Source organism: Pseudomonas algeriensis (genome assembly GCF_048847255.1).
Lineage (GTDB): Bacteria > Pseudomonadota > Gammaproteobacteria > Pseudomonadales > Pseudomonadaceae > Aquipseudomonas.
Genome location: NZ_JBKKRK010000004.1, coordinates 1 through 408,281, shown reverse-complemented (window position 1 = coordinate 408,281; position 408,281 = coordinate 1). Strand labels below are relative to the sequence as shown.

Genomic DNA, 408,281 nt, shown 5'->3' with positions numbered 1-408,281 from the left:
TGTCTAGTCCTGAAATAGGTTTACACCTGTTTCATCTCAAAGCGCCCGATGCACCGCATCGGGCGTTTTGTATTTCAGAGACAAATGAGGTCGCTTACGGTTATAAATTTCTATCGACTCCTCGACCATGCGCTTGGCTTGGGCAAGGTCTTTGGGACGGTGTAAAAGAAACTCCGTTTTCAGAATCCCATTCACCCGTTCCGCTAGGGCATTCTGGTAGCAGTCGTAGCCATCAGTCATCGAACACCTGACGCCGTGCTTGGCATGCAGCCTCTGGTAGAGATCAGAGCAGTATTGCGAGCCCCGATCAGAGTGATGTACCAGCGGCTGATTGCTTCTTCGATGCCGAAGGGCTTTGGTCATTGCCTGGATGACTGACTCGGTATGCAGGCTTTCATGCACATGATGGCCGACTATTTTGCGCGAAAACGCATCGGTGACCAGGCTCACATAAGCGACGCTTTGTTCGGTAGGCAAGTAGGTTATATCTGCTACCCATACCTGTTCAGGCCCCGTGGCAGTGACTTGGTCAGGGCCGGGTTTGAGCCGATTCGGATGTCGACGGAAGCGATGATGACTATCGGTAGTCTTGTGATAAGCGCGTTTGCGTAGGACCAGTTGTCGATGGTCTCGCAAGATATCGAACAACCGATCTCGACCTACCGTTCGCGTCAGTTCAGGTTCGGACTGCATGAGGCCATGCAGCTTGCGGGTGCCCAACCGGGGCATTTCAAGGCGTGTCTCCAGCACAAACCCCAGCACCTTTTGCGCGTGGCTAGCTTGCGCGTCGTAAGCTCGATTGCGCTTGTAATACGCCTGCCGTGAGATGCCCAAAAACTGGCAAGCCCTGGTAACACTCAGGCCTTCGATTTGCCCTTGGCTGAGGACCTGCCGGATCGCTTTTTTACGACAGAAACACCGTAATCGTTCTTCAGCACGTCAACGACAGCTTCAAAAAATTGGGCTTTCTGGTTGGCAAGGGCCAGCTTTTCTTCCAGCTCCTTGATTCGCTGCTCTGGTGTCAGCGGCAAATTTGGCTCGGCCATCGGTCGATTCCTCTGGGCACGAATGGAGGCGCCTTGGCTCCAGTCCTGCCTTCCATGCTTGCGTAACCACACCAACACAGTCGACCGACCCTGAATCCCATAACGCCGTTGAGCCTCTTTATAACTCAGTTCGCCCTTTTCAACTTGATCGACGACCGCCAATTTAAAGCCCAGCGTGTAATCACGCTGACTGCGCCTTTTTCCTGATTCCATTGGTTCCTCCTGAGGATAGGTCAGAAGGTGTAAACCTTATTCAGGACGAGACATCGTTCACAAAAAAGCCGCTTACAAGCGGCTTTTTTGCGCCTGGGATTTTTCAGGGCTGTTCATCGCAACCAAGACCCGGCAAGCTCGGTCCAACCCACATTCATGGAAAGTCCCGGAGGGTAGGATGGTGCAGTTGTGTTCAATCGAACAGGCGGTGGATGAGGTGCTCGAGCGCCTGCCCGCGCATATCCACCTCGGCATGCCCCTTGGGCTGGGCAAACCCAATCTGTTCGCCAACGCGCTGTACCGGCGCATCGCGCAACTGCCCGAGCGACAGCTGACCATATACACCGCCTTGAGCCTGGGGCGGCCGACCTTGGGCGATGGGTTGCAGAAGCGCTTCCTCGAACCCTTCGTCGAACGGGTCTTTGGCGATTATCCCGAACTCGATTACCTGGCCGACCTGCAGCGCGACAGCCTGCCGGCCAATATCCGCGTCCAACAATTCTTCATGCAGCCCGGCAGCCTTTTACACAGCGCGTCGGCCCAGCAGGACTATGTCAGCAGTAACTACAGCCACGCGGCCCGGGACATCAACGGGGCAGGCTTGAACCTGATCGCCCAACTGGTGGCGAGCGACCCGGAGCACCTGGATCGGCTTAGCCTGAGTTGCAATCCGGACATTACCCTGGATCTGTTGCCGATGATCGCCAAGCGGCGCGAGGCGGGGGAGACCATTCTCATGGTGGGCCAGGTCCACAGCGACTTGCCGTACATGCCCGGTGACGCGGAAATCGGCATCGACGGCTTCGACTTGTTGATCGACGAGAAGGACAGCCACACGTTGTTTTCCACGCCCAACATGCCGGTGGGGTTCCAGGATCACTTGATCGGCCTGCATGCCAGCACCCTGGTGCGCGATGGCGGTACGTTGCAAATCGGCATCGGCTCCATGGGCGACGCACTGACAGCGGCACTGCTGGCGCGCCAAGCCGATAACGCCGGTTACCAGGCTCTGTTGGCGGAACTGAACCTCAGCCAGTGGGCGCAATTGATCGAGCGCGAAGGCGGGGTCGAGCCTTTCGCCAAGGGGTTGTACGGTTGCAGTGAGATGTTCGTCAACGGTTTGCTGGTGCTGGCGGAAGCAGGAATTATCCGGCGCAAGGTCTACCCCGACGAGCCGACCCAGGAGCGGGCCATTGCCGGAACCCTCGACGAGGCGGCGCAACCCGATGGCATCTGCATTCATGGCGGGTTCTTCCTCGGCCCGCGCAGTTTCTACGAGCGCTTGCGCGAGTTGCCGCAGAGCCGTCTGCTTGAATTCAACATGACGCGTATCAGCTACATCAACGAGCTGTACGGTCAGGAGCAGCTCAAGCGCTTGCAGCGCCTCGATGCTCGGTTCATCAACACGGTCTTCACCATGACTTTGATGGGCGCGGGAGTGGCTGACCAATTGGAAAACGGGCGGGTGCTCAGCGGCGTCGGTGGGCAGTATAACTTCGTCGCCCAGGGCCACGCGCTGGAAGGGGCGCGTTCGATACTGCTGTTGCGTAGCTGGCGGGAATCGGGAGGGGTGGTCAGTTCGAACATTGTCTGGGAATACGGTCACTGCACGATTCCACGCCATTTGCGTGACATTGTGGTAACCGAGTACGGCATCGCCGACCTGCGGGGCAAGACCGACGCCGCGGTGATCGAGGCGTTGCTGAACATCAGCGATTCACGCTTCCAACCCGGATTGATCGAGCAAGCGCAAAATGCCGGCAAGCTGCCGAAGGACTTTCGCCTCGATCCACGCTTTGCCGACAACACCTCGGAGCGTTTGCAGGGGATCCAGGCGCGGCATCCCAACCTGTTTCCGGAGTACCCGTTGGGCTGTGATTTCGATGAGGTCGAGCGGGACTTATTGCGGGCGCTGAATTGGCTGAAAAGCAAATTCAAGCTCACCGAGATCCTGGATCTGGGCAAAGCCGCCCTGGATGCGCCGCAGCCCTGGGAGTATGCCGGGCATCTGGAGCGAATGCAGCTGACGAGCCCGGAGGGGCTGAAGGAAGAGCTGTATCAGCGGCTGTTGCTGGCGGGGCTCAAGGCGACTGCGCCTTAGAAATCGACCATCCCCTGTGGGAGCGAGCAGGCTCGCTCCCACAGGGGAATGGGTATTAGTCGAGGAAGGTCACAACCCCACCCGCCAACGACTTCACCCGGGCCAACGATTCGACGCGATAGCCCTGGGCATCCAGTTCGGCGCGGCCGCCCTGGAACGACTTCTCGATCACGATCCCCAGCCCGGCGACGGTGGCGCCGGCCTGCTTGATGATGGAAATCAGCGCCTGGGAGGCTTTGCCGTTGGCCAGGAAATCATCAATGATCAGCACGCGGTCGCTGCTGGTCAGGTGGCGCGGGCTGATGGCGACGGTGCTTTCGGTCTTCTTGGTGAAGGAATACACGGTGGCCGACAGCAGGTTCTCCGTCAGGGTCAGGGACTGTTGCTTGCGGGCGAAGATCACCGGCACGCCAAGATTCAGCCCGGTCATGATCGCCGGGGCGATGCCCGAGGCTTCGATGGTGACGATCTTGGTGATGCCCGAATCCTTGAACAGTGCGGCAAATTCATCACCGATCAGCTTCATCAACTGCGGATCGATCTGGTGGTTGAGAAACGCATCGACCTTCAATACCTGGTCGGACAGCACGATGCCTAGCTCTCGGATTTTCTGGTGCAGGGCTTCCATGAAGCCTCCTCTGGGACGCGTTCAGCGCCTGAAATAGTGGAAGATTCTAGCGCTTCAACATCGCGCGTATATCCGCCAGGGCACTGTTGCCGCGAACGGCTTTGACCTCTGTCGGCGTGTCGTCGTTGCCTTCCCAGGCCAGGTCGTCCGGCGGCAACTCATCGAGGAAGCGGCTCGGGGCGCAGTCGATCACTTCGCCGTATTGCTTGCGCTTGGCGGCGAAGGTGAAGGCCAGCGTCTGGCGCGCCCGGGTAATCCCGACGTAGGCCAGGCGCCGTTCTTCTTCGATGGTGTCGGCCTCGATGCTGGAACGGTGCGGCAGGATTTCTTCTTCCATGCCCATGATGAACACGTAGGGAAACTCCAGGCCTTTGGAGGCGTGCAGCGTCATCATCTGCACACCTTCGGCGCCTTCTTCCTCTTCCTGCTGGCGTTCGAGCATGTCCCGCAGCACGAGCTTGCCGATGGCGTCCTCGACGGTCATGTCGCCGTCTTCGTCTTTTTCCAAGGTGTTCTTCAACGCCTCGATCAAGAACCAGACGTTGCTCATGCGGTAGTCGGCGGCCTTGTCGCTGGAGCTGTTGGTGCGCAGCCAGTTTTCGTAGTCGATGTCCATGACCATGCTGCGCAGCGCAGAGATCGGATCTTCCCCGGCGCACTGCTCGCGGACCTTGTCCATGAAACGCTTGAAGCGCGCCAGGCGATCGGTGAAGCGGCTGTCCAAATGCTCGCCAAGGCCGATTTCGTCGGTGGCGGCGTACATCGAGATCTTGCGCTCGGTGGCGTAGTTGCCGAGTTTTTCCAGGGTGGTCGAACCGATTTCCCGGCGCGGCACGTTGATCACCCGCAAGAAGGCGTTGTCGTCGTCCGGGTTCACGATCAGGCGGAAGTAGGCCATCAGGTCCTTCACTTCCTGGCGGCCGAAAAAGCTGTTGCCCCCCGACAGACGATAGGGAACCTGGTGATGCTGCAGTTTCAGCTCGATCAGCTTGGCCTGGTAGTTGCCGCGGTACAGGATCGCAAAATCGCTGTACGGCCGGTCGGTGCGCAAGTGCAGGCTGAGGATTTCCATGGCCACGCGCTCGGCTTCGGCGTCTTCGTTGCGGCAACGGATCACGCGGATCTCGTCGCCGTGGCCCATCTCGCTCCACAGTTGTTTTTCGAACTCATGGGGGTTGTTGGAAATCAGCACGTTGGCGCAGCGCAGGATCCGGCTGGTGGAGCGGTAGTTCTGTTCCAGCATCACCACTTTGAGCGACGGGTAGTCTTCCTTGAGCAGCATCAGGTTTTCCGGCCGCGCGCCGCGCCAGGCGTAAATCGACTGGTCATCGTCGCCCACCACGGTGAACTGGTTGCGTTTGCCGATCAGCAGTTTCACCAGCAGATACTGGCTGGCGTTGGTGTCCTGGTATTCGTCCACGAGCAGGTAGCGGACCTTGTTCTGCCATTTCTCGAGGATGTCGGCGTGGTCCTGGAACAGTTTGACCGGCAACAGGATCAGGTCGTCGAAGTCCACCGCATTGAACGCCTTGAGCGTGCGCTGGTAATGGGCGTAGACGATGGCGGCGGTCTGTTCCTTGGGGTTGCGGGCGTTTTCCAGTGCTTCGGGCGGCAGGATCAGGTCGTTTTTCCAGGCGCCGATCATGTTCTTGATCTCATCCACGCCGTCGTCGCCGGAATATTCCTTCTGCATGATGTCCGTCATCAGGGCCTTGACGTCGGCCTCGTCGAATATCGAGAAGCCCGGTTTGTAGCCCAGCCGCGCATGTTCCTTGCGGATGATGTTCAAGCCCAGGTTGTGGAAGGTGCAGACCGTCAGGCCGCGACCTTCGCCGGCGCGCAGCAGGCCGCCGACCCGCTCTTTCATTTCCCGGGCGGCCTTATTGGTGAAGGTCATGGCGACGATGTACTGGGCGCGGATGCCACAATTCTGGATCAGGTGCGCGATCTTGCGGGTGATCACGCTGGTCTTGCCGGAGCCTGCACCGGCGAGCACCAAAAGAGGGCCGCCGACATAGTTCACGGCTTCTTGCTGCCGGGGGTTGAGTCGGGACATGACAGGGTTCAGGGAGTCGTTTGCGAAATGGGCCGGCATTTTAACAGGCTCTGAGAATTGTGCTGCCCTGTCCGACTTGTGACGTTGCGCATCATTGCAATTGCCGCTTTCGTCACTTTCCCTCAGGATGCGGACGGAAATTGGTTCCAACGTTCGTTTTTTGAGATGAAAAACCTTCAAAAAGCGGGTATGTGAGAACCATTGGCATTGGTGATTGCCCATCGGCGCGTCATAATGCCCCGCGCCTACCACCTTGCAGAGTCTAGGGAGTCAGCTTGTCCACGCCTGTCGAACCCTTGCGTTTGCTGTTGTTGGCCGAAACGCCTGAGTGGTCAGCGATATTGCGCGAGTGCCTGGCGCCCATGGGGCCCTCGGTCGTGTTGATCAGCGCCCCGAACTGGGACTCGGTCAGCAGCTTGTTCGAGGACAACCGCAACGCGGTGCTGCTCACTGTTGCCGCCCAGCAGCCGGCACCGGGTCGTTGTCGTTTGCCGACAGTTCTGTTGCTCGAGCATGAACCTTCGGTTTCCCCGGATGGCGTCAGCGACTGGCTGGTGCGCGACGCCCTCGATGAGGCGACCCTGCGTCGTTGCCTGCGTCACGTGCGCGAGCGGGGGATGCTCGAAAACACCCTGCAACGGCTCGCCGAGCAGGACCCGTTGACAGGCATCGCCAACCGCCAGGGTTTTCAGACCTTGCTGGCGGCTCGCCTGGCTGAAAACGAAGGCCGTGGCCTGGCCCTGGGTCACCTGGACCTCGACAATTTCCGCCACGCCAATGACGCCCTCGGCCACCAGGCCGGCGATCGGCTGATCCTGCAGGTTGTCTCGCGGCTCAAAGGCGCGCTTGAGGCCGGTGATCAGCTGGCACGGCTGGGGAGCGACGAGTTCGCCTTGTTGATCGACACCCGCCGGGCGCCTCAGCGAGCGGAGTGGATGGCCGAGCGCATCATCGAAGCCATGGCCGAACCCTACTGGGTCGACGGTGAAAGCCTGTTGATCGGTTGCAGCCTGGGCATTGCCCACGCCCGGGCGCAAGCCGGTGCGGACCCCTTGATGTGGCACGCCCACATCGCCATGCAGCAGGCCAAGAGCACCCAGGGCTGCACCTTTCATATTTTCAACGAGCGCATCAACCGCAACGCCCGCAGCCTCGCCGACCTGGAAAGCGAGCTGCGGCGGGCGTTGCGACGTGATGAGCTGGAATTGCATTACCAGCCTCGGCTGAACCTGGCAGATGGCACGATTGTCGGCCTCGAAGCCCTGGTGCGCTGGCGCCATGGCGAGCGCGGCTTGTTGCCACCGAGTGAGTTCGTGCCGCTGGCCGAGCAGAGCGGGCTCATCGTGCCATTGGGTTACTGGGTGATTGCCCGGGCCCTTCGGGACATGCAGGACCTGCGTGAACGTGGGCAGGCGCCGTTGCACATGGCGATCAACCTGTCGTTCCGGCAGTTCCAGGACAGCCAGTTGCTGCCGACCCTGAGCCGGTTGATCGCCGAGCGGGGTGTCGAGGCCCAATGGCTGGAGTTCGAGCTCACCGAAACCGCCGTGATGCGTCGCAGCGAACTGGTCAAACAGACCATGGACGCCCTGGGTCGCCTGGGGGTACGGTTCTCCCTGGATGATTTCGGCACCGGATTCTCCTCGTTCGTGCACCTCAACAGCCTGCCCATCGCCCTGCTCAAGATCGACAAGAGCTTCGTCGGCGGCATGGAGCAGCGCGAAGAGAACCGCAAGCTGGTCCACGCAATGATCAACCTGGCCCATAACCTCAACCTCGAGGTGGTGGCCGAAGGCGTCGAGACACGCGAGCAACTGGAGTTGCTGCGCGGTTTCGGATGCGATCAGGTGCAGGGGTTCCTGATCAGCAAGCCTTTGCCGCTGGCGGAGTTGGTTGAATACCTGATGTCCGAGGATGATGGGCAATCCACGGTGGAAGTGAGTTGATCAAGACCCTGTGGGAGCGAGCTTGCTCGCGTTGGCGATATGTCTGTCACATAGATCTTGACTGACACACCGCTATCGCGAGCAAGCTCGCTCCCACAGGGGAAATGTTTCACTCGGCCTGGATCGCTTCGAAACTGGGCTGCCCCGGCTCGCTGCGAATCATCCGCTTCATCTTCCACTCGAACGCCAACGTCAGGCTCACCGCCGCGCAGGCCAGGCCCAGGGCGAGGCCCCACCAGACGCCGGTCGGGCCCCAATGCAAATGGAACGCCATCCACCACGCCGCCGGCGCGCCGATCAACCAATAGCAACCCAGGCCCACCAGGAACGTGGTCTTGGCGTCCTTCAATCCGCGGATGCAGCCCATCGCGATGGTTTGTGTGCCGTCGAACAGCTCGAACCACGCCGCCACGGCCAACAGGCTCACCGCCAGGTCGATGACCGCCCGGAACGCCGGGTCCTCATGGTCCAGGAACAGGCCGATCAATTGATTCGGCAGCAGCCAGAACACCATGGCGAACGCCAGCATGGCGGCCGCGCCAAAACCAATCCCGACCCTCCCGGCCAGGCGCGCCATGAGCAATTGCCCGGCACCGTAATGCTGGCCGATACGCATGGTGATGGCGTAGGACATGCCCGCCGGAACCATGAAGGCCACCGAGACGATTTGCAGCGCGATCTGGTGGGCCGCCAGCGGCGTGCTGCCCATGGTGCCCATGCACAGGGCGGCGAATGCGAACAGGCCGACTTCCACCGCGTAAGTACCACCAATCGGCAAGCCCAGTCGCCACAGTTCCTTGAGGTATTGGCGATTGGGTCGCGACAGGCCGGCAAGCAATGGATAAGCGCGGTAGGCCGAGTGCCGATGAATGTGCCAGGCCAGCGCCAGGGCCATGCAGTTGGCGACGATGGCCGTGACCAGGCCGATCCCCATCAGGCCGAGCTTCGGCAGGCCGAACATGCCGGTGATGAGCGCATAGTTGAGAAGGAAGTTGGCCACCGTGCCGCCGAGGCTGATCACCATCACCGGCGTGGCCCGCCCGATGGCGCTGGTAAAGCCACGCAGGGCCATGAAACTCAGGTAACCGGGCAGGGCGAACGGCAGTGCCAGCAGGAATTGCCCGGCAGAGAGCACGTTGGTTTCGGTTTGGCCGAACATCAACAGCACCGGCTTGAGATTCCACAACAGCAGGCCCGCCACCAGCGCCATCAACCACGCCAGCCATAATCCGGCCTGGGTCAGCCGGGTGGCGCCTACGATGTCGCCCGCGCCCTGGCGGATCGCTACCAGGGTGCCCACCGCCGCGATCACGCCGATGCAGAAAATCGATACGAATGAATAGCTCGCCGCCCCGAGCCCGCCGCCGGCCAGGGCTTCGGGGCTCAGGCGAGCCATCATCAGGGTGTCCGTCAGCACCATCAGCATGTGCGCCAACTGCGAAGCAATCAACGGTCCCGCCAGGCGCAGGATGGCCCAGAGTTCGGTACGCACAGGATGCCGCATGATCATCACACTCCATGTTCCAGCAAGGCAGTAAGACGAAGATTTTCGGCCCTCCCGCCGGATTGCACAAAAGGATAAAAAAGATCGCTGGCATGATTAAAACTCATGCTGGATGGGTTTCTGGTAGGGTTTGCAAACCACGCCATGGAGCTTTTGCGATGTCTCGCCGTCTTCCTCCGCTTTATGCGCTACGGGCATTCGAAGCCGCGGCGCGCTACAGCTCGTTTACCCGCGCCGCCGAGGAGCTGTCGATCACTCAGAGCGCCGTCAGCCGGCACATCCGCACACTGGAAGATCACTTTGCCTGTCGACTGTTCCAGCGCAGCGGGCGCAACCTGCAACTGACCGAGTCGGCGCGCCTGCTGCTGCCGGGCGTGCGGGAGGGCTTCATGGCGCTGGAGCGGGCTTGCCACACATTGCACGGAGAAGACGGCATCCTGCGGATGAAGGCGCCATCGACCCTGACCATGCGCTGGCTGCTGGCGCGCCTGAGCCGCTTTCGCCATCTGCAACCGGGCAACGAAGTGCAGCTGACAAGCGCCTGGATGGACATCGACTCGGTGGATTTCAATACCGAGCCCTTCGATTGCGCAGTCCTGCTGGGCAATGGGCATTTCCCTGCGGATTGGGAGGCCAGCCTGCTGTTTCCCGAGGAGTTGATACCGGTCGGCGCTCCGAACCTGCTCAATGACCAACCCTGGGATGTGGCGCGATTGGCCAAGGCCGAGCTATTGCATCCCACTCCGGATCGCCGCGACTGGCGCAATTGGCTGCAGCGCATGGGCTTGGCTGACAAAGTCTCGCTCAGGGGCGGTCAGGTGTTCGATACCCTGGAACTGGGCATGATCGCGGCCGCGCGCGGCTACGGCGTGTCCATGGGCGATTTGTTGATGGTGGCCGAGGACGTTGCCCAGGGGCGCTTGAGCCTGCCATGGCCAACAGCTGTCGCCAGCGGCGAGCATTACTACCTGGTCTGGCCGAAAACCCGGCCCGGGGGTGAACGTTTGCGCCGGCTCAGCGACTTTCTCCAGAGCGAGGTGAAGGCCATGCAACTACCTGAGGTCAAGCGCCTGGGCTGAAACGTTGCAGTCGCCGTGCTAGCCACTTGGTATTATTCCTTCCAAAGCCCTCAAGTATTCGGCGTTACGGCCGAAGGTGAACATAGAACCTTCGTTCAGAAAGGGCCAATACCTACCTCATCGAATCAGATGCCGAGCGTGCGATGTGATCAAGATGATCCAGTCTCTCGGCCAGGAGCCGTCATGTCTCAACCTCGTGCCCGGATCGCCTCACAGCTAGGCCTTGCCCTTGCCGTGATACTGGCGGTCGTGATCTCCGGCAGTACTGTCTTTGCCTTGCGTTCGCTTGACGCTGCAAACCTTTCTACCCGTGAAGAGCATCTCGCGAGCGAAGCGCGGCTGATGGCCGATCAGCTCAACACGTTCCACAGCACGTTGCGCGAAAGCACCCAACGGCTGGCGGGTCTGTTCGAAAAGCGTTTCAGCGCCGGCTTGAGCGTGCATCCGGACCAGCCGGTGACGGTGGCGGGCGTTCAGACGCCTGGCTTGAGCCTTGGCAGCGAAGTGTTGAACAACAATTTCAAGGAAGTGGATGATTTCAAGACGATGACCGCCGGCGTGGCCACGGTATTCGTGCGCAGCGGCGACGATTTTGTCCGCGTCAGTACATCCGTCAGCAAACAGGACGGTACGCGCGCCATCGGTACTGTGCTCGACCGCGCCGGACCGGCCTACGGCCCGGTGATCAGCGGCCAGAGCTACATTGGCCGGGCGTTGCTGTTCGGGCGCTTCTACATGTCGCAGTACACGCCTGTACGTGATAGCAGCGGCAAGATCATTGCCGTGTTGTACGTAGGATTCGATTACACCGATGCGCAGAATGCGCAGTTCGAAAATCTCAAGCGCTTCCGAATCGGACAGACCGGTTCGCTGGCGTTATTGGACGAGCAGAACAAATGGTTGGTGCCGCCGGCCGGTGTGCAGGCACTGGACCGTGCTACCGCGGCCATCACAGCGTTGGTCAAGAAGCCTGGCAAGGGTGCTTTCTGGGACGACACCGCGGAGGAGTTCTATAGCGTTGCCGTGCCGTTCGAGGGCGGGCCCTGGTCGGTCGTGGCGAGCATGCCGAAAACCGAGATCAACGCAGTGACCTGGAACGTCGGTACGCAACTGGCGATCGGCAGTTTGCTGGCGATGTTGCTGGCGGTCGGTGCGGCGGTATGGCTGTTGCGCAGTAAACTGGCTCCCCTCGGTGACTTGGTGCGTCAGGCCGAAGCCTTGGGCGCCGGCGACCTGAGCGTGCGCCTGAATGTGTCGAGCCACGACGAGATCGGCCAACTGGCCCGTGCGTTCAACCAGATGAGCCAAGCCTTGTCGACCATGGTCGAGCACATTCGCAAAGCCTCCCAAGAGGTCAACAGCCGTGCCCAGGCTCTCTCCGGATTGTCCAGTGGCGCCTATGAAGGGATGGAGCAACAGTCCGGCGAGATCACCAGCATGGCCGGGGCGGTGGAAGAATTCAGCGCCACCTCCCTGAACATCGCCGACAACATGGGCAATACCGAGCGCCTGGCACAGGACAATGCCCAACAGACTCGCATCGGCCGTACCTCGATGGACGAAGCGTCATCGTCCCTGGAACAGATCGCGGGCGCCTTGAACAGCACTGCAACGGTCATCAACACGCTGGGCCAGCGCTCCCAGGAGATCGGTGGCATTGTCGGTGTGATCACTTCGATCGCCGAGCAAACCAACCTGCTGGCGTTGAACGCCGCCATCGAAGCTGCACGGGCGGGCGAGCAGGGTCGTGGTTTTGCCGTGGTAGCTGACGAGGTTCGGAGCCTGGCCTCGCGCACTCGCCAGGCCACTGACGAAATTTCCGGCATGATCAACAGCATCCAGCAGGAAACCGGCAACGCCATCAGCACCATGGAGAAGGGCAACCTGCTCATGCAGGAAGGCTTGTCGCGTAACGCCAACGTGGCCTCGGCCCTGGCGCGTATCGATGAGCAAAGCCGCTCGGCCGGCCAGCAATTCGCCGCGATCACTACGGCTACGCAGGAGCAAAGCAGCACCGCGACCCTGCTCAGCAGCAACCTGCAGAGTATTGCCATGGCCAACAGCGAACAGCGCGAAGTGGTTTCGAACCTGGCGATCACCGCCAAGGAACTGGAAAAACTGGCGCAGGACCTTCGCAAAGAAGTCGATCGGTTCCGCTGAAACTCCCATCAATAGCAAGCTTCCCCAATCCCGCTATGTTGATCATTCCCACGCTCTGCGTGGGAACGATCAACATTAGAAGCTTCCCAAAGCCTTTGTGGGAGCGAGCTTGCTCGCGATGGCGGCTTCCCAGCCACATCTCTATTGCCTGACCCACCGCTTTCGCGAGCAAGCTCGCTCCCACAAAAGCGCCTCCCACTTAGGCCTCCAGCCTTGAGCTTTTAAGGAATTTGCTGTTTTTCAACTTGCTGAAACGTTTCTTCAAGTCTATAAAAACCGCACAACTCCAACAAAAGGCCGTCTCCATGAATTCCCTAAGACTCTTCGTTGCCCTCGGCGCCTTGGGCGTAGCTTCCCATGCGATGGCGTGGGATTACGTACTGCTCGACTCCGATAAAGCCGCCCAACCCTGGCAAATCACCAGCCAACAACTGGGCGTGAAAACCGATAAGCCGTTTTCCGTGACGATGCGCACCCTCCACGGGGGGCGTCAGGAAGGCGTGAGCATTGTCGACATCGACAACGGCACTCTGAAGCTGTCAGTCGTCCCGACCCGTGGCATGAACGTGCTTCAAGCCTCGGTCGGCGATGTGCGCATGGGCTGGGATTCGCCGGTCAAAGAAGTGGTCAATCCAGCATTCATCGAACTCAACGGCCGAGGTGGCCTGGGCTGGCTCGAAGGCTTCAATGAGTTGGTGACCCGCTGCGGCTATGAGTGGGTCGGCCACCCCGGCATCGACAACGGTGAGCTGCTGACCTTGCATGGGCGCGCCGCGAACATTCCGGCGAACAAAGTCACCTTGCACATCGATGAAAAGCCACCTTACGCCATCACCCTGCGAGGCGAGTTGAAGGAGCAGGCGTTCAAGAAGGTTGACTTCTCGGTCCAGACTGAATTGGTCACCGAGCCCGGCAGCGTGACCTTTTCCCTCAACGACACGCTGACCAACAATGGCGATTATCCAAAGGAATACCAGGCGCTCTATCACAGCAATTTCAGCACGCCATTCCTGGAGCAGGGGGCCCGCTTCGCCGCCCCGGTCAAACAGGTCTCGCCGTTCAACGACAAGGCCAAGGGCGACCTGAAGGATTGGACCACCTATCGAGCTCCCACCAAGGACTACGATGAAACCGTTTACAACGTCGTGCCTTACGCCGACGCCAAGGGCGATACGCTGACCGTCCTGCACAACAAGGCCGGTAGCCTCGGCGTTTCCGTGGGCTTCAATACCGGGACGCTTCCGGTGTTTTCCCTGTGGAAAAACACCGATACCCAAGGCCAGGGCTACGTGACCGGCTTGGAGCCAGGTACCAGTTTTTCCTATAACCGCCGCTACCAGCGTCCGCTGGGCCTGGTGCCCAGCATCGCACCGAAAGAGCGCAAGCAGTTCCAGATCCACTACAGTCTTCTGGCGGACAAGGGGGCCGTGGACAAAGCCCTCAAGCGCATCGATGACATCCAGGGCGATCGAAAGGCCGAGGTGCGAGACACACCGCTGGTGGACCTGAGCAAGCAGTGACCTGTTTCATGGCGTTGCGGGCCGGTATTGCAGGGCTTCGGCCAGGTGCTCGCGGCTGATCCGTTCCAACTGCTGGAGGTCGGCCAGCGTGCGGGCGACCTTCAGCAAGCGGTGGGCGGCTCGCAGCGACAGGGTCAGTCGTTCGCAGGCGGTTTCCAGCCACGCCTCGTCGGTCGAGGACAGTTTGCAATGGCGGCGCAGCCCCGGTAGATCGAGGAATGCGTTGGCACAGCCTTGGCGGGTTTGCTGGCGTTCCCGGGCTTCGGCCACCCGCTCGGCCGCGGTGGCGGTGTCGTCACCCGGTTCGCCTTTGGGATTGAGCGCCGTGGCTTCCCGCGCCACGGTCAGGTGCAGGTCGATGCGGTCGAGCAAGGGGCCGGACAGCTTGTTGCGATAGCGCTGCACCATGTCCGGTGTGCACGAGCAGCGGCCGCTGGGCTCGCCAAGGTATCCACAGGGGCAGGGGTTCATGGCCGCTACCAACTGGAAGCGGGCCGGGAAGCGCACGCGATCGCGGGCGCGCGAAACCACGATATGCCCCGACTCCAAGGGCTCCCTCAAGACTTCCAATACCTTGCGATCAAACTCTGGAAGCTCGTCCAGGAACAGCACGCCGTGGTGGGCGAGGGTGATTTCCCCCGGTTGCGGCTTGGAGCCTCCACCCACCAGGGCAGGGCCGGACGCCGAATGGTGTGGCTGGCGGAACGGCCGTTGCGGCCAATGGCTCAAGGGCACGCAACTGGCGACCGACTGTATAGCCGCGACCTCCAGGGCCTCGCTTTCGGCCAGCGGTGGCAGCAACCCCGGCAAACGACTCGCCAGCAGCGTCTTGCCCGTACCGGGTGGGCCACTGAACAACAGGTTGTGAGCTCCCGCTGCCGCGATCAGCAAGGCGCGCTTGGCTCCGGCTTGACCTTGTACTTCGCTGAGGTCGGGATAGGGTTTGCTGGCCGAGAGCAGCCCGTTGGACACAAAAGGCTCGACTGGGACGTGGCCGTTGAAATGCGCCACTGCTTCGAGCAGATGGTCCACGGCGATCACCTTCAGCCCTGACGCCAGGCAAGCTTCCTCGGCGTTGGCCCGGGGTACCAACAGCATGCGTCCAGCCTTGCGTGCCGCCAGCGCCGCGGGGAGCACGCCGCGTACCGGTCTCACGGCGCCGGACAATGCCAGTTCGCCGAGGCACTCCACGTCGTCCAGCATCAAGGTCGGCACCTGCACGCTGGCCGACAGGATTCCCAAGGCAATCGCCAGGTCGAACCGGCCTCCGTCCTTGGGGAGATCCGCTGGCGCCAGGTTCAGGGTGATGCGCCGCGCCGGGAAATTGAGCCCCGAATTGATGATCGCGCTGCGCACCCGGTCCTTGCTCTCCTTCACCGCCGCCTCCGGCAGGCCGACCATCGTCAGTGACGGCAAGCCGTTGGCCAGATGAACCTCAACGGTAACGGCAGGGGCGTCGACCCCCACTTGGGCGCGGCTGTGGACGATGGCGAGCGACATGAAGCGTTCCTTGACTGATGGAGAGCCGCATCCTGCGGCTCTTGAAGACTAGTCCGGGGAAACTGAGAGGGCGGGGCAATTGAAGGGGCAAATTTTCGCAGGATGTTGCGCAAGTGGGGGCATGAATGAACAACCGCCATGCAGGCGGTTGTTTTTCAGTTGCTGTTACAGGCGGCGAGCCCCTGCCAGCGCTTGGATGATCTGGTGGGCTTGGGACAAATCACGCGCTTAACGCCGCATCCCTGGCAAGAGGTGCTCACTCGTCCTTGGGGTCGAGTCGCGCCTCCAGCTCGGCCACCTTGGCTTCCAGGCTCTCCAGCCGTGCCCGGGTCCGGGCCAGCACGACCATCTGGCTGTCGAATTCTTCCCGGCTGACCAGGTCCAGCTTGCTGAACCCGCTTTGCAGCAGGGCCTTGAACTGGCTTTCGATTTCATTCTTGGGGAGTGGCGTGTCGCCGCTCAACAGGCGGGAGGCGTGGCCGCTCAGGGCGTCGAGGAGGTCTTTGGGCGCGAGCATGTCAGGTGTCCTGGAAACAATGGCGGGCAGTGTATCACGCAGTGTCTATAGTCAATTCGCGGCTCGGGTTGCACGCTTTTCGCGCACGGCCCCGGGCATCACTGCACCGTTGTTGTGCGTATCGCTGCGGTTCGTGGTTCGGCGCAGGCCGGCGCAACGGGTAAAGGGTTGAAATCAGGGGGGTTGGGTACAGATGGCAAGCTTTCTGCTTAGTGGCTGGTGACCCATGCACTGATGCAGTCGCTGTGACGAATGCAGTGCAGCAGGCGGAGCGGGGAGTTTCGTCAGGAGTAGTCAGCTGGCACCGGTCGGGCAACTTGGGCCGACGACGCGTTACAAAGCCAGGCACTGCGCTTAGACTTGAGTCGGGTTTGTTTTCCTGGGGCAAGTCCACCAATTCGGGAGAGAGTTTCATGAAGCTAGTCACTGCCATCATCAAGCCGTTCAAGCTGGACGACGTACGCGAGTCGCTGTCCGAAATCGGCGTGCAGGGCATTACCGTTACTGAAGTCAAAGGCTTCGGTCGGCAGAAAGGCCATACCGAGCTGTATCGCGGCGCGGAATACGTGGTCGACTTCCTGCCCAAGGTGAAGATCGATGTCGCCATCGACGACAAGGATCTTGATCGGGTCATCGAGGCGATTACCAAGGCCGCCAACACCGGCAAGATTGGTGACGGAAAGATCTTCGTGGTCAATCTGGAACAGGCCATTCGCATCCGTACCGGCGAAACCGATACCGACGCTATCTAAGCCGTCAAACCCAACGCCCCAGGAGAAAACAATATGACTCTGCGTAAATTCGCAGGGCTAGGAGCCCTGTTGTCCTTCGTAATGCCTGGCCTGGCCATGGCGGAAGAAGCTGCAGCCCCAGTCCTCAACTCCGGCGACACTGCCTGGATGCTGACTGCCACGATTCTTGTCCTGTTCATGACCATCCCTGGCCTTGCGCTGTTCTACGGCGGCATGGTTCGGTCGAAAAACATTCTTTCGGTGATGATGCAGTGCTTCGCCATCACCGGTCTGATCAGCGTCCTGTGGGTCATCTACGGCTACAGCATCGCGTTCGACACCACTGGCATGGAACAGGGCGTCGTCAACTTCAATTCCTTCATCGGCGGCCTGGGCAAGGCATTCCTGGCGGGCGTCACCCCGGCCAGCCTGACCGGTCCGGCTGCATTGTTTCCAGAAGCGGTGTTCATCACTTTCCAGATGACCTTCGCCATCATCACCCCAGCGCTGATCGTCGGTGCCTTTGCCGAGCGGATGAAATTCTCCGCCATGCTGATCTTCATGGGCGTGTGGTTCACCCTGGTGTATGCGCCGATTGCGCACATGGTCTGGTCCGGCAACGGCGGCCTGATGTGGGATTGGGGCGTGCTGGACTTCGCCGGCGGCACCGTGGTGCATATCAACGCCGGTATCGCCGGTCTCGTAGCCTGTCTGGTATTGGGCAAGCGCAAAGGTTTCCCGACCACCCCAATGGCACCGCATAACCTGGGTTATACCCTGATGGGCGCGGCCATGCTGTGGGTAGGCTGGTTCGGCTTCAACGCCGGCTCCGCCGTCGCGGCCAACGGCACTGCCGGCATGGCGATGCTGGTCACCCAGATCGCCACGGCTGCCGCGGCACTGGGCTGGATGTTTGCCGAGTGGATCACCCACGGCAAGCCAAGCGCGTTGGGCATTGCCTCGGGCGTGGTGGCCGGCCTGGTTGCAATCACCCCGGCTGCCGGCACCGTGGGCCCGATGGGCGCCTTGGTCATCGGCCTGGCGGCGGGCGTGGTGTGCTTCTTCTGCGCCACCACCCTCAAGCGCAAGCTCGGCTATGACGACTCCCTGGATGCCTTCGGCGTACATGGCATCGGCGGTATCCTCGGGGCGATCCTGACCGGTGTATTCGCTGCACCGGCACTGGGTGGCTTCGGCACCGTGACCGATATCGGCGCACAAGTGTGGATTCAATTCAAAGGCGTGGGTTTCACCGTGATCTATACCGCGGTCGTGACCTTCATCATTCTCAAGGTACTGGACGCCGTCATGGGCCTGCGTGTCTCCGAGGAAGAAGAAGCCGTGGGCCTGGACTTGGCCCAGCACAACGAGCGTGGTTACAACCTGTAAGCAACGCGCAAAAAAAATGCCCGGTTCGCCGGGCATTTTTTTGTCTGGAATTTGTCATTGCTCACAAGGTTCGCCGGTTTTTTCCGACGCCTTTTGTTGTGTATACGACATGGGTTTTTCTACCGCCAAAGACTTACATCGAGGCAGGAATATTAGGCCCTTTGTTTTTTTCCAGAGCGCGCTAGAATGCGCGCCGAACGTGCGGAGATCTGTATGTGGCAACAGACGCTGATAACCCTGCGGGCGAGGCCCCGGGGCTTTCATCTGGTGACGGACGAGCTACTCGCCGGCCTGCCTGAACTCAAGGCATGCCGTGTCGGTCTGTTGCATCTGTGGCTGCAGCACACCTCGGCCTCGTTGACCATCAACGAGAACGCCGATCCGGCGGTACGTCGAGACTTCGAACGATTTTTCAATCGGCTGATCCCACAAGGAACCGCCGGCTATGAGCACAACGACGAAGGCCTGGACGACCTCCCGGCGCACTTCAAGGCCAGTGTGCTGGGATGTCAGCTCAGCCTTCCGGTGACGGCGGGACGGTTGGCGTTGGGTACCTGGCAAGGCGTTTATCTGGGCGAGCACCGAGATCATGGCGGTGCTCGTAAAGTCCTCGCCACCTTGCACGGTGAAGGGGCATGACCGCTGCTTGTCAGCGGATCTTGAATTTTTTCTGGCAGCCTTCGACAGATGGCGAAGCTGGGCTATAACTAATCTGCTTTTCGCAAGTCATGAGGTAGAACATGAGCGACGATGATCTGGAAAACGACGACCTCGAAGTAGGTGACGAAGACGAGACCGAAGAAGGCCTGGAAGCGGCGGCTGAAGATGTTGCCGACGACGAAGGTGCCGATGTTCCTGTCCCCACTGCCAAAGGCAAGGCCAAGGCAGCGGTATCAGTCGACGAGTTACCGAGCGTAGAGGCCAAGAACAAGGAGCGTGACGCGCTTGCCAAGGCCATGGAGGAATTCCTGGCCAGGGGCGGAAAGGTGCAGGAAGTGGAGGCCAACGTGGTCGCCGATCCGCCCAAGAAGCCTGACAACAAGTATGGCAGTCGCCCTATCTGAGCCTCTGTTTCTTGCTTGCTGAAAAAGCCCGCCGTCGCTGCGGGCTTTTTCATGGGCGGGATAAACTCCCCTGACAGGCTCGGCCCTGTGGGAGCAAGCTCGCTCCCACAAGGTTCAGGGTTGGCTATGCCACGCCGCCAATAATCCTGGCAGTTCGGTCAGGCTGCGAATCTCCGCATCCGGTGCGTGATCGGCATCCCAGGCCTTGCCCATCGGGTTGAACCACACCGCACGCAGGCCGGCCTGCTGGGCGCCGGCGATGTCGTCGCCCGGGTGATCGCCTACATGCACGGCGGTCTGTGCCGTGGCACCGCCGCGCTGCAAGGCTTCCTCGAACAGTCTTGCGTCAGGCTTGGCGATGCCAATGTCCTCGGCGCACAGGGCAAACTTGAAATAATCCGCCAGCCCCAGGCGTCGCACGTCGGCGTTGCCGTTGGTGACGACGCCAAGTGCGAAATGATTGGCGAGGATTTCCAGGGTCGGCTGTACGTCTGGAAAGATCTCCAGTTGATGACGGGCATGCAGGAATGCTTCGAATCCTTGGTCCGCCAACTCAGAGGCGCGCCACTGGTCGTAGCCGGCATCTTGCAGCGCCCGGAACAGCACGCGCCTGCGCAACGCACTGATGCGGTGCTTGAGGTTCGGTTCTTCGCTGAGCACTTGGGCGCGGATCGCCCACAAGCGCTCCACGGGAAAATCGCCCAGGTCGGGTGCGTTGTCGGTCAGCCATTGACGTAGTACGGCTTCGGCGCTGGCGATCACCGGCGCGGTATCCCACAGCGTGTCGTCCAGGTCGAAGGTGATGAGCTCGATGGTCATGATTCGTCGCCCTTGATGCGTTTGGCCCTGGGGTGGGCACTGTCATAGACCGTCGCCAGGTGCTGGAAATCCAGGTGGGTATAGATCTGGGTCGTCTTGATGTCCGAGTGGCCAAGCAGTTCCTGGACGGCACGCAGGTCCTGGGAAGATTCCAGCAGATGACTGGCGAACGAATGCCGGAGCATGTGCGGGTGCAGGTTCTGACCGAGCTCCCGTTCGCCGGCGGCCTTGACCCGCAGCTGGATGGTACGTGGGCCCAGGCGTCGGCCTTGCAGGCTGACGAAGACCGCGTCATCGACGGGGTTGGTCAGCGCTCGTAGTGGCAACCAAAGCTCCAGGGCTTCGCGGGCCTTGCGGCCGATAGGCAGCAAGCGGGTCTTGCTGCCTTTACCGAGTACCTGAACCAGGCCGTCGGCCAAGTCCAATTGGTCCAGGTTCAGCCCCGTCAGCTCGGAAAGCCGCAGGCCTGAGGAGTAGAAGAGTTCGAGGATCGCCTGGTCCCGTCGCGCCATGAAATCATCCTCGACGGCGCCATCGAGCAATTGCAAGGCACGGTCGGTGTCGAGGGTCTTCGGCAACCGGCGTTCGCCCTTGGGGGGTGCCAGACCTGTGGCTGGATCGTGATCGCACAGGCCCTCGCGATTGAGGTATTGATACAGGCCGCGCACCGCCGACAACAGTCGCGCCAGGCTGCGGGAGGATTGCCCTTGCTGATGCAGGCGAGCAACGAGGCTGCGCAGGCGCTGGATGTCGAGGGCCGACCAGTTGTCGATGTTTTGCTTCTGGCACCAGCCCCGCACCTTTTCGAGGTCACGACGGTAGGCCGACAGGGTGTGAGGGGACACCTGGCGCTCACTGCGCAGGTGTTCGCAGTAGGCGTCCAGTTGCCGCTCCATCATCAGCGTACCGAACGCAGCGAACCGGCAACCCGTGGCAGCACACGGCCGGTCACTTCGGCGATATAGCTCAGGAACAGCGTACCCACCGAGCTCTTGTAGTGCTGCGGATCGCGACTGGCGATGGCCAGCACGCCATGCACGCCTTGGTGGGCGATGGCGACAACGGCGGTGGAGCCGATCTGCTTGCGCTGTTCTTCGCCAAACAGGAAATCCAGCTCATGTTCGCGCAGGCTGCCACTGACGCTTTTGTTTTCGGTAAGCAGCCCGCCAATGGCCGTCTGCGCGTCGGCGTGGGTGACCCAGCGGCCCACCGGCATCGCGTTGTCGCCAAACAGGATCAGGCTGACAAAGGGCACCTGGAAATCCTGGCGCAGGCTGTCTTCGACGCTCATTACCAGATCTTCAAGAGTGCTGGCGTCCATCAGCGCGAGGATCAGCCGACGGGTCTTGTCGAAGAGCCGGTCGTTGTCCCGGGCGACGTCCATCAGGTGCGAGAGGCGATGGCGCATTTCGATGTTGCGCTCACGCAGGATCTTCATCTGGTGCTCGACCAGCGACACGGTATCGCCGCGCCGGTGGGGGATCCGCATCGTTGCAAGCAGGTCTTCATGCTCGACGAAGAAGTCCGGATGCGCCTCCAGGTAGGCGGCCACGGCCGCGGCGTCTGAGGGGCTCGAGGATTCGTCGGGCTGCGGGGCTGGAACCTTTGGCTTGTCGGTCATGGGTTTGGCTCACTCAAAGACGAACTTGTCCTTCGTATACGCGTACGGCCGGGCCGGTCATCATCACCGGTTGGCCTGGACCTGCCCATTCGATGGACAGACGCCCGCCGGGCAGGTCGATCAGCAGCGGCGAATCCATCCACCCCTGGCTGATCGCGGCGACGGCTGCGGCGCAAGCGCCCGTGCCGCATGCCTGGGTTTCCCCGGCGCCACGTTCCCATACACGCAGTTGGGCGCGGTGGCGATCGATGACCTGCAAAAAGCCGACGTTGACGCGCGCCGGGAAGCGCGGATGGTTTTCGATCTTTGGTCCCAGGTCGTGTACGGCAGCGCTGTTGATGTCGTCCACGCGCAGTACGGCATGGGGGTTGCCCATGGAGATCGCCGCCAGTTCCACCGCGGTGCCGTCGACGTCCACGGTATAGCTCAGGGCTTGGGCTGGCGCTTGGAATGGGATATCCGCCGGCACCAGGCGCGGGGCGCCCATGTTGACGCCGATCTGGCCGTCACTGCGCACATCCAGTTCGATGATGCCGCTTTTGGTCTCGACGCGAATCTGCCGCTTGGCGGTCAGGCGCTTGTCCAGCACGAAACGGGCGAAACAGCGCGCGCCGTTGCCGCACTGCTCCACTTCCGAACCGTCGGCATTGAAGATCCGGTAGCGGAAATCCACGTCCGGGTTGTTTGGTGCCTCGACGATCAGCAATTGGTCGAAACCGATGCCGGTGTGCCGGTCGCCCCATTGTTTGGCGTGCTTGGGCAGGATATGCGCGTGCTGGCTGACCAGGTCGAGGACCATGAAGTCATTGCCCAGGCCGTGCATCTTGGTAAAACGCAGCAGCATGGTTTTACTCCGGCAGCAGGCTTTCGCCGGCAAACAGTTCGGCTACCGTCTCGCGGCGGCGTACTTCGAATGCCTGATCACCGTCCACCAGCACCTCGGCGCAGCGGCCGCGGGTGTTGTAGTTGGAACTCATGACAAACCCGTAGGCGCCCGCCGAATGAACGGCCAGCAGATCGCCTTCTTCCAGCGCCAACTCCCGGCCCTTGGCAAGGAAGTCGCCGGTTTCGCAGATCGGCCCGACGATGTCGTAGGGGCGGGCCGCGGTATCGCGAGGGCGCACGGCTGTGACGTCCATCCAGGCCTGGTACAGCGCCGGGCGGATCAGGTCATTCATCGCCGCGTCGACGATGGCGAAATCCTTGTGCTCGGTGTGCTTGAGGTACTCGACCTGGGTCACCAGCACGCCGGCGTTGGCGACGATGTAGCGGCCGGGCTCGAACATCAGCGCCAGGTCACGGCCTTCGAGGCGCTCGCGCACGGTCTTGATGTAGTCGGCCACCAGCGGTGGCTCTTCATCGCGATAGCGCACGCCGACACCGCCGCCCAGGTCGATGTGACGCAGGTAGATGCCGCAATCGCCGAGGCGATCGACAAGCGCCAGCAGGCGGTCGAGGGCGTCAATGAACGGTTCCAGAGTGGTCAGTTGCGAGCCGATGTGGCAATCGACGCCCAGCACTTCCAGGTTCGGCAGTTGGGCGGCGCGTACGTACACGTCCTCGGCGTCGGCAATGGCGATGCCGAACTTGTTTTCCTTAAGGCCCGTGGAAATGTACGGGTGGGTGCCGGCGTCGACGTCCGGGTTCACGCGCAGGGAAACCGGCGCACGAACACCCAGTTCGGCGGCGACGACTTGCAGGCGCTCCAGTTCGTCAGTGGATTCGATGTTGAAGCAGTGCACGCCGACTTCCAGGGCGCGACGCATGTCTTCGCGGGTCTTGCCGACGCCGGAGAACACGATTTTGTCGGCGCTACCGCCCGCAGCCAGCACGCGCTCCAGCTCGCCACCGGACACGATGTCGAAGCCTGCGCCCAGGCGCGCCAGGACGTTGAGCACGCCCAGGTTCGAGTTCGCTTTTACAGCGAAGCACACCAGGTGTGGCATGCCTTCGAGGGCATCGGCGAACGTCCGGTACTGGGCTTCGATGTGGGCCCGGGAATAGACGTAGGTCGGCGTGCCGAAACGTTCGGCGATCGCGGACAGGGCAACCCCTTCCGCGAACAGCTCCCCGCCACGGTAGTTAAAAGCGTCCATGGCGGTCCCTTAGTAAGTGGTCTGGGTGTCGTGCGAGTGGGACTTGGATTGCGACGACTTGGCCTGCTCTTCAGGGGACTTGCTGTCATCAGGCAGGTACAGCGGACCTTTTTGACCACAGGCTGTCACAAGGCAGGCAACCGCGACGAGCGCAGCAAGGGAAGAGATCAGGCGCTTCATGGCGAAATCCTTGAAAATGCGTTAATTGCGCCGGAGTATACCGGCCACCCGACAGCTTGCCTATGCAACGGGGCGCCCGTCCGGCGGGCCTTGGGCTCCAGGGGCGTTCATTCGATGGACAATGTTCAGCACCCACGGGCCCTTGGTCGTTATCCTTTGCATTCAGCCGGGCGCGTCCGTATCTTGCGGCGCTTGAGCATGATCAGACATTTTGAGGTTGTCGCAATGAGTTTGACTGAAGCCCGTTTCCACGATCTGGTCGATGAAACCCAGGAAAAGCTGGAGGATATCTTCGACGAGAGCGACCTGGACATCGACCTGGAAATCTCCGCCGGCGTACTGACCGTCAAGTTCGAAAATGGCACCCAGCTGATTTTCAGCCGCCAGGAGCCGTTGCGGCAGTTGTGGCTGGCGGCGGTGTCCGGTGGTTTCCACTTCGACTACGACGAGGAAAGCGAGCGCTGGATGTGTGACAAGAGCGAAGAGCAACTGGGCGAGATGCTCGAGCGCATCGTCAAGCAGCAGGCTGGCGTCGAATTCGATTTCGAAGGTTTGTGATTCCGTGAGCCAGACCGTCCCGGCGCGGCCGCCCAAGCCGCTCTACAGCAATGTCAGCCCGGCCGTGCCGTCGCCGTGCACCAGTGTGTGCAAGCTCGATGAACGCAAGGTCTGCCTGGGTTGTTTCCGGCATGTGGAGGACATACGCGAATGGCGCTCGGCTGATGATGAGCGTCGGCGGTTGATTTGCGCCGAGGCGCTCAAGCGCAAGTCGCTGGTTTAATCGCTGGATTGGCGAGAGCGCTTTTGTGGCGAGAGCCCTTGGGTTGTATATTTTTTGAGCTGTGGTAGTGTCCAGCAACGCCTCAACTCATCGAGGCGCGTGAAAACCCCGTCTTTATGTGGCGGGGTTTTGCTTTTTCGTGCAGAAGAAAGGAGTCTGCCTGAATCATGACCGCACCTTCCATCACCCTTACTCGCTTGGACGTGCAGCGTCTGGAGCGTTTGATCGACAGCCTGGATGAAACGCTTCCCGGCGTGATCGCCTTGCAAACCGAACTGGATCGCGCCGAGAACCTGGTGGGTCACGATGAAGTGCCTGCCGATGTCGTAACCATGAACTCGCGGGTGCACTGTCGCGAGGAAAGCAGCGGCAAGGATTATCACCTGACGCTGGTCTACCCCAAGGATGCCAACGCCGACGAGGGCAAGATTTCGATCCTGGCGCCGGTGGGCAGCGCCTTGCTGGGCTTGAAAGTCGGCCAGCACATCGACTGGCCGGCGCCGGGCGGCAAGACCTTGAAGCTGACATTGCTGGAAGTCGAGTCGCAGCCGGTCAACGGTGGCGACTGCGCATTCTGAAGCCCGCCTCAGACCTGGTTCAGCGCCTCGTTCAGTGCCCGTTCCAGGTCGGCTTTGTAGCGCAGGAACAGGATACTTGGGCTGGCGCCGTCACCCACCAGGCCCGAGAGGTCCAGGTCGGTGATGTAGCAACGATAGCGTTCGGCGTCGCGGCGCTGCCCGACAATTTCCCTGGCGACCACATGAAACAATTGGTCGCCATGCTCCAGTTCCGAAAATTCCCGCTGATCGCAATACAGGGTGACGTGCACTTGTCCGTGCGCCGCTTTGCCGATGATTGCTTGTACGTCATAGAACGGTTTGTTGACCGGCGTCTGCGGCGCCTGTCGTGATTCGACCCTCCGGGCCCGCCCGTTCCCTGAAGGCAGGAGCTGGTAATAGAGCATTTCCAGCGTCACCGGCTGGGCAGCGTCCATCGGTAGCAAGGCATCGCGGCGGTACAGCACCGATTGCAGGAACCGCTGCAGCGGCACCAGCAGGCTCTGTTCGTCGTGATAAGGCAAGCGCTGCTGCCACAAGGCGTTGAGCTCATCGAGCACGTACAGCTCGGCTTCGTCCTCATAAACCCGGTAGAACACCTGGATGCACTCGGGTTGGCCCATGGGCAGGATCAGCGCCACATCGTGATCTTCCAGCGCCATTGAATCCAGGTGCAGCGGGCTATAGGCCGTCAGCTCTTCCCCCAGATAATCCATCAATGCCGACAGGCTGCCCAGCGCCACGTGGCTGACCTGGCCCGGCACCAATTCCAATACGTGGTAGTGCTGCTGGACTTGCAGCAGATAACGGTAATTGAGCTTGCTCAATAGCAGGGTCTGGGTGGTCTCGATGACTTCTTCGACCCGGCGTGCGATGAATTGCGCGCGGTTGTGACAGAAGCACCGGACCTGCAAGCGCGGCTGGCGTTGTGCCGCAGGCAGGGCGTTGAGGTAGTCGCGCAAGCAATCGAGCAGGGCATGCTCGCCGTCGAAGCGGTTGACCAGCACTTCATTCCAGCTATTGAGCGTGACCTGGTCGAGGGTCAGCACCAGGTTTTCCCGAACCCCGGCGTAGCTCAGGGAATCGGTGCGCTCGGTGGTCATCAGGATGTTCAGGTCGCGGTGATGCTTGAGTGGGTCGACGCCCACGTTTACCAGAATCAACACTTCACTGGGCACGCTGGCGTGGAGCAACTGTTCTTCGTCGACCGTGGCCAGGGGCAAAGCGATGGCCTGCTGCAAACTGCCCAACAGGTTGAACAGTTCAAACTCGCTCAGGTCGCTTTCGCCGGGGTGCAGCGCCAGACGCGTGCTGCTGTCGATCACACCGTTGCGATGACACCAGGTGAGTAATTCGAGCAGCTCGCGGCTGCGTTTGATGGGGGCGAAATTTTCCCATTCCAGCGCGTTCAGGCTGCCGTTATACAAACCCCATTGGTTTTGCCCGGGCTCTTTCTTGTTCGGCGACTGGACCAGGGTCAGGGTGTCTTCCGCCAGGTCCGGGGCAATCCCGGGATTGATGAACTCGACCTTGTCGGCCTTGCGCTCGAAGGCCGCGTACAGCCGGCGTCCGAGAACATTGAGGTCGCGCTTGTTGATCAGGCTGACGGTTTTCTCGGTGCGGGCGAACTGGGTCAGGAAGCGATAGCTGTAGTTCAGCTCGTTGACCAGGGCCCGCCGCTCGTTGCTGACTTGGCGCACCTTCCACTGGCTGCGGCTGTCCAGCAGCGCCAGTTGACGTTGGTCCCAGCCCCAATCCAGGGCCAGGCGCTCCAGCAGGTTGCGCTGCCAGCCGCTGCTGCGAGCATGGCCGGTGAGCTTGCGATTGACCTTCAGGTACAGGGCGCGCCGGATCAGTTCCAGACGTTCCGGCTCGCCGCGGGCGATCAGGTATTCCTCGAGGCGGCGATAAACGACCATGTACGGATCCAGCTCATCCAGATCCAGGTGATTGGCGAACACCGCCTGCTTGAAACGCAGGCTCAGGCAGCGGACATCCGGATGTTCGCTGGCGTAGACCTCGGTCAGCAATAGCTTGAGCACCGACTTGTAGGGCGATTCGATTCCCTTGAATAACTGCCAGAGCCCGGCGCCGATGAATTCTCCCGGCGGGATGTAGGCCAGGTGACCCAAGTCCAGAGTCTCGTCCGCACGAATGAAGCGTTTGGAGATCAGCGTATGGGTGTACTGCTGGTAGTTTTCTTCTTCGTAGACCGGCACCAGCCACCAGATTGGCGTGCGCCCGGCCAGCCAGATCGCGGTGCGATAGAACTCATCCAGCAGCAGATAATGCTGGGTGGTTCCACAGTCGTCGGAGCTGAGCTGATTGTCCCGTTCGCCGCGGACGAATCGCTGCGGGTCGATGAGGAAGAAGTGCGCTTCGGCGCCCTGGGTGGCCGCCCAAGTCTCCAGCAACTGGCATTTCTTTCGCAGTTCGGCCAGTTCGTCGTCGCTCAGGTCCGGGCCATGGCACACCCAAACGTCCATGTCGCTCTGATCGGCCTGGGCCAAGGTGCCGAGACTGCCCATCAGGAACAGGCCGAGGATGGGCCGCGGTGGGTTGCTGCCGTGGCGAGGTTTGTACGAGAACGAGCGAGTCAGCCGCTGAGCCTCGGCGAGGACGTCGGTGTCGGGTTCGTAATTGGACAGCCCGGCCGGTGTGCTGCCCGAGACATAACCGGGCAACAAGGGATGGTTGACATGAAAAAACAGCGGAAGCAGCGTCAACACGCCCTGCTGGCGGGTCGACAGCCCTTCGAGGGCGCGCTCCATTCGGCCGCTGTTGAGCTTGAGGAAACGCGCGCGCAGCTGGCTCAGGACCTTGCGGTCGATTCCCTCGTCCAGATCGGGGCGTATTTCGTGGTTGCGGGTCATGTCAGCTCAAACCGGATCGCGGCGTCGAACGTGGGGAAAAAAACAGGTGATGGCAGGATAGCGCCCGGTTCCTGGAATTCTTGAGCTGGAAAACGCGGTCGAGCCAAGTATTTTTACGGAGGCGCCACGCGCCTGCGGAAATCCCGAGCAGAGGGATTCCCGTGGGCGAGGCGGAAAATCAGGCGGTTTCTTGGACGCTAAGAATCGTCAGGACCGTTTGCACATTCTGTGCGGCATCACGGCCCAGGCTGGTCAGGTAACCGCCATCGGGTTGGGTGATGAGTTCTTTGTCAAACAGGCGTTGGGCAGCGGCGATGGCTTTGGGGGCAGCGGTCTGATGAATTTTCAGGCCTTCCTGGGAACTGTCCAGGTTGAAGAGTGCAAGGATTTCCAGTTCGGCAACCAGCTCAGGGGTAAGCGACATAAGGACTCCAGACTTTCTAGGAATTTGGACGACAGCGTCACTAAGGTGAGCGCACTTGGGCGAGCTGTCCAGTGTCAGAGTCATGGTTTTTTGTCCGGGAACTTTTTCATGGCGAGGGAGCTTGCTCCCGCTGGACTGCGAAGCGGTCCCGAAATTTCACGACTGCTGCGCAGCCGAGCGGGAGCAAGCTCCCTCGCCACAGAAGCAGCTATGCCTGTCGCTTCAGTTTTTTTCCGGCGGCAACTCGGGCAGGGCGCGCAATGCAGCTTCGTACCACTCGGTATTGAACGGACGGTCTTCTTCGAGGATCGCGTCGATTTCCACCGCCAGTACGTGGGCCATCAGGTTGAGAATTTCTTCACGCTCATAACCCACCAGGGTCAGCTTGTTGAACGTGGCCTTGGCCGCTGGTGGATTGTCGCTTTCGATCTGATTCTCGATGGCCTGGATCAGCGTATTCTCGACGAACTCTTCTTCGTCAATGTCGTTGCCGTTGTCGATGGGCTCGCTCATGGCAGCCTCCTCTAGGAAAAGGCGCCAGTTTACCTGTATTCAGCGGCGTGATGCGCCTGGCGCGAAACACGCCGGCGGTCTATAACCCAAGGCTGCCAACCCCGCACGGCCTGGAGGCTATGGAATGCTCAAGCTTTATGGTTTTTCTGTCAGCAATTATTACAACATGGTCAAGCTGGCTCTCCTGGAGAAGGGAGTGCCCTTCGAAGAAGTCCAGTTCTTTGGCGCCCAGACTCCGGAAGCGCTGGCCATCAGCCCGCGCGGCAAGGTTCCGGTGCTGAAGACCGAGCAGGGTTTCATCAACGAGACCAGCGTGATCCTCGAGTACATCGAGCAAACCCAGCCAGGCAAGGCCTTGCTGCCAACGGACCCGTTCGAGCGCGCCCAGGTATTGGCCTTGTGCCGGGAAATCGAGCTGTACATCGAGCTGCCGGGGCGCGCCTGTTATCCGGAAGCGTTTTTCGGCATGTCGGTGCCCGATGCGATCAAGGAAAAGGCCAGAGGTGAATTGCTGTTGGGGTTCGCTTCGCTCAGCCGGCACGGCAAGTTTTCGCCTTATGTGGCGGGAGAGACGTTCAGCATCGCGGACCTGTATTTCTACTACAGCCTTTCGTTGGTTTTGCAGGTGGGCAGGAAAGTCTTCGACATCGATCTGTTGGCGGACATGCCGGCAGCCAGGAGCTTGATGGAGTTGTTGGAGCAGAATCCGCACGTGCAGCGGATCGCGGCGGATCGGGATGCTGAGATGCCCGCGTTTTTGGCGAAGATCGCTGCCAGGAAATGAAATTCCAGCGCCTTGCAGGTCGCCATCGCGAGCAGGCTCGCTCCCACGGTTAGATCTTCAGTGAACACATATTGTGTGAGCCTGCGCAGATTAAATGTGGGAGCGAGCCTGCTCGCGATGCCTTTGGCTTTTTAGCGGCTGGCAATCAGCGCCTGGCCACGCACCACGGCGGCCTTGACCTGCGCCGGTGCGGTGCCGCCAATGTGATCCCGTGCATTGACCGAACCTTCCAAGGTCAGCACGGCGAACACGTCTTGCTCGATCTGGTCGCTGAACTGGCGCAGTTCGTCCAGGCTCATCTCTGCCAGGTCCTTGCCGGTGTCTACACCATACTTCACGGCATGGCCGACGATTTCATGGCAGTCCCGGAACGGCAGGCCACGGCGCACCAGGTAATCGGCCAGGTCAGTGGCGGTGGAAAAGCCGCGCAGGGCCGCTTCGCGCATGACCGCATGCTTGGGCTTGATGGCTGGGATCATGTCGGCGAACGCCCGCAGCGAATCACGCAGGGTGTCGGCAGCGTCGAACAGCGGCTCCTTGTCTTCCTGGTTGTCCTTGTTGTAGGCCAGCGGTTGGCCTTTCATCAGGGTCAGCAGGCCCATCAATGCGCCGAACACCCGACCGCTCTTGCCGCGTACCAGTTCCGGTACGTCGGGGTTTTTCTTTTGCGGCATGATCGAGCTGCCGGTGCAGAAACGGTCGGGCAAATCGATGAACTGGAATTGCGCGCTGGTCCAGAGCACCAGCTCTTCGGAGAAGCGCGACAAGTGCATCATGGCAATGCTCGCGGCGGCGCAGAATTCGATGGCGAAATCGCGGTCCGAGACATTATCCAGCGAATTGCCACCGACGGTGTCGAAGCCCAGCAACTGGGCGGTGTATTCACGGTCGATCGGGTAGGTGGTGCCGGCCAGCGCGGCGCTGCCCAGGGGCATGCGGTTGGTGCGCTTGCGGCAATCCACCAGGCGCTCGTAGTCACGGCTGAGCATTTCGAACCAGGCCAGCATGTGATGCCCAAACGTTACAGGTTGGGCGGTCTGCAGGTGCGTGAAGCCCGGCATGATGCTCTCGGCCTCGCGCTCGGCTTGTTCCAGCAGACCTTTTTGCAAACGGGTGATTTCGGCCAGGATCAGGTCGATCTCATCGCGCAGCCACAAGCGGATATCGGTGGCGACCTGGTCGTTGCGGCTGCGGCCGGTGTGCAGTTTCTTGCCGGTCACGCCAATGCGATCGGTCAGGCGCGCTTCGATGTTCATGTGCACGTCTTCGAGGTCAACGCGCCAGTCGAATTGGCCGGCCTCGATCTCGCCCTGGATGGTCTTCAGGCCATCGATGATGCTGTCGCGCTCGGCATCGGTCAGCACGCCGACCTTGGCCAGCATGGTGGCGTGGGCAATCGAGCCCATGATGTCGTGGCGATACAGGCGCTGGTCGAAGTTGACGGAGGCGGTGAAGCGGGCGACGAAAGCGTCGACGGGTTCACTGAAGCGGCCGCCCCAGGACTGATTGGTCTTGTCAGTGCTCATGAATTCGCTCGTGATCGGCTGGAATAAGATAACGGTTAACGCTGGCCCGGATGATAACAGGGTTGCCGGGGCTGGCGCTGGCACTGCTCGGCAGGTTTTTTACCGTGCGGGTCAACCATTGCACGGGTTTTTTGCACAAGGATATTTTTCGATTGAGCAATATCGTCGTGGCAACCGTCTACAGTGGACGGTAGGTCTTTGCTTTTTCATCCTGGACGCATCGGACGCACCATTAAAGGGGGGTGCTCATATTGGTCAGATCGAGTCTTAACAAACCCTGTGGCGACGCTGTGCGACAACAGGCCTCGAGCATCGGTGGGCAAGCGCTGGTAAAGATCGACAACCGCCTCGCGGCACTTTTTGGCCCTCGGACGAGTCTTAGCGTGGATCGCGGTGACGGATGTCACTTCCCCTGTCTACGCTATCCTTGTGCGAGACTCACGCAGGAATCCAGCGCTATATGAATGTCCTGATCGTTGACGACGAACCACTGGCCCGCGAGGACCTGAGCCGATTGCTCCGTGAACTCGAGGGTTACAGTGTCCTGGAGCCGAGCGCCACCAATGGCGAAGAGGCATTGGCCCTAATCGACAGCCACAAGCCGGATATCGTGCTGCTCGACATTCGCATGCCGGGTCTCGACGGCTTGCAGGTCGCGGCGAAGCTCTGCGAGCGCGAGTCACCTCCGGCGGTGGTGTTTTGCACCACGCGTGACGAGTTTCCTCCCGAGGTATTGCAGACCGGTGCCGTGGGCTATCTGCTCAAGCCAGTGTCCATCCAGGCGCTGGAGGAGGCGTTGCGCAAGGCCGAGCGGCCGAACCGCACGCAGTTGGCGGCGCTCACCCGCCCGGCCGCCGAAAGCGGCAGCGGCCCACGCAGCCACATCAGCGCGCGGACCCGCAAGGGCATCGAATTGATCCCCTTGAACCAAGTGGTTTATTTCATCGCCGACCACAAGTACGTGACCTTGCGTCACGAAAGCGGTGAAGTGTTGCTGGACGAGCCGCTCAAGGCTCTCGAGGATGAGTTCGGCGAGCGGTTCGTGCGTATCCACCGCAACGCCCTGGTGGCCCGCGAACGTATCGAGCGCTTGCAGCGTACGCCGCTGGGGCATTTCCAGCTGTACCTGAAGGGATTGAATGGCGACGCGCTGATCGTCAGTCGGCGGCATGTCGCCGGCGTGCGCAAGATGATGCAGCAGCTCTAGCGCGACGTCCTCGAGCGTTCCGTTTCCAGGATTGGCGGCCAGGGAGGCCGCGACGTCGTGATTCAAGTCAAAGCGGTTTTGGCTGAGCTGTTATTATCTGCCGTATCTTTTAAGTACGGATTGATCCATGTCCCCTCGCGAGATCCGCATCGCCACCCGTAAAAGCGCCTTGGCCCTCTGGCAGGCCGAATACGTCAAAGCCCGCCTCGAAACGGCCCATCCGGGGCTGGTCGTGACGCTGGTGCCCATGGTCAGTCGCGGCGACAAGCTGCTGGACTCGCCACTTTCGAAAATCGGTGGCAAGGGCTTGTTCGTCAAGGAACTGGAAACAGCCTTGCTGGACAATGAAGCCGATATCGCCGTGCATTCAATGAAAGACGTGCCCATGGACTTCCCCGAAGGCCTGGGCCTTTTTTGCATCTGCGAACGGGAAGATCCGCGCGACGCATTCGTCTCCAACGACTTTTCCAGCCTTGACGCGCTGCCCGCCGCGAGTGTGGTGGGCACATCGAGCCTGCGCCGCCAGGCACAGCTGCTGGCCCGTCGCCCTGATCTGCAGATCCGCTTCCTGCGGGGCAACGTCAACACGCGCCTGGCCAAGCTCGACGCCGGCGAGTACGACGCGATCATCCTCGCCGCAGCGGGCCTGATCCGTCTGGGTTTCGAACAACGCATCACCTCGGCCATCAGCGTCGATGACAGCCTGCCGGCCGGAGGGCAGGGGGCGGTGGGCATTGAATGCCGCAGCGCCGACAGCGAGATTCACGCTCTGCTGACACCGCTGCACCATGAAGACACGGCTATCCGAGTCTTCGCCGAGCGGGCACTCAACAAGCATCTGAACGGCGGCTGCCAGGTGCCGATCGCCTGCTACGCCGTCCTTGAAGGTGAGCAGGTCTGGTTGCGGGGCCTGGTGGGCGATCCGAGTGGCGGCCAACTGCTCGCCGCCGAGGCCCGGGCGCCGCGTCGCGATGCCGAGGCGTTGGGCGTGCGCGTCGCCGAGGACCTGTTGAGCCAAGGCGCCGACGATATTCTCAAGAAAGTCTACGGCGAGGCCGGCGACGCGTGACGGGATGGCGGCTGCTACTGACCCGGCCGGCGGACGAGTCGTCTGCGTTGGCGGCCGTTCTGGCGCAGGCGGGCATCCATAGCAGCGCCATGCCGCTGCTGGATATCACGCCGGTCCCCCTGTCCGAGTCCGAGCGAGACACGTTCCAGGCTCTGGATCGGTACAGCGCGGTGATCGTCGTCAGCAAGCCTGCGGCACGCTTGGCCGTGGAGTTGCTGCGTCAATACTGGCCGCGCCTTCCAGAGCAACCTTGGTTCAGCGTAGGCGCCGCGACCGGGCAAATTCTGGTCGATGCCGGCCTCCGCGTTTTTTACCCCGAAAACGGTGACGACAGCGAAGCCCTGCTTGAGCTGGCGGCGTTGCGCCAGGCTATCGACCGGCCTGACGCACGTGTCTTGATCGTGCGTGGCGAGGGTGGGCGCGGTTTGCTGGCAGAGCGTTTGCGAGAGCAAGGTGCTAGTGTCGACTACCTGGAGTTGTACCGTCGCGGCTTGCCGCACTACGGCGAAGGCGAGTTGCCAGCGAAGGTCGAGGCGGAACGCTTGAACGCGCTGGTGGTCAGCAGTGGGCAGAGCTTCGAGCATCTGCACCGGCTGGCCGGTGACGCGTGGCCCGCCCTGGCGCGGCTACCCTTGTTTGTTCCAAGCCCCAGGGTCGCCGAGATGGCGCGTGCCGCCGGGGCCAGGACAGTTGTGGATTGTCGTGGCGCCAGTGCCGCGGCTTTGCTGGCGGCTTTACGGGAACAATCCGTGCCGTTTTCTAATGCAAAGGATGGATACGTGAGCGAAACAGCCTTGCCAAAAGATCAAGATCAGCCAGCGGTCGAAGCTCCGACTGACCCGTCGGTGCCGGTGGCGCCGCGTCGCGGTAACGGGCTTGCGATTGTCGCGTTATTGTTGGGCGCTGCCGGCGTGGCCGTGGGCGGATGGGGTATCTGGCAAGTGCGTCACCTGCAAGCCAATACCCAGCAGCAGGCCGCTCAGGTCCAGGCACTCAACGACCAGGCCCAGAACCTCAAGCTCAACGAGCAGCGGCTTAGCGAACGCCTGGAGCAGTTGCCTCCAGCTCAAGAGCTGGAAGAGCGGCGACGTCAGGTCGCCCAGTTGCAAGGCGACCAGCAGCGCCTGAACCAGCGCCTGGAAACCGTGCTTGGTTCCAGCCGCAAGGACTGGCGCCTGGCCGAAGCCGAGCACCTGTTGCGCCTGGCCAGCCTGCGACTTTCCGCCCTGCAAGACATCAACAGTGCCCAGGCCCTTGTGCAGGGTGCCGATGAAATCCTTCGCGAGCAAAACGATCCCGGGTCCTTCGCTGCCCGCGAACAGCTGGCTAAGACCCTCGCTGCGTTGCGCAGCACAGAGCAGCCGGATCGCACCGGCCTGTTCCTCCAGTTGGGCGCCCTGCGTGACCAGGTCTTGCAGTTGTCGGAAATCGCTCCCGAATACAAGGACCGCGGTGAATCCCTGCTGGGGCTGACCGCCGATGGCGACGGCGCCAGCCAGTGGTCGCAGTGGTGGGATCGTATTTCGCGCTACATCCGCATCGATTTCAATGCCGATGAAAATGTCCGTCCGCTCCTCGCCGGCCAGAGCCTGATGCAGGTGCGCCTGGCCTTGAGCCTGGCCCTGGAGCAGGCGCAATGGGCCGCCCTCAACGGCCAGGCGCCGGTGTACACCCAGGCACTGGCCGAAGCCCGTGACGTCCTCAAGAACAATTTCAACCAGGACAACCCGCAAAGCAAAATCATGCTGGAACGAGTCGTTGAGCTGGGCAAGATGCCGGTGACGGTGGTCACGCCAGACCTGACCGGCACGCTCAGCGCCGTCCAGGCCTATCTTGAACGCCGCAACGTGAACGCCGAAGAATCGGTCAAGCCGTTGCCCAAGGCAGGTGAGCAGGAGGCCACGCCATGAAGCGCCTCTACGTGATTCTGTTCGTGGTCATCGCCGTTGCCGCTGTGCTGGGCGTGGCGATTGCCGAGCATTCGGGTTACGTGTTGGTGGCGTACAAGAACTTCCGCTACGAGGCCGGGTTGTGGGTCACGCTGGCATTGATCGCGGTGCTTTGGTTGCTGTGGCGAGGTGTCACCGCGCTGATTGGGCTGGTGACCACCTCGACCGGCGTGGTCAACCCGTGGTCGCGGCGCAACCGCAGTCGTCGAATCCAGGTTGCAATCGAGCACGGACAGTTGGACCTGGCAGAGGGACGCTGGGCCAGCGCCCAACGGCACTTGCATCGTGCCGCCGAAGCCGAGCGGCAGCCGTTGCTGTATTACCTCGGCGCCGCTCGCGCTGCCAACGAGCAGGGCCTTTATGATCAGAGCGATAGCTTGCTGGAGCGCGCCTTGGAGCGTCAGCCCCAGGCGGAGCTGGCTATCGCGCTGACTCACGCCCAGTTGCAGATGGACCGTGGCGACACAGACGGTGCATTGACTACCCTGCAAGCCATGCACGAACGCTACCCCCATAACACCCAGGCCTTGCGTCAGCTGCAACGCTTGCACCAGCAGCGGGGGGATTGGCCGGCGGTGATCCGGTTGCTGCCCGAGTTGCGCAAGGACAAGGTCCTGCCTGCCGCTGAACTGGCAGAACTGGAGCGCCGGGCCTGGGGCGAAAACCTCACCCTGGCAGCCCACCGCGAGGCCGATGGCAGTGTCGGCCTGCAATCGCTTGATCGCGCGTGGCAGCAACTGACTTCCGCCCAGCGCCAGGAACCGGCACTGGTATTGGCCTACGCCGAGCAGCTTCGGCAGCTGGGTGCCCAGGTAGAGGCGGAAGAGGTGCTGCGCGCTGCGCTCAAGCGCAACTACGACAGCCACCTGGCGCGCCTGTATGGCCTGGTTCGTGGCGCGGATTCGAGCCGGCAACTGCAGGTGGCTGAAGGCTGGCTCAAGGATCATCCGAATGATCCGAGCCTGCTCCTGACGCTCGGGCGCCTGTGCCTGCAGAACAGCCTGTGGGGCAAGGCAAGGGATTATCTGGAAAGCAGCCTGCGCATGCAGCGCAACCCCGAAGCTTGCGCCGAGTTGGCGCGGCTGCTGGCGCAGTTGGGGGATGCCGAGCGAAGCAACCAGCTGTTCCAGGAGGGGTTGGGGTTGCTGGATGAGCGCTTGCTTGCGGCGCCGCTGCCGGTTTCGCCTCAAGTCCTGTCAACTTGAGGCGGGACGAAGACTCTTTGAGGTGGGTATGAACCGCAGGGAAGGGAGAGCACACTCTCTCGCCACGGCGTCGTGCCCATCCTGAGGCAAACGGTGGCGAATCCCGGCCCGGTTTTTGGAGGTCTGACCAAGCGCTCAGCGAAGTCCTACAGCACACTGAGCTGAATCCTCTTTGGCCTGTCGGGAATTCCCTACACCTCTGGTGAAGTGTCTGCGCGGGGCTGCCTTGAAAGGCCCAGGGGCTTTCCTCTACCGTTACAGCTTGTCTCTTCTGTTACGGATCCGCCATGTCTCTGGCCAGCTCACGCTTCTTGTTTCTCATGGCTTCCATCGCTGCTGCCCTGGCTATGGGCGTCGCCAGTTATCTGGAATACGCGGTTGGCCTGTCCCCTTGCAGCCTGTGTATCTTGCAGCGGCTGTGCCTGATGCTCTTCCTGGTGAATTGTCTCGTGGCGTGCGTGCATGGCCCAACCCGCAAGGGCTGCATCGCCTATGCAGCGATGGGGGCTGCCTTTGCATCGGCAGGGTTGGCGTTGGCTTGGCGCAATGTACTGGTGCAAAGCGAGTCACATGAGCTGCTGCCTGACTGCGTGGCCCAATTGCCGGAGGTGGACTCGTGGTGGAGTGCCGCGCATCGCGTCGCCAATGGTGCCCCCGACTGTGCGAGTGTCACCTGGACGCTGTTCGACCTGAGCATCCCCGAATGGAGCCTGCTGTTCTTCCTCGCCGTTGCTGTCTCGATGACTTACCTGCTGTTGCGCCTGGTCTGGGATGCCCTGGTACGGCCGCTCGGCGGCGAGACGTCGCAGTTGGTCCGGGCGCTGGATTAAACACTTGTATGAACTTTCTCTCCTGCGTACCTTGAAGCAGTTGTCGCGCGGGCATAATCTGGCCCGCACGTATCATTGGAATCATGCCACTCGATCATGTTGTGTCTGGCTTGCTCCTGATCATTCAGGCGGGTGTTTCAGACGGCGAGGGGCGTGACTCAGAAGGGAAGAAATCACCATGCTCGAAAGTTGTCAGAATGCTCAGGAACGCTGGGGTGGGGTGCATCTGCTGATCGACCGCTGGTTGCAGGAGCGTCACGAACTGGTTCGAGCCTATGATGCTCTTGGCGACAAGCCTGAAGCACTGAGTGAAAGCCGCAAGCCCTTGCAAGAGTTCTGTGGTGTGCTGGTGGACTATGTGTCCGCGGGTCATTTCGAGATCTACGAGCAACTCACGGGCGAGGCCAAGGCCTTCAATGACAAGCGCGGCCTGGAACTGGCCGACACGATTTACCCGCGCATCGATGTCATCACCGAGAAGCTGCTGGCCTTCAACGACCTGTGCGATGAAGGCAAATGCGTGGCGGAAAAATTCAAGGAACTTGGCGGCTTGTTGCACGAGCGTTTCGAGCTGGAAGACTGCCTGATCGAAGTGCTGCACAACGCCCACAAGGAAGAAGCTGCGGTCCAGGCTTGAGATCATCTTCGGGACAGAAAACGGTGCGCATTGCGTGCCGTTTTTCTTTTCAGGGCGTCAAGTCGTCGCGCCCAGCAGTTCAATTTCAAATACCAGGGGCGTGAAAGGTGGAATAACGTCTCCGGCACCTTCGGCGCCATAGGCCAGGGCTGAAGGAATCACCAACCGCCACTTCGCGCCTACGGGCATCTGCGGTAATGCACTGCGCCAGCCATCGATCACGCTATCAAGATTGAACCACTGTGCCTGATGGTTGGAATCGAACACCGTGCCGTCCGGCAGACGACCGACATACAACACTTGGACCTTGCCGTGGGGGCCGGCTTTCGTGCCACTGCCTGGCTTGAGTTCGGTCAACAGGATGCCGTCCGGCAATTGCTGGACGCCTGGCCGGCCTTTTTCCTCGTTGAGAAACTTCTGCTCGGTCTTCAGCGCCACTTGGTCTTGCGGCGTCGCCGATTGCGCCGTCAACTGCGCCTGGTGTTCGGCCAGGATCCTTTCGATGCGTTCATCGTCCAACGCCAGCGGCTTGCCAAGATAGGCCTGTTGCAGGCCTTCGACCAAGGCTTGTATCTGCAGGTCGGGTACGTCTTGGCGCAGGCGTTCCCCCAGGCTCGCGCCAAGACTGTAGGCCAGCTCCCGGGCTTCGTTTGCGTTGGGTTTTTCTGTGGCTTGGGCCACTGGGAAAATCATGCAAAGAAGTAAAAAAAGATGACGCGACATGTGTACTTTCTCCGGCCTCGATTCGAGGGATTATGCCAGTGCCGCAAACAGTAAAAGTGAATTGCCCAGGCGCCGGCGCAGAAGATTTCTTGTGCCGTGCAACGCAACGCCTTGTGTAGTGTCAACATGCCCTAGCGGCGGTTGCAGCAGAGGTCTAGTATGAGCCGCTCTCACGTCAGTCAGGAGGTAAACCATGTCGGCCACTAAGAAGCCTGTAAACACTCCGTTGCACTTGCTCCAACAACTGTCGGGCAGCTTGCTCGAGCATCTGGAAAATGCCTGCTCCCAAGCCCTGGCTGATGCTGAAAAACTACTCGCCAAGCTGGAAAAACAACGCGGCAAGGCGCAGGAAAAACTTCACAAGTCGCGCACCAAACTGCAAGACGCGGCAACCGCTGGCAAAGCCAAGGCACAAGCCAAGGCCAAGGATGCCGTGAAGGAACTCGAGAACCTGCTCGATGCCCTGAAGGATCGTCAATCCGAAACCCGCGCCTACATCCTGCAACTCAAGCGTGACGCCCAGGAGAGCCTGAAGCTGGCCCAAGGCGTGGGTCGTGTCCAGGAAGCCGCAGGCAAGGCGCTGACGCTTCGCGCGGCCAAGCCTGCCGCTGTATCGGCCAAGAAGCCAGCGGCTAAACCTGTCGCGGCAAAAACTCCAACAAAAGTGGCCGCCAAGCCAGTGACCAAGGTAGGGGCAAAGGCAGCCAGCAAACCAGTGGCCAAACCTGCCGTGAAAAAACCGGTTGCTGCCAGCGCGGCGAAACCCGTTGCGAAAAAATCGGCCGCCAAAGCTGCCGCCAAGCCTGCCGTAAAAGCAGCCGCTGCCAAACCTGTCGCCGCTAAGCCTGCTGCCAAAGTGGCTGCCAAGCCCGCTGCGAAGACCGCTGCCGCCAAGCCTGCGGCAACGAAAGCCACCGCTGCCAAACCGGCTGTGAAAGCGGTCGCCAAACCCGCTGCGAAGCCGGCTGCCAAGCCAACTGCGACCAAGGCCACTGCTGCCAAACCTGCTGCGGCCAAACCTGCTGCGAAATCCGCGGCCAAGCCAGTCGCCGCCAAGGCGCCTGCCAAAGCTGCGGCTAAGCCTGCGGCTAAACCGGCTGCAGCCAAACCAGCGAGCGCCGCTGCCGCCAAGCCTGCCGCGAAGCCGGCCGTGAAAAAGCCAGCCGCCGCCAAGCCAGCCGCTGCAAAACCGGCAACCGCTCCGGCTGCCAAACCTGCTGCGCCAGCTCCGGCGGCGACCCCCGCGCCAACGGCTGGTACGCCAGCACCGGCACTGAACCCGAGTGTAGCCACCGCCCCAAGCCCCACTCCAACCCGCGTTTCCTAAATGTCGGAAACCGCGACGCGCAGCTGATGCAGCGCGTCGTGGTTGGCTTGGCCGGCATTTGCCGCAAGCCTTTGCAGCCACTGCGCTGAATCCAAGGATTGTCCCGTTGGCCAGTCCTTGACCGTTGCCTCCAGCCGCTCAAGCAATAGCCGTTCGGCTTCCAGTTCCAGTTTCTTGACCTGTTCGCGCAAGCCACCCAGCCCTGGATCCTGAAGGGCAAGGTTTTTCCATTGGGTGCGTAACTTGCGCAACGGTTGCACGACGGTCGAGTCCCAAGGTCCGGCCAGATGCTTAAGCTGCTGCAGCTTTTGCTCATCACAGCTCACGCCGCGTTGTTCCAACCACAGCCCACAGAGCAGCAGGCACACGTTCGCGCCACCTGTCTGTAGTGCCAGGCACGCGGATTCCACACCAGGCTTGGCGTAGAGGTTGATCGAAAAGCTCCACAGATCAGACGACATCGTGCTACTCGCGCCAGTTGCGGGCGAAGCTGGTAGACTCCGCCGCCATTATGATTCGACTTCAGAACCTGACTTTACAGCGTGGTCCGCAACGTCTGCTAGAAGACGCCGAGCTGACCCTGCACGCCGGCCACAAAGCCGGCCTCATCGGTGCCAACGGCGCCGGCAAATCGAGCCTGTTCGCCTTGTTGCGCGGCGAGTTGCACCCGGACTCCGGCAATTGCTTGCTGCCCGCCGATTGGCGCATCGCCCATATGCGTCAGGAGGTCGACACCCTCGAACGCCTGGCGGTGGATTATGTGCTCGATGGCGACCTGCGCCTGCGTCAGGTCCAGCGCGACCTCGCCGCAGCCGAAGCCGCCCATGACGGCGCCGCCCAAGCTCGCCTGCACGCGGAGCTCGACAGCGCCGACGGTTATACCGCCGACGCCCGGGCTCGTAAATTGCTCGCCGGGCTGGGCTTTACCAATGAACAGATGGACCGTCAGGTCGGTGATTTCTCCGGGGGTTGGCGGATGCGCCTGAACCTGGCGCAAGCCCTGATGTGCCCGTCGGACTTGCTGTTGCTCGACGAACCGACCAACCACTTGGACCTCGACGCCATCATCTGGCTCGAAGACTGGCTCAAGAGCTACCCGGGCACGTTGTTGCTGATTTCCCACGATCGGGATTTCCTTGACGCCGTGGTGGATCACGTGGCCCATGTCGATCAGCGCAAGCTCACCTTGTATCGCGGCGGCTACAGCGCCTTCGAGCGTGCCCGCGCCGAGCGCCTGGCCCAGCAACAGCAAGCCTACGAGAAACAGCAGGCGCAGCGCGCGCACATGGAAAGCTACATCGCTCGCTTCAAGGCCCAAGCCACCAAGGCTCGCCAGGCGCAGAGCCGGATCAAGGCCCTGGAGCGGATGGAAGAGCTGTCGGCGGCCCATGTCGATTCGCCATTCGATTTTGTTTTCCGTGAGTCGTCGAAGATCTCCAGCCCGTTGATTGACCTGTCGGATGCACGACTGGGCTATGGCGAAAAAACCGTGCTGGAGAAGGTCAAGTTGCAACTGACCCCCGGCGCGCGGATCGGTCTGTTGGGGCCTAACGGCGCCGGTAAATCGACCCTGATCAAAAACCTTTCCGGTGAGCTCCAGCCCCTGGCCGGGCGCCTGACGCGCGGTGAAAACACCGTGGTCGGCTACTTTGCCCAGCACCAGCTGGATTCCCTCGATGCCAAGGCCAGCCCGCTGCTGCACTTGCAGCGCCTGGCGCCAACCGAGCGTGAGCAGACACTCAGGGACTTCCTCGGTGGTTTCGATTTCCGCGGGGCGCGCATCGACGAGCCGGTGCTGAATTTCTCCGGCGGCGAAAAAGCCCGCCTGGCCCTGGCGTTGATCGCCTGGGGGCGGCCGAACCTGCTGTTGCTCGACGAACCGACCAACCACCTGGACCTGGAGATGCGCCTGGCCCTGACCATGGCCTTGCAGGAATTCAGCGGCGCGGTGCTGGTGGTTTCCCACGACCGGCACTTGCTCAAGAGCACCACGGACAACTTTTATCTGGTCGCGGACGGTAAAGTCGAAGAGTTCGACGGCGACCTTGAAGACTATGCGCGCTGGCTGGTGGATTATCGCCAGCGCAACGCACCGGTCAGCAGCGCGCCGGTCAACCCGGACAAAACCGACAAGAAAGCCCAACGCCAGGCCGCCGCGGCGTTGCGCCAGCAACTGGCGCCGCACAAGCGCGAAGCCGACAAGCTCGAAGGCGAGCTGGGCAAGCTGCATGAAAAGCTGCAAAAAATCGAAACCAGCCTCGGGGACAGTGGTCTCTACGAGGCGGCACGCAAGGACGAGCTGCGTGATCTGCTGGCCGAACAGGCCAAGCTGAAGGTTCGGGAAGCGGAACTTGAGGAGGCGTGGATGCAAGCCCTGGAGTTGCTGGAAAACCTGCAAGCGGAGCTGGAGGCGTTGTCCTGATGGAAGCGTTGTCCTTGCCCATACCGGTCCTGTGGATCGAGCCGATCTGGCTCGGTGTGCAAATCCTGCTGATCCTGTTGGTAGGTTATGTTGCCCAGCGGTTCGTGGCGCGCTTCCTCACGGGGCTCGGCGAGCGCTATCCATTGCCGACCCAGCTGATGATCATCCTGCGCGGCGTGCTGCGCTGGTTGATCATGGGCAGCGCAGTGCTGGTGGCGCTGGAGCGCCTCGGTGTCTCGGCCACGGTGCTCTGGACCGCGCTGTCGGGGTTCGTTGCCGTTGCGGCGGTCGCGTTCTTTGCCATCTGGAGCGTATTGTCGAATTTGCTGTGTGCCATCCTGATCTACACCGTCGGCCCGTTCCGCCTGGGCGACGTAGTCGAGCTGGTGGAAGCCACCGACAAGCCAGGCATCAAGGGGCGGGTGGTGGCGATCAATCTGCTCTACACCACGTTGATCGAACCCGAGGAACTCGGCACCGGCAGTTCCATGGTTCAGGTGCCCAATAGCCTGTTTTTCCAACGGTCGGTGCGGCGCTGGCGCGGCAGCGAGGCGTTTCCGGTCGGCGGTTTCGTCGAATAACCCGACACCTACCCTGGCGACCCCTGAAAAAAAGAATGGCCACCGGCCCGGCGGCGCATTAGCTTAGTCGTTTCGATGGATCTGAGCCGAGGTGTGCAATGTTGCTGGAAACGTGGCTGGCGTTTTTCGCCGCTTGCTGGGTCATCAGTCTTTCGCCGGGCGCCGGTGCCATTGCATCGATGTCCAGTGGCTTGCAATACGGCTTCTGGCGCGGTTATTGGAACGCCTTGGGCCTGCAATTGGGCCTGGCGCTGCAAATCGCAATTGTCGCGGCAGGCGTGGGCGCGATCCTCACCGCGTCGGCAACCGCCTTCTATGCAATCAAGTGGTTCGGCGTGGCGTACCTGGTCTACCTGGGCGTCAAGCAGTGGCGGGCCGTCCCCGGCGACCTCAGCGACGACGCGGCGGTGCGCCCCATCGGCAAGCCCTTGGCGCTGGTGTTTCGCGGCTTTCTGGTCAACATCAGCAACCCCAAGGCCCTGGTGTTCATGCTCGCCGTGCTGCCACAGTTCATCGATCCCCATGCACCTTTGGTCAAGCAATACCTGATCCTTGGCGTGACGATGATTTGCGTCGATCTGATTGTCATGGCCGGGTACACCGGACTGGCGTCAAAGGTGTTGCGCCTGTTGCGTACCCCTAAGCAGCAACGGCGGATGAACCGGACCTTTGCCGGATTGTTCATTGGCGCGGCGGGTTTGCTGGCGACGATCCGCAAGGCTGCGGTGTAAACCAATGGGGTGAGGGGAGCCATCCCCTCACCACAAAATCAGTTACCTGACTGAAAATCAGCGCAGGATCACTGGCGCCGTGTCCCTCGGCAGATTGTTGCGCTGCACAGGTTCGCCGGCTTGCTCCTGGATCGGGCCGCCGAGCTGTTCGCTCAACTGCCGTGCCACATCTTCTCCCAGCGCCTTGGACACTTCACGCACGACCCGCGGACGATTGAGGCTGATGCGCACGTCTCGGTGGTTCAGAAGCTTGGTGTCCTGGCCTTCGCCCATGGCGGTGAAGGCCGAGGTGATCTCAAAGGTCTTGGTGTTGATCAGGCTGAAATCCGCCACCAACGTCAGGGCCAGCACCGCCGAGTAGCTGTCGGCAGTGCCAAGTTCATTGATGTCGCGGGTGAAGTCGATGTCCGACACAGTGCCGAACAGCACGTAGTCGGCCCCCTTGAAGTTCCCCGCCTTGATACGCTTGATCACGTCGTATACGTCGCCCTTGGACGACGCGGTATACGGCGTACCCTGCACCAGCTGGAACATGCCGCTGCGCAGCATCTCGCCCTTGATATCACCGGTGAACTTGCGCAGCTCACCCTGCTCGATGTAACTGCTGGTGGCCTCCATTTCGTCGTAGCTCGACGACGCGCTGGCGCTGTACGGGCTCGCCTGGAAGTTGCTTTGGGCCGAAACCGTGTGGATGTATTCCTCGACGCGTTCTTGGTACGCCAGATCCGTCACCGCGACTTTTGGGGCCGCTTGCGCAGTGAATGCGCAAGCCAGGGCCATCATTGCGATCCATGTGCGCATGGCTTAACGCTCCGTGGTCTTGCGGATTTCTTTTTCGTCCATCCATTCGGCCAGGCCGCTTTCGACGTCGATCAGTTGCAGGCTGAACTTGTAGAACACGTCCTTGTAATCTTCGCTGCGCTTGACGATCGAGCTGATGGAGCCCTCGATACGATATTTGGCGGCGATCATGTTGCCGGTCTTGGCCACGGTGCTCTTTTTGTACAGGCCGCTCTGGTTCTGCAACTTCAGCTGGTCGACCTGGCTGTCCATGGCGTTGTTGTCGCTGGCGAAGCGCGCCGCGCCAGTCTTCATGAGTTGGGTCTTGATGCTGGTGGTGATTTCCCGGGTATCGATGTACTCGCTGGTCTTGTTCTTCACGTCATAGACCTGGACCACTGGGCGACCCTGCAGCACGCCGGACTGGGCGAGGGAGCGGGTCATGGATTCGGCGATCATTTGCAGATCGGTGGAGCCGAATTCGTTGGTGACGGTTTCCACGGCCTTGGTGTCGCCATAGCTGATGTTCTTGTTGCCCAGGACCGGTGAGTTGTTCGCACAGCCGCTGACGAGCAGGGCGGCGAGGGCAAGGGAGGAAATGCGTAGGAACATAGGGGTTGCTCTCGAAAGCTGAAATAAAGGGATCAGGCATCACTCGGGGGCTGGTGTGGGAGCGAGCAAGCTCGTTCCCACAGGTTTCAGCACCTCACGGGGTGTTGATTTCCAGTCGGAAATCCACCGCCTTGGGTGTCGGTGCGATGGCCGGCAGGAAGCGGGTCTGTTCGCCGTACAGCGTCAGGCTTTTCCAGCTTTCTTCCTCGGCGATGGGGAAGCCTTCCGGTCCCAGCCAGGCGAAGCGGTAATACATATTCTTGTTGTTGAAACTGGTGTTGCTCAGCTGCACATTGACGGTCATGTAGCCGTTTTCCCGAGCGACGCGCATGGCGCCCACTACGATGTTCTTGGTCTTGCCCATTGCCACGACCTTGCTGGCGGCGCTGCCCGGCTCCGGTGGCGGTGGGGTGGCGCAGCCGGCCAGCAAGGCCAGGGCGCCGACGGCGATCAGTTTTAAACGCATGTGAACAAGACTCCGTTCTTAAGGTTGCTTGAGGGCGATGGCGGTGGGATTGGCACTCGGGATTACCTGGGCCGCCAGGCCGCCGGCGAACACCTGGTTGCCCACCGCCCGCAGGGTGATGACCTGGTAACGCTGATCGACCTTGACCTTCACCACCGAACCGCCGAACACGCTTGGCAAGGTGACCTGGTGCTCGCCTTTTTTCAGGCGCAGGCGCACCACCTGGGTGTAATCCGGCAGGGTGCGCCAGGTCCGGGTGTCGGCCCCTTCAAGCACGGCCGAGGTAATGCCCACGGCCAGGCCGGCCAGGGGATTGGTTTCGTTGATCTGCTTTTGCGCCACGCCACGGCTCACTGCGCGTACGGTGGTACGCAGGATGATTCCCGGCATGTCATCGCGCAGGGCGCGGCGCGACATGGCCGTGGTGCTGTTGAGTGAGGTCAGGTCCAGTTGCCGGCCGTCGACGCCGATCTGGGCGAAGGTGGCGGTGGACGTGTCCGGCTTGATCAGCGGGAATGACAACGGCGTGATAACCACGTTGCCGCTGATGGGCAGGGGCAGCGGGATACGGATCGAATCCCGGGAGGGCGCCAGCCCGCTCTGCACCACGATCAGGATATCGCTGTCGTCGTCCTTGGCGGCGGGCTTGTCGAGATTGAGCAGCGCCTGCTCCAGCAATGGGGTATTGGGGCGCAGTTCGGCGGCTTTACGGTAACCCGGCGCGGCCAGGTCTTTTTCGCCCAACGCCTCGTACACGAAGCCCGCCAGGTAATGGCTGAACGCGCTCTGGTAACTGTTTTTCAGGCTGACCACTTCCGGTGCGTCCAGGCTGGCAACCGGGTAACCCTTGAGGTCCTTGTATTCGGTCTGGACTCCTTGCTTTTCGGCGTCCTCTTCACGCTTGAGATATTCCTTGTCCCGCAGGTCGGCAATCACCGCTTCGCGCTCGTGGGTCTTTTTGATCTGCATCCGTGCGCCGTCGAAGTCATTCACCGCCAGCAGGTTCAAGGCCATCTGCGTGGTGAGCATGACCTTCTCATAGTCATAACCCTCGTAGCGCCGGACCTTGTCGTTGACCAGGAAGCTGCCGAACTGCGCCAGGTACTTGGCGGTGTCGAGCTTGACCGCGTCTTCCCATTGGCCAACCTGCTGGTCTGCGCTGCCCCAGGCCGCCTGGCTGCCGGAGAGGTCACCCTTGGCCCGCAGCAACTCGCCCTTCTCGAAGAAATACAGCAGGTCTTTATCTTGGCTGGAGTTGTTCTTCTCCAGCAGGGCCAGCGCCGCGTCGACATTGCCGGAGGCCAATTGCTGATTGGTCTGGGCCAATTCACTGTCGTAGTTGCGAAAGGCCGAGCAGCCGGACAGCAGAGTGATCGCGCAGAGGGCGACCGGAAAACAGGCACGGGATGCCATGAACACTTCTTCCCTGAATATCAGCCAGGTGTGCGGGTCGGGCTGGGGCGATCCACGAACGGGGCACTGGAGCGCCGTCGGTTCCTCATGGACAGAGGAGCTCTTATGCCTTCAACAAATAAGATGGCGGCGCATTATAAACAGGAGGATTGACCGCGTAGTGGCTTTTTAATCGCCAAATGATGTTTTTGTGATGTCACTTCCAAACCATGAAGATCCGATGAAAATGTGCGTGGAAAACACATCGGTACTTGAGTCAAGCGCATTGGAAGTGAACAATATGTTACTTCTTATTTCCAACCGAGAGTCATTCATGCCTGCCCCGTTTCGTTTCCTGGCTTGGCTAGCGCTGCCGTTGTTGGCGCTGTGCAGCGCCGATCTGCTGGCCGATACCACTGAAGGCGCTCCCCAGGCCTTGCACCTGCTTGATTACATCGGGGCGGATTACCCAGCGACTGTCGAAGCGGGAAAAGTCATCGACGATTCGGAATACCGCGAGCAACTGGAGTTCACCCAAGTGTTGGAGGGGTTGATTGCTGCGCTGCCGGCCAAGCCGGAAAAGGCTGAGTTGACCCAAGGCATCGGCACGTTGCGCGGGGCTATCACCGAACGCCGGGACGGCGACGACGTCGCCCGCCTGGCTCGGCAGTTGGGGGCAAGGCTGGCGGTGGCGTACGAAGTCAGCCAAGCGCCGATCATTACCCCGGATCCGGCGCGCGGTGCGCCGTTGTACGCGCAGAATTGCTCGGTTTGCCATGGTGACACCGGTGCTGGCGATGGTCCGGCCGGCGTCGGCCTGGAGCCGCCACCGGCGAACCTGCGGGATGGCCAGCGCCTGGATCGCCTGAGCCTCTACGCGATCTACAACACCCTGGGCATGGGCGTCGAGGGCACGGACATGCCAGCTTTCGCCGACCAGCTCGACGACCGCCAGCGCTGGGACCTGGCAACTTACATTGCCAGCTTCAGCGCCGACCCGGCCGCGACAAAAAGCGAGCTGACCTACAACCTGGCCGATCTGGCCCGCCAGACTCCGGCCGAAATCCTGGCTGCCCAAGGGCCCGCGGCAGCAGCGACGTTTCGCGCCCAACGTGCCCAGCCGCCGCAAGTGCAGCGCGGCCCGGCGCAGTTGCTCGACTACACCGCCACGACGTTGGACAAAAGCATCGCGGCGTATCGCGCCGGTGATCATGACCAGGCCTACGACCTTTCGGTCGCGGCTTACCTGGAAGGCTTCGAGCTGGTGGAGAGTTCGCTCGATAACGTCGACGCCAATGTGCGCAAGGACACCGAAAAGGCGTTGATGGCTTTCCGTCAGTCTTTACAGGATGGCTTGCCAGTGGACCAGGCCCAACAACGCCTGGACGCGGCGAAGGCCAAGTTGAAGGAATCCGCCGGCCTGTTGGGTGGCGATGGCTTGAGCTGGTCGTTGAGCTACATCTCCGGCTTGCTGATCCTGTTGCGCGAGGGGTTGGAAGCGATCCTGGTGCTCGCGGCTATCCTGGCATTCTTGCGCAACACCGGCCAGCAGTCGGCGGTTCGCAGCGTCAACATCGGCTGGGGGCTGGCATTGCTCGCCGGTCTGGCGACGTGGGGGCTGGCCGCCTATGTGATCGACGTCAGCGGCGCCCAGCGTGAGTTGCTCGAAGGCGCCACCGCGTTGTTCGCCAGCGTGATGGTGTTGTGGCTGGGTGTCTGGATGCATGACCGGCGTCACGCAGCGGCCTGGCAGGACTACATCAAAAGCAGCCTGGTGGGCGGCGGTGGCCGTTTCGGATTCGCGATCCTGGCGTTTTTCTCGGTCTATCGCGAATTGTTCGAAGTGATCCTGTTCTACGAGACCCTGTGGCTGCAGGCCGGTCCCGCTGGTCATGACGCCGTATTGGCTGGCGGCGCGACGGCGCTGGTGTTGCTGGTCGGGTTGGCCTGGGTGATCTTGCGGGGCTCTGCGAAACTGCCCCTGACGCTGTTCTTCAGCATCAACGCCGCGTTGCTTTGTGCGCTGTCGGTGGTGTTCGCTGGCCATGGCGTGAAGGCGCTGCAGGAAGCCGGGATATTCGGCACGCGGCCGGTGGCATTCTTCGAGTTCGACTGGCTGGGCATTCATGCCGATGCTTATTCGCTGACCGCCCAGGTGGTGGCGATCCTGGCGATCGTCGTACTGTACGGGCGCAGTTGGGTGGCGGAGAAGCGTCGGGTCCAGGTTTCCTGAACGGCCGCATTCGCTGCGCTCATAATCGCGAGCAAGCTCGCTCCCACAGGATGTAGGCTGTCTCTGTGGGAGCGAGCTTGCTCGCGATGCTTTTTAGATAGAGGAAACCACTTATGCGCGTATGGATCGACGCTGACGCCTGCCCCAAGGCCGCGAAGGAACTGGTGGTCAAGTTCGCCTTGAAGCGCCAATTCGAAGTGGTGCTGGTCGCTGGGCAGCCGCAAATAAAGCCGGGCCTGGCCCTGGTCAAGCTGATCGTGGTGCCAAGCGGTCCTGATGCGGCGGATGACTACCTGGTGGAGCACGCCGTCCCGGGTGAGTTGGTCATCTGCAGCGACGTGCCGCTGGCGGACCGCCTGGTCAAGAAGGGCGTCGCCGCCCTCGATCCGAGGGGCAAGGAATTCGACGCGCAGAACATGGGCGATCGACTGGCGGTGCGCAACCTGTTTACCGACTTGCGTGAGCAGGGCCATGTGGGCGGCGGCCCGGCGGCGTACAGCGAGCGGGACAAGCAGGGTTTCGCCAATGCGCTGGATCGGATATTGACGCGGTTGGCTCGCTTGTCCTGATGCTGGCCCCCTCCCACAGGAAAGAGGAAATGGGGTCAGGCGTCGTTCTCGTGGGTCAATTCCAACACCCGGTCCACCAGCTTGTTGATCCCCGAAGCCGCCTCGCTGATGTTCTTCGCCAGCATATAGGCGGGTGTGCTGACGAGTTTGCGCGCAGTGTCCTCGACGATATCGGTGACCAGGCATTCTTCATGGGTGCCGCCCATCTTGGTCACGGCAGCGGCGGTATCGGCATCCGTGCCGATGGTGCACGTCACGCCGGGGCCGTAGATTTTCGCCGCCAGGGCCGGTGAGATGCACATCAGCCCCACGGGTTTCCCTGCTTCGGCGAAAGCCTCGGTGAGCGCCAGGACGTCCGGCTGCACGACGCAACCGGCCCCTTCGACAGCGAAGTTGGAAAGGTTTTTCGCCGAGCCGAAACCACCGGGCACGATCAGCGCGTCAAAGTCCTCGGCCTTGGCTTCGCGCAGGTCTTTCACATCGCCTCGGGCAATGCGCGCCGACTCCACCAGCACGTTGCGGCTTTCGGGCATTTCCTCGCCAGTCAGATGGTTGATGACATGCAGCTGGGCAATGTTCGGGGCGAAACATTGGACGTGTGCGCCACGCTGGTCGAGACGCAGCAAGGTAATCACGCTTTCGTGAATCTCCGCGCCGTCGTACACGCCACAGCCGGAAAGGATCACTGCAACTTTTTTGCTCATGGGCTTTTTCTCCAGATTCATGGCGTTAAATGTCTACTAATTTGTCACTCGTTGCCATAGGGGTCTCGGGCAGCTACACCTAATCTGCCGACTATCTTCCTTGCCTTGCCTGCCCGGGTCGCATCATGAATTTCATTCTGTATGCCGTGCCGTTTTTCTTCGTGTTGATCGCCGTCGAGTTGCTCGCCGATCGTTGGCGCGGCGTGAGCCATTATCGGCTGGCGGACGCCATCAACAGCCTGAGTACCGGCGTGCTGTCGACCACCACCGGGCTGCTGACCAAAGGTGTCGGCTTGGTCACCTATGCCTTTGCACTGGAGCACCTGGCAATCTTCCAACTGCCGGCTGACCAGGCCTGGACCTGGGTGGCTGCCTTCGTCTTCTATGATTTCTGCTACTACTGGCTGCACCGCATGGGCCATGAACGCAATATCCTCTGGGCCGCTCATTCGGTGCATCACCAGAGCGAGGATTACAACCTCTCCACCGCCTTGCGCCAGACCAGCACAGGCTTTCTGCTGAGCTGGATTTTCTATCTGCCGCTGGCGATCCTGGGCGTGCCGCTGGTGGTGTTCGTCAGTGTCGCGGCGCTGAACCTGCTGTATCAGTTCTGGGTCCACACCCAACACATTCCAAAGCTCGGCTGGCTGGAATGGTGCTTCGTCACGCCGTCCAATCATCGTGCCCACCATGCGCAGAACCCTCTCTACATGGATCGCAACTACGGCGGCGTGTTCATTATTTGGGACCGTCTGTTTGGCACCTTCCAGGAAGAGGACGAGGATGAGCCGGTGGTGTTTGGCGTGACTACGCCGCTGGCGAGCTGGAATCCGTTGTGGGCGAACGTGCAGTTCTATGGGCAGCTCTGGGCTGATGCCCGACGGGCCGAGCGTTGGTGGGACAAGCTGCGGATCTGGTTCATGCCCACCGGTTGGCGCCCGGCCGATGTGGCCGCCAGATACCCGCTGAACAAGCCTGACCTGTCCCAATTCCGCAAATTCGAAGTACCGCTGGACGCACGCCAGCGGTGGTATGTGGCGCTGCAGTTCTGTATCTACATCGCCTTGGGCAGCTATCTGATGAACCTTGAAAACAGCCTGCCGGTTGCCGCCCTGGTATTGGGCTGGGGGGCGATTGCGTTGGGGCTGTTTGCCTTGGGCGTGGCCCTTGAGAATCGCCCTTGGGCGCTGAAGCTGGAGTTGCTGCGGCTGGCGGCGAACCTGCCGCTGGTAGGGTTGGCGCCGGTGGCAGGGTTGTGGCCAGCGAGCCCGGTGGCTTGGGTGGGGTTGTTGAGCTACAGCCTGGTCAGTGGCATCGGGCTTTACTGCTGTCGCAACCGACTCACTCGCCTGGCGTAGATTCGCTGGCCCTGGCTTGTTCCTGTCGCTCGGTCTCGAGATTTTTCCTGGCCAGCCGGGCATTTTTGATGCGACGGCGCAGCCACAGGCCCAAGCCCAGCAACAGCAGGGCGCCGAGTACCCACAGTTCGTATTTCTTGATACTGCCCAGCATGCCTTCGAGCACCGCGCCAAAGTGATACGCGGCGGCAGCTAGCGCCGTGGCCCAGATCGCCGCACCGATACCGTTGAGCAACAGATAGCGGCCCGGTGGATAGCCTGACAAGCCGATCGCCACTGGCATCACGGTGCGCAGGCCATACACGAAGCGGAAGCTCAGGACCCAGATGTCCGGATGCCGGCGGATGTGCTCCAGCGCCCGATCACCCATCAACTGCCAACGCGGTTTGCGCGCCAGCAGCTTGCGACCGTGCTTGCGCCCCAGGAAATACCACAGCTGGTCACCGGCGTAGCTGCCGCAAAACGCCACGACGACCACCAGGTTGATGTCCATGTAGCCACGGAACGCCAGGAAACCTGCGAGCACGAGGATGGTTTCACCTTCGAAGAACGTGCCGATGAACAGGGCCAGGTAGCCGAAGTCGTGGAGAAATTGTTGGAGCATTGTCTGGGTGCTGGCGAAATGAACGCGCAGCCTAACCCTTCAGGCACATTCAGGAAAGTATCGAAATGTGTCTCGACGTGAACATTTCCTACAGAAGACAATGACTGCGACTACCGGTCACGCTTTAGCACAACTGTCATGTGTTCGTCATAATGGCCGCTTATAACTGTCACGCTCGCCCGTTTTTGCGGGCTCAGGAGTCTGCCGTGAGCTTTACCCCCGCCAACCGTCTGTTTCCCGCCACTCGCCTGCGTCGCAATCGCCGGGATGAGTTTTCTCGTCGGCTCGTGCGCGAAAACGTGCTGACCACCGACGACCTGATCCTGCCGGTGTTCGTGCTGGACGGCGAGAATCGCCGTGAGGCGGTGGCCTCGATGCCAGGCGTGGAGCGCCTGACTATCGACCTGTTGCTGGAAGCGGCGGCCGAGTGGGTCGAGCTGGGTATCCCGGCGTTGGCACTGTTTCCTGTCACGCCGCCGGGCCTGAAATCCCTGGATGCCGCCGAAGCCTGGAACCCCGAGGGCATTGCACAGCGCGCGACCCGTGCCCTGCGCGCACGTTTCCCGGAGCTGGGGGTGATTACCGACGTGGCGCTGGACCCGTTCACCACCCACGGGCAGGACGGCATTCTCGACGAAGAAGGCTATGTGCAGAACGACATCACCGTCGATGCGCTGGTCAGGCAGGCGCTGTCCCACGCCGAGGCCGGTGCCCAGGTGGTGGCGCCGTCGGACATGATGGACGGCCGGATCCAGGCAATCCGCGAAGCCTTGGAAGTGGCCGGGCATGTCAATGTGCGCATCATGGCCTACTCGGCCAAGTACGCCAGCGCCTATTACGGTCCGTTCCGCGACGCGGTCGGCTCGGCCCTGAACCTGGGCAAGGCCAACAAGGCCTCCTATCAGATGGACCCGGCCAATGCCCACGAAGCCCTGCACGAAGTGGCTGCCGACTTGTCAGAAGGGGCAGACATGGTCATGGTCAAGCCGGGGATGCCTTACCTCGACATTCTCTGTCGGGTAAAGGATGAATTCAAAGTGCCGACCTTTGTTTATCAGGTCAGCGGCGAGTATGCGATGCACATGGCGGCGATCCAGAACGGCTGGCTGAGCGAAGGGGTGATTCTCGAATCCCTGACCGCTTTCAAGCGCGCGGGTGCTGATGGCATCCTGACGTACTTTGCCGTGCGCGCCGCCCAATTGTTACGAGAGCAGAAATAGCCTCCCAGGAACTTGCGATGAATACCGAAGGACTCACAGAAGTTGCCGTAAAAGACGCTCAGCCCGTGGTCGAGCCAGTCGCCGAAACGCCAGCGGAGCTGGAACCGGCCCCCGCTGCCGCGCCCGAGCCGGCCCCAGCGCCGGCGATCGCGGTGCCCAATCTGGATGACAGCAGCCTGTACATCCATCGTGAGCTGTCGCAACTGCAATTCAACATCCGCGTCCTTGAACAGGCGCTGGATGAGTCCTACCCACTGCTGGAGCGGCTGAAATTCCTGCTGATCTTCTCCAGCAACCTGGACGAGTTCTTCGAGATTCGCGTCGCCGGGCTGAAAAAGCAGATCACCTTCGCCCGCGAGCAGGCCGGTGCCGACGGCCTGCAACCGCACCAGGCCCTGGCGCGCATCAGCGAACTGGTGCACGGTCATGTCGATCGCCAGTACGCGATCCTCAACGACATCCTGTTGCCGGAGCTGGAAAAGCACCAGGTGCGCTTCATCCGTCGCCGCTATTGGACCACCAAGCTCAAGACCTGGGTACGCCGTTACTTCCGTGACGAAATCGCTCCGATCATCACCCCGATCGGCCTCGACCCGACTCACCCGTTCCCATTGCTGGTGAACAAGAGCCTGAACTTCATCGTCGAGCTGGAAGGCATCGACGCCTTTGGCCGTGATTCCGGCCTGGCGATCATCCCGGCGCCACGCCTGCTGCCGCGGATCATCCGCGTGCCGGAAGACGTCGGCGGCCCGGGCGACAACTATGTGTTCCTGTCGTCGATGATCCACGCCCACGCCGATGACCTGTTCCAGGGCATGAAGGTGAAGGGCTGCTACCAATTCCGCCTGACCCGCAACGCCGACCTGTCGGTGGACACCGAGGATGTAGAAGACCTGGCCCGCGCCCTGCGCGGCGAGTTGTTCTCCCGTCGCTATGGCGATGCGGTGCGCCTGGAAGTGGCCGATACCTGTCCGAAACACCTGTCCGACTACCTGCTCAAGCAGTTCAACCTGCATGAGACCGAGCTGTACCAGGTCAATGGTCCGGTGAACCTGACGCGGCTGTTCAGCATCACCGGCCTGGACAGCCATCCGGAGCTGCAATATTCGCCGTTTACACCGCAGATCCCGAAACTGCTGCAAAACAGCGAAAACATTTTCAGTGTCGTCAGCAAGCAGGACATCCTGCTGTTGCACCCCTTCGAGTCGTTCACCCCGGTGGTCGACTTGCTGCGCCAGGCCGCCAAGGATCCACATGTCCTGGCGGTGCGCCAGACGCTGTACCGCAGTGGCGCCAACTCCGAGATCGTCGATGCCCTGGTGGACGCGGCGCGAAACGGCAAGGAGGTCACGGCGGTGATCGAATTGCGCGCGCGCTTCGATGAAGAGTCCAACCTGCAACTGGCCAGCCGTCTGCAAGCGGCCGGTGCGGTGGTGATTTACGGCGTGGTGGGCTTCAAGACCCACGCCAAGATGATGCTCATCCTGCGGCGCGAGGCTGGCGAGATCGTGCGCTACGCTCACTTGGGCACCGGCAACTACCACGCGGCCAACGCCCGCCTGTACACCGACTACAGCTTGCTGACGTCCGACGACGCCTTGTGTGAAGACGTCGGCAAGTTGTTCAGCCAGTTGATCGGCATGGGCAAGACGTTGCGGATGAAGAAGCTGCTGCATGCACCGTTCACCCTCAAGAAGGGCATGCTCGACATGATCGCCCGGGAAACCCAGTTCGCCCTGGACGGCAAGCCTGCGCACATCATCGCCAAGTTCAACTCGTTGACCGATCCGAAAGTCATCCGTGCGTTGTACAAGGCCAGCCAGTCGGGCGTGCGCATCGACCTGGTGGTGCGTGGCATGTGCTGCCTGCGGCCGGGTATCCCGGGGGTGTCCCATAACATCCACGTGCGCTCGATCATCGGGCGTTTCCTGGAGCACACGCGGGTGTTCTATTTCCTTAATGGTGGCGAGGAGCAGATGTTTCTTTCCAGTGCCGACTGGATGGAGCGCAACCTCGACAAGCGCGTCGAGACCTGCTTCCCGGTGGAAGGCAAGAAGCTGATCCTGCGGGTCAAGAAAGAGCTGGAGAGTTACCTCACCGACAACACTCACAGCTGGAGCTTGCAGTCGGACGGTCGCTACATCCGCAACACACCGACCGGCAACCAGAACCCGCGCAGCGCCCAGGCGACGTTGCTGGAGCGCTTGAGCAGCCCGGTGTTGGCGGTTAGTTAAGGTCTGCGGCGAGGGACGGCTCCCCCTGTGGCGAGGGAGCTTGCTGTGGCGAGGGGATTTATCCCCGTTGGGCTGCGCAGCAGCCCTAAAGCCTGCAGCGCGGTTTGTCAGATCCACTGAGTCCGGACTTCCAGGGGCTGCTTTGCAGCCCAGCGGGGATAAATCCCCTCGCCACAAGAGATTTGTGTTGTTGCTGGACTCAGTGGATGTTCAGCAAAATCCCCACCCGCGTCAGCCATTCGGCTTCCTGGGCAAAGTCCGCCTGGGTCAGTTGATTCTCATCCAGCCAGCCTTCGGGGAATATCACATCCAACTGATCGCCGTCGGCGTGCAGGGTAACCTGGGGCATTTGCTGGGTGCCACGGATGTGGTGGAACAGGATCGCGAAGCGCAACAGCACGCACAGGCGAATCAGCTTGATGCCGTCATCGCCGAATTCGGCGAATTTGTCCTTGGGAATATTGCGTCGATGACCACGTACCAATAGCGCCAGCATTTGCTGGTCTTCGCGTGAGAAACCCGCCAGGTCGGAGTGCTCGATCAGGTAGGCGCCGTGCTTGTGGTAATGGTAGTGGGCGATATCCAGGCCCACTTCATGCACCTTGGCGGCCCAACCCAGCAGTTCGCGCCAAACGCCGTCGTTCAGGTCCCAATCGTCGGCCACCTGGTCGAAGGCATGCAGCGCCTTGCGCTCGACCCGCGCCGCCTGCTCCTGGTCGACGTGATAACGCTCCATGAGCGAGCCCAGGGTGCGTTCGCGCACGTCTTCGTGATGATGCCGCCCGAGCAAGTCGTAGAGCACGCCCTCACGCAGGGCGCCTTCGCAATGGTCCATGCGTTGCAATTCGAGCGCGTCGAAGATCGCCTCGAGGATCGCCAGTCCCGCCGGGAAAATCGCCCGGCGATCAGGCTTGATGCCCTCGAAATCGATCTTGTCCGAATCGCCGAGCTTGAACACCTTGCGCTTGAGCCAGGCCAGGCCCTCGGCGTTGACTTCACCGGTGCCGTGGCCGCCAGCCTTGAGCGCCAGGCCGATGGCGCGGATGGTCCCCGAGGAGCCGATGGCTTCGTCCCAGGTCAACCGGTGCAGGGCATGTTCGATGCTCATGATTTCCAGGCGTGCCGCCGTGTAGGCCTGGGCATAGCGGGCCGGGGTGATCTTGCCGTCGCGGAAATAACGCTGGGTGTAGCTGACGCAACCCATCTGGAGGCTTTCGCGCAACAGCGGTTCGAAGCGCTGGCCGATGATGAACTCGGTGCTGCCACCGCCAATGTCCGCCACCAGGCGTTTGCCGGGGGTATCAGCCAGGGTGTGGGAAACGCCGAGGTAGATCAGGCGGGCCTCTTCACGGCCGGAAATGACTTCCACCGGATGGCCGAGGATCGCTTCGGCGCGATGGATGAACTCGCCACGGTTGCGCGCCTCGCGCAGGGCGTTGGTGCCCACGATCCGCACCGCGCCCAACGGCATGCCGTTGATCAACTGGGCGAATCGCTTGAGGCAATCGAGCCCGCGTTGGATGGACTCCTCGCTCAACCTGCGTTCTTCGTCGATCCCGGCGGCCAGCTGAACCTTTTCACCGAGCCGCTCAAGAATGCGGATTTCCCCGTTCTGGGCCTTCGCGACGACCATATGGAAGCTGTTGGAGCCCAGGTCGATAGCGGCGATCAGGGACAGATTCTTGGCTTGGGATGGCGGCATGGTCAGAGAGTCTCGGTCGATAACCTTGCCATCCTGCCACGATCGACCGCCTACGCCAACGCACCTGATCCAAACCCTTGATCCAGAGCCGTTCACAGAGTGTTCTTTGGCAGCAAAAATCAGGCAGGCTCCACCGTCCCGATGAAGTTCGCCAGCTCCGCCGTCTGCGGATCGGCGAACAGCAGCTTGGGATCACCCACCTCGTGCACCTTGCCCTGGTGCATGAACACCAGTTTGTCGCCCACTTCCCGGGCGAAACGCATTTCATGGGTGACCATGATCAGTGTCATGCCTTCCTTGGCCAGTTGCCGCACTACGCTGAGCACCTCGTTGACCAGCTCTGGGTCCAGCGCCGAGGTGATTTCATCGCAAAGCAAGACTTTCGGCGACATCGCCAGGGCACGGGCGATCGCCACCCGTTGCTGCTGCCCGCCAGACAAGCGGTCGGGGAAGGCGTCGAATTTTTCGCCGAGCCCGACCCGTTCGAGCATCTGGCGGGCCAGTTCCACCGCCTTGGCCTTGGGCACTTTTTGTACAACCTGCGGCGCGAGCATGACGTTTTCGCCGACGGTCAGGTGCGGGAACAGATTGAACTGCTGGAACACCATCCCGACTTTCTGCCGCAGGCTGCGCAGGTCGGCGCGGGCCGCGTCGAGGTATTCGCCGTCCACTTCGATCACGCCATCGTTGATCGATTCCAGGCCATTGAGGGTGCGCAGCAGGGTGGATTTGCCCGAGCCGCTGCGACCGATGATCGCCACCACCTGGCCTTCTTCGATACTCAGGTCGATGCCTTTGAGCACATGGTGATCGCCGTAGTATTTATGCAGGGCGGAAATTCTAAGCAGAGGCATGCAGTCTCCTTTCCAGGTAGCGCGCGCTGAGGGACAGGGGGTAGCAAAGGAGGAAATAACCGAGGGCGACCAGGCCATACACCATGAACGGCTCGAACGTGGCGTTGGCGAGCATGCCGCCGGTCTTGGTCAGTTCGGTAAAACCGATGATCGACGTCACGGCCGTGCCCTTGACCACCTGCACGGAAAAGCCCACGGTCGGCGCCACGGCGATGCGCAGGGCCTGGGGCAGGATCACGTAGCGCAACTGCTCCAACGGGTTGAGGGCCAGGCTCGCGGAGGCCTCCCATTGGCCGTTGGCAATCGAGTCGACACAACCGCGCCAGATCTCCGCCAGGTAAGCGCTGGTGAACAGCGTCAAGGCAATCGCCGCCGCCATCCACGGCGAAATCTCCACCCCGGCCAGGGCCACGCCGAAGAACACCAAAAACAGCTGCATCAACAGCGGCGTGCCTTGGAACAGCTCGATATACGTGCGGGCAATGTTGCGGGGCAGGGCGCGTTTGGAGATGCGCAGCACCATCACCAACAAGCCGACCACACCACCGCCGATAAACGCCACCAGCGAAAGCGCCAGAGTCCATTGCAGGCCGGTGAGCAGGTTGCGCACCACGTCCCAGAACGTGAAATCGCTCATTGGCTGCTCCTGGCGATGTAGCGACGCCCGACCCAATTCAGGAACTGGCGGATCAGCAGTGCCATGCACAGGTAGATCAGCGTCGTCAGTGCGTAGGTTTCAAAGGCGCGGAAATTGCGCGATTGGATGAAGTTGGCGGCGAAACTCAGCTCTTCGGTGGCGATCTGCGAACAGACCGCCGAGCCGAGCATCACGATGATGATCTGGCTGCTCAAGGCCGGCCAGACCTTGCCCAGCGCCGGCAGCAGCACCACGTGGCGGAACGCTTCGAAGCGGCTCATCGCCAACGCCGCGGCGGCTTCCAGTTGCCCTCGTGCAATGGCCTGGATACCGGCCCGGATGATCTCGGTGGAATACGCCCCCAGGTTGATCACCATCGCCAGCACCGCCGCTTGCCACTCGGAAATCTGCAAGCCAAGGGACGGCAAGCCGAAGAAAATGAAAAACAGTTGGACCAGGAACGGCGTGTTGCGGATCAGCTCCACGTACACGCCAAAGATCGCCGCGAACGGACGGATATTCCACGCCCGCACCACCGCGCCGACGATGCCCAGGCCAACCCCGAGCAACGCGCCGATGGCTGTCAGTTCCACGGTGAACAGCGCACCGCGCAACAGCAGCTCGGTGTTTTGCACCACCGGCAGAAAATCGAACTGGTAAGCCATGCTCAGCCTCTCAAGCGACGATCAGAGGTCGGCCGGCAGCGGTTGCTTGAGCCAGGTCTGCGCGTTCTTTTCCAGGCTTCCGTCCGTCTTGGCGGTGGCGAGAATCTGGTTGACCTTGTCCAGCAACGCCGGCTCGTTCTTGTTCACGCCCACGTAGACCGGAGAATCCTTGAGTTTCACTTTCAGCGCCGGGACGCGCTTGGGGTTGCGCTCGCTGATGGCGACCATCACCACGTTACCGCTGGCGATCAGGTCCACCTGACCGGCCAGGTAGGCGGCGATCGTCGAGTTGTTGTCTTCGAAACGCTTGATGGTGGCGCCTTCGGGGGCGACCTTGGTCAACTCGATGTCCTCGATAGCGCCACGGGTGACGCTGATGGTCTTGCCCTTGAGGTCGTCCAGGCCGGTGATTGCGGCATCGGGCGGGCCGAACACGGCGAGGTAGAAGGGCGCATAGGCGCTGGAGAAATCGATGACCTTCTCACGCTCCGGATTCTTGCCCAGGCTGGAAATTACCAGGTCGACCTTGCCTGTGGTCAGGAAAGGGATGCGGTTGGTGCTGTTGACCGGCGTCAATTCCAGCTTGACGTTGAGCTGGTCGGCCAGCAGTTTCGCCGTGTCGATATCCAGGCCGCGCGGCTTCATGTCCGGGCCGACCGAACCGAACGGTGGAAAATCCTGGGGCACCGCGACCTTGAGCGTGCCGCGTTTTACCACGTCTTCCAGGCCATCGGCGTGGGCGGGCAATTGGCAAAGCATCAAACTGGCAAACAGGGCAGTGAGCAGGACGCTGCAACGCTGGATCATGGTGAATCTCCGCGGTCGATGGTGTGATTTCTCCGATCGGACACAGCACAGGGCATGCCAAACCGGGCGTCGGTCCGCCAAAGCCACGGTTTTGCAGGCACCGGTCGGTCTGACTGGTCTGAACAGTTGGGTTGTTTTTCGCACCGTTATCGAGCGTCGCTTCGGGCGGCCGAACCCCGCTGGGGCACGACTTGCCGGGGGCTTCGAATAGCTTTACAACTAGCCGCTCATTCGTCCGGGTTGTCTGGAAAACCATGAATTCCATCGCTCGTGCCGTGCCTGAAGTGGCGCTGCAAGCCATCCGCAAACTCATCGTCGACGAAGGCTTCGGCCCGGGCGATGCGCTGCCCTCTCAACGGGACCTGGCCTTGCAACTGGGGGTCAGCCGGGCGTCTCTGCGCGAGGCGCTGTCATCGTTGAGCGCCCTGGGGTTGATCAGCGTCCAACCGGGTAGGGGCGTTTTCGTCCAGGGAGCAGCGCAGGTCGCGCGCGACGACTCGACAGCGCGCTGGCCGTTCGCCGCCCAGGCCTCGCCGGTGGATATCTTCCAGCTGCGCTATGCCCTTGAAGGTTTCGCGGCCGGATTGGCGGCCGTGACGTTGAGCGCCGATGAACTCGACGCACTGGATGACAACGTCGAGGCCATGCGCCGCGAATTGAAGGCCGGGGAGTTCGACGCAGCGGCACAACTGGATTTCGAATTTCACCGGCGCATTCTGCTGGCCAGCGGCAACCAGGCGATGTTGAGCATTCTCACCGCCAGCGCCGATATCTTCCTTGAGAGTCAGAAGCTACCGTTCATCAGGGCGGAGCGGGCGATGGAAACGTGGCAGGAACACCGCAAGATCCTTCGTGCCCTGGCCCGTCGCGCATCGGTTTCGGCGCACAAAACCATGCAAGAACATGTACGTAATGCTGCGTTGCGCACCGGTATTTCCTTCATCGCCCCGACCGCTTCCTGACGTGGGCCATACGTAAACCCATCGGTCACCATAGGGAGACTCAATCAACTGCGGCTTCCTGAACCTGGGAAGGGCAGCTATGATGGGCCACGTTTTTTTGCTGATTACCCCGGAGATTTCCATGAGCAGCGATCTGATCAAACACGTTAGCGACGCTAGCTTCGAAGCTGACGTACTCAAAGCCGAAGGCGCAGTGCTGGTCGACTATTGGGCTGAGTGGTGCGGTCCTTGCAAAATGATCGCTCCGGTCCTGGACGAAATTGCCGAGACCTACAAGGGCAAGCTGACCGTTGCCAAGCTGAACATCGACGAAAACCAGGAAACCCCGGCCAAGCATGGCGTGCGTGGAATTCCGACCCTGATGCTGTTCAAGAACGGCAACGTCGAAGCCACCAAGGTCGGCGCGCTGTCGAAGTCGCAACTGGCCGCGTTCCTCGACGCCAACATCTAAGCGTCGAATGCCTTGCCAAAAGCCCCGCAAATCGCGGGGCTTTTTCGTTATCCGGGGCTAGACGCTCGCAAATCCAGGTGTTACATTCGGCCCCGCACTGGTTTCTCCATTGCCCCCTGCAAGCCGTCGCCGACGCTCTCCTTTCGAATAAGTACGCGATCCTGTCGCCTTCTCCGCGGCGCGGCCTCATTAAGCCAAAAGCTTAATTTTCCCCTCCATAAATGATTACGTCATTCCTATATGAATCTGACTGAACTCAAGCAAAAGCCGATTACCGAACTGCTCGAATTGGCCGAACAGATGGGCATAGAAAATATGGCCCGTTCGCGCAAGCAGGACGTGATTTTCTCCCTGCTCAAGAAGCACGCGAAAAGCGGCGAGGAAATCTCCGGTGATGGCGTGCTGGAGATTCTCCAGGACGGCTTCGGCTTCCTCCGCTCCGCAGACGCTTCCTATCTCGCCGGCCCGGACGATATCTACGTCTCGCCGAGCCAGATCCGTCGCTTCAACTTGCGCACCGGTGACACCATCGTTGGCAAGATCCGCCCTCCTAAGGAAGGCGAGCGTTACTTCGCACTGCTCAAGGTCGACACCATCAACTTCGACCGTCCGGAAAACGCGAAGAACAAGATTCTCTTCGAGAACCTGACTCCGCTGTTCCCGACCGTGCGCATGAAGATGGAAGCCGGCAACGGTTCCACCGAAGACCTCACCGGTCGTGTCATCGACCTGTGCGCGCCTATCGGCAAAGGCCAGCGTGGCCTGATCGTGGCGCCGCCGAAGGCGGGCAAGACGATCATGCTGCAGAACATCGCGGCCAACATCGCCCGTAACAACCCTGAAGTCCACCTGATCGTGTTGCTGATCGATGAGCGTCCGGAAGAAGTGACCGAGATGCAGCGCACCGTGCGCGGCGAAGTGGTTGCCTCGACGTTCGACGAGCCGCCGACCCGTCACGTGCAGGTTGCCGAAATGGTGATCGAGAAGGCCAAGCGCCTGGTCGAGCACAAGAAGGACGTGGTGATTCTGCTCGACTCCATCACCCGTCTGGCCCGTGCCTACAACACCGTCATCCCGAGTTCCGGCAAGGTACTGACCGGTGGTGTCGATGCCCATGCCCTGGAAAAGCCGAAGCGTTTCTTTGGCGCCGCGCGGAACATCGAAGAAGGCGGCTCGCTGACCATCATCGCCACCGCGCTGGTCGAAACCGGCTCGAAGATGGACGAAGTGATCTACGAAGAGTTCAAGGGTACCGGTAACATGGAACTGCCCCTGGACCGTCGCATCGCCGAGAAACGTGTATTCCCGGCCATCAACATCAACCGTTCCGGTACCCGTCGCGAAGAATTGCTGACGGCCGATGACGAGTTGCAGCGCATGTGGATCCTGCGCAAGCTGCTGCATCCGATGGATGAAGTCGCGGCCATCGAGTTCCTGGTCGACAAGCTGAAAACGACCAAGACCAACGATGAGTTCTTCCTGTCGATGAAACGCAAGTAATTCGAGCAGGCCAGCAAGAGCCGGGGAAACCCGGCTTTTTGCTGTCCGTGCATTCACTATTCTGGACGGGCGGCGTTAAACTCGGGCCCCCGAACGCCACGGACACCATGAGGCTTTTGCATGCAGTATCGCGACTTGCGCGACTTTATCAGCGGTCTGGAACAGCGCGGCGAACTCAAGCGCATCCAGGTGCCGGTGTCACCCGTCCTGGAAATGACCGAGGTCTGCGACCGCACCCTGCGCGCAAAAGGCCCGGCGCTGCTGTTTGAAAACCCCACGGGTTATGACATTCCGGTGCTGGGCAACCTGTTTGGCACGCCGGAGCGCGTGGCCCTGGGCATGGGCGCCGAGGCGGTCAGCGAGCTGCGCGAGATTGGCAAGCTGCTGGCGTTCCTCAAGGAGCCCGAGCCGCCGAAAGGGCTGAAGGACGCTTGGTCCAAGCTGCCGATTTTCCGCAAGATCATTTCCATGGCGCCGAAGGTGGTCAAGGACGCGGTCTGCCAGGAAGTGGTGATCGAGGGTGACGATGTCGACCTGGCCATGCTTCCGGTGCAGACCTGCTGGCCGGGCGACGTCGGGCCGCTGATCACCTGGGGCCTGACCGTCACCAAAGGCCCGAACAAGGACCGTCAGAACCTGGGTATCTACCGTCAGCAGGTGATTGGCCGCAACAAGGTCATCATGCGCTGGCTGAGCCATCGGGGCGGCGCGCTGGATTATCGGGAGTGGTGCGAAAAGCATCCCGGCCAGCCATTCCCGGTGTCGGTCGCTTTGGGCGCCGATCCGGCGACCATCCTCGGCGCTGTCACGCCCGTGCCCGACAGCCTCTCCGAATATGCGTTTGCCGGCCTGCTGCGCGGCAACCGTACGGAGCTGGTGAAGTGCCGGGGCAACGATTTGCAAGTGCCGGCCACCGCAGAAATCATCCTTGAAGGCGTGATCCACCCCGGCGAAATGGCCGATGAAGGTCCCTACGGCGATCACACCGGTTATTACAACGAGGTAGACAGCTTCCCGGTGTTCACTGTCGAGCGCATCACTCACCGGATCAAGCCGATCTACCACAGCACCTACACCGGTCGTCCGCCTGATGAGCCGGCGATTCTTGGCGTGGCGCTGAACGAAGTGTTCGTGCCGATCCTGCAGAAGCAGTTTCCGGAAATCACCGATTTCTACTTGCCGCCCGAAGGTTGTTCCTATCGCATGGCCGTGGTGACGATGAAGAAGTCGTATCCTGGGCACGCCAAGCGAGTGATGCTGGGCGTCTGGTCGTTTTTACGACAGTTCATGTACACCAAGTTCGTTATCGTCACCGACGACGATATCAACGCACGGGATTGGAACGACGTGATCTGGGCCATCACAACGCGCATGGACCCCAAGCGCGACACGGTGATGATCGAGAACACGCCGATCGACTACCTCGACTTCGCCTCGCCGGTATCCGGCCTCGGGTCGAAGATGGGGCTCGATGCCACGCATAAATGGCCCGGTGAAACCACCCGCGAGTGGGGTCGGGTTATCGTCAAGGATGAAGCCGTTACCCAACGGATCGATGCCATTTGGAATCAGTTAGGAATAGATTGATGCGTGTAACCTTGCAGCCTTCCGGCGCGGTGCTGGAGATACAGCCGGCCGAGCGGATTCTCGACGGCGCGCGGCGCCTGGGCTACGACTGCCCCCAAAGCTGTCGTAATGGCAACTGCCATGTCTGTGGCGCATTGTTGGTGGAAGGTCGCGTGGAGCAGGCCGGTGAAGTGCGTGACCATGGCGAGATCTTCACGTGCATCGCCGAGCCGCTGGAGGACTGCGTGGTGTTGTGGGATGGCGTGTTGGCACCGGGCGAGCTGCCGGTGCGCAACCTGGCGTGCCAGGTAATCGAGTGCGTCGACGTGGGCGGCGACGTCTGGCGGGTACGCTTGCGCGCGCCAGCGGGCAAACCGCCGCGCTACCACGCCGGGCAATACCTGTTGATCGAGCGCGACAACGGTGAAAAATCAGCCTTCTCCCTCGCTTCGGCGCCGCACTCGGGGCGTGACCTGCAACTACACGTGCTGGTGCGCGAAAGCAGTGCGCAAAAGCTCTTGGAGCAACTGCAGCGCAACCCCAATGTGCGCATCGAGATGCCGTTTGGCGACACCCACCTGTCCGAGCTTCCTGACGGTCCGCTCGTGCTGATCGCCGCCGGGACCGGCATGGCGCAGATGCACAGCCTGATCGAGCATTGCCGCGCGGCGGGCTTCAAGCACCCGGTGCACCTGTATTGGGGCGTACGGCGACCGGAAGATTTCTACGAAATCGAGCATTGGGACGAATGGAAAAAACTGCCGAACCTGTTCCTGCATAAAGTCGTCAGCGACTTGTGTGGCTGGGAAGGGCGCTGCGGGATGCTCCATGAGGCGGTGTGTGAGGACATCAGCGACCTTTCTGGTGTGCACGTCTACGCCAGCGGCTCGCCGGCCATGATCTATGCCACCCTCGACGCCCTGGTGGAAGCCGGCATGGACGCTCACCAGATGCGCGCCGATGTGTTTGCGTATGCGCCAAGGGCTTGACCCAACCGAGCCTTGAGCTGTGCCGTTGTGGCGAGGGAGCTTGCTCCCGCTGGACCGGTCCGACGCCTCGGGCGAAGCAGTCCCAAAAGAGGCGGTCGCTGCGCAACCGAGCGGGAGCAAGCTCCCTCGCCACAAAAGCCCTGACCGCCCTCGATATAACTTCATATATTGCGTTTCGGTATTTAGTTGGCCGGCCAGATACCGATAACGTATATAGCGTCGGGCTGGCATTTAACTTGCGTCGCTCCTCACGAACGTCAGCACACTGGCGTCCCTTTATTTTCTGAGAAGCCAACCGCTAACGGCCATGACCGCTATCGAATCCGCCATTACCTGCGCCCTGTACCCGCCACGACTCGAGCTGGGTGCGCAGCTGACCCATGAACAACTACTCGCCTCGATGCGATTGACCATGAGTCTCCACCAGGGCGGTCCGGTCTGGTTGTTCGCGTACGGTTCATTGATCTGGCGGCCGGAATGCACGGCGGTGGAGCGCGTGCGCGGTCGGGTCCATGGCTACCATCGCGGTTTATACCTGTGGTCCCACGAACATCGCGGCACTCCGGAGTTGCCAGGGTTGGTGTTCGGACTGGATCGCGGCGGTTCGTGCAGCGGTTTTGCCTACCGGCTGCCGGAGGAAAACCTCGAGGATTCGCTGTTCGCGTTGTGGCAGCGGGAAATGCCGGTGCCGTCCTATCGCCCGCACTGGCTCAGTTGCCGTCTCGAGGATGGCAGCCGGGTGCAAGCCTTGGGTTTTGTGTTGGAGCGACACCTGCCGAGCTATGCCGGCAACTTGCCGGACCATGTGCTGAGCCAGGTCTTTGAAAGCGCCTGTGGGCGTTACGGCACTACTCGCGATTATGTCGAGCAGACCGTACACGCCCTGCGCAGCCACGCCATGCCAGACCGGAACCTGGAGGCGCGGCTCAAGCGCTGCCAATCAATGTGGGATCAGGCGACCGCTTCGCGGCTCTGACTGGCGATCTGCTTGTGCCACAAGGTTGGCGCAAGGAACGCCATCGCCAGCAGACAAGCGCCGACCAGCAGTACAAAACCGCCGTCCCAGCCGAAATGGTCGACGGTATAGCCCATGGCGGCGCTGGCCGCGACCGAACCACCCAGGTACCCGAACAGGCCGGTGAAACCGGCGGCGGTGCCGGCGGCTTTTTTCGGCGCCAGTTCCAATGCCTGCAAGCCGATCAGCATGACTGGGCCATAGATCAGGAAGCCGATGGATACCAGGGCAATCATATCGACGGTCGGGTTGCCGGCCGGGTTCAGCCAGTACACCAGGGTGGCCACGGTCACCAGGGCCATGAATACCATGCCGGTCAGGCCACGATTGCCACGGAAGATCTTGTCCGACATCCAGCCACACAGCAGCGTGCCGGGGATACCGGCCCATTCGTAGAAGAAGTAGGCCCAGGAGCTTTTGTCCACGGTGAAGCCCTTGGCTTCCTTCAGGTAGGTCGGCGCCCAGTCCAGCACCCCGTAGCGCAGCAGGTAGACGAAGACGTTAGCCATGGCGATGTACCAGAGCATCTTGTTGCGCAGCACGTACTTGACGAAAATTTCCTTGGCGCTGAATTCCTTTTCGTGGCTGTCGTCGTAGCCTTCCGGATAATCGTCCTTGTACTTCTCGATCGGCGGCAGGCCCACCGATTGCGGGGTGTCGCGCATGGTCGCGAAGGCAAACACCGCAACGGCAAGTGCTACGGTAGCGGGCACATAGAATGCCGCATGCCAGTCATTGAACCAGCCCATGCCCAGCAGGAACAACGGGCCGATAAGGCCGCCGCCGACGTTGTGCGCCACGTTCCACACCGACACCACGCCGCCGCGTTCCTTTTGCGACCACCAGTGCACCATGGTCCGTCCGCTCGGCGGCCAGCCCATGCCTTGTGCCCAGCCGTTGATGAACAGCAGGATGAACATGATCGTCACGCTGGACGTCGCCCAGGGCGCAAAACCGAAAATGAACATCACGCCGGCTGATACCAGCAAGCCGAATGGCAGGAAATAGCGGGGGTTCGAGCGGTCGGACACCAGGCCCATCAAGAACTTCGATAAGCCATAGGCAATCGCGATGGCCGACATGGCCAGGCCGAGTTGGCCACGGGTGTAGCCCTCGTCGATGAGGTAGGGCATGGCCAGGGAGAAGTTTTTGCGCAGCAGGTAGTAACCGGCATAGCCGATGAAAATCCCCGCGAAGATTTGCCAGCGAAGGCGTCGGTAGGTGCTGTCTATTTTTTCTTCAGGCAGCGTTGCCTGATGTGCGGTGGGTCGAAAGAAAGCAAACATTCAAGTGCTCCAGAATTCTTGTTTTGGCTGCGGATGCGAATGTTACAGTTTCGTTACCGAAAATAGCATTGGTTCGAATCAGCAAAACAGTGGAAATGCTGGATTTGGCATGTTCTTTTATGAACATGTCGCTCAGATATAAATGAAGGGCGTTGCGGGAATGGCGAAGCCGGGTCGTAGGGCTTCGACCCGGTACAGTTGAAAGAGAATCGCAGCCAATCAGCGAACCTGCACCACCACCTTGCCGACCGCCTTGCGCTGCCCCAAGTCATTGATCGCCTGGGCGGCATCGTCCAGCGGGTAGACCTGCGACACCAGCGGCTTGAGCTTGCCTTCGGCGAACCAGCCGAACAGCTGCTGGAAGTTGGCGGCGTTGTCCTGGGGCTGGCGCTGGGCGAAGGAGCCCCAGAACACACCGACCACCGAGGCGCCCTTGAGCAAGGCCAGGTTCACCGGCAGCTCGGGAATGCGCCCGCTGGCAAAGCCAACCACCAACAACCGGCCGTTCCAGGCGATGGCGCGCACGGCCTGGTCGAACAGGTCGCCGCCCACCGGGTCGTAGATGACATCGGCGCCTTGGCCGTCGGTGAGGCGCTTGATTTCGTCCTTCAGGCTGGTTTCGTTGTAGTTGATCAACTCGTCAGCACCGGCGGCCTTTGCCACGGCGAGTTTTTCCGCGCTGCTGGCGGCCGCGATGACTCTCGCACCCATGGCCTTGCCGATTTCCACCGCCGCCAGGCCGACCCCGCCGGAGGCACCGAGCACCAGCAGGGTTTCTCCGGGCTTCAGGTTGGCGCGCTGCTTGAGGGCGTGCATCGACGTGCCGTAGGTCATGCTGAACGCGGCCGCGGTGTTGAAATCCATGGCGGAGGGAATCGGCAGCACGTTGTAGCCCGGTACCGCTACTTGCTCGGCGAAGCTGCCCCAGCCGGTCAGGGCCATGACCCGATCACCGACTTTCAGGTGGCTGACCTTTTCCCCTACTTCGCTGATGACCCCGGCCGCTTCGCCACCCGGGGAAAACGGGAAGGGCGGCTTGAACTGGTATTTGCCCTCGATGATCAGCGTGTCAGGAAAATTCACCCCGGCGGCGTGCACATCCAGCAACACTTCATTCTTCTTTGCGACAGGGCTGGCGACGTCTTCCAGCACCAGCGATTCGGCGGGACCGAATTCTTTGCACAGCACGGCTTTCATCAGGGCTATTCCTTTGGGAGTGATGGCCGATAAGTGTAGGTGTGAGAGTCAACGGGTCAACGAGCATGCCCCGCCCTGATAGCCAGCCATAAGCTTGTGCTTGGACGGCGGGTCGGTATGCTGGGCCGCAAACCGGATGAGGAGTGGAATGTGAAAGCGTGGATGATGTTGATGCTGGCCCTGTCGCTGCCTGTGGCGGCGATGGCCGAAGAGAGCAAGGAAGGCGAGGCACCCAAGGTCAGTTACATCACGTTGAGCCCGCCGTTCGTGGGCAACTATGGGCTGGATGGTACGACCAAGCTGAAGGTCTACAAGGCTGACGTCGCCTTGCGCGTGACCGGCGATGCCGCCGCTGCGGCGGTGAAAGCGAACGAGCCGTTGATTCGCAACCAGTTGGTGGCGCTGTTCGCTCAGCAGACGACCGAGACCATGAACAACCTTGAAGCCAAGGAAAAGCTGCGTCAGGAAGCGTTGAAGCAGACCCAGCAAGTGATGAACGACGAGACCGGCAAGCCGATGGTTGAGGATCTGTTGTTCAACAACCTGATCATTCAATAAGTCTTGTGGTAACCAGGCGGGCCCTTTCGCGAGCAGGCTCGCTTCCACAGTGGATCTGCAGTGAACAGTGAGCAACCGAGATTCCCTGTGGGAGCGAGCTTGCTCGCGATGGTGGCCTACCGGACAGCGAATCACTCAAGGCTTGAGAGCAATCACCGCCGCCCATTGCTCCGCCGTCACCGGCATCACTGACAGTCGCGAGCCTTTCTGCACCAGCGGCATTTCTGCCAGGGCGGTCTGTTGCTTGAGGTGGTCGAGCTTGAGGACGTGGCGGAACGTTTCGACATGGGCCACGTCGATCGCGGTCCAGGGGTTTTTCTCAAGGCTGGCCTTGGCGTCGAAGTAGTGGCTGTCAGGCTCCAGCGCCGTGGGATCGGGGTAGGCAGCCTTGATGATTTTTCCGGTGCCCGCGATGCCAGGCTCCGGGCAGCTGGAGTGATAGAAAAAAAATAAATCGCCTTCTGCCATGGCGCGCAGGAAATTGCGTGCCTGATAGTTGCGAACTCCGTCCCAGCGAGCTTGGCCGAGCTTTTCCAAGCCCTGGATGGACAATTCGTCGGGCTCGGATTTCATCAGCCAATAAGCCATGATTTCTACTCCTGGGCGATATAGTTAAAAATAGTTCAGCGATTTTATGACAAACCGACAGTCGGTTGACGCCAGAGTTTGCGTGTGGGTCCGGGTTATCGCAAAATGCCGGCCTTCCAAGCTTGACGCTGCTGCACGGCCAATAAGAAAACCGCTGCTGTCATCGTGTGTGATATGCCTTGAGGGGGGCAATCGATGAAACGCAAACCGGATTTGTTGTGGATACTGGTCATTCTGTTCGGCCTGGGTGTCGTGACCACGGGTTACGCCCAGAGCTTGTGGAGCAGCAAGAACGATGTTCCGATGAACATCGCCCAGCCTGCCCCATCGCTCAAGCGCTGAGCGCTTTCTTTCAGGCGCCGCTGATTCCGGTGGCGCCTATCATGCGATGTACCAACGCCTGTCGCTGACTGTTCCTTGCAGCGGCACGTCCCAGCTTGCCTGTACCAATCGCTCGACCCGTTGGCATTCGTGGGCCAGCCCCAGCAAGGTCGGCTTGCGCCATTGTTTGCGGCGCGACAGATACGCCAGGCTGCGATCGTAGAATCCCCCGCCCATGCCCAGCCGACCCCCGGCATCGTCAAACCCGACCAGCGGCAACAGCACCAGGTCCAACGTCCAGACCTTGCGTTGCCGGGCTATATTCTTGCGTGGTTCCGGGATGCGAAAGCGATTGGGCTGCATCTTCTCGCCGGGATGGATTCGCTGGAAAACCATTTTCGTCTGCGGCCATGGGCTGAGCACCGGCAGGTACGTCGCCTTGCCCCGACGCTGGGCCGCGCGCAGTAGCAGGCGTGGATCGATCTCGCCGTCGTTGGGCAGGTACAGGGCGATGTGTCGCGCGCGGCGAAACAGCGGGTGCTGGGCCAGTTGCCTGTAGAGGCCTTGGGCGGCGTCCCGTTGCTGGGCCGGGGTCAGGGAGCGACGCGCCTGGCGCAGCAGGCGGCGAAGTTGCGGGCGGGTCGGCAACGCAGGTTCGGTCATATCGAGGTTTCCGAGGCGGTGGCATCGAAACAGCGTAACCGCAAACAACAGCGCCAGAAATGCCAAACGCCAGAAACGACAATGCCAGTCATGATGACTGGCATTGTTTCGAGAATCAGGCTCCCCGGATGAACCGCTGTCGGCTTAGCCCTTGAACCCGAAAGTTCAAGGTGGAAGTTGCAGGAGGCGTTAAGGCTTTCCGTCAAGCGGACATGCACACCGGCCCCAACGTGCAACCCCCGTGGTTGTGCGTATCGGCTCAGGGACATCACCAACTGGCAAGCACCCCAGGGAGTGACGCAAGTATACCCCAGGCAGCCTCGCGAATCAGCCCTTGCTGACGTCCGGATCGGTGGCCAGTACCAAATCCACTCGATCCAGCAGGTCGCGGACTTGTTCGCGGGTCGAGCCGCTGACCTGTACGTCCGGCGTATCCTGGCGGTGCAGCAGGTCGTGGGTGATGTTCAAGGCGGCCATCACGGCGATGCGATCGGCGCCGATGACTTTGCCGCTGCTGCGGATCTCGCGCATCTTGCCGTCCAGGTAACGGGCGGCACTCACCAGGTTGCTACGCTCTTCCTGGGGGCAGATGATCGAATATTCTTTATCGAGGATCTGCACGGTAACGCTATTGCTTGAACTCATGAGTCTTGCTCCAGGGCCTTGAGGCGCGAAATCATCGATTCGACCTTACGCCGGGCGATTTCGTTTTTTTCAATGAGGTGCGCGCGTTCCTCGCGCCAGGTTTTTTCCTGAGCTAATAGGAGTCCGTTTTGGCTCTTAAGTTGCTCGACCCGTTCAATTAGCAGCTCGAGTCTGGCCATCAGCGCTTGCAGGTCGGTGTCTTCCATTGTGTCCACTGAAGATTGTGTCTGATGGGGGATAAAGGTCGCACAGCCTTTAATGGTCTTGGCGAGTCTGTCGATGTAGGATACAAGGCCTCCATTCTAGACATAGCGCCGTCTGGCGCCTAGCTGCCCATGCCCATTCAGAATTCCCCGTATCAAGCGTTCGCCACCCTGCTGAGCACCAGCGGTCATCCTGTCTCGCCCGCCGAACTCCACGGCCTGTTGCTTGGCCGCAGCTGCGCCGGCGCCGGCTTCGAGGCCGACGGCTGGTTGGCCGACGCCGCCGAGCTGCTCGAAGGCGAGCCGGCGGACAACGTGCGTAATGCGCTCATCGGCCTGCAGGAAATGGTCAAGGGCGAGCTGACCAGCGATGACATGACCGTCGTCCTGCTGCTGCCGACTGACGATGCGCCGCTGAGCGAGCGCGCCGCTGCGCTGGGCCAGTGGTGCCAGGGCTTTCTCGCCGGTTTCGGCCTGACCCGCCGCGAATACGCCCTGAGCGATGAAGCGAAGGAAGTCCTGCAAGACCTGGCGGCGATCTCCCAGGTACAGGATGCCCTGGAAGAGTCCGACGACGGCGAAAGCGACTATATGGAAGTGATGGAGTACCTGCGGGTCGCGCCTCTGCTCCTGTTCACCGAGACCAAGAAGACCGCTGAACCGGCCGCCAAACCGTCCTTGCACTGATCGCTTGAAAGGGAACACCGTCTGCCCATGATTCATATCCCGAAGTCGGAATACAGCCGTCGCCGCAAGGCCCTGATGGCGCAGATGGAGCCCAACAGTATCGCAATCCTGCCCGCCGCCGCCGTTGCGATCCGCAACCGCGACGTCGAGCATGTCTATCGCCAGGACAGTGATTTCCAATACCTGAGCGGCTTTCCCGAGCCGCAGGCCGTCATCGTGCTGATGCCCGGCCGGGCCCATGGCGAATACATCCTCTTCTGCCGCGAGCGCAATGCCGAGCGGGAAATGTGGGATGGCCTGCGTGCCGGCCAGGAGGGAGCGATCCGTGACTATGGCGCCGACGACGCGTTCCCCATCACCGACATCGACGATATCCTGCCGGGGCTGATCGAAGGCCGCGACCGGGTGTACTCGGCCATGGGCAGCAACCCGGAGTTCGACCGGCACCTGATGGAGTGGATCAACGTGATCCGCTCCAAGGCCCACCTCGGTGCCCAGCCGCCGAACGAATTCGTTGCCCTGGATCATCTGCTGCACGACATGCGCCTGTATAAATCGGCGGCGGAAGTGAAAGTGATGCGCGAAGCGGCGCGGATTTCCGCCCAGGCGCATATCCGGGCAATGCAGGCGGCGCGGCCAGGGCTGTATGAGTACAGCCTGGAAGCCGAGCTCGATTATGAGTTTCGCAAGGGCGGGGCAAAGATGCCGGCGTACGGTTCCATCGTCGCGGCGGGGCGCAACAGCTGCATTTTGCATTACCAGCAAAATGATGCCGTGCTCAAGGATGGCGACCTGGTGTTGATCGATGCCGGGTGCGAAATCGATTGTTATGCCAGCGATATCACCCGCACCTGGCCGGTCAGCGGGAAGTTTTCCGCCGAGCAGAAGGCGATCTACGAAGTAGTGCTGGCGGCCCAGGAAGCCGCATTTGCGCAAATCGCGCCGAACAAACATTGGAACCAGGCCCACGAGGCGACCGTCAGGGTAATTACCGAGGGGCTGGTCCGCCTGGGGCTGCTGGAAGGCGAAGTGGACGAACTGATCGCAAGCGAAGCCCACCGGGCGTTCTACATGCACCGCGCCGGCCACTGGCTGGGGATGGATGTACATGATGTGGGCGAATACCGCGTGGGTGGCGAGTGGCGAGTGCTGGAGGTCGGAATGACTTTGACCGTCGAGCCGGGCATTTACATTGCCCCGGACAATCGCAGCGTAGCGAAGAAATGGCGCGGCATTGGCGTGCGCATCGAGGATGACGTGGTAGTGACCAAGACCGGTTGTGAAATCCTGACCCGCGGCGTACCGAAGACGGTCGCCGAAATCGAGGCCTTGATGGCCACCGCACGGACACAAGCGGCATGAACCGGGTCAACGTTGCAATCATCGGTGGCGGCCTGGTCGGCGCGAGCCTGGCGCTGGCGCTGCAAGCCGGTGCCAAGGCACGGGGTTGGAAGATCATGCTGATCGAGCCCTTCGCTCCCGGTGACGCCTGGCAGCCGAGCTACGATGCGCGCTCGTCGGCGCTTTCGTTCGGCGCGCGGCAAATTTATCAACGCTTGGGCCTGTGGCAGGAAGTTTCCCGCCGGGCCGAGCCGATCAAGCAGATCCACGTGTCCGACCGCGGGCGGTTTTCGACGGCGCGGTTGTCGGCCATGGAGGAGGGCGTGCCGGCCCTTGGCTACGTCGTGGAGAATGCCTGGCTCGGCCAATGCCTGTGGCAAGGCCTGGACAAGGATGTCGTCAGTTGGCGCTGCCCCGCGCAGGTCGCTCGGATGGAGCCGCAAATCGCGGGCTATCGCCTGACGCTGGACGACGAAACTGTTGTGGAATGCGACCTCGCGGTATTGGCCGACGGCGGTCGCTCCGGCCTGCGGGAGCAGATGGGGGTCGGGGTGCGCAATCGTCCCTACGACCAGAGCGCCTTGATTGCCAACATCACGCCCAGCGAAGCGCACAACGGCATGGCTTTCGAGCGCTTCACCGATGACGGCCCGATGGCGTTGTTGCCGCTGCCGGAAAATCGCTGTGCATTGGTCTGGACTCGCCAGGGCATGGATGCGCAACGACTCGCAGCCCTTGACGAGCGCAGCTTCCTCAGTGAATTGCAGAATGTGTTCGGCTATCGCCTGGGCACGCTGAAGCAAGTAGGCGCGCGTCATCTTTATCCATTGGCGCTGGTGGAAGCCGAGGAACAGGTGCGTCCGCACCTGGCCATCCTGGGCAATGCTGCCCACAGCTTGCATCCGATTGCCGGGCAAGGCTTCAACCTGTCCCTGCGTGACGCCCAGGCCTTGGCCGATACCTTGCTTGAGAGCGACAGCACGCCCGGCGACTTCACCGTATTGCAAGCCTATCGCGAGCGTCAGCGGATGGATCAGGCCTTGACCGTGGGCTTCTCCGACGGGGTGACGCGGCTGTTCAGCAGCGATCTGCCGCTGGTGTCCCTGGGCCGTAATCTCGGCCTGCTGGGCCTGGACCTGCTGCCGCCCGCCAAGCGCTGGTTCGCCCGTCAGGCCATGGGTTTGGGAACACGCCCTGATGCTTGATATGGATCATTCCTTTCACCGGCGGCTGATGTCGCCAGCAACACAGGCTTAAAGCATGGAATTGCGTGCAGATCTGTTGATTGTCGGTGCCGGCATGGTCGGCAGCGCCCTGGCGCTGGCGTTGCAGGGCAGTGGCCTGCAAGTGCTGCTGCTCGACGGCAGCCCGATGAGCGTCAAGCCCTTTGATGCCCAGGCCGCATTCGAGCCACGGGTCAGTGCTCTGTCGGCAGCCAGCCAACGGATCCTCGAACGCCTGGGTGTCTGGGACGGGATCACCGGCCGACGGGCCAGCCCATACACCGACATGCACGTCTGGGATGGCAGCGGCACTGGGCAGATTCACTTTTCCGCCGCCAGTCTGCATGCCGACGTGCTGGGGCATATCGTTGAAAACCGCGTCGTCCAGGACGCGCTGCTGGACCGACTGCACGATTGTGATTTAGGCCTGCTTGCCAACGCGCGCCTGGAGCAGATGCGCCGCTCAGGTGATGACTGGCTGCTGACGCTGGCCGACGGCCGTACCTTGCGCGCGCCGCTGGTGATTGCCGCCGACGGCGCGAATTCAGCCGTGCGTCGCCTGACCGGGGTGGCCACGCGGGAGTGGGATTACCTGCACCACGCTATTGTCACCAGCGTGCGTAGCGCCCGTCCTCATCGGACGACGGCTTGGCAGCGTTTCACCGACAACGGCCCGCTGGCGTTTCTGCCACTGGCCCGCGAGGGTCAGGAAGACTGGTGTTCGATCGTCTGGTCCACCACTCCCGATGAAGCGCAGCGCTTGATGGCTCTTGATGACACTGCGTTTTGCAACGAGCTGGAGCGTGCCTTCGAAGGCCAGCTCGGCACGGTACTGAGCGCCGACCCGCGCTTGTGCGTGCCACTGCGCCAGCGCCATGCCAAGCGCTATGTGGCCGAAGGGCTGGCACTGATCGGTGATGCGGCCCACACCATCCATCCGCTGGCCGGGCAGGGCGTGAACCTGGGCTTGCTGGATGCCGCCGTGCTGGCCGAAGTGCTGCTGCAAGCGGCCGGGCGTGGCGAACGTTTGGCTGACGTGAAGGTATTGAGCCGCTACGAGCGCCGCCGCATGCCCCACAACCTGGCGTTGATGGCGGCGATGGAAGGTTTCGAGCGGTTGTTCCAGGCTGATCCGTTGCCGGTTCGCTGGTTGCGCAACGCCGGTCTGAAGTTGGTGGACCGCCTGCCTGAAGCCAAGGCGTTGTTCGTGCGCGAGGCGCTGGGGTTGACCGGGGATTTGCCGGAGCTGGCCAGGGCCTGAGAGGTGTGTCGGGGCTCATGACCTCATCGCGAGCAGGCTCGCTCCCACAGGTTATGTGAAAGCAAGTCAATGTGGGAGCGAGCCTGCTCGCGATGAGGCCGGAACCGCTACCTCGACCCCACCGCTGCAACATTTGGAAACGTGTCTGCCCACTGTTCGATTGTGGTGCTAAATGTGAGTCCTTATCATTTGCGCTCCGTTCACAATCGAGAGATCGCCACCATGTCGGCCACAAAACGCCTGCTGTCCGCCCTCGCCTTGGCCCTGATTGGCACTACCACGGCCCAGGCCGCCGATGAGGTGGTGGTCTATTCCTCGCGCATCGATGAATTGATCAAACCGGTTTTCGACGCGTATACCAAGAAGACCGGCGTAGCGGTGAAGTTCATTACCGACAAGGAAGCGCCGTTGATGCAGCGGATCAAGGCCGAAGGTGAAAACGCCACCGCCGACCTGTTGCTCACCGTGGACGCCGGGAACCTCTGGCAGGCCGAGCAGATGGGAATCCTGCAGCCCTTCACCTCGTCGGTCATCGACGCCAACATCCCGCCTCAATATCGCGCGTCCTCCCATGCCTGGACTGGCCTGAGCCTGCGGGCGCGGACAATCGCCTATTCCACTGACCGGGTCAAACCGGGTGAGTTGACCACTTATGAGGCGCTGGCGGGCAAGGAGTGGGAAGGCCGCCTGTGCCTGCGGACGTCGAAGAAAGTCTACAACCAGTCCCTGACCGCGACGCTGATCGAAACCCACGGCGCGGAAAAAACCGAGGAAATCCTCAAGGGTTGGGTCAAGAACCTCTCCACCGACGTGTTCTCCGACGACACTGCGCTGCTTGAAGCGATCAATGCCGGCCAGTGTGATGTCGGCATCGTCAACACCTATTACTACGGTCGCCTGCACCAGCAGAAGCCGGACCTGAAGGTCAAGTTGTTCTGGCCGAACCAGGCCGATCGGGGCGTGCACATCAACCTCTCGGGCATCGGCCTGACCAAGCACGCGCCGCACCCGGAAGCCGCGAAGAAGTTGGTGGAATGGATGACCACGCCTGAAGCGCAAAGCATCTTTGCTGACGTGAACCAGGAGTTTCCGGCGAATCCAAAAGTGGAACCCTCCAAGGAAGTCGCTGCCTGGGGCAAGTTCAAGGCCGATACCTTGCCAGTGGAAGTGGCCGGTAAGCGCCAGGCCGAAGCCATCCGCATGATGGACCGTGCTGGCTGGAATTGAGACGCGATTGCTCAGTCCATCGATGAAGTGTGGCGAGGGAGCTTGCTCCCGCGGGATCGGGCTGGCGCTCCAGGGCGAAGCCCTCCCCAACTATCGACCGGGTCTATCTGACGGGGCATGATCCGGATCGTTGGGGCTATTTCGTAGCCCAGCAGGAGCAAGCTCCCTTGCCACATGAGCCCTTTGTCAGTAATGACGCGAACGAGAACTTTCCTTGACCCACCCCGCCCAACGCCGCTGGTATCCCCTGGTCTTCGCCGTCGCTGCGCTAGTCTTGTTGCCCTTGAGCGTGCTGCTGCTGTCCTGGCAGAGCATTGATCTACAAATCTGGTCCCATTTGTGGGACACCCAGATGCCACGCCTGTTGGGTAACACCCTCACGCTGATCTTTGGTGTAGGTGTCGGGGTGACGCTGCTGGGCGTGAGCCTGGCCTGGCTCACGAGCCTTTGCGAATTTCCCGGCCGTCGATGGCTCGACTGGGCGCTGATGCTGCCGTTCGCGGTGCCTGCCTATGTATTGGCATTTGTCTTCGTAGGCCTGCTGGACTTTGCCGGTCCGGTGCAAACGTTGCTGCGCGAATGGTTTGGCAGTGGCCTGCGCCTGCCTCGGGTGCGTTCCACTGGCGGTGTGATCCTGGTGCTGGTCCTGGTGTTCTACCCCTATGTCTACCTGCTGGCGCGAAGCGCTTTCCTGGCGCAAGGCAAGGGCCTGATGGAAGCGGCGCGGGTGCTCGGACAATCGCCTTGGCAGGCGTTCTGGCGTGTGGCGCTGCCGATGGCCAGGCCGGCAATCGGCGCCGGCGTGGCGCTGGCGCTGATGGAAACCCTGGCGGACTTCGGTGCGGTATCAGTGTTCAACTTCGACACCTTCACCACGGCCATCTACAAGACCTGGTACGGGTTTTTCAGCCTTTCCAGCGCAGCCCAGCTGGCCAGTCTCCTGTTGTTGACGGTCATGGTGGTCCTCTACGGCGAACGCCGCGCCCGGGGCGCCCAGCGGGCCGGCAACGAGCGACCGCGAGCCCAGGCGCTATACCACTTGCGAGGACTCAAGGCGGTGGCGGCCAGCGGCTGGTGCCTACTGGTTTTCGCCTGTGCGTTTGTCATTCCGCTCATGCAATTGGTGGTCTGGTTTTGGCAGCGCGGTCGTTTCGACCTGGATGAGCGTTACGCCGGGTTGATTCTCCATACCCTCTACCTGGGCGGACTCGCGGCACTTGTCACGGTTTGCGTCGCCTTGCTGCTTGCCTTCGCTCGACGTCTGGCGCCGACCCGGTCGATCCGCGCCGGTGTCGGTCTGGCGAACCTGGGCTACGCCTTGCCCGGTTCGGTGCTGGCGGTATCGATCATGCTTGCGTTCAGTTATCTGGATCGCGAGCTGGTCATCCCGCTGTCGACACTGCTCGGAGGCGCGGGCAAGCCGTTGCTGCTGGGCAGTTTGTCGGCGCTGTTGCTGGCGTACCTGGTGCGTTTCCTGGCCGTGGCCTACGGCCCGTTGGAAAGCAGCCTGGCGCGTATTCGCCCGTCGTTGCCCGAAGCCGCACGAAGTCTCGGGGTGAGTGGGCCGCGACTGTTTTTCAAAGTGTATCTGCCGTTGCTGCTCCCTGGCACCCTGAGCGCCGCGCTGCTGGTATTCGTCGATGTGCTCAAGGAAATGCCGGCGACTTTGCTGATGCGCCCGTTTGGCTGGGACACGCTGGCGGTGCGGATCTTTGAAATGACCAGCGAAGGGGAGTGGGCGCGGGCCGCCCTGCCGGCGCTGAGCCTGGTGCTGGTGGGGCTGCTGCCAGTCATCGGATTGATACGGCGTTCGGCCCATCGACGCGTTCTGAGTGAATAGAGCACACGCCTAGGTGCCAGCCTTGGATCATGCGGATACAATGCGCGGCATTCGGTGCGGTCCGTCTGTCGGACCGGGTAGCTAGGAGCGTCGGAAAATTCTTTTTTCAGGCGTTCGGGCTGTGGCAGTACCCATCCGCACCTTCGCCAAGCCCGGAAGGAGAAACCCATGGGACAGCGTACGCCTCTGTATGACCTTCATCTCGCTCTCGGCGCGAAAATGGTCGATTTTGGCGGTTGGGATATGCCCTTGCACTATGGATCGCAAGTTGAAGAGCACCATCAGGTGCGTCGCGACTGCGGTGTATTCGATGTATCCCACATGACCGTGATCGATGTAGCCGGCCCCCAGGCCAAAGCCTGGCTGCAGCGCCTGCTGGCCAACGACGTCGATCGCTTGCAGGACACTGGTCGCGCGTTGTACAGCACGATGCTCAACGAGCGCGGCGGCATTGTCGACGACATGATCATCTATCGTGTCGAGGACGGTTACCGGTTGGTGTTCAACGCCTCGACACGCGACCAGGACCTGGCCTGGATGCAAGCGCAACTCGGCGATTACGCAGTGCAGCTGCACGAGCGTGCCGAACTGGCGATGCTGGCTATCCAAGGCCCCCAGGCCCGGCACAAGATTGCCGAGCTGGTTACGCAACCACGCGGCCAGTTGATCCAGCAACTCAAGCCCTTCGAAGGGCGCGCCGACGGTGATTGGTTCATTGCCCGTACCGGCTATACCGGAGAAGACGGCCTGGAAATTGTTCTGCCGGCCCGTGAGGCCCCGAGTTTCTTCAACGACCTGGTGGGTGCCGGTATTCCTCCCATCGGACTCGGCGCCCGCGATACCTTGCGCCTGGAAGCCGGCATGAACCTCTACGGCCAGGACATCCACCAGGATATTTCACCGTTGGCCTCGAACATGGCCTGGAGCATTGCCTGGGAACCGGCGAGCCGTCAGTTCATCGGTCGCGCGGCGCTGGAGGCTGAACTTGCCGCCGGCGTGCAGCACAAACTGGTGGGGTTGGTGCTGGAAGAGCGCGGTGTATTGCGCGCCCACCAAGTGGTCCGTATCGCCAATGTTGGCGAAGGAGAGATCACCAGTGGTAGTTTTTCTCCTACGCTTAGCAAGTCGATTGCCCTGGCACGCGTTCCGATGGCTACCGCCGACCGTGCCGAGGTGGAAATTCGTGGCAAGTGGTACCCGGTACGAGTGGTCAAGCCGACCTTCGTCCGCCATGGCAAAACCCTGATCTGATTTTTTACGGCGGGCCGCCGGCCGCTGACACTTTTTCTTGAGGACACAGAATTATGAGCGATATCCCTGCCGAACTGCGATTTGCCGAAAGCCACGAGTGGGCACGCCTGGAAGCCGACGGTACCGTCACCGTGGGCATCAGCGACCATGCACAGGAAGCGTTGGGCGACGTGGTGTTTGTCGAGCTGACTGAAGTCGGTAAAGTTTTTGCTGCAGGCGATCAAGCCGGCGTGGTGGAATCGGTCAAGGCCGCTTCCGATATCTATGCCCCGGTTTCGGGAGAAGTGATTGCAATCAACGAAGAGCTGGGTGGTTCACCAGAGCTGCTGAACTCTGATCCGTACGGCGCCTGGATTTTCAAGCTTCAGCCAAGCGACAAGGCCGAGCTGGACAAGTTGCTTGATGCGGCCGGCTACAAAGCTGCAATCGGCGAATAACCCGGACCTGGCTAGAGCTCACCGGGCCAAAAATGCCGCTCAACTGAGCGGCATTTTTTATGAGAGTGCACCGCAGTTCTGATTTGTGTCTCAGATCAGAACGCCATCCGTGCCTCGACGTAGAGGTTCTGTTCGCGCAATTTGCCCTTGAGCTGTTCGTCCCGAGCGTTGATGCGATTGGCAAAGGTGTTGTAACCGGTTTCGATATCGCCCATGTCAACGTAGCGATAACCAGTGCCAAGGGTGAGTTGCTGGCTGAGCTTGATATCCGCCCCTACGCCCAGTGCATAGGCGAAGTTGTTCTGGCTGTTGTTTGCGAATCGTCGCGAAGGGTTGGACTGGTAACCCTCGGAATCGATAAACGCCACACCCAGGCCAGCCATGGCGTACAGCGAAAAATGTTGGTTAAGCGGGAAGTTTTTGTACCCGTTGATCATCAAGCGGCTGGACGAAACTTGCATATTGTTGACGTTGGCATCGAACGGCGCCCAATGACTCTTGAACTCCGAATTCTGTTTGAGTGAATACTCGGTTTCCAGCCGCCAGTTGCCTTCGAATCCATAGCCAACCGCTACAGATCCGCCAACGTCTTTGCTGCTGGTCGGGCTGACAACACGATTGTTGACTCTGGGGCTGGTAAGGAGGGCATCGGAAAGATCTTGCTGCACGCTCAGGATTTTTATCGAGCCGTATAGGCCCTCGGCATGTGACGTGGTGGTAAGTGCGGCGGTGATCAGCAGCAACGAAAGGCATGGCTTGTTCATGAGTATCGGTTCGCATTGTGGGTAAAGTTCGAATCGATAGAGTTTGCAGTGCCAGCCTCGCACGTTTGTATCAGAGCCTTCCTCCGCGGGCAGGTGAACTTTCATCGTAGCGGCGGGGTTGTTGGCCGGTTCGATGTAGGAAAGAAGCTCAGCAGTTGTTTGCCCATAAAAAAAATGCCGCTCGATCGAGCGGCATTTTTCATGGGGCGGGAATCACTCCTGGGCAATGGCGTTCTTCGCCAGGATCGCGTTGGCCAGTTCCATGTCGGTGGCTTGCAGGCCAGGGTTGTCGGCACGGACTTTCTGCATGGCCGCTTCCAGGTAAGGGCCACGAATGCCGCCGTCACTGGCGACGAAGCTGCCGGCGTCGTCCTGGGCGGCGACGATCAGCTTGTTATCCTTGAAGGTCAGGTAGGTGGAACCGGTGGTTGCGCCGGACGAAATGACGTTACGCCAAAACGTGTCGGCCATTGCCGAGCCCACGGGGAGAGAAAGCAAGGCCAGGGTCGCGACAGCAAGTTTGAGACGCATGATAGGTGACTCCACAGGGTTAACTATGACGTTGGATTACGGTTGCCCCGGTTCAGTTCCATAGCACGTCAGTCAGCCCTTTCCACTGTCAATACCGTACCTTCCTGTGCCACCACCCTGACCCGCGTGCCAATGGACAGGTCGGGGCCCTTCGCCAACCAGACGCCGTCGGCCACCCTGATCTTGCCGCGCCCATCGACAATCGCCTCGTGGACCTGGAACACCTTGCCGATCAGCTCCTGCCCGCGCAGGTTCAGGTGCGGCTGGTCGCTTTGGCGGATGGCGCTGCGCTGGCGTCGCCACCAATACAGGGCTGTCGCGATAGCGAACAGGCCGAACAGCAGGAACTGGATCTCCCACACCAATTGCGGCAGGACGAACGTCAGCACGCCGACCGCTGCGGCGGCTATGCCAATCCACAGCAGGTATCCGCCCGCGCCGAACACTTCCAGTATCAACAGGATGACGCCCAGCGCCAGCCAGTCCCAATAAGACAATTGCTGCAGGAACAGCCACATACGCGCCTCAGGCTTTCTTGTTGTCGAAGGTGGCCTTGACGATTTCGCCAATGCCGCCCACCGCACCGATGACCTGGCTGGCTTCCAGCGGCATCAGGATCACCTTGCTGTTGTTGGCCGAGGCCAACTGCCCCAGCGCATCGATGTATTTTTGCGCAACGAAGTAGTTCACGGCCTGTACGTACCGTCGGCGATTGCCTGGGACACCACCTGGGTGGCGAGGGCTTCGGCTTGCGCCTGGCGTTCACGTGCCTCGGATTCAAGGAACGCGGCCTGGCGGCTGCCCTCGGCTTCGAGGATCTGGGCCTGTTTCTTGCCCTCGGCGGTAAGAATCGCCGACGCTCGCAGCCCCTCGGCTTCCAGGATCTGTGCACGCTTGATACGTTCGGCTTTCATCTGCCCCGACATGGCGGCCATCAGGTCGGCCGGTGGGCTGATGTCCTTGATCTCGATCCGCGTGATCTTGATGCCCCACGGCGCCGTGGCTTCGTCGACCGTGCGCAGCAACTTCTCGTTGATACCGTCGCGCTGGCTCAACATGGCGTCCAGTTCCATGGAGCCCAGCACCGTGCGGATGTTGGTCTGCAGCAGGTTGCGGATGGCGTGTTCGAGGTTGTTGACCTCGTAGGCGGCCTGGGCGGTATTGACCACCTGGAAGAAACACACGGCGTCGATCTGCACTGTAGCGTTGTCGGCGGTGATGACTTCCTGGGGCGGGATGTCCAGCACGCTTTCCATGACGTTGATCTTGCGCCCGATGCGGTCCATCACGGGAATGATGATGTTCAGGCCAGGCTTGAGCGTATTGGTATAGCGGCCGAACCGCTCGACCGTCCATTGATAACCCTGGGGCACCACTTTGAACCCCATGAACAGGATGGCGACCACGAGGCCGATGAAGAGTAGAAGCACGCTGCCGATCTGCATGACGGTTCCCTGTACGAATTGAATGGACCTGCTAACCCTGAGTGTAGGGCAAGCGGCCATTATCTTCGCTACGGTCCGTTCCGGTATGTCTGTGGGACGTTTCCGGTCCCTGAGCCGGACCGTGCCTACTTCTGCTCGCTCTGTGGTGTCACTCGTAATACTTCCTCGACCGTGGTCAAGCCCGCCGCCACCTTTTGCGCGCCCGAGAGTCGCAGGCTTCGCATGCCTTCCTTGAACGCCTGGCGGCGCACGGCAAGCAGGTCGGTGTCGGGATGGATCAAGGCTCTGACGCTGTCGCTCAGTTGCATGATCTCGTACACCCCGGCGCGACCGCGATAACCGGTGTCACGGCATTCCGAGCAACCCACGGCCTGATGGGCATTGGTGGGCAACGGCGCCTGCCAGGGACGCGTCAGGGTTTGCCAGTCGTCTTCGTCCAGGGTCAGGGGAGCCTTGCAATGCGGGCACAATGTTCGCACCAGGCGCTGGGCCATGACGCCGAGCACCGTCGCTTTGATCAGGTAATGCGGCACGCCGAGTTCCAGCAGCCGGCTGATGGCGCTCGGTGCATCGTTGGTGTGCAGGGTCGAGAGCACGAGGTGCCCGGTGAGCGCTGCCTGGATCGCCATTTCAGCGGTCTCGAGGTCGCGGATCTCGCCGATCATGATGATGTCCGGGTCTTGCCGCATCAATGCGCGTACCCCCGCGGCAAACGACAGCTCGATGTTGTGCTGGACCTGCATCTGGTTGAAGGACGCCTCGACCATTTCAATCGGATCTTCGATGGTGCAGAGATTCACTTCAGGCGTCGCCAGTTTCTTCAGCGTGGTGTACAGGGTCGTGGTCTTGCCGGACCCGGTGGGGCCCGTGACCAGGATGATGCCGTTGGGCTGGCGAGTCATGTCCTGCCAGCGGCGCAGGTCGTCGACAGAGAAGCCGAGCTGGTCGAAATCCTTGAGCAGCACTTCCGGGTCGAAGATCCGCATGACCATTTTCTCGCCGAACGCGGTCGGCAAGGTCGACAGTCGCAACTCCACCTCGCCGCCGTCCGGGGTCTTGGTCTTCACGCGGCCGTCCTGGGGCTTGCGCTTTTCGGCGACGTTCATCCGGCCCAGGCTCTTGAGCCGGCTGATGATGGCCATCGTCACCTGTGGCGGAAATTGATAGACGGTGTGCAGCACGCCGTCGATGCGGAAACGCACGGTGCCTTGCTCGCGGCGCGGTTCGATATGGATATCGCTGGCCCGTTGCTGGAAGGCGTATTGGAACAGCCAGTCGACGATATTGACGATATGCGCGTCGTTGGCATCCGGCTCCTGATCGCTGGCGCCCAGGTTGAGCAGTTGTTCGAAGTTGGTCAGATTGCTGGGTTGCTGGTCGACCGTGGTCGCGCCGCTGACCGACTTGGCCAGCCGATAGAACTCCACGCTCAGGCGCTGGATGTCCACAGGGTTGGCCACCACGCGCTTGACCGGCAACTTGAGAACGTGGGTCAGGTCCGCTTCCCAGCTGCTGACATAGGGCTGGGCGCTGGCGACCGTCACGGCGTCCCGGTCCACCGCTACCGCGAGGATCTTGTGGCGTTGGGCAAAGGCGTAGGACATCAGCGGCGTGACGGCCGCGACGTTGATCTTCAACGGGTCGATGCGCATGTAGGGCTGGTCGGCCTGCTGGGCCAGCCACAACGTCAGGTTCTCCAGGTCCAGGCGCTTGCCGGGACGGCTGAGGTCGTCGAGATGCTGGTTGGCGATGAATTCCAATGGGTGCAGCTGGCTGTTGGCGTTATGGCGCCGACGGGCATTGAGCGCAGTCTCGGCAGAGTCCTGGCTGATGAGGCCTTGGGCAACCAGTTGGCGCAGCAGGTCGTTGAGGTCCAGCCAGCGGTCCTGAGTGGCGTGTTTGGTGGACATAGGCGTTCGGGTTCCTATTGGACAATTGCAGCAAAGCCGCGATTCAGACGCTTCGGCGTCATGGCTCGTTCTGCAAAAGAATAGTCCCGACCCTGCGGACCGTTGGGCCACTACCCGACCAATGCGTTTCCAATTCTTGCCTGGAGGCCCTCAACCTGCCGCCAGCACCGGCTCGGCGCGCGCGATATCAGCGTCTTGCAAGTCGACTGAACAGACGCTTATCAGGTTACGCAATTTTTCAGCGATGACTTGGGCGCGGTGCCAGCTCAGCCCGGTCAGGAGGCATTCCATCGAGAGCAATTCGTCGAGACGTTCGATGCGTGCGGTTTCCAGAACAAGGCCCTGCAAGGCGAACAGGTTGAGCACCCGGCAGGGCAGGTCCGCCTCGGCTTCCCCGAGCAAATGAAAGCGGGCGCGACAATAGGGATTGGCGGTGTGCCAGACGTCGGCGCGGAGCGCGGCGGTGCCGGGGGCTTGCAAAGAGGGCATGGCATTTCTCCTGAGATTGGAGAGAAATCTTTGCATGGGATTGGGGGTATTTCTTATCTAAAATAAGCTTATTCGCCAACCTGGCGAATTGGATAAACCATGTGATGGCCTTATCGGGGATTTTTTATGCAAAGCGAGCTGGACGGGTTTGATCGCAAGATATTGGCCTTGTTGCAGGAAGACGCTTCGCTCTCCAGCGCGCAGATCGCCGAACGGGTAGGTTTGTCCCAATCGCCATGCTGGCGGCGGATTCAGCGGATGAAGGAAGAAGGGATCATTCGCGGGCAGGTGACGTTGCTGGATCGTAAGAAAATCGGCCTGAACACGCAGACCTTCGCCGAAATCAAGCTCAACGCCCACGGCCGCTCGAATTTTACCGAGTTCACCGAGGCGATCCGCGGCTTTCCGGAAGTATTGGAATGCTACGTGCTGATGGGGTCGGTGGATTTCTTGCTGCGCATTGTCACGGCGGACATCGAGGCCTACGAGCGCTTCTTTTTCGAGAAGCTGTCGATGGTGCCGGGAATCCAGGAAGTGAATTCGATCGTGGCGCTGTCGGAGATCAAGTCGACGACGAGTTTGCCGGTGGTGCGCTGAGCTTGTTTTTGCGATGTTTGGGCTGGCCTCATCGCGAGCAAGCTCGCTCCCACAGTTGATCTTCAGCGGCCACAAGATCTGTGTGCACGCTGGACCCCTGTGGGAGCGAGCTTGCTCCGGGCGGCGATCCGACGATGGCGATCTTACAGGCGCAGCAAAGTCTTCCAGGCCCGATTCTGATACACCGCGATCGCCTGTTGCTTGCGCGCGTCCAGGAGTTCGTCGGTGATCGGTTCGTTGGCCAGCTGCGCCAGCTTGTTCAGCTCACCGTAGAGTCGGTCCATTTCAGGGATTTCCAGCACCTGGCGGGCGTGATGCAGCCAGGCCTGGATGCGTTCGATGCGCGGCAGTTGTTCGGCGAGGTCTTCCGGCTGCTGTTGGTAGCGTTGCAGTTGCAGCGACGAAGCTTCTTCGCCCAGCAGCCGTGGCAGCCAACTGCCCAGTTGCGCCGCGCCCTGGCGATTGCCCCGGGTGTTGCGGTCGGCGGCCCAACTGCGGGCCAGCAGCCAGCGTGACGCTTGGAGAGAGAAGAGGCCCCAACGCGGGTCCTGCAGCTCCTCGAGGAATTGCTCCGGCGCGGCCTTGCGCACGTCTTCGTCTTCGATGCCGGCCTGAACCAGTGGACGCCAGTCCTCCAGCAGCGCGTCCAGGGCCACCCGCAGGTCGTGGGTCGACTGGCGCGGCGCGGCCTGGCCGAGGCTGCTGAGCAGGGCACGCAGTTCGGCGAGATTTTCCACCCAGTCTTGCAGCAGGCGCCAATGGCCGTTGAAACGGTACTGCTCGGCCAGGCGCTGGCTGCTCCCTAGCAGGTGCCAGCTCAGTGCGGCGAAGGCGTCGTCCAGCGGCGTTTCAGCGGTCAATTGCGGGGCCGGAAGGCTCAGGGCATAACTGCTCGCATCATGCAGGCGATAGCCGCGTTCGGCCTTGCTGATGTCGCACGGCATCAAGGGCAGGGTCACGGCCAGTTCGGCGGCCAGTTCCAGCAAGGCGGCGGGTTCGCCTTCGCGCAGTTCAAGTTCCAGCTCGCAGATTTCTTCCTTCTGCTTGCCCACCACGACGTGGCCCAGGTCCAGGGCGGCTTCGATGACCACTTTGCTCTTGCCACGGCCCCAGGCGATTTCGGCGCGTTCGCGAACGAAGTCGGTGGTGAAGATCGCTTTGAGGGTTTTTTTGTCCAGGTCAGCCAGCGCCTCGGGCCAGCATTCGCCGTCGAGTTTCTTCAGATCGAGCTTGGCCTTGGGCAGGTGCCAATCGTATTCGTTGCGCTCGGACAGGCCAGCGATGCTCTGGCCCCGCGTTTTGAGGGTCTGGATCACTGCTTCGCCATCGCGACGCAGGCGCAGGGCGACCTTGGCCTGAGCCAGGTCGCGTTCTGGAGTGTCGAAGTACTGGTTCATCAGTTCGTGGCGTTCCCAGCCACTCTTGTTGCGTTTTTTCAACAGCGGATGCTCACGCAACGCTGCCAGGGTCTCGCGGCTGACGCGGAATTTGATTTCGGTTTCTTTCTGCATGGCCGGAAAATCCAGGGATCGGGTGCGCAGCCGGAGGAAGGTGTGGCTGCCAAGGCCGTGCAGTGTACAGGACTCGTCGAGCCTACGCGCCGAACGGTTCCATCCTTGCGCTCGATGGCTCTATGATGGACTTCAATTTGCAAGTCCGGAGCCAGCGATGCCTTTGCCGTCCATGAAAGACCAATTCGCTGCCCTGATCGCTGCACCGTCGGTCAGCTGCACCCAGCCCGCGCTGGATCAGTCCAACGGCACCGTCATCGAACTGCTGGCGGGCTGGCTCTCCGAGCTTGGGTTTCGCTGCGACATCCAACAGGTCAGCCCCGGCAAGTTCAACCTTTTGGCCAGTTTCGGCACGGGCCCTGGCGGGCTGGTACTGGCCGGCCACAGTGACACGGTGCCGTTCGACGGCGCGTTATGGCAGACCGATCCGCTGAAGCTCACCGAAATCGATGGGCGTTGGGTGGGCCTGGGCAGTTGCGACATGAAAGGCTTCTTCGCCCTGGCCATCGAGGCGGTCAGGCCGCTGCTGGACCAACCGTTCAAGCAACCGTTGCTGATCCTCGCCACCTGCGATGAAGAGAGCTCCATGGCCGGCGCCCGGGCCCTGGCGGATGCCGGTCGTCCGTTGGGCCGCGCTGCGGTGATCGGCGAGCCCACCGGCCTGCGACCGATTCGCCTGCACAAGGGCGTGATGATGGAGCGCATCGACATCCTCGGGCGCAGCGGCCATTCCTCCGACCCGAGCCTGGGCCACAGCGCCCTCGAGGCCATGCACGACGCCATGGGCGAACTGCGCGGTTTGCGCCTGCAATGGCAGCGTGAATTCCGTAATCCACAATTCACCGTGCCGCAACCGACGCTGAATTTCGGCTGCATCCACGGCGGTGACAATCCCAATCGAATTTGTGGGCAATGTTCCATGGAGTTCGACTTGCGCCCCCTTCCGGGCATGGACCCTGAAGTGCTGCGGGCGGCGATCCGGCAGAAGCTCGATCCCATCGCCGAGCGGCATAAGGTCAAGATCGACTACGCTCCGTTGTTCCCTGAAGTCCCTCCGTTCGAACAGCCCGAAGACTGCGCATTGGTGCGCGTAGCCGAGCGGCTGACCGGTTATCGCGCCGAAGCAGTGGCGTTCGGCACCGAAGCGCCTTATCTTCAGCGCCTTGGCTGCGAAACCCTGGTGATGGGCCCTGGCGATATCGCCTGCGCCCATCAGCCCGGCGAGTACCTTGAAATGTCACGTTTGCAACCTACCGTGCAATTGCTCCGTCAGTTGATCGGTCATTACTGCCTGACGCCGACCACGGCCGATTAAATTGCCCGCGTGCGGGCCCGTATCCATCACATGAGGAGAGCGCGCGTGTCGCCAAGCCTGTTCCGACGATAACCACCAGCCCGCTGTGCGTTCTGTTTCGTCTTTTTTCGGCTGTTATTTATTACAGGTCCAGGTTCATGCCCGAATACGTCAATTGGCTTCGTCACGCTTCGCCTTACATCAATGCCCACCGCGATTGCACCTTCATCGTCATGCTGCCTGGCGACGGGGTCGAGCACCCCAACTTCGGCAACATCGTCCATGACCTGGTGCTGCTGCACAGCCTCGGCGTGCGCCTGGTGCTGGTCCATGGTTCTCGCCCGCAGATTGAAACCCGCCTGGCCGCACGGGGCCTGACGCCCCATTACCATCACGGCATGCGCATCACCGATGCCGCGACGCTGGAATGCGTGATCGACGCGGTCGGCCAGTTGCGCATCGCCATCGAGGCACGCCTGTCCATGGACATGGCGTCATCGCCGATGCAAGGTTCGCGGTTGCGGGTCGCCAGTGGGAACCTGGTCACCGCCCGGCCGATCGGCGTGCTCGAGGGTGTGGATTATCACCACACCGGTGAAGTGCGCCGGGTCGATCGCAAGGGCATCAATCGCCTGCTGGACGAGCGTTCCATCGTGCTGCTGTCGCCGTTGGGCTATTCGCCCACCGGGGAGATCTTCAACCTCGCCTGCGAAGACGTCGCCACTCGGGCCGCCATCGACCTGGCGGCGGACAAGCTGCTGCTGTTCGGCGCCGAGCAAGGCCTGATTGGCGAAGATGGCCGACTGGTCCGTGAGCTGCGCCCGCAACAGGTCCCGGCCCATATGCAGCGCTTGGGCAGCGACTACCAAGCCGAACTGCTGGATGCGGCGGCCCAGGCCTGCCGCGGCGGTGTTGCCCGCAGCCATATCGTCAGCTATGCCGAAAACGGCGCGCTGCTGGCCGAATTGTTCACTCGCGATGGCAGCGGCACACTGGTGGCCCAGGAGCAGTTCGAGGTGGTGCGCGAAGCGGCCATCGAAGACGTCGGCGGATTGCTCGACCTCATCAGTCCTCTGGAAGAACAGGGCATCCTGGTGCGCCGTTCCCGTGAGGTGTTGGAGCGTGAGATCGAACAGTTCAGCGTGGTAGAGCGCGAAGGAATGATCATCGCTTGCGCGGCGCTCTACCAGATCGCCGATTCGGATGCCGGTGAGCTGGCCTGTCTGGCGGTGAATCCGGAGTATCGCCACGGTGGCCGGGGCGATGAATTGCTCGAACGGATCGAAACCCGGGCCCGTGCCCAGGGGCTCAAGACGTTGTTCGTATTGACGACGCGCACGGCCCATTGGTTTCGTGAGCGGGGCTTCGAACCCAGCAGCGTCGAGCGCCTGCCTGCGGCCCGGGCTTCGCTCTACAACTACCAGCGCAATTCGAAAATCTTCGAAAAAACCCTGTAGGCAGCCATTCGGAAAACTGGCGTTACCGCGGTCTTCTTGATTTCAGACAATGAGCAGCTAGTCTGGATCCCGTCAAGATCGCGGCATACCCGAGCGGTGGTTGACAGGATCGAAGGCGCAGGAGGCGCGCAAACACATCTCTGCGCCAGGCTTTTGCGGGTCTCCCAAGCTGGCGACAAAACACCATTCAGTAATCCTTTGCGCCGCCGATAAGACGTTTCACGGCTTGATGACGCAGTGATGGCACTTATATGTCAAAAAACGCTGAAAACTGTCGAAACAATTCTTTTTGGATTTATAAATAATCCTTTATTCTCCGGGCCGGTGTCGCGGGGTTAGACCATGGTCGTAGACCGAAAGGGTTACGGTTGACTTGCCAGTCACGGTCTGGCGCTAATCGCGCATCCGCGGATTCCGGGCGTTCGATTCGGAACCAAAGACACACAAGAATTAGAAAACGAGAGGAGCGAAGCATGAAGAAGTCTACCTTGGCCATGGCAGTGGCCTTTGGGGTATTGGCGCAGCAGGCAGGCGCCGCCGGTTTTATCGAAGACAGCAAGGCGTCCGTCAGTTCCCGCACGCTGTACTTCAACAACGACAACCACGAGACGGGCAGTGAAGACCTGCGCGAAACGGGCACTGGCCTTAAGTTCGACTACAAGTCTGGCTTCACGCAAGGTGTCGTTGGCTTCGGTATCGACGCCCAGGCTCTGGTGGGTATCCGTCTCGATGGCGGCAGGGGTCGTAACAACGGTTCCTATATGCCAGCCGATACCGACGGTGCGGCGGTCCACGAGTGGAGCCGTTTGTCCGGTAACGTAAAGGCTCTTTTCTCCAAGACCGAAGCTCACCTGGGCGGTGCCTTGGCGCCTAGCCTGCCGATCCTGGTGGCCAACGACAGCCGCCTGCTGCCGCAGACCTTCGAGGGTGGCACGATCACCTCCAAGGAAATCGACAACGTCACGCTCAACGCTGGTCAGCTGGAGCAAGCCACTGGCCGTGCATCGAGCAACAGCACTGGCCTGGCCGTGGCGGGCGGTACCCAGGACAGTAACCAGTTCCGTTACGCGGGTGCTGATTGGAAGGTCACCAAAGACCTGACGCTGCAGTACTACTACGCGAACCTGCAGGATTACTACAAGCAACACTTCCTGGGCGCGGTCCATGTTTTCCCGATCAGCGAAGGTCAATCCTTCAAGACCGACTTGCGTTACTTCGACAGCAGTTCGGATGGCCGCAACGGTGACCTGGGCTATCGCTTCAACAACAACGGTGGCTATGCCAAGAACCCGGGCGAGGTCGATAACAAGACCTGGAGCGCCATGTTCACCTACACCCTGGGTGGCAGTGCCTTCCTGTTGGGTCATCAACAAGTCGGCGATGACGGTGGCTTCGTCTACCTGAACCAAGGCAACGTGGTTGACGGCAACAACCGTCCTGAAGGTGCTGGTGGTGCGAGCTTCTACCTGTTCACCGACAGCATGATCAACGGTTTTGTCCGTGCCGGTGAGAACACCACCTTCGGCCAGTACTCCTACGACTTCGCTTCCATGGGCGTTCCAGGCCTGAAAGCCTCGGTTGCCTACCTGCGTGGCGACGACGTCAAGACCGCTAGCGGCACAAGCGATTACTCCGAGTGGGAACGCGACATGCGTGTGGATTACGTGATCCAGCAAGGCGCGTTGAAAGGCTTCGGTACTACTGTGCGTCACGGTAGCTACCGCAGCGGCGGTGTCGGCGACGACCAGGATCAAACCCGCGTAATCTTCAACTACACTTACAGCTTCATGTAAGACGTAGCGAAGTAAAAAAGCCCCGCCCGGCATCGCGCCCGGCGGGGCTTTTGCGTTTTTGGCTCAACGAGCCGGCTATCGCCTTATCCCCTGGGTTCCATCGCGTCCTTACGCAGGATGAATGCGCTGAACGCCAGGAAATCATCCAGATGGCCGGTAATGATCGCGACCATGATCGGCAATTGCAGGGCTTGGTAGTCATGCACGGCGATATTCCTGAACCCCACCATGTTCTTCAGGTTTTTCACCAGACCTTCTTCGACCCAACCGCCTTGAAAAAGCAACTCGAACGTATCGCGGGCGCTTTGCGGGACCCCCAATCGTTCACGCCGGATCAGATGCTGTCCCATGTCCAGCGCGGCTTCACAGGCACGCTGAATGTTCAGGACGGCCGAGTCCTGGCGAGTGAAATCCGTAGCAAAGGTAGCGGGGTCCTTCTCGTATTCCTCCCGCACCCTGGCAACGCAACGCTCGATGCTTGCTGCTTTATTGATCAGTACATCATCGACCATACACCCTGCCTTCTTCCTGGATATCCTTGAGCAGTCGCGCTCGAGCCTCATCGAGAGCAGTCTTCTCGCTGAGAATGAAGCATTCGAACAACCCCGCCTGTACGTCCTTGGCCCAGAGTCTTCGGCCTCGGGTCACGATCTGGTGCTGCATGACGGTGGAGGCCGCCCGTAGATCAATCAGATCCACCGGGTTGCCAGCGATGTCCGCCAAATCGCCTGAAAGTTGCCACAACGACACTGGGTCGACCTTGCCTGACAACAGCACAGCCAAATCCACATCACTGTCAGGCCCGGCGGTCTCCTGGGCGTGGCTGCCGAACAGGTAAACAGCCAACAGGTCAGGCAGATGATTTTGCAAGTGAGTCAACAAGGCATGAGCGTTCATGCTGCCTATCCTAGCCGCTCGTCCGGAGATCGCGTCAACAATTTCCGAAATGTACCTACAAAACAAAAAAGCCCCGCCCGGCACCACGCCCGGCGGGGCTTTTGCGTTTCGGGTCCGGCCCACCCCTGTAGCCTTTCCCGAACCTTCTCCTCTTTTTCAGCACTCGAGGCCTTCTCGAAACCTCGGGAATGATCCTGGGCCGCTATGCGCTGCGGCACCAGTGAACAGTTTTTTATATTTCTTAATGATCTAGATAAATGGGTATTCATTCTTTTTAAAGCAACGAAAAGCGGTGCACAGTTGGGCTCCAAAACATTCAGGAGCCGCATCATGAGCCTCAGACTCGGCGACATCGCCCCCGATTTCGAACAGGATTCCAGCGCCGGCAAGCTTCGCTTCCACGAATGGCTTGGCGACAGCTGGGGCGTGTTGTTCTCCCATCCGGCGGACTTCACCCCGGTGTGCACCACCGAGTTGGGTCTCACTGCCAAGCTCAAGGACGAGTTCGCCAAACGCGGCGTCAAGGCCATCGCCCTGTCGGTGGACCCGGTGGATTCGCACCACAAGTGGATAGATGACATCAACGAAACCCAGAACGCCGTTGTCAATTTTCCGATCCTGGCCGATGCCGACCGCAAGGTGTCCGACCTGTACGACCTGATCCATCCCAACGCCAGCGACACCTTGACCGTGCGCTCATTGTTCGTGATCGACCCGAACAAAAAAGTTCGTCTGACCATCACCTACCCGGCCAGCACCGGACGCAACTTCAATGAAATCCTCCGGGTCATCGACTCCCTGCAACTGACCGACAACTACAAAGTCGCCACGCCCGCCAACTGGCAGGACGGTGACGAAGTGGTGATCGTGCCGTCGCTCAAGGATGAAGAAGAACTCAAGCAGCGCTTCCCCAAGGGCTACCGTGCCGTGAAGCCCTATCTGCGCCTCACGCCTCAACCTAATCGTTGACGCAGAACCTGTGGGAGCGAGCTTGCTCGCGATGGCGTTTTACCGGCCTACATCGACGCTGGCAGCTCCGACGCTATCGCGAGCAAGCTCGCTCCCACAAATTGATCTTCAGTGCACCAAGGATTTTGGCCGTTTCGACGGCCTTTTTTATGTGCAACGAAAAGACAATCGCATAGTTCCATATTGAATAAGTAAATGAACAAATATGATTTAAAGATATATAAAAGCGCTGTTATGGTTTGGTCCATACAGCGAGATCGCCCACCGCGAATCGCATGACTCTTAAGGAATGGTTGGCATGTTGGTTGTCTCGCTCGGCGGCAGTCCCAGCCAGCGCTCACGTTCAGGTGTGCTGTTGGAGCGCTCGCAACGTTGGTTGCAGCATCAGGGTGTGGAAGTGGTGAGTTATCAGGTAAGGGACTTCCCGGCCGAGGATCTGCTCCATGCCCGCTTCGACAGTCCCAAGGTGGTAGACCTGCTGGCACAGATCGAAAACGCCGATGGCCTGTTGATCGCCACGCCGGTATACAAGGCGTCTTTTTCCGGTGCGTTGAAGACCGTGCTCGATCTGCTGCCGGAACGGGCCCTGGCCCACAAGGTGGTGTTACCCATGGCGACAGGCGGCAGCATCGCCCACATGCTCGCGGTGGACTACGCCCTGAAGCCGGTACTGTCGGCGCTCAAGGCCCAGGAAATGCTCCATGGGATTTTCGCCGAAGACAGCCAGATCGCATATGGCGAAGGCAGCGCCCAAGCGCAATTGACGCCGGCCTTGCAGCAGCGCCTGGACGAAGCGCTTGAGCAGTTTCACAGCGCCATGGCCCGTCGGCCGAGGCCGTTGGACCCCCAGGTATTGAACGAACGTTTGTTGAGTGCTCGCTGGAGCATCTGAACCCCGAACACTACTGATTCAACTCACCTTACTCAGCCGTCAACGGCCAAGCAGGTGCAGCCAAAACCCCACAGCAAAAAGGAGAGGCGCCATGCGCACTGTCATTTTGCGTCGCGGGCTGGTCGCTCTGTTTGCTGCGGCTGTGTCCTTCGGCGCCATTACCCAGGCTCAAGCCGAGACCTTGCGGATCGGTTACCAGAAATACGGCACCCTGGTGCTGCTCAAGGCCAAGGGTTCATTGGAAAAACGCCTCGCGGCCCAAGGCGTGGACGTGCAATGGACGGAGTTTCCCGGTGGCCCGCAACTGCTTGAAGGCTTGAACGTCGGCTCCATCGATTTTGGCGTCACTGGCGAAACCCCACCGGTGTTTGCCCAGGCCGCAGGCGCCGACCTGCTCTATGTCGCCTACGAACCCCCGGCGCCCACCAGCGAGGCGATCCTCGTGCCGAAAGGCTCGGCCATCCAGTCGGTGCAAGACCTAAAGGGCAAGAAAGTCGCCCTGAACAAAGGTTCCAACGTTCATTATCTGTTGGTGCGGGCACTGGAGGACGCTGGTCTCAAATATTCAGACATCCAGACGGTTTTCCTGCCGCCGGCCGATGCCCGTGCGGCGTTCGAGCGGGGCAGCGTGGACGCCTGGGTCATCTGGGACCCGTACCAGGCAGCCGCCGAACAACAGTTGCAGGCGCGCACCCTGCGTGACGGCAAAGGCATCGTCGATAACCACCAGTTCTACCTCGCGACCAAACCCTACGCGCAGAAAAATCCCCAGGTGATCACGGCCCTGGTGGAGGAAGTGCGGGCGGTGGGGGAATGGTCCAAGGCCAATCCTGAGGACGTGACCCAGCAGGTCTCGCCGCTGCTCGGGCTGCCGGCGGATATCACCCTGACGTCGGTGAAGCGCCAAGGCTACGGCGCGTTGTTCCTCACGCCGGAAGTCGTCGCAGCCCAGCAGAAAATTGCCGACAGCTTCTACCAGCTCAAATTGATTCCCAAGCCCTTGAGCATCAAGGACGTGATCTGGACGCCGCCGGCGGCCGTTGCGAACGCGCAGTAATTCGATCCCTTAGGAGACCACTCCATGAGCCTTAATATTTTCTGGTTCCTGCCCACCCACGGCGACGGCCATTACCTTGGCACCGCTGAAGGCGCCCGCGCCGTCGATCATGGTTACTTGCAACAAATTGCCCAGGCGGCCGATCGACTGGGTTTCGGCGGCGTGCTGATTCCTACCGGGCGTTCCTGCGAAGACTCCTGGCTGGTGGCCGCTTCCCTGATTCCGGTGACCCAGCGCTTGAAATTCCTGGTAGCCCTGCGGCCCGGGATCATTTCCCCGACGGTGGCGGCGCGTCAGGCCGCGACGTTGGATCGACTCTCGGGAGGACGCGCGCTGTTCAACCTGGTCACTGGCGGCGACCCGGACGAACTGGCCGGCGACGGGCTGTTCCTCGATCACGAACAGCGCTACCAGGCCTCGGTGGAATTCACCCGGATCTGGCGCCGGGTGCTGGAAGGCGAGACCGTGGATTACGACGGCGAACACATCAGCGTGAAGGGCGCCAAGCTGCTCTATCCGCCGATCCAGCAACCGCGCCCGCCGCTGTACTTCGGTGGCTCGTCGGAAGCTGCCCAGGACCTGGCCGCCGAGCAGGTGGAAATGGTGCTGACCTGGGGCGAACCGCCCGCAGCCGTCGCCGAAAAAATCCAACAGGTGCGGGCCAAGGCCGCAAAGCAAGGACGCACCGTGCGCTTCGGCATTCGCCTTCATGTAATCGTACGGGAAACCAACGCCGAGGCCTGGCAAGCGGCCGACCGCTTGATCTCCCATTTGGACGACGAAACCATCGCTCGCGCCCAGGCCTCCCTCGCGCGCTTCGACTCGGTGGGTCAGCAGCGGATGGCCGCGCTGCACGGCGGTCGCCGCGACAAACTGGAGGTGAGCCCCAATCTGTGGGCCGGTGTCGGCCTGGTTCGCGGCGGTGCCGGGACGGCGCTGGTGGGCGATGGCCCGACCGTGGCCGCGCGGGTGAAGGAGTACGCCGACTTGGGCATCGACACGTTCATCTTCTCGGGTTATCCACACCTGGAAGAGTCGTATCGGGTGGCGGAGCTGCTGTTTCCGCACCTGGACGTGGAGCGCCCGCAATTGCCGAAAAGCCAGGGCTACGTGAGCCCGTTCGGTGAGATGGTCGCCAACGACATTCTGCCCAAAGCCGCGTCCCAGAGTTGAGGCGGCCATGAAGAAAGTTATCCACAACCTGGCGCCGTGGGCGGTGCCGCTGCTGTTATTGGCGGTGTGGCAATTGTCGGTATCGGCCGGCTGGCTCTCCACGCGGATCCTGCCGGCGCCAGTGGCAGTGATCGAGGCTGGCGTGAGCCTGGTGCGCAGCGGCGAGATCTGGACTCACCTGGCCATCAGCGGTTGGCGGGCGGCGGTCGGCTTCCTGATCGGCGGCGGTATCGGCCTCGCGCTGGGCTTTATCACCGGCCTGTCGAAGTGGGGCGAGCGGCTGCTGGACAGCTCTGTGCAGATGGTGCGGAACGTGCCGCACCTGGCATTGATTCCGCTGGTGATCCTGTGGTTCGGCATCGACGAGTCGGCGAAGATTTTCCTGGTGGCGCTGGGCACGCTGTTTCCCATCTACCTCAACACTTACCACGGGATCCGTAACGTCGACCCGGCGCTGGTGGAAATGTCCCGCAGCTACGGCTTGTCCGGTTTCAGCCTGTTTCGCCAGGTGATCCTGCCGGGTGCCTTGCCTTCGATCCTCGTGGGTGTGCGTTTTGCCCTGGGCTTCATGTGGTTGACGCTGATCGTGGCGGAAACCATCTCGGCCAGTTCCGGCATCGGTTACCTGGCGATGAATGCCCGGGAATTCTTGCAAACCGATGTGGTGGTGCTGGCGATTCTTCTGTACGCCGTGCTTGGCAAGCTGGCTGACCTCGCCGCCCGTGGCCTTGAACGGGTCTGGCTGCGTTGGCATCCGGCCTACCAAGTGAACAAGGGAGGTGTCGCATGACCGCCCAACAACCACCGCGCCTGCTGCGAGGCATTCCGCTGGCGGTGCGCAATCTTCAGAAGACGTTTGGCTCGCGACAGGTATTGCGTGACATCGACCTGCATATCCCGGCTGGGCAGTTCGTCGCGGTAGTGGGGCGCAGTGGCTGCGGTAAAAGCACCTTGCTGCGTTTGTTGGCCGGGTTGGATCAGCCCTCGGGCGGCCAGTTGCTGGCCGGCTCGGCAGCGCTGAGCGCCGCGCGAGAAGACACTCGGCTGATGTTCCAGGAAGCGCGTCTGCTGCCTTGGAAGAAGATCATCGACAACGTCGGCCTTGGCCTGAAGGGCAACTGGCGGCCACAAGCCATGCAGGCGCTCGATGCCGTAGGCCTGGCGGATCGAGCCCATGAATGGCCGGCGGCGTTGTCCGGCGGCCAGAAGCAACGGGTGGCGTTGGCTCGCGCGCTGATCCATCAACCGCGCCTGTTGTTGCTGGACGAGCCCTTGGGCGCGCTCGATGCCTTGACCCGGATAGAAATGCAGCAACTGATCGAGCGTCTGTGGCAGCAACACGGCTTTACCGTGCTGCTGGTGACCCATGACGTCAGCGAAGCAGTGGCGATTGCCGATCGGGTCATCCTGATCGAGGACGGCCAGATCGGTCTCGACCTGGCCATCGACCTGCCACGCCCCCGTGCTCGCGGCTCGCATCGCCTGGCGAGCCTGGAAACCGAAGTTCTCAACCGCGTGCTGTCCTTGCCCGGCCAACCGCCGGAACCCGAACCCGTTTCACCCTTGCCCACGCAGTTGCGTTGGGCGCAATAACTTCATCCAGACAGGAATCGACACCATGACCATCAAAGCCATCAACGTACGCAACCAGTTCAAAGGCACCATCAAGGAAATCGTCGAAGGCGATGTGCTGTCGGAAATCGACGTGCAGACCGCTTCGGGCATCGTCACGTCGGTCATCACCACGCGTTCGGTCAAGGAGTTGGAGTTGGCGATCGGCAGCGAAGTGATTGCCTTCGTCAAATCCACCGAGGTGTCGATCGCCAAGTTGTGATCCGTGTTTTACCCCGGGCCCCGGACGGCGTGAGCCCTTCGGGGCTTATCGTTCCCACGCGGAGCGTGGGCACGATCAATCAGGGCGCTTGGGCAGATACGGTGGCAGATACAGCCCCAGGTACGCGTCAAACACACGCATCCCTTCTTCAGCCATTCGCGGAGTGATCTGGCCGTGTTGCTGGACCGAGCGGGCGTAGACGCGGTCGCCCAGTTCCATGGCCAGGGCGAATACGTCGACGTCGGAGGGGAGCGTCGGCAGCTCGAAATGCCGGGCGAACACGGTGTGCATCAACGCGCCCAGTTCCAGGTCGTGCTGGCGGTCAGCCTGGGTGACTTCGGTGAGGCCATGCTGGGCCAGGATCAGTTGCCGAGCGGCGGCGTCCTCGCTGTAGATCACCAGCATCCGTTGTTCCACCAGCCGCGACAGGTCGTGCCAATGGTCCAGCGCGCCATGGTCGATCGGTGCTTGCAGGCAGGCGCGAAAGGCGGCGTGAACGTCGGCGGTCAGGGCTTCGAGCAGTGCCGGGACGCTGGCAAAGAAGTGGTAGACGGAGGAGGGCGGGATCCCCGCGCGTTCGGCGACGCTGTAGATCGACAGGCTGGCCACGCCTTCGGCGGCAAGCAGCGTACGGGCGGCATCGAGGATCGAGTCGATCCGGGCCTGGCTGCGTGCGCGAGGTTTGCGAGGGGTGGCGATGCGCGTCATGGACGTCTCCTGCGGGGCTGCCGGGCATTGTACGAGTCGGCTCTTGTGTTGTCTGCCAGGCCGTCATCGCGAGCAAGCTCGCCCCCACATTGAGTGTGCGGTGCCCCTTGAATCATGTGCGCTGAAAATCCCTGTGGGAGCGAGCTTGCTCGCGATCGGCCGAAGGCGGCCACCCGCCCAGACATAAAAAAACGCCGCAGGCCATAAGGCCTGCGGCGTTTCTTTTTTACCGCAACCGCTTACACGGTATGCAGGTACCAGTTGTATTCAAGGTCGGAGATGGAATGTTCGAACTCTTCCAGCTCACTTTCCTTGCAGGCCACGAAGATATCGATGTATTTCGGGTCGATGTACTTGGCCATGACTTCGCTGTCGTCCAGTTCGCGCAAGGCATCGCGCAGGTTGTTCGGCAGGCTTTGCTCGTTCTGCTCGTAGCTGTTGCCTTCGACCGGCGCGCCGGGCTCGATCTTGTTGACCAGGCCGTGGTGAACGCCCGCCAGCACGGAGGCCATCAGCAGGTACGGGTTGGCGTCGGCGCCGGCAACCCGGTGTTCCAGGCGCACGGCATCGGCTGAGCCGGTCGGCACGCGCAAGGCCACGGTGCGGTTGTCCAGGCCCCAGGACGGCGAGTTCGGCACGTAAAACTGCGCGCCGAAACGACGATAGGAGTTGACGTTCGGGCAGAGGAAAGCCATCTGCGCGGGCAGGGTCTCGAGCACACCGCCGATCGCGTGACGCAGCGCGGCGTTCTGCTCGGGATCCTCGCTGGCAAAGATATTCTTGCCGTCTTTGTCCAGGATCGAGATGTGGACATGCAGGCCGTTGCCCGCCTGGCCCGGATACGGCTTGGCCATGAAGGTGGTGTCCATTTCATGGTCGTAGGCAATGTTCTTGATCAGCCGCTTGAGCAGTACCGCGTAGTCGCAGGCCTTGATCGGGTCGGCCACGTGGTGCAGGTTCACTTCGAACTGCGCCGGGGCGCTTTCCTTGACGATGGCGTCGGCGGGAATGCCTTGCTCCTTGGCCCCTTCGAGGATGTCCTGGAGGCAATCGACGTATTCGTCCAGGTCATCGATCAGGTAGACCTGGGTCGAATGCGGGCGTTTGCCGGAGATCGGTGAGCGGGGTGGTTGCGGACGGCCGTTCACGTTCTCCTGGTCGATCAGGTAGAACTCCAGCTCGAATGCCGCGCAAATGGTCAGGCCCAATTCGTCGAACTTGGTCACGACCTGACGCAGGACTTCCCGAGGGTCGGCGAAGAACGGGTCGCCTTCGAGTTCGTGCATGGTCATCAGCAGTTGCGCGGTCGGGCGCTTCTGCCAGGGTTCATTGCTCAGGGTGCCGGGGATGGGATAGCAGATGCGGTCGGCATCGCCGATGTCCAGGCCCAGGCCGGTGCTTTCCACCGTCGAGCCGTTGATATCCAGGGCAAATAGAGAGGCCGGCAGGTTGATGCCTTTCTCGTAAACCTTGTGGAGGCTGGTGCGTTCGATGCGCTTGCCGCGCACCACACCATTCATATCCGCAATCAGAAGGTCAACGTACAGAACCTCAGGATGTTCCTTAAGGAACGCGTTCGCTTCGTTAAGCTGAACGGCACGCGGGGGTACCGACATGATGCAACACCTTTGTTGTTAAAAATATCAATCATTGATCTCTTCGAAAGCCAGTCAACCCGAACGGCATGCCGAAGTCAAGCTGGGCCTTTTGTGCCCTAAAAAAGCACCCGAGGGGCATTTTTGAGGCAGTTTGGGGCGTTTTTTTTCTTTTGAGGGCCTTCGCGCCCGCAGGCTTGAGCGTGCCGTGTTGTATTTTTTACGGGGGTGTTGTGTAAAAAAATGAACAAGGCTAAGCTCGATTCAAACCCATAACAGCAATAATACCGGGGTGCTTCATGTCTCGCCTGCCGTTAATCGGCGTCACCACCTGCTCCAGGCAGATCGGTTTGCATGCGTATCACACCACTGGCGACAAATATGCCCGGGCTGTCGCAACAGCCGCCAAGGGTTTGCCAGTGCTGATTCCCTCCCTGGCGGATCTGTTCGCACCGTCCGATATTCTGGACGCCCTGGACGGTATTCTTTTTACCGGCTCTCCTTCCAATGTAGAACCTTTTCACTATCAAGGCCCGGCCAGCGCGCCAGGCACTGCCCATGATCCTGCACGGGATGCCATTACCCTTCCACTGATACGCGCTGCCGTCGATGCGGGCGTTCCGGTGCTGGGCATCTGTCGGGGTTTCCAGGAGATGAACGTAGCCTTTGGCGGTAGCCTGCATCAGAAAGTTCATGAAGTCGGAACCTTCATCGATCATCGTGAAGGCGACACCCAGCCGGTGGACATTCAATACGGCCCGGCCCATGCCGTGCATGTCCAGCCAGGCGGGGTCCTCGCGGCCCTGGGCCTGCCGCCGCACATTGAGGTCAACTCGATTCACAGCCAGGGCATCGAGCGCCTGGCACCGGGGCTGCGGGTTGAAGCGCTGGCGCCGGATGGCCTGATCGAAGCCGTCTCGGTTGTACAAGGCAAGGCTTTTGCTTTAGGTGTGCAATGGCACCCGGAATGGGCGGTAGGCTCTAATCCGAACTATCTTGCGATTTTCCAGGCATTTGGCGATGCCTGCCGAGCAAGGGCAACACAACGCGACGCCGATGCGTCAAACAACGCCTGACTACTAATAGCAGCCAGGAAACTCACGCCTAGAGGCATTTATGAGTAACAACCTCGACCAGCTCACCGATTGGTTGAAAGACCACAAGATCACAGAAGTCGAATGCATGATTGGCGACCTGACCGGCATCACCCGGGGCAAGATCTCGCCGACCAACAAGTTCATTGCCGAAAAAGGCATGCGCCTGCCCGAGAGCGTCCTGCTCCAGACCGTAACGGGCGACTATGTCGAAGACGACATCTATTACGAACTGCTCGACCCTGCCGACATCGACATGATGTGCCGCCCGGACGAAAACGCAGTCTTCCTGGTGCCCTGGGCCATCGAGCCCACCGCTCAAGTGATCCATGACTCCTACGACAAGCAGGGCAACCCCATCGAGCTGTCGCCCCGCAACGTATTGAAGAAGGTGCTCAAGCTCTACGCGGACAAGGGCTGGCAGCCGATTGTCGCGCCGGAGATGGAGTTCTACCTGACCAAGCGCAGCGACGACCCGGACTTTCCGCTGCAACCACCGATCGGCCGCTCCGGTCGGCCGGAAACCGGTCGCCAGTCGTTCTCGATCGAAGCGGCCAACGAATTCGACCCGCTGTTCGAAGACGTCTATGACTGGTGCGAATTGCAGGAGTTGGACCTCGACACGCTGATCCACGAGGACGGCACCGCGCAGATGGAAATCAATTTCCGTCACGGCGATGCGCTGTCCCTGGCCGACCAGATCCTGGTGTTCAAACGCACCATGCGCGAGGCCGCGCTCAAGCACGACGTGGCCGCCACGTTCATGGCCAAGCCCATGACCGGCGAGCCGGGCAGCGCCATGCACCTGCACCAGAGCATTATCGACAAGGAAACAGGCAAGAACGTCTTCTCCAATGAAGACGGGACCATGAGCGATCTGTTCCTGCACCACATCGGTGGCCTGCAGAAATTCATCCCTGAGCTGTTGCCGCTGTTTGCACCCAACGTCAACTCGTTCCGCCGCTTCCTGCCCGACACCTCGGCGCCGGTGAACGTGGAGTGGGGCGAAGAGAACCGCACCGTGGGCCTGCGGGTGCCGGATGCCGGGCCGCAGAACCGTCGGGTGGAAAACCGCCTGCCGGGCGCCGACGCCAACCCGTACCTGGCGATTGCCGCCAGCCTGCTGTGCGGCTACATCGGCATGGTCGAAGGCATCAACCCGAGCGCGCCGGTGGTGGGTCGAGGGTATGAGCGCCGCAACCTGCGCCTGCCGCTGACCATCGAAGACGCCCTGGAACGCATGGAGAACAGCACCACCATCGAGAAGTACCTGGGCAAGAAATTCATCACGGGCTACGTCGCGGTCAAACGGGCCGAGCATGAAAACTTCAAGCGCGTCATCAGTTCGTGGGAGCGGGAATTCCTGCTCTTTGCCGTCTGATGCGCCGGGCGGGGCTGCCATAGGCCCCGCCCTCATGGAATAAAGGAGAATTCGCATGACCCGCAACAACCCGCAAACTCGCGAATGGCAGGCTCTTAGCAGCGATCATCACCTGGCACCGTTCAGCGACTTCAAGCAACTGAAAGAGAAAGGCCCGCGCATCATCACCCACGCCAAGGGCGTGTACCTCTGGGACAGTGAAGGCAACAAGATTCTCGACGGCATGGCCGGCCTCTGGTGCGTGGCCGTTGGCTACGGTCGCGATGAACTGGCGGACGCCGCCAGCCAACAGATGCGTGAGCTGCCGTACTACAACCTCTTCTTCCAGACCGCTCACCCGCCCGTGCTGGAATTGTCCAAGGCCATCGCCGATATCGCGCCGCAAGGCATGAACCACGTGTTCTTCACCGGCTCTGGCTCCGAAGGCAACGACACCATGTTGCGCATGGTCCGCCACTACTGGGCGATCAAGGGCCAGCCGAACAAGAAAGTCATCATCAGTCGCAAGAACGGTTATCACGGTTCGACCGTGGCCGGCGCGAGCCTGGGCGGCATGACCTACATGCACGAGCAAGGCGACCTGCCGATCCCGGGCATCGTCCACATCGCCCAACCGTACTGGTTCGGTGAAGGCGGCGACATGAGCCCTGAAGAGTTCGGCATCTGGGCGGCCAATCAGCTGGAAGAAAAAATCCTCGAGATCGGCGTGGATAACGTCGGTGCGTTCATCGCCGAGCCGATCCAGGGCGCCGGTGGCGTGATCGTGCCGCCGGACAGCTACTGGCCGCGCATGAAGGAAATCCTCGCCAAGTACGACATCCTCTTCGTGGCCGACGAGGTCATCTGTGGTTTCGGGCGCACCGGCGAGTGGTTCGGTACCGACCATTACGGGTTGAAACCACACATGATGACCATCGCCAAGGGCCTGACCTCCGGCTACATCCCCATGGGTGGCCTGATCGTGCGCGACGACGTGGTTGCGGTGCTCAACGAAGGCGGCGATTTCAACCACGGGTTCACCTACTCCGGCCATCCGGTGGCTGCGGCAGTGGCCCTGGAAAATATCAGGATCCTGCGCGACGAGAAGATCATCGAGCGTGTCCACGGCGAGACGGCACCCTATTTGCAGCAACGTCTGCGGGAACTGAACGATCATCCGCTGGTGGGTGAAGTGCGCGGCGTCGGTTTGCTGGGGGCGATCGAGCTGGTCCAGGACAAGGCCACGCGCAAGCGTTACGAAGGCAAGGGCGTGGGCATGATCTGCCGGCAGTTCTGCTTCGATAATGGGCTGATCATGCGCGCCGTGGGCGACACCATGATCATTGCGCCACCGCTGGTGATCAGCAAGGCCGAGATCGACGAACTGGTGGCCAAGGCGCGGCAATGCCTGGACCTGACGCTCAGTGCGTTGCAGGGCTAAGTGCTAGGCTCTGAGCGAGGTGCCGGCATGGGCCTCGCCCAGCGTGAACAAAAGGCTGGGCTTTTGTTGAAAGCTTGCCCTGTAACTTGCCAGACTACCCCCGCTGTTCAAGTTGCCAGAGAGCCGGCTACGCAACCGTGGCCAAGAAGAATAACTGGAGCACTTTTCATGAAGGCATTAGGCATGAAGACATTAGGTATGAAGTTAGCTGGCAAGACCCTCCTCGCCATGTCCCTGATGGGCGTGATGGCGGGCGCCGTCCAGGCGGACGACAAGGTGCTGCACGTCTATAACTGGTCCGACTACATCGCGCCGGACACGGTCGCCAAGTTCGAGAAGGAAACGGGGATCAAGGTCGTCTACGACGTATTCGACAGTAACGAGACGCTGGAAGCCAAGTTGCTGGCCGGCAAATCCGGCTATGACGTCGTGGTGCCGTCGAACAACTTCCTCGCCAAGCAGATCAAGGCCGGCGTCTACCAGGAGCTGGACAAGTCCAAGCTGCCGAACTGGAAGAACCTGGACCCCGACCTGCTCAAGGCCGTCGGCGATGCCAGCGACCAGGGCAACAAGCACGCGTTTCCGTACATGTGGGGCACCATCGGCATCGGGTACAACCCCGAGAAGGTCAAGGCCGCGTTGGGCGTCGACAAGATCGACTCCTGGGACGTGCTGCTCAAGCCCGAGAACATTGCCAAGCTCAAGAGCTGCGGCGTGAGCTTCCTCGATTCGCCAACCGAAATGATTCCCGTGGCTCTGCATTACCTCGGCTACCCGACCGACAGCCAGGACAAGAAGCAACTGGCCGAAGCCGAAGCACTGTTCCTCAAGCTGCGCCCATCGATCGGTTACTTCCACTCTTCCAAATACATTTCGGACCTGGCCAACGGCAACATCTGCGTGGCCGTGGGTTACTCGGGTGATATCGAGCAATCCAAGAGCCGTGCGGCTGAAGCTGGCGGCAAGGTGAAAGTGGCCTACACCATTCCGAAGGAAGGTGCCGGTTCGTTCTACGACATGGTCGCCATTCCAAAAGATGCCGAAAACGTCGAAGCCGCCTACAAGTGGATGAACTTCATCATGCAGCCGGAAATCATGGCTGAGATCACCGACAACGTGCGTTTCCCTAACGGCAACAAGGCCGCCACCGCGCTGGTGGACAAGGAAATCTCCGGTGACCCGAGCATCTACCCATCGGACGAAGTGAAGGCCAAGCTGTACGCCATCGCCGACCTGCCGTCGGCGACCCAGCGGATCCTGACCCGCAGCTGGACCAAGATCAAATCCGGCAAATAAGCCGGCTTGAAGCACGCTCCGGTTGTCGCCGTCCCCGGGAGGGCGGCAACAGGAGCAATTAAATAACTAAAAGTTTTGCTGGATCGGTTTATCGAGGGTAAGTTGCGCGCCGGTTTTGTTGCAGGGCATATCGTTGCCCGGTAACGGGGGCAACTTGGGCCCAACTATTTAAGAGGACCTCCACGTGCCTGTCTTTTCTTTGTTGCGCAACGCCTTGCTGGTCGGTGCTGGCCTGACACTCGCTGTCACTGTCCAGGCGGCCTCCACCGTGCATATTTATAACTGGTCGGACTACATCGGCGAATCCACCCTGGCGGACTTCGAGAAAGCCACCGGGATCAAGCCGGTCTACGATGTGTTCGATTCCAACGAAACCCTGGAAGGCAAGTTGCTGGCCGGTCGCACCGGTTACGACGTGGTCGTGCCGTCCAACCATTTCCTGGGCAAGCAGATCAAGGCCGGGGCGTTCCAGAAGCTCGACAAATCGCAGCTGCCGAACTACGCCAACCTCGATCCTTCGCTGCTCAAGCGTCTGGAAAAAAACGACTCGGGCAATCAATACGCCGTGCCTTACCTGTGGGGCACCAACGGCATCGGCTATAACGTCGAGAAGATCAAGGCGGTACTGGGTGTCGAAAAAATCGACTCGTGGGCCATGCTGTTTGAACCGGAAAACATCAAGAAGCTGTCCAGCTGCGGCGTTTCGTTCCTCGACTCGGGCGACGAGATGATCCCGGCGATGCTCAACTACCTGGGCCTGGACCCCAACAGCCAGAACCCCGAAGACTACAAGAAGGCCGAGGCCCAGCTCCTCAAGATCCGGCCTTACGTGACCTACTTCAACTCCTCCAAGTACATCTCGGACCTGGCCAACGGCAACATCTGCGTGGCTGCGGGGTTCTCCGGCGATATTTTCCAGGCCCGTGAACGTGCCAGCGAGGCCGGCAAGGGCGTCGAAATCGCTTACGTGATTCCCAAGGAAGGCGGCAACCTCTGGTTCGACATGCTGGCAATCCCACGCGACGCCGCCAACGTCAAGGAGGCCCACGCGTTCATCAACTATCTGCTCAAGCCTGAGGTCATCGCCCAGGTGAGCGACTACGTCGGTTATGCCAACCCGAACCCCAAGGCTGGCGAACTGATGGACCAGGAAGTGCGCACCGACGAAGCGGTTTATCCCCCGCAGGAGGTTGTCGACAAGCTCTACGTCAACTCCGAGTTGCCGCCCAAGATCCAACGACTCATGACCCGCAGCTGGACCAAGGTCAAGTCGGGTAAATAGCGTCAAGCGCTCTAACTTTTCCAAGGTTCGCCCGTCTTGGGCGAGCTGCAAATTTTGTGGGAGTTTCGTAAATGGCAGTTGCCTCCGGCGCCTATAAGAAAGCCCTCGAGGGCGACCAGACACCCAAGCAGGTGCTGGTCAAGATCGACCGGGTCACGAAGAAGTTCGACGAGACGATTGCCGTGGACGACGTGTCCCTGGAAATCAAGAAAGGCGAGATCTTTGCCTTGCTCGGCGGTTCGGGATCGGGCAAATCCACTTTGCTGCGCATGCTGGCAGGCTTCGAGCGGCCCACGGAGGGGCGGATTTTCCTCGATGGCGTGGACATCACCGACCTGCCGCCCTACGAGCGGCCGATCAACATGATGTTCCAGTCCTACGCCTTGTTCCCCCACATGACCGTGGCCCAGAACATTGCTTTCGGCCTGCAACAGGACAAGATCCCGAAAGCCGAGATCGACGCCCGCGTGGCTGAAATGCTCAAGCTGGTGCAGATGAGCCAGTACGCCAAGCGCAAGCCGCACCAACTCTCTGGTGGCCAGCGCCAGCGCGTGGCCCTGGCCCGATCCCTGGCCAAGCGACCCAAACTCTTGCTGCTCGACGAGCCAATGGGCGCTCTGGACAAGAAGCTGCGCTCGCAGATGCAACTTGAGCTGGTGGAGATCATCGAGCGGGTCGGCGTGACCTGCGTGATGGTGACTCACGACCAGGAAGAGGCCATGACCATGGCCGAGCGCATTGCGATCATGCACCTGGGATGGATCGCCCAGATCGGCAGCCCGATCGATATCTACGAGACCCCGACCAGCCGCCTGGTCTGTGAATTCATCGGCAACGTCAACATCTTCGAGACCGAAGTGGTGGACGACGCCGAGGGCCACGCGGTGCTGACGTGCAAGGACCTGGACCGCAACATCTACGTCGGCCACGGCATCAGCACCTCGGTGCAGGACAAGTCCGTCACCTACGCCATCCGCCCGGAAAAACTCCTGGTCACGCCCGAGCAGCCAACCTGCGAGCACAACTGGTCCAGTGGCAAGGTCCATGACATCGCCTACCTGGGCGGCCACTCGGTGTTCTACGTCGAGCTGCCGAGTGGCAAGCTGGTGCAGTCGTTCGTCGCCAACGCCGAACGCCGAGGCCAGCGTCCGACCTGGGGCGACCAGGTATTCGTCTGGTGGGAAGACGACAGCGGCGTGGTGCTTCGCTCATGAACATGCGCAAGTTCAAACGCCGACTCGCCCGAATAACGCCCGGTGGCCGTCAGATGGTCATCGGGGTGCCCTTCATCTGGCTGTTCCTGTTCTTCATGCTGCCGTTCTTCATCGTCCTGAAGATCAGTTTCGCCGAAGCCGACGTGGCGATCCCGCCTTACACCGAAATCTACAGCTACATCGACCAGAAGCTGCAGGTGCTGCTCAACCTTGGCAACTATGTGATGCTCAGCGAGGATGAGCTGTACATCTCCGCCTATCTCGGCTCGCTGAAGATGGCGCTGATCAGCACCACGTTGTGCCTATTGATCGGCTACCCCATGGCCTATGGCATCGCCAACGCCCGCAAAGAGATGCAGACGGTGCTGGTGCTGCTGATCATGATGCCGACCTGGACCGCGATCCTGATTCGCGTCTACGCGTGGATGGGTATCCTCAGCAACAACGGCTTGCTCAACGGCTTTCTGATGAGCATGGGTTGGATCAGCGAACCCCTGCAAATTCTCAACACCAACCTGGCGGTCTATATCGGCGTGGTCTATTCCTACCTGCCGTTCATGATCCTGCCGCTCTACGCCAACCTGGTGAAGCATGATGCCAGCCTGCTGGAAGCCGCGTCGGACCTGGGTTCGAGCACCTTCAACAGCTTCTGGAAGATCACCGTGCCGCTGTCCAAGAACGGCATCATCGCCGGCTGCATGCTGGTGTTCATCCCGGTGGTGGGCGAGTTCGTGATTCCGGAACTGCTGGGCGGCCCGGAAACGCTAATGATCGGCAAAGTGCTGTGGCAGGAATTCTTCAATAATCGAGACTGGCCGGTGGCATCCGCCTTGGCGGTGGTGATGCTGGCGATCCTGATCGTGCCCATCATCCTGTTCAACCGCAGTCAGGCCAAAGAAATGGAGGGCAAGTAATGAAGCGCTTCAGTTTTTCAAGCCTGATGCTGGTGCTGGGTCTGTTGTTCATCTACGCGCCGATGCTGATTCTGGTGATCTACTCGTTCAACGCCTCCAAACTGGTGACGGTGTGGGGCGGTTGGTCAGTCAAGTGGTACGTCGGCCTGCTGGACAACAGCCAGCTGATGGGCTCGGTGATGCGCTCGTTGGAAATTGCCTGCTACACGGCGATTGCCGCGGTGGCCCTGGGCACGCTGGCGGCCTTCGTGCTGACCCGCATCACCCACTTCAAGGGTCGGACGCTGTTCGGCGGCCTGGTCACCGCGCCATTGGTGATGCCGGAAGTGATCACCGGCTTGTCGCTGTTGCTGTTGTTCGTGGCCATGGCGCAAATGATCGGCTGGCCCCAGGAACGTGGCATCGTCACGATCTGGATCGCCCACACGACGTTCTGCGCGGCCTACGTGGCGGTGGTGGTCTCGGCGCGCTTGCGTGAGCTGGACCTGTCCATCGAAGAGGCGGCCATGGACCTCGGCGCGCGGCCGTGGAAGGTATTCTTTCTGATCACCATCCCAATGATCGCGCCGTCGCTGGCGGCGGGCGGCATGATGTCGTTCGCGCTGTCCCTTGACGACCTGGTGTTGGCAAGCTTCGTCTCCGGCCCTGGCTCGACCACCTTGCCGATGGAAGTCTTCTCGGCGGTGCGCCTGGGGGTGAAACCGGAAATCAACGCCGTGGCGAGCCTGATCCTGCTGGCGGTGTCCCTGGTGACCTTCCTGGTCTGGTACTTCAGCCGCCGTGCCGAAGAAAACCGCAAGCGGGCGATCCAGCAAGCGATCGAGGAAAGCGCCGCCGATTCCTGGAAGCAACCGGAAGTACGCCGGGCGGAAACCGCTTCGGCCTAACCGACTCTGGGACCAAAATGTGGGAGCGAGCTCGCTCCCACTGGTGTTTTTTTGCCCGCAAATCCGTGGCTCAGCGCAGATCCCCTTGTGGGAGCGAGCCTGCTCGCGATAGTGGCGGGGTGTGCTGGCTATGAATTCCAGGGCGAGCTGCGGATCACTTCAACGAAGTTCATCGGCTTGAACCCCGGCTCCTGATCCCTCAGCACATCGGTCTTCACATTGCCGAAGGTGGTATGTGGACGATGCCGCAAGCCGTCGGCGAAGGCGCAGATGATGCACTCCTTGAAGCCTTCTCCCCGGGGATGCGCATGCACCACGGCGTCGCGCTGTGCGGTGGGGAACGCGGCGTAATCCATGCCCAGCACGTCCATTTCCACGCCAGCGGTCACCAGGGCGACGTTGGGGCGCAGGTGCTTCGGCACGCCGGGCGTGGTGTGCAGTGCGATCGACAGCCACACTTGCTCGATGTCGTCATCGCTCAACCCGTAGGGTTTGAGGAAGGCCGCGGCGGCATTCGCGCCGTCCACTTCGAAGCGCTCATCGTCGCTGCGGTAGCCTTCCACCAACCCGAGGTCGTGGAACATCGCGCCGACGTAGAGCAGCTGCGGATCGTAAGCCAACTGCTGGCGCTGGCCGCTCAAGGCGCCGAACAGGAACACCCGGCGGGAATGGTGATACAGCAGGTCCGATTCAATGTCGCGAATGTATTCGGTGGTGGCCCGGGCGAGGGCGCTGTCGGGAATCTGGATGCCGGCGATGCGGGTCATGCTGCTCTCCTCTTGACGGTGCGCCGTGGCGGCGCTGAGGGTTCAGTCTGTTCGCCGGGATACGGCGCAGCAATCGCGCCATGGCTGCGATTACGGCCAATGAACTTGGGTTTCATGCCATCTGGCTTCTGCACGCCGGATTGGCTAGGGTTCTGTGGTCAACCCGGACAGGTAAGTGAGCACCATGGAAAAAACCGTCGCCATCGTGGTGTTCACGGGCGTCCAGTCCCTGGACGTCAGCGGCCCCCTGGATGTGTTCTGCGAAGCCAATCGCTTTCTCGCCGCGCAGGATCACTATCGGCTGGAAGTGATCGGCGTCGAGCGCGGCGCGACGTCTTGCTCCAACGGCATGTCCCTCAATCCCCACCGCCATTTCAGCGCAGCGTCAGGGCCGTACGACCTGCTGCTGGTCGCGGGCGGGCCGCAATTGCCGTTCATGGACGTTGGCCCAGCGTTCAATGCCTGGCTGCGCGAAGCCTGCGCCCGGGCCCGGCGCTTCGGTTCGATCTGCAATGGCGCGTTCATGCTCGCTCGGGCGGGATTGCTCCAGGGGCGGACCGTCACCACCCATTGGGGCGATGCTTCGGCGCTGGCGCAGCTGTGCCCCTCGACCCGGATCGAAGCCGATCGGCTGTACGTGCAGGACGGCGAGCTGTATACCTCGGCGGGCGTTACGGCGGGAATCGACCTGTCGCTGTTTCTGCTGGCTCAGGACCATGGGCCGGAGGTGGCACTGAATGTCGCCAAGCGGCTGGTGGTGTTCACCCAGCGTTCAGGCGGTCAATCACAGTTCAGTCCGTTTCTCGCGCCCCATGCCGAGCCGACCTCCACCGTGGCCCAGGTCCAGGCTTACGTGCTGGCGAATCTCAACGGTGATCTGGGCATCGCCAACCTCGCCAGCGCGGCGAACATGAGCCCACGCAATTTCTCCCGCGTGTTCGCCCGGGAGGCGAAGGTCACGCCAGCCGAGTTCGTCGAGCAGGCCCGGGTAGACGCGGCGCGCGTGATGCTGGAAAGCACTCGGGCACCGCTCAAGACCGTCGCTTACCAATGCGGCTTTCGCGATGCCCAACACATGCGCAGCGTCTTCAATCGGCGGTTGGGCGTGACGCCGCAACAGTTCAGGTTGAATTTTGCCGCGTTGCTTTAAGCTCATTTTTTCAGTGCGTCATGGGCCTCCAGCGCCCGCAGGGAATAGATATAAGCCGCTCCGGCATTCAGCGAGACCGCCGTTGCCAGGGTGGCGGCGATTTCTTCGCGGGTCGCGCCGGCCTTGATCGCGGCGTCGGTGTGTACGCCGATGCAGCCGTCACATCGGGTGGTGATCGCCACGGCGATGGAGATCAGTTCACGGGTCTTGGCGTCGAGCACGTTGTTCTCGGCGGCAGCCTCATCCAGGGCCATGTAGGCCTTGACCATTTTCGGATTGCTTTTGCCCAGGGCGCCAAAGGCGCTCTTGATGGTGGGCAGCAGTTCGGACCAGTTATTGAACATTGCATCGACTCCATTGTGATAAACGGGTTGGGCTTTTGCAGTCTTGACGATCATTGATGTCCAAGCCTGTCGATCGTCAGAAACATTCCGATGCCATGGTCAGGGCTCGGCCCTGGCGGGCAGCAGTTTCAGTGTGCCGTGGGTGTTGGCGGTGACTTCTTCCTCGGCCAGGTGCGCCTGGTGATACAGCCCTTCGATGTAGGCGTCGGCCTGGTCCTCATAGTGCTTGTCGAATGGTACGCCGCTCTGGCCGACAGGGTTGATGGTGACGCTGTGGGCCGGGTCGGCGAAGTCAATGATGCGCCGGGTGGAAGGGCCATAGGTCACGGGCCAGGGCGCCGGTCCGATCTTGGCCGAGAGATTGTTCGGTACTTCATGGGTGCCGGGTGCGGCGAACGGTCCAACGTTGAAGACCCGGTCCAGCGGCTTTTGCTGGCCCAAGGGATGCCCATGGGTCAGGGTGTGTGCCTGACCCCACCGCCATTGGGCGGGGTCGGCCCCCAGCGTCGCCCTCAAGTGCGCCAGGGCTTTGTCCCAGGCTTTGATCACCGTGTCGGCGCGGGTTTCGGTGCCCAGCGTCGATCGGTCGTCCCACCACGGCGAGTCTTTCTCGGCGGCCAGGCGTGGCAGCGCGGCGTCGATGACACGGGTCGATAGCGCGGTTTCGAAGAATCCGTCGCCCAGTTCGTCCCGCAGGGCGGTGTTGGCCAGGTCATACAGGAACTGGTTGAACAGCGTGGCGCTGATGGAGTCCAGCGGGTAGTCGCCCTTCCACTCAGCCAGTTGTTCCACCCACTTGCGCTCCTGCGGGTCGCTGACCGCTTCGCGCAGGATCGGCAACAAAGGTGCAAGCAGGCGCGGGCCATAGGCGGTGGTGGTGCCCAGTTGCAGTTTCTGGGTGGTCTGGATGTCCCATTTGGCCTGTTTGTCGCTCAGTTGTCGGTCGAGTTGCTGACCCCGGTCGGCGAGGTTGTAGTAGCCAGGGATCTCGATCCCGCTGGCCGCCACCGGCTGGAAATTCGCTGAGAGGATGTAGCCCCGGGCCGGGTTCTCTTCCTGGGGATTGCTGCTGAAAGGGTAGAAACCGTCTTTTTCCGCTTCGGCGCTGGTGCCGTCGAGAATGAAGCCGGGTTTCACGCCAGCCGGCCGCTTGGGCAATTGCGCTGCGGCCCACCAGCCGATGTCGCCCTTGGCATTGGCCCAGATCACGTTTAGCCCCGGCGCATGGATATTGGCCGACGCACCGCGGGCCTTCACCAAGGTGTCGGCGCGGTTGAGCTGGTAGAACGCCTCGAGGATCGGATTGCGGCTTTCCAGGAACCCCCACCACATGGCGATTGGCGTCTTGCCCGCATTGGCGCCGAGGGCATCGTTGACGATCGGGCCGTGGGGCGACTGGCGCAACACCAGCGTTACCGGGGCCTGGCCTTTGACGGCGATCTGCTGTTCGCTGCGGGTCATGTCCACCCACGAGCCGCGATACCAGACCTGTTCGGGGTTGTCTGGGTTGATCTTCTCGGCGATCAGGTCCAGGTCGTCGTTCTGGAACATGGTGATGCTCCAGCCGAAATCCTTGTTCATGCCCAGGGAGGCGAACGGCATGAGGGCCTGATACTGGCCGTAGAGTTCGAAACCTGGCGCCGACAGGTGGGCTTCGTACCACACCGACGGCGTGGAAAAGCGGATATGCGGATCGCCCGCCAGCAAAGGCTTGCCGCTGTGGGTGCGGTTGCCCGAGACCGCCCAGGCGTTGCTGCCTTCGAACTGCGGCAGGCCATGGTCGGCCAAGGCCTGCTCACTCAGGCGGGCGAGGGCGTTGAGGCCTTTCCAGTCAGTGGCGGACAGTGTCGTGCCGCCTGCCGGATCCTGAGGCAGGACGCCCTGGGGCTGCCAGTCGAGGTCGAAAATCTTCAGGTACTCGGCACCGAGTTCGTCGCGCACATAGCTCAACAAGGGTTCGGTGCGAAAGGCCGCGGCGAAGCTGTAGGCCATGTAGCCGACGATGCTGGCGGTGTCTTCAGCGGTAAAGGGACGCTTGGGAATGCCCAGCACATCGAACTCCAGCGGCCGCGTGTGGGTTTGCTGATAGGCGTTGATGCCGTCCAGGTACGCTTGCGTAGCGATCCAGGCCGGCGACTGTCGATCCTGCTCGGCGACGTAGCTGGCGGCGCGCTCGCGAATGCGCAGGCTGCGCATCAGCTTGTCGGTGTCGAGCAACTTGGGCCCGAGGATCTCGGCCAACTCGCCCCGGGCGAGGCGCCGCATGATCTCCATCTGGAACAGCCGATCCTGGGCGTGGACGTAACCGAGGGCACGGTACAGGTCGGTTTCGTTCTCGGCGCGGATATGCGGCACGCCGCGTTCGTCGTAGCGCACCGTCACCGAGCCTTGCAGCCCTTGCAACTGCACCGCGCCCTGGCGGGTGGGCTGCTTGCTGTAGAGGTAGCCGCCCGCGACGATAACGGCGCTGACGAGCAGTGGCAGGAAGGCGACGAGGGTCCGTTTCATGGTCATTCCTTATTCGAGTGGCAGCGGTCCCACGATCTCGCTGTGGATCGCCTGTTTAACACGTGACCGCTTCCCGGTGCATCGTTCCTCGGAGGGATATCTTCGGCCCTACTGTTTGCTGGATGTGTCCTGGGCCCACGGACAATAACAACCCACCGCCATGGTGTGGGTTGCGTCGACTTGCCGGCCGGTACTCAACGCTTCGAGAATCGGTTCGATAAAGCTGTTGCTCGAATTGCAGGTCAAGCCTTCGCTGTACGGGCCGAAATACGCCAGTTTGCCGTGGCGGTCCCAGATCGCCACGGCGGGGCTGGCAGGAATCTGTTCCGAACCGGGAAGCGCCGGCAGCGTCTTGAGGCTATTCAGCGTGACAGGCAGGCGGCCCTGGCTGCCGGTTTTTTGTACTGCGTAGAACGCCACGCCAAGGGGGGTGTATTTCTCGACCAGCTCGGAGAGGTGCTGCTGATTGCCAACGTTGCACGGGCAGGCCGGATCCCAGAAATGCACCAGGCGGATTGCGCCGGGGCCTGCCAGGTCGGGCGGCAGGCGCAGGGGGTCGCCGGAAAATACTGCCGTGTGTTGGCTGAACGTCCTCAGGAATCGGCCCTGGAACCAGTCGTAGGCGAGCCACAGCACGACGGCGCACGCGAGGGCGAGCAGGCTGGCAAGCAAGGTCGTGCGGTGGGACGGGCGCATGGAGTCGATCCTCTGGAGCCGCGTAGCTTGCCATGCCCGACGCGACAGATGAATATCACAGGCTTACAAAGCCTGTTTCGCGCGATGCGCTCCTGCCTGGAATACCAATGCCCGCTTCTTTTGACCCTGATCATCTGCGCGCCAGCCTGCAACCTTTGGCGCAGTGGCAGCCGCTGTCTGCGCAAGCGCAGGCCTACCAGCAATTCTATGGACTGGATTTCCCGGCACGCACGCTGCGCAGCGGCCTGGGTCGTTTCGACGTTGCGGGGTATGAGCTGGTCGGCCAGGTCTGGTGGCCGGAAAAAGCCGTGGCGACCCTGTTCCTTTTCCATGGCTATTACGACCACATGGGCCTTTACCGGCACTTGATCGACTGGGCGCTGGAGCAGCGGTTCGTGGTGATCAGCTGCGACTTGCCGGGCCATGGATTGTCCAGTGGCGAGCGCGCCAGCATCGGCGATTTCGCCGACTACCAGGCGACATTGCAAGGTTTGCTGGCAGAAGGGGAGAGCCTTGGCCTGCCGCAACCCTGGCACCTGTGCGGACAAAGCACCGGCGGGGCAATTGTGGTCGACCATGTCCTCAACCAGGGCGCAAACAGCCCGGCCCAGGGCCAGGTCATCCTGTTGTCGCCCCTGGTCCGGCCTCGCGCCTGGGGCTGGTCGCGCCTCAGTTATTACCTGCTCAAGCCGTTCGTGACCGGCATTGCCCGGCGGTTCACCGAGAATTCCACCGACCCGGATTTCCTTCCGTTCCTGCAGGCCGACCCGCTGCAACCGCTGCGCCTGCCCACCGCGTGGGTCGGGGCGCTCGCGCAGTGGATCAAGCGCATAGAGGCGGCGCCGAGCAGCCCGCGCCAGCCGTTGATCGTCCAGGGGCAGGCGGACATGACGGTGGATTGGCGACACAACTTGCAAGTGTTGCAGGCCAAATTCGACCGGCCGCAGGTTCTGATGTTGCCGCAGGGGCGGCATCACCTGGCGAATGAGAGGTTGGCGATGCGTCAGGAAATGTTTGAGTTCTTGAGCAGGCGGATGAGTCGGGTCCGGCGGTGATCGATCTATCGCGTTCGCGAGCAGGCTCGCTCCCACGATGGATCTGTGCAATCAGTCCCTGTGGGAGCGAGCCTGCTCGCGATAGCGATGTTGAATCCCTACTGCCCTAAGTTCTGCCCCACCGCTAACCCCGCCCGAATCGCCGCCAGCGCCGCCTGGTAATAGGCCTGCCCCTCGGCCGACTCGGCGAAGGTGGCGAATTCTTCCAGCTCGGTGTCGGTCAGGTCACGGTAGACGTACAGCAACGTGTTGTTCAGGTCCGCACCGATCTGGTCCATCAGGCGCTGGCGCTGGCCGTTCAACATGCCTTGAGCCTGCCCGCCGCCCAGCAAGCCTGGAATCATCGAACTCAGGCTGTCGGCCGCCACGCCGGCGATCGCCAGGCTGACTTCGGCACCGGCTTCACGGGCGGGCAGGGCCTGGGCCAGATGGCCGATGATCAGCAGGCGGTTATCGCTGGCCTGCATCTTCGGCAGGCCCTTGGCGTTCTTCGCCAACTGGTCGCGGCGGGTGGCGAGCAGTTCGGCCGCGACGACTTTGCGGCCCAGGGGCGATTGGAAAAAGGTCAGGGCCGGGTCCGGGTCGGCAAGGTTATTGCGCAACTGGGCCTCGGCCCGCTGGTCCATGGCCTGGGGCGCGAACCGTTGGTTGCTGTTGTTCACCAACGCCTGGAACACCGCTGGCGGCAGGCTGTTCTGATAGCGCTGCTGCGCGGCATTCAAGGCGTCATTGAAATGCGCCCGTTGTTCCGGCCAGCCGGCGACCTTGTACAACTGGTCGTAGCTGTCTGCCCAGGCGGGCAATACGCAGAACATTAACAGTGAGAAAAGCAAACGGCGCATAGGGACTCCTGTCAGCAGCCGACTATTCTCCGTGGGGTGCGGGAACTTGTCGAGAATTCGTATCAAGTTCGTACGGCGGTGCCACCTGGCGCAGCGAACCCGCTGCGCGGCGCTGTCGGTTTTGCAGGCACAGGAATACTATGCGCGCCATGCAAATACCTTCTGATCATCCGTTGCTGTTACGTATCGTCGACGACCTGGCCGAGCGCGGCTGGTCGCAGCAGAACATCTTCCTGCCGGATGCGCTGACGCGCGCCTTGGCGGCCGAGTGCCGCCAGCGCGCCGCTGAAGGTGAACTGGCCCCGGCCGCCGTTGGACGCGGGCCGTTTTCGGAAATTCGCGAAGGGATCCGTGGCGATCACATCCAGTGGATCGAGCCCGGCCAGGTTGACGCCTGCGACCGTTACCTGGGGTTGATGGACAGCCTGCGCGAGGCCTTGAACCGGGGCCTGTTCCTGGGCCTGGAGGATTTCGAGAGCCACTTCGCCCTGTACCCGCCCGGTGCGTTCTACCTCAAGCACGTCGACCGCTTCCGTGACGATGACCGGCGCATGGTCTCGGCGGTGCTCTATCTCAATGACGCCTGGCTGCCGGAACACGGCGGTCAGTTGCGCATGTACCTGGGCGAAAGCGAGCACGATGTAGTGCCCACCGGCGGCTGCCTGGTGGTGTTTCTCTCGGGGGACATTCCCCATGAAGTGCTGCCGGCGACGCGTGAGCGCCTGTCCTTGACCGGTTGGTTCCGACGCCGCGGCAACGAGTTGTTCTGAGCATGGAAAAAATCCTCGTCAGTCGCTGTCTGCTCGGTCATCGCGTGCGTTACGACGGTGGCGCCAGCGGGCCATTCGATCAGCTCCAGCAATGGCTCGACGAGGGTCGTGTCGTGCCGCTGTGCCCGGAGGTCGCCGGCGGCTTGCCCACGCCCCGGCCGGCGGCGGAGATTCCTGGCGGGCAAGGAGTGAAAGTGCTCGATGGCGACGCGGCGGTCATCACCACCGATGGCGAGGATGTGAGCGCGCAGTTTTTGTCGGGTGCCTATCAAGCGTTGGATTTGGTGCGCGAACACGGCATCCGGATCGCCGTGCTGAAGGCCAACAGCCCCTCCTGCGGCAACCTGCTCACCTATGACGGGACATTCAGCGGTGTGAAAGTCCCCGGCGAGGGCGTGACGGCGGCGTTGCTCAAGCGCCATGGCGTACGGGTGTTCAGCGAGCTGGAGCTGGCGGAAGCGGCGTCGGCGCTAAAAGCGTTGGCCGCGGAATAATTGCGGCGAACCGTTTTTTTGTGGCGAGGGGATTTATCCCCGCTGGGGTGCGAAGCGCCCCCAAAAAAATATCGACCACAGCAGCACATCCAAAAAGCAGGGGGCCGCTTCGCGACCCAACGGGGATAAATGCCCTCACCACAGAAATGACGGTGTCTAAAGCTGCTCGGCCAATAGCTCGATCTGCTCTTGCCGCTCGGCCTGGCTCAAGCGGGGATTGGGGTTGAGCGACGACCACTGCGGATACGCTCGGGCCTTGTTCAATGCTTCGGGCAACCTGCCTTCGCGCCATGTCTTATCGTGGGGCGTGGCGATACGGATACTGTCCATCGCCGCATGACCGCGCTGATTGATCGCTTGCAGCAATTGCCGTTGGCGCAAGGCCAGGAGGCGCAGCACGCTGTCGTCCACGGTCAGTTCGCGCTGGCCCTTGAGCTTGCCCATCAACCGGTTGCCATAGCTGCGGGCGGTTTGCAGCGCACCGCCGGCAATGGCTCCGGCCAGGGCTGCGGCGCCAAGGGTCAACCCTCCCACCAGCAAATCCACGCCCGCACCCGCCGCTGCCCCGGCCGCGATCCCGCCACCGACTCGCACGCCCAATTGCTTGAGGGTGTCGGGATTGAACAGGTCATCGCCCCAGCGACCGTCCAGCAGAGGCAAATCGCTGGCGGCCGCGTCCTGGGCACGGAAAGCGTAAAGCTTGAGCAGCGCTTCAACGCAGCGCTGCTCGCGCTGACGGACGGCGTCGCGCAATTGGCCGATGGCCTGGTGCTCCAGATCCGCATCGCTGGCGACGCTGCGTCGGCAGGCGGCACAGTCGATCAGAAGTTCGGCGATCAGGCGTTTTGCGCTCTGCTGGCGAGCCTGGCGCTGGGCCTGTTGATCATCGATCAGTCGCTCCAGCTGTTCGCGAGCGTTTTCCAGCAACAGCGCAAGGCTTTCGTATAGACGTCGTTCGCCGTCTTCCGGCGGGGCGACGCTGTCGAAGCGCACCAGCGCATGTAGGCCCAATCGCGCCAGGGCTTCGCGCCACTCAGGTTCGCGATGCTGGGCGCTGCTGACGAAGTTGAGCACCGGTAGCAGCGGTTTGCCGCAACTGGCGAGGACTTCCAACTCATCGCGGTATTTGGCCAGCACTGGCTCGCGGGCATCAATGACATACAGTCCGGCATCGCTGGCGAGCAACTGCCGCAGCACCTTGGCTTCCTGCTCGAAGCGTTGCCGGGCCTCACTGCCATCGAGGAAGCGCGCCAGGCGTGCCGGGCCGTCCAGGCGTTCGCCCGGCCGCTCCAGGCGTTCCAGGTAATCGAGCAGGGCGATGGCGTCTTCCAGCCCCGGCGTGTCGTACAGTTCCAGCAGCGCCTGGCCATCCACCGACAGGCGAGCCCCTTCGACGTGACGGGTGGTGCTCGGGCGATGGGACACCTCGCCGAAGCCGACGTCGCGGGTCAGGGTGCGCAGCAAGGAGGTCTTGCCGACATTGGTGTGGCCGACCACCGCGAGCTTCAGGGGCTTGATGGATTCAGTCATGGCCGGTCTCCAGCCAGTTCATCGGGGCGCAATCGGCGAACGGCAACTCCAACTGTTGCAGCGCGTTATGCCAATCACCCAGGCGCTCGCCGTCCAGCGCTTCGCCGGGTGGCGCCTGCAATAACCAGATACGGGTAGCGCTGGCGCTGCGGGCCAGCTCGGCAATCAACGCTAGGCTTCCACGGTCCGGCGAACGTCGGGGGTCGCAGGCAATCGCCAGGCGCGCGGGGGGGAAACGCGACAGTTGTTCCAAGAGTCTGTGGCGGGACTCGCGGCTGTCGAGGATGCCGGCGTTTTTAACGGAGTCGGGCAGCTTGGGCGGCCAGGGACGTTCGTCCAGCTCGATCGCCACCAGCAACGCGCCGTCACTTTCCATTGCCCCGACGGCGCTGTCGATTCTATGCAACTGTGCGGGCGCGGCATCGTTGACCCCCAGGCGCTCGCTGCTGGGCATCAACCGCTCGCGCAACTGCGCGTAACCGGGCAGGTTCAAGTCCAGGCGAAGTCTGGCGCGGCCACGACGCCATCGCCACAGGCACAGCAGCGTCAGGCACAGGCGCGGCAGCACGCCGTAGACCAGCAAGACGCCGACCAACCACCCGGCCCAGGCCTGGCGGGCGCTCTCGATATCCAACGCGGCGTCACCGCTGGCGCGTATCATCTCGACGGTCGGCACGCTGAAGCCCAGCAGGGCGGGCAGCGCACCGAGGGCCTGGGTCATGGCGACAAAGGTATCGCCGCCCAGAATCGTGGTTTCCCAGACGAAGCCATAACGCCGGGTCGCCATCAGCATCAGTACGATGACCAGCGCGCTGAGCATCGCCAGTAGCCACAAGCCGTTGACCAGCACGCCGAGCGCCCAGCGATTGAGCCGGTGCCGTTGCAACAACAGCAGCAGGGCTGGCGCCAGTTGGGCAGCCTTGGCATCACGCGCCAGTTTTTCGCTGAGCCACAGCCAAAGGCGTCCCAGCGTGGCGCCTTGCTCCCCGGCGAACAGCAGGCCCAGGAGCCAGCCAATGAGCAGGAGCAGGTTCAGCCCCAACAGGCTGCCCAAGGCCCAGAAAACGTTGACCGGCGCGCGTCCATCGCCGAGGGCGGCGAACCCCAGGCCGGCGCCGCTGGCGATGGCGAGCACCGCCAACGCCATCAGCGCCAGCCGCGCTCCCTGCAGCCAGTGGCGCAGGGCTTGAGCAAGGCCGTCGCGGTCGGCCAGCCAGCCGGCGCGGTGGCGGATGCGGGTGGATAGATCGCCTCCTGCCGCGCGGGCCAGGCGATTGGCTTCCTGATCCTCGAGCGGGCCGGCGTGTTCTTCACGCAGGCGTATCGTCTCGGTCAACCAGAGGTTCTGCAGTTCTGTCACGGGCGCTTCCGTTGCTCGAATGAGCAAAGAGCATAACCGCTGTGGCGCCAGTCCGGGCCTCTGGTATTCTCGCCCTCATGAAAAAAACTCTTCCCTTAAGCCTGATCGCAGCCCTCGGTGAAAACCGTGTGATCGGCATCGACAACACCATGCCCTGGCACTTGCCGGGGGATTTCAAATATTTCAAGGCCACCACTCTGGGCAAGCCGATCATCATGGGCCGCAAGACCTGGGACTCCCTCGGTCGACCGCTGCCGGGTCGCTTGAATATCGTGGTGAGCCGCCAACCCGGCCTGGTTTTGGAAGGCGCGCAGGTTTATTCCACGCTTGAAGCCGCAGTGGAACGGGCCGAAGCCTGGGCGCTGGAACAAGGCGTGGACGAGCTGATGCTGATCGGCGGTGCCCAGCTCTATGCCCAGGCATTGGATCAGGCGGATCGGCTGTACCTGACCCGCGTGGCGCTGAGCCCGGAAGGGGATGCTTGGTTCCCGGCGTTTGATTCGAACCATTGGAAGCTGGTTTCGAACCAGCCGAATCCGGCCGAAGGGGACAAGCCGGCCTACAGTTTCGAAGTCTGGGAAAAGCGCTGAAGCATCGCGAGCAAGCTTGCTCGCGATAGCCGATTTAACAGGCCCCCCGTCAAGCCTGCGCCAACTCCCCATGCTCGTCGGCATCGAGCAGTGCTTTGTCAGTCTGCTGCATCACCTGGCTGGTAATCGCCCCCGCAGTGATCGAGCCACTGACATTCAATGCAGTGCGGCCCATGTCGATCAGCGGCTCCACCGAAATAAGCAGCGCCACCAGCGAGACCGGCAAACCCATGGCCGGCAGCACGATCAGCGCGGCGAACGTCGCGCCACCACCGACTCCTGCCACGCCCGCCGAACTCAAGGTCACGATGGCGACCAGCGTTGCGATCCACACCGGATCCAGCGGGTTGATGCCCACGGTGGGCGCGACCATCACCGCCAGCATCGCCGGATACAGCCCGGCACAACCGTTCTGGCCGATGGTGGCGCCGAACGAGGCGCTGAAGCTGGCGATCGCCCGGGGAATGCCGAGGCGACTGGTCTGGCCCTCGATGCTCAACGGAATGGTCGCGGCGCTGGAACGGCTGGTGAAGGCGAACGTTAACACCGGCCAGATCTTGCGGAAGAAACGCAGCGGGTTGATCCCGGCGGCTGACACCAACAGGCCATGGACCACGAACATCAAGCCCAGCCCCAGGTACGACACCACTACGAAGCTACCGAGCTTGATGATGTCCTGCAGATTCGAGCCGGCGACCACCTTCGTCATCAGCGCCAGCACGCCGTATGGCGTGAGCTTCATCACCAGGCGCACCAGGCGCGTCACCCAGCTTTGCAGGGTGTCGATGGCGTCGACCACCTTCTGGCCTTTCTCAACGTCATCCTTGAGCAACTGCAACGCGGCGACACCGAGGAACGCCGCGAAAATCACCACGCTGATGATCGACGTCGGCTTCGCCCGGGCAAGGTCGGCAAAAGGATTCTGTGGAATGAACGAAAGCAGCAGCTGCGGAATGTTCAGGTTGGCGACCTTTGCGGCGTAGTCGCCCTGGATCACTTGCAGGCGCGCCAGTTCCTGGGTGCCGGCCACCAGGCCCTCGGCGGTGAGGCCGAACAGGTTGGTCAGGCCGATGCCGATCAGCGCCGCGATGGCGGTGGTGAACAGCAGCGTACCGATGGTCAGGAAGCTGATCTTGCCCAGGGACGCGGCATTGTGCAGGCGGGCCACGGCGCTGAGGATCGAGGCGAAGACCAGCGGGATCACGATCATCTGCAGCAACTGCACATAACCATTGCCCACGAGGTCGAACCAACCGATCGACGCTTTGAGCACGGGATTCGCTGCCCCATAAATCGTATGCAGGGCGATACCGAACACCACGCCCAGCGCCAGCGCCAACAAGACCTTTTTGGCCAGGCTCCAGGTGCTGTGGCGGGTTTGCGCCAGGCCGAACAGCAGGCCAATAAACACCAGCAGATTGAGTATCAGCGGCACATTCATGAAAAACTCCGATAAGACTTTGCCAGTCGCCACGAGCCGCGACTGTGAGCCGGAAAGCCTAACAGTCTGATATCTAAAGAATTAATACTAAAAAAGAATGTTTACTGTCGCTTTTGGAATAAGGCGCTGGCGTCCACGGACATGCCGCTGCCGTTATCGGGACGCAAGCGGTCGCCCACAGGCGGGATCCGTCACAGGCATTTGTTAGCGTCAAACTCTTACAAACTGGGAGTAAACGCCGATGAAGCTCGTACCGCACCTGCTCGCTGTCGCTCTAGGCTTGGGCCTCGTCGGCCAAGTGCTCGCCACCGATCTCAAGCACTGGCCGGCGGAACAGGCCAAGGCGCTGGAAGCGATGATCGCGGCCAACGCCAACAAGGGTAACTACGCGGTCTTTGACATGGACAACACCAGCTACCGCTACGACCTGGAGGAGTCGCTGTTGCCGTTCATGGAGAACAAGGGCCTCATCAGCCGTGAAACCCTGGACCCATCCCTGAAGCTGATGCCGTTCAAGGATACGGCTGAACACAAGGAAAGCCTCTTCAGCTATTACTACCGCCTGTGCGAACTGGACGACATGGTTTGCTACCCGTGGGTGGCCCAGGTGTTCTCTGGGTTCACGCTCAAGGAGCTGAAGGGTTATGTCGATGAATTGATGGCTTCAGGCAAACCGGTGCCGACCACCTATTACGATGGCGACAAGGTGGTTCAGTACAACGTCAACCCACCGAAAATCTTCACCGGCCAGACCGAGCTGTACAACAAACTGATGGAAAACGGTATCGAGGTCTACGTCATGACCGCGGCTTCCGAAGAGCTGGTGCGCATGGTCGCGGCCGATCCGAAGTATGGCTACAACCTCAAGCCGCAGAACGTGATCGGCGTGACCACGCTGCTCAAGGACCGCAAGACCGGCGAGCTGACCACCGCGCGCAAACAGATCACAAACGGCAAATACGACGAGAACGCCAACCTGGGCCTGGAGTACACCCCCTACCTCTGGACCCCGGCGACCTGGATGGCCGGCAAGCATGCGGCGATCCTGACCTACATCGACGAATGGAAAAAACCCGTACTCGTCGCCGGCGATACGCCGAGCAGCGACGGCTACATGTTGTTCCACGATGTGGACGTGGCCAAGGGCGGCATCCACCTGTGGGTCAACCGCAAGGACAAGTACATGACCCAGATCAACGGCATGATGGCCAAGCACGCCGCCGCCCAGGCCAAGGAAGGATTGCCGGTGACGGCTGACAAGAACTGGGTGATCGTCAAGCCCGAGGACATTCAGTAAACCCCTCCCCCACACTGATACCAAGTAACCCTGTGGCGAGGGAGCACTTGGCCCAAAAGGGTCAGACTGAAGCCCAAAAAAAATGCCCCGCGCTTGGCGGGGCATTTTGTTCGAAGCTAGGACGCTTACAACCCGTCAAGCATCGCCTTGTTGCGCACCGCACCTTTGTCGGCGCTGGTGGCGAGTAGGGCGTAGGCCTTTAGGGCGGTGGTGACTTTGCGCGGGCGCACTTCCACCGGCTTCCAGCCTTTCTTGTCCTGCTCGACGCGGCGTTCGGCCAATTCTTCGTCGCTGATCAGCAGGTTGATCGAGCGGTTGGGAATGTCGATCAATACCTTGTCGCCATCGCGCACCAGGCCAATGGCGCCGCCAGCCGCCGCTTCCGGCGAAGCATGGCCAATGGACAGGCCAGAGGTGCCGCCAGAGAACCGTCCGTCCGTCAGCAGCGCGCAGGCTTTGCCCAGGCCTTTGGACTTCAGGTAGGACGTCGGGTAGAGCATTTCCTGCATGCCCGGGCCGCCTTTCGGGCCTTCGTAGCGAATGATCACGATATCGCCGGCCTTCACTTCATCGGCAAGGATGCCGCGCACGGCGCTGTCCTGGCTTTCGAAGATCTTGGCGTTGCCTTCGAATACATGGATCGACTCGTCGACGCCGGCGGTTTTTACCACGCAGCCGTCCAAGGCAATGTTGCCGTACAACACAGCCAGGCCGCCTTCCTTGGAGTAGGCGTGCTCGACGCTGCGGATGCAGCCGTTTTCACGGTCGTCATCCAGGGTTTCCCAGCGAGTCGATTGGCTGAAGGCAGTTTGGGTCGGGATGCCCGCCGGGCCGGCCTTGAAGAAGTGATGCACGGCTTCGTCGGTGGTCTGGGTGATGTCCCACTTGGCGATGGCCTCGGCCATGGTCTTGCTGTGTACCGTTGGCAGGTCGGTATGCAACAGACCGCCTCGGGCCAGGGAGCCGAGGATGCTGAAGATGCCGCCGGCGCGGTGCACGTCTTCCATATGGTACTTCTGGATGTTCGGCGCGACTTTGCACAGCTGCGGTACGTGACGGGACAGGCGGTCGATGTCGCGCAGATCGAAGTCGATCTCGGCTTCCTGAGCGGCAGCGAGCAAGTGCAGGATGGTGTTGGTGGAACCGCCCATGGCGATGTCCAGCGTCATGGCATTCTCGAACGCCTTGAAGTTGGCAATGTTGCGTGGCAGCACCGATTCATCGTTTTCGCCGTAGTAACGCTTGCACAGCTCGACGATGGTCCGGCCGGCCTGCAGGAACAGTTGCTCGCGGTCGCTGTGGGTGGCCAGGGTCGAACCGTTGCCTGGCAATGCCAGGCCCAGGGCTTCGGTCAGGCAGTTCATCGAGTTGGCGGTGAACATGCCGGAGCACGAACCGCAGGTCGGACAGGCGCTGCGCTCGTACTCGGCGACCTTCTCGTCAGAAGCGCTGGAGTCGGCGGCGATTACCATCGCGTCCACCAGGTCGAGGCCGTGGCTGGCGAGCTTGGTCTTGCCGGCTTCCATCGGGCCGCCGGAAACGAAGATTACCGGGATGTTCAGGCGCAGTGCGGCCATGAGCATGCCGGGGGTGATCTTGTCGCAGTTGGAGATACAGACGATGGCGTCGGCACAGTGGGCGTTGACCATGTACTCGACCGAGTCGGCGATGATCTCGCGACTGGGCAGCGAATAAAGCATGCCGTCGTGGCCCATCGCGATGCCGTCGTCCACGGCGATGGTGTTGAATTCCTTGGCAACACCGCCGGCACGTTCGATTTCACGGGCAACCAATTGGCCCAGGTCCTTGAGGTGGACGTGACCCGGTACGAACTGGGTGAAAGAGTTGGCAATGGCGATGATCGGCTTCTTGAAGTCGTCATCCTTCATCCCCGTGGCGCGCCACAATGCACGGGCGCCGGCCATGTTGCGGCCATGGGTGGATGTTTTCGAACGGTAATCAGGCATGGAGCACTCCGGGCGGCAAATCAGGTACTTATCAGGTATCAATGGGGAGTGAGCTTCTGTCGACGTCTGGAACACTCGGGATTGGCGGTGTGTCCGGAAGTGGCCGATGACTTTGCAGGATCGCTGCGTGCCTCAGCATGAGCTCATAAACCCGCCGGGGATGAATGGCGATGAATGCCCCGATTCTACACCGCTGGCGCCAGGATGAAATGACGCAAAGCGCCGATCTGTCGCCAATCTCACGCTCGGGATGACGACTGGCAGCGTTCAGCCGGGCAATAACCTTCGGTGACGAAGCCTGACCAGCGTGTTGAGCGTCATGCCGAGGAGGCTGAATGCGATCAGGCATAGCGCAAGCGTGAAAGGCAAGGGTAAGGGAGAGAGGCTGATGCCGGCGCTGGCCAGGCCGCCCGTGATGAAGATCAGCACGCTGCCCGCCGATGCGGAGGTACCCGCTTGCTCCGCAAAGGTGTTCATCGCCCGGGTATGGGCGGCCGCGCGCGCAATCGTTGTGCCAGTGGTGCATACAACCATGGGCAGCAGAACGGTCGTGATGGACAGGCCGATGATGTAGAAAAGCACCAGCATCGATAGACCCGCCGTCAGGATCAGGCTCAGGCCGGTGATGATCTGGGTGTGCGAGTCGATTCGGTTGTCGAGTACGGTCGCGAATGCGCCGCCGCCGATATAGGCCAGCCCGTAGCCCAGGAGCATCACTGAGAAAGCCTGCTGCGAGAGCTGCAATTGGTCGATGAAGATCAATGGCGAAATGACAATGAATGAAAAATGACAGGAAAACGCAAGTGCCGAAATCAGCCAATAGGCCATGAAGCTGAAATGACCGCAGACTCTGCGATAAGACGCAAAGAAGTTCATCCGCCTGGATCGGCAGTTTTGGGCCGGGCCTTCAAGTAAAAGACAGGCGCCGGCAAATGCGCCGATTGCCAGTACGATGAACACCAGAAAACTGCCGCGCCACCCCATCCAACCTTGGAGGCCAGTGCCGGCCAGTGGCGAGATGGAAATAAAGACGCCGCCGCAGGTGACCAGAAAGATACGCAGCCGCTGCTGTTGCGTTCCGGTAAACAGGTCCTGGACCAGTGCCTGGGAGAGCACAAAGCAACCGCACCCCAACGCCTGGATGATTCGAAAAACCAGGAACAGCCGGAAGTCGTGAGTCAAGGTGCACCCCGCTGCGCCGACAACCGAGACGGCGATGCCGACCAACAACAGTGTCTTGCGGCCCATGGCATCGGAAAGCGGGCCAATCAATAGCTGTGAGAGCGCAATGCCTACGGCAAACAGGCTGACAGACAGGGCAATGTCTGAGGATGAGTTGCGAAAGTGCCCAGCCAGCGCCGGAAACGAAGGCAGTACAACATCGATCGGAAACACGCCAAGCAGCGTCAACATCGTCAAGAGCCCGACGATGGCTGGCTTGTCCACAGATGGACGACTGGATAGGTCAGCCATCAAGGAACCCCGCCTCGCAAAAGAGCGCTCGGTTGTGGTCATTGTCAAAAAAACCGGCTCGTTGCATGGCCGCGAATGTCGATACCGCACCTGAGCGAACCCGTGCGGCATGGGCGTGTGGCGGCACGATGTCGGCAACGATCTGGAGGGATGCCGTCTCCTCGAAGCCCACGCTGGCGAGGCTGCCCATCAACCAGGGGATATCCGGTTCGAAATAAAGCCCGATGATCTCCAACAGCAGCCTCGCCGCCCACTCGTGTTGTGTTGCGTCGAGAATCGGCCAGAGGTAGCCGAAGACCTCGCTGAAGTATCGGCTGTGGCGCGCTTCGTCCTGCAGATGAGTTTTGAGCATGCGGTAGACCGTACAGACCAAGGTTTTCCGGGTGAGGGTGAGCAGCTCCCGGGCAATGATCGTTTCGGAGACAAACCCCAACAGGAACCACGCGAGGGGGCGGTCCGGGGGTGGGCATTTTTGGATCACGCCCAACAGCCGACCGATTCGCCTGGCCGGAGGGCGATCCTGGATGCCGTACAAGGCAGCGATCTGTTCAGCCACCTCGTTGGAAAACAGTGCGTGGTAGCCCTCGTCCGTATACAGCTGCAGGGCCGCGGTTTTCATTTCGGTCGGAATCGGCACGGCCAGTTCGCCATGGACCAGTGCCTCCACGGAGCGGTTGACGATCCGGTGTTCCAGCATCGTCGTGTAATCGAGGAAGTACACCAGGTGATTGGCCGCCAGCCGTTGGGCAACGGATTGACCTGCGTGTATGACCAACGGGTGTTCGACATAGGGAATGAAGGCTGGTGGAAACCAGTGCCGGCTCGATAACTGCCGCTCCAGATCGTCAGGCAGGCGATAGTCGTCCTGGCCTGCTCGTACGGCGGCTTTGCGATTCCAGTCGGCCAAGGAGTAAAGCGGTGCCTGGACAAAGGTCTGCTCGCTCATGGCGCAGCGTCCTGTTCGTCGAGCAACGTTATCAACTCGCGGCAGTGGACCTGGCCGTCACCGTGGCCGCAGCCGACAAAGAACAACGGTTGTTCGGGGGTTCCCTCAAGGCCGAGCAAGTGCTCCACCTGGCAGTCGGCCAAGGCCCCTGTCAGCCATGTAGCGAGGCCCATGGCGGTGGCTACCATCAGGAAGCTCTGGGAGACATGGCCGGTCTCGACAAAAGCCATCCGATAGGCGCGCGAATGTTCGTACTTCCACCAGAGCTTGTCGAAGCGCGAAGTAATGAACAGCCCGAACGGCAGGTTGTTGATGAAATGCTGGCCGCACAGCAGCTGGCCCAGGGATTCATCCGGCAGCGTCCGGATCAGGCTGACCGAATGTTCGTCCGGGTGATAGGCATAGAGGCCCGCATCGAGTCCCGTGACGTTACGCACGTACAAATAACCTTCGCAGGCATTAAGACCACCACCCGAGGGGCTGCTTCTTCGCGCGGCGAACCGTTCGAGAGGGCATGATCGTTCGTTCAGGTAACCCAAGGCCAGGTAAAGGAGAGTGCTGACCTGAGCAATGGAAATGGCGCGATTGTCGAATGAGCGGGAGGTGCTTCGGCTGACGAGCGTCCGTACCAGCGACACCTCTTTGAGTTCATCCCATGCAGGGCGCTCAAGGACGGTTCGCCCGACGGGACAGGGTGTTGTCCTGGCTGGGGGCGCGGGTGAGGAGAGGACTTCGGCGCAATGATGCAGGTAAAGCGTCGCCCATTCGTCCACATCCTGGGGGACGCTCTCGCAGGGAATGTTTTTTGTTCCGATATGAAAGATCCTGGAGAGTTCGTCCCACTTCCAGTCAATATTCTTAGTCCGACCCTCGACCAATATATCGACTTTGGCAAATTCCCTGTCGATGGGGTTTGAACGATCGAATCGTGAAGGGTCGTTTATAAGTTGCGCCAGTCTGGTTGCGTAATAGATGTCCAGTTCGAACTGGGTGTGTTGTTCATAATTCCATACGACTTGATGGGGTGGGCGCGCCAATATGAACAGGCAAGGGTTTATTTGCATGGCATCGTTTCCGCTGTGGCGAAGAGAAAGAAGGGGGCGAGGCGCCGGCAACCGCGTCCCCGTCGTCTTGCTTAGCGGGCTTTAGGCGTCACCAAGCCTGCCAGGTTGGCGATTTTGCTGACTTCGAGGGTAATTGTTTTCATGACGAAACTCCTTGTTCGTTAAGTGTTGTTTTTTACTATGGGTTGTCACTTCCGGTGTGACAGCTCAATCATAGTTTCTAACGAATGCATGGCAAGCAAATATCAGGTAGGACGGCTCCAGTAATTGCGTGGGATAGTTCATACAAGATCTACTAATACAATTATTTGCTTCCTGATGCGGTAACTTTTCTTACGACCAAAAAAAACGCAGCCTGGGCTGCGTGGGGACGTTCTAATTGTTGCAGGCTGGGCGCAGCAGCGGCTACGCCCAACAAGGCCTTAGCTGTTGGGCAGCAGACGGCAGGTAATGCTCTTGATGTAGCGCGTTTCGGCGATTGCCGGATGCACCGGATGGTCTGGGCCTTGGCCGCCGCGTTCGAGCAATTGGATGTTGCGGTCCAGGTGACGGGCGCTGGTCAGCAGGATGTTTTGCAGGTCGTCCTCGGGCAAGTGCATCGAGCACGAAGCGCTGACCAGGATGCCGTCCTTGCTGAGCAGGCGCATGGCTTGCTCGTTGAGGCGTCGGTAGGCGCCTTCGCCGTTCTTCAGATCCTTCTTGCGCTTGATGAAGGCGGGCGGGTCGGCCACGATGACGTCGAAACGCTCCTCGCCGGTCTTGAGCTCCTTCAAGGCTTCGAATACATCGCCTTCGATGCAGGTCAGCCGTTCGGCGAAGCCGTTCAGGGCAGCGTTGCGCTCCACGCCGTCAAGGGCGAATGCCGATGCGTCGACGCAGAAGACTTCGCTGGCCCCGAACGCGGCGGCTTGCACGCCCCAGCCGCCAATGTAGCTGAACAGGTCCAGCACGCGCTTGCCCTTGGCATACGGCGCCAGGCGCGCGCGGTTCATGCGATGGTCATAGAACCAGCCGGTCTTCTGGCCTTCCATCACCGGGGCTTCGAACTTCACGCCGTTCTCTTCCAGGGCGACCCATTCCGGTACCAGGCCGAACACGGTCTCGACGTAGCGTTCGAGGCCTTCGGCGTCACGGGCCGCGGAGTCATTCTTGAACAGGATGCCGCTGGGCTTGAGGACCTGGGTCAGGGCGGCGATCACGTCGTCTTTATGGGCTTCCATGGTGGCGGAAGCGATCTGGACCACCAGGATGTCGCCGAAACGGTCGACCACCAGCCCCGGCAGCAAATCGGAATCACCATAGACCAAGCGATAGAACGGCTTGTCGAACAGGCGCTCGCGCAGGGACAACGCCACGTTGAGGCGATGCACCAGCAGGGATTTGTCCAGGGGCAGCTTCACGTCACGGGACAGCAATCGGGCGCAGATCAGGTTGTTGGGGCTCATCGCGACGATGCCCAGCGGCTTGCCGCCCGCAGCCTCCAGGATGGCCTGGTCGCCAGCCTTGAAACCGTGCAGCGGGGTGGCGGCTACGTCGATTTCGTTACTGTAGACCCACAAATGGCCGGCGCGCAGGCGACGGTCGGCGTTGGCTTTGAGGCGCAGGCTAGGCAGGGACATGACGTCGCTCCGGAAAAAAGAGCGGGAGTATACCGTGTTGCAACCGTTGCGGGGCTTGTGCTGGACATGCGGCGAAGGAGCGCGCTCGCCTCGCCGCAATGTAACGGCTTCAGGCGGACAGCGCGCTGATCAGCTCGCGGTTGAAAGCAGGAATGTCATCAGGCTGGCGGCTGCTGATCAGTTTGCCATCCTTGACCACTTCCTGATCGACCCAGTTCGCGCCGGCATTGGTCAAATCATCCTTGAGGGTCTTGTAGCTGGTCATGGTCTTGCCTTTGACCAGCCCGCTCGACACCAGCAACCAGCCGCCATGGCAAATCACTGCGATGGGCTTGCCGGCCGCCTCGAAGCCCTTGACCAGGTTCTGGGCGTCGGGGTCGATGCGGATCGTGTCGGAGTTCTGTACCCCGCCGGGCAGCACCACGGCATCGTATTGCTCGACATTGGCGGCCTTGAACGTCAGGTCGACCTGGAAATCGTCGGCCGGCTGGTCATGGTTCCACCCTTTGACCTGGCCTTCGCTAGCCGAAACGATTTCCACCTTGGCCCCGGCCTGCTCCAGCGCCTGCTTCGGACCGGTCAGTTCGGCTTGTTCAAAACCATCTGTCACCAGGATGGCCACGCGTTTGTCATTCAGGGAGCCGGGCATGAAAAATCTCCTCAAGCTGAGTGGGTGAGCTGCCGACCTAAGCCGGTATGCAGGCTTGGTTGTCGGTCCTACAAAATCCGAAGCCGAGGCTTGAATGAAAGTTCCGCCGGTCTACCCGGCGGTGTGCCGGATTTATCTTTAAGGGTTAGAATCCCCGCCTGGCCCAGAGTGCGTACCCATGTCCAAAGAGCTTTCCACCGAACAGATCCAACAGTCCCTGCAAGGGATCAGCGTCCCGCCGCAGCCGCAAATCATGGTGGATCTGCAGATGGAGCAGTACATGCCCGATCCGGACCTGGAGACCATCGCCAAGCTGATTTCCCAGGATCCGGGCCTCTCCGGGGCCTTGCTCAAGATCGTCAATTCGCCGTATTACGGCTTGAGCAACAAGATCACCTCGATCCAGCGCGCGGTGAACCTGCTGGGCAGCCGTTCGATCATCAACCTGATCAATGCCCAATCGATCAAGGGAGAGTTGCACGACGACACCATCGTGACCTTGAATCGTTTCTGGGACACCGCCCAGGACGTGGCGATGACCTGCCTGACCCTGGCCAAGCGCCTCGGTATGCAGAATGGTGACGAAGCCTACGCCCTCGGGCTGTTCCACGACTGTGGCGTGCCGCTGATGCTCAAGCAATTCCCAACCTACATGAGCGTGCTGGAGGAGGCCTACGCCAACGCCAGTGCCGAATGCCGGGTGGTGGACACCGAAAACCGTGTGTTCAATACCAACCATGCCGTGGTCGGTTACTACACTTCCAAGTCCTGGCGCCTGCCGGACCATGTCAGCCAGGCCATCGCCAATCACCACAACGCCCTGGCGATCTTCAGCGACGAAAATGCGCGCAATAACTGCCCGCTGAAAAACCTGCTGGCGATCCTGAAGATGTCGGAAAACATCTGCGCGTCCCACCGCGTGCTGGGTAACCAGGCCGACGATCACGAGTGGGAATGCGTCGGACCGCTGGTGCTCGACTATATCGGGTTGTCGGAATATGACTTCCAGACCCAGAAACAGGAAATACGCGACCTGGCCAGTCGTTGAATGCCAGTCTTCGCCTGATTCGAGAACCCCATGCCAGAACTGCCGGAAGTCGAAACCACTCGCCGCGGAATCGCGCCACACCTCGAGGGGCAGCGGGTCAGCCGCGTGGTGGTGCGCGATCACCGCTTGCGCTGGCCGATTCCTGAAGACCTCGATGTGCGCCTCTCCGGACAGCGCATCGTTCAAGTGGAACGGCGGGCCAAGTATTTGCTGATCAACGCCGAAGTCGGCACGTTGATCAGTCATCTGGGCATGTCCGGCAATTTGCGGCTGGTTGAAACCGGCATGCCCGCCGCGAGGCATGAGCATGTCGATATCGAACTGGAGTCGGGCCTGGCTCTGCGCTACACCGACCCTCGTCGCTTCGGCGCGATGCTCTGGAGTCTTGATCCGCTCAACCACGAACTCCTGATCCGCCTTGGGCCTGAGCCGCTGACCGATCTGTTCGACGGCGAACGGCTTTTCCAGCTTTCCCGCGGCCGCTCGATGGCGGTCAAGCCGTTCATCATGGATAACGCGATCGTCGTGGGCGTGGGCAATATTTATGCGACGGAAGCGCTGTTCGCCGCCGGAATCGACCCGCGCCGCGAAGCGGGGGGCATTTCCCGGGCGCGCTATTTGAAACTGGCGATCGAGATCAAGCGCATCCTCGCCCATGCCATCGAGCGCGGCGGGACCACACTGCGGGATTTCATTGGCGGCGACGGCCAGCCTGGGTACTTCCAGCAGGAACTGTTTGTGTACGGGCGAGGCGGGCAGACGTGCAAGATGTGCGGCACGGGGCTGCGGGAGATCCGCTTGGGGCAGCGAGCGAGTGTCTGGTGTCCACGCTGCCAGAGTTGATTCGTCCTACGGTCTATAGTCAGTAGTCATATTGATTTAGCCGAAGGATCGCACCCATGAGTCTGATTCGACCTGTCGTTCTGGCGCTCTCGCTGAGTGTCGGTTTGCCTGTATTCGCAAACACCGAAAGCGGTGATCCGCGCTACACCATCCAGAACCCACCGGCCTACGCCATGATCGGCGACTTGCTGATCGCGCGACCGCTGCTGCTCGCTGCCACTGTGATCGGCGCCGGCGCGTTTGTCGTGTCGTTACCCTTTACCGCGCTGGGCGGCGGCGTGGGCGATGCGGGCAAGGCGTTGGTGGTGGACCCGGCGAAGGCCACGTTCGTGCGATGCCTGGGGTGTATCGGTGAGGGGTTCGAGCGGCAGGAGTGAATTGTCACTTGTGTGCATTTGTGGTGTGGCTGATGGCCCTGTCGCGAGCAGGTTCGCTTCCACAGGGATCTGCTGTGTGGCAGAAATAAATCACTTGCTCGCGATAGGCCCGGCAAGGCCGTCCAGAAGCTCAAGCCTTGCCAGTAATCCTGCGATATTTCGCCATCAACTGTTCTTCCGTCTCCGGATGAGCCTCGTCCAGCGGGATGCAATCCACCGGGCAGACTTGCTGGCACTGGGGTTCGTCGTAATGGCCGACGCACTGGGTGCACAGGTTCGGGTCGATGACGTAGATTTCTTCGCCTTGGGAAATGGCCTCGTTCGGGCACTCGGGTTCGCAGACGTCGCAGTTGATGCAGTCGTCGGTGATGATAAGGGACATGCAGACTCCGGCCGGGGCGTAGGGCCCGGGCAGTTGAAAACGAATAGACGCAATTGTGCCGCAATCACGCGCGCAGTGCACGCGGGCGCGATGGACTGCGCACGCATGACTGTCGAGCCGCGTTAGGGATCGTCGCCCGTAGGGGTTATTTCTTGAAGCGCAGGGTCAGCGCGTCGGCCACCGCCGGGTGGACGAACTTGGTGATATCGCCGCCCAGGGCCGCGATTTCTCGCACCAGCGTCGAAGAAATGAAGGAATAGCGTTCCGACGGCGTCAGGAAAAGACTCTCGACGTCCGGCGCCAGCTGGCGATTCATGTTCGCCAATTGAAACTCGTACTCGAAATCCGAGACCGCTCGCAGGCCACGAAGGAACACGTTGGCGTTCTTTTCCTTGGCAAAATGCGCGAGCAGGGTCGAGAAACCGACCACTTCCACGTTGGGCAGGTGCTTGGTGACCTCGCGGGCCAGCTCCACTCGTTGTTCCAGCGGGAACAGCGGGTTTTTCTTCGGGCTGGCGGCGACGGCGATGATCACATGGTCGAACAGGCGCGAGGCGCGTTCGACCAGATCGCCATGGCCCTTGGTAATAGGGTCGAAGGTACCTGGGTACAACACTCGGTTCATCGCGTCGTCCTGGCGGGAGTCCGTTGGGGAGTCGGATGGTATCGCAGCCATCTCGGCCGGCCAAGTCGGCTGTTGGCGAAGAAAGCACTATAGACGCTGCGAATAATCCATGTTTTCAAGGTTTTTCAAGACGTTCGGCCAGGGATGTCGCCAGTTGTGCCGTCAATCCATACACCGACAATTGCGGGTTGGCGCCGATGCTGGTGGGGAACAGCGAGCCGTCGTGAATGGAGAGATTGCCCAATTGATGATGTCGGCCGAGGCTGTCCGTCACGGCAGCCTTCGGATCTTCTCCCATGGCGCAGCCGCCCATGACATGGGCACTGCCCAGGCGCGTGCGGTACAGGACCATATCAAGCCCGTCGATCATTTCGCGGGCCTGCGCCAGGGTTTTCACATAATGGGCATCGCTGTGCAGGGGCATCACGGCCCGGGCGCCTCCGGCGAACTGGATTTCGGCCATGCTGTGAAATGCCCGGCGCAGGCCATCCCAGGCGTAGGGCGACAGCTGATAGTCGAGCACTGGCGTGCCGTCGCTGCGCAATTCGACGCTGCCGCCGGGGCTATCCGGATGGAAGCCGTCACGCAGCAACGCCAGCATGGCATGGGTATGGGGCAGGTGAGCCATGTGCGCCGCATTTTCGCCGCCGAAGCCACCCAGCAGCGTGGCGGCAAGGGCGGGATGCAATGGCGGCACCTCCAGCTTGTACGACATCCTGCCGCTGACGCCGTCCTGCCATTGGAAATGATCCGAATAAATCGACTGCGGAGCGCCGTAGAACGGGTTGATCACTTCATCGAACTGGCCGGCCGACATGTTCACGAGGTGCAGGAACGTGCGCTGGCCCAGCCGTCCGTGCGGGTCCGGTGCCTCGGAGCGCAACAGCAGGGCAGGGCTGTTGATACCGCCGCCGGCCAATACATAATGCCGCGCCTTGATCGTGATGCGCCGCCCGGTCGGTGCCACGCAATGCTCGTCCATGGCCAGGCAATCCAAGCCGACGACCGCATCGTTTTTGATGACCAGACGCTCAGCCCTCGCGAGGTAAAGCAGCGCGCCGCCCTTGTCCAGCGTGGCGGGTATGGTGGTGACGAGCATCGATTGCTTGGCGTTGGTCGGGCAGCCCATGCCGCAATATCCCAGGTTCCAGCAACCTCGCACGTTGCGTGGGATGACATGCCAGGCGTAGCCCAATTGTTCACAGCCCTTGCGGATCACGTCGTTGTTGGCGTTGGGTGGAATCATCCAGGGTGCCACGCCGAGGCGTTGTTCCATCCGTTCAAACCAAGGGGCCATGTCGGCGGGGCCGTGGCCTTTGACGTTGTGTTCGGCCGCCCAGTGCTCAAGGGTTTGCGTTGGGGTGCGCAAGCTTGAAGTCCAATTGATCAACGTCGTGCCGCCCACCGCACGTCCCTGGAGGATGGTGATGGCGCCGTCCTTGCTCATGCGTCCGAGGCCTTCCTGGTACAGGCTGGTATAGGCCTGGTCCTCCCGCAGCGTGAAGTCGTGGCTGGTCTTCAGGGGACCTTCTTCGATGAGCAATACCTTGTAACCGGCGGCGCTGAGGATTTCCGCCGTGGTGCCACCGCCGGCGCCGCTGCCGATGATCGCCACGTCCGCTTCCAGCGTGAGGTCCTGGCTCAGTTGCGCGCCGTTGTAGGTGGTCCAGCCACGGGCGAGGCCTTCACGGAACGGGTCGGGTACGGGCATGCTAGGGGTCCCTTGTTGTTATGGACGGCGCTGGAGTCCACTGTGGCTTTCAAACCATCGGTGGTCCCGGGTACCCGCAATGGGCCCAGGACTCGGGCCGGCTGTACCACGCCATCATCACCATTTGCAGCAACGAGCCGTGGCCTTGGCGCAACAAGCTCAGCGAGCTGTTTTCCCACCGCGTCAGAAACTGTCGAATGTCATCGGCGCTGGCGTTTTCCCACGCGCCCCAGATCCCGGTCAGCGGCCCGCGGGTAATCCCCAGCGTCAGCACGTCGAATAGCTGGTGCGTTAGCTTGAGCATGGCGGGCGACAGGTGCGCCAGCCCTCGATCCAGGCTTTGCAGCGTGGCATCGGTGGCGGCGGGGAGCGTTCCAGCTGTTGTGGCCCCGTCGAGCATGACGGCAATCACGGCACGCAAGAACGGCAAGTCGCTGTCGCGCAATGCCGCCAGCCCGAGGGCCGGTTGGCTGGAGGAGCAGCCGCTCAGGCTGGCGCCCAATCCCACCGTGGCCAGGAAGGCGCTGGCGCCGAAGCTCAGTTGCAGTAAACCGCGTCGTGACAGGGCGGGCTTATCGGTCAGGCTTGGGTTCATTATTGTTATTACCCGGGAAGACACTGGTTAGCGGATAAACAGCTTCTGGATCAGTTTCTGCAACGGCTTTCCATAGGGCGGGTAGATCAGTTTCGCCGCGTTGAACCGCTGCTTGACCAGCACGCCCTTGGCCTTGCTGAAGGTCAGGAACCCCTCATGTCCGTGGTAGTGCCCCATCCCCGAGGCGCCAATACCGCCAAACGGCATATCGTCCTGGGCCACGTGCAACAGCGTGTCGTTGAGGCAGACGCCGCCGGAATGGGTTTCGTCGAGCACGCGATTCTGTTCGGTCTTGTTGTAGCCGAAATAGTAGAGCGCCAAGGGGCGAGGTCGCTGATTGATGTAGGCAAATGCCTGGTCGAGGTTCTCATAAGGGACGATGGGGAGCAGCGGCCCGAAAATCTCGTCCTGCATGACCGTCATGTCGTCCGTGACATTGAGCAAAAGGCTGTGGGCCATGCGTTGTCCCTGGCTTTGCTCGAACAGCTCGATCAGCAACGCCCCTTTGCTTGTTGCATCGCCGATGTAGCCGTTAAGCCGCGCCAATTGTCGTTCGTTAATTACGGCGGTGTAGTCCGGGTTGTCAATCAACGTCGGATAGAACCCGCGTACGGCCTCGCGATAGGCCTCGACGAACGCCCCGACACGGTTTTGCGGCACCAGCACGTAATCCGGTGCGACACAGGTTTGCCCGGCGTTGAGGGTCTTGCCGAAGGCGATGCGCTCGGCAGCGTGTTCAAGCGGGACGTCATCGGAAACGATGGCCGGAGATTTTCCGCCCAGTTCCAGGGTGATGGGCGTCAGGTTTTCCGCGGCCGCACGCATGACGTGCTTGCCGATGCTGCTGGCGCCGGTAAACAGCAGGTGATCGAACGGCAGCCTGGAGAACGCGATGCCTACGTCTGCTTCGCCAAGCACGACGGACACCAGGTCCTGGGGAAATATCCGGGCCAGCAGTTGCTTGAGCAACAAGCCGGTGGCAGGGGTCGATTCGCTGAGTTTTAGCATCACCCTGTTGCCCGCCGACAAGGCTCCGACCAAAGGCCCTATGGCCAGGAAGAGCGGATAGTTCCAGGGCACGATGACCCCGACCACCCCCAGCGGTTGATAGACCACTTTGGCCGATGCCGGCTGGAAGGCCAGGCCAACCTTGCGTCGAGAGGGCTTCATCCAGCCTTTGAGGTGTCGCCTGGCGTAATGGATACCGTGCAGGCTCGGCATCAGCTCGGCCAACAATGTTTCGTCCGCGCTGCGGTGGCTGAAATCCTCGCTGATGGCGTCGATCAAGGCCTGCCGTTCATTGCTCAACAGTTCGCCCAATGCCTTGAGCCATTGCAGTCGCTGCGCCGCCGGTGGCATCGGGTGAGCCGCGTAGGCTTGGCGCTGGGCGATGAAGAGCGCTTGGAGCTCGTCCAGCTGCTGTTGAGACTCGTGCAGGTAAGCGACATCGGCAGGCATGGCGGGCACCGGATTATTATGGGAATCGGTGTTTTCTAGAGCTTATGCTCTAGAAAGTCAAATGAGCCTCTGTAAATCCCTTGGGTTTTATCCTGTGACCGATAGGTCGTAAGATGCCCTTCGATCACTTTTTATTAAAGCCCAAGCCATGGCCCCACGAATGAAAACCAGCGAGCGCATCGTGCAGAACAGCCTCGAGTTGTTCAACCGCCAGGGCGAGCGCAGCGTCAGCACCAACCATATTGCCGCTCACATGGAGATGTCCCCCGGCAACCTCTACTACCACTTCCCCAACAAGCAGGCGATCATCGCCGTGCTGTTCAGTGAGTATGAAAACCTGGTGGACAGCTTCTTGCGCCCGCCCCAAGGCCGCCTGGCCACGGTGGACGACAAGCGCTTTTATCTGCAAGAGCTGCTGTCGGCGATGTGGCGTTACCGGTTCCTGCATCGCGACCTGGAACACCTGCTCGACAGCGACCCGGAACTTGCGGCGCGTTATCGGCGGTTTTCCCAGCGCTGCCTGATCCATGGCACCGCCATCTACGAGGGCTTCGTCGAAGCCGGTATCCTGAAGATGGACCGCGTGCAGATCGAATCCCTGACCCTCAACGCCTGGATCATCCTCACGTCCTGGGTACGGTTCCTGTGCACGACCCGTGAAAACTCCAGCCACTTGAGCGAACAAGCCATCAAGCGTGGCGTATACCAGGTCCTGGTGCTCGAGGCGGGTTTCGTGACTGACCAGGCCCGTGAAGCGGTGGATGCGTTGTTCAAAGAATTTTATGTCCCCCTGGCCCAGACCCTGGAGGAAGGGCAATAAGGATCGGACCTGCTTGATTCAGCCACAGGAGTTCACCATGCCCATCGCGCAACTCATCAGCCCCCAGGCCCTAGAACAGAGGCGATCACAGCCTGGGCTGGTGATCCTTGATTGTCGTTTTGCCCTGGAGGACCCGGACTACGGCCAGCGCAGTTATGCCGAAGGCCATATCGCCGGTGCGTCTCACGCGGACCTTGAGCGCGACCTGAGCGGTCCGGTGGTCAAAGGCGTGACCGGGCGCCATCCTTTGCCCGCACCTGAAGCCTTGGTTACGCGTCTGCAGGCCTGGGGCATCAACAATGAGAGTGACGTCGTGCTGTACGACGATGGTCCCGGTGCCTACGCTGCCCGGGCCTGGTGGCTGCTGGCCTGGCTGGGCAAGCGCGAGGGCGTCTACATTCTCGACGGCGGCCTCAAGGCCTGGCACACGGTCGGTTTGCCCCTGAGTCTCGATCCGCCGGCCATCCAGGCCGGCTCCTTCAGTGGTTCGCCGGACGCGAATCTGCTGGTCAATGCCGACATATTGCAACAACGTCTCGGCCAGCCGGACATGACGTTGCTGGATGCGCGGGCGTTGCCGCGATTCAAAGGTGAGGTCGAGCCGATCGATCCGGTGGCCGGGCATATCCCGGGCGCGCAATGCGCGGCCTTCACCGATAACCTTGGCGCCGATGGGCGGTTCCTGCCGGCCGACCAGCTCAAGCAGCGCTTTGCCGGGAAATTCGGCGATCGCTCGCCGAGCGGCCTGGTGGCCTATTGCGGCTCGGGCGTGACGGCATGCCATAACCTGTTCGCCTTGTGCCTGGCAGGGTATCCGTTGGGCAAGCTGTACGCCGGCTCGTGGAGCGAGTGGATCAATGATCCGCGGCGGGGCGTGGCGAAGGGCGAATAACGAGGCACCTACAACCAATTGGGAGCGAGCTTGCTCGCGATGGCGTGTATCAGTCATGTCGCTGATCTGTCGCTATCGCGAGCAAGCTTGCTCCCACAGAAGTTTTCTCGCTTGCGAATCGTCAGCCATGGCCCAGGGTGGCGAGCCATTTGGGGATGCGTCGTTCCAGATAGTAGCCGGGACGCCGTAACGTCCCGTCGACGAATCCGACATGTCCGCCTCGGGCATGCAATTCAAGCCGGGTCGACGCTGACAACTCTTCAGGGGCGGGCAGGCTGTGGGGAAATACGAACGGATCGTCGGCGGCCTGGATAAGCAAGGTCGGCGTTTTGATCCCCGCCATGAAATAGCGGCTGGAGGCACGACGATAATAGTCCGCCGCATCCGAGAATCCGTGTAGGGGCGCGGTGACGCGCCCATCGAAATCCCAAAACGTGCGCATATTGTCCAGCGAGCCCAGCGCGGCCAGGGCCGCAAGCCCTTCCTGGCGTCCGTCGTGCTGGAATTGGCGCTGTTTGTTGCGCATGTAGGCGATCATCTCCCGCATGAAATGCGCTTGGTAGAATTTGGAGAAGCCCTGCCCGATACGATCGGCGCACTGGTCCAGGCGAAACGGCACCGAAACGGCCACCGCGCCCAGCAGTTGGCTGTCGCTGCCGGTCTCGCCCAGATGCTTGAGCAAGACGTTGCCGCCCAGTGAATAGCCCACGGCAAACAATGGCGCCAGAGGTCGCCGGGTGCGCAGATGCGTCAGGGCGGCGGCCAGGTCTTCGCTCACTCCTGAATGGTAGCTGCGGGGCAGCAGGTTCGGCTCCCCCGAACACCCACGCCAGTTCAACGCGACGCTGGCCCAGCCTTGGTCGTTGAGTGCTTGTTGCAGCCCGGTCACGTAGGGCGAGTTGGAAGAACCGGTCAGCCCGTGAAGTACCAGTACCAATGGCGCCTCGGCGCTATGGGGTCCATACCAGTCGAGGTCGAGAAAGTCGCCGTCTTCCAGCCACAGCCGCTCCCGTTCGCGATCGATGGGGCAGGACTTCCGCCATAACGGCCCCCACAATGTTTGCAGGTGCGGGTTGCCAAGCCCAGGGGCAGGGATGAAAGGTTCGGATGCGGCGGACATTCTGACTATTTCTCGATGCACGGCCAGCCGTTCAGCCAATGTCCTTTGGTAAACGCTGCCACAACGCGTAATGCACCTGTCCGGATTTCTGCTCGCGATGCAAGCGCCAATTGCTCGGCAAGCCCAGGGTGGACGGAGCGGTCTCGCTTTCAGTGTAGACCCAGGCATCCTCGGCCAGCCACTGACGTTCCTCGAGCAAGGCGCATACCGTCGGCAGCAGATTCTGGTTGAATGGCGGGTCGAGGAAGACGAGGTCGAATGGAGTTGCCGGCTGGCTGTCAAGGTAACGCAGCGCATCGGCTGTCTGCACCTGGCCGACGGTGCAGCGTAGGGTGCCGAGGTGTTCCTTCAGGCTGGACACGGCCAGGCTGCTGGCGTCCAGCGCCTGGCCCATGGCCGCACCACGGGACAACGCCTCGAGAAACAGTGCGCCGCTGCCGGCAAACGGGTCGAGCACCTTGGCGCCCGCCACGTAAGGCGCTAGCCAGTTGAACAGGGTTTCACGAACCCGGTCCGGTGTCGGTCGCAACCCTGGAGCATCCGGGAAACTCAGCCGCCGGCTGCGCCATTCGCCGCCAATGATGCGCAACTGGTTCACGCCGTTGTGCACGGGTTTCTTGCTGGAATTGGATGGGCGGGCCATTAGTGCTCCGGAACCCCGAGCGGCTGCTCGGCAGGTTTGTCAGTGGGGGCCGGCAATGGCTTTTGCGGCACGGTCGGGCCAGCGGTGACGATGACCATCTTGTCGGTGCTCAGGTGTTTATTCAACGCAGCCTTGACCTGCTCGACCGTCAGCGCCTGGGACTGGCGCATGAAATCTTCCAGGTAGCTCAGCGGCAAATCATAGAAGCCCATCGCGCCGAGCTGGCCAACGATGTCGGCATTGCTGGCGGTGGACAGCGGGAAGCTCCCGGCCAACTCGCGCTTGGCGTCATCGAGTTCTTTCTGGGTCGGGCCATTGTTGAGGTAATCGGCAAACACGTCCTGCACCAGCTTGAGCGTGCCCTCGCTCATTTCCGCGCGGGTTTGCAGATTGATCATGAACGGACCGCGAGCCTGCATTGCCGTGAAGCCGGAGTACACGCCATAGGTCAGGCCGCGTTTTTCCCGGACCTCGGTCATCAGTCGTGTACCGAAACCCCCGCCGCCCAGGATCTGGTTGCCCAGGGACACGGCGGCATAATCCGGATCGTCCCGGTCAATGCCCAACTGCGCGAGCATAAGGTTGGTCTGCTTGGACGGGAACTCGATATGGTTGACGCTCGCTTTCGGCTCCACCGGTGGCGGGGTCTTGGCCAGCGCAGGGCCCTTGGGCAGCGCGGCTGATACTTGGTTGGCGATGGCTTCGGCGTCAGCGCGGGACAGGTCCCCCACCAGGGCGATCACGGCGTTGCCGGCGGCATAGGCCTTGGCATGGAAGGCCCGGGTTTGGGCCAGGGTAATCGGTGGAATGCTCTGTTCGGTGCCGTCGCTGGAGTGGGCGTACGGATGATCGCCATACAGGCGCTTCATCAACTCCAAGCCCGCCAGTTTGCCGGGGTTCTGCTTCTGATACTCGAAACCGGCGAGCATCTGGTTCTTGATTCGGGCGAACGAGTCGGCGGGGAAGGTCGGTTTGCCGACGACTTCGGCAAACAGCTTCAGCGCCGGCTCACGCTTGTCCGTCGCGCTGAGGCTGCGCAGGGAGGCCACGGCCATGTCCCGATAGGCGCCGTTGCCGAAGTCCGCGCCGAGGCTTTCGAAGCCTTGGGCGATGGCGCTGACATCCTTGCCGGCCACGCCTTCGTTGAGCATGGCATTGGTCAGCAGGGCCAGGCCGGGGGCGTCGCCGTCCTGGCTGCTGCCGGCGGCAAAGGTCAGGCGCAAGTCGAACATTGGCAATTCCCGGGCCTCGACGAACAGGACCTTGGCGCCGTCAGCGGTTTTCCAGGTCTGCACATCGAGCTGGCGGCGGCTCGGTGCCTTGTCATCCAGTTCGGCCAGCGATTGCAACTTGTTGCCTGACTTGGCCTTGTCCAATGCCTGGCTGGCATCGGTGTTCTTCGATGGCGACAGGTAGACGGCCAGGGAACCGGCCAGGGCAACCAACACCAGGCCCATCAGCACCAGGCGTGATGATTGGCGCTTACTCATGGGCTTTCTCCTCGGGCAGGACGTGCGCAACGCTCAAGCGCGAGCGGGTGAAATACAGCTGGGCTGCCTTCTGGATATCCTGCGGGGTCACGCTTTGCAGTTCGGCAAGCTCGGTGTCCATCAGCTTCCAGGACAGGCCGACGGTTTCCAATTGCCCGATGGCGGTGGCCTGGCTGGTGATCGAGTCGCGCTCATACACCAACCCGGCGATGACCTGGGCGCGGACGCGCTCCAGTTCGTCGACGGTCGGGGCCGTGGTTTTCAGTTGTTCGAGCAAGCGCCACAAACCTGCTTCGGCCTGGGCGAGGGTTTTGTTTTTCTGTGTGTTAGGCGTTGCCGACAAAGTGAACAACGAGTCGCCACGGGTGAATGCGTCATAATTCGACGAGCCCCCCGACACCAGTTCCTCGCCACGCTCCAGCTGGGTCGGAATCCGGCCGCTGTAGCCGCCGTCCAGCAAGGCCGAGATCAAGCGAAGCGCGTTGACCGAACCCTTATCCGTCGCGGTGGCGATGCTGGGCACGTTGAAGGCCAGCATGACGCTGGGCAGTTGGGTCTGTACATGCAGGGTGAGCTTGCGCTCGCCCGGTTCGGCCAGCTCCAGTGGGATCTTGGCGGCGGGCACCGCGCGCCGCGCTATCGGACCGAAATAGCGCTGGGCCAGGTTCTTGACCTCATCCGGCGTCACGTCACCCACCACCACCAGGGTTGCGTTGTTCGGGGCGTACCAGGATTCGTACCAGTGACGTAGCTCGCCGACGGTCATCCGGTCCAGATCGGCCATCCAGCCGATGGTCGGCGTGTGATAGCCGCTGGCTGGATAGGCCATGGCCTTGAAGCGCTCGAAGGCCTTCGACATCGGCTTGTCGTCGGTGCGCATGCGGCGCTCCTCCTTGATCACCTCGATCTCGCGGCTGAACTCTTCCGGCGGCAGGCGCAGGCTGGCCATGCGATCGGCCTCCAGTTCGAAGGCCACACCCAGGCGATCCCGGGCCAGCACTTGGTAGTAGGCAGTGAAGTCATCGCTGGTGAAGGCGTTTTCTTCGGCGCCCAGGTCGCGCAGGATCAACGATGCTTCGCCGGGGCCGATTTTATCGCTGCCTTTGAACATCATGTGTTCCAAGGCATGGGACAAACCGGTCTGGCCCGGCGTTTCGTAGCTGGAACCGACCTTGTACCAGACCTGGGAAACCACGACCGGGGCGCGATGGTCTTCACGCACCACGACCTTGAGGCCGTTGTCGAGGGTGAATTCGTGGGTAGGTTGTGGATCGGCAGCAAAGACTGAAAAGGGCAGACAAACCGTGCTGAGCAGCAGGCCTGCGGCGCGGCGGGCAAGAGCATTCATTCGTGTTTAAACCTGTCGGGCTGCCTGCCGGGTCTTAGCCTCAGCAGGCGAGGAGGTGCTAGGATAACGGTCCGTTTTACTGGCGGCCACGCCTATCGGGTCTTTTATCGGCCCAAGGCTGTCTGGGTTCCGTGCACAAACGTTGGGTTTGTTCCTGTATCCCCGCGTTTTCGCCGACGATGCCGTACCAGTCCTTCGAAAAAATCGACCATGAGGTGTCCTGGCGACATTTCGACAATCTGTTGCGCGTGAACAAGCTCGATGAAACGCAGTCTGTTCAGCATCGAATATTTATCACCGAGGCGCCCTCCAGGCGCGTCGCTACCGTGAGATAGCCGTCCTCCATGTTTGGTTCCAACGACGACAAGAAGACCCCAGCTGCGGCTGGCGAGAAAAAAAGCCTGTTCGGATGGCTGCGCAAGAAGCCGCAGGAAACCGTGGGCGAACAGCCGCAACCGCAGCCTGAGCCCGCCGAAGAGACGGTGGTCGAAGAGGCTGCGCCCATTGTCCTGCCGATCGCCGAGCCGGTGCTGCAACCGGCCGAGGCCGAAGCCGAGCCAGTGGCTGAACCGGTGGATGAGCCGGTGGTCGAGCAACCCCTGACCCCGCCTCCCGGGCAAGCCCCTTGGCTCACCTTGCCCGTGGCGGAAGAACCGGTCGCGCTGGTAGAGGACGCCCAGGCGCCCCACGTCACGCCGCCAATCCCAGCCCCGATGCAACCGGAGGAGGCGCCGGCTGCCGTGCTCGCGCCTTCGACCCCGGAGCTCGCCCCCGAGCCGGAACCTGTCGTGGTAGAGGCTTCGGCCCCGGTCGAACCGCCGCGGCCCGTTGAAGAGAGCAAGGTCGGTTTTTTTGCCCGCCTCAAGCAGGGCCTGTCCAAGACCAGCGCCAGTATTGGCGAGGGCATGGCCAGCCTGTTCCTGGGCAAGAAAGTCATCGATGACGAGCTGCTGGAAGACATCGAGACCCGCCTGCTCACCGCCGATGTAGGCGTCGAGGCCACCTCGGTGATCATCCAGAGCCTGACCCAGAAAGTCGCGCGTAAACAATTGACCGATGCCGATGCGCTGTACAAGTCCCTCCAGGGCGAACTGACCAACCTGCTCAAGCCCGTGGAGCAGCCGCTGGTGATTGCCTCGCAGAACAAGCCTTTCGTGATCCTGGTCGTTGGCGTCAACGGTGCCGGCAAGACCACCACCATCGGCAAGCTGGCGAAGAAGCTGCAGCTCGAAGGCAAGAAGGTCATGCTTGCCGCCGGCGACACCTTCCGCGCCGCCGCCGTCGAGCAACTGCAAGTGTGGGGCGAGCGCAACAAGATCCCGGTCATCGCCCAGCACACCGGCGCCGACTCCGCTTCGGTGATCTTCGACGCCGTGCAGGCCGCCAAGGCCCGTGGCATCGATGTGCTGATCGCCGACACGGCCGGTCGCCTGCACACCAAAGACAACCTGATGGAAGAGTTGAAGAAGGTCCGCCGGGTGATCGGCAAGCTCGACGCCGATGCGCCCCACGAAGTGTTGCTGGTGCTGGATGCCGGGACCGGCCAGAACGCCATCAACCAGGCCAAGCAGTTCAACCAGACCGTCGAACTGACCGGGCTGGCCCTGACCAAGCTCGACGGTACCGCCAAGGGCGGGGTGATCTTCGCCCTGGCCAAGCAGTTTGGCCTGCCAATTCGCTACATCGGCGTGGGTGAAGGCATCGATGACCTGCGCACCTTCGAAGCCGAGCCCTTTGTCCAGGCGCTGTTTGCCGAGCGGGAGCATTCATGATTCGTTTCGAACAGGTCGGTAAACGCTATCCGAACGGTCACGTCGGCTTGCACGAGCTGAGCTTTCGGGTCCGTCGGGGCGAGTTTCTGTTTGTGACCGGCCACTCCGGTGCCGGTAAAAGTACCTTGCTGCGCCTGCTGCTGGCGATGGAGCGGCCCACCACCGGCAAGCTGCTGCTGGCCGGCCAGGATTTGAGCACCATCAGCAACGCCCAGATCCCTTATCTGCGGCGCCAGATCGGCGTGGTATTCCAGAATCACCAACTGCTGTTCGATCGCACGGTATTCAATAACGTGGCGCTGCCTTTGCAGATCCTTGGGCTGTCCAAGGCCGAAATCAACAAACGCGTTGATTCGGCCCTGGAGCGCGTGGCTCTGTCGGACAAGACCGATCTGTACCCGGGCGACCTGTCCACCGGCCAGCAACAGCGCGTCGGCATTGCCCGCGCCATCGTCCATCGCCCGGCCTTGCTGTTGGCGGACGAACCCACCGGTAACCTCGACCCGCGACTGGCGGCGGAGATCATGGGCGTATTCGAAGACATCAACCGCTTGGGCACCAGCGTGCTGATCGCCAGCCACGACCTGGCACTGATCGCGCGCATGCGTCACCGCATGCTGACCTTGCAACGCGGTCGACTGATCGGCGACGGGGAGGCAGGCGTATGAGTGCTACTCGCAGCCCGAAAGTGGCCGAACGCGTGGCCCCGAAGGGCACCGATCCGCAGCCGCAGAAGAAAAAGCGCGACGATGACGATGGCCCGGATTTCACCACGCTGTTGCACGCCTGGATCGAAAGCCATCGCGCCAGCCTGCTGGACAGCCTTCGGCGCCTGGGCAAGCAACCGATCGGCAGCTTCTTTACCTGCATGGTGATGGCGGTGGCCTTGAGCCTGCCCATGGGCCTGTCATTGCTGCTGAGTAATGTGGAGCGCCTGGGCGGTTCCTGGCAGCGCGCGGCGCAGATCTCCCTTTATTTGCAACTGGATGCGACGCCAGGCGAAGGCGAGGCGCTGCGTGAGCAGATCAAGACCATGCCGGGCGTGGCCGATGCCGAATACGTGGGTCGCGAGCAGGCGCTGGAAGAGTTCCAGCAGCAGTCGGGCCTGGGCGAAGCCCTCAAGGAGCTGCCGGAGAACCCGCTGCCAGGCGTTGTGTTGGTCACCCCAAATGAGGTCGACAAGCCGACCCTTGAAGCATTAAGACAAAGACTTTCCGAGCTGCCGAAGGTACAACAGGCGCAACTTGATCTAGTCTGGGTCGAGCGTCTTGCGGCGATCCTCAAGCTCGGCGACAGGTTTGTCTTCGGCCTGACGGTGCTCTTGGTTTCCGCATTACTTTTGGTGATAGGCAATACCATTCGTCTTCATATTGAAAACCGCCGCACCGAGATAGAAGTGATTAAACTCGTCGGCGGTACGGACAGTTATGTACGCAGGCCTTTCCTTTATATGGGAGCGTTGTATGGCTTCGGCGCAGGCATCCTGTCCTGGGGCGTATTGGCGTTCGGCCTGGACTGGCTGAACGATGCGGTAGTGGGACTGGCCGGTTTGTATGGCAGTGACTTCGCGCTGGCCGGAGTGCCAGTCGCTGACGGTCTGTCGCTCTTGCTTGGCGCGGTGCTGTTGGGTTATATCGGTGCATGGATTGCGGTAGCACGCCACCTACGTGAGCTTGCGCCAAAATAGTTGTTTTTTGCGCGTATTGACCTTTCGGTTTTTGTGGGAACTTGTCCTACGGTTCCCGGTCAATTTTCGCAGTGCTGAACTGCACGAGTTATGTGAGTCGGAGGTTTTTTCGTATGACCACTTCTTTGCAACCTGCTTATGCTCTGGTCCCAGGTGCGAACCTGGAGGCCTATGTGCACACGGTCAACAGCATCCCGCTGCTGACCCCCGAGCAGGAGCGTGAACTGGCCGAGAGTCTCTACTATGAGCAGGATCTTGAGGCGGCTCGGCAGATGGTGCTCGCCCACCTGCGTTTTGTCGTACATATCGCCCGCAGCTATTCCGGCTACGGGCTGGCCCAGGCCGACCTGATCCAGGAAGGCAACGTTGGCCTGATGAAGGCGGTCAAGCGTTTCAACCCGGAAATGGGTGTGCGCCTGGTGTCGTTTGCAGTGCACTGGATCAAGGCGGAAATCCACGAGTTCATCCTGCGCAACTGGCGCATCGTGAAGGTCGCGACCACCAAGGCCCAGCGCAAGCTTTTTTTCAACCTGCGCAGCCAGAAGAAGCGCCTGGCCTGGTTGAACAACGAGGAAGTCCATCGCGTGGCCGAGAGCCTCGGTGTGGAACCTCGTGAAGTGCGCGAAATGGAAAGTCGCCTGACCGGCCATGACATGGCTTTTGACCCGGCCGCCGAAGCGGACGACGACAGCGCTTTCCAATCGCCGGCCAACTACCTGGAAGACCACCGGTACGACCCGGCGCGTCAACTGGAGGACGCCGACTGGAGTGACAACTCCAACACCAACCTGCACGAAGCGCTGGAAGTGCTGGACGAGCGCAGCCGCGACATTCTCTACCAGCGCTGGCTGGCCGAGGAGAAAGCCACGCTGCACGACCTGGCGCAAAAGTACAACGTGTCGGCCGAGCGAATTCGCCAGCTTGAGAAGAGCGCGATGAACAAGCTCAAGGTGTCGATTGCGGCTTGACCTGCGACAGCTATCACAAAAACGCCCCGATCATTACTGATCGGGGCGTTTTTGTTTGTGCGATGCAAGCGTCAACTCAGCCTTTGTGGGAGCGAGCTTGCTCGCGATGGCGGTGGGTCAGGCGACATCTCTGCTGAATGCTCGATTGTCATCGCGAGCAGGCTCGCTCCCACAAGAATCCGTGGTATCGCGGCTATTGAGCCCAGGGCGCCGGCCGAGACTCATCTAACCGCAACAGATAACCATCACCTCCCAACTGGCTCATCTGCTGGCGAATCCAACTCGCACGCCTGAGCACATAAGGGCTCGGCCGGCTGGCGCTCCAGGCCCTCGGGTTGGGCAGGACTGCGGCCAACAGGCTGGCCTGTTGTCGGGACAAGGCGTTTGCACCGACACGAAAATGATGCCGCGCCGCCGCTTCGGCCCCAAACACCCCGTCGTCCCACTCGACGCTATTGAGGTACACCTCGAGGATCCGCTGCTTGGGCCAGAACACTTCGATCAGCGCGGTGAACCAGGCCTCCAGCCCCTTGCGCAGCCAACTGCGGCCCGACCACAGGAACAGGTTCTTGGAAACCTGCTGGCTAAGGGTGCTGGCGCCACGAATCGAACCGCCGCGCCCGTTGTGGGCGAACGCGGCCTGGATTGCGCCGATGTCAAAGCCCCAATGCTCGGGAAATTTCTGGTCTTCCCCGGCAATGACCGCAACCTTGAGATGATTGGAAATCTTGTCCCAGGGTTGCCAGTCACGCTGCAGGTCGATCGGTTCGCCTCCGAACCAGGATTGCACCTTGCGCTCGATCATCAGCGCGGTGAACGGCGGTGGCACCACGCGAAACAGCAGCACCAGCACAACGCTGCAGGCGGCGAACCAGAACAGGGCTTTAATGAATCGTCGAAACAATGAACGCAGCATAGAGATGGCTTGGCCGAACCCGTCGAGCGGGCCATTATACAGACCCTGTCCATCGAGTCTGACCGGAGTTCCCCATGTTGCGTAGCTTTCTGATGCTGGCGGCTTTTTTCGGCTTCACGGGCGTGGCGCTGGGGGCGTTTGCCGCCCATGGCCTGAAAAACCGCCTGAGCGCCGATTATCTGGCGATTTTCCACACTGGGGTGACCTACCAACTGGTGCATACCCTGGCGCTGTTCGGCGTTGCGCTGTTGGCCACGCACATCCCGGGTCGTATCGTCACTTGGGCCGGAATTTCATTCGTGATCGGCATCCTGCTGTTCTCCGGCAGCCTGTATCTGCTGACCCTTACCGGTGTCACCAAGCTGGGCATGATCACGCCCCTGGGCGGCGTGGCTTTCCTGATCGGTTGGTTGTGCCTGGGCATCGCGGCCTGGCGCCTGCAACTTGCCGCTTGAAGCTTGTCGCTCGTAGCTGACCAAGGGGCTTGGGTCACCCAGACTGATCGGGCTAGAATGCCAGCCCCTAAAAATGATGGCGGCATCCGGCATGCGCATTCAGTTGAACGGCGAACCCCTTGATCTGCCCGACGGTGAAACCGTCGCGGCCCTGCTGACCCGTCTGGAACTCACCGGACGCCGCGTCGCGGTGGAACTCAATCTGGATATCGTCCCGCGCAGCCAGCACGCCGAAACCAAATTGAACGACGGTGATAGCGTCGAAGTGGTCCACGCCATCGGTGGCGGTTAGTCGCCTCGGTTTCGCAGCCTTTCGCAAGAACCTCACCCCAACAGAGGATTTCCCATGAGCATCGTTCGTAGCGACAAGCCCTTCGTCCTGGCCGGTCGTACCTACCAGTCGCGCTTGCTGGTAGGTACCGGCAAATACCGCGACATGGAAGAAACCCGCCTGGCCATCGAGGCCTCGGGCGCCGAAATCGTGACCGTCGCCGTGCGCCGCACCAACATCGGCCAGAACCCGGGCGAACCGAACCTGCTGGATATCCTGCCGCCGGATCGCTACACGATCCTGCCGAACACCGCCGGTTGCTTCGACGCCATCGAGGCCGTGCGCACCTGTCGCCTGGCCCGTGAACTGCTCGACGGTCACAACCTGGTGAAGCTGGAAGTGCTGGCGGACCAGAAAACCCTGTTCCCCAACGTAATCGAAACCCTCAAGGCCGCCGAGACCCTGGTCAAGGAAGGTTTTGACGTGATGGTCTACACCAGCGATGACCCGATCATCGCCCGTCAGTTGGCGGAAATCGGCTGCATCGCGGTCATGCCGTTGGCCGGCCTGATCGGCACCGGCCTGGGGATCTGCAACCCATACAACCTGCAGATCATCCTGGAAGAAGCCAAGATCCCGGTGCTGGTGGATGCCGGTGTCGGTACCGCTTCCGACGCCACCATCGCCATGGAGCTGGGTTGCGAAGCGGTGCTGATGAACTCGGCCATCGCCCATGCCCAGCAGCCGATCCTGATGGCCGAAGCCATGAAGCACGCCATCGTTGCCGGCCGCTTGGCCTACCTGGCCGGCCGCATGCCGAAAAAACTCTACGCCAGCGCGTCCTCGCCGCTGGATGGTCTGATCAAGTAAGAGCCATTGATGACTGAATCGAACGACACGCCTGTCCTGCCGGAAGAAGGCGAAGAGCGCCAGCACCGCCGCATCAAGAGTTTCGTGATGCGCGCCGGGCGCATGACCGAAGGCCAGCAACGCGGCCTGGAACAGGGCGCCCCGCTGTATGTCCTGCCCCTGGCCGATGCACCGGTCGACTTCGACCAGGTCTTCGGACGCTCGGCGCCGCGCTCGCTGGAAATCGGTTTCGGCATGGGCCACTCGCTTCTGGAGATGGCCGCCGCCGCGCCGGAACAGGATTTCATCGGCGTGGAGGTCCATCGTCCGGGTGTCGGTGCGCTGCTCAACGGTGTGCTGACCCAAGGGCTGACCAACCTGCGGGTCTACGATTGCGACGCTATCGAAGTGCTTAATCGTTGCGTGGCCGATAACAGCCTCGATCGGCTGATGCTGTTCTTCCCGGATCCGTGGCACAAAAGCCGACACCACAAGCGCCGGATCGTCCAGGCGTCGTTCGCTGAGCTGGTGCGTAGCAAGTTGAAGGTCGGCGGTGTGTTGCACATGGCCACCGACTGGGAGCCCTACGCCGAATACATGCTGGAAGTGATGAACGTCGCGCCGGGTTATCGCAACCTGGCCGAGGACGGCAAGTGCGTACCGCGCCCGGCTGAACGGCCGATCACCAAGTTCGAACGCCGTGGCGAACGGCTCGGGCATGGGGTTTGGGACTTGAAGTTCGAGAAGGTCGCTTAAGCACCCGAAGACTCTTTGAAAAGCGCCCCCTGTGGAAGCGAGCTTGCTCGCGATGGCGGCCTGACAATCGACAAAAATGTTGAATGTCATGGCCTCATCGCGAGCAAGCTCGCTCCCACAATTGTTTTTGGTTGTGGCTGGCTCAGCGGCGGTCAGCCACCACACCAATCAACACCAACACCACCAATAACACCGGCGCCAGGCTGTAGTTGTTGAACTGGCTCAAGCCCCGGACGATCCACGGCGTGGCGTAGATCAGCGCGGCGCCGCTGCCGATCATGCACAGCAGGGCGATCAGCGGGACGCGCAAGGCGCCGGCGATGCTGCCCAGGCGCTGTTCGACCCAGCCCTTGATATCCGCACCAAACAACACCAGCAGGCAGCCTACCAACGCCAGGGAGATTTCCGACAGGTTGCTGCGGCTCCAGCGGGATACGGTGGCGAGCAGGTCGAGTACCAGATCCATTCGATTTCCTTGTGTTGATCAGCTCAGAAATTTCTGCAGCAAGTCGTTGAGAAACAGCTGTCCGCGCTCGGTCGCCGCCAGACGTGACGGTTCGACCTGCAACAACCCACTTTGTTCGGCCTCGCGCCGGCCGTCGGCCAGGCTTTCCAAAGACAGGCCGGTGCGCTGTGGATAAAGCTGCGCCGCTACACCTTCGGTAAGACGCAGCGCGTTCATCAGGAACTCGAAAGGCAGTTCTTCGTTGGCCAGGCTCTTTTCGCCGGCCAGGAAACGTTTGGCCGGGTTGAGATAATCCTTGGGCAGGCGAGTCTTCCAGGTGCGCACGATGCGCCCGTCCGGATGGCTGAGCTTGCCGTGGGCCCCGGCGCCGATGCCGATGAAGTCACCGAAGCTCCAATAATTGAGGTTGTGCCGCGCCGCGCGCCCTGGCTGGGCATAGGCGGAGACCTCATATTGGGCGTAGCCATGCTCGGCGAGCAGCGCCTGCCCGGCTTCCTGGATGTCCCACAGCGTGTCGTCTTCCGGCAAGATTGGCGGCTGGTTCCAGAACACCGTGTTCGGCTCCAGCGTCAGTTGATACCAGGACAAATGGGTGGGCTTCAGGGCAATGGCCTGGCGCAGATCGCTCAAGGCATCTTCGAGGGATTGATCCGGCAGGCCATGCATCAAGTCGAGATTGAAATTATCGAACCCGGCCTGGCGGGCCATGCCAGCGGCACGCACCGCCTCGTCGCCGTTATGGATTCGGCCAAGCGCTTGGAGCTTGGCCTGTTGGAAGCTCTGGATGCCAATGGACAGACGATTGATGCCCAGCGCCCGGTAGGCGACGAATTTCTCTTGCTCAAAGGTGCCTGGGTTGGCTTCCAGGGTGATTTCAATATCGGGCGCAAAAGGGATGCGCGCCTCGACGCCCCGCAGCAGACGCCCCAGGGCTTGGGCGCTGAACAGGCTCGGCGTGCCGCCGCCAAAGAAGATGGAGGACAACGGCCGGCCGTGAACCCCATGCAAATCCTGGTCGAGATCGGCCAGCAAGGCGTCGACGTATTCCTCCTCCGGCAACTGCGGGCTGGCGGTGTGGGAGTTGAAGTCGCAATACGGGCATTTGCGCACGCACCAGGGGATATGGATGTACAACGCCAAGGGCGGCAGCATGGGCAGCGGCGCCCGAGGTGTCTGTGCGCCGCCGTGGATCAGCGGTGCGGGGGAGTCGGTGGTCATTGCAGGCCCAGGCGTTGGCGCAGCAGGGCCATGGCGCGGGCGCGGTGGCTCAGTTGGTTCTTTTCAACGGGGCCCAGCTCGGCGCTGGAACAATTGCGCTCAGGCACCCAGAACAACGGGTCGTAGCCAAAGCCGTGTTCGCCGCTGGCCTTGGCGAGGATGCGCCCGTGCCACAGGCCTTCGCAGAGGATCGGCAGTGGATCGTCGGCATGGCGCACAAGCGCCAGCACACAAACGAATTGCGCGCCGCGCTCGGCTTCGGGCACGTCCTTGAGGGCTTCGAGCAGCTTGGCGTTGTTCGCTGCGTCACCTTTGCCATCGGCGTAACGGGCCGAATAGATGCCCGGCGCGCCGCCGAGGAAGTCCACCGCCAGACCGGAATCGTCGGCCAGCGCCGGCAGGCCGGAAATGCGCGCCGCATTGCGGGCCTTGAGGATGGCGTTCTCGACGAACGACAAACCGGTTTCCTCCGGCTCGACCTGGCTGAATTCACCGATCGAGCGCAGCTGCACCGATCCGCCGAGCATCGCCTGGAGTTCCTTGAGTTTGCCGGCGTTGTGGCTGGCCAGTACGAGTTGGGTAAGGTTGTTCATTGGCCCGGAAACAGTTCCTGGTTGAAGTTGATGGTGTTGATTTTGTCGCCGGTTTGCACCTTGATCTCGAAGGTGCGGGTTTCCTGCTGTTCCACTGGATATTGGGCGATGTAGTAGATCGCGCCTGCTTCGGTGACCTGGCGGAAGGTGAGCGGGACTGTCTTGCTGGTCAGGTCCTTGACCGTACCGCTGACCTGGGCCATCAACGGCTTGCCTTCCTTGATCACCGAGACGTTGATGACGCCCTGGTGCTTGCTGCGAATCAGCTCGGCGCCCTTGGCGATGTCGGGGGTCAGGAAGGTGGAGTTGAACGTGTTGTAGTGAACGGTGACGTCACCGTTCACTTCCTTGCGCTCGGCCTTGATGACATCGGCGGCCATGGCGCCGATGCTCAGGCAGGAGGTGATTAACAGCAACGCTAGACGCTTCATGTCGTGCTCCTGAAAAGGCGGGTGCTCACACCGCGACCTGATGGTCGGCAAGGCCCGGGCTGCTGACCCGGTAAATGCCAATCTCACCTAACAGATTAGGCCATAGCTTGCTGGCCCACCCGTGGCGGTGCTGCTGGTCCACCGCCAGCCGGTCGATGACCTTGGCCTTGCGCTCGCGGCACAGTTCTTCGAAATCCTCGAACGTACAGAAATGGATGTTCGGGGTGTTGTACCAGGTATAGGGCAGGAATTCCGACACCGGCATCCGTCCCTTGCTCGCCAGGTACCAGCGGCAGCGCCAGTGACCGAAGTTGGGGAAGGTAATGATGCACTGTCGCCCGACGCGCAGCATTTCGTCGAGAATCTTGTCTGGGTAATGCACGGCTTGCAGGGCCTGGGTCATGACCACGATGTCGAAGCTGTTGCTGGCGAAGTTGCCCAGCCCTTTGTCCAGGTCTTGTTCGATGACGTTGATGCCCTTGGCCACGCATTCGGCGATGTTGTCCGGGTCGTTTTCCAGCCCGTAGCCCGTCACTTGCTTGTTGTCGCGCAGCCAGGTCAGCAATTCGCCGTTGCCGCAGCCCAGGTCGAGCACGCGGCTGCCGGCGGGGATCCATTCCTGGATGATGTCCAGATCGGCTCTCATGGCGTCCTCACAGCGTAATACGGTTCATGTAGTTGCCGAACGCCTGCAGGTAGCGCGGGATCGGAATCAAAAAGGCGTCGTGGCCCTGGGGGGCGTCGATTTCCAGGTAGCAGACGTCCTTGCGCGCGGCCATCAGCGCGTCCACCAGCTCCCGGGAACGGGCCGGGGAGAAGCGCCAGTCGGTGGTGAACGACATCACGCAGAACTTGGCGGTGGCATTGGCGAAGGTTTTCGCCAGGTCATCGTCGAAGTTCGCCGCCGGATCGAAGTAGTCCAGCGCCTTGGTCATCAGCAGGTAGGTGTTGGCGTCGAAGCGCCCGGAGAATTCCTCGCCCTGATAACGCAGGTAGCTCTCGACCTGGAATTCCACGCTGTGGAAGTCGTAGTTGAGCTTTTCGCTCTTGAGGCCCCGGCCGAATTTTTCACCCATGGAATCGTCGGACAGGTAGGTGATGTGCCCGACCATCCGCGCCAGCATCAACCCGCGCTTGGGAATCACGCCATGTTCCTGGAACGAACCTCCGTGAAACTCGGGGTCGGTGAGGATCGCCTGGCGTGCCACTTCGTTGAAGGCAATGTTCTGCGCCGACAGCTTGGGCGCCGAGGCGATTGCCAGGCAATGGCGCACGCGATCCGGGTAGGTGATGGTCCATTGCAGGGCCTGCATGCCGCCGAGGCTGCCACCGATCACCGCCGCCCATTGACCGATGCCGAGGCGGTCGGCCAGGCGGGCCTGGCTGTGGACCCAGTCTTCCACGGTCAGTACCGGGAAATCGGCGCCGAAGGGCTTGCCGGTGTCGGGGTTGAGGCTGCTGGGGCCGGTGGAGCCGTTGCAACCGCCGAGGTTGTTCAGGCTGACCACGAAGAACCGGTTGGTGTCGATGGGCTTGCCGGGGCCGATGCAACTGTCCCACCAGCCGGGCTTGCGGTCATCGACGCTGTGGTAGCCGGCGGCGTGGTGATGCCCCGACAAGGCGTGGCAAATCAGCACGGCATTGCTCGCCGTGGCGTTGAGGGTGCCGTAGGTTTCGTAGATCAGGTCATAGGCTGGCAACGAACGGCCGCAGGCCAGGGCCAGGGGCTCGCTGAAATGCGCCGTTTGCGGCGTCACCAGACCAACGGAATCGGGGGGAAAGGCAGCTGGCATCGACCCTGCTCTCGTTGAAATGAGGCGTAAGTCTAAAGACCGCTGGGGTTAGCGGCAAGCAAAGGGCGGCGCTGATTGTCCGCTGATGCAAACCCTGTGGTGACTGGATCAATCTGTGGCGAGGGAGCAAGCTCCCTCGCCACAGGAAAAGTTGCAGCGTGCTTTAGATCAGCACCCGCAGGATCTCCGGCATCATCGTCATCGCCGCCAGGTTGTTGATCACCAGCATGTCGATCAGTTTGAGCACCATGAATGCCAGGATCGGCGAGATGTCCAGGCCGCCGAGGTTCGGCACGATGCGGCGGAACGGCGCCAGGGCCGGCTCGCAGATCTGGTTCACCAGTTCGGCGCCCGGGTTGTGGCTGCCCGGCGCGACCCAGGACAGGATCACGCTGATGATCAGGGCAAAGAAAAATATCTTCAGGAACAGTGCGGTAACGCCGATGATCGACCAGATCAGCAATTGCAGCGGATTGCCGGTGATGCCATAGGTCAGCAGCAGCGTCAGGGCCATCAGCGCCATTTGCAACAGGATCGCCAGCAACAGCGAGGACATGTCCAGGCCGAACAGGCTCGGAATGATCCGGCGCAAGGGTTTAAGCAGCGGTTGGGTCGCCTTGACGATGAACTGGCACAACGGGTTGTAGAAGTTGGCGCGCACCAGTTGCAGCACGAAGCGCATCAGCACGATCAGCAGGTACAGACTGCCGAGGGTTTGCAGGACATAGACCGCTGCAGTGTTCAATCCAATCATGAATGGCTCCTTATTGGCCCAGTTGTTCGGCCATTTCGGCCGAGCGGTGCGCGGCGGCGCCGAGTGCTTTTTCAACCAGGGCTTCGAAGCCTCCGGCCTGGAACGATTTGATGGCCGCTTCGGTGGTACCGGCCGGCGAAGTCACGCGGCGACGCAGCTCCGCCGCATCGACATCGCTGGCGACCGCCATATGCGCGGCGCCCAGGGCAGTCTGCAAGGTCAGCTGCGCGGCGGTTTCCCGGGGCAGGCCGAGTTTCTCGCCGGCGGCGGTCATGGCTTCGATCAGCAGGAAGAAGTACGCCGGGCCAGAGCCGGAGACGGCGGTGACCGCGTCCAGTTGCTGCTCGGTTTCCAGCCACAGCGCAAGACCCACGGCCGACAGCAACTCTTCAGCCTGCTGGCGTTGGGCAGCCGTCACCTGTTCGGTGGCGAACAGGCCGCTGACGCCCTGGCGCAGCAGTGCCGGGGTGTTGGGCATGCAGCGCACGATGGGCTGGGCGCCGAGCCAGTTGTTCATGCTCGCGCAAGTAATGCCAGCGGCAATCGACACGATCAGTTGATGTGGCTTGAGATGCGGGCGAAGGGCTTCGCACACGCTTTTCATTGCTTGCGGCTTGACCGCGAGCACCACGACGTCCACGCCGTCGATGGCCTGGGCGTTGTCGGCGAAGGCTTCGATGCCGTGCTCTGCGCTCACCCGTTGGCGGGTTTCTTCACCCGGATCGCTGGCGCGGATCTGCGCTGCATCCAGGCCCTTGGCCCGCAGGCCGCCGATCAGGCTGGCGGCCATGTTGCCGGCGCCGATAAAGGCAATACGCGTGTTGCTCATGACGGATCCTTATGAAAGATGAGTGAGTCAGCTGGGCGATTGACCGTAGTCGCGAGCCCCAAACAGCGCAGTACCGATGCGCACCCAGGTGGCGCCTTGAGCAATGGCGGATTCGAGGTCATGGCTCATGCCCATGGACAGCGTATCCAGGGGCAGGTCCAGGCTGGCTTGCAGGCGCTGGACAGCAGCAAAAGCCGCGTCCTGTTCAGCGCGATCGTCGGTCGGTTCGGGAATCGCCATCAACCCGCGCAACGTGAGGCGTGGCAACGTGCTGATGGCGCTGGCAAGGGCGGGCAGGTCCGCTGGCGCGCAGCCGGATTTACTGGCTTCGCCGCTGACGTTGACCTGAATGCAGATGTTCAATGGTGGCAGCTCGGCTGGCCGCTGCTCGGACAGGCGCTGTGCAATTTTCAAGCGATCCACGGAATGCACCCAGTCGAAATGTTCGGCGATAGCGCGCGTCTTGTTCGATTGAATGGGGCCGATGAAGTGCCAGATCAAGGGCAAGTCAGTCAGTTCGGCCTGCTTGCCCAACGCTTCTTGCAAGTAGTTCTCGCCAAAGTCACGCAGGCCGGCGGCGTAGGCTTCGCGCAGGGCCTGGGCGGGCTTGGTCTTGCTGACGGCCAGTAGATGGACGCTGTGTTCGGCGCGCCGGGCGGCCTGTTCCGCCGCATGGATGCGCGATCTAACCTGAGCAATGTTGTCTGCTATCGTGGTCATAAAGAAAGGCCAGCGGGTCTGAGGTTCGCGGCATTCTACTGGAATTGAGGAGCGCTATGGATATCACTGAACTGCTGGCGTTCAGCGCCAAACAGGGGGCGTCGGACCTGCATCTGTCCGCCGGGTTGCCACCAATGATCCGTGTCGATGGCGATGTGCGGCGTATCAACCTGCCGGCGTTGGACCACAAGCAGGTCCATGAACTGATCTACGACATCATGAATGACCGGCAACGAGTGGATTACGAAAAGTTTCTGGAAACCGACTTTTCCTTCGACGTGCCAGGCGTTGCGCGGTTTCGGGTCAACGCCTTCAACCAGAATCGTGGCGCGGGGGCGGTGTTCCGGACCATCCCTTCGAAAGTCCTGACCATGGAAGACCTGGGGATGGGCGAGGTGTTTCGCAAGATCACCGAGGCCCCACGTGGGCTCGTGCTGGTGACCGGGCCGACGGGGTCGGGCAAGTCCACCACCCTGGCCGCGATGATCGATTACCTGAACAGCCACAAGCATCATCACATCCTCACCATCGAGGACCCGATCGAATTCGTCCATGAACCGCGCAAATGCCTGATCAACCAGCGCGAGGTGCACCGCGATACCCATGGCTTTTCCACGGCGCTGCGCTCGGCCCTGCGGGAAGATCCGGACGTGATCCTGGTGGGGGAAATGCGTGACCTGGAAACCATCCGGCTGGCGCTGACTGCCGCAGAAACCGGGCACTTGGTGTTTGGCACGCTGCACACCACATCGGCGGCCAAGACCATTGACCGGGTGGTGGACGTGTTTCCCGGTGACGAGAAGTCAATGGTTCGTTCGATGCTGTCGGAGTCGTTGCAGGCGGTGATCTCCCAGACGCTGGTCAAGAAGATCGGCGGCGGCCGGGTTGCGGCGCATGAAATCATGCTCGGCACCTCGGCGATCCGCAATCTCATCCGGGAAGACAAGATCGCGCAGATGTATTCGTCGATCCAGACCGGCGGCTCGCTGGGGATGCAGACGCTGGACATGTGCCTGAAGGAGTTGGTGAACAAGGGACTGATCAGCCGCGAGCATGCGCGGGAGCGGGCGCGTACGCCGGATAATTTCTAGCGGGGCAAGGAGGCCTTGTGGCGAGGGGATTTATCCCCGTTGGGGTGCGAAGCGCCCCCAACAATGCATAGGCTTGAATCTTTATTTCAGACTGACCATCTTGGGGCTGCTTCGCAGCCCAGCGGGGATAAATCCCCTCGCCACAGAGGACGATGATCAGCGCTGAACCACCCGCATCGCACCCGGCTCTTTGGGCAGTACCCGCTTGGCAACCACGTAATGGGTGTTCCAATACGGCTTGTTCAGCGTGTCGATGGTCACCGACTTGCCACGGCGCGGGGCGTGGATGAAGCGGTCATTGCCCAGGTAGATGGCCACATGGTTGACTCGCCGGCTCTTGAGCTTGAAGAAAATCAGGTCCCCAGGCTTCAAGTCCTTGCGCTCGACTTTTTCACCGTGGCCGGCTGCCATCGCGTTGGATGTGCGCGGCAAATCGAAGGTGGCGTCGTTGAAGGCGTATTTCACCAGCCCACTGCAATCGAAACCTTTGCTTGGGCTGCTGCCGCCCCAACGGTAAGGTGTGCCGAGTACATTCACGGCGCGGCTCAAGACATTGCTGGTGGTCTTGGTCGCCATGGGTGGCACCAATCGGCTCTGAGCCGTGCTCACGCGCTGGACGCCTTGCTTGTTCTTGCTCGACGGAGCAGAAACATGGGACTTAGGGGTGTAGCCATTGATGTTGGGAAGACGTTGCTCACGATTGGTGGCGTGGGCGGCCAGTGGCAATAATAGGCAGATGGTCAGCCATGTCTTTAAAAATGGACGCATTAGGCAGGGCTCATAAAGGTTAGCGCGCAACTTTATAACAGCTTTTTTTCGCTTTCCGAGGCCGTTTGTCGATCCGGAACCCAGCGTAAACGCCGCACAATACCGTCATTTTGGCCTGATTGTCCGACACAGGCCCCGTAGTACGGGCGTTTCCCCGGCTCGGGTCGACCAGTACCGCTTGTCGGCGAGACACAAAAAAGTCACAAAAAGTCCGAACAAATTTTTCTATCGAGGCAAAAGAGACCATTCATGAACAGCTATCAACAGGACGCAATCCGCGATACCCACAGCAAAGTCATCGGGTATCTGCTCTGGATTCTCGGGTTTACCGGCGCTCACCGTTTCTATTACGGCAAGCCGGTGACCGGCACGATCTGGTTTTTCACCTTCGGCCTGCTGGGCATTGGCTGGCTGATCGACCTGTTCCTGATCCCTGCCATGGACCGCGAAGCGGACCTGCGCTTTACTCCTGGCCCTATCGAATACAGCGTGGCGTGGATCCTGCTCACGTTCCTCGGGGTGCTTGGTGTGCATCGCATGTACCAAGGCAAGTGGCTCAGTGGGCTCCTTTACCTGCTGACCGGCGGGGTGTTTTTCCTGGGGGTGCTGTATGACTTCTGGACGCTGAATGACCAGGTCTCGATTCGTAATGCGCAGAAGCGTGGGGCTTTCCATTAAGACAGGTAGATCGAGTCGCCTGCATTCGCGAGCAGGCTCGCTCCCACACTGGATCGAGGGTGTTCACATATCCTGTGTTCACCAAAGATCCCCTTGTGGGAGCGAGCTTGCTCGCGATAGGGACGACGCGGTATCAAACCTGGTGAGTGATCCGCCCATCCATCAGGGTATAGCGCACCATCCCCGGCAGGCTGTGACCCAGGAACGGACAGTTGTCACCCTTGGAGCGCCAGGCTTCACCGGCCACGGTGGACGCGGCGGGGTCGAACAGCACCAGGTCCGCCGCGGCACCCACGGCCAATTTCCCGGCAGGCAATTGCAACGCCTGGGCCGGGCCGGCGCTCAGGCGTGCCAGCAGGGTCGGTAGATCCAGTAATCCGTCTTCCACCAGTGTCATGGCCAGCGGCAGCAACAGCTCGACGCTGCTGATGCCCGGCTCGGTGGCGCCGAAGGGGGCCAGCTTGGCATCGCGCTCGTGGGGTTGGTGATGGCTGGAAATGGCCGAGATCACCCCGGACTTCACCGCCTCGCGCAAGCCATCGCGGTCGGCGCGGGTGCGCAGCGGCGGCTGGACGTGATAGACGCTATTGAAGTCGATCAGCGCTTCGTCGGTGAGGATCAACTGGTACAGCGCCACATCGGCGGTCACCGGCAAACCACGTGCCTGGGCCTGGGCGATCAGCGCGGCGCCGCGGGCGCTGGTCAGTTGGCTGAAGTGCGCGCGCACGCCGCTTTGCTCCACCAGCAGCAGGTCCCGGGCAAGTGCCACGGTCTCGGCTGTTTCCGGGATGCCCGGCAGGCCAAGGAAACTGGCGGTGGGGCCTTCGTGGGCCAGGCCGCCTTCGGCCAGGTCAAGGTCCTGCGAGTTGAAGATCACCGTCAGGCCGAAGGTCGCCGCATATTCCAGCGCGCGGCACAGGGTACGGGTGTTGCGGAAATTGTTCAGGCCATTGCCGAACGCCACGCAACCGGCATCGCGCAGGGCGATGAGCTCGGCCAGTTGCTCGCCTTCCAGGCCCTTGCTCAGTGCGCCAATGGGGAAGACCTTGGTGTTGCCGGCTTCGCGGGCGCGGTCGAGGATCAGTTCGGCCACGGCCGAGGTGTCCAGCACCGGTTTGGTTTGCGGTGGGCAGCACAGGCTGGTCACGCCACCGGCGGCGGCCGCCCGGGTTTCGCTGATGATGCTGCCTTTGCGGCTGTAGCCCGGCTCGCGCAGGGCGACGTTGAGGTCAACCAGACCGGGGGCGGCTACCAGGCCGTGGGCGTCGAGGGTCTCGACCGCCGCGAAGCCTGCCGGCGCGGCGCCCAGAGCGACGATCTTGCAGGCATCGATATGAATGTCAGTCACTTGATCCAGGCCGCTGGCCGGATCGATCACGCGTGCGCCGAGAATGCTGAGCTTCACTGGGCGTTCTCCTGGTCGAGTTGGCGCTGGGCCGTTTGCCCGCTCATGGCCATGGACAGCACGGCCATGCGGATGGCGATGCCGTAGGTCACTTGGTTGAGAATCACCGAACGCGGCCCGTCGGCCACCGCCGACTCGATCTCCACGCCGCGGTTGATCGGCCCCGGGTGCATGACGATGGCGTCCGGCTTGGCTCCGGCCAGGCGTGCCGTGGTCAGGCCGAACAGGCGGTAGAACTCGCCTTCGCTGGGCAGCAGGCCGCCGGTCATACGCTCGCGTTGCAGGCGCAGCATGATCACCACGTCCACGTCCTTCAAGCCTTCGGTCATGTCGGTGTAGACCTTCACGCCGTACTGCTCGACGCCGATGGGCAGCAGGGTTTTCGGCGCGATTACGCGGATGTCCGGGCAGCCCAGCGTCTTGAGGGCCAGCATGTTCGAGCGCGCCACCCGCGAATGCAGGATGTCGCCAACGATCGCTACCGACAGGTTTTCAAAGCTGCCCTTGTGACGACGGATGGTCAGCATGTCGAGCATGCCCTGGGTCGGGTGGGCGTGACGGCCGTCGCCGCCGTTGATGATCGCCACTTGCGGGCAGACATGTTCAGCGATGAAGTGTGCCGCGCCGGAGTCACCGTGGCGCACGACGAACATGTCGGCGGCCATGGCCTCGAGGTTGCGCAGAGTGTCGAGCAGGGTCTCGCCCTTGCTCGCCGAGGATGTGGACACGTTGAGGCTGATCACATCCGCCGACAGCCGCTGGGCCGCCAGTTCGAAGGTGGTGCGGGTGCGGGTGGAGTTTTCAAAAAAGACGTTGCACACGGTCTTGCCGCGCAGCAACGGGACTTTCTTCACCGCTCGGGCGCCGACTTCGAGGAATGAGTCGGCGGTGTCGAGGATTTCCGTCAGCAGCTCGCGGCGCAGGCCGTCGAGGGACAGGAAATGCCGCAGCTGGCCCTGATCGTTGAGCTGCAGCGGGCGCTTGGTTTCGAGAGGCGTCATCGCGATGGACTCTTACAAGGGCAGTTAAAGGGCAAGATCTTGCAGTTCGAGTTGCAGCGGCGACGGCCCGGAGAGCTTGACCCGCTCATGGGTGGCCAGCGTCAGCGTCGCGCCGACCACGTTCGGGCGGATCGGCAGCTCGGCGGCGTCCAGGTCCAGCAGGCACACCAGCGTCACGCTGGCCGGGCGGCCATAGTCGAACAGTTCGTTCATGGCGGCGCGGATGGTCCGGCCGCTCATCAGCACGTCGTCGATCAGCACCAGGTGCTGGCCTTCGATCTCGAACGGCAGGGCCGAGGGACGTACTTGAGGATGCAAGCCGTTCTGGCTGAAGTCATCGCGGTAGAAGGACACATCCAGGGTACCCAGCGGCGAATCGCTGCCCAGTTCATCGAGCAAGGCCTGGGCAACCCAGACGCCGCCGGTGCGAATGCCGATGTAGCGCGGTTCGCTAATGCCGCGTTGTTCCAGGTGCGCCGTGAGACGGATCGCCATCTGGCTGATCAGTTCGGCGGGATTGGGCAGGCTCATGCTGGCTCCTTCAGGTTTCCGGGTCGGTGCTGGTGACTCGGTTTATCGCTAAAAGAAAGCGCCTCGCGGCGCTTTCAAAAAATCAGGTTTCTAACAGGGCGGCGTTGGCATCGAGCCAGCCTTGCAGCAGCAGGGCGGCGGCGATGGCGTCCACCGGGTTGTCGCGGTAACTGCCTTTCTGCCCACCGCGGACCAGGCGTTCGCCCTTGGCCTCGAACGTGGTCAGGCGTTCGTCATGGGTATAGAAGGGCAGATTGAAGCGGCCGTTGAGCCGTCGGGCGAACTTCTCCGCGCGCACGCACATGTCGCTGGGCGTGCCGTCCATGTTCAACGGCAGGCCGACCACCACGGCGTCGGGTTTCCATTCCTTGATCAGCGCTTCGACCTGATTCCAGTCCGGAACGCCGTTCTGCGCCTTCAAGGTACACAGTTCGCGGGCCTGGCCGGTGACGACCTGGCCGACCGCAACGCCGATCTGTTTGGTGCCGTAGTCGAAGCCCAGCAGCAGGCGGAGAGCCATCAGGCGTGTCCTGCCTGGCTGGTGAGCAAGCTGAGGTTGACGCCCAGCCTGCTGGCGGCCGCTTCCAGGCGCAGTTCGCTGCTGGTGTTGAACAGGATGTCGGCGTCGAACGGGCAGGTCAGCCAGGCATTGTCGGCCAGTTCGGCTTCCAGTTGCCCGGGTTCCCAGCCGGCATAGCCAAGGGCGATCAGGCTCTTTTCCGGGCCGACGCCGTCAGCGATGGCAAACAGCACGTCCTGGGATGTGGATAGCGACACACCGTTCAAATCGACGGTGGCCTGGAATTTGGGACCCGACGGGTGGAGCACGAAACCGCGATCGGTCTGCACCGGGCCACCGATGAAAATCGGCACATGCTGGCACAGCAATGGCGGCTCGACCTCGGGGCGCAGTTGCTCGAGGATGTCCGCCAGGTTCAGCTCCTGTGGGCGATTGACCACCAGTCCCATGGCCCCATTGGCCGTGTGCTCGACGATGTAGGTCAAGGTATGGGCAAAATTCGGATCGGCCATGTGCGGCATGGCGATCAGGAAGTGATGCTTGAGGTAGGTGGGGCTGACGTTTTTCATAGGCGCTAGTGTGGCGGCGTGGGGGCGAACTGACAAGCTGGGAAATGCTTGGGGCTGTCACCAATCCCCTGTGGGAGCGAGCTTGCTCGCGATGCGGTGTGTCAGTCGCCATTCATGCTGAATGATCGATGGCAATCGCGAGCAAGCTCGCTCCCACAGGGTATTGATACTGTCTGAAGATCAGTTACTGGACAGCCGATCACCCCGGGCGAACTTCCAGGTGCGGATGATTTCCAGGCGGTCGATGTCCGACAGGTCACCAGTAAACGGTGCGAAGGGCGCGGCCAGGCGCACGATTCGCTGGGCCGCCTGGTCCAGCAGCGGCTGGCCGGAGGATTCGAGCACCAGCACTTCGTACAGCGAGCCATCGCGGTTGATCGAAACCATCAATCTCAGGTTGCCGTAGATCTGCTTGCGCCGGGCTTCGTCGGGGTAGTTCAGGTTGCCGATGCGCTCGACCTTCTTGCGCCACTCGTCCTTGTACCAGGCGCCCTTGTCGCGCATGGTCGAAGCTGCGCTCAGGCGATGGATGCGCGGGCGCTTGGCGTACAACTGCTGTTCCTGGGCCAGTTCGGCTTCCAGGCTGGCGATATCGCTGGACAACTGCGAGCTGTCGAAAGTCGGTTCTGGCGCCTTGGGTTTCGGATCGGGCTTGACCTCTTCCTTTACCGGGGCTTTTTTCGGCTTCGGCGCCACGGTGGTCACGGCAGCCTTGGGCGCCGTCTCCTGGACCTCCGGCTTGGCCGTGGGGGGCGGGGTCACCTTCTGCACTTTATTGTCTTGAAACGGCGCGATCTCGGTGGTCTTGGGGGTCGCTTTCTTTTCCAGGGTGCCACTGCCCTGCTGGTTTTCCTGGGCCAGGAAGTCCGCCTTCTGTGGCTTGGTTTCGCTCTTGAAGGTGGCCAGGGTGATTTCCAGGGTCTGGCTGATCTGCTTGGGTTCGACCGTGGCAAAGCCGACGCCCAACAACAGCGCCAGGTGGATCAATGCCGCCAGGAAAAGGGTGAAGCCAAGGCGATCAGCCGGGCGCACGCCACGATGGGCGAGCTCTTGGGGCAGATCGGACGGGAGTGTCATGGCAAAAAAACCAACATCGCGGGTTTCACAGGCCGGGCATGATAACGCAATGTTGGTTTTTAGCTTCAAGCCTCAAGCAGCAAGCGACAAGCTGCATCAAGCTTGCCGCGTGTGGCTTGCCGCTTGCAGCTGCTTCTCGATGGCGTCCATCAGCATGCCGCCGATGTCCGTGCCGAAGGCATTGTCGATCTCGCGGATGCAGGTCGGGCTGGTGACGTTGATCTCCGTCAGATGCTCGCCGATCACGTCCAGGCCGACGAATAGAAGGCCTTTCTCGCGCAGCGTCGGGCCGACCTGGGCGGCGATCCAGCGATCCTTATCGGTCAGCGGACGAGCTTCGCCACGACCACCGGCCGCCAGGTTGCCACGGGTTTCGCCGGCCGCCGGGATGCGCGCCAGGCAATAATCGACGGGTTCGCCGTCGATCATCAGGATGCGCTTGTCGCCGTCGACGATGGCCGGCAGGTAGCCCTGGATCATGATCTGTTGCTGGCCATGCAAGGTCAGGGTTTCCAGGATCACCGACAGGTTCGGATGGCCTGCGGTGTGGCGGAAGATCGAAGAGCCGCCCATGCCGTCCAGGGGCTTGAGGATGACGTCGCCATGATGATCGGCAAATTCGCGCAACACGTCCGGGCGACGGCTGACGATGGTGGGCGGCGTGCATTGCGGGAATAGCGTGGCGAACAGCTTTTCGTTGCAGTCGCGCAGGCTCTGCGGCTTATTGACCACCAGCACGCCGGCGCTTTCAGCTTGTTCCAGCAGATAAGTGGAATACACGAATTCCATGTCGAACGGCGGATCCTTGCGCATCAGGATCACGTCCAGGTCGCTTAGCAGCGCGTCGTTCTCGTCACCCAATTCGAACCATTTCTCGGGGTTGGCGAAGACTTTCAGCGGCTTCATCCGTGCCCGGGCCTGGCCTTCGGCCTGGTAGAGGTCGCGCTGTTCCATGTAGAACAACTCCCAGCCGCGCTTTTGAGCGGCCAGCAGCATGGCCAGCGAGCTATCCTTCTTATAGGAAATGCTGGCGATTGGGTCCATGACAATGCCGACGCGTACGCTCATGGCTTGGTTCCTCGAAATTTGATGGGCACAAATGGCTGAAAAAGTGGCGTCAGAGTGGCGCCCCGAAGATTGGCGGTCAAGGAAAAACCACCGTACCGAGCGGCGGATAGATCGTTGCTGGAGACTGTGCTAAAAAGGCTGCCATGTGACGTGCGGGCCTTGAACATCAAGGGTTTGCGCTGTCGATCACACTTATGCGTTAAAAACCGGTTCGCAGTGGCAATGGCAGAGCATCTTACGCAGCAGCAACCCAGCGCTTTGAAGGTGATGGTCATCGACGACTCGAAGACCATCCGCCGCACCGCCGAAACCCTGCTGCGCAACGTTGGTTGCGAAGTGATAACGGCGGTCGACGGCTTCGATGCCCTGGCCAAGATCGTCGATCATCATCCAGGCATTATCTTTGTCGATATCATGATGCCGCGCCTGGACGGTTACCAGACCTGCGCCCTGATCAAGAACAACAGCGCCTTCAAGGCGACGCCCGTGATCATGCTGTCGTCCCGCGATGGTCTGTTCGACAAGGCCAAGGGGCGCATCGTCGGCTCCGATCAATTCCTGACCAAGCCTTTCAGCAAGGAAGAACTGCTGGGCGCGATACAGGCCCATGTCCCGGGCTTTGCCGCTGTCCAGTCGCACCAGGCATATTAATGACGCTCGGCCTCGGGCCCGAGGTCCAGAAGAATGGGGAACACCATGGCACGCGTTCTGATCGTCGATGATTCGCCGACTGAGATGTACAAGCTCACCGGCATGCTGGAAAAGCACGGCCACGAGGTCCTGAAGGCCGAAAACGGCGCCGATGGCGTGGCATTGGCCCGCCAGGAAAAACCCGATGCGGTATTGATGGATATCGTCATGCCCGGCCTCAACGGTTTCCAGGCCACGCGCCAGCTGACCAAGGACCCTGATACCGGACACATCCCCGTGATCATCATCACCACCAAGGACCAGGACACCGACAAGGTCTGGGGTACGCGCCAGGGCGCGAAGGACTATCTGACCAAGCCGGTGGACGAGGACACCCTGATCACGACCCTGAACAAAGTGCTGGAAGGCTGACGACGCGGGCATGAGCCACTCCCTGACCGCATTCGAACTGTTGCTTCAGATCGATCGACGCTGCCGGTTGCTGGGCGCGGACCTCCCGTCCCAGCCCATGCACCGGGACAGCTGGAGCGGCATCGGTTTTCGCCTGGGCGAACATTGGTACGTGGCGCCCATGGGCGAAGTGAGTGAAGTGCTGCATGAGCCGCGCCACACCTCGTTGCCCGGGGTCAAGCCATGGGTTCGCGGAGTCGCCAACCTGCGGGGGCGTTTGTTGCCGCTGATGGACCTGTGCGGTTTTTTCGGCCATGAACTGTCCAGCGTGCGCAAGCAGCGGCGGGTATTGGTGGTGGACCATGACGAAGTCTTCGCCGGTTTGCTGGTGGACGAAGTGCTCGGCTTGCAGCATTTTGCCAAGGACAGCCTTGAAGCGATTCCCACGGCCTCCTTGGATCGCCCGGAATCGGCGTACGTCCAGGGCCGTTTCGCCGGCGAGCGGCAATGGCAGGTGTTCAGCCCGTTTGCCTTGGCGCGTTCGCCGGGGTTCATGGATGTGGCGGTTTAACAGGCCGCAGCGCGGCCCCTGTGGGAGCGAGCTTGCTCGCGATGGCGCCAGTGCAGTCAACATTGATGCAAGCTGTACCGCCGCTATCGCGAGCACGCTCGCTCCCACATTTGAATGGCGGTGGTTTGGGGTTTTGGGGACAGGCGAGAACCGATGATCAAAGCAAAAACAGGCAAGCCACTGGAAGCGTCGCGCAGTCGTTCGCAGATCATCGTGCTGTTCGTCGCGCTGATTGTCTTCATCATGCTGTTGTTCGCCAATTTCGCGTACCTCAACGTCCAGTCCACCTATGACAAACAGTACATCGGCCATGCCGGTGAGCTGCGGGTGTTGTCCCAGCGCATCGCCAAGAACGCCACCGAGGCCGCGGCCGGCAAGGCGGCTGCGTTCAAGCTGCTGAGCGATGCGCGCAACGACTTCGCCCAGCGCTGGGGCTACCTGAAACAGGGCGATCCGGTGACCGGCCTGCCGCCGGCGCCCGCCACCCTGCGGCCGCAGATGCGTGCCGTGCAGTTGGACTGGGAGCGGCTGCTGAAGAATACCGATGCCATCCTCTCCAGCGAGCAAACCGTCCTGTCGCTGCATCAAGTCGCGGCGACCCTGGCCGAAACCGTTCCGCAACTGCAGGTCGAGTATGAAAAAGTCGTCGAGATCCTCCTGCAACGTGGCGCGCCGGCCGCCCAGGTGGCCATGGCCCAGCGCCAGTCGTTACTGGCCGAACGCATCCTCGGCGCGGTGAATACCGTATTGGCCGGTGATGAAAATGCCAGCCAGGCCGCCGATACCTTTGGCCGCGACGCCGCGCGTTTCGGCCAGGTGCTCAACGGCATGCTGCAAGGGGACCCGACCTTGAAGATCCCCCAGGTACAGGATCGCGATGCCCGGGCGCGCCTGTCGGAAATCAGCGAGCTGTTCGAGTTCGTCTCGGGCTCGGTGGATGAAATCCTCGAGACTTCCCCGGAACTGTTCAAGGTCCGCGAGTCGGCGAGCAATATCTTCAGCCTGTCGCAAACCCTCCTCGATGAGGCCTCGCACCTGGCCACGGCGTTCGAGAACCTGGCGGGCGGGCGTTCGGTCAACACCATTGGCGGCTATGTATTGGGCCTGCTGGCGCTGATGTCGATTATCCTTATCGGCCTGGTCATGGTTCGCGAAACCAACCGCCAGTTGAGAGAGACGGCGGAAAAGAACGAGCGCAACCAGAATGCAATCATGCGATTGCTCGACGAAATCGAGGACCTGGCCGACGGCGACCTGACCGTCACTGCCTCGGTCACCGAGGATTTCACCGGGACCATCGCCGACTCGATCAACTACTCGGTGGATCAGTTGCGTGATCTGGTGGCGACCATCAACCTCACCGCCGGCCAGGTCGCTGCCGCCGTGCAGGAAACCCAGGCCACGGCGATGCACCTGGCCCAGGCATCCGAGCACCAGGCCCAGCAAATTTCCGAAGCATCGACTTCAATCAATGAAATGGCCCAATCCATCGACCAGGTGTCGGCCAATGCCGCCGAGTCGTCGGCGGTGGCCGAGCGCTCCGTGGAAATCGCCAACAAGGGCAACGAGGTGGTGCACAACACCATCCATGGCATGGATAACATTCGCGAACAGATCCAGGACACCGCCAAGCGCATCAAGCGGTTGGGCGAGTCGTCCCAGGAAATTGGCGACATTGTCAGCCTGATCGACGACATCGCCGACCAGACCAACATCCTGGCACTCAACGCGGCGATCCAGGCGTCCATGGCCGGTGATGCCGGTCGCGGCTTCGCAGTGGTGGCCGACGAAGTGCAGCGGTTGGCGGAGCGTTCCTCGGCGGCGACCCGGCAGATCGAGACGCTGGTGCGGGCGATCCAGGCCGACACCAATGAAGCGGTGATCTCCATGGAACAGACCACCACCGAAGTGGTGCGCGGTGCCCGACTGGCCCAGGACGCCGGCGTCGCCCTGGAGGAAATCGAAGGTGTGTCCAAGACCCTGGCGGCGCTGATCCAGAGCATTTCCAACGCGGCGCAGCAGCAGACCACCTCCGCAGGGCAGATTTCCTTGACCATGAACGTGATTCAGCAGATCACCTCGCAGACCTCGTCCGGCTCCACCGCCACCGCCGAGAGCATCGGCAACCTGGCGAAGATGGCCAGCCAACTGCGCCGCTCGGTGTCGGGTTTCACCTTGCCGCCGGCAGCGGTGACGGATGAGGACAAGGCGTGATTGGCCGCGCTTTCCTGGCTACGGAGATCTTCTGTGGCGAGGGGATTTATCCCCGCTGGACGGCGAAGCAGTCCCAAAACACAAGGGCTGATCCGCTCTGGGGATATGACTGTTGATTTGGAGTGGATATGGGTGATCGGCACGACTACGTGGCCCTGGAGTGGGTCAAGGGCGAGATTGCCGAAACGCTGAGGCAGGCTCATCTGGCACTCAATCGTCCGGAGGACGACCCGCAGGCGCCGGATGCACTTGCCCTATGCCTGGCCTGTATCCATCAGGTCCACGGTGGCCTGCAGATGGTCGAGTTTTATGGCGCGGCGTTACTCGCCGAAGAAATGGAGCAACTGTGCATCGCGCTGCAGGACAATCGTATTGCCCACCGCGACGAGGCCGTCAGCCTGTTGCGCCAGGCCCTGGGCCAATTGCCGGCCTATCTTGAACGTGTGCAAGGCGCCCGTCGCGACCTGCCGCTGGTGGTGCTGCCGTTGATCAACGACTTGCGCAGCGCCAGGGGCGAAAGCCTGTTGTCGGAGACCAGCCTGTTCAGCCCGCAGTTGCCTGATGTCGCGCCCCTCAGGGATGACGCCTTGAAACGGCTCGAACCCGCCGACCTGCCAGGCACCCTGCGCAAGCTGCGCCAAACCTTGCAGGTCGCGTTGGTGGGGTTGTTGCGCGAACAAGACGACGCCACTCACCTCGGCTACCTGGCCAAGGTCTTCCACCGTTTGGAAACGCTGTGCGCCGGGGCGCCACTCAATGCGTTGTGGCAGGTCGCTTCGGCATTGGTCGAGGGCATGCGCGAGGGGCGCATCGCCAACAGCCCGGCGTTGCGCAGCCTGTTCAAGGATGCCGACAAGGAGCTCAAGCGCCTGCTGGTGCAGGGCATGCCAGGCGTCAATCAACCGGCCCCGTCACACCTGGTCAAGAGCCTGTTGTTCTATATTGCCAAGGCCGAACATCCCAGCGGGCAGATGCAGATCATGAAAGAACGCTACTCACTGGACGACGCGCTGCCCGACAGCGCCATGGTCGATGAGGAACGGGCCCGCCTGGCCGGGCCCGACCGCGATGCCATGCGCTCGGTGCTGGCGGCGCTCTGCGAGGAACTGGTCCGGGTCAAGGAACGCCTGGACCTTTTCGTGCGCAGCGATCGGCAGCACGTCACGGAGCTGGACAGTTTGCTGGCGCCCCTGCGCCAGATCGCCGACACCCTGGCGGTGCTGGGTTTCGGCCAGCCCCGAAAGGTGATCATCGACCAGTTGGCGGTGGTCCTGAGCCTGGCCCAGGGCCAACGCGAGCCGGATGACGCGACCCTGATGGATGTCGCCGGTGCCCTGCTCTATGTCGAGGCGACCCTGGCCGGCATGGTCGGCACTGTCGAGCCGGAGAGCCGCGAAGACAATCGTCTGCCGACCACCGACCTGACCCAGATCCACCAGATCGTCATCAAGGAAGCCCACACCTGCCTGCAGCAGGCCAAGGACCTGATCGTCGACTACATCGACGCGGACTGGAACAGCGAGCAGCTCCAGCCATTGCCGGCGCTGCTGACCCAGGTGCGCGGTGCGCTGGCGATGATCCCGTTGACCCGTGCTGCCAGCCTCGTGGAGGCTTGCCACGGTTTCATCCACGAGCACCTGTTGCTCGAGCATGCCCGACCGGGCTGGGAAGAGCTGGATCACCTGGCCGACGTGATTACCGGCCTGGAATATTACCTGGAGCGCTTGAGCGAAGACCCCCACAAGCCTGCCGAGAACCTGCTTGATGGGGTCGAGCGCAGCCTGGGCGCCCTCGGGTATTTCCCCGACGAAGCCCGCGTGCCGTTACTCGATGACGTGCTCAGCCCCAACGAAGCCCAGGTCATGCAGGATCTGCAAGAGCTGGACGACCCGCAGACCGTGCAATCCTTGGCCGAAGTCCTGGCCAGCCCGGTCTCGGCGGTCAACCCGCCGGCGAGAAACATGCCGGCCAGCCTGCTGCCGCCCCCGGCGGACGAAAGCCCGATAGACGATGAGCTGCGCGAGGTGTTCCTCGAGGAAACCGCCGAAGTGCTCGATGTCTTGAATGAGTACCTGCCGCGCTGGGCTGCCCATCCGGACGATCATGGCGCCCTCACAGAACTGCGCCGAGCCTTCCATACCCTCAAGGGCAGCGGCCGGATGGTTCGGGCGCTGATCCTCGGTGAGTTGGCCTGGGCCGTGGAAAACCTGCTCAACCGGGTGCTGGAACGCAGCGTGGAGCCGGGCGCTTCGGTCCGGCAGTTGATTGAAGAAACGGTGCAACTGCTGCCGGCCCTGGTCGCCGAATTCGCCGCGCACCGCCAATCCCAGCGTGACGACGTCGATCGTCTGGCGGCTCGCGCCCATGCCCTTGCCAAGGGCAGCGATGAAGACGATGACGACGAGCGAGACGTGACGGCTCTCGATCCGCTGCTCCTGAACATTTTCGACAACGAAGCCCAAGGGCACCTCGCCACGCTCGATCGCTTCCTTGATCAAGCCGCCGAACAACTGCCGTTGCAGGCCAGCGACGAACTGCAACGGGCGTTGCACACCCTCAAGGGCAGCGCATCGATGGCCGGTGTGCTGCCCATTGCCGAGCTTGCCGGGGCGCTGGACGAGCTGGCCCGGGAATACAAGGCGCATTCGCTGGCGCTGGACCTGGATGAGATTGAACTGTTGCTTGAGGGCGAGGGGCTGTTGCGACGCGGCCTGCGCCAGTTGCACAGCGAACCGTTGGCTTCGATAGCCGGTGCCGCCGATTTGATCCAGCGGGCCCGGGCGCTGCTGGCCGAGCGCTTGCAGGCGGCGGTTGGCGCGGCGGATCAAGGCGCGCGGACCAAGCGTGATCCGCAGTTGATCAATAACTTCCTCGCCCAAGGCATGGATATCCTGCTGGACGCAGAGAACCTGTTGCAGCGTTGGCAGCAGCATCCCGCTCAAAGCCAGGAATTGAGTGCCTTGCTCGATGAGCTGACCACCCTGGGCGAAGGCGCGCACCTGGCCGACCTGCACCCGGTGGACGAGCTCTGCGAAGCGTTGCTCGACCTCTACGGCGCGGTGGAGGAAAGCAGCCTCGCAGTCAGCGACGCCTTTTTCCAGGAAGCGCAACGCGCCCACGAAGCGTTGATCGACATGCTCGACGAGTTGGCGGCCGGCCAGCATGTGCATTCGCGGTCCGAGCGGGTGCAAGCCCTGCGCAAACTGCTCGAAGAGAGCCTCGACCCAGCCGCCACGGGGCTGATTCGCAGCGACGGCAGTCGCACGCTGAGCATCCGCGAGCTGGGGCAGGCGACCGCCGAAATGGAGCAGGGCGCGACCACCGATACCTCGTTCGACGACGACATCGCCTCGATCTTCCTCGAAGAGGCGCAGGACATCCTGGAAAGCGCCGCCCAGGCCTTGCAGCGCTGGCTCGCCGATCCGGACAACGGCGCGCCGCTGTCGTCGCTGCAGCGCGATCTGCATACGCTCAAGGGCGGCGCGCGCATGGCGAATATCCGGCCGGTCAGTGACCTCGCCCAGGAGCTCGAAAGCCTCTATGAGGGACTGGTGGATCGCCGCTACAGCTACAGCGAGGAACTGGCGCAACTGCTCGACAGCAGCCATGCGCGACTCGATCTTTTGCTCGGGCAGTTGCAGCAAGGCCAGCCACTGGGCGATCCCGTTGCGCTGATCGACGCTATCCACCGGTTCCGCCAGGACCGGCCGAACGCCATCGAGACACCGGGGGCGAGTCCGAGCGATGCCACGGGGCATGACCCGGAGCTGCTGGAAATCTTTCTCGAGGAGGGTTTCGACATCCTCGACAGTTCCGGCGCTGCTTTGCTGCGCTGGCAGGAAGACCCGGGCAACCGCCAGGCCGTGGAAACCTTGCTGAGGGACCTGCATACCCTCAAGGGCGGCGCACGGATGGTGGAAATCGCCCCCATCGGCGATCTCGCCCATGAACTGGAAAACCTTTACGAAGGCCTGTCGGCGGGTCTGCTGCAACCGGGCCCCGAGCTATTTGTCCTGCTGCAAAGCAGTCATGACCGACTGGCGCAGATGCTCGACGCGGTCCGCGCAGGGCAGCCGTGTCCGCCAGGCGATCGGTTGATCGCGCGGATCCACGCGGTGGGCCATCCGCAGGAGAACGAGGCGCCCGAACCTGTTGCAACACCGGAGCCTGCCTCGATCCAGGCGCCAGCAACGCTGCCGTCGCGACCCGAGCCCGCAATGTCGGGCGACGGCGTGGACACTGTGAAGGTCTCCGCCGAATTGCTCGACGACCTGGTCAACCTCGCTGGCGAAACATCGATCTTCCGTGGCCGTATCGAGCAACAAGTCAACGACGCGCGTATTGCCCTGGGCGAGATGGAAACCACCATCGAGCGCATGCGCGATCAGTTGCGTCGCCTGGATACCGAAACCCAGGGGCGCATTCTCAGCCGCCAGCAAGCGGAAGCCGAGCGGTTGGGCTACGAAGAATTCGACCCCTTGGAGATGGACCGCCATTCCCAGTTGCAGCAATTGTCCCGGGCGCTGTTCGAGTCCGCTTCGGACTTGCTCGATCTCAAGGAAACCCTCGACCGCAGCAATCACGACGCGGAAAACCTGCTGCAACAGCAAGGGCGCATCAATACCGAACTCCAGGAAGGCCTGATGCGTACGCGCATGGTGCCGTTCGAGCGCATGGTGCCGAGACTCAAGCGCATCGTCCGGCAAGTCGCCCAAGAGCTGGGCAAGGACGTCGAGTTCGTGGTCGACAATGCCGAGGGCGAGATGGACCGCAACGTGCTCGAACGCATGGCGGCGCCTTTGGAGCATATGTTGCGCAACGCCGTCGACCATGGCCTTGAACCCGCCGATGTGCGTATCGCCGCCGGAAAGCCGGCCAAGGGGCGCATCAGCCTCGACCTGTCCCGGGAGGGGGGCGACATCATCTTCGACATTCGCGACGACGGTGCGGGAGTGCCACTGGACGCGGTGCGGCGCAAGGCGATCAAGCGTGGCTTGCTGGCGCCCGACAGCGACATCAGTGACCGTGATGTGCTGCAGTTCATTCTCCAGCCAGGCTTTTCCACGGCGGAAAAAATTACCCAGATTTCCGGGCGTGGCGTCGGCATGGACGTGGTCCACGAAGAGGTGCGGCAGTTGGGCGGCACGATGTCCATCGACTCGACGCCGGGGCAGGGTGTGCACTTTCGCATTCGCCTGCCGTTCACGGTGTCGGTGAACCGGGCGTTGATGGTGCAGTGCCATGAAGACCAGTACGCAATTCCGTTGAACACCATCGACAGCATCGTCCGGGTATTGCCCGCTGAACTGGACGGCTATTACCAGCTCGATCCGCCCACCTACACCTACGCCGGGCAGCGCTACGAGCTGTGTTACCTGGGGGAGCTGCTGAAAACCGCGGCCCGCCCGAAATTACTGGGGCAAAGCCAGCCCTTGCCGGTGCTGCTGGTGCAGTGCAACGAACGGCACGTCGCGGTGCAGGTGGACGCCACCGCTGGGACCCGGGAGATCGTGGTCAAGAGTCTCGGCTCGCAGTTCTCAGCGGTACGGGGCCTGTCCGGGGCGACAATCCTGGGAGACGGCCGGGTGGTGCTGATCCTCGACCTGCTGGCGCCGATCCGCGCCTTGCCGCACCAGGTGCCGCGCCGCCAGTTGTCTACCCAAAGTGAGAGCGAACCCCAGCGACCGCTGCTGATTTTGGTGGTGGACGACTCGGTGACGGTGCGCAAGGTTACCAGCCGCTTGCTGGAGCGCCATGGCATGCATGTCCTCACGGCCAAGGACGGAGTTGACGCCATGGCCCTGTTGAGCGAACACACGCCTGACCTGATGCTGTTGGACATCGAAATGCCGCGCATGGATGGCTTCGAAGTCGCCACCCAAGTGCGCAACGACCCAAGCCTGGCGCACTTGCCGATCATCATGATCACCTCCCGCACCGGCCAGAAGCATCGCGACCGCGCGATGACCATCGGTGTCAACGATTACCTGGGCAAGCCGTACCAGGAATCGGTGCTGCTCGACAGCATCGCCTACTGGAGCAAAAACCATGGATGAATTTCGCGCCAGTCATCTCACCGGGTTATTGCTGCCCTTGGCCGACCGGCATCTGGTATTGCCCAATGTCGCGGTGGCGGAGCTGATCGACTACCAAAGCAGCGCGTTCGACATGGACACACCGCCCTGGTTTCTGGGCTGGGTGAGCTGGCGCGAACGCCAGATCCCACTGCTGAGTTTCGAGTCGGCCTGTGGCCAGAAAACCATGATCGGCGAGCGCGCGCGCATCGTCGTGCTCAACGCCCTGGGCGGCCGCCCGGAGTTGCGCTTCATTGCCCTGCTGGTCCAAGGCATCCCGCGCTCCTACAAGCTCGACAGCCAGTTGAGCTACGTTGACGTGCCGCTGTGCGGGCTGGAGCAGGCCGCCGTGCAGGTCGGGGAACATGTGGCGAAAGTACCGGATCTGTTGGCGTTGGAGGAGCTGGTGATTGCCGCGGGGTTGGTCATTGTCTGAGCCCTGCCATGGGGGCCAGCTGCTCCCGCACAAATGGCCCTGTTTATAGGTCCTAATAAGGGACTTTTGAGTCCCTTTATGAGACCTCTAACAACGAGGCTTGCATGGTCCTAATAAGGGACCTATCGTTCCCTCTTTGAGACCTTTGGCTTTTTTCATGAAACCTCTCTCTCTCGGTGACGCTTTGTTCACCACCACTCAACAGCGTGTCTTGGGCTTGTTGTTCAGTAAACCGGGTCAAAGCTTCTACGCCAATGAAGTTGCCCGCTGGGCTCAAATAGGCAAGGGCAGCCTCATGCGTGAGTTGGAACGTCTGCAACGCTCAGGCGTGCTCACCATGACTCGTCGGGGCAATCAAACCCATTACCAAGCCAACCCACATTGTCCTATTTACGCCGAACTGTTGGGCATTGTGCGGAAGACCATCGGCATCGCCGAACCGTTGCGCCAGGCATTGGAGCCTTTTTCAGACCGACTGTGCTGGGCATTCGTCTATGGCTCCATCGCCAAGGGCCAGGCCAACACATCCAGTGACATAGACCTCATGCTGATCGGCGAAAACCTGCACTACAGTGAAGTCATGGAGCGGCTAATGCCCCTGGAAGAACAACTGGGCCGCCCCCTCAACCCTACGCTCTACACGCCCCAGGACTGGGCAGCAAAATTTGCGGCCGGCAACAGTTTCGTTGTGCGGGTAGCGCAGCAGGACAAGATCGATTTGCTGGGTGAAAACCCTTTGGAAACCACGGATGGACAAACACCAAAACCTGGAGAACCTGTTACATAGCGGCGGCCTGAAAGCCGAACCACCCGATCGCCAGGAATGTGAGGGGCTGATGCGTTCAGCCGTGGATCGCTTGAAGGATGCCCAAACCATTCCCCTTTCTTTCGCCAGCCGGTTTGACTTGGCATATAACGCCGCCCACGCCTTGGCGCTTACGGCGCTGCGCTTGAGCGGCTATCGGTCGGACAAGCGTTATATGGTCTTCCAATGCCTTATCCACACGGCGGACGTCAGTAAAGTACAGGTCCGGTTATTCGCGTTGTGCCATGAACGGCGCAACCTTGCCGAGTACGAGGGGTATATGGATGAAGATGATGCACTTCTTATCCAACTGATTGAGAGTGCTGCAGAACTGCTGGATCGGGTTCGGCAATTGATGGACAGGACTTGATATGCGTGGCGAGGGAGCTTGCTCCCGCTGGGCCGCGAAGCGGTCCCAAAAGCGACGACTGCTGCGCAGCCGAGCGGGAGCAAGCTCCCTCGCCAATGAAGCATTGTCCGCTGCGGCATTCAACCATTACTCCAACCGTAACGATCCGCCGCCGAGCTTGATTGATGCCCTCGCCGCAACACTCCTAAGGTAAGCCCCACGAAAGCGAACCCGTGGAGTGGTCATGACAACAACAATATCCCCCGACTCGCGATGGACGCGGCGGCGCAGCGAAAAGCAGCGGCGCCTGACGTTGGTCAAGGACCTTGCCGATGGCGTGGTGTTGCCCACCGATAACATCGTTGCGGCGTTGGAGGCATTGATCTTGCCCGGCGACCGTGTGGTGCTGGAGGGCAATAACCAGAAGCAGGCGGATTTTCTTTCGCGCTCCCTTGCCAAGGCCGATCCATCGAAGCTGCACGACCTGCACATGATCATGCCCAGCGTCGGCCGTTCCGAGCACCTGGACCTCTTCGAGCGTGGCATCGCTCGCAAGCTGGATTTTTCCTTTGCCGGCACCCAAAGCCTGCGCATCAGCCAATTGCTGGAAGACGGCCTGCTGGAAATCGGCGCGATCCACACCTACATCGAACTCTATGCCCGGCTGGTGGTGGATTTGATTCCCAACGTGGTGCTCTCGGCCGGTTTCATGGCCGACCGCGCCGGCAACATCTACACCGGCCCCAGCACTGAAGACACCCCCGCGCTGATCGAGCCGGCGGCTTTCAGCGATGGCATCGTCATTGTCCAGGTCAACCAATTGGTGGACGACGTCAGCGACCTGCCCCGTGTGGACATCCCGGCGTCCTGGGTGGATTTCGTGGTGGTGGCCGACAAGCCGTTCTACATCGAGCCGCTGTTCACCCGCGACCCGCGCCACATCAAGCCTGTGCATGTGCTGATGGCGATGATGGCCATCCGTGGGATCTACGAAAAACACAACGTCCAATCCTTGAACCACGGCATTGGGTTCAACACGGCCGCCATCGAATTGATCCTGCCGACCTACGGCGAATCCCTCGGCCTCAAAGGCAAGATCTGCCGCAACTGGACCCTCAACCCGCACCCGACCCTGATCCCGGCCATCGAAAGTGGCTGGGTCGAAAGCGTGCATTGCTTCGGCACCGAACTGGGCATGGAGAACTACATCGCCGCCCGGCCCGACGTGTTCTTCACCGGCCATGACGGCTCGCTGCGTTCAAATCGCATGGTCTGCCAACTGGCCGGGCAATACGCGGTGGACCTGTTCATCGGCGCTACCCTGCAAGTGGACGGCGACGGTCATTCCTCCACCGTGACCCGTGGCCGACTCGCCGGTTTTGGCGGCGCGCCGAACATGGGCCACGACCCGCGCGGCCGTCGTCATGGCACCCCGGCCTGGCTCGACATGCGCCACGGCGACGGCGAAGCGCCGCTGCTCGAGCGCGGCAAGAAGCTGGTGGTGCAGATGGTCGAGACGTTCCAGGAGGGCGGCAAACCGACCTTCGTCGACACCCTCGACGCGGTGGACGTGGCGAAGAAGGCCGGCATGCCCCTGGCGCCGATCATGATCTACGGCGACGACGTTACCCACCTGCTCACCGAAGAAGGCATCGCCTACCTGTACAAGGCCCGCTCCCTCGAAGAGCGCCAGGCGATGATCGCCGCCGTGGCCGGGGTGACGGCCGTCGGCTTGCGCCATGACCCGAAAGACACCGCGCGCATGCGCCGCGAAGGGTTGATTGCCTTGCCCGAAGACCTCGGTATCCGCCGCACCGACGCCACCCGCGAGTTGCTCGCGGCCAAGAGCGTGGCCGATCTGGTGGAGTGGTCCGGTGGCCTCTACAACCCGCCCGCCAAGTTCAGGAGCTGGTAAATGCGCGCCTTGAATCTGCAACCCAAGCCAATTTCCCTGGCTGAACGTCTGGCCGACCTGGCGGTGGACGCGTTGATCGATGAGGCCGACCTCTCGCCGAAACCGGCGCTGGTGGATCGGCGCGGCAGCGGTGCCCATACCGATCTGCACTTGGGTCTGATGCACGCTTCGGCGTTGTCATTGTGGCCAGCCTTCAAGGAAATGGCCGAAGCCGCCCTCGACTGTGGCGAGATCGGCCTGCCATTGCGCGAAGCCCTGGGCCGCATCGGCCGCGACGGTGAAGCCGCGATGCTCGCCACCACGGGTGGGGTGAATACTCATCGTGGCGCGATCTGGGCCTTGGGCCTGTTGATCGCTGCGGCGGCGCTGAAGCCTGAATCCAACGTCGCGGGCGCCGTCACCCTACGCGCCGCTCGTCTGGCCTTGCTCAACGACCGTTATGCGCCCCAACCCTTGAGCCATGGCGTCCAGGTCGCCCAGCGTTACGGCGTACGCGGTGCCCGGGAAGAAGCGCAGCTGGCGTTCCCGGCCGTCACCGGCCTGGGCCTGCCGCAACTCAAGCGCAGCCGCGCGGCTGGGGCGGGCGAACAGAACGCCCGGCTCGATGCCTTGCTGGCGATCATGACCACCCTGGCCGACACCTGCGTGCTCTACCGCGCCGGCGAAGCGGGGCTGCAAGCCATGCAACAGGGCGCCAAAGCGGTGCTCGACGCCGGTGGCAGCGCGAGCCTGGTGGGTCGCCGCCAACTCCATGCGCTGGACCAACAATTGATCGCCTTGAACGCCTCGCCCGGCGGCGCTGCCGACCTGCTTGCCGCCTGCCTCTTTCTCGACCGTATCGAGCGCGGCGATGACCTCTTTCCAGGAGTGTGCTGATGGAAACCTTGTCCTTTGAATTTTCCGCCGGACAGCCGCCACGAGGCCGGGCGCTGGTGGGCTGCGTCGGCTCGGGCGATCTGGAGGTGCTGATCGAACCGGGGCTGGCGGGAAAATTGACCATTCAGGTGCAGACCTCGGTCAATGGCAGCGAGCAACGCTGGCAGCATTTGTTCGCCCGCATGTTCGACGGCCAGACGCCCCCGGCGATGAACATCGACATCCATGATTTCGGCGCCACCCCAGGCGTGGTGCGTCTGCGCCTGGAGCAAGGCTTCGAGGAGATCGGCCATGACTGACAGCGCAACGCTGCTCAACAAGCACAGCTTCGTCGAACTCGGTGCCCGGCAACGGGCCAAGGCCTTGCTCGACGAGGGAACATTCCGTGAACTGCTCGACCCCTTCCAGCGCGTCATGTCGCCATGGCTGCTGCGCCAAGGCGTGGTGCCGCAGAGCGACGATGGCGTGGTGATCGCCAAGGGCACGCTCGATGGCCTACCGGTGGTGATCGCCGCCATCGAAGGTGCGTTCCAGGGCGGCAGCCTCGGCGAAGTCGGCGGGGCAAAAATTGCCGGTGCGCTGGAACTGGCGGCTGAAGACAACCGCAAAGGCATCGCGACCCGCGCCGTGCTGCTGCTGGAAACCGGCGGCGTGCGGTTGCAGGAGGCCAACCTCGGGCTCGCGGCGATCGCCGAGATCCACTCGGCGATCGTCGACCTGCGCCAGTTCCAACCGGTGATCGGCGTGGTAGCGGGCAGCGTCGGCTGCTTTGGCGGCATGTCGATTGCCGCCGGGTTGTGCAGTTACCTGTTGGTGACCCAGGAAGCGCGGCTGGGGTTGAACGGCCCGCAAGTGATCGAGCAGGAGGCCGGCATCGACGAGTACGACTCCCGCGATCGTCCGTTCATCTGGAGCCTGACCGGCGGCGAGCAGCGCTACGCGACCGGGCTGGTGGACCGATACGTTGCCGATGACGTCGCGCAGATCCGTCGGCAGGTCGGCGAACTGTTGCACCTGGGTGTGCCCGACGAGCACCGCAGCGGTCAGGCCGATTTGTTCCTGCAACGCCTGGCCCGCCTGGACACCGACGTGCAAATCGAACCGTCAGCGGTTCGCCAGCTGTATCAGGGAGAACGCCCATGAGTTCGTATTCAATGAGAGGCGCGCGCTGGTTCGAGGCCTTGAGCGGCGGCGCTAAACCGTTGGATGGCTTGCCTGCTTCGCTGCAAGTGGCCGACGTCCAACTGGGCGAACAAACCGCACGTTTGATCGCCGTGGTGGCCGATCCCGACAACCGTTTTCCTCGGGCGCGCAATGGCGAAGTCGGTTTGCTCGAAGGTTGGGGCTTGGCCAAGGCGGTGGACGATGCCATCGAAGCCGACCGCAACGCGCCTCGCAAACGTGCGCTGATCGCCATTGTCGATGTGCCCAGCCAGGCTTATGGCCGTCGCGAAGAAGCCCTCGGCATTCACCAAGCACTGGCTGGCGCGGCAGACAGTTATGCCCGCGCCCGATTGGCCGGGCACCCGGTGATTGGCTTGCTGGTGGGCAAGGCGATGTCCGGCGCGTTCCTGGCCCACGGCTACCAGGCCAACCGGCTGATTGCCCTGCGCGACCCGGGGGTGATGGTCCATGCCATGGGCAAGGCCTCGGCGGCGCGGGTGACCTTGCGCAGTGTCGAAGAACTTGAAGCCCTGGCTGCCAGCGTGCCGCCGATGGCCTATGACATCGACAGCTACGCCAGCCTGGGTTTGCTCTGGGAAACCTTGTCGGTTGAGCAGATCGAGCAACCGACGGCAGCGGATCTGGGGCGGGTGACTGATTGCCTGCAACAGGCGATCAACGACGTGGCGGGTGCGCCTCGGGATCTGAGCGGGCGTTTGGGCGCGGCCCATCGCGCAGCTTCCAGCCAAGTTCGCCAGTTGTTGAGGGCGCAGTGGTGAGCACGTTCCTGGCCCATGACCTGCTCTGGGGGATGACTGCCTTGCAGTTGCCTGCGGATGCGCCGGATTGGGCTGTCGAATCGCTCGACCTCGGGCAGCCGGTGGTGGTGCGTCGAGCGCTCACCTTGCCCGGGCACGTCGCGGTGGGCCTGCGCGGCTCCTCCCGGGAACAGCGTTACGCCGCGTCGATGCCTGTGGTTGCGGTCCAGCGCCGGGTACGCCCGGAAGATCTTTGTCATGTCGAATGCCGTCGTGACCTGCCTGCGCTGATCGCCCTGGCGCAGCTCCGCCCCTTGCTCGACGCCAGTGGTTGGGTCTGGGGCGTGAGCGGCAGCGCCGGGTTCGAATTGGCCACGGGTGTCGAGGCGCTGCATGAACGCAGTGACTTGGATTTGATTCTGCGCGCGCCGCGTCGTCTGAATCGTCTCCAGGCCAAGGAACTGCTGGCGCTGTTGGATGCCTCGGTCTGCGCCGTGGACATGCAGTTGCAAACGCCTTGCGGCGCCGTCGCCCTACGCGAGTGGGCGGGTTCGTCGCGTCGGGTCTTGCTCAAGGATGATGTCCAGGCGCGCCTGGTGAGCGACCCTTGGCAATCTTCAGTGGAGCAGGTCGCGTGAGCAGCCTTTTCGTCTTTCCCGGCCAGGGTGCGCAGCGCGTGGGCATGCTCCATGGGTTGGCACCGCTGATCCTCGAAGAGGCGGGGGATGTGCTGGGTGAAGATGTATTGCGATTGGACAGTGCCCAGGCTTTGCAATCGACTCGCGCCGTGCAGCTGTGCCTGCTGATCGCAGGCGTGGCGGCGGCTCGTCGGTTGCTTGAGCAGGCTCGCGCTCCGGACTACGTCGCGGGGCTGTCCATTGGTGCTTATCCGGCGGCGGTCGTGGCTGGGGCGCTGGATTTTGCGGATGCGCTGCGCCTGGTCAGCCTGCGGGGCGAGCTGATGCAGCAGGCGTATCCACGAGGCTACGGCATGACGGCGATCATCGGCCTGGACCTCGCGGTGGTGGAGACCTTGCTTGCCCAGGTACACAGCGAAACAGCGCCGGTCTACCTCGCCAATATCAATGCCGATAACCAGGTAGTCATCGCCGGCAGCGACGAAGCCATGGGCCTCGTCGCCGAAAAGGCCCGGCGTCAAGGCGCGGGCAAGGCTTGCCGGCTGGCGGTCAGCGTGCCGTCCCATTGCCCGTTGCTGGATGCACCGGCCCGGACGTTGGCCCAGGCATTCGCCGACGTGCCGTTGAAGGCGCCAACATTGGGCTACCTCAGTGGCAGCCGCGCCCGGCCGATGTTCAAGACCGATGCGCTACGCGACGATCTGGCGTTCAACATGTGCCGTGTCGTCGATTGGCGCGGCACGGTGCAGAGCGCCTATGAGCGTGGCGTGCGCCTGCAAATCGAATTGCCGCCCGGCGCGGTGCTCACCGGGCTGGCGCGCCGGGTGTTCGAGCAAGGCACTGTCATGGCGTTTGATGGCGCGCGGCTGGATACGCTGCAAGCGCTACTGCATGAGGAGGGACGCCGCCAACCCTAGACACCGACTCAAGCTGGCGAAGCACAAAAACAACAACTTCGACGATGCATTTTGAGGATTACGACAATGATTATCTACGGTGTGGCGTTTCTGGCCTTTTGTACCCTGGCGGGTATTTTCATCGGTGAGCTGCTGGGCAAATTGATCGGCGTGCCGGCCAATGTCGGCGGTGTCGGCATTGCGATGCTGCTATTGATCGGCCTGGGCAGCTATCTGAACAAGCGCGGCCTGTTCAAGGGCAAGTCTGAAGCTGGCGTGGAATTCTGGAGTGCCATCTATATCCCGATCGTGGTGGCGATGGCGGCGCAGCAAAACGTCTATGGCGCGCTGAAAGGCGGGCCGATGGCGATCCTGGCCGGGACCCTGGCCGTGGCGATTGCCTTTGCGTTGGTACCGGTGCTGGTGCGCATTGGTAACAAGGACCCTCAATCCAACGTGTCCGTGAAAACGGTCGGGTGATCGCCATGTACGAATCCATGATGAAAGTCATCACCGGCTACGGCCTGATCAGTGGTTTTGCGATTGTCGGGATCACCATGTGGGTGTCCTACTGGATGAGTAACACGTTCACCAAAGGTCGCCTGCATGGCTCGGCCATCGCGATCCTGCTGGGCCTGGTGCTTTCATACATCGGCGGGGCCATGACCGGCGGGCAGAAGGGCGTAGTGGACATCCCGCTGCTGTCCGGGATCGGCTTGCTGGGTGGCGCGATGCTGCGTGATTTTGCGATTGTCGCCACGGCGTTCGGTGTCAGCGTCGAGGAGCTCAAGCGCGCCGGCTTCGTGGGGATACTGGCTTTGTTCGTCGGGGTCGGGACTTCATTTATCGCCGGTGTTGGGGTGGCGATGGCCTTCGGTTACACCGATGTGGTGAGCCTGACCACCATTGGCGCCGGGGCGGTGACCTATATTGTCGGGCCGGTGACCGGGGCAGCGATTGGCGCCAGTTCCGAGGTGATGGCGCTGTCCATCGCCGCCGGGTTGATCAAGGCGATCCTGGTGATGGTGGCGACGCCGTTCGTGGCGCCCTTCATCGGCCTCAACAACCCGCGCAGCGCGGTGATCTTCGGTGGGCTGATGGGTACTTCCAGTGGCGTAGCCGGCGGCCTGGCGGCGACCGATCCGAAGCTGGTGCCGTATGGTTGCCTGACGGCTGCGTTCTACACCGCGCTTGGCTGCTTGCTCGGGCCTTCGCTGTTGTTTCTGATCATGCGCGGGTTGATGGGGTAGGGCTTAAGCTCTTCGCTAACTACGCTGGCGCCATCGCGAGCAGGCTCGCTCCCACTTTGGATCGGTGTTCACAGATCCCCTGTGGGAGCGAGCCTGCTCGCGATGGGCGCGGCTCGGTTTCAAGCCAGGCGATTGGCATACATCCGGCACTCCGCCAACAGCGCCAGCAGGTTCGGGTCGCGCTCCTTGGCTTTCAAAAAGACTACGCCGATGTGCTGCTGCAACCGGTACTTTTCCTGCAACGGGATCAGTTTCACCCGGTTTTCGTACACCGCCGCGATCCTGCCCGGCAGCAAGGCATAGCCTACCCCGGAGCTGACCATGCTCAGCAGGGTGAAGATGTCGTTGACCTGCATCGCCACCTTCGGCTCGAACCCCGCCTGCTTGAATACCCGAACGCCGTCCTGATGCGTGGCGAAGCCTTGGGTCAGGGTGATGAAGGTCTCGTCGCGCACTTCGGCCAGGTCCACTTCGCTGCGCTGGGCGAAGGGGGAGTCGGCCGGCGTGGCGAGGAAGATGTCATCGGAAAACAGCTGGATCTGCTCGCAGTCCGGGTCGTTGACGCTGTCGTCCAGCGACACCAGGATCGCATCGACTTCCATGTTCTTGAGCTTGTACAACAGGTCGATGTTGGAGCCCATGATCAAGTCGATATTGAGCTCGCTGCGGCGGATCTTCAGGCCCATGATCAGCTGCGGCACGGTCTTGACCGTCAATGAATACAACGATCCCAGCTTGAAACGCTCGGCGGAAAAACCAGCCGCCTCACGGGTCAGGCGCACGCTTTCGATCACGTCCTGGATCAATTTCTGCGCACGCTCTTCCAATACATAGGCGCTTTCCAGCGGCGTGAGGTTGCGGCCCTCATGCTTGAACAATGGACAACGCAGGGCGCTCTCCAAGGAGTGAATGGCCCGGTGCACGCTGACGTTGCTGGTTTGCAGATCGGCCGCCGCCCGTGCCAGATTGCCGGTGCGCATGAAAGCCAGGAACACCTCGAGTTTTTTCAGGGTCAATTCTTCGTCGATCAGCATGGGAGGCAGACTCTTATTCGTATGGGCTGATTGTGCCCGAACCTGCCTTTGTGGGAGGGGATTTATCCCCTCGCCACACCTGCTATATCGCAATTTGAAAAGCAATTCATTGCAGTTTCAGGCGCCAGGCCTGAGCCTTGGCGCCAGTTTCGGAATGTGGGGTGGGATTGGATGTATCACGGAGAACGACTCAACGCCTGGACGCACCTGGTTGGGGCTGTCGCGGCGTTTATCGGCGCGGTGTGGTTGTTGGTGATTGCCGGGATGGCCGGCGATCCCTGGAAGATTGTCAGCGTGGCAATCTACGGGTTCACCTTGCTGGCGCTCTACAGCGCCTCGACGGTTTATCACAGCGTGCGCGGACGCAAAAAAGAAATCATGCAGAAGGTCGATCATTTTTCGATCTACCTGTTGATTGCTGGCAGCTACACGCCGTTCTGCCTGGTGACCCTGCGCGGGCCGTGGGGCTGGACGTTATTCGGGATTGTCTGGGGACTGGCCCTGATCGGCATCCTGCAGGAGATCAAGCCACGCTCCGAAGCGCGGGTCCTCTCGATCGTCATCTACGCGGTGATGGGCTGGATCGTCCTGGTGGCGGTCAAGCCGTTGTTGGCGGCGCTGGGTAGCACCGGGTTCGCCTGGCTGGCCTCGGGCGGCGTGCTCTACACCGTGGGCATCGTTTTTTTCGCGCTCGACCAACGCCTGCGCCATGCCCATGGCATCTGGCATTTGTTCGTCATTGCCGGCAGCCTGCTGCATTTCGTGGCGATTCTGTTCTACGTGCTTTGAGCACTTGTAAACAGACGGTCCAGTTGCGCCTGGGCCTGGCTGGCGAAAATCTCCAGCAGGGCACCCATTGTATGGGCTGGGGCCTCGTTGGCCCGGGTCACGGCGTACAAGGAAATGGGCAGCGCAGGTGACATCGGGCGGATGGCCGTGCGGGTGCGCGAAGCGCCCAAGGCCGTGAACGGGTCGATCACCGCCAGCCCGGCACCGGACTCGACCATGGCCCGGGCCAGTGAATACGTCTGCACGGCGATGTTGATGCGCGGCGGCGGTTCCACTGACTTGAGATAGCCGTCCAGCCTGGCCGATAGCGGGTCGGTGCTGGACAGGCCGATCAACGGCGCATCGGCCAGGGCCTGCAATGGCATGGGCGTGCCGATGGCCATTTCGGGCCAGTGCCCGCTGGGCGCCAGGGCCACCAGCACGCCGCTGGCGAGGGGCTGGGCCTTGAGGCCGGGGTGATCGGGCGGTTGCAAAGTCAGGGCGACGTCGATCTCACGCATCAGCAGGTTTTGCATCAATTCGCGGCTGTGGGCGCTGGATAATTCGCACACGATGTCTGGATACAGTCGGGTCCAGTGATGGATCGCCGCCGGCATCAGCGACAAGGCCAAGGCTGGCGTGGCGCCGATCCGCAGGCTGTGGCCGGGCTCGCGGCGCAGGCTCTGGGCCAGGCGCCGAACGCCTTGCAGGCTTTCGCTGACCTTGTCGACCTCGCGTTCCAGTTCCAGCGCTTCGGGCGTGGCCTGCAGCTTGCCGCGCACCCGCAGGAACAGCGCAAACCCCAGTTGCTGTTCGGCATGCTGCAACACCTTGGTCACGGCCGGCTGGGAGACGTGCAACAACTGCGCCGCCCCGCTGATGGAGCCGGTCTGGCGGATGGCCTGGAAAATCTCGATATGACGAAGGCGCATGGCAAGTCCATAACCTTTGTTTATAGGAGGCCCATCTTTATTCATTGTTCGAACGCTGTCATCCGATCCTAACCTTGACCCATTCAAAACAGGTGTGGGATGAACATGGCTCAGCGGGTTTGCATCATCGGTGGAGGCGTGATCGGGTTGGCGACGGCTTACGCGCTGGTCCGCGAAGGCGTCGATGTCACACTGGTGGAAGCCCGCGACGCGTTGGGCAGCGAAACCAGCTTCGCCAATGGCGGGCAGTTATCTTATCGCTACGTCACGCCGCTGGCGGATGCCGGGGTGCCGTGGCAGGCCCTTGGCTGGATGTTGCGCGCGGACTCGCCACTCAAGCTGCGCCCACGCCTCGACCCGGCCCAATGGCGCTGGATGGCGGCGTTTATCGCCGCGTGCCGGACCTCGGTCAACCGCCGCAACGGTGAACACCTGTTGCGTCTGGCACTGCTGAGCCAAGCGACATTGCAGACCTGGCGTGAAGAGGATCGCCTCGACGGCTTTGATTGGCGGCGCAACGGCAAATTGGTGACGTTTCGCAATGCCAGCCATTTCGCACACGCTCGGCGGCGGGTAACGGATCCTGCTCAGCAGGTACTGGGCCACGCCGATTGCGCGAGCCTGGAACCCGCATTGGCCGACGTGCCGTTCGCGGGCGGGATCTATACGCCGGACGAGGAGGTTGGCGATTGCCATGGCTTCTGCCAGCAATTGGCGGCGCGGTTGCGGGCTTCGGGGCGTTGCGAGTTCCTGTTGGGGCGTGCGGTGACTGCTATCCATCATGCCAACGGTGAGGTGCAGGCTATCGACCTGGGCGGCCATCGCCTGGACGTGGACGCCTTGGTGATCGCCGCTGGCCACCGCAGCGCAGCGCTGGCGTTGCCTGGCGTACGAATGCCGTTATACCCGCTCAAGGGCTACAGCCTGACGGTCCCCATCGACTCCCGGCACCGAGCGCCGGACCTGAGCATCACCGACTATGACCGCAAGGTCGTCTACGCTCGCATCGGCAAACAATTGCGAGTGGCGGCGATGGTGGACATTGTCGGTTTTGACCCGGCACCGGACCCCAGGCGCCTGGCCTTGATCCGCCGCCAGGCCCTGGAAACCTTTCCACAGGCCGGGGACTACGAACGCGCCGTCGAGTGGGCGGGCATGCGTCCGGCCACGCCCAGCGGCGTGCCCCTGATTGGCGCCACCGGCTATCGCAACCTGTGGCTCAACCTGGGCCATGGCGCCTTGGGCTTTACCCTGGCCTGTGGCAGCGGCCGCTTGCTCAGTGAACTGATCCGCCAACGTACACCTTCCATCGACATGCGAGGCCTCGCGCCCCGCGCCGCCTGACCCACCCGCAACGGAGAATAACAATGCAAAGAATCACGTTGATCGGCTGCACCCTGAGCCTGCTGTTGAGCGCCCCGGCATTCGCCAACGAAGCGCCGCCGGCCGGCACGCTGGACAAGATCGCCAGCAGCAAGAGCATCACGCTGGGTTATCGCGACGCCTCGGTGCCGTTTTCCTATGTGGGGGACAGCAGCGGCAAACCGATGGGCTACTCCGTGGAGCTGGCGAGCAAGATCGTCGAGCGGATCAAGCAGCAACTGGCGCTGCCGCAACTGAACGTGAAATACAACCTCGTCACTTCCCAGACCCGCATCCCACTGGTGCAGAACGGCACCGTGGACCTGTAATGCGGCTCCACTGGCGTAACGGCCGAGCGGCAGAAGCAAGTGGCGTTTTCCTACGGTTTCATTTACGTGAAGGGCCAGTTGCTGACGGCCAAGGACAGCGGCATTCACAGCTTCGCCGACCTGCGGGGCAAGAACGTGGTGACCACCGCCGGCACCACCAACGAGCGGTTCCTCAAAAGCTACAACCTGGACAACAAGGTCGAGATGTTCGTCATCAGCGCCAAGGACCACGGTGAAGCCTTCCAGATGCTCGAGACCGGTCGGGCGGCGGCGTTCTACATGGACGACGCGCTGCTCTATGGCGAACGGGCCAAGGCGCGCGATCCACACAAATGGGTCGTGGTCGGGGAAGAGCAGTCGCGGGAAATCTACAGCTGCATGGTGCGCAAGGACGATCCGCAATTCCTGGCGCTGGTCAACGCGACCCTGGCGGACCTGTACAAATCAGGAGAAATCAACACCATCTACGACCGTTGGTTCCAGAAGCCGATCCCGCCGAAGGGGCTGAATCTGGAGTTCCCGATGACCAGCGAGTTGAAGGCGATCATTGCCAAGCCGACGAGCGATCCGGTGCAGTAGCTGTCATGTGCCGGTGAGCCCTTGCTCGCGATAGCGCCGGATCAGTCAGCATCGATGTTGACTGGCCCACCGCCATCGCGAGCAAGCTCGCTCCCACAGGGATCTACATTCGGCTTCAGAAATCCCCCCACAACTGCTGCGCCACCGCCAGCGCCACCACCGGAGCGGTTTCGGTGCGCAGCACGCGGGGGCCGAGGCGGGCGGCGTGGTAGCCGGCGGCCTTGGCCTGCTCGACCTCGCCATCCGACAACCCGCCCTCGGGGCCGATCAAGAACGCCAGGGACGAGGGCTTGGCATGGCTGGTCAGCGGATCGGCCACCGGGTGCAACACCAGTTTCAATTCGGTGTCGGTCTGCTTCAGCCAGTCGGCCAGCAGCAATGGAGGGTGGATCACCGGCACGGTGGAGCGCCCGCATTGCTCGCAGGCGCTGATCGCCACCTGGCGCCAATGCAGCAGACGCTTGTCGGCGCGCTCGTCCTTGAGGCGCACTTCGCACCGCTCGGTGAAGATCGGCGTGATCTCGGAGACTCCCAGCTCGGTGGCCTTCTGGATCGCCCAATCCATGCGCTCGCCCCGGGACAGGCCCTGGCCCAAGTGAATGCGCAACGGCGACTCGGCTTGCCCGGCAAATTGCTCGTCGAGCTGCACGCGCACGCGTTTCTTGCCGACCTCGGCCAGGGTGCCACGAAACTCCTGGCCCGAGCCATCGAACACCTGCACCGCATCGCCCTCGGCCATGCGCAGCACCCGGCCGATGTAATGGGCCTGGGCTTCAGGCAACTCGTGATCGCCAAGGCTCAGGGGGGTGTCGATGAAGAAGCGGGACAGTCTCATGTGGAGTCTCTGAAAAGTTAAATCTGTGGCGAGGCGACGTTTCGCTAAATCCCCTCACCACAACAGTGTTTCAACAGGAGGCCGGGATTCAGCCCGGATCGCGATAACCCGGATGGAAGTCCTTCGGCACTGCCACGCTAACCTTTTCCCGGGTGGCAATGTCGATGCCTTCGCTGGCCACTTGCGCCAGGAAATCGATCTGCTCCGGCGTGATGACATAGGGCGGCAGGAAATACACCACGCTGCCCAGCGGCCGCAACAATGCACCGCGCTCCAGGGCATGCTGGAACACTGCCAGGCCACGCCGTTCCTGCCACGGATAGGCGGTTTTGCTGGCCTTGTCCTTGACCATCTCGATGGCCAGCACCATGCCGGTCTGGCGCACTTCGGCCACGTTCGGGTGATCGGCCAGGTGCGCGGTGGCGCTCGCCATGCGTTGGGCCAGGGCCTTGTTGGTTTCGATGACGTTGTCTTCTTCGAAGATATCCAGCGTTGCCAGGGCTGCGGCGCAGGCCAGCGGGTTACCCGTGTAGCTGTGGGAATGCAGGAAGGCGCGCAGAGTCGGGTAGTCGTCGTAGAACGCGCTGTACACCTCGTCGGTGGTCATGCATGCCGCCAGCGGCAGGTAGCCGCCGGTCAGTGCCTTGGACAGGCAAAGGAAATCCGGGGTGATGCCGGCCTGCTCACAGGCAAACATCGTCCCGGTGCGACCGAAGCCGACAGCGATTTCATCGTGGATCAGGTGTACGCCGTAGCGGTCGCAGGCTTCGCGCAACAGCTTCAGGTACACCGGGTGATACATGCGCATGCCGCCGGCGCCCTGGATCAGCGGTTCGACAATCACGGCGGCGACGCTGTCGTGGTGTTCGGCGAGGGTCTGTTCCATGGCCGCGAACAGGTTTCGCGAGTGCTCTTCCCAGCCCATGCCCTCGGGGCGGTGGTAGCAGTCGGGGCTGGGTACCTTGATCGTGTCCAGCAGCAACGCCTTGTAGGTTTCGGTGAACAGCGGTACGTCGCCCACCGACATCGCCGCGATGGTTTCGCCGTGGTAACTGTTGCTCAGGGTGACGAAGCGTTTTTTGTCCGGCCGGCCGCGATTGATCCAGTAGTGAAAGCTCATCTTCATCGCCACTTCGATGCAGGACGAACCGTTATCGGCGTAGAAGCACCGGGTCAGTCCTTCAGGCGTCATCTTCACGAGACGCTCGGACAGCTCGATCACCGGCTGGTGGCTGAAACCGGCGAGAATCACGTGCTCCAGTTGATCGACCTGATCCTTGATGCGCTGGTTGATGCGCGGGTTGGCGTGGCCGAAGACGTTGACCCACCAGGAACTCACCGCGTCGAGGTAGCGCTTGCCTTCGAAGTCTTCCAGCCACACGCCTTCGCCGCGCTTGATGGGGATCAGCGGCAACTGTTCGTGATCTTTCATCTGCGTGCAGGGGTGCCACAGCACCGCGAGATCGCGTTGCATCCACTGGTTATTCAGGCCCATGTACAGTCTCCTCGAGGCGGCTCGCGGCGGGCGCGGGCAAAACAATCGCGCAAGCCTATGCAATGGCGGCCCCGCGGACAACCCATTGTGTCATTCACGCGACTTTGGGCCAGGCGATAGACGTCGCTGGCGGCGCTTTGATGGCTGACGTATTCTTCGCCGTTCCGTGAGCCGACTGGCTCGAAAGACCGAGAGCCGACTGGCTCAAAAAACCGAAAATTCTTACGCTTTGTTCCGGAGTTCGTTGAATGTCTGCTGGTTGGCTGCGCGCCTGTGCGCTGGTGATGATAGGGCTGTTCAGCGTTTCGGCGCTGGCCAAGGACAAGCAACCGACGGCCATCGTCATCGGCGGTGGATTGGCCGGGCTGACGGCGGCCTACGAATTGCAGAACAAAGGCTGGGCCGTGACGCTGCTGGAAGCCAAGCCGAGCCTGGGCGGTCGCTCGGGCATGGCCACCAGTGAGTGGATCGGCAACGAAAAGACCCAGCCGGTGCTGAACAAATACGTCTCCACCTTCAAGCTGAGCACCACGCCGGCGCCGGAATTCGTGCGCACCCCGAGTTACCTGATCGACGGTACTTATTTCACCGCCGCCGACCTGGCGACCAAGCAGCCCGCCACCGCCGAAGCGCTCAAGCGCTATGAAACCACCCTGGACGAGCTGGCGCGGTCCATCGACGATCCGCTGAACCCGACGGCCACCAACACGCTGCACGCCCTCGACCAGATCACCGTGTCCAACTGGCTCGACCGCTTGCAGCTGCCCGCTACCGCGCGGCAGTTGGTCAATCAGGAAATTCGCACGCGCTATGACGAGCCGTCCCGCCTGTCGCTGCTGTATTTCGCACAGCAGAACCGCGTCTATCGCGGCGTATCCGACCGTGACCTGCGCGCCTCGCGCCTGCTCGGTGGCAGCCCGGTATTGGCCCAAGCGTTCGTCAAGCAACTGAAAACCATCAAGACCGGCTCCCCGGTCTCGGCCATCTCCCAGGACAAGGACGGCGTCACCGTCAAGGTCGGCAGCGTGGGTTACCAGGCGGACTACGTCGTGCTCGCGGTGCCGCTGCGGGCGTTGAACAAGATCCAGCTGACCCCGGCCCTCGATGCCCAGCACCAGGGCGCGATCAAAGGCACCAATTACGGCTGGCGCGACCAGATCATGCTCAAGTTCAAGACCCCGGTCTGGGACAGCAAGGCGCGCATGTCGGGCGAGATCTACAGCAACGCCGGCCTGGGCATGATGTGGATCGAGCCGGCTTTGAAGGGCGGGGCGAATGTGGTCATCAACCTGTCCGGCGACAATGCCCGGGTGATGCAGGCTTTTGGCGACAAGCAGATGGTCGACCAAGTGCTGATCCGCCTGCATGCGTTTTATCCCCAAGCGCGCGGTGCGTTCACCGGTTATGAAATCCGTCGCTACAGCACCGACCCTTCCATGGGCGGCGCGTACCTGGCGTTTGGTCCGGGTCAGATCAGCAAATACTGGCGCCTGTGGGAAAAGCCTTTGCAGCGCGTAGCTTTTGCCGGTGAACACACCGACGCCATGTATCCAGGCACGTTGGAAGGCGCGCTGCGCAGTGGCCAACGTGCCGCCAGCCAGGTGCAAGACTTGGCCGCCGGCAAATCATTCGAACCAGCAAAAGTCGCCCCGGCCGCAGCAGCTGCCGCCGGAGCGGTGGCGGCGAAGAAGGGCAACTTCTTCACCAACCTGTTCGGTGGCTCGGATGACGACAAAAAGCCGGAACCGGTCAAGGCTCCCGAGCCGGTAGCGCCGCCTCCAGCGCCGGCACCGGCCCCCGTCCCAGCCCCTGCGCCGGTGGAGCCACCCGCGCCGGCGCCGGCGAAGACCGAGCCAGCCAAGAAAGCCACGGCCAAGCCAGCGGCGAAGAAGCCGGCGGCCAAGACCCCGGCTAAAAAGGCCCCGGCCAAGGCACCAGTGAAAAAGGCTGAGCCAGTGAAGAAACCCGCCGCCAAGCCGGCAGCGACTACTGAGATCAAGGCTCAGTAAGGTCAGGTGCAAAGAACGCTGCCGTTCTCTTAAGGCAATCAATAAACCCGTGGCGAGGGAGCTTGCTCCCGCTGGGCCGCGAAGCGGCCCCAGTCCTGCCGAATGCGAGCATCAGGCACACCGCACCCGCCGGTTTACAACTGCTTCGCAGCCGAGCGGGAGAAAGCTCCCTCGCCACGGGTGGATCATTACGCCGACGTCTTACAGGGCTAGACGAGATATCGGAAACTTCCCACCCTTTAATCGGAAGCAGGCGATATAGCGCACCAAGCCAAAAGTCTAGGCTCCTCGAAAAACAGGAGCGCGTATGAAAATACTAATGGCAATGGTCGTATCGGTTTCGCTGTACGGGTGTGTGTTTGGTGAATGTCGGGAACCCCTGATTATTCCGATGATTCCAGAACGGGACCCTCAGTTGGCGTACGAATGTACCTTTGATCCATACAAGCCTGAGTGCTCGGTTAATTGATAATTCAAAGCGTTAGACGCGTAGAACTGGAGCAATATATGAAACCGGAGGCGGCATTAATATTATTGATCATGCTCTTCGGCAGCGGCTGTACAGATGGCCGTATGATACTTAAAAAACACGATCCTCAATTGTCGTACAGATGCGACATGGATCCTTACAGGCGTGAGTGCGTCAACAGATAACTCTAGAGAGGCGGTAGCGAAAACGACCAAGTTTTAAATTTCCACGTCCTCAAATAAAATTTTGACCCGCTTTGGCTTGGACATCCGTCCCGGGACGAAGCCACGGAAGAATATCGATACGAGCGCTTCCCCGGGGCTTGAGGAGACAGGGAATATCACCCAGCACGGCCTTTCGTGGAGCGAGCCTGCTCATGATGAGCCCCTTCCACCTTGCGGGATCCATGCCCGCTTCCCCTCTCCACCACGCAACGCATCCGCTTTAATCTTTCCTTAACCCACCCTCTGCAGACTGATCATCGTATTTCTCGATATTTCAAAGCGAAATTTTCCGCTTTAAATCGATAGATAAGTCGCTAGTCTTGATCGCAGTTTTTACAGGATATGAGCAATGCAGCTTCGCAACTCCTCTTCTCGTTATGGCTGGGTCAGCATCGTTTCCCATTGGGCCGTTGCCTTGGCGGTGTATGGGCTGTTTGCGCTGGGCTTGTGGATGGTCGGTCTGGACTACTACAGCACCTGGCGCAAAGACGCGCCGGAGCTGCACAAGAGTATCGGCCTGGTGCTGTTGGCGGTGATGGTGTTGCGGGTGCTCTGGCGTTTTGTCAGCCCGCCGCCACCGACCCTGGAAACCTATGGCCGTCTTACCCGCGTCGGCGCCAAGATCGGTCATAGTGCCCTGTATCTCGGGCTGTTCGTCGTGATGATTGCCGGTTACCTGATTTCCACCGCAGACGGTGTCGGAATTTCGGTGTTTGGTCTGTTTGAAGTACCCGCGCTGGTGTCCGGACTGCCCGATCAGGCAGACGTCGCCGGCCAGATCCACTTTTACCTGGCATGGGCGTTGGTAATTTTTTCCGGCCTTCATGCGTTGGCAGCATTGAAACACCACTTTATCGACCGTGACGCGACCCTCAAGCGCATGCTGGGGCGCCAAGCCTGATGTTCAACCTCGACTCCAAAGGAATAGAAAGCATGTTGAAAAAGACGCTCGCCGCCCTGGCAATCGGTTCTGCCCTGCTGTCCGCCGGCCAGGCCATGGCCGCAGACTACGTGGTCGACAAGGAAGGCCAGCATGCCTTCGTTGATTTCAAGATCAGCCACCTGGGCTATAGCTTCATCACCGGTACCTTCAAGGATATTGACGGCAAGTTCAGCTTCGACGCCGCCAAGCCTGAAGACAGCAAGATCGAGTTCAACGTCAACACCGCCAGCGTGTTCACCAACCACGCCGAGCGCGACAAACACATCGCCAGCGCTGACTTCCTGAACGCCAGCAAATTCGGCAAGGCCACGTTCGTGTCCACCAGCGTCAAGTCCACCGGCGAAAACACCGCCGACGTGACCGGTGACCTGACGCTGATGGGCGTGACCAAGCCGGTTGTGGTCAAGGCGACCTTCCTGGGCGAAGGCAAAGACCCATGGGGTGGCTACCGTGCCGGCTTCGAAGGCACTACCACCATCAAGCGTTCCGACTTCGGCAAGCAGAAAGACCTGGGTCCGAAATCCGACGCGGTCGAGTTGTATGTCTCGTTTGAAGGCGTCAAGGCGAAGTAACGTTCGCCCCTGACGAAAAACGCCCCTGGTCTTGCGGCCAGGGGCGTTTTTTATTGCTCTGGATTTCGCCGATACAAAGGATGCTGGGGGGAGCGAGCTTGCTCGCGATAGCGGTGCTTCAGCCAACATCAATGTGGCAGGCCTGCCGCCATCGCGAGCAAGCTCGCTCCCACAGCTGGAAGAGTTCACAAAAAAATGCCCCGGGTCGTGAGACCCGGGGCATTTTTCATGGCTTGGAGAAACTCAGCGATTGCGTGTCAGCAAGGCCGGTTTTTCGCCCCGCGGACGGCTTGGCAATTGGTCCAGCTGCTCAGGCGTCGGGAAACGATCGGTTTTCGATTCCTTGTGGATGATTTTCGGCTGGTTGCCTCGCGGGTTCTGCACGGCGGGTTCCTGGCGAGGCTGGTCGTCACCACGGGCCTGGCGGCGAGGTCGGGAGTCTTCGCGCCGGGCCTGGCCGTCACGTGGGGCGCCGCTGCGCGGGCCGTTGCGCTTGGCCGGCGGGGTGCCGGTGGAAGAACCGTTGCTGTTGCGCGGGCCGTTCTGGCGACCTTGTGACTGGCCACCGCGCGGTGCGCCCGAACCTGCGCCTTGTGCCGGGGCGCCAGGACGGCGACCGCGACCCTGGGCCGGTTTCTGCTGTGGCACGTAGTCGACACGGTTACCGAAGTTATCGATATCGTCGTCGAGGAACTCGTCCGGGGCGCGATCGGTCGGGCCGCGATCGGCCGGGCCGCGATCGGCTGCGGCGCGAGGGGCAGGGCGCTGCTGTTCGCGGGCCGGCGTACCTTCGCGTGGTTTCTGCTCGCGGGCCGGGCGCTCGCCGCGACCGTTGCTGGCCGATTTGTCCTTGCCCTTGTCCTTGCCTTTGTCCTTGCGACCGCCGCCACTGCCATTCGGGCCGTCGCCCCGCGGGCCACGTGGGTTGCGCGGGTTGCGCACATCCGGACGCTCGCGCACTTCAGGCTTTTCGGCCTCGATCGTGCTGGCATCGAAGCCCATCAGGTCGCCGTCGGGGATTTTCTGCTTGGTCATGCGCTCAATGCTCTTGAGCAGTTTTTCTTCGTCCGGCGCGACCAGGGAAATCGCTTCGCCCGAACGACCGGCCCGGCCGGTACGGCCGATACGGTGCACGTAGTCTTCATCGACGTTCGGCAGTTCGAAGTTGACCACATGGGGCAACTGGTCGATATCCAGGCCACGGGCGGCGATGTCGGTGGCGACCAGGATGCGCACTTCGCCGGCCTTGAAGTCAGCCAGGGCCTTGGTGCGAGCGTTCTGGCTCTTGTTGCCATGGATCGCCACGGCCGGCAGGCCATGTTTGTCGAGGTATTCAGCCAGGCGGTTGGCGCCGTGCTTGGTGCGGGTGAACACCAGGACCTGTTCCCAGGCGCCTGTGGTGATCAAATGCGCCAGCAGGGCACGCTTGTGGCTGGCCGGCAGGCGGAATACGCGCTGTTCGATGCGCTCGACCGTGGTGTTCGGCGGCGTGACTTCGATGCGTTCCGGGTTGTGCAACAGCTTGCCGGCCAGGTCGGTGATGTCCTTGGAGAAGGTCGCCGAGAACAACAGGTTCTGGCGCTTGGCCGGCAGGCGTGCCAGCACTTTCTTCACGTCATGGACAAAACCCATGTCGAGCATGCGGTCGGCTTCGTCCAGCACGAGGATTTCCACGTGGGACAGATCGACGCTGCCCTGGCCGGCGAGGTCCAGCAGGCGACCGGGGCAGGCCACCAGCACGTCGACGCCGCGCGCCATGGCCTGGACCTGCGGGTTCATGCCGACACCGCCAAAAATGCAGGCACTGACAAATTTCAGGTCGCGCGCATAGATCTTGAAGCTCTCGTGCACCTGGGCGGCCAGTTCGCGGGTCGGGGTCAAGACCAGGACGCGCGGTTGGCGCGGGCCGTGACGCTGGGATTTGTCTGGGTGACCGTTAGGGAACAGCCGCTCCAGGATCGGAAGGGCGAAACCGCCGGTCTTGCCAGTACCTGTCTGTGCGGCGACCATCAGGTCGCGACCTTGCAACACGGCGGGGATGGCCCGCTGTTGCACCGGGGTAGGCTGGGTGTAGCCGGCGGCTTCGATGGCGCCGACTAAAGCCTCGGAGAGACCGAGGGAAGCAAAGGACATGAGTAATCCTGTTTTTAGTGAGGGCCTGGCCCAATGGGATAGTCTTGCCTGGCGCGAATGCGGTCGATTGGAGACCTCATCCCGTCCGGTCCCGCCGGGTCTGGAAGACACGTCCGGACAGGGCTCGCGCGGGCTGGAAGCTGCGCTGTAGCGGTGTCGGGATGCCTTTTGCAAGACCGGGCGTCCGGGCGTGAGCCTGGCGGGAAGGCCGGAGTATAACAGAGCAATCGCCCTGCGCTGCTTTCCTGCTGCTCAACGGTGCATTTCAGCGTGACACCGCGTTGTGCCCAGCCGCCTTGGCCGTCGGAGCAGCGCCATAACGAGCACTCAACTCGGCATAGGCCGGTTCATGCTTGAAACGCTTGAGCTCGGCGCCGAAGCGTTGCACGAGCAAGTCCATGCCCGCCTTGCGTCGTACCGCCAGGTATTGGCTCTGGCGGCTCACCACGGTGGGATTCTCTGTGATCTGGTTGTCCAGTTGAAGCGCCTTGACTGCGTGTCGCCCTACACGACGGTCGGTGATGAGCAGGTCGATGCGGCCCAGCTGTAACTTGCCGAAGTTGGCTTCGTGGGTCGGAGCCGCTTCCCGTTTGAATCGGCTCGATTCTCTGAACGCCTGGCTATACAGATAACCGGGCGACGTGCCGACGGTCAGCCCGTCCAGGTCGTCGAGCGTGCGAAAAGGGTGGGGGCGGGCGTTGGCGTAGAACATGACGAATTCCACCTCCGACAGCGGTTCGCTGGGGTATAGCAGAAGGGCATCGCGCTCGTCGCTGTGGAATATGTCGAGCGCGCCGTCCGCCAAACCTTGCTCCAGCATGGCCAGGCAGCGCTTCCACGGCAGCAGTTGCCATTCCACATCGATGCCCAGGCGTTTGAACACAATGGCCGTGGTTTCATAGTCCAGGCCAAGGGTCTTGCCGTTTTCCTCGTAGACATAAGGTGCCCAGGGTTCGGTGACAATGCGCAACTTCTCGGCCTGGGCGGCAACGCTCAGGCACGAGAGAAGGAGGGCTGTCAGCAACGGGAGGATTACGGGCATGACCGGAGGTTACGACGAGAACTCATCAAATAGCTAGAGCGCTCTAGCACGTGGCTCAGTTGCTCTTTGTCTGCATCAGGTGTCGATAGATGGCTTCTCGGCGTTTACCCAGTACCAGGCGAATCACGGGATGGCTGAGCCAATGTTTGAGCTCATGGTCTTCCAAAGGCTTCTTCAACCGGTGTTCGACGTTCTCCAGGGCCTTTTCCCACCAGACCGGGCCGCACGCCTGGTCGAATGGATTGGTATGGCGATAGCAGCCGTACAGGATCTCGCGCATGAACTGACGTTTGTGACCGGGCAACGCCACGGTAATGAATTTGTAGGCCAGGCGCTGGAAGGTAGGTGGGCGCGGTAGTATGGCAGTGACTTGCCGCGTTTCATCCAGGGCATGTTGGCCCACGGGGGCTGCGCGGTGTTTGTCATACCAGGCCTTGGTCTTGGCCCGAAACAGCTGCTTGCGGCTCCAGTAGTGGTGGATCAGGTCTGGACATTCACGCACCTTGACCTTGCGATAGGCCGCCACCGAGAGGCAGAACTCTTCCAGGGTATAGGCTCCTTGGGCTAACGGATAAAATTCGTCCATCAGCGCAATGGAGTGATCGAGGATTGCCGCATCGACTGCATACAGGCCAATCACGCCGGAATTGAGTAGCGGCATGTTGTCGTCGGCCAGTTCTCGTTGAGCCAAGGGCTGGGCGAGGGTCAGGTAAAGCCCGGCATCCTTGTTGGCGCCATAGTTCATGCCGACGGCATTGCACAACAGTGTGCCCGGCTCGATCCGCTTGAACAGCTCGATCGGCGAGCAATGGAAGAAGGTGTCCGTGTCGATCAGCAATGCCAGTTCGCTTTCCTCGAGCACCTTCCGCATGACCACGTGCTTGGCGCGGAAATGATAGCCGTGGGGAGCGATCCACCCTTGGCGCGTTTCGTTGTCCAAGTGGCGCACTCGAACGGGCAAATCCACGTACGGCGCGGCATTGTCGGTGAACACTTGGATGTCCAATGCCTCATCGGGTGTCTCCCGCAGGCCCGCCAAGGCGCTGGCGATACTGAACACCGCTTCCTGGTGATAGGTCTCGGCCCCATAGACCAGATAGATAAGTTGTGGGGTCGTCGACCTTTGACCATTCGGCATCGAGTTGCTCCTGATGTCCTTTTTTAAAGAAAAAGGCCCTGGTTTTTGCCAGGGCCCTTTTGTACCACTGCATTAAGTCATTAACGCGGCAGTTTGAGATTGTTCCATACCGCGAGGCTAGGCTCGGCCTGGTTCAGGGTATAGAAATGCAGCCCCGGTGCGCCGCCTTGTAACAAACGCTCACACATTTGCGTGATGACCTCTTCGCCGAAGCGCTGGATGCTGGCGGTGTCGTCACCATAGGCTTCCAGCTGCTTGCGGATCCAGCGCGGGATTTCCGCGCCGCAGGCGTCCGAGAAACGCGCCAGCTTGCTGTAGTTGGTGATTGGCATGATTCCCGGAACCACAGGAATGTCCACACCCATCTGGCGAACACGTTCGACAAAGTAGAAATAGCTGTCGGCATTGAAGAAATACTGGGTGATCGCGCTGTTGGCGCCGGCGTTGGCCTTGCGCACGAAGTTGTGCAGGTCATCCTCAAAATTGCGCGCCTGCGGGTGCATCTCCGGATAAGCGGCGATTTCGATGTGGAAGTGCTCGCCGGTTTCCTCGCGAATGAATTCAACCAGTTCATTGGCGTGGCGCAGCTCTCCGCTGGCCATGCCCATGCCCGACGGAAGGTCGCCGCGCAGGGCAACGATGCGCTTGATGCCGGCTGCCTTGTATTGGGTCAGCAGGCTGCGCAGGTCGTCCTTGCTGTCGCCCACGCAAGAAAGGTGTGGCGCGGCGGGGACTTTGACTTCGCTTTCGAGCTGCAACACGGTGTTCATCGTGCGGTCGCGGGTCGAACCGCCAGCGCCGTAGGTGCAGGAGAAAAAATCAGGGTTGTAGCTTGCCAGCTGGCGGGCAGTGGCGATCAGCTTTTCATGCCCAGCATCGGTCTTCGTCGGGAAGAATTCGAAGCTGTAGCGACGGTCTTGGGACATGGTCATATCCTTGGAAACTCGTGGGCCGTGAGGCTTGCAGAGCCCTGTGGAGGCGGGCCAGTGTGGGAGCGAGCCTGCTCGCGATGCAGGCACCTCGATCGGACTGTCAGACCGAGGCGACGTCGATCGCGAGCTGGCTCGCTCCTACAAAAGTGCATCCCCCCGGAAGGGGGGCGCCGATCAGTAACGGTAAGCGTGCGGCTTGAACGGGCCTTCGACGGTGACGCCGATGTAGTCAGCCTGTTGCTTGGTCAGCTTGGTGACCACGCCGCCGAAACCGCGGACCATTTCCAGGGCCACTTCTTCGTCGAGTTTTTTCGGCAGTACTTCCACGGTCAGGCGCTCGGCTTTCTGGGCCGGTGGCAGGTCGGCGTATTTCTGGCCGAACAGGAAGATCTGGGCCAGGACCTGGTTGGCGAACGAGCCATCCATGATGCGGCTTGGGTGGCCGGTGGCGTTGCCCAGGTTGACCAGGCGGCCTTCGGCCAGCAGGATCAGATAGTCATCGTTCTGCGGATCGAAGCTGCCAGTGCCGGTGCGGTGAACCTTGTGGACCTGTGGCTTCACTTCTTCCCATGCCCAGTTCTTGCGCATGAAAGCGGTGTCGATCTCATTGTCGAAGTGGCCGATGTTGCAGACCACGGCGCGCTTCTTCAAAGCCTTGAGCATGTTGGCGTCGCAGACATTGACGTTGCCGGTGGTGGTGACGATCAGGTCGATCTTGCCCAGCAGGGCTTTGTCGATGCTGGCTTCGGTGCCGTCGTTGATCCCGTCGATGAACGGCGAAACCAGTTCGAAGCCGTCCATGCAGGCTTGCATGGCGCAGATTGGGTCGACTTCGGACACCTTGACGATCATGCCTTCCTGACGCAGGGACTGGGCCGAGCCCTTGCCCACGTCACCGTAGCCGATCACCAGGGCCTGCTTGCCGGACAGCAAGTGGTCGGTGCCGCGCTTGATGGCGTCGTTGAGGCTGTGGCGGCAGCCGTACTTGTTGTCGTTCTTGCTCTTGGTCACCGAGTCGTTGACGTTGATGGCCGGGATTTTCAGCTCGCCCTTGGCCAGCATGTCCAGCAGGCGGTGTACGCCAGTGGTGGTTTCTTCGGTCACGCCATGGACCTTGTCCAGCACGGCCGGGTACTTCTTGTGCAGCAGCTCGGTCAGGTCGCCACCGTCGTCAAGAATCATGTTGGTGTCCCATGGCTGGCCATCCTTGAGGATGGTCTGCTCCAGGCACCACTCGTACTCTTGCTCGGTCTCGCCTTTCCAGGCGAAGACCGGGATGCCGGCAGCGGCAATGGCGGCGGCAGCCTGGTCCTGGGTCGAGAAGATGTTGCAGGAGGACCAGCGCACTTCGGCACCCAGTGCAACCAGGGTCTCGATCAGCACGGCGGTCTGGATGGTCATATGGATGCAGCCGAGGATCTTCGCGCCCTTCAATGGCTGTTCGCCAGAGTATTTGCGACGCAGGCCCATCAGGGCTGGCATTTCGGATTCGGCGATGATGATTTCGCGACGGCCCCAGTCAGCCAGGGACATGTCGGCGACTTTGTAGTCGGTAAAAGCAGCAGGCGTGATAACAGCGCTCATCAAGAGCCTCCATTCGTAATGTATGCGAATGGGCGCCGTTGTGCGTTTAGTGCCTGTGCGGGGAGCCCCGTACAAGCAACGCCCCATCCGAGCCTGACAGGTCGAGCCTGCTGCAGCGCCCCTCGGACAGGTGGCGGGACCGGACCAAAGGGTGGGCCGGGTAAAGCGGGGCGATTATAACGGGCTAAGCGGATCTTCCAAAGGGTTTCTGTCGGCAAATCAAAATTGCCGATGATTGTTATAGGCGCCGCGGCGTAGAGCGGACCTGCACGGTCTGCCATGATGCGGGCATTCATCGGCCAGACGTCCAGGAGTGATCATGAATTTCCACACCCGCAAATGGGTCAAGCCCGAAGACCTCAATCCCAATGGCACGCTGTTCGGTGGCAGCCTGTTGCGCTGGATCGACGAAGAGGCGGCCATCTATGCCATCGTCCAGCTGGGCAACCAGCGCGTGGTCACCAAGTACATCTCCGAAATCAATTTTGTCAGCGCTTCGCGCCAGGGCGACATCATCGAACTGGGTATCACCGCCACGGAGTTTGGTCGTACCTCCATCACCCTCACCTGCGAAGTGCGCAACAAGATCACCCGCAAAAGCATCCTGACGGTGGAAAAAATGGTCTTCGTCAATCTTGGCGAAGACGGCTTGCCCGCCCCCCATGGCCGGACCGAGATCAAGTACGTCAAGGATCAATTCCAGGACGATGCCATCGAATAGGATGGCGATATGCCTCTCATTTGCGGGCACCACTGAACAGCTCCGTACGCCGCGTGTCGTAGCTACATCACGCCACCGGTTCAGGAGCTGTATGGACACTCATAAAGACGGCAAGACCCCTGATCTCTCGGCAGAGGAGCAGCACGAAGTCGACCGCAACCAGCCGCCTCGCGCCGCGGTGTTGCATGAAATCATCCGCACCCAGGGTGACCAGGAATTGGAGCGCAGCGTGGCGGCGCTGTGGTGGTCGGCCCTTGCGGCCGGGTTGACCATGGGGCTGTCGCTGATGGCGATGGGGCTGCTCAACTCGCGGTTGCCGGATCATGAAGGTTTCAAGGTGATCGCCAGCCTCGGCTATTGCGCGGGCTTCCTGGCGGTGATCCTCGCGCGCCAGCAATTGTTTACCGAAAATACCCTGACCGCTGTGCTGCCGATCATGAGCAAGCCGACACTGGGCAACTTCGGCCGGTTGTTCCGGCTATGGAGCGTGGTGCTGGTGGGCAACCTCTGCGGCACGCTGCTGGTGGCCTACGTGATGCTGCATCTACCGATTTTCGACCAGCGCACCGACCTGGCCTTTCTCGATATCGGTCGCAAGGTCATGGAGAACGACACGGGCCAGATGTTCGCCAAGGGCATCATTTCCGGCTGGATGATCGCCACCATGGTCTGGATGATCCCGTCCATGGAAAGCGCCAAGATGTGGATCATCGTGCTGATCACTTACCTCATGGCGCTTGGGGATTTCACCCACATCGTCGTCGGCTCGGCCGAGGTGTCTTACCTGGTGTTTGCCGGCCAGCTGTCGTGGGAGGACTTCTGGATGGTGTTCGCCGCACCGACGTTGGCGGGGAACATTATTGGCGGCAGTTTCATCTTCGCGCTGATCAGCCACGCCCAAGTGCGCAGCGAGACCAATGCGCCCCTCAGTCGGCAAGGCCTGCCACGGCGCCCAAGCGACGCTGCCGAAAAATAAAGTAAAGCGCGGCCAGTACGGTCAGCCCGCCAACCAGGGCGCCGGTCCACGGCAGATCCGCAAGGTCGGCCCCGCTGGCGACGACCAGGCCGCCGATCCACGCGCCGGCGGCATTGCCGAGGTTGAACGCGCTCTGGTTCAGGGTCGAGCCGAGGTTCGGGGCCTCATGGGCCTGGTCAATGATCAGCAGTTGCAGGATCGGACAAAGGGCGAAGGCAAAGACGCCCCACAGCACCAGGGTAATCGCCGCCGGGATCACCGATCGGCTGGTCTGGCTGAAGGCGGCGAGCACCAGCACCACGGCCAGCGCCATGCCCACCAGGGATGGCAGCAAGCGCCGGTCGGCCAGGCGTCCACCGAGGAAACTGCCCGCCGTCAGGCCGACCCCGAATAGCAACAGCATGACGGTGACACCGTGAGGGCTGACGCCGGTGATGTCCTGCAGGATCGGCGCGATGTAGGTGAATACGCTGAACAGGCTGGTGGAGGCCAGCACGCTCATGCCCAGGGCCAACAACACGTTGGCCTTGCCCAATACCTTGAACTCGCTGGCGAGGTTGGCCTTGTCCATCGGGATTTCCTTGGGCAGCCAGACCCACTGGGCGATGACCGCGATCACACCGATCACCGACACAGCCCAGAACGTCGACCGCCAGCCGGCATATTGGCCCAAGGCCGTACCCAGCGGCACGCCCAGGACATTCGCCAAGGTCAGGCCGGTGAACATCATCGCGATCGCCTGGGCTCGTTTGTTCGGCGCCACCAACCCGGCCGCCACCACCGAGCCAATACCAAAAAACGCCCCGTGGCATAACGCGGTGATGACCCGGGCGGCCATGAGGGTGGTGTAGTTCGGCGCCAGGGCGCAGAGCACGTTGCCCAGAATGAACATCAGGGTCATGCCCAGCAGCGTGGCCTTGCGCGGCATGTTCGCGGTGCCGATCGCCAGGATCGGCGCGCCGAACACAACCCCCAGGGCATAACCGGTAATCAGCAACCCGGCGTGAGGAATACTCACGGCCAGGTCTCGGGCGACGTCGGGCAGCAAGCCCATGATGACGAATTCGGTCGTGCCGATGCCAAAAGCGGCAACGGCCAAAGCAAGCAAGGCGAGTGGCATGCGCAAGGTCTCTGTCTGTAGTCTTGACGCTCGGATCAGGCATACGCATGCCGACGCCTTGGTTCGGACGAACGAGGCGGCGGCAGAATTATTGGAATTGGTCTATGCGCAACTGAGTGCGGCGTGGTCGAGTGCAGTATAAACGGCTGCTAACGGATCGCGAGTCTATTCTGCAGGCGTAATGGAGCGCGTGTTCTTAGGCATGCACTGCCTGAAAGAACCTTTCGGCTGGCAGCGACTCTTAGCCTGCGGGCTGGTGCAGGTTGGCATGCTGGTGATGAAATCCTGAGATGCGTGCCTTCGAATCTCTAAAACTAAAAAAGGAAAATGCGGTATGACGGTTGCCCTGTGGTGTGTTTTGATCGCTTTTCTCCTGCCTTACCTGTGTATCGGCATCGCCAAGGCAGGCGGGAAATATAGGCTGCAAGATAACCACGATCCCCGGGACTTTCTCGACTCACTCGAAGGTGCTCCCCGGCGCGCCTACGCCGCGCAACTGAACAGTTTCGAAATCGCTCCGTTCTTTGCCGCCGCCGTGATCGTTGCGCACCTGGCCGGCAATGCCGAACTGGTGACCATCAACGTCCTGGCTGTGTTGTTCATCACCAGCCGCCTGCTCTACATCATTTGCTATTTGGCCGACTGGGCAGTCTTGCGTTCGCTGGTATGGTTCGTGGGGGTAGGGTTGGTGGCGAGTTTCTTCTTCGTTTCGGCTTGAACCCGGCTTTGGCGTTTCGGTGTTTTTGCCGGCCTCTCGCGAGCAAGCTCGCGATGGGGCCGGGACAATAAACACGTCCTTCAAGGATTGGCGCTGACCGCATTCGCCACCTGCGGCACCTGAGGCAACGCCATCCCCTTGGGCCACAGCATCCAGATCTGGCCTTGTTGCTTCATATCTCCCGCCAATTGCCCGGCGGCGTCGCCCGTGCCCCAGAACAGGTCCGCACGCACTTCGCCGGTAATCGCACCTCCCGTGTCCTGTGCTGCAACGGGGCGGTTCAAAGCGCTGCCGTCGGGTCGAGTCGTGGACAGCCACAACAGACTGCCCAAGGGAATTACCTTGCGGTCCACGGCCACGCTGTAGCCCGCGGTCAAAGGGACGTTCAGCGAGCCTCGCGGGCCTTCATTGCTGTCGGGGTTGCGGTTGAAGAATACGTAGCTCGGATTGCTGGCCAGCAATTCGGGAATACGGTTCGGGTGGGCCTTGGCCCAGGCACTGATGGTGCCCATGGTCACGTCTTCTTTTTTCAGCTCGCCTTGCTCAACCAGCCAGCGGCCAATGGGGCGATACGGGTGGCCGTTCTGGTCGGCATAACCGATGCGCAGTTGGCGGCCATCATCGAGACGGATGCGCCCCGACCCCTGGATTTGCAGGAATTGCAGGTTCATCGGGTCTGTCAGCCAGGCGATGACAGGCGCCTTCACCCCGCTGTTCTCGATGGTGGCGGCGTCGTCATACGGCTTGAGCACCCGGCCTTCGAGACGGCCGCGCAGGCGTTTGCCCTTGAGCTCGGGATAAATGCTGTCCAGCGACACAATGATCATGTCCTCCGGTACACCGTAGACTGGCACGTTGGCGGTGGCAGTCTGGGTGAGGCTGCCGGGATAGACCGGTTCGTAGTAGCCGGTAATCAGGCCGTTGGGGCTGTTGTCCCCCGAACGCAGACCATAGACATCCAGGGTCTGCTTGAGGAAGTTGCGAACATCCTGTGGGGTCTGCGGCACGTTCACCGCTGCCGCGCAGGTTGGGCCCCAGCTCGCGTCCGCCTTGAGCCGGACGCACGCGCTGCGCCAGGAGCCGAAGCCGGCCAGCAGGTCCTCATCGGACACCGGCGGCAACGCTTCCCAAGGTGCGTTGACGTAAGTGGCAAGGGCGTGGGTCTTGGGTTCTTCGACCTTTTCGCCGCGATTGCAGCCGGCCAGCAGCACGATCAACGGCAGTGTCAGCGCCAGGTTCTTGTGCCATGACTTGAAGCGGCTATTCATGAAGGTTTCCTTTGCAATCGTCGGGTGCCTTAGCGCACTCGACAACCCGTATTGTTGATAGGGCCATTGGTCTTTTCTGGCGACCCGGGGATACTAACGGCCGTTTCCTGTCCCGAGGCAAAGATGTTTGTAAGACGATTTTCCATGGCTGTGCTGGCCTGCCTGATGTTATCCGGCTGCGGTGGCGTCGATCCCAACTCTCCCCTGGGCCAGCGCAAGGCGATTTTCAAACAGATGCTCAAGACCAGTGAAGAACTGGGTGGCATGCTGCGCGGCCGAGTTCCGTTCGACGGCGTGCGTTTTGCCGACGGCGCGGTAAAGCTGGACCAACTGTCTCACGAACCTTGGAAGCACTTCCCGCCGGTTCGTGAAGAAGACCACACCAGCGCCACGGATGAGGTTTGGCAAAAGCAGGCGCGCTTTCAGGAACTGGCCCGCAATCTTGAGGCGGCCACCGGTGAATTGGTGACGGCCAGCAAGGTCCAGCCTTACAGGGCCAGCAACCTGGGGCCGGCGGTGCAGAAAGTCGAAGATGCGTGCAGTGCCTGCCATAAAGAGTTTCGTAATCACTGATCGTGAAGCAGCGGGCGGTTTCAAAGCATGGAGCTTTGAGCTTGCCGCTTGAAACTTGCAGCTTGCCGCTTATTTATCCAACTCATCCACCGCTTCCTGCAATTCCTTGCGGGAAGCCGCCAGTTTGTCTTTACGCTTGTTGATTCGCTCCGCGTCGCCTTTCTTCATGGCTTTTTCCAGGTCGGCCTGGCGACGACTCACCTCGTGCTTGGCCTCGAGGACCTTGTTTTCCCGCTCCTTGCGCAAGGATGCGTCCGTGCAATGAGTGGTCACTTCGTTCAGCGCTGTTTCGAGCCCGGCTTGCTGGGCCGAATTGCCTCGGGACTTGGCCAGTTCGATCTGGTTGATGATGCCCTGGCGCTTTGCCGCGCACCCGGTCAGCTCCGGGGGTTGCTCAGTTGCCATCAAAGGCGAAGCCATGGCACCGCACAGGGCGAGCAGGGCAACGGGGGACAGGAAATTCATAGCAACTCCGTATAAAGACTCTCGGGCGGTCGGTGTAGATGCGCTGTTGGAACGCATGTCCGCCCCTTGGGTTCAACCGCGCCGGGTCGAATCAGAAACCGTCGACGCCAGCGGTGTGTAGTGTTTCTCTCAAGGCCAGCACCTGCGGGTCGCGAAAAAAAGCGCTCAGTTGCGCGGCGCGTCCCGGCCCGATACCGGCTTCGGCTTGCCATTGTTCAATGCTGCGCCCAGCCAGCGCCTGCCACGATCCGTCCAGCTTGGCCTCAGCAGTGGGCGGCAGGCCAAGGGCCTTGAGCCATTGCCGAAAAGGCTGCTGCCGTGCGCTGTGCAGGCTGGCCAGCAGGCGGGCGCTGCTGCGCTCGCCGAAACCGGCAATGTTAGCAAGCTCCGTGGCATCGAGGGTCAACCAATCCAGTAATCCGTCGAGTCGACCCGCGGCCAGCAGCTTTTCCCAGGTGCCGGGGCCGACATGGGGCAGGCCGAGCCCATGTTTGCCACTGAGCCAGTTCAAGCGCGCAAGGAACTGGCTTTCGCAACCGGGCGTCGGCTGCCAACAACTCAGGAAATGGTAGTTGGCGGCGATCGGTACCTCGAGGTCCGGGCGCTCGACGCTGCGCAGTACAACGCTGTCGAGCCGTGGAATGGTCAACCCGGCCAGGCTGATGGCCACCTGGTCGCCGGGGCGGATGTCCATCTGCTCCCAACGCTTGAGCGAGCTGACGCTTACCCGCTGGATCTGGCGATCATCGAGCGTCACGGGCTCAAGCTCCAGCACGGGTGTGATGCGCCCGGTACGGCCGATCTTGAAACGCACCTTGCGTACCTGCGCCAGGGCCTGGGCGTACGGGTACTTCCAGGCCACGCTCCAGAACGGCGCCCGGGCCTGCCAGCGGTCGGCCGGTGGGCGGTGGCTCTGGCGCAGCACGATTCCATCGCTGGCAAATGGCAGGGGCGTGCGATACCAGTGGTTGCGCCAGTGTTCGGCATCGGCCAATGCCTCGACAGGCTGGCTGTAGCCGGTCGTATCGGCAAAGCCCAGCTCGTTCAGCGCGGCGATCCGTTCGGGCAGGGTCGCCGGGCCCTCGGGCCAGTCCCAAACAAACAGGCCGATTCCTGATGCCTGGCCGGGAGGCAGGTCTTTGCGGGCCATCAACCCGGCCACCGCCGATCGGGCATTGAGTCCGCCACGAGTGGCTTGTACATGATCGTCGAGCCGCCAATACAACTCGCCCTGAACGAGCAGGTCCGTGGGTTGACGCAACTGGCGTGGAATGGCCTCGATCTTGTGGGCGTTCGAAGTCCAGTCGTGCCCGTGGTTGCCATCGCCGCGGCTGATTGCCTGTTGCAGGCGCCCACCGTGATAGATAAGGGTCACCGCGACACCATCGACCTTTGGCTGGACCCAGACGTCCGATCGCCCTTCAAGCCAGTTCCCCACGGCTTTGGCATCCTGGAGTTTATCCAGGCCCGTATGAGCGACAGGGTGCGGTACTTTTCCGCCCGCCGTTCGCAAGGACGAGGCTAGGGGGGCTAGGCCCTGGCAGCGGCGCCATTGCTCCAGCTGCATACGGGACTGGTCGTACAGCTCGTCGGCCACCAGGGCGCGGCCGAGGCGATGATAGGCATCGTCCCAGGCGTCGACCTGTCGCTGGAGGATGTCGACCTGCGCCTGGGCGCGCTCCTTGGGCCAATCGGGGCACGGCGCAGCAATGGCCGGGGCCACGAGTGATAGATAACAGGCGAAGACGCGCAATAACGGCAGCATCGAAGCATCCTTGCTAAATGAGGTACTCGAAGACTAGCCGCTGCCGTGAAAGGCGCGGGGCCTGGAGCGTTACGGGGTTTTACGAAGAAATGAAGGCGAATCGCCGACGGTACAGTCCGGGTCGATCTGGCTGCGCAACTGTCCCTTGAACCCGTCGGTGGCCAGTGCAGAATGGGCGCTCGATCCGATCTGCCAGGAGTGCAAACGATGGACCTGACGACGCTCGCTGTCTTCATCCCTGCCTGCTTCGCGCTGAACATGGCGCCGGGCCCGAACAACCTGCTATCGATCAGTAACGCCTCGCGTTATGGGTTCGTCCGAGCGTGCAGCGGCGGAGTGGGTCGATTGGTGGCCTTTGCCATCATGATTGCCCTGGCGGCGGTGGGGCTGACGGCTGTGTTGCACACCTCGGAATTGTTGTTCCTGAGCATCAAGCTTGTCGGCGCCGGCTATCTTTTTTACCTCGCCGTGCAGTTATGGCGCGCGCAGCCTGACGCCGGCAGCGAGGTGGCGACCAAGTCGATGAGCATGGCCAGCCTGGCGCGCCAGGAATTTCTGGTGGCAATCGGCAATCCCAAGGCGATTCTTTTATTTACCGCTTTCCTGCCGCAGTTCGTTGATCGTGCTGGCACTGTCACTCAGCAGTTCGCCGTATTGGGCGGGCTGTTCCTCGCCCTGGAATGCGTGGCGATCGGCTTGTATTGCTACATGGGCATTTATGCGCGGCGATTGTTTGCCCGGCCTAGCGGCAAGCGCTTGTTCAACCGGATGTGTGCGGCGTTGCTGGCGAGTGCTGCTTCGTTCTTGCTGGTGGCGCGGCGGACGTAGCAATACCCCTTTGTCAAAACGCAAAAAAAGCCCCTGGCGACCGAGTCGCCAGGGGCTTTTTCATTGCAGCGCGTATTACAGGCCGGCAGCGGCGCGCAGGGCGTCGGCGCGGTCGGTTTTTTCCCAGGTGAACGTGGTGAAGGTGTCGTCGCCCACGGTCTTGGTCTGCGGCGTGCGACCGAAGTGGCCGTAGGCTGCGGTGTCCTGGTACATCGGGTGCAGCAGGTCGAGCATAGTGGTGATCGCGTATGGACGCAGGTCGAACACTTCACGCACCAGCTGGATGATCTTGTCGTCGCCGATCTTGCCGGTGCCGAAGGTATTCAGCGAGATGGACGTAGGTTGGGCTACGCCGATGGCGTAGGAAACCTGAATCTCGCAACGCTCGGCCAGGCCGGCGGCGACGATGTTCTTGGCGACATAACGACCGGCGTACGCCGCCGAACGGTCAACCTTGGATGGGTCCTTGCCGGAGAACGCGCCGCCGCCGTGACGCGCCATGCCGCCGTAGCTGTCGACGATGATCTTGCGACCGGTCAGGCCGCAATCGCCCACCGGGCCGCCAATGATGAACTGGCCGGTCGGGTTGATGTGGAACTGGGTGTCCTTGGACAGCAGTTCGGCAGGCAGCACGTGCTTGACGATCAGTTCCATCACGCCTTCGCGCAGGTCCTTGTAGGACACTTCCGGGTTGTGCTGGGTCGACAGCACGACGGCATCGATGCCGACGACCTTGCCGCCTTCGTAGCGGCAGGTCACTTGCGACTTGGCATCCGGGCGCAGCCAAGGCAGCAGGCCGGATTTGCGGGCTTCGGCCTGACGCTGGACCAACTGGTGCGAGAAGGTGATCGGAGCCGGCATCAACACGTCGGTTTCGTTGCTGGCGTAGCCGAACATCAGGCCCTGGTCGCCGGCGCCCTGGTCTTCTGGCTTGGCGCGGTCAACGCCCTGGTTGATGTCCGGGGACTGCTTGCCGATGATGTTCATCACGCCGCAGGTCGCGCCGTCGAAGCCGACGTCGGAGCTGTTGTAGCCAATGCCGAGGATCACGTCGCGAACGATCTGTTCCAGGTCGACCCAGGCCGAGGTGGTGACTTCGCCGGCGATGATCGCCACGCCCGTTTTCACCAGAGTCTCGCACGCCACGCGGGCGAACTTGTCTTCAGCAATGATGGCGTCCAGCACCGCATCAGAAATCTGGTCGGCGATTTTGTCCGGATGCCCTTCAGACACGGACTCGGAGGTGAAAAGGGAGTATTCGCTCATCTCGATGTTTTCCTACAAGTTACCGATGGTGAGTGTCGCCAGCCGGCCGCTGAAAATGGCGGACCTGTATCTGGAAACCATTACGTAAGCCTACATAGAGGCTTTCCCCGGGCACGAGGCCCGCAGCGGTGGCCCAACGGGCCAGATCGTCCTGTTCAAACCCCAGCCAGAGATCACCGCAGGCCTCCTTGGCCCAACTCTGGTTGTGGCTGCATAACTCTGTCACCAACAGGCTACCGCCCGGTTGCAGCAGGTTGGCCATGTGCTTGAGCGCGTCGGCCGGTGCGGCAAAGTGGTGGAGCACCATGTTCAATACAACGCAATCGGCCCGCAGGCTCACGCCGTTCAGGGCATCGGCCAATTGCAGGCTGACATTAGCCAGGGACTCGCGCTCACATACCTGGCGGGCCAGTTCGAGCATCGCCGGGCTGTTGTCCAACGCTGTCACCTGGCTGAAGCGACGCGCCAGTTCCGGCAGGAAAGCGCCGTCGCCGGGGCCGACTTCCATCGCCGTGGCACAGGGGCCGAAGCTCAGCTTGTCGAGCAGTGCAACGACGCTGTCACGGTATTGCGGCAGCCCGGCGATCAGGTCCTGCTGGGCGCGAAATTTCTCTGCTACTCGTGCGAAAAAATCCTGGCTGGCGGCGGCGCGTTGCCCGTGGACCTGGGCAATGCGGTCCTGTACCTCCATCGGCAGGTCCAGCTCGTCCACTTCTTCCAGCAGCGCGGCGTGCAGCTTGCCACCCAGAAGCTCGGTGTGGGGCAGGGCGCGCCGATAGAAGATCGCATTGCCTTCGCGCCGCGTCGCCACCAGGTCGGCCTGGGCCAGGACCTTGAGGTGATGGCTCATGCCGGACTGGCCAATGCCGAAGATCTGCGCCAGCTCCAATACACCGAACGAGTCGTTCGCCAGGGCGCGCAATACATTGAGCCGCAACGGATCGCCGCCGGCCTTGCAAAGGGCCGCCAGCTCATCGCTGTCATCATGGCGAATGGAAGGCACGCGTAAGTTCATGGGCGGCAGTCTAGTGACGGGCCTGGTCCATCGCAAGGCCAATATCAAAAAGTTTTGATATTGCTCGATAAATGGCACTTCCTTGCGTGTGCTTGACTCTACCCACCATCAGCGGAAAGGTTTCACCTGCCCGATGCGACTTTATCCGCCGCAAATATCGCCTTTGGACGAGTATCTGATTGCCCCGGGGCGGGTGGGTGAGGGAAAATGCTCGCCTTTTTCAGTTTCGTTATTCAAAACCCAGGAGATCAGCGATGCCCAGCCGTCGTGAGCGTGCCAATGCCATTCGTGCCCTCAGCATGGATGCCGTGCAAAAAGCCAACAGCGGCCATCCCGGCGCCCCCATGGGTATGGCGGATATCGCCGAGGTGCTTTGGCGCGATTACCTCAAGCACAGCCCGAGCAACCCATCGTTCGCTGACCGTGACCGCTTCGTGCTGTCCAACGGCCACGGCTCGATGTTGATTTACTCGTTGCTGCACCTGACCGGTTATGACCTGTCGATCGATGACCTGAAGAACTTCCGCCAACTGCACAGCCGCACCCCGGGCCACCCGGAGTACGGCTACACGCCAGGCGTGGAAACCACCACCGGTCCACTGGGCCAAGGCCTGGCCAACGCCGTGGGCTTCGCCCTGGCGGAAAAAGTCCTGGCGGCGCAGTTCAACCGTCCCGGCCACAACGTCGTCGACCATCACACCTACGTATTCCTGGGTGATGGCTGCATGATGGAAGGCATTTCCCACGAAGTCGCTTCCCTGGCTGGCACTCTCGGCCTGGACAAGCTGATCGCTTTCTACGATGACAACGGCATCTCCATCGACGGCGAAGTCGAAGGCTGGTTCACCGATGACACGCCCAAGCGTTTCGAAGCCTACAACTGGTTGGTGATCCGTAACGTCGACGGTCACGACCCGGAAGAAATCAAGATCGCCATCGAGACGGCCCGCAAGAGCGCTCAGCCAACCCTGATCTGCTGCAAGACCACCATCGGTTTCGGTTCGCCGAACAAGCAGGGCAAGGAAGACTGCCACGGCGCGCCATTGGGTGCCGAGGAAATCGCCTTGACCCGTGCCGCGCTGAAGTGGGAACACGGCCCGTTCGAAATCCCGGCCGACATCTATGCCGAATGGGACGCCAAGGAAAAAGGCCGCGCGGCCGAAGCCGAGTGGGACCAGCGTTTTGCGGCCTATTCCGCCGAATTCCCTGAACTCGCCAACGAACTGGTGCGTCGCCTCAGCGGCGAGCTGCCGGCCGATTTCGCCGAAAAAGCTTCGGCGTACATCGCCGAAATCGCGGCCAAGGGCGAAACCGTCGCCAGCCGCAAGGCCAGCCAGAACACCCTGAATGCCTTCGGCCCGCTGTTGCCGGAGTTGCTGGGCGGTTCGGCCGACCTGGCTGGTTCCAACCTGACCCTGTGGAAAGGCTGCAAAGGCGTGACGGCTGAAGACGCCAGCGGCAACTACATGTACTACGGCGTTCGTGAATTCGGCATGAGCGCGATCATGAACGGCGTTGCCCTGCATGGCGGTCTGGTGCCCTACGGCGCGACCTTCCTGATGTTCATGGAATACGCTCGCAACGCCGTGCGCATGTCGGCACTGATGAAAAAGCGGGTGCTGTATGTGTTCACCCACGACTCCATCGGCCTGGGCGAAGACGGCCCGACCCACCAGCCGATCGAGCAACTGGCGAGCCTGCGCTGCACGCCGAACCTGGACACCTGGCGCCCATGCGACGCCGTGGAGTCGGCCGTGGCCTGGAAACACGCCATCGAGCGCAACGACGGCCCGTCGGCGTTGATCTTCTCTCGCCAGAACCTGCAACACCAGGTCCGCGATGCCGGCCAGATCGGCGATATCAGCCGTGGCGGCTATGTGCTCAAGGACTGTATCGGCGAGCCTGAGCTGATCCTGATCGCCACCGGTTCGGAAGTTGGCCTGGCCGTCCAGGCGTACGACAAGCTGACCGAGCAGGGCCGCAACGTGCGCGTGGTTTCCATGCCATGCACCAGCGTGTTCGATGCCCAGGACGCCGGCTACAAGCAAGCGGTGTTGCCACTGCAAGTCAGCGCGCGGATTGCCATTGAAGCCGCTCACGCTGATTACTGGTACAAGTACGTGGGCCTGGAAGGTCGCGTGATCGGCATGACCACCTATGGCGAATCGGCGCCTGCCTCGGCGCTGTTCGAGGAATTCGGCTTCACCCTGGACAATATCCTGGGGCAGGCTGAAGAGCTGCTGGAAGACTGATCCACATAAGTTGTCTGTTCTGCCATCGTCGGATCGCCGCCCGGAGCAAGCTCGCTCCCACAAGGATCTCCACCGACCCTGTGGGAGCGAGCTCGCGATAGCGGTGGTGCAGACAATGCTGGTCTTAACGGATTCACCCGATCAGAGAACCCCCATGCCCCAACCGCGTCCCTACAAAGTTGCACTCAACGGCTACGGCCGCATTGGTCGTTGCGTCTTGCGTGCGTTGTTCGAGCGAGGTGCGAAGGCTGGGTTCGAGATCGTGGCCATCAACGATCTGGCCGACATGGCCAGCATCGAATACCTGACACGCTTTGACTCCACCCATGGCCGGTTCCCCGGCGAAGTGCGGGTCGAGGGCGACTGTCTGCATATCAATGGCGATTGCGTGAAGGTCCTGCGCAGTGCCACCCCCGAAGGCATCGATTGGGCGTCCCTGGGTGTCGACCTGGTGCTTGAATGCTCCGGCGCCTACAACACTCGCGACGATGGCCAGCGTTTCATCGCTGCGGGCGCGCCAAGGGTGCTGTTTTCTCAGCCGATGGCCAGCGAGGCGGACGTCGACGCCACCATCGTCTTTGGCGTGAACCAGGATTGCCTGACCGGCGAAGAGTTGCTGGTGTCCAACGCCTCATGCACCACCAACTGCGGCGTGCCGCTGTTGCGCCTGCTGGACCAGGCCATTGGCCTGGAATACGTGTCCATCACTACGATCCACTCGGCAATGAACGATCAGCCGGTGATCGACGCCTATCACCACGAGGACCTGCGCCGTACCCGCTCGGCCTTCCAGTCGGTGATCCCCGTGTCCACTGGTCTGGCGCGCGGCATCGAACGGCTGTTGCCGGAACTTGCCGGACGAATTCAGGCCAAAGCCGTGCGGGTGCCGACGGTCAACGTGTCCTGCCTCGACATCACGATGCAGACCGTGAGCGATACCGACGCCACCGAGGTCAACCGGATCCTGCGCGAAGCCGCCACCCGCGGCCCGCTCAAAGGCCTTCTGGCCTATACCGAGTTGCCTCATGCCAGCTGTGATTTTAACCACGACCCGCATTCGGCCATCGTCGATGCCAGCCAGACACGTGTTTCCGGGCCGAGGCTTGTGAACATCCTGGCGTGGTTCGACAACGAATGGGGTTTTGCCAATCGAATGCTGGACGTTGCCGAGCATTACCTGCAAACAGCTTCCAATAAACCTGCTCTCTAAACAGTTACCCAGGAATTGCGACCCATGACCGTGTTGAAGATGTCCGACCTCGATCTGCAAGGTAAGCGCGTACTGATCCGCGAAGACCTCAACGTCCCCGTCAAGGACGGTGTCGTCACCAGCGACGCGCGCATCCTGGCCTCGCTGCCGACTATCAAGCTGGCCCTGGAAAAAGGCGCTGCGGTGATGGTCTGCTCGCACCTGGGCCGTCCGACCGAAGGCGAGTTCTCGGCGGAAAACAGCCTCAAGCCTGTCGCCGACTACCTGAGCAAGGCCCTGGGCCGTGACGTGCCCCTGGTGGCTGATTACCTGGGTGGTGTCGACGTCAAGGCTGGCGACGTCGTGTTGTTCGAAAACGTGCGCTTCAACAAAGGCGAGAAAAAGAACGCCGATGAACTGGCCCAGCAATACGCCGCCCTCTGCGACGTGTTCGTGATGGACGCCTTCGGCACCGCGCACCGCGCCGAGGGCTCGACCCACGGCGTGGCGAAATTCGCCAAGGTCGCCGCTGCTGGCCCGTTGCTGGCTGCCGAGCTTGATGCGCTGGGCAAGGCCCTGGGTTCTCCAGCTCAACCGATGGCCGCTATCGTTGCTGGCTCCAAGGTGTCGACCAAGCTGGATGTACTCAACAGCCTGAGCCAGGTCTGCAACCAATTGATCGTCGGTGGCGGCATTGCCAACACCTTCCTCGCCGCCGCTGGACATCCCGTCGGCAAGTCGCTGTACGAGCCGGACCTGCTGGAAACCGCCCGTGAAATCGCCGCCAAGGTCAGCGTGCCCCTGCCGGTGGACGTGGTGGTCGCCAAGGAGTTCGCCGAGAGCGCCGCCGCGACGGTGAAGCTGATCGCTGATGTGGCCGAAGACGACATGATCCTCGACATTGGCCCGCAAACCGCAGCCAATTTCGCCGAACTGCTGAAATCCTCCCAGACCATCCTGTGGAACGGCCCGGTTGGCGTGTTCGAATTCGATCAGTTCGGCAACGGCACCAAGGTACTGGCCCAGGCCATTGCCGAAAGCGCTGCGTTTTCCATCGCGGGTGGCGGCGACACCCTGGCCGCCATCGATAAATATGGCGTCGCCGAGCAGATCTCCTACATTTCTACCGGCGGCGGCGCGTTCCTCGAATTCGTCGAGGGCAAAGTGCTGCCTGCCGTGGAAGTCCTGGAAAGCCGGGCCAAGGCCTGAGGCGACGTTGACCAGGCAAAGGAGTGTTCCGATGGTCAAGACGTTCATGGCGCTGATGGCCGCGACGTTGCTGGTAGCCTGTTCCAGCAGCCCGCAAGGCACGGCGCCAGATAATACGGTGCCGGCGCCCGAAAAAGGCTGTTACCAAGCTGACTGGCAGGCCGAGACCAATCCGGTGCTGAACAAGCGCTCAGGACCGGACGGCCTGGATAAATACGAGACGCAAGCGCCGGTCAAGGAACATGGTTGCCCTTGACGGGTCAGACTCATTAGCTCATGGCGGGCGGCTCGGCCGTCAGCCGAGGAACACGGATGAAAGGCTTTGTCGCCGTTGTGGCGTTGGCATTGTTGGCCGGTTGCTCGCAACTGGGTTTTCTACAATCGTCCGAGCCCGTTGCAGAAGGCTGGACGAGTTGGACATGTGATAGCGGGGCCAAGGTGCTCTGGCGTTATACCGATGCAGCGCGCAAGGAAGTGGATGTTCGCCTGGGCGGCGCAGACAAGGTCTACCGTCTCAAGCTTGAGCCGGGCGCTGAAGGATCGCTGTACAGCGATGACATGCTGGCGCTGCACGTCAAGGGTGAGGAAGGCCTGGCGTATTGGGTCGCCACCAATGACTTGATTGGGCGTGGCTGCAAGGCTGAGTGACAAGATTCATCTGATTCACACAGATCTGAATAGGGAAGCAGATCCAATGTGGGAGCGAGCTTGCTCGCGATAGCGGTTTATCAGGCAACAGTCATGTTGAATGTGCCGCCCTGATCGCGAGCAAGCTCGCTCCCACAGGGATCGCGTCAATATTTGGGTTTAGCGATACCGAACACGCGGCTCGGGTCAACCCCCGATCCGCAATGACTTGAATAGCCGCCGCCGCTCCGGCAGGCTGGCACGATTAACGACCCTCGACCGGGAGAGATACACACAATGGCACTTATCAGCATGCGTCAGATGCTGGACCACGCAGCCGAGTTCGGCTACGGCGTCCCAGCCTTTAACGTCAACAACCTTGAGCAGATGCGCGCCATCATGGAAGCCGCTGACAAGACTGACTCCCCGGTAATCGTCCAGGCCTCGGCCGGTGCCCGCAAATACGCCGGCGCGCCGTTCCTGCGCCACCTGATCCTGGCAGCGATCGAAGAATTCCCGCACATCCCGGTGTGCATGCACCAGGACCACGGCACCAGCCCTGACGTCTGCCAGCGCTCCATCCAACTGGGCTTCAGCTCGGTGATGATGGACGGCTCCCTCGGCGAAGACGGCAAGACCCCGACCGACTACGAATACAACGTGCGGGTCACCCAGCAGACCGTCGCCATGGCTCACGCCTGCGGCGTTTCGGTGGAAGGCGAACTGGGTTGCCTGGGCTCGCTGGAAACCGGCATGGCCGGCGAAGAAGACGGCATCGGCGCCGAAGGCGTGCTGGATCACAGCCAGATGCTGACCGACCCGGAAGAAGCCGCGGACTTCGTCAAGAAAACCCAGGTCGATGCCCTGGCCATCGCCATCGGCACCAGCCACGGCGCCTACAAGTTCACCAAGCCGCCTACCGGCGATGTACTGGCGATCGACCGCATCAAGGAAATCCACAAGCGCATCCCCAACACCCACCTGGTGATGCACGGCTCGTCCTCGGTACCGCAAGAGTGGCTGGCGATCATCAACCAGTACGGCGGCGACATCAAGGAAACCTACGGCGTGCCGGTTGAAGAAATCGTCGAAGGCATCAAGTACGGCGTGCGCAAGGTCAACATCGATACCGATTTGCGCCTGGCTTCTACCGGTGCCATGCGTCGGTTGATGGCGACCAATCCGAGCGAGTTCGACCCGCGTAAATTCTTTGGCGCGACCGTGACCGCTATGCGGGATGTGTGTATCGCGCGTTATGAGGCGTTTGGTACTGCGGGTAATGCTTCGAAGATTAAGCCGATCTCGTTGGAAGCCATGTATCAGCGGTATTTGAAGGGTGAGTTGAACGCTAAGGTCAACTGAGGCTTCAACGTTGTGAGAAAAACCCGCAGTGATGCGGGTTTTTTAATGGGGCGGATTTGTGTGTATAGCCGGCGCTTGGGTTGGCCGCTTCGAGAGTGAGCTGGTTTTAATCGTCCAGTCCACTCTGCAAAGCGCCCTCAAAGTCTTGTCCGCCATAAACACGCCCAGAATGGAAACCAGTTCGGCTTCAACAGCAAAGGCGATCACGGTCCGTTTACGGTAGTTTGTGATACGCAAACCCGGGCGTATCTCGTGCCTTTGGTTCCCTCGGTGCGGGAACGTCTGTAGTTCTTCACAGTAGGTCACGATGGCGTCGGTATACCGACGGGCCATTTCCGGCGAAGCCGCTGTGGCAATGTAGCGGTAGAGGGCAGCTAATTGCTCAAGGGCTTCCGGTGCAAACTCGACGGTGTAAGCCATTCACGGTTTCACAGTGGAATTTTCGTGCTCTGCCGCCAATCGGGAGCGCACCTGGTCCACGTTCAATGCTCGCGAGGGATCGGTTTTCAACGCGTCATAAGCTGGGGCCACTTGGCCTACGAGCCAGTTTTCCAACGCACGATCACGAGCTAGCAGTGCTCGGAGGCCATCCCGAATGACTTCGCTTTCAGTGGCGTACTCACCGGCAGCCACCTTGGCTTTCACTACGTCAGCCATCTGGTTAGGCAGCGTGATGCTGAACTGTTGAGTGCTACGCATGATGAGCCTCCTGGGTAAGATGGGATTTAATCCTACTCTGCTCAAAAGAATATGCACATGACCTCCTATCGTCCGATGACTTTGCCTGCGGATTAGGTGAGCTTGCTCGCGCTCGCGGTGTGTCAGTGGATATCACTGCTTTGGATTCGCGAACAGGCTCGCACACAGGGGACCTCTATTGGTCTTCGAGGCCGCGCTGTTCAATGACACCGAACACGTCCGTCACGTCTTGGACGAGGATCCGGGCGACGTTCGTTAGGGTGTTGAAGTCGCCAGCAGCCGAGTCGCGCAAGGTGGCGCAGGCCATGAGCGTCAGGTAGTCGAGCGTGGCATGCAAGCGTTCGCTGGCGCAGGCGTGGAGCTCGGTCAGTGGGACGGTTTTATCGATGAACAGGACGGGCTGGGTGGTGGCGATCGGGGTGAGCGGAGTGAAGCGGCTGAGTAATTGATGCGTCGTCATAAGGTTCGGCCTCTATAAATGAAAATTCATTGCCACCTTTTTGCTGCGAAACAAACGGGTGGCAGTTGCGCGCGGGTTCGCAGACCGAGATAGAGACCAGACCCGGCAGACCCGAAGGCCTCCCGCGCGCAACCGCCATAAAATGAACGCAGGCGAGTTTGCCTGAATTTTCATTTGACGGTGCAAAGTCTCTGTCTGTTGTGGGCTGCGAAACCCTTGTCCACCAACCAAAGCCAGCAGACCCACCGAACTATAGAGCAGATTCCCAAGGCCAAAATCGGCCCTGTAGGACGCACCAGCCCCCTGTGGCGAGGGAGCTTGCTCCCGCTCGGGGGCGCAGCCCCCGCAAAACCGGTGCATGAGATGGGGCTGGCGGAAAGAAGGGGCCGCTTCGCAGCCCAGCGGGAGCAAGCTCCCTCGCCACATGGTGTAAATTCCTACGAGATTTTAGGACGTGAAAACTCAGGTGTTGTGATCGATATCCAGCACGCTGAACGTCACCTTCCCGCCTTCGCTGGTGTAGCCCGAGTTGTCCTGCACATATACCCCGGCCTTGAAGTACAACGGCTTGTCGCGCCAGGCGCGGCCGACGGTGGTGTACCAACTGTTGCCGGCCGCGGTGATGCCCAGGTCACCGGTACGATCGAGGTGAATCCGGTAGGAGAAGGATCGATTGAGCTTCACCCCCGTGGCGACGGTGATAACCCTGCCTTCGCTGTCATCGGGGCGCATGCGGACCTTGGCGACGATGTTCCCGGTGTCGCTGTCGTCCTTGTATTGGTATTCCAGCTTGACCATGGGTTTGCTGCTGTCCTTGGCATGGATCTGACCGATGACGATCTTGCCGCTGCTAGGTACCTGATTGACGGCGAGCGTTGCCCTCAGGAAGTTGTCGGCGTCTGGGTAGACCCAATTGCGCAACCTTCCGTCTTTATAGGTTTCGCGCAGTTCACTGCGCGGGTAGATCGCATTTTCAGTCTTGGAGCCCGTCACCGGCGACCAGAAATACACCGTGCTGCCTTGGGAATTGAAATACTTATCCTTGAACCCGTCCACCAGGCGCGGCGTTTCGATGGTTTTCGGCGGGCTGCCTTCGGGAATGCTCAGGTTCCAGGTTGCAAGATCGACCATGTTCGGATCCTTTCTGAGAAAAAGAAATGATTTACGCCACAGCCGGAGGCTCTAAGACGCGCTTTTGCTGAGGCCAGACGCAGGCGCGGACGAAAAATTGGCACGTTCGTCCGGCGAAGGGTTGGCGTCAGCAGACCGTCAGAGTGGCGTTTTGCGGTTTTGTGCCCGAGAGAATGGACCGCTGGTCGAGAAATCGGGTTTTGGAGGGAACGATCACACGATGGCCTTTTGACGCTTGTTGCGTGAAGACATCATGGGCCTGTTGAAACCGGGGGATGAAGGCGGGAACCCATCGCAGCGTCCCTGCTGCAATGGCGGCGGAGCGGGTCGGCGATCAAAGCGTGGTGTGCTTGATTTCCAACTTGCTGAACGTCACTTTCCCGCCTTCAGTGACATAACCGGTGTTGTCTTGCACGTACGCGCCTGCCTTGAAGTAGAGCGGTTTGACTTTCCAGCTTGGGTCAATGGTGGTGCGCCAGTTGTAACCCGCCGCGGAAATGCCCAATGCGCCCTTGGGGCTCAGGTGGATCATGTAGGAAAAGTTGCGGTTGAGCGTCACACCGGTAGCGACGGTGATGACCTGGCCCTCCTTGTCATCCGGGCGCATGCGCACTTTGGCGACGATGTTGCCGGTGGAACTTTTAGTCTTGTATTGGTATTCCAGCTTCACCATCGGGCTGTTGCTGTCCTTTGTATGAATCTGGCCGATCACGATCTTGCCGGTGCTGGGCACCTGGTTGACCGCCACGGTCGCGCGCAAGGTGTTATCTGCCGCAGGGTAGAGCCAGTTGCGCAATCGTCCGTCGGGAAAGGTTTCCCGCAGCTCGCTACGCGGGTAACTCGCGTTGGCCGTTTTGGTGCCGGTCACTGGCGCCCAAAAGAATACGGTGCCGGTTTCGGCGTTGAAATATTGGTCCTTGAACCCTTGGGCCAGGCGAGGGGTGTCGATGGTCATCGCCGGGCTGCCTTCGGGGATGCTCAAGTTCCAGGTTGCGAGATCAATCATGTCCAGGTTCCTACGTATTTGATGTAAAAGGTGCACGCCGTGTCGGGAGGCTTTAAACCGCCCTTTGAAGCGTCTCGAAACGCTGGATGGGGCTTTTTGTTGTTGACCGGTCGGCGAATGTTTGACGTCAATTGTTCGTCGAGTAGGTCATTGCAGTTTCTGTGCCTGGAGAGGGTGACCGTTAGTCGGCTATTTCGGGCTTTGTCTGGATGATGGCGCGATGACACCTACTGCTTTTCAAAATCCCGGTCTAGAGTGAGATCACTGTATGTTGTCCGCCTTGTTCCATAAGACGGACATGGCGCCCCGATAAGAGAAGCAGCATGGAATGCGCGCAACCCCCGTTTGGCGAAGACAGCTCCGTCCTTTTGATCGTTGATGACTACCCTGAAAACCTGCTCAGCATGCGAGCGTTGTTGCAGCGTCCGGATTGGCGGGTGATGACCGCCGCCTCTGGTGTCGAGGCGCTCAACATGCTTCTGGAACACGACATCGACCTGGTGCTGCTGGATGTGCAGATGCCGGACATGGACGGCTTCGAAGTGGCGCGCCTGATGCGTGGCAGCCAGCGCACGCGGCTTACGCCCATCATCTTCCTGACGGCCAATGAGCAATCCCAGGACGCGGTCATCAAGGGATACGCCAGTGGCGCGGTGGATTACCTGTTCAAGCCATTCGATCCACAGATCCTCAAGCCCAAGGTGCATGCCTTGCTGGAGCACCAGCGCAACCGGCGCGCGTTGCAGCGTCTGAGCCAGGATCTCGAGGCTGCCCGGGCCTTCAATGCCTCGGTGCTGGACAACGCCGCCGAGGGAATCCTCGTGGTGGATGAGAACGGATGCATCCGGTTCGCCAACCCTTCCACCTGCCGCTTGCTCAACGCCACCGCCGACCGGTTGCAAGGCATGGCGTTCCTCGATTTCCTGCAGAAACCCCACATTCCCGAATGGCTTGATTCCGACATCCATACCGCCTATATGCGCGGCGAAACCTGGCGCTTGCACGATGCCGTGTTGCGTACCGCGCCTGGCCAGCAGGTGTCGGTGGCCTTGTCCTGCGCGCCATTGCCTGCGGAGCAGAGGGCGATGGTTGTCACGCTTCAGGACATGTCGGTGGTTCGTCATCTGCATCAGCAACTCGAATTCCAGGCTGTCACCGACCCCTTGACCGGCCTGCTCAACCGCAGGGGGTTCTATCAGACGGCGGAAAACCTGCTGATGCGCAGCGAGCGGCTGGAAAGCAACTGGGTGTTGCTGTACCTGGATCTGGATGGATTCAAGCGGGTCAACGATTCCCTGGGCCACGATGCCGGTGACCGGGTGCTGCGCTGGGTCTCGGAGCAATTGAAGACGTGCCTGCGTCCGTTCGACATCCTGGCGCGCCTGGGGGGCGACGAATTCACCGCGCTGCTGGATCTGGAACTGCCTGAGCAGGCGGCGAAGATTGCCGAAAAGCTCATCGAGCGGGTCTCGGTCTGCCAGCAGATCGACGGCATGGACGTGACGCTGGGGGCGAGCATTGGTATCGCGACCTATCCGGACTGCGGCTCCAACCTCGACGGTTTGCTGCGCGCCTCCGACATCGCCATGTACGAAGCCAAGCGTGCCGGCCGCCAGCAATACCGTTTCTACGACCATGAAATGAACGGTCGAGCCCGTTCACGGCTGATGCTTGAAGAGAGCGTGCGTTCGGCTATCGAGAACCGTGATTTCAACATGGTCTATCAGCCGCAGGTCAGCATTCGCGATGGGCGCACTCGCGGCTTCGAAGCGCTGTTGCGCTGGCAGCATCCAAGCGTCGGCGACGTGCCGCCAGGCTTGTTCCTGCCGTTGCTTGAGGAGGTACGGTTGATCAGCCGGCTGGGCAGCTGGATTTATCATCGCAGCGCGGCCCAGCGCAAAGTCTGGGAACGCATGTTCGCGGATGACCTGGTGCTGGGTGTGAGCCTTAGCAGTACGCAGTTCGGCATGCCGAACCTGGTCACCGAATTACGCCAGGTGCTGGAGCGCCATGCCTTGAAGCCCCGGCAACTGGAGGTTGAAGTGACGGAAGATGCGTTGATGCGCAACCCCGACGAAACCCATAAGCAGTTGCGGCTGCTGCGTCACCTGGGCGTGCGGGTGGCATTGGACGATTTCGGTTCGGGCCCTTGCTCGCTGGCGCATCTGCGCGATCTTGAGCTCGATACCCTCAAGCTTGATCGGCATTTGATTGCCCGCTTGCCGGACTCGCCACGGGACGCCGCGTTGGCCGCCTCGGTGATCGATCTGTGCGGTCAACTGGGGTTGCGGGTGATCGCCGAGGGGGTTGAAACCGCGGCGCAATACCAGTGGCTCAGGGATCACGGTTGTGAATATGTACAAGGTTTCCTGGTGGCGCGGCCCTTGATGGCCGAGGATACCGATGCCTTTGCCCGACCCTTCGACTGGAGCGCGGTGCAGGCCTGAATTCGCTACACTGGCAACCTTTTTGTGATTTGTTGCCGGCCGATGACCACGCTCAAGTACCTCCAGGCGTACCCCGCCGCCCTGCAAGCCCAGGTGCAGCAATTGATTGCCCAGGATCGGCTGGGCGACTACCTGCACCAGCGCTATCCCGGCCGCCATCCGATCCAGAGCGACAAGGCGTTGTATGGTTATGCGCTGCAAATCAAGCAGCAATACCTGCGCAACGCACCGGCGATCGACAAGGTGCTGTTCGACAACCGTCTCGACCTGACCCACCGCGCGCTCGGCCTGCACACGGCTGTCTCGCGGGTGCAGGGCGGCAAGCTCAAGGCCAAGAAGGAAATCCGCATTGCCTCGTTGTTCAAGGACGCGGCGCCTGAGTTTCTGAAGATGATCGTGGTTCACGAGCTCGCCCACTTCAAGGAGTCGGACCACAACAAGGCGTTCTATAACCTTTGCGAACACATGCTGCCGGGCTATCACCAGCTGGAATTCGACTTGCGCGTGTACCTGACCTGGCGCGACCTGCAACAAGACAAGGAATGAGTGGATGGACGTCAGCAAGACCAAGAGCAGCTTCTATCGTCGCCTGTATGTGGCTTACCTGATCGACAGCGACCTGGCCAGCAACATTCCCGCGCTCACCGAGGCCACCGGCATGCCACGGCGTACCGCGCAGGATACTGTCGCGGCATTGGCGGACCTGGACATCATCTGTGAGTTCGAACAGCAGCAAGGCGCGCGCAACCATGCCGGGCAGTATCGAATTCGTGACTGGGGGGCGATTGATCGGCGGTGGATCGAGCAGAACCTCGAGCGGATCAAGGCGGTGCTTGGGTATCCCTGAAGTTTTACTGGCCCCATCGTCGGACCGCCGCCGGGAGCTAGCTCGCTCCCATATTTGAATGCAACCTTTGTGGGAGCGAGCCTGCTCGCGAAGCGGACCTCAGGGACGATGCATACCGATATGTGGAATCCCATCTTCCAGGTACTCCACGCCCACCGCCTCAAACCCATATCGCCCGTAATAACCTTGCAGATGCGCCTGGGCCGACAATGAAATCGACGTACCTGGCCAGTGTTTTTCCGCCTGCTTGAGGGCGTGTTCCATCAGCGCGTGTCCCAACCCCTGGCCTCGTGCTTCGGGCGCGATGACCACCCGACCAATCACCACATCGCTGTTTTGCGAATGTGGATCGAGCAAGCGCAGGTAGGCGACCAGATGGTTGTCGCGCCAAGCCATCAGGTGGCACGTGTCGCCCTCAAGGTCCAGTCCGTCGACATCCGGATAGGCACAGTTCTGCTCTACGACGAACACCTCGGCGCGCAGTTTGAGGATGGCGTACAGCTGTTCCTTGTTCAGGTCGTTGTGATGTTTGCAGACCCAGTCGATATCCATTTTTTGAATTTCCTTGAGAACCTGATGCCGATATTAGGCGCCCTTGCGTCGGAAGTCTCTTCTGCGATCAGACGAAAAAACTGTGATAAAAGGCCAAAATGCCATCATGGATGTGTCGCGGTCCCGTCTTCTTTGTGTAATCTTTATTCGAGCACTGCGCAGCGGTTTCGATGAGCTAACGTTAGGACCGGATGTCTCAGGACTTCCCTTGAGTTTCGGCTAAAAACAAACCGGGCTTTGAACCCGTCAAGGATGTTTGGCATGCCGCGATTGCATCGAGCTCTTGCTTTGGTCGGATTGCTGTTGCTGAGCCACCACGTCTACGCGCAGAAATTGCGCCTGGTCGCGGATGCCTGGCCGCCCTTCACCGATTCGACGTTGATCAATGGCGGCTTGGCCACCGATATCGTCACCACTGCACTGGCACGGGCCGGTTATGCCAGCGAGTTCGAGCAGGTGCCCTGGGCCCGGGCGATGCTGGGTATCAGTGAAGGGCGCTACGACGTGTTGATCAACGCCTGGTATGCCGAAGAGCGCACCCATGTGGGCCAGTTCTCGGCCGAATACCTGCTCAATCGCGTGCGCTTCATCAAGCGCAAGGACGCGGCCATCGAATTCGACAATCTGCAACAGCTTTACGCTTTTCCTGTCGCCGTGGTGCGCGGCTACGCCTATGCCAAGGCGTTCGACGAGGACGGGCAGATGCAGAAGGTCCCTGTGCATAACTTCGCGATGGCCGTGCGCATGGTGGCCGCCGACCGGGTGAAGCTGACCCTGGAAGACGAATACGTCGCCCGTTACTACCTGGCTCGAGAATCCCCCAAGGTGCGCAATGCCGTGGAATTCCTGCCCAAGCCCCTGAGCGAGAACAGCCTGCACATCCTGGTCAGCCTGAAGACCCCCGAGCATGAGCGGATCGTGGCCGGTTTCGATCGCGAGATTGCGGCGATGAAGGCCGATGGGAGTTATCAGCGGCTATTGAAGGCGCACGGGATGTGAGACCGCAGCGTGGCTGATCTCCTTCGCGAGCAGGCTCGCGAAGGGGCTGGTTTGGCCACCGCAACACTCAAGCCTCACTGGTGTCCTTGATCAAATGCGCCGCCAAGGTGCGCAACGGCCCCAACTGGCGGCAGATCAATGCCAGTTGCGTCTGCACCAGGCGCTGGCCTTCGTCGATTTCATCGGGCATCTGCTCAAGCTCGCTGGCGAGGGTTTCTTCCTCGTCGCTCTGGATTGCAATCGGCTGCTTGCTCGCCAGGCCTTGGGCGATTTCGTCGATGCTGGTGGCCAGTTTCACCCCCGCGCCGTCGATCAGGTACTCGCGCACGTCCGTGGGCAACTCCGTGCCCCGGTGGGCGCCCAGGCCCGACAGGTAGCTGAGCAGGGTATGGGAGAGCACCAGGAAGCGGAACCCGACATCGGCTTCCTTACGGAAGTGCCCGGGCTCCATCAGCATGTTCGCCAGCGTCGTGGACAGCGCGGCGTCGGCGTTATGGGCGTTGCGTCGGGCCAGGCGATAGGCCAGGTCGTCGCGCTTGCCGGCCGCGTATTGCTGCATGATCTGGCGCAGATAGATGCTGTTGCAGGTCAGCGTATTGGCGAGGACTTTGTTCAGCCGCCGCCCTTGCCAGTCGGGCAGGAACAGGAAAACCGCCAGCCCGGCGATCAGGCTGCCCAGCAGGGTATCGAACAACCGTGGCAGAAGCAGTCCATAGCCGTCCCCGACCTGGTTGAAGCAGAACAGCACCATGATCGTGATGGCGGCGGTAGCCAGGGTGTAGCGCGTGGTGCGGTTGGTGAAGAACACCACTCCGGCGACGATGGCGAAGCACGATTGCACCAGCGGGTTGGGAAACAGGTCGAACAGCGCCCAGGCCACCGTTAGGCCGATGGCGGTGCCGATGATCCGCTGGCCGAGCTTGCGCCGGGTGGCACCGTAATTGGGTTGGCAGACGAACAACGTGGTGAGGATGATCCAGTAGCCCTGGGAAGGGTGGATCAGATGCACCATGGCGTAGCCGACGCTCAGGGCCAGGGGCAAGCGCAGGGCGTGACGAAACAACAGCGAAGTGGGCGTGAGCTGTGTGCGCAGGCGCAGCCAGACGTCCTTGAGGTTGCGCGGCGAGCGGTCGAGGAGGCTACTGTCGGAGGCATCGGCCAGGGCGTCGGGGTTGCTCGCATCACTGAGCAGGCGGTCCATCGTGCCCAGGTTCACCGACAGCGCCCGCAGCGAGCGCAGCAAGCCACGCCAGGCCGGGTTGCTCTGGATGCGCAGGTGTTCAAGGGACGCATGCAGGTCATTCAAGGCTTCGGCGAAGCTGTCGTCGTAGACGAACGGTTGGCGTAGCTGGATCGACTCGGCCAATGCCTGGCAGGCCTTGCCTTGCTGGCGCAGCAGACGCTGGCAACGGAACAGCACATCGCTGTGGAAGAAGGCCTCGGCCAGGGCGTTATAGGGGTAGTGGGACGAGCTCGCGCGTTCGTGGATGTCCTGGGCGAGGAAATAGAGTTTCAGGTAGCGGCTGACTTTCGAGCCCGGCCGGCCATTGCCGACGCGGTGCAGGATGATTTCCTTCGCGCTGTTGAGCGCAGCGACCACCCGGCCGTTCTGCTGGGCCAGTTCCAGGCGTCGTGCCTCGACGTCCAATTGTCGGACCGGTTCGAGCAACGACGACTTGAGCTTGAGGTAACGCCCCAGTTCACGGAAAAGTCGCGCCAGGCTCTGCTGCACCGGCTGGTTCGAAAACAGCGCGTGCCACAACACCGAGAGCAGGCCGTACCATGCGGCGCCCGCCACCAGAAGCAAGGGTTCATGCCAGAAATCCGTGACCGCGCCACCGCGTTGGTCCACGCCGATCATGGTATAGACCGACAGGATCAGAGTCGCCGAAGCAATGGCGCCATACCGCTCGCCCAGTGCGCCGAGCATGGTCAGGCCGAATGCCGCCAGGGCCAGGGCAACGATGAACAGGATGGGGTAGGGGAACAGCAATTCCACCGACAGCGCGGCGACGCTGAAGCACACCAGCGTCACCGCGAGTGCGTTGAGGCGGCCTTGCCAGCTGTCGTCGGTTTCGGCCAGGGCGCTGGCGATGATGCCCAAAAACAGGGGAATCAGCAGCGCCATCTCGTCCAGGTACCAGCACAGCCCCATGCTGCCGGTCAGGGCGATGAACACCCGCACGCTATAACTGAACTTGTCCAACGCCCAAAGGCGACGCAGTGACTGGCTAAACGAGGTCGATGACATGAAGTGCAAGGGCCTGACGGGCAATGACGCTAAATTGAGGCAGTAATGACGCCGATGCAATGGCGGCGATCACATCTGGCAGCAAAAAGTGTTCCTGCATGCCAAGGACACACCTTTACCCTGTGGCGAGGGAGCTTGCTCCCTCGCCACAAAAGCAGGCTCCACCTCGGTGAGAATCAGACGTACTGCGCCGCCGCATACCCTGACGCCCATGCCCACTGGAAGTTGAACCCGCCCAGGTGCCCGGTGACGTCCAGCACTTCGCCAATGAAATACAGGCCAGGGCTTTTCAACGATTCCATGGTCTTGGACGAGACTTCCCGCGTATCGACGCCACCCAGGGTGACTTCGGCGGTGCGGTAGCCTTCGGTGCCGGCGGGCACCACGTTCCAGCTCGCCAGTTTTTCGGCGATGTCGGCGAGCTCCGCGTGGGTGTATTGCTTCATGGGTTTGGAGACGAACCAGGTGTCCGCCAACAGGTTGGCCATTTTCTTGGTGAACAGCTCGCCCAGCAAGGTCTTCAGCTCGCTGTTGGGGCGTTCGGCTTGTTGCTGTTGCAGCCATTGCGGCACGTCATGGTCGGGCAGCAAGTTGATCTGCACCGTGTCCCCTGGCTCCCAGAATGATGAAATCTGCAGGATCGCCGGACCGCTCAGGCCGCGGTGGGTGAACAGGATGTTTTCGCGAAAACTCTGGTCGTTGCAGCTCACCAGGCAATCCACCGAGGTGCCTGACAGTTCGGTGCACAGCGCCTTGAGCTGATCGGTAATGGTGAACGGCACCAACCCGGCGCGGGTCGGCAGCAGTTGATGGCCGAACTGCTTCGCGACTTGATAACCGAAACCGGTCGCGCCCAGGGTCGGGATCGATAGCCCGCCGGTGGCGATCACCAGGGACTGGCAGGCGATCGGTCCGAGGGTGGTCTGCAACTGGTAGCCGCCGTCGGTCTTTTCGATCTGCTCGATGGAAGTGTCCAGGTGCAGATTGACGCCCGCCTGGTCGCATTCATCCAGCAGCAGGCCAAGGATGTCGCTGGACTTGTTGTCGCAGAACAACTGACCGAGTTTTTTTTCGTGATAGGGCACGCCGTGCTTGGCCACCAGGGCGATGAAATCCCACTGGGTGTAGCGGGCCAGGGCCGACTTGCAGAAGTGCGGGTTCTGGGAAAGGAAATTGCCCGGCTCGGTATACATGTTGGTGAAATTGCAGCGTCCACCGCCCGACATGAGGATTTTCTTGCCAGCCTTGTTGGCGTGGTCCAGCAACATCACCTGGCGCCCGCGCGCGGCAGCGGTGAGCGCACACATCAACCCCGCGGCGCCAGCGCCAATGATCACGACTTCGGTAGAGCGCAAAACGGTGTCCTCTAAATGTGTCGCCACAAAACCCAGTGTGGGAGCGAGCTTGCTCGCGATGGCGGACTGTCAGACAACATCACTGTTGAATGTACCGGCCTCATCGCGAGCAAGCTCGCTCCCACAGTTTGATCTCTGTCTATCGGTCAGAGGATCCGCACCCGCAACGACCGACCCTTGATCTTGCCATCGTTCAGGCGTTGCAGCGCCTGTTTGGCGATCCCGCGTTCCACGGCCACATAGGCCTGGAAATCGAAGATTGCGATCTTGCCGACCTGGGCCCCGGGGATGCCGGCCTCGCCGGTCAGGGCGCCTAGGATGTCACCGGGGCGGACTTTGTCCTTGCGCCCGGCGCCGATGCACAGGGTGCTCATGGCCGGCAGCAACGGGCCGCCTCCCTGAGGCTTGAGGTTGTCCAGTTGGTCCCAGTTCAACGGCGATTTCTGCAGTTGCTCGATGGCCTGGGCGCGATGGGCTTCGGAGGGCGCCACGAGGCTGATGGCGATGCCTTTCTCACCGGCGCGACCGGTGCGGCCGACGCGGTGGATGTGGATTTCCGAATCCCTTGCCAGTTCGACGTTGATCACCATGTCCAGGGCATCGATGTCCAGGCCGCGGGCCGCGACGTCGGTGGCCACCAGCACCGAGGTGCTGCGGTTGGCGAACATTGCCAGCACCTGGTCGCGGTCGCGCTGTTCCAGGTCGCCGTGCAGGCCGACGGCGGAGATGCCCTTGGCCGTCAGATGGTCGACGGTTTCCTGGACCTGCTGCTTGGTGAAGCAGAACGCCACGCAAGACGCCGGACGGAAATGCGCCAGGACCTTGACCACCGCGTCCATGCGCTCCTCGGGAGAAATCTCGTAGAACCGCTGTTCGATCTGCGCGTCGGAGTGCAGCGCTTCGGCCTTCACCTGCTGCGGGTCGCGCATGAATTTGGAAGCAAGTTGCTTGATGCCCACCGGGTAGGTCGCGGAGAACAACAGCGTCTGGCGGCGTTCCGGGGTCTGCTGGATGATGTCTTCGATGGCGTCGTAGAAGCCCATGTCGAGCATGCGGTCGGCTTCGTCGAGAATCAGTGTGTTGAGGCCATCGAGCACCAGCGAACCCTTGCGCAGGTGCTGTTGGATACGCCCTGGCGTGCCGACGATGATGTGGGCGCCGTGTTCGAGGGAGGCGATCTGCGGGCCGAAGGACACGCCGCCGCACAGAGTCAGGACCTTGATGTTATCTTCGGCGCGGGCCAGGCGGCGGATTTCCTTGGCGACCTGGTCGGCCAGCTCGCGGGTCGGGCACATCACCAGGGCCTGGCAGCCGAAATAGCGTGGGTTGATCGGGTTCAGCAGGCCGATGCCGAAGGCCGCGGTCTTGCCGCTGCCGGTCTTGGCCTGGGCGATCAGGTCCATGCCCTTGAGGATCACCGGCAAGCTTTGCGCCTGGATCGGCGTCATCTGGGCATAACCGAGTGATTCGAGGTTAGCCAGCATGGCGGCGGACAACGGCAAAGTATTAAAAGCGGTGGCGATGGTGGTCACGGGACGGGCCTGCAAAACAAAATGTCGCGCAGTGTAGCAGCCTCGTGCCACTTTCATCGAAAGATCTGGACGAGCTGTGGCGCAGTTCTGAAGTGGGCGAATTCCCCGTGGCGAGGGAGCTTGCTCGCGCTGGGGCGCGAAGCGGCCCCAAACCGGCCAACACGGTGCACCTGATAGTTCGCATCGCCTGGATTGCGACTGCTGCGCAGCCGAGCGGGAGCAAGCTCCCTCGCCACAAAAGCCCTGAAGCCTTAAAACCGTTCGAGTCCTATCTAGTGCTCGATATGCTCATCCGGACGCTTGACCCGTCGCCCATCCTGCTTCGACAGCTGGGAAAAGATCGTCGCCGCCAGCATCGCCATGATCCCCACCGTCACAAAAGTCAATTGAAAGGCGCCCAGCACCGTGTCCACTCCGTCGTTGCCGACCTGGGCGGTAAAGCCTCCCAGCAGGGCACCTGCACAAGCCACGCCCAGGCTCAGGGACAGTTGCGCCACCACCGACAGCAGGCTGTTGCCACTGCTGGCGCTAGCGTCGTCCAGGTCGATCAGGGTCACGGTGTTCATCGCGGTGAATTGCAGCGAGTTGATCGCTCCCAGCACTGCCAGGTGCGCCAGCAACAGCCAGTACGGTGTTTGCTCGCTGACCAAGCCCATGCTCGCCAGCATCACGCCGAGGGCAAGGGTATTGCCGGTCAGGACGATGCGATAGCCGAAGCGTTCGATCAGCGGGCGGGCCACAGACTTGGCGACCATCGCGGCGGCCGCCAGGGGCAGCATGCTCATCCCCGCCTGGGACGGTGAATAACCCAGGGCGACTTGCAACAGCAACGGCACCAGGAACGGCAGGGCACCGCTGCCCAGGCGCGCGAACAGGTTGCCGAGGATGCCCACCGCGAAGGTCCGGGTCTTGAACAGCGACGGTGGAAACAGCGCGTTCTCGACGTGCCCGGCGCGCACCCAGTAAGCCGCCAGGCAAGCCATTCCGCCAAACAGCAGCAGCATCACCCGCAGGTGCGGCAGGTGCAGTTCCCCCAGGCCCTCCATGGCGACGGTGATCAGCACCATCGCCGCGCCGAACAACAGAAAGCCCACGCCATCGAAGCGCGTGCGCTCAGTGCCGCGCAGGTCCGGGATGAATTTCCATACCGCGTAACAACCGACCACGCCCACCGGCAGATTGATGAGGAAAATCCAATGCCAGGTCATGTACTCCACCATCCAGCCGCCCATGGTCGGGCCGATCAGCGGGCCGAGCAGCCCGGGGATGGTGATGAAGCCCATGATTCGCACCAGCTCCGAGCGCGGGTAAGCCCGCAGTACCACCAGCCGGCCCACCGGTAACATCAGCGCACCGCCCAAGCCTTGGACGACCCGTGCGCCGATCAACATGCTCAACGAGTTAGACAAGGCGCACAGCAGCGAGCCGAAGCTGAACAGCAGGATCGCGCCGAAGAAAATCTTCTTGGTGCCGAAGCGGTCGGCGATCCAGCCCGAGGCCGGGATCAGCAAGGCCACGGTGAGCATGTAGGCAATGATCACGCCTTGCATGCGCAGCGGGTTTTCCGCCAGGTCGCTGGCCATGGCGGGCAGGGCGGTGTTGAGGATGGTGCCATCCAGGGACTGCATGAAGAAGGCAATCGCCACCACCCACGGAAGCCAGCGGGCGGTGACGGCGTCGAGGGGAGCGCGGTTGGGCATGGGACCTCTCGTGTGAAAAGTGAACAACGGCCTGCAGCGAAAGCGCTTTGTGGCGAGGGGATTTATCCCCGCTGGGCTGCGAAGCAGCCCCGATCTACCAGCCCAATGAAACAGGCGGAGCCTATTCAAGCTTCTTAGGGTCGCTTCGCAACCCAGCGGGGATAAATCCCCTCGCCACAAGTTCTGTGCTTGCTAACTACAGGGTCAAGGTCAACCGCTTGACCAACGCCCCCGGCAGCAACATCGAGGCCGTGGCCCGCTGGCTGTAGGTGCTGGCCGAAAGCAGAAGTTCCCGCTCCCGGGTCAGCGCTTCGAGTTGCGAGCCGAGCAAACTGTAGACGCTGTCGTCGAAGCGCATGGTGCTCACCGGCGCCTGGATCTGACCGTTCTCGACCCAGAACGTGGCGAAGCGGGTCATGCCGGTCAGACGCGCCGCCGGTTGGTCGGAGTAGTTCAGGTACCAGAGATTGCTGATGTACAGCCCGGTGCCGAGCTGCTCGAGGATGTACTTCTGTTCCAATTGCCCGCCCTGCATGTCCAGCGCCGTGGGGTATTCATAGCTGCTGGCGCCGTTGGCGGCGAGGCCGTATTCGGCGGCGCTGCGGGAGTTGACCAGTTGCGCGTTGGCCATGCCCTTGGCGATCAGCCCCAGGTCATCGCGGGGATAACCTTCGTCGGAAAATGCCGGGCTCAATGAGCCGCTGACCTGCTCCGTCAACCACACGTTGGGACTGAAGTGGGCTTCGCCGGCGTAGAATTTCTGCAACGGGCTTTGCTTGCTGGCGATCGCCCGGGCCGAGAATCCGCCCCAACTGAGCATGCCCATGATTTCTTCCAGCGCGGCCGGCGCCAGGTAGGCGCGGTATTCGCCCGGCGGCAGCGTACGTAGGGGCAGGCCGAGGAATTGCAGCTGCTGGCGTGCCTGCTCGAAACGTTGGGCGAATCCTTCGCTGCTCCAGGCGTGTCCCGCGTAGCTGGCCTTCACGGCCTGGCCGTTTTCATGGAACAAGCTGAAGTCGAAGTTGAAACTGTTGGCCTGATGCCAGCCGAACGCTCCCGAGGAACTGGCGAAGCCACGGCTGATGGGGCCTGCGGCGTAAAAGCCGACCAAGTCCAGGCCCTCGGCGGCACGGCTGATTTCAGCGACGGCTTGCTCGGTGTCCGGCAGGGGATGGTCCTGCACGTTGTTGGTCTGCCAATGGTTGTGGTTGAGCAGCAGGTAGGGATCGGCTGGCAGCAGCGGCAACGTCTCGCGCAACTGTTGCAACCCGTCGGCCAAGCGTTGCAGGTCGGTCGCGGTGTCGCCGGACAAGGTGATCTGCAGATCGGCATGACGGCCGTCCTTGATCAACTTGAAACTGACGTTGGCCTGTTGCACCTGGCCGGCCTGACGGACCTTGCCGTGGTTGAAGCGCACGAAGGCCGACGACTCGGCGGCGTAGCCGAGGGTGAATTGCTCAGGTTCGCGCAACGCGTCGCGCAACCAATCGACCAGTGTTTTGAACGCCCCAGCTTGATTATCGACGGTGCTCATCAGGCATCCCCCCCAAACACGTCCACGTTGCTGAACACACAGGCCGGCGACGCATGGCCAACGCGGATGACCTGGTTCGGTTCGCCCTTGCCGCAATTCGGTGTGCCAAGCACTTGGGAAGTGCTGGCGTCGCCCACGGCCCGCAGGCTCTTCCAGAACTGTGCGGAGATGCCCCGGTAGTTGGGGTTCTTCACCACGCCCTTGAGCTCACCGTTCTCGATCAACTGGCCCCATTCGCAGCCGAACTGGAATTTGTTGCGGGCGTCGTCAATGGACCAGGAGCGGTTGGTGCGCATCAGCACGCCATGCTCGATGCCTTGGATCAACTGCTCCAGGGATTGGTCGCCGGGCTCGATGTTCAGGTTTGCCATGCGGTCGATGGGCGGACGATTCCAACCGCAGGCGCGGCTGTTGGCAACACCGTCGAGGCCGGCGCGGAACTGCGACAGCGCGCCGCCCAATGGGCGCAGCAACAGGCCTTCGCGAATCAGGAACTGCTTGCTGGCGGCGGTGCCGTCGTCGTCATGGCTGTAACTGGCCAACTCCTCGGGAATGTCCGGATCGAAGGTCACGTTCAACAGGCTGGAGCCGTATTGCAGGTGGCCGAAATCACTGGTCTTGACGAAGCTGGTGCCGGCGTAATTGCGCTCGTCGCCGAGGATGCGGTCCAGTTCCAGCGGATGGCCGATGGACTCGTGGATCTGCAACATCATCTGGTCGGGCATCAGCAGCAGGTCGCGGGGACCTTGGGGGGTGTTGGGCGCCATGAGCAATTGCAGGGCTTGGTCGGCGATCCTTGGACCCGCGCCGATCAGGCCGCAACGGCTGATCACATCGAAACCGCCTTGCTGGCCGAAATTTTCCCGGCCCAGGGTGCGGGTCTGGCTGTCGTTGCCGTCGAAGGCGGTGACGTCCAGGGCCGGGTAGATGAAGCGTTGGGCCTGGCGCAGTTCAGCGCCGGCGCTGTTGAGGTAGATCTGCTCGACCTGGGTCAGGCCGATGCTGGCCTGCCAGTTCACCAGGCGTTCGTCGGCGGGCACCGCGGCCGATTCGTCGCCGAGCAATTGGTAGCAATCGCTCAGGGGCGGGAAGGCCTGGTCGAAATGCGGCGAGAAGTAGTCGGCGCGGTCGCTGGACACCGGTTGGTCGCGCAGGTCCAACAGGGCGTGGGGCTTGAGCTGGCGAGCGTATTGCTCGGCCCGCTCCAGCGCCGCTTGCAGGCCGGTCTGGGACAAATCATTGGTGGCGGCATACGCCTCGACACCGTTGACCCGCACGGTGAGCATCGCCCCTTCGTCGTGGCTCAGGCTCGGAGGTTCGGCGACGTTCTTGCGCACCGACAAGTGTTGGCCGGACTCGCGTACGTAACGCAGGGAAAAGAACTCAGCGCCCGTGCGCAAGGTAGCGAAACGCTGCTTGAGCTGGGGTTGGAAGTCGAACATGGAACCTCCTTGTCTGGAGTGGCGGTGCTGCGAGGTGCGGCGCATTGGCGCGGGCGGCTCTAGAGTAGGCCTGGGGCGGGGGAGGGATCAAGGCAGATGGGGATTTGCGGTGTCAGGTCGGACGTCATCGCGAGCAAGCTCGCTCCCACAGTGGATCTTTGGTAGTCACAAAATCTGTGTTCACCGCCAATCCCCTGTGGGAGCGAGCTTGCTCCGGGCGGCGATCCGACGAAGGCCGCGCCGCGGTCTGGAGTCTTACTGCGCGGCCGTCGCCACTTCACGCAACGGCTTGCCGCGCACCGGCGCGTCGCCGGCGACGTAGTAAGGTGCGGTGCTGCGCGGCAAAGGCTTACGGCCACGGATCTTGTCGGCGATTTTCTCGGCGATCATGATCGTCGGCGCGTTCAGGTTGCCGGTGGTGATGATCGGCATGATCGAGGCGTCGACCACGCGCAACCCTTCCATGCCGTGCACGCGGCCTTCGCCATCCACCACGGCCATATCATCGGTGCCCATCTTGCACGAGCAGGATGGGTGGAACGCGGTTTCGGCGTGCTCACGGATGAACTGGTCCAATTGCTCGTCCGTCTGCACCTCGATGCCCGGGCTGATTTCGCGACCACGGAACGGATCGAGCGCCGGCTGCTGCATGATCTCGCGGGTCAGGCGGATGCCGTCGCGAAATTCCTGCCAGTCCTGCTCGGTGGCCATGTAGTTGAACAGGATGCTCGGGTGCTGGCGCGGGTCCTTGGACTTGGCCTGGATCCGGCCACGGCTTGGCGAACGCATGGAGCCCATGTGCGCCTGGAAACCGTGCTCTTTCACGCCGTTGCTGCCGTTGTAGTTAATCGCCACCGGCAGGAAGTGGTACTGGATGTTCGGCCAATCGAACTCGGGGCGCGTACGAATGAAGCCGCCGGCCTCGAACTGGTTGCTGGCGCCGATACCGGTGCCGTTGAACAGCCACTCGGCACCGATCGCCGGCTGGTTGTACCAGAGCAGCGACGGGTACAGCGAGACCGGTTGAGTGCAGGCGTATTGCAGGTACAGCTCAAGGTGGTCCTGCAGGTTTTCACCGACGCCCGGCAGGTCGTGGACCACCGGGATGTCGAGGTTTTCCAGCAGCTTGGCAGGGCCGACGCCGGAGCGTTGCAGGATCTGCGGCGAGGCGATGGCGCCGGAGCACAGCAGCACTTCCTTGCGCGCCCGGGCCTCGACGCGTTCTTCGGCGGCGCCCACCAGGTAACGCACGCCGACCGCGCGTTTGCCTTCGAAGAGGATCTTGTCGGTCAGGGCGTGGGTGACGATGGTCAGCGTCGAGCGCTTCTTGGCGACGTCCAGGTAACCGCGCGCGGTACTGGCGCGACGGCCATTGGGCGTGACGGTACGGTCCATCGGGCCGAAACCTTCCTGCTGGAAGCCGTTGAGGTCCTCGGTACGCGGGTAACCGGCCTGAACGCCGGCTTCGACCATGGCGTGGAACAGCGGATTGTTGCCAGGCTTGGGCGTGGTCACACTGACCGGGCCGTCGCCGCCATGGTAATCGTTCGGGCCGATGTCTCGGGTTTCGGCTTTACGGAAATACGGTAGGCAATCGAGATAGGTCCAGTCTTCCAGGCCGGGCAGCTTGGCCCAGTTGTCGTAGTCCAGCGCATTACCGCGGATGTAGCACATGCCGTTGATCAGCGAAGAACCACCCAGGCCCTTGCCGCGACCGCATTCCATGCGACGGCCGTTCATGTGCGGCTCCGGATCGGTCTCGTAGGCCCAGTTGTAGCGGCGACCCTGGAGAGGAAATGCCAGGGCGGCGGGCATCTGGGTACGGAAGTCGAGGCGATAGTCCGGGCCGCCGGCTTCGAGCAGCAAGACGGTAACGCCTTCGTCTTCGGTCAGGCGGGTAGCCAGGGTGTTACCGGCCGAGCCGGCACCGATGATGATGTAATCGAATTCTTGGGACATGAAATGCACCCTATTTTGGAGTTGGGTTCAGGTCGCGGTCATCGAGTGCCACATTCTCTGTGGCGAGGGAGCTTGCTCCCGCTCGGCTGCGCAGCAGTCGCAAACAGGGCGACCGTGTTCTGTCTGGATGAACTTGGGAGCTGGGTCGGGGCCGCTTCGCGGCCCAGCGGGAGCAAGCTCCCTCGCCACAAGGGCCCCCGGTCTCAGGCTCGGTCTCAGATCAGAACACCGACGTGTAATCGCCCATTTCGACCTGCACCGACTTGATGCGCGTGTAGTTGGTCAGCGAGCTGATCCCATTCTCCCGGCCCACGCCCGATTGCTTGTAGCCACCGACCGGCATTTCCGCCGCCGATTCGCCCCAGGCGTTGATCCAGCAGATGCCCGCTTCGAGCTGGTGGATCACGCGGTGCGCGCGGTTCAGGTCGCGGGTCACGACACCGGCGGCCAGGCCGAAGTCGGTGTCGTTGGCGCGGCGGATCACTTCTTCTTCGGTTTCGTAGGTGAGGATGCTCATCACCGGGCCGAAGATTTCTTCACGCACGATGGTCATGTCATCGGTGCAATCGGTGAACACGGTCGGGGCCACGAACGCGCCCTTGGCCAGTTCGCCTTCCGTCAGGCGACCGCCGCCGCACAGCAGGCGCGCGCCTTCGGCCTTGCCTTTATCGATGTAGCCCAGCACGTTTTCCATGTGGGCGAAGCTCACCAGCGGGCCGAAGTTGGTGTTCTCGTCTTCCGGGTTGCCGATGCGGATGCGCGCCACGCGCTCGGCGATCTTGGCTTCGAAGGCAGCCTTCAGGTGGCTCGGCACGAACACCCGGGTGCCGTTGGTGCAGACTTGGCCGGAGCTGTAGAAGTTGGCCATCATCGCGGTGTCGGCGGCGCGGTCCAGGTCGGCGTCGTCGAAGATGATCAGCGGCGACTTGCCGCCCAGCTCCATGGTCACGTCCTTGAGCGAAGAGCTCGAGGCACTGGCCATGACCTTCTTGCCGGTGTCGGTGCCGCCGGTGAAGGAGATTTTCTCGATGCGCGGGTGCTCGGTCAGCCAGGTGCCGACTTCACGGCCGCTGCCGGTCAGCACGTTGAATACGCCCGCTGGAACGCCGGCTTCGGTGTAGATCTCGGCCAGTTTCAGGGTGGTCAGCGAGGTGACTTCGCTGGGCTTGAAGATCATCGCGTTGCCAGCGGCCAGGGCCGGGGCGGATTTCCACAGGGCGATCTGGATCGGATAGTTCCATGCGCCGATACCGGCGACGACGCCCAGGGGCTCGCGGCGGGTGTAGACGAACGACGTGGTGCGCAGCGGAACCTGTTCGCCTTCGATAGCGGGCACCAGGCCTGCGTAATATTCCAGCACGTCGGCGCCGGTGACGATGTCGACGTAGCGGGTTTCGGAATAGGCCTTGCCGGTGTCCAGGGTTTCCAGGGCCGCGAGCTCATCGTTGCGTTCGCGCAGGATGTCCACGGCGCGACGCAGGATGCGCGAGCGCTGCATGGCGGTCATCGCCGCCCAGACTTTCTGGCCTTTTTCGGCGCTGACCACGGCACGCTCGACGTCTTCTTTCGTTGCGCGCTGCACCAGGGCGAGTACTTCACCGTTCGCCGGGTTGATGGCTTCGAAAGTGGCGTCGCCGCTGGCATCGCTGTACGCGCCATCGATGTAGAGTTTTTGCAGTTCGAAACGGGCCATAAAGTCCTCGCAAGTGCATAAGTGGTTGGCTGACCACCGAGCGTGTCGTTTACAGCTGACTACGCGCTGCGGTGGGGGTTCAGGAGTCGAGCGGTTCTGTGTGCTCTGGCGCTCCTGCCTTGGCCAGTTGGAAATCCATGTATTCGTACGCGATCCGATGTGCCTGGGCGGTGTCGAACGCCTCTCCCGACAGCGCTCCGCGCAGCCACAAACCGTCAATCAGAGCGGCCAGGCCCCGGGCCGCGCTGCGTGCCTGGTCGACAGGCAACACGCGGCGGAACTGGCAACACAGGTTGGAATACAGACGGTGATCGTTGATCCGCTGCAACCTGTGCAATGACGGGTGATGCATGCTGGTGGCCCAGAAGGCCAGCCAGGTTTTCATTGCCGGGCCGTTGACCTGGCTGGCGTCGAAGTTGCCCTCGATGATCACCTTCAGGTGAGCTCGCGGGCTCGGGTCCGTCAGCGCTTGACGACGCGCGGTGACGTTCTCGCTCAGGACAGTCATCAGGTACTGGGCCGTAGCCGCGATCAGGCCATTCTTGTCCTGAAAGTAGTGACTGATGATGCCGTTCGAAACACCGGCCAAACGGGCGATCAGCGCAATGCTGGCGTCCCCCATCCCGACCTGATCGACAGCCTGCAAAGTGGCTTCGATCAATTGCTGGCGGCGGATGGGTTGCATACCGACCTTGGGCATCTGCAAATCTCCTTAGGCCATCGGGCGGACGAGTAAGGTCCGCCGTCATGAGGGCCAGTCTATTTTGTTTTGATTGAACGTTCAATCAACAAAGAATAAGCTCTGCGACAATTCGTCGCGATTTACCGGTTTTCCTACGGGGTAAATGGCGCAGAAACGAGACATCAAGAGCCCAGAGACCCGCGCAATCGCGGGGCAAGGGCTTTCCGGGTGTCTTTATAACACCCGCCGGTCGGCTGCCAACCCACCGATTGGCCGGGTATCGCGTTGCCTTGTCCTTCTCTCGCACTGCCTGGAGCATCCGTGCAATGAGTTCTGCCTTGCTAATAAAGACCCCGCCGCAGAAGGTGACGGTCAACGGTTGGGTGTTCTACACCTCCACCGCGCTGATTCTGTTGCTGACCGCCATTCTGATCATCGCCCCGCAGGAGGCCGGCCGTCTGCTCGGCATTGCCCAGGCGTGGTTGTCCCGCAGCTTCGGCTGGTACTACATGGTGGTCATCGCTGCCTATCTGGTGTTTGTGGTCGGCCTGGCATTTTCCTCCTATGGCAAGCTCAAGCTGGGCAGCAAGGACGATACGCCGGACTTCAGCTACGGCGCCTGGGCCGGGATGCTGTTTTCGTCGGGCATCGGCATTTCATTGCTGTACTTCGGCGCATCCGAGCCGCTGGACCATTTCTTCAACCCCCCTGAAGGCGTGGCCGGCAGCCAGATGGCCGCGCGCCAGGCCGTGCAATTGACGTTCTTGCACTGGGGCCTGCATGGTTGGGCGATCTATGCCCTGGTGGGCTTGGCCGTGGCGTATTTCGCCTATCGGCACAACCAGCCGCTGGCGCTGCGCTCGGCCCTGTATCCATTGGTGGGCGAGCGCTGGGTCAAGGGCGCGGCCGGCCATGCGGTGGACGGTTTCGGCATGTTCGTGACGCTGCTGGGGCTGGTGACCAACCTGGGGATCGGTTCGCTGCAAGTCGCGTCCGGTTTGGAAAACCTGTTTGGCATCGAGCACAGCAACACCAATTTGCTGATCGTGATCATCGTGATGAGCACCGTGGCGACCATCGCCGCCGTGTCCGGCGTGGAAAACGGCATCCGCCGGTTGTCCAACCTGAACATCGTATTGTTCAGCGGCTTGCTGATTTTCGTGCTGCTGTTCGGTCCGACCCTGCACCTGCTCAACGGTTTCGTGCAGAACATCGGCGACTACCTCAACGGCGTGGTGCTCAAGACATTCGACCTGTACGTCTATGCCGACGACACCGCGAAATCGGGCCGTTGGATGGGCTTGTGGACCCTGTTCTACTGGGCCTGGTGGATCTCCTGGGCGCCTTTTGTCGGCATGTTCATCGCGCGCATTTCCCGTGGCCGCACCGTGCGTGAGTTGGTGGCGGGCGTGTTGCTGATTCCCCTGGGCTTCACCCTGGCCTGGTTGTCGATCTTCGGTAACTCGGCCCTGGACCTGGTGATGAACCACGGCGCGGTCGAGCTGGGCAAGACGGCGTTGACGCAGCCGTCGATGTCGATCTATCAGCTGCTCGAATACTATCCGGCGTCGAAGGTCGTGATCGGCGTGTCGATCTTCGTCGGTTTCGTCCTGTTCCTGACCCCGGCTGACTCCGGCGCGGTGATGATGGCGAACCTTTCGTGCCAGGACGGCAACGTTGACGAAGACGCGCCGCATTGGCTGCGGATCTTCTGGTCGGTGGTGATCACGCTGGTGACCATCGGCCTGTTGTTCGCGGGCAACTTCGAGGCGATGCAAACCATGGTGGTGTTGGCTGGCCTGCCGTTCTCGGTGGTGCTGGTGTGCTTCATGTTCGGGCTGCACAAGGCCATGCGCGAGGATGTGCAGGCGGAGCAGCAGAAATTGGTGGAGTTGGGCCGGGTCTATAGCTGACCCGTTCGAGGGTTGAGAACACTGTTGTGGCGAGGGGATTTATCCCCGCTGGGCTGCGAAGCGGCCCCCAATAGATGCGACTCAATTTACCTGAAGACACGAGTCGTCTGGTTTCGGGAGTGCTGCGCACTCCAGCGGGGATAAATCCCCTCGCCACAAAAGTATTCCAATTCTGGTTCCTGCACACACACACACAAACAAAAACGCCGCGATCATCTCGCGGCGTTTTTGTGTGCATTGGCTTTAGCCCAGGTTCTTGCCGAGCAGGGCGTGATACAGCTCGCTGTCGCCGAGGATGCCGACGACTTGCTGATTATCGTGAAGCACCAGTTTGTTGCCGGTCTGGTAGCGGATCTGCAACGCGTCGCGCATGCCGATGCTGGAGTCGACCAAGGTCGGGAAACGCCCCAAGCCTTCGACGGACTGCCCTGGCGCCCAGTTCTGCAGGTCCAGGGCGGCGCCGTTCTGCCGGGCGCCCTTGATGGTGTTGCCTTCGGCCAGGTCAAGCCAGGAGTCGCCGCCCGGATCCAGGCACACCGAGCCGTTGATGCGCTTGCAGTTGTCCAGGGTGCGCATCAGGCTGCGGCCGCAGAGCACATTGAGCGGATTGGTATGGGCGACGAACGTGCGCACATAGTCGTCCGCCGGGTTCAACACGATCTGTTCCGGCTTGCTGTACTGGATGATGCGGCCGTCTTTCATGATCGCGATACGGCTGCCCAGCTTCAGGGCTTCGTCCAGGTCGTGGCTGACGAACACGATGGTCTTGCTCAGCTTGCGTTGCAGTTCCAGCAGTTCGTCCTGCAGGCCTTGGCGGATCAGCGGGTCGAGGGCCGAGAACGGTTCGTCCATCAAGAGGATGTCGGCGTCCATCGCCAGGGCGCGGGCCAGGCCGACCCGTTGCTGCATGCCGCCAGACAGCTCGTCGGGCTTCTTGTTGCGCCACTGCGTCAGGCCCACCAGCTCGAGTTTTTCATCCACCAGCTTCTTGCGTTCCTTCTCCGGCCGGCCCTGCATTTCCAGGCCGAAGCTGATGTTTTCGCGCACCGTCAGCCAAGGCATCAGGGCGAACTTCTGGAACACCATGGCGATGCGCTTGGTGCGCATCATCTTCAGTTCGGCGGGAGTGCAGGAGGCGATATCGATCTGCCGGCCTTCGTGCTCGACGAACAATTTGCCGCGACTCACGGTGTTCAAACCGTTGATGCAACGCAGCAAGCTGGATTTGCCGGAGCCGGAAAGGCCCATCAGCACGCAGATCTCGCCTTTTTCGATGTCGAGGCTGGCTTTTTCCACGCCGACGATCTGCCCGGTCTTCTTCAGGATTTCGTTGCGCGTCATGCCCTTGTCGAGCAATTTGAGGGCTTCGCGTGGATCTTTGGAGAAGATCACGTCGACCTCTTCGAAGCGGATTATGCTCATGCGTCACCCCCTACTTTGGCGTCGGGTTGTTTGCAGATTCGGTCGAGCATGATCGCCAGCAATACGATCGCCAGGCCGGCTTCGAAGCCCAGGGCGATATCAGCGGTGTTCAATGCGTTGACCACGGGTTTGCCCAGGCCGTCGGCACCGACCAGTGCCGCGATGACCACCATCGACAGCGACAACATGATGCATTGGGTGATTCCGGCGGCGATGCTCGGCATGGCGTGAGGCAGTTCGATGCGCGACAGGAGCTGGCGCCGGGAGCAGCCGAAGGCTTTACCGGCGTCCATCAGTTCGTCCGGAACGTCGCGGATGCCCAGGTAGGTCAGGCGGATGGGCGCGGCGATCGCGAATACCACCGTGGAGATCAGGCCCGGGACCACACCCAGACCGAACAGGGTCAGGGTAGGAATGAGGTAGACGAAGGTCGGTACGGTCTGCATCAGATCGAGCACCGGACGCATCATGGTGTAGAACATCGGCTTGTGCGCGGCAACAATGCCCAGCGGCACACCGATAAGCACGCAGACCAGGGTCGCGAACAGCACCTGGGCGAGGGTTTCCATGGTCTCTTGCCAGTAACCCAGGTTGAGGATCAACAAGAAGGACGCGATAACGAAAACGGTCAGGCCCCATTTGCGCTGGATGAAGTGCGCCAGTAGCGCGATGAGGCCGATAAGCACCAGGGGATTGAACCAGGTCAGCGCAAATGTCACGCCGTGAATCATCGTTTCCAGAAACATTGCGATTGCATCGAAGGTGTCGGCGCCGTTTTGCGTCAACCATTCGACAAAGCCCGCGATGTACTGGCCCAAGGGTATTTTCTGATCAATAAGCATGGTAGTGAACGTCCGCATGCAAGGAATAAACAGCCCGGGCGAGCGAACTCGCCCGGCATAAGCTTTTTACTGCGCGAGCTTGGCTTTCACGGCCTCCAGGCCAGGTTTACCGTCAACGGTGGTGACGCCGGCGAGCCAGGTATCGAGTACTTGTGGGTTTTTCTTCAACCAGGCCTTGGCGGCGGCTTCAGGCTTCATCTTGTCGTCCAGCACGTTGCCCATCAGCGTGCTTTCCATGTCCAGGGTAAAGACCAGGTTTTTCAGCAACTGGCCAACGTTGCTGCATTCCTGGGCATAGCCCTTGCGGGTGTTGGTGTAGATGGTCGCCTGGCCGAAGTTCGGGCCGAAGTATTCATCGCCACCGGTGAGGTATTTCATCTTGAAGCGGGTGTTCATCGGATGCGGTTCCCAGCCCAGGAACACCACGGCGGTGCTGCGACGCTGGGCCCGATCGACCTGGGAAAGCATGCCGGCTTCGCTTGACTCGACGACCTTGAAGCCGGCGTCCTTGAGGCCGAAGGCGTTCTTGTCGATCATGCTCTGGATCAAGCGGTTGCCGTCGTTGCCCGGTTCGATGCCGTAGATCTTGCCGTCCAGTTCCTTCTTGAACTTGGCGATGTCGGCAAAATCCTTGAGGCCTTTGTTGTACAGCTCTTCGGGGACCGCCAGGGTGTACTTGGCGTTTTCCAGGTTGGCGCGCACGGTTTCCACGGTGCCCGCTTCACGATAGGCCTTGATGTCGTTTTCCATGGTCGGCATCCAGTTGCCGAGGAACACGTCCATGTTCTTACCATCGGCCAGGGACTTGTAGGTCACCGGCACGGAGATCATCGTGGTCTTGGTCTTGTAGCCGAGGGCGTCGAGCACGACGCTGGTGGTGGCGGTGGTCACGGTGATGTCCGTCCAGCCGACATCGGAGAAGTTGACGGTACTGCATTGGGCGGGTTCTGCAGCGTTGGCCAGCATCGGAAGACTCAGCATGGCGGCCAACAACAACGGCGTGGAACCTTTCATGGGTGGACTCCTGGTGTTTTATCGGCAGTGTCCGGTCGGGACAACCGCGCTTTTTTGCTTTTTTTAAGTTGCGGTTGGCGGCGCGTGGGCACTCTTCGTGGCACGCGGCCTTGCAAACGAGCCGTAACCGATCATGTACCAGTGCAAATCCGACGCCTACAGGGCGCGTCGTATCCAGTACAGGGAGGGTCGCATCCAGTGTTGGTGACGTCGTTTACAGATTTTTTCGGCCCTCGGCTGGCTTCTGATACGTAAAAAACGTCGTAAAACCTGGGCGACAAAGACGCGGCGTTGGTGGGCATGATTGCGTCGGTGTCAGACGTCGAAAGCCCATTCAAAAGCCGGATGATGCGGCCATCCCGGCGTTGAGCGTAGCAGCTGCGCCACCGGACGCTCCCGCGCCCGGATGTGTCCGTTCTGGAGAGTCAAGGCAATGGCCATCAGCGTGTTCGACCTGTTCAAGATTGGTATCGGCCCGTCCAGTTCCCACACCGTGGGGCCCATGCGCGCAGCGGCGCTGTTTGTCGAAGCGTTGCGGGCCAAGTCGCTTTTAAATGACGTGCGGCGGGTCGAGGTGCAATTGTTTGGTTCGCTGTCGGCCACCGGCATCGGTCACAGCAGCGATACCGCCACGATCATGGGCTTGATGGGCGAATGGCCCGACTCGATCGATCCGTCGCAAATCGGTACGCGCATCGAGCTGCTGCGCGAGACCCAGACCCTGCTGCTCGATGGCCGCCTGCCGGTGCCTTTCGTCTGGTCCCGCGATATGCGCCTGCTCGACGAAAACCTGCCGTTCCACCCCAACGCGATGACGCTGGTGGCGGAGGGTGAAAACGGCGAACTGCACCGCGACACCTATTATTCGGTCGGTGGCGGCTTTGTGGTCGACCAGGCCCAGGCGTCCAGCGGCGTGATGGACCTGGACACCACCGAGTTGCCTTACGACTTTTCCAGCGCCGAGGAACTGCTCGGGCTGTGTCGCACGCATAACCTGCGAGTGGCTGAGCTGATGATGGCCAACGAGAAGGTCTGGCGTTCGGAAGAAGAGATTCGCAGCGGCCTGATGAGGCTCTGGCGAGCGATGCAGGACTGCGTCGAGCAGGGCCTCAAGCACGAAGGCATTCTGCCCGGTGGCTTGAATGTCCGTCGGCGCGCGGCCAAGTTGTACCGCAGCCTGCAAGAATTGAACAAACCGAACGTGATCGGCTCGACCCTGAGCGCCATGGAGTGGGTCAACCTGTTCGCCCTGGCGGTCAACGAAGAAAACGCCGCTGGCGGGCGCATGGTCACGGCGCCGACCAACGGCGCGGCGGGGATCATCCCGGCGGTGCTGCATTACTTCATGAAATTCAGTGAGGCCGTTACTGACGCCAACGTCGTGGATTATTTCCTCGGCGCGGCGGCGGTGGGCATCCTGTGCAAGAAGAACGCCTCGATCTCGGGCGCCGAAGTCGGCTGCCAGGGTGAAGTCGGCTCGGCCTGCGCCATGGCGGCGGCAGGCCTGGCGGAAATCCTCGGAGCCACGCCGGAGCAACTGTGCAACGCGGCGGAAATCGGCCTGGAGCACAACCTCGGCCTGACCTGCGATCCGGTGGGCGGCCTGGTCCAGGTGCCGTGTATCGAGCGCAACGCCATCGCCGCGGTGAAAGCAATCAATGCCGCGCAGATGGCCCTTCGGGGTGATGGTCAGCATTTCATCTCCCTGGATCGTGTGATCCGCACCATGCGCGATACCGGCGCCGACATGCACGACAAATATAAAGAGACTTCACGGGGCGGGCTGGCGGTAAGCGCGGTGGAATGCTGATTCAGCACTGCAAGATAATCCCGTGGCGAGGGAGCAGGCTCCCTCGCCACGGGTGTTGAAAAATCGCTCGTAAAACGCACACCGCAGGAAAAACACGCCACGTTTTGGCGCGTCGCAAACAGATAAGGCGTGACTTGGCGGTCACGCCTTTGTACGCCGCCCTACCGTCCGTCCCCGCGCTTGCGGTGACAACCATCGCGCAAACGGCGCGGCCCAGTGACCACAAGTGCTACCGATCTGCTCACAGCCCGCCCTGGCGTTCGCCCGCAGCCCATGATGGCACTTGGAACCCGGCCTCGACAGGGCCCTTATATAGACACGCCGGCATGTCGTTTTCAGGAGTTATTGAACGCGCATTCAAATTTAGGCATGGCAATTGCTCTGTCCCGATAAAGCCCCTCTCACGCAAGAGAATGAGGGCAATAACAAGAGCCTCCGCCTGAGGCCATCACCCGCTTTGTGTGAGGAGATACCGCGATGACGACGTCCAACTCCGGGGCCCAACCCCAGAACCGTGCGCCTCAATCCATCGGCTTTCTGCTGCTGGACAATTTCACGCTGATTTCCCTGGCGTCCGCGGTGGAACCGCTACGCATGGCCAACCAGCTGTCGGGGCGCGAGCTGTACCGCTGGACCACCCTGACCGTCGATGGCGGCCAGGTCTGGGCCAGTGACGGTTTGCAGATCACCCCGGACGCCTCCATGCACAAAGCCCCGGCCCTGGACACCGTCATCGTGTGCGGCGGCATCGGCATCCAGCGCACCGTAACCCGCGAACATGTCTCATGGCTGCAAGGCCAGGCCCGTCAATCCCGTCGTCTTGGCGCAGTCTGCACCGGCAGTTGGGCCCTGGCGTGCGCCGGCCTGCTGGACGGTTTCGATTGCAGCGTGCACTGGGAATGCCTGGCCGCGATGCAGGAAGCTTTCCCACGGGTTTCGATGAGCACGCGCCTGTTCACGCTTGACCGCAACCGCTTCACAAGCTCCGGCGGCACCGCGCCGCTGGACATGATGCTGCACTTGATCAGCCGTGATCACGGTCGCGAGTTGTCGGCGGCGATTTCGGAAATGTTTGTCTACGAGCGTATCCGCAACGAGCAGGATCACCAACGTGTGCCGCTCAAGCACATGCTTGGCACCAACCAGCCGAAGTTGCAGGAAATCGTCGCGCTGATGGAGGCCAATCTCGAGGAGCCGATCGACCTGGACGAGTTGGCGGTGTACGTCGCTGTGTCCCGCCGTCAGCTGGAGCGCCTGTTCCAGAAATACCTGCATTGCTCGCCGTCGCGCTATTACCTCAAGCTGCGACTGATTCGTGCGCGGCAACTGCTCAAGCAGACGCCGATGTCGATCATCGAAGTGGCCTCGGTGTGCGGCTTCGTCTCCACGCCGCATTTCTCCAAGTGCTACCGCGAATACTTCGGCATTCCGCCACGGGACGAGCGCGTCGGCTCCAACACCACGCAACAAGTGGCGATGATGCCGCTGCCGCAGGCGTTGGTGCTGTCGCCGCTGTCCGGCCCGCTGTCGGCGCTGAGCCAGGCGCGCAATGAGTCGACGTTTGCGAGTGTGAGGCTCTAAGACTTCAGTGCGTTCATCGCGAGCAGGCTCGCTCCCACAGGTTTTGTGTCGTTCACAAATCCTGTGGGAGCGAGCTTGCTCGCGATGGGTTTCATCAGGCGTTATGGTTCTGCTGGTACTGCGCCAACGCCGGCAACAGTTGCTGATCGATTGCCTGGCGCACTGCCGGCAGGATGGTCGCGCTGCTGGTGTACATTTCCTTGACCAGCCTGCGCAGCTCATTGGCGCGAGTCCTGTCCAGGCCGCGTACGGCGCACTCGCACGCCTGCTCGGCAGTCGCGCCACTGGGTATCTGCAATCCCAGGGCCTTCAGATGGCCCAGCAGGTCTTCCTGGTCGATCAAATCGGCGTACATCATGACGCTTTTCCTTGTTCAGGGATTGGGGTCGTGCCTGGATTCTGGTAGCCACCCGAATCGGCGGCAAGGGCAAATCGTCGTTCTGTCATGATTGACTATGAACGCGTCGTTTTCGGCTAACTCGCTGGGTCCGGGACTGGGCACACTGGCCCCAAGCTGCATCACGATGGTTTGGTCACCCTCGCGCCACAGCTCCTCCAGTAACGCTCCTGCCCCGATCCTGTCACGGCTTGATCGGGGATTTTTTTGCCTGTGTGAATCCGCAAATAATCGGTTGTCTGGCAGGTCGCTATCGCGAGCAAGCTCGCTCCCACAGGGAAATGCTTTCACCTGTGAGAGCGAGCTTGCTCGCGATGAACGATGACGCGGTCTAACGTTGCAACACCAGAATGCGCGACAGCAATTCATCCCGATCCACATAACACCCCTGGAAATGCCGCGCCCCGGTAGCAGGGTCGAAGGCGTTGCGCGCGTGGAGCGTGCGGCGGTTGTCGAAGCACCAGAGCTGCCCGGGTTCGAGTCGTTGCACCAGGCGAAAGCGTGGCTCGCGGGTCAGCGCGATGAAGCGGCGGTAGGCGCGGTAGAGCCTGGGCATCTGCTCCACCGAGGTGTCAAAGGGGCCGCGCAGAAAGTTCGCCATGCGGATCTCCGAGACTTGCCCAAGGGCGTCCAACGCAATGATCGGCGCCAGGCAGCGGTAGTCGCTGTGGCGGTCCTTGTTGCGAAATTCCACCGGGATCTGGCACAGCGCCTCGAAGGCATCGGGATCTTCCTGGCGCAGCGCCTGGGCAATGGCGAAACCGTCGACGAAGATACTCTCGCCACCCACGGCCTCGTTCACCAGGCAATGCAGGAACTGCAACCCCGGCTGCAATTCCCGCGTCGGCAAGTCGCTGTGCAACGGCAGGTTAAAAGCGGTGTAGGCGTTGCTGTCGGCGTCGGCCTTGGATTGCACGTTGAAGAGCACGCCGAAATTGCTCTCGCGAACGAAGGAAATGCGTTGGGCAATCTGTCTCAGCGAGCCGGGCTCGGTGGGCACGCCCCGCACTTGGGTCAGGCCGATGTCGCGTACCGCCAGCAGCCATTGCAGCAGCGCGTCGGCATCCTCCACCAACGCCTGGTATTCGAACACCGGCAGCTGCAGGTCGCACTGCCATAGCTGGCGTTGCGGCCTGCCGTCGAGTCGTTCGGCCCTGGAGACTTCGTCATAGGCGTGAGCGCGCAGCCAGCCCGGGTCGAATTGGCTTTGGTGGCCGTCCCGCCAGGCCACGCGCAGGCGGCCTTCACCATCAACGCGGATTTCATCCGGCGCCAAATCTTCGGGCACATCGACAATCTCCAGGACCTGCTCACGGGTCACGCTGTAGACGCATGCCTGGCAAGGGCAGTTGTCCCGCAGCCACTGGTGATGAAAAGGACTGATCCGACCATCGGCCCACGTGACATGAACCCGGTCGGCCAAGGGGATTGCGGCAGTCAAGGCGTGGACCAGAGGGTAGCTGCGGAAGTCGGCAATTGCGGCGGCGGTGTGCATGTCGGTCTCCTATAGGAGGCTTATCGGGCGGGTGGCAGGGCGATGACACGCCCGATGCAGGATGGCGCCGGCAGGTCGGACTGGCTGTCGAGCAGGGCTTTGAGTTGGCCCAGGGTCTGTTCGCTAAACGGCGCCGAACGTGGCCCCGCCAGATCGACGTGCAGTAGCATCTGCTCATTGCCGGCCAGCTCTTTGTCGCCGCCCGTCAAGTGCAGGCTGTGGTAGAGGTGCAGGCGTTTGGCATCGTGGCCGAGGATGTACGTATGCACCTCGACATCGGCGCCGAGCTTCACTTCGTGCAGGTAGTTCAGGTGCAGCTCGAGGGTGAACAGCGAATGGCCGCTGGCTTCGCGGCTCTGGCTGTCCAGGCCGAGCCGGTCCATCAACGCATCGGTGGCGTAGCTGAAGATCAGCAAGTAGAAGGCGTCGCGCAGGTGGCCGTTGTAGTCGACCCATTCTGGGAGGATGCGGGTTTGGTAGGTAGTGAGGGTGGGCATGTTGGACTCCAATGCAATCGTGGCGAGGGAGCTTGCTCCCGCTGGGCTGTGAAGCAGCCCCAAACCGGTTGTACGCGGTGTATCAGCCAAATGGCATTCGCTGGTATTGCGGCCGCTGCGCGGCCGAGCGGGAGCAAGCTCCCTCGCCACAGGAATGGTGTTATTCGCTAAAAATCATTCCGTGCTTTTGCTTGGTGGCCTTCACCGCCTCCAGTACCGCCAGCAGGCAATCATCACGATAGCGTTCCAAAGCTGAAATGCTGTGCTGCCCCAACTGTTCGCTCGTCCCGTCCACCACATCGTCGATCAGTTTCTCGGTCAGTTCCGGTGCCGGCAGGTAGGTCCAGGGCAGTTGCAACGCCGGGCCGAACTGAGCCATGAAGTGACGCATCCCAGCGTCGCCGCCGGCCAGGGTGTAGGTCAGGAATGTGCCCATGAATGACCAGCGCAGGCCGGCGCCAAAACGGATGGCATCGTCGATTTCGCCGGTGGTCGCCACGCCGTCATTGACCAGGTGCAGCGCCTCGCGCCAGAGCGCTTCAAGCAAGCGGTCGGCAATGAAACCGGGCACTTCCTTGCGCACGTGCAGCGGCCGCATGCCGAGGGATTCGTAGACTTGAATCGCCGCTTGCACGGCCTCGGGTGCGGTGTTTTTGCCGCCGACCACTTCCACCAGGGGCAGCAGGTAGACCGGATTGAACGGGTGACCGACCACGCACCGTTCCGGATGGGTCGAGCTTTCATAGAATTCGCTCGGCAGCAGCCCGGAGGTGCTCGACCCGATCAACGCGTTCGGCTTGGCGGCGGCGCTGATCTGGCTGTGCAGCTGCAATTTGAGCTCCAGGCGCTCGGGGGCACTTTCCTGGATGAAGTCGGCGTCGCGCACGCATTCCTCGATGGTCGCGACAAAACGCAGCCGATCCTGCGAAGCGCCAGGGGCCAGGCCTTGTTTCTCCAGGGCGCCCCAGGCATTGGCGACGCGCTTGCGCAACGCGGCTTCGGCGCCGGGCGCCGGGTCCCAGGCGACCACGTCGAGGCCATGGGCCAGGGCGCGGCTGACCCAGCCGCTGCCGATGACGCCACTGCCCAGGGCGGCGAAGGTCTTGATGTCGGTGATAAAGCTCATGGTGATGTCCTGAAAAGAGTGAAAATCACCTGTGGGAGCGAGCTTGCTCGCGATGGCGGCGGTACATCCGACGCATCGTCGAAGTCTGGAATATCGCTATCGCGAGCGAGCTCGCTCCCACAGGGTTATGCGTCGATTCGGTTTAGCCGCGCTGGACCAGGCCCATTTTCTTGCGACCTTCGGCAGGCGTAAGCACCCGTGCGCCGAGGCGGCTGAGGATTTCGCCGGCGCGCTCCACCAGTTGGCCGTTGGTGGCGAGCACGCCTTTGTCCAGCCAGAGGTTGTCTTCCAGCCCGACCCGTACGTTGCCACCCAGCAGCACGGCTTGGGCCGCCATTGGCATTTGCATGCGGCCGATGCCGAAGCCGGCCCACACCGCGTCGGCGGGCAGGTTGTCGACCATGGCTTTCATTGTGGTGGTGTCGGCCGGCGCGCCCCATGGGATGCCCAGGCAGAGCTGGAACAGCGGATTGTCCAGCAGGCCTTCCTTGATCAGTTGCTTGGCGAACCACAGGTGGCCGGTGTCGAAGATCTCCAGCTCTGCCTTCACGCCGAGCTCGGTGATGCGCTTGGCGCCGGCCCGCAGTTGCGCCGGAGTGGAGACGTAAATGGTGTCGCCGTCGCCGAAGTTCAGGGTGCCGCAATCCAGGGTGCAGATTTCCGGCAGCAGCTCTTCAACGTGGGCCAGGCGGGTCAGCGGGCCCACCAGGTCGGTGTTGGGGCCGAATTCCATCGGTCGTTCGCCCGCGCCGATCTCCAAGTCACCGCCCATCCCGGCGGTGAGGTTGACGATGATGTCGACGTCCGCCTCACGGATGCGCTCCATCACTTCGCGATACAGCGCCACATCGCGGCTGAACTTGCCGGTCTGCGGATCGCGGACGTGGCAATGGACCACCGTGGCCCCGGCTTTCGCGGCCTCGACGGCAGCGGCGGCGATCTGTTTCGGAGTGACCGGCACGTGAGGGCTCTTGGCGGTCGTGTCGCCAGCACCGGTGAGTGCGCAGGTGATGATGACGTCGTGGTTCATGGTGCGGATTCCTTCAGGCGTGGTGAGTCACCGCGCAGCCCTTGAAGACCGCGCAGAGGGATAACGTTCAGTCAGTTACTGGTGAGTTTCAGGTTGTCGGCGGCGGGCTTGCCATCGAAGGTGGTCACGCCTTCGAGCCAACGCTGTTTGTCCTGTGGATGGTCCTTGAGCCATTGCCGGGCCGATTCGAGCGGATCCTTGTGATCGAGCAGCGGCTGCATCATCCGGCTCTCGTCTTCGGCGGTGAAGGTCAGGTTGCTCAGCAGACGGCTGACGTTCGGGCATTGCTCGGCGTAGTTCGGCGCGGTGACGGTCCACACGGTGGCCATGCCTTCGTTCGGACCGAGGGCGTCTTCGCTGCCGGTGAGGTAGGTCATTTGCACGTTGACGTTCATCGGGTGCGGCGCCCAGCCGAAGAACACCACGGCTTCCTTGCGTCGCACGGCGCGGTCCACGGCGGCGAGCATGCCGGCCTCGCTGGACTCGACCAGTTGGAATTTGCCCAGGCCGAACTGATTCTTGGCAATCATCGCCTTGATCTGGGTGTTGGCGCCGGAGCCGGGCTCGATGCCGTAGATCTTGCCGCCCAGCTCCTTCTCGAATTTGGCGATGTCAGCGAACGTCTTCAGACCCTTGTCGGCCAGGTAAGTCGGCACGGCCAGGGTGGCGCGGGCGTCCTTCAGGCTGGGCTGCTCAAGCACCTTGACCTGCTTGGCTTCGACGAACGGGGTGATGGTCTGGGTCATCAGCGGGTTCCAGTAGCCCAGGAACATGTCCAGGCGCTGATCGCGGATGCCGGCGAAAATGATCTGCTGGGAGGCGCTGGTCTGCTTGGTCTTGTAGCCGAGGCCGTCGAGCATCACTTGGGTCAGGGCGCTGGTGGCAATGACGTCCGTCCAGTTGACCACGCCCAGGCGCACATTCTGGCAGGCGGCGGGTTCGGCTGCGAGGGCGGCCTGGTTCAGTAAAGAAGTGGTGCTGAGTGCAATAACGCAGCAGCTGATCAGTCGTTTCATTGTCGGGTTCCTCGGCAGCTTATTGTTATGGGGCCCGGTGTCTGTGCGCCGGTGATGCCACGTTACGCAGGCCCGGGCGGGGCAAAACGCACAGCGGCGACGTGCTCTTGCACTACAGCGACTCTTGAACGGTTGTTGCAACTGGCGTATCAAGGTCCGCACGCTGCCCGCCAACCGAGAGCGTTTCATGTCCCAGGATTTCTATTTCTTGTTGATGCCGGGTTTCTCGGCCATCGGTTTCATTTCGGCCATCGAGCCGCTGCGGGTCGCCAATCGGTTTCGTGGCGAGCTTTACCGCTGGCATGTCCTGAGTGCCGATGGCGGAGCGGTGCTGGCGAGCAATGGCATGTCGGTCAACGCCGATGCTGCGCTGGAGCCGCTGAAGAAGGGCGCGACGCTCTGGATCGTGGCGGGCTTCGAGCCGTTGAAGTTCGTCAGCCCGGTGCTTGAGAGGTGGTTGCACCGGCTGGATAACGACGGTGTCATCCTCGGAGGAATCGACACCGGCAGCGTGGTGCTCGCGGAGGCGGGATTGCTGGATGGCCATCGCGTCACCCTGCACTGGGAGGCGATCGAGGCGTTCAAGGAGTCCTATCCCCAGCTCGCCGTGACCCAGGAGCTCTTCGAAATCGACCGCCGCCGCATCACTTGCGCCGGCGGCACTGCCTCGATTGACCTCATGCTCGACCTGATCGCGCAGGCCCACGGCCCGGAACTCGCAATCCAGGTCAGCGAGCAGTTCGTGCTCGGTCGCATTCGTCCACGCAAAGATCACCAGCGCATGGAAATCGCCACCCGCTACGGCATTCGCAACAAGAAGCTGGTGCATGTGATTGGAGAAATGGAGGCCAACAGCGAACCGCCACTGAGCACCCTGGCGCTGGCCGAATCGATCAACGTCACGCGCCGCCAGCTTGAACGCCTGTTCCGCCTGCACCTGAACGACACGCCGAGTAATTTCTACCTGCGCCTGCGCTTGGAAAAGGCCCGGCAACTGCTGCGCCAGACCGACATGAGTGTGCTGGAAGTCAGCATTGCCTGTGGATTCGAATCGCCGTCGTATTTCACCCGCAGCTACAGGGCACGGTTTGCACGTTGCCCTAGGGAGGATCGGCGGCGGCAGGGGGATGAGCGGGAGGTGGTTTGACAGGCTGGCCCGGCCGCCCCCAAAACCAGACACCGCGGTGCAACAGGTAACCCCTGCAAACCGGTTCACGACTGCTGCGCAGCCGAGCGGGAGCAAGCTCCCTCGCCACGGGTACTGTGTTTGGAAGGGGCTACTTCTTCATCAACGCCGAGCACGCCGCCTTGTATGCCTCATGCTGATACTTGTTCAGCGTCGTCGGCAGGGCGAAGTCATGTTTTTTGCTCTGTGCGTTGATGGTCTGTGGCGACAGCAGTGTCACTTCGCAGCCTTCGAGCAATTGGAAAACGCCTTCGATCTTGAAGGTGGTCGGGCCGCCCGCGAACTCACCTTTCTTGCTGCGCTTCTTGATGGCGATGCGGTCGATGCCATTGTCCGCCACGAAAGCCCGCACTTGCGCGGCGAAGGCTTTGACGTTGGCGGCTTCGTCGTCATCGTCCAGGGCGATTTTCTTGGTGTTCAGCGCGACGTGGCTCAACGCCTGCTGGTCCAGCGAGGCAACGGCGATGATCGCTTCGCTGCCTTTGATTTCGATGCCGCAGATGATCATGCTTGGCCTTGGATTCCGGAGGTCTGGAACGCCAGTCTATCCGCCTTGCTCAATTCATGCTCGCCCGCAGGTCCAGCATGATTTTGTCGAAATAGTCGACCCGGATCACCCCAAAGCGCGGGTACTCGAAATCCAGGATCACATACAACACGCAGACCATCACCGCCGCATAGCCCAGGCTGTGCAGCCAGTTGCGCTGCCGGGTGCCGGCCATGCCGTAGCCGATCAGCATGGCGCTGATCAGGGTCATGGTCACGAGCATCAGGTAAATGGTCAGGGGTGGGTGGGTTTCGTGAGCCACGGCGCGCGTCGTGGTGATGTCGATCATTTCGTTTTGCGCCTGCAGCACAGGCGTTCCCAAGGTTGGGGTGGGCATCTGTTGCAGGGCGGCGACGGTACGTTTCCAGATGGTTTGCTGCAGATCATTGGCTCGGTCATGGGCCGCTTCGTCGACTTCGTCTTCGCGCAAGTCGCGGTAATACTCGATACGGGCATCGACATACTCTCGGAATGCCTGGCGGATGTCCGGTTGATCGCTGGCGGGCAGAAGGTCCAGGCGCAACCAGGCGGTGCCCATGGCATTGGTTTCGGCAACGATCAACGCGCGGCGCTGGTCCAGGCGCGAGGCCGCCCCGGAAAAGGTGAAGGCAATCAGCAGTGCTAGCAGGCCAAACACCGCGCCTTCGATGGCCCCGATGCCCTGGCGAGCGCCGTCCGGATCCTGGACCAGGTGACGGTTGCCGACTTGGCGACCGGCCTCGATGCCCAGCACGATGGCGATAAAGATGGCTAACCCGTAGAAGGGCAAGGCTGTAAGAGAGTGCATACGAAAATCCTCTGATCGTCGTGTGTGACTCGTCTGTACAGCCCGGCTCGGACGGGTATGCAGCCAGTGTAGACGGCGTTGCGCAGTTCTACCTATAACCGCTGTTCGTTCACTCCTGCCCAATCGATTCCAAGAACTCCGACCGGTCATCGCTCACCTGGGCCATGCAGTCGTTTTCGGCGACTTTGTAGGCGTCGCTCCCGGGCTTGGCCGGGAAGGCGGCGATGGCGCAGTCGGCTTCGCGCTGTTTTTGCCAGAGTTGTTGAGCGGCCTTGATCTTGGCGGTGATGTCGTTGAGCTGGGCCTTGTCGTTGGCGTAGCGGGTTTGCAGGCGTTCGTTGAGGCTCTGCAGGTTGTCGCTGAGCAACTGCTCGGCGGCGGCTTTGCCATAGGCGGAACAGGCCAGGGTCTGGACGTCGTTTTCAACTTCGTCGCAGGGGTTGGGCTCGGTGTCTTCGGTCGCGTGGGCGACGGTGCTGATCAGTGCCAGGGCAAGGAAGATCGATTTCATCGGGTTGTCGCTCAAATCCAGTGAAAGCCAGTGGTGCCGCGGATTCTGGCCCAAGCGCCGGGTAAATAACAGATGGACAGAGGGGGCCCGTCGCAGCCCATTGTCGTGGATTGACGCTTTCGGCAATTCCCCTGTCGTTTTTGCACCCGGTCGCCACGGCCCTCCGGCATATGCTGGCCCCAAAGCGCCGGCACACGATTCGGCGCATGAATCGCCAACAAGGGGACTGCCTGATGAGCCCAGCCGAATTGCACGCCGACAGCATCGTTATCGACGGGCTGATCATTGCCAAGTGGAACCGCGACCTGTTCGAAGACATGCGCAAGGGCGGCCTGACCGCAGCCAACTGCACGGTGTCGGTGTGGGAAGGTTTCCAGGCCACCATCAACAACATCGTTGCCAGCCAGAAACTGATCCGCGAGAACAGCGACCTGGTGATCCCGGTGAAAACCACCGCCGACATCCGCCGCGCCAAGGAACAGGGCAAGACCGGCATTATCTTTGGCTTCCAGAACGCCCATGCCTTCGAAGACCAGCTCGGCTACGTCGAGATCTTCAAGCAGCTCGGCGTCGGTGTGGTGCAGATGTGCTACAACACCCAGAACCTGGTGGGCACCGGTTGCTACGAGCGCGACGGCGGCCTGTCGGGCTTCGGTCGCGAAATCGTCGCCGAGATGAACCGCGTCGGCGTCATGTGCGACCTGTCCCACGTTGGCTCCAAGACCTCCGAGGAAGTCATCCTCGAATCGAAGAAACCGGTCTGCTACTCCCACTGCCTGCCGTCCGGCCTCAAAGAACACCCGCGCAACAAATCCGATGAAGAGCTGAAATTCATTGCCGACCACGGTGGTTTCGTCGGCGTGACCATGTTCGCGCCGTTCCTGGCCAAGGGCATCGATTCGACCATCGACGACTACGCCGAAGCCATCGAGTACACCATGAACATCGTCGGCGAGGACGCCATCGGCATCGGCACCGACTTCACCCAGGGTCACGGCCAGGACTTCTTCGAAATGCTGACCCACGACAAGGGCTACGCCCGTCGTCTGACCAGCTTCGGCAAGATCATCAACCCCCTGGGCATCCGCACCGTGGGCGAGTTTCCGAACCTCACCGAAACGCTGCTCAAGCGCGGTCACCCGGAGCGGGTGGTGCGCAAGATCATGGGCGAGAACTGGGTCAACATTTTGAAAGATGTCTGGGGCGAATAAACGCCGTCGCGTCACTGAATCCTTTACCTGCGGCCACTCGCGCCGCAGGCACATCACGAATTTCCGGAGTCAAGTTTTCATGGCCAAGATCGCCCCGCAACTGCCTATCGAAGTCGACAGCGAAACCGGTGTCTGGACCTCCGACGCCCTGCCGATGCTGTACGTGCCGCGCCACTTTTTCGTCAACAACCACATGGGCATCGAGGAAGTGCTGGGCGCCGACGCCTACGCCGAGATTCTCTACAAGGCTGGCTACAAATCCGCCTGGCACTGGTGTGAAAAAGAAGCCGAATGCCACGGCCTGGAAGGCGTCGCGGTGTTCGAGCACTACATGAAGCGCCTGTCGCAGCGTGGCTGGGGCCTGTTCAAGATCCAGGACATTGACCTGGACAAAGGCACCGCCAGCGTCAAGCTCGAACACTCGGCGTTCGTCTATGTGTACGGCAAGGTCGGGCGCAAGGTCGACTACATGTTCACCGGCTGGTTCGCCGGCGCCATGGACCAGATCCTCGCCGCGCGCGGCAGCCAGATCCGCACCGTGGCCGAGCAGGTCTACGGCGGTTCCGAAGAAGGCCACGACGACGGCCTGTTCATCGTCAAGCCGTTGTAAGTCGAGGATCGCGCCATGGCTTTTGAAGCAATGTTCCAGCCGATCCAGATCGGCAAGCTGACCATCCGCAACCGCGTGCTCAGCACCGCGCACGCGGAGGTCTACGCCACCGACGGCGGCATGACCACCGACCGGTACGTGAAGTATTACGAAGAGAAGGCCAAGGGCGGCATCGGCCTGGCGATTTGCGGTGGCTCGTCGGTAGTTGCCATCGACAGCCCGCAGGAATGGTGGAGCTCGGTGAACCTGTCCACCGACCGTATCATCCCGCATTTCCAGAACCTGGCCGACGCCATGCACAAGCATGGCGCCAAGATCATGATCCAGATTACCCACATGGGCCGTCGCTCGCGTTGGGACGGCTTCAACTGGCCGACCCTGATGTCGCCGTCCGGCGTGCGTGAGCCGGTGCACCGTGCCACCTGCAAGACCATCGAGCCAGAAGAAATCTGGCGGGTGATCGGCAACTACGCCCAGGCCGCGCGGCGTGCCAAGGCCGGGGGCCTGGACGGCGTCGAGCTGTCGGCCGTGCACCAGCACATGATCGACCAGTTCTGGAGCCCGCGGGTCAACAAGCGTACCGACGAATGGGGCGGCAGCTTCGAAGGCCGCATGAAGTTCGGCCTGGAAGTGTTGAAGGCCGTGCGCGCCGAAGTGGGCGAGGATTTCTGCGTGGGCATGCGCCTGTGCGGTGACGAGTTCCACCCGGACGGCTTATCCCACGAGGACATGAAGCAGATCGCCAAGTACTACGACGACACCGGCATGCTCGATTTCATCGGCGTGGTGGGTTCGGGTTGCGACACCCACAACACCCTGGCGAACGTCATTCCGAACATGAGTTATCCACCGGAGCCGTTCCTGCACCTGGCCGCCGGTATCAAGGAAGTGGTCAAGGTCCCGGTGCTGCACGCGCAGAACATCAAGGACCCGAACCAGGCCACGCGGATCCTGGAGGGCGGCTACGTCGACATGGTCGGCATGACTCGCGCCCACATTGCCGACCCACACCTGATCGCCAAGATCAAAATGGGCCAGGTCGACCAGATCAAGCAGTGCGTGGGCGCCAACTATTGCATCGACCGCCAGTACCAGGGCCTGGACGTGCTGTGCATCCAGAACGCCGCGACGTCCCGTGAATACATGGGCGTGCCGCACATCATCGAGAAGTCCACCGGGCCCAAGCGCAAAGTCGTGGTGGTCGGTGCCGGCCCGGCCGGGATGGAAGCGGCGCGCGTGGCCGCCGAACGTGGGCACGACGTGACCCTGTTCGAGAAGAAGGAATTCATCGGCGGACAGATCACCACCGCCTCGAAAGCGCCGCAACGGGACCAGATCGCCGGTATCACCCGCTGGTTCCAACTGGAACTTGCGCGGTTGAAAGTCGACCTGCGCCTGGGCGTGGCGGCGGACGCGCCGACCATCATGGACCTGCGTCCGGACGTGGTGGTGCTCGCCGTCGGCGGTCATCCGAACGTGGAGCAGAACGAACACTGGGGCGCCGCCGAAGGGCTGGTGGTCAGCAGCTGGGACGTGCTCGACGGCAAGGTCGCGCCGGGCAAGAACGTGCTGGTCTACGACACCATTTGCGAATTCACCGGCATGTCGGTGGCCGACTTCCTCGCCGACAAGGGCAGCCAGGTCGAGATCGTCACCGACGACATCAAGCCGGGCGTGGCCATTGGCGGGACTTCGTTCCCCACCTACTACCGCAGCATGTACCCCAAGGAAGTGATCATGACCGGGGACATGATGCTGGAAAAGGTCTACCGCGAAGGCGACAAGCTGGTGGCGGTGCTGGAGAACGAATACACCGGCGCCAAGGAAGAACGCGTGGTCGACCAGGTGGTGGTGGAGAACGGCGTGCGGCCGGACGAAGAAATCTACTACGCGCTCAAGGAAGGTTCGCGCAACAAGGGCCAGATCGATGTCGAAGCCCTGTTCGCGATCAAACCCCAGCCGTGCCTGGAGCAGAGCGGCGATGGTTACCTGCTGTTCCGCATCGGCGACTGCGTGGCCCAGCGTAATACCCACGCGGCCATCTACGACGCCCTGCGGTTGTGCAAGGATTTCTAACGGCTTGCACATGATCCTGTGGGAGCGAGCTTGCTCGCGAAAGCGGTGGGTCAGTCAATGCAAATGTGACTGACAGAATGCAATCGCGAGCAAGCTCGCTCCCACAGGCACCGAGTAAGGCATCTCGACCTGCAAGACCCTGAGGTCTTTGGGAGCAACACCTATGTTGAACACCCTTCTTCCAATCCTGCTGTTCGCAGCCCTGGGCCTCGCTGCCCTCGGCGCCTTGCGGCGGGTGAACATGTGGCGCCGGGGACGACCGGACAAGGTCGATCTGATCGGCGGACTTTTTGCCATGCCCAAACGCTACATGGTGGATCTGCACCATGTGGTGGCGCGGGACAAATACATTGCCAACACCCACGTCGCCACGGCGGGTGGTGCGGTGGCGTCGATTGTGTTGGCGATCCTGGTCCATGGTTTTGGCCTGCACAACCGCATCCTCGGCTACGCCTTGCTGCTGATGTCGGCGGTGATGTTCGTGGGCGCGATCTTCATGTACCTGCGTCGGCGCAACCCGCCGGCGCGTTTGTCGAAAGGCCCGTGGATGCGCCTGCCGAAAAGCCTGCTGGCCTTCTCGGTGTCGTTCTTTTTGGTGACGCTGCCGGTGGCGGGCATCCTTCCGGAAAACTTTGGCGGCTGGCTGGTGGCGGCGATCCTCGGTGTCGGCGTGTTGTGGGGCGTGTCGGAATTGTTCTTCGGCATGACCTGGGGTGGGCCGATGAAACACGCCTTCGCCGGTGCCCTGCACCTGGCCTGGCACCGTCGCGCCGAACGCTTCGGTGGAGGCCGTTCCACCGGTCTCAAACCGTTGGACCTGAACGATCCTGCCGCACCGCTGGGCGTGGAAAAACCCAAGGACTTCACTTGGAACCAACTGCTGGGCTTTGACGCATGCGTGCAGTGCGGCAAGTGCGAAGCGGCCTGCCCGGCGTTCGCCGCCGGCCAGCCGTTGAACCCGAAGAAACTCATCCAGGACATGGTCGTCGGCCTGGCCGGCGGCACCGATGCGAAATTCGCCGGCAGCCCTTATCCAGGCAAACCGGTGGGCGAGCACGGCGGCAATCCGCATCAGCCGATCGTCAATGGCCTGGTGGACGCCGAGACCCTGTGGTCCTGCACTACCTGCCGGGCTTGCGTCGAGGAATGCCCGATGATGATCGAGCACGTCGATGCCATCGTCGACATGCGCCGTCACCTGACCCTGGAAAAAGGCGCGACGCCGAACAAGGGCGCCGAAGTATTGGAAAACCTCATCGCCACCGATAACCCCGGCGGCTTCGCCCCGGGCGGGCGAATGAACTGGGCGGCGGACCTGAACCTCGACCTGCTCAGCGAGAAGAAATCCACCGACGTTCTGTTCTGGGTCGGCGACGGCGCCTTCGACATGCGCAACCAGCGCACCTTGCGTGCCTTCGTCAAAGTGCTCAAGGCGGCGAAAATCGACTTCGCCGTGCTCGGTCTCGAGGAGCGTGACAGCGGCGACGTGGCCCGGCGCCTGGGTGATGAAGCGACGTTCCAGCTGTTGGCCAAGCGCAATATCCAGACCCTGGCCAAATACAGCTTCAACCGCATCGTCACGTGCGACCCCCACAGCTTCCACGTGTTGAAAAACGAATACGGTGCCTTTGATGGCAATTACCTGGTGCAGCACCACAGCACCTATATGGCCGAGATCATCGACGCCGGCGCGCTGAATCTTGGTCAGCACAAGGGCGACAGCGTGACCTATCACGACCCTTGCTACCTGGGCCGCTACAACGGCGAATATGAAGCGCCGCGCCAAGTGCTGCGTGCGCTCGGCATCGAGGTGAAGGAAATGCAGCGTTCCGGTTTCCGTTCGCGTTGCTGCGGCGGTGGTGGCGGGGCGCCGATCACCGACATCCCGGGCAAGCAGCGCATCCCGGACATGCGCATGGAAGACATCCGTGAAACCGGCGCGGAGCTGGTGGCGGTGGGTTGTCCACAATGCACCGCGATGCTCGAAGGCGTGGTCGAACCTCGGCCGATGATCAAGGACATTGCCGAACTGGTGGCCGACGCGCTGCTTGAAGAAGCCGCGCCGCGCAAGCCTGTGGCGCCGGCCAAACGTGAACCTGCGGAGGTGCATTAATGAGCGACATCATCCGCCGCGACCCTCGCGCCGAGTGGATTGCCCGCAACCGCCTGCACCCGTTGCACACGGCCATGCAACCGGTGCAGCACAGCTGGATGGGGCCCAACGGCGTCATTCGCAAGAACGTCCATGGCGTTGGTTTCATCGGCCCCAACGGCATCAAGCGCATCGACCGTAGCGGTGCCCAGCAGGGCGGTGCAACCAAGCGCACTGCCGCGACGCAAGTGCAATTGCCACTGCATCAAGTCGTGCAACCGGCGTTCTACATCAGCGTTGTGCCGGATATGGTCGGCGGCCGCCTCAGCAGCCACGACCGCGATTTGCTGGGCCTGGCCCATCAGCTGGCCGGCAGTGACGGGGCGGTGCTGGCCGTGGTCTTCGGCGAACACAAGGAGAACACCTTCGCCACGGCGGGCGTGGACCGCTTGCTGGTGCTTGATGGCGAGGAATTCAGCGGTTATGCACCGGAGCAACGGGTACAAGGGTTACGGGCTGTGGATAACCAGTTCAACCCACGCCACTGGCTGCTGCCCGACAGCCGCAGCGGTGGTGGCGAACTGGGTCGGCGCTTTGCCGCGGCCTTGGGCGAGCGCCCGGCCACGCGGGTCTGGCAGGTTAAGGACGAGGCCTGCATCGGCCGCGCCGGCGCGGGGCTGCAAGACCTCGCACGGCCATTGGCGCGGTTGATCCTGGCCGCCGCCGAATGCGCCGAGCCGGTCAGCGAAACCCGTCACGAAGCCCTGCCGGTGGAGTTGTCCACAAGCGTGGCGCGCAGCCTGTCGCGCATTGAAGACCTCGGCGCGGTAGCGGTTGACCCGGGTGCGATTCCGATGGCCGAGGCCGAGTTCATTTTCTCCGGCGGCAACGGCGTCAAGGACTGGGCGCTTTTCCACAGGACAGCGGCGGCCTTGGGCGCGACCGAGGGTGCCTCGCGGGTAGCGGTGGACGACGGTTTCATGGCCCGGGATCGCCAGGTCGGTGCGTCCGGCACCTGGGTCACGGCGAGGGTCTACGTGGCCGTCGGGATTTCTGGGGCGATCCAGCACCTGCAAGGCATCGGCGCCTGCGACAAGGTGGTGGCGATCAACCTCGATCCGGGCTGCGACATGATCAAACGGGCGGACCTGTCGGTGATCGGTGACAGCGCGGCGATTCTCCAGGCCCTGATCGCGGCGGTAGAGGCTTACCGCAACGAAGCCAGGCGCGATGCGGCTTAAGCTAAGGAAACGTTCATGAGTACCCAAGTGATCAGCCTTGTCTCCATCGGCGCCCACCCGACCTCCGGTCGGCCACGGCGCGCCGAGCAAGACGCCCGTGCCGTGGAACTGGGCCTGCAGCTGGCCGGCAACGACCTGCAAGTGCTGCATGCCGGGGATGTGGCGGAACCGGCGTTGCGCGCTTATCTGGGCATGGGGCTGGATGAACTTCACGTCCTGGAAAACCCCGTCGGAGCCGACGCGCTGCCGGCCCTCACCGACTATCTGCGTGACGCCGGCGCCCAGGTGGTGCTGACCGGCAGCCAGGCGGAAACCGGCGAAGGTTCGGGCATGCTTCCATTTTTGCTGGCGGAGAGCCTCGGTTGGCCGCTGGTGGTGGGGCTGGCCCAGGTCGAATCCATCGAAAACGGCGCGGCCCTGGTGTTGCAAGCCTTGCCCCGTGGTCAGCGGCGGCGGCTCAAAGTGCGCCTGCCATTTCTCGCCACTGTGGATAACGCCGCGCCAAAACCTCGGCAAAGCGCCTACGGCCCGGCGCGGCGTGGGGCGTTGCATGCTGAAGAGGTCGAGGTCATCGACGATACGTTGTTGGCCGTGGCGACCCTGCAACCGGCCAAGCCAAGGCCCAAGCGCCTGAAAGTGATCAAGGCCAAGAGCGGCGCCGATCGCATGAAAGCCGCCACGGCCAAGGCCAGCGGCGGGGGCGGGCAGGTGCTCAAGGGCGTGAGCCCGGAGGCAGGGGCAGAGGCAATTCTCAAATTGTTGGTAGAGGAAGGGGTGGTTCGTTAAACCCAATTCAAAACAAAACCCTGTGGGAGCGAGCCTGCTTGTGAAGACATTCCCTCAGCCGCTGAAGGTATCCACCGATGCGCCGTCTTCGCGAACAGGCTCGCTCCCATAGTTGGTTCGGCGTTACTCACAATCCCTGTGTGCGCCTCTGTGGATAACCTGTTCGCCCCTCGCTACGGCCCACGCCAATCAGGCGCTGTAGCCCTTCGATCAAAAAACAGACAGCCTAACTTACGGTTTTTATTGGCTTTTCTCCGTGGATAAAACCCCGCTTCGAGCAAAACTTGCCCCCAATCTCTGTTGGCGCTTCTGTGGATAAGATGTTCGCTGTCCGCTACAGGCCAAGCGCTTCGCGGCTTTCGCGACGCTGATCAAATAATAGCCAGATTCGCGCCGTCACCCGGAAAACCATTGGAAAACACGGATCTATAGGGCGTGAAATGGGTTTTCCACAAAAACGTCAAAGTTACCCCCAAACACTGTTGGCGCTTCTGTGGATAAGGTGTTCGCTATGCCCTGTAGCCCTTTAAATCAAAGGCTCTCAGGGCGCTGATCAAAAAACAGTCACACCGTCAGGAAACTGTTGCTGTTTGATAAGTCACGGATTTTATTCACATTGGCCCTCAGCAAATTGCCGGCGCGTGCACATTTGTCCCCATTTGCTGTGGGTGGTCATGTGGATAACTTGTTCGCGGAACGCTGGAAGCCACGGCCGGCTTAGTGCTAATCGCGATAGATCAAATTTCATACAGTTCTAAGGAACTGCCTTGACGTAGGGGTGTCGCCTGTCTTCACTCATGGCACAAGGACAGCGAACATTATCCATATCTGGTTCAGGGAGAACGCACGATGGATAGCAAGGCCCCCCAACCGTTTCCCGCTTCAGCCCCGACATGCATCCCTACGCCTGCCGTCTCGCCGCTTCGACGCACCCATCGTCGCGGGGCCAATCAGCGTGCACGCCTATAACACCTGAGCTTTTCCCCAGTCACCGTTGACTGCCGCTTCAACCCATACGGGATAGTGGCCAGGCGTTCCTGCGCCTGTGAATTTACAGGCAACCGCAGAGTTGCCCCTTCTGCCTGAGAGGACTTGAACATGACACGGATCTCGACCCCCATCAGTGAAATCAAGGAGCACTACGACGTTATCGTCATTGGTTCCGGCTACGGCGGCGGTATCGCCGCGTCACGCTTGTCCCGGGCCGGGCGCAAGGTCTGTCTGCTGGAGCGCGGCCGGGAGATCCAGCCCGGCGAGTATCCCAACACCTTGCTCGCCGCCACCGAAGAATTGCAGGTGCATGACCCGGACGGCCACATCGGTTCGCGCACCGGGTTGTTCGACCTGCACGTCAACGCCCAGCAGAACGTCGTGGTCGGGTGTGGCCTGGGCGGTACCTCGCTGATCAACGCCAACGTTGCGCTGGAAGCCGAGCCCGGTGTCTTCGAGGACCCGCGCTGGCCCCTGGCGATGCGCGAGCACAGCGATACGTTGCTCAAGGACGGCTACGCCCGGGCCCGTGAAATGCTCAAGCCCAACCCTTATCCGGCGTCCTCGCCGAACCTGCCCAAGCTCGACGCCCACAAGAAGTCGGCGGACTACCTCAAGCAAGGCGCCCACTTCTACAAACCGCCGATCAACGTCACCTTTGACAAGCTGCCCAACAATCTCAATCACGTCGGCGTTGAGCAACTGCCGTGCAATGGCTGTGGCGACTGCGTCTCGGGCTGTAACAACAAGGCCAAGAACACCACGCTGATGAACTACCTGCCGGATGCCTGGAACCATGGCGCCGAGATTTTCTGCCAGGCCGAGGTGCGTCACCTGGAGCGCGAGGGTGACGGCTGGATCGTGCATTTCCAATACCTGGACAGCGGTCGCGAAATGTTTTCGGCGCCGACGCTCTTTGTGCGCGCGGACATCGTGGTGGTGTCCGCCGGCACCCTGGGTTCCACCGAAATCATGCTGCGCTCGCGGGACAAGGGCCTGTCGATGTCCGCCCAGTTGGGCGAAAACATGAGCGGCAACGGTGACATCCTCGGTTTCGGCCACAATTGCGATCAAGTGATCAACGGCATCGGCTTTGGCGCCCATTCGGCCAAGGAACTCGAGCCGGTGGGGCCATGCATTACGTCGGTCATCGACATGCGCACCGAGGGCGACTGGCGCAGCCGCATGGTGATCGAGGAAGGCTCGATCCCCGGCGCCCTCGGCCGAGCCATGGTGCCAAGCATGGCGGCGTTCGCCGAAACGATCGGCGTGCCCACCGACACCGGCTTCGGTGCCAGCCTCAAGTACAAGGGCCGCGAGGCCGAGAGTTTCCTGCGTGGGCCGTATTACGGCGCGCTGCACAACATGCAGACCTATTTGATCATGAGCCATGACAACGGCAAGGGCCGCATGGTGCTCGATAACAAGGACCAACTGCGCATCGACTGGCCCGGTGTCGGCGAGCAGGAAAACGTCACGCTTGGCAACGAGCGCCTGCACCAGAGCACCAAGGCCCTGGGCGGGATCTGGGTCGAGAATCCGATCTGGACCAAGTTGCTCAAGCACAGCATCGTTTCGGTTCATCCACTGGGCGGTTGCGTGATGGGCGAGGACGCGGTCCAGGGCGTGGTCAACCACAAGGGCCAGGTGTTCAGCGGCGCCAGCGGCACCGACGTCTACCCGGGCCTGTATGTGACGGACGGCTCGGTGATTCCGACCTCACTGGCGGTCAATCCCTTGCTGACGATTTCAGCAGTGAGTGAGCGCAACATGGGGCTGCTGGCGGCTGATCGCGGCTGGCTGATCGATTACACGCTACCGTCGGCGCCGCGCAAACCGGTGGCGGCGCCAACCCTCGGCGTGCAGTTCACCGAAACCATGAAGGGCTTCTTCTCCACGGCGTTCACCCAGCCCCAAGGCACCGACCTCAGCCTTTACGAAGCAGCGGCCAAGCGCGGCCAGGCCGATAACTCACCCATTGAGTTCACCCTGACCATCACCGCCGCCGACCTCAATCGCCTGATCAAGGAACCGGAGCACGCCGCGACGCTGGTGGGCACCCTCGATGCGCCGCTGCTGTCGCCCAAGCCCCTGGTTGCCAGCAATGGCGTATTCAACCTGTTCGAGCAATACCAGGAACAGGTCGGCGTGCGGCACATGAACTACGACATGAAGCTGACCGCCGAAGACGGCAGCGATTATTACTTCAGCGCCTTCAAGACCGTGCCCGAGGACAACGGCGTGCTGAACATCTGGCACGACACCAGCACGCTGTACGTCACGCTTTATCGCGGGCCGGACAAGACCGGCGCGGTGCTCGGCTCCGGCGTCATGCACATTCTGCCGGCCGACTTCGCCAAGCAGATGACCACCATGAAAGTGCTCAACGCCCGCAATGAGCGCGAGCGCGTGGAGGCGTTGGCGCGGTTCGGCAAGTTCTTCGCGGGTATCTTGTGGGAAAGCTACGGCGGCGTCTTCGCCGGCGACGTCTACTTCAACCCGGACGCGCCGCCACGCTTGAAGCGCCCCTTGGATGCGCCGGCCCCGGTGGTGCATTTCTTCCAGACCGAAGATAACGTCGAGCTTCGCCTGACCCGCTACCAAGCTGGCAGCAAAGGCCCCGTGATGTTGGTGCATGGCCTAGGCGTGGGCTCGAATATCTTCTCCACCGACACCATCCACACCAACCTGCTGGAGTACCTGTGCAAGCACGAATATGACGTCTGGCTACTGGACCTGCGCGTCAGCATCCTGCTGCCGGCCAGCAAGCATGAATGGAATGGCGACCAGGTGGCCCAGTATGACTTCAAGGCGGCCATCGAGCAGATCCAGCAGGCAACCCTGGCCCGCGACGTGCAATGCGTGGTGCATTGCTATGGCGCGACGACCTTCTTCATGTCGATGCTCGCCGGGTTGCAGGGCGTGCGTTCGGTGGTTTGCTCGCAGATCGCGGCCGACACGGTGGTCGCCACCGCCACGGGGCTCAAGGCCGGTCTGCACCTGCCGGGAGTGCTCGATGCCATCGGCATCAAATCCATGACGGCCTACGCCGACACCAAGGAAAGCTGGTTCAACAAACTCTACGACAAGGCCCTCAATGGCTATGCCCGGATCGAGGCTCAGGGTTATTGCACCAACCCGGTCTGCCATCGCATCACGTTCATGTACGCCTCGCTGTACCGCCACGACACCCTCAACGAAACCCTGCACGACAACCTGCACGAGTTGTTCGGCGAGTCGAACATCCAGACCTTCGAGCATCTGGCGTTGATCGTGCGCAAGGGGCATCTGGTGGACTTCAAGGGCAACGACGTCTACATGCCGCATTTCGATCGGTTGAGTTTGCCGATCTGCTTCATCAGCGGTGCCGACAACCAGTGCTACCTGCCGCAAAGCACCCTCAAGACCTACGAGCGGCTGTGCGACATGCATGGCCCGCAACTGTTCAGCCGCCACGAGATACCCGGCTACGGTCACATCGACTGCATGTTCGGCAAGGATGCGGTGGTGGATGTGTATCCGATCATTCTTGAGCATCTGGAGAAAACGGCGCTGGGCTAGCTGGCTGCCCTCGGTGGCGAGGGAGCTTGCTCCCGCTCGGCTGCGAAGCAGTCGTCGCTTTTGAAGTCTTGGGGGCCGCTACGCGGCCCAGCGGGAGCAAGCTCCCACGCCACATGGGTTTTGTGGTGAGTCAAGAATAAGGAAAAGGATGCCATGAACGCTCACATCCGCTGGTTCCAACGCATCATCTGGATCGGCATCGTCATGAACATGGTCTTCGCGATCCCGGCGCTGTTCGCGCCGGCGTTGCTGACGTCCATGCTTGGCCTGCCCCCCGTGCTGTCCGATCCCTGGTTGGAGAACACCGGCATGTTGCTGGTGGGGATCAGCCTGTTCTACATGCCTTCGGGCTTCAACGCGCCGCGTTTCGTGGTGCATTCGTGGTTGTGCGTGCTGTCGCGGCTGGTGGCGGTGGTGTTCTGGATCTACCTGATCAACACCAACAACCAGGGCTCGTTGTTCGTGCCGATGTTGATGGGCGACCTGAGCATGTTCCTGATCCTGGGCGTGCTGCTTTACCTGGGCAGCCCGGTGGCCAACCGTCCGCTGGCCTTGCTCCAGGCCGGTTGGCGCGAGTGGCGCGCCGGCTGGGCGCTGCGCTGGCAGAGCCACGCGTTCAGGGTCGGCACGTTGGTGGTGGTCTTGTTGTTGGGTTTCATCGGCTACCAGACCTGGTACCAGATGATCCGGGAAGTGCCGCAACCGGACTTTGCATCCGATGAAGATCACTACAAATACGCCGCCATCGGCCTGGGCATCGAGGCGCGGATTCCCTATTACCTGTTCGCCGTGCTGCCGCAGATGTGTCCGGAAAAAATGCCCAAGCCAGGCGGCTACGAGGTGTTCGGTTTTCTCTATGAAAATGGCAACGACCTGCCCATCGGCATGGCCAAGCGGCAGCTCGGCTACCCCACCGTGGAGCCGAACTGCGCCCTGTGCCATACCGGTTCGTATCGGGCCAATGCCTCCGACGTCGCGGTGCCCGTCGCCGCCGCGCCGGCCAATACCCTGCAACTGCAAGCCTTCCAATGGTTCGCCTACGAGTGTGCCAGCGACCCGAAATTCACCCCCGACGCCGTCATGGCGGCGATCAACGGCAAGTTCCAGCTGGGCTTTTTCGAAAAGCTCTACAACCGCTACCTGATCATCCCAATGGCAAAAAGCGCGTTGCTCAAGCAGAAGCAGGCCTATGCCTGGCAGAAGCTGCGTCCGGCCCAGGGGCCAGGGCGGACCGACACCTTCAACCCGACCAAGATGGTGGTCTTTGGCTTCCCGGATGACTCCACCATCGGCACCGTGGACTTGCCCCAGGTGTGGAACCAGAAACCTCGCGAATCCATGTACCTGCACTGGGACGGCAATAACAACAAGATCCACGAACGCAACTACGCCGCCGCCATGGCCGTGGGCGCGACGCCGGGATCGGTACTGCCGCCTAGTTTCAACCGCGTGACCAACTGGCTGCTTGGCCACAAGGCGCCGGCGTGGCCGTTCGCCCTGGACCAAGGAAAAGTTGCCCAGGGCAAGCCGATCTGGGATCAAAACTGCGCCGGTTGCCACGATTTCGGGCGCAGCGATACCGGGCAAGTCACCACCAATATCGACCAGTTGGGCACCGATCCCCATCGCCTGAACTCCTTTACCACCGGCCTGGTGAGCGCGTTCCACGGCTTCAAGAAACCACCGTTCGACTTTGGCGCCTACCGCAAGACCCAGAGCTACAGCAACACGCCCACCGACGGCATCTGGTTGCGTGCGCCGTACCTGCACAACGGTTCGGTGCCGACCTTGTGGGATTTGCTGCAAGCGCCGGAGCAGCGTCCGCAAGTCTTTTACACCGGCTCCGATATCTACGACCCGCAGAAGGTCGGCTTCATCACCAGCGGCGCGCAGATGAAGGCGTCGGCCGATTTCAAATACGACACCCGCCTGGAAGGCAATCACAACGGCGGTCACCTGTATGGCACGCAACTGTCGGACGTCGACAAGCGGGCCCTGATCGAATTCATGAAGACCCTGTAGCCCAGGGCACAACGAAGGAGCGTCCACATGTCATTACTGCATCATTGGGAACATGAGTTCGACAAGGTCAAGGTCCGCCTGCATGGGTTGGTCACGCGGCTGGAAATGTCCTGGAAAAAACTCGTCAACGACCTGGAACCGGAGGAATTCCAGGCCATCGTCAAGCTGCTGCAGCGAGGCCATGACCAGGCCCGGCACGTCATCGATCACGGCGATCTGCCGGACGATGAGCCGGCCGTGCCCTGGGAGCTCGCTCATGGCTTGTCGATCCTGAAGATCGGCAACGCCAGCGCCTTGCCGCAAAGTGAAGACGAACTGCGCACTCGAGTACTCAAGGACGGCACCTTGCTGGGGTGCCGCAAATGGGAATTGCTGGACCTGCTGTGGAGCGAGGCGCTGCTCAAATGGATTGAGAACCTGCGCCACCACGCGACGTTCGCCACCACCCCGGCGCTGGTGAAAATGGACAACGACGTGGTGCTCGCCATCGCAGGCGACTGGGGCACCGGGCCGTTCGACAGTCACGCACCCGCGGTGGCCGTCGCCAACCAGATGCAACTGGCCCAGGCTGACTTCACCATCCACCTGGGCGATGTCTACTACGCCGGCACGCATTCCCAGGAAGATGTCGACATGGCCGGGTGGCCGCAGGGCAAGCATGGGTCGTTCACCCTCAACTCCAACCATGAGATGTACAGCGGCGCCCATGGCTACTTCAAGGAGCTGGCGTCGCGTTTTCCGGTGCAACAGGGCACCAGTTATTTCGCCTTGTACAACGACGACTGGCTGGTGGTCGGGCTCGACAGTGCCTACGCTTCGGACGCAATGAACCTGTACATGGACGGCACCCTCAACACCCAGCAGATCGAGTGGATGAAAACCCTGCCCAAGCGCAAGAAGCTCATGGTGCTCAGTCATCACCAAGGCTTCGACATTTCAGGGCACAACAAGACCGCGCTTTATCAACCGGTCTGCGACGCCCTGGGGCGCGAGCCGGATTATTGGTATTGGGGCCATTTGCACAATGGCATCTGTTACGCACCCCAAGGTGGGCTGCATGCGCGCTGCGCCGGGCACGGGGCGATTCCCTATGGCACCACCAGCGAGTTGAACGGGCATGCCCGGGTGCTATGGTCGGAAACTGAACTGGCGGGGGACGAGACGTATCCGGAGCGGGTGTTGAATGGGTATGTGAAGGTTCAGCTGAGGGGGGAGGAGATTGTCGAGACGTTTTATGGGGAGGATGGCAGTGTGCGGTGGTCTTCCAGGTAGTCGGTGAATGTCAGGCCGCTATCGCGAGCAGGCTCGCTCCCACAAGGGTTCTGTGTCGGTCACAGAACCTGTGGGAGCGAGCTTGCTCCGGGCGGCGATCCAACGATGCTTCTGACTTAGCCCTGGACCGGAACGCCCTTGAGGTACGGCGCAGGTTCGGCCCCCAGGTTGTTGAGCAGGCGCTCGCTGTACCAATCCACGAAATTCACCACGCCGAACTCATAGGTCTTGGAGTACGGGCCCGGCTGGTAGGCGGTGGAGTTGATGCCGCGCTGGTTTTCCTCGGCCAGGCGACGGTCCTGGTCGTTGGTGGCGTCCCAGACCTGGCGCATGCGCTCTACGTCGTAGTCGACGCCTTCGACCGCGTCCTTGTGCACCAGCCACTTGGTGGTGACCATGGTTTCCTGGGCGCTGATCGGCCACACGGTGAACACGATGATGTGGTCGCCCATGCAGTGGTTCCACGAGTGCGGCAGGTGCAGGATGCGCATCGATCCCAGGTCCGGGTTCTTGATGCGGCCCATCAGCTTGGCGCAGCCCTGCTTGCCGTCCATGGTCATCGACACGGTGCCCTTGAGCAGCGGCATGCGCACGATGCGGTTGCGCAGGCCGAAGCTGGCGTGGGCGTAAGGGATCTTCTCGGCTTCCCAGGCGGCGGCGGAAGCGGCCACGTGGTCCTTGAACGCCTGGTCGGCGCGTGGGTCGGTGACGTCGTCCCATTCCAGCAAGGTTTTTAGCAGTTCAGGGTGCGAGGCGTTGCAGTGGTAGCACTCGCGGTTGTTCTCCAGCACCAGTTTCCAGTTGGCCTTTTCCATCAAGGTGGTTTGCACCGCCACCTTGGTGTTCTCCATGTCGTAGGGTTCCATGTAGTGGTTCAGGGTCGACAGGAAATCATCGATGGCCGGTGGGTTCTCGGCCAGGCTAATGAAGATGTAGCCGCCGGCGGTCTTCACGTTCACCGGCTTGAGGCCGTACTGCTTCATGTCGAAGTCGGCACCCATCTCGGTGCCGGCGAACAGCAGGCGACCGTCCAGTTCGTAGGTCCACTGGTGGTAATGGCAGACCAGTTTGGCGACCTTGCCCTTGTCGCTGGTGCACAGCCGCGAACCACGGTGGCGGCAGACGTTATGGAAGGCATGCACCATGCCCTCGGCGCCGCGAATCACAATGATCGGGTTCTTGCCGATCTGCAGCGTCAGGTAGTTGCCCTTCGCCGGGATTTCGCAGGTCATGCCGGCGATCAACCATTCCTTCTGGAAAATTTCCTGCATGTCGATATCGAACAGGCGCTCATCGGAGTAGAACGGCTGCGGCAGCGAAAAGGTGCGCTCGCGCTCTTGCAGCATCTGCGCGGTGGCCTTGCGTGCGGGTTCCAGCGGATCGCCCAGGCTCAGGGTGGTGGTGACGTCCATCGTTTTGTCCTCATGGTCCTCTACGAGACCATCAAAAAAGTGGCTGATCGGTTGTGCTACGCAAGGCAGAAATTTGTGATTGTCTGTTGGGGCGAGTGTGGGGCCGCGCAGGGGCGCAACCTTATCCATGGGCGACATGGCCCAATCTGTTCCCGACGCGCAAGCCCCGGTAGTTGGGGGCTGGTCGCGATAAGTATGTGAATGTCGCAGATAGGTAAATGGCGGTACAGGCGCCTAAGCACAATCGCCATCATTAAGGCCGACAGTCGGCCGTGGAGATCAGCATGTCCAATAATTTCCTGAACCCGGTCACCACCCAGACCTGGGCCAATGGCCGACATATCGTTCGTTGCGTCAAAGTCATCCAGGAAACCTGGGATGTGCGCACATTCTGTTTCATGGCCGACCAGCCGATCATGTTCTTTTTCAAGCCCGGGCAATTTGTCACCCTGGAGCTGGAAATCGAAGGCCAGCCGATCATGCGTTCCTACACCATTTCCAGTTCGCCGTCGGTGCCCTACAGCTTCTCGGTGACCATCAAGCGCGTGCCGGGGGGCAAGGTTTCCAACTGGCTGCACGATACGCTGCACGAGGGCCAGGAACTGGCGGTGCACGGGCCGGTGGGGCTGTTCAACGCCATTGATTTCCCGAGTCCGAAAGTGCTTTACCTCAGCGGTGGCGTGGGAATTACGCCGTGCATGTCCATGGCGCGTTGGTTCTACGATACCAACGCTAACGTCGACATGACCTTCGTCCACAGCGCTCGCTCGCCCAAGGACATCATCTACCACCGCGAGCTGGAGCACATGGCGTCGCGGATCGACAACTTCAGCTTGCACCTGATCTGCGAAAAACATGGCCTGGGCGAGCCGTGGGCCGGGTACCGCGGATACTTGAATCACAAGATGCTGGAATTGATGGTGCCCGATTTCCTCGAGCGCGAAGTGTTCTGCTGCGGCCCGACGCCGTACATGAGTGCGGTCAAGCGCCTGCTGGAAGCCGCCGGCTATGACATGAAGCGTTATCACGAGGAATCCTTCGGCGCCACGCCACCGGAAGCCCGCGCCGATGCGGTGGAACAGGCCGAACAGGCCGCTGACGCACCGGAAGTTGACCAGGCGGACCTGCACCAGGTGGAATTCGTCGCCTCCGGCAAAAGCATCGGCGTAGCACCGGGCGAAACCGTCCACGCGGCCGCCGCCAAGCTCGGCCTGATGATCCCCAAGGCTTGTGGCATGGGCATCTGCGGCACTTGCAAGGTGTTGAAGCTGGGCGGGGAAGTGGACATGGAGCACAACGGCGGGATCACCGAGGACGACGAGGCCGAGGGTTATATCCTGTCGTGCTGCAGCGTGCCGAAGGGGGATGTGCGGATCGAGTTTTGATCCGTTCTCTCAGGCGCGCGATGAGCTCTTGTGGCGAGGGGATTTATCCCCGTTGGGCTGCGAAGCAGCCCTAAAGCAATCAACTCGATCAATCTGATACATCGCGTCCGCAGATTTCAGGGCCGCTTCGCGGCCCAGCGGGGATAAATCCCCTCGCCACAGGTGAACCTGCAATATTTCCTAGCCCGCCATCACTTCCCGAATATCCGCCGCCAATTCCCGCACCCGCGCCTCTTCTGTATCCCACGAGCACATGAAGCGTGCGCCGCCCTTGCCGATGAAGGTGTAGAAGCGCCAGCCCTTGGCCGTCAGCGCGGCGATAGCCGGCTCCGAGAGTTGCAGGAACACCCCGTTGGCCTGGACCGGGAACATCAGTTCCACGCCCTCGATGTCGCTGACCAGCTCCGCCAGCAATTGCGCGCAGCGGTTGGCGTGGCGGGCGTGCTTGAGCCAGGCGTCGTTTTGCAGCAGGCCGACCCAGGGCGCGGACAGGAAGCGCATTTTCGACGCCAGTTGCCCGGCCTGTTTGCAGCGGTAGTCGAAGTCTTCGGCCAGGTCGTGGTTGAAGAACAGAATTGCTTCGCCCACCGCCATGCCGTTCTTCGTCCCGCCGAAGCACAACACGTCCACGCCGGCCTTCCAGGTCAGGTCGGCCGGGGTGCAGCCGAGGAAGGCGCAGGCGTTGGAGAATCGCGCGCCGTCCATGTGCAGGTTCAGGCCCAGCTCCTTGCAGGTGACGCTGATGGCGCGGATTTCCTCCGGCGTGTAGACACTGCCCACTTCCGTGGCCTGGGTCAGGGTCACGACGCGCGGCTTGGGGTAGTGGATATCCTGGCGCTTGAGGGCGACCTCGCGGATCGAGTCGGGCGTCAGCTTGCCGTTCTCGGTGCGTGCCACCAGCAGCTTGGAGCCGTTGGAGAAGAATTCCGGCGCGCCACATTCGTCGGTCTCGACGTGGGCGGTTTCCGAGCAGATCACGCTGTGATAACTCTGGCACAGTGAGGACAGCGCCAAGGAGTTGGCCGCCGTGCCGTTGAACGCGAAGAACACTTCGCAGTCGGTTTCGAACAAGGCACGGAAATCATCCGCCGCGCGATGGGTCCACTCGTCGTCGCCGTAGGCGCGCTGGTGGCCCTGGTTGGCTTCTTCCATGGCCGCCCAGGCTTCAGGGCAGATGCCGGAATAGTTGTCGCTGGCAAATTGTTGACTCTTGTCGGTCATGGCCGTGCTCCTTGATTAGAGAGTCCTGGGTAAGAGATCCCTGGCGGAATTCCCGGATGGGGGTTCCTTGGTCCGGCGTGCTTGAGTGCGCAACGCCGTGGTCTATGTTGGTGCGCACTTTACCCAAGATTAGCGGGGGAACATACGAGATGTTTCTGTCAGAAAATCACAAAGCCCCAGGGCCGCGACGCACATGAGTCGACGCGACGGCGCCCTGGACCTGCTCAAGTGGCTGGCACTGTTGTCGATGGTCCTCGATCATCTGCGATATGTCGGTTTTTCCGTCGATTGGCTGTATGTGCCGGGGCGGTTGGCGTTTCCGTGGTTCTGCCTGGCGATGGCGGCAAACCTGGCGCGCAGCGGCGGCGCCGCCGGCACCGATGCGTGGCGCTACCTGGGCTGGCTGTTGCTGTTCAGCGCCGTCAGCGAAATTCCCTATCGCTTGTTCATTCCCGCCCCCGCCACCTTGAATGTCATGCCTACGTTGGTGCTTGGGTTATTGGTAGCGCGTTGTTGGCAGACGCCCACCTTGGAAGCGCGATGCCTGGCCGCGATGGCGTTGCTGCTGGCGGCGCTGTTTTCGTCGCGGTTGATGTTTGGCTTCTATGGGGTGCTGCTGCCACTGGCGACATTGCTGGCGTTCAAGCGCTCGCTGTTTCTGGCCTTGCTGCCGGGACTGGTGTGCGTGGCGGCCAATCAATGGCGGGTGCTGTATGGCGCCGCGTGGCTGGGGGATGCGGTGGCGTTGTGGGGGTTGGTGGCTTGCCTGATCGCGCCAGGGCTGGGCCTGGTGCTTTTGCGACACGCGGGTCGTTTTCATCCGGTGCCGATGCGACGTTGGGCCTATCTGCTCTATCCCGCGCACTTTCTGCTGTTGCTCGCGGTTCGCCAAGCCTTTGCATAACCCTTGTTCTCTCACCACAAGGGAAGGTGCTCGATTCCATTTGATCCCATGTCGTAAACGCACCTTTGCGTGGCGTCCATAGGCATTTGACCTGCCTGCGCCGGCCATACCATCGCATCCAAAGGGCACGACCGAAACGGTCCGTGCCTCACCGAGACGAAAGGCGCACCGCCGCCGCTGGGAGAGACGCGATGTTCAGCAAGCAAGACCAAATCCAAGGCTACGATGATGCACTGCTGGCGGCGATGAATGCCGAGGAGCAACGCCAGGAAGACCACATCGAACTGATCGCGTCCGAGAACTACACCAGCAAGCGTGTGATGCAGGCCCAGGGCAGCGGCTTGACCAACAAATACGCCGAAGGCTATCCGGGCAAGCGCTACTACGGTGGCTGCGAGCACGTCGACAAGGTCGAGGCCCTGGCCATCGAGCGCGCCAAGCAGTTGTTCGGCGCCGATTACGCCAACGTCCAGCCCCACTCCGGTTCGTCGGCCAACAGCGCCGTCTACCTGGCCCTGCTGCAAGCCGGTGACACCATCCTGGGCATGAGCCTGGCCCACGGCGGTCACCTGACTCACGGTGCGAAAGTGTCGTCCTCAGGCAAACTCTACAACGCGGTGCAATACGGCATCGACACCACCACCGGCCTGATCGACTACGACGAAGTCGAGCGCCTGGCGGTCGAGTGCAAGCCGAAGATGATCGTTGCCGGTTTCTCTGCCTACTCCAAGACCCTGGATTTTCCACGCTTCCGCCAGATCGCCGACAAGGTCGGTGCGCTGCTGTTCGTCGACATGGCCCACGTCGCTGGCCTGGTTGCCGCCGGCCTGTACCCGAACCCACTGCCGTACGCCGACGTGGTCACCACCACCACCCACAAGACCCTGCGCGGTCCCCGTGGCGGTCTGATCCTGGCCAAGTCCAACGAAGAAATCGAGAAGAAGCTCAACGCCGCGGTATTCCCCGGCGCCCAGGGCGGCCCGCTGATGCACGTGATCGCCGGCAAGGCCGTGTGCTTCAAGGAGGCCCTGGAACCAGGTTTCAAGGCCTATCAACAGCAAGTGATCGAAAACGCCCAGGCCATGGCTGGCGTGTTCATCAAGCGTGGCTACGATGTGGTATCCGGCGGCACCGATAATCACCTGTTCCTGGTCAGCCTGATTCGCCAGGGCCTGACGGGCAAGGACGCCGACGCCGCCCTGGGCCGCGCCCACATCACCGTCAACAAGAACGCCGTGCCGAACGACCCGCAATCGCCGTTCGTGACCTCGGGCCTGCGTATCGGTACCCCGGCGGTGACCACGCGCGGTTTCAAGGTCAGCCAGTGCGTCACGCTGGCCGGTTGGATCTGCGACATCCTCGACAACCTCGGCGATGCCGATGTCGAGGCCAATGTCGCGCAGCAAGTGGCGGCCCTGTGCGCGGACTTCCCGGTTTATCGCTGAGTCGGTTTTGGAGTAAATGACTATGCAACGCTATTCGGGCTTCGGCCTCTTCAAACACTCACTCAGCCACCATGAAAACTGGCAGCGGATGTGGCGCACGCCGACGCCGAAAAAGGTTTATGACGTGGTCATCGTCGGCGGTGGCGGGCATGGCCTGGCGACCGCCTACTACCTGGCCAAGGAGCACGGCATCACCAACGTGGCCGTGGTCGAGAAGGGCTGGCTGGGCGGCGGTAACACCGCGCGCAACACCACCATCGTGCGCTCCAACTACCTGTGGGACGAGTCGGCCCACCTGTACGAACATGCGATGAAACTCTGGGAAGGCCTGTCCCAGGACCTGAACTACAACGTGATGTTTTCCCAGCGTGGCGTCTACAACCTGTGCCATACCCTGCAGGACATCCGTGATTCCGAGCGTCGCGTCAGCGCCAACCGCCTCAACGGCGTGGACGGCGAGCTGCTCAACGCCAAGCAAGTGGCCGACGAAATCCCATACCTGGATTGCTCGAAAAACACCCGCTACCCGGTGATGGGCGCCACCGTCCAGCGTCGCGGCGGCGTGGCCCGTCACGATGCCGTGGCCTGGGGCTTTGCCCGGGCGGCGGACGCGTTGGGCGTGGACCTGATCCAGCAGACCGAAGTGATCGGTTTCCGCAAGGAAAACGGCGTGTGCATCGGCGTTGAAACCAACAAGGGCTTCATTGGCGCCAAGCGTGTCGGCGTGGTGACCGCCGGTAACTCCGGGCACATGGCCAAGCTCGCGGGCTTCCGCCTGCCGGTTGAGTCCCATCCATTGCAAGCGTTGGTATCGGAGCCGATCAAGCCGATCATCGACAGTGTGATCATGTCCAACGCCGTACACGGCTACATCAGCCAGTCCGACAAGGGCGACCTGGTGATCGGCGCCGGTATCGACGGCTACAACGGCTACGGCCAGCGTGGTTCGTACCCGGTGATCGAGCACACCATCCAGGCCATCGTCGAAATGTTCCCGGTGCTCTCGCGGGTGCGCATGAACCGCCAGTGGGGCGGCATCGTCGACACCACCCCGGACGCCTGCCCGATCATCTCCAAGACCCCGGTGCCGAACATGTTCTTCAACTGCGGTTGGGGCACCGGTGGTTTCAAGGCCACACCTGGCTCGGGCAACGTGTTTGCCGCAAGCCTGGCCAAGGGTGAAATGCACCCGCTGGCCGCGCCGTTTTCCATCGACCGTTTCCACAACGGCGCACTCATTGACGAACACGGCGCTGCTGCCGTCGCCCACTAACAGGAGAAATCCCCATGTTGCACATCTTCTGTCCTCACTGCGGCGAACTGCGCTCCGAAGAGGAATTCCATGCATCCGGCCAGGCGCATATCCCGCGTCCACTGGAGCCGAACGCCTGCACCGACGAGGAGTGGGGCGACTACATGTTCTTCCGCGACAACCCTCGCGGCCTGCATCACGAGTTGTGGATCCATGCCGCCGGTTGCCGCCAGTACTTCAACGCGACCCGGGACACCGTGACCTACGAAATTCTCGAAACCTACAAGATCGGTCAAAAGCCGCAATTCACCGACAAGGCTGACAGTCCGAAAGCGGCCGCGCAGGCTCTGGGAGAGAAGGTATGAGCCAGATCAATCGCCTGTCCAACGGCGGACGGATCGACCGTAACAAAGTGCTGAGCTTCACCTTCAACGGCCAGACCTACAAAGGCTTCGAGGGCGACTCCCTGGCCGCCGCGCTGCTGGCCAACGGTGTCGACATCATCGGTCGCAGCTTCAAGTATTCCCGTCCGCGCGGCATTTTCGCCGCCGGCGCCGAAGAGCCGAACGCGGTGCTGCAGATCGGTGCCACCGAAGCCACCCAGATTCCGAACGTACGGGCCACGCAACAAGCGCTGTACCAAGGCCTGGTCGCCACCAGCACCAACGGCTGGCCGAACGTGAACAACGACATGATGGGGATTCTCGGCAAGGTCGGCGGCAAGCTGATGCCGCCGGGCTTCTACTACAAAACCTTCATGTACCCGCAATCGTTCTGGATGACCTACGAAAAGTACATCCGCAAGGCCGCAGGGTTGGGTCGCTCGCCGACCGAGAACGATCCGGACACCTACGACTACATGAACCGTCACTGCGACGTGTTGATCGTCGGCGCCGGCCCTGCTGGTCTGGCCGCCGCACTGGCCGCGGCCCGCAGCGGTGCGCGCGTGATCCTGGCTGACGAGCAGGAAGAGTTCGGTGGCAGCCTGCTCGATTCCCGCGAGAGTCTGGACGGCAAGCCGGCGACCGAGTGGGTCGCTGCCGCGGTGGCTGAACTGCGCTCGATGCCGGAAGTGGTGTTGCTGCCTCGCGCCACGGTGAACGGCTACCACGACCATAACTTCCTGACCATCCATGAGCGCCTCACCGATCACCTGGGTGATCGCGCTCCGATCGGCCAGGTTCGCCAGCGCATCAACCGGGTCCGCGCCAAGCGCGTGGTGCTGGCGACCGGCGCCTGCGAGCGGCCATTGGTCTACGGCAACAACGATGTGCCGGGCAACATGCTGGCTGGCGCGGTTTCTACTTACATCCGCCGCTACGGCGTGGCGCCGGGCAAGAAACTGGTCCTGAGCACCAACAATGACCACGCCTATCGCGTGGCCCTGGACTGGTTCGACGCCGGCCTGCAAGTGGTGGCCGTGGCCGATGCCCGCAGCAACCCACGTGGCGCACTGGTGGAAGAAGCCCGCGCCAAGGGCATCCGCATTCTTACCGGCAGCGCCGTGATCGAGGCCCGTGGCAGCAAGCGCGTCACCGGGGCACGGGTTGCCGCGATCGATGTGCGCGCCCATACAGTCACCAGCCCCGGCGAATGGCTGGACTGCGACCTGGTGGCGAGCTCCGGCGGCTACAGCCCGGTGGTCCACCTGGCTTCGCACCTGGGCGGCAAGCCGATCTGGCGTGAAGACATCCTCGGTTTCGTACCGGGCGAAGCTCCGCAGAAACGGGTGTGCGTCGGCGGTGTAAATGGTGTGTACAGCCTCGGCGATAGCTTGGCCGACGGTTTCGAAGGCGGCGTGCGCGCGGCCAGCGAAGCGGGTTTCAAGGCAGTGGAGGGCGTGTTGCCCAAAGCCCTGAGCCGTCACGAAGAACCGACCTTGGCGCTGTTCCAGGTGCCCCACGAAAAAACCACCGCTCGGGCGCCGAAGCAATTCGTCGACCTGCAAAACGACGTCACCGCCGCCGCCATCGAACTCGCCACCCGCGAAGGCTTCGAGTCGGTGGAACACGTCAAGCGTTACACCGCCCTGGGCTTCGGCACTGACCAAGGCAAGCTGGGCAACGTCAACGGCCTGGCCATCGCGGCCCGTTCGCTGAACGTGAGCATCCCGCAGATGGGCACCACCATGTTCCGTCCGAACTACACGCCGGTGACTTTCGGCGCGGTGGCCGGCCGTCACTGCGGGCACATTTTCGAGCCGGTGCGCTTCACCGCGCTGCATGCCTGGCATGTAAAAAACGGTGCCGAGTTCGAAGACGTCGGCCAATGGAAGCGCCCTTGGTACTTCCCGAAGAACGGCGAAGACATGCACGCCGCAGTCAAGCGCGAATGCAAGGCCGTGCGCGACAGCGTCGGCCTGCTGGACGCCTCGACCCTGGGCAAGATCGATATCCAGGGCCCGGATGCCCGTGAGTTCCTCAACCGCATCTACACCAATGCCTGGACCAAGCTCGACGTGGGCAAGGCCCGCTACGGCCTGATGTGCAAGGAAGACGGCATGGTCTTCGACGACGGCGTGACAGCCTGTCTGGCGGACAACCATTTCCTGATGACCACCACCACTGGCGGCGCGGCTCGTGTGCTGCAATGGCTGGAGATCTACCAGCAGACCGAATGGCCGGACTTGAAGGTGTACTTCACCTCGGTCACCGACCACTGGGCAACCATGACCCTGTCGGGGCCCAACAGCCGCAAGCTGCTGAGCGAAGTCACCGACATCGACCTGGACAAGGACGGCTTCCCGTTCATGACCTGGAAGGAAGGCCTGGTGGGCGGCGTGCCGGCGCGGGTGTTCCGTATCTCGTTCACCGGTGAGCTGTCATACGAGATCAACGTGCAGGCCGACTACGCCATGGGTGTGCTCGAGCAGATCGTCGAGGCCGGCAAGAAATACAACCTGACCCCGTACGGCACCGAGACCATGCACGTCTTGCGGGCTGAGAAAGGCTTCATCATCGTCGGTCAGGACACCGACGGTTCGATGACCCCGGACGACCTGAACATGGGCTGGTGCGTCGGCCGCACCAAGCCGTTCTCTTGGATCGGCTGGCGCGGGATGAATCGCGAAGATTGCGTGCGCGAAAATCGCAAGCAACTGGTGGGGCTCAAGCCGATCGACCCGAATGTCTGGCTGCCGGAAGGCGCCCAGCTGGTGTTCAACCCCAAGCAGGCGATCCCGATGTCGATGGTCGGCCACGTCACCTCCAGCTATGCGCATAACTCTCTGGGTTATTCGTTTGCGATGGGTGTGGTCAAGGGTGGCTTGAAGCGCCTGGGCGAGCGGGTGTTCGCGCCATTGGCCGACGGCCGGGTGATCGAGGCAGAGATCGTTTCTTCGGTGTTCTTCGATCCGAAGGGGGATCGGCAGAACATCTGATTGGCTTGAGATCCTGTGGGGCGCAATCGCGAGCAAGCTCGCTCCCACAGTTGACCGCGTAACCCTTGTGGGAGCGAGCTTGCTCGCGATGACGGCCTGAAGGTCGCCACAAGGTTGGCTCAATAGTATTCAGACAGGTGCTCCATATGACCGCAGTCAACGTGTACCAACAACGCCCAACCACCGGGGCCAAGGCCGAGTCGTCGCTGCACCATGCCGACCTCGCAAGCCAGGTGGGCAAGGGTCGCAAGAACGCCGGCGTGACCGTGCGCGAGAAAAAACTCCTGGGCCACCTGACCATCCGTGGCGACGGCCATGACCCAGCGTTCGCCGCTGGCGTGCACAAGGCCCTGGGCCTGGAATTGCCGGCCGCGCTGACCGTCGTCATCAAGGGCGAAACCAGCCTGCAATGGCTCGGCCCGGATGAATGGCTGCTGGTGGTGCCCACCGGCGAGGAGTTCGCCGCCGAGCAAAAGCTGCGTGAAGCCCTCGGCGACCTGCACATCCAGATCGTCAATGTCAGCGGCGGCCAGCAGATCCTCGAACTGTCCGGCCCGAACGTGCGCGACGTGCTGATGAAATCCACCAGCTACGATGTACACCCAAGCAATTTCCCGGTGGGCAAAGCCGTGGGCACGGTGTTCGCCAAGTCGCAACTGGTGATCCGCCATACGGCTGAAGACACCTGGGAACTGGTGATCCGCCGCAGCTTCTCCGACTACTGGTGGCTGTGGTTGCAGGATGCCGCGGCGGAGTATGGGTTGAGCGTGCAGGCCTGATACACAGAGGCTAAAGCTGAACACTGTTGTGGCGAGGGGATTCATCCCCGCTGGGCTGCGAAGCAGCCCCAAAAGCTTGATGTGATCAACCTGACACTCTGAAGTAGCAGGTCTAGGGGCTGCTCCGCAGCCCAGCGGGGATAAATCCCCTCGCCACAGGGGTTCTGTGCTTAGCGGGGGATTTGTCCATAACAAACAGGAGTCACCGCAATGAGCCGCGCCCCAGACACATGGATCCTGACTGCCGATTGCCCCAGCGTGCTCGGCACGGTGGACGCGGTGACCCGCTTTCTGTTCGAGCAGGGCTGCTACGTCACCGAACACCACTCGTTCGACGACCGACTCTCGGCGCGCTTCTTCATTCGCGTGGAGTTTCGCCAACCTGACGGTTTCGATGAGCAGAGTTTCCGCGCCGGCCTGGCCGAGCGTGCCGAAGCCTTTGGCATGGTCTTCGAACTGACCCCGCCCAACTATCGACCCAAAGTGGTGATCATGGTCTCCAAGGCCGATCACTGCCTCAACGACTTGCTCTACCGCCAGCGCATCGGCCAGTTGTCGATGGACGTAGTGGCCGTGGTGTCCAACCACCCAGACCTCAAGCCGTTGGCCGACTGGCACCAGATTCCCTACTACCATTTCCCCCTTGACCCGAACGACAAACCGGCCCAGGAGCGGCAGGTGTGGCAGGTGATCGAAGACACCGGCGCCGAACTGGTGATCCTCGCCCGCTACATGCAAGTGCTGTCGCCAGAGTTGTGCCGCAAGCTTGATGGCAAGGCGATCAACATCCATCACTCGTTGCTGCCGGGGTTCAAGGGTGCCAAGCCGTATCACCAGGCCTACAACAAAGGCGTGAAGCTGGTGGGCGCCACGGCGCATTACATCAACAACGATCTGGACGAAGGGCCGATCATTGCCCAAGGCGTGGAAGTGGTAGACCACAGCCACTACCCCGAAGATTTGATTGCCAAGGGCAGGGATATCGAAGGGCTCACCTTGGCCCGGGCGGTGGGGTATCACATTGAGCGAAGGGTGTTCTTGAACGCCAATCGCACGGTTGTTCTTTAGATCTTTTTGGGCCGCTTCGCAACCCATTCGCGAGCAGGCTCGCTCCCACAGGATCCGTGTCGTTCTACAGATCCTGCTGACACCCACGATCCACTGTGGGAGCGAGCCTGCTCGCGAAGAGGCCCTTACAGACAACACAGAAACAAGCCACAAGCACCAACCCGAGCAATCAACGCGCTGCCTGCCTGGGCAGCGCAGTTTCATAAAAACAACAGCGAGGTGAAAGCATGTCCGGTAATCGTGGTGTCGTGTATCTCGGCAACGGCAAGGTCGAAGTACAGAAAATCGACTATCCAAAAATGCAGGACCCGCGCGGCAGGAAGATCGAGCACGGCGTCATCCTGCGCGTAGTCTCCACCAACATCTGCGGCTCCGACCAACATATGGTGCGCGGTCGTACCACCGCCCAGACCGGACTGGTCCTGGGCCATGAGATCACCGGTGAAGTGATCGAGAAGGGCAGCGACGTCGAGAACCTGAAAATCGGCGACCTGGTATCGGTACCGTTCAACGTGGCTTGCGGGCGCTGCCGTTCCTGCAAGGAAATGCACACCGGCGTCTGCCTGTCCGTCAACCCGGCCCGTGCCGGCGGTGCCTACGGTTACGTCGACATGGGCGACTGGACCGGCGGCCAAGCCGAATACGTGCTGGTGCCGTACGCCGATTTCAACCTGCTGAAGCTGCCGGATCGTGACAAGGCCATGGAGAAAATCCGTGACCTGACCTGCCTGTCCGACATCCTGCCCACCGGCTACCACGGCGCCGTCACCGCCGGCGTTGGCCCGGGCAGCACCGTCTACATCGCCGGTGCCGGTCCGGTTGGCCTGGCGGCCGCTGCGTCCGCTCGCCTGTTGGGCGCGGCCGTGGTCATCATCGGCGACGTGAATCCGGTCCGCCTGGCCCACGCCAAGGCCCAGGGCTTCGAAATTGCCGACCTGTCCCAGGACACTCCGCTGCATGAGCAGATCGCCGCGCTGCTGGGCGAGCCTGAAGTCGACTGCGCGGTCGACGCTGTAGGCTTCGAAGCTCGCGGCCATGGCCATGACGGCGTCAAGCACGAAGCCCCGGCCACTGTGCTCAACTCATTGATGGGCGTGGTCCGCGTCGCTGGCAAGATCGGCATCCCCGGCCTGTACGTCACCGAAGACCCGGGCGCGGTCGATGCCGCAGCGAAAATGGGCAGCCTGAGCATCCGCTTCGGCTTGGGCTGGGCTAAATCCCACAGCTTCCATACCGGCCAGACTCCGGTGATGAAATACAATCGCCAACTGATGCAGGCGATCATGTGGGACCGTATCAACATTGCCGAAATCGTGGGTGTGCAGGTCATCAGCCTGGACGACGCGCCGAAGGGGTATGGCGAGTTCGATGCGGGCGTGCCGAAGAAGTTTGTGATCGATCCGCACAAGTTGTTCAGCGCGGCGTAAGGTTGTAGGCAAGACGGAAAAAGGGCGGCAGTGATGTCGCCCTTTTTATTCAGGACCCTGCGGTGGCAGGACCCGTTCGCAGAATTCGGGATAAAACCCCCGGGCACTGGGGCCACGGCAATAATCCTGGGCCCGGGTCAAGGCCTCGCGACTGAACACCATGCTTCGCGGCATGCTGGCAAAGGTCACGTAGCCGCCCTGTTGCGTCTTGATTGCGTCAAAACCCGGCATGTCGTAAACCAGTTCCACATCATCATCGACAAGCATCCGCGCCTTGATCGTGACGTGTGTGTATTGCTTGGCGCCGGGCGCGTAGTTGAGTGCGGCCAGGCCATGCCCAACCACGCGCAACATGTGCTCCACCCATGGTTCTGACGCCTGCGTGGCAGCGTCTGGACGGTAGAAGACGGTCAAGGATTGCTGGTTGCGGATGACTTCGGTAAGGGCCGGGTCCGAGCGTTTGATGCGATGTTCAACCGTCAGCCATGCCTTCTGCTCGTCACTGAGGTTGTCGGCAAGATCCGGATTCAAAGGGCCACGCTGGCATTCATTGACGCCCAGGACAATCAGCATGCCGGTCAGGATGACGGCGAGGGTGGCGCCACCGATTTGTACATTCATGAGCATGCTCTGGTAAGAAGATGCCGCACTTTACGGTAACCCCAGCGGGAATGGCAGAGCAGGTTTGGAGTAGCGAAACTCGGACTACGTACCTGACCTTAATCAAAGCTGACTTGAAAATAATCGGCATTGATGAGTTGGCACTCGTTAACATCCTGGCTTTTACAGTTATTGTTTATCCACGGCGAAAAGGTGGGTTCTTGGACGTGCGGATATTGCATGACCAGATTCATATCGCCATATCGGCATGTGATGGTGGTACGAATGGCAAGTTCTTCTTCGTCCTCGCTCTCTTCGTGCTGTACATACTCCGCGCCTTCAAATAACAGTTTTCTCGGGTTGACCAAATCCACGAGGTTTTCGCTCCGCCATTCGAACTCATCGTGCCCTTCGACAAAATAAACATCTTCTACCGCCTCGATGTTTCTGTGTATGTCCGTGGCCGCGGGGCAGGTTATTTCGCCAGCGTTAACCTGGCCAATAACCCCTAGCAATACCCCCACGCCGCCGGCTCGTATCTTAAACATGTCGCGCCTCCTGGCTCGGCCCATGGCTATTCTTACGGCTGTTTCCAGGTCGGGCTACTGTCAGAGTTGACAGTCCTTTATGTCAATCCGCAATTATGTATAGATATATATCGGCTCACTGCTCTAGTGTGAGATAAATACAAAAGAAATTGGAAGTTTCGGAGTTTGCTGTAGGAAGTTTCTCTGTTATGTAGAAACTTGTGAGCGATAGAAAAGCTATTCTTCAGCGGCGGCCAGCCTGGCTTTCCCGCAGTGCGGCTGGCGCAGGTGTTTGATGAAGGTGGCGACCTCGAAAATCCGCCACGGACTCATCAAAATCTGAGACTGAAATAATCGCTGCTGTTCCGAAATTGGCAAGCACGGGTGCCGAGGCTTGTGCAATGACCGTTCAATCCCGGTGTAAGGTAATCAAAGGTAAGTTTCGTCTCGCAGTGCTGGTAGATCACGCTGACCTGTTGATATTCGTCTGGTTCTGGATCGCGAATTCCGCTTCGTCAAATTGTAGTGACGCAGGGTTGAGCTCTTGCACGATGGTTTGGCTCTGCCAGTCAGGAGCATCCTGGATATTGACAGTTGCAGTGTCGTCCTGGGGTTGTGTCAAGGCCGGACAAGAAGCTTCTCCAGCCTGAACATGGCCGATTATCAGCAGCATCATTCCCGCGCCGCCTCCAATGAAATATCGCATGTGCATGTCTCCAATTTAATTCTCGGCGACATCGTTACGGCTGTGTCCGGTGAGGGCTACTGTCAACCCTGACAGTTTTTTATCTCGATTTGGAACTACCCATGGCGTGATCTGATTTTTTCGCGATAAACCTCAATTCTCAGCTTAGAAGGTGTTACCCAAGCCGGCCTTCGCTGCGCAGCGCAGCAATACGCCGATCTTTTTCGGCCCACAGCAAGTTGACCCAGTCCTGGACGTGCTGGCGAAACACGGGGTCGTTCTCGTAATCGCCCTGCCATAGCGTCGGGTCCAGTTCGCGGGTCTGGATGTCGATGATGACCTTGGGCACCGCCCCGCTGATCAAGTCCCAAAAACCTGGAATCCGCTCTTGCGCGTAGACCACTGTTACGTCCAGCACCGCGTCCAGTTGCTCGCCCATCGCCGCCAGCACGAATGCCACCCCGCCGGCCTTGGGCTTGAGCAGGTGAGCGAAGGGCGATTGCTGCGCCTGGCTTTTGGCCGTTGTGTAACGCGTGCCTTCAAGGTAGTTCACCACAGTGACCGGTTGGCGCTTGAACAGCTCACAGGCGGCCTTGGTGATTTCCAGATCGCGACCAGCCAGTTCCGGGTTCTTCGCCAGGAAGGCCTTGGTGTAGCGTTTCATGAAGGGGTAATCCAGCGCCCACCAGGCCAAGCCAAGGAAGGGCACCCAGATCAGTTCCTTCTTGAGGAAAAACTTGAAAAAAGGCGTGCGCCGGTTGAGGGCCTGGACCAGAGCGGGGATGTCCACCCAGGATTGGTGGTTGCTGATCACCAGGTAGGAGGTGTCGCCGCGCAGGCCTTCGCCACCGCGAATGTCCCAGCGAGTGGGGATGCACAGGGCAAAGATCAGTTTGTCGATTTCGGCCCAGGTCTCGGCGATCCACATGACCGCCAACGAGGCGTAGTCGCGAAAACGCCCGGGCAGGACCAGTTTCAAGAGCGCAAACACCATGAGCGGTCCGAACAGCACCAAGGTGTTGAGCAGCAGCAACAGGGTGACGAGACAGCCGGTGAGCAGGCGGCGCATAGATGACTCTTGCAAACGGGTGGGCGGGCCATGATAAGCAGCTTCGAGCGACAGGCCAAATCGCGATGGACGAATGTTTCACCTTTTGATCGATAGGCTGGATGTCCCGTAGCCATCCCTGTCGAAGTCAACCGAACGAATTCACCGACCACGGTCTAAAATCCCACTCCCACAATGGAAGCCTCCTACATGAAATCCGTTCTAGCCCTGCTTTCCCTGGTGGCCCTTCCAGTACTGGCCGCCGAACCCACCTTGTACGGGCGCTATGAATACATAGCGCTGCCGGAAATGGGCGGCGAAGTGCTCAAGGCGAAAATGGACACCGGTGCGCTGACCGCTTCGCTGTCGGCCAAGGACATCGAGACGTTCACCCGTGACGGCGATGATTGGGTACGGTTTCGCCTGGCAACCAAAGACGCGAGCAACAAGATCTACGAGCATAAGATTGCCCGCATCAGCAAGATCAAGACCCGTTCAGAAGAGGACGAGGACGACGATGAAAAGATCGCCCCGAGCAAACGTCCGGTGGTGGAACTGGAAATGTGCCTGGGTAACGTCAAGCGCACCGTCGAGGTCAACCTGACCGACCGCAGTAGCTTCAACTACCCGCTACTGATCGGCGCCAAGGCCTTGCGCGAATTCAAGGCGGCGGTCAACCCGGCACGGCGGTTTACAGCGGATAAACCGGACTGTTGATTTGCGCGATTGACGTGCCCCGAGGCTTGGGGCACCGTTCCGGCAACTTTCCTGTCGGGCTCGGACGCCATGCCTCATATTCTGATTGTCGAAGACGAAGCCGCCATTGCCGATACGCTGGTGTTTGCCCTGCAGGGCGAAGGCTTTGACACCACTTGGCTGAGCCTTGGCGCAGCTGCCCTCGAGCACCAGAAAAACACGCCGGCGGACCTGATCATTCTCGATGTAGGCCTCCCAGATATCAGTGGTTTTGAGACGTGTAAGAATCTCAGACGTTTCAGCGACGTCCCGGTCATCTTTCTTACAGCTCGGGACGGCGAGATTGATCGGGTGGTGGGCTTGGAGATTGGTGCCGACGACTACGTGGTCAAACCCTTCAGCCCTCGGGAAGTGGCCGCCAGGGTCCGCGCCATCCTCAAGCGAGTGGCGCCGCGACCGATCGCCGAAACGGGGACAGCGTTGTTCCAGGTCGACCCTGATCGCGTGCAGATCAACTATCGCGGCAAACCGCTGAACCTCACGCGCCACGAGTTTCGCTTGTTGCACTGTTTGCTGGACCAGCCCGAACGGGTCTTCAGCCGCGAACAGTTGCTCGATGCCCTGGGCGTGGCCAGCGACGCCGGTTACGAGCGCACGATCGACAGTCATATCAAGAGCCTGCGTGCCAAACTGCGCCTGGTCCGGGCCGAGGCCGAGCCGATCCAGACTCATCGGGGGCTCGGCTACAGCTACAGCCCGGGGCACAGCTGATGTCACTGGGCATTCGTATCTTCCTTGCCTATGTGTTGTTTATTGGCTTGGCCGGGTATTTCGTGCTCAACACGGTCATGGAGGAAATCCGCCCCGGTGTGCGCCAGTCCACCGAGGAAACCCTGGTGGACACGGCCAACCTGATGGCTGAGATCCTGCGGGACGATTTCAAGGCCGGAACGCTTAGCCAGAACCGCTGGCCGCAACTGCTCAAATCCTATGGTGAGCGCCAGCCGGCCGCGACAATCTGGGGGCTGCCGAAAAACCAGGTCAGCCACCGCATCTACGTCACCGACGCCAACGGCATCGTGGTGCTCGATTCCAGCGGCGCGGCAGTGGGGCAGGACTATTCGCGCTGGAACGACGTCTACCTGACGCTGCGCGGTCACTATGGCGCCCGTTCGACCCGCAGCGATCCGGATGACCCGGCGTCTTCGGTGATGCATGTCGGGGCGCCGATCCGTGACAACGGCCGGATCATCGGCGTGGTGACGGTGGCCAAGCCCAATAGCTCCTTGCAGCCTTACGTCGACCGCACGGAGCGGCGTTTGCTCGCCTACGGCGCCGGTCTGATCGGCCTTGGCCTGTTGCTCGGCGCCTTGCTGTCGTGGTGGCTCAGCGCGGCATTGCGGCGCTTGACGGCTTATGCCCAGGCGGTCAGCCAGGGCCGTCGGGTGGAGGTGCCGCACTATCGCGGCGGCGAGTTCGAACAATTGGCGGGGGCGGTGGAGCATATGCGCACCCAGCTTGAAGGCAAGGCGTATGTCGAGCGATACGTACATACCCTGACCCATGAGCTCAAGAGTCCGCTGGCGGCGATTCGCGGCGCCGCCGAGCTGCTGCAGAGCGACATGCCGGCCGCCCAGCACCAGCGTTTCGTCAGCAACATCGACAGCGAAAGCGTGCGGATGCAGCAGTTGATCGAGCGTTTGCTCAACCTGGCCCAGGTCGAGCAGCGGCAAGGCCTGGAAGACGTGGTGGCGGTGCCGGTCGCGGCGTTGATGGAGGAGCTGCTGGAAGCACGCGGCGGCTGGATCGAAAACCGGCAGTTGCGCATCGAGCGGCACATGGCGCCTGACCTGACGTTGACGGGGGAGGCGTTCTTGCTGCGCCAGGCTCTGGGCAACCTGCTGGAAAACGCCTTGGACTTCACGCCCGCCGAAGGCCTGCTGCGGATCAGCGCCGAGCGCATCGGCACCTGTGTCGAAATCCGCCTGTTCAACCAGGCTGAACCGATTCCCGACTATGCGCTGCCTCGTTTGAGCGAGCGTTTTTACTCGTTGCCTCGCCCGGGTACTGGTCGCAAGAGCACGGGCCTGGGGCTGAACTTCGTCGAGGAAGTGGTGCAGTTGCATGGCGGGGCGTTCAGTATCGGCAATGTCGAGGGCGGGGTGGAGGTGGTGCTGCGGTTGCCCTGAGACCACGTTCTTGGCAATGAAATACAGTTGTGGCGAGGGAGCTTGCTCCCGCTGGGCTGCGTAGCGGCCCCGTTTGCGACTGCTTCGCAGCCGAGCGGGAGCAAGCTCCCTCGCCACAGGTTTCTCTTTGGGTCGGATAACTTCTACTCTCCACACAATCTCCACATTCCACCCATAAACCTCCCACACAGGCACGCCAGACTCTCCCTCATTCGAACAGGGAGAGCCTCACATGAACCGCAGTCTCGCTATAAAACTGGGCATGATTGCCCTCTTGATCCTCTTGCTGATGATTCCGTTGTTGATGATCAGCGGCCTTATCGATGAGCGCCAAGAGCTGCGCGACGGGGTGCTGCAGGACATCGCCCGCAGTTCCAGTCACAGCCAGCAACTGATCGGGCCGATGATCGTCGTGCCGTTTCGCAAGGACGTGAAAGTCTGGAATACCAACGAAAAGACGGGCGTGCGTTTCCTGGAAACCGTCGAACGAAGTGGTGAGTTGTACTTTTTGCCGGAGCAATTCGAACTCGACGGCCAGGTGCGCACCGAAACCCGCGCCCGGGGTATCTACGAGGCGCGCTTGTTTCACGCTGACAATCGGATCGATGGGCGCTTCAAGGTGCCGGAGCGTTATGGCGTCGCCGCGAAGGATTTCGCCGACTATCGCTTTGACGAGCCGTACCTGAGCGTCGGTATCAGCGACATTCGCGGCATCGAGAATGCCTTGACCCTGACGCTGAACCAGCAAACCGTCGACTTCCTTCCCGGCTCGCGGCTTGGCTGGCTTGGGCAAGGCGTGCATGTACCGCTGCCCATGATCACCGCCCAAGGCAGCCCCGAGCTGACCTTCGGCTTCGACCTGCGCCTGCAAGGTACCGGTGAATTGCAGATCCTGCCGGTGGGCAAGTCCACCAAGGTGCACCTCTCCGCCGACTGGCCGCACCCCAGCTTTATCGGCAACTACCTGCCGGTCGATCGCGAGGTCAACGAGCAGGGCTTCAGTGCCGATTGGCAGACCTCGTTTTTCTCCACCAACCTCTTGGAAACATTGCAGGCATGCGAGCCCAGCGATGGCTGCGAAGCATTCCGCAGCCGTGCATTCGGCGTGAGTTTCGTCGATCCGGTGGACCAATACCTCAAGAGCGATCGGGCGATCAAATACGCGCTGCTGTTCATTGCGTTGACGTTCGCCGGGTTCTTCCTCTTCGAAGTGCTCAAGAGCCTGGCGGTGCACCCGGTCCAATACGCACTGGTGGGCGTGGCCCTGGCCTTCTTCTATCTATTGCTGTTGTCGCTTTCGGAACACATAGGCTTCACCCTGGCGTACCTGGTCTCGGCCAGTGCCTGCGTGGTGTTGATCGGCTTTTATGTCTGCCATGTGCTGCGCAGCGTCAGCCACGGCCTGGGTTTTTCAGCCGGGTTGGCGGGGTTGTACGGTTTGCTCTATGGGTTGCTAAGCGCTGAAGACTACGCGCTGTTGATGGGCTCGCTGCTGCTGTTCGGCCTGCTCGGTGTGTTCATGGTATTGACCCGCAAGCTGGACTGGTACGGCGTGGGCGCGAAGCCTGTTGCGGCGATGAGCTTCGATCTGGGAGAGGTGAAATGAGTCGGTCGCTGGGGTTGCGGGAGGATCAGTGGTTGGGAGAGCTGCTGGTGAAGCGAATTGCTGGGTTGTTTCCGATGGATCCGGTGCGCGGCCTTCGCGAGCAGGCTCGCTCCCACAGGGACCACACGATCAATGGGGGGCGAGCCTGCTGGCGAAAAAGTCGTGATATCCAGTAAAAATTAAACCCTGGGCACCGTCTCGAGCATCGAAGGCCGCAAGCTCACCTCGGCAAACCACGCCGCTAGCTGGGGATTGGACTTGCGCCATTCCAGGTCCGGATGGCGCAGGTCCAGGTAACCCAGGGCGCAGGCGACGCTGATGGAGGCGATGTCGAAATGACAGGCCAGTTCGGCAATCGCCTCGGCTTCGAGCAGGGCCAGGGCGCGGCGAATCTTGTCCCGTTGCGCATCGAGCCATTCGGCCCAGTGTTTTTCCGTGGGGCGCAGCGCGGTCTCGTAGCGGATCATCACCGCCGCGTCCATGATCCCGTCGGCCAGGGAGGCCAAGGTCAAGCGCCGCCAGCGGGCCGCGCCCTCGCGGGGGATCAGCGGGTTGCCGACATGCTGGTGATCGAGGTAATCAAGAATGACGCGGCTGTCGTGGATCACCGTCCCGTTGGCCAGGCGCAAGGCCGGGATCTTGCTCAACGGGTTTTCTTCGATCAGCGCCCGGTCGGGCTTGACCGGCGTGAGTTGACTCAACTGCAACGCCACACGGTCCTGCTGGCCGGTTTCGTGCAGCAGCACCAGCACCTTGCGGACGAAGGGGGACGCGGGGTTGTGGAACAGGGTCATGCTGGGGCTGGACATGCAGAGATCCTCGATGGGGCGGGCTGGGGCTTAGCCTAGACAGTTGCACGGCGGCTGGCGAGTATCGAATGCTCCCACAGGTTTATTGCCGCGCTGGAATTATCGGCGCTTGAACAAACCCCAGGTCCCCAGCACCGTCGGTACGCCCAAGCCCACCCAACTCACCGCATCCCACGCGCCATCGCCCAACAATGCCGAAAACAGCCCCGCCGCGCTCAAAGCGCCGATGACCACGGGGATACCAAACACCTTCCAGAAATTCGACTGCCGAGGCCTCACGCTTCGACCTCCGCGCCGACGATTGCGCGCTTGGCGGTCTTGCGCCGAACCACCCACAGATAAACACCACTGCCCAGGACGATGATGGTCAGGATGTCCAGGGTCGCCCAGAAGATCTGCATTGGCCGGCCACCGTAGTCGCCGAAATGCAAAGGCAGGGACAGGCTCATCATGTCCATGTACCACGGCCGTTCGGCCACGGCGGTGACATCCAGGGTGCTGGCGTCGATCAGTACAGGCGTCAGCAGATGGGAGGTCAGGTGAGTGCTGCCTTTCATGAACACGCTGTAATGGTGCTCGCTGGAAAACAGCGTGCCGGGGAAGGCGATGAAGCTCGGCTCCATGCCGGGAGCGACATCCTTGGCAATGTCCAGCAAGCGGGTTGCCGGGGCCAGCTCGGTCAATGGCGGCGCGTTGCGATAGGGCTCGACCATGGCACTGAGGCTATCGTTGCGCCATGCGGCAATGATCAGGTCGGCGCAGGCGGCGATCACGCCAGTCACGCCGACGGTCAGCGCCCAGACCAGGGTGACCACGCCGATCAGGTTGTGCAGGTCGAGCCAGCGCAGGCGCGTTGATTTGTCCTGGCGCACCGTGGCGAACTTCAAGCGGCGCATGAATGGCAAATACAGCACCACGCCGGAGACGATGGCGATCACGAACAGCAAACCCATGAACGCCAGCAGCAACTTGCCCGGCAAACCGGCGAACATGTCCACGTGCAGGCGCAGCATGACCATCATGAAACCGCCGTTGGCCGAGGGCATCTCCAGGGCTTCGCCCGTGCGTGCATCGAGCATGAACGTGTGGGAGGAGTTGGGTTCGGTGCCCGGCGTCGGCGCCATGATGGTGATGATGCCGTTGGGGTCGTCCTCGTCCCAGCCAAAATACTGGACCACCTCGCCCGGGCGATGGGCCTTGGCTTTTTCCACCAGTTGTTGCAGGTCCAGCGGCGGCGTGCCGGCCGGCATCTCCCGCAGCTCTGGCGCATCGCCCAACAGGTGCTCGATCTCATGATGGAAAATCAACGGCAACCCGGTGATTGCCAACATCAGCAGGAACACCGTGCAGATCAGGCTGGTCCAGGTGTGGACGAAGGACCAGCGGCGGATGGTTTTGCTTTTCATGATCGATCCGAATGCTGAAGGGCGACGATGCTTGAGGTCGTTCAGCCAACCGTGAAACCTACGGGAGCCAGCTTGTGTGGGAGCGAGCTTGCTCGCGAAAGCGAAGTGTCAGTCAAGATCAACGCAGCTGACTCACCGCCATCGCGAGCAAGCTCGCTCCCACAAAGACTCGTCCCACAGGCATTCATCTGACTGATTGAGCTCAGTTGCAGGTGCCCTCAAAGAAGTTTGCGCAAATGCTAACCGTTTACCATTTGTAATTCACGCTGGCGACGACGTTGCGTTGGTCGCCGTAGTAGCAATAGAAACCATCGCAGGTGGACAGGTAGTCCTTGTTGAAAATGTTTTTCGCGTCCACTGCCACCGTGACGCCCTTGAGCGTCTTGTTCAAACGGCCCAGGTCGTAGTGGGCCGAGGCGTCGTACACCGTGTAGGAGCCGACGTGACCCCAATCGGTGTTGGTGGTGTTGCCATAGGTGTCGCCGACATAACGCACGCCAGCCCCCACGCCGAACCCGTCCAGAGGGCCGTTATGCCAGGTGTAGTCGGCCCATGCGGTGGCCTGGTTACGCGGTACCTGGGCCATGCGCTTGCCTTCTTCGGCCGCGGCGCCCTTGGTGATTTCGCTGTCGTTGTAGGTGTAGGAACCGACCAGTTTCAGGTTGTCGGTGACGTCGCCGGACGCTTCCAGTTCCAGGCCACGCACGCGGACCTCGCCCACTTGCCGGGTGATGTTGTTCTCCGTGACGGAGTTGTTTTGCTGAGTCAGGTCGAACACCGCGGCGGTCAACAGGGTTTTGGTACCCGGTGGCTGATATTTGATGCCGACTTCGTACTGCTCGCCTTCAGTTGGTTTGAACGAGTCAGTGCTGTTGACGGCTGAGCCCGCCACGGCCTGGAACGACTGGGCGAAGGAAACGTACGGTGTCACGCCGTTATCGAACACATAGCTCAATGCGGCGTTGCCGCTGAATTTCTTGTCGCGCTGGGTGTTGGTCGCGTCGTTCTGGTTGTGGAAAACGGTGCCGGTGTGAATCCAGTCCTCACGGCCGCCAAGGGTCAGGCGCCAGTTGTCCAGAGCGATCTGGTCTTGGATGTACAGGCCAGTCTGGTGGGTCTTCTGGTTGTAGTCATACATGGTCAAATACTGGACGTTGGAAAAATCCTGTCCGTAGATCGGGTTGTGAATATTACTGTCGGGGACGCCGTTGGTACCCCATAGCCATTTTGAGTTTGCGTTGGAGCGCTGGTGATCCAGGCCCAGCAGTAAGGTGTGGCTCAGCGCCCCAGTCTGGAAGTCGGCCTGGAAATTATTATCAACGGCGAACTGACTGATGTCTTCGTTGACGATACCGGCGCTGCGCTTGACTGTCCCGTCGGGGCTCACTGCCTGATCAGGTGGGAACGTCCCCGCCGAAATTCCCTGAAATTCCAGATCGCTCTTGGTATAGCGCAGATTCTGGCGGAACTGCCAGGTGTCGTTCAGGCGATGCTCGAAGTTGTAGCCCAGCGCATAGTAGGTGCGATCGTAGAACTCCCAGTCCGGATCACCCAGGTTCTTGTGATGGGAAATCTTGCCCGCCGGCGAGGCCAGTTTTGTGCCTTGCAGCGGCAGGAATTGCCCAGTGATACCGGTGTCGTCGCGGGTGTATTGCGACAGGAAGGTCAGGCGAGTGTCGTCGTTGATATTCCACGTCAGGCTTGGAGCAATGTTGTAGCGTTTGTCCGGGATGTGGTCGACCTGGGAGTTGCTGTCGCGCACCGTGCCGCTGAGTCGGTACAGGAACTGGCCTTCGTCATCGACTTTGCCAGTGCTGTCGAAGTTGATCTGCTTGTGCTCGTAGCTGCCGGCCTGCAATTGGACTTCATTGCTGCTTTCAGCCTGTGGGCGGCGGCTGACCATGTCGAGCATGCCGCCGGGGGGCGTCTGGCCGTAGACCGAGGAAGCAGGGCCGCGAAGCACTGCGATGCGCTCAAGGTTCCAGGGTTCGATTTTCGTCGTGATGTAGTTGCCCTTGGGCAGCGGCAGGCCATCGAGGAATTGCGTTGGCACGAAACCGCGCACCAATAGCCAATCGTTACGCGAGTCCGAACCGTAGCCGCTGCTCTGCACGCCGGCGGTGTAGCGCAGCGCGTCATTGAGGTTGAGGACGGAGCGGTCTTCCATCTGCTGGCGCGTGACCACCGAGACCGAGCGTGGCAGCTCGACTATCGGGGTATCGGTCTTGGTGCCGGCGGCGGTGCGGGTCACAGCGTAGCCCTCGCTAGGCCCCCATGCCGTTTCGCTGATTCCCGCGCCGATCACGCTGGTTTCCGGCAGCACCATGACGCCTTCGGGCACGGCCACCAGGCTGTAAGTGCCGGCGCTGCTTTGTTCCAGTTGCAGGCCGGTACCGCGCAAGGCCTCGCGCAAGGCGCCGGTGGCGTCGAATTGGCCCTGGACCGGGGCGGAGGTCTTGCCCGACGCCAATGACGGGTTCAGGCTCAAGGCGAGACCGGCCTGGCTGGCGATCTGATTCAGGGTGCTGGCCAATGGCGCCGCGGGCAGATTGTAGGCACGAACGCCAGATGCCTGTTCGGCGGCGAGCAACGGGCCGCAGGCCAACGGGGTGCTCAAGGCAATGGCAACGGCCAATAGACTGGGGCGCAACAGGGTCTCAAACGGACGGGACATACGGCGGCTCCTGAATGGAAATATTTCTCAATTGCCTGTGTGCCGGATGAAAGTCGAAAAGTGATAGGGCTGGATGAAAATAATTTAGATTCAGATTGCGGCCGGTGGCTTTGTGGTGGGGCGAATGGCCTCATCGCGAGCAAGCTCGCTCCCACATGGGACTGAAGTGCAAACCCCTGTGGGAGCGAGCTTGCTCGCCATGAGGCCATCACTGGCAACAATACGCTTCAGCGCTTGGCTTCAGCCCTAGGCCCCACCACCACCCACCAACGCGTGTGATGCTCGATTTGCACCGGCAAGGTCGGCAGCAGGGCGGTCAGGGCCAGGTCGGTGTCGTGCAGCGGAAAGCTGCCGGTGATGCGCAAGTCCGCCACCTGGGGCTCGACGCCGAGATATCCACGCCGGTAACGCCCCAGCTCCCGGATCAAATCTTCAAGGCGCGCGTTGTCCACCACCAGCATCCCGCGGGTCCAGGCATCGGCCCCCGCGTTCAAGGCCACGGCCGGCCCGAGGCCATCCCGGTGCATCAGCACTTGCTGGCCTTCGCGCAGGATCTGTTCTCCTTCGCTGCGCTGCGGGTGCGCCGCCACCGCCGATTTCAACACACTCAAGCGTGTGCCCTGGTCTTCGAGCTTGACCAGAAAACGCGTGCCCAAGGCGCGCATGCTGCCTTCGCGAGTCTCGACGATGAATGGCCGCGGATCGTTGTGGCCGGTCTCCACGAGAATCTCGCCTTCCTGCAAAACGATAAGCCGCTGCTTGTCGTCGAAACGTACATCCAGCGCACTGTGGGTATTGAGGTTGACCACCGTGCCGTCCGCCAGGCGCAACGTGCGCTGTTCGCCCGTGGCGGTGCGCTGGTCGGCCAGCCAATAATCCAGCGGCAGGTAACGGTCGCCGGCGAACAGCGCCAGGCCGATGACCGCGACGATACTGGCCAGGCCACTGCCAACCTTGCGCACCCGTCGCCGGATGCTGGCCTTCGATTGCAGCAACGCGGCCCGGGCAGGTCCGCTGGCGATGCTCAAGCGTTGGTCAAGCATGCCGAGCTGTTGCCAGGCGCGGGCGTGCTCTTCATCGGCGGCGTGCCATTGAGCGAATGCTTCCCGCTCCTGGGGACTGCCGCAGCCAGAATCCAGGGACAGCTGCCAGGCAATGGCCGCATCGAGAACGCGCGCCGAGACCGGTTTGCCAAGGGCTGCGGTCATGTCGGCTCACCATAAAGCGCGATGTAGCATTGCCGCATGCCTTGGGCCAGGTATTGCCGTACCCGCGGGACCGAAACGCCAAGGCGCTCGGCGATCTCTGCGTGGCCGAGGCCGTCGAGGCGGTTGTAGAGGAATGCCGCCCGGGCCTTGCTGGATAATTTTCCAAGCAGGCGATCGATATTCTTCAGGTCTTCGAGAATCAGTTGTTGCTCTTCCACCGACGGCTGCTCGCCTTTCGGGACCAGCATCAGTTCGGTCAGATAGGCCTGTTCGAGCGCGGCCCTACGGAAGTAGTCGAACAACAGCCCCTTGGCGATCGCCAGCAGGAACGCGCGCGGCTCGCGGGGCGCCTTCAACTCCTCGCGACCCAGCAAGCGCACAAAGGTGTCCTGGCTCAGGTCCTCGGCCCGTTGCGCACAGGCCACGTTGCGTCGCAGCCACGCCAATAGCCAAGCGCGATGGTCGCGGTATAACGCACCAACCAGATCACTATGAGGACTGGGGACTGACGACACAGAGCATCACCGACGTTTTAAGTAACGAGAATTGTTCGCGATTGTGGCAGAGGCGGGGGAGGGAAAGCAATTGGCGCTGGTCGGAGCCCATAACTCAATACTTTTGTGGGAGCAAGCTTGCTCCCGCAAAAGCTCCCGAGCGCTCGGGTCTTGGATTAAAGCGAAGGCGCCTGCTGCCGCCGTTTCCATTGTCCCAGGCGTTGCTGCAGGTCGAGCGGGCTGTGGATATCCTTCTGGCGGGCGCGGCTGAACAGGATCAGCGCCAGCTCCGCGGTGGCCAGGGCGTCGGCGCTGGCGTTGTGGCGATCGAAGACTTGCAACTTGAACCAGTCGATCCAGTCGTCCAGGCCTCCTTGGCGGATATGAGCCTGTGGGCAAAGCATCGGGGCCAGGTCCGCCACGTCGATGAAGGGATGCTGCAAGCGATAGCCCAGGTATTGCTTCAACGCTCGTCCGAGCATGTGGCTGTCGAAAGGCGCATGAAACGCCAGCAGTGGGCTGTCGCCGACGAACTCCATGAACGCCAGCAGCGCGTCGGCCGGGTCGCTGCCGGCGGCGATGGCGCTTGGCGCCAACCCGTGTATCAACACGCTTGGCCCGAGTTTTTGCTTGTCGCATTGCAAGGTCCGCTCGAACTGCTGGCTGAAGTCGATGGCGCCGTCTTCTATCACCACCGCACCGATGGACAATACTTGGTCTTTGTTCAGGTTCAGGCCGGTGGTTTCCAGATCGACCACGACCCAACGCTGTTCCCGCAGGCTGCATTCATTCAGTTGTGCTGCCGCGGGCAGGGCTTCCAGGCGCTGTTGCAAATCCTGCGACAACGTCGGCTGGACCGGGCGCAGCCAGGAAAACAGGCTCACAGCTGATACCTCAACGTCAGGCTGCTTTGCAGACGTTGGGCCTGGCGCAGGGATTCGCGCAGGATGCGCCGGTCCAGGTGGTTGAGGCTGTCTGGATCGACGCGGTTGGAGTAGGGCAGGTTCTCCCGGGTCTGCAATTGGTGTTGTTGCATCCGGGTCTGCTGGATGAAGTGATAGGCCTCTTCATAAGCGGCGCCATCAAGCGGCTCGATGACTTCCTTGACCACCAGTTGCCGCAAGCGCTCCAGGGTATTGTTGGCTTCGATGCCATTGGCCAGGGCCAGCAGTCGCGCGCCGTCAACGAAAGGCGTCAGCCCTTGTACCTTCAAGTCGAGGGTGGCTTTTTCGCCGTTCTTGCGGGTCAGCACGAAGTCCCTGAAGCGTCCAACCGGCGGCCGGTGGCGAAGGGCATTTTCGGCCATCATGCGCTGGAACAATCGGTTGTCGGCCACTTGATCGAGAATCTGCTGTCGCAGTTGCTCGCAGCTTTGTTCATCTCCCCAGACCACTCGCAGGTCGAAATAGATGCTTGAGCCCAGCAGGTTCTCCGGCGTCGCTTCGCGGATGAAGGCCGCGAAGCGACGCGCCCATTCCGCGCGGGACAGGCACAGCTCGGGGTTGCCCGCCATGATGTTGCCTTTGCACAAGGTGAAACCGCACAGCGCCAGGCTCTGGTTGACCTGTTGGGCGATGGGCAACAGCAGGCCACGGATCTGCGCGGCGTGGGCGGCGTCCCGGGCTTCGAACAGGATGCCGTTGTCCTGGTCGGTATGAAGGGTCTGCTCGCGGCGGCCTTCGCTGCCGAAACACAACCAACTGAAGGGCACGCCTGGGTCGCCTTTATCGGCCAGGGTCAGTTCGATGACCCGGCACACGGTGTGGTCGTTGAGCAAGGTGATGATATGGGTAATCTGGGTCGATGACGCGCCGTGGGCCAGCATGCGCTCCACCAGTTGGCCGATCTCGCCGCGCAGGGTGACCAGGTTTTCCACACGAGGGGCATTCCGAATCGTGCGCGCCAGATGCACCAGGTCGACGCGTTGCAAGGAAAACAGATCCCGTTCCGACACCACGCCACACAGGCGATGCTCCTTGACCAGGCAGACATGGGCAATATGACGCTCGGTCATGGCAATGGCGGCATCGAAGGCGCTGTGCTCCGGTGACAGGAAAAACGGCGCCTGAGTCATGTGCATCGCAATCGACTCGGAAAAATCCCCGGTACCGTCGGCCACGACCTGACGCAGGTCGCGCAGGGTAAAAATGCCTACCGGCGCTTTTTGTTCGTTCACCACGACGATGCTGCCGACTTGTTGCTCATGCATGAGTTTGACGGCTTCGCGCAACGGTGTTTCAGGTGAACAACTGACCGGATGACGCATCGCCAGCTCGCCCAGGCGGGTGTTCAGCGAATATTGCGTGCCCAGCGTCTGGGCAGATTTTTGCTGCACTTGCTGGTTGACCAGGTCGAGCAGGCTGCTGACGCCGCGCAAGGCAAAGTCGCGAAACGGGCCGGACAAGGCAAACAGCTTGATGAACGCCACCTTGTTCAGTTGCAGACAGAACGTATCTTCACCGGCCCGATGCTCGGTGCGGGTAGCGCGCTCACCCAACAGTGCGGCGAGGGGGAAGCATTCGCCCGTGGTGATTTCAAAGGTGGTCTCGGTGCCGCCCTTCGCCGAATGGGGACGCTCGCCCACCACCCGGCCCTGCTTGACGATATAGAAGTGTTCCACCGGGCCGTCGGCCGGCTTGATGATCGTTTCGCCCGGCGCGTAGAAGCGCAGCAGGCATTGCTCCACCAGATAGGCCAGGTGGGCGTTTTCCATCTGGTTGAACGGGGGGAAGCGCTGGAGAAATTGCAATGTCCCCTGAATGTTCTGCAACACGGCGGTTTTCCCTGCCTGGATGAAGGCGTCCGCTTTTTTCATAACCATTACGCAATCTTTTTCGAATTGTTGTGGTCGGATCTGTTCGCCATGGTCGGCCTCTGGACGTGGAGTGCCCATTGGACGTAAGTCTAGGTCGCCACGATAGAGCCGGAACTACGGAAATATCCCACGCCTCGCCTCGGAAAATTCTTCAGGGAAGACTCTTGGAAAAAAATCCGACGAAGTGCACATTGAAGCGCCGCAGAACGATGTCTGACCACTGTGCCAAGGGATCGATTCAAGGAACGTAGAGAGCACCATGTCCGACCACGATATTTTGAGTGACGCCGAGCGCGAGGCGCTGAGTGCCGTCATGCTGGAACCCGACCTGCCGCCGCAGCGTGTGTTGATCGTCGACGACGACAAGGACGCCCGCGAGCTGTTGTCGGAAATCCTGGCATTGGACGGCATCCACTGCATGACCGCCGCGAGTGGCGAAACCGCGCTCAAGATGCTGGAGACCAAGCCGTCCATCGGCCTTCTGATCACGGACCTTCGCATGGGCAATGTCGATGGCCTTGAACTGGTGCGCCTGGTGCGCGAGTCGGAGCGTGCGGCGCTGCCGATCATCATTGTGTCCGGCGACGCCGACGTGAAGGATGCCATCGAGGCGATGCACTTGAGCGTGGTGGATTTCCTGCTCAAGCCGATCGATACCGACAAGCTGCTGGGGCTGGTCAAGCATGAGTTGGGGATGGATCTCTAGGCCGCTGTACTGGCTGGTTTTTTGTGGCGAGGGCGCCTGCTCCCGCTCGACTGCGCAGCAGTCGCAAGTCCGCAGATTAAGGTTTCAAAATAGCTGAAAAGAAGGGCTGCTGCGCACCCCAGCGGGAGCAAGCGCCCTCGGCACAAAAGCAGTTAGGGATCGCAAATGAAAAAGCCCTGGTCTTTCGGCCAGGGCTTTTTCATTGCTATCTACCGCTCAATCACAGCCCATTGGCGGCCTTGAACTCGCGTCGGCGACGGTGCAGCACCGGCTCGGTGTAGCCGTTTGGTTGCCGGGTGCCTTCGATCACCAGCTCGACCGCCGCCTGGAAGGCGATGTTGCTGTCGAAGTCCGGCGCCAGCGGGCGGTACAGCGGGTCGCTGGCGTTCTGGCGGTCCACGACCGGTGCCATGCGCTTGAGGCTTTCCATCACCTGCTCTTGCGTGACGATGCCGTGGCGCAACCAGTTGGCGATGTGCTGGCTGGAAATGCGCAGCGTCGCGCGGTCTTCCATCAGGCCGATGTCATTGATGTCCGGCACCTTGGAGCAGCCGACACCCTGGTCGATCCAGCGCACCACGTAGCCAAGGATGCCCTGGGCGTTGTTGTCCAGTTCGTGTTTGATCTGCTCTGCCGTCCAGTTCGGGTTGACGGCCAGCGGGATGGTCAGGATGTCGTCCACCGAGGCGCGCGCACGCTTGGCCAGTTCGGCCTGGCGGGCGAACACGTCGACCTTGTGGTAGTGCAGCGCATGCAGCGCGGCGGCGGTCGGCGACGGAACCCAGGCGGTGTTGGCGCCGGCCATCGGGTGAGCGATCTTTTGTTCGAGCATCGCTGCCATCAGGTCCGGCATCGCCCACATGCCCTTGCCGATTTGCGCGCGGCCTTGCAAGCCGGTGCTCAAGCCGATGTCGACGTTCCAGTTTTCATAGGCGCCGATCCACTTCTCGGCCTTCATGTCGGCCTTGCGCACCATCGGGCCGGCTTCCATGGAGGTGTGGATTTCGTCGCCGGTGCGGTCCAGGAAGCCGGTGTTGATGAACACCACGCGCTCGCTGGCAGCCTTGATGCAGGCCTTGAGGTTGACCGTGGTACGGCGCTCCTCGTCCATGATGCCGACCTTGAGCGTGTTGCGCGGCAGGTTCAACACGTCTTCGACGCGGCCGAACAGTTCGTTGGTGAACGCCACTTCTTCCGGGCCGTGCATCTTCGGCTTGACGATGTACACCGAACCGGTGCGGCTGTTGCGGCGCGAGGTGTTGCCGTTGAGGCTGTGGATCGCCGCCAGGCTGGTGACCAGCCCGTCGAGGATGCCTTCCGGCACTTCGTTGCCGTCCTTGTCCAGGATCGCGTCGATGGTCATCAGGTGACCGACGTTGCGCACGAACAGCAGCGAGCGACCGTGCAGCGTCAAGCCCGAACCGTCGACGGCGGTGTAGGCGCGGTCGGGGTTCATGGTGCGGGTGAAGGTCTGGCCGCCCTTGGCGACTTGCTCGGACAGGTCGCCTTTCATCAAGCCGAGCCAGTTGCGGTAGATCACCACTTTGTCATCGGCATCGACCGCGGCAACCGAGTCTTCGCAGTCCATGATGGTGGTCAGCGCGGCTTCCATCAGGATGTCTTTGACACCGGCGGCGTCGGTTTGGCCGACGGGGGTGCTGGCGTCGATCTGGATCTCGAAGTGCAGGCCGTTGTGTTTCAGCAGCACCGCGCTCGGCGCCGACATATCGCCTTGGAAACCGATCAGTTGGGCGTCGTCGCGCAGGCCGCTGTTGGCGCCGCCCTTGAGGGCCACCACCAGCTTGCCGTCGACGATCTTGTAGGCAGTGGAATCAACATGGGAGCCGGCCGCCAGGGGGGCCGCTTCGTCGAGGAATGCGCGGGCGAAGGCGATGACCTTGTCGCCGCGCACCTTGTTGTAGCCTTTGCCTTTTTCCGCGCCATCGGCTTCGCTGACGGCGTCGGTGCCGTACAACGCGTCGTACAACGAACCCCAGCGGGCGTTCGAGGCGTTGAGGGCGAAGCGGGCGTTCATCACCGGCACTACCAGTTGCGGGCCGGCCATGCGGGCGATTTCGTCATCGACGTTTTGAGTCGTGGCCTGGAAATCCGCCGCTTCTGGCAGCAGGTATCCAATGTCTTGCAGGAAGGCTTTGTAAGCCACGGCGTCGTGGGCCTGGCCGGCACGGGCCTGGTGCCAGGCGTCGATCCGTGCCTGGAAGTCGTCGCGTTTGGCGAGTAGGGCTTTGTTCTTCGGAGCCAGGTCATGGATGACCTTGTCGGCCCCGGCCCAGAATGCGTCGGCGGTGAGGCCGGTTCCGGGAATGGCTTCGTTATTAACGAAGTCGAACAGGACTTTGGCGACCTGCAGGCCACCGACTTGAACGTGTTCAGTCATTGCTTGCCTCACTCTGCTCAGCTATTTCGCTTTTCAGCTCTTCGATTTTGACAATGAAGCCTCGGGACATTTAAACCACAAACCCCTGAACCAGTACATGCCATCGCTGGCGGCTGGGTTGTTAAGCCTTGCTGGGCGGGGCTTTCAGGGGTGCGACTGGCCTTAAGCAGACATCGGTACAACAGGATTGCCGCGATTATGTAGTGCTCGCTGGGGAATACTACATGATCATTTGCGCTTGTGAAAATTAGACTAATTGCGTCGTTCTGCGACCGACTAAAGCAGTACAGTCATTGCGCGGCATGGGATGTTCTCAAAAAACAGATGGATTGTTCCAGATAAATCTCAATAACTGTACACATTAAAGAAAAATGCCCCGGCCGCGCCGTGGGCGGGCCTTGCCTATACTGTCTTCTCCATCCATAACAGGGCTGCGCCATGGACCATCTCGTCATTACTGTTTTCGCCCCGGACAAACCAGGGCAGGTCGAGCGAATCGCCCAATGCATCGCCGAACATGGCGGAAACTGGCTGGACAGCCGCATGTCCCACCTCGCCGGGCAGTTTGCCGGAATCCTGCGTCTCAGTGCCCCGGCCGAGTCCCATGAAGAGTTGATCGAAGCCTTGCAAGGCCTGTCGGCCCATGGCATTCGCGTGCTGATCGCCGAGAACGCGATCGAAGAATCCTGCACCTGGAAACCTATCGCGATGGAATTGGTGGGCAATGACCGTCCGGGTATCGTGCGCGACATCACTCGTCTGCTGAGCGAGCAGGGCGTGAACGTCGAGCGCTTGATCACCCAGGTGCGACCGGCACCGATGAGCAGCGAGTTGCTGTTTCATGCCGAGGCGATCCTTGGGGTGCCGTTGACCTTGTCGCTGGACACGCTGCAGGCATGCCTGGAAACCCTGGCCGATGAATTGATGGTTGAGTTGAAATTCAGCGACGAAACCTGACAGGTGTTATCCAAGGAAAAACTGCGCCTGCCTGTGGATAACCTGTAGAGACCTGGCGCCAGCCCAGGCCCGCCGGGCCTCAGCCAGCGATGATCAAAAAATCACCAGTTTTCAAGGGGTTGTGCACAAACGGCGGGGATCACGTTGTGGATAACCTTTGGAAGGATAAGCGCAGGCCACGCAAAACGTGGCCTGTAGAGGTGTGTGCGTTTTTTGATCAGCCGCGACGGCGCATGCCGATCACGGCATCAATGCTGTACACGGCCAAACCGGCCCAGATGAACAGGAATGCCATCAGCGTGCTGGAGGACAGGTGCTCGTCGAACAGCAGCACTGCGAGCAGCAGCACGAGGGTTGGGGCGATGTATTGCAGGAAACCCAGCGTGGTATAGGGCAGGTGTCGCGCCGCCGCGTTGAAGCACACCAATGGCACGAGCGTCACGGGGCCGGCCGCCACCAGCCACCACGCTTCGGACGTGGTCCAGAACGCGGCCTGGGCACTGGTGGCAGTCGGGTTGAACAGCAGCCACGCGATGGCAATCGGCACCAGCATCCATGTTTCCACCACCAGCCCGGGCAAAGCCTTCACTGGTGCTTGCTTACGGATCAAGCCGTAGAAGCCAAAAGTCAGCGCCAGCACCAGCGATACCCACGGCAGGCTGCCCACCTGCCAGACCTGCTGGGCCACGCCAACCGCCGCCAGCCCTACGGCCACCCACTGCATGCGCCGCAGCCGCTCACCCAGGATCAACATGCCCAGCAACACGTTGACCAGCGGATTGATGTAGTAGCCCAGGCTGGCTTCGAGCATCCGACCATTATTCACAGCCCATACATAGGTCAGCCAATTGGCCGCGATGAGCGTGCCGCTCAGGGCCAGAATAGCCAGCCGACGCGGATTGTCCCGCAACTCGCGCCACCAGCCAGGGTGTTTCCAGACCATCAGCAACGCCCCGCCGAACAAGGCCGACCAGAGTACTCGGTGGATGATGATTTCCACCGATGGGACGCTGGCGATGGCTTTGAAATAAATCGGGAACAGACCCCAGATGATGTAGGCGCTCAGGCCCAGGATGTACCCGCGACGCGGGTTGGCGGCTTGCATGCAGAATCCTTGCTTAGGCAGCTAACAAAAAATTGATTGTAAGGAGATTTGTCTGGTTGTGCAGCGAACCTTTCATTGCCGATCCCACAGCGATTTTCAGTGGCTTTTGGAACCCAGCCCAATCAGAACAACTTCAGCGGCTCTTCATTGAGCGCCGCCAGTTGCTCGCGCAATGCCAACACCTGGTCGCCCCAATAACGCTCACTGCCAAACCACGGGAAGCTTCGCGGAAACGCCGGATCATCCCAGCGGCGGGCCAGCCAGGCGCTGTAGTGCATAAGGCGCAGGGCACGCAGGGGTTCGATCAGTGCCAGTTCGCGCGGGTCGAAGTCATGGAATTCCTGATAGCCGTCCATTAATTCCGATAGCTGGCCCAGGCACTCCTGGCGATCCCCGGCGAGCATCATCCATAGATCCTGCACGGCCGGGCCCATGCGACAGTCATCCAGGTCGACGATGTGGAACACCTCGTCGCGGCACATCATGTTGCCGGGATGGCAATCGCCATGCATGCGGATGTTCTGATGGGGCGTGGCGGCATAGACCTCTTCGACACGCTTGAGCAGATCCCTGGCCACCGACTCGTAGGCGGGTAGCAGGCTCGTGGGGACGAAACCACTTTGCAGTACCGTCTCCAGCGAGTCATGGCCGAAGTTCTTCACGCCCAGCGCTTCACGGTGCTCGAACGGGCGGGTGGCTCCGATCGCATGCAAGCGCCCGAGCAGTTGGCCCAGGCGATAGAGCTGATCGAGATTGCCCGGCTCCGGCGCTCGTCCACCTCGACGGGGAAACAGGGTGAAACGAAACCCTGCGTGCTCATGCAGGCTGGCGCCGTTGTGAATCAGCGGTGCCACCACCGGCACTTCGTGATCAGCCAGTTCGAAGGTGAAGCGGTGCTCTTCCAGGATGGCTTCGTTGGTCCAGCGCTGCGGACGATAAAACTTGGCGATCAGCGGTTCTGCATCTTCGATGCCCACTTGATAAACGCGGTTTTCGTAGCTGTTGAGGGCCAGCACCCGGGCATCACTGAGAAAGCCGATGCTTTCGACGGCATCCAGGACCAGGTCGGGCGTGAGGGTTTCGAACGGATGGGACATGCTGACTCCTGCGCAGCGGCAGGGCTGCCGCGTCCGGCCCAGCATGGTAGCGCAAAGCGGTCATGATGGGTCGGTAGGCATTGGGTCGCTCTTCGTGGCGAGGAAGCAAGCTCCCCCGCCACGAAAGTGTCAGGCGCCGATGACGCCGCCGTCTTCGCGGGTAATCACCATCACTGAAGAGCGTGGCTTGCCGTTGGGCAGATGCTCGGGGAACGTCGAGCCACCGTTTTCGCCTGGATGCTGGATGCCGACGAATATGGCCTTGTAGTCCGGGGCGAAACTGATCCCGGTGACTTCACAGCCCACCGGTCCGACCATGAAGCGGCGAATCTCACCGCTGTTGGGGTCGGCGCACAGCATCTGGTTGTTGCCCATTCCCGCAAAGTCCCCCGTGTTGCTGGAGTCGCCGTCGGTCTGGATCCACAGCCGCCCGCTCTTGTCGAAACCCAGGCCGTCAGGGCTGTTGAACATGTTTTGCGCATTGACGTTGGACGATCCGGCCTTGGGCGTGCCGGCGTGTACCGTCGGGTTGCCGGCGACCACGAACAGGTCCCAGTCGAAGGTGTTGGCGGCGTGATCGTCGCGGTCGGTGCGCCAGCGCAGGATCTGCCCGTAGACGTTTTTCGCCCGGGGGTTGGGCCCGTCCACCGGCTGGCCGTCTTCGCCGCGCTTGGCGTTGTTGGTCAAGGTGCAATAGACCTGGCCGTCCTTGGGGCTTACCACGATCCACTCTGGGCGGTCCATGCGAGTTGCGCCAACGACGCTGGCGGCCAGTCGCGCATGGATCAGGACTTCGGCCTGGTCATTGAAGCCTTTTGCCGCGTCCAGGCCATGTTTGCCATGGGTCAGCTCGATCCACTGGCCCTTGCCTTTGGGGTGGTCCGGATTGCCGTCCCCGGCATCGAAGCGCGCCACGTACAAGGTGCCGTGGTCGAGGAGGTCGCGGTTGGCCTTGGCGTTGCGGTGATCGATGCGATCACGGCTGACGAACTTGTAGATGAATTCGCCACGCTCGTCGTCGCCCATGTACACCACCGCGCGACCGTCATCGGTCTGCGCCAGGGCGGCGTTTTCGTGTTTGAAGCGACCCAGGGCGGTGCGTTTCACCGGGGTGGATTTTGGATCGAACGGATCGATTTCCACCACCCAGCCGTGGCGATTGAGTTCGTTGGGGTTCTTCGCCAGATCGAAGCGAGGGTCGTGCAGGTGCCAGTTGATTTCGCGGCTGGTGACGGTGGCGCCGTAGCGCTTTTGACCGTCATCGAATTTCAGGTCGGGCTGGCTGCTGCCGAAGCAGTCGGTGAAGTTTTCTTCGCAGGTCAGGTAGGTGCCCCATGGCGTCATGCCGTTGGCGCAGTTCTGGAAGGTCCCCAGCACATTCTTGCCGCTCTTGTCGGCGAGGGTTTTCACCCAGTCGTGACCGGCAGCCGGGCCGCTCAGGCGAATCGGCGTATTGCCATGAATCCTGCGGTTGTAGCGCGAGTCCTGGACGAACTGCCATTGGCCTTGACGACGCTCGATCTCGATCACCGACACGCCTTCGCTGGCCTGGGCCTTGTGCACTTCTTCGGCCGACTGCGGTTGGCCGCCGTGGGGGAAGAGGTAGCGGTAGTTGGTGTACTCATTGTTGATCGCCATCAGCGCCCGGTTTTCGTCGCCAGGGAACGGGAACAGGCTCATGCCGTCGTTGTTGTCGCCAAACTGCACTTCCTGGGCGCGGGCGGTGCCGTTGCCGCTGGGGTCGAAAGCCGGGGCGTTTTTCTGTAGCGGCTGGCCCCAACTGATCAACACCGAGGCCTTGTAGCCTGGTGGGAGGGTAATGGTGTCGGTCGTCGCGGCGGCAATGCTGTCGAAGCCCAGCATGCTTTTGTTGCCTTCGCTCACGGCGGCGGCCATGACGCTGCGGCTCAGCAGGTTGCCGCCCAGGAACATCGCCGCGCCACACAGGGCACCCGCGCCGATGAAACGTCGACGGCTCAGGCCGACGATCTTTTCCAGATCGGTGGATTGGTTTTCTTCTAATAGGCTCATCATCGGGCTCCCTGCTGGTTTTGGCAGCCACCTTAAAGCGGGTCGATGACGATTTTGTTGCAGCGCTTTATAGGGGCGTGCCCAGCAGTACATTTGTCGAAGAAAACCGCACCTGCACCGGCGAATCGCAGGCCAGGTTGCGTTCGCCCAATTGAGACGGGGCGGCGAGGGCGCAAAGGGTCTGGCCGTTGGGCAGACCGATACGCACTTCGCTGGGGCCGTCTTCGGCGATGGCGATGTGTTCGATGATGCCGTGGAGCGTATTGGTCGACGGATCCTCCGGCTGATCGGAGGGGTACAGTTCCAGCCAGCCGGCCTTGATCAGCGCGACGACTTCGGTGCCGGTCTCCAGCTCCAACCGCTGCGTACTGTCATGAGTGATCTGCGCTTCAATGACCAGCCCGCGGGCCAGTTCAAGGCGAACACGATCGTTGTGGCCCTGGGCGGTGATATCGAGGACCTTGCCATGCAATTGGTTTCGGGCGCTGGTGCGCAGCATCAGGCGACCGAGCAAGCCCAGGTCGCCTGCGTCCTCGCTCGCTTCCAGAAGCTGCGCCTGCAAGGTTTGCAGGCGCTGGTAAAGACGCAGCACGCGCTGGCCTTCCTCCGACAGCTTTGCACCGCCTCCGCCCTTGCCACCAACGCTGCGCTCGACCAGTGGCCGGTCGGCCAGGTTATTCAACTCATCGATCGCGTCCCATGCCGCTTTGTAGCTCAGCCCGGCGCTCTTGGCCGCCCGGGTGATCGAGCCCTGCTCGGCGATGTGCTGCAACAGCGCGATGCGTTGTGGTCGGCGGACGATGTGTTGGGTCAGGAGCGTAGGCAATGACATGACGGAAACTGCGCGGGAATCGAAGCAAGGACGTTGGCGCCTCGGCGCCCGCGCGTCAAGCCGGGTCGCCGGGTTTCGGCGTGCGAGCCAGGCAATACACATCGACCCGAGCGGCGCCGGCTTCGAGTAGCAGATGCGCAAGCGTCTGGGCCGTCGCGCCTGTGGTGAGCACATCGTCCACCAGCGCCAGGTGACGGTTTGCCAAAGTGGCGTCGGGCGTCAGGGCGAAGGCATGGCGCAGGTTTCGACGTCTTGCCGGGGCGTCGAGGGCTTGTTGTGCAGGCGTGTCCTGGATGCGCTGCAACAGGTTTTCTTCGCAAGGGATGTGCAGCGGCCCGCTGAGCCAGCGGGCCAGCAATGTCGCCTGGTTGAACCCGCGTTGGCGCAGTCGACGAGCCGCCAGCGGTACCGGCACCAGCGCATCGGGTCGCTCCAGCCCTTCATCGAAATGATGTTGGACCGACTGCGCCAACAGTTCGCCCAGCAAACGGCCAAGCGGCCACTTGGCCTGATGCTTGAAGCGGGTGACCAGCGTGTCCACGGGAAAGTCATAGACCCATGGCGCCACGACCCGTTCGAAGGCCGGCGGTCGCGTGGCGCATTGTCCACAGCGGAGCCCGGCCATCGGCAGCGGAAGCGCGCAGACGCTGCATTGATCGCCGAGCCAGGGCAACTCGCTTTCGCAGGGCGTGCAGATGGGTTGCGGTGTGTCGGTGGATTCGCCGCACAGCAGACAGGTCTGTTTGTTTTTTAACCAGATGTAAACCGGTATTGTGTGTCGTGGTTGACAGCGCATGACTCTTCCTTAAATATGCCGAACATCCGTGTCGCGCCTGTGGGTATTCGATTTCCCCCAAGCGCCAGCCAAGCATAATCAAGGAAATGCCCATGAGCGCCAGCACCACTGCCAACCTGCGTCATGACTGGTCTTTGGCCGAAGTCAAAGCACTCTTTGTCCAGCCATTCAATGATCTGTTGTTCCAGGCGCAGACCGTGCACCGCGCGCACTTCGACGCCAACCGCGTCCAGGTTTCCACGCTGCTGTCGATCAAAACCGGCGCTTGCCCGGAAGATTGCAAATATTGTCCGCAGTCCGGCCACTACAACACCGGGCTGGAAAAAGAGAAATTGCTCGAAGTGCAGAAGGTCCTCGAAGAGGCGGCGCGCGCCAAGGCCATCGGTTCGACCCGATTCTGCATGGGCGCGGCGTGGAAGCATCCGTCGGCCAAGGACATGCCTTACGTGCTGGAGATGGTCAAGGGCGTGAAGGCAATGGGGCTGGAAACCTGCATGACCCTCGGACGGCTCGATCAGGAGCAGACCGAAGCGCTGGCCCAGGCTGGCCTGGATTACTACAACCACAACCTGGACACCTCGCCTGAGTTCTACGGCAGCATCATCACCACACGCACCTACAGCGAGCGCCTGCAAACCCTGGCCTACGTTCGTGATTCGGGGATGAAAATCTGCTCCGGCGGGATCCTGGGCATGGGCGAGTCCCTGGACGACCGCGCCAATCTGTTGATCCAACTGGCGAACCTGCCGGAGCACCCGGAATCGGTGCCGATCAACATGCTGGTCAAGGTTGCCGGTACGCCGCTGGAGAATGCCGAAGACATCGATCCGTTCGATTTCATCCGCATGCTCGCCGTGGCGCGGATCATGATGCCCCAATCACATGTACGTCTTTCCGCCGGCCGTGAAGCGATGAACGAGCAAATGCAGGCCCTGGCATTTTTTGCCGGCGCCAACTCGATTTTCTACGGCGACAAGCTGCTGACCACCGCCAACCCTCAGGCCGACAAGGACATGCAACTGTTCGCGCGCCTGGGCATCCAGCCGGAAGCCCGCGAAGAACACGCCGATGAAGTCCACCAGGCGGCCATCGAGCAGGCGCTGGTAGAGCACAAGAACAGCGAGCAGTTTTATAACGCTGCTGTTTGATCGCTCGCCAATTCCCTGATTGGAAGCAGGACACTGTGGGAACGAGCCTGCTCGCGATAGCGATGCAACATTCAACAGTCATGTCGACTGGTACACCGCAATCGCGAGCAAGCTCGCTCCCACAAAGGTCCTGGGCCAATCCTTAGACAGTTGAGGCCTGCATGCCCTTCGATCTCGCCGCACGCCTGGCTGCCCGTCGTGCCGAAAATCTATATCGCCAGCGACCGCTGCTCGAGAGCCCCCAGGGCCCGGAAGTCGTAGTGGACGGCCAGCCGTTGTTGGCGTTCTGCAACAACGACTACCTGGGCCTGGCCAATCACCCGCAAGTGATCGAGGCCTGGCGCGACGGCGCGGCGCGCTGGGGCGTCGGCGGTGGAGCGTCCCACCTGGTGGTCGGCCACAGCGCGCCTCACCACGCCTTGGAAGAAGCCCTGGCCGAGCTGACCGGCCGGCCGCGGGCGTTGCTGTTCACCACCGGCTACATGGCCAACCTTGGCGCGGTCACTGCCTTGGTGGGGCAGGGCGATACCGTGCTGGAGGATCGCCTCAACCACGCCTCGTTGCTCGATGCCGGGCTGTTATCCGGCGCGCGCTTCAATCGTTATCTGCACAACGATGCCCGAAGCCTGGCCCAGCGTTTGGAGAAAGCCATTGGCAACACGCTGGTGGTGACCGATGGTGTTTTCAGCATGGACGGGGATGTCGCGGATTTGCCGGCGCTCGCCCGTGAAGCCAAGGCCAAGGGCGCCTGGCTGATGGTCGATGACGCCCACGGCTTCGGCACGCTGGGCGTTACCGGCGGCGGTATCGTCGAACATTTCGGCATGAGCCAGGAAGACGTGCCCGTGCTGGTCGGCACGCTGGGCAAGGCGTTTGGCACCGCCGGCGCCTTTGTGGCGGGCAGTGAGGAACTGATCGAAAGCCTGGTCCAGTTCGCCCGGCCCTACATCTACACCACCAGCCAGCCACCCGCTTTGGCCTGCGCCACGCTCCGGAGCCTTGAACTGCTGCGCAGTGAGCATTGGCGGCGAGAACATCTGAGGCAGTTGATCAGCCAGTTCCGCCAGGGCGCCGAGCAGATCGGCTTGCGCTTGATGGACAGTTTCACCCCGATCCAACCCATCCTGATCGGTGATGCGGGGCGGGCGATGGAGCTGTCCCGGATGCTGCGCGAGCGCGGGCTGATGGTCACGGCGATCCGGCCGCCCACCGTGCCGGCCGGTAGCGCCCGCCTGCGGGTCACCTTGACCGCCGCCCACAGCGAGGCCCAGGTCCAGCTATTGTTGGATGCATTGGCCGATTGTTATGCAAGGCTGGGACCGGAGCCAAACCATGCGTGATCGATTGATCTTGTTGCCAGGATGGGGCCTGGGTACTTCGCCCCTCGAACCGTTGGCCGCTGCGCTGCGAGGGCTCGATGAGCACTTGCAGGTGGAAATCGAACCCTTGCCCGCTGTGACGTCGAGTGCGCTCGATGATTGGCTCGATGAGTTGGATGCTGCGTTGCCCCAGGATGCCTGGCTGGGAGGCTGGTCCCTGGGCGGCATGTTGGCCGCGGAACTGGCCGCGCGCCGGGGCGAGCGCTGCTGCGGCTTGCTGACCTTGGCCAGTAATGTGTCTTTCGTGGCCCATGAACAATGGCCGGGGGCGATGGCCCCAGAAATATTCGATGGGTTTCTTGCCGGGTGTGTTGCCGATCCGCGCCAGACGCTCAAGCGCTTCAGTTTGCTGTGCGCCCAAGGGTGCGACGACCCACGCGGGTTGTCGCGATTGCTGCTCGGCGGTGCACCGAACACCGCGCCTGACGTGTTGATGGCCGGGCTCGAATTATTGGCGCAACTCGATACCCGGGCTGCGTTGCAGGGCTTTCGCGGTCCTCAGCTGCATTTGTTTGCCGGGCTCGATGCCTTGGTGCCGGCCGAAGCGGCGGGCGAGTTGCTGGCGTTGCTGCCGGATGTCGAAGTCGGCCTGATTGAACAGGCCGGCCACGGATTTCTGCTGGAGGATCCCCACGGCGTGGCGGGGGCGATCCAGGCTTTCTTGCATGAGTCCGGTGATGACTGACTTATCCGTTGTGAAGCTACCGGGTGCTTTGCCTGATAAACGTCAGGTAGCGGCCTCGTTTTCCCGGGCGGCGGCCAGTTATGACAGCGTTGCCGAGCTACAGCGCGATGTAGGCGGGCAATTGCTCGGGCGCTTGCCTTCGTCGCTCGATCCACAGCGCTGGTTGGACCTGGGCTGCGGCACGGGCTATTTCACCCGAGCGCTGGGCGCGCGGTTCGGCGAGGACGCGGGCCTGGCGCTGGATATCGCCGAGGGGATGCTCATCCATGCCCGCCCGCAGGGCGGTGCTGCGCATTTTATCGCTGGGGATGCGGAGCGTTTGCCTTTGCACTCGGCGAGCTGCGACTTGGTTTTTTCCAGCCTCGCGGTGCAGTGGTGCGATGATTTCGCCTCGGTGTTGCGCGAGGCCCATCGTGTTTTGAGGCCGGGTGGACTGTTTGCCTTTACTAGTCTGTGTGTCGGCACGTTGTACGAACTGCGCGACAGTTGGCGTCAGGTGGATGGCTTGGTACACGTCAACCGTTTCCGTGATTTCGAGACTTATCGACAGTTATGCGCAACCAGTGGTTTGAACGTCCTCAGTCTGGAAAATCAGCCCCACGTCTTGCATTACCCGGATGTACGTAGCCTGACCCACGAATTGAAAGCATTGGGCGCCCATAATCTGAATCCCGGCCGTCCCGGTGGGTTGACGGGCAGGGCACGGATCCTGGCGCTGGTTGAAGCCTATGAACAGTTTCGCCAGGTCCAGGGCCTGCCCGCGACTTACCAGGCGGTCTACGCCGTGTTGGAGAAACCGCTATGAGCCAGGCTTATTTCATCACCGGCACCGATACCGATGTGGGCAAGACCACCGTGGCGGCGGGCCTGCTGCACGCGGCGCGCCAGGCCGGCATGAGCACGGCCGCCGGAAAACCGGTGGCTTCCGGTTGCGACGTGACGCCCAAAGGGCTGCGCAACGCCGATGCCTTGGCCTTGTTGGCCGAATGCTCGGTGCCGTTGAGTTATGCACAGGTCAATCCGGTGGCGTTCGAACCAGCCATTGCGCCGCACCTCGCCGCCCGGGAGGCGGGCGTCGCGCTCACGGTGCAGTCGCTGCTGGGGCCGATGCGTGAAGTGCTGGCGCTGGGCGCCGATTTCACTCTGATCGAGGGCGCGGGCGGTTGGCGCGTGCCGCTGGCCGGCCAGGACAATCTGTCCGACCTGGCGATTGCGCTGGGCTTGCCCGTTATCCTGGTGGTGGGCGTGCGCCTGGGTTGCATCAGCCACGCCTTGTTGACCGCCGAAGCAATCGCCCGCGACGGCTTGCAACTGGCCGGATGGGTGGCGAACATCATCGATCCGGCCACCTCACGCCTGGAAGAAAACCTGGCAACCCTGGCCGAGCGCCTCCCGGCGCCTTGCCTGGGCAGGGTGGCGCGCATCCAGAGCGTGACCGCCGAGGCTGTGGCCGGGCACCTGCAGATGGACCTGTTGGACTGACGACTTGCCAAGGTTTTGCCTATGACAAGGCACTGTGCCATTAGTGTTTTTGTCGGGCCTTTTGCCAAGCCTTCTGGTTCAATGCCAGTGCCGACCCTTTCAAGAAAACGAGCCCCGCCATGGAAATCTCAGGAAATACCGCGTTCTACGCTGGTCTGAGCACGATTCAGACGGGGCAGAACCGTGTCGACCAGGCCTCCAGCCAGATCGCCAACAACACGATCGAGCGTTCGGTCACCAGCCAATCCTCCGAAGTCCAGGTCGATCGCCTGCGCTCGGTGGATCGCAGCCAGCAATCGGACCTGGCCAGCAACATGGTGGACATGGCCCAAGGCAAGTTCCAGGTGCAATTGGGCGTGAACGTCGCCAAGGCTTCCGACGAAATGCTCGGCACTTTGATCGACACATTTGCCTGATCCGACCCGACACGGACTTTGAAAACGCCGCGATAATCGCGGCGTTTTTGCCTCTAACTCCTTCTCCCTCAACTAATCTTTCCCTGCGCGTCCTGCGCACAATTCATAGCGATGGATTTCTCGCGTCCCGAACGCCTGCTAATCGATGACGAATGGCAAAAGATCGATGCTTGACAAGTTTTGGGCGTAAACGTATGTTTCAAACAACTGTTTGACCGCTACAACAAATCCGCGCGGTCGTTCATCCCCGGTTACATCAGCAGAGGTTTATCGCTATGCCTGACTACAAGGCCCCCTTGCGTGATATTCGCTTCGTTCGTGACGAACTGCTCGGCTACGAAGCGCATTATCAGAGCCTTCCGGCTTGCCAGGACGCAACTCCAGACATGGTTGACGCCATTCTCGAAGAAGGCGCCAAGTTTTGTGAGCAGGTGCTGGCACCGCTGAACCGCGTGGGTGACCTTGAGGGTTGCACCTGGAGCGAGTCCGGCGTGAAAACTCCGACCGGCTTCAAGGAAGCCTACAAGCAGTTCGTCGAAGGCGGCTGGCCAAGCCTGGCCCATGACGTCGAGCACGGCGGCCAAGGCCTGCCGGAGTCCCTGGGCCTGGCGGTCAGCGAGATGGTCGGTGAAGCCAACTGGTCGTGGGGCATGTACCCAGGCTTGTCCCATGGCGCGATGAACACCATTTCCGAACACGGCACGCCCGAGCAGCAAGAGGCGTACCTGACCAAGCTGGTGTCCGGCGAATGGACCGGCACCATGTGCCTGACCGAACCTCACTGCGGTACCGACCTGGGTATGCTGCGCACCAAGGCCGAACCTCAGGCCGACGGTTCCTACAAAGTGACCGGCACTAAGATTTTCATCTCGGCTGGCGAACACGACATGGCCGACAACATTGTCCACATCGTGCTGGCTCGCCTGCCGGATGCACCCGCCGGCACCAAGGGCATCTCGCTGTTCATCGTTCCAAAATTCCTGCCGAACGCCGACGGCACCGTCGGCCAGCGCAACGCCGTGAGCTGTGGTTCCCTGGAACACAAGATGGGCATCCACGGCAACGCCACCTGTGTGATGAATTTCGACGCGGCCACCGGTTTCCTGATCGGCCCGGCGAACAAGGGCCTGAACTGCATGTTCACCTTCATGAACACCGCTCGCCTGGGCACTGCGCTGCAAGGCCTGGCCCACGCCGAGATCGGCTTCCAGGGCGGCCTGAAATATGCCCGTGATCGCCTGCAAATGCGTTCTTTGACCGGCCCGAAAGCGCCAGACAAGGCCGCCGACCCGATCATCGTGCACCCTGACGTGCGCCGCATGCTGTTGACCATGAAGGCCTTCGCCGAGGGCAACCGGGCGATGGTGTACTTCACCGCCAAGCAGGTGGATATCGTCAAGTACGGCGTGGATGAAGAAGAGAAGAAGAAAGCCGATGCGCTGCTGGCGTTCATGACGCCGATCGCCAAGGCCTTCATGACCGAAGTCGGCTTCGAATCGGCCAACCATGGCGTGCAGATCTACGGCGGCCACGGCTTCATCGCCGAGTGGGGCATGGAGCAGAACGTTCGCGACAGCCGCATCTCGATGCTGTACGAAGGCACCACCGGCATTCAGGCGCTCGACCTGCTGGGCCGTAAAGTCCTGATGACCCAGGGCGAAGCGCTCAAGGGCTTCACCAAGATCGTCCACAAGTTCTGCCAGGGCAACGAAGGCAACGAAGCGGTCAAGGAGTTCGTCGAACCCCTGGCTGCGCTGAACAAAGAATGGGGCGAGCTGACCATGAAGGTTGGCATGGCGGCCATGAAGGATCGCGAAGAAGTCGGCGCGGCCTCGGTGGATTACCTGATGTACTCCGGTTACGCCTGCCTGGCCTATTTCTGGGCCGACATGGCGCGTCTGGCAGCGGAAAAACTCGCAGCCGGCACCACCGAAGAAGCGTTCTACACCGCCAAGCTGCAGACCGCGCGCTTCTACTTCCAGCGCATCCTGCCGCGTACCCGCACCCATGTTGCGGCCATGTTGTCGGGCGCCAACAACCTGATGGACATGAAAGAAGAAGATTTCGCGCTGGGCTACTAAGCCTTAGGCGATTCTCCACAAGCCGCTGCTTCTTCGGGAGCAGCGGCTTTTTCATGCCTGCCATAACCCCAATCAAGGCCTTCGACGAACCCGTGGCGAGGGAGCTTGCTCCCGCTGGGCTGCGAAGCGGCCCCAAACCTGCCGAATGCGAGCATCAGACACACCGCACCCGCCGGTTTACGACAGCTTCGCAGCCGAGCGGGAGCAAGCTCTCTCGCCACGGGGATTTATAGCGATCCTGAAACAATATTCATCCAACAAAGCCTTAAGAAAACTCCGGCCTCTGCCGTTACAGCGATGGCAGTGTGACATCGGTCACACAGCGCAGGCACAATGCCATCCTTGATCAGCCGGGTCGGAGCTTACCCTTGCCGCGTTCTTCCGCTGTACGTCTCAGCCATTTCCTACCGTCACTGTTGCTGTTGTTGGCAGGGCTCGCGGCTGCCTACGTCAAGGATCTCAACGTATTCTTTACCTCCCTGTTCAATGTGCTTCCTACATTGGTATTGCTACTGGGGGGCGCGTATTGCTCCGTTTACCGGCGCCAGCGTGAACTGTTTCTGATGGTCACGGTGTACATCGCCTACTTCCTGCTGGACACCCAAACCGATTTCTACCGCGATAACGGTAAGGTGCGTGAAGACGCGGCGGTGGTGTTCCATCTCGTCTGCTTGTTGCTGCCGCTGTTGTTCGGGCTGTTCGCGGCGTGGCAGGAGCGCACCCATCTGTTCCAGGACATGGTGGCGCGGTTCGCGGTGTTGCTGGTTTTCGGCAGCGTGGCGCTGGCCCTGGAGCAAAGTTTCCCCCAGGCCTTGTTGTTGTGGCTTTCGGAGATCCGCTGGCCCGCGTTGCACGGCGCCTGGATGAGCCTGATCCAATTGTCCTACCCTATGTTCGCCGCCGCGTTCCTGCTGCTGGCCTGGCAATACTGGCGTAATCCCCGGCCACTTCACGCGGCGCAACTGGTGGGGCTGCTGGGATTGTTCTGGATGCTGCCGAAAACCTTCATCTTGCCGTTCACCCTGAACATCATGTGCAGCCAGGTGATGCTGATGATTGCCGCCGCGGTCGCCCACGAGGCGTATCAAATGGCGTTCCGCGACGAGCTCACCGGCCTGCCGGGACGTCGTGCCTTGAATGAGCGCATGCAGCGCCTGGGGCGCAATTACGTATTGGCGATGAGCGACGTGGACCATTTCAAGAAGTTCAACGACACCCACGGCCACGATGTCGGCGATCAAGTGCTGCGCCTGGTGGCCAGCAAGCTGTCGAAAATCGGCGGGGGCGGTAGGGCTTATCGCTATGGTGGTGAGGAATTTGCGCTGGTGTTCGCCGGTAAAACCATTGATGAGTGCATGCCCCATCTGGAAGTCATCCGTCAGTCCATCGAGACCTACGCTATTCAATTGCGTAATTCCGACAGTCGCCCCCAGGACGATCAGCAAGGGCGCCAGCGTCGCTCGGGCGCTGGCGCCTCCAGCGTATCGGTAACCGTCAGCATCGGCGTGGCCGAGCGCATCGAGCAGCGCACGCCCGAAGAGGTGCTCAAATCGGCGGACCAGGCGCTGTATAACGCCAAGGGCGCGGGGCGAAACTGTGTGGTCGCCTTCGGGCAGAGTCGTCGTGGTGCGGTGCGCATGGAGGCCGCCGCGGGTTGAGTGATGATGGCGCATTCAGCGTCTGGACTGTGATTGTGGGCCCCGGTGGCCGGCAGTAGGTTTAAACGATCTGCTACCGGAGAAAACCACCATGCCCGAGTACAAAGCTCCCCTGCGCGACATGCGCTTTCTGATCGATCACGTCTTCGATTTCCATGGCCGCTATGCCGAACTGGGTGCCAGCGATGCCAGCCCGGACATGGTCAGCGCCATCCTCGAGGAAGGTGCTCGGTTCTGTGAGAATGTGCTGGCGCCGCTCAATCGTCCAGGTGACGAGGAGGGCTGCCATTTCGACAATGGCGTGGTGACTACGCCTACAGGTTTCCGGCAGGCGTTCGCACAGTATGTGGAAGGCGGCTGGCACGGCCTGGCGGCGGACCCAGCGTATGGCGGCCAAGGCCTGCCCAGTTCCCTGGGCCTGGTCATCAGCGAAATGATCGGGTCGAGCAACACTTCCTGGGGCATGTACCCTGGCCTGACCCACGGCGCCATGTCGGCGATCCACGCCCATGGCACCGAGGAACAGAAGCAGACCTACCTCAGCAAACTCACCGCCGGCCAGTGGACCGGTACCATGTGCCTGACCGAAGCCCACTGCGGCACCGACCTGGGCATTATCAAGACCCGCGCGGTGCCCCAGGCTGACGGCAGCTATGCGGTGACCGGCAGCAAGATCTTCATCAGCGCCGGCGAGCACGACATGAGCGACAACATCATCCATCTGGTGCTCGCCAAGCTGCCGGATGCTCCGGCCGGAACCAAGGGCATCTCGTTGTTTATCGTGCCGAAGTTCCTGCCCGACGCCGCAGGCGAGGCCGGGGGGCGCAATGGCGTTTCCTGCGGGTCGATCGAACACAAGATGGGCATCAAGGCCTCGGCGACCTGTGTGCTGAACTTCGACGGCGCCAAGGGGTTCCTGATCGGCGAGGCGAACAAGGGCCTCAACTGTATGTTCACCATGATGAACCATGCCCGCCTCGGCACCGGCATGCAGGGTCTTTGTCTGGGCGAGGCGAGTTTCCAGGGCGCGGTCAGATACGCCAATGATCGTCTGCAGATGCGCTCGCTGACCGGCCCCAAGGCGCCGGAAAAAGCGGCCGACCCAATCATCGTCCACCCTGACGTGCGCAGGATGCTCTTGACGATGAAGGCCTTCAACGAAGGCAACCGGGCGCTGACGTACTTCACTGCGCAATTGCTCGACACCGCGCACTTGAGCCGCGACGAAACCGCCCGCCAAGAGGCCGAAGACCTGTTGGCCTTCCTCACGCCTATCTGCAAAGCGTTCATGACCGACACGGGGCTGGAGGTAACCAACCACGGCATGCAGGTTTTCGGCGGCCACGGCTTTATCCGCGAGTGGGGCATGGAACAATTGGTACGCGATTGTCGGATCGCGCCGATCTACGAAGGCACCAACGGCATCCAGGCCTTGGACTTGCTGGGACGCAAGGTGCTGGGCAGCCAAGGCAAGCTGCTGCGCGGGTTTACCAAAATTGTTCATCAGTTCTGCGCCGCCAATACCGGGCATGCGCAACTCCAGGGATACATTGCGCAACTGGACGGGCTTAATCGGCAATGGGGTGATTTGACGACCCAGGTCGGCATGGCTGCCATGAAAAATCCCGATGAGGTGGGGGCCGCCTCCGTGGATTACCTGATGTACAGCGGTTACATCATCCTGGCTTACCTGTGGTTGCGCATGGCGTTGGTGGCTCAGGCGCAACTCGACAGTGGCGATGGCGACGCGGATTTTTGCCGGGCCAAGCTGGCGACTTGTGAATTTTATTTCAAGCGCCTGTTGCCGCGCACGGCCGCTCATCGCTCAGCTGTCGAGGCGGGAAGCGAATGCCTGATGAAGTTGCCGGCGCAGTTGTTTGCGCTTTGATGGGATTAAATAGCTCCGGGGGGTGGGAGGTGGCGCCCGCTTGAGTGCGTAGCGCTCAAAAAAGGCTGCTGCGCACCCCAGCGGGAGCAAGCTCCCTCGCCACGATAAAACATCAAATTTCGACCGTGACTAAAAATTACAAAACGGTCATGGGTTGACCCTATGTGTCGCAAAAGTTGTTGGGGTACACTCTGGCCCATTGTGAAACGCTTTCCCACGAACCAATTGTTTAGATCCTGCGAGGTTTGCCATGGCTGACTACAAAGCGCCCCTGCGCGATATGCGCTTCGTCCTCAATGAAGTATTCGAGGTCGCGAAACTTTGGGCTCAATTGCCGGCGCTGGCCGACACTGTGGACGCTGAAACTGTCGAGGCGATTCTTGAAGAGGCCGGCAAGGTCACCAGCAAAAGCGTAGCGCCCCTCAGCCGCGCGGCTGACGAGGAAGGTTGCCACTGGGCTGACGGCGCCGTCACGACCCCGGCAGGTTTCCCACAGGCTTATAAGACTTATGCCGAAGGCGGCTGGGTGGGTGTCGGTGGTGATCCTGCGTATGGCGGCATGGGCATGCCCAAGGCTGTTTCGGCCCAGGTCGAAGAAATGGTCAACTCCGCCAGCCTCTCATTTGGGCTGTACCCGATGCTGACCGCCGGGGCTTGCCTGTCGATCAATGCCCACGCCAGCGAAGCGTTGAAGGCCGCGTACCTGCCGAATATGTACGCGGGCATCTGGGCCGGCTCGATGTGCCTGACCGAGCCTCACGCCGGTACCGACCTGGGGATCATCCGGACCAAGGCTGAACCCCAGGCCGACGGTTCCTACAAAGTCAGCGGCACCAAGATTTTCATCACAGGCGGCGAACACGACCTCACGGAAAACATCATTCACCTGGTGTTGGCGAAGCTCCCGGACGCACCGGCCGGGCCGAAAGGCATCTCGCTGTTCCTCGTGCCGAAATTCATGGTCAATGCCGACGGCAGCCTGGGCGCACGCAACGCAGCCAACTGCGGTTCGATCGAGCACAAGATGGGCATCCAGGCGTCCGCCACCTGCGTGATGAACTTCGACGAAGCGGTAGGTTATCTGGTCGGCGAGCCCAACAAAGGCCTGGCGGCGATGTTCACCATGATGAACTACGAGCGCCTGGGTGTCGGTATCCAGGGCCTGGCCACTGGCGAGCGTTCCTATCAGAACGCTATCGAATACGCCCGCGATCGCCTGCAAAGCCGTTCGCCAACCGGCGCGCAAAACAAAGACAAGATCGCTGACCCGATCATCGTCCACCCGGACGTGCGCCGCATGCTACTGACCATGAAAGCCTCGAACGAAGGTGGCCGCGCATTTTCCACCTACGTGGCGATGCAACTGGATACCGCGAAATTCAGCGAAGACCCAGCCACGCGCAAGCGCGCGGAAGACCTGGTCGCGCTGCTGACGCCGGTGGCCAAGGCTTTCCTGACCGATCTGGGCCTGGAAACCACGGTCCATGGCCAGCAGATCTTCGGCGGTCACGGTTACATCCGTGAATGGGGCCAGGAGCAACTGGTGCGTGACGTGCGCATCACACAGATCTATGAAGGCACCAACGGTATCCAGGCGCTGGATCTGGTAGGGCGCAAGATCGTCGGCAGTGGTGGGGCGTTCTATAAATTGTTCGCCGATGAAATCCGTCATTTCACCGCCACCGCAAGCAGCGATTTGTCGGAGTTCACCCAACCGTTGAACGATGCCGTTGGCACGCTGGACGAGCTGACCGAATGGCTGCTCGATCGGGCAAAAAACAACCCGAACGAAATTGGCGCGGCTTCGGTGGAATACCTGCAAGCGTTCGGCTACACCGCTTATGCCTACATGTGGGCGTTGATGGCCAGGGCGGCCCTGGGCAAGGAAAGCCAGGATGATTTCTACGCAGGCAAGCTGGGCACGGCGCGATTCTACTTCGCCCGCCTGTTACCGCGAATTCATTCGCTGAGCGCTTCGGTGAAGGCCGGCAGTGAGTCGCTGTTCCTCTTGGAGCCGGGTCAGTTCTGAAAACGTGTCGTGATGTAAGCAAATGCTTACATCACGTGCTGGCGATTTCCCTCTATCGGCAGATTGGATCCACGGCTAATCTAGCTTCCATGGACGTAGCGCAGGACGCGCAAAAGTAACAACACGGACACGTAGGATTCTGCCAGGAAGGCGGAGTGAAATGGATGTCAGGGAAACAGTCTGCAAAGCCCCGCTTCGGCGGGGTTTTCTTTTGCCTGCGTTTTTTGTCCGCGCATAACGTTCCCTTTGGGCGCCCCTTGAAGGTCCGCACTGAACCCTGACGAGCGGTCAGGTGTCCATGAGCATATGGCAATATGGCCATCGCCAATCAGGGAGTCATCCATGGATATCATTCGCATCATCATCGCCATTCTTCTGCCGCCGCTGGGTGTGTTTCTGCAAGTCGGTTTCGGCGGGGCTTTCTGGCTGAATATTCTGCTGACGCTGTTGGGCTACATCCCAGGCATCGTGCATGCGGTGTACATCATCGCCAAGCGCTGAAAGTTTGCAGCTAGAGGATTGCTCTTGTGGCGAGGGAGCTCGCCACTTTTTATAAGCTCGCTTCTATCACTTTTCGATAAAACAACCACTCATGCTCCAGCGCATGCGCCTGGCTCAACGCCTTGCGAAAGCCGTGGCGCTCGTCCGGGTAGTAGTGCGCCTCCACCGGAACACCGTTGTCTTCCAAGGCCTTGACCATATCGCGGGTTTGCTGCGGCACGACCACGGCATCGAGTTCACCTTGGAAAAAAATCATCGGGGCGCGGATCCGGTCGGCGTGAAGCAACGGCGTGCGGGCCCTGTAGCGTTCGGCGTCCAGCTGTGGATCGCCGATCAGCCAGTCCAGGTAGTCCCCTTCGAATTTGTGTGTCGCGCGGCCCAGGGCAGCGGGGTCGCTGACGCCGTAGAGGCTGGCGCCGGCACGGAATACGTTCCGGAACGCCAAGGCGCAAAGTGTCGTGTACCCACCGGCGCTGCCGCCACGAATGAAGGCGCAGCGGCTATCGATCAAGCCCTGCTCATCCAGATACGCGACAACCGCGCAGGCATCCTCGACATCCACCACGCCCCAGTTCAAATGCAATGCCTGCCGGTAAGCCCGGCCGTAGCCACTGCTGCCGCGGTAGTTGAGATCGGCCACGGCAAAGCCGCGCTGGGTCCAGTATTGGATGCGCGGGTCGAAAATGGGATAGCAGGCCGACGTCGGCCCGCCATGGATAAACACCACCAGCGGCGGTTTAGCCTTGGCGTCCATTGCAGGATAAAAGAACCCGTGGGCCTCGCTTGAAGCGACGGGATAGCGCAGGGTTTGCGGACAGCTGATGTGCTCGGCGGGTAACGGCGAAACGCCGCCGGCCACGATTATGGCTTCGTGGTTTTGTCGTTCAATAGCAATGATCGCCGACGGGCTGGTCGGCGAAGCGGCAATTGCATAAACGAATTGCTCATCCAAGGCCAGGCTGCGAAAGCGGCTGTAGGGTCCGGTGAACTCCTCAATCGCGCCGCTATGGCGCAGGCCCAGCCGGCCAAAACCCGCTTCGGTCCAGCTCGCCAGGTAAATGTCCTCGCCCAAGGGCAGCCACGTACAGCCGCCCAATTGCCAAGGCGCCGGGGCGTGATCGGCTTCGGCGGCAGCCAATGGTTTCAAGACGCCGGCATCTTCGACCCAGGGCTGCCAATAACCACCCCGATCCGTCAGGCAATAAAGACGATTCGCCGCGTCGAATCGTGGTTGCTGGATGGACTCATCCTCACCTTGGCCGGCCACGCAGCGCGGCTCACTCCAGCCTGCATCGTTACGCTCTGCCAACATCAGTCGCGTGGCCGTCCAGGGTTGATGAGGACGGCTCCATTCGATCCAGGCGAGGCGCTTTTGATCCGGGCTCAGGATCGGCGCGGCGTAGAAATCCGCACCCTCGGCCAGCACCCGTCGCTTAAAATCGGTCAGCCCGATCGACACCAGACGATGCTGATTGGCCTGTTCCTCAACCGCCAGCACTCGCCCCGCGGCGAAGTGCAGGTCGCCATATCGCCTCTCGCCCGAAGTCAGCGCCACGGGACGATCGCCGTCCAATGACTGGTGATACAGCTGTTGGTCGGCCTCGTTGACAAACAGCACGCCGTCATCGCTCAGACAAAACGACCCGCCACCGTATTCGTAGACCCGACTGCGCGCGCTGAACCCGTCCGGGGTCAGACAGCGGGCCTTGGCATCTTGCCAATGCCAGATCCGGCAGGCGCCATCCGCTGGGCGGTATTCATTCCAGAAAAGCCCTGAAGGCCCGAGTTGCAGTTCGGCAAAGTCGATGCCTGCCGCGACAGCCTGGGCGGCGCTGAGCGGATCAGCCTTTAACGATGAGGCGCGAGTTTCGTTCATTGCGAAAGGCCAATTGTTCAATGGTTTGCGTGGCATGCTCGGCGTCTTCGCGCGCCTGGAGAATCATGTCGTGGTGTTCGGATTTGCTGCACACCGGGTCGGCGTTGCTGGCGTCGCCTGTGAGCATGAACGCCTGGCAGCGGCAGCCGCCGAAATCCTTTTCTTTTTCATCGCACGAGCGGCAGGGCTCGGGCATCCAGTCATATCCGCGGAAACGGTTGAAGCCGAACGAGTCGTACCAGATGTGCTGCATGCTGTAATCGCGCACATTCGGGAACTGGACCGGCATTTGCCGGGCGCCATGGCACGGCAATGCGGTGCCGTCCGGCGTGACGGTCAGGAAGATGCTGCCCCAGCCGTTCATGCAGGCTTTGGGGCGTTCCTCATAGTAGTCTGGGGTCACGAAGATCAACTTGCACGGATTGCCTTCGGCTTCCAGCTTGGCCCGGTATTCGTTAGTAATGCGTTCGGCCCGCACCAGCTGTTCCCGGGTGGGCAGCAGACCGACGCGGTTGAGGTGCGCCCAGCCATAGAACTGGCACGTGGCGAGCTCGACGAAGTCGGCTTGCAGGGCGATGCACAGCTCGATGATGCGATCGATCTTGTCGATGTTGTGCCGATGGGTCACGAAGTTCAGCACCATCGGATAGCCGTGGGCCTTCACCGCCCGGGCCATTTCCAGTTTTTGCGCGAAGGCTTTCTTCGAGCCGGCCAGCAAGTTGTTCACCTGCTCATCGCTGGCCTGGAAACTGATCTGGATATGGTCCAGGCCGGCCTTCTTGAAATCGCTGATTTTCTGTTCGGTCAAACCGATACCGGAGGTGATCAGGTTGGTGTAGAAACCCAACTTGCGCGCCTCCCCGATCAGCTCCGCCAGGTCCTGGCGCACCAGCGGTTCGCCACCGGAAAAGCCCAACTGCGCAGCGCCCATCTCCCGGGCCTCGCGGAACACCTTGAACCACTGCTCGGTGCTCAGTTCCTTGCCTTGCTCGGCAAAGTCCAGCGGATTGGAGCAGTACGGGCATTGCAGCGGGCAGCGATAGGTCAGCTCGGCCAGCAGCCACAACGGAAGGCCGACGGCGGGCTTCTCAGGCAAGGGTGATCCAGTGCTCAGCACGGGCGACCTCCATGAATTGCTCGATGTCGTCACCGAGCTCAGGCACACCGGGAAATTGTTTGTCCAGCTCAGCGATGATCGCCGCCACATCGCGCTCGCCATCGATCAGGCCACCGATCAGCGCAGCGCTGTCGTTCAGCTTGATCATGCCTTCAGGATAGAGCAGCACGTGACCTTTCTGGGCCGGTTCGTACTGAAAGCGATAGCCGGGGCGCCAATCGGGGATTTGGCTGCGATCGAAACTCATAAGGCGATTCCTTTGTGCCAGACCCGTTGGTCGGTCACGGTGTGATAGGGCGGGCGGTTCAGTTCGTAGGCCATGCTCATGGCGTCGAGCATGCTCCAGAGAATGTCGAGTTTGAACTGGAGAATCTCCAGCATGCTTTCCTGGCCTTCACGCGTGGTGTAGTGCTGCAAGGTGATCGCCAACCCGTGCTCCACGTCGCGCCGGGCCTGGCCCAGGCGGGTGCGGAAGTATTCGTAGCCGGCCGGGTCGATCCATGGGTAGTGCTGCGGCCAACTGTCGAGGCGCGACTGGTGGATCTGCGGGGCGAACAGTTCGGTCAGCGAGCTGCTGGCGGCTTCCTGCCAGGAGGCGCGGCGGGCGAAGTTGACGTAGGCGTCTACGGCGAAGCGCACACCTGGCAGCACCAGTTCCTGGGAACGCAATTGATCGGGATCGAGGCCCACCGCTTGGCCCAGCCGTAGCCAGGCTTCGATGCCGCCGTCTTCGCCAGGGGCGCCGTCATGGTCAAGCAAACGCTGGATCCACTCGCGGCGGATCTCCCGATCCGGGCAGTTGGCCAGGATCGCGGCGTCCTTGAGCGGAATGTTCACTTGGTAATAGAAGCGGTTCGCGACCCAACCCTGGATCTGCTCGCGGGTGGCTCGGCCTTCGTACATCGCCACGTGGTACGGGTGATGGATATGGTAGAAGGCGCCCTTGGCGCGCAAGGCTGCTTCAAATTCTGCGGTGGTCAATGGCGTGTCAGTCATTTCGGGGCCTCCTACAGTTCGATGCTCATGCCGTCGTAGGCGACTTCGACATTGCGTCGCACCAGCTCGGCCCGCTCGGGTGAATCCTCGTCGAGTATCGGGTTGGTGTTGTTGATATGAATAAGGACCTTGCGTTGCTCGGGCAGTTGCTCCAGCACTTCGAGCATGCCGCCGGGACCGTTCTGCGCCAGGTGGCCCATTTCCCGACCGGTGCGGGTGCCGACGCCACGGCGCTGCATCTCATCGTCGTCCCACATCGTGCCGTCCACCAACAGGCAGTCGCTGCCGGCCATGATGTCCAGCAGCGGACCGTCGACCTTGCCCAGGCCCGGTGCATAGAACAGCTTGCCGCCGGTGCGCAGGTCTTCGACGATCAGCCCGATGTTATCGCCCGGGTGCGGGTCGAAGCGGTGCGGGGAATAGGGCGGGGCGGCGCTGCGAAGTGGCAGTGGGGTAAAGCGCAGGCTTGGGCAAGCGGCAATAGTGAAACTCTGATCGAGTTGGATGCGGTTCCAGCTCAGGCCGCCGTTCCAGTGGGTGAGCATGTTGAACAGTGGGAAACCCGTGCTCAGGTCTTCATGGACCATGTCGGTGCACCAGACCTGGTGCGGGCAACCTTCGCGCAGGCTGAGCAGGCCGGTGGTGTGGTCGATCTGGCTGTCCATCAGAATGATTGCGCCGATACCGGTGTCCCGCAGGGCCCGGCCAGGCTGCATCGGGGCAAATCCCTGGAGCTGGGCGCGAATGTCCGGCGAGGCGTTGCACAGCACCCAGCTCACGCCGTCGTCGGAAATCGCGATGGACGACTGGGTACGCGCCTGGGCCCGCAGGCTGCCGTTGCGAAAACCTGCGCAATTGGCGCAGTTGCAGTTCCACTGGGGAAAACCGCCGCCCGCGGCGGAGCCTAGAATCTGGACGAACATGGTCGCTCCATCTGCAAACCGAAAATAAAAACGCCCCGGATGACCGAGGCGTGGTGTTGCGTACTACCGCCTGCAGCAATCAACGGCTGGCGAAGTACATGGTGACTTCGAAGCCGATACGCAGATCGATATATGCGGGTTTGGACCAGGACATGGGAATACTCCTTTGGTTGGGATACTTCGGTTAGATGGTACGGGTGGAACCTATACATATAGTCCACCTCCGCTCGGAGATGTTCAGATGCTTAGGCGGCTATGTTACTAAATCTGACAAATTCCTTCGCCGCGATTCTTTGAGAAAGCTCGTTGCATGGCCGGTAACGATCATTGCACCGCGCGCCAGGGCGTTCCCGGGCACGGCGCGTTGCTCAGGCAGGAACGACCGCCGAGGGCTTCTTTCAAACGGTGCGCGGCGTCGACCAGTTGTCCGCGTGTCATCGATGTTATGACGTCGGGTAACCGTTGCAGGTAGTCCGTTGGACGACCGGCCAGTTTGCCCTGCCAGAGCAGTTCGGCTGCCTGGGCGATGGGCATCGCCGCGCTTTGAAGCTGGCTGGCCAAGGCCTGTTGCTGGCTGGTCAGGGTCGAGTCGTCTAGCTGCTGGATCAACTCAGGCAAGGTTTCCAGGAACTGCTCCATATGTTCAGCCAACTGCGCTGCCGAGGCACCGGGTGATTGGGCGCCCAGTAGCAGGCCGGTGCGTCCGTCGATCTGCTTCAAACCACTGAACACCGCATAGCCCAGTTGCAGGTCCACTCGCAGGCGTTGGTAGTACGGGGTTTGGCTCAGATGGGCGAGCAAACGCCACGCAGCCTCGTCGCAAATGTCCTGGGTTGCCGTGGGGCAGAACATCAGTACGGCGTGGTCGTCTCCTGGAGTTTCGAGCGTGTGCCAGGTGCGTCCCGGAGCAGCCACGAGCGTCGACACCACTTCTTCTCGGGCGATCCCAGGGATTCGCGCCAGAACGGGGCCCAGCGCCACTTGAGTGGCCGCCGCCAGACCGACGGCCAAGCCGTCCCATCGGGCGTTCGTCCAGACGCTCTGATCGCTGTCGGACGATGATGGCGATCGTGGGGGTTGCCGCAAGAGCTCCGGCAATTCACGCAACAGCTGTCGGATCGGTATCAAGGGAGGCTCGCTATTGGCCGGGACTGGCGGCAGCGGCTGGCCCAGTTCCACCAGCAGGTGTTCAAGTACTCGCGGCATCGGTGCCTGTAAGCCGGTCAGTTTCAGCAGGCATTGTTCGTCATGAGTCTCGAAGGTAATGTCCACGCCGGCCTGGCGGGCGTCTTCGCGCAGATCCGCCAATTGCCGATCGAGCCTGCGTTGGTGGCCGGGCGATACGGGGGCCGCCAATAGCCAGCGCAGGTACACCGCGCCTTCCGGCGAGGTATCCGGCAATGCCTGGCTGAACTGCATGGGCGAGCGTTCGCGCCGGCCCCGGCTGCGGTCTTGTGCGAATGTTCGTAGGCCGCGGTGGGCACTGGTTTGGCCGCGAATCAATCCGGCGCGGGGTGGTTCGTTGATGCTTTGCAGAAACGGGTTGGGCGAGGGCAATTGCCACGGTTCGACGGGCTGATCGACGGCGTGTAATTGCTTGAGGATTTCCCTGAGGCGCATCAGGTCGTTTTCCGACAAAGGGCCTTGGAGTCCTTCGCTGTCCCAACGAGCCAGTTGCAAGGCTGTTGCCGTCTCCAGTTGGCGTTGGCGTAGCGCAGTGAACGCCTGGCGAAGTGATGCCCAGTCATCCTGAGCGGCAAAAAAACCCAGCCAATCGCGCAGCAGCGGTTGGATATCAGTCGGCACCTGGTCGCGGTCGTGCTTGAACTCGATGTGAAGCAGTGCCTGACCAGAAAATTCATACAGGGGCACGGCTTTGAGGCTGTCAGCCAGACCGCGTTGGCGCAACGTTGCAAGCAACCCGCCCGGTTTAGGGGCGTTGAGCCAGTGGCAGAGGAAATCCAAGGCTTGGGGCGAGGCGGCAGGCAAGCTTTCGAAGGCGAACAGTACGTCGAGCGAATCTTGCCGGGCCTGCTGGTACCCGGTCTCGGTTGCTGCCATGAGCCTCGGCGGTGGCTGCCTGACCTGCGTCCTGCCGGTTGGCAGGCTTTCACCGAACTGAGTGGCCAGCGCCTCCAGGGTCCCGATGCGTTGCGGGCCGGCCAGGCTCAAGGTCATCTGGCCGCTCTGATAGAAACGCTGATAGAAATCGCGCAGCGCGCTCTGGAATTCTGGCTGTGGTACGGCGAGGCTGTCGCGATTGCCCGCATGAAAGCCGCGCAGTGGGTGATCCTTCGACAGTCCTTCATACAAGGCAACCTGCCGCTGGGCCGCCGCATCCTGGGACCAGGCAATAAACTCTGCGTGCAGCACTTCCCGCTCTCGCAACTGGTCGGTCTCATCCAGACGCGGATGGGCCAGCATGTCCGCCAACCGCTCAAGCCCACCGGGCAGGGCGGCAGGTGGCAGCTCCAGAATAAACTCCGTGGTGCGTTCACTGGTACGCGCGTTGACCTGCCCGCCGTGGTCCCGCACGTAGGCCATCAGGTTCTGCCCAGTGGGAAAACGCTCCGTTCCCAGGAAGAAAAGATGTTCAAGAAAGTGCGCCAGCCCCGGCCAGGCCTTGGGCGCATCATGGCTACCGGCGGCCACGCGCAACACCGCAGCGCTGCGCTTGAGGCCAGGAGCATGACGCAACGTCAATTTCAGGCCGTTGGACAGGGTTTCGGTATGGGGGCGGAGGGAATCGGGGGCCGGCATGAGCGCTTCCAGGACTGGGATGTGCTCATGCTAGCGGATTAGCCCGGATCAGTGTTTATGCAAGTCGCCGTACAGCGCCGCACGCCGATCGTGCAGGTAGTTGTAGGCTGCCCGCGATTGCTCCATCAATTGTCGATCCAGCTCACCCACGATCAACGCTTCGTCCAGCCCCGCCAACGCCGGGCGGCTGCCGTTCGGGGCGGCAATGCTGCTCTGACCGCAATACTGCAACTCACCTTCGTGGCCGCAATAGTTGGCATAGGCCACGAAACACTGGTTCTCGATGGCCCGGGCGCGCACGGTGACGTCGGCGATGAACTCGTACGGATGCATGTTGGCGGTGGGTACCAGGATAAGCTCGGCGCCGGCCAGCGCCAGGCGCCGGGCATTTTCTGGAAACTCCAGGTCATAGCAGATCAGGAAGCCGAGCTTCCAACCGTTGAGCTCCACGATCGGCAACGCTGAATCGCCCGCGCTGAACATTGTGCGGTCGAGGTCGCCGAACAAATGACTCTTGCGATAATTGGCCAGGCGCTCGCCGTGGGCGTCGATCAATTGGACCGAATTGTAGATCTGCCCATCTTCGCTGCGCTCCGGGTAACCATAGAGAATGGCCAGGCCGGCCGCCTTGGCGATGCGGCCGATTTGCTGCGCCCATTCGCCGTTGTAGACCTCGGCCAGTACATTCACCGCATCGACCCCAATGTTGTAGCCAGTCAAGAACATCTCCGGCAACACCAGCACATCGGCACCCCTGGCTTCCAGCGCGACCTGGTGCAGTCGCTGCAGGTTGCCGGCCGGTTCCATGGGCAGCGGTGGGCATTGGTAAAGGGCTACGCGCATCGACAACTCCTTATTCGGGCAAGGCGATCGGACCGATCTCGTCGAACACATCGCCTGGCCCCGGGTTCTCGGGGTGAGTTTCACCGCCGAAATGTTTCATGATCCCCCACACGGCATTGAGCGAGGTCTGGACCGCGCCTTCTACCCAGGCGGGTGTCCATGAGACGTCATCACCGGCGATAAAGATCCCTTTTTGTTCAGCCGGCATGTCGTCTTGCATGAAGTGTGCATACATGCGTTGGTTGTATCGGTAGTGGCCCGGCAGGGCGCCTTTGAATGCACCGAGGAAATAGGGGTCGGCTTCCCAGGAAACTGTGATCGGATCGCCAATGATCCGCGCGGCGATGTCGACGTTCGGATAGATTTTTTTCAGCGCATCAAGCGCCAGTCTCACGCGTTTTTCCACGGGATACGGCAGCATTTTCAACGCATCGCTCATCCATGAGTAGGACAGGCAGATAACGCCTGGCTTGTCGTCGCCGTTGTCGAACAGGTAAGTGCCGCGAGTCAGCCGGTCGGTGAGGGTCATGCTCATCAAGTCGCGGCCGGTCTGCGGGTCCTTGTCCTTCCAGAAGGGCCGGTCGACCATCACGAATGTCTTCGATGCTTGCATGTAGCGGGTGCGGTCCAGGGCCATCCACATTTTTTGCGAGAACAGCGCTTCTTCACATTCGATCTGGGTGGTCAGCAGCCAAGTCTGGCACGTCACCAGCACGGCGGCGTATTCCCGGGTGTCACCCCAGACGTCGGTCACGGTGAAGCGGTCGTTATCGGCACGGGCAATGCGCTTCACGCCGCTGCGAGGCGCGCCCAGGTGCAACGAATTCAAGCTGGTGCCTTCCGGCCAATGCACGCAGCGCTCTGGCACGTGTTTCCAGATTCCGTGGGGGACCTGCTCGACGCCGCCGACCACCAGGTGCTGATGATCGTCGCAGTTGGTCATCACCACGCGAAAGATTTCGAGCATCGAGTTGGGAAAGTCCGAGTCCCAGCCGCCAGTGCCGAAACCAACCTGGCCGAACACTTCGCGATGCTGGAACGAGAGCTTGGCGAAGGCCTTGGACGTAGCGACAAAGTCGTAGAAGGTGCGGTCATCCCACAGCGGCACCAGGGTGTTCCACAGCTCCTTGAGACGCGGGACGTCGCGGTCGCGGATCGCTTGCTGGATATCGCCGAAGCGCGAGCCAGCCTCCAATGCGTCGGCCCAGGCGTCGGCCACTTCTTGGAATAACGCCGGAAGGTCAGCCATGCTTTCTGCGTAATAGGTCTGTCCTTCAAGGTCGATGACCGTGCTGCCCGAGGCCGACGTCAACGGGTTGGGAAAGGGTTTTGTCTCCAGGCCCAGCTTGTCGACGTAGTGGTAGAACGCCGTGGACGACACTGGGAAACGCATGCCGCCGAGTTCGGCGACGATACCTTCGGCGCCGTTGAACGCTTGGGAGCGCAGGCGTCCGCCCAGCTTCGACGCCTCGTACACCACCGGTTTGAGGCCCATTTTCATCAGCTCGTAAGCCGCCACCAGGCCGGCGATCCCGGCTCCGACAATCGCTACCTCGGCGCCGTGATTGTGCTTCGGGATCATGCCCAGGCCGGCTGGGTGTTCGATCCAGTCGTCAAAGGCGAAGGGAAAGTCCGGGCCGAAAATGGTGATGGGTTTCTTGCCGTTGGCAGGGTGGCGATTGTTCTTGTTCATGGCTGACCTTGGGAGGCGACTCGGCGCGGTGTTCGCGTCTGAGTATAGGAAAGATGCCAGCCATTCTAGAGAGCATGAAACACGTTAATAAGACGCAATGTGTCGTCGTTTTGTACGTATAGCCGTCATTTTCACTGGCTAAATAGGCTTAATGACGAAGCCAGCTCTTGTAGGAGCGAGCCTGCTCGCGATAGCGGGCCGTCAGCCCGTGCAAATGTTGACTGATCCGCCGCCATCGCGAGCAGGCTCGCTGCCCCAGGATTTTGGGCAGGTTCTAGACGGGCTGCCCCCGGTCGATCTTGCTGCTGAGAATGATCGAAGTGGTGGTTTTCTCCACCCCGTCCACGCTGCCGATCTGGTCCAGCAGTTGATCCAGCTGTTCCGGCGAGTCGGTGCGCAGCCAGGCCACGTAATCGAACTCGCCGCTCACCGCGCACAACTGCTGGACCTGGGCCATCGCACTCAAGCGCCGCAATACGTCTTTCCCCGAGCGTGGCTGGACCTTTATGCCGACGTAAGCCTGCAAACCGCCATCGATCACTCGCTGCCCCAGACGCACGCCGTATCCGGTGATGATCTTGGATTTTTCCAGTCGAGCCAGACGCGAGGTCACGGTCGTGCGGGCGATGCCCAACTGCCGGGCAAGCACGGCGACGCTTTCCCGGGCGTTGATTTGCAGCGCCGCGATCAGCTGGCGATCAATTTCGTCGAGGACGGGAGGGCGGGTATCAGTCAAGGTCAGCTCCGGCGCAGGCATCATTGGCGGGCATGTTACAGGCTCCGGCGTTCGAAGTAGCTGATGGCAGGCAAGGCCAGCGCTTGCCAGGCTGGGGCGAGGTGCGCTTGCGAAGGCCTGAGCCAGAGGCCGTCCTCGCCGATCAGTTGTTCCGCGGGCAGCAGCAGCAAATCGTCGAGCGTAAACGACTGCGCCGCGCCTCGATCCTCATCGTCTTCGGTTTCCCAGTCGCGTTCGAAACACCGGACCCGCAGCTTTTCTTCATCGAAGCCTTCGAACTCGGGCCGATTGCCCAGCCATCGCGGATGAATCCGCAGCGTGTGCGCCTGGACATCGAGAAGCATCAGTTGCCAGCCCCGATAACTTCCGCACAGCTGCGCCACGTCAGTTGCCATGCGGGTCAGGGCCAGGTAGCGGCCATCCGAGGACCAGATCATCGAAGGGGCCAGATCGACCAAGGCGCAGCCTGAAGCCGTCAGCAGATAACCGCCAAGCCGCGGCGTACCGGCGCGCACCCAGCTGTCGGCATATTCGGTCTCGCTGCCGAACAGCCAGGCGGCGTCCCGATGAGTCGGCGCGGGCTGGATGAAATCGCCATCGGCAGTCGCCGCCTGCGGCCGATCCACCAAGCGCCACGGGGGGATGACGTTTAGTTGCGAGTCTGTGGGCTGCAACTGCACCGTGTCGTAGAACGGCCGGGATTGCTCGTTGGGGCGACAGAAAAACGCGTCGCTGCCGACCTCTGGCGCCGCGACATTGAAGCGCCGGAGCGGGCTGCTCTGCAGATCATTGTCGAGACGACCTACGACCACCGCCAGACTCAACCGACCATCGCGAAAGTCGAGGATCCGTTCTACCCACATGGCGGGCCCTTTCAGCAGGCGCCGCTCTTGCACGTCGGCCACCACTGCATGGGTGGCAACGGTCGTTGCCCCTCCAAAAGGCAGCAGCGCCAGGTAGCGACCACAATCCGAGGCGCGATGATCCAGCAGCCAGCGTTCCGGCAGGATCCAGTCACCGATCTGGCAGCGATAGGCACCAAGCCCTTCGCGATTGTCACCCTGCCAGCTCAGGCGCGCGTTTGTGCCGCCCAGCAGCGCTTGTGTCTCGATGTGCGAATCGCCCCGGCGGCCCGGGCTGTCCAATGGCATGACGATGGCCATGCGCGTCAGCTTGAACTCGCCCACCTGCACCCGACCCTGAATGTCGTGGCCCGTCTGGGTCTCGGTATCGCTGTGGATGCTGTCCAAGCGGTAGCCATACTGGCCGGAACCCGGTCGTGGATAGTCGAGGTAAGCGTCGATATGCACTTGGCCTGCATCGAGCTTCAGCAAGTCATGCCAATAAAAAGACGGTTCGGTGGTGCTCTTGATCCAAGGCAAGGGCAGGTCGCGCCAGCCTTTCTCCACTTGCCACGACCAATACCGTTCGCCTTGCGCCTCGTTGGCCTGTTCCCCGGCCAGGCACACCAGGGCGCGGTGATCGGTGCTCCACACCAATGGCGCATCGGCGGTCATCAAGAGCCCGGACGGCTGCCCATTGATGCTGACGGCATAGCGCGGCGAATACAGTGGCTCCAGGGGTCGGTCCAAATCGCGCAGCGTAGCCGGCAAGATGATGTTGCCAGCCAGGCATTGTCGACCATCAGCGGACGGACGTTCGAAGGTAGGCTGGAGATTGTCCGGGTGCCAGCCAGGCTCCAGCCAAAGATCCGCGACGGGAATCAGGTCGACTGCCTCTGCGGTTTGTAGCAGCTTTTCCAGGCGAACCTGACGGACGCCGTTATCGACCAATGGGCTGTAGCGGCCGCTCAGTTGATCAGAATCAAAAGCGTCCAGCTCCCAAAATTCGCTTTCGGCGCAGCGGTATAAGGTGCGCTGCTGGCGGTCGAGAATGACCAGTCCCCAGTCCTGCCGTGACGGCACCGGCGCGGCAAAATAGCGCCCTTCGCTGGAAAACACCGCCGAAGAGCCGATCCCTTGCAAAAGTACGCCGTCTGGAAACAAGTAATCGCAATACACAGGACCGCCCATGGCGATTTCACTGTGGTTGAAGACCCGGATTGGCTCGCCTTCCGGGGTCAGAAGCGGCTCGTTACCGCCCCAGGCGCTTGGCCCCTTGGTGGAAACCGGTGCCAACCCAAGGCGCCGCTCCAATTTGCTGACACAGGCGAGCCCGACAATGATGGCGATGATCGCCACGAGAATGCCCCACCACTCCGGCAGCGCCCGGCCCAGGCTGAAGCCCAGGCCAAATATGGCACCCACCGTCAGCCGCGCGATGCCCCGGCCCATCGTCAGAGCGCCCAGGCGCGCGGCGAGGCCCATCAGCGACCCTAGGAAAATCACTGCCAGCAAGGCCAGCGGCGGGGGCAGAACGGTAACGAAAAAGGCTGGCACCACGAGGATGGCGAGTTGCCAGAAGAGTTCGAGGAACAGGCGGGACAGGCTGGGAGTGGCGATGATGGAGGTCTCTCGAAGGCCGGGGTTTGCAATTGTAAGTGAGCCGCACTGAAAAAAAACGACGGGTCGAGGCTAACCGGCTTCATGAGGATTTTCAGAATGGCCTGACATACACGGCCCGGTATCTCTGCTGCAATTGCGTTCCGCTATGAACTGCTTTGCAGTCTTGGGAAACAAGATGGGATCGTTAAAAGATTTTTACTGGAAGCGTTGGGTCAAGAGACACCGGTGCAAGCTTGCTGGCGGCCTCCAATCGCTGAGCAGGAGGACAGAGCTGACCCTGGAAGAGGGCGTTGCCCTTGGGCACGTCGACATTGACTCGCCGCGTCTCGCGATCGGCGCCCACACTTATATCCGCAGTGGCAGCCATCTATCCCTGGTGGCATCGATCGGTCGCTTTTGCTCAATGGGCACTGGCGTGGTGATAGGCCAGGAAAAGCACACGCATCCCATCGATTGGCTCAGCTCTCATCCTTTCCAATACACGGCTTCCCCGCTGAGTTACCGTGCCAGGACCCAAATGGCCACGATTGGCCACGACGTCTGGGTGGGCAGCCATGCCATGGTCATGGAGGGCGTCAACGTCGGCACGGGCGCGGTGATTGCAACCCGGGCAGTCGTGGCCGGGGATGTGCCGGCCTACGCAATCGTAGCGGGCGTCCCGGCCAAGGTAGTGCGGTTCAGGCACGCTCCTGATGTTATCGAGCGCCTGTTGGCGAGTCGGTGGTGGGAAATCGAGGTGGAGGAATTGAAGACGCTGCCCCTCGACGAGCCTGAAACCTGCCTGGAACTGCTGGAGCGCAAAGCTCCAGCGGCTGCTCAGTACCGAAAAATCAGCGTGACACGTAAGGGTTGTCGCGCGGGTGAAATGATGACCGTGACGTAGTGCTTGCGATTGATGGTTGTACGCTTTTTTCTGGCCCCGACAAGTCAAGATGATGACCGTCAGGAAAAGCAAAAGCCGCGCAACGCGCGGCTTTGGAGTTGGTGGGCCCACACGGACTCGAACCGTGGACCAAAGGATTATGAGTCCTCTGCTCTAACCAACTGAGCTATGGGCCCTCAGTAGGCCGCGGATTATAGCGACGGTTTCTCGGCTGTGCTATCCGAAAAATCCGATACGGTTACACGCAGAAACGTTGCGGCAAACTCTTCGGCGCACAGGGGCAGGCTGACAATGTAGCCCTGGATCTGTTCGCAGCCCTCCTCGGCGAGGAATTGTTGTTGGGCCAGGGTTTCGACGCCTTCGGCGATGATGGTGAATTGCATGCTGCGACCCAGGGCGATAATTGCCCGTACGATGGCCGCGTCGTGGGGGTCATCGGGCAGGCCGCGGACGAAGGATTGGTCGATCTTGAGGATATCCAGCGGCAGGCGCTTGAGGTAGCTGAGTGAGGAATAGCCGGTGCCGAAGTCGTCGATGGCCAGTTGCACACCGAGTTTTTTCAACTGGTGCAACACTGCCAGGGCTTCTTCGGCCTGGCTCATGATGAAGTTTTCGGTAATCTCCAGTTGCAATAAGCCCGGTTCGAGATGGTTTTCCCGCAAGAGTTGTTCGATACGACCCAGCAGGTTGGGTTGGCGCAGTTGGACGCCAGCCAGGTTCACTGACAGCGGGCCGAGGCTTTCGTGAGTGCAATTCCATTCGCAAAGCTGTCGGCAGGCGGTCTCAAGCACCCAGTCGCCGATCTGCAGGATCATCCCGTTTTCTTCGGCCAGTGGGATGAAGTGTTCCGGGGGCACGTCGCCGAACGTCGGATGGGTCCAGCGAATCAGTGCCTCGGCGCCCACCAGGCTGTTGTCGACCAGGCTGATTTTTGGCTGGAAAGACAACGACAACTCGTTGCGCTCGATCGCCCGTCGCAGTTCGTGTTCCAGCGCCACGCGCTCGCTGGCTTGGGCCGTGAGGTCGCGGGTGTAGCTTTCTACCCGGTTGCGCCCCTTGGCTTTGGATCGGTACATCGCCGCGTCGGCATTCTTGACCAGCGTGGCCACGTCGCAGCCATCCTGAGGATACAGGCTGGTACCAATGCTGGCGCTGATGAAAAACTCGTGTTCACCTGCCTGGAAAGGCGCGCCAAAACAGTTCAGGAGTTTTTGGGCGATGTGCTCGGCGTCGCTGGGCTGTTGCAGGCCAGGCAGCAGGATGATGAACTCGTCGCCTCCCAGGCGCGCCACTGTGTCGATGTCCCGTAGCTGCTCGCGCAGCCGTACGGCGATGCCCTTTAGCAGCAGGTCACCGACCGGGTGCCCGAGGCTGTCGTTGATGTGTTTGAAACGGTCCAGATCAAGGAACAACACTGCGCCTTGTCCCCCGTTTTCCTGCTGGCTGTTCAGGGCGGTCAGCAAGCGGCTTTCGAACAAGGTGCGATTCGGAAGGCCGGTGAGCGGGTCGTGGTGTGCCTGGTAATCGAGTCGGGCCTGGGCGTGCTTGAGGCTTGAAATATCGGCAAAAACCGCAACGAAGTGAGTGATTTGATGGCCCCGGTTGCGAACGGCGCTGATGGTTAGCCAGCTGGGGTACAGTTCCCCGTTTTTACGTCGGTTGGAAATCTCTCCTTGCCAATGACCCTCCGCCGTTAGCTGATGCCACATTGCCGCATAGAAGGCACTGTCATGTAGGCCGGAGGCCAGTAAGCGGGGGGTGTGGCCCAATGCTTCGCTTTCGCTATAGCCGGTGATTTCGGTGAAGGCGCGGTTGACGGCGTTGATGTGCTGTTGCGTGTCGGTGATCAAGACGCCCTCGGCGGTGCTTTCGAACACGGTGGCTGCCTGTTGCAGTTTTTCCTGCATGAAGTGGCGCTCAGTGATGTCCCGGGCGATGGTCAGCATGCAGTCTTCATTGCCGATGGGCAGGGGACGGCTGGACACCTCGCAGAGCCGGATCTGCCCATCGTTGCGGCGGATATGGCAGCTGAAATCCTTGACGAAACCGTCCCGTTGCAGCAGGTCGAGCATCTGTTTGCGTTCGTTGAGGTTGACCCAGATGCCGAGGTCCAGCGTGGAGCGATCCACCGACAGGGCGCTGTTGAAACCGGTGATGCGACTGAAGCCCTCGTTGACTTCTATCAGCAGGCCGTCGCTTTGCCGGGACAGCAACAGGCCGTCGGGCGAGGCATGAAAAGCCTTGGCGAACTTTTCTTCGGAGGTCTGCAGTTGTTGTTGGGTTTCCTTGAGTTGGCTGATGTCGCGCACGACCACCACCAGGGCGGGGGTGGTGTCGAGATCGAAGGGTTCGGCCGAGATCAGGCCGGTAAACACCTGGCCGTTGCTGCGTCGAAAGGGCATTTCGAGGTTGCGGATGCTGCCGGCCTGCAAACGCTGCAACAGGCTTGGCCCGACGCCTTGGATGCCCCAGATGTCCAGGTCGGTAGTGTTTTTGCCAATCACCTGGTCGGCACTGATGCCGATCTGTTCCTCGAAAGCTTTGTTCACTTCCAGCAGGCAGCCGTCCTGCAGGCGCGCAATCACCAGGATGTCGGGGCACTGGCGAAACACCGAGGCGAATTTTTGTTCGGAAAGACGTAACGCTTCCTCGGTGTGCTTGGCTTCACTGATGTCGATCATCAAGCCACGCATCAGCGGCTCGTGGCCGTGCTGGATGAGGCTGACGATATCCCTGACCCAGAGGCAGCGACCATCAGCAGTGATGACCCGGTAATCGACGCAGTGATCGCGGCCGGCAAGCACTTCGTGGTCGCAATAAGTCTGGGCGCGTATGAGGTCTGCCGGGTGGATGATGTTGCGCCAGAAGCCAGGAATGAGCCAATGGGCGAGAGGGTAGCCGAGCAGCTCTTCGGCGTGGGGCGACACGTAGCTGTAGGTGAAATCGCTGACCCTCGCTTCCCATGCGATGGCCGAAAGGCTCTCGACCAATCCCCGATAATGGTATTCGCTGCTGCGCAGTTCCTGTTCAAGATCGACTCGCCGGGCTATTTCCGAGCTGAGGCGACGATTGATGCGAATCACCACGGCCAGGATGCCGCCCAGCAGAAGCATTCCTGGCAGGCCGTAAAGCAGCAGATCTGACCAGAGTTGACGATAATCGCGCACATTGCCGATCCACTTTTCCTGGATCTCGCTGATCTCGGCGGACGTCATGTCAGCCATCACTTTGTCCAGAATGCCCACGAGAATCTTGTTTTCCTGGGGGACGGCCATCGCCAATTGATACCGGTAAGGCGTTTCCCCGCTTACATAAAGCCCATCAAGCTTGAGCTGGCGCAGGCTCCAGACGCTGGAAGCAAGGTCACCCACCACGGCATCCACCTGATCCGTCGCCAGCGCCTGCAAGGCCGAGCTGACGTTGGGCAGGGCAACCAGATTCAGGTCGGGATGGTGATTGCGCAACAACTCGTGGGGGGCATAGTTTTCCACCACGGCGATCTTCAAGCCGTACAAGTCCTCCAGCCTGCGCGGTTGGGCGCCACCGTGATGGGCGAGGATGACAATCGGGAAATCCAGGTAGGGACGGGTAAAAGCCAGATAATTCTGGCGTTCGGGGGTGGACATGATGCCCGGCAAAAGATCGATTTTGCCCTGTGCGACCTGCTCCAGCACCACGGTCCAGCTCACTGGCTCGATGGGCGTCAATGTAATCGCCAATCGCTGGCGAATGATATCGACGTAATCGGCGGCCAGGCCTTGGTAGCGCCCCTGATCGTCGCGGAATTCGAACGGCGGCCATGAGGCATCGACACCCAGGCGCAGGTCGGGGTGGTCCTTGAGCCAGCGGCGCTCTTCGTCGGTGAGCGTCAACGCGCCGGCCGTCGCGGTCCAGGTCATCAGTGACAGCAAAAGCACGGCCGTCAGTCTGGGCATCACGGTCTCGTCTTGGCTTGGGGAGGATGTTTCGAGTGTAGACGGGCAAAAGGGCGGGGGTGGCAACGAAAGCGTTTTATCTGCGCATAGCAAAACCCCCGGCAGGGCCGGGGGTTTTGAAGGTCACTCGTCGAGGAAGGAGCGTAGATGCTCGCTTCGCGTCGGGTGGCGCAGTTTGCGCAACGCCTTGGCTTCGATCTGACGAATCCGCTCACGGGTCACATCGAACTGCTTACCGACTTCCTCGAGGGTGTGGTCGGTATTCATGTCGATGCCGAAACGCATGCGAAGAACCTTGGCTTCACGGGCCGTGAGGCCGGAAAGTACTTCGCGAGTCGCTTCCTTGAGGCTCTCAACGGTGGCGACATCGATCGGCGACTGCATGGTGGAGTCTTCGATGAAGTCACCCAGATGGGAGTCTTCATCATCGCCGATCGGGGTTTCCATGGAGATCGGCTCTTTGGCGATCTTCAGTACCTTGCGGATCTTGTCCTCAGGCATTTCCATGCGTTCGCCCAGCTCTTCCGGGGTCGGTTCGCGACCCATCTCCTGCAACATCTGCCGGGAAATACGGTTGAGCTTGTTGATCGTCTCGATCATGTGCACCGGGATACGGATGGTGCGGGCCTGGTCGGCGATCGAGCGAGTGATCGCCTGACGGATCCACCAGGTAGCATAAGTCGAGAACTTGTAGCCGCGACGGTATTCGAACTTGTCCACCGCTTTCATCAGGCCGATGTTGCCTTCCTGGATCAGGTCGAGGAATTGCAGGCCACGGTTGGTGTACTTCTTGGCGATGGAGATCACCAGACGCAAGTTCGCTTCGACCATCTCTTTCTTCGCGCGGCGGGCCTTGGCTTCGCCGATCGACATGCGACGGTTGATGTCCTTGATTTCAGCGATGCTCAGGCCGGTCTCGGTCTCCAGCGCGCTTAGCTTCTGCTGGCAACGAATGATGTCCGGTTGCAGGCGGGCAATGGCTTCGGCGTATTTGCTCTTGCCCTTGGCCAGTGCATCGGTCCAGCTTTCGTCGACTTCGTGACCAGGGAACTGGCGCAGGAAGTCTGCACGGGGCATGCGCGCATCACGAACGCACAATTGCATGATCGCGCGCTCTTGCTGACGCAGGCGATCCAAGGCACTGCGAACACGCTCTACCAAGCCCTCGAACTGCTTGGGTACAAGCTTGATCGGCATGAACAGCTCGGCCAGCGCCAACAGCTCGGCGATTGCCTGCTTGTTGTTGCGACCATGCTTTTTCAGGGCCTTGCGGGTGATCTCCATCTGGTCGGCCACGGCACCGAAGCGCTGGGCAGCGATGACCGGATCGGGACCGCTTTCGGCCTCTTCTTCGTCGTCGCTCGCTTCGGCGTCTTCGTCATCGGTATCGTCGTCAGCCTTGGCGGCTTTCGCGTCGATCGGCGGCGGCACTTCAGCGGCAGGCGGCGCGATGCCGTCGTCCGGGTCGATGTAGCCGCTCAGGACGTCGGACAGGCGGCCACCTTCGGTGGTAACGCGGGTGTACTCGGAGAGAATATGGTCGACCGTGCCAGGGAAGTGCGCGATCGCGCCCATCACTTCACGGATGCCTTCTTCAATACGCTTGGCGATTTCGATTTCGCCTTCACGCGTGAGGAGCTCTACCGTACCCATTTCACGCATATACATGCGCACGGGGTCCGTGGTGCGACCAATGTCGGTCTCGACCGCCGCCAACGCTGCGGCCGCTTCTTCAGCGGCCGCCTCGTCGGTATCGGCGTCGGCCAGCATAAGGGCATCCTTATCTGGAGCAACCTCGAATACGTTGATCCCCATGTCATTGATCATGCGGATGATGTCTTCCACCTGTTCCGGATCTGAAATATCCTCCGGCAGGTGGTCGTTGACCTCCGCGTAAGTCAGGTAGCCCTGCTCACGACCCAATAGGATCAACTCTTTGATACGAGACTGCTGTTGCGCTTTTCCGGACATAACACCCTATCCACTGAAGGTCTTGGCGGGCAAAAAACAAGCCGAGGATTATACCTGAGCTGTGACCTCACGCGCCAGTTGAGGTCGGGTTTGATGCGCAAACATTGCGGCTGAGTAAATCCCGCAATTGGTTTTTCTCTTCGCTGGTCAACTCGCTCTGGCGAGCTTTGCGCAGAAGTTGTTCCAGGTTTCGCTCGCGTTGGCGGGCGGACAAGCTAGTAATGGTGTCGAAAAACTGTTGTTCAAGGTTGTCTCCCTCTATCAGCCATTCCTTCTCGGCCAGCGCCTTCAAGAGGCGCCCCTGCTCGGTGCCATGCCACCGAGCGATCAACTGGAATGAGTTTAGCTTGGGGTTCTTCTGCACGGCTTCAAGGAGTGCGACCAGCAATTGTGTATTGCTGTGGTCCTCGGCGGCAAAATGTCCTGCGTCCTCGACCTTCTCAGCCAGTTGCGGGTGATGCAGCAAGGTGCGCAGGGCGGCCAGTGTTGGTGGTTCGACGGCGGCCGGCACGCGCGGGACACGTGGCTGGTCGCGATCGCCCCGCTTGCCGTTCTTGTCCCAGGGTTTCTTGTCCCATTTCTTGCCGCCACCGGCGGTTTTTTTCGACGTCCATTCCTGCTGAGGCGCGTAATCCTGCTGAGGTTGATGATAGTCGGCGAAATCCGGCATCGCGTCGTAATCGATGCCTGGGTCATACGCTGGCGGTGCTTCCTGCGGAGCGCTGTGCACCAATTGATTCATCGCTTCGTTGTTCAGGCCGGTGATTTCGCTGAGCCGTTGGCGCATGAGGGTGCGCAGGTTGGCACCGGGCACCTTGTCGATCAGCGGCGCCGCGAGAGTGGCCATGTGGGCCTTGCCTTCAAGGGAGCGTGGATCGGCTTCTTCGGTCAGTTGCTGGAAAAAATAATCGGCCAGCGGTTGGGCGTGCTGGTTGATCCGCGCACGAAATGCGTCGGTGCCTTCGGAGCGCACCAGGGTATCCGGGTCCTCGCCTTCGGGCAGGAACAGGAAACGTGCACGTCGCCCGTCCTGCAGGCATGGCAATGTCGCTTCCAATGCGCGCCAGGCGGCGTTGCGTCCCGCCTGGTCGCCATCGAAGCAGAACAGCACGCTGGGCACCACGCGAAACAGGCGTTTCATGTGTTCTTCGCTGGTGGCCGTTCCCAGGGTCGCAACGGCGTTGCGCAAGCCTTGCTGGGCCAGGGCGATAACGTCCATGTAGCCTTCCACGACAATGATCTCGTCGAGGTTGCGGTTGTTCTTGCGTGCCTCGTAAAGGCCATAGAGTTCCTGGCCTTTATGGAAAACCGGGGTTTCCGGAGAGTTCAGGTACTTGGGCTTGTCATCGCCCAGAACCCGGCCGCCGAAGGCGATGATGCGCCCGCGTGTATCGCGGATCGGGAACATCACTCGGTCACGGAAGCGATCGTAGCGCTTGCCTGTCTCGGCGTTCTCGATGAGCAGGCCTGCGTCGATCATGGCGCGCTGCTGGAGCGTGTCGCTGCTCAGGTGTTTGTACAGATTGTCCCAGCCGGGCGGGGCGAAGCCGAGGCCGAAATCCCGGGCAATCTCGCCAGTCAATCCGCGACCCTTGAGGTAGTCCACCGCCGCCTTGCGCGCGGGGTGGCTTTTAAGCGCCTGGCGATAAAAATCCGCTGCCGCCGTCAGCAGCGGATAAAGCGGCGAATCGGTGGGTTGGCGTGGCTTGTGCTGCCGGCCGCTCTCTTCCCGTGGAATTTCCATGCCTGCGGCTTTGGCCAGTTCTTCGACTGCCTGGGGGAAGTCCAGGTTGTCGTGGTCCATGATGAAGCCGAGGGCATTGCCGCCCGCGCCGCAGCCAAAGCAGTAATAGAACTGCTTGTCGGGGCTGACGCTGAAGGACGGGGTTTTCTCTTTGTGAAACGGGCAGCAGGCGGTGTAGTTCTTGCCTGCTTTCTTCATTTGCAGGCGAGAGCTGACCACGTCGACGATGTCGGTGCGGTTCAGGAGGTCGTCAATAAAGCTCTGGGGAATTAGCCCGGCCATGGCGTTCTCATCATCACTGCGCGAAATAGGGATCCGAAACCAGCAGGCATGATCGATTCCAGGTTTCGAGGCACGGCAAAAAGGTGGCTCGACCGGATCGTTTGCTTCATTGCTGTCGGAAGTGTATCTGCCGATTGTCCACTGACGTTAATTACTATCAGTACTCGACTGTATGAATGTGTTGCGCTGAATCCGGTAACGGCCGATCTGGCCACGGATAGCTCATGAGGCGGGCACGCAGGCAGGTGCCTTGGGCTGATCGTCGTTAGAGGAATCAGGGTGTGCTCGTCAGTAGCCTTGGAAGGCTCGTCAGAAGAGACGTGCACCGCTGGCAAAAGAGCCAGGTCTGACGCGGTGAAGCGGGTTGTCTAGGTCGCGTCTGCGACTTTGACGGTGAAGCATCAAGCGTTGTTCCGCAAATGCCATAAGCCCGGCTTGAAGGCCGGGCTTGGCAAGAAGCTTGCGACGGGCGTCTGTGTATTAGTACAGACGTACGGCGCGGCGCTGTTCGCGCTGAACTTTCTTGGCGTGACGCTTAACAGCGGCTGCTGCTTTGCGCTTACGCTCGGAAGTCGGCTTCTCGTAGAATTCGCGGCTACGAACTTCAGCCAGAACACCGGCTTTTTCGCAGGAGCGCTTGAAACGACGCAGAGCTACGTCGAAGGGTTCGTTCTCTTTTACTTTGACGGCTGGCATCCAGAGCTACCTTCATTCATTACCGGGGTCAACATCCTCGCGGCAAAAGAGCACTTGAAGACGTCGGTTTTTAAGGGTTGCGGATGTTAACCCCTCATCGCTCGGAATGCAAAGCCTCTGATCGAAAACCGCTGGTCGGGGCACAACGCGGCGACTATTATGCGCGCCTTCGAATTCAGCCTCTACAAGGCGCAAACCCATGCTAGTACTGGGATTAGAAACATCCTGCGACGAAACCGGCGTTGCCCTCTACGACAGTGAGCGCGGCCTGCTGGCTGACGCTTTGTTCAGTCAAATCGACCTGCATCGCGCCTACGGCGGCGTGGTGCCCGAGCTTGCGTCCCGCGACCACGTCAAGCGCATGCTGCCCTTGATCCGCCAGGTCCTGGCCGAAGCCGACTGTGTGCCGACCGAGATCGATGCCATTGCCTATACGGCCGGGCCGGGCCTGGTGGGCGCGCTGCTGGTCGGCGCTTCCTGCGCCCAGGCGCTGGCCTTTGCCTGGGGCATCCCGGCGCTGGGCGTGCATCACATGGAAGGCCATCTGCTGGCGCCGATGCTGGAGCCGCAGCCGCCGCAATTCCCGTTCGTCGCTTTGTTGGTGTCGGGTGGGCATACCCAGCTGGTCCGCGTGGATGGGATCGGTCAATACGAGCTCATGGGTGAATCGCTCGATGATGCCGCCGGGGAAGCTTTCGACAAAACCGCGAAGATGATGGGGCTCAACTATCCGGGCGGGCCGGAAATCGCACGGCTGGCAACCCAGGGTGTTGAAGGACGTTTCGTCTTTCCGCGTCCGATGTGCGATCGACCGGGTCTGGATTTCAGCTTCAGCGGCTTGAAAACCTTCGCGCTGAACACCTGGCAGCAATGTGTCAGCGCCGGGGACGACAGTGAGCAAGCCCGTAGCGACATCTCCCTGGCGTTCCAGCAGGCCGTGGTAGAGACTTTGACCATCAAGTGCAAGCGCGCGTTGAAGCAGGCCGGGCTCAAGCGTCTGGTTATCGCCGGCGGCGTGAGCGCGAACAAGGCGTTGCGGATATCCCTGGAAAAAATGCTCGGCGACATGAAGGGCGACGTTTACTACGCTCGACCACAGTTCTGCACGGATAACGGCGCGATGATTGCCTTTGCCGGCTGCCAGCGCCTGCAAGCGGGCCAGCAGGAGAGCCTGGCGATCAGCGTGCAGGCCCGTTGGCCAATGGAGCAGTTGTCGCCGCTGTGAAGCGACGTTTAGAAATGCCGTTCGCGCCCGGCGAACAGGTCGCGTAGATTGCCCCGGTGACGCCAGACGATCAGCGCGACGAGCGCTGTCATCGGCAGCAGGGCCGCCGGCTCCTGCCAAGCCAGTAATGGCAGGGTGAGCGGTGTGGCGATCAGCGCGGCCAGGGAGCTGGTGCGGGTCAGGTAGAAGGTCAGCAGCCAGGTGCAGACGGCAAGCAGGGCGGCGGGCGGATACAGGCCCAGCAGCATTCCAGCGGCGGTGGCGACACCCTTGCCGCCACGAAAGCGAAAATACAATGGGAACAGATGGCCGATGACGGCACAGACGCCGATCCAGGCCTGTTGCTGTAACGACAGTCCTGCAAGGCTGGCGATCAGTACCGGGAAGAGGCCTTTGCAGAGGTCACCGAGCAGGGTCAGGATGGCGAGTTTTCGTCCGGCCAGGCGTAGCATGTTGGTGGCGCCGGCATTACCCGAGCCACTCATTCGCGGATCCGGACGACCGGTCAGGCGGCTGAGCAAAATGGCGAAGGACAGTGAGCCGAGCAGGTAGGCGAGGATCGCCAGTAACCAAAACATGCTAACCATTCCGGGCGGGGACGCCCTGATTCTAACGGCGCAATGCGCCCTTGTCGTGCTGCGGAGAAGAGTGCTTGGACAGAGTTTTTATCGAAGGCCTTGAAGTCGACACGGTAATCGGTGCCTACGACTGGGAACGAGGCATCCGACAGTGCCTGCGCCTTGACCTGAGTTTTGCCTGGGACAACCGTCCGGCCGCTGCGGGCGACGACCTGACCCTGGCGCTCGATTACGCCAGCGTATCGTCACGCATCCAGGCGTTCGCCGAGCAGGCGCAGTTCCAGTTGGTCGAGACCTTTGCCGAACGACTGGCCCAGGTGCTCATGGATGAGTTCGAAATCACCTGGCTGCGCCTGAAAGTGACCAAGCCTGGCGCCGTACCGGCTGCCAGCGGTGTGGGCGTGGAGATCGAGCGCGGATGTCGCTGACACAGGTTTTCCTCGGGCTTGGTAGCAATATCGAGCGCGAAACCCATCTATGCGCGGGGCTTGAAGCACTGGCCGGTTTCCTGGTGGACATGCGCTGTTCGGCCGTGTTCGAGAGCCAGCCGGTGGGTATCAAGAGTGGGCCTTTTTTCAATTTCGTCTTGTCGGCCTTCACTGACCTGTCGCTGATTGAGTTGGACCGTCGCCTCAAGTTCATCGAGGCCGACAACGGTCGTTATGCACCGGACCGCAAGGGCCTGCCGCTGGACATCGACGTGTTGTTGTATGGCGAGCAGGTAGGCAACTTCGACGGCTTGATCCTGCCGCGTGCCGAAATTCTCAAGAATGCCTTTGTCCTGTGGCCTTTGTCTTTGATCGCGCCGGATCGAATCCACCCTGGCGTGGGCAAAAGCTTTGCCACGTTGTGGGAAGAGGCGCAGATCGACCAGGTATTGGCCCCGGTGGCTTTCCAATGGCGAGGGCAGCAGCTTACGCCGCCGGATCTGCTCTGAGGCGGCGGAACCCCCGGCGAACACGTGGAAACTGGCACGACCGCCTTTAGTTCGCTGCTGCTTCCTTGTAGGCCTTCAATGCCCTGAGGCGCTCACGCTTGATTGCCTCACCCAGTTCCTGTCCCTTGAAGCCCTTTTCCAACAGCGGCTGCACCGCCACTGCGCGAGCCGCTGCCGCGGCTCCCCGCAGATAATCAGCCTGTGGATAATTCCGTTCCTCAAGCCCCTTGCGCCCCCGTGCATCCATTTCGCAGGCCATGATGAACTCCTCGAAGCGCTGGGGACGGCGGTACACATCAAAGCTTTGCAACAGTTCCAGCAGCGTAGACGCCTTCAATTCAAGCGCGCGGTGTCCATGCGTGTGATATTGGCCAACCAGCAGTGCCAATTCCTGACAGTCGCGTGGCGCCTTGAAGCGTTCGTTGACCGCTTTGATCAGCTTCAGCCCCTTGTGCTCATGGGCGATGTGTCTCGGCCATTCATGCTCGGGTGTCAGGCCTTTGCCCAGGTCATGCAGCAGGCAAGCCCAGCGCACGGTCAGCGGTTGCCTGTGCCGTGCCGACTGTTCCAGCACGCTCAGCGTGTGAGCGCCGGTGTCGATTTCCGGATGATGGACTTCGGGTTGTGGAACGCCAAACAGCGCATCCACTTCGGGCATGAGGATTTTTAGGGCGTCGCAGTCGCGCAGTACCTGGATAAATACCTGGGGCTGGCTCTCCATCAGCGCTCTGGAAATTTCCTTCCAGCTGCGTTCAGCCGTCAATGCCTCCAGTTCGCCGGATTCGCTGAGCTGGCGCATCAGCTCGAGCGTCTCGTCGGCCACCTTGAAACCCAGGGGGGCATAGCGTGCCGCAAAACGTGCAACGCGCAAGACTCTAAGGGGATCTTCGGCGAATGCGGGGGAAACGTGACGGAGCAAGCGTGCTTCCAGATCGCGCTGCCCGTGGTAGGGATCGGTGAGATTGCCGTGGTCGTCCTCGGCCATCGCGTTGATCGTCAAGTCTCTGCGGACCAGGTCTTCTTCGAGCGTGACCTCGGGGCTGGCATGGAACACGAAACCACCATAACCTCGGCCGTTCTTGCGCTCCGTGCGGGCCAGGGCGTATTCCTCGCCAGTCTTTGGATCAAGAAATACCGGAAAATCAGCCCCTACGGGGCGAAAACCCTTGGCGAGCATCTCCTCGGCAGTGGCGCCCACCACGACCCGGTCAACGTCGGTGACGGGGATGCCTAGCAGGCGATCGCGTACAGCGCCGCCGACTTTGTAGATCTGCATAAAAAACCTCCGTTGGGCCGACAGGATAAACCTTTATGTCGGACGTTCGGAGGCGAAAGCGTGATCAAAGATGAATGACGGCCAGATCCAGGCGCCCATAATCTCCTTCGGCTTGTTCAGTGCGTGGCGGCACATGATGGGTTTTCATCACTTGATCGCCCTGCAGGGTTTCCAGATGGATGTCGAACCCCCATAGACGATGCAGGTGCTTGAGTACCTCATCCGTTGATTCGCCTAGCGGTTTGCGGTTGTGCTGCTGATGACGCAGAGTCAGTGAGCGATCACCGCGGCGGTCGATGCTGTAGATCTGCACGTTGGGCTCACGGTTGCCCAGATTGTATTGCGCCGCCAGGGTTTCCCGGATGACGCGGTAACCACCTTCGTCATGGATGGCGGCCACCAGCAGGTCATCTTTTTGATCGTCGTCAAGGATGCTGAACAGCTTGAGGTCGCGTATTACCTTGGGCGACAGGTATTGCAGGATAAAACTTTCATCCTTGAAGCTGCTCATCGCGAATTTGATCGTCGACAGCCAGTCCGAGCCGGCGATTTCCGGGAACCAGCGGCGATCTTCCTCCGTAGGGTTTTCGCACATGCGCCGGATGTCCCGATACATGGCGAAACCCAGAGCATAGGGATTGATGCCGCTGTAATACGGACTGTCGAAGCCGGGCTGAAACACCACGCTGGTATGGGAGGTCAGGAACTCCATCATGAAGCCGTCCGTGACCAGGCCCTCGTCGTACAGGTCGTTCATCAAGGTGTAGTGCCAGAACGTCGCCCACCCTTCGTTCATGACCTGGGTCTGGCGCTGCGGATAGAAATACTGGGCGATCTTGCGCACGATACGCACGATTTCCCGTTGCCAGGGCTCCAGCAGCGGCGCATGTTTTTCGATGAAGTAGAGAATGTTTTCCTGGGGCTCGGCCGGAAAGCGTGCGTTGTCCTTCTCGTTGTACTTGTCGACGCCTTTGGGAATGGTCCGCCATAGGTCATTGATCTGTTTCTGCAGATGTTCCTCTCGATCCTTCTGGCGTCGCCGTTCCTCTTCGGCGGAGATCGGATAGGGTCGCTTGTAGCGGTCCACGCCGTAGTTCATCAGGGCATGGCAAGAGTCCAGCAAGTCCTCCACCGCGTCGATGCCATGGCGCTCTTCGCACTGCATGATGTACTGCTTGGCGAAGACCAGGTAGTCGATGATCGAGCTGGCATCGGTCCATGTGCGGAACAGATAGTTGCCCTTGAAAAAGCTGTTATGGCCATAACAGGCATGGGCCACCACCAGCGCCTGCATGCAGATCGTGTTCTCCTCCATCAGATAGGCGATGCATGGGTCGGAGTTGATCACGATCTCATAGGCCAGGCCCATCTGGCCCCGGCTGTAGGATTTCTCGGTACTGAGAAAATGCTTGCCATACGACCAATGGTGATAACCCAACGGCATACCGACGGATGCATAGGCATCCATCATTTGCTCGGCGGTGATCACTTCGATCTGGTTGGGATAAGTGTCCAGGGCATAGCGATCCGCGATACGGCTGATCTCGCGGTCGTATGCTTGAATCAGCTCGAACGTCCATTCGGAGCCGGTGGAAATAGGCTGGCGTTTCTGCTCTTTTTTGGCGGTCATGTCACTAACCTGCGCTGGAAGAGTTCACGGAAGACCGGGTAGATATCCCCGGCCGAGACCAGTTGCTGCTGGGCAAAAGTATCGGAAAACGCTTCGGCAATGCGTTCGTATTCATACCACAGCGCTTGATGTTCGCGCGGCGTAATCTCGACGTACGTGTAGTACTGGACGAACGGCATGATCTGGTTGATCAGGATGTCGCGACAAATCGGCGAGTCGTCGTTCCAGTTGTCACCGTCGGACGCCTGGGCCGCATAGATGTTCCATTCGTTGGCGGGGTAGCGTTCAGCCATGATTTCCTGCATCAGCTTCAGGGCGCTGGAAACAATGGTGCCGCCGGTTTCCCTTGAATAGAAAAACTCTTCTTCGTCGACTTCCCTGGCGCTGGTGTGGTGCCGGATGAACACCACATCGATCTTGTCGTAATTCCTCTTGAGGAACAGGTACAAGAGGATGAAGAACCGCTTGGCGATGTCTTTGGTGGCCTGCGTCATCGAGCCGGACACGTCCATCAGGCAGAACATGACCGCCTTGGAGCTAGGATTCGGTTGCTTCACCAACAGGTTGTATTTGAGGTCGAAGGTATCGAGGAACGGCACGCGATGGATGCGCGCGCTAAGACGCTCGATTTCCGCTTCCAAGGCCTGGATGTCGCCGAAATTGTCCGGCTCCTCCTGCTTGAGGCGGGCAAGCTCCTCCTTGGCCTCGCGTAGTTTCGCCCGGCTGCTGCCCGAAAGCGCGATGCGACGTGCGTGGGCAGAACGCAGGGTGCGGATGATATTGATTCGCGCCGGATTACCCTCATTGCTGATACCGGCGCGCACGGTCTTGAAAGTATCGGTGCCGGTCAGGTTGCGTTTGACCAGGTTTGGCAGTTCCAGGTCCTCGAACATGAATTCAAGGAACTCTTCTTGGGTGATCTGGAAGACGAATTCATCCATGCCCTCGCCGGAATTGCCAGCCTTGCCCGGGCCCTTGCCGCCGCCTCCACCGGGTGGGCGAGGGATATGCTCGCCGCTGGTGAATTCCTTGTTTCCAGGGTGTACGACGGTCTGCTTGCCGCCTCGGCCATGGTGAAGCACCGGCTCGTCAATATCCCGGCCAGGAATGCTGATCTGCTCGCCATGTTCCATATCCGTAATGGAACGACGACTGACCGCCTCCTCGACGGCCTTCTTGATGTGGTCGCGGTAGCGCCGCAAGAAACGCTGGCGATTTACCGTGCTCTTGTTCTTGCCATTCAGGCGTCGGTCGATCACATAGCTCATGGGTGCCCTCCGGGCAGCTTCAAGTGGTGAGCTGCAAGCTGCAAGTGGAAGCAGTAACCCGGCTCCAGGGTTCACGCGCTTTCCTCTTGCAGCCTGTCGCTTGCGGCTTGTTGCTGGCTATTGTGATTTACGGACCCGCAGGTACCACTCGGACAGCAGCCGTACCTGTTTGTCGGTATAGCCACGTTCGACCATGCGTGTAACGAAGTCGTTGTGTTTTTGCTGGTCCTCTTTGCTGGCCTTGGCATTGAAGCTGATGACGGGCAACAGGTCTTCGGTGTTGGAGAACATTTTCTTCTCGATGACCACCCGAAGCTTCTCGTAGCTGAGCCAGGTCGGGTTCTTGCCGTTGTTGTTGGCCCGGGCGCGCAGGACAAAATTGACGATTTCGTTGCGGAAGTCCTTCGGATTGCTGATGCCCGCGGGTTTCTCGATCTTTTCCAACTCTTCGTTGAGCGCTACGCGATTGAGAATCTCGCCCGTTTCCGGATCGCGATATTCCTGGTCCTGGATCCAGAAATCCGCATACAGCACGTAACGGTCGAAAATGTTCTGGCCGTACTCGCTGTAAGACTCCAGGTAGGCCGTCTGGATCTCCTTGCCGATGAACTCGATGTACCGTGGCGCCAGGTACTCCTTGAGGAAACGCAAGTAGCGCTCCCGGGTCTCCGCCTGGAACTGCTCCTGCTCGATCTGTTGCTCGAGAACGTACAGCAGATGGACAGGGTTGGCGGCGATTTCGTGGGGGTCGAAGTTGAACACCTTGGACAGAATCTTGAACGCAAAACGGGTCGACAGTCCGTTCATCCCTTCGTCCACGCCCGCGTTGTCCCGGTATTCCTGGATCGACTTGGCCTTCGGATCGGTGTCCTTGAGGTTTTCGCCGTCGTACACCCGCATCTTCGAATAGATGTTGGAGTTCTCCGGCTCCTTCAGGCGCGACAACACAGTGAACTGGGCGAGCATCTTCAGCGTGTCGGGCGCGCAATGGGCTTTGGACAGCGAGCTGTTGAACAGCAGCTTGTCGTAGATCTTCACCTCATCGGAGACGCGCAGGCAGTAAGGCACCTTGACGATGTAGATCCGGTCGATGAAGGCTTCGTTGTTTTTGTTGTTGCGGAAGGTATGCCATTCCGATTCGTTGGAGTGAGCGAGCAGAATGCCGCTGAATGGTATCGCCCCCAGCCCCTCGGTGCTGTTGTAGTTACCCTCCTGGGTGGCGGTCAGCAATGGGTGAAGCACCTTGATCGGCGCCTTGAACATCTCGACGAACTCCATCAGGCCCTGGTTGGCCCGGCACAGCGCGCCCGAATAGCTATAGGCATCGGCGTCGTTCTGTGGGAATTCTTCTAGCTTGCGGATATCGACCTTGCCCACGAGGGCCGAGATGTCCTGGTTGTTTTCGTCACCTGGTTCGGTCTTGGCCACCGCGATCTGGTTGAGGATCGAAGGATAGAGCTTGACCACGCGGAACTGGCTGATGTCGCCGCCGAACTCCGCCAGGCGCTTGGTGGCCCATGGCGACATGATGGTGTTGAGGTAGCGACGGGGAATGCCGAAGTCCTCTTCGAGGATCGCGCCGTCCTCGGTGGCGTTGAAAAGCCCCAGGGGCGATTCGAAGACAGGAGAGCCCTTGATGGCGTAGAAGGGCACTTTTTCGATCAGTTGCTTGAGTTTCTCGGCCAGGGACGATTTACCGCCACCGACGGGGCCGAGCAGATAGAGAATCTGCTTCTTCTCCTCCAGGCCTTGGGCGGCATGGCGGAAATAGGACACGATCTGTTCGATGCATTCCTCCATCCCGTGGAAGTCTGCAAAGGCCGGGTAGCGCCGGATCACTTTGTTGGAAAAAATCCGCGAGAGCCTCGAGTTGGTCGAGGTGTCCAGCAGTTCCGGTTCTCCGATTGCCAGCAACAGACGCTCCGCAGCCGATGCGTAGGCACTGCGGTCTTGCTTGCAGAGTTCGAGGTATTCCTGCAGCGAGTACTCCTCCTGCCGCGTGGACTCGAAACGTTGCTGGAAGTGGCTAAAAATACTCATGACGTCACCTCGCTCGATACGTGGAGCCGGTGTCGGATCAATCAGTCGATGCTGGACAGCCGCTGGGACCCCAGTTGCCGTTTTACCCCCCAGAATGCTTTCAAGAATGCGGCTCCTGAAAGCTGACTCCCGATGATCCGCGCGCCGGTGTACCGGCTCTCCCCTGTTTTGGATGGCCTGAGGCTAAGGATAGTTCGGAATCCGAGAGGTAAAGGTTGAATACGTAATTAGTTGTGGCAGACCGTTCGTCCGCCATCGCCCAAGCCCGCGGTTCTCGTGGGCTTGGGTGTCATAAAAAATTATTCGTGGGTGCCTTGCTCTGTTTCATCAGGATAAACCGTGCGCCACAGCTCAAAGCCGCCGTCCATGCTGTACACGTCACTGAAACCCTGGCTGACCAGGTAAGCCGCTGCGCTTTGGCTGGAGTTGCCGTGATAGCAGACTACGATGGTAGGCGCATCGAGATCAGCGCCCTGGATGAAAGCGTGAAGGGAATGGTTGTCCAAATGCTTGGAGCCACTGATATGTGAAGTTGCGTAAGTGGCCGGGTCGCGCACATCGACGAGCACCGCGCCTTGTTCACGCAGGGCCTGGGCCTGCTCGGGGGAGATGCGTTTGAATTCGGTCATGAGGTACTCCTGTGGCCTTGGGCGCAACGCCGGTCAAGCGTCGGTGCCGGCCGGCAATGATGCAATGGTCGATGTATTGAGTCTGGCGTGGCCCTTCTCGTCGCAATCGCAGCGCAGCAACTCGCCGGTGTCGACGTTCATCAGTGTCATCGCGCTGCCCCAGACGCAGCCGGTATCGAGGGCAATAACCCCGGCTTCGTCAGTTTGGCCTTCGAGTGCCGCCCAGTGCCCGAAAATGATTTTCAGGTCGCGGGTTTTGCGCTCCTTGTGCTTGAACCACGGCGCGTAGCCGGGCGGGGCGGTCTCGATGCCTTCCTTGCCCTTGAGATCGAGCTTGCCGTCGCGGGTGCAGAAGCGCATGCGCGTGAAATAATTGGTGATGACGCGAAGACGGGCCGTGCCGGTGAGGTCGTTGTCCCATTTGACGGGTTCGTTGCCGTACATGCCGTCCAGGTAGGGGCCGAACAGGTTGTCGTCGCGCAACGCCTGTTCCACTTCGCCAGCGCACTTGAGCGCTCTGCGCAGCGACCATTGGGGTGGGATGCCGGCATGGACCAGCGCGAGGTTTCGCGCCTCGTCGTAATGCATGAGTTTTTGCTGGCGCAACCATTCAAGCAGCTCGACGCAATCGGGGGCGTCGAGAATCTCGCTCAAGGTGTCGGATTTTTTCAGGCGCTCAATGTTTTGCCAGGCGGCTAACAGGTGCAGATCGTGATTGCCGAGCACGCATACCAAAGAGTCGCGGATACCATAGAGGAAACGAAGGGTTTCCAGCGACTGCGGGCCACGGTTGACCAGGTCGCCGACTAGCCACAGCGTGTCTTTGCGTGGGTCGAACGCTACCTGCTCCAGCAGGCATTTGAGCGGGTCCAGGCAGCCCTGCAGGTCACCAACCGCATACGTGGCCATCAGTGCAGCGCTCCGGGCACCGCCAGTCGGAAGGGCTTGATGATCGCATCGAAGCGCTTACCGTCTTCGGCGAGCATTTGATAGGTGCCCTCCATGGTGCCGACCTTGGTGGTCATCACTGTTCCGCTGCTATAGCTGTGGCTCTTGCCGGCATCGATCAACGGTTGCTGGCCAACCACGCCTTCACCGCGCACTTCTTCTACATGGCCGTCGCCGTTGGTGATGATCCAATGCCGTGACAGCAGCCTGGCGGGCAGCGAGCCATTGTTGCGCACTGTGATGGTGTAGGCGAAGGCGAAGCGGTCGTGCTCGGGTTGTGACTGTTCAGCGAGGAAGCGGGTGGCGACGCTGACGTCGACCTGGTAACGAGGATCGGACATGCAAAAAGGCCTTGAAAGCGGGACGCGGGAAGAACTGAGGGAGTCAGTCTAGGCCAAGTGTCGGGTAGTAAACCAGACCGGCGTACTTCCCGATAACGGCCTCGCATGTCAAATGGCGTTGTCTTTTGGCGCGACCTGTTCACTGAGCTTGTCGGCCAGGCGCACGAAGGCCGCCAGGTCCAGTTGCTCGGGGCGCAAGCTGCCGTCAACACCCGCGGCTTCGATTTCAGCGCTGCTGAGCAGCAGTTTCAACGTGTTGCGCAAGGTTTTGCGACGCTGGTTGAAAGCTTCGCGCACTACGCGTTCCAGCAGGCGGTGATCCTTGGCCGGGTGCGGAAGGACCGCATGAGGTACAAGGCGGACGATCGCGGAATCGACTTTAGGGGGCGGGTTGAATGCTCCCGGGCCCACGTTGAACAAATGGTCGACCCGGCAATGGTACTGGACCATGATCGATAGTCGGCCCCAATCACCACCGCCAGGACCGGCGGCGAGGCGCTCGACCACTTCTTTCTGCAGCATGAAATGCATGTCGCGGATCAGTGCGGCATTGCTCAGCAGATGGAAAATCAGCGGCGTGGAAATGTTATAGGGCAGGTTGCCAACCACCCGAAGGCTGCCCGGCGCGGCGTCCAGGCTGTTGAAGTCAAACTTCAGTGCGTCGCCCTGGTGCAGGTTGAAATTGCTCTTGCCGGCAAATTGCTGGTTGAGAATCGGCACCAGATCCTTGTCCAGTTCCACCACGTCCAGTTGCGCGCCGCTACCGAGCAGGCCTTGGGTCAGTGCACCCTGGCCTGGACCGATCTCCAGCAGGCGATCATCGGGCTTGGCATTGATGGAACGCAGGATGCGGTCGATCACGCCAGCGTCATGCAAAAAATTCTGGCCGAAGCGCTTGCGCGCGCGGTGTTGGTATTGCTCGGTCATAAGTGGGTCTCGGCCATCTGGTAAGCGGTTTCCAAGGCGACTTGCAGGCTGCCGGTGTCGATCCTGCCGCTGCCGGCCAGGTCCAGGGCGGTGCCGTGGTCCACGGAGGTGCGGATGATCGGCAAGCCCAGCGTCACATTGACCGCCGCGCCGAAGCCTTTGTACTTCAGCACGGGCAAGCCCTGGTCGTGGTACATCGCCAGCACCGCATCGCAGTGCTCCAGATATTTGGGGGTAAACAGAGTGTCGGCAGGCAGCGGGCCACGCAGGTCCATGCCCTCGCTACGCAGGCGTTCCAATGTAGGTTCGATGATGTCGATTTCTTCACGGCCCAGGTGTCCGCCTTCGCCGGCATGGGGATTGAGCCCACACACCAGGATTCGTGGCCGGGCGATGCCGAATTTTTCCTGAAGGTCGGCGTGCAGTATGCGCGTGACCCGTTCCAGGCGTTGCGGTGTGATCGCGTCGGCGATGTCTCGCAAGGGCAGATGAGTGGTGACCAAGGCTACGCGAAGGCCGCGCGTGGCGAGCATCATCACGACTTGCGAGGTTCGGGTCAGGTCTGCCAGGAATTCCGTGTGTCCGGAAAACTGAATACCGGATTCATTGATGACACCCTTGTGTACCGGGGCGGTGATCATCCCGGCGAAAGCCCCATCCAGGCAGCCTTGGCCGGCGCGGTTCAGGGTTTCCAGAACAAACGCCGCGTTTGCCGTATCCAATTGACCGGTGACGACCGGGGCGCCAAGGGGCGTATCCCAGACATACAGGCTGCCCGCAGGTGCCGGGGCATCGGGCCAGGCGTCTGGCGTAACCAACCGCAGATCGACGGCCAGCCCCAGCTGCGCGGCCCGCTCGAGGAGCAGGTCGCGGCTGGTGATGGCAATCAGGGGGTGAGGCTGGGCTTGCGAGGCGAGCAGCAGGCACAGGTCGGGACCAATGCCGGCAGGCTCGCCGGGGGTCAGCGCGAAACGCTTGGGTTTCACTGCGCGGCCTGGTCTGCACCAGGGAGTTTGATCTCGACGTAGGCTTCGTCGCGAATCTGGCGAAGCCAGGTTTGCAACTCTTCGTCGTATTTGCGGTTACGCAATACCGTCATCGCCTGTTGCTCGCGCGCCTGGGTGGTGCTGTCCGTGGCGCGACGGCCAAGGACTTCCAGGACGTGCCAGCCGTAAGGGCTCTTGAACGGCTTGGACAGTTGGCCCTGGGGTGTTTCGGCCATGACCTGGCGGAACTCGGGGACCAGCGCATTCGGGTCGACCCAGTTCAGGTCGCCACCGTTAAGGGCGGAACCCGGGTCTTCCGAGAAGCTTTTGGCCAGCTCGGCGAAGTCTTCGCCGGCGGTGATCCGCTCGTAGAGCTTCTCGGCCAGGCGCTTGGTCTCGGCTTCGCTACGGATCTCGCTCGGCTTGATCAGGATATGGCGGACATGTACTTCGTCGCGCACCTGGGTGCCGCCGCCGCGTTTTTCCAGCAGCTTGAGGATGATGAAACCACCTGGAGTGCGGGCCGGCTGGGTGATGTCGCCCACGGCCATGGCGCTGAGCTCGCGATCAAACGGAGGCGGCAATTGAGCGGCTTTACGCCAGCCCATGTCACCACCTTCCAGGGCGTTCTCACTGCCCGAACGCGCCACGGCCATCTGGCCGAAGTCAGCACCTTGCTTGAGCTGCTGGTAAACATCCATCGCCTGGCGATAGGCACTCTGAATCGCTTCGGAGTTGGCGCTCTCGGGGGTTGGGATCAGGATGTTCGCCAAGTGCAGTTCTTCAGACAGCTGCATCTTGCCCAGGTCGGAAGCGAGGAAGTTCTTCACTTCCTGCTCGGACACCTGGATGCGCTCGGCCACGCGTCGCTGACGTACGCGGCTGATGACCATCTCACGGCGGATCTGGTCGCGGGCGTCGTCAAAGGACAGGCCGTCGCGAGCCAGGGCGGCGCGGAACTGATCGATGGACATGTTGTTGCGCTGGGCAATGGTGCCGACGGCCTGGTTCAGTTCCTCATCGGTGATGCGGATACCGGAACGTTCGCCAATCTGCAGCTGCAGGTTTTCGACGATCAGGCGCTCGAGCACCTGCTGGTCCAGCACGCCCGGTGGTGGCAAGCCGCCGCCACGCTTGGCGATGGTTTGCTGCACTTCATGGACACGCTGGTCCAGTTGGCTCTGCATGACCACGTCGTTGTCGACGATGGCCACGACCTTGTCGATGGACTGTACCGCGGCGTTCGCTGCGGTACCCAGGAACAGCGCGCCCAGCATCAGCGGGCGCAGACAATCAGAAAGCTTGGTCTTCACGTTCACGATAACCTTGAATGCCTTTGTCGAGGAAACTCTCTACTTTGGCGCCGGTAAGGCCGCCGAGTCCCTTCAGAACAATTTGGAGGAAGACGCCGTGGTCGCCTTTTTCGTTTTGCGGGGCGGCTTGACTGAATTCTTCATAGTCGACCCAGTAACGGTTGATCAGGCGCAGTTTCCAGCAGCAGCTGTCGTATTCGAAACCACCGAAGGCTTCCAGGGTACGGTTGCGGTTGTAGTCATATTGCCAGCGGCTGATGGCGTTCCACTGCGGCACGATCGGCCAGATGATCGAGAAATCGTGCTGCTTGATCTTGTAGTAGTCCTTCACGTAATTCGGATCGCCCGGACGGCCATAGTCGCCACCGCCCACTTGCCATTGGCCGGTGGATTCGTCATAGCGGACCTGGTCGTTGCGATAGCGATAACCGGCGTTGATGACCTTGTTCGGGTTGTCTTCAGGCTGGTAGTGGAACATCGCGCTGCCCGAACGGGGGCTGCGGGTGTCCGGGTCCCAGTTGTAGGTCGCCGTGGTGCGCCAATCGCGGTTCCAGCGATATTCGTATTCCAAGGCATACGGGGAAACGTCGGACTTGGCGTCTTCACGTGTCTTGAAGTCGATGCCTGGCAGTTGGACTTCACGATCCTTGAAGTACAGGGCCTGGCCGACGCTGATGCGCTGACGCTCGAACCCGTTTTCTTCGATCCAGCGGCTGGTCACGCCAAGGGACAATTTGTTTTCGTCGCCGACACGGTCGGAGCCGGTGAAACGGTTATCCCGGAACAGCGAGGAGTAGCTGAAGGTCGATTCGCTGGTGTCGAACACGGGGATATCGCTCTGGTCCTTCTCCGGTACATAGAGATAGAACAGGCGAGGCTCCAGGGTCTGGCGATAGTTGGTGCCGAACCATTGGGTGTCGCGGTCGAAATACAGGCCACTGTCGATGCTGGCGATTGGAACACCACGGCTCTGACTGCTGCTGTAGGTGCCGCGCAGGCGATCGGCCTCGGCGTTCTGCGCAGCGACCTGAGATCTGCCCCTGCTATCCAGGTCCAGGTCATATTGAGTGTACTGGTACTTGAGCGACGGCTTGATGTAGCCATAGCTTGCGGTCATCGGCAGGCTCATGACGGGTGCCAGGTTCAGCCGGTCGCCGTTAGCCCTGGCCAAGCCGCGGATGTTGTTATCCAGGAACGGCTCGGTGTTGCCGTCTTCATCGGTGTAGTCACCGGTGCGCAAATCACGATCAAACCGCACCAGTTCGGTCTTGTACGCAAAATCCAGTCCATACGGATGTTCGGGCAGCGAGCCATTGAAGGTGATCTGAGGCAGGCGATTGTACGGCGTGATTTTTGAAATCGTCGCCATCTGGTAAGCCTGGGCATTGAGCCGAGCGGTGTAGTTGTCGCCGCGATAGCTGACAGCGCCTTGCTGGTTCACGTAGTCCCGCGACTCGACGCCGATCTGATCGGTCTGCAGATCCTGGAAATAATACGGATCGCTGATCTTGGTGTAGTCGACTTCTGTCAGCACGCGCGAGTCGAGGCCGCCCTTGTGCTGCCAGTTGTACATGTAGCGGGTCTTGTCGTAGTCGCTCTGCCCACTGCGCTCATCGTCTTCGTCGTTGAGGTACGCGGCGCCGAACTGGCCTTCGCTGGACTTGGTCAGGTAACGGAACTCGCCTTCCATCAACAAGCCGCGCTTGCTCATGTAGCGTGGGTACAACGTGGCGTCGTAGTTCGGCGCCAGGTTGAAGTAGTACGGGGTGACCAGCAGGAAGCCGGTATCGCTGCCGCTGCCGATGGTCGGCGGCAGGAAGCCAGACTGACGACGGTCGTCGATCGGGAAATAGATATAAGGCGTGTACAGGACCGGGAAGTCCTTGACCCGCAGCGTGACGTTGGTCGCGGTGCCGAAGCCCGTGGCCGGGTTCAAGGTGATGTTGTTGCCCTTGAGTGTCCACGCGTTGCTGCCCGGTTCGCACGTAGTGTACGTACCGTCCTTGAGGCGGATGATTGCGTTTTCGGCGCGGCGGGCGTATAGCGCGTTACCGCGGATGCGCGACTTGTGCATCACGTATTCGGCGTTGTCGACCTTGGCTTCACCGGTGTCCAGCTGCACATCGGCGTGGTCGCCGACAATCAGCGCGCCGTTGTCGCGGACCCGCACGTTGCCGTTCAGCTCGCCACGGTTCTCGGCCTGGTACAGGCTGGCCTCGTCGGCTTCGACCTGCATGCTGCCCTGGCGCATGACCACGTCGCCGGCCAGGGTCGCCACCTGTTGCTCCTGCTCGTAGCGCGAAGCCTTGGCGCCCAGGAAGGTCGGCGCGTCGCTCTTGGCGGTCTTGTCGTTCATGCCCGGGCGCGTCGGCTCGATGTACGCGCCAGCGCAGTAAGGACCGGTTTCAGCCAGTTGAGCGGGCGTGAGGTTCTCGCGCGGAACCCAGTCCAAGTGACTGTAGTCTTCACTGCGCGTCTTCAAGCCGCGGCCCTTGGCTTCGGTGACGAGCATCGGCTTGTCGCCGGCCACCTCGCCCGAATCGCTGTCGGCCGGTGCGCTGCCGCTGTCGGCAACCGCGCTGCCTTCATGCACGGGACGTGGCGGCAATGCAGCGGCCGGCGTCTTGGGTGAACAGTCCCAGGCACCCGAAGCGGAGACGGAACAGTCATACTGTTGCGCCGCAACGACGAATGAAGAGGCCAGGGGTTGCAGGGCCAGCAGACTGCCGGTAACCAGCAACGGAAATTTTTTACGAAACGCGGGGGATTTCAATGCCATCTTATTAGTCCGGGCTTCCTGCGTGCCATCTGCCCGCGGTGTGGGCCGCACGCCTCTCGATGGTCTGAAAAAGATGCTGGATAATAAAGCATGACCCGCTTGACGGCTAGCGCCGTCGGAGACCCTTGCAATGCCTGACCAAGATGTACGCTTGCAACACCTGAAAGTTTGGCTCGATGAGCAGTTACCGATCCTTTTCAATCAACAGGGGTGGGGGGGCGTACCCCCGGCCACGTTGACCGCGGCCAGCAGCGACGCGAGTTTCCGGCGATATTTCCGCTGGGAAGGCGCGGGCCGCAGCCTGATCGTGATGGATGCACCGCCGCCCCAGGAAAACTGCAAACCCTTCGTGGATATCGCGTTTTTGCTGGCGAAATCCGGCATCAACGTGCCAAAAATTTATGCCGAAGACCTCGATCGCGGTTTTCTTTTGCTCAATGATCTGGGTAACCAGACCTACCTGGATGTAATCAACGGCGAAAATGCCGACGATTTATTCCGCGATGCCTTGCAGGCATTGTTGGCTTTTCAGCAATTGCCGATGGTGGCTCCGCTGCCCAGTTATGACGTTGCTTTGCTGCGTCGCGAGTTGGAGCTGTTCCCGGAGTGGTACGTCAAGCGCGAGTTGGGCATCGAGCTCGATGCGACACAGCAGCAACTTTGGCAGCAGGCTTGCGAACTGTTGATCAACAGCGCCCTGGCCCAGCCGAAAGTGCTGGTGCACCGCGACTACATGCCGCGCAATCTCATGCTCAGCGATCCCAATCCAGGTGTGCTCGATTTCCAGGACGCGGTCTACGGGCCGGTGACCTACGATGTGACCTGCCTTTTCAAGGATGCTTTCCTCAGTTGGCCCGAGGCGCGAGTGCGCGGTTGGCTGGAGGATTATTGGCAGCAGGCCGGTGCCCTTGGCATTGCTGTGCAGCCGGATTTCGAAGATTTCCTGCGGGCCAGCGACTTGATGGGCGTGCAGCGCCATCTCAAGGTGATCGGCATCTTCGCGCGCATTTGCCACCGCGACGGCAAGCCGCGCTACCTGAAGGACGTACCGCGCTTCTTCGACTATATAGAAGCGGTCATCGACCGCCGTCCTGAGCTGGCGCCGCTGGATGAGCTGCTCCGCAGCCTGCGCCAATCGGCCGGGGCAAATGCATGAAGGCGATGATCCTCGCGGCGGGCAAGGGGGAGCGCATGCGCCCGCTGACGCTTACCACGCCCAAGCCTTTGATCCGTGTCGCCGAAATTCCCTTGATCGAATATCACCTGCGGGCGCTGGTCGCCGCCGGGTTTGGCGAGATCGTCATCAATCACGCCTGGCTCGGGCAGCAGATCGAAGACCACCTGGGGGACGGCTCACGGTTCGGCGTGCGCATCGTCTATTCCCCGGAAGGCGAGCCGCTGGAAACCGGCGGGGGGATTTTCCGGGCGCTGCCGTTGCTGGGCGATGAAGCGTTTCTCGTGGTCAATGGCGACATATGGACTGATTTCGATTTCAGCACCTTGCCTCGTTCGCTCCACGCGTCGGCTCATCTGGTGCTGGTGGACAATCCTGAACATCACCCAGATGGCGATTTCGTCCTCACCGACGGAAAGGTTCATGAAGGCGCGTCCACGGCCGACAAACTGACCTACAGCGGTATCGCCGTCCTGCATCCGCGATTATTCGACGGTTGCGCGGCTGGCGCGTTCAAGCTCGCACCGTTGCTGCGCAAGGCCATGGACCATGGGCAGGTCAGCGGCGAGCGGCTGCAAGGTCATTGGGTAGATGTCGGAACCCTTGAACGTTTGGCGCAGGTTGAAAAATTGATAGAAGCGAGCCGTTGATATGTGGTGGCCAGGGACTCTGATCGGAGCGGGAGCAGGCTTTGCCATAGCCAGCATCCCGGGGGCCATGCTTGGCGCATTGCTGGGACAGGCGCTGGACAGGCGCCTGAACGTCCACAGCTGGGCGCAAGTGCGTGAACGGCTGGGCGGGCGCCCGGCGTTGCGCAACGATGAATTATTGTTCGTGTTGCTCGGACGCCTGGCGAAAAGCGATGGGCGGGTTGTGGACGGTCACATTCAGCAGGCTCGCCTGGAAATGCGCGCCCTCGACTTGAGCGAACCGGCGCAGCGTCGTGCCATTGCGGCATTCAACCGAGGCAAGTCCGAGCATGATCGCTTGCGCGGTTATCTGCGTCGCCTCGCCACTCAGCCCCACGCGGCCGAAGGCGTGCTACGCGCCTGCTGGAGGATGGTCTGGGCTGACGGTCGCGCTGGCGCCAGCGAGCGCGAGTTGCTTGTCCAGTGGGGCAAATGGCTGGGCTGGACGCCGCAGCAGGTCCAGGCGTTGGCGATGGATTACGAACCGCAGAAACTGTCGCAACCCTCAAGCGGCGTGACTTATCAGGAGGCATTGCGATTGCTGGGTGTTTCGGCCACCAGCGAGCCGTCGCAAATAAAGCGGGCTTATCGCCGCTTGCTCAGCCGGCATCACCCGGACAAGATCGCCGGCAGCGGCGCCACGCCTTTACAGGTGCGTGAAGCGACCGACAGGACCCGAGAGCTGCACAATGCCTATCGTTTGATTCGCGAGCGGAGGGATTTCCGCTAATACGGGGTGCCTGTGGCGAGGGAGCTCGCTCCCGCTGGTTCACGAAGCGGCGCCTCAACCTGGCGCCGAATTTCTTACGGAGTCTCAGTTGGTTGACGACTGCTGTGCAGCCGAGCGGGAGCAAGCTCCCTTGCCACAGATAGCTAGCGTGTCGCTTACCGCTGGGAAGGTCTCACTCCCCAGGGTTTTGCGGATTCAACCAACCCCGGACCCGACGGAACAGTTGCTCTTGCTCCGCCGAACGGTTCGGCACGGCTTTGAGGGCAACCTGGCTGAAGGTCGATCCTTTCAGGCGTTTGCTCGCTTGCAAGCGCTCCAGTGCCGCGTTGCGGTCCAGTGGCTTGTCCATATAGAAGATATCGGCGGTCGCCAGCTTCAGGGTGGGTGTCAGCTCTGCCAGGCCAGGCTTGGCGGTTACCGGAGTCTGGGCCGCGACCATCACGAAGCGTTCGATCTGCGAGGGTTGCTTTTCGCTAAGGTAGCGCGCTGCCCAATAGGCGCCCGTGCCATGGCCTAGCAGCACAATGCTGCGGGCACTCTGCTGTTCGGCGTAGGCCAGCGCCGCATCGATGCGGGCGAAAATGCGCTCGACATCGGCGTTGGCGTGTTCTTCACCGGTTTCGGCGATGGCGGCATCCGCTGCCTCGGCTTCGCCCCCCGTCACTTGCTCGATCGGTGCGGCGGTGGTGGCGTCCGGTGCCGCGGCCGCGACGTCGGCGGGTTTGGTCTCGGGTGGCGTTTCCACGGTGCGCGGAGCGATGACGTCGCCTTGCAGGTCCGGCAGGGTGATACTCAGGCTGCTCCATTGGGCATCAGGCAGTTTCTTGCGCAGGGGGCCGACTGCTTGAGGCCAGTCAGCGGTTTCACCGGCGCCAGGGATGATGATGACGGCGCCCTTGGGCTCGCTGGTATTGGCTGGCTTCCACAGCGCGAGGAAGGCGTCGCTACCGGTTTGTAGCTGTTGCTGTTCTTGAGCGGGGACCTTTCTTACGAGCGCCGCCGCCTCTTCCTGGCTACGCTCGAGCAAGGGTTGGCGTTCGACCGGCTTTTCTCCAGCGGATTGTTCCACTGCGGCGGGTGCCGTTTCGCCAGCCTGCACAGAAAATGCACTCGGCAGGATCAGCGACAGGCACAATGCGGGCAACGCCAGGCGATAAACAGAGGGCATCGGATATTCCATGACCAGAAGTATTTCCGGCAGCCTAATGGGTTGGTCAGTATTTGTCAGTGCATGAGACTTCGATGATGCGTTATTGCTGCCTGTGGGTTATCGGCTGTTTATGGCTTCCCTTGACGGCTTGGGCTGCGCCTGCGCCGCAGGTTCATGGCGTGCAACTGAGTGCGGAACAGCGTCAATGGCTGACGCAACATCAACAGCTGCGGGTCGGCGTGGTATTGCAGGCCCCCTATGCACAATACGATCGGCGTTTACAGCGGTTGTCCGGTACCCATGTCGAGTTGATGCAATGGCTGGGTAAGACGCTGAACGTCGAGTTGACCTGGCGCAATTTCCAAGACGTCGCGCAGCTGGAAGCAGCGGTACGTGACGGCGAAATCGATGTCGCGCCCGGCCTGACCCAAACCCCGGTCGGGCTCAGGCTCTGGCAGTTTTCCGACCCTTACATGCGAGTGCCGCAATTGATCGTCGGCGCGCAGAAAAGCGCCGAGGGCGTGGAGCTGGAGAAGCTCGACGGCCAGGTCCGCGTTGCGGTGCGCATGCCCAGCGCCACGGCGGATTATCTGCGCAGCAATTACCCAGCGTTGAACCTGCAAGGGGTGCCGATGGAGCGCGAGGCGCTGCAATTGTTGCTGACCCAGCAGGCGCGGTTCGCGGTGGTCGATGAGGCGCAGCTGGGACGGTTGATGGTCGAGCCCGAGTTCTCGGAACTGGCGGTGGTGGGCGATATTGGGTCGCCACAGTTGCTACGGGTCGCCACGCGCCGGGACTGGCCCCAGTTGGCCGAAATTATCGACAAGGGGCTGCAAGCCATCCCGGCCAAGGAACTTGAGCAACTGCACAGTCGTTGGCTCAAGCCGAAATACCCGCGCCTGACCGAAACTCCGGGTTTCTGGCAGAACCTGACCTTGCTGTTGCTGGCATTGCTGCTCGCCAGCGTGGCCACCGTGTCTTGGCAACGCCGCCAGCAACGTGGACTGGAGCGCCGGTTGCGTGCCGCGCGAGAGGACATCGCCCAACGCACCGCCAGCGAAGCAGCCTTGCGGCTGACGCAGTTTTCCATCGATCAGAGTACGGTCGGCATCCTCTGGGTCAACTGGGACAGTCATGTGCGCTACGCCAACCGCGCCGCCGAAACCATGCTGGGCTACGGCCCGGGCGGAATCATTGACCGCCCGCTGATCGATTTCGAGCCGGGCTTGCACATGGACCGTTGGTTGAATTTGTGGAAGCGCGCCCGAGCCAGTGAAGACGGGCCGCAGAGTTTCGAGACCGAATGTGTGCGCGCCGATGGCAGCATCCTGCCGGCCGACGTTTCCCTGAGCTTCCTGCGTTTTCGCGATGCCGAATACCTGGTCGTCTACCTAAACGACGTGACGGAGCGTCGACGCGCATTGGCGGCTTTGCGTGAAAGCGAGGCGCGCCTGCAAGGCATCGCGGCGAACGTGCCGGGGTTGGTTTTTCGCCTGGAGCGGGCTCCGGTGACTGGACAAATCGACTTTGCCTACATCAGCGAAGGCAGCGAAAGCCTGGTGGGCTACTCCCCGGCGACTTTGGCCCGCAGTGATACCGGTCTGCGCAGCCTGGTCCATCCGGACGACAAGGCCGATTACCACCGCACCCAGGACCAGGCGCTGGACAGCGACAGCGACTGGTCATGGCAAGGCCGCATCCTGACGCGCGAAGGGCAGCAACGCTGGGCCGAGATCAAGGCAATCACACGTCGTCTCGAGGATGGCGCCTACGTCTGGGACGGTATCGTCTGGGACATCACTGAAAGCAAGCGCATCGAACTGGAGCTGGCCAGCTCGCGTGAACAGTTGCGTGAGTTGTCGGCGCACCTGGAAAGCGTAAGAGAGGAAGAAAAAGCACGTATTGCCCGGGAGGTCCACGACGAGCTGGGCCAGATGCTGACGGTGCTGAAGCTGGAGACTTCCATGTGCGAATTGGCCTACGCGCAGCTGGATCCTGGCCTGCAGGAGCGGCTCAACAGCATGAAGCGCTTGATCGCCCAGCTGTTTCAACTGGTGCGAGACGTGGCGACAGCGTTGCGCCCACCTATCCTGGATGCCGGTATCGCTTCGGCCATTGAATGGCAGGCACGGCGTTTCGAGGCGCGTACCCACATCCCGTGCCTGGTGCAGGTGCCGGACAACTTGCCACCGTTGAGCGACGCGAAGGCCATCGGTCTGTTCCGGATTCTCCAGGAAGCGCTGACCAATGTGATGCGCCACGCCCAGGCGCATACTGTGGAACTGACGCTGACCCAGGAAGGCGGCCATTTATGCCTGACGGTCAGCGATGACGGTGTAGGATTCATTGCCGACGCCAGTAGGCCAACGTCCTTTGGCTTGGTTGGCATGCGTGAGCGTGTGTTGATCATGGGCGGACAGTTGACTCTGGACAGCGAGCCGGGGGAGGGGACGACCTTGTCGGTGCGCGTGCCGTTGGGTGAGGCATGACGGGAGTGGTTATCCGGGGTGACCGCATCGCGAGCAAGCTCGCTCCCACATGGATTAATGTTACGCGAGCTTGCTCGCGATGAGATTCTGAATCTGGAGAACAATGTGATCCGTGTACTGGTAGCCGAAGACCACACCATCGTCCGCGAAGGGATCAAGCAGTTGATCGGCCTGGCCAAGGATCTGGTGGTGGCGGGGGAGGCGAGCAATGGCGAACAACTGCTCGAGACCCTGCGACACGTGCCCTGCGAAGTCGTGCTGCTGGATATTTCCATGCCGGGCGTCAACGGCCTGGAGGCGATCCCACGGATCCGGGCGTTGAACAACCCGCCGGCCATCCTGGTGTTGTCCATGCATGACGAAGCGCAAATGGCGGCTCGCGCCCTTAAGGTCGGCGCCGCCGGCTACGCCACCAAGGACAGCGACCCGGCATTGCTGCTCATGGCGATTCGAAAGGTCGCTGCCGGCGGACGCTACATCGACCCGGACCTGGCCGACCGCATGGTCTTCGAAGTGGGCCTGACCGACACCCGACCGCTGCATTCCCTATTGTCGGAGCGCGAGTTCTCAGTCTTCGAACGCCTCGCCCAAGGCGCCAATGTCAACGACATCGCCCAGCAACTGGCCCTGAGCAGCAAGACCATCAGTACCCACAAGGCGCGGCTGATGCAGAAACTCAACATCACCTCGCTGGCGGAACTGGTGAAATACGCGATGGAGCACAAGTTGCTCTGAATCCCACCATCGTCCCCTTGTGGGAGCGAGCTTGCTCGCGATAGCGTCGGACCATACAGCGCATAGGTAGCTGACAGACCGCCATCGCGAGCAAGCTCGCTCCCACAGGGTTTGTGTCGGCATATCCATTTGCGACACGCCCCAGCACAGCGTTTGCCCCGGTTTGCAGCTCGCTGCTTGAAACTTGCCACTGCACTTATCCAATCCCGCCACCCGTGTAGGGAAATCCCTACCCCGACTCTTCCATCCGGCTGAGGCGATTCTCTCCTGCGGCCCGATTTGCGCGGGTCCCGGGCTCCACTAGGCTTGGACTCACAAGCAGTCATCAATACAAAAGGTGCGGGTATGAGCCAGGTCGATTCAAGCGCGGGGGCCAGTGATGTGCTGGTCAGCTTTCGTGGTGTGCAAAAGAGCTACGACGGCGAGAACCTGATCGTCAAAGACCTCAACCTGGACATTCGCAAAGGCGAATTCCTGACCCTCCTCGGACCTTCCGGCTCCGGCAAGACCACCAGCCTGATGATGCTCGCCGGTTTCGAGACTCCGACCGCCGGTGAAATCCTGCTGGCTGGCCGTTCCATCAACAACGTGCCGCCTCATAAGCGCGACATCGGCATGGTGTTCCAGAACTACGCCTTGTTTCCCCACATGACCGTCGCCGAGAACCTGGCCTTCCCGTTGACCGTTCGCGGCTTGAACAAGAGCGATGTCGGTGATCGGGTCAAGCGAGTCTTGAGCATGGTCCAGCTGGAAACCTTCGCCCAGCGTTATCCGGCGCAATTGTCCGGTGGCCAGCAGCAGCGCGTGGCCCTGGCCCGGGCGCTGGTGTTCGAGCCGCAACTTGTCTTGATGGACGAACCCCTTGGTGCATTGGACAAACAGCTGCGCGAACACATGCAGATGGAAATCAAGCACCTGCACCAGCGCCTCGGCGTCACCGTGGTCTACGTGACGCACGACCAGGGCGAAGCCCTCACCATGTCCGACCGTGTGGCCGTGTTCCACCAGGGCGAGATCCAGCAGATCGCCCCGCCGCGCACACTGTACGAAGAACCGAAAAACACCTTCGTCGCCAACTTCATCGGCGAAAACAACCGCCTCAACGGCCGCTTGCACAGCCAGACCGGCGACCGCTGCCTGGTGGAGTTGGGGCGCGGTGAGAAAGTCGAGGCCCTGGCCGTCAATGTCGGCCAGCCTGGCGAGCCGGTCACGCTCTCGATCCGGCCGGAGCGGGTGAGCCTCAACGGCTCCAGCGAACAATGCGTCAACCGCTTTTCAGGGAGGGTGGCGGAATTCATCTATCTGGGCGACCACGTCCGGGTTCGCCTGGAGGTCTGCGGCAAGAACGACTTCTTCGTGAAACAGCCCATTGCCGAGCTCGATCCCGCGCTCGCCGTCGGGGACGTGGTTCCGCTTGGCTGGCAAGTCGAGCATGTGCGTGCGCTCGATCCCCTTTTAGAGGCGAACTGATCGCCCCCCTGCTGTACCAACACCAACCCTGCACGTGGAGAGAACAATAAATGTTGAGATCCTTGAAGTTCACAGCCCTGACATTGGGCATGATGGGTGCGGCAAGCGCGATGGCGGCGGGCCCGGACCTGACCGTGGTGTCTTTCGGCGGGGCGAACAAGGCGGCTCAGGTCAAAGCCTTTTACGCACCGTGGGAAGCGGCCGGCAATGGCAAGATCGTGGCGGGCGAGTACAACGGCGAAATGGCCAAGGTCAAGGCCATGGTCGATACCAAGAGCGTCTCGTGGGACCTGGTGGAAGTCGAGTCGCCGGAATTGTCCCGTGGCTGCGACGAGGACATGTTCGAGCAGCTCGATCCGGCCTTGTTCGGCAAGACCGAAGACTACGTCAAGGGCGCCATCCAGCCTTGCGGCGTGGGTTTTTTCGTCTGGTCGACCGTGCTGGCCTACAACGCCGATAAGCTGAAAACCGCACCGACCAGCTGGGCTGATTTCTGGGACACCAAGCAGTTCCCGGGCAAGCGTGGCCTGCGCAAGGGCGCGAAGTACACCTTGGAATTTGCCTTGATGGCCGACGGCGTGGCGCCCAAAGACGTCTACAAAGTGCTGGCTGGTAAAGATGGCCAGGACCGCGCCTTCAAGAAGCTGGACGAACTCAAGCCGAACATCCAATGGTGGGAAGCTGGCGCCCAACCGCCGCAATACCTCGCTTCCGGTGACGTTGTCATGAGCTCGGCCTACAACGGCCGTATCGCCGCGGTGCAGAAAGAAAGCAACCTGAAAGTGGTGTGGAACGGCGGCATCTACGACTTCGACGCCTGGGCTATTCCTCGTGGCCTGGACAAGACGCGCGCAGAAGCGGCGAAGAAATTCATCGCCTTCTCTGTGGCGCCACAGCAGCAGAAGACCTACTCGGAAAACATCGCCTACGGCCCGGCCAACACCCAGGCTGTTCCGTTGCTGGCCAAGGATGTCCTGAAGGACATGCCGACCACTCCGGAGAACATTGCCAACCAAGTGCAGATCGACGTGAGCTTCTGGGCTGACAACGGCGAGCAACTGGAACAGCGCTTCAACTCCTGGGCGGCGAAGTAACCCACGTCTTCCTGGGAGGCGCGGCTTTTTGTGGCGAGGGAGCTTGCTCCCGCTTGAGTGCGTAGCACTCACGAGATAGGCATTGCCGACATTTTTGGGGCCGCTTCGCGGCCCAGCGGGAGCAAGTTCCCTCGCCACGATCACGCGTACGTCCAGGTTGTGGTTTCAAAAGAACAGAGGCGGCCCGCCGCCCCTGTAACGATAAAAAGATTTGCGGAGTTCGCCATGGCCATCGCCGTTCCACTGAACGCGGGCACCAGCCCCACCCTAAAGCAGCGGCTCAAGCGCGCCGAGCGGGTCAACCGCTGGAAGGCCCAGGCCTTGATCGCGCCGTTGGTGCTGTTTCTGTTGCTGGTGTTCCTGGTGCCCATCGTCGCGCTGTTGTTCAAAAGCGTCAGCAACCCGGAAGTGGTCAACGCAATGCCGCGCACCGTGGCTGCGGTCGCCGCGTGGGATGGACGTGGATTGCCAGGCGAGCCTGTTTACAAGGCAGCCAGCGAGGACCTGGCCGAAGCCCGGAAAAATCAGACTTTGGGCGACCTGTCCAAACGATTGAACATGGAACTGGCCGGCTACCGCAGCCTCCTGACCAAGACTGCCAGGGCGCTGCCGTTCGCTGCCGAACCGGCTTCCTATAAAGAAGCGCTCGAAGGCCTCGACGAACGTTGGGGTGACCCGGCCTATTGGCAGGTGATCCGCCGTAACACCAGCGACGTCACGCCGTACTACCTGCTCGCGGCGGTCGACCATCGCATCGACGATCTCGGTGAACTCGCGCCGGCCACTCCCGACCAGGCGATCTACCTGGACATCTTTACCCGCACCTTCTGGATGGGCCTGGTCATTACCGCCATTTGCCTGGTGCTCGCCTATCCGTTGGCTTATCTACTGGCGAACCTACCGTCGCGCCAGAGCAATCTGTTGATGATTCTGGTGCTGCTGCCGTTCTGGACCTCGATCCTGGTGCGTGTGGCGGCGTGGATCGTGCTGCTGCAATCGGGAGGCTTGATCAACAGCGCCTTGATGGCCATGGGCATCATCGATAAACCTTTGGAACTGGTGTTCAACCGCGTCGGTGTGTACATCTCCATGGTCCACATCCTGCTGCCGTTCATGATCCTGCCGATCTACAGCGTGATGAAGGGTATCTCGCCCACCTACATGCGCGCGGCGATTTCCCTGGGTTGCCACCCGTTCGCCAGTTTCTGGCGGGTGTACTTCCCGCAGACCTACGCAGGTGTCGGTGCCGGTTGCCTGTTGGTGTTCATTCTCGCCATCGGCTACTACATCACCCCAGCGCTGCTGGGCAGCCCGAACGACCAGATGGTCAGCTACTTCGTCGCGTTCTACACCAACACCAGCATCAACTGGGGCATGGCCACGGCGCTCGGCGGCCTGCTGTTGCTGGCGACCATCGTGCTTTATCTGATTTACAGCTGGCTGGTGGGCGCCAGTCGCCTGCGCCTGAGCTAAGGGGAGATCGAAATGCTGAGTCCTTACATGTCCCCCGTCGAACGGGTGTGGTTCTACAGCTTGCGCATACTCTGCGGGCTGATCCTGTTGTTCCTGATCCTGCCGGTGCTGGTGATCATTCCGTTGTCGTTCAACTCCGGCAGCTTCCTGGTTTACCCGTTGCAGGGCTTTTCGCTGCAGTGGTATCACGACTTCTTCGCTTCGGCGGAATGGATGCGGGCCTTGAAGAACAGCATCATCGTCGCTCCGGCGGCGACGCTGTTGGCGATGGTGTTTGGCACATTGGCCGCTATCGGACTGACCCGTGGCGACTTCCCGGGCAAGGCGCTGGTGATGGCCCTGGTAATTTCGCCCATGGTGGTGCCGGTGGTGATCATCGGCGTGGCCAGCTACCTGTTCTTCGCGCCGTTGGGGATGGGCAACAGCTTCTTTTCACTGATCGTCGTCCACGCTGTGTTGGGCGTACCGTTTGTCATCATCACCGTTTCGGCGACCTTGCAGGGCTTCAACCACAACCTGGTCCGGGCTGCCGCCAGCCTCGGAGCGTCGCCATTGACGGCGTTTCGCCGGGTGACCTTGCCGTTGATCGCTCCGGGCGTCATTTCCGGCGCGCTGTTCGCCTTCGCGACGTCGTTCGATGAAGTGGTGGTGACCTTGTTCCTGGCGGGGCCGGAGCAGGCGACGTTGCCTCGGCAGATGTTCAGCGGCATCCGTGAAAACCTCAGCCCCACCATCGCGGCGGCAGCAACGCTGCTGATCGCCTTCTCGGTGATCCTGTTGCTGACCCTGGAGTGGTTGCGTGGGCGCAGCGAGAAGCTGCGTACTACCCAGGTCTGAGGGTTAGCGCGGTACAAATGTGGGAGCGAGCCTGCTCGCGATTGCGGTGTGTCAGCCAACATTAATGTGTCGGATAGACCGCTATCGCGAGCAGGCTCGCTCCCACATGGTTCCTCATCGCATTCATGAACTGAATAGCAGACAACCCGCCATACCGAGCTATCCTTGTGCCAGCCCACTCTCGAGCAAGAGGCCGCGCACATGAGTCTTTCCTCGTTCAAGATCGCCCACAAACTGATCACCGGTGCCGCTGCCATCGAGCAACTGGCGGCGGAACTGACGCGGTTGGATGTCGACAACCCGCTGATCGTGACCGATGCGGCGCTGGTGAAGTCCGGCACCGTGGAGTTGGCGCTGCAGCATCTTGGCGGTCGCGACTACGAGATTTTCGACCGGGTCATGCCGGACCCGGAAATCGCCATCGTCGAAGACTGCATGCAAGCCTACCGCGACGGTGGCCATGACGGCCTGATCGGCCTGGGTGGCGGCAGTGCCATCGATATCGCCAAGTGCGTGGGCGTCTATGCCGGTTATCACGGCGAACTGCAAGACATGTTCGGCGTCGATCAGGTGCCGCGCAAAGGCCCGCCGATGATCGCCATCCCCACCACGGCCGGTACCGGGTCGGAAGTCACCAACGTGGCGATCCTCTCCGACAAGGCTGCACAGCTGAAGAAAGGCATCGTCAGCGATTACCTGTTGCCGGACGTGGCGCTGGTCAGCTCGCAAATGACCCTCACCTGCCCGCGGGGGGTGACCGCCGCCAGCGGTGTCGATGCGCTGGTGCACGCGATCGAGTCCTACCTGTCGCTCAATGCTTCACCGATCACCGATGCCCTGGCCATCGGCGCAATCAAACTGATCACCCGCGCACTGCCCAAGGCCTACGCCAACCCTTCGCACCTGCAAGCCCGCGAAGACATGGCCACCGCAAGCCTGATGGCGGGCATGGCGTTCGGCAATGCCGGGGTGGGGGCTGTGCACGCGCTGGCTTATCCGCTGGGCGGGCGATTCCATGTATCCCATGGCGTGGCCAACGCGTTGCTGCTGCCTTATGTCATGGCGTGGAACAAAATGGCCTGTGTCGAACGCATGCGAGACATCGCCGACGCCATGGGCATCAAGACTGCCCATCTGAGCGACCTCGAAGCCGCGGACGAGGCGGTGCAAGCCATGGTTGCGTTGTGTGCCGCCGTTGAAATCCCCTCAGGGCTCAGCGGCCTGGGCGTGACCGAGGATGTGATCCCGTCCATGACAGCGGAGGCTGCGGGGATAGAGCGGCTGATGCGCAACAACCCGCGGCAACTGAGCGCCGCCGATATCGAGAAGATCTACCGCGCGGCGTATTGATCGTCTGCCACGGTGGGCGCGCCAAATCTTGAGGTATACAATGCGCGCCATCGTGATTTCGCTCAAAACAGGTGCGTCATGCAGCCCTTCGCTATTGCTCCGTCGATTCTCTCCGCCGACTTCGCCCGCTTGGGCGAAGAAGTGGACAACGTTCTGGCCGCCGGGGCCGACATCGTGCACTTCGATGTCATGGACAACCATTACGTACCCAACCTGACCATCGGCCCGATGGTCTGCGCGGCGCTGCGCAAGTACGGCATCACCGCGCCGATCGACGCACACCTGATGGTCAGCCCGGTGGATCGCATCGTTGGTGATTTCATCGAGGCAGGCGCGACCTATATCACCTTCCACCCGGAAGCCTCGTTGCATGTCGACCGCTCCTTGCAGTTGATCCGCGAAGGTGGCTGCAAGGCTGGCCTGGTGTTCAACCCGGCAACGCCCTTGGATGTACTCAAATACGTGATGGACAAGGTCGACATGGTCTTGCTGATGAGCGTCAACCCCGGCTTCGGCGGGCAGAAGTTCATCCCGGGCACCCTCGACAAGCTGCGCGAAGCCCGGGCGCTGATCGATGCCTCGGGGCGCGACATCCGGCTGGAGATCGACGGTGGCGTGAACGTGAACAACATCCGCGAAATCGCCGCTGCCGGCGCCGACACCTTTGTCGCCGGTTCGGCGATCTTCAATGCGCCCGACTACAAAGAGGTCATTGAGAAAATGCGCGCCGAATTGGCCCTGGCGCGCCCATGAGCGGTTTCGAGCAGCTGTTTCCCGGCAGCCTGCCGCGCCTGGTGATGTTCGACCTCGATGGCACATTGGTCGATTCACTGCCAGATCTCGCGGCTTCTGTAGATGACATGCTGCTTAAACTTGGGCGTCCGCCCGCTGGTATTGACGCGGTGCGTCAGTGGGTTGGCAACGGCTCGCCCATGTTGGTGCGCCGGGCGTTGGCCAACCACATCGATGCGCAGGGCGTCGACGAAACCGAGGTCGAGCGGGCGATGGAACTGTTCAACGAGGCCTATGACGGGCGTCACGAACTGACAGTGGTCTACCCCGGCGTACGCGCCACCCTCAAATGGTTACACCAACAAGGCGTGGAAATGGCGCTGATTACCAATAAGCAGGAGCGCTTCGTTGCGCCGCTTTTGGATCAGATGAAAATTGGTCGCTACTTCCGTTGGATCATTGGCGGAGACACCCTGCCACAGAGGAAGCCCGATCCGGCAGCGCTGTTTTTCGTGATGAAGATGGCCAATATCCCAGCGTCTCAATCGCTGTTTGTCGGTGACTCGGTCATCGATGTGCAGGCGGCGAAAGCTGCCGGAGTGAAGTGCGTGGGGTTGAGCTACGGCTACAATCCTGGTCGGCCGATCGCCGAAGAGTTTCCGACGTTGGTGATCGATGATTTGCGCCTGTTAATTCCCGGTTGCCTGGACCCGGCCGCTGAGATAACGTTGCCCGACGCTGTTCAATCCTCTTCTGGAAACGCCATCGTGGTGGTCACTCGCAAACTCTGGATGAAAGTCATGAAGGCCCTGGCCCGCTGGCGTTGGCGCGCCTGACTTGTTCCTGGCCGGTTATCCGGCGCGTTTGCATACCTGACTGACAGCTACTCTTGCCACGAGGCACCCCATGATCCGCGAAGAATTCCTGCGTCTAGCCGCTGCCGGCTACAACCGCATCCCGCTCGCCTGCGAAACCCTGGCCGACTTCGACACGCCGTTGTCGATCTATCTCAAGCTGGCTGACCAGCCCAACTCCTATCTGCTCGAATCGGTGCAGGGCGGTGAGAAATGGGGCCGTTATTCCATCATCGGCTTGCCGTGTCGCACCGTGTTGCGGGTGCATGGCCATCACATCAGCGTGACCCAGGACGGCGTTGAGATCGAAAGCCTCGAAGCCGAAGATCCGCTGGCGTTCGTCGAGACCTTCAAGGCTCGCTACAACGTGCCGACCATCCCCGGCCTGCCCCGTTTCAACGGCGGCCTGGTGGGTTATTTCGGCTACGACTGCGTGCGCTATGTGGAGAAGCGCCTCGGCACGTGTCCCAACCCTGATCCGTTGGGCGTACCGGACATCCTGTTGATGGTCTCCGATGCGGTTGTCGTCTTCGATAACCTGGCGAGCAAGATGCACGCGATCGTCCTGGCCGATCCGTCTCAGGAAGATGCCTACGAGCAAGGTCAGAAAAGCCTGCAGGCGCTGCTGGAAAAACTCCGCCAGCCGATCACGCCACGCCCAGGCCTGGATTTCAGCAAGCAGTCGGCGACCGACCCGGTGTTCCGCTCCAGCTTCACGCAGGACGATTACGAACGGGCCGTCGATACCATCAAGGAATACATCCTCGCCGGCGATTGCATGCAAGTCGTGCCGTCGCAACGGATGTCCATCGACTTCAAGGCCGCGCCTATCGACCTCTACCGGGCGCTGCGCTGCTTCAACCCCACACCCTATATGTACTTCTTCAATTTCGGCGACTTCCACGTCGTGGGCAGTTCGCCGGAAGTGCTGGTGCGAGTCGAAGACAACCTGATCACCGTGCGTCCAATTGCCGGCACTCGTCCTCGCGGCGCCACGGAAGAAGCGGATCGGGCTCTGGAAGAAGACCTGCTGTCGGACGACAAGGAAATTGCCGAACACCTGATGCTGATCGACCTTGGCCGCAATGACACCGGGCGGGTATCGGAAGTGGGTTCGGTGAAGCTCACCGAGAAAATGGTCATCGAGCGCTATTCCAACGTGATGCACATCGTGTCCAACGTCACCGGCCAATTGAAGGCCGGATTGACGGCCATGGATGCGTTGCGGGCGATCCTGCCGGCGGGCACCTTGTCTGGCGCGCCGAAAATCCGGGCGATGGAAATCATCGACGAGCTGGAACCGGTCAAGCGCGGTGTGTACGGCGGCGCGGTGGGTTATTTCGCCTGGAACGGCAACATGGACACGGCCATCGCCATTCGTACCGCGGTTATCAAGAACGGCGAACTGCATGTACAGGCGGGCGGTGGCATTGTCGCCGACTCTGTGCCCGCGTTGGAGTGGGAAGAAACCTTGAACAAGCGTCGGGCGATGTTCCGCGCCGTGGCGTTGGCGGAGCAGACTTCAGGCAACTGAGTTGCTCCCCGACAACCTGTGGCCCGGAGGTTTTTCGCGCTCCGAGGCCGTATTTAAAGTCAGTGAATCCAAAGGTTGCTACGCCATGTTGCTGATGATCGATAATTACGACTCCTTTACCTACAACGTTGTGCAATACCTCGGCGAGCTGGGCTCCGAAGTCAAGGTGGTGCGCAACGACGAGCTGACCATCGCCGAGATCGAGGCCCTCAAGCCCGAACGTATCGTGGTCTCGCCCGGCCCGTGCACGCCGACCGAAGCGGGCGTGTCCATCGAGGCCATCAAGTATTTCGCCGGAAAATTGCCGATCCTCGGTGTCTGCCTGGGCCACCAGTCCATCGGCCAGGCGTTCGGTGGCGACGTCGTGCGCGCCCGGCAAGTCATGCATGGCAAGACCAGCCCGGTGTTCCACCAAGACAAGGGCGTATTCGAAGGCCTGAATCATCCGCTTACGGTCACTCGCTACCATTCCCTGGTCGTCAAGCGCGAAACCTTGCCTGACTGCCTGGAATTGACCGCCTGGACCCAGCGCGAAGACGGCTCGGTGGACGAGATCATGGGACTGCGACACAAGACGTTAAATATTGAGGGTGTGCAATTCCACCCCGAGTCTATCCTCACAGAGCAGGGCCACGAGCTGTTCGCCAACTTCCTCAAACAAAGCGGCGGCACGCGCTAAGGACTTTTCATGGATATCAAGGCAGCCCTGAACCGTATCGTCGGCCAGCTCGACCTGAGCACCGATGAAATGCGCGACGTAATGCGCGAAATCATGACCGGCCAATGCACGGATGCGCAGATCGGCGCGTTCATGATGGCCATGCGCATGAAGAGCGAGAGCATCGACGAGATCGTCGGTGCAGTCACGACCATGCGTGAATTGGCGGACAAAGTTGAACTCAAGACGCTGGACGGCGTGGTGGATGTCGTGGGTACGGGGGGCGATGGCGCCAACATCTTCAACGTTTCCACGGCCTCGGCGTTTGTGGTTGCGGCAGCCGGCTGCACCGTCGCCAAACACGGCAATCGCGCTGTCTCGGGTAAGAGCGGCAGCGCCGACTTGCTGGAGGCCGCCGGTATCTACCTGAACCTGACGCCAGTCCAGGTGGCCCGGTGTATCGATAGCGTCGGCATCGGTTTCATGTTTGCCCAGACCCACCACAGCGCCATGAAGCACGCGGCGGCACCGCGCCGTGAACTGGGACTGCGCACGCTGTTCAACATGCTCGGCCCGCTTACGAATCCGGCCGGCGTGAAGCACCAGGTCGTCGGGGTATTCAGCCAGGCGCTGTGCCGCCCCTTGGCCGAGGTCCTGCAGCGCCTGGGCAGTAAACACGTATTGGTGGTCCATTCCAAGGATGGCCTGGATGAGTTCAGTCTCGCCGCGCCGACCTTCGTGGCTGAGCTGAAAAACGATCAGATCACTGAATATTGGGTCGAACCTGAAGACCTGGGCATGAAGAGCCAGAGCCTGCATGGCCTGGCGGTGGATGGACCGGCCCAGTCGCTGGAGTTGATCCGCGATGCCCTGGGACGTCGTAAAACGGAGAATGGCCAGAAAGCGGCGGAAATGATCATGCTCAACGCGGGTGCCGCGTTGTACGCCGCTGATCACGCCAGCAGCCTCAAGCAAGGCGTAGAGCTCGCCCACGATGCATTGCACACCGGGCTGGCCAGGGAAAAACTGGAAGAATTGGGCGCATTTACCGCCGTATTCAAAGTGGAGAATGAAGGATGAGCGTGCCAACGGTTCTGGAAAACATTCTGGCCCGCAAAAGGCAGGAAGTCGTCGAGCGCAGTGCCCGGGTCAGTCTGACCGAGCTTGAAGCCCTCGCACGTTTGGCGGACGCGCCACGTGGCTTTGCCCAGCCATTGATCGACCAGGCGAAGAGAAAGCAACCGGCGGTAATCGCCGAGATCAAAAAAGCTTCCCCCAGCAAGGGCGTGATCCGGGAGCATTTTGTTCCGGCCGACATTGCCAAGAGCTACGAGAAAGGCGGCGCGACCTGCCTTTCGGTGCTGACCGATATCGATTTTTTCCAAGGCGCGGACGATTACCTCAAGCAAGCTCGGGCGGCGTGCAAGTTGCCGGTCATCCGCAAGGACTTCATGATCGATCCGTATCAAATCGTCGAGGCGCGAGCGTTGGGCGCCGATTGCGTGCTGTTGATCGTCTCTGCCCTGGACGACGTGAAGATGGCCGAGTTGGCTGCGGTCGCCAAGGACGTTGGCCTGGATGTGCTGGTGGAAGTTCATGATGGCGACGAGCTGGAGCGTGCCCTCAAGACGTTGGACACCAAACTGGTTGGCGTGAACAACCGCAACCTGCACACCTTTGAAGTCAGCCTGGAGACGACCTTGGACCTGTTGCCACGGATCCCCCGTGATCGGCTGGTCATCACCGAGAGCGGCATCCTCAACCGGGCCGATGTCGAGTTGATGGAAGTCAGCGATGTGTATTCGTTCCTGGTGGGCGAGGCGTTCATGCGGGCTGAAAGCCCGGGCACGGAATTGCAGCGGTTGTTTTTCCCTGAGCGCGGCGTTCCGGTGAGCGGCTCGACGCTGGACTGATGATGCCTCCAGCCATAGCCTTCACCGTTGAAAACGGGCTCCAAGCCGAACAGGATCTGCTGGCCAGCATCTGCGCCGGGGACGCTGAGTCCGGCTTGCTGTTCTGGCAGCCCAGCGACCGCGCATTGGTCATGCCGCGGCGCTTGAGCCGCTTGCCTGGCTTCGAGCTGGCTTGTGAAGTATCGGCCGCCAATGGGTGGCCCGTGCTGTTGCGTGAAACCGGCGGTGAGCCGGTGCCTCAATCCGCTGCCACCGTCAATATCGCGTTGGTCTACGCACCACCGCGAAGCGAGGGTGACCACGGTCGGATCGAAACCGCTTACCGCCGCTTGTGCGATCCCATCTGCCAATTGCTCGATGAGTTGGGCGGGGTCGCTTCGCTGGGTGAAGTGGAGGGCGCGTTTTGTGACGGGCGCTTCAATGTCAATCTTGACGGTCGCAAGATGGTCGGCACTGCGCAGCGCTGGCGCCAGAGCAAGGGCGGGCAACGGCCTGTGGGGCTGGTGCATGGTGCGTTGTTGCTGGAAGACGAACGCGACTGCATGGTGGCTGCGGTCAATCGTTTCAATGAGGCGTGTGGCCTGGAGCAGCGCGTGCGCGCCGAGAGCCACATCGCCCTCCATGAAAAATACCCGGCGCCTCACGCGCTGGAACGGCTCCAAACGCTCTATCAGAACTTGCTCGGCAACCTTTAGCGGGTTCCGAACACCACCATGGTCTTGCCTTTGACATTGACCAGGTTACGTTCTTCCAGATCCTTGAGTACCCGGCCGACCATTTCCCGCGAACAGCCCACGATCCGACCGATTTCCTGGCGGGTCACCTTGATCTGCATGCCGTCCGGATGAGTCATGGCGTCGGGTTGCTTGCACAGTTCCAGGAGGCAGCGGGCAACGCGGCCTGTTACATCAAAGAAGGCGAGGTCGCCGACCTTGCGAGTGGTGTTGCGCAAGCGCTGTGCGATTTGTCCACTTAGGACGTAGAGGATGTCCGGGTCTTGCTGCGACAGTTCCCGGAACTTGCCGTAACTGATTTCCGCAACTTCGCATTCGACCTTGGCTCTCACCCAGGCACTGCGTTCCTGCTCTTTCCCCGCCTGTTCGAACAACCCTAGCTCGCCAAAAAAATCCCCTGAATTGAGGTAGGCGATGATCATCTCTCGCCCATCGTCATCTTCAATCAGGATAGTGACCGAGCCCTTGATGATAAAAAACAGCGTGTCGGAACGATCACCTGCGCAGATGATGTTGTGCTTGGCGGGGTAACGGCGACGCTGGCAATGCATCAAGAGTTTGTCGAGATTCTTGATCTTGGACGTGGGAGTAATAGCAACCATGGTTGTGTCCCGGAAAACTGCGCTTTGTGTTGGTTTGGTGTTGTTGTGGGTGCGAATAGCTTTCGCGAAAAAAGCTGGCCATACGCCAGCGATTGGGCGCCAGCTTAACAGAGGCGTTCAAAATTGATTCGAGAATTTACTTAGCTGTATCAGCTCCAAGTAACGCCAGGCGACCGCTGCCATGACGGGGCCCTGTGCTAAGCTGGCGCCCCCTTTTTTTGACAGTGGAGTCTTGGCGATGAAGGCACGCATCCAATGGGCTGGCGAAGCCATGTTCCTCGGTGAGTCGGGCAGTGGTCATGTAGTTGTCATGGACGGCCCTCCGGATGCCGGAGGTCGGAACCTGGGTGTTCGACCAATGGAAATGCTTCTGCTGGGTGTGGGTGGCTGCAGTAATTTCGACGTGGTCAGCATCCTCAAGAAGTCGCGCCAGGCAGTGGAAAGCTGCGAAGCTTTTCTGGAAGCCGAGCGCGCGACCGAGGATCCAAAGGTGTTCACCAAGATCCATATGCATTTTGTGGTAAAGGGTCGAGGGTTGAAGGAGGCCCAGGTCAAGCGCGCCATTGAGCTGTCAGCGGAGAAATACTGCTCGGCCTCGATCATGCTCGGCGCGGCAGGCGTCGAAATCACCCATGATTATGAAATCATCGAGTTGGGTTAAATCGACATCCAACCATCACAAAAGCGGTGCAAGCTCTGGCGATCAGAAGCTGACGTCTGCATAATGCGCCACTTTTTTCAGGGCAGTGATCGGCCAGCGGCCGCTCACTTGTCTGGACAGACAACCAAAATCGCCATCGCGAAGAGGTGTTAACCGTCCTACGCAGGTGCGTCGTTCGCATCTGACGGGCATGCTTGATCACGCGGCCAGGCCGCAATACACAGAGAGTTTTCAAACGGTGAAAAGCAAACTCAAGCTCCATGGGTTCAATAACCTGACAAAGACCTTGAGCTTCAACATCTATGACATCTGCTATGCGGAAACCCCGCAAGACCAACAGGCCTACGTCGAGTACATCAATAAAGAGTACAACGCCAAGCGCCTCACGCAGATCCTCACGGAAGTTGTCGATATCATTGGTGCCAACATCCTGAACATCGCCAGTCAGGACTATGAACCCCAAGGCGCCAGCGTGACCATTCTGATCTCGGAAGAGCCGGTGACACCGACCGACAGCCAGATCGAAGAGTCGCCGGGCCCGTTGCCTGAAATTATCCTGGCCCACCTCGATAAGAGCCACATCACGGTACACACCTACCCGGAAATCCATCCGGTGGACGGTATCGCGACGTTCCGAGTGGACATTGATGTGTCGACCTGTGGCGTCATTTCACCGCTCAAGGCGCTCAACTTCCTGATTCACCAGTTCGATTCCGACATTGTGACGGTGGATTATCGTGTGCGTGGGTTTACCCGGGACGTGGAAGGGCACAAGCACTTCATCGATCATGAAATCAACTCGATCCAGAACTACCTCTCCGAAGACACCCGCGACGCGTACCAGATGACCGACGTAAACGTGTATCAGGAGAACCTGTTCCACACGAAAATGCTCCTCAAGGACTTCGAACTGGACAACTACCTGTTCGGTGACGCCACCAGCAACCTGTCCATCGAACAGCGTGGCCAGGTGGAAGAGCGCGTGAAACACGAAATGCTGGAGATCTTCTACGCGCGCAACATGCCGCGCTAAGGTTTCGGCTGAAAAAAGGCGACTGCCCTGAATGGACAGTCGCCTTTTTTGGTTTTGAAGGTTTGGTTCCGCGTCCGCTGTCAGATCCGATAGGTGCTCTTGGTCATCACTTTGGCCAACAAGCTCATGCCGAATTTGACGGGGGCCGGGAATCGGAAGCCGCCTGCATCGAGCGCGCTTTCAGCATGATGTTCTTCGTCCTGGCGCATCTGTTCGAGAATCGCCCTGGACTTTTCGTCCTCGGCCGGCAATTGCTGCAAATGTTCGTTCAGGTGCTTGCACACTTGATGTTCGGTTGCCGCTACGAAGCCGAGGCTGACCTTGTCGCTGATCAACCCGGCGACTGCGCCGATCCCGAAAGACATGCCGTAGAACAAGGGATTCAGCACGCTGGTGTGGCTGCCCAGTTGGTGGATACGTTGCTCGCACCAGACCAGGTGATCGATTTCTTCCTCGGCGGCCTGTTCCATCGCCTCCCGGACCTGCGGCAGTTTCGCCGTCAGCGCCTGGCCCTGGTATAGGGCCTGGGCGCAAACTTCGCCGGTGTGGTTGATGCGCATCAGCCCAGCGACATGGCGAGTCTCTTCATCGCTCATCTGCACTTCCGGCTGCACGATTGCCGGTGATGGGCGGTACGGTTGGCCACTGAAAGGCAGCAGCGTGCGCATCGCGGTATCGGCCTGCAGCAACAGACGGTCAATGGGCGAGTAGTGACGTTGGGTAGTCATGCTTACCTCCGGAAAAAATCACGGCGGCCAGTCTAACTCAATCGGCCGCTGAGGATTTGCGTTGGGTCAGGGTATCAACCCGGCGGCCAGTTCATCTGGCGCTGTCCCAGCACGTGCATATGGATGTGATAGACAGTCTGCCCGCCAAGTTCATTACAGTTCATCACCACGCGGAAGCCTTCCTCGCAGCCAAGTTCGAGCGCCAGGCGCTGGGCGGTGAACAGGATGTGCCCGGCCAGTCCCTTGTCTTCCTCGGTCAGTTCGTTGAGGGTTCGGATCGGCTTTTTCGGAATGACCAGGAAGTGCACCGGAGCCTGTGGGGCAATGTCATGGAAGGCCAGGACCTGATCATCCTCGTAAATGATCCTGGCCGGGATTTCCCGGTTGATGATCTTGGTAAACAGAGTATCCACAGCTGTTTCTCCGTTGAGTTGTTTGAGCCAAGTTTACTGAAGGCTCGGTCATCGAGCCCGGGTTTTTCAGGGGAAGGGGCTTCAACGTGCGTAACAGGCTCTGTTGGATCTGCCGGCGAGGATTCGAACTAGCCAGCGCGGCCCGAGTCGTGGCAGCAGGGCAATCCAGCGATTGCGACGCCCAGGAATGATGATGGCCCGGTTTCTTTCCAGTGCGCGGACGGCGTACAGCGCGACCTCCTCAGGGGGCATCGAGTTGCTAGTGCTGCGCAGCGTCTTCCCGTCGGGCTGGGCCTTGCTAAAAAAGGCAGTTTGGGTGGGGCCTGGGCAAAGTACGGATACGTTGATTGCGTATTTCTTCAGCTCTATTCGAAGGGCTTCGGAGAAGTGCAATACATAGGCTTTGCTGGCGTGATAGGTGCTCATCCAGGGGCCAGGCTGGAACGCTGCGATAGAAGCAACGTTGAGAATCTGACCGCCTCCGTGCAACGCCATGCTATTGCCTACGGCATGACAAAGGCGGGTCAGGGCAAGGATGTTCACCTCGATCAGGTCTTGCTCGGTCATCCAGTCCTGGCCCAGGAACGGACCGCAGGTGCTGATGCCGGCGCAGTTGACCAGCAGGTCGATCTGGCGTTCACCTTCCTCCAGCTCGAGCAGGAAACCTGAAAGCCGCAGGGGCTCGCTCAGGTCGCAGGCCCGAAACAAAACCTCCACGCCAAATCGTTGGGTCAGTTCGATCGCAATGCTTTCCAGCCGATCGCGCTGTCGAGCTACCAGTAACAGGTTGCGCCCGCGCCGAGCCAGTGCTTCGGCCATGGCCAGGCCGATACCACTGGAGGCGCCAGTGATCAGAGCGTAACGGGTCATGCAGTTCTCCATCGCAACGGCTTCGCGCCGGTGGATGGGGCAGTCACCGGCACGAAGTACGCTTATTGTTCCTCTTCTTCTTGATAGTCTACAGAAGGCGAGGCGGGCTCGGCTGCCTCGACGGCGGGTTCTTCGGCGCTCTGGTCGCTGTATTCGCTGCTCTCATAGCTGCTTACGTCGCTGCTGTCGTAATCCTGGAGGGCTCCGAAGATGCCGGCAAACGTGGCCATGAAAATCAACACGATCATCACCAGCCAGAGCGACGCAAGTACTTTGACTGCCGTGGTATTGCGTGGCGGAGGTGGGCCGTATTGGTTCGCGCCGGTATTGCCCGGGGCGATGATGAGGATGAACGGGAAAATACTGCCCACGAAAGGCACGAGGTTGATCAGCCACAACCAACCTGACCAGCCGAGGTCATGCAGGCGCTGGACGTTGAACTGGATACTCACGAAGGCAAAAGCCAGCACAACCACGGCAGCGACCAGGCCGCCGACGATCAGCCCCGCTATCGAATCGGAAGCGAGCAGCCAGGTCGTGGCGAGCCAGAATCCCAGACCGACCAGCGGCAGGACGGCCAGAGTCAAAACCATGGTCCATGCCAGGTAGCGCAGGCGCCCGATACGGCCTTCGAAACTGAAGGGCTTGAGCGTGCCGTACTCGGCGAATGCTTCACCTACCTGTGCCCGGGGAGGCGCGTAGGGAGAGACTGGGTCGATGACCGACTCGGGATGACGCGCACTCGACTGGGGCGATTCCTGCACTTCGCCAAGGTTCAGTTGGAGGGACGGTTCCGTTTCGATCCGTGCATCGATCCCGGTTTTATGGAGCGCTTCCAGATACTGCTGCGCTTCATTCTGGGAGAGGTTGTGCTTCAGGGACACTTTGCGACCGCTGAACAGACGTTCTATGGCGCTGACATCGCTTTTGAACAGTTCGGCGAGATTGAGCTTGGCGGTAGTTGTATCGACGCCAGGCAGCAAAGCCCCGTCGAATACAATGTTGAAGCGGTTTTCGCTCATGCCTGGCATCCTTGTCTTTCCAAGTTGTATTTGTGGTTGGTTTCAGCGGGGCCATTGGCCGCCAAGCTGTGCCGCCCGCGCTTGCGCCTGGCGGTATTCTTCATCCAGGCGTGCGATCAGTTGGTCGACGCTTGGCAAATCATCGATCTCGCCCACGCCTTGACCTGCGGACCATACGGTTTTCCAGGCCTTGGCTTCATCATTGAGCGGTTTGAGTTTCGAATCGGAGCCCGACGCACCCTTGCCTTGCAGGGCCGCCAGGTCGAAGCCGGCACTTTCCAGGCTCTGGCGCATGAAACTGGCCGGCACTCCAGATACAGCGGGAGTATGCACGATGTCCGCGGCTCTGGATGTGAGCAACATCTCTTTATAAGCGTCGGACGCGTGACTTTCGATCGTGCCGATAAAGCGCGTTCCGAAGTAGGCCAGATCCGCGCCGAGCAATTGAGCCGCCAGGATCTGATGGCCGTGGTTCAAGCATCCTGCGAGTAGCAGGGTTTTATCAAAAAAATGCCGGATTTCCGCAACCAGTGCGAACGGGCTCCAGGTCCCGGCATGCCCACCCGCACCGGCCGCGACGGCAATCAGGCCGTCGACGCCTGCTTCGGCGGCTTTTTCGGCATGGCGGCGAGTCGTCACATCGTGGAAGACCAGTCCGCCATAACCATGGACCGCATCGACCAGTTCTTTCACTGCGCCCAGGCTGGTGATGACGATCGGCACCTTGTGTTCGATGCAGATCGCCAGGTCGGCCTGAAGCCGTGGATTACTGTTATGAACGATCAGATTGACCGCGTAGGGGGCCGGTTTTTCCAGCTTGGCCAAGCCCGCTTCGATTTCTTCCAACCACGCCTTGAAGCCGCTGCTCTCGCGTTGGTTCAAGGCCGGAAAGCTGCCGACTACACCGTTGCGACAGCAGGCCAGCACCAATTGGGGGTTGGAAATGAGAAACATGGGTGCTGCCACGACGGGCAGCCGCAGACGTTGTTCAAGCAAGGCGGGCAGTGACATTGGAGGTACCCCGGGTCAGTGTGCGTTTGAAATCAGAACGGCCGGACCACGACGAGAATTACGATAGCCAGCAATATCACGACCGGTATTTCATTGAACCAGCGATAAAAGACATGGCTGCGGGTGTTTTCGCCACGGGCGAAGCGCTTCACCTGGGCTCCACACATGTGGTGATAACCGATCAGTAATACCACCAGGATGAGCTTGGCGTGCATCCAGCCGCCTTGAGTGAAGTAGGCGCCGGCGTTAAGGCTGAGCAGCCAGATGCCAAACACCAGGGTAGCGATCATCGCCGGACCCATGATGCCGCGATACAACTTGCGTTCCATGATGCTGAAGCGTTCCTTGCTGACGCTGTCTTCGCTTTGGGCGTGATAGACAAACAGGCGAGGCAGATAGAACAGGCCGGCAAACCAGCAGACCATGCTGACGATGTGAAGTGCTTTGAGCCACAGATAGAGCATTTTTGGTTATTCCCAGATTCACGGTAGGCCGATAGTAGAGGTTAGAGCGGCCACACGTCACCTTGGCGGTTGTCGCGGCGACGCGTGCCCCCTATCATCGACGGCTTTCCAGTGGGTTCGTTGAGGGCAGGTCTATGGTCAAGGTCGGTATTGTCGGCGGCACGGGTTACACCGGTGTCGAACTGCTGCGTCTGCTGGCACAGCATCCGCAGGTTGAGGTAGTGGTCATCACCTCCCGATCCGAGGCCGGCCTGGCCGTCGCCGACCTGTATCCGAACCTGCGTGGTCATTATGATGGCCTGGCATTCAGTGTTCCGGATATCAAGACCCTTGGCGCCTGCGATGTGGTGTTCTTCGCCACCCCCCACGGCGTGGCCCACGCGCTGGCAGGCGAATTGCTCGCCGCCGGAACCAAGGTCATCGATCTGTCAGCGGACTTCCGCCTGCAGGACGCCGACGAATGGGCCAAGTGGTACGGCCAGCCTCACGGCGCGCCGGAGCTGCTTGACGAGGCGGTCTATGGGCTGCCGGAAGTCAATCGGGAGAAAATCAGGCAGGCACGGCTGATCGCTGTCCCTGGTTGCTACCCGACTGCAACGCAACTGGGGTTCCTGCCGCTGCTGGAAGCCGGCCTTGCAGATACCTCGCGGCTGATTGCCGACTGCAAGTCCGGTGTCAGCGGTGCCGGGCGTGGCGCCAGTGTCGGTTCGCTGTATTCCGAAACGTCGGAAAGCATGAAGGCCTACGCGGTGAAGGGGCACCGCCACCTGCCGGAGATTCGCCAAGGGTTGCGCCGGGCAGCGGGCAAGGATGTCGGCCTGACCTTCGTGCCGCACCTGACACCGATGATACGTGGTATCCATTCCACCCTGTATGCGACCGTCGTCGACCGTTCGGTGGACCTGCAGGCGTTGTTTGAAAAGCGTTACGCCAATGAGCCGTTTGTCGACGTAATGCCCGCCGGCAGCCACCCTGAGACCCGCAGCGTGCGTGGTGCGAACGTTTGCCGGATTGCCGTGCATCGTCCGCAGGATGGCGACCTGGTAGTGGTATTGTCGGTCATCGACAACTTGGTCAAGGGTGCGTCCGGCCAGGCAGTGCAGAACCTGAACATCCTGTTCGGCCTGGATGAACGCCTGGGCCTGTCCCACGCAGGGATGTTGCCGTAACCGCAACTGCAAGCTTCACCGCGGCAGCTATAGGCTCGGGCTTGTAGCTGCCGTTGCTTTTCTAATAGTTGACCAATTTTGTAGGAGAAGCGGATAATGCCCGCCATCACGCATTATGGCGGCGTAAGCGCCGGGAGATATTCAGCATGAGCGTCGAAACCTTCACCCCCACGGCTTTGCAATTCACCCAAGGTGCCGCGCACAAGGTGAAGAGCCTGGTCGATGAAGAGGGCAATGATCGTTTGAAGCTGCGCGTATTTGTAACGGGCGGCGGTTGTTCAGGTTTCCAGTACGGCTTCACTTTTGATGAAGAAGTGGCTGAGGATGACACCATTGTCGAGCGCGAAGGCGTGAGCCTGGTGGTCGATCCGATGAGCTTCCAGTATCTGGCCGGGGCCGAGGTGGATTACCAGGAGGGCCTGGAAGGGTCGCGTTTCGTGATCAAGAATCCAAACGCTACCACTACTTGTGGCTGCGGCTCTTCATTCTCGATCTGATAGCTTCATAAAAAAACCGCGGGTGCCTTACGGCACTGCGGTTTTTTGTTGCCTGCAATTTTGACCTCAGGCCGGGTAGATAGCGCCGAGAACGCGCAGGCCGCGGGCGCCTGTGACGCTTGGGCGATTGCCTGGAATACCGCCAAGGCAGCAATGGGCAAGCCAGGCGAAGGCCATGGCTTCGACCCAATCCGGATCAACGCCGTAAACTGCAGTACTGTTGACGGTAGCATGCGGGAGCAAGTCAGCCAGGCGCTTCATGAGCGTGTGGTTGTGCGCGCCGCCGCCGCAGACCAACAATTCTTGGGTATTTGACTGGGCATGTTGCAGTGATTCAACAATCGTCAGGGCAGTGAGTTCGAGCAGCGTGGCCTGTACGTCTTGCGGGGCGATGCCTGGCAGCTGCGACAGATGCCGGGTCAGCCAAGGCAAGTTGAAGACTTCACGCCCGGTGCTTTTCGGCCCCTTGGTGACGAAGAACGGGTCGCTGAGCAGAGTCTTCAGCAGGACTGGTTCGACTTTCCCGCTGGCGGCCCATTGGCCATCGCGATCGAAGTGCTCGCCTCGTTGTTGAAGTATCCAGGCATCGAGCAATACGTTCCCCGGACCGCAGTCGAAACCGGCTACGGGTTTCGCGGGCTCTATCAGGCTGAGATTGCTGAAGCCGCCGACGTTCAGGACGGCGCGATTACCGACTCGCTCTTCAAACAGCGCCTCGTGAAACGCAGGAACGAGTGGGGCGCCTTGTCCGCCAGCAGCCACATCACGGCTGCGGAAATCGCTAACGACGGTGATGCCGGTCAATTCGGTCAGCAATGCCGGATTGCCGATCTGCACGGTAAATCCACGGGCCGGCTCATGGCGAATGGTCTGGCCATGGCTGCCAATTGCCGTGATGTCCGCCGGCTTGAGTTTCTGTTCGTTGAGTAAGGCGTGTATGCCCTGTGCGGCCAGCTTTACCCAATTTTGCTGGGCAATCGCCGAGCGAGCAATCTCGTCGGGCCCGCTGGTGCACAATTCGAGCAGCTCGGTGCGCAGGGCAGTGGGCATGGGGATGTAGTGGGTGGCGATCAATTTGATCGCCGGCTCCAGTTCGACCAGTGCGATATCCAAGCCATCCAGGCTGGTCCCGGACATCACACCGATATAAAGCGCCATGACTTAGCGCTTGCTCGAGGCTAGCATCGTAGCTTTCTCTTGATCCATGCGAGCCATCAAGGGTTGGCTCTGAGCCAGGAAGCGCGTGCGCTCGGCCTTGGCAATCGGATCGGCCATCGGCAGTTTCTGGCCAAGCGGGTCGACGTGGACGCCGTTGACCTGGAACTCATAATGCAAGTGCGGGCCGGTGGACAGGCCGGTGGTGCCAATATAGCCGATGACTTGGCCTTGCTTGACGGTGCCGCCCGTCTTCACGCCTTTGGCAAAGCCCTGCATGTGACCGTACAGCGTGCGATAGGTATTGCCGTGCTGGATGATCACCGTATTGCCATACCCGCCCCGACGTCCGGCCAGCAGTACCTTGCCATCACCGGCAGCCTTGATTGGCGTACCGCGAGGAGCGGCGTAATCGACACCTTTGTGGGCGCGGATCTTGTTCAGGATCGGATGCTTGCGACCGGCGGAAAACTTCGAGCTGATGCGGGCGAAATCAACCGGTGTGCGGATGAATGCCTTGCGCATGCTGTTGCCGTCGGCGGTGTAGTAACTGCTATTGCCTTGTTTGTTGGTGTAGCGCACCGCGGTGTAGGTTTTTCCACGGTTGGTGAAGCGCGCGGAAAGAATCGGGCCGTTGCCGACGCTCTTCCCATTAACCATCTTCTGTTCATAGATGACGTCAAATTCGTCACCCTGGCGAATGTCCTGGGCAAAGTCGATGTCGTAGCCAAACACATTGGCCATGTCCATGGTCAGACTATGGGAAAGGCCGGCGCGCGCTGCCGACTGAGACAACGAACTGTTGATGACGCCATGAACGTAGGCTGAGCGAACGGTAGGTTTGGCGGTGACGCGGTTGAACACATAACCCTTGTCGTTCTTGGTCAGGGTGATGCTTTCCAGATCGCTCAGCTTGGTGTGCAGGTTGGTCAGTTGGCCTTCTGGATCGAGTTCGAATTCCAGCTTCTGGCCGCGTTGCAGTTGGGCGAATTGTTTGGCTTGCTTGTCGCTGGCCAGGATTTCATGGACGGCAGTCGGGGGCAGGCCGACCTTTTCAAAAAGGGTAGAGAGCGTGTCGCCTTTCGCAACGATCACTTCGCGATGGTCCGGTCCTTTCTGTTCTTCTGCGACAGGTGCTGCAGCCTGGGCAGTATCTTCCGGGCTGTTTTCAATCTGCGCAAAAGGAGAGGCGGCCGGTTCGTTTGTGGCCTGAGCGGCTTCGGCGGCGTCTTGTTCTTGTGTCAGTTGTTCAGCAGGGCTTTCCAGTTCGAGACTCAAAGTCGTCTTTTTGGCTTCAACATCGCTGGAGGGAAACACCAGGAGCGCCAGGCTAAGGAGGGCTGCGATGCCACTTGCAGCAAGCAGGTGGGTCTTCGGGTAAAGCGGCGGCGCTTTAGACGGTTCTGAGGTCATAAGTAATTTTGACTTTTAAAAAATGAATTGGAAAAGATGAATGACATGATGAAGATGAAATAACTGTATAAAATATAACCAAAACCCCTGCGAAGCAAGCCCGCGAGCCTTCTGTTCTGTTGGATGGGCTTCCTCATGCCCGGCAAACCTTGTATTTGGTGCGCGATCTTGTATGGTTGGGGCCCTTTGAATCTGAGCCTTACGGGTCTGTTATGAAGTCGGTTGAAGAGCAGCTAGCGCTGATCAAACGTGGTGCGGAAGAACTGTTGGTCGAGTCCGAGCTGATCGAAAAGCTCAAGCGCGGGCAGCCGCTGCGCATCAAGGCTGGTTTCGATCCGACGGCGCCTGACCTGCACCTTGGCCATACCGTGCTTATCAATAAGCTGCGCCAGTTCCAGGACCTTGGGCACCAGGTCATCTTTCTTATAGGTGACTTCACCGGGATGATCGGTGATCCGAGCGGGAAGAGCGCGACACGCCCACCCTTGACCCGTGAGCAGGTTCTCGACAACGCGGAAACCTACAAGACTCAGGTTTTCAAGATTCTTGACCCCGCCAAGACTGAAGTGGCTTTCAACTCTACTTGGATGGATCAGATGGGGCCGGCTGATTTCATTCGCCTGACTTCCCAATACACTGTCGCTCGCATGCTCGAGCGTGATGATTTTGACAAGCGCTACACAACCAACCAGCCAATCGCCATTCATGAGTTTCTCTACCCGCTCGTACAGGGTTATGACTCGGTCGCGTTGCGCGCGGACGTTGAGCTTGGCGGAACCGACCAGAAGTTCAATCTGTTGATGGGGCGTGAGCTGCAGCGCGGTTATGGCCAAGAGGCTCAGTGCATCCTGACCATGCCTTTGCTGGAAGGGCTCGATGGCGTGAAGAAGATGTCCAAGTCCCTGGGCAACTATGTAGGCATCCAGGAAGCGCCAGGCGTCATGTATGGCAAATTGGTCTCTATTCCTGATGTTCTGATGTGGCGTTATTTCGAGCTGTTGAGTTTCCGGTCCATGGACGAGATCAATGGGTTCCGTGCGGATGTGGAGGCTGGGGCGAATCCGCGTGACATCAAGATCAAGTTGGCCGAGGAAATCGTTGCGCGTTTCCATGGTGAGGAGGCTGCGGCCAATGCTCATCGTGCAGCAGGTAATCGCATGAAAGATGGTGAGTTGCCGGATGATTTGCCTGAGGTCGAGTTGATCGCCGCTGAGGATATGCCGATCGCTGCGGTGCTTAATAAGGCAGGTTTGGTCAAGAATGCCGCAATGGCGCGGGACCTCCTGGGTTCGGGAGGTGTGCGTATAGATGGTGAGGTGGTGGATCGCACCTACATATATAAGCTGGGTTCTGCTCATGTGTGCCAGGCCGGCAAAAAGGCTTTCGCACGTATTACGCTGAAATCTGCGTAAAGCTGAAAATAACGGTTGACGGCAAATTCTGGATGTCTATAATTCGCCCCACTTCCGGCGCAGTCGAAACGGAAAACTCCTTGAGTTTCAATGAGTTAACCAAGTTTCGGTAAGTGCTTCGCTTCAGTTCATCGAGGCGCGGAAGGAGTGGGTAGGCCGGTTTGTTGGGCGCTATCGACGGTTCGATCCTCTCGGTCGAAAGCGGTAAAAAAGAGGTGTTGACAGCAGCGAGTAACGCTGTAGAATTCGCCTCCCGCTAACGAGAGATCGAAAGCGCAAGTGGTTGAAGTTGTT

The 408,281-nt window shown here is 61.2% G+C and carries 370 protein-coding genes, 1 tRNA gene, 1 other RNA gene, 6 pseudogenes and 1 riboswitch; of the genes and pseudogenes, 190 read left to right on the top strand and 188 right to left on the bottom strand.

Translation table 11 applies throughout. From position 1 onward, the window contains the following. Positions 1-36: 36 nt before the first annotated feature. Positions 37-1,259 (bottom strand): IS3 family transposase gene (locus ACLK1G_RS09300; protein WP_420765165.1). Its coding sequence is split into 2 segments (ribosomal slippage): positions 37-908 and positions 908-1,259, totalling 1,224 coding nucleotides; the frame shifts between segments, so codons are not numbered across the junction. Between the two features lie 178 nt (positions 1,260-1,437). Between ACLK1G_RS09300 and ACLK1G_RS09295 the strand changes: the two genes are divergently transcribed. Further along, positions 1,438-3,360: an acetyl-CoA hydrolase/transferase C-terminal domain-containing protein gene (locus tag ACLK1G_RS09295; protein WP_420765164.1), complete on the top strand. Its 1,923-nt coding sequence runs from the start codon at positions 1,438-1,440 to the stop codon at positions 3,358-3,360. Positions 3,361-3,415: 55 nt separating this feature from the next. Here the strand turns inward: ACLK1G_RS09295 and ACLK1G_RS09290 are convergent, their stop codons facing one another. Then, a complete protein-coding gene (locus tag ACLK1G_RS09290; protein ID WP_420765163.1) occupies positions 3,416-3,988 on the bottom strand; it encodes a xanthine phosphoribosyltransferase in 573 nt (190 codons plus the stop codon). 46 nt (positions 3,989-4,034) lie between these two features. After that, entirely contained in the window at positions 4,035-6,044 is a 2,010-nt protein-coding gene (rep, locus tag ACLK1G_RS09285; protein WP_420765162.1) for a DNA helicase Rep, read from the bottom strand. Between the two features lie 275 nt (positions 6,045-6,319). Here rep and ACLK1G_RS09280 point away from each other — a divergent pair, with 275 nt between their 5' ends. Then, on the top strand, positions 6,320-7,990 hold the full coding sequence (locus ACLK1G_RS09280; RefSeq protein ID WP_420765161.1) for a putative bifunctional diguanylate cyclase/phosphodiesterase: 1,671 nt from the start codon (positions 6,320-6,322) through the stop codon (positions 7,988-7,990). Between the two features lie 109 nt (positions 7,991-8,099). On the opposite strand, the gene ACLK1G_RS09275 is transcribed toward ACLK1G_RS09280, so the two are convergent. After that, the gene (locus ACLK1G_RS09275; RefSeq protein ID WP_420765160.1) at positions 8,100-9,500 is read right to left on the bottom strand and encodes a NorM family multidrug efflux MATE transporter; all 1,401 of its coding nucleotides are present in this window, start codon (positions 9,498-9,500) and stop codon (positions 8,100-8,102) included. Between the two features lie 152 nt (positions 9,501-9,652). On the opposite strand from ACLK1G_RS09275, the gene ACLK1G_RS09270 reads away from it, so the two are divergent. The 3 genes from ACLK1G_RS09270 to ACLK1G_RS09260 all read left to right on the top strand — a co-directional run bounded on the left by ACLK1G_RS09270 (position 9,653) and on the right by ACLK1G_RS09260 (position 14,253). After that, positions 9,653-10,573, top strand: a complete 921-nt coding sequence (locus ACLK1G_RS09270; protein WP_420765159.1) for a LysR substrate-binding domain-containing protein — start codon at positions 9,653-9,655, stop codon at positions 10,571-10,573. Between the two features lie 183 nt (positions 10,574-10,756). Continuing rightward, on the top strand, positions 10,757-12,733 hold the full coding sequence (locus tag ACLK1G_RS09265) for a methyl-accepting chemotaxis protein (protein WP_420765158.1): 1,977 nt from the start codon (positions 10,757-10,759) through the stop codon (positions 12,731-12,733). A gap of 305 nt (positions 12,734-13,038) precedes the next feature. Further along, complete coding sequence (locus ACLK1G_RS09260) at positions 13,039-14,253, top strand: aldose 1-epimerase family protein (protein ID WP_420765157.1); 1,215 nt, start codon at positions 13,039-13,041, stop codon at positions 14,251-14,253. A gap of 6 nt (positions 14,254-14,259) precedes the next feature. Here the strand turns inward: ACLK1G_RS09260 and ACLK1G_RS09255 are convergent, their stop codons facing one another. Both ACLK1G_RS09255 and ACLK1G_RS09250 read right to left on the bottom strand, forming a co-directional pair. Further along, positions 14,260-15,753 (bottom strand): YifB family Mg chelatase-like AAA ATPase, encoded by a 1,494-nt coding sequence (locus tag ACLK1G_RS09255; protein WP_420765156.1) that lies wholly within the window; start codon positions 15,751-15,753, stop codon positions 14,260-14,262. A gap of 256 nt (positions 15,754-16,009) precedes the next feature. After that, positions 16,010-16,270 carry an accessory factor UbiK family protein gene (locus ACLK1G_RS09250; protein WP_420765155.1) on the bottom strand — a complete coding sequence of 87 codons (261 nt, stop codon included), beginning with the start codon at positions 16,268-16,270 and terminating at the stop codon, positions 16,010-16,012. Between the two features lie 413 nt (positions 16,271-16,683). On the opposite strand from ACLK1G_RS09250, the gene glnK reads away from it, so the two are divergent. The 4 genes from glnK to sutA all read left to right on the top strand — a co-directional run bounded on the left by glnK (position 16,684) and on the right by sutA (position 19,454). Then, the gene (gene glnK / locus ACLK1G_RS09245) at positions 16,684-17,022 is read left to right on the top strand and encodes a P-II family nitrogen regulator (protein ID WP_002555808.1); all 339 of its coding nucleotides are present in this window, start codon (positions 16,684-16,686) and stop codon (positions 17,020-17,022) included. A gap of 33 nt (positions 17,023-17,055) precedes the next feature. Continuing rightward, a complete protein-coding gene (locus ACLK1G_RS09240; RefSeq protein WP_420765154.1) occupies positions 17,056-18,390 on the top strand; it encodes an ammonium transporter in 1,335 nt (444 codons plus the stop codon). Positions 18,391-18,603: 213 nt separating this feature from the next. Then, the gene (locus tag ACLK1G_RS09235; RefSeq protein ID WP_420765153.1) at positions 18,604-19,029 is read left to right on the top strand and encodes a secondary thiamine-phosphate synthase enzyme YjbQ; all 426 of its coding nucleotides are present in this window, start codon (positions 18,604-18,606) and stop codon (positions 19,027-19,029) included. Positions 19,030-19,130: 101 nt separating this feature from the next. Continuing rightward, a complete protein-coding gene (sutA, locus tag ACLK1G_RS09230) occupies positions 19,131-19,454 on the top strand; it encodes a transcriptional regulator SutA (protein WP_420765152.1) in 324 nt (107 codons plus the stop codon). 114 nt (positions 19,455-19,568) lie between these two features. On the opposite strand, the gene ACLK1G_RS09225 is transcribed toward sutA, so the two are convergent. Genes ACLK1G_RS09225 through lptM form a run of 6 tightly spaced genes read right to left on the bottom strand, consistent with a single transcriptional unit; the run spans position 19,569 to position 24,170 of the window. Beyond that, positions 19,569-20,273: an HAD family hydrolase gene (locus tag ACLK1G_RS09225; RefSeq protein ID WP_420765151.1), complete on the bottom strand. Its 705-nt coding sequence runs from the start codon at positions 20,271-20,273 to the stop codon at positions 19,569-19,571. Continuing rightward, positions 20,270-21,169, bottom strand: a complete 900-nt coding sequence (xerC, locus tag ACLK1G_RS09220) for a tyrosine recombinase XerC (RefSeq protein ID WP_420765177.1) — start codon at positions 21,167-21,169, stop codon at positions 20,270-20,272. Before xerC ends, ACLK1G_RS09225 begins: the two co-directional genes overlap by 4 nt. 2 nt (positions 21,170-21,171) lie before the next feature. Then, positions 21,172-21,894 carry a DUF484 family protein gene (locus ACLK1G_RS09215; RefSeq protein ID WP_420765150.1) on the bottom strand — a complete coding sequence of 241 codons (723 nt, stop codon included), beginning with the start codon at positions 21,892-21,894 and terminating at the stop codon, positions 21,172-21,174. Positions 21,895-21,907: 13 nt separating this feature from the next. Continuing rightward, positions 21,908-22,738 carry a diaminopimelate epimerase gene (gene dapF, locus ACLK1G_RS09210; protein WP_420765149.1) on the bottom strand — a complete coding sequence of 277 codons (831 nt, stop codon included), beginning with the start codon at positions 22,736-22,738 and terminating at the stop codon, positions 21,908-21,910. Positions 22,739-22,742: 4 nt separating this feature from the next. Continuing rightward, on the bottom strand, positions 22,743-23,990 hold the full coding sequence (gene lysA / locus ACLK1G_RS09205) for a diaminopimelate decarboxylase (RefSeq protein ID WP_420765148.1): 1,248 nt from the start codon (positions 23,988-23,990) through the stop codon (positions 22,743-22,745). Between the two features lie 9 nt (positions 23,991-23,999). Further along, positions 24,000-24,170 (bottom strand): LPS translocon maturation chaperone LptM, encoded by a 171-nt coding sequence (lptM, locus tag ACLK1G_RS09200; protein WP_033034938.1) that lies wholly within the window; start codon positions 24,168-24,170, stop codon positions 24,000-24,002. 225 nt (positions 24,171-24,395) lie between these two features. Between lptM and cyaY the strand changes: the two genes are divergently transcribed. From cyaY to rnk, 3 genes are all read left to right on the top strand, one after another. Continuing rightward, on the top strand, positions 24,396-24,728 hold the full coding sequence (gene cyaY, locus ACLK1G_RS09195; RefSeq protein ID WP_420765147.1) for an iron donor protein CyaY: 333 nt from the start codon (positions 24,396-24,398) through the stop codon (positions 24,726-24,728). 4 nt (positions 24,729-24,732) lie between these two features. Continuing rightward, a complete protein-coding gene (locus ACLK1G_RS09190) occupies positions 24,733-24,951 on the top strand; it encodes a DUF1289 domain-containing protein (RefSeq protein ID WP_420765146.1) in 219 nt (72 codons plus the stop codon). 167 nt (positions 24,952-25,118) lie between these two features. Then, positions 25,119-25,529 (top strand): nucleoside diphosphate kinase regulator, encoded by a 411-nt coding sequence (rnk, locus tag ACLK1G_RS09185; RefSeq protein ID WP_420765145.1) that lies wholly within the window; start codon positions 25,119-25,121, stop codon positions 25,527-25,529. An 8-nt stretch (positions 25,530-25,537) separates the two neighbouring features. Here rnk and ACLK1G_RS09180 read toward each other — a convergent pair whose 3' ends face one another. The 3 genes from ACLK1G_RS09180 to ACLK1G_RS09170 form a co-directional block, all read right to left on the bottom strand. After that, positions 25,538-28,381, bottom strand: coding sequence for a class I adenylate cyclase (locus tag ACLK1G_RS09180; RefSeq protein ID WP_420765144.1), 2,844 nt, complete (start codon positions 28,379-28,381; stop codon positions 25,538-25,540). A 178-nt stretch (positions 28,382-28,559) separates the two neighbouring features. After that, the gene (locus tag ACLK1G_RS09175; RefSeq protein WP_030129110.1) at positions 28,560-28,805 is read right to left on the bottom strand and encodes a TIGR02647 family protein; all 246 of its coding nucleotides are present in this window, start codon (positions 28,803-28,805) and stop codon (positions 28,560-28,562) included. Between the two features lie 222 nt (positions 28,806-29,027). Next, positions 29,028-29,318, bottom strand: coding sequence for a hypothetical protein (locus ACLK1G_RS09170; protein WP_420765143.1), 291 nt, complete (start codon positions 29,316-29,318; stop codon positions 29,028-29,030). Positions 29,319-29,442: 124 nt separating this feature from the next. On the opposite strand from ACLK1G_RS09170, the gene ACLK1G_RS09165 reads away from it, so the two are divergent. Beyond that, positions 29,443-30,102 carry a glutathione S-transferase family protein gene (locus ACLK1G_RS09165; protein ID WP_420765142.1) on the top strand — a complete coding sequence of 220 codons (660 nt, stop codon included), beginning with the start codon at positions 29,443-29,445 and terminating at the stop codon, positions 30,100-30,102. A 131-nt stretch (positions 30,103-30,233) separates the two neighbouring features. Here the strand turns inward: ACLK1G_RS09165 and argH are convergent, their stop codons facing one another. Continuing rightward, on the bottom strand, positions 30,234-31,628 hold the full coding sequence (gene argH / locus ACLK1G_RS09160; RefSeq protein WP_420765141.1) for an argininosuccinate lyase: 1,395 nt from the start codon (positions 31,626-31,628) through the stop codon (positions 30,234-30,236). 314 nt (positions 31,629-31,942) lie between these two features. Here argH and ACLK1G_RS09155 point away from each other — a divergent pair. The 8 genes and pseudogenes from ACLK1G_RS09155 to ACLK1G_RS09120 all read left to right on the top strand — a co-directional run. Then, positions 31,943-32,092 (top strand): annotated as a pseudogene (locus ACLK1G_RS09155) (sensor histidine kinase); the annotation flags it as partial. Further along, entirely contained in the window at positions 32,089-32,835 is a 747-nt protein-coding gene (locus tag ACLK1G_RS09150) for a LytR/AlgR family response regulator transcription factor (protein ID WP_420765140.1), read from the top strand. The pseudogene ACLK1G_RS09155 and the gene ACLK1G_RS09150, both read left to right, overlap by 4 nt. A 127-nt stretch (positions 32,836-32,962) precedes the next feature. Then, positions 32,963-33,904, top strand: a complete 942-nt coding sequence (gene hemC / locus ACLK1G_RS09145; RefSeq protein ID WP_420765139.1) for a hydroxymethylbilane synthase — start codon at positions 32,963-32,965, stop codon at positions 33,902-33,904. Beyond that, a pseudogene (locus tag ACLK1G_RS09140) lies at positions 33,901-34,647 on the top strand (uroporphyrinogen-III synthase); the annotation flags it as partial. The gene hemC and the pseudogene ACLK1G_RS09140, both read left to right, overlap by 4 nt. 36 nt (positions 34,648-34,683) lie before the next feature. Continuing rightward, positions 34,684-35,814 carry a uroporphyrinogen-III C-methyltransferase gene (locus ACLK1G_RS09135; protein WP_420765176.1) on the top strand — a complete coding sequence of 377 codons (1,131 nt, stop codon included), beginning with the start codon at positions 34,684-34,686 and terminating at the stop codon, positions 35,812-35,814. Then, on the top strand, positions 35,811-37,058 hold the full coding sequence (locus ACLK1G_RS09130) for a heme biosynthesis protein HemY (protein WP_420765138.1): 1,248 nt from the start codon (positions 35,811-35,813) through the stop codon (positions 37,056-37,058). Before ACLK1G_RS09135 ends, ACLK1G_RS09130 begins: the two co-directional genes overlap by 4 nt. Positions 37,059-37,345: 287 nt before the next feature. Beyond that, complete coding sequence (locus ACLK1G_RS09125; RefSeq protein WP_420765137.1) at positions 37,346-37,888, top strand: disulfide bond formation protein B; 543 nt, start codon at positions 37,346-37,348, stop codon at positions 37,886-37,888. A 178-nt stretch (positions 37,889-38,066) separates the two neighbouring features. Then, positions 38,067-38,525: an Rsd/AlgQ family anti-sigma factor gene (locus ACLK1G_RS09120; RefSeq protein ID WP_039590209.1), complete on the top strand. Its 459-nt coding sequence runs from the start codon at positions 38,067-38,069 to the stop codon at positions 38,523-38,525. A 57-nt stretch (positions 38,526-38,582) separates the two neighbouring features. On the opposite strand, the gene ACLK1G_RS09115 is transcribed toward ACLK1G_RS09120, so the two are convergent. Then, entirely contained in the window at positions 38,583-39,248 is a 666-nt protein-coding gene (locus ACLK1G_RS09115; protein WP_420765136.1) for an FKBP-type peptidyl-prolyl cis-trans isomerase, read from the bottom strand. A 193-nt stretch (positions 39,249-39,441) separates the two neighbouring features. Here ACLK1G_RS09115 and ACLK1G_RS09110 point away from each other — a divergent pair, with 193 nt between their 5' ends. Next, positions 39,442-40,575: an AlgP family protein gene (locus ACLK1G_RS09110; protein WP_420765135.1), complete on the top strand. Its 1,134-nt coding sequence runs from the start codon at positions 39,442-39,444 to the stop codon at positions 40,573-40,575. Here the strand turns inward: ACLK1G_RS09110 and ACLK1G_RS09105 are convergent. Then, positions 40,572-41,036 (bottom strand): TIGR02444 family protein, encoded by a 465-nt coding sequence (locus ACLK1G_RS09105; protein ID WP_420765134.1) that lies wholly within the window; start codon positions 41,034-41,036, stop codon positions 40,572-40,574. The genes ACLK1G_RS09110 and ACLK1G_RS09105 overlap by 4 nt on opposite strands. 50 nt (positions 41,037-41,086) lie before the next feature. On the opposite strand from ACLK1G_RS09105, the gene ACLK1G_RS09100 reads away from it, so the two are divergent. The 3 genes from ACLK1G_RS09100 (at position 41,087) to rhtB (ending at position 44,309) form a co-directional block, all read left to right on the top strand. Then, on the top strand, positions 41,087-42,997 hold the full coding sequence (locus ACLK1G_RS09100) for an ATP-binding cassette domain-containing protein (RefSeq protein ID WP_420765133.1): 1,911 nt from the start codon (positions 41,087-41,089) through the stop codon (positions 42,995-42,997). After that, positions 42,997-43,578 (top strand): mechanosensitive ion channel domain-containing protein, encoded by a 582-nt coding sequence (locus tag ACLK1G_RS09095; protein ID WP_420765132.1) that lies wholly within the window; start codon positions 42,997-42,999, stop codon positions 43,576-43,578. The genes ACLK1G_RS09100 and ACLK1G_RS09095 overlap by 1 nt, the downstream gene beginning before the upstream one ends. A 98-nt stretch (positions 43,579-43,676) precedes the next feature. Continuing rightward, entirely contained in the window at positions 43,677-44,309 is a 633-nt protein-coding gene (gene rhtB / locus ACLK1G_RS09090; protein WP_420765131.1) for a homoserine/homoserine lactone efflux protein, read from the top strand. A gap of 57 nt (positions 44,310-44,366) precedes the next feature. Here rhtB and ACLK1G_RS09085 read toward each other — a convergent pair whose 3' ends face one another. From ACLK1G_RS09085 to ACLK1G_RS09070, 4 genes are all read right to left on the bottom strand, one after another. Next, entirely contained in the window at positions 44,367-45,110 is a 744-nt protein-coding gene (locus ACLK1G_RS09085) for a penicillin-binding protein activator LpoB (RefSeq protein ID WP_420765130.1), read from the bottom strand. A gap of 3 nt (positions 45,111-45,113) precedes the next feature. Further along, positions 45,114-45,701 carry a penicillin-binding protein activator LpoB gene (gene lpoB / locus ACLK1G_RS09080; protein ID WP_030138155.1) on the bottom strand — a complete coding sequence of 196 codons (588 nt, stop codon included), beginning with the start codon at positions 45,699-45,701 and terminating at the stop codon, positions 45,114-45,116. Between the two features lie 94 nt (positions 45,702-45,795). Continuing rightward, a complete protein-coding gene (locus ACLK1G_RS09075) occupies positions 45,796-46,167 on the bottom strand; it encodes a DUF1425 domain-containing protein (protein WP_420765129.1) in 372 nt (123 codons plus the stop codon). 18 nt (positions 46,168-46,185) lie between these two features. Then, positions 46,186-47,580, bottom strand: a complete 1,395-nt coding sequence (locus ACLK1G_RS09070; protein ID WP_420765128.1) for a COG3014 family protein — start codon at positions 47,578-47,580, stop codon at positions 46,186-46,188. A gap of 313 nt (positions 47,581-47,893) precedes the next feature. On the opposite strand from ACLK1G_RS09070, the gene ACLK1G_RS09065 reads away from it, so the two are divergent. Beyond that, positions 47,894-49,792, top strand: coding sequence for an FTR1 family protein (locus tag ACLK1G_RS09065; protein ID WP_420765127.1), 1,899 nt, complete (start codon positions 47,894-47,896; stop codon positions 49,790-49,792). A 113-nt stretch (positions 49,793-49,905) separates the two neighbouring features. Next, positions 49,906-50,361, top strand: coding sequence for a YaiI/YqxD family protein (locus ACLK1G_RS09060; protein WP_420765126.1), 456 nt, complete (start codon positions 49,906-49,908; stop codon positions 50,359-50,361). Between the two features lie 35 nt (positions 50,362-50,396). On the opposite strand, the gene elbB is transcribed toward ACLK1G_RS09060, so the two are convergent. Then, complete coding sequence (gene elbB / locus ACLK1G_RS09055; RefSeq protein ID WP_420765125.1) at positions 50,397-51,065, bottom strand: isoprenoid biosynthesis glyoxalase ElbB; 669 nt, start codon at positions 51,063-51,065, stop codon at positions 50,397-50,399. 125 nt (positions 51,066-51,190) lie between these two features. On the opposite strand from elbB, the gene ACLK1G_RS09050 reads away from it, so the two are divergent. After that, positions 51,191-52,423: a sterol desaturase family protein gene (locus tag ACLK1G_RS09050; protein ID WP_420765124.1), complete on the top strand. Its 1,233-nt coding sequence runs from the start codon at positions 51,191-51,193 to the stop codon at positions 52,421-52,423. Here ACLK1G_RS09050 and ACLK1G_RS09045 read toward each other — a convergent pair. After that, positions 52,407-53,027, bottom strand: a complete 621-nt coding sequence (locus ACLK1G_RS09045) for a DedA family protein (protein WP_420765123.1) — start codon at positions 53,025-53,027, stop codon at positions 52,407-52,409. The genes ACLK1G_RS09050 and ACLK1G_RS09045 overlap by 17 nt on opposite strands. A gap of 206 nt (positions 53,028-53,233) precedes the next feature. Here ACLK1G_RS09045 and hemB point away from each other — a divergent pair, with 206 nt between their 5' ends. Together hemB and ppk1 are read left to right on the top strand one after the other, a co-directional pair. After that, on the top strand, positions 53,234-54,247 hold the full coding sequence (gene hemB, locus ACLK1G_RS09040; RefSeq protein WP_420765122.1) for a porphobilinogen synthase: 1,014 nt from the start codon (positions 53,234-53,236) through the stop codon (positions 54,245-54,247). A gap of 17 nt (positions 54,248-54,264) precedes the next feature. Continuing rightward, a complete protein-coding gene (gene ppk1, locus ACLK1G_RS09035) occupies positions 54,265-56,481 on the top strand; it encodes a polyphosphate kinase 1 (RefSeq protein WP_420765121.1) in 2,217 nt (738 codons plus the stop codon). A gap of 199 nt (positions 56,482-56,680) precedes the next feature. Here ppk1 and ppx read toward each other — a convergent pair whose 3' ends face one another. The 5 genes from ppx to ACLK1G_RS09010 all read right to left on the bottom strand — a co-directional run bounded on the left by ppx (position 56,681) and on the right by ACLK1G_RS09010 (position 61,146). Next, a complete protein-coding gene (gene ppx / locus ACLK1G_RS09030) occupies positions 56,681-58,183 on the bottom strand; it encodes an exopolyphosphatase (protein WP_420765120.1) in 1,503 nt (500 codons plus the stop codon). 119 nt (positions 58,184-58,302) lie between these two features. Then, a complete protein-coding gene (locus tag ACLK1G_RS09025) occupies positions 58,303-59,037 on the bottom strand; it encodes an amino acid ABC transporter ATP-binding protein (RefSeq protein WP_420765119.1) in 735 nt (244 codons plus the stop codon). Continuing rightward, positions 59,024-59,674, bottom strand: a complete 651-nt coding sequence (locus tag ACLK1G_RS09020; RefSeq protein WP_420765118.1) for an amino acid ABC transporter permease — start codon at positions 59,672-59,674, stop codon at positions 59,024-59,026. Before ACLK1G_RS09020 ends, ACLK1G_RS09025 begins: the two co-directional genes overlap by 14 nt. Continuing rightward, the gene (locus ACLK1G_RS09015) at positions 59,671-60,339 is read right to left on the bottom strand and encodes an amino acid ABC transporter permease (RefSeq protein WP_420765117.1); all 669 of its coding nucleotides are present in this window, start codon (positions 60,337-60,339) and stop codon (positions 59,671-59,673) included. The genes ACLK1G_RS09020 and ACLK1G_RS09015 overlap by 4 nt, the downstream gene beginning before the upstream one ends. A gap of 21 nt (positions 60,340-60,360) precedes the next feature. Continuing rightward, positions 60,361-61,146 (bottom strand): transporter substrate-binding domain-containing protein, encoded by a 786-nt coding sequence (locus tag ACLK1G_RS09010; RefSeq protein ID WP_420765116.1) that lies wholly within the window; start codon positions 61,144-61,146, stop codon positions 60,361-60,363. A gap of 254 nt (positions 61,147-61,400) precedes the next feature. On the opposite strand from ACLK1G_RS09010, the gene ACLK1G_RS09005 reads away from it, so the two are divergent. The 6 genes from ACLK1G_RS09005 (at position 61,401) to ACLK1G_RS08980 (ending at position 67,590) form a co-directional block, all read left to right on the top strand. Beyond that, positions 61,401-62,108, top strand: a complete 708-nt coding sequence (locus tag ACLK1G_RS09005; RefSeq protein ID WP_420765115.1) for a FadR/GntR family transcriptional regulator — start codon at positions 61,401-61,403, stop codon at positions 62,106-62,108. Between the two features lie 121 nt (positions 62,109-62,229). Then, positions 62,230-62,559: a thioredoxin TrxA gene (gene trxA / locus ACLK1G_RS09000; RefSeq protein ID WP_003206727.1), complete on the top strand. Its 330-nt coding sequence runs from the start codon at positions 62,230-62,232 to the stop codon at positions 62,557-62,559. Between the two features lie 240 nt (positions 62,560-62,799). Then, on the top strand, positions 62,800-64,059 hold the full coding sequence (gene rho / locus ACLK1G_RS08995; protein WP_003206716.1) for a transcription termination factor Rho: 1,260 nt from the start codon (positions 62,800-62,802) through the stop codon (positions 64,057-64,059). Positions 64,060-64,179: 120 nt separating this feature from the next. After that, entirely contained in the window at positions 64,180-65,646 is a 1,467-nt protein-coding gene (gene ubiD, locus ACLK1G_RS08990; RefSeq protein WP_420765114.1) for a 4-hydroxy-3-polyprenylbenzoate decarboxylase, read from the top strand. Then, positions 65,646-66,614, top strand: coding sequence for a CDP-6-deoxy-delta-3,4-glucoseen reductase (locus ACLK1G_RS08985; RefSeq protein WP_420765113.1), 969 nt, complete (start codon positions 65,646-65,648; stop codon positions 66,612-66,614). Before ubiD ends, ACLK1G_RS08985 begins: the two co-directional genes overlap by 1 nt. A 307-nt stretch (positions 66,615-66,921) precedes the next feature. Further along, positions 66,922-67,590: a gamma-glutamylcyclotransferase gene (locus tag ACLK1G_RS08980; protein ID WP_420765112.1), complete on the top strand. Its 669-nt coding sequence runs from the start codon at positions 66,922-66,924 to the stop codon at positions 67,588-67,590. Here the strand turns inward: ACLK1G_RS08980 and glpT are convergent. Next, positions 67,566-68,915 (bottom strand): glycerol-3-phosphate transporter, encoded by a 1,350-nt coding sequence (gene glpT, locus ACLK1G_RS08975; RefSeq protein WP_420765111.1) that lies wholly within the window; start codon positions 68,913-68,915, stop codon positions 67,566-67,568. The genes ACLK1G_RS08980 and glpT overlap by 25 nt on opposite strands. 219 nt (positions 68,916-69,134) lie before the next feature. Beyond that, positions 69,135-70,112, bottom strand: a complete 978-nt coding sequence (locus ACLK1G_RS08970) for an NADPH:quinone oxidoreductase family protein (protein WP_420765110.1) — start codon at positions 70,110-70,112, stop codon at positions 69,135-69,137. Between the two features lie 150 nt (positions 70,113-70,262). On the opposite strand from ACLK1G_RS08970, the gene ACLK1G_RS08965 reads away from it, so the two are divergent. Beyond that, a complete protein-coding gene (locus tag ACLK1G_RS08965) occupies positions 70,263-70,670 on the top strand; it encodes a flagellar basal body-associated protein FliL (protein WP_420765109.1) in 408 nt (135 codons plus the stop codon). 135 nt (positions 70,671-70,805) lie between these two features. Here ACLK1G_RS08965 and ACLK1G_RS08960 read toward each other — a convergent pair whose 3' ends face one another. Beyond that, complete coding sequence (locus ACLK1G_RS08960; RefSeq protein WP_420765108.1) at positions 70,806-71,258, bottom strand: EVE domain-containing protein; 453 nt, start codon at positions 71,256-71,258, stop codon at positions 70,806-70,808. A 195-nt stretch (positions 71,259-71,453) separates the two neighbouring features. Between ACLK1G_RS08960 and ACLK1G_RS08955 the strand changes: the two genes are divergently transcribed. Beyond that, on the top strand, positions 71,454-71,600 hold the full coding sequence (locus tag ACLK1G_RS08955; protein ID WP_420765107.1) for a hypothetical protein: 147 nt from the start codon (positions 71,454-71,456) through the stop codon (positions 71,598-71,600). Positions 71,601-71,639: 39 nt separating this feature from the next. Here ACLK1G_RS08955 and ACLK1G_RS08950 read toward each other — a convergent pair whose 3' ends face one another. The 4 genes from ACLK1G_RS08950 to ACLK1G_RS08935 form a co-directional block, all read right to left on the bottom strand. Continuing rightward, positions 71,640-72,242 carry a 5-formyltetrahydrofolate cyclo-ligase gene (locus ACLK1G_RS08950; protein ID WP_420765106.1) on the bottom strand — a complete coding sequence of 201 codons (603 nt, stop codon included), beginning with the start codon at positions 72,240-72,242 and terminating at the stop codon, positions 71,640-71,642. 117 nt (positions 72,243-72,359) lie between these two features. After that, positions 72,360-72,539, bottom strand: a non-coding RNA gene (gene ssrS, locus ACLK1G_RS08945) — 6S RNA. A 30-nt stretch (positions 72,540-72,569) separates the two neighbouring features. Further along, positions 72,570-72,887 carry a cell division protein ZapA gene (locus ACLK1G_RS08940; protein ID WP_039590276.1) on the bottom strand — a complete coding sequence of 106 codons (318 nt, stop codon included), beginning with the start codon at positions 72,885-72,887 and terminating at the stop codon, positions 72,570-72,572. Further along, positions 72,884-73,093, bottom strand: a complete 210-nt coding sequence (locus tag ACLK1G_RS08935; RefSeq protein ID WP_030138125.1) for a TIGR02449 family protein — start codon at positions 73,091-73,093, stop codon at positions 72,884-72,886. The genes ACLK1G_RS08940 and ACLK1G_RS08935 overlap by 4 nt, the downstream gene beginning before the upstream one ends. A gap of 129 nt (positions 73,094-73,222) precedes the next feature. Here ACLK1G_RS08935 and ACLK1G_RS08930 point away from each other — a divergent pair, with 129 nt between their 5' ends. From ACLK1G_RS08930 to gcvH, 8 genes are all read left to right on the top strand, one after another. Beyond that, a complete protein-coding gene (locus ACLK1G_RS08930) occupies positions 73,223-73,777 on the top strand; it encodes a YecA/YgfB family protein (RefSeq protein WP_420765105.1) in 555 nt (184 codons plus the stop codon). A gap of 27 nt (positions 73,778-73,804) precedes the next feature. Then, positions 73,805-75,139 carry a Xaa-Pro aminopeptidase gene (pepP, locus tag ACLK1G_RS08925; RefSeq protein WP_420765104.1) on the top strand — a complete coding sequence of 445 codons (1,335 nt, stop codon included), beginning with the start codon at positions 73,805-73,807 and terminating at the stop codon, positions 75,137-75,139. Next, entirely contained in the window at positions 75,136-76,323 is a 1,188-nt protein-coding gene (gene ubiH / locus ACLK1G_RS08920; protein ID WP_420765103.1) for a 2-octaprenyl-6-methoxyphenyl hydroxylase, read from the top strand. Before pepP ends, ubiH begins: the two co-directional genes overlap by 4 nt. 61 nt (positions 76,324-76,384) lie before the next feature. Then, positions 76,385-77,602 carry a 2-octaprenyl-3-methyl-6-methoxy-1,4-benzoquinol hydroxylase gene (locus tag ACLK1G_RS08915; RefSeq protein ID WP_420765175.1) on the top strand — a complete coding sequence of 406 codons (1,218 nt, stop codon included), beginning with the start codon at positions 76,385-76,387 and terminating at the stop codon, positions 77,600-77,602. A gap of 222 nt (positions 77,603-77,824) precedes the next feature. Continuing rightward, a complete protein-coding gene (locus ACLK1G_RS08910) occupies positions 77,825-78,829 on the top strand; it encodes an extracellular solute-binding protein (RefSeq protein WP_420765102.1) in 1,005 nt (334 codons plus the stop codon). 214 nt (positions 78,830-79,043) lie between these two features. Beyond that, positions 79,044-80,669 (top strand): ABC transporter permease, encoded by a 1,626-nt coding sequence (locus ACLK1G_RS08905; RefSeq protein ID WP_420765101.1) that lies wholly within the window; start codon positions 79,044-79,046, stop codon positions 80,667-80,669. 168 nt (positions 80,670-80,837) lie between these two features. Beyond that, complete coding sequence (gcvT, locus tag ACLK1G_RS08900) at positions 80,838-81,920, top strand: glycine cleavage system aminomethyltransferase GcvT (protein ID WP_420765100.1); 1,083 nt, start codon at positions 80,838-80,840, stop codon at positions 81,918-81,920. 53 nt (positions 81,921-81,973) lie between these two features. Next, positions 81,974-82,357 (top strand): glycine cleavage system protein GcvH, encoded by a 384-nt coding sequence (gcvH, locus tag ACLK1G_RS08895; RefSeq protein ID WP_420765099.1) that lies wholly within the window; start codon positions 81,974-81,976, stop codon positions 82,355-82,357. A 95-nt stretch (positions 82,358-82,452) separates the two neighbouring features. Here gcvH and ACLK1G_RS08890 read toward each other — a convergent pair whose 3' ends face one another. The 6 genes and pseudogenes from ACLK1G_RS08890 to ACLK1G_RS08865 form a co-directional block, all read right to left on the bottom strand. After that, entirely contained in the window at positions 82,453-83,121 is a 669-nt protein-coding gene (locus ACLK1G_RS08890; RefSeq protein ID WP_420765098.1) for an outer membrane protein, read from the bottom strand. Positions 83,122-83,334: 213 nt separating this feature from the next. After that, positions 83,335-83,652: a DUF2388 domain-containing protein gene (locus ACLK1G_RS08885; RefSeq protein ID WP_186633889.1), complete on the bottom strand. Its 318-nt coding sequence runs from the start codon at positions 83,650-83,652 to the stop codon at positions 83,335-83,337. Positions 83,653-83,720: 68 nt separating this feature from the next. Further along, a complete protein-coding gene (locus tag ACLK1G_RS08880) occupies positions 83,721-84,170 on the bottom strand; it encodes an NfeD family protein (RefSeq protein WP_420765097.1) in 450 nt (149 codons plus the stop codon). Positions 84,171-84,177: 7 nt separating this feature from the next. Then, positions 84,178-85,097 (bottom strand): annotated as a pseudogene (locus ACLK1G_RS08875) (SPFH domain-containing protein). A gap of 125 nt (positions 85,098-85,222) precedes the next feature. Then, a complete protein-coding gene (gene tfpB, locus ACLK1G_RS08870; protein WP_420765096.1) occupies positions 85,223-87,007 on the bottom strand; it encodes a type IV pilus assembly ATPase TfpB in 1,785 nt (594 codons plus the stop codon). Between the two features lie 150 nt (positions 87,008-87,157). After that, on the bottom strand, positions 87,158-87,496 hold the full coding sequence (locus ACLK1G_RS08865) for a hypothetical protein (protein ID WP_420765095.1): 339 nt from the start codon (positions 87,494-87,496) through the stop codon (positions 87,158-87,160). Between the two features lie 126 nt (positions 87,497-87,622). Between ACLK1G_RS08865 and ACLK1G_RS08860 the strand changes: the two genes are divergently transcribed. Continuing rightward, positions 87,623-88,093 carry an Lrp/AsnC family transcriptional regulator gene (locus ACLK1G_RS08860; protein WP_420765094.1) on the top strand — a complete coding sequence of 157 codons (471 nt, stop codon included), beginning with the start codon at positions 87,623-87,625 and terminating at the stop codon, positions 88,091-88,093. Positions 88,094-88,236: 143 nt separating this feature from the next. Here ACLK1G_RS08860 and ACLK1G_RS08855 read toward each other — a convergent pair whose 3' ends face one another. Continuing rightward, a complete protein-coding gene (locus ACLK1G_RS08855) occupies positions 88,237-89,604 on the bottom strand; it encodes a CYTH domain-containing protein (protein ID WP_420765093.1) in 1,368 nt (455 codons plus the stop codon). A gap of 157 nt (positions 89,605-89,761) precedes the next feature. Between ACLK1G_RS08855 and argE the strand changes: the two genes are divergently transcribed. The 3 genes from argE to ACLK1G_RS08840 all read left to right on the top strand — a co-directional run bounded on the left by argE (position 89,762) and on the right by ACLK1G_RS08840 (position 94,148). After that, complete coding sequence (argE, locus tag ACLK1G_RS08850; protein WP_420765092.1) at positions 89,762-90,919, top strand: acetylornithine deacetylase; 1,158 nt, start codon at positions 89,762-89,764, stop codon at positions 90,917-90,919. Positions 90,920-91,056: 137 nt separating this feature from the next. Then, entirely contained in the window at positions 91,057-92,355 is a 1,299-nt protein-coding gene (gene argA, locus ACLK1G_RS08845; RefSeq protein ID WP_420765091.1) for an amino-acid N-acetyltransferase, read from the top strand. A 473-nt stretch (positions 92,356-92,828) separates the two neighbouring features. Beyond that, positions 92,829-94,148, top strand: a complete 1,320-nt coding sequence (locus tag ACLK1G_RS08840) for an OprD family porin (RefSeq protein ID WP_420765090.1) — start codon at positions 92,829-92,831, stop codon at positions 94,146-94,148. An 83-nt stretch (positions 94,149-94,231) separates the two neighbouring features. Here ACLK1G_RS08840 and hepT read toward each other — a convergent pair whose 3' ends face one another. Both hepT and mntA read right to left on the bottom strand, forming a co-directional pair. Then, positions 94,232-94,660: a type VII toxin-antitoxin system HepT family RNase toxin gene (hepT, locus tag ACLK1G_RS08835; protein ID WP_420765089.1), complete on the bottom strand. Its 429-nt coding sequence runs from the start codon at positions 94,658-94,660 to the stop codon at positions 94,232-94,234. Then, positions 94,650-95,045: a type VII toxin-antitoxin system MntA family adenylyltransferase antitoxin gene (mntA, locus tag ACLK1G_RS08830; RefSeq protein ID WP_420765088.1), complete on the bottom strand. Its 396-nt coding sequence runs from the start codon at positions 95,043-95,045 to the stop codon at positions 94,650-94,652. The genes hepT and mntA overlap by 11 nt, the downstream gene beginning before the upstream one ends. A 330-nt stretch (positions 95,046-95,375) precedes the next feature. On the opposite strand from mntA, the gene ACLK1G_RS08825 reads away from it, so the two are divergent. From ACLK1G_RS08825 to ACLK1G_RS08795, 7 genes are all read left to right on the top strand, one after another. Further along, a complete protein-coding gene (locus tag ACLK1G_RS08825) occupies positions 95,376-96,014 on the top strand; it encodes a peroxiredoxin (protein ID WP_420765087.1) in 639 nt (212 codons plus the stop codon). 298 nt (positions 96,015-96,312) lie between these two features. Continuing rightward, entirely contained in the window at positions 96,313-96,906 is a 594-nt protein-coding gene (ssuE, locus tag ACLK1G_RS08820; RefSeq protein ID WP_420765086.1) for an NADPH-dependent FMN reductase, read from the top strand. A gap of 91 nt (positions 96,907-96,997) precedes the next feature. After that, complete coding sequence (locus ACLK1G_RS08815) at positions 96,998-97,963, top strand: sulfonate ABC transporter substrate-binding protein (protein WP_217860588.1); 966 nt, start codon at positions 96,998-97,000, stop codon at positions 97,961-97,963. A gap of 24 nt (positions 97,964-97,987) precedes the next feature. Then, complete coding sequence (ssuD, locus tag ACLK1G_RS08810) at positions 97,988-99,136, top strand: FMNH2-dependent alkanesulfonate monooxygenase (protein ID WP_420765085.1); 1,149 nt, start codon at positions 97,988-97,990, stop codon at positions 99,134-99,136. Between the two features lie 7 nt (positions 99,137-99,143). Beyond that, positions 99,144-99,926 (top strand): aliphatic sulfonate ABC transporter permease SsuC, encoded by a 783-nt coding sequence (gene ssuC / locus ACLK1G_RS08805; RefSeq protein WP_420765084.1) that lies wholly within the window; start codon positions 99,144-99,146, stop codon positions 99,924-99,926. Then, positions 99,923-100,729: an aliphatic sulfonates ABC transporter ATP-binding protein gene (ssuB, locus tag ACLK1G_RS08800; protein WP_420765083.1), complete on the top strand. Its 807-nt coding sequence runs from the start codon at positions 99,923-99,925 to the stop codon at positions 100,727-100,729. Before ssuC ends, ssuB begins: the two co-directional genes overlap by 4 nt. Positions 100,730-100,754: 25 nt before the next feature. After that, on the top strand, positions 100,755-100,970 hold the full coding sequence (locus ACLK1G_RS08795; RefSeq protein WP_003177394.1) for a TOBE domain-containing protein: 216 nt from the start codon (positions 100,755-100,757) through the stop codon (positions 100,968-100,970). A 75-nt stretch (positions 100,971-101,045) separates the two neighbouring features. Here ACLK1G_RS08795 and ACLK1G_RS08790 read toward each other — a convergent pair whose 3' ends face one another. Together ACLK1G_RS08790 and ACLK1G_RS08785 are read right to left on the bottom strand one after the other, a co-directional pair. Next, a complete protein-coding gene (locus tag ACLK1G_RS08790; RefSeq protein WP_420765082.1) occupies positions 101,046-101,678 on the bottom strand; it encodes a TetR/AcrR family transcriptional regulator in 633 nt (210 codons plus the stop codon). A gap of 239 nt (positions 101,679-101,917) precedes the next feature. Further along, positions 101,918-103,294, bottom strand: coding sequence for a glutamine synthetase family protein (locus tag ACLK1G_RS08785; protein ID WP_420765081.1), 1,377 nt, complete (start codon positions 103,292-103,294; stop codon positions 101,918-101,920). A 278-nt stretch (positions 103,295-103,572) separates the two neighbouring features. Here ACLK1G_RS08785 and ACLK1G_RS08780 point away from each other — a divergent pair, with 278 nt between their 5' ends. The 8 genes from ACLK1G_RS08780 (at position 103,573) to ACLK1G_RS08745 (ending at position 112,761) form a co-directional block, all read left to right on the top strand. Beyond that, the gene (locus tag ACLK1G_RS08780; RefSeq protein ID WP_420765080.1) at positions 103,573-104,349 is read left to right on the top strand and encodes a gamma-glutamyl-gamma-aminobutyrate hydrolase family protein; all 777 of its coding nucleotides are present in this window, start codon (positions 103,573-103,575) and stop codon (positions 104,347-104,349) included. 40 nt (positions 104,350-104,389) lie between these two features. Then, positions 104,390-105,748 (top strand): glutamine synthetase family protein, encoded by a 1,359-nt coding sequence (locus tag ACLK1G_RS08775; protein WP_030138097.1) that lies wholly within the window; start codon positions 104,390-104,392, stop codon positions 105,746-105,748. Positions 105,749-105,803: 55 nt separating this feature from the next. Beyond that, positions 105,804-107,168, top strand: coding sequence for an aspartate aminotransferase family protein (locus ACLK1G_RS08770; protein WP_420765079.1), 1,365 nt, complete (start codon positions 105,804-105,806; stop codon positions 107,166-107,168). 198 nt (positions 107,169-107,366) lie between these two features. Beyond that, positions 107,367-108,464, top strand: a complete 1,098-nt coding sequence (locus ACLK1G_RS08765) for a polyamine ABC transporter substrate-binding protein (RefSeq protein ID WP_420765174.1) — start codon at positions 107,367-107,369, stop codon at positions 108,462-108,464. 184 nt (positions 108,465-108,648) lie between these two features. Continuing rightward, positions 108,649-109,746, top strand: coding sequence for a polyamine ABC transporter substrate-binding protein (locus tag ACLK1G_RS08760; protein WP_420765078.1), 1,098 nt, complete (start codon positions 108,649-108,651; stop codon positions 109,744-109,746). Positions 109,747-109,817: 71 nt separating this feature from the next. After that, positions 109,818-110,960, top strand: a complete 1,143-nt coding sequence (locus ACLK1G_RS08755) for an ABC transporter ATP-binding protein (RefSeq protein ID WP_420765077.1) — start codon at positions 109,818-109,820, stop codon at positions 110,958-110,960. Beyond that, positions 110,957-111,874 (top strand): ABC transporter permease subunit, encoded by a 918-nt coding sequence (locus ACLK1G_RS08750; protein WP_420765076.1) that lies wholly within the window; start codon positions 110,957-110,959, stop codon positions 111,872-111,874. The genes ACLK1G_RS08755 and ACLK1G_RS08750 overlap by 4 nt, the downstream gene beginning before the upstream one ends. Then, entirely contained in the window at positions 111,874-112,761 is an 888-nt protein-coding gene (locus ACLK1G_RS08745; protein ID WP_420765075.1) for an ABC transporter permease subunit, read from the top strand. The genes ACLK1G_RS08750 and ACLK1G_RS08745 overlap by 1 nt, the downstream gene beginning before the upstream one ends. Positions 112,762-112,889: 128 nt before the next feature. On the opposite strand, the gene ACLK1G_RS08740 is transcribed toward ACLK1G_RS08745, so the two are convergent. Next, on the bottom strand, positions 112,890-113,528 hold the full coding sequence (locus ACLK1G_RS08740) for an HD domain-containing protein (protein WP_420765074.1): 639 nt from the start codon (positions 113,526-113,528) through the stop codon (positions 112,890-112,892). 184 nt (positions 113,529-113,712) lie between these two features. Between ACLK1G_RS08740 and ACLK1G_RS08735 the strand changes: the two genes are divergently transcribed. Then, complete coding sequence (locus ACLK1G_RS08735; RefSeq protein ID WP_420765173.1) at positions 113,713-114,678, top strand: GlxA family transcriptional regulator; 966 nt, start codon at positions 113,713-113,715, stop codon at positions 114,676-114,678. A 2-nt stretch (positions 114,679-114,680) separates the two neighbouring features. On the opposite strand, the gene ACLK1G_RS08730 is transcribed toward ACLK1G_RS08735, so the two are convergent. From ACLK1G_RS08730 to ACLK1G_RS08720, 3 genes are all read right to left on the bottom strand, one after another. Next, positions 114,681-115,022, bottom strand: a complete 342-nt coding sequence (locus ACLK1G_RS08730; protein WP_014340738.1) for a carboxymuconolactone decarboxylase family protein — start codon at positions 115,020-115,022, stop codon at positions 114,681-114,683. Between the two features lie 99 nt (positions 115,023-115,121). Next, on the bottom strand, positions 115,122-117,530 hold the full coding sequence (locus ACLK1G_RS08725; protein WP_420765073.1) for a penicillin acylase family protein: 2,409 nt from the start codon (positions 117,528-117,530) through the stop codon (positions 115,122-115,124). Positions 117,531-117,638: 108 nt separating this feature from the next. Continuing rightward, positions 117,639-118,226 (bottom strand): DUF6436 domain-containing protein, encoded by a 588-nt coding sequence (locus tag ACLK1G_RS08720; RefSeq protein WP_420765072.1) that lies wholly within the window; start codon positions 118,224-118,226, stop codon positions 117,639-117,641. Between the two features lie 107 nt (positions 118,227-118,333). Here ACLK1G_RS08720 and bipL point away from each other — a divergent pair, with 107 nt between their 5' ends. Further along, positions 118,334-119,281, top strand: a complete 948-nt coding sequence (gene bipL / locus ACLK1G_RS08715) for a phospholipase BipL (RefSeq protein WP_420765071.1) — start codon at positions 118,334-118,336, stop codon at positions 119,279-119,281. Positions 119,282-119,379: 98 nt separating this feature from the next. Here bipL and ACLK1G_RS08710 read toward each other — a convergent pair whose 3' ends face one another. After that, on the bottom strand, positions 119,380-120,123 hold the full coding sequence (locus ACLK1G_RS08710; RefSeq protein ID WP_420765070.1) for a DUF2059 domain-containing protein: 744 nt from the start codon (positions 120,121-120,123) through the stop codon (positions 119,380-119,382). A gap of 140 nt (positions 120,124-120,263) precedes the next feature. On the opposite strand from ACLK1G_RS08710, the gene ACLK1G_RS08705 reads away from it, so the two are divergent. Together ACLK1G_RS08705 and ACLK1G_RS08700 are read left to right on the top strand one after the other, a co-directional pair. Continuing rightward, positions 120,264-120,893 (top strand): 2OG-Fe(II) oxygenase, encoded by a 630-nt coding sequence (locus ACLK1G_RS08705; RefSeq protein WP_420765069.1) that lies wholly within the window; start codon positions 120,264-120,266, stop codon positions 120,891-120,893. A gap of 2 nt (positions 120,894-120,895) precedes the next feature. Then, the gene (locus tag ACLK1G_RS08700) at positions 120,896-121,387 is read left to right on the top strand and encodes a 2-thiouracil desulfurase family protein (protein ID WP_420765068.1); all 492 of its coding nucleotides are present in this window, start codon (positions 120,896-120,898) and stop codon (positions 121,385-121,387) included. 156 nt (positions 121,388-121,543) lie between these two features. Here ACLK1G_RS08700 and ACLK1G_RS08695 read toward each other — a convergent pair whose 3' ends face one another. Both ACLK1G_RS08695 and ACLK1G_RS08690 read right to left on the bottom strand, forming a co-directional pair. Beyond that, positions 121,544-122,917, bottom strand: a complete 1,374-nt coding sequence (locus tag ACLK1G_RS08695; RefSeq protein ID WP_420765067.1) for a GTPase/DUF3482 domain-containing protein — start codon at positions 122,915-122,917, stop codon at positions 121,544-121,546. After that, positions 122,910-124,277 carry a DUF2868 domain-containing protein gene (locus ACLK1G_RS08690; RefSeq protein WP_420765066.1) on the bottom strand — a complete coding sequence of 456 codons (1,368 nt, stop codon included), beginning with the start codon at positions 124,275-124,277 and terminating at the stop codon, positions 122,910-122,912. The genes ACLK1G_RS08695 and ACLK1G_RS08690 overlap by 8 nt, the downstream gene beginning before the upstream one ends. A gap of 77 nt (positions 124,278-124,354) precedes the next feature. Here ACLK1G_RS08690 and ACLK1G_RS08685 point away from each other — a divergent pair, with 77 nt between their 5' ends. After that, complete coding sequence (locus ACLK1G_RS08685; protein ID WP_420765065.1) at positions 124,355-124,867, top strand: dihydrofolate reductase; 513 nt, start codon at positions 124,355-124,357, stop codon at positions 124,865-124,867. Positions 124,868-124,916: 49 nt separating this feature from the next. On the opposite strand, the gene ACLK1G_RS08680 is transcribed toward ACLK1G_RS08685, so the two are convergent. Continuing rightward, positions 124,917-126,308, bottom strand: a complete 1,392-nt coding sequence (locus ACLK1G_RS08680) for an L-cystine transporter (RefSeq protein WP_420765064.1) — start codon at positions 126,306-126,308, stop codon at positions 124,917-124,919. A 241-nt stretch (positions 126,309-126,549) separates the two neighbouring features. Between ACLK1G_RS08680 and ACLK1G_RS08675 the strand changes: the two genes are divergently transcribed. Next, on the top strand, positions 126,550-127,605 hold the full coding sequence (locus tag ACLK1G_RS08675; protein ID WP_420765063.1) for an HAD family hydrolase: 1,056 nt from the start codon (positions 126,550-126,552) through the stop codon (positions 127,603-127,605). Positions 127,606-127,730: 125 nt separating this feature from the next. Here ACLK1G_RS08675 and ilvD read toward each other — a convergent pair whose 3' ends face one another. The 6 genes from ilvD to ACLK1G_RS08645 form a co-directional block, all read right to left on the bottom strand. Beyond that, positions 127,731-129,572, bottom strand: coding sequence for a dihydroxy-acid dehydratase (gene ilvD / locus ACLK1G_RS08670; protein ID WP_420765062.1), 1,842 nt, complete (start codon positions 129,570-129,572; stop codon positions 127,731-127,733). Between the two features lie 267 nt (positions 129,573-129,839). Further along, entirely contained in the window at positions 129,840-131,045 is a 1,206-nt protein-coding gene (locus tag ACLK1G_RS08665) for an MFS transporter (protein WP_420765061.1), read from the bottom strand. Continuing rightward, the gene (locus ACLK1G_RS08660) at positions 131,038-131,991 is read right to left on the bottom strand and encodes a diiron oxygenase (protein WP_420765060.1); all 954 of its coding nucleotides are present in this window, start codon (positions 131,989-131,991) and stop codon (positions 131,038-131,040) included. The genes ACLK1G_RS08665 and ACLK1G_RS08660 overlap by 8 nt, the downstream gene beginning before the upstream one ends. Next, positions 131,988-133,055: a SagB family peptide dehydrogenase gene (locus tag ACLK1G_RS08655; RefSeq protein ID WP_420765059.1), complete on the bottom strand. Its 1,068-nt coding sequence runs from the start codon at positions 133,053-133,055 to the stop codon at positions 131,988-131,990. Before ACLK1G_RS08655 ends, ACLK1G_RS08660 begins: the two co-directional genes overlap by 4 nt. 422 nt (positions 133,056-133,477) lie before the next feature. After that, positions 133,478-134,674 (bottom strand): class I SAM-dependent rRNA methyltransferase, encoded by a 1,197-nt coding sequence (locus ACLK1G_RS08650; protein WP_420765058.1) that lies wholly within the window; start codon positions 134,672-134,674, stop codon positions 133,478-133,480. A 109-nt stretch (positions 134,675-134,783) separates the two neighbouring features. Continuing rightward, complete coding sequence (locus ACLK1G_RS08645) at positions 134,784-135,323, bottom strand: type 1 glutamine amidotransferase domain-containing protein (protein WP_420765057.1); 540 nt, start codon at positions 135,321-135,323, stop codon at positions 134,784-134,786. 178 nt (positions 135,324-135,501) lie between these two features. On the opposite strand from ACLK1G_RS08645, the gene ACLK1G_RS08640 reads away from it, so the two are divergent. From ACLK1G_RS08640 to ACLK1G_RS08630, 3 genes are read left to right on the top strand one after another with little or no spacing between them, the layout of a single operon-like run. Further along, entirely contained in the window at positions 135,502-136,371 is an 870-nt protein-coding gene (locus ACLK1G_RS08640) for an HDOD domain-containing protein (RefSeq protein ID WP_420765056.1), read from the top strand. Between the two features lie 30 nt (positions 136,372-136,401). Continuing rightward, positions 136,402-137,214: a bifunctional DNA-formamidopyrimidine glycosylase/DNA-(apurinic or apyrimidinic site) lyase gene (gene mutM / locus ACLK1G_RS08635; protein WP_420765055.1), complete on the top strand. Its 813-nt coding sequence runs from the start codon at positions 136,402-136,404 to the stop codon at positions 137,212-137,214. Positions 137,215-137,270: 56 nt separating this feature from the next. Continuing rightward, entirely contained in the window at positions 137,271-137,591 is a 321-nt protein-coding gene (locus ACLK1G_RS08630) for a multidrug transporter (RefSeq protein WP_420765054.1), read from the top strand. Between the two features lie 130 nt (positions 137,592-137,721). Here ACLK1G_RS08630 and ACLK1G_RS08625 read toward each other — a convergent pair whose 3' ends face one another. The 5 genes from ACLK1G_RS08625 to ACLK1G_RS08605 form a co-directional block, all read right to left on the bottom strand. Then, entirely contained in the window at positions 137,722-137,973 is a 252-nt protein-coding gene (locus ACLK1G_RS08625; RefSeq protein ID WP_009683359.1) for a YfhL family 4Fe-4S dicluster ferredoxin, read from the bottom strand. Positions 137,974-138,118: 145 nt separating this feature from the next. Then, positions 138,119-138,598 carry a pantetheine-phosphate adenylyltransferase gene (gene coaD / locus ACLK1G_RS08620; protein WP_007897855.1) on the bottom strand — a complete coding sequence of 160 codons (480 nt, stop codon included), beginning with the start codon at positions 138,596-138,598 and terminating at the stop codon, positions 138,119-138,121. A 115-nt stretch (positions 138,599-138,713) separates the two neighbouring features. Next, a complete protein-coding gene (locus ACLK1G_RS08615; RefSeq protein WP_420765053.1) occupies positions 138,714-140,309 on the bottom strand; it encodes a GMC family oxidoreductase in 1,596 nt (531 codons plus the stop codon). A gap of 49 nt (positions 140,310-140,358) precedes the next feature. After that, positions 140,359-140,904 carry a twin-arginine translocation pathway signal protein gene (locus ACLK1G_RS08610; protein WP_420765052.1) on the bottom strand — a complete coding sequence of 182 codons (546 nt, stop codon included), beginning with the start codon at positions 140,902-140,904 and terminating at the stop codon, positions 140,359-140,361. Between the two features lie 27 nt (positions 140,905-140,931). Next, positions 140,932-142,362 (bottom strand): coniferyl aldehyde dehydrogenase, encoded by a 1,431-nt coding sequence (locus ACLK1G_RS08605; RefSeq protein ID WP_420765051.1) that lies wholly within the window; start codon positions 142,360-142,362, stop codon positions 140,932-140,934. 148 nt (positions 142,363-142,510) lie between these two features. On the opposite strand from ACLK1G_RS08605, the gene ACLK1G_RS08600 reads away from it, so the two are divergent. Both ACLK1G_RS08600 and ACLK1G_RS08595 read left to right on the top strand, forming a co-directional pair. Beyond that, complete coding sequence (locus ACLK1G_RS08600) at positions 142,511-143,182, top strand: TetR/AcrR family transcriptional regulator (RefSeq protein ID WP_420765050.1); 672 nt, start codon at positions 142,511-142,513, stop codon at positions 143,180-143,182. A 37-nt stretch (positions 143,183-143,219) separates the two neighbouring features. Further along, entirely contained in the window at positions 143,220-144,074 is an 855-nt protein-coding gene (locus ACLK1G_RS08595) for a sulfurtransferase (protein WP_420765049.1), read from the top strand. Positions 144,075-144,195: 121 nt separating this feature from the next. Here ACLK1G_RS08595 and ACLK1G_RS08590 read toward each other — a convergent pair whose 3' ends face one another. The 4 genes from ACLK1G_RS08590 to ACLK1G_RS08575 are packed head-to-tail and all read right to left on the bottom strand — an operon-like array spanning position 144,196 to position 148,675. Then, positions 144,196-145,194, bottom strand: a complete 999-nt coding sequence (locus ACLK1G_RS08590; RefSeq protein ID WP_420765048.1) for a hydrolase — start codon at positions 145,192-145,194, stop codon at positions 144,196-144,198. A 31-nt stretch (positions 145,195-145,225) separates the two neighbouring features. Continuing rightward, a complete protein-coding gene (gene rsmD / locus ACLK1G_RS08585) occupies positions 145,226-145,837 on the bottom strand; it encodes a 16S rRNA (guanine(966)-N(2))-methyltransferase RsmD (RefSeq protein WP_420765047.1) in 612 nt (203 codons plus the stop codon). Then, on the bottom strand, positions 145,837-147,327 hold the full coding sequence (locus tag ACLK1G_RS08580) for a M16 family metallopeptidase (RefSeq protein ID WP_420765046.1): 1,491 nt from the start codon (positions 147,325-147,327) through the stop codon (positions 145,837-145,839). Before ACLK1G_RS08580 ends, rsmD begins: the two co-directional genes overlap by 1 nt. After that, positions 147,320-148,675, bottom strand: a complete 1,356-nt coding sequence (locus ACLK1G_RS08575) for a M16 family metallopeptidase (RefSeq protein WP_420765045.1) — start codon at positions 148,673-148,675, stop codon at positions 147,320-147,322. The genes ACLK1G_RS08580 and ACLK1G_RS08575 overlap by 8 nt, the downstream gene beginning before the upstream one ends. 344 nt (positions 148,676-149,019) lie before the next feature. Here ACLK1G_RS08575 and ftsY point away from each other — a divergent pair, with 344 nt between their 5' ends. The 4 genes from ftsY to rpoH all read left to right on the top strand — a co-directional run bounded on the left by ftsY (position 149,020) and on the right by rpoH (position 153,102). Next, positions 149,020-150,447: a signal recognition particle-docking protein FtsY gene (gene ftsY, locus ACLK1G_RS08570; protein WP_420765044.1), complete on the top strand. Its 1,428-nt coding sequence runs from the start codon at positions 149,020-149,022 to the stop codon at positions 150,445-150,447. Then, positions 150,444-151,115 carry a cell division ATP-binding protein FtsE gene (ftsE, locus tag ACLK1G_RS08565; RefSeq protein ID WP_024778908.1) on the top strand — a complete coding sequence of 224 codons (672 nt, stop codon included), beginning with the start codon at positions 150,444-150,446 and terminating at the stop codon, positions 151,113-151,115. The genes ftsY and ftsE overlap by 4 nt, the downstream gene beginning before the upstream one ends. Beyond that, positions 151,112-152,134 carry a permease-like cell division protein FtsX gene (gene ftsX, locus ACLK1G_RS08560; RefSeq protein ID WP_420765043.1) on the top strand — a complete coding sequence of 341 codons (1,023 nt, stop codon included), beginning with the start codon at positions 151,112-151,114 and terminating at the stop codon, positions 152,132-152,134. Before ftsE ends, ftsX begins: the two co-directional genes overlap by 4 nt. Before the next feature lie 113 nt (positions 152,135-152,247). Next, entirely contained in the window at positions 152,248-153,102 is an 855-nt protein-coding gene (rpoH, locus tag ACLK1G_RS08555; RefSeq protein ID WP_003177476.1) for an RNA polymerase sigma factor RpoH, read from the top strand. A gap of 193 nt (positions 153,103-153,295) precedes the next feature. Here rpoH and mtgA read toward each other — a convergent pair whose 3' ends face one another. Then, entirely contained in the window at positions 153,296-154,018 is a 723-nt protein-coding gene (mtgA, locus tag ACLK1G_RS08550) for a monofunctional biosynthetic peptidoglycan transglycosylase (protein ID WP_420765042.1), read from the bottom strand. A gap of 74 nt (positions 154,019-154,092) precedes the next feature. Here mtgA and ACLK1G_RS08545 point away from each other — a divergent pair, with 74 nt between their 5' ends. The 4 genes from ACLK1G_RS08545 to trmB all read left to right on the top strand — a co-directional run bounded on the left by ACLK1G_RS08545 (position 154,093) and on the right by trmB (position 156,349). Then, on the top strand, positions 154,093-154,473 hold the full coding sequence (locus ACLK1G_RS08545; RefSeq protein WP_420765041.1) for a DUF423 domain-containing protein: 381 nt from the start codon (positions 154,093-154,095) through the stop codon (positions 154,471-154,473). Positions 154,474-154,564: 91 nt separating this feature from the next. Beyond that, on the top strand, positions 154,565-154,765 hold the full coding sequence (thiS, locus tag ACLK1G_RS08540) for a sulfur carrier protein ThiS (protein WP_420765040.1): 201 nt from the start codon (positions 154,565-154,567) through the stop codon (positions 154,763-154,765). Between the two features lie 54 nt (positions 154,766-154,819). Continuing rightward, positions 154,820-155,614, top strand: a complete 795-nt coding sequence (locus tag ACLK1G_RS08535; protein WP_003177480.1) for a thiazole synthase — start codon at positions 154,820-154,822, stop codon at positions 155,612-155,614. Between the two features lie 9 nt (positions 155,615-155,623). Next, the gene (trmB, locus tag ACLK1G_RS08530) at positions 155,624-156,349 is read left to right on the top strand and encodes a tRNA (guanosine(46)-N7)-methyltransferase TrmB (protein WP_420765039.1); all 726 of its coding nucleotides are present in this window, start codon (positions 155,624-155,626) and stop codon (positions 156,347-156,349) included. A 142-nt stretch (positions 156,350-156,491) separates the two neighbouring features. On the opposite strand, the gene ACLK1G_RS08525 is transcribed toward trmB, so the two are convergent. From ACLK1G_RS08525 to ACLK1G_RS08485, 9 genes are all read right to left on the bottom strand, one after another. Next, positions 156,492-156,815 carry a DUF3392 domain-containing protein gene (locus tag ACLK1G_RS08525; RefSeq protein WP_014340681.1) on the bottom strand — a complete coding sequence of 108 codons (324 nt, stop codon included), beginning with the start codon at positions 156,813-156,815 and terminating at the stop codon, positions 156,492-156,494. Positions 156,816-156,833: 18 nt separating this feature from the next. Continuing rightward, a complete protein-coding gene (hemW, locus tag ACLK1G_RS08520) occupies positions 156,834-157,967 on the bottom strand; it encodes a radical SAM family heme chaperone HemW (protein WP_420765172.1) in 1,134 nt (377 codons plus the stop codon). Between the two features lie 62 nt (positions 157,968-158,029). Then, on the bottom strand, positions 158,030-158,626 hold the full coding sequence (gene rdgB, locus ACLK1G_RS08515; RefSeq protein WP_420765038.1) for an RdgB/HAM1 family non-canonical purine NTP pyrophosphatase: 597 nt from the start codon (positions 158,624-158,626) through the stop codon (positions 158,030-158,032). After that, positions 158,623-159,057: a DUF4426 domain-containing protein gene (locus ACLK1G_RS08510; protein WP_420765037.1), complete on the bottom strand. Its 435-nt coding sequence runs from the start codon at positions 159,055-159,057 to the stop codon at positions 158,623-158,625. Before ACLK1G_RS08510 ends, rdgB begins: the two co-directional genes overlap by 4 nt. Positions 159,058-159,082: 25 nt before the next feature. Next, a complete protein-coding gene (metW, locus tag ACLK1G_RS08505) occupies positions 159,083-159,703 on the bottom strand; it encodes a methionine biosynthesis protein MetW (protein WP_420765036.1) in 621 nt (206 codons plus the stop codon). A gap of 7 nt (positions 159,704-159,710) precedes the next feature. Then, the gene (metX, locus tag ACLK1G_RS08500; RefSeq protein ID WP_420765035.1) at positions 159,711-160,850 is read right to left on the bottom strand and encodes a homoserine O-succinyltransferase MetX; all 1,140 of its coding nucleotides are present in this window, start codon (positions 160,848-160,850) and stop codon (positions 159,711-159,713) included. Positions 160,851-161,013: 163 nt separating this feature from the next. Further along, entirely contained in the window at positions 161,014-161,604 is a 591-nt protein-coding gene (locus tag ACLK1G_RS08495) for a YggT family protein (protein ID WP_420765034.1), read from the bottom strand. Positions 161,605-161,614: 10 nt separating this feature from the next. Continuing rightward, positions 161,615-162,433 (bottom strand): pyrroline-5-carboxylate reductase, encoded by an 819-nt coding sequence (gene proC, locus ACLK1G_RS08490; RefSeq protein WP_420765033.1) that lies wholly within the window; start codon positions 162,431-162,433, stop codon positions 161,615-161,617. A gap of 27 nt (positions 162,434-162,460) precedes the next feature. Next, positions 162,461-163,153, bottom strand: coding sequence for a YggS family pyridoxal phosphate-dependent enzyme (locus ACLK1G_RS08485; protein WP_420765032.1), 693 nt, complete (start codon positions 163,151-163,153; stop codon positions 162,461-162,463). A gap of 56 nt (positions 163,154-163,209) precedes the next feature. Here ACLK1G_RS08485 and ACLK1G_RS08480 point away from each other — a divergent pair, with 56 nt between their 5' ends. Next, the gene (locus ACLK1G_RS08480; protein ID WP_420765031.1) at positions 163,210-164,244 is read left to right on the top strand and encodes a type IV pilus twitching motility protein PilT; all 1,035 of its coding nucleotides are present in this window, start codon (positions 163,210-163,212) and stop codon (positions 164,242-164,244) included. A gap of 156 nt (positions 164,245-164,400) precedes the next feature. Here ACLK1G_RS08480 and ACLK1G_RS08475 read toward each other — a convergent pair whose 3' ends face one another. After that, on the bottom strand, positions 164,401-165,012 hold the full coding sequence (locus tag ACLK1G_RS08475; protein WP_420765030.1) for a C40 family peptidase: 612 nt from the start codon (positions 165,010-165,012) through the stop codon (positions 164,401-164,403). 249 nt (positions 165,013-165,261) lie between these two features. Here ACLK1G_RS08475 and ACLK1G_RS08470 point away from each other — a divergent pair, with 249 nt between their 5' ends. Continuing rightward, positions 165,262-165,690 carry an NINE protein gene (locus tag ACLK1G_RS08470; protein ID WP_420765029.1) on the top strand — a complete coding sequence of 143 codons (429 nt, stop codon included), beginning with the start codon at positions 165,262-165,264 and terminating at the stop codon, positions 165,688-165,690. Positions 165,691-165,823: 133 nt separating this feature from the next. Here ACLK1G_RS08470 and ACLK1G_RS08465 read toward each other — a convergent pair whose 3' ends face one another. From ACLK1G_RS08465 to gshB, 7 genes are all read right to left on the bottom strand, one after another. Further along, positions 165,824-167,095, bottom strand: coding sequence for a dihydroorotase (locus ACLK1G_RS08465; RefSeq protein WP_420765028.1), 1,272 nt, complete (start codon positions 167,093-167,095; stop codon positions 165,824-165,826). Beyond that, the gene (locus ACLK1G_RS08460) at positions 167,092-168,096 is read right to left on the bottom strand and encodes an aspartate carbamoyltransferase catalytic subunit (RefSeq protein ID WP_420765027.1); all 1,005 of its coding nucleotides are present in this window, start codon (positions 168,094-168,096) and stop codon (positions 167,092-167,094) included. Before ACLK1G_RS08460 ends, ACLK1G_RS08465 begins: the two co-directional genes overlap by 4 nt. A gap of 24 nt (positions 168,097-168,120) precedes the next feature. Next, the gene (gene pyrR / locus ACLK1G_RS08455; protein ID WP_420765026.1) at positions 168,121-168,627 is read right to left on the bottom strand and encodes a bifunctional pyr operon transcriptional regulator/uracil phosphoribosyltransferase PyrR; all 507 of its coding nucleotides are present in this window, start codon (positions 168,625-168,627) and stop codon (positions 168,121-168,123) included. Positions 168,628-168,709: 82 nt separating this feature from the next. Then, complete coding sequence (gene ruvX, locus ACLK1G_RS08450; RefSeq protein WP_420765025.1) at positions 168,710-169,147, bottom strand: Holliday junction resolvase RuvX; 438 nt, start codon at positions 169,145-169,147, stop codon at positions 168,710-168,712. Continuing rightward, entirely contained in the window at positions 169,147-169,716 is a 570-nt protein-coding gene (locus tag ACLK1G_RS08445) for a YqgE/AlgH family protein (protein ID WP_186612059.1), read from the bottom strand. Before ACLK1G_RS08445 ends, ruvX begins: the two co-directional genes overlap by 1 nt. 180 nt (positions 169,717-169,896) lie before the next feature. Continuing rightward, positions 169,897-170,793, bottom strand: coding sequence for an energy transducer TonB (locus ACLK1G_RS08440; RefSeq protein WP_420765024.1), 897 nt, complete (start codon positions 170,791-170,793; stop codon positions 169,897-169,899). Positions 170,794-170,889: 96 nt separating this feature from the next. After that, positions 170,890-171,861: a glutathione synthase gene (gene gshB, locus ACLK1G_RS08435; RefSeq protein WP_420765023.1), complete on the bottom strand. Its 972-nt coding sequence runs from the start codon at positions 171,859-171,861 to the stop codon at positions 170,890-170,892. 222 nt (positions 171,862-172,083) lie between these two features. On the opposite strand from gshB, the gene pilG reads away from it, so the two are divergent. The 17 genes from pilG (at position 172,084) to madM (ending at position 190,848) form a co-directional block, all read left to right on the top strand. Continuing rightward, positions 172,084-172,512: a twitching motility response regulator PilG gene (gene pilG, locus ACLK1G_RS08430; RefSeq protein ID WP_420765022.1), complete on the top strand. Its 429-nt coding sequence runs from the start codon at positions 172,084-172,086 to the stop codon at positions 172,510-172,512. A gap of 45 nt (positions 172,513-172,557) precedes the next feature. Beyond that, a complete protein-coding gene (gene pilH, locus ACLK1G_RS08425; protein WP_420765021.1) occupies positions 172,558-172,923 on the top strand; it encodes a twitching motility response regulator PilH in 366 nt (121 codons plus the stop codon). 10 nt (positions 172,924-172,933) lie between these two features. After that, positions 172,934-173,473 carry a chemotaxis protein CheW gene (locus ACLK1G_RS08420; RefSeq protein ID WP_420765020.1) on the top strand — a complete coding sequence of 180 codons (540 nt, stop codon included), beginning with the start codon at positions 172,934-172,936 and terminating at the stop codon, positions 173,471-173,473. Between the two features lie 153 nt (positions 173,474-173,626). Next, on the top strand, positions 173,627-175,687 hold the full coding sequence (locus tag ACLK1G_RS08415) for a methyl-accepting chemotaxis protein (RefSeq protein WP_420765019.1): 2,061 nt from the start codon (positions 173,627-173,629) through the stop codon (positions 175,685-175,687). Positions 175,688-175,815: 128 nt separating this feature from the next. After that, positions 175,816-181,743 carry an Hpt domain-containing protein gene (locus tag ACLK1G_RS08410; protein ID WP_420765018.1) on the top strand — a complete coding sequence of 1,976 codons (5,928 nt, stop codon included), beginning with the start codon at positions 175,816-175,818 and terminating at the stop codon, positions 181,741-181,743. Beyond that, complete coding sequence (locus ACLK1G_RS08405) at positions 181,736-182,197, top strand: chemotaxis protein CheW (protein WP_420765017.1); 462 nt, start codon at positions 181,736-181,738, stop codon at positions 182,195-182,197. Before ACLK1G_RS08410 ends, ACLK1G_RS08405 begins: the two co-directional genes overlap by 8 nt. Positions 182,198-182,354: 157 nt before the next feature. Further along, a complete protein-coding gene (locus ACLK1G_RS08400; RefSeq protein ID WP_420765171.1) occupies positions 182,355-182,984 on the top strand; it encodes a nucleotidyltransferase domain-containing protein in 630 nt (209 codons plus the stop codon). Further along, complete coding sequence (locus ACLK1G_RS08395) at positions 182,947-183,372, top strand: hypothetical protein (RefSeq protein ID WP_420765016.1); 426 nt, start codon at positions 182,947-182,949, stop codon at positions 183,370-183,372. Before ACLK1G_RS08400 ends, ACLK1G_RS08395 begins: the two co-directional genes overlap by 38 nt. Before the next feature lie 223 nt (positions 183,373-183,595). Continuing rightward, positions 183,596-185,266 carry a malonate decarboxylase subunit alpha gene (gene mdcA, locus ACLK1G_RS08390; protein WP_420765015.1) on the top strand — a complete coding sequence of 557 codons (1,671 nt, stop codon included), beginning with the start codon at positions 183,596-183,598 and terminating at the stop codon, positions 185,264-185,266. Then, a complete protein-coding gene (locus tag ACLK1G_RS08385) occupies positions 185,267-186,142 on the top strand; it encodes a triphosphoribosyl-dephospho-CoA synthase (protein ID WP_420765014.1) in 876 nt (291 codons plus the stop codon). Beyond that, on the top strand, positions 186,142-186,441 hold the full coding sequence (locus ACLK1G_RS08380) for a malonate decarboxylase subunit delta (protein WP_420765013.1): 300 nt from the start codon (positions 186,142-186,144) through the stop codon (positions 186,439-186,441). The genes ACLK1G_RS08385 and ACLK1G_RS08380 overlap by 1 nt, the downstream gene beginning before the upstream one ends. Further along, positions 186,434-187,285 carry a biotin-independent malonate decarboxylase subunit beta gene (locus ACLK1G_RS08375; protein WP_420765012.1) on the top strand — a complete coding sequence of 284 codons (852 nt, stop codon included), beginning with the start codon at positions 186,434-186,436 and terminating at the stop codon, positions 187,283-187,285. Before ACLK1G_RS08380 ends, ACLK1G_RS08375 begins: the two co-directional genes overlap by 8 nt. Continuing rightward, positions 187,282-188,085 (top strand): biotin-independent malonate decarboxylase subunit gamma, encoded by an 804-nt coding sequence (mdcE, locus tag ACLK1G_RS08370; RefSeq protein WP_420765011.1) that lies wholly within the window; start codon positions 187,282-187,284, stop codon positions 188,083-188,085. The genes ACLK1G_RS08375 and mdcE overlap by 4 nt, the downstream gene beginning before the upstream one ends. Beyond that, a complete protein-coding gene (locus tag ACLK1G_RS08365) occupies positions 188,082-188,702 on the top strand; it encodes a malonate decarboxylase holo-ACP synthase (RefSeq protein WP_420765010.1) in 621 nt (206 codons plus the stop codon). The genes mdcE and ACLK1G_RS08365 overlap by 4 nt, the downstream gene beginning before the upstream one ends. Then, positions 188,699-189,619, top strand: coding sequence for a malonate decarboxylase subunit epsilon (gene mdcH / locus ACLK1G_RS08360; RefSeq protein WP_420765009.1), 921 nt, complete (start codon positions 188,699-188,701; stop codon positions 189,617-189,619). Before ACLK1G_RS08365 ends, mdcH begins: the two co-directional genes overlap by 4 nt. Before the next feature lie 66 nt (positions 189,620-189,685). Beyond that, positions 189,686-190,078 (top strand): malonate transporter subunit MadL, encoded by a 393-nt coding sequence (madL, locus tag ACLK1G_RS08355; protein WP_420765008.1) that lies wholly within the window; start codon positions 189,686-189,688, stop codon positions 190,076-190,078. A 5-nt stretch (positions 190,079-190,083) separates the two neighbouring features. After that, positions 190,084-190,848 carry a malonate transporter subunit MadM gene (gene madM / locus ACLK1G_RS08350; RefSeq protein ID WP_420765007.1) on the top strand — a complete coding sequence of 255 codons (765 nt, stop codon included), beginning with the start codon at positions 190,084-190,086 and terminating at the stop codon, positions 190,846-190,848. 119 nt (positions 190,849-190,967) lie between these two features. Here madM and ACLK1G_RS08345 read toward each other — a convergent pair whose 3' ends face one another. Further along, positions 190,968-191,882: a LysR family transcriptional regulator gene (locus ACLK1G_RS08345; RefSeq protein WP_420765006.1), complete on the bottom strand. Its 915-nt coding sequence runs from the start codon at positions 191,880-191,882 to the stop codon at positions 190,968-190,970. A gap of 171 nt (positions 191,883-192,053) precedes the next feature. Between ACLK1G_RS08345 and trhA the strand changes: the two genes are divergently transcribed. After that, positions 192,054-192,671: a PAQR family membrane homeostasis protein TrhA gene (gene trhA / locus ACLK1G_RS08340; protein ID WP_420765005.1), complete on the top strand. Its 618-nt coding sequence runs from the start codon at positions 192,054-192,056 to the stop codon at positions 192,669-192,671. On the opposite strand, the gene ACLK1G_RS08335 is transcribed toward trhA, so the two are convergent. After that, on the bottom strand, positions 192,659-193,582 hold the full coding sequence (locus ACLK1G_RS08335) for a LysR family transcriptional regulator (RefSeq protein ID WP_420765004.1): 924 nt from the start codon (positions 193,580-193,582) through the stop codon (positions 192,659-192,661). The two genes, trhA and ACLK1G_RS08335, sit on opposite strands and share 13 nt — an antisense overlap. A gap of 105 nt (positions 193,583-193,687) precedes the next feature. On the opposite strand from ACLK1G_RS08335, the gene ACLK1G_RS08330 reads away from it, so the two are divergent. Together ACLK1G_RS08330 and ACLK1G_RS08325 are read left to right on the top strand one after the other, a co-directional pair. Next, positions 193,688-194,926 (top strand): D-amino acid dehydrogenase, encoded by a 1,239-nt coding sequence (locus ACLK1G_RS08330; protein WP_420765170.1) that lies wholly within the window; start codon positions 193,688-193,690, stop codon positions 194,924-194,926. Between the two features lie 23 nt (positions 194,927-194,949). Next, positions 194,950-195,852 (top strand): annotated as a pseudogene (locus tag ACLK1G_RS08325) (transporter substrate-binding domain-containing protein). Positions 195,853-195,967: 115 nt separating this feature from the next. Here the strand turns inward: ACLK1G_RS08325 and ACLK1G_RS08320 are convergent. Both ACLK1G_RS08320 and ACLK1G_RS08315 read right to left on the bottom strand, forming a co-directional pair. After that, positions 195,968-196,687, bottom strand: coding sequence for a 16S rRNA (uracil(1498)-N(3))-methyltransferase (locus tag ACLK1G_RS08320; protein ID WP_420765003.1), 720 nt, complete (start codon positions 196,685-196,687; stop codon positions 195,968-195,970). Between the two features lie 88 nt (positions 196,688-196,775). Further along, positions 196,776-198,182, bottom strand: coding sequence for an adenosylmethionine--8-amino-7-oxononanoate transaminase (locus ACLK1G_RS08315; protein WP_420765002.1), 1,407 nt, complete (start codon positions 198,180-198,182; stop codon positions 196,776-196,778). Between the two features lie 248 nt (positions 198,183-198,430). Between ACLK1G_RS08315 and ACLK1G_RS08310 the strand changes: the two genes are divergently transcribed. The 3 genes from ACLK1G_RS08310 to ACLK1G_RS08300 all read left to right on the top strand — a co-directional run bounded on the left by ACLK1G_RS08310 (position 198,431) and on the right by ACLK1G_RS08300 (position 202,399). Next, a complete protein-coding gene (locus tag ACLK1G_RS08310) occupies positions 198,431-200,191 on the top strand; it encodes a flavin monoamine oxidase family protein (protein WP_420765001.1) in 1,761 nt (586 codons plus the stop codon). A 1,042-nt stretch (positions 200,192-201,233) separates the two neighbouring features. Continuing rightward, positions 201,234-201,785 carry a cytochrome b gene (locus tag ACLK1G_RS08305; protein WP_420765000.1) on the top strand — a complete coding sequence of 184 codons (552 nt, stop codon included), beginning with the start codon at positions 201,234-201,236 and terminating at the stop codon, positions 201,783-201,785. A gap of 32 nt (positions 201,786-201,817) precedes the next feature. Beyond that, a complete protein-coding gene (locus tag ACLK1G_RS08300) occupies positions 201,818-202,399 on the top strand; it encodes a YceI family protein (RefSeq protein WP_420764999.1) in 582 nt (193 codons plus the stop codon). A 243-nt stretch (positions 202,400-202,642) separates the two neighbouring features. On the opposite strand, the gene rhlE2 is transcribed toward ACLK1G_RS08300, so the two are convergent. From rhlE2 to ahcY, 5 genes and pseudogenes are all read right to left on the bottom strand, one after another. After that, positions 202,643-204,532 carry an RNA helicase RhlE2 gene (gene rhlE2, locus ACLK1G_RS08295; RefSeq protein ID WP_420764998.1) on the bottom strand — a complete coding sequence of 630 codons (1,890 nt, stop codon included), beginning with the start codon at positions 204,530-204,532 and terminating at the stop codon, positions 202,643-202,645. A gap of 233 nt (positions 204,533-204,765) precedes the next feature. Next, a pseudogene (locus ACLK1G_RS08290) lies at positions 204,766-205,574 on the bottom strand (substrate-binding periplasmic protein); the annotation flags it as partial. A gap of 55 nt (positions 205,575-205,629) precedes the next feature. Next, a complete protein-coding gene (locus ACLK1G_RS08285; protein WP_420764997.1) occupies positions 205,630-206,712 on the bottom strand; it encodes a hypothetical protein in 1,083 nt (360 codons plus the stop codon). Between the two features lie 80 nt (positions 206,713-206,792). Continuing rightward, positions 206,793-207,638, bottom strand: a complete 846-nt coding sequence (gene metF / locus ACLK1G_RS08280) for a methylenetetrahydrofolate reductase [NAD(P)H] (protein ID WP_420764996.1) — start codon at positions 207,636-207,638, stop codon at positions 206,793-206,795. A gap of 180 nt (positions 207,639-207,818) precedes the next feature. Then, positions 207,819-209,228 (bottom strand): adenosylhomocysteinase, encoded by a 1,410-nt coding sequence (gene ahcY / locus ACLK1G_RS08275; protein WP_420764995.1) that lies wholly within the window; start codon positions 209,226-209,228, stop codon positions 207,819-207,821. Between the two features lie 23 nt (positions 209,229-209,251). Further along, positions 209,252-209,358, bottom strand: a riboswitch (S-adenosyl-L-homocysteine riboswitch). Positions 209,359-209,547: 189 nt separating this feature from the next. Here ahcY and ACLK1G_RS08270 point away from each other — a divergent pair. Both ACLK1G_RS08270 and ACLK1G_RS08265 read left to right on the top strand, forming a co-directional pair. Continuing rightward, a complete protein-coding gene (locus ACLK1G_RS08270; protein ID WP_420764994.1) occupies positions 209,548-209,949 on the top strand; it encodes an acyl-CoA thioesterase in 402 nt (133 codons plus the stop codon). A 91-nt stretch (positions 209,950-210,040) separates the two neighbouring features. Beyond that, positions 210,041-210,925, top strand: coding sequence for a formate/nitrite transporter family protein (locus ACLK1G_RS08265; RefSeq protein WP_420764993.1), 885 nt, complete (start codon positions 210,041-210,043; stop codon positions 210,923-210,925). Here ACLK1G_RS08265 and ACLK1G_RS08260 read toward each other — a convergent pair. Further along, positions 210,876-212,045, bottom strand: coding sequence for an MFS transporter (locus tag ACLK1G_RS08260; RefSeq protein WP_420764992.1), 1,170 nt, complete (start codon positions 212,043-212,045; stop codon positions 210,876-210,878). The two genes, ACLK1G_RS08265 and ACLK1G_RS08260, sit on opposite strands and share 50 nt — an antisense overlap. Positions 212,046-212,235: 190 nt before the next feature. Here ACLK1G_RS08260 and ACLK1G_RS08255 point away from each other — a divergent pair. Together ACLK1G_RS08255 and ACLK1G_RS08250 are read left to right on the top strand one after the other, a co-directional pair. Continuing rightward, positions 212,236-212,334: pseudogene (locus tag ACLK1G_RS08255) on the top strand (EamA family transporter); the annotation flags it as partial. A 45-nt stretch (positions 212,335-212,379) separates the two neighbouring features. Beyond that, positions 212,380-212,763, top strand: coding sequence for an MAPEG family protein (locus ACLK1G_RS08250; protein ID WP_420764991.1), 384 nt, complete (start codon positions 212,380-212,382; stop codon positions 212,761-212,763). Positions 212,764-212,843: 80 nt separating this feature from the next. Here the strand turns inward: ACLK1G_RS08250 and mltA are convergent, their stop codons facing one another. Beyond that, positions 212,844-214,031 (bottom strand): murein transglycosylase A, encoded by a 1,188-nt coding sequence (gene mltA / locus ACLK1G_RS08245; protein ID WP_420764990.1) that lies wholly within the window; start codon positions 214,029-214,031, stop codon positions 212,844-212,846. A gap of 123 nt (positions 214,032-214,154) precedes the next feature. Between mltA and ACLK1G_RS08240 the strand changes: the two genes are divergently transcribed. Next, a complete protein-coding gene (locus ACLK1G_RS08240; protein WP_420764989.1) occupies positions 214,155-214,604 on the top strand; it encodes a c-type cytochrome in 450 nt (149 codons plus the stop codon). 69 nt (positions 214,605-214,673) lie between these two features. Here the strand turns inward: ACLK1G_RS08240 and ACLK1G_RS08235 are convergent, their stop codons facing one another. Both ACLK1G_RS08235 and ligB read right to left on the bottom strand, forming a co-directional pair. After that, complete coding sequence (locus tag ACLK1G_RS08235; RefSeq protein WP_420764988.1) at positions 214,674-215,069, bottom strand: DUF1090 domain-containing protein; 396 nt, start codon at positions 215,067-215,069, stop codon at positions 214,674-214,676. A 91-nt stretch (positions 215,070-215,160) separates the two neighbouring features. Then, a complete protein-coding gene (gene ligB / locus ACLK1G_RS08230) occupies positions 215,161-216,834 on the bottom strand; it encodes an NAD-dependent DNA ligase LigB (protein WP_420764987.1) in 1,674 nt (557 codons plus the stop codon). A 207-nt stretch (positions 216,835-217,041) separates the two neighbouring features. Between ligB and ACLK1G_RS08225 the strand changes: the two genes are divergently transcribed. Next, complete coding sequence (locus ACLK1G_RS08225) at positions 217,042-217,662, top strand: LysE family translocator (protein WP_420764986.1); 621 nt, start codon at positions 217,042-217,044, stop codon at positions 217,660-217,662. A 75-nt stretch (positions 217,663-217,737) separates the two neighbouring features. On the opposite strand, the gene metK is transcribed toward ACLK1G_RS08225, so the two are convergent. Beyond that, positions 217,738-218,928, bottom strand: a complete 1,191-nt coding sequence (metK, locus tag ACLK1G_RS08220) for a methionine adenosyltransferase (RefSeq protein ID WP_030137860.1) — start codon at positions 218,926-218,928, stop codon at positions 217,738-217,740. Between the two features lie 19 nt (positions 218,929-218,947). Further along, positions 218,948-219,943: an ArsR/SmtB family transcription factor gene (locus tag ACLK1G_RS08215; RefSeq protein WP_420764985.1), complete on the bottom strand. Its 996-nt coding sequence runs from the start codon at positions 219,941-219,943 to the stop codon at positions 218,948-218,950. Between the two features lie 254 nt (positions 219,944-220,197). Here ACLK1G_RS08215 and tkt point away from each other — a divergent pair, with 254 nt between their 5' ends. The 6 genes from tkt to fba all read left to right on the top strand — a co-directional run bounded on the left by tkt (position 220,198) and on the right by fba (position 226,582). Continuing rightward, the gene (tkt, locus tag ACLK1G_RS08210) at positions 220,198-222,195 is read left to right on the top strand and encodes a transketolase (protein WP_420764984.1); all 1,998 of its coding nucleotides are present in this window, start codon (positions 220,198-220,200) and stop codon (positions 222,193-222,195) included. A 154-nt stretch (positions 222,196-222,349) separates the two neighbouring features. Beyond that, positions 222,350-223,405 (top strand): erythrose-4-phosphate dehydrogenase, encoded by a 1,056-nt coding sequence (gene epd / locus ACLK1G_RS08205; RefSeq protein ID WP_420764983.1) that lies wholly within the window; start codon positions 222,350-222,352, stop codon positions 223,403-223,405. A gap of 24 nt (positions 223,406-223,429) precedes the next feature. After that, positions 223,430-224,593, top strand: a complete 1,164-nt coding sequence (locus ACLK1G_RS08200) for a phosphoglycerate kinase (RefSeq protein WP_420764982.1) — start codon at positions 223,430-223,432, stop codon at positions 224,591-224,593. Positions 224,594-224,624: 31 nt separating this feature from the next. After that, positions 224,625-224,849 carry a hypothetical protein gene (locus tag ACLK1G_RS08195; protein WP_420764981.1) on the top strand — a complete coding sequence of 75 codons (225 nt, stop codon included), beginning with the start codon at positions 224,625-224,627 and terminating at the stop codon, positions 224,847-224,849. Between the two features lie 56 nt (positions 224,850-224,905). After that, positions 224,906-225,241, top strand: a complete 336-nt coding sequence (locus tag ACLK1G_RS08190) for an MliC family protein (protein WP_420764980.1) — start codon at positions 224,906-224,908, stop codon at positions 225,239-225,241. Positions 225,242-225,517: 276 nt separating this feature from the next. Further along, positions 225,518-226,582: a class II fructose-bisphosphate aldolase gene (gene fba, locus ACLK1G_RS08185; protein ID WP_003177554.1), complete on the top strand. Its 1,065-nt coding sequence runs from the start codon at positions 225,518-225,520 to the stop codon at positions 226,580-226,582. A 42-nt stretch (positions 226,583-226,624) separates the two neighbouring features. Here the strand turns inward: fba and ACLK1G_RS08180 are convergent, their stop codons facing one another. The 5 genes from ACLK1G_RS08180 to ACLK1G_RS08160 all read right to left on the bottom strand — a co-directional run bounded on the left by ACLK1G_RS08180 (position 226,625) and on the right by ACLK1G_RS08160 (position 229,878). Next, positions 226,625-227,002, bottom strand: coding sequence for a type II toxin-antitoxin system RelE/ParE family toxin (locus ACLK1G_RS08180; RefSeq protein WP_420764979.1), 378 nt, complete (start codon positions 227,000-227,002; stop codon positions 226,625-226,627). Further along, positions 227,003-227,281, bottom strand: coding sequence for a ribbon-helix-helix domain-containing protein (locus ACLK1G_RS08175; RefSeq protein WP_420764978.1), 279 nt, complete (start codon positions 227,279-227,281; stop codon positions 227,003-227,005). 175 nt (positions 227,282-227,456) lie between these two features. Beyond that, positions 227,457-227,741, bottom strand: a complete 285-nt coding sequence (locus ACLK1G_RS08170) for a fructose-bisphosphate aldolase (RefSeq protein ID WP_420764977.1) — start codon at positions 227,739-227,741, stop codon at positions 227,457-227,459. Positions 227,742-228,203: 462 nt separating this feature from the next. After that, positions 228,204-228,872: a polysaccharide lyase family 7 protein gene (locus tag ACLK1G_RS08165; RefSeq protein WP_420764976.1), complete on the bottom strand. Its 669-nt coding sequence runs from the start codon at positions 228,870-228,872 to the stop codon at positions 228,204-228,206. A 334-nt stretch (positions 228,873-229,206) separates the two neighbouring features. Continuing rightward, on the bottom strand, positions 229,207-229,878 hold the full coding sequence (locus tag ACLK1G_RS08160; protein ID WP_420764975.1) for a polysaccharide lyase family 7 protein: 672 nt from the start codon (positions 229,876-229,878) through the stop codon (positions 229,207-229,209). 323 nt (positions 229,879-230,201) lie between these two features. Here ACLK1G_RS08160 and ACLK1G_RS08155 point away from each other — a divergent pair, with 323 nt between their 5' ends. Genes ACLK1G_RS08155 through ACLK1G_RS08145 form a run of 3 tightly spaced genes read left to right on the top strand, consistent with a single transcriptional unit; the run spans position 230,202 to position 233,172 of the window. Further along, positions 230,202-232,325: a putative bifunctional diguanylate cyclase/phosphodiesterase gene (locus ACLK1G_RS08155; protein ID WP_420764974.1), complete on the top strand. Its 2,124-nt coding sequence runs from the start codon at positions 230,202-230,204 to the stop codon at positions 232,323-232,325. A gap of 42 nt (positions 232,326-232,367) precedes the next feature. Further along, positions 232,368-232,871: a M48 metallopeptidase family protein gene (locus tag ACLK1G_RS08150; RefSeq protein WP_420764973.1), complete on the top strand. Its 504-nt coding sequence runs from the start codon at positions 232,368-232,370 to the stop codon at positions 232,869-232,871. A gap of 4 nt (positions 232,872-232,875) precedes the next feature. Further along, positions 232,876-233,172, top strand: coding sequence for a winged helix-turn-helix domain-containing protein (locus ACLK1G_RS08145; protein WP_420764972.1), 297 nt, complete (start codon positions 232,876-232,878; stop codon positions 233,170-233,172). Between the two features lie 99 nt (positions 233,173-233,271). On the opposite strand, the gene ACLK1G_RS08140 is transcribed toward ACLK1G_RS08145, so the two are convergent. After that, positions 233,272-233,724: a GNAT family N-acetyltransferase gene (locus tag ACLK1G_RS08140; RefSeq protein WP_420764971.1), complete on the bottom strand. Its 453-nt coding sequence runs from the start codon at positions 233,722-233,724 to the stop codon at positions 233,272-233,274. A 261-nt stretch (positions 233,725-233,985) separates the two neighbouring features. On the opposite strand from ACLK1G_RS08140, the gene ACLK1G_RS08135 reads away from it, so the two are divergent. Then, positions 233,986-234,723, top strand: a complete 738-nt coding sequence (locus ACLK1G_RS08135) for a substrate-binding periplasmic protein (RefSeq protein ID WP_420764970.1) — start codon at positions 233,986-233,988, stop codon at positions 234,721-234,723. Between the two features lie 67 nt (positions 234,724-234,790). Here ACLK1G_RS08135 and yccS read toward each other — a convergent pair whose 3' ends face one another. The 9 genes from yccS to betI form a co-directional block, all read right to left on the bottom strand. Beyond that, positions 234,791-236,974 (bottom strand): YccS family putative transporter, encoded by a 2,184-nt coding sequence (gene yccS / locus ACLK1G_RS08130; protein WP_420764969.1) that lies wholly within the window; start codon positions 236,972-236,974, stop codon positions 234,791-234,793. A gap of 176 nt (positions 236,975-237,150) precedes the next feature. Further along, complete coding sequence (locus ACLK1G_RS08125) at positions 237,151-238,329, bottom strand: BaiN/RdsA family NAD(P)/FAD-dependent oxidoreductase (RefSeq protein ID WP_420764968.1); 1,179 nt, start codon at positions 238,327-238,329, stop codon at positions 237,151-237,153. A gap of 146 nt (positions 238,330-238,475) precedes the next feature. After that, on the bottom strand, positions 238,476-239,813 hold the full coding sequence (gene dbpA / locus ACLK1G_RS08120; RefSeq protein WP_420765169.1) for an ATP-dependent RNA helicase DbpA: 1,338 nt from the start codon (positions 239,811-239,813) through the stop codon (positions 238,476-238,478). Between the two features lie 320 nt (positions 239,814-240,133). Continuing rightward, positions 240,134-241,561, bottom strand: a complete 1,428-nt coding sequence (gene mdtD / locus ACLK1G_RS08115) for a multidrug transporter subunit MdtD (protein WP_420764967.1) — start codon at positions 241,559-241,561, stop codon at positions 240,134-240,136. A gap of 196 nt (positions 241,562-241,757) precedes the next feature. Then, entirely contained in the window at positions 241,758-243,095 is a 1,338-nt protein-coding gene (locus ACLK1G_RS08110; protein WP_420764966.1) for a TldD/PmbA family protein, read from the bottom strand. Continuing rightward, positions 243,095-244,537, bottom strand: a complete 1,443-nt coding sequence (locus tag ACLK1G_RS08105; protein WP_420764965.1) for a TldD/PmbA family protein — start codon at positions 244,535-244,537, stop codon at positions 243,095-243,097. The genes ACLK1G_RS08110 and ACLK1G_RS08105 overlap by 1 nt, the downstream gene beginning before the upstream one ends. A 255-nt stretch (positions 244,538-244,792) precedes the next feature. Then, the gene (gene betA, locus ACLK1G_RS08100; protein WP_420764964.1) at positions 244,793-246,496 is read right to left on the bottom strand and encodes a choline dehydrogenase; all 1,704 of its coding nucleotides are present in this window, start codon (positions 246,494-246,496) and stop codon (positions 244,793-244,795) included. Between the two features lie 220 nt (positions 246,497-246,716). Next, positions 246,717-248,189 (bottom strand): betaine-aldehyde dehydrogenase, encoded by a 1,473-nt coding sequence (betB, locus tag ACLK1G_RS08095; RefSeq protein ID WP_420764963.1) that lies wholly within the window; start codon positions 248,187-248,189, stop codon positions 246,717-246,719. 79 nt (positions 248,190-248,268) lie between these two features. Then, positions 248,269-248,889: a transcriptional regulator BetI gene (gene betI, locus ACLK1G_RS08090; RefSeq protein WP_420764962.1), complete on the bottom strand. Its 621-nt coding sequence runs from the start codon at positions 248,887-248,889 to the stop codon at positions 248,269-248,271. Positions 248,890-249,254: 365 nt separating this feature from the next. Between betI and ACLK1G_RS08085 the strand changes: the two genes are divergently transcribed. After that, complete coding sequence (locus tag ACLK1G_RS08085; RefSeq protein ID WP_420765168.1) at positions 249,255-250,784, top strand: BCCT family transporter; 1,530 nt, start codon at positions 249,255-249,257, stop codon at positions 250,782-250,784. Positions 250,785-251,027: 243 nt separating this feature from the next. Here ACLK1G_RS08085 and choV read toward each other — a convergent pair whose 3' ends face one another. The 3 genes from choV to ACLK1G_RS08070 all read right to left on the bottom strand — a co-directional run bounded on the left by choV (position 251,028) and on the right by ACLK1G_RS08070 (position 254,062). Next, the gene (choV, locus tag ACLK1G_RS08080; protein ID WP_420764961.1) at positions 251,028-252,206 is read right to left on the bottom strand and encodes a choline ABC transporter ATP-binding protein; all 1,179 of its coding nucleotides are present in this window, start codon (positions 252,204-252,206) and stop codon (positions 251,028-251,030) included. Continuing rightward, positions 252,203-253,048, bottom strand: a complete 846-nt coding sequence (gene choW / locus ACLK1G_RS08075) for a choline ABC transporter permease subunit (RefSeq protein WP_420764960.1) — start codon at positions 253,046-253,048, stop codon at positions 252,203-252,205. The genes choV and choW overlap by 4 nt, the downstream gene beginning before the upstream one ends. Positions 253,049-253,114: 66 nt before the next feature. Next, positions 253,115-254,062 (bottom strand): choline ABC transporter substrate-binding protein, encoded by a 948-nt coding sequence (locus tag ACLK1G_RS08070; protein WP_420764959.1) that lies wholly within the window; start codon positions 254,060-254,062, stop codon positions 253,115-253,117. A 433-nt stretch (positions 254,063-254,495) separates the two neighbouring features. On the opposite strand from ACLK1G_RS08070, the gene ACLK1G_RS08065 reads away from it, so the two are divergent. Both ACLK1G_RS08065 and gbdR read left to right on the top strand, forming a co-directional pair. Next, complete coding sequence (locus tag ACLK1G_RS08065) at positions 254,496-255,872, top strand: L-serine ammonia-lyase (protein WP_420764958.1); 1,377 nt, start codon at positions 254,496-254,498, stop codon at positions 255,870-255,872. Between the two features lie 477 nt (positions 255,873-256,349). Then, positions 256,350-257,453 (top strand): choline metabolism transcriptional regulator GbdR, encoded by a 1,104-nt coding sequence (gene gbdR / locus ACLK1G_RS08060; protein WP_013694424.1) that lies wholly within the window; start codon positions 256,350-256,352, stop codon positions 257,451-257,453. Between the two features lie 94 nt (positions 257,454-257,547). On the opposite strand, the gene ACLK1G_RS08055 is transcribed toward gbdR, so the two are convergent. The 6 genes from ACLK1G_RS08055 to choX all read right to left on the bottom strand — a co-directional run bounded on the left by ACLK1G_RS08055 (position 257,548) and on the right by choX (position 263,014). Beyond that, a complete protein-coding gene (locus ACLK1G_RS08055; RefSeq protein ID WP_420764957.1) occupies positions 257,548-257,811 on the bottom strand; it encodes a hypothetical protein in 264 nt (87 codons plus the stop codon). Between the two features lie 370 nt (positions 257,812-258,181). Further along, positions 258,182-259,345 (bottom strand): gamma-butyrobetaine dioxygenase, encoded by a 1,164-nt coding sequence (locus tag ACLK1G_RS08050; RefSeq protein ID WP_420764956.1) that lies wholly within the window; start codon positions 259,343-259,345, stop codon positions 258,182-258,184. 20 nt (positions 259,346-259,365) lie between these two features. Continuing rightward, positions 259,366-259,842, bottom strand: a complete 477-nt coding sequence (locus ACLK1G_RS08045; protein WP_420764955.1) for a thioesterase family protein — start codon at positions 259,840-259,842, stop codon at positions 259,366-259,368. 160 nt (positions 259,843-260,002) lie between these two features. Beyond that, complete coding sequence (locus tag ACLK1G_RS08040; protein ID WP_420764954.1) at positions 260,003-260,968, bottom strand: L-carnitine dehydrogenase; 966 nt, start codon at positions 260,966-260,968, stop codon at positions 260,003-260,005. 142 nt (positions 260,969-261,110) lie between these two features. Then, positions 261,111-261,998 (bottom strand): 3-dehydrocarnitine:acetyl-CoA trimethylamine transferase CdhC, encoded by an 888-nt coding sequence (cdhC, locus tag ACLK1G_RS08035; protein ID WP_045157164.1) that lies wholly within the window; start codon positions 261,996-261,998, stop codon positions 261,111-261,113. A gap of 71 nt (positions 261,999-262,069) precedes the next feature. Continuing rightward, positions 262,070-263,014, bottom strand: coding sequence for a choline ABC transporter substrate-binding protein (choX, locus tag ACLK1G_RS08030; RefSeq protein ID WP_420764953.1), 945 nt, complete (start codon positions 263,012-263,014; stop codon positions 262,070-262,072). A 187-nt stretch (positions 263,015-263,201) separates the two neighbouring features. On the opposite strand from choX, the gene ACLK1G_RS08025 reads away from it, so the two are divergent. After that, on the top strand, positions 263,202-264,161 hold the full coding sequence (locus tag ACLK1G_RS08025) for a GlxA family transcriptional regulator (protein ID WP_420764952.1): 960 nt from the start codon (positions 263,202-263,204) through the stop codon (positions 264,159-264,161). A gap of 130 nt (positions 264,162-264,291) precedes the next feature. On the opposite strand, the gene ACLK1G_RS08020 is transcribed toward ACLK1G_RS08025, so the two are convergent. The 3 genes from ACLK1G_RS08020 to ACLK1G_RS08010 form a co-directional block, all read right to left on the bottom strand. Further along, positions 264,292-264,708 carry a DUF3010 family protein gene (locus tag ACLK1G_RS08020; protein ID WP_420764951.1) on the bottom strand — a complete coding sequence of 139 codons (417 nt, stop codon included), beginning with the start codon at positions 264,706-264,708 and terminating at the stop codon, positions 264,292-264,294. A 49-nt stretch (positions 264,709-264,757) separates the two neighbouring features. Then, on the bottom strand, positions 264,758-265,534 hold the full coding sequence (locus tag ACLK1G_RS08015) for a bestrophin-like domain (RefSeq protein ID WP_420764950.1): 777 nt from the start codon (positions 265,532-265,534) through the stop codon (positions 264,758-264,760). Positions 265,535-265,643: 109 nt separating this feature from the next. Further along, positions 265,644-266,045: a lysozyme inhibitor LprI family protein gene (locus ACLK1G_RS08010; RefSeq protein WP_420764949.1), complete on the bottom strand. Its 402-nt coding sequence runs from the start codon at positions 266,043-266,045 to the stop codon at positions 265,644-265,646. Positions 266,046-266,278: 233 nt separating this feature from the next. Here ACLK1G_RS08010 and ACLK1G_RS08005 point away from each other — a divergent pair, with 233 nt between their 5' ends. The 9 genes from ACLK1G_RS08005 (at position 266,279) to ACLK1G_RS07965 (ending at position 281,906) form a co-directional block, all read left to right on the top strand. Then, complete coding sequence (locus ACLK1G_RS08005; RefSeq protein WP_420765167.1) at positions 266,279-267,256, top strand: dipeptidase; 978 nt, start codon at positions 266,279-266,281, stop codon at positions 267,254-267,256. A gap of 79 nt (positions 267,257-267,335) precedes the next feature. Next, complete coding sequence (locus ACLK1G_RS08000; protein WP_018612374.1) at positions 267,336-267,866, top strand: DUF5943 domain-containing protein; 531 nt, start codon at positions 267,336-267,338, stop codon at positions 267,864-267,866. Between the two features lie 15 nt (positions 267,867-267,881). Beyond that, complete coding sequence (dgcA, locus tag ACLK1G_RS07995; RefSeq protein WP_420764948.1) at positions 267,882-269,942, top strand: dimethylglycine demethylation protein DgcA; 2,061 nt, start codon at positions 267,882-267,884, stop codon at positions 269,940-269,942. 163 nt (positions 269,943-270,105) lie between these two features. Continuing rightward, on the top strand, positions 270,106-272,055 hold the full coding sequence (gene dgcB / locus ACLK1G_RS07990) for a dimethylglycine demethylation protein DgcB (RefSeq protein WP_420764947.1): 1,950 nt from the start codon (positions 270,106-270,108) through the stop codon (positions 272,053-272,055). After that, positions 272,055-273,275 (top strand): electron transfer flavoprotein subunit alpha, encoded by a 1,221-nt coding sequence (gene etfA / locus ACLK1G_RS07985; RefSeq protein WP_420764946.1) that lies wholly within the window; start codon positions 272,055-272,057, stop codon positions 273,273-273,275. Before dgcB ends, etfA begins: the two co-directional genes overlap by 1 nt. Positions 273,276-273,290: 15 nt before the next feature. Then, positions 273,291-274,061, top strand: coding sequence for an electron transfer flavoprotein subunit beta (gene etfB, locus ACLK1G_RS07980; RefSeq protein WP_420764945.1), 771 nt, complete (start codon positions 273,291-273,293; stop codon positions 274,059-274,061). 1,098 nt (positions 274,062-275,159) lie between these two features. Next, a complete protein-coding gene (locus tag ACLK1G_RS07975) occupies positions 275,160-278,612 on the top strand; it encodes a GMC oxidoreductase (protein WP_420764944.1) in 3,453 nt (1,150 codons plus the stop codon). A 153-nt stretch (positions 278,613-278,765) separates the two neighbouring features. Further along, positions 278,766-280,634 (top strand): c-type cytochrome, encoded by a 1,869-nt coding sequence (locus tag ACLK1G_RS07970; protein ID WP_420764943.1) that lies wholly within the window; start codon positions 278,766-278,768, stop codon positions 280,632-280,634. A gap of 27 nt (positions 280,635-280,661) precedes the next feature. Further along, complete coding sequence (locus ACLK1G_RS07965) at positions 280,662-281,906, top strand: metallophosphoesterase (RefSeq protein WP_420764942.1); 1,245 nt, start codon at positions 280,662-280,664, stop codon at positions 281,904-281,906. 116 nt (positions 281,907-282,022) lie between these two features. Here ACLK1G_RS07965 and gbcA read toward each other — a convergent pair whose 3' ends face one another. Further along, positions 282,023-283,318: a glycine-betaine demethylase subunit GbcA gene (gbcA, locus tag ACLK1G_RS07960; protein ID WP_420764941.1), complete on the bottom strand. Its 1,296-nt coding sequence runs from the start codon at positions 283,316-283,318 to the stop codon at positions 282,023-282,025. A 284-nt stretch (positions 283,319-283,602) separates the two neighbouring features. Between gbcA and gbcB the strand changes: the two genes are divergently transcribed. Beyond that, positions 283,603-284,703, top strand: a complete 1,101-nt coding sequence (gene gbcB / locus ACLK1G_RS07955; RefSeq protein WP_420764940.1) for a glycine-betaine demethylase subunit GbcB — start codon at positions 283,603-283,605, stop codon at positions 284,701-284,703. A gap of 180 nt (positions 284,704-284,883) precedes the next feature. Here gbcB and ACLK1G_RS07950 read toward each other — a convergent pair whose 3' ends face one another. Continuing rightward, complete coding sequence (locus ACLK1G_RS07950; RefSeq protein ID WP_420764939.1) at positions 284,884-285,924, bottom strand: threonine aldolase family protein; 1,041 nt, start codon at positions 285,922-285,924, stop codon at positions 284,884-284,886. A gap of 193 nt (positions 285,925-286,117) precedes the next feature. Between ACLK1G_RS07950 and ACLK1G_RS07945 the strand changes: the two genes are divergently transcribed. From ACLK1G_RS07945 to fdhA, 8 genes are all read left to right on the top strand, one after another. Beyond that, the gene (locus tag ACLK1G_RS07945; RefSeq protein WP_420764938.1) at positions 286,118-286,828 is read left to right on the top strand and encodes a TraX family protein; all 711 of its coding nucleotides are present in this window, start codon (positions 286,118-286,120) and stop codon (positions 286,826-286,828) included. Between the two features lie 191 nt (positions 286,829-287,019). Further along, the gene (glyA, locus tag ACLK1G_RS07940) at positions 287,020-288,273 is read left to right on the top strand and encodes a serine hydroxymethyltransferase (RefSeq protein ID WP_420764937.1); all 1,254 of its coding nucleotides are present in this window, start codon (positions 287,020-287,022) and stop codon (positions 288,271-288,273) included. A gap of 22 nt (positions 288,274-288,295) precedes the next feature. Beyond that, on the top strand, positions 288,296-289,546 hold the full coding sequence (locus ACLK1G_RS07935; protein ID WP_030139293.1) for a sarcosine oxidase subunit beta: 1,251 nt from the start codon (positions 288,296-288,298) through the stop codon (positions 289,544-289,546). Positions 289,547-289,560: 14 nt separating this feature from the next. After that, complete coding sequence (locus tag ACLK1G_RS07930) at positions 289,561-289,890, top strand: sarcosine oxidase subunit delta (protein WP_420764936.1); 330 nt, start codon at positions 289,561-289,563, stop codon at positions 289,888-289,890. Beyond that, positions 289,887-292,904, top strand: coding sequence for a sarcosine oxidase subunit alpha (locus tag ACLK1G_RS07925; RefSeq protein WP_420764935.1), 3,018 nt, complete (start codon positions 289,887-289,889; stop codon positions 292,902-292,904). Before ACLK1G_RS07930 ends, ACLK1G_RS07925 begins: the two co-directional genes overlap by 4 nt. Positions 292,905-293,050: 146 nt before the next feature. Continuing rightward, positions 293,051-293,683 carry a sarcosine oxidase subunit gamma gene (locus ACLK1G_RS07920; RefSeq protein WP_420764934.1) on the top strand — a complete coding sequence of 211 codons (633 nt, stop codon included), beginning with the start codon at positions 293,051-293,053 and terminating at the stop codon, positions 293,681-293,683. 210 nt (positions 293,684-293,893) lie between these two features. Continuing rightward, entirely contained in the window at positions 293,894-294,751 is an 858-nt protein-coding gene (gene purU / locus ACLK1G_RS07915) for a formyltetrahydrofolate deformylase (RefSeq protein WP_420764933.1), read from the top strand. 227 nt (positions 294,752-294,978) lie between these two features. Further along, complete coding sequence (fdhA, locus tag ACLK1G_RS07910; RefSeq protein ID WP_420764932.1) at positions 294,979-296,178, top strand: formaldehyde dehydrogenase, glutathione-independent; 1,200 nt, start codon at positions 294,979-294,981, stop codon at positions 296,176-296,178. Between the two features lie 45 nt (positions 296,179-296,223). Here the strand turns inward: fdhA and ACLK1G_RS07905 are convergent, their stop codons facing one another. From ACLK1G_RS07905 to yihG, 4 genes are all read right to left on the bottom strand, one after another. After that, the gene (locus ACLK1G_RS07905; protein WP_420764931.1) at positions 296,224-296,799 is read right to left on the bottom strand and encodes a hypothetical protein; all 576 of its coding nucleotides are present in this window, start codon (positions 296,797-296,799) and stop codon (positions 296,224-296,226) included. A gap of 98 nt (positions 296,800-296,897) precedes the next feature. Further along, positions 296,898-297,326 (bottom strand): DUF3757 domain-containing protein, encoded by a 429-nt coding sequence (locus ACLK1G_RS07900; RefSeq protein WP_420764930.1) that lies wholly within the window; start codon positions 297,324-297,326, stop codon positions 296,898-296,900. A gap of 442 nt (positions 297,327-297,768) precedes the next feature. Next, positions 297,769-298,011, bottom strand: a complete 243-nt coding sequence (locus ACLK1G_RS07895) for a hypothetical protein (RefSeq protein WP_420764929.1) — start codon at positions 298,009-298,011, stop codon at positions 297,769-297,771. A gap of 154 nt (positions 298,012-298,165) precedes the next feature. Continuing rightward, complete coding sequence (gene yihG / locus ACLK1G_RS07890; RefSeq protein ID WP_420764928.1) at positions 298,166-299,059, bottom strand: 1-acylglycerol-3-phosphate O-acyltransferase, YihG family; 894 nt, start codon at positions 299,057-299,059, stop codon at positions 298,166-298,168. Between the two features lie 189 nt (positions 299,060-299,248). Between yihG and rloA2 the strand changes: the two genes are divergently transcribed. The 4 genes from rloA2 (at position 299,249) to creD (ending at position 303,529) form a co-directional block, all read left to right on the top strand. Continuing rightward, entirely contained in the window at positions 299,249-299,755 is a 507-nt protein-coding gene (gene rloA2 / locus ACLK1G_RS07885; RefSeq protein WP_420764927.1) for a retropepsin-like aspartic peptidase RloA2, read from the top strand. A gap of 69 nt (positions 299,756-299,824) precedes the next feature. After that, the gene (gene creB, locus ACLK1G_RS07880) at positions 299,825-300,505 is read left to right on the top strand and encodes a two-component system response regulator CreB (protein ID WP_420764926.1); all 681 of its coding nucleotides are present in this window, start codon (positions 299,825-299,827) and stop codon (positions 300,503-300,505) included. Then, positions 300,505-301,923, top strand: coding sequence for a two-component system sensor histidine kinase CreC (gene creC / locus ACLK1G_RS07875; RefSeq protein WP_420764925.1), 1,419 nt, complete (start codon positions 300,505-300,507; stop codon positions 301,921-301,923). The genes creB and creC overlap by 1 nt, the downstream gene beginning before the upstream one ends. Before the next feature lie 232 nt (positions 301,924-302,155). Beyond that, on the top strand, positions 302,156-303,529 hold the full coding sequence (gene creD / locus ACLK1G_RS07870) for a cell envelope integrity protein CreD (RefSeq protein ID WP_420764924.1): 1,374 nt from the start codon (positions 302,156-302,158) through the stop codon (positions 303,527-303,529). Between the two features lie 179 nt (positions 303,530-303,708). On the opposite strand, the gene ACLK1G_RS07865 is transcribed toward creD, so the two are convergent. From ACLK1G_RS07865 to ACLK1G_RS07830, 8 genes are all read right to left on the bottom strand, one after another. Next, positions 303,709-304,338 carry a glutathione S-transferase gene (locus tag ACLK1G_RS07865; RefSeq protein ID WP_420764923.1) on the bottom strand — a complete coding sequence of 210 codons (630 nt, stop codon included), beginning with the start codon at positions 304,336-304,338 and terminating at the stop codon, positions 303,709-303,711. Positions 304,339-304,437: 99 nt separating this feature from the next. Further along, complete coding sequence (locus tag ACLK1G_RS07860; RefSeq protein ID WP_420764922.1) at positions 304,438-304,617, bottom strand: hypothetical protein; 180 nt, start codon at positions 304,615-304,617, stop codon at positions 304,438-304,440. Then, complete coding sequence (locus tag ACLK1G_RS07855; RefSeq protein ID WP_420764921.1) at positions 304,614-305,744, bottom strand: PepSY-associated TM helix domain-containing protein; 1,131 nt, start codon at positions 305,742-305,744, stop codon at positions 304,614-304,616. The genes ACLK1G_RS07860 and ACLK1G_RS07855 overlap by 4 nt, the downstream gene beginning before the upstream one ends. A gap of 247 nt (positions 305,745-305,991) precedes the next feature. Continuing rightward, positions 305,992-308,418 carry a TonB-dependent siderophore receptor gene (locus ACLK1G_RS07850; protein WP_420764920.1) on the bottom strand — a complete coding sequence of 809 codons (2,427 nt, stop codon included), beginning with the start codon at positions 308,416-308,418 and terminating at the stop codon, positions 305,992-305,994. A 227-nt stretch (positions 308,419-308,645) separates the two neighbouring features. Beyond that, on the bottom strand, positions 308,646-309,626 hold the full coding sequence (locus ACLK1G_RS07845; protein WP_420764919.1) for a FecR domain-containing protein: 981 nt from the start codon (positions 309,624-309,626) through the stop codon (positions 308,646-308,648). Beyond that, positions 309,623-310,141, bottom strand: coding sequence for an RNA polymerase sigma factor (locus ACLK1G_RS07840; protein ID WP_420764918.1), 519 nt, complete (start codon positions 310,139-310,141; stop codon positions 309,623-309,625). The genes ACLK1G_RS07845 and ACLK1G_RS07840 overlap by 4 nt, the downstream gene beginning before the upstream one ends. Before the next feature lie 155 nt (positions 310,142-310,296). After that, positions 310,297-311,004: a 3'-5' exonuclease gene (locus ACLK1G_RS07835; RefSeq protein WP_420764917.1), complete on the bottom strand. Its 708-nt coding sequence runs from the start codon at positions 311,002-311,004 to the stop codon at positions 310,297-310,299. Further along, the gene (locus tag ACLK1G_RS07830) at positions 311,001-312,935 is read right to left on the bottom strand and encodes a putative nucleotidyltransferase substrate binding domain-containing protein (RefSeq protein ID WP_420765166.1); all 1,935 of its coding nucleotides are present in this window, start codon (positions 312,933-312,935) and stop codon (positions 311,001-311,003) included. Before ACLK1G_RS07830 ends, ACLK1G_RS07835 begins: the two co-directional genes overlap by 4 nt. A gap of 259 nt (positions 312,936-313,194) precedes the next feature. Between ACLK1G_RS07830 and ACLK1G_RS07825 the strand changes: the two genes are divergently transcribed. After that, positions 313,195-313,641: a response regulator gene (locus ACLK1G_RS07825; RefSeq protein WP_060740319.1), complete on the top strand. Its 447-nt coding sequence runs from the start codon at positions 313,195-313,197 to the stop codon at positions 313,639-313,641. Between the two features lie 220 nt (positions 313,642-313,861). On the opposite strand, the gene ACLK1G_RS07820 is transcribed toward ACLK1G_RS07825, so the two are convergent. Then, complete coding sequence (locus tag ACLK1G_RS07820; RefSeq protein ID WP_420764916.1) at positions 313,862-316,039, bottom strand: malate synthase G; 2,178 nt, start codon at positions 316,037-316,039, stop codon at positions 313,862-313,864. Positions 316,040-316,477: 438 nt separating this feature from the next. On the opposite strand from ACLK1G_RS07820, the gene ACLK1G_RS07815 reads away from it, so the two are divergent. Beyond that, positions 316,478-316,996, top strand: coding sequence for a glycine cleavage system transcriptional repressor (locus tag ACLK1G_RS07815; protein WP_420764915.1), 519 nt, complete (start codon positions 316,478-316,480; stop codon positions 316,994-316,996). A gap of 217 nt (positions 316,997-317,213) precedes the next feature. Here the strand turns inward: ACLK1G_RS07815 and rarD are convergent, their stop codons facing one another. From rarD to ACLK1G_RS07790, 5 genes are all read right to left on the bottom strand, one after another. After that, the gene (gene rarD, locus ACLK1G_RS07810; RefSeq protein ID WP_420764914.1) at positions 317,214-318,101 is read right to left on the bottom strand and encodes an EamA family transporter RarD; all 888 of its coding nucleotides are present in this window, start codon (positions 318,099-318,101) and stop codon (positions 317,214-317,216) included. Between the two features lie 122 nt (positions 318,102-318,223). After that, positions 318,224-319,198 (bottom strand): serine/threonine protein kinase, encoded by a 975-nt coding sequence (locus ACLK1G_RS07805; protein WP_420764913.1) that lies wholly within the window; start codon positions 319,196-319,198, stop codon positions 318,224-318,226. 129 nt (positions 319,199-319,327) lie between these two features. Further along, positions 319,328-321,229 (bottom strand): PhoX family protein, encoded by a 1,902-nt coding sequence (locus tag ACLK1G_RS07800; RefSeq protein WP_420764912.1) that lies wholly within the window; start codon positions 321,227-321,229, stop codon positions 319,328-319,330. A 67-nt stretch (positions 321,230-321,296) separates the two neighbouring features. Further along, positions 321,297-322,061, bottom strand: a complete 765-nt coding sequence (locus tag ACLK1G_RS07795) for a TOBE domain-containing protein (protein WP_420764911.1) — start codon at positions 322,059-322,061, stop codon at positions 321,297-321,299. Positions 322,062-322,116: 55 nt separating this feature from the next. Then, positions 322,117-322,857 (bottom strand): double zinc ribbon domain-containing protein, encoded by a 741-nt coding sequence (locus ACLK1G_RS07790; protein ID WP_420764910.1) that lies wholly within the window; start codon positions 322,855-322,857, stop codon positions 322,117-322,119. A 92-nt stretch (positions 322,858-322,949) separates the two neighbouring features. Here ACLK1G_RS07790 and bioB point away from each other — a divergent pair, with 92 nt between their 5' ends. The 11 genes from bioB (at position 322,950) to ACLK1G_RS07735 (ending at position 336,124) form a co-directional block, all read left to right on the top strand. Next, the gene (gene bioB, locus ACLK1G_RS07785) at positions 322,950-324,005 is read left to right on the top strand and encodes a biotin synthase BioB (RefSeq protein ID WP_420764909.1); all 1,056 of its coding nucleotides are present in this window, start codon (positions 322,950-322,952) and stop codon (positions 324,003-324,005) included. 161 nt (positions 324,006-324,166) lie between these two features. Continuing rightward, positions 324,167-325,345 carry an 8-amino-7-oxononanoate synthase gene (gene bioF / locus ACLK1G_RS07780; protein ID WP_420764908.1) on the top strand — a complete coding sequence of 393 codons (1,179 nt, stop codon included), beginning with the start codon at positions 324,167-324,169 and terminating at the stop codon, positions 325,343-325,345. Continuing rightward, positions 325,338-326,069, top strand: a complete 732-nt coding sequence (locus ACLK1G_RS07775) for an alpha/beta fold hydrolase (RefSeq protein ID WP_420764907.1) — start codon at positions 325,338-325,340, stop codon at positions 326,067-326,069. The genes bioF and ACLK1G_RS07775 overlap by 8 nt, the downstream gene beginning before the upstream one ends. Then, a complete protein-coding gene (gene bioC / locus ACLK1G_RS07770) occupies positions 326,062-326,874 on the top strand; it encodes a malonyl-ACP O-methyltransferase BioC (RefSeq protein WP_420764906.1) in 813 nt (270 codons plus the stop codon). The genes ACLK1G_RS07775 and bioC overlap by 8 nt, the downstream gene beginning before the upstream one ends. Continuing rightward, positions 326,871-327,551, top strand: coding sequence for a dethiobiotin synthase (bioD, locus tag ACLK1G_RS07765; protein ID WP_420764905.1), 681 nt, complete (start codon positions 326,871-326,873; stop codon positions 327,549-327,551). Before bioC ends, bioD begins: the two co-directional genes overlap by 4 nt. Before the next feature lie 119 nt (positions 327,552-327,670). Beyond that, on the top strand, positions 327,671-327,967 hold the full coding sequence (locus tag ACLK1G_RS07760; RefSeq protein WP_420764904.1) for a pyrroloquinoline quinone biosynthesis protein PqqE: 297 nt from the start codon (positions 327,671-327,673) through the stop codon (positions 327,965-327,967). 275 nt (positions 327,968-328,242) lie between these two features. Then, positions 328,243-330,048, top strand: coding sequence for a phenylacyl-CoA dehydrogenase (locus tag ACLK1G_RS07755; RefSeq protein ID WP_420764903.1), 1,806 nt, complete (start codon positions 328,243-328,245; stop codon positions 330,046-330,048). A 368-nt stretch (positions 330,049-330,416) separates the two neighbouring features. Then, entirely contained in the window at positions 330,417-331,706 is a 1,290-nt protein-coding gene (locus tag ACLK1G_RS07750) for a GGDEF domain-containing protein (RefSeq protein WP_420764902.1), read from the top strand. A gap of 91 nt (positions 331,707-331,797) precedes the next feature. Further along, on the top strand, positions 331,798-333,594 hold the full coding sequence (locus tag ACLK1G_RS07745) for an acyl-CoA dehydrogenase C-terminal domain-containing protein (protein ID WP_420764901.1): 1,797 nt from the start codon (positions 331,798-331,800) through the stop codon (positions 333,592-333,594). A gap of 250 nt (positions 333,595-333,844) precedes the next feature. Beyond that, positions 333,845-335,623, top strand: a complete 1,779-nt coding sequence (locus ACLK1G_RS07740) for an acyl-CoA dehydrogenase C-terminal domain-containing protein (RefSeq protein ID WP_420764900.1) — start codon at positions 333,845-333,847, stop codon at positions 335,621-335,623. Positions 335,624-335,965: 342 nt separating this feature from the next. Next, positions 335,966-336,124, top strand: coding sequence for a YqaE/Pmp3 family membrane protein (locus tag ACLK1G_RS07735; RefSeq protein WP_038436734.1), 159 nt, complete (start codon positions 335,966-335,968; stop codon positions 336,122-336,124). 49 nt (positions 336,125-336,173) lie between these two features. On the opposite strand, the gene ACLK1G_RS07730 is transcribed toward ACLK1G_RS07735, so the two are convergent. The 11 genes from ACLK1G_RS07730 to ACLK1G_RS07680 form a co-directional block, all read right to left on the bottom strand. Then, positions 336,174-338,000, bottom strand: coding sequence for a S9 family peptidase (locus ACLK1G_RS07730; protein ID WP_420764899.1), 1,827 nt, complete (start codon positions 337,998-338,000; stop codon positions 336,174-336,176). Beyond that, positions 337,966-339,096 (bottom strand): pyrroloquinoline quinone biosynthesis protein PqqE, encoded by a 1,131-nt coding sequence (gene pqqE, locus ACLK1G_RS07725; RefSeq protein ID WP_420764898.1) that lies wholly within the window; start codon positions 339,094-339,096, stop codon positions 337,966-337,968. Before pqqE ends, ACLK1G_RS07730 begins: the two co-directional genes overlap by 35 nt. Then, positions 339,089-339,364 (bottom strand): pyrroloquinoline quinone biosynthesis peptide chaperone PqqD, encoded by a 276-nt coding sequence (gene pqqD, locus ACLK1G_RS07720; RefSeq protein ID WP_420764897.1) that lies wholly within the window; start codon positions 339,362-339,364, stop codon positions 339,089-339,091. Before pqqD ends, pqqE begins: the two co-directional genes overlap by 8 nt. Then, the gene (gene pqqC, locus ACLK1G_RS07715) at positions 339,361-340,113 is read right to left on the bottom strand and encodes a pyrroloquinoline-quinone synthase PqqC (RefSeq protein WP_420764896.1); all 753 of its coding nucleotides are present in this window, start codon (positions 340,111-340,113) and stop codon (positions 339,361-339,363) included. Before pqqC ends, pqqD begins: the two co-directional genes overlap by 4 nt. 11 nt (positions 340,114-340,124) lie before the next feature. Further along, positions 340,125-341,036 carry a pyrroloquinoline quinone biosynthesis protein PqqB gene (pqqB, locus tag ACLK1G_RS07710; RefSeq protein ID WP_420764895.1) on the bottom strand — a complete coding sequence of 304 codons (912 nt, stop codon included), beginning with the start codon at positions 341,034-341,036 and terminating at the stop codon, positions 340,125-340,127. A gap of 79 nt (positions 341,037-341,115) precedes the next feature. Continuing rightward, entirely contained in the window at positions 341,116-341,190 is a 75-nt protein-coding gene (pqqA, locus tag ACLK1G_RS07705) for a pyrroloquinoline quinone precursor peptide PqqA (RefSeq protein WP_003177660.1), read from the bottom strand. A gap of 170 nt (positions 341,191-341,360) precedes the next feature. Next, on the bottom strand, positions 341,361-343,796 hold the full coding sequence (gene pqqF, locus ACLK1G_RS07700; protein WP_420764894.1) for a pyrroloquinoline quinone biosynthesis protein PqqF: 2,436 nt from the start codon (positions 343,794-343,796) through the stop codon (positions 341,361-341,363). 48 nt (positions 343,797-343,844) lie between these two features. After that, positions 343,845-344,639 (bottom strand): carbon-nitrogen hydrolase family protein, encoded by a 795-nt coding sequence (locus ACLK1G_RS07695; protein ID WP_420764893.1) that lies wholly within the window; start codon positions 344,637-344,639, stop codon positions 343,845-343,847. A 10-nt stretch (positions 344,640-344,649) separates the two neighbouring features. After that, a complete protein-coding gene (locus tag ACLK1G_RS07690) occupies positions 344,650-346,332 on the bottom strand; it encodes a flavin monoamine oxidase family protein (RefSeq protein ID WP_420764892.1) in 1,683 nt (560 codons plus the stop codon). Positions 346,333-346,606: 274 nt separating this feature from the next. Next, positions 346,607-347,068 carry an Lrp/AsnC family transcriptional regulator gene (locus ACLK1G_RS07685; RefSeq protein ID WP_420764891.1) on the bottom strand — a complete coding sequence of 154 codons (462 nt, stop codon included), beginning with the start codon at positions 347,066-347,068 and terminating at the stop codon, positions 346,607-346,609. Between the two features lie 35 nt (positions 347,069-347,103). Then, positions 347,104-349,395, bottom strand: a complete 2,292-nt coding sequence (locus ACLK1G_RS07680) for a hypothetical protein (RefSeq protein WP_420764890.1) — start codon at positions 349,393-349,395, stop codon at positions 347,104-347,106. Between the two features lie 313 nt (positions 349,396-349,708). Between ACLK1G_RS07680 and ACLK1G_RS07675 the strand changes: the two genes are divergently transcribed. Further along, positions 349,709-350,416 carry a CatB-related O-acetyltransferase gene (locus ACLK1G_RS07675; RefSeq protein ID WP_420764889.1) on the top strand — a complete coding sequence of 236 codons (708 nt, stop codon included), beginning with the start codon at positions 349,709-349,711 and terminating at the stop codon, positions 350,414-350,416. A gap of 99 nt (positions 350,417-350,515) precedes the next feature. On the opposite strand, the gene ACLK1G_RS07670 is transcribed toward ACLK1G_RS07675, so the two are convergent. The 5 genes from ACLK1G_RS07670 to rpsU form a co-directional block, all read right to left on the bottom strand. Continuing rightward, positions 350,516-350,592, bottom strand: a tRNA-Ile gene (locus tag ACLK1G_RS07670). Between the two features lie 15 nt (positions 350,593-350,607). Continuing rightward, entirely contained in the window at positions 350,608-354,351 is a 3,744-nt protein-coding gene (locus tag ACLK1G_RS07665) for a bifunctional diguanylate cyclase/phosphodiesterase (RefSeq protein WP_420764888.1), read from the bottom strand. A 123-nt stretch (positions 354,352-354,474) separates the two neighbouring features. Further along, positions 354,475-356,322 (bottom strand): RNA polymerase sigma factor RpoD, encoded by a 1,848-nt coding sequence (rpoD, locus tag ACLK1G_RS07660; RefSeq protein WP_420764887.1) that lies wholly within the window; start codon positions 356,320-356,322, stop codon positions 354,475-354,477. A gap of 67 nt (positions 356,323-356,389) precedes the next feature. Beyond that, positions 356,390-358,348 (bottom strand): DNA primase, encoded by a 1,959-nt coding sequence (dnaG, locus tag ACLK1G_RS07655; protein WP_420764886.1) that lies wholly within the window; start codon positions 358,346-358,348, stop codon positions 356,390-356,392. Positions 358,349-358,828: 480 nt separating this feature from the next. After that, entirely contained in the window at positions 358,829-359,044 is a 216-nt protein-coding gene (gene rpsU / locus ACLK1G_RS07650) for a 30S ribosomal protein S21 (RefSeq protein WP_002551877.1), read from the bottom strand. A 199-nt stretch (positions 359,045-359,243) separates the two neighbouring features. Between rpsU and tsaD the strand changes: the two genes are divergently transcribed. Further along, the gene (gene tsaD / locus ACLK1G_RS07645) at positions 359,244-360,269 is read left to right on the top strand and encodes a tRNA (adenosine(37)-N6)-threonylcarbamoyltransferase complex transferase subunit TsaD (protein WP_420764885.1); all 1,026 of its coding nucleotides are present in this window, start codon (positions 359,244-359,246) and stop codon (positions 360,267-360,269) included. A gap of 8 nt (positions 360,270-360,277) precedes the next feature. Here the strand turns inward: tsaD and plsY are convergent, their stop codons facing one another. Continuing rightward, positions 360,278-360,847, bottom strand: a complete 570-nt coding sequence (plsY, locus tag ACLK1G_RS07640) for a glycerol-3-phosphate 1-O-acyltransferase PlsY (RefSeq protein ID WP_420764884.1) — start codon at positions 360,845-360,847, stop codon at positions 360,278-360,280. A 74-nt stretch (positions 360,848-360,921) separates the two neighbouring features. Here plsY and folB point away from each other — a divergent pair, with 74 nt between their 5' ends. Further along, positions 360,922-361,275 (top strand): dihydroneopterin aldolase, encoded by a 354-nt coding sequence (folB, locus tag ACLK1G_RS07635; RefSeq protein ID WP_420764883.1) that lies wholly within the window; start codon positions 360,922-360,924, stop codon positions 361,273-361,275. Next, a complete protein-coding gene (folK, locus tag ACLK1G_RS07630) occupies positions 361,266-361,784 on the top strand; it encodes a 2-amino-4-hydroxy-6-hydroxymethyldihydropteridine diphosphokinase (RefSeq protein ID WP_420764882.1) in 519 nt (172 codons plus the stop codon). Before folB ends, folK begins: the two co-directional genes overlap by 10 nt. Positions 361,785-361,830: 46 nt before the next feature. Here the strand turns inward: folK and ACLK1G_RS07625 are convergent, their stop codons facing one another. From ACLK1G_RS07625 to ACLK1G_RS07575, 11 genes are all read right to left on the bottom strand, one after another. Beyond that, positions 361,831-363,060: a multifunctional CCA addition/repair protein gene (locus ACLK1G_RS07625; RefSeq protein ID WP_420764881.1), complete on the bottom strand. Its 1,230-nt coding sequence runs from the start codon at positions 363,058-363,060 to the stop codon at positions 361,831-361,833. 64 nt (positions 363,061-363,124) lie between these two features. Then, on the bottom strand, positions 363,125-364,690 hold the full coding sequence (locus ACLK1G_RS07620; protein ID WP_420764880.1) for a SpoVR family protein: 1,566 nt from the start codon (positions 364,688-364,690) through the stop codon (positions 363,125-363,127). After that, positions 364,687-365,958, bottom strand: coding sequence for a YeaH/YhbH family protein (locus tag ACLK1G_RS07615; RefSeq protein WP_420764879.1), 1,272 nt, complete (start codon positions 365,956-365,958; stop codon positions 364,687-364,689). The genes ACLK1G_RS07620 and ACLK1G_RS07615 overlap by 4 nt, the downstream gene beginning before the upstream one ends. 117 nt (positions 365,959-366,075) lie before the next feature. Further along, positions 366,076-367,998 carry a PrkA family serine protein kinase gene (locus tag ACLK1G_RS07610; RefSeq protein WP_420764878.1) on the bottom strand — a complete coding sequence of 641 codons (1,923 nt, stop codon included), beginning with the start codon at positions 367,996-367,998 and terminating at the stop codon, positions 366,076-366,078. Positions 367,999-368,297: 299 nt separating this feature from the next. After that, positions 368,298-368,627 (bottom strand): thiosulfate sulfurtransferase GlpE, encoded by a 330-nt coding sequence (gene glpE, locus ACLK1G_RS07605; RefSeq protein WP_420764877.1) that lies wholly within the window; start codon positions 368,625-368,627, stop codon positions 368,298-368,300. 33 nt (positions 368,628-368,660) lie between these two features. Then, positions 368,661-369,536, bottom strand: a complete 876-nt coding sequence (locus ACLK1G_RS07600; RefSeq protein WP_420764876.1) for a symmetrical bis(5'-nucleosyl)-tetraphosphatase — start codon at positions 369,534-369,536, stop codon at positions 368,661-368,663. Beyond that, positions 369,536-369,916 (bottom strand): Co2+/Mg2+ efflux protein ApaG, encoded by a 381-nt coding sequence (gene apaG, locus ACLK1G_RS07595; RefSeq protein ID WP_420764875.1) that lies wholly within the window; start codon positions 369,914-369,916, stop codon positions 369,536-369,538. Before apaG ends, ACLK1G_RS07600 begins: the two co-directional genes overlap by 1 nt. A 108-nt stretch (positions 369,917-370,024) precedes the next feature. Then, complete coding sequence (gene rsmA, locus ACLK1G_RS07590) at positions 370,025-370,843, bottom strand: 16S rRNA (adenine(1518)-N(6)/adenine(1519)-N(6))-dimethyltransferase RsmA (RefSeq protein ID WP_420764874.1); 819 nt, start codon at positions 370,841-370,843, stop codon at positions 370,025-370,027. Then, on the bottom strand, positions 370,840-371,829 hold the full coding sequence (gene pdxA / locus ACLK1G_RS07585; RefSeq protein ID WP_420764873.1) for a 4-hydroxythreonine-4-phosphate dehydrogenase PdxA: 990 nt from the start codon (positions 371,827-371,829) through the stop codon (positions 370,840-370,842). The genes rsmA and pdxA overlap by 4 nt, the downstream gene beginning before the upstream one ends. Continuing rightward, positions 371,826-373,142, bottom strand: coding sequence for a peptidylprolyl isomerase SurA (gene surA / locus ACLK1G_RS07580; protein ID WP_420764872.1), 1,317 nt, complete (start codon positions 373,140-373,142; stop codon positions 371,826-371,828). Before surA ends, pdxA begins: the two co-directional genes overlap by 4 nt. Continuing rightward, positions 373,123-375,921, bottom strand: coding sequence for an LPS-assembly protein LptD (locus ACLK1G_RS07575; RefSeq protein ID WP_420764871.1), 2,799 nt, complete (start codon positions 375,919-375,921; stop codon positions 373,123-373,125). The genes surA and ACLK1G_RS07575 overlap by 20 nt, the downstream gene beginning before the upstream one ends. A gap of 130 nt (positions 375,922-376,051) precedes the next feature. Here ACLK1G_RS07575 and ACLK1G_RS07570 point away from each other — a divergent pair, with 130 nt between their 5' ends. From ACLK1G_RS07570 to ACLK1G_RS07560, 3 genes are read left to right on the top strand one after another with little or no spacing between them, the layout of a single operon-like run. After that, a complete protein-coding gene (locus ACLK1G_RS07570) occupies positions 376,052-377,077 on the top strand; it encodes an aminoglycoside phosphotransferase family protein (RefSeq protein ID WP_420764870.1) in 1,026 nt (341 codons plus the stop codon). Then, positions 377,074-377,745 (top strand): N-acetylmuramate alpha-1-phosphate uridylyltransferase MurU, encoded by a 672-nt coding sequence (gene murU, locus ACLK1G_RS07565; protein WP_420764869.1) that lies wholly within the window; start codon positions 377,074-377,076, stop codon positions 377,743-377,745. Before ACLK1G_RS07570 ends, murU begins: the two co-directional genes overlap by 4 nt. A 1-nt stretch (position 377,746) precedes the next feature. Further along, positions 377,747-378,514, top strand: coding sequence for a TerB family tellurite resistance protein (locus tag ACLK1G_RS07560; RefSeq protein ID WP_420764868.1), 768 nt, complete (start codon positions 377,747-377,749; stop codon positions 378,512-378,514). 172 nt (positions 378,515-378,686) lie between these two features. Here ACLK1G_RS07560 and ACLK1G_RS07555 read toward each other — a convergent pair whose 3' ends face one another. Further along, complete coding sequence (locus tag ACLK1G_RS07555; RefSeq protein ID WP_420764867.1) at positions 378,687-379,682, bottom strand: alpha/beta hydrolase family protein; 996 nt, start codon at positions 379,680-379,682, stop codon at positions 378,687-378,689. A gap of 74 nt (positions 379,683-379,756) precedes the next feature. On the opposite strand from ACLK1G_RS07555, the gene ACLK1G_RS07550 reads away from it, so the two are divergent. The 14 genes from ACLK1G_RS07550 to ACLK1G_RS07485 all read left to right on the top strand — a co-directional run bounded on the left by ACLK1G_RS07550 (position 379,757) and on the right by ACLK1G_RS07485 (position 395,498). Then, the gene (locus ACLK1G_RS07550) at positions 379,757-382,153 is read left to right on the top strand and encodes a PAS domain-containing sensor histidine kinase (RefSeq protein WP_420764866.1); all 2,397 of its coding nucleotides are present in this window, start codon (positions 379,757-379,759) and stop codon (positions 382,151-382,153) included. A 57-nt stretch (positions 382,154-382,210) separates the two neighbouring features. Further along, on the top strand, positions 382,211-382,888 hold the full coding sequence (locus tag ACLK1G_RS07545; RefSeq protein ID WP_420764865.1) for a response regulator: 678 nt from the start codon (positions 382,211-382,213) through the stop codon (positions 382,886-382,888). A gap of 345 nt (positions 382,889-383,233) precedes the next feature. Beyond that, a complete protein-coding gene (locus tag ACLK1G_RS07540) occupies positions 383,234-384,358 on the top strand; it encodes an ABC transporter ATP-binding protein (protein ID WP_420764864.1) in 1,125 nt (374 codons plus the stop codon). A gap of 50 nt (positions 384,359-384,408) precedes the next feature. Next, positions 384,409-385,452, top strand: a complete 1,044-nt coding sequence (locus ACLK1G_RS07535; RefSeq protein ID WP_042730717.1) for an ABC transporter substrate-binding protein — start codon at positions 384,409-384,411, stop codon at positions 385,450-385,452. 225 nt (positions 385,453-385,677) lie between these two features. Next, the gene (locus ACLK1G_RS07530) at positions 385,678-386,925 is read left to right on the top strand and encodes an ABC transporter permease (RefSeq protein ID WP_420764863.1); all 1,248 of its coding nucleotides are present in this window, start codon (positions 385,678-385,680) and stop codon (positions 386,923-386,925) included. A gap of 12 nt (positions 386,926-386,937) precedes the next feature. After that, positions 386,938-387,762, top strand: a complete 825-nt coding sequence (locus tag ACLK1G_RS07525; RefSeq protein WP_420764862.1) for an ABC transporter permease — start codon at positions 386,938-386,940, stop codon at positions 387,760-387,762. A 201-nt stretch (positions 387,763-387,963) separates the two neighbouring features. Further along, a complete protein-coding gene (locus ACLK1G_RS07520) occupies positions 387,964-389,112 on the top strand; it encodes an iron-containing alcohol dehydrogenase (protein ID WP_420764861.1) in 1,149 nt (382 codons plus the stop codon). A gap of 78 nt (positions 389,113-389,190) precedes the next feature. Beyond that, on the top strand, positions 389,191-389,865 hold the full coding sequence (rpe, locus tag ACLK1G_RS07515; protein ID WP_420764860.1) for a ribulose-phosphate 3-epimerase: 675 nt from the start codon (positions 389,191-389,193) through the stop codon (positions 389,863-389,865). Further along, positions 389,862-390,680: a phosphoglycolate phosphatase gene (locus ACLK1G_RS07510; RefSeq protein WP_420764859.1), complete on the top strand. Its 819-nt coding sequence runs from the start codon at positions 389,862-389,864 to the stop codon at positions 390,678-390,680. The genes rpe and ACLK1G_RS07510 overlap by 4 nt, the downstream gene beginning before the upstream one ends. Before the next feature lie 70 nt (positions 390,681-390,750). After that, positions 390,751-392,232 carry an anthranilate synthase component I gene (gene trpE, locus ACLK1G_RS07505; protein WP_420764858.1) on the top strand — a complete coding sequence of 494 codons (1,482 nt, stop codon included), beginning with the start codon at positions 390,751-390,753 and terminating at the stop codon, positions 392,230-392,232. Positions 392,233-392,317: 85 nt separating this feature from the next. Further along, the gene (locus ACLK1G_RS07500; protein ID WP_420764857.1) at positions 392,318-392,911 is read left to right on the top strand and encodes an aminodeoxychorismate/anthranilate synthase component II; all 594 of its coding nucleotides are present in this window, start codon (positions 392,318-392,320) and stop codon (positions 392,909-392,911) included. A 9-nt stretch (positions 392,912-392,920) separates the two neighbouring features. Beyond that, positions 392,921-393,970, top strand: coding sequence for an anthranilate phosphoribosyltransferase (gene trpD / locus ACLK1G_RS07495; protein WP_420764856.1), 1,050 nt, complete (start codon positions 392,921-392,923; stop codon positions 393,968-393,970). After that, the gene (trpC, locus tag ACLK1G_RS07490) at positions 393,967-394,803 is read left to right on the top strand and encodes an indole-3-glycerol phosphate synthase TrpC (RefSeq protein ID WP_420764855.1); all 837 of its coding nucleotides are present in this window, start codon (positions 393,967-393,969) and stop codon (positions 394,801-394,803) included. The genes trpD and trpC overlap by 4 nt, the downstream gene beginning before the upstream one ends. A 2-nt stretch (positions 394,804-394,805) precedes the next feature. After that, a complete protein-coding gene (locus ACLK1G_RS07485; protein ID WP_420764854.1) occupies positions 394,806-395,498 on the top strand; it encodes a lipoate--protein ligase family protein in 693 nt (230 codons plus the stop codon). On the opposite strand, the gene crp is transcribed toward ACLK1G_RS07485, so the two are convergent. Further along, positions 395,495-396,139: a cAMP-activated global transcriptional regulator CRP gene (gene crp / locus ACLK1G_RS07480; RefSeq protein ID WP_420764853.1), complete on the bottom strand. Its 645-nt coding sequence runs from the start codon at positions 396,137-396,139 to the stop codon at positions 395,495-395,497. The genes ACLK1G_RS07485 and crp overlap by 4 nt on opposite strands. A gap of 238 nt (positions 396,140-396,377) precedes the next feature. On the opposite strand from crp, the gene ACLK1G_RS07475 reads away from it, so the two are divergent. Beyond that, positions 396,378-396,800 (top strand): OsmC family protein, encoded by a 423-nt coding sequence (locus tag ACLK1G_RS07475; protein WP_008061600.1) that lies wholly within the window; start codon positions 396,378-396,380, stop codon positions 396,798-396,800. 238 nt (positions 396,801-397,038) lie between these two features. After that, positions 397,039-397,833: an adenosylmethionine decarboxylase gene (speD, locus tag ACLK1G_RS07470; protein ID WP_039590886.1), complete on the top strand. Its 795-nt coding sequence runs from the start codon at positions 397,039-397,041 to the stop codon at positions 397,831-397,833. Positions 397,834-397,913: 80 nt separating this feature from the next. Here the strand turns inward: speD and coq7 are convergent, their stop codons facing one another. From coq7 to hemJ, 6 genes are all read right to left on the bottom strand, one after another. Next, entirely contained in the window at positions 397,914-398,561 is a 648-nt protein-coding gene (coq7, locus tag ACLK1G_RS07465) for a 2-polyprenyl-3-methyl-6-methoxy-1,4-benzoquinone monooxygenase (RefSeq protein ID WP_420764852.1), read from the bottom strand. A gap of 74 nt (positions 398,562-398,635) precedes the next feature. After that, positions 398,636-398,974 carry a histidine triad nucleotide-binding protein gene (locus ACLK1G_RS07460; RefSeq protein ID WP_420764851.1) on the bottom strand — a complete coding sequence of 113 codons (339 nt, stop codon included), beginning with the start codon at positions 398,972-398,974 and terminating at the stop codon, positions 398,636-398,638. A gap of 81 nt (positions 398,975-399,055) precedes the next feature. After that, positions 399,056-399,844 (bottom strand): SDR family NAD(P)-dependent oxidoreductase, encoded by a 789-nt coding sequence (locus tag ACLK1G_RS07455; protein WP_420764850.1) that lies wholly within the window; start codon positions 399,842-399,844, stop codon positions 399,056-399,058. Between the two features lie 62 nt (positions 399,845-399,906). Continuing rightward, complete coding sequence (locus ACLK1G_RS07450; protein WP_420764849.1) at positions 399,907-400,866, bottom strand: DUF805 domain-containing protein; 960 nt, start codon at positions 400,864-400,866, stop codon at positions 399,907-399,909. 42 nt (positions 400,867-400,908) lie between these two features. After that, a complete protein-coding gene (locus tag ACLK1G_RS07445) occupies positions 400,909-401,877 on the bottom strand; it encodes an NAD(P)H-dependent flavin oxidoreductase (protein WP_420764848.1) in 969 nt (322 codons plus the stop codon). A gap of 32 nt (positions 401,878-401,909) precedes the next feature. Next, positions 401,910-402,341 (bottom strand): protoporphyrinogen oxidase HemJ, encoded by a 432-nt coding sequence (gene hemJ, locus ACLK1G_RS07440; protein ID WP_420764847.1) that lies wholly within the window; start codon positions 402,339-402,341, stop codon positions 401,910-401,912. A gap of 134 nt (positions 402,342-402,475) precedes the next feature. Between hemJ and argC the strand changes: the two genes are divergently transcribed. Then, a complete protein-coding gene (gene argC / locus ACLK1G_RS07435) occupies positions 402,476-403,510 on the top strand; it encodes an N-acetyl-gamma-glutamyl-phosphate reductase (RefSeq protein WP_420764846.1) in 1,035 nt (344 codons plus the stop codon). A 146-nt stretch (positions 403,511-403,656) separates the two neighbouring features. Continuing rightward, complete coding sequence (gene erpA / locus ACLK1G_RS07430) at positions 403,657-404,007, top strand: iron-sulfur cluster insertion protein ErpA (RefSeq protein ID WP_420764845.1); 351 nt, start codon at positions 403,657-403,659, stop codon at positions 404,005-404,007. 66 nt (positions 404,008-404,073) lie between these two features. Here the strand turns inward: erpA and ACLK1G_RS07425 are convergent, their stop codons facing one another. Together ACLK1G_RS07425 and ACLK1G_RS07420 are read right to left on the bottom strand one after the other, a co-directional pair. After that, complete coding sequence (locus ACLK1G_RS07425; RefSeq protein WP_420764844.1) at positions 404,074-405,165, bottom strand: anhydro-N-acetylmuramic acid kinase; 1,092 nt, start codon at positions 405,163-405,165, stop codon at positions 404,074-404,076. A gap of 3 nt (positions 405,166-405,168) precedes the next feature. After that, positions 405,169-406,575: a peptidoglycan DD-metalloendopeptidase family protein gene (locus tag ACLK1G_RS07420; RefSeq protein WP_420764843.1), complete on the bottom strand. Its 1,407-nt coding sequence runs from the start codon at positions 406,573-406,575 to the stop codon at positions 405,169-405,171. A 212-nt stretch (positions 406,576-406,787) separates the two neighbouring features. Between ACLK1G_RS07420 and tyrS the strand changes: the two genes are divergently transcribed. Next, positions 406,788-407,987, top strand: a complete 1,200-nt coding sequence (gene tyrS / locus ACLK1G_RS07415) for a tyrosine--tRNA ligase (protein ID WP_420764842.1) — start codon at positions 406,788-406,790, stop codon at positions 407,985-407,987. The last annotated feature ends 294 nt before the right edge of the window (positions 407,988-408,281 follow it).

Excerpts from the sequence above, each read along its gene's own strand:
- ACLK1G_RS09295 (WP_420765164.1), top strand. The coding sequence starts at position 1,438 with ATGGTGCAGTTGTGTTCAATCGAACAGGCGGTGGATGAGGTGCTCGAG.
- ACLK1G_RS09290 (WP_420765163.1), bottom strand. The coding sequence starts at position 3,988 with ATGGAAGCCCTGCACCAGAAAATCCGAGAGCTAGGCATCGTGCTGTCC.
- rep (WP_420765162.1), bottom strand. The coding sequence starts at position 6,044 with ATGTCCCGACTCAACCCCCGGCAGCAAGAAGCCGTGAACTATGTCGGC.
- ACLK1G_RS09275 (WP_420765160.1), bottom strand. The coding sequence starts at position 9,500 with ATGATCATGCGGCATCCTGTGCGTACCGAACTCTGGGCCATCCTGCGC.
- ACLK1G_RS09270 (WP_420765159.1), top strand. The coding sequence starts at position 9,653 with ATGTCTCGCCGTCTTCCTCCGCTTTATGCGCTACGGGCATTCGAAGCC.
- ACLK1G_RS09265 (WP_420765158.1), top strand. The coding sequence starts at position 10,757 with ATGTCTCAACCTCGTGCCCGGATCGCCTCACAGCTAGGCCTTGCCCTT.
- ACLK1G_RS09260 (WP_420765157.1), top strand. The coding sequence starts at position 13,039 with ATGAATTCCCTAAGACTCTTCGTTGCCCTCGGCGCCTTGGGCGTAGCT.
- ACLK1G_RS09255 (WP_420765156.1), bottom strand. The coding sequence starts at position 15,753 with ATGTCGCTCGCCATCGTCCACAGCCGCGCCCAAGTGGGGGTCGACGCC.
- ACLK1G_RS09250 (WP_420765155.1), bottom strand. The coding sequence starts at position 16,270 with ATGCTCGCGCCCAAAGACCTCCTCGACGCCCTGAGCGGCCACGCCTCC.
- glnK (WP_002555808.1), top strand. The coding sequence starts at position 16,684 with ATGAAGCTAGTCACTGCCATCATCAAGCCGTTCAAGCTGGACGACGTA.
- ACLK1G_RS09240 (WP_420765154.1), top strand. The coding sequence starts at position 17,056 with ATGACTCTGCGTAAATTCGCAGGGCTAGGAGCCCTGTTGTCCTTCGTA.
- ACLK1G_RS09235 (WP_420765153.1), top strand. The coding sequence starts at position 18,604 with ATGTGGCAACAGACGCTGATAACCCTGCGGGCGAGGCCCCGGGGCTTT.
- sutA (WP_420765152.1), top strand. The coding sequence starts at position 19,131 with ATGAGCGACGATGATCTGGAAAACGACGACCTCGAAGTAGGTGACGAA.
- ACLK1G_RS09225 (WP_420765151.1), bottom strand. The coding sequence starts at position 20,273 with ATGACCATCGAGCTCATCACCTTCGACCTGGACGACACGCTGTGGGAT.
- xerC (WP_420765177.1), bottom strand. The coding sequence starts at position 21,169 with ATGGAGCGGCAACTGGACGCCTACTGCGAACACCTGCGCAGTGAGCGC.
- ACLK1G_RS09215 (WP_420765150.1), bottom strand. The coding sequence starts at position 21,894 with ATGACCGACAAGCCAAAGGTTCCAGCCCCGCAGCCCGACGAATCCTCG.
- dapF (WP_420765149.1), bottom strand. The coding sequence starts at position 22,738 with ATGCTGCTGCGTTTTACCAAGATGCACGGCCTGGGCAATGACTTCATG.
- lysA (WP_420765148.1), bottom strand. The coding sequence starts at position 23,990 with ATGGACGCTTTTAACTACCGTGGCGGGGAGCTGTTCGCGGAAGGGGTT.
- lptM (WP_033034938.1), bottom strand. The coding sequence starts at position 24,170 with ATGAAGCGCCTGATCTCTTCCCTTGCTGCGCTCGTCGCGGTTGCCTGC.
- cyaY (WP_420765147.1), top strand. The coding sequence starts at position 24,396 with ATGAGTTTGACTGAAGCCCGTTTCCACGATCTGGTCGATGAAACCCAG.
- rnk (WP_420765145.1), top strand. The coding sequence starts at position 25,119 with ATGACCGCACCTTCCATCACCCTTACTCGCTTGGACGTGCAGCGTCTG.
- ACLK1G_RS09180 (WP_420765144.1), bottom strand. The coding sequence starts at position 28,381 with ATGACCCGCAACCACGAAATACGCCCCGATCTGGACGAGGGAATCGAC.
- ACLK1G_RS09175 (WP_030129110.1), bottom strand. The coding sequence starts at position 28,805 with ATGTCGCTTACCCCTGAGCTGGTTGCCGAACTGGAAATCCTTGCACTC.
- ACLK1G_RS09170 (WP_420765143.1), bottom strand. The coding sequence starts at position 29,318 with ATGAGCGAGCCCATCGACAACGGCAACGACATTGACGAAGAAGAGTTC.
- ACLK1G_RS09165 (WP_420765142.1), top strand. The coding sequence starts at position 29,443 with ATGCTCAAGCTTTATGGTTTTTCTGTCAGCAATTATTACAACATGGTC.
- argH (WP_420765141.1), bottom strand. The coding sequence starts at position 31,628 with ATGAGCACTGACAAGACCAATCAGTCCTGGGGCGGCCGCTTCAGTGAA.
- ACLK1G_RS09150 (WP_420765140.1), top strand. The coding sequence starts at position 32,089 with ATGAATGTCCTGATCGTTGACGACGAACCACTGGCCCGCGAGGACCTG.
- hemC (WP_420765139.1), top strand. The coding sequence starts at position 32,963 with ATGTCCCCTCGCGAGATCCGCATCGCCACCCGTAAAAGCGCCTTGGCC.
- ACLK1G_RS09130 (WP_420765138.1), top strand. The coding sequence starts at position 35,811 with ATGAAGCGCCTCTACGTGATTCTGTTCGTGGTCATCGCCGTTGCCGCT.
- ACLK1G_RS09125 (WP_420765137.1), top strand. The coding sequence starts at position 37,346 with ATGTCTCTGGCCAGCTCACGCTTCTTGTTTCTCATGGCTTCCATCGCT.
- ACLK1G_RS09120 (WP_039590209.1), top strand. The coding sequence starts at position 38,067 with ATGCTCGAAAGTTGTCAGAATGCTCAGGAACGCTGGGGTGGGGTGCAT.
- ACLK1G_RS09115 (WP_420765136.1), bottom strand. The coding sequence starts at position 39,248 with ATGTCGCGTCATCTTTTTTTACTTCTTTGCATGATTTTCCCAGTGGCC.
- ACLK1G_RS09110 (WP_420765135.1), top strand. The coding sequence starts at position 39,442 with ATGTCGGCCACTAAGAAGCCTGTAAACACTCCGTTGCACTTGCTCCAA.
- ACLK1G_RS09105 (WP_420765134.1), bottom strand. The coding sequence starts at position 41,036 with ATGTCGTCTGATCTGTGGAGCTTTTCGATCAACCTCTACGCCAAGCCT.
- ACLK1G_RS09100 (WP_420765133.1), top strand. The coding sequence starts at position 41,087 with ATGATTCGACTTCAGAACCTGACTTTACAGCGTGGTCCGCAACGTCTG.
- ACLK1G_RS09095 (WP_420765132.1), top strand. The coding sequence starts at position 42,997 with ATGGAAGCGTTGTCCTTGCCCATACCGGTCCTGTGGATCGAGCCGATC.
- rhtB (WP_420765131.1), top strand. The coding sequence starts at position 43,677 with ATGTTGCTGGAAACGTGGCTGGCGTTTTTCGCCGCTTGCTGGGTCATC.
- ACLK1G_RS09085 (WP_420765130.1), bottom strand. The coding sequence starts at position 45,110 with ATGCGCACATGGATCGCAATGATGGCCCTGGCTTGCGCATTCACTGCG.
- lpoB (WP_030138155.1), bottom strand. The coding sequence starts at position 45,701 with ATGTTCCTACGCATTTCCTCCCTTGCCCTCGCCGCCCTGCTCGTCAGC.
- ACLK1G_RS09075 (WP_420765129.1), bottom strand. The coding sequence starts at position 46,167 with ATGCGTTTAAAACTGATCGCCGTCGGCGCCCTGGCCTTGCTGGCCGGC.
- ACLK1G_RS09070 (WP_420765128.1), bottom strand. The coding sequence starts at position 47,580 with ATGGCATCCCGTGCCTGTTTTCCGGTCGCCCTCTGCGCGATCACTCTG.
- ACLK1G_RS09065 (WP_420765127.1), top strand. The coding sequence starts at position 47,894 with ATGCCTGCCCCGTTTCGTTTCCTGGCTTGGCTAGCGCTGCCGTTGTTG.
- ACLK1G_RS09060 (WP_420765126.1), top strand. The coding sequence starts at position 49,906 with ATGCGCGTATGGATCGACGCTGACGCCTGCCCCAAGGCCGCGAAGGAA.
- elbB (WP_420765125.1), bottom strand. The coding sequence starts at position 51,065 with ATGAGCAAAAAAGTTGCAGTGATCCTTTCCGGCTGTGGCGTGTACGAC.
- ACLK1G_RS09050 (WP_420765124.1), top strand. The coding sequence starts at position 51,191 with ATGAATTTCATTCTGTATGCCGTGCCGTTTTTCTTCGTGTTGATCGCC.
- ACLK1G_RS09045 (WP_420765123.1), bottom strand. The coding sequence starts at position 53,027 with ATGCTCCAACAATTTCTCCACGACTTCGGCTACCTGGCCCTGTTCATC.
- ppk1 (WP_420765121.1), top strand. The coding sequence starts at position 54,265 with ATGAATACCGAAGGACTCACAGAAGTTGCCGTAAAAGACGCTCAGCCC.
- ppx (WP_420765120.1), bottom strand. The coding sequence starts at position 58,183 with ATGCCGCCATCCCAAGCCAAGAATCTGTCCCTGATCGCCGCTATCGAC.
- ACLK1G_RS09025 (WP_420765119.1), bottom strand. The coding sequence starts at position 59,037 with ATGCCTCTGCTTAGAATTTCCGCCCTGCATAAATACTACGGCGATCAC.
- ACLK1G_RS09020 (WP_420765118.1), bottom strand. The coding sequence starts at position 59,674 with ATGAGCGATTTCACGTTCTGGGACGTGGTGCGCAACCTGCTCACCGGC.
- ACLK1G_RS09015 (WP_420765117.1), bottom strand. The coding sequence starts at position 60,339 with ATGGCTTACCAGTTCGATTTTCTGCCGGTGGTGCAAAACACCGAGCTG.
- ACLK1G_RS09010 (WP_420765116.1), bottom strand. The coding sequence starts at position 61,146 with ATGATCCAGCGTTGCAGCGTCCTGCTCACTGCCCTGTTTGCCAGTTTG.
- ACLK1G_RS09005 (WP_420765115.1), top strand. The coding sequence starts at position 61,401 with ATGAATTCCATCGCTCGTGCCGTGCCTGAAGTGGCGCTGCAAGCCATC.
- trxA (WP_003206727.1), top strand. The coding sequence starts at position 62,230 with ATGAGCAGCGATCTGATCAAACACGTTAGCGACGCTAGCTTCGAAGCT.
- rho (WP_003206716.1), top strand. The coding sequence starts at position 62,800 with ATGAATCTGACTGAACTCAAGCAAAAGCCGATTACCGAACTGCTCGAA.
- ubiD (WP_420765114.1), top strand. The coding sequence starts at position 64,180 with ATGCAGTATCGCGACTTGCGCGACTTTATCAGCGGTCTGGAACAGCGC.
- ACLK1G_RS08985 (WP_420765113.1), top strand. The coding sequence starts at position 65,646 with ATGCGTGTAACCTTGCAGCCTTCCGGCGCGGTGCTGGAGATACAGCCG.
- ACLK1G_RS08980 (WP_420765112.1), top strand. The coding sequence starts at position 66,922 with ATGACCGCTATCGAATCCGCCATTACCTGCGCCCTGTACCCGCCACGA.
- glpT (WP_420765111.1), bottom strand. The coding sequence starts at position 68,915 with ATGTTTGCTTTCTTTCGACCCACCGCACATCAGGCAACGCTGCCTGAA.
- ACLK1G_RS08970 (WP_420765110.1), bottom strand. The coding sequence starts at position 70,112 with ATGAAAGCCGTGCTGTGCAAAGAATTCGGTCCCGCCGAATCGCTGGTG.
- ACLK1G_RS08960 (WP_420765108.1), bottom strand. The coding sequence starts at position 71,258 with ATGGCTTATTGGCTGATGAAATCCGAGCCCGACGAATTGTCCATCCAG.
- ACLK1G_RS08955 (WP_420765107.1), top strand. The coding sequence starts at position 71,454 with ATGAAACGCAAACCGGATTTGTTGTGGATACTGGTCATTCTGTTCGGC.
- ACLK1G_RS08950 (WP_420765106.1), bottom strand. The coding sequence starts at position 72,242 with ATGACCGAACCTGCGTTGCCGACCCGCCCGCAACTTCGCCGCCTGCTG.
- ACLK1G_RS08940 (WP_039590276.1), bottom strand. The coding sequence starts at position 72,887 with ATGAGTTCAAGCAATAGCGTTACCGTGCAGATCCTCGATAAAGAATAT.
- ACLK1G_RS08935 (WP_030138125.1), bottom strand. The coding sequence starts at position 73,093 with ATGGAAGACACCGACCTGCAAGCGCTGATGGCCAGACTCGAGCTGCTA.
- ACLK1G_RS08930 (WP_420765105.1), top strand. The coding sequence starts at position 73,223 with ATGCCCATTCAGAATTCCCCGTATCAAGCGTTCGCCACCCTGCTGAGC.
- pepP (WP_420765104.1), top strand. The coding sequence starts at position 73,805 with ATGATTCATATCCCGAAGTCGGAATACAGCCGTCGCCGCAAGGCCCTG.
- ubiH (WP_420765103.1), top strand. The coding sequence starts at position 75,136 with ATGAACCGGGTCAACGTTGCAATCATCGGTGGCGGCCTGGTCGGCGCG.
- ACLK1G_RS08910 (WP_420765102.1), top strand. The coding sequence starts at position 77,825 with ATGTCGGCCACAAAACGCCTGCTGTCCGCCCTCGCCTTGGCCCTGATT.
- gcvT (WP_420765100.1), top strand. The coding sequence starts at position 80,838 with ATGGGACAGCGTACGCCTCTGTATGACCTTCATCTCGCTCTCGGCGCG.
- gcvH (WP_420765099.1), top strand. The coding sequence starts at position 81,974 with ATGAGCGATATCCCTGCCGAACTGCGATTTGCCGAAAGCCACGAGTGG.
- ACLK1G_RS08890 (WP_420765098.1), bottom strand. The coding sequence starts at position 83,121 with ATGAACAAGCCATGCCTTTCGTTGCTGCTGATCACCGCCGCACTTACC.
- ACLK1G_RS08885 (WP_186633889.1), bottom strand. The coding sequence starts at position 83,652 with ATGCGTCTCAAACTTGCTGTCGCGACCCTGGCCTTGCTTTCTCTCCCC.
- ACLK1G_RS08880 (WP_420765097.1), bottom strand. The coding sequence starts at position 84,170 with ATGTGGCTGTTCCTGCAGCAATTGTCTTATTGGGACTGGCTGGCGCTG.
- tfpB (WP_420765096.1), bottom strand. The coding sequence starts at position 87,007 with ATGTCCACCAAACACGCCACTCAGGACCGCTGGCTGGACCTCAACGAC.
- ACLK1G_RS08865 (WP_420765095.1), bottom strand. The coding sequence starts at position 87,496 with ATGCCCTCTTTGCAAGCCCCCGGCACCGCCGCGCTCCGCGCCGACGTC.
- ACLK1G_RS08860 (WP_420765094.1), top strand. The coding sequence starts at position 87,623 with ATGCAAAGCGAGCTGGACGGGTTTGATCGCAAGATATTGGCCTTGTTG.
- ACLK1G_RS08855 (WP_420765093.1), bottom strand. The coding sequence starts at position 89,604 with ATGCAGAAAGAAACCGAAATCAAATTCCGCGTCAGCCGCGAGACCCTG.
- argE (WP_420765092.1), top strand. The coding sequence starts at position 89,762 with ATGCCTTTGCCGTCCATGAAAGACCAATTCGCTGCCCTGATCGCTGCA.
- argA (WP_420765091.1), top strand. The coding sequence starts at position 91,057 with ATGCCCGAATACGTCAATTGGCTTCGTCACGCTTCGCCTTACATCAAT.
- ACLK1G_RS08840 (WP_420765090.1), top strand. The coding sequence starts at position 92,829 with ATGAAGAAGTCTACCTTGGCCATGGCAGTGGCCTTTGGGGTATTGGCG.
- hepT (WP_420765089.1), bottom strand. The coding sequence starts at position 94,660 with ATGGTCGATGATGTACTGATCAATAAAGCAGCAAGCATCGAGCGTTGC.
- mntA (WP_420765088.1), bottom strand. The coding sequence starts at position 95,045 with ATGAACGCTCATGCCTTGTTGACTCACTTGCAAAATCATCTGCCTGAC.
- ACLK1G_RS08825 (WP_420765087.1), top strand. The coding sequence starts at position 95,376 with ATGAGCCTCAGACTCGGCGACATCGCCCCCGATTTCGAACAGGATTCC.
- ssuE (WP_420765086.1), top strand. The coding sequence starts at position 96,313 with ATGTTGGTTGTCTCGCTCGGCGGCAGTCCCAGCCAGCGCTCACGTTCA.
- ACLK1G_RS08815 (WP_217860588.1), top strand. The coding sequence starts at position 96,998 with ATGCGCACTGTCATTTTGCGTCGCGGGCTGGTCGCTCTGTTTGCTGCG.
- ssuD (WP_420765085.1), top strand. The coding sequence starts at position 97,988 with ATGAGCCTTAATATTTTCTGGTTCCTGCCCACCCACGGCGACGGCCAT.
- ssuC (WP_420765084.1), top strand. The coding sequence starts at position 99,144 with ATGAAGAAAGTTATCCACAACCTGGCGCCGTGGGCGGTGCCGCTGCTG.
- ssuB (WP_420765083.1), top strand. The coding sequence starts at position 99,923 with ATGACCGCCCAACAACCACCGCGCCTGCTGCGAGGCATTCCGCTGGCG.
- ACLK1G_RS08795 (WP_003177394.1), top strand. The coding sequence starts at position 100,755 with ATGACCATCAAAGCCATCAACGTACGCAACCAGTTCAAAGGCACCATC.
- ACLK1G_RS08790 (WP_420765082.1), bottom strand. The coding sequence starts at position 101,678 with ATGACGCGCATCGCCACCCCTCGCAAACCTCGCGCACGCAGCCAGGCC.
- ACLK1G_RS08785 (WP_420765081.1), bottom strand. The coding sequence starts at position 103,294 with ATGTCGGTACCCCCGCGTGCCGTTCAGCTTAACGAAGCGAACGCGTTC.
- ACLK1G_RS08780 (WP_420765080.1), top strand. The coding sequence starts at position 103,573 with ATGTCTCGCCTGCCGTTAATCGGCGTCACCACCTGCTCCAGGCAGATC.
- ACLK1G_RS08775 (WP_030138097.1), top strand. The coding sequence starts at position 104,390 with ATGAGTAACAACCTCGACCAGCTCACCGATTGGTTGAAAGACCACAAG.
- ACLK1G_RS08770 (WP_420765079.1), top strand. The coding sequence starts at position 105,804 with ATGACCCGCAACAACCCGCAAACTCGCGAATGGCAGGCTCTTAGCAGC.
- ACLK1G_RS08765 (WP_420765174.1), top strand. The coding sequence starts at position 107,367 with ATGAAGTTAGCTGGCAAGACCCTCCTCGCCATGTCCCTGATGGGCGTG.
- ACLK1G_RS08755 (WP_420765077.1), top strand. The coding sequence starts at position 109,818 with ATGGCAGTTGCCTCCGGCGCCTATAAGAAAGCCCTCGAGGGCGACCAG.
- ACLK1G_RS08750 (WP_420765076.1), top strand. The coding sequence starts at position 110,957 with ATGAACATGCGCAAGTTCAAACGCCGACTCGCCCGAATAACGCCCGGT.
- ACLK1G_RS08745 (WP_420765075.1), top strand. The coding sequence starts at position 111,874 with ATGAAGCGCTTCAGTTTTTCAAGCCTGATGCTGGTGCTGGGTCTGTTG.
- ACLK1G_RS08740 (WP_420765074.1), bottom strand. The coding sequence starts at position 113,528 with ATGACCCGCATCGCCGGCATCCAGATTCCCGACAGCGCCCTCGCCCGG.
- ACLK1G_RS08735 (WP_420765173.1), top strand. The coding sequence starts at position 113,713 with ATGGAAAAAACCGTCGCCATCGTGGTGTTCACGGGCGTCCAGTCCCTG.
- ACLK1G_RS08730 (WP_014340738.1), bottom strand. The coding sequence starts at position 115,022 with ATGTTCAATAACTGGTCCGAACTGCTGCCCACCATCAAGAGCGCCTTT.
- ACLK1G_RS08725 (WP_420765073.1), bottom strand. The coding sequence starts at position 117,530 with ATGAAACGGACCCTCGTCGCCTTCCTGCCACTGCTCGTCAGCGCCGTT.
- ACLK1G_RS08720 (WP_420765072.1), bottom strand. The coding sequence starts at position 118,226 with ATGCGCCCGTCCCACCGCACGACCTTGCTTGCCAGCCTGCTCGCCCTC.
- bipL (WP_420765071.1), top strand. The coding sequence starts at position 118,334 with ATGCCCGCTTCTTTTGACCCTGATCATCTGCGCGCCAGCCTGCAACCT.
- ACLK1G_RS08710 (WP_420765070.1), bottom strand. The coding sequence starts at position 120,123 with ATGCGCCGTTTGCTTTTCTCACTGTTAATGTTCTGCGTATTGCCCGCC.
- ACLK1G_RS08705 (WP_420765069.1), top strand. The coding sequence starts at position 120,264 with ATGCGCGCCATGCAAATACCTTCTGATCATCCGTTGCTGTTACGTATC.
- ACLK1G_RS08700 (WP_420765068.1), top strand. The coding sequence starts at position 120,896 with ATGGAAAAAATCCTCGTCAGTCGCTGTCTGCTCGGTCATCGCGTGCGT.
- ACLK1G_RS08695 (WP_420765067.1), bottom strand. The coding sequence starts at position 122,917 with ATGACTGAATCCATCAAGCCCCTGAAGCTCGCGGTGGTCGGCCACACC.
- ACLK1G_RS08685 (WP_420765065.1), top strand. The coding sequence starts at position 124,355 with ATGAAAAAAACTCTTCCCTTAAGCCTGATCGCAGCCCTCGGTGAAAAC.
- ACLK1G_RS08680 (WP_420765064.1), bottom strand. The coding sequence starts at position 126,308 with ATGAATGTGCCGCTGATACTCAATCTGCTGGTGTTTATTGGCCTGCTG.
- ACLK1G_RS08675 (WP_420765063.1), top strand. The coding sequence starts at position 126,550 with ATGAAGCTCGTACCGCACCTGCTCGCTGTCGCTCTAGGCTTGGGCCTC.
- ilvD (WP_420765062.1), bottom strand. The coding sequence starts at position 129,572 with ATGCCTGATTACCGTTCGAAAACATCCACCCATGGCCGCAACATGGCC.
- ACLK1G_RS08665 (WP_420765061.1), bottom strand. The coding sequence starts at position 131,045 with ATGGCTGACCTATCCAGTCGTCCATCTGTGGACAAGCCAGCCATCGTC.
- ACLK1G_RS08660 (WP_420765060.1), bottom strand. The coding sequence starts at position 131,991 with ATGAGCGAGCAGACCTTTGTCCAGGCACCGCTTTACTCCTTGGCCGAC.
- ACLK1G_RS08655 (WP_420765059.1), bottom strand. The coding sequence starts at position 133,055 with ATGCAAATAAACCCTTGCCTGTTCATATTGGCGCGCCCACCCCATCAA.
- ACLK1G_RS08650 (WP_420765058.1), bottom strand. The coding sequence starts at position 134,674 with ATGTCCCTGCCTAGCCTGCGCCTCAAAGCCAACGCCGACCGTCGCCTG.
- ACLK1G_RS08645 (WP_420765057.1), bottom strand. The coding sequence starts at position 135,323 with ATGCCCGGCTCCCTGAATGACAAACGCGTGGCCATCCTGGTGACAGAT.
- ACLK1G_RS08640 (WP_420765056.1), top strand. The coding sequence starts at position 135,502 with ATGTCCAAAGAGCTTTCCACCGAACAGATCCAACAGTCCCTGCAAGGG.
- mutM (WP_420765055.1), top strand. The coding sequence starts at position 136,402 with ATGCCAGAACTGCCGGAAGTCGAAACCACTCGCCGCGGAATCGCGCCA.
- ACLK1G_RS08630 (WP_420765054.1), top strand. The coding sequence starts at position 137,271 with ATGAGTCTGATTCGACCTGTCGTTCTGGCGCTCTCGCTGAGTGTCGGT.
- ACLK1G_RS08625 (WP_009683359.1), bottom strand. The coding sequence starts at position 137,973 with ATGTCCCTTATCATCACCGACGACTGCATCAACTGCGACGTCTGCGAA.
- coaD (WP_007897855.1), bottom strand. The coding sequence starts at position 138,598 with ATGAACCGAGTGTTGTACCCAGGTACCTTCGACCCTATTACCAAGGGC.
- ACLK1G_RS08615 (WP_420765053.1), bottom strand. The coding sequence starts at position 140,309 with ATGCCCGTACCCGACCCGTTCCGTGAAGGCCTCGCCCGTGGCTGGACC.
- ACLK1G_RS08610 (WP_420765052.1), bottom strand. The coding sequence starts at position 140,904 with ATGAACCCAAGCCTGACCGATAAGCCCGCCCTGTCACGACGCGGTTTA.
- ACLK1G_RS08605 (WP_420765051.1), bottom strand. The coding sequence starts at position 142,362 with ATGCCTGCCGATGTCGCTTACCTGCACGAGTCTCAACAGCAGCTGGAC.
- ACLK1G_RS08600 (WP_420765050.1), top strand. The coding sequence starts at position 142,511 with ATGGCCCCACGAATGAAAACCAGCGAGCGCATCGTGCAGAACAGCCTC.
- ACLK1G_RS08595 (WP_420765049.1), top strand. The coding sequence starts at position 143,220 with ATGCCCATCGCGCAACTCATCAGCCCCCAGGCCCTAGAACAGAGGCGA.
- ACLK1G_RS08590 (WP_420765048.1), bottom strand. The coding sequence starts at position 145,194 with ATGTCCGCCGCATCCGAACCTTTCATCCCTGCCCCTGGGCTTGGCAAC.
- rsmD (WP_420765047.1), bottom strand. The coding sequence starts at position 145,837 with ATGGCCCGCCCATCCAATTCCAGCAAGAAACCCGTGCACAACGGCGTG.
- ACLK1G_RS08580 (WP_420765046.1), bottom strand. The coding sequence starts at position 147,327 with ATGAGTAAGCGCCAATCATCACGCCTGGTGCTGATGGGCCTGGTGTTG.
- ACLK1G_RS08575 (WP_420765045.1), bottom strand. The coding sequence starts at position 148,675 with ATGAATGCTCTTGCCCGCCGCGCCGCAGGCCTGCTGCTCAGCACGGTT.
- ftsY (WP_420765044.1), top strand. The coding sequence starts at position 149,020 with ATGTTTGGTTCCAACGACGACAAGAAGACCCCAGCTGCGGCTGGCGAG.
- ftsE (WP_024778908.1), top strand. The coding sequence starts at position 150,444 with ATGATTCGTTTCGAACAGGTCGGTAAACGCTATCCGAACGGTCACGTC.
- ftsX (WP_420765043.1), top strand. The coding sequence starts at position 151,112 with ATGAGTGCTACTCGCAGCCCGAAAGTGGCCGAACGCGTGGCCCCGAAG.
- rpoH (WP_003177476.1), top strand. The coding sequence starts at position 152,248 with ATGACCACTTCTTTGCAACCTGCTTATGCTCTGGTCCCAGGTGCGAAC.
- mtgA (WP_420765042.1), bottom strand. The coding sequence starts at position 154,018 with ATGCTGCGTTCATTGTTTCGACGATTCATTAAAGCCCTGTTCTGGTTC.
- ACLK1G_RS08545 (WP_420765041.1), top strand. The coding sequence starts at position 154,093 with ATGTTGCGTAGCTTTCTGATGCTGGCGGCTTTTTTCGGCTTCACGGGC.
- thiS (WP_420765040.1), top strand. The coding sequence starts at position 154,565 with ATGCGCATTCAGTTGAACGGCGAACCCCTTGATCTGCCCGACGGTGAA.
- ACLK1G_RS08535 (WP_003177480.1), top strand. The coding sequence starts at position 154,820 with ATGAGCATCGTTCGTAGCGACAAGCCCTTCGTCCTGGCCGGTCGTACC.
- trmB (WP_420765039.1), top strand. The coding sequence starts at position 155,624 with ATGACTGAATCGAACGACACGCCTGTCCTGCCGGAAGAAGGCGAAGAG.
- ACLK1G_RS08525 (WP_014340681.1), bottom strand. The coding sequence starts at position 156,815 with ATGGATCTGGTACTCGACCTGCTCGCCACCGTATCCCGCTGGAGCCGC.
- hemW (WP_420765172.1), bottom strand. The coding sequence starts at position 157,967 with ATGCTGCCGCCCTTGGCGTTGTACATCCATATCCCCTGGTGCGTGCGC.
- rdgB (WP_420765038.1), bottom strand. The coding sequence starts at position 158,626 with ATGAACAACCTTACCCAACTCGTACTGGCCAGCCACAACGCCGGCAAA.
- ACLK1G_RS08510 (WP_420765037.1), bottom strand. The coding sequence starts at position 159,057 with ATGAAGCGTCTAGCGTTGCTGTTAATCACCTCCTGCCTGAGCATCGGC.
- metW (WP_420765036.1), bottom strand. The coding sequence starts at position 159,703 with ATGAGAGCCGATCTGGACATCATCCAGGAATGGATCCCCGCCGGCAGC.
- metX (WP_420765035.1), bottom strand. The coding sequence starts at position 160,850 with ATGCCAGCTGCCTTTCCCCCCGATTCCGTTGGTCTGGTGACGCCGCAA.
- ACLK1G_RS08495 (WP_420765034.1), bottom strand. The coding sequence starts at position 161,604 with ATGATTGGATTGAACACTGCAGCGGTCTATGTCCTGCAAACCCTCGGC.
- proC (WP_420765033.1), bottom strand. The coding sequence starts at position 162,433 with ATGAGCAACACGCGTATTGCCTTTATCGGCGCCGGCAACATGGCCGCC.
- ACLK1G_RS08485 (WP_420765032.1), bottom strand. The coding sequence starts at position 163,153 with ATGACCACGATAGCAGACAACATTGCTCAGGTTAGATCGCGCATCCAT.
- ACLK1G_RS08480 (WP_420765031.1), top strand. The coding sequence starts at position 163,210 with ATGGATATCACTGAACTGCTGGCGTTCAGCGCCAAACAGGGGGCGTCG.
- ACLK1G_RS08475 (WP_420765030.1), bottom strand. The coding sequence starts at position 165,012 with ATGCGTCCATTTTTAAAGACATGGCTGACCATCTGCCTATTATTGCCA.
- ACLK1G_RS08470 (WP_420765029.1), top strand. The coding sequence starts at position 165,262 with ATGAACAGCTATCAACAGGACGCAATCCGCGATACCCACAGCAAAGTC.
- ACLK1G_RS08460 (WP_420765027.1), bottom strand. The coding sequence starts at position 168,096 with ATGACGCCTCTCGAAACCAAGCGCCCGCTGCAGCTCAACGATCAGGGC.
- pyrR (WP_420765026.1), bottom strand. The coding sequence starts at position 168,627 with ATGAGCCTGCCCAATCCCGCCGAACTGATCAGCCAGATGGCGATCCGT.
- ruvX (WP_420765025.1), bottom strand. The coding sequence starts at position 169,147 with ATGGCTCTCCGCCTGCTGCTGGGCTTCGACTACGGCACCAAACAGATC.
- ACLK1G_RS08445 (WP_186612059.1), bottom strand. The coding sequence starts at position 169,716 with ATGAAAAACGTCAGCCCCACCTACCTCAAGCATCACTTCCTGATCGCC.
- ACLK1G_RS08440 (WP_420765024.1), bottom strand. The coding sequence starts at position 170,793 with ATGACACTCCCGTCCGATCTGCCCCAAGAGCTCGCCCATCGTGGCGTG.
- gshB (WP_420765023.1), bottom strand. The coding sequence starts at position 171,861 with ATGAGCGTACGCGTCGGCATTGTCATGGACCCAATCGCCAGCATTTCC.
- pilG (WP_420765022.1), top strand. The coding sequence starts at position 172,084 with ATGGCAGAGCATCTTACGCAGCAGCAACCCAGCGCTTTGAAGGTGATG.
- pilH (WP_420765021.1), top strand. The coding sequence starts at position 172,558 with ATGGCACGCGTTCTGATCGTCGATGATTCGCCGACTGAGATGTACAAG.
- ACLK1G_RS08420 (WP_420765020.1), top strand. The coding sequence starts at position 172,934 with ATGAGCCACTCCCTGACCGCATTCGAACTGTTGCTTCAGATCGATCGA.
- ACLK1G_RS08415 (WP_420765019.1), top strand. The coding sequence starts at position 173,627 with ATGATCAAAGCAAAAACAGGCAAGCCACTGGAAGCGTCGCGCAGTCGT.
- ACLK1G_RS08410 (WP_420765018.1), top strand. The coding sequence starts at position 175,816 with ATGGGTGATCGGCACGACTACGTGGCCCTGGAGTGGGTCAAGGGCGAG.
- ACLK1G_RS08405 (WP_420765017.1), top strand. The coding sequence starts at position 181,736 with ATGGATGAATTTCGCGCCAGTCATCTCACCGGGTTATTGCTGCCCTTG.
- ACLK1G_RS08400 (WP_420765171.1), top strand. The coding sequence starts at position 182,355 with ATGAAACCTCTCTCTCTCGGTGACGCTTTGTTCACCACCACTCAACAG.
- ACLK1G_RS08395 (WP_420765016.1), top strand. The coding sequence starts at position 182,947 with ATGGACAAACACCAAAACCTGGAGAACCTGTTACATAGCGGCGGCCTG.
- mdcA (WP_420765015.1), top strand. The coding sequence starts at position 183,596 with ATGACAACAACAATATCCCCCGACTCGCGATGGACGCGGCGGCGCAGC.
- ACLK1G_RS08385 (WP_420765014.1), top strand. The coding sequence starts at position 185,267 with ATGCGCGCCTTGAATCTGCAACCCAAGCCAATTTCCCTGGCTGAACGT.
- ACLK1G_RS08380 (WP_420765013.1), top strand. The coding sequence starts at position 186,142 with ATGGAAACCTTGTCCTTTGAATTTTCCGCCGGACAGCCGCCACGAGGC.
- ACLK1G_RS08375 (WP_420765012.1), top strand. The coding sequence starts at position 186,434 with ATGACTGACAGCGCAACGCTGCTCAACAAGCACAGCTTCGTCGAACTC.
- mdcE (WP_420765011.1), top strand. The coding sequence starts at position 187,282 with ATGAGTTCGTATTCAATGAGAGGCGCGCGCTGGTTCGAGGCCTTGAGC.
- madL (WP_420765008.1), top strand. The coding sequence starts at position 189,686 with ATGATTATCTACGGTGTGGCGTTTCTGGCCTTTTGTACCCTGGCGGGT.
- madM (WP_420765007.1), top strand. The coding sequence starts at position 190,084 with ATGTACGAATCCATGATGAAAGTCATCACCGGCTACGGCCTGATCAGT.
- ACLK1G_RS08345 (WP_420765006.1), bottom strand. The coding sequence starts at position 191,882 with ATGCTGATCGACGAAGAATTGACCCTGAAAAAACTCGAGGTGTTCCTG.
- trhA (WP_420765005.1), top strand. The coding sequence starts at position 192,054 with ATGTATCACGGAGAACGACTCAACGCCTGGACGCACCTGGTTGGGGCT.
- ACLK1G_RS08335 (WP_420765004.1), bottom strand. The coding sequence starts at position 193,582 with ATGCGCCTTCGTCATATCGAGATTTTCCAGGCCATCCGCCAGACCGGC.
- ACLK1G_RS08330 (WP_420765170.1), top strand. The coding sequence starts at position 193,688 with ATGGCTCAGCGGGTTTGCATCATCGGTGGAGGCGTGATCGGGTTGGCG.
- ACLK1G_RS08320 (WP_420765003.1), bottom strand. The coding sequence starts at position 196,687 with ATGAGACTGTCCCGCTTCTTCATCGACACCCCCCTGAGCCTTGGCGAT.
- ACLK1G_RS08315 (WP_420765002.1), bottom strand. The coding sequence starts at position 198,182 with ATGGGCCTGAATAACCAGTGGATGCAACGCGATCTCGCGGTGCTGTGG.
- ACLK1G_RS08310 (WP_420765001.1), top strand. The coding sequence starts at position 198,431 with ATGTCTGCTGGTTGGCTGCGCGCCTGTGCGCTGGTGATGATAGGGCTG.
- ACLK1G_RS08305 (WP_420765000.1), top strand. The coding sequence starts at position 201,234 with ATGCAGCTTCGCAACTCCTCTTCTCGTTATGGCTGGGTCAGCATCGTT.
- ACLK1G_RS08300 (WP_420764999.1), top strand. The coding sequence starts at position 201,818 with ATGTTGAAAAAGACGCTCGCCGCCCTGGCAATCGGTTCTGCCCTGCTG.
- rhlE2 (WP_420764998.1), bottom strand. The coding sequence starts at position 204,532 with ATGTCCTTTGCTTCCCTCGGTCTCTCCGAGGCTTTAGTCGGCGCCATC.
- ACLK1G_RS08285 (WP_420764997.1), bottom strand. The coding sequence starts at position 206,712 with ATGCCGAATGGTCAAAGGTCGACGACCCCACAACTTATCTATCTGGTC.
- metF (WP_420764996.1), bottom strand. The coding sequence starts at position 207,638 with ATGTCCCAAGACCGTCGCTACAGCTTCGAATTCTTCCCGACGAAGACC.
- ahcY (WP_420764995.1), bottom strand. The coding sequence starts at position 209,228 with ATGAGCGCTGTTATCACGCCTGCTGCTTTTACCGACTACAAAGTCGCC.
- ACLK1G_RS08270 (WP_420764994.1), top strand. The coding sequence starts at position 209,548 with ATGAATTTCCACACCCGCAAATGGGTCAAGCCCGAAGACCTCAATCCC.
- ACLK1G_RS08265 (WP_420764993.1), top strand. The coding sequence starts at position 210,041 with ATGGACACTCATAAAGACGGCAAGACCCCTGATCTCTCGGCAGAGGAG.
- ACLK1G_RS08260 (WP_420764992.1), bottom strand. The coding sequence starts at position 212,045 with ATGCCACTCGCCTTGCTTGCTTTGGCCGTTGCCGCTTTTGGCATCGGC.
- ACLK1G_RS08250 (WP_420764991.1), top strand. The coding sequence starts at position 212,380 with ATGACGGTTGCCCTGTGGTGTGTTTTGATCGCTTTTCTCCTGCCTTAC.
- mltA (WP_420764990.1), bottom strand. The coding sequence starts at position 214,031 with ATGAATAGCCGCTTCAAGTCATGGCACAAGAACCTGGCGCTGACACTG.
- ACLK1G_RS08240 (WP_420764989.1), top strand. The coding sequence starts at position 214,155 with ATGTTTGTAAGACGATTTTCCATGGCTGTGCTGGCCTGCCTGATGTTA.
- ACLK1G_RS08235 (WP_420764988.1), bottom strand. The coding sequence starts at position 215,069 with ATGAATTTCCTGTCCCCCGTTGCCCTGCTCGCCCTGTGCGGTGCCATG.
- ligB (WP_420764987.1), bottom strand. The coding sequence starts at position 216,834 with ATGCTGCCGTTATTGCGCGTCTTCGCCTGTTATCTATCACTCGTGGCC.
- ACLK1G_RS08225 (WP_420764986.1), top strand. The coding sequence starts at position 217,042 with ATGGACCTGACGACGCTCGCTGTCTTCATCCCTGCCTGCTTCGCGCTG.
- metK (WP_030137860.1), bottom strand. The coding sequence starts at position 218,928 with ATGAGCGAATACTCCCTTTTCACCTCCGAGTCCGTGTCTGAAGGGCAT.
- ACLK1G_RS08215 (WP_420764985.1), bottom strand. The coding sequence starts at position 219,943 with ATGAACTTACGCGTGCCTTCCATTCGCCATGATGACAGCGATGAGCTG.
- tkt (WP_420764984.1), top strand. The coding sequence starts at position 220,198 with ATGCCCAGCCGTCGTGAGCGTGCCAATGCCATTCGTGCCCTCAGCATG.
- epd (WP_420764983.1), top strand. The coding sequence starts at position 222,350 with ATGCCCCAACCGCGTCCCTACAAAGTTGCACTCAACGGCTACGGCCGC.
- ACLK1G_RS08200 (WP_420764982.1), top strand. The coding sequence starts at position 223,430 with ATGACCGTGTTGAAGATGTCCGACCTCGATCTGCAAGGTAAGCGCGTA.
- ACLK1G_RS08195 (WP_420764981.1), top strand. The coding sequence starts at position 224,625 with ATGGTCAAGACGTTCATGGCGCTGATGGCCGCGACGTTGCTGGTAGCC.
- ACLK1G_RS08190 (WP_420764980.1), top strand. The coding sequence starts at position 224,906 with ATGAAAGGCTTTGTCGCCGTTGTGGCGTTGGCATTGTTGGCCGGTTGC.
- fba (WP_003177554.1), top strand. The coding sequence starts at position 225,518 with ATGGCACTTATCAGCATGCGTCAGATGCTGGACCACGCAGCCGAGTTC.
- ACLK1G_RS08180 (WP_420764979.1), bottom strand. The coding sequence starts at position 227,002 with ATGGCTTACACCGTCGAGTTTGCACCGGAAGCCCTTGAGCAATTAGCT.
- ACLK1G_RS08175 (WP_420764978.1), bottom strand. The coding sequence starts at position 227,281 with ATGCGTAGCACTCAACAGTTCAGCATCACGCTGCCTAACCAGATGGCT.
- ACLK1G_RS08170 (WP_420764977.1), bottom strand. The coding sequence starts at position 227,741 with ATGACGACGCATCAATTACTCAGCCGCTTCACTCCGCTCACCCCGATC.
- ACLK1G_RS08165 (WP_420764976.1), bottom strand. The coding sequence starts at position 228,872 with ATGGTCGATCTTGCAACCTGGAACCTGAGCATTCCCGAAGGCAGCCCG.
- ACLK1G_RS08160 (WP_420764975.1), bottom strand. The coding sequence starts at position 229,878 with ATGATTGATCTCGCAACCTGGAACTTGAGCATCCCCGAAGGCAGCCCG.
- ACLK1G_RS08155 (WP_420764974.1), top strand. The coding sequence starts at position 230,202 with ATGGAATGCGCGCAACCCCCGTTTGGCGAAGACAGCTCCGTCCTTTTG.
- ACLK1G_RS08150 (WP_420764973.1), top strand. The coding sequence starts at position 232,368 with ATGACCACGCTCAAGTACCTCCAGGCGTACCCCGCCGCCCTGCAAGCC.
- ACLK1G_RS08145 (WP_420764972.1), top strand. The coding sequence starts at position 232,876 with ATGGACGTCAGCAAGACCAAGAGCAGCTTCTATCGTCGCCTGTATGTG.
- ACLK1G_RS08140 (WP_420764971.1), bottom strand. The coding sequence starts at position 233,724 with ATGGATATCGACTGGGTCTGCAAACATCACAACGACCTGAACAAGGAA.
- ACLK1G_RS08135 (WP_420764970.1), top strand. The coding sequence starts at position 233,986 with ATGCCGCGATTGCATCGAGCTCTTGCTTTGGTCGGATTGCTGTTGCTG.
- yccS (WP_420764969.1), bottom strand. The coding sequence starts at position 236,974 with ATGTCATCGACCTCGTTTAGCCAGTCACTGCGTCGCCTTTGGGCGTTG.
- dbpA (WP_420765169.1), bottom strand. The coding sequence starts at position 239,813 with ATGCTGGCTAACCTCGAATCACTCGGTTATGCCCAGATGACGCCGATC.
- mdtD (WP_420764967.1), bottom strand. The coding sequence starts at position 241,561 with ATGCCCAACCGCGCTCCCCTCGACGCCGTCACCGCCCGCTGGCTTCCG.
- ACLK1G_RS08110 (WP_420764966.1), bottom strand. The coding sequence starts at position 243,095 with ATGAGCACCGTCGATAATCAAGCTGGGGCGTTCAAAACACTGGTCGAT.
- ACLK1G_RS08105 (WP_420764965.1), bottom strand. The coding sequence starts at position 244,537 with ATGTTCGACTTCCAACCCCAGCTCAAGCAGCGTTTCGCTACCTTGCGC.
- betA (WP_420764964.1), bottom strand. The coding sequence starts at position 246,496 with ATGTCCCAAGAATTCGATTACATCATCATCGGTGCCGGCTCGGCCGGT.
- betB (WP_420764963.1), bottom strand. The coding sequence starts at position 248,189 with ATGGCCCGTTTCGAACTGCAAAAACTCTACATCGATGGCGCGTACAGC.
- betI (WP_420764962.1), bottom strand. The coding sequence starts at position 248,889 with ATGCCCAAGGTCGGTATGCAACCCATCCGCCGCCAGCAATTGATCGAA.
- choV (WP_420764961.1), bottom strand. The coding sequence starts at position 252,206 with ATGAGCATAATCCGCTTCGAAGAGGTCGACGTGATCTTCTCCAAAGAT.
- choW (WP_420764960.1), bottom strand. The coding sequence starts at position 253,048 with ATGCTTATTGATCAGAAAATACCCTTGGGCCAGTACATCGCGGGCTTT.
- ACLK1G_RS08070 (WP_420764959.1), bottom strand. The coding sequence starts at position 254,062 with ATGAAAGGTTCCACGCCGTTGTTGTTGGCCGCCATGCTGAGTCTTCCG.
- ACLK1G_RS08065 (WP_420764958.1), top strand. The coding sequence starts at position 254,496 with ATGGCCATCAGCGTGTTCGACCTGTTCAAGATTGGTATCGGCCCGTCC.
- gbdR (WP_013694424.1), top strand. The coding sequence starts at position 256,350 with ATGACGACGTCCAACTCCGGGGCCCAACCCCAGAACCGTGCGCCTCAA.
- ACLK1G_RS08055 (WP_420764957.1), bottom strand. The coding sequence starts at position 257,811 with ATGATGTACGCCGATTTGATCGACCAGGAAGACCTGCTGGGCCATCTG.
- ACLK1G_RS08050 (WP_420764956.1), bottom strand. The coding sequence starts at position 259,345 with ATGCACACCGCCGCCGCAATTGCCGACTTCCGCAGCTACCCTCTGGTC.
- ACLK1G_RS08045 (WP_420764955.1), bottom strand. The coding sequence starts at position 259,842 with ATGCCCACCCTCACTACCTACCAAACCCGCATCCTCCCAGAATGGGTC.
- ACLK1G_RS08040 (WP_420764954.1), bottom strand. The coding sequence starts at position 260,968 with ATGAGCTTTATCACCGACATCAAGACCTTCGCCGCCCTGGGCAGTGGC.
- cdhC (WP_045157164.1), bottom strand. The coding sequence starts at position 261,998 with ATGAACCACGACGTCATCATCACCTGCGCACTCACCGGTGCTGGCGAC.
- choX (WP_420764953.1), bottom strand. The coding sequence starts at position 263,014 with ATGAAACGACTGATCAGCTGCTGCGTTATTGCACTCAGCACCACTTCT.
- ACLK1G_RS08025 (WP_420764952.1), top strand. The coding sequence starts at position 263,202 with ATGTCCCAGGATTTCTATTTCTTGTTGATGCCGGGTTTCTCGGCCATC.
- ACLK1G_RS08020 (WP_420764951.1), bottom strand. The coding sequence starts at position 264,708 with ATGATCATCTGCGGCATCGAAATCAAAGGCAGCGAAGCGATCATCGCC.
- ACLK1G_RS08015 (WP_420764950.1), bottom strand. The coding sequence starts at position 265,534 with ATGCACTCTCTTACAGCCTTGCCCTTCTACGGGTTAGCCATCTTTATC.
- ACLK1G_RS08010 (WP_420764949.1), bottom strand. The coding sequence starts at position 266,045 with ATGAAATCGATCTTCCTTGCCCTGGCACTGATCAGCACCGTCGCCCAC.
- ACLK1G_RS08005 (WP_420765167.1), top strand. The coding sequence starts at position 266,279 with ATGAGCCCAGCCGAATTGCACGCCGACAGCATCGTTATCGACGGGCTG.
- ACLK1G_RS08000 (WP_018612374.1), top strand. The coding sequence starts at position 267,336 with ATGGCCAAGATCGCCCCGCAACTGCCTATCGAAGTCGACAGCGAAACC.
- dgcA (WP_420764948.1), top strand. The coding sequence starts at position 267,882 with ATGGCTTTTGAAGCAATGTTCCAGCCGATCCAGATCGGCAAGCTGACC.
- dgcB (WP_420764947.1), top strand. The coding sequence starts at position 270,106 with ATGTTGAACACCCTTCTTCCAATCCTGCTGTTCGCAGCCCTGGGCCTC.
- etfA (WP_420764946.1), top strand. The coding sequence starts at position 272,055 with ATGAGCGACATCATCCGCCGCGACCCTCGCGCCGAGTGGATTGCCCGC.
- etfB (WP_420764945.1), top strand. The coding sequence starts at position 273,291 with ATGAGTACCCAAGTGATCAGCCTTGTCTCCATCGGCGCCCACCCGACC.
- ACLK1G_RS07975 (WP_420764944.1), top strand. The coding sequence starts at position 275,160 with ATGACACGGATCTCGACCCCCATCAGTGAAATCAAGGAGCACTACGAC.
- ACLK1G_RS07970 (WP_420764943.1), top strand. The coding sequence starts at position 278,766 with ATGAACGCTCACATCCGCTGGTTCCAACGCATCATCTGGATCGGCATC.
- ACLK1G_RS07965 (WP_420764942.1), top strand. The coding sequence starts at position 280,662 with ATGTCATTACTGCATCATTGGGAACATGAGTTCGACAAGGTCAAGGTC.
- gbcA (WP_420764941.1), bottom strand. The coding sequence starts at position 283,318 with ATGGACGTCACCACCACCCTGAGCCTGGGCGATCCGCTGGAACCCGCA.
- gbcB (WP_420764940.1), top strand. The coding sequence starts at position 283,603 with ATGTCCAATAATTTCCTGAACCCGGTCACCACCCAGACCTGGGCCAAT.
- ACLK1G_RS07950 (WP_420764939.1), bottom strand. The coding sequence starts at position 285,924 with ATGACCGACAAGAGTCAACAATTTGCCAGCGACAACTATTCCGGCATC.
- ACLK1G_RS07945 (WP_420764938.1), top strand. The coding sequence starts at position 286,118 with ATGAGTCGACGCGACGGCGCCCTGGACCTGCTCAAGTGGCTGGCACTG.
- glyA (WP_420764937.1), top strand. The coding sequence starts at position 287,020 with ATGTTCAGCAAGCAAGACCAAATCCAAGGCTACGATGATGCACTGCTG.
- ACLK1G_RS07935 (WP_030139293.1), top strand. The coding sequence starts at position 288,296 with ATGCAACGCTATTCGGGCTTCGGCCTCTTCAAACACTCACTCAGCCAC.
- ACLK1G_RS07930 (WP_420764936.1), top strand. The coding sequence starts at position 289,561 with ATGTTGCACATCTTCTGTCCTCACTGCGGCGAACTGCGCTCCGAAGAG.
- ACLK1G_RS07925 (WP_420764935.1), top strand. The coding sequence starts at position 289,887 with ATGAGCCAGATCAATCGCCTGTCCAACGGCGGACGGATCGACCGTAAC.
- ACLK1G_RS07920 (WP_420764934.1), top strand. The coding sequence starts at position 293,051 with ATGACCGCAGTCAACGTGTACCAACAACGCCCAACCACCGGGGCCAAG.
- purU (WP_420764933.1), top strand. The coding sequence starts at position 293,894 with ATGAGCCGCGCCCCAGACACATGGATCCTGACTGCCGATTGCCCCAGC.
- fdhA (WP_420764932.1), top strand. The coding sequence starts at position 294,979 with ATGTCCGGTAATCGTGGTGTCGTGTATCTCGGCAACGGCAAGGTCGAA.
- ACLK1G_RS07905 (WP_420764931.1), bottom strand. The coding sequence starts at position 296,799 with ATGAATGTACAAATCGGTGGCGCCACCCTCGCCGTCATCCTGACCGGC.
- ACLK1G_RS07900 (WP_420764930.1), bottom strand. The coding sequence starts at position 297,326 with ATGTTTAAGATACGAGCCGGCGGCGTGGGGGTATTGCTAGGGGTTATT.
- ACLK1G_RS07895 (WP_420764929.1), bottom strand. The coding sequence starts at position 298,011 with ATGCGATATTTCATTGGAGGCGGCGCGGGAATGATGCTGCTGATAATC.
- yihG (WP_420764928.1), bottom strand. The coding sequence starts at position 299,059 with ATGCGCCGCCTGCTCACCGGCTGTCTCGTCACCCTGTTGCTGCTGCTC.
- rloA2 (WP_420764927.1), top strand. The coding sequence starts at position 299,249 with ATGAAATCCGTTCTAGCCCTGCTTTCCCTGGTGGCCCTTCCAGTACTG.
- creB (WP_420764926.1), top strand. The coding sequence starts at position 299,825 with ATGCCTCATATTCTGATTGTCGAAGACGAAGCCGCCATTGCCGATACG.
- creC (WP_420764925.1), top strand. The coding sequence starts at position 300,505 with ATGTCACTGGGCATTCGTATCTTCCTTGCCTATGTGTTGTTTATTGGC.
- creD (WP_420764924.1), top strand. The coding sequence starts at position 302,156 with ATGAACCGCAGTCTCGCTATAAAACTGGGCATGATTGCCCTCTTGATC.
- ACLK1G_RS07865 (WP_420764923.1), bottom strand. The coding sequence starts at position 304,338 with ATGTCCAGCCCCAGCATGACCCTGTTCCACAACCCCGCGTCCCCCTTC.
- ACLK1G_RS07855 (WP_420764921.1), bottom strand. The coding sequence starts at position 305,744 with ATGAAAAGCAAAACCATCCGCCGCTGGTCCTTCGTCCACACCTGGACC.
- ACLK1G_RS07850 (WP_420764920.1), bottom strand. The coding sequence starts at position 308,418 with ATGTCCCGTCCGTTTGAGACCCTGTTGCGCCCCAGTCTATTGGCCGTT.
- ACLK1G_RS07845 (WP_420764919.1), bottom strand. The coding sequence starts at position 309,626 with ATGACCGCAGCCCTTGGCAAACCGGTCTCGGCGCGCGTTCTCGATGCG.
- ACLK1G_RS07830 (WP_420765166.1), bottom strand. The coding sequence starts at position 312,935 with ATGAAAAAAGCGGACGCCTTCATCCAGGCAGGGAAAACCGCCGTGTTG.
- ACLK1G_RS07825 (WP_060740319.1), top strand. The coding sequence starts at position 313,195 with ATGTCCGACCACGATATTTTGAGTGACGCCGAGCGCGAGGCGCTGAGT.
- ACLK1G_RS07820 (WP_420764916.1), bottom strand. The coding sequence starts at position 316,039 with ATGACTGAACACGTTCAAGTCGGTGGCCTGCAGGTCGCCAAAGTCCTG.
- ACLK1G_RS07815 (WP_420764915.1), top strand. The coding sequence starts at position 316,478 with ATGGACCATCTCGTCATTACTGTTTTCGCCCCGGACAAACCAGGGCAG.
- rarD (WP_420764914.1), bottom strand. The coding sequence starts at position 318,101 with ATGCAAGCCGCCAACCCGCGTCGCGGGTACATCCTGGGCCTGAGCGCC.
- ACLK1G_RS07805 (WP_420764913.1), bottom strand. The coding sequence starts at position 319,198 with ATGTCCCATCCGTTCGAAACCCTCACGCCCGACCTGGTCCTGGATGCC.
- ACLK1G_RS07800 (WP_420764912.1), bottom strand. The coding sequence starts at position 321,229 with ATGAGCCTATTAGAAGAAAACCAATCCACCGATCTGGAAAAGATCGTC.
- ACLK1G_RS07795 (WP_420764911.1), bottom strand. The coding sequence starts at position 322,061 with ATGTCATTGCCTACGCTCCTGACCCAACACATCGTCCGCCGACCACAA.
- ACLK1G_RS07790 (WP_420764910.1), bottom strand. The coding sequence starts at position 322,857 with ATGCGCTGTCAACCACGACACACAATACCGGTTTACATCTGGTTAAAA.
- bioB (WP_420764909.1), top strand. The coding sequence starts at position 322,950 with ATGAGCGCCAGCACCACTGCCAACCTGCGTCATGACTGGTCTTTGGCC.
- bioF (WP_420764908.1), top strand. The coding sequence starts at position 324,167 with ATGCCCTTCGATCTCGCCGCACGCCTGGCTGCCCGTCGTGCCGAAAAT.
- ACLK1G_RS07775 (WP_420764907.1), top strand. The coding sequence starts at position 325,338 with ATGCGTGATCGATTGATCTTGTTGCCAGGATGGGGCCTGGGTACTTCG.
- bioC (WP_420764906.1), top strand. The coding sequence starts at position 326,062 with ATGACTGACTTATCCGTTGTGAAGCTACCGGGTGCTTTGCCTGATAAA.
- bioD (WP_420764905.1), top strand. The coding sequence starts at position 326,871 with ATGAGCCAGGCTTATTTCATCACCGGCACCGATACCGATGTGGGCAAG.
- ACLK1G_RS07760 (WP_420764904.1), top strand. The coding sequence starts at position 327,671 with ATGGAAATCTCAGGAAATACCGCGTTCTACGCTGGTCTGAGCACGATT.
- ACLK1G_RS07755 (WP_420764903.1), top strand. The coding sequence starts at position 328,243 with ATGCCTGACTACAAGGCCCCCTTGCGTGATATTCGCTTCGTTCGTGAC.
- ACLK1G_RS07745 (WP_420764901.1), top strand. The coding sequence starts at position 331,798 with ATGCCCGAGTACAAAGCTCCCCTGCGCGACATGCGCTTTCTGATCGAT.
- ACLK1G_RS07740 (WP_420764900.1), top strand. The coding sequence starts at position 333,845 with ATGGCTGACTACAAAGCGCCCCTGCGCGATATGCGCTTCGTCCTCAAT.
- ACLK1G_RS07735 (WP_038436734.1), top strand. The coding sequence starts at position 335,966 with ATGGATATCATTCGCATCATCATCGCCATTCTTCTGCCGCCGCTGGGT.
- ACLK1G_RS07730 (WP_420764899.1), bottom strand. The coding sequence starts at position 338,000 with ATGAACGAAACTCGCGCCTCATCGTTAAAGGCTGATCCGCTCAGCGCC.
- pqqD (WP_420764897.1), bottom strand. The coding sequence starts at position 339,364 with ATGAGTTTCGATCGCAGCCAAATCCCCGATTGGCGCCCCGGCTATCGC.
- pqqC (WP_420764896.1), bottom strand. The coding sequence starts at position 340,113 with ATGACTGACACGCCATTGACCACCGCAGAATTTGAAGCAGCCTTGCGC.
- pqqB (WP_420764895.1), bottom strand. The coding sequence starts at position 341,036 with ATGTTCGTCCAGATTCTAGGCTCCGCCGCGGGCGGCGGTTTTCCCCAG.
- pqqF (WP_420764894.1), bottom strand. The coding sequence starts at position 343,796 with ATGCCGGCCCCCGATTCCCTCCGCCCCCATACCGAAACCCTGTCCAAC.
- ACLK1G_RS07695 (WP_420764893.1), bottom strand. The coding sequence starts at position 344,639 with ATGCGCGTAGCCCTTTACCAATGCCCACCGCTGCCCATGGAACCGGCC.
- ACLK1G_RS07690 (WP_420764892.1), bottom strand. The coding sequence starts at position 346,332 with ATGAACAAGAACAATCGCCACCCTGCCAACGGCAAGAAACCCATCACC.
- ACLK1G_RS07680 (WP_420764890.1), bottom strand. The coding sequence starts at position 349,395 with ATGGGCCTCGCCGCGCGCCTGGGCGCTCTGACGATGGGCCGGGGCATC.
- ACLK1G_RS07675 (WP_420764889.1), top strand. The coding sequence starts at position 349,709 with ATGGGATCGTTAAAAGATTTTTACTGGAAGCGTTGGGTCAAGAGACAC.
- ACLK1G_RS07665 (WP_420764888.1), bottom strand. The coding sequence starts at position 354,351 with ATGCCCAGACTGACGGCCGTGCTTTTGCTGTCACTGATGACCTGGACC.
- rpoD (WP_420764887.1), bottom strand. The coding sequence starts at position 356,322 with ATGTCCGGAAAAGCGCAACAGCAGTCTCGTATCAAAGAGTTGATCCTA.
- dnaG (WP_420764886.1), bottom strand. The coding sequence starts at position 358,348 with ATGGCCGGGCTAATTCCCCAGAGCTTTATTGACGACCTCCTGAACCGC.
- rpsU (WP_002551877.1), bottom strand. The coding sequence starts at position 359,044 with ATGCCAGCCGTCAAAGTAAAAGAGAACGAACCCTTCGACGTAGCTCTG.
- tsaD (WP_420764885.1), top strand. The coding sequence starts at position 359,244 with ATGCTAGTACTGGGATTAGAAACATCCTGCGACGAAACCGGCGTTGCC.
- plsY (WP_420764884.1), bottom strand. The coding sequence starts at position 360,847 with ATGTTTTGGTTACTGGCGATCCTCGCCTACCTGCTCGGCTCACTGTCC.
- folK (WP_420764882.1), top strand. The coding sequence starts at position 361,266 with ATGTCGCTGACACAGGTTTTCCTCGGGCTTGGTAGCAATATCGAGCGC.
- ACLK1G_RS07625 (WP_420764881.1), bottom strand. The coding sequence starts at position 363,060 with ATGCAGATCTACAAAGTCGGCGGCGCTGTACGCGATCGCCTGCTAGGC.
- ACLK1G_RS07620 (WP_420764880.1), bottom strand. The coding sequence starts at position 364,690 with ATGACCGCCAAAAAAGAGCAGAAACGCCAGCCTATTTCCACCGGCTCC.
- ACLK1G_RS07615 (WP_420764879.1), bottom strand. The coding sequence starts at position 365,958 with ATGAGCTATGTGATCGACCGACGCCTGAATGGCAAGAACAAGAGCACG.
- ACLK1G_RS07610 (WP_420764878.1), bottom strand. The coding sequence starts at position 367,998 with ATGAGTATTTTTAGCCACTTCCAGCAACGTTTCGAGTCCACGCGGCAG.
- glpE (WP_420764877.1), bottom strand. The coding sequence starts at position 368,627 with ATGACCGAATTCAAACGCATCTCCCCCGAGCAGGCCCAGGCCCTGCGT.
- ACLK1G_RS07600 (WP_420764876.1), bottom strand. The coding sequence starts at position 369,536 with ATGGCCACGTATGCGGTTGGTGACCTGCAGGGCTGCCTGGACCCGCTC.
- apaG (WP_420764875.1), bottom strand. The coding sequence starts at position 369,916 with ATGTCCGATCCTCGTTACCAGGTCGACGTCAGCGTCGCCACCCGCTTC.
- rsmA (WP_420764874.1), bottom strand. The coding sequence starts at position 370,843 with ATGACCGAGCAATACCAACACCGCGCGCGCAAGCGCTTCGGCCAGAAT.
- ACLK1G_RS07575 (WP_420764871.1), bottom strand. The coding sequence starts at position 375,921 with ATGGCATTGAAATCCCCCGCGTTTCGTAAAAAATTTCCGTTGCTGGTT.
- ACLK1G_RS07570 (WP_420764870.1), top strand. The coding sequence starts at position 376,052 with ATGCCTGACCAAGATGTACGCTTGCAACACCTGAAAGTTTGGCTCGAT.
- murU (WP_420764869.1), top strand. The coding sequence starts at position 377,074 with ATGAAGGCGATGATCCTCGCGGCGGGCAAGGGGGAGCGCATGCGCCCG.
- ACLK1G_RS07560 (WP_420764868.1), top strand. The coding sequence starts at position 377,747 with ATGTGGTGGCCAGGGACTCTGATCGGAGCGGGAGCAGGCTTTGCCATA.
- ACLK1G_RS07555 (WP_420764867.1), bottom strand. The coding sequence starts at position 379,682 with ATGCCCTCTGTTTATCGCCTGGCGTTGCCCGCATTGTGCCTGTCGCTG.
- ACLK1G_RS07550 (WP_420764866.1), top strand. The coding sequence starts at position 379,757 with ATGATGCGTTATTGCTGCCTGTGGGTTATCGGCTGTTTATGGCTTCCC.
- ACLK1G_RS07545 (WP_420764865.1), top strand. The coding sequence starts at position 382,211 with ATGTTACGCGAGCTTGCTCGCGATGAGATTCTGAATCTGGAGAACAAT.
- ACLK1G_RS07540 (WP_420764864.1), top strand. The coding sequence starts at position 383,234 with ATGAGCCAGGTCGATTCAAGCGCGGGGGCCAGTGATGTGCTGGTCAGC.
- ACLK1G_RS07535 (WP_042730717.1), top strand. The coding sequence starts at position 384,409 with ATGTTGAGATCCTTGAAGTTCACAGCCCTGACATTGGGCATGATGGGT.
- ACLK1G_RS07530 (WP_420764863.1), top strand. The coding sequence starts at position 385,678 with ATGGCCATCGCCGTTCCACTGAACGCGGGCACCAGCCCCACCCTAAAG.
- ACLK1G_RS07525 (WP_420764862.1), top strand. The coding sequence starts at position 386,938 with ATGCTGAGTCCTTACATGTCCCCCGTCGAACGGGTGTGGTTCTACAGC.
- ACLK1G_RS07520 (WP_420764861.1), top strand. The coding sequence starts at position 387,964 with ATGAGTCTTTCCTCGTTCAAGATCGCCCACAAACTGATCACCGGTGCC.
- rpe (WP_420764860.1), top strand. The coding sequence starts at position 389,191 with ATGCAGCCCTTCGCTATTGCTCCGTCGATTCTCTCCGCCGACTTCGCC.
- ACLK1G_RS07510 (WP_420764859.1), top strand. The coding sequence starts at position 389,862 with ATGAGCGGTTTCGAGCAGCTGTTTCCCGGCAGCCTGCCGCGCCTGGTG.
- trpE (WP_420764858.1), top strand. The coding sequence starts at position 390,751 with ATGATCCGCGAAGAATTCCTGCGTCTAGCCGCTGCCGGCTACAACCGC.
- ACLK1G_RS07500 (WP_420764857.1), top strand. The coding sequence starts at position 392,318 with ATGTTGCTGATGATCGATAATTACGACTCCTTTACCTACAACGTTGTG.
- trpD (WP_420764856.1), top strand. The coding sequence starts at position 392,921 with ATGGATATCAAGGCAGCCCTGAACCGTATCGTCGGCCAGCTCGACCTG.
- trpC (WP_420764855.1), top strand. The coding sequence starts at position 393,967 with ATGAGCGTGCCAACGGTTCTGGAAAACATTCTGGCCCGCAAAAGGCAG.
- ACLK1G_RS07485 (WP_420764854.1), top strand. The coding sequence starts at position 394,806 with ATGCCTCCAGCCATAGCCTTCACCGTTGAAAACGGGCTCCAAGCCGAA.
- crp (WP_420764853.1), bottom strand. The coding sequence starts at position 396,139 with ATGGTTGCTATTACTCCCACGTCCAAGATCAAGAATCTCGACAAACTC.
- ACLK1G_RS07475 (WP_008061600.1), top strand. The coding sequence starts at position 396,378 with ATGAAGGCACGCATCCAATGGGCTGGCGAAGCCATGTTCCTCGGTGAG.
- coq7 (WP_420764852.1), bottom strand. The coding sequence starts at position 398,561 with ATGACTACCCAACGTCACTACTCGCCCATTGACCGTCTGTTGCTGCAG.
- ACLK1G_RS07455 (WP_420764850.1), bottom strand. The coding sequence starts at position 399,844 with ATGACCCGTTACGCTCTGATCACTGGCGCCTCCAGTGGTATCGGCCTG.
- ACLK1G_RS07450 (WP_420764849.1), bottom strand. The coding sequence starts at position 400,866 with ATGAGCGAAAACCGCTTCAACATTGTATTCGACGGGGCTTTGCTGCCT.
- ACLK1G_RS07445 (WP_420764848.1), bottom strand. The coding sequence starts at position 401,877 with ATGTCACTGCCCGCCTTGCTTGAACAACGTCTGCGGCTGCCCGTCGTG.
- hemJ (WP_420764847.1), bottom strand. The coding sequence starts at position 402,341 with ATGCTCTATCTGTGGCTCAAAGCACTTCACATCGTCAGCATGGTCTGC.
- argC (WP_420764846.1), top strand. The coding sequence starts at position 402,476 with ATGGTCAAGGTCGGTATTGTCGGCGGCACGGGTTACACCGGTGTCGAA.
- erpA (WP_420764845.1), top strand. The coding sequence starts at position 403,657 with ATGAGCGTCGAAACCTTCACCCCCACGGCTTTGCAATTCACCCAAGGT.
- ACLK1G_RS07425 (WP_420764844.1), bottom strand. The coding sequence starts at position 405,165 with ATGGCGCTTTATATCGGTGTGATGTCCGGGACCAGCCTGGATGGCTTG.
- ACLK1G_RS07420 (WP_420764843.1), bottom strand. The coding sequence starts at position 406,575 with ATGACCTCAGAACCGTCTAAAGCGCCGCCGCTTTACCCGAAGACCCAC.
- tyrS (WP_420764842.1), top strand. The coding sequence starts at position 406,788 with ATGAAGTCGGTTGAAGAGCAGCTAGCGCTGATCAAACGTGGTGCGGAA.